The 461,373-nt window shown below is 31.3% G+C and carries 408 protein-coding genes, 4 tRNA genes and 1 pseudogene (1 of these 413 only partly in view); 206 read left to right on the plus strand and 207 right to left on the minus strand.

Annotated features, from left to right (window positions below; all coding sequences use genetic code 11):
• Window positions 1-176: 176 nt before the first annotated feature.
• From JAO71_RS00005 to JAO71_RS00045, 9 genes are all read right to left on the minus strand, one after another.
• The gene (locus JAO71_RS00005; RefSeq protein WP_157260464.1) at window positions 177-350 is read right to left on the minus strand and encodes a hypothetical protein; all 174 of its coding nucleotides are present in this window, start codon (window positions 348-350) and stop codon (window positions 177-179) included.
• A gap of 74 nt (window positions 351-424) precedes the next feature.
• Window positions 425-598 carry a hypothetical protein gene (locus JAO71_RS00010; RefSeq protein ID WP_162874868.1) on the minus strand — a complete coding sequence of 58 codons (174 nt, stop codon included), beginning with the start codon at window positions 596-598 and terminating at the stop codon, window positions 425-427.
• 434 nt (window positions 599-1,032) lie between these two features.
• Window positions 1,033-1,106: transfer RNA gene (locus JAO71_RS00015), tRNA-Asp, on the minus strand.
• 66 nt (window positions 1,107-1,172) lie between these two features.
• Window positions 1,173-2,102 carry a DUF58 domain-containing protein gene (locus JAO71_RS00020; RefSeq protein WP_202998391.1) on the minus strand — a complete coding sequence of 310 codons (930 nt, stop codon included), beginning with the start codon at window positions 2,100-2,102 and terminating at the stop codon, window positions 1,173-1,175.
• A complete protein-coding gene (locus JAO71_RS00025) occupies window positions 2,102-2,647 on the minus strand; it encodes a ClpP family protease (RefSeq protein ID WP_028607793.1) in 546 nt (181 codons plus the stop codon). The genes JAO71_RS00020 and JAO71_RS00025 overlap by 1 nt, the downstream gene beginning before the upstream one ends.
• Window positions 2,648-2,736: 89 nt before the next feature.
• On the minus strand, window positions 2,737-3,054 hold the full coding sequence (gene trxA, locus JAO71_RS00030) for a thioredoxin (protein ID WP_028290594.1): 318 nt from the start codon (window positions 3,052-3,054) through the stop codon (window positions 2,737-2,739).
• Window positions 3,055-3,198: 144 nt separating this feature from the next.
• A complete protein-coding gene (gene dnaE / locus JAO71_RS00035) occupies window positions 3,199-7,590 on the minus strand; it encodes a DNA polymerase III subunit alpha (RefSeq protein WP_202998392.1) in 4,392 nt (1,463 codons plus the stop codon).
• A 147-nt stretch (window positions 7,591-7,737) separates the two neighbouring features.
• Entirely contained in the window at window positions 7,738-8,187 is a 450-nt protein-coding gene (locus JAO71_RS00040; protein WP_028290596.1) for a ferritin-like domain-containing protein, read from the minus strand.
• Between the two features lie 190 nt (window positions 8,188-8,377).
• Window positions 8,378-9,079, minus strand: coding sequence for a DUF6252 family protein (locus tag JAO71_RS00045; RefSeq protein WP_116823574.1), 702 nt, complete (start codon window positions 9,077-9,079; stop codon window positions 8,378-8,380).
• Between the two features lie 144 nt (window positions 9,080-9,223).
• On the opposite strand from JAO71_RS00045, the gene JAO71_RS00050 reads away from it, so the two are divergent.
• From JAO71_RS00050 to JAO71_RS00065, 4 genes are all read left to right on the plus strand, one after another.
• Window positions 9,224-9,721: a 30S ribosomal protein S16 gene (locus JAO71_RS00050; protein WP_054852549.1), complete on the plus strand. Its 498-nt coding sequence runs from the start codon at window positions 9,224-9,226 to the stop codon at window positions 9,719-9,721.
• A 71-nt stretch (window positions 9,722-9,792) separates the two neighbouring features.
• Window positions 9,793-10,323, plus strand: a complete 531-nt coding sequence (rimM, locus tag JAO71_RS00055) for a ribosome maturation factor RimM (RefSeq protein WP_116823575.1) — start codon at window positions 9,793-9,795, stop codon at window positions 10,321-10,323.
• A 73-nt stretch (window positions 10,324-10,396) separates the two neighbouring features.
• The gene (locus tag JAO71_RS00060; RefSeq protein ID WP_202998393.1) at window positions 10,397-11,110 is read left to right on the plus strand and encodes a tRNA1(Val) (adenine(37)-N6)-methyltransferase; all 714 of its coding nucleotides are present in this window, start codon (window positions 10,397-10,399) and stop codon (window positions 11,108-11,110) included.
• Between the two features lie 373 nt (window positions 11,111-11,483).
• Window positions 11,484-12,662 carry an acyl-CoA dehydrogenase family protein gene (locus JAO71_RS00065; protein ID WP_116823577.1) on the plus strand — a complete coding sequence of 393 codons (1,179 nt, stop codon included), beginning with the start codon at window positions 11,484-11,486 and terminating at the stop codon, window positions 12,660-12,662.
• Window positions 12,663-12,995: 333 nt separating this feature from the next.
• Here JAO71_RS00065 and JAO71_RS00070 read toward each other — a convergent pair whose 3' ends face one another.
• From JAO71_RS00070 to trmB, 10 genes are all read right to left on the minus strand, one after another.
• Entirely contained in the window at window positions 12,996-13,988 is a 993-nt protein-coding gene (locus tag JAO71_RS00070) for an NAD-dependent epimerase/dehydratase family protein (RefSeq protein ID WP_054852546.1), read from the minus strand.
• 31 nt (window positions 13,989-14,019) lie between these two features.
• Complete coding sequence (locus JAO71_RS00075) at window positions 14,020-15,297, minus strand: nucleotide sugar dehydrogenase (protein WP_202998394.1); 1,278 nt, start codon at window positions 15,295-15,297, stop codon at window positions 14,020-14,022.
• A 44-nt stretch (window positions 15,298-15,341) separates the two neighbouring features.
• Window positions 15,342-16,781 carry a nucleotide sugar dehydrogenase gene (locus tag JAO71_RS00080; protein WP_261975660.1) on the minus strand — a complete coding sequence of 480 codons (1,440 nt, stop codon included), beginning with the start codon at window positions 16,779-16,781 and terminating at the stop codon, window positions 15,342-15,344.
• 606 nt (window positions 16,782-17,387) lie between these two features.
• Complete coding sequence (locus tag JAO71_RS00085) at window positions 17,388-17,720, minus strand: 2Fe-2S iron-sulfur cluster-binding family protein (RefSeq protein WP_054852544.1); 333 nt, start codon at window positions 17,718-17,720, stop codon at window positions 17,388-17,390.
• 45 nt (window positions 17,721-17,765) lie between these two features.
• A complete protein-coding gene (locus JAO71_RS00090) occupies window positions 17,766-18,818 on the minus strand; it encodes an NAD(P)/FAD-dependent oxidoreductase (RefSeq protein ID WP_028607799.1) in 1,053 nt (350 codons plus the stop codon).
• A 202-nt stretch (window positions 18,819-19,020) separates the two neighbouring features.
• The gene (locus JAO71_RS00095; protein WP_028290604.1) at window positions 19,021-19,257 is read right to left on the minus strand and encodes a NifU family protein; all 237 of its coding nucleotides are present in this window, start codon (window positions 19,255-19,257) and stop codon (window positions 19,021-19,023) included.
• The gene (locus JAO71_RS00100; RefSeq protein ID WP_054852543.1) at window positions 19,258-20,397 is read right to left on the minus strand and encodes an Mrp/NBP35 family ATP-binding protein; all 1,140 of its coding nucleotides are present in this window, start codon (window positions 20,395-20,397) and stop codon (window positions 19,258-19,260) included.
• Window positions 20,398-20,620: 223 nt separating this feature from the next.
• Window positions 20,621-20,956: an MGMT family protein gene (locus JAO71_RS00105; protein WP_202998395.1), complete on the minus strand. Its 336-nt coding sequence runs from the start codon at window positions 20,954-20,956 to the stop codon at window positions 20,621-20,623.
• 3 nt (window positions 20,957-20,959) lie between these two features.
• Entirely contained in the window at window positions 20,960-21,589 is a 630-nt protein-coding gene (locus tag JAO71_RS00110; RefSeq protein ID WP_202998396.1) for a LysE family transporter, read from the minus strand.
• A gap of 3 nt (window positions 21,590-21,592) precedes the next feature.
• Entirely contained in the window at window positions 21,593-22,267 is a 675-nt protein-coding gene (gene trmB / locus JAO71_RS00115) for a tRNA (guanosine(46)-N7)-methyltransferase TrmB (RefSeq protein ID WP_116823581.1), read from the minus strand.
• Window positions 22,268-22,453: 186 nt separating this feature from the next.
• On the opposite strand from trmB, the gene JAO71_RS00120 reads away from it, so the two are divergent.
• Entirely contained in the window at window positions 22,454-23,509 is a 1,056-nt protein-coding gene (locus tag JAO71_RS00120; RefSeq protein ID WP_202998397.1) for a glycosyltransferase, read from the plus strand.
• Here the strand turns inward: JAO71_RS00120 and JAO71_RS00125 are convergent.
• Both JAO71_RS00125 and JAO71_RS00130 read right to left on the minus strand, forming a co-directional pair.
• The gene (locus JAO71_RS00125; RefSeq protein WP_116823583.1) at window positions 23,490-24,452 is read right to left on the minus strand and encodes a sensor histidine kinase; all 963 of its coding nucleotides are present in this window, start codon (window positions 24,450-24,452) and stop codon (window positions 23,490-23,492) included. The genes JAO71_RS00120 and JAO71_RS00125 overlap by 20 nt on opposite strands.
• A gap of 74 nt (window positions 24,453-24,526) precedes the next feature.
• Window positions 24,527-25,210: a response regulator transcription factor gene (locus tag JAO71_RS00130; RefSeq protein ID WP_028290611.1), complete on the minus strand. Its 684-nt coding sequence runs from the start codon at window positions 25,208-25,210 to the stop codon at window positions 24,527-24,529.
• Between the two features lie 279 nt (window positions 25,211-25,489).
• Here JAO71_RS00130 and JAO71_RS00135 point away from each other — a divergent pair, with 279 nt between their 5' ends.
• The 3 genes from JAO71_RS00135 (at window position 25,490) to JAO71_RS00145 (ending at window position 29,108) form a co-directional block, all read left to right on the plus strand.
• Window positions 25,490-27,196 (plus strand): DUF6130 family protein, encoded by a 1,707-nt coding sequence (locus tag JAO71_RS00135; RefSeq protein ID WP_202998398.1) that lies wholly within the window; start codon window positions 25,490-25,492, stop codon window positions 27,194-27,196.
• Window positions 27,197-27,290: 94 nt separating this feature from the next.
• Window positions 27,291-28,049 (plus strand): T9SS type A sorting domain-containing protein, encoded by a 759-nt coding sequence (locus JAO71_RS00140; protein WP_202998399.1) that lies wholly within the window; start codon window positions 27,291-27,293, stop codon window positions 28,047-28,049.
• Window positions 28,050-28,130: 81 nt separating this feature from the next.
• Window positions 28,131-29,108, plus strand: a complete 978-nt coding sequence (locus tag JAO71_RS00145) for a LuxE/PaaK family acyltransferase (RefSeq protein ID WP_202998400.1) — start codon at window positions 28,131-28,133, stop codon at window positions 29,106-29,108.
• Between the two features lie 130 nt (window positions 29,109-29,238).
• On the opposite strand, the gene tyrS is transcribed toward JAO71_RS00145, so the two are convergent.
• Window positions 29,239-30,549: a tyrosine--tRNA ligase gene (gene tyrS / locus JAO71_RS00150; RefSeq protein WP_202998401.1), complete on the minus strand. Its 1,311-nt coding sequence runs from the start codon at window positions 30,547-30,549 to the stop codon at window positions 29,239-29,241.
• 86 nt (window positions 30,550-30,635) lie between these two features.
• On the opposite strand from tyrS, the gene JAO71_RS00155 reads away from it, so the two are divergent.
• Window positions 30,636-31,652: an NAD-dependent epimerase/dehydratase family protein gene (locus tag JAO71_RS00155; protein ID WP_116823588.1), complete on the plus strand. Its 1,017-nt coding sequence runs from the start codon at window positions 30,636-30,638 to the stop codon at window positions 31,650-31,652.
• Here the strand turns inward: JAO71_RS00155 and JAO71_RS00160 are convergent, their stop codons facing one another.
• Genes JAO71_RS00160 through JAO71_RS00170 form a run of 3 tightly spaced genes read right to left on the minus strand, consistent with a single transcriptional unit; the run spans window position 31,653 to window position 34,149 of the window.
• The gene (locus JAO71_RS00160; RefSeq protein ID WP_162874869.1) at window positions 31,653-32,039 is read right to left on the minus strand and encodes a DUF4296 domain-containing protein; all 387 of its coding nucleotides are present in this window, start codon (window positions 32,037-32,039) and stop codon (window positions 31,653-31,655) included.
• Between the two features lie 35 nt (window positions 32,040-32,074).
• Window positions 32,075-33,421 carry a dihydroorotase gene (locus tag JAO71_RS00165; protein WP_116823590.1) on the minus strand — a complete coding sequence of 449 codons (1,347 nt, stop codon included), beginning with the start codon at window positions 33,419-33,421 and terminating at the stop codon, window positions 32,075-32,077.
• 2 nt (window positions 33,422-33,423) lie between these two features.
• Entirely contained in the window at window positions 33,424-34,149 is a 726-nt protein-coding gene (locus JAO71_RS00170; protein WP_202998402.1) for a polyprenol monophosphomannose synthase, read from the minus strand.
• Between the two features lie 108 nt (window positions 34,150-34,257).
• Between JAO71_RS00170 and JAO71_RS15965 the strand changes: the two genes are divergently transcribed.
• Both JAO71_RS15965 and JAO71_RS00180 read left to right on the plus strand, forming a co-directional pair.
• Entirely contained in the window at window positions 34,258-34,896 is a 639-nt protein-coding gene (locus JAO71_RS15965; protein WP_028290619.1) for a DUF4271 domain-containing protein, read from the plus strand.
• A gap of 23 nt (window positions 34,897-34,919) precedes the next feature.
• Window positions 34,920-35,669, plus strand: a complete 750-nt coding sequence (locus tag JAO71_RS00180; RefSeq protein WP_028290620.1) for a uroporphyrinogen-III synthase — start codon at window positions 34,920-34,922, stop codon at window positions 35,667-35,669.
• 78 nt (window positions 35,670-35,747) lie between these two features.
• On the opposite strand, the gene pckA is transcribed toward JAO71_RS00180, so the two are convergent.
• Entirely contained in the window at window positions 35,748-37,364 is a 1,617-nt protein-coding gene (gene pckA / locus JAO71_RS00185; RefSeq protein WP_202998403.1) for a phosphoenolpyruvate carboxykinase (ATP), read from the minus strand.
• A 63-nt stretch (window positions 37,365-37,427) separates the two neighbouring features.
• The gene (locus JAO71_RS00190) at window positions 37,428-37,820 is read right to left on the minus strand and encodes a DUF423 domain-containing protein (RefSeq protein WP_028290622.1); all 393 of its coding nucleotides are present in this window, start codon (window positions 37,818-37,820) and stop codon (window positions 37,428-37,430) included.
• A gap of 77 nt (window positions 37,821-37,897) precedes the next feature.
• Here JAO71_RS00190 and JAO71_RS00195 point away from each other — a divergent pair, with 77 nt between their 5' ends.
• Both JAO71_RS00195 and JAO71_RS00200 read left to right on the plus strand, forming a co-directional pair.
• A complete protein-coding gene (locus JAO71_RS00195; RefSeq protein ID WP_116823593.1) occupies window positions 37,898-39,262 on the plus strand; it encodes a saccharopine dehydrogenase family protein in 1,365 nt (454 codons plus the stop codon).
• Window positions 39,263-39,479: 217 nt separating this feature from the next.
• On the plus strand, window positions 39,480-39,950 hold the full coding sequence (locus JAO71_RS00200; RefSeq protein WP_054852529.1) for an Lrp/AsnC ligand binding domain-containing protein: 471 nt from the start codon (window positions 39,480-39,482) through the stop codon (window positions 39,948-39,950).
• A 98-nt stretch (window positions 39,951-40,048) separates the two neighbouring features.
• Here the strand turns inward: JAO71_RS00200 and JAO71_RS00205 are convergent, their stop codons facing one another.
• Genes JAO71_RS00205 through JAO71_RS00215 form a run of 3 tightly spaced genes read right to left on the minus strand, consistent with a single transcriptional unit; the run spans window position 40,049 to window position 45,742 of the window.
• Entirely contained in the window at window positions 40,049-43,990 is a 3,942-nt protein-coding gene (locus tag JAO71_RS00205) for a T9SS type A sorting domain-containing protein (protein WP_202998404.1), read from the minus strand.
• Window positions 43,991-44,027: 37 nt separating this feature from the next.
• Window positions 44,028-45,125, minus strand: a complete 1,098-nt coding sequence (locus tag JAO71_RS00210; protein WP_202998405.1) for an ABC transporter substrate-binding protein — start codon at window positions 45,123-45,125, stop codon at window positions 44,028-44,030.
• Window positions 45,126-45,172: 47 nt separating this feature from the next.
• Complete coding sequence (locus JAO71_RS00215) at window positions 45,173-45,742, minus strand: phage tail protein (protein WP_054852524.1); 570 nt, start codon at window positions 45,740-45,742, stop codon at window positions 45,173-45,175.
• A 208-nt stretch (window positions 45,743-45,950) separates the two neighbouring features.
• Between JAO71_RS00215 and JAO71_RS00220 the strand changes: the two genes are divergently transcribed.
• The 4 genes from JAO71_RS00220 to JAO71_RS00235 are packed head-to-tail and all read left to right on the plus strand — an operon-like array spanning window position 45,951 to window position 48,466.
• Complete coding sequence (locus JAO71_RS00220; RefSeq protein ID WP_202998406.1) at window positions 45,951-46,385, plus strand: hypothetical protein; 435 nt, start codon at window positions 45,951-45,953, stop codon at window positions 46,383-46,385.
• A gap of 5 nt (window positions 46,386-46,390) precedes the next feature.
• A complete protein-coding gene (locus JAO71_RS00225; RefSeq protein ID WP_202998407.1) occupies window positions 46,391-47,029 on the plus strand; it encodes a hypothetical protein in 639 nt (212 codons plus the stop codon).
• A complete protein-coding gene (locus tag JAO71_RS00230; protein WP_028607556.1) occupies window positions 46,993-47,796 on the plus strand; it encodes a sensor histidine kinase in 804 nt (267 codons plus the stop codon). The genes JAO71_RS00225 and JAO71_RS00230 overlap by 37 nt, the downstream gene beginning before the upstream one ends.
• The gene (locus JAO71_RS00235; RefSeq protein WP_054852522.1) at window positions 47,786-48,466 is read left to right on the plus strand and encodes a response regulator transcription factor; all 681 of its coding nucleotides are present in this window, start codon (window positions 47,786-47,788) and stop codon (window positions 48,464-48,466) included. The genes JAO71_RS00230 and JAO71_RS00235 overlap by 11 nt, the downstream gene beginning before the upstream one ends.
• A gap of 68 nt (window positions 48,467-48,534) precedes the next feature.
• Here JAO71_RS00235 and JAO71_RS00240 read toward each other — a convergent pair whose 3' ends face one another.
• The 5 genes from JAO71_RS00240 to JAO71_RS00260 all read right to left on the minus strand — a co-directional run bounded on the left by JAO71_RS00240 (window position 48,535) and on the right by JAO71_RS00260 (window position 52,165).
• Window positions 48,535-49,248, minus strand: a complete 714-nt coding sequence (locus JAO71_RS00240; RefSeq protein ID WP_054852521.1) for a Bax inhibitor-1/YccA family protein — start codon at window positions 49,246-49,248, stop codon at window positions 48,535-48,537.
• Between the two features lie 78 nt (window positions 49,249-49,326).
• Window positions 49,327-50,037, minus strand: a complete 711-nt coding sequence (locus JAO71_RS00245; protein ID WP_236011113.1) for a zinc metallopeptidase — start codon at window positions 50,035-50,037, stop codon at window positions 49,327-49,329.
• An 80-nt stretch (window positions 50,038-50,117) separates the two neighbouring features.
• Complete coding sequence (locus tag JAO71_RS00250; protein ID WP_202998408.1) at window positions 50,118-50,477, minus strand: YraN family protein; 360 nt, start codon at window positions 50,475-50,477, stop codon at window positions 50,118-50,120.
• Complete coding sequence (locus JAO71_RS00255) at window positions 50,477-51,484, minus strand: S66 peptidase family protein (RefSeq protein WP_202998409.1); 1,008 nt, start codon at window positions 51,482-51,484, stop codon at window positions 50,477-50,479. Before JAO71_RS00255 ends, JAO71_RS00250 begins: the two co-directional genes overlap by 1 nt.
• Window positions 51,485-51,535: 51 nt before the next feature.
• Window positions 51,536-52,165 carry a hypothetical protein gene (locus JAO71_RS00260; RefSeq protein WP_202998410.1) on the minus strand — a complete coding sequence of 210 codons (630 nt, stop codon included), beginning with the start codon at window positions 52,163-52,165 and terminating at the stop codon, window positions 51,536-51,538.
• 63 nt (window positions 52,166-52,228) lie between these two features.
• Here JAO71_RS00260 and metG point away from each other — a divergent pair, with 63 nt between their 5' ends.
• From metG to JAO71_RS00280, 4 genes are all read left to right on the plus strand, one after another.
• Entirely contained in the window at window positions 52,229-54,331 is a 2,103-nt protein-coding gene (metG, locus tag JAO71_RS00265; RefSeq protein ID WP_262510792.1) for a methionine--tRNA ligase, read from the plus strand.
• 105 nt (window positions 54,332-54,436) lie between these two features.
• Window positions 54,437-54,907, plus strand: a complete 471-nt coding sequence (locus JAO71_RS00270; protein ID WP_116823602.1) for a lipocalin family protein — start codon at window positions 54,437-54,439, stop codon at window positions 54,905-54,907.
• Between the two features lie 5 nt (window positions 54,908-54,912).
• Window positions 54,913-55,617: an OmpA family protein gene (locus JAO71_RS00275; protein WP_116823603.1), complete on the plus strand. Its 705-nt coding sequence runs from the start codon at window positions 54,913-54,915 to the stop codon at window positions 55,615-55,617.
• A gap of 87 nt (window positions 55,618-55,704) precedes the next feature.
• The gene (locus tag JAO71_RS00280; RefSeq protein WP_202998411.1) at window positions 55,705-57,825 is read left to right on the plus strand and encodes a Tex family protein; all 2,121 of its coding nucleotides are present in this window, start codon (window positions 55,705-55,707) and stop codon (window positions 57,823-57,825) included.
• A gap of 58 nt (window positions 57,826-57,883) precedes the next feature.
• On the opposite strand, the gene JAO71_RS00285 is transcribed toward JAO71_RS00280, so the two are convergent.
• Both JAO71_RS00285 and JAO71_RS00290 read right to left on the minus strand, forming a co-directional pair.
• Entirely contained in the window at window positions 57,884-58,384 is a 501-nt protein-coding gene (locus tag JAO71_RS00285; protein ID WP_202998412.1) for a hypothetical protein, read from the minus strand.
• 93 nt (window positions 58,385-58,477) lie between these two features.
• Complete coding sequence (locus tag JAO71_RS00290) at window positions 58,478-58,822, minus strand: hypothetical protein (RefSeq protein WP_202998413.1); 345 nt, start codon at window positions 58,820-58,822, stop codon at window positions 58,478-58,480.
• A gap of 128 nt (window positions 58,823-58,950) precedes the next feature.
• Here JAO71_RS00290 and JAO71_RS00295 point away from each other — a divergent pair, with 128 nt between their 5' ends.
• The 4 genes from JAO71_RS00295 (at window position 58,951) to JAO71_RS00310 (ending at window position 61,433) form a co-directional block, all read left to right on the plus strand.
• Complete coding sequence (locus tag JAO71_RS00295; protein WP_202998414.1) at window positions 58,951-59,856, plus strand: histone deacetylase family protein; 906 nt, start codon at window positions 58,951-58,953, stop codon at window positions 59,854-59,856.
• A 36-nt stretch (window positions 59,857-59,892) separates the two neighbouring features.
• Window positions 59,893-60,720 (plus strand): helix-turn-helix domain-containing protein, encoded by an 828-nt coding sequence (locus JAO71_RS00300; RefSeq protein WP_202998415.1) that lies wholly within the window; start codon window positions 59,893-59,895, stop codon window positions 60,718-60,720.
• A 131-nt stretch (window positions 60,721-60,851) separates the two neighbouring features.
• Window positions 60,852-61,019, plus strand: a complete 168-nt coding sequence (locus JAO71_RS00305; RefSeq protein WP_187294276.1) for a hypothetical protein — start codon at window positions 60,852-60,854, stop codon at window positions 61,017-61,019.
• Between the two features lie 24 nt (window positions 61,020-61,043).
• The gene (locus JAO71_RS00310) at window positions 61,044-61,433 is read left to right on the plus strand and encodes a plastocyanin/azurin family copper-binding protein (RefSeq protein WP_054852511.1); all 390 of its coding nucleotides are present in this window, start codon (window positions 61,044-61,046) and stop codon (window positions 61,431-61,433) included.
• Window positions 61,434-61,557: 124 nt separating this feature from the next.
• Here JAO71_RS00310 and JAO71_RS00315 read toward each other — a convergent pair whose 3' ends face one another.
• The 3 genes from JAO71_RS00315 to JAO71_RS00325 are packed head-to-tail and all read right to left on the minus strand — an operon-like array spanning window position 61,558 to window position 66,251.
• Window positions 61,558-61,935, minus strand: a complete 378-nt coding sequence (locus JAO71_RS00315) for a hypothetical protein (RefSeq protein WP_202998416.1) — start codon at window positions 61,933-61,935, stop codon at window positions 61,558-61,560.
• 57 nt (window positions 61,936-61,992) lie between these two features.
• Window positions 61,993-63,402: a DUF5689 domain-containing protein gene (locus JAO71_RS00320; RefSeq protein WP_202998417.1), complete on the minus strand. Its 1,410-nt coding sequence runs from the start codon at window positions 63,400-63,402 to the stop codon at window positions 61,993-61,995.
• A gap of 41 nt (window positions 63,403-63,443) precedes the next feature.
• The gene (locus tag JAO71_RS00325; RefSeq protein ID WP_202998418.1) at window positions 63,444-66,251 is read right to left on the minus strand and encodes a carboxypeptidase-like regulatory domain-containing protein; all 2,808 of its coding nucleotides are present in this window, start codon (window positions 66,249-66,251) and stop codon (window positions 63,444-63,446) included.
• 141 nt (window positions 66,252-66,392) lie between these two features.
• Between JAO71_RS00325 and JAO71_RS00330 the strand changes: the two genes are divergently transcribed.
• Window positions 66,393-67,472, plus strand: a complete 1,080-nt coding sequence (locus JAO71_RS00330; RefSeq protein ID WP_054852507.1) for an endonuclease/exonuclease/phosphatase family protein — start codon at window positions 66,393-66,395, stop codon at window positions 67,470-67,472.
• A 68-nt stretch (window positions 67,473-67,540) separates the two neighbouring features.
• On the opposite strand, the gene JAO71_RS00335 is transcribed toward JAO71_RS00330, so the two are convergent.
• From JAO71_RS00335 to uvrC, 10 genes are all read right to left on the minus strand, one after another.
• Window positions 67,541-67,975, minus strand: a complete 435-nt coding sequence (locus JAO71_RS00335) for a hypothetical protein (RefSeq protein ID WP_054852506.1) — start codon at window positions 67,973-67,975, stop codon at window positions 67,541-67,543.
• A gap of 103 nt (window positions 67,976-68,078) precedes the next feature.
• Complete coding sequence (locus JAO71_RS00340) at window positions 68,079-70,694, minus strand: TonB-dependent receptor (RefSeq protein ID WP_116823611.1); 2,616 nt, start codon at window positions 70,692-70,694, stop codon at window positions 68,079-68,081.
• A gap of 158 nt (window positions 70,695-70,852) precedes the next feature.
• On the minus strand, window positions 70,853-72,496 hold the full coding sequence (gene pgi, locus JAO71_RS00345; protein ID WP_116823612.1) for a glucose-6-phosphate isomerase: 1,644 nt from the start codon (window positions 72,494-72,496) through the stop codon (window positions 70,853-70,855).
• Window positions 72,462-73,814, minus strand: a complete 1,353-nt coding sequence (locus tag JAO71_RS00350) for a peptidoglycan DD-metalloendopeptidase family protein (RefSeq protein ID WP_116823613.1) — start codon at window positions 73,812-73,814, stop codon at window positions 72,462-72,464. The genes pgi and JAO71_RS00350 overlap by 35 nt, the downstream gene beginning before the upstream one ends.
• Window positions 73,772-74,695, minus strand: coding sequence for a tryptophan 2,3-dioxygenase family protein (locus JAO71_RS00355; RefSeq protein ID WP_028607575.1), 924 nt, complete (start codon window positions 74,693-74,695; stop codon window positions 73,772-73,774). Before JAO71_RS00355 ends, JAO71_RS00350 begins: the two co-directional genes overlap by 43 nt.
• A 7-nt stretch (window positions 74,696-74,702) precedes the next feature.
• The gene (locus JAO71_RS00360) at window positions 74,703-75,485 is read right to left on the minus strand and encodes a DUF3108 domain-containing protein (protein ID WP_054852503.1); all 783 of its coding nucleotides are present in this window, start codon (window positions 75,483-75,485) and stop codon (window positions 74,703-74,705) included.
• 142 nt (window positions 75,486-75,627) lie between these two features.
• On the minus strand, window positions 75,628-76,791 hold the full coding sequence (hppD, locus tag JAO71_RS00365) for a 4-hydroxyphenylpyruvate dioxygenase (protein WP_028291610.1): 1,164 nt from the start codon (window positions 76,789-76,791) through the stop codon (window positions 75,628-75,630).
• A gap of 86 nt (window positions 76,792-76,877) precedes the next feature.
• Window positions 76,878-78,035, minus strand: a complete 1,158-nt coding sequence (locus JAO71_RS00370; protein ID WP_202998419.1) for a homogentisate 1,2-dioxygenase — start codon at window positions 78,033-78,035, stop codon at window positions 76,878-76,880.
• A 336-nt stretch (window positions 78,036-78,371) separates the two neighbouring features.
• The gene (locus JAO71_RS00375) at window positions 78,372-80,615 is read right to left on the minus strand and encodes a patatin-like phospholipase family protein (RefSeq protein ID WP_116823616.1); all 2,244 of its coding nucleotides are present in this window, start codon (window positions 80,613-80,615) and stop codon (window positions 78,372-78,374) included.
• Window positions 80,612-82,405, minus strand: a complete 1,794-nt coding sequence (gene uvrC / locus JAO71_RS00380) for an excinuclease ABC subunit UvrC (protein ID WP_202998420.1) — start codon at window positions 82,403-82,405, stop codon at window positions 80,612-80,614. The genes JAO71_RS00375 and uvrC overlap by 4 nt, the downstream gene beginning before the upstream one ends.
• Before the next feature lie 148 nt (window positions 82,406-82,553).
• Here uvrC and JAO71_RS00385 point away from each other — a divergent pair, with 148 nt between their 5' ends.
• Genes JAO71_RS00385 through JAO71_RS00400 form a run of 4 tightly spaced genes read left to right on the plus strand, consistent with a single transcriptional unit; the run spans window position 82,554 to window position 85,398 of the window.
• Entirely contained in the window at window positions 82,554-82,976 is a 423-nt protein-coding gene (locus tag JAO71_RS00385) for an ATP-dependent zinc protease family protein (RefSeq protein WP_028291606.1), read from the plus strand.
• 2 nt (window positions 82,977-82,978) lie between these two features.
• Window positions 82,979-83,857 carry a 30S ribosomal protein S6--L-glutamate ligase gene (rimK, locus tag JAO71_RS00390; protein ID WP_028291605.1) on the plus strand — a complete coding sequence of 293 codons (879 nt, stop codon included), beginning with the start codon at window positions 82,979-82,981 and terminating at the stop codon, window positions 83,855-83,857.
• 2 nt (window positions 83,858-83,859) lie between these two features.
• The gene (locus JAO71_RS00395) at window positions 83,860-84,828 is read left to right on the plus strand and encodes a succinylglutamate desuccinylase/aspartoacylase family protein (RefSeq protein WP_028291604.1); all 969 of its coding nucleotides are present in this window, start codon (window positions 83,860-83,862) and stop codon (window positions 84,826-84,828) included.
• A 6-nt stretch (window positions 84,829-84,834) separates the two neighbouring features.
• Window positions 84,835-85,398 (plus strand): 5-formyltetrahydrofolate cyclo-ligase, encoded by a 564-nt coding sequence (locus JAO71_RS00400; protein WP_202998421.1) that lies wholly within the window; start codon window positions 84,835-84,837, stop codon window positions 85,396-85,398.
• Here the strand turns inward: JAO71_RS00400 and JAO71_RS00405 are convergent.
• The 4 genes from JAO71_RS00405 to ileS all read right to left on the minus strand — a co-directional run bounded on the left by JAO71_RS00405 (window position 85,395) and on the right by ileS (window position 90,610).
• The gene (locus JAO71_RS00405) at window positions 85,395-86,021 is read right to left on the minus strand and encodes a lipoprotein signal peptidase (RefSeq protein WP_028607578.1); all 627 of its coding nucleotides are present in this window, start codon (window positions 86,019-86,021) and stop codon (window positions 85,395-85,397) included. The two genes, JAO71_RS00400 and JAO71_RS00405, sit on opposite strands and share 4 nt — an antisense overlap.
• Before the next feature lie 67 nt (window positions 86,022-86,088).
• Window positions 86,089-86,712, minus strand: coding sequence for a hypothetical protein (locus JAO71_RS00410; RefSeq protein WP_116823620.1), 624 nt, complete (start codon window positions 86,710-86,712; stop codon window positions 86,089-86,091).
• A gap of 105 nt (window positions 86,713-86,817) precedes the next feature.
• Window positions 86,818-87,201, minus strand: a complete 384-nt coding sequence (locus tag JAO71_RS00415) for a TraR/DksA family transcriptional regulator (protein ID WP_028291600.1) — start codon at window positions 87,199-87,201, stop codon at window positions 86,818-86,820.
• A gap of 4 nt (window positions 87,202-87,205) precedes the next feature.
• A complete protein-coding gene (gene ileS / locus JAO71_RS00420; protein ID WP_202998422.1) occupies window positions 87,206-90,610 on the minus strand; it encodes an isoleucine--tRNA ligase in 3,405 nt (1,134 codons plus the stop codon).
• A 59-nt stretch (window positions 90,611-90,669) separates the two neighbouring features.
• Here ileS and JAO71_RS00425 point away from each other — a divergent pair, with 59 nt between their 5' ends.
• The gene (locus JAO71_RS00425; RefSeq protein ID WP_202998423.1) at window positions 90,670-90,819 is read left to right on the plus strand and encodes a hypothetical protein; all 150 of its coding nucleotides are present in this window, start codon (window positions 90,670-90,672) and stop codon (window positions 90,817-90,819) included.
• Between the two features lie 366 nt (window positions 90,820-91,185).
• On the opposite strand, the gene JAO71_RS00430 is transcribed toward JAO71_RS00425, so the two are convergent.
• The 6 genes from JAO71_RS00430 to panC form a co-directional block, all read right to left on the minus strand.
• Complete coding sequence (locus JAO71_RS00430; RefSeq protein WP_202998424.1) at window positions 91,186-96,900, minus strand: GEVED domain-containing protein; 5,715 nt, start codon at window positions 96,898-96,900, stop codon at window positions 91,186-91,188.
• Window positions 96,901-97,301: 401 nt separating this feature from the next.
• On the minus strand, window positions 97,302-98,666 hold the full coding sequence (radA, locus tag JAO71_RS00435) for a DNA repair protein RadA (protein WP_116823623.1): 1,365 nt from the start codon (window positions 98,664-98,666) through the stop codon (window positions 97,302-97,304).
• 3 nt (window positions 98,667-98,669) lie between these two features.
• On the minus strand, window positions 98,670-99,815 hold the full coding sequence (locus JAO71_RS00440) for an alpha/beta hydrolase (protein WP_116823624.1): 1,146 nt from the start codon (window positions 99,813-99,815) through the stop codon (window positions 98,670-98,672).
• A 36-nt stretch (window positions 99,816-99,851) separates the two neighbouring features.
• Window positions 99,852-100,772, minus strand: coding sequence for a lysylphosphatidylglycerol synthase transmembrane domain-containing protein (locus JAO71_RS00445; RefSeq protein WP_116824519.1), 921 nt, complete (start codon window positions 100,770-100,772; stop codon window positions 99,852-99,854).
• Between the two features lie 36 nt (window positions 100,773-100,808).
• Window positions 100,809-101,159, minus strand: coding sequence for an aspartate 1-decarboxylase (gene panD, locus JAO71_RS00450; RefSeq protein ID WP_028291594.1), 351 nt, complete (start codon window positions 101,157-101,159; stop codon window positions 100,809-100,811).
• A 13-nt stretch (window positions 101,160-101,172) separates the two neighbouring features.
• Window positions 101,173-102,021 carry a pantoate--beta-alanine ligase gene (gene panC, locus JAO71_RS00455; protein ID WP_116823625.1) on the minus strand — a complete coding sequence of 283 codons (849 nt, stop codon included), beginning with the start codon at window positions 102,019-102,021 and terminating at the stop codon, window positions 101,173-101,175.
• 109 nt (window positions 102,022-102,130) lie between these two features.
• Here panC and JAO71_RS00460 point away from each other — a divergent pair, with 109 nt between their 5' ends.
• The 7 genes from JAO71_RS00460 to JAO71_RS00490 all read left to right on the plus strand — a co-directional run bounded on the left by JAO71_RS00460 (window position 102,131) and on the right by JAO71_RS00490 (window position 113,335).
• A complete protein-coding gene (locus JAO71_RS00460; RefSeq protein ID WP_116823626.1) occupies window positions 102,131-102,940 on the plus strand; it encodes a glycogen/starch synthase in 810 nt (269 codons plus the stop codon).
• Window positions 102,941-102,969: 29 nt separating this feature from the next.
• Complete coding sequence (locus JAO71_RS00465; RefSeq protein WP_202998425.1) at window positions 102,970-104,601, plus strand: DUF4270 domain-containing protein; 1,632 nt, start codon at window positions 102,970-102,972, stop codon at window positions 104,599-104,601.
• A gap of 6 nt (window positions 104,602-104,607) precedes the next feature.
• Window positions 104,608-106,455 carry a glutamine--fructose-6-phosphate transaminase (isomerizing) gene (gene glmS / locus JAO71_RS00470; protein WP_054852485.1) on the plus strand — a complete coding sequence of 616 codons (1,848 nt, stop codon included), beginning with the start codon at window positions 104,608-104,610 and terminating at the stop codon, window positions 106,453-106,455.
• A gap of 465 nt (window positions 106,456-106,920) precedes the next feature.
• On the plus strand, window positions 106,921-109,686 hold the full coding sequence (locus tag JAO71_RS00475) for a TonB-dependent receptor (protein WP_054852484.1): 2,766 nt from the start codon (window positions 106,921-106,923) through the stop codon (window positions 109,684-109,686).
• Window positions 109,687-109,689: 3 nt separating this feature from the next.
• The gene (locus JAO71_RS00480) at window positions 109,690-111,309 is read left to right on the plus strand and encodes an SGNH/GDSL hydrolase family protein (RefSeq protein ID WP_202998426.1); all 1,620 of its coding nucleotides are present in this window, start codon (window positions 109,690-109,692) and stop codon (window positions 111,307-111,309) included.
• Window positions 111,310-111,487: 178 nt separating this feature from the next.
• Window positions 111,488-112,996, plus strand: coding sequence for a F0F1 ATP synthase subunit beta (atpD, locus tag JAO71_RS00485; protein WP_054852482.1), 1,509 nt, complete (start codon window positions 111,488-111,490; stop codon window positions 112,994-112,996).
• A gap of 60 nt (window positions 112,997-113,056) precedes the next feature.
• Window positions 113,057-113,335, plus strand: coding sequence for a F0F1 ATP synthase subunit epsilon (locus JAO71_RS00490; RefSeq protein WP_028291586.1), 279 nt, complete (start codon window positions 113,057-113,059; stop codon window positions 113,333-113,335).
• A 73-nt stretch (window positions 113,336-113,408) separates the two neighbouring features.
• Here the strand turns inward: JAO71_RS00490 and JAO71_RS00495 are convergent, their stop codons facing one another.
• A complete protein-coding gene (locus tag JAO71_RS00495) occupies window positions 113,409-113,849 on the minus strand; it encodes a LexA family protein (RefSeq protein WP_028291585.1) in 441 nt (146 codons plus the stop codon).
• 126 nt (window positions 113,850-113,975) lie between these two features.
• Entirely contained in the window at window positions 113,976-115,235 is a 1,260-nt protein-coding gene (locus JAO71_RS00500) for a Y-family DNA polymerase (protein ID WP_202998427.1), read from the minus strand.
• A gap of 208 nt (window positions 115,236-115,443) precedes the next feature.
• Between JAO71_RS00500 and JAO71_RS00505 the strand changes: the two genes are divergently transcribed.
• Together JAO71_RS00505 and JAO71_RS00510 are read left to right on the plus strand one after the other, a co-directional pair.
• Window positions 115,444-116,019: a hypothetical protein gene (locus JAO71_RS00505; protein WP_028607592.1), complete on the plus strand. Its 576-nt coding sequence runs from the start codon at window positions 115,444-115,446 to the stop codon at window positions 116,017-116,019.
• Between the two features lie 8 nt (window positions 116,020-116,027).
• Complete coding sequence (locus tag JAO71_RS00510) at window positions 116,028-117,446, plus strand: flotillin family protein (protein ID WP_202998428.1); 1,419 nt, start codon at window positions 116,028-116,030, stop codon at window positions 117,444-117,446.
• Window positions 117,447-117,504: 58 nt separating this feature from the next.
• On the opposite strand, the gene JAO71_RS00515 is transcribed toward JAO71_RS00510, so the two are convergent.
• From JAO71_RS00515 to JAO71_RS00525, 3 genes are all read right to left on the minus strand, one after another.
• Window positions 117,505-117,711: a helix-turn-helix domain-containing protein gene (locus JAO71_RS00515; protein ID WP_116823629.1), complete on the minus strand. Its 207-nt coding sequence runs from the start codon at window positions 117,709-117,711 to the stop codon at window positions 117,505-117,507.
• 3 nt (window positions 117,712-117,714) lie between these two features.
• Window positions 117,715-118,140, minus strand: a complete 426-nt coding sequence (locus tag JAO71_RS00520; protein WP_202998429.1) for a DUF2975 domain-containing protein — start codon at window positions 118,138-118,140, stop codon at window positions 117,715-117,717.
• A gap of 98 nt (window positions 118,141-118,238) precedes the next feature.
• Window positions 118,239-118,718, minus strand: a complete 480-nt coding sequence (locus tag JAO71_RS00525; RefSeq protein ID WP_162874873.1) for a hypothetical protein — start codon at window positions 118,716-118,718, stop codon at window positions 118,239-118,241.
• Window positions 118,719-118,875: 157 nt separating this feature from the next.
• Between JAO71_RS00525 and JAO71_RS00530 the strand changes: the two genes are divergently transcribed.
• A complete protein-coding gene (locus JAO71_RS00530; RefSeq protein WP_054852476.1) occupies window positions 118,876-119,289 on the plus strand; it encodes a putative signal transducing protein in 414 nt (137 codons plus the stop codon).
• On the opposite strand, the gene JAO71_RS00535 is transcribed toward JAO71_RS00530, so the two are convergent.
• Window positions 119,290-120,777 carry an aminotransferase-like domain-containing protein gene (locus JAO71_RS00535; RefSeq protein ID WP_202998430.1) on the minus strand — a complete coding sequence of 496 codons (1,488 nt, stop codon included), beginning with the start codon at window positions 120,775-120,777 and terminating at the stop codon, window positions 119,290-119,292.
• Window positions 120,778-120,857: 80 nt separating this feature from the next.
• Here JAO71_RS00535 and JAO71_RS00540 point away from each other — a divergent pair, with 80 nt between their 5' ends.
• The 3 genes from JAO71_RS00540 to JAO71_RS00550 all read left to right on the plus strand — a co-directional run bounded on the left by JAO71_RS00540 (window position 120,858) and on the right by JAO71_RS00550 (window position 124,114).
• Window positions 120,858-122,678 (plus strand): TonB-dependent receptor plug domain-containing protein, encoded by a 1,821-nt coding sequence (locus JAO71_RS00540; protein ID WP_202998431.1) that lies wholly within the window; start codon window positions 120,858-120,860, stop codon window positions 122,676-122,678.
• A gap of 67 nt (window positions 122,679-122,745) precedes the next feature.
• Complete coding sequence (locus JAO71_RS00545; RefSeq protein ID WP_028607599.1) at window positions 122,746-123,609, plus strand: cupin-like domain-containing protein; 864 nt, start codon at window positions 122,746-122,748, stop codon at window positions 123,607-123,609.
• A gap of 10 nt (window positions 123,610-123,619) precedes the next feature.
• The gene (locus JAO71_RS00550; protein ID WP_028291573.1) at window positions 123,620-124,114 is read left to right on the plus strand and encodes a DUF6646 family protein; all 495 of its coding nucleotides are present in this window, start codon (window positions 123,620-123,622) and stop codon (window positions 124,112-124,114) included.
• A 63-nt stretch (window positions 124,115-124,177) separates the two neighbouring features.
• Here the strand turns inward: JAO71_RS00550 and JAO71_RS00555 are convergent, their stop codons facing one another.
• Genes JAO71_RS00555 through porZ form a run of 4 tightly spaced genes read right to left on the minus strand, consistent with a single transcriptional unit; the run spans window position 124,178 to window position 130,171 of the window.
• Window positions 124,178-124,651: a regulatory protein RecX gene (locus tag JAO71_RS00555; protein ID WP_202998432.1), complete on the minus strand. Its 474-nt coding sequence runs from the start codon at window positions 124,649-124,651 to the stop codon at window positions 124,178-124,180.
• 24 nt (window positions 124,652-124,675) lie between these two features.
• A complete protein-coding gene (locus tag JAO71_RS00560) occupies window positions 124,676-127,081 on the minus strand; it encodes a TonB-dependent receptor (protein WP_202998433.1) in 2,406 nt (801 codons plus the stop codon).
• Window positions 127,082-127,085: 4 nt separating this feature from the next.
• A complete protein-coding gene (recO, locus tag JAO71_RS00565; protein WP_028291570.1) occupies window positions 127,086-127,808 on the minus strand; it encodes a DNA repair protein RecO in 723 nt (240 codons plus the stop codon).
• Window positions 127,808-130,171 (minus strand): type IX secretion system anionic LPS delivery protein PorZ, encoded by a 2,364-nt coding sequence (gene porZ, locus JAO71_RS00570; RefSeq protein WP_202998434.1) that lies wholly within the window; start codon window positions 130,169-130,171, stop codon window positions 127,808-127,810. Before porZ ends, recO begins: the two co-directional genes overlap by 1 nt.
• Before the next feature lie 83 nt (window positions 130,172-130,254).
• Between porZ and JAO71_RS00575 the strand changes: the two genes are divergently transcribed.
• Window positions 130,255-131,673: an MBOAT family O-acyltransferase gene (locus JAO71_RS00575; RefSeq protein WP_202998435.1), complete on the plus strand. Its 1,419-nt coding sequence runs from the start codon at window positions 130,255-130,257 to the stop codon at window positions 131,671-131,673.
• Complete coding sequence (locus JAO71_RS00580) at window positions 131,639-132,769, plus strand: DHHW family protein (protein WP_202998436.1); 1,131 nt, start codon at window positions 131,639-131,641, stop codon at window positions 132,767-132,769. The genes JAO71_RS00575 and JAO71_RS00580 overlap by 35 nt, the downstream gene beginning before the upstream one ends.
• Window positions 132,770-132,815: 46 nt before the next feature.
• Here JAO71_RS00580 and gdhA read toward each other — a convergent pair whose 3' ends face one another.
• Entirely contained in the window at window positions 132,816-134,159 is a 1,344-nt protein-coding gene (gene gdhA / locus JAO71_RS00585; protein WP_028291566.1) for an NADP-specific glutamate dehydrogenase, read from the minus strand.
• A 227-nt stretch (window positions 134,160-134,386) separates the two neighbouring features.
• Here gdhA and JAO71_RS00590 point away from each other — a divergent pair, with 227 nt between their 5' ends.
• Complete coding sequence (locus JAO71_RS00590) at window positions 134,387-135,187, plus strand: THC0290_0291 family protein (RefSeq protein WP_202998437.1); 801 nt, start codon at window positions 134,387-134,389, stop codon at window positions 135,185-135,187.
• A 74-nt stretch (window positions 135,188-135,261) separates the two neighbouring features.
• Here the strand turns inward: JAO71_RS00590 and JAO71_RS00595 are convergent, their stop codons facing one another.
• Window positions 135,262-136,401, minus strand: coding sequence for a cystathionine gamma-synthase (locus JAO71_RS00595; RefSeq protein ID WP_202998438.1), 1,140 nt, complete (start codon window positions 136,399-136,401; stop codon window positions 135,262-135,264).
• A gap of 73 nt (window positions 136,402-136,474) precedes the next feature.
• Between JAO71_RS00595 and JAO71_RS00600 the strand changes: the two genes are divergently transcribed.
• Window positions 136,475-137,212, plus strand: a complete 738-nt coding sequence (locus tag JAO71_RS00600; protein ID WP_054852467.1) for a DUF3298 domain-containing protein — start codon at window positions 136,475-136,477, stop codon at window positions 137,210-137,212.
• Here JAO71_RS00600 and JAO71_RS00605 read toward each other — a convergent pair.
• On the minus strand, window positions 137,209-137,664 hold the full coding sequence (locus JAO71_RS00605) for a DinB family protein (RefSeq protein WP_054852466.1): 456 nt from the start codon (window positions 137,662-137,664) through the stop codon (window positions 137,209-137,211). The genes JAO71_RS00600 and JAO71_RS00605 overlap by 4 nt on opposite strands.
• 90 nt (window positions 137,665-137,754) lie before the next feature.
• On the opposite strand from JAO71_RS00605, the gene JAO71_RS00610 reads away from it, so the two are divergent.
• The 3 genes from JAO71_RS00610 (at window position 137,755) to JAO71_RS00620 (ending at window position 139,550) form a co-directional block, all read left to right on the plus strand.
• Window positions 137,755-138,237, plus strand: a complete 483-nt coding sequence (locus tag JAO71_RS00610) for an OsmC family protein (RefSeq protein ID WP_028291562.1) — start codon at window positions 137,755-137,757, stop codon at window positions 138,235-138,237.
• 64 nt (window positions 138,238-138,301) lie between these two features.
• Complete coding sequence (locus tag JAO71_RS00615; RefSeq protein WP_028291561.1) at window positions 138,302-138,658, plus strand: arsenate reductase family protein; 357 nt, start codon at window positions 138,302-138,304, stop codon at window positions 138,656-138,658.
• The gene (locus JAO71_RS00620) at window positions 138,648-139,550 is read left to right on the plus strand and encodes a DMT family transporter (protein ID WP_028607609.1); all 903 of its coding nucleotides are present in this window, start codon (window positions 138,648-138,650) and stop codon (window positions 139,548-139,550) included. The genes JAO71_RS00615 and JAO71_RS00620 overlap by 11 nt, the downstream gene beginning before the upstream one ends.
• Here the strand turns inward: JAO71_RS00620 and JAO71_RS00625 are convergent.
• On the minus strand, window positions 139,531-140,010 hold the full coding sequence (locus tag JAO71_RS00625; protein WP_028291559.1) for an acyl-CoA thioesterase: 480 nt from the start codon (window positions 140,008-140,010) through the stop codon (window positions 139,531-139,533). The two genes, JAO71_RS00620 and JAO71_RS00625, sit on opposite strands and share 20 nt — an antisense overlap.
• Before the next feature lie 119 nt (window positions 140,011-140,129).
• Here JAO71_RS00625 and JAO71_RS00630 point away from each other — a divergent pair, with 119 nt between their 5' ends.
• From JAO71_RS00630 to nadD, 3 genes are read left to right on the plus strand one after another with little or no spacing between them, the layout of a single operon-like run.
• Complete coding sequence (locus JAO71_RS00630; RefSeq protein WP_236011115.1) at window positions 140,130-140,990, plus strand: YicC/YloC family endoribonuclease; 861 nt, start codon at window positions 140,130-140,132, stop codon at window positions 140,988-140,990.
• An 11-nt stretch (window positions 140,991-141,001) separates the two neighbouring features.
• Window positions 141,002-141,589, plus strand: coding sequence for a guanylate kinase (gene gmk, locus JAO71_RS00635; RefSeq protein WP_028291557.1), 588 nt, complete (start codon window positions 141,002-141,004; stop codon window positions 141,587-141,589).
• A gap of 30 nt (window positions 141,590-141,619) precedes the next feature.
• Window positions 141,620-142,198 carry a nicotinate (nicotinamide) nucleotide adenylyltransferase gene (nadD, locus tag JAO71_RS00640; protein ID WP_054852462.1) on the plus strand — a complete coding sequence of 193 codons (579 nt, stop codon included), beginning with the start codon at window positions 141,620-141,622 and terminating at the stop codon, window positions 142,196-142,198.
• A 204-nt stretch (window positions 142,199-142,402) separates the two neighbouring features.
• Here nadD and JAO71_RS00645 read toward each other — a convergent pair whose 3' ends face one another.
• Window positions 142,403-143,344, minus strand: coding sequence for a nicotinic acid mononucleotide adenyltransferase (locus JAO71_RS00645; protein WP_116823643.1), 942 nt, complete (start codon window positions 143,342-143,344; stop codon window positions 142,403-142,405).
• A 131-nt stretch (window positions 143,345-143,475) separates the two neighbouring features.
• Here JAO71_RS00645 and JAO71_RS00650 point away from each other — a divergent pair, with 131 nt between their 5' ends.
• Window positions 143,476-144,477 carry an NAD(P)H-dependent glycerol-3-phosphate dehydrogenase gene (locus JAO71_RS00650; RefSeq protein WP_054852460.1) on the plus strand — a complete coding sequence of 334 codons (1,002 nt, stop codon included), beginning with the start codon at window positions 143,476-143,478 and terminating at the stop codon, window positions 144,475-144,477.
• Between the two features lie 150 nt (window positions 144,478-144,627).
• Here JAO71_RS00650 and JAO71_RS00655 read toward each other — a convergent pair whose 3' ends face one another.
• The gene (locus tag JAO71_RS00655; protein WP_028291554.1) at window positions 144,628-145,023 is read right to left on the minus strand and encodes a hypothetical protein; all 396 of its coding nucleotides are present in this window, start codon (window positions 145,021-145,023) and stop codon (window positions 144,628-144,630) included.
• A gap of 112 nt (window positions 145,024-145,135) precedes the next feature.
• On the opposite strand from JAO71_RS00655, the gene JAO71_RS00660 reads away from it, so the two are divergent.
• A complete protein-coding gene (locus JAO71_RS00660) occupies window positions 145,136-145,918 on the plus strand; it encodes a hypothetical protein (protein ID WP_028291553.1) in 783 nt (260 codons plus the stop codon).
• A 21-nt stretch (window positions 145,919-145,939) separates the two neighbouring features.
• Window positions 145,940-147,073 carry a hypothetical protein gene (locus JAO71_RS00665; RefSeq protein ID WP_028291552.1) on the plus strand — a complete coding sequence of 378 codons (1,134 nt, stop codon included), beginning with the start codon at window positions 145,940-145,942 and terminating at the stop codon, window positions 147,071-147,073.
• Between the two features lie 74 nt (window positions 147,074-147,147).
• On the opposite strand, the gene JAO71_RS00670 is transcribed toward JAO71_RS00665, so the two are convergent.
• From JAO71_RS00670 to JAO71_RS00690, 5 genes are read right to left on the minus strand one after another with little or no spacing between them, the layout of a single operon-like run.
• Window positions 147,148-147,504: a DUF6686 family protein gene (locus JAO71_RS00670; RefSeq protein WP_116823645.1), complete on the minus strand. Its 357-nt coding sequence runs from the start codon at window positions 147,502-147,504 to the stop codon at window positions 147,148-147,150.
• A gap of 16 nt (window positions 147,505-147,520) precedes the next feature.
• Window positions 147,521-149,719, minus strand: coding sequence for a PepSY domain-containing protein (locus JAO71_RS00675; RefSeq protein ID WP_116823646.1), 2,199 nt, complete (start codon window positions 149,717-149,719; stop codon window positions 147,521-147,523).
• Window positions 149,720-149,729: 10 nt separating this feature from the next.
• Window positions 149,730-150,215, minus strand: coding sequence for a DUF2271 domain-containing protein (locus JAO71_RS00680; protein WP_028291549.1), 486 nt, complete (start codon window positions 150,213-150,215; stop codon window positions 149,730-149,732).
• A gap of 9 nt (window positions 150,216-150,224) precedes the next feature.
• Complete coding sequence (locus JAO71_RS00685; protein WP_202998439.1) at window positions 150,225-151,688, minus strand: ankyrin repeat domain-containing protein; 1,464 nt, start codon at window positions 151,686-151,688, stop codon at window positions 150,225-150,227.
• A complete protein-coding gene (locus tag JAO71_RS00690) occupies window positions 151,689-152,597 on the minus strand; it encodes a DUF6607 family protein (protein ID WP_202998440.1) in 909 nt (302 codons plus the stop codon).
• 92 nt (window positions 152,598-152,689) lie between these two features.
• On the opposite strand from JAO71_RS00690, the gene JAO71_RS00695 reads away from it, so the two are divergent.
• A complete protein-coding gene (locus tag JAO71_RS00695) occupies window positions 152,690-154,849 on the plus strand; it encodes a TonB-dependent receptor plug domain-containing protein (protein ID WP_202998441.1) in 2,160 nt (719 codons plus the stop codon).
• Complete coding sequence (locus JAO71_RS00700; RefSeq protein WP_116823650.1) at window positions 154,846-156,042, plus strand: HmuY family protein; 1,197 nt, start codon at window positions 154,846-154,848, stop codon at window positions 156,040-156,042. Before JAO71_RS00695 ends, JAO71_RS00700 begins: the two co-directional genes overlap by 4 nt.
• Before the next feature lie 109 nt (window positions 156,043-156,151).
• Here JAO71_RS00700 and JAO71_RS00705 read toward each other — a convergent pair whose 3' ends face one another.
• The 8 genes from JAO71_RS00705 to JAO71_RS00740 all read right to left on the minus strand — a co-directional run bounded on the left by JAO71_RS00705 (window position 156,152) and on the right by JAO71_RS00740 (window position 165,333).
• Window positions 156,152-156,742 (minus strand): TetR/AcrR family transcriptional regulator, encoded by a 591-nt coding sequence (locus JAO71_RS00705; RefSeq protein ID WP_116823651.1) that lies wholly within the window; start codon window positions 156,740-156,742, stop codon window positions 156,152-156,154.
• A gap of 18 nt (window positions 156,743-156,760) precedes the next feature.
• Complete coding sequence (locus JAO71_RS00710; protein ID WP_202998442.1) at window positions 156,761-158,179, minus strand: efflux transporter outer membrane subunit; 1,419 nt, start codon at window positions 158,177-158,179, stop codon at window positions 156,761-156,763.
• Between the two features lie 4 nt (window positions 158,180-158,183).
• Window positions 158,184-161,321 (minus strand): efflux RND transporter permease subunit, encoded by a 3,138-nt coding sequence (locus JAO71_RS00715; protein ID WP_202998443.1) that lies wholly within the window; start codon window positions 161,319-161,321, stop codon window positions 158,184-158,186.
• Between the two features lie 22 nt (window positions 161,322-161,343).
• Window positions 161,344-162,474 carry an efflux RND transporter periplasmic adaptor subunit gene (locus JAO71_RS00720; RefSeq protein ID WP_116823654.1) on the minus strand — a complete coding sequence of 377 codons (1,131 nt, stop codon included), beginning with the start codon at window positions 162,472-162,474 and terminating at the stop codon, window positions 161,344-161,346.
• Between the two features lie 11 nt (window positions 162,475-162,485).
• A complete protein-coding gene (locus JAO71_RS00725; RefSeq protein WP_028291540.1) occupies window positions 162,486-162,989 on the minus strand; it encodes a GbsR/MarR family transcriptional regulator in 504 nt (167 codons plus the stop codon).
• A gap of 174 nt (window positions 162,990-163,163) precedes the next feature.
• Window positions 163,164-164,183: a phenylalanine--tRNA ligase subunit alpha gene (gene pheS, locus JAO71_RS00730; RefSeq protein ID WP_116823655.1), complete on the minus strand. Its 1,020-nt coding sequence runs from the start codon at window positions 164,181-164,183 to the stop codon at window positions 163,164-163,166.
• A 113-nt stretch (window positions 164,184-164,296) separates the two neighbouring features.
• Entirely contained in the window at window positions 164,297-164,710 is a 414-nt protein-coding gene (locus tag JAO71_RS00735) for a lipocalin family protein (protein WP_028291538.1), read from the minus strand.
• A 266-nt stretch (window positions 164,711-164,976) separates the two neighbouring features.
• Window positions 164,977-165,333 (minus strand): hypothetical protein, encoded by a 357-nt coding sequence (locus JAO71_RS00740; RefSeq protein WP_028291537.1) that lies wholly within the window; start codon window positions 165,331-165,333, stop codon window positions 164,977-164,979.
• A gap of 51 nt (window positions 165,334-165,384) precedes the next feature.
• On the opposite strand from JAO71_RS00740, the gene JAO71_RS00745 reads away from it, so the two are divergent.
• Entirely contained in the window at window positions 165,385-165,927 is a 543-nt protein-coding gene (locus JAO71_RS00745) for a CvpA family protein (protein WP_116823656.1), read from the plus strand.
• Here JAO71_RS00745 and JAO71_RS00750 read toward each other — a convergent pair whose 3' ends face one another.
• The 13 genes from JAO71_RS00750 to JAO71_RS00810 all read right to left on the minus strand — a co-directional run bounded on the left by JAO71_RS00750 (window position 165,928) and on the right by JAO71_RS00810 (window position 180,520).
• Complete coding sequence (locus JAO71_RS00750; protein WP_116823657.1) at window positions 165,928-167,790, minus strand: SulP family inorganic anion transporter; 1,863 nt, start codon at window positions 167,788-167,790, stop codon at window positions 165,928-165,930. It abuts the gene before it with no gap.
• Between the two features lie 105 nt (window positions 167,791-167,895).
• Window positions 167,896-168,579 (minus strand): DUF2490 domain-containing protein, encoded by a 684-nt coding sequence (locus JAO71_RS00755; protein WP_202998444.1) that lies wholly within the window; start codon window positions 168,577-168,579, stop codon window positions 167,896-167,898.
• 14 nt (window positions 168,580-168,593) lie between these two features.
• Entirely contained in the window at window positions 168,594-169,220 is a 627-nt protein-coding gene (locus JAO71_RS00760; RefSeq protein ID WP_028291533.1) for a carbonic anhydrase family protein, read from the minus strand.
• A 29-nt stretch (window positions 169,221-169,249) separates the two neighbouring features.
• Window positions 169,250-170,827: a SulP family inorganic anion transporter gene (locus tag JAO71_RS00765; RefSeq protein ID WP_116824522.1), complete on the minus strand. Its 1,578-nt coding sequence runs from the start codon at window positions 170,825-170,827 to the stop codon at window positions 169,250-169,252.
• A gap of 96 nt (window positions 170,828-170,923) precedes the next feature.
• Window positions 170,924-171,208, minus strand: a complete 285-nt coding sequence (locus tag JAO71_RS00770; RefSeq protein ID WP_028291531.1) for a hypothetical protein — start codon at window positions 171,206-171,208, stop codon at window positions 170,924-170,926.
• A gap of 59 nt (window positions 171,209-171,267) precedes the next feature.
• Window positions 171,268-172,023, minus strand: coding sequence for a tetratricopeptide repeat protein (locus tag JAO71_RS00775; RefSeq protein WP_116823658.1), 756 nt, complete (start codon window positions 172,021-172,023; stop codon window positions 171,268-171,270).
• Window positions 172,024-172,058: 35 nt separating this feature from the next.
• Window positions 172,059-173,843: a BatD family protein gene (locus JAO71_RS00780; protein WP_202998445.1), complete on the minus strand. Its 1,785-nt coding sequence runs from the start codon at window positions 173,841-173,843 to the stop codon at window positions 172,059-172,061.
• Window positions 173,844-173,869: 26 nt separating this feature from the next.
• The gene (locus tag JAO71_RS00785) at window positions 173,870-174,721 is read right to left on the minus strand and encodes a tetratricopeptide repeat protein (RefSeq protein ID WP_202998446.1); all 852 of its coding nucleotides are present in this window, start codon (window positions 174,719-174,721) and stop codon (window positions 173,870-173,872) included.
• 57 nt (window positions 174,722-174,778) lie between these two features.
• Window positions 174,779-175,816 carry a VWA domain-containing protein gene (locus JAO71_RS00790; protein ID WP_028291527.1) on the minus strand — a complete coding sequence of 346 codons (1,038 nt, stop codon included), beginning with the start codon at window positions 175,814-175,816 and terminating at the stop codon, window positions 174,779-174,781.
• 46 nt (window positions 175,817-175,862) lie between these two features.
• Window positions 175,863-176,867 (minus strand): vWA domain-containing protein, encoded by a 1,005-nt coding sequence (locus tag JAO71_RS00795; RefSeq protein ID WP_202998447.1) that lies wholly within the window; start codon window positions 176,865-176,867, stop codon window positions 175,863-175,865.
• On the minus strand, window positions 176,867-178,540 hold the full coding sequence (locus tag JAO71_RS00800) for a hypothetical protein (RefSeq protein WP_240324212.1): 1,674 nt from the start codon (window positions 178,538-178,540) through the stop codon (window positions 176,867-176,869). Before JAO71_RS00800 ends, JAO71_RS00795 begins: the two co-directional genes overlap by 1 nt.
• Before the next feature lie 14 nt (window positions 178,541-178,554).
• Window positions 178,555-179,421, minus strand: a complete 867-nt coding sequence (locus tag JAO71_RS00805) for a DUF58 domain-containing protein (protein ID WP_202998448.1) — start codon at window positions 179,419-179,421, stop codon at window positions 178,555-178,557.
• Between the two features lie 97 nt (window positions 179,422-179,518).
• On the minus strand, window positions 179,519-180,520 hold the full coding sequence (locus tag JAO71_RS00810) for an AAA family ATPase (RefSeq protein ID WP_028291523.1): 1,002 nt from the start codon (window positions 180,518-180,520) through the stop codon (window positions 179,519-179,521).
• A 159-nt stretch (window positions 180,521-180,679) separates the two neighbouring features.
• Between JAO71_RS00810 and JAO71_RS00815 the strand changes: the two genes are divergently transcribed.
• The 4 genes from JAO71_RS00815 to JAO71_RS00830 are packed head-to-tail and all read left to right on the plus strand — an operon-like array spanning window position 180,680 to window position 184,104.
• Complete coding sequence (locus tag JAO71_RS00815) at window positions 180,680-181,555, plus strand: aldo/keto reductase (RefSeq protein WP_202998449.1); 876 nt, start codon at window positions 180,680-180,682, stop codon at window positions 181,553-181,555.
• A 12-nt stretch (window positions 181,556-181,567) separates the two neighbouring features.
• The gene (locus tag JAO71_RS00820; RefSeq protein ID WP_202998450.1) at window positions 181,568-182,323 is read left to right on the plus strand and encodes an SDR family NAD(P)-dependent oxidoreductase; all 756 of its coding nucleotides are present in this window, start codon (window positions 181,568-181,570) and stop codon (window positions 182,321-182,323) included.
• Complete coding sequence (locus JAO71_RS00825) at window positions 182,324-182,950, plus strand: HD domain-containing protein (RefSeq protein WP_236011118.1); 627 nt, start codon at window positions 182,324-182,326, stop codon at window positions 182,948-182,950.
• Window positions 182,951-182,973: 23 nt separating this feature from the next.
• Window positions 182,974-184,104 carry an ATP-binding protein gene (locus JAO71_RS00830; protein ID WP_054852437.1) on the plus strand — a complete coding sequence of 377 codons (1,131 nt, stop codon included), beginning with the start codon at window positions 182,974-182,976 and terminating at the stop codon, window positions 184,102-184,104.
• Between the two features lie 106 nt (window positions 184,105-184,210).
• Here the strand turns inward: JAO71_RS00830 and JAO71_RS00835 are convergent, their stop codons facing one another.
• The 3 genes from JAO71_RS00835 to amaB all read right to left on the minus strand — a co-directional run bounded on the left by JAO71_RS00835 (window position 184,211) and on the right by amaB (window position 187,523).
• Complete coding sequence (locus tag JAO71_RS00835; protein ID WP_036600586.1) at window positions 184,211-184,825, minus strand: hypothetical protein; 615 nt, start codon at window positions 184,823-184,825, stop codon at window positions 184,211-184,213.
• Between the two features lie 14 nt (window positions 184,826-184,839).
• The gene (locus tag JAO71_RS00840; RefSeq protein WP_202998451.1) at window positions 184,840-185,784 is read right to left on the minus strand and encodes an OmpA family protein; all 945 of its coding nucleotides are present in this window, start codon (window positions 185,782-185,784) and stop codon (window positions 184,840-184,842) included.
• 185 nt (window positions 185,785-185,969) lie between these two features.
• Complete coding sequence (gene amaB / locus JAO71_RS00845) at window positions 185,970-187,523, minus strand: L-piperidine-6-carboxylate dehydrogenase (RefSeq protein ID WP_202998452.1); 1,554 nt, start codon at window positions 187,521-187,523, stop codon at window positions 185,970-185,972.
• A gap of 255 nt (window positions 187,524-187,778) precedes the next feature.
• Between amaB and JAO71_RS00850 the strand changes: the two genes are divergently transcribed.
• The 5 genes from JAO71_RS00850 to JAO71_RS00870 all read left to right on the plus strand — a co-directional run bounded on the left by JAO71_RS00850 (window position 187,779) and on the right by JAO71_RS00870 (window position 204,448).
• Window positions 187,779-193,361: an alpha-2-macroglobulin family protein gene (locus JAO71_RS00850; RefSeq protein ID WP_202998453.1), complete on the plus strand. Its 5,583-nt coding sequence runs from the start codon at window positions 187,779-187,781 to the stop codon at window positions 193,359-193,361.
• Between the two features lie 36 nt (window positions 193,362-193,397).
• Window positions 193,398-195,761 carry a penicillin-binding protein 1C gene (gene pbpC, locus JAO71_RS00855; protein ID WP_116823667.1) on the plus strand — a complete coding sequence of 788 codons (2,364 nt, stop codon included), beginning with the start codon at window positions 193,398-193,400 and terminating at the stop codon, window positions 195,759-195,761.
• A 182-nt stretch (window positions 195,762-195,943) separates the two neighbouring features.
• Window positions 195,944-201,583 carry a choice-of-anchor L domain-containing protein gene (locus tag JAO71_RS00860; RefSeq protein WP_202998454.1) on the plus strand — a complete coding sequence of 1,880 codons (5,640 nt, stop codon included), beginning with the start codon at window positions 195,944-195,946 and terminating at the stop codon, window positions 201,581-201,583.
• A 27-nt stretch (window positions 201,584-201,610) separates the two neighbouring features.
• Complete coding sequence (locus JAO71_RS00865; RefSeq protein WP_202998455.1) at window positions 201,611-202,516, plus strand: PorP/SprF family type IX secretion system membrane protein; 906 nt, start codon at window positions 201,611-201,613, stop codon at window positions 202,514-202,516.
• A gap of 21 nt (window positions 202,517-202,537) precedes the next feature.
• Entirely contained in the window at window positions 202,538-204,448 is a 1,911-nt protein-coding gene (locus JAO71_RS00870) for an OmpA family protein (RefSeq protein ID WP_202998456.1), read from the plus strand.
• A 94-nt stretch (window positions 204,449-204,542) separates the two neighbouring features.
• Here the strand turns inward: JAO71_RS00870 and JAO71_RS00875 are convergent, their stop codons facing one another.
• A complete protein-coding gene (locus JAO71_RS00875; RefSeq protein WP_202998457.1) occupies window positions 204,543-205,010 on the minus strand; it encodes a CYTH domain-containing protein in 468 nt (155 codons plus the stop codon).
• Window positions 205,011-205,086: 76 nt separating this feature from the next.
• Between JAO71_RS00875 and dinB the strand changes: the two genes are divergently transcribed.
• On the plus strand, window positions 205,087-206,190 hold the full coding sequence (gene dinB / locus JAO71_RS00880) for a DNA polymerase IV (RefSeq protein WP_202998458.1): 1,104 nt from the start codon (window positions 205,087-205,089) through the stop codon (window positions 206,188-206,190).
• On the opposite strand, the gene JAO71_RS00885 is transcribed toward dinB, so the two are convergent.
• The 6 genes from JAO71_RS00885 to JAO71_RS00910 form a co-directional block, all read right to left on the minus strand.
• The gene (locus tag JAO71_RS00885; protein WP_028288990.1) at window positions 206,187-206,471 is read right to left on the minus strand and encodes a hypothetical protein; all 285 of its coding nucleotides are present in this window, start codon (window positions 206,469-206,471) and stop codon (window positions 206,187-206,189) included. The genes dinB and JAO71_RS00885 overlap by 4 nt on opposite strands.
• A 165-nt stretch (window positions 206,472-206,636) precedes the next feature.
• Window positions 206,637-208,079 (minus strand): pyruvate kinase, encoded by a 1,443-nt coding sequence (gene pyk, locus JAO71_RS00890; RefSeq protein WP_054852428.1) that lies wholly within the window; start codon window positions 208,077-208,079, stop codon window positions 206,637-206,639.
• Window positions 208,079-208,564: an IPExxxVDY family protein gene (locus JAO71_RS00895; protein ID WP_028288988.1), complete on the minus strand. Its 486-nt coding sequence runs from the start codon at window positions 208,562-208,564 to the stop codon at window positions 208,079-208,081. The genes pyk and JAO71_RS00895 overlap by 1 nt, the downstream gene beginning before the upstream one ends.
• Before the next feature lie 136 nt (window positions 208,565-208,700).
• Window positions 208,701-209,450, minus strand: coding sequence for a ribonuclease III (gene rnc / locus JAO71_RS00900; protein WP_202998459.1), 750 nt, complete (start codon window positions 209,448-209,450; stop codon window positions 208,701-208,703).
• 9 nt (window positions 209,451-209,459) lie between these two features.
• A complete protein-coding gene (gene fabF / locus JAO71_RS00905) occupies window positions 209,460-210,710 on the minus strand; it encodes a beta-ketoacyl-ACP synthase II (RefSeq protein WP_028607173.1) in 1,251 nt (416 codons plus the stop codon).
• Window positions 210,711-210,721: 11 nt separating this feature from the next.
• Window positions 210,722-210,955, minus strand: a complete 234-nt coding sequence (locus JAO71_RS00910; RefSeq protein ID WP_013869581.1) for an acyl carrier protein — start codon at window positions 210,953-210,955, stop codon at window positions 210,722-210,724.
• Window positions 210,956-211,136: 181 nt separating this feature from the next.
• Here JAO71_RS00910 and purN point away from each other — a divergent pair, with 181 nt between their 5' ends.
• The 4 genes from purN to JAO71_RS00930 all read left to right on the plus strand — a co-directional run bounded on the left by purN (window position 211,137) and on the right by JAO71_RS00930 (window position 215,338).
• Window positions 211,137-211,703 (plus strand): phosphoribosylglycinamide formyltransferase, encoded by a 567-nt coding sequence (purN, locus tag JAO71_RS00915; RefSeq protein ID WP_202998460.1) that lies wholly within the window; start codon window positions 211,137-211,139, stop codon window positions 211,701-211,703.
• Between the two features lie 27 nt (window positions 211,704-211,730).
• A complete protein-coding gene (locus tag JAO71_RS00920; protein WP_116823674.1) occupies window positions 211,731-212,372 on the plus strand; it encodes a ribonuclease H1 domain-containing protein in 642 nt (213 codons plus the stop codon).
• A 67-nt stretch (window positions 212,373-212,439) separates the two neighbouring features.
• Window positions 212,440-213,363: a PfkB family carbohydrate kinase gene (locus JAO71_RS00925; RefSeq protein WP_116823675.1), complete on the plus strand. Its 924-nt coding sequence runs from the start codon at window positions 212,440-212,442 to the stop codon at window positions 213,361-213,363.
• A gap of 76 nt (window positions 213,364-213,439) precedes the next feature.
• Window positions 213,440-215,338, plus strand: coding sequence for an amidophosphoribosyltransferase (locus JAO71_RS00930; protein ID WP_202998461.1), 1,899 nt, complete (start codon window positions 213,440-213,442; stop codon window positions 215,336-215,338).
• A 261-nt stretch (window positions 215,339-215,599) separates the two neighbouring features.
• On the opposite strand, the gene JAO71_RS00935 is transcribed toward JAO71_RS00930, so the two are convergent.
• Complete coding sequence (locus tag JAO71_RS00935; RefSeq protein ID WP_028607178.1) at window positions 215,600-216,208, minus strand: superoxide dismutase; 609 nt, start codon at window positions 216,206-216,208, stop codon at window positions 215,600-215,602.
• Window positions 216,209-216,400: 192 nt separating this feature from the next.
• Here JAO71_RS00935 and JAO71_RS00940 point away from each other — a divergent pair, with 192 nt between their 5' ends.
• The 5 genes from JAO71_RS00940 (at window position 216,401) to JAO71_RS00960 (ending at window position 226,033) form a co-directional block, all read left to right on the plus strand.
• Complete coding sequence (locus JAO71_RS00940; protein WP_202998462.1) at window positions 216,401-219,544, plus strand: UvrD-helicase domain-containing protein; 3,144 nt, start codon at window positions 216,401-216,403, stop codon at window positions 219,542-219,544.
• A gap of 72 nt (window positions 219,545-219,616) precedes the next feature.
• A complete protein-coding gene (kbl, locus tag JAO71_RS00945) occupies window positions 219,617-220,810 on the plus strand; it encodes a glycine C-acetyltransferase (protein ID WP_202998463.1) in 1,194 nt (397 codons plus the stop codon).
• A 124-nt stretch (window positions 220,811-220,934) separates the two neighbouring features.
• The gene (locus tag JAO71_RS00950; protein WP_202998464.1) at window positions 220,935-222,377 is read left to right on the plus strand and encodes an OmpA family protein; all 1,443 of its coding nucleotides are present in this window, start codon (window positions 220,935-220,937) and stop codon (window positions 222,375-222,377) included.
• Between the two features lie 69 nt (window positions 222,378-222,446).
• Entirely contained in the window at window positions 222,447-225,194 is a 2,748-nt protein-coding gene (locus JAO71_RS00955) for a PD-(D/E)XK nuclease family protein (RefSeq protein WP_202998465.1), read from the plus strand.
• Entirely contained in the window at window positions 225,194-226,033 is an 840-nt protein-coding gene (locus JAO71_RS00960; protein WP_202998466.1) for an alpha/beta hydrolase family protein, read from the plus strand. The genes JAO71_RS00955 and JAO71_RS00960 overlap by 1 nt, the downstream gene beginning before the upstream one ends.
• Before the next feature lie 65 nt (window positions 226,034-226,098).
• Here JAO71_RS00960 and JAO71_RS00965 read toward each other — a convergent pair whose 3' ends face one another.
• Window positions 226,099-226,896 (minus strand): universal stress protein, encoded by a 798-nt coding sequence (locus JAO71_RS00965; protein WP_202998467.1) that lies wholly within the window; start codon window positions 226,894-226,896, stop codon window positions 226,099-226,101.
• Between the two features lie 95 nt (window positions 226,897-226,991).
• Here JAO71_RS00965 and JAO71_RS00970 point away from each other — a divergent pair, with 95 nt between their 5' ends.
• Both JAO71_RS00970 and JAO71_RS00975 read left to right on the plus strand, forming a co-directional pair.
• On the plus strand, window positions 226,992-228,317 hold the full coding sequence (locus JAO71_RS00970) for an MATE family efflux transporter (protein WP_202998468.1): 1,326 nt from the start codon (window positions 226,992-226,994) through the stop codon (window positions 228,315-228,317).
• Window positions 228,318-228,349: 32 nt separating this feature from the next.
• Entirely contained in the window at window positions 228,350-228,517 is a 168-nt protein-coding gene (locus JAO71_RS00975) for a hypothetical protein (RefSeq protein WP_202998469.1), read from the plus strand.
• Between the two features lie 84 nt (window positions 228,518-228,601).
• Here JAO71_RS00975 and JAO71_RS00980 read toward each other — a convergent pair whose 3' ends face one another.
• Window positions 228,602-229,243 carry a 2OG-Fe(II) oxygenase gene (locus tag JAO71_RS00980; RefSeq protein ID WP_202998470.1) on the minus strand — a complete coding sequence of 214 codons (642 nt, stop codon included), beginning with the start codon at window positions 229,241-229,243 and terminating at the stop codon, window positions 228,602-228,604.
• A 93-nt stretch (window positions 229,244-229,336) separates the two neighbouring features.
• Between JAO71_RS00980 and JAO71_RS00985 the strand changes: the two genes are divergently transcribed.
• Together JAO71_RS00985 and JAO71_RS00990 are read left to right on the plus strand one after the other, a co-directional pair.
• Window positions 229,337-229,789 carry a 6-pyruvoyl trahydropterin synthase family protein gene (locus tag JAO71_RS00985; protein WP_116823685.1) on the plus strand — a complete coding sequence of 151 codons (453 nt, stop codon included), beginning with the start codon at window positions 229,337-229,339 and terminating at the stop codon, window positions 229,787-229,789.
• Window positions 229,790-229,923: 134 nt separating this feature from the next.
• On the plus strand, window positions 229,924-230,679 hold the full coding sequence (locus tag JAO71_RS00990) for a UDP-2,3-diacylglucosamine diphosphatase (RefSeq protein WP_028288971.1): 756 nt from the start codon (window positions 229,924-229,926) through the stop codon (window positions 230,677-230,679).
• Here JAO71_RS00990 and JAO71_RS00995 read toward each other — a convergent pair.
• Genes JAO71_RS00995 through JAO71_RS01005 form a run of 3 tightly spaced genes read right to left on the minus strand, consistent with a single transcriptional unit; the run spans window position 230,676 to window position 234,098 of the window.
• Entirely contained in the window at window positions 230,676-231,947 is a 1,272-nt protein-coding gene (locus JAO71_RS00995; RefSeq protein WP_116823686.1) for an MFS transporter, read from the minus strand. The genes JAO71_RS00990 and JAO71_RS00995 overlap by 4 nt on opposite strands.
• A gap of 1 nt (window position 231,948) precedes the next feature.
• Window positions 231,949-233,640: a single-stranded-DNA-specific exonuclease RecJ gene (gene recJ, locus JAO71_RS01000; protein ID WP_028288969.1), complete on the minus strand. Its 1,692-nt coding sequence runs from the start codon at window positions 233,638-233,640 to the stop codon at window positions 231,949-231,951.
• Between the two features lie 38 nt (window positions 233,641-233,678).
• Window positions 233,679-234,098, minus strand: a complete 420-nt coding sequence (locus tag JAO71_RS01005; RefSeq protein ID WP_202998471.1) for an OsmC family protein — start codon at window positions 234,096-234,098, stop codon at window positions 233,679-233,681.
• Between the two features lie 61 nt (window positions 234,099-234,159).
• On the opposite strand from JAO71_RS01005, the gene JAO71_RS01010 reads away from it, so the two are divergent.
• Complete coding sequence (locus JAO71_RS01010) at window positions 234,160-234,750, plus strand: carboxymuconolactone decarboxylase family protein (protein ID WP_028288967.1); 591 nt, start codon at window positions 234,160-234,162, stop codon at window positions 234,748-234,750.
• A gap of 70 nt (window positions 234,751-234,820) precedes the next feature.
• On the opposite strand, the gene JAO71_RS01015 is transcribed toward JAO71_RS01010, so the two are convergent.
• Together JAO71_RS01015 and rsmI are read right to left on the minus strand one after the other, a co-directional pair.
• Window positions 234,821-235,165, minus strand: coding sequence for a HopJ type III effector protein (locus tag JAO71_RS01015; RefSeq protein WP_202998472.1), 345 nt, complete (start codon window positions 235,163-235,165; stop codon window positions 234,821-234,823).
• 13 nt (window positions 235,166-235,178) lie between these two features.
• Window positions 235,179-235,853 (minus strand): 16S rRNA (cytidine(1402)-2'-O)-methyltransferase, encoded by a 675-nt coding sequence (gene rsmI, locus JAO71_RS01020; protein ID WP_202998473.1) that lies wholly within the window; start codon window positions 235,851-235,853, stop codon window positions 235,179-235,181.
• A gap of 93 nt (window positions 235,854-235,946) precedes the next feature.
• Here rsmI and JAO71_RS01025 point away from each other — a divergent pair, with 93 nt between their 5' ends.
• On the plus strand, window positions 235,947-239,336 hold the full coding sequence (locus tag JAO71_RS01025; protein ID WP_202998474.1) for a DUF7933 domain-containing protein: 3,390 nt from the start codon (window positions 235,947-235,949) through the stop codon (window positions 239,334-239,336).
• Here the strand turns inward: JAO71_RS01025 and JAO71_RS01030 are convergent.
• Entirely contained in the window at window positions 239,325-239,705 is a 381-nt protein-coding gene (locus JAO71_RS01030; RefSeq protein ID WP_116823693.1) for a DoxX family protein, read from the minus strand. The two genes, JAO71_RS01025 and JAO71_RS01030, sit on opposite strands and share 12 nt — an antisense overlap.
• Before the next feature lie 28 nt (window positions 239,706-239,733).
• The gene (locus JAO71_RS01035; RefSeq protein WP_028607192.1) at window positions 239,734-240,465 is read right to left on the minus strand and encodes a hypothetical protein; all 732 of its coding nucleotides are present in this window, start codon (window positions 240,463-240,465) and stop codon (window positions 239,734-239,736) included.
• Window positions 240,466-240,586: 121 nt separating this feature from the next.
• On the opposite strand from JAO71_RS01035, the gene JAO71_RS01040 reads away from it, so the two are divergent.
• From JAO71_RS01040 to JAO71_RS01070, 7 genes are all read left to right on the plus strand, one after another.
• A complete protein-coding gene (locus JAO71_RS01040; RefSeq protein WP_028288961.1) occupies window positions 240,587-241,234 on the plus strand; it encodes a thymidine kinase in 648 nt (215 codons plus the stop codon).
• Entirely contained in the window at window positions 241,227-242,333 is a 1,107-nt protein-coding gene (alr, locus tag JAO71_RS01045; RefSeq protein ID WP_202998475.1) for an alanine racemase, read from the plus strand. Before JAO71_RS01040 ends, alr begins: the two co-directional genes overlap by 8 nt.
• Window positions 242,334-242,429: 96 nt before the next feature.
• Window positions 242,430-242,831, plus strand: a complete 402-nt coding sequence (gene mscL, locus JAO71_RS01050) for a large conductance mechanosensitive channel protein MscL (protein ID WP_054852399.1) — start codon at window positions 242,430-242,432, stop codon at window positions 242,829-242,831.
• Between the two features lie 148 nt (window positions 242,832-242,979).
• Window positions 242,980-243,969, plus strand: a complete 990-nt coding sequence (locus JAO71_RS01055) for an aspartate-semialdehyde dehydrogenase (protein WP_054852398.1) — start codon at window positions 242,980-242,982, stop codon at window positions 243,967-243,969.
• 101 nt (window positions 243,970-244,070) lie between these two features.
• Window positions 244,071-246,245, plus strand: a complete 2,175-nt coding sequence (locus tag JAO71_RS01060) for a prolyl oligopeptidase family serine peptidase (protein ID WP_202998476.1) — start codon at window positions 244,071-244,073, stop codon at window positions 246,243-246,245.
• Window positions 246,246-246,341: 96 nt separating this feature from the next.
• A complete protein-coding gene (locus JAO71_RS01065) occupies window positions 246,342-247,598 on the plus strand; it encodes a hypothetical protein (RefSeq protein WP_116823698.1) in 1,257 nt (418 codons plus the stop codon).
• Between the two features lie 67 nt (window positions 247,599-247,665).
• Window positions 247,666-248,577 carry an ABC transporter ATP-binding protein gene (locus JAO71_RS01070; RefSeq protein ID WP_202998477.1) on the plus strand — a complete coding sequence of 304 codons (912 nt, stop codon included), beginning with the start codon at window positions 247,666-247,668 and terminating at the stop codon, window positions 248,575-248,577.
• A 76-nt stretch (window positions 248,578-248,653) separates the two neighbouring features.
• Here JAO71_RS01070 and JAO71_RS15930 read toward each other — a convergent pair whose 3' ends face one another.
• On the minus strand, window positions 248,654-250,375 hold the full coding sequence (locus JAO71_RS15930; protein ID WP_202998478.1) for a WYL domain-containing protein: 1,722 nt from the start codon (window positions 250,373-250,375) through the stop codon (window positions 248,654-248,656).
• Window positions 250,376-250,878: 503 nt separating this feature from the next.
• On the opposite strand from JAO71_RS15930, the gene prfH reads away from it, so the two are divergent.
• The 6 genes from prfH to JAO71_RS01105 all read left to right on the plus strand — a co-directional run bounded on the left by prfH (window position 250,879) and on the right by JAO71_RS01105 (window position 255,998).
• Window positions 250,879-251,574 (plus strand): peptide chain release factor H, encoded by a 696-nt coding sequence (gene prfH / locus JAO71_RS01080; protein WP_116824526.1) that lies wholly within the window; start codon window positions 250,879-250,881, stop codon window positions 251,572-251,574.
• A 5-nt stretch (window positions 251,575-251,579) separates the two neighbouring features.
• On the plus strand, window positions 251,580-252,131 hold the full coding sequence (locus JAO71_RS01085) for a hypothetical protein (RefSeq protein ID WP_116823701.1): 552 nt from the start codon (window positions 251,580-251,582) through the stop codon (window positions 252,129-252,131).
• A 149-nt stretch (window positions 252,132-252,280) separates the two neighbouring features.
• Window positions 252,281-252,363, plus strand: a tRNA-Tyr gene (locus JAO71_RS01090).
• A 692-nt stretch (window positions 252,364-253,055) separates the two neighbouring features.
• Window positions 253,056-254,156: a slipin family protein gene (locus JAO71_RS01095; RefSeq protein ID WP_202998479.1), complete on the plus strand. Its 1,101-nt coding sequence runs from the start codon at window positions 253,056-253,058 to the stop codon at window positions 254,154-254,156.
• Between the two features lie 131 nt (window positions 254,157-254,287).
• Window positions 254,288-254,611 carry a DUF6331 family protein gene (locus tag JAO71_RS01100; RefSeq protein WP_054852391.1) on the plus strand — a complete coding sequence of 108 codons (324 nt, stop codon included), beginning with the start codon at window positions 254,288-254,290 and terminating at the stop codon, window positions 254,609-254,611.
• Window positions 254,595-255,998 (plus strand): RtcB family protein, encoded by a 1,404-nt coding sequence (locus JAO71_RS01105; RefSeq protein WP_202998480.1) that lies wholly within the window; start codon window positions 254,595-254,597, stop codon window positions 255,996-255,998. Before JAO71_RS01100 ends, JAO71_RS01105 begins: the two co-directional genes overlap by 17 nt.
• A 48-nt stretch (window positions 255,999-256,046) precedes the next feature.
• On the opposite strand, the gene JAO71_RS01110 is transcribed toward JAO71_RS01105, so the two are convergent.
• The 12 genes from JAO71_RS01110 to pdxA form a co-directional block, all read right to left on the minus strand.
• Window positions 256,047-256,508 carry a 3-oxoacyl-ACP synthase gene (locus JAO71_RS01110; protein ID WP_116823704.1) on the minus strand — a complete coding sequence of 154 codons (462 nt, stop codon included), beginning with the start codon at window positions 256,506-256,508 and terminating at the stop codon, window positions 256,047-256,049.
• Window positions 256,486-257,184, minus strand: coding sequence for a monofunctional biosynthetic peptidoglycan transglycosylase (gene mtgA, locus JAO71_RS01115; protein WP_116823705.1), 699 nt, complete (start codon window positions 257,182-257,184; stop codon window positions 256,486-256,488). The genes JAO71_RS01110 and mtgA overlap by 23 nt, the downstream gene beginning before the upstream one ends.
• Before the next feature lie 4 nt (window positions 257,185-257,188).
• Window positions 257,189-258,301, minus strand: a complete 1,113-nt coding sequence (locus tag JAO71_RS01120) for an NAD(P)/FAD-dependent oxidoreductase (protein WP_202998481.1) — start codon at window positions 258,299-258,301, stop codon at window positions 257,189-257,191.
• A 21-nt stretch (window positions 258,302-258,322) separates the two neighbouring features.
• A complete protein-coding gene (locus tag JAO71_RS01125; protein ID WP_202998482.1) occupies window positions 258,323-259,678 on the minus strand; it encodes a hypothetical protein in 1,356 nt (451 codons plus the stop codon).
• Window positions 259,679-259,684: 6 nt separating this feature from the next.
• On the minus strand, window positions 259,685-261,541 hold the full coding sequence (locus JAO71_RS01130) for a hypothetical protein (RefSeq protein WP_202998483.1): 1,857 nt from the start codon (window positions 261,539-261,541) through the stop codon (window positions 259,685-259,687).
• 35 nt (window positions 261,542-261,576) lie between these two features.
• Window positions 261,577-262,254 (minus strand): hypothetical protein, encoded by a 678-nt coding sequence (locus JAO71_RS01135; RefSeq protein WP_054852384.1) that lies wholly within the window; start codon window positions 262,252-262,254, stop codon window positions 261,577-261,579.
• 91 nt (window positions 262,255-262,345) lie between these two features.
• Entirely contained in the window at window positions 262,346-263,698 is a 1,353-nt protein-coding gene (gene accC, locus JAO71_RS01140; protein WP_028288942.1) for an acetyl-CoA carboxylase biotin carboxylase subunit, read from the minus strand.
• An 82-nt stretch (window positions 263,699-263,780) separates the two neighbouring features.
• Window positions 263,781-264,263: an acetyl-CoA carboxylase biotin carboxyl carrier protein gene (gene accB, locus JAO71_RS01145; RefSeq protein ID WP_028288941.1), complete on the minus strand. Its 483-nt coding sequence runs from the start codon at window positions 264,261-264,263 to the stop codon at window positions 263,781-263,783.
• Between the two features lie 34 nt (window positions 264,264-264,297).
• Entirely contained in the window at window positions 264,298-265,293 is a 996-nt protein-coding gene (locus tag JAO71_RS01150) for a beta-ketoacyl-ACP synthase III (protein ID WP_028288940.1), read from the minus strand.
• Window positions 265,294-265,469: 176 nt separating this feature from the next.
• The gene (gene rpmF, locus JAO71_RS01155; protein WP_027879374.1) at window positions 265,470-265,670 is read right to left on the minus strand and encodes a 50S ribosomal protein L32; all 201 of its coding nucleotides are present in this window, start codon (window positions 265,668-265,670) and stop codon (window positions 265,470-265,472) included.
• A gap of 9 nt (window positions 265,671-265,679) precedes the next feature.
• Window positions 265,680-266,219, minus strand: coding sequence for a YceD family protein (locus tag JAO71_RS01160; RefSeq protein WP_202998484.1), 540 nt, complete (start codon window positions 266,217-266,219; stop codon window positions 265,680-265,682).
• Between the two features lie 72 nt (window positions 266,220-266,291).
• A complete protein-coding gene (pdxA, locus tag JAO71_RS01165; RefSeq protein WP_116823711.1) occupies window positions 266,292-267,338 on the minus strand; it encodes a 4-hydroxythreonine-4-phosphate dehydrogenase PdxA in 1,047 nt (348 codons plus the stop codon).
• A 66-nt stretch (window positions 267,339-267,404) separates the two neighbouring features.
• On the opposite strand from pdxA, the gene JAO71_RS01170 reads away from it, so the two are divergent.
• A complete protein-coding gene (locus JAO71_RS01170; RefSeq protein WP_028607205.1) occupies window positions 267,405-267,995 on the plus strand; it encodes a riboflavin synthase in 591 nt (196 codons plus the stop codon).
• Here the strand turns inward: JAO71_RS01170 and JAO71_RS01175 are convergent.
• Window positions 267,984-268,211: a PID-CTERM protein-sorting domain-containing protein gene (locus JAO71_RS01175; RefSeq protein ID WP_028607206.1), complete on the minus strand. Its 228-nt coding sequence runs from the start codon at window positions 268,209-268,211 to the stop codon at window positions 267,984-267,986. The two genes, JAO71_RS01170 and JAO71_RS01175, sit on opposite strands and share 12 nt — an antisense overlap.
• Window positions 268,212-268,427: 216 nt before the next feature.
• On the minus strand, window positions 268,428-269,972 hold the full coding sequence (locus JAO71_RS01180; protein ID WP_116823712.1) for a hypothetical protein: 1,545 nt from the start codon (window positions 269,970-269,972) through the stop codon (window positions 268,428-268,430).
• Window positions 269,973-270,119: 147 nt separating this feature from the next.
• Here JAO71_RS01180 and JAO71_RS01185 point away from each other — a divergent pair, with 147 nt between their 5' ends.
• The 4 genes from JAO71_RS01185 to leuB are packed head-to-tail and all read left to right on the plus strand — an operon-like array spanning window position 270,120 to window position 274,402.
• On the plus strand, window positions 270,120-271,295 hold the full coding sequence (locus JAO71_RS01185) for a 2-isopropylmalate synthase (RefSeq protein ID WP_082396190.1): 1,176 nt from the start codon (window positions 270,120-270,122) through the stop codon (window positions 271,293-271,295).
• Between the two features lies 1 nt (window position 271,296).
• Complete coding sequence (leuC, locus tag JAO71_RS01190; RefSeq protein ID WP_116824527.1) at window positions 271,297-272,679, plus strand: 3-isopropylmalate dehydratase large subunit; 1,383 nt, start codon at window positions 271,297-271,299, stop codon at window positions 272,677-272,679.
• Window positions 272,680-272,681: 2 nt separating this feature from the next.
• Window positions 272,682-273,272 carry a 3-isopropylmalate dehydratase small subunit gene (gene leuD, locus JAO71_RS01195; RefSeq protein WP_116823713.1) on the plus strand — a complete coding sequence of 197 codons (591 nt, stop codon included), beginning with the start codon at window positions 272,682-272,684 and terminating at the stop codon, window positions 273,270-273,272.
• A gap of 11 nt (window positions 273,273-273,283) precedes the next feature.
• Window positions 273,284-274,402, plus strand: coding sequence for a 3-isopropylmalate dehydrogenase (leuB, locus tag JAO71_RS01200; protein WP_054852378.1), 1,119 nt, complete (start codon window positions 273,284-273,286; stop codon window positions 274,400-274,402).
• Between the two features lie 213 nt (window positions 274,403-274,615).
• Here the strand turns inward: leuB and JAO71_RS01205 are convergent, their stop codons facing one another.
• The 3 genes from JAO71_RS01205 to JAO71_RS01215 form a co-directional block, all read right to left on the minus strand.
• Window positions 274,616-274,957 carry a P-II family nitrogen regulator gene (locus tag JAO71_RS01205; protein WP_116823714.1) on the minus strand — a complete coding sequence of 114 codons (342 nt, stop codon included), beginning with the start codon at window positions 274,955-274,957 and terminating at the stop codon, window positions 274,616-274,618.
• 79 nt (window positions 274,958-275,036) lie between these two features.
• A complete protein-coding gene (locus JAO71_RS01210; protein WP_082396187.1) occupies window positions 275,037-276,362 on the minus strand; it encodes an ammonium transporter in 1,326 nt (441 codons plus the stop codon).
• Window positions 276,363-276,400: 38 nt separating this feature from the next.
• A complete protein-coding gene (locus tag JAO71_RS01215) occupies window positions 276,401-277,387 on the minus strand; it encodes an outer membrane beta-barrel protein (RefSeq protein ID WP_054852375.1) in 987 nt (328 codons plus the stop codon).
• A 442-nt stretch (window positions 277,388-277,829) separates the two neighbouring features.
• Between JAO71_RS01215 and gltB the strand changes: the two genes are divergently transcribed.
• Together gltB and JAO71_RS01225 are read left to right on the plus strand one after the other, a co-directional pair.
• Window positions 277,830-282,326 (plus strand): glutamate synthase large subunit, encoded by a 4,497-nt coding sequence (gene gltB / locus JAO71_RS01220; RefSeq protein WP_202998485.1) that lies wholly within the window; start codon window positions 277,830-277,832, stop codon window positions 282,324-282,326.
• Between the two features lie 3 nt (window positions 282,327-282,329).
• Window positions 282,330-283,796, plus strand: coding sequence for a glutamate synthase subunit beta (locus JAO71_RS01225; protein ID WP_202998486.1), 1,467 nt, complete (start codon window positions 282,330-282,332; stop codon window positions 283,794-283,796).
• 103 nt (window positions 283,797-283,899) lie between these two features.
• Here the strand turns inward: JAO71_RS01225 and argH are convergent, their stop codons facing one another.
• The 17 genes from argH to mce form a co-directional block, all read right to left on the minus strand.
• Window positions 283,900-285,174, minus strand: coding sequence for an argininosuccinate lyase (argH, locus tag JAO71_RS01230; protein ID WP_202998487.1), 1,275 nt, complete (start codon window positions 285,172-285,174; stop codon window positions 283,900-283,902).
• 78 nt (window positions 285,175-285,252) lie between these two features.
• The gene (locus tag JAO71_RS01235; RefSeq protein ID WP_202998488.1) at window positions 285,253-286,314 is read right to left on the minus strand and encodes a M20 family metallo-hydrolase; all 1,062 of its coding nucleotides are present in this window, start codon (window positions 286,312-286,314) and stop codon (window positions 285,253-285,255) included.
• Entirely contained in the window at window positions 286,311-287,087 is a 777-nt protein-coding gene (gene argB / locus JAO71_RS01240; protein WP_202998489.1) for an acetylglutamate kinase, read from the minus strand. Before argB ends, JAO71_RS01235 begins: the two co-directional genes overlap by 4 nt.
• Before the next feature lie 150 nt (window positions 287,088-287,237).
• Complete coding sequence (locus JAO71_RS01245; protein WP_202998490.1) at window positions 287,238-288,188, minus strand: N-acetylornithine carbamoyltransferase; 951 nt, start codon at window positions 288,186-288,188, stop codon at window positions 287,238-287,240.
• A 66-nt stretch (window positions 288,189-288,254) separates the two neighbouring features.
• Window positions 288,255-289,394: an aspartate aminotransferase family protein gene (locus tag JAO71_RS01250; protein ID WP_202998491.1), complete on the minus strand. Its 1,140-nt coding sequence runs from the start codon at window positions 289,392-289,394 to the stop codon at window positions 288,255-288,257.
• Window positions 289,391-290,191, minus strand: coding sequence for a pyrroline-5-carboxylate reductase (gene proC / locus JAO71_RS01255; RefSeq protein ID WP_202998492.1), 801 nt, complete (start codon window positions 290,189-290,191; stop codon window positions 289,391-289,393). The genes JAO71_RS01250 and proC overlap by 4 nt, the downstream gene beginning before the upstream one ends.
• Before the next feature lie 160 nt (window positions 290,192-290,351).
• Window positions 290,352-291,335, minus strand: a complete 984-nt coding sequence (gene argC, locus JAO71_RS01260; protein WP_202998493.1) for an N-acetyl-gamma-glutamyl-phosphate reductase — start codon at window positions 291,333-291,335, stop codon at window positions 290,352-290,354.
• 116 nt (window positions 291,336-291,451) lie between these two features.
• A complete protein-coding gene (locus JAO71_RS01265) occupies window positions 291,452-292,639 on the minus strand; it encodes an argininosuccinate synthase (RefSeq protein WP_202998494.1) in 1,188 nt (395 codons plus the stop codon).
• Window positions 292,632-293,255: a GNAT family N-acetyltransferase gene (locus JAO71_RS01270; protein WP_202998495.1), complete on the minus strand. Its 624-nt coding sequence runs from the start codon at window positions 293,253-293,255 to the stop codon at window positions 292,632-292,634. The genes JAO71_RS01265 and JAO71_RS01270 overlap by 8 nt, the downstream gene beginning before the upstream one ends.
• A gap of 471 nt (window positions 293,256-293,726) precedes the next feature.
• Complete coding sequence (ilvA, locus tag JAO71_RS01275; RefSeq protein ID WP_202998496.1) at window positions 293,727-294,992, minus strand: threonine ammonia-lyase IlvA; 1,266 nt, start codon at window positions 294,990-294,992, stop codon at window positions 293,727-293,729.
• A gap of 41 nt (window positions 294,993-295,033) precedes the next feature.
• The gene (ilvC, locus tag JAO71_RS01280) at window positions 295,034-296,536 is read right to left on the minus strand and encodes a ketol-acid reductoisomerase (protein ID WP_202998497.1); all 1,503 of its coding nucleotides are present in this window, start codon (window positions 296,534-296,536) and stop codon (window positions 295,034-295,036) included.
• Between the two features lie 23 nt (window positions 296,537-296,559).
• A complete protein-coding gene (ilvN, locus tag JAO71_RS01285) occupies window positions 296,560-297,090 on the minus strand; it encodes an acetolactate synthase small subunit (RefSeq protein WP_028288914.1) in 531 nt (176 codons plus the stop codon).
• Window position 297,091: 1 nt separating this feature from the next.
• Window positions 297,092-298,825 carry a biosynthetic-type acetolactate synthase large subunit gene (ilvB, locus tag JAO71_RS01290; protein ID WP_116823729.1) on the minus strand — a complete coding sequence of 578 codons (1,734 nt, stop codon included), beginning with the start codon at window positions 298,823-298,825 and terminating at the stop codon, window positions 297,092-297,094.
• 31 nt (window positions 298,826-298,856) lie between these two features.
• Window positions 298,857-300,533, minus strand: a complete 1,677-nt coding sequence (gene ilvD, locus JAO71_RS01295) for a dihydroxy-acid dehydratase (protein ID WP_202998498.1) — start codon at window positions 300,531-300,533, stop codon at window positions 298,857-298,859.
• Between the two features lie 312 nt (window positions 300,534-300,845).
• Window positions 300,846-302,489 (minus strand): S8 family serine peptidase, encoded by a 1,644-nt coding sequence (locus tag JAO71_RS01300; RefSeq protein WP_202998499.1) that lies wholly within the window; start codon window positions 302,487-302,489, stop codon window positions 300,846-300,848.
• 196 nt (window positions 302,490-302,685) lie between these two features.
• A tRNA-Ile gene (locus JAO71_RS01305) sits at window positions 302,686-302,762 on the minus strand.
• 56 nt (window positions 302,763-302,818) lie between these two features.
• Window positions 302,819-303,220 carry a methylmalonyl-CoA epimerase gene (gene mce, locus JAO71_RS01310; protein WP_028607225.1) on the minus strand — a complete coding sequence of 134 codons (402 nt, stop codon included), beginning with the start codon at window positions 303,218-303,220 and terminating at the stop codon, window positions 302,819-302,821.
• Between the two features lie 84 nt (window positions 303,221-303,304).
• Between mce and rbfA the strand changes: the two genes are divergently transcribed.
• Both rbfA and JAO71_RS01320 read left to right on the plus strand, forming a co-directional pair.
• On the plus strand, window positions 303,305-303,700 hold the full coding sequence (rbfA, locus tag JAO71_RS01315; RefSeq protein ID WP_028288910.1) for a 30S ribosome-binding factor RbfA: 396 nt from the start codon (window positions 303,305-303,307) through the stop codon (window positions 303,698-303,700).
• Window positions 303,701-304,906, plus strand: coding sequence for an ABC transporter permease (locus JAO71_RS01320; protein WP_202998500.1), 1,206 nt, complete (start codon window positions 303,701-303,703; stop codon window positions 304,904-304,906).
• 139 nt (window positions 304,907-305,045) lie between these two features.
• Here the strand turns inward: JAO71_RS01320 and dusB are convergent, their stop codons facing one another.
• Window positions 305,046-306,041, minus strand: a complete 996-nt coding sequence (gene dusB / locus JAO71_RS01325) for a tRNA dihydrouridine synthase DusB (RefSeq protein WP_202998501.1) — start codon at window positions 306,039-306,041, stop codon at window positions 305,046-305,048.
• A gap of 70 nt (window positions 306,042-306,111) precedes the next feature.
• Here dusB and JAO71_RS01330 point away from each other — a divergent pair, with 70 nt between their 5' ends.
• From JAO71_RS01330 to JAO71_RS01340, 3 genes are all read left to right on the plus strand, one after another.
• Window positions 306,112-306,861, plus strand: a complete 750-nt coding sequence (locus tag JAO71_RS01330; RefSeq protein WP_202998502.1) for a prolipoprotein diacylglyceryl transferase — start codon at window positions 306,112-306,114, stop codon at window positions 306,859-306,861.
• 98 nt (window positions 306,862-306,959) lie between these two features.
• Window positions 306,960-308,351 (plus strand): radical SAM protein, encoded by a 1,392-nt coding sequence (locus JAO71_RS01335; protein WP_116823736.1) that lies wholly within the window; start codon window positions 306,960-306,962, stop codon window positions 308,349-308,351.
• Between the two features lie 109 nt (window positions 308,352-308,460).
• Window positions 308,461-308,679 carry a hypothetical protein gene (locus JAO71_RS01340; protein WP_051431100.1) on the plus strand — a complete coding sequence of 73 codons (219 nt, stop codon included), beginning with the start codon at window positions 308,461-308,463 and terminating at the stop codon, window positions 308,677-308,679.
• Between the two features lie 7 nt (window positions 308,680-308,686).
• Here JAO71_RS01340 and JAO71_RS01345 read toward each other — a convergent pair whose 3' ends face one another.
• Complete coding sequence (locus tag JAO71_RS01345; protein WP_202998503.1) at window positions 308,687-311,086, minus strand: TonB-dependent receptor domain-containing protein; 2,400 nt, start codon at window positions 311,084-311,086, stop codon at window positions 308,687-308,689.
• Between the two features lie 158 nt (window positions 311,087-311,244).
• Here JAO71_RS01345 and lepA point away from each other — a divergent pair, with 158 nt between their 5' ends.
• Window positions 311,245-313,041, plus strand: coding sequence for a translation elongation factor 4 (lepA, locus tag JAO71_RS01350; protein ID WP_028288903.1), 1,797 nt, complete (start codon window positions 311,245-311,247; stop codon window positions 313,039-313,041).
• 56 nt (window positions 313,042-313,097) lie between these two features.
• Here lepA and JAO71_RS01355 read toward each other — a convergent pair whose 3' ends face one another.
• Window positions 313,098-314,942 carry a cation:proton antiporter gene (locus JAO71_RS01355; protein ID WP_028288902.1) on the minus strand — a complete coding sequence of 615 codons (1,845 nt, stop codon included), beginning with the start codon at window positions 314,940-314,942 and terminating at the stop codon, window positions 313,098-313,100.
• A 169-nt stretch (window positions 314,943-315,111) separates the two neighbouring features.
• Here JAO71_RS01355 and JAO71_RS01360 point away from each other — a divergent pair, with 169 nt between their 5' ends.
• The 5 genes from JAO71_RS01360 (at window position 315,112) to JAO71_RS01380 (ending at window position 322,603) form a co-directional block, all read left to right on the plus strand.
• Window positions 315,112-315,960, plus strand: a complete 849-nt coding sequence (locus JAO71_RS01360) for a universal stress protein (RefSeq protein ID WP_202998504.1) — start codon at window positions 315,112-315,114, stop codon at window positions 315,958-315,960.
• Window positions 315,957-318,143 (plus strand): SulP family inorganic anion transporter, encoded by a 2,187-nt coding sequence (locus tag JAO71_RS01365; protein WP_202998505.1) that lies wholly within the window; start codon window positions 315,957-315,959, stop codon window positions 318,141-318,143. Before JAO71_RS01360 ends, JAO71_RS01365 begins: the two co-directional genes overlap by 4 nt.
• Before the next feature lie 74 nt (window positions 318,144-318,217).
• Window positions 318,218-319,078: an MBL fold metallo-hydrolase gene (locus JAO71_RS01370; protein ID WP_028607233.1), complete on the plus strand. Its 861-nt coding sequence runs from the start codon at window positions 318,218-318,220 to the stop codon at window positions 319,076-319,078.
• 21 nt (window positions 319,079-319,099) lie between these two features.
• The gene (locus JAO71_RS01375; RefSeq protein ID WP_116823741.1) at window positions 319,100-320,716 is read left to right on the plus strand and encodes a S8 family peptidase; all 1,617 of its coding nucleotides are present in this window, start codon (window positions 319,100-319,102) and stop codon (window positions 320,714-320,716) included.
• Window positions 320,717-320,779: 63 nt separating this feature from the next.
• A complete protein-coding gene (locus tag JAO71_RS01380; RefSeq protein ID WP_202998506.1) occupies window positions 320,780-322,603 on the plus strand; it encodes a M1 family metallopeptidase in 1,824 nt (607 codons plus the stop codon).
• 74 nt (window positions 322,604-322,677) lie between these two features.
• Here JAO71_RS01380 and JAO71_RS01385 read toward each other — a convergent pair whose 3' ends face one another.
• Entirely contained in the window at window positions 322,678-322,977 is a 300-nt protein-coding gene (locus tag JAO71_RS01385) for a hypothetical protein (protein ID WP_028288896.1), read from the minus strand.
• Window positions 322,978-323,111: 134 nt separating this feature from the next.
• Here JAO71_RS01385 and JAO71_RS01390 point away from each other — a divergent pair, with 134 nt between their 5' ends.
• Window positions 323,112-323,615 (plus strand): hypothetical protein, encoded by a 504-nt coding sequence (locus JAO71_RS01390; protein ID WP_202998507.1) that lies wholly within the window; start codon window positions 323,112-323,114, stop codon window positions 323,613-323,615.
• 75 nt (window positions 323,616-323,690) lie between these two features.
• Here JAO71_RS01390 and JAO71_RS01395 read toward each other — a convergent pair whose 3' ends face one another.
• From JAO71_RS01395 to JAO71_RS01500, 22 genes and pseudogenes are all read right to left on the minus strand, one after another.
• Window positions 323,691-324,029 carry a hypothetical protein gene (locus JAO71_RS01395; RefSeq protein ID WP_202998508.1) on the minus strand — a complete coding sequence of 113 codons (339 nt, stop codon included), beginning with the start codon at window positions 324,027-324,029 and terminating at the stop codon, window positions 323,691-323,693.
• Window positions 324,030-324,124: 95 nt separating this feature from the next.
• Window positions 324,125-324,397 carry a hypothetical protein gene (locus JAO71_RS01400; RefSeq protein WP_202998509.1) on the minus strand — a complete coding sequence of 91 codons (273 nt, stop codon included), beginning with the start codon at window positions 324,395-324,397 and terminating at the stop codon, window positions 324,125-324,127.
• 256 nt (window positions 324,398-324,653) lie between these two features.
• Window positions 324,654-324,935: a PepSY domain-containing protein gene (locus tag JAO71_RS01405; RefSeq protein ID WP_054852346.1), complete on the minus strand. Its 282-nt coding sequence runs from the start codon at window positions 324,933-324,935 to the stop codon at window positions 324,654-324,656.
• A 275-nt stretch (window positions 324,936-325,210) separates the two neighbouring features.
• Window positions 325,211-325,510: a hypothetical protein gene (locus JAO71_RS01410; RefSeq protein WP_028288890.1), complete on the minus strand. Its 300-nt coding sequence runs from the start codon at window positions 325,508-325,510 to the stop codon at window positions 325,211-325,213.
• A 7-nt stretch (window positions 325,511-325,517) separates the two neighbouring features.
• Window positions 325,518-327,857, minus strand: coding sequence for a phage tail protein (locus JAO71_RS01415; protein WP_202998510.1), 2,340 nt, complete (start codon window positions 327,855-327,857; stop codon window positions 325,518-325,520).
• Window positions 327,858-327,879: 22 nt separating this feature from the next.
• Window positions 327,880-328,482 carry a hypothetical protein gene (locus JAO71_RS01420; RefSeq protein WP_215906952.1) on the minus strand — a complete coding sequence of 201 codons (603 nt, stop codon included), beginning with the start codon at window positions 328,480-328,482 and terminating at the stop codon, window positions 327,880-327,882.
• A 196-nt stretch (window positions 328,483-328,678) separates the two neighbouring features.
• Complete coding sequence (locus JAO71_RS01425) at window positions 328,679-329,107, minus strand: phage holin family protein (protein ID WP_054852339.1); 429 nt, start codon at window positions 329,105-329,107, stop codon at window positions 328,679-328,681.
• 14 nt (window positions 329,108-329,121) lie between these two features.
• Complete coding sequence (locus JAO71_RS01430) at window positions 329,122-329,553, minus strand: TIGR02594 family protein (RefSeq protein ID WP_028288886.1); 432 nt, start codon at window positions 329,551-329,553, stop codon at window positions 329,122-329,124.
• A 550-nt stretch (window positions 329,554-330,103) separates the two neighbouring features.
• Complete coding sequence (locus tag JAO71_RS01435; protein ID WP_028288885.1) at window positions 330,104-330,502, minus strand: hypothetical protein; 399 nt, start codon at window positions 330,500-330,502, stop codon at window positions 330,104-330,106.
• A gap of 32 nt (window positions 330,503-330,534) precedes the next feature.
• A pseudogene (locus JAO71_RS15970) lies at window positions 330,535-330,762 on the minus strand (CdiA C-terminal domain-containing protein); the annotation flags it as partial.
• A gap of 37 nt (window positions 330,763-330,799) precedes the next feature.
• Complete coding sequence (locus JAO71_RS01445) at window positions 330,800-330,994, minus strand: hypothetical protein (RefSeq protein WP_202998511.1); 195 nt, start codon at window positions 330,992-330,994, stop codon at window positions 330,800-330,802.
• Window positions 330,995-331,280: 286 nt separating this feature from the next.
• Window positions 331,281-331,763, minus strand: coding sequence for an SMI1/KNR4 family protein (locus tag JAO71_RS01450; RefSeq protein ID WP_202998512.1), 483 nt, complete (start codon window positions 331,761-331,763; stop codon window positions 331,281-331,283).
• A 245-nt stretch (window positions 331,764-332,008) separates the two neighbouring features.
• Window positions 332,009-332,350 (minus strand): hypothetical protein, encoded by a 342-nt coding sequence (locus JAO71_RS01455; protein ID WP_202998513.1) that lies wholly within the window; start codon window positions 332,348-332,350, stop codon window positions 332,009-332,011.
• 269 nt (window positions 332,351-332,619) lie between these two features.
• Complete coding sequence (locus tag JAO71_RS01460; protein WP_162874880.1) at window positions 332,620-332,943, minus strand: hypothetical protein; 324 nt, start codon at window positions 332,941-332,943, stop codon at window positions 332,620-332,622.
• A gap of 7 nt (window positions 332,944-332,950) precedes the next feature.
• On the minus strand, window positions 332,951-333,418 hold the full coding sequence (locus JAO71_RS01465; protein WP_202998514.1) for an EndoU domain-containing protein: 468 nt from the start codon (window positions 333,416-333,418) through the stop codon (window positions 332,951-332,953).
• A gap of 68 nt (window positions 333,419-333,486) precedes the next feature.
• Window positions 333,487-333,639 (minus strand): hypothetical protein, encoded by a 153-nt coding sequence (locus JAO71_RS01470; protein WP_162874881.1) that lies wholly within the window; start codon window positions 333,637-333,639, stop codon window positions 333,487-333,489.
• Window positions 333,640-333,800: 161 nt separating this feature from the next.
• Window positions 333,801-334,199 (minus strand): hypothetical protein, encoded by a 399-nt coding sequence (locus JAO71_RS01475; protein WP_116823764.1) that lies wholly within the window; start codon window positions 334,197-334,199, stop codon window positions 333,801-333,803.
• Window positions 334,200-334,207: 8 nt separating this feature from the next.
• Complete coding sequence (locus JAO71_RS01480) at window positions 334,208-334,699, minus strand: CdiA C-terminal domain-containing protein (protein ID WP_162874882.1); 492 nt, start codon at window positions 334,697-334,699, stop codon at window positions 334,208-334,210.
• A gap of 324 nt (window positions 334,700-335,023) precedes the next feature.
• Window positions 335,024-335,494, minus strand: coding sequence for a hypothetical protein (locus JAO71_RS01485; RefSeq protein WP_054852330.1), 471 nt, complete (start codon window positions 335,492-335,494; stop codon window positions 335,024-335,026).
• 2 nt (window positions 335,495-335,496) lie between these two features.
• Window positions 335,497-336,078, minus strand: a complete 582-nt coding sequence (locus tag JAO71_RS01490; protein WP_054852329.1) for a hypothetical protein — start codon at window positions 336,076-336,078, stop codon at window positions 335,497-335,499.
• A gap of 2 nt (window positions 336,079-336,080) precedes the next feature.
• Window positions 336,081-338,075, minus strand: coding sequence for a resistance protein Rx N-terminal domain-containing protein (locus JAO71_RS01495; protein ID WP_116823765.1), 1,995 nt, complete (start codon window positions 338,073-338,075; stop codon window positions 336,081-336,083).
• 148 nt (window positions 338,076-338,223) lie between these two features.
• Entirely contained in the window at window positions 338,224-342,000 is a 3,777-nt protein-coding gene (locus JAO71_RS01500) for a hypothetical protein (protein WP_202998515.1), read from the minus strand.
• A gap of 342 nt (window positions 342,001-342,342) precedes the next feature.
• On the opposite strand from JAO71_RS01500, the gene JAO71_RS01505 reads away from it, so the two are divergent.
• Genes JAO71_RS01505 through JAO71_RS01520 form a run of 4 tightly spaced genes read left to right on the plus strand, consistent with a single transcriptional unit; the run spans window position 342,343 to window position 346,106 of the window.
• Window positions 342,343-343,155 carry an XRE family transcriptional regulator gene (locus JAO71_RS01505; RefSeq protein ID WP_202998516.1) on the plus strand — a complete coding sequence of 271 codons (813 nt, stop codon included), beginning with the start codon at window positions 342,343-342,345 and terminating at the stop codon, window positions 343,153-343,155.
• A gap of 11 nt (window positions 343,156-343,166) precedes the next feature.
• Window positions 343,167-343,529 (plus strand): ribonuclease P protein component, encoded by a 363-nt coding sequence (gene rnpA / locus JAO71_RS01510; protein WP_028288875.1) that lies wholly within the window; start codon window positions 343,167-343,169, stop codon window positions 343,527-343,529.
• A gap of 17 nt (window positions 343,530-343,546) precedes the next feature.
• Entirely contained in the window at window positions 343,547-345,181 is a 1,635-nt protein-coding gene (locus JAO71_RS01515) for a S41 family peptidase (protein WP_028606637.1), read from the plus strand.
• Between the two features lie 46 nt (window positions 345,182-345,227).
• Window positions 345,228-346,106: an OmpA family protein gene (locus JAO71_RS01520; RefSeq protein ID WP_054852325.1), complete on the plus strand. Its 879-nt coding sequence runs from the start codon at window positions 345,228-345,230 to the stop codon at window positions 346,104-346,106.
• 330 nt (window positions 346,107-346,436) lie between these two features.
• Here JAO71_RS01520 and JAO71_RS01525 read toward each other — a convergent pair whose 3' ends face one another.
• The 3 genes from JAO71_RS01525 to rpiB are packed head-to-tail and all read right to left on the minus strand — an operon-like array spanning window position 346,437 to window position 348,265.
• Window positions 346,437-346,886 carry a GNAT family N-acetyltransferase gene (locus JAO71_RS01525; protein ID WP_116823766.1) on the minus strand — a complete coding sequence of 150 codons (450 nt, stop codon included), beginning with the start codon at window positions 346,884-346,886 and terminating at the stop codon, window positions 346,437-346,439.
• A 23-nt stretch (window positions 346,887-346,909) separates the two neighbouring features.
• A complete protein-coding gene (locus JAO71_RS01530) occupies window positions 346,910-347,827 on the minus strand; it encodes a cation diffusion facilitator family transporter (protein ID WP_028606640.1) in 918 nt (305 codons plus the stop codon).
• A gap of 3 nt (window positions 347,828-347,830) precedes the next feature.
• Window positions 347,831-348,265: a ribose 5-phosphate isomerase B gene (rpiB, locus tag JAO71_RS01535; RefSeq protein ID WP_028288870.1), complete on the minus strand. Its 435-nt coding sequence runs from the start codon at window positions 348,263-348,265 to the stop codon at window positions 347,831-347,833.
• Between the two features lie 703 nt (window positions 348,266-348,968).
• Between rpiB and JAO71_RS01540 the strand changes: the two genes are divergently transcribed.
• The 6 genes from JAO71_RS01540 to JAO71_RS01565 all read left to right on the plus strand — a co-directional run bounded on the left by JAO71_RS01540 (window position 348,969) and on the right by JAO71_RS01565 (window position 354,101).
• Window positions 348,969-351,212 carry a ribonuclease R family protein gene (locus JAO71_RS01540; RefSeq protein WP_202998517.1) on the plus strand — a complete coding sequence of 748 codons (2,244 nt, stop codon included), beginning with the start codon at window positions 348,969-348,971 and terminating at the stop codon, window positions 351,210-351,212.
• A 144-nt stretch (window positions 351,213-351,356) separates the two neighbouring features.
• On the plus strand, window positions 351,357-351,659 hold the full coding sequence (locus JAO71_RS01545; RefSeq protein WP_028288868.1) for a YbjQ family protein: 303 nt from the start codon (window positions 351,357-351,359) through the stop codon (window positions 351,657-351,659).
• Window positions 351,660-351,722: 63 nt separating this feature from the next.
• Window positions 351,723-352,403: a head GIN domain-containing protein gene (locus JAO71_RS01550; protein WP_054852320.1), complete on the plus strand. Its 681-nt coding sequence runs from the start codon at window positions 351,723-351,725 to the stop codon at window positions 352,401-352,403.
• Between the two features lie 125 nt (window positions 352,404-352,528).
• Complete coding sequence (locus JAO71_RS01555; RefSeq protein ID WP_028288866.1) at window positions 352,529-353,206, plus strand: LysE family translocator; 678 nt, start codon at window positions 352,529-352,531, stop codon at window positions 353,204-353,206.
• A gap of 12 nt (window positions 353,207-353,218) precedes the next feature.
• Window positions 353,219-353,743, plus strand: coding sequence for a GldL-related protein (locus tag JAO71_RS01560; protein ID WP_162874883.1), 525 nt, complete (start codon window positions 353,219-353,221; stop codon window positions 353,741-353,743).
• A gap of 7 nt (window positions 353,744-353,750) precedes the next feature.
• Window positions 353,751-354,101 carry a ribose-5-phosphate isomerase gene (locus JAO71_RS01565; protein WP_116823768.1) on the plus strand — a complete coding sequence of 117 codons (351 nt, stop codon included), beginning with the start codon at window positions 353,751-353,753 and terminating at the stop codon, window positions 354,099-354,101.
• A 106-nt stretch (window positions 354,102-354,207) separates the two neighbouring features.
• Here JAO71_RS01565 and JAO71_RS01570 read toward each other — a convergent pair.
• Both JAO71_RS01570 and folB read right to left on the minus strand, forming a co-directional pair.
• Window positions 354,208-354,278, minus strand: a tRNA-Cys gene (locus tag JAO71_RS01570).
• A 50-nt stretch (window positions 354,279-354,328) separates the two neighbouring features.
• On the minus strand, window positions 354,329-354,691 hold the full coding sequence (gene folB / locus JAO71_RS01575) for a dihydroneopterin aldolase (protein ID WP_028288864.1): 363 nt from the start codon (window positions 354,689-354,691) through the stop codon (window positions 354,329-354,331).
• A 155-nt stretch (window positions 354,692-354,846) separates the two neighbouring features.
• Here folB and JAO71_RS01580 point away from each other — a divergent pair, with 155 nt between their 5' ends.
• The 4 genes from JAO71_RS01580 (at window position 354,847) to JAO71_RS01595 (ending at window position 359,729) form a co-directional block, all read left to right on the plus strand.
• A complete protein-coding gene (locus JAO71_RS01580) occupies window positions 354,847-356,859 on the plus strand; it encodes a glutamine--tRNA ligase/YqeY domain fusion protein (RefSeq protein ID WP_116823769.1) in 2,013 nt (670 codons plus the stop codon).
• Between the two features lie 49 nt (window positions 356,860-356,908).
• Complete coding sequence (locus JAO71_RS01585; RefSeq protein WP_162874884.1) at window positions 356,909-358,213, plus strand: TPM domain-containing protein; 1,305 nt, start codon at window positions 356,909-356,911, stop codon at window positions 358,211-358,213.
• A gap of 66 nt (window positions 358,214-358,279) precedes the next feature.
• The gene (locus JAO71_RS01590) at window positions 358,280-359,437 is read left to right on the plus strand and encodes a GNAT family N-acetyltransferase (RefSeq protein ID WP_202998518.1); all 1,158 of its coding nucleotides are present in this window, start codon (window positions 358,280-358,282) and stop codon (window positions 359,435-359,437) included.
• 85 nt (window positions 359,438-359,522) lie between these two features.
• On the plus strand, window positions 359,523-359,729 hold the full coding sequence (locus JAO71_RS01595; protein WP_028288861.1) for a hypothetical protein: 207 nt from the start codon (window positions 359,523-359,525) through the stop codon (window positions 359,727-359,729).
• 53 nt (window positions 359,730-359,782) lie between these two features.
• Here the strand turns inward: JAO71_RS01595 and JAO71_RS01600 are convergent, their stop codons facing one another.
• A complete protein-coding gene (locus JAO71_RS01600) occupies window positions 359,783-360,292 on the minus strand; it encodes a hypothetical protein (RefSeq protein WP_116823773.1) in 510 nt (169 codons plus the stop codon).
• Window positions 360,285-361,232, minus strand: a complete 948-nt coding sequence (locus tag JAO71_RS01605; RefSeq protein WP_028288859.1) for an SPFH domain-containing protein — start codon at window positions 361,230-361,232, stop codon at window positions 360,285-360,287. The genes JAO71_RS01600 and JAO71_RS01605 overlap by 8 nt, the downstream gene beginning before the upstream one ends.
• 73 nt (window positions 361,233-361,305) lie before the next feature.
• Between JAO71_RS01605 and JAO71_RS01610 the strand changes: the two genes are divergently transcribed.
• Window positions 361,306-361,989 carry a hypothetical protein gene (locus tag JAO71_RS01610; RefSeq protein WP_116823774.1) on the plus strand — a complete coding sequence of 228 codons (684 nt, stop codon included), beginning with the start codon at window positions 361,306-361,308 and terminating at the stop codon, window positions 361,987-361,989.
• Between the two features lie 58 nt (window positions 361,990-362,047).
• Here JAO71_RS01610 and gltX read toward each other — a convergent pair whose 3' ends face one another.
• Window positions 362,048-363,556, minus strand: a complete 1,509-nt coding sequence (gene gltX, locus JAO71_RS01615) for a glutamate--tRNA ligase (RefSeq protein WP_202998519.1) — start codon at window positions 363,554-363,556, stop codon at window positions 362,048-362,050.
• Window positions 363,557-363,806: 250 nt separating this feature from the next.
• Here gltX and JAO71_RS01620 point away from each other — a divergent pair, with 250 nt between their 5' ends.
• The 5 genes from JAO71_RS01620 to JAO71_RS01640 all read left to right on the plus strand — a co-directional run bounded on the left by JAO71_RS01620 (window position 363,807) and on the right by JAO71_RS01640 (window position 372,094).
• The gene (locus JAO71_RS01620; protein ID WP_202998520.1) at window positions 363,807-367,274 is read left to right on the plus strand and encodes a DUF4175 family protein; all 3,468 of its coding nucleotides are present in this window, start codon (window positions 363,807-363,809) and stop codon (window positions 367,272-367,274) included.
• Window positions 367,267-367,683: an rRNA maturation RNase YbeY gene (gene ybeY / locus JAO71_RS01625; RefSeq protein WP_202998521.1), complete on the plus strand. Its 417-nt coding sequence runs from the start codon at window positions 367,267-367,269 to the stop codon at window positions 367,681-367,683. The genes JAO71_RS01620 and ybeY overlap by 8 nt, the downstream gene beginning before the upstream one ends.
• 138 nt (window positions 367,684-367,821) lie before the next feature.
• Window positions 367,822-369,693, plus strand: coding sequence for a tRNA uridine-5-carboxymethylaminomethyl(34) synthesis enzyme MnmG (gene mnmG / locus JAO71_RS01630; protein ID WP_202998522.1), 1,872 nt, complete (start codon window positions 367,822-367,824; stop codon window positions 369,691-369,693).
• Window positions 369,694-370,492: 799 nt separating this feature from the next.
• Window positions 370,493-371,356, plus strand: coding sequence for a class I SAM-dependent methyltransferase (locus tag JAO71_RS01635; protein WP_202998523.1), 864 nt, complete (start codon window positions 370,493-370,495; stop codon window positions 371,354-371,356).
• 225 nt (window positions 371,357-371,581) lie between these two features.
• Window positions 371,582-372,094, plus strand: a complete 513-nt coding sequence (locus tag JAO71_RS01640; RefSeq protein ID WP_054852306.1) for an OmpH family outer membrane protein — start codon at window positions 371,582-371,584, stop codon at window positions 372,092-372,094.
• 1,375 nt (window positions 372,095-373,469) lie between these two features.
• Here the strand turns inward: JAO71_RS01640 and JAO71_RS01645 are convergent.
• From JAO71_RS01645 to JAO71_RS01655, 3 genes are read right to left on the minus strand one after another with little or no spacing between them, the layout of a single operon-like run.
• Window positions 373,470-373,865 carry a DoxX family membrane protein gene (locus JAO71_RS01645; protein ID WP_116823780.1) on the minus strand — a complete coding sequence of 132 codons (396 nt, stop codon included), beginning with the start codon at window positions 373,863-373,865 and terminating at the stop codon, window positions 373,470-373,472.
• Window positions 373,866-373,876: 11 nt separating this feature from the next.
• Window positions 373,877-374,812, minus strand: a complete 936-nt coding sequence (locus tag JAO71_RS01650; protein ID WP_116823781.1) for a diacylglycerol/lipid kinase family protein — start codon at window positions 374,810-374,812, stop codon at window positions 373,877-373,879.
• Window positions 374,796-375,950 carry a DNA polymerase III subunit gene (locus JAO71_RS01655; RefSeq protein WP_202998524.1) on the minus strand — a complete coding sequence of 385 codons (1,155 nt, stop codon included), beginning with the start codon at window positions 375,948-375,950 and terminating at the stop codon, window positions 374,796-374,798. Before JAO71_RS01655 ends, JAO71_RS01650 begins: the two co-directional genes overlap by 17 nt.
• Window positions 375,951-376,074: 124 nt before the next feature.
• Between JAO71_RS01655 and JAO71_RS01660 the strand changes: the two genes are divergently transcribed.
• The 4 genes from JAO71_RS01660 to JAO71_RS01675 are packed head-to-tail and all read left to right on the plus strand — an operon-like array spanning window position 376,075 to window position 381,493.
• Complete coding sequence (locus JAO71_RS01660; RefSeq protein WP_116823783.1) at window positions 376,075-377,649, plus strand: hypothetical protein; 1,575 nt, start codon at window positions 376,075-376,077, stop codon at window positions 377,647-377,649.
• 18 nt (window positions 377,650-377,667) lie between these two features.
• Window positions 377,668-378,855 carry a phosphoglycerate kinase gene (locus JAO71_RS01665; RefSeq protein ID WP_028288847.1) on the plus strand — a complete coding sequence of 396 codons (1,188 nt, stop codon included), beginning with the start codon at window positions 377,668-377,670 and terminating at the stop codon, window positions 378,853-378,855.
• A 42-nt stretch (window positions 378,856-378,897) separates the two neighbouring features.
• The gene (locus tag JAO71_RS01670) at window positions 378,898-380,487 is read left to right on the plus strand and encodes a lytic transglycosylase domain-containing protein (protein ID WP_028288846.1); all 1,590 of its coding nucleotides are present in this window, start codon (window positions 378,898-378,900) and stop codon (window positions 380,485-380,487) included.
• 25 nt (window positions 380,488-380,512) lie between these two features.
• A complete protein-coding gene (locus tag JAO71_RS01675; protein WP_116823784.1) occupies window positions 380,513-381,493 on the plus strand; it encodes a DUF4837 family protein in 981 nt (326 codons plus the stop codon).
• A 78-nt stretch (window positions 381,494-381,571) separates the two neighbouring features.
• Here JAO71_RS01675 and tatA read toward each other — a convergent pair whose 3' ends face one another.
• Window positions 381,572-381,748, minus strand: coding sequence for a twin-arginine translocase TatA/TatE family subunit (tatA, locus tag JAO71_RS01680; RefSeq protein ID WP_028288844.1), 177 nt, complete (start codon window positions 381,746-381,748; stop codon window positions 381,572-381,574).
• 115 nt (window positions 381,749-381,863) lie between these two features.
• On the opposite strand from tatA, the gene JAO71_RS01685 reads away from it, so the two are divergent.
• The 34 genes from JAO71_RS01685 to JAO71_RS01850 all read left to right on the plus strand — a co-directional run bounded on the left by JAO71_RS01685 (window position 381,864) and on the right by JAO71_RS01850 (window position 419,060).
• Window positions 381,864-382,733 (plus strand): M23 family metallopeptidase, encoded by an 870-nt coding sequence (locus tag JAO71_RS01685; RefSeq protein ID WP_028606661.1) that lies wholly within the window; start codon window positions 381,864-381,866, stop codon window positions 382,731-382,733.
• The gene (locus JAO71_RS01690) at window positions 382,733-384,235 is read left to right on the plus strand and encodes a GH3 auxin-responsive promoter family protein (RefSeq protein WP_116823785.1); all 1,503 of its coding nucleotides are present in this window, start codon (window positions 382,733-382,735) and stop codon (window positions 384,233-384,235) included. Before JAO71_RS01685 ends, JAO71_RS01690 begins: the two co-directional genes overlap by 1 nt.
• A gap of 28 nt (window positions 384,236-384,263) precedes the next feature.
• Window positions 384,264-385,955: a DUF6909 family protein gene (locus JAO71_RS01695; RefSeq protein ID WP_116823786.1), complete on the plus strand. Its 1,692-nt coding sequence runs from the start codon at window positions 384,264-384,266 to the stop codon at window positions 385,953-385,955.
• A gap of 14 nt (window positions 385,956-385,969) precedes the next feature.
• The gene (locus JAO71_RS01700; RefSeq protein WP_116823787.1) at window positions 385,970-387,049 is read left to right on the plus strand and encodes a hypothetical protein; all 1,080 of its coding nucleotides are present in this window, start codon (window positions 385,970-385,972) and stop codon (window positions 387,047-387,049) included.
• Window positions 387,050-387,059: 10 nt separating this feature from the next.
• Complete coding sequence (gene rfbB, locus JAO71_RS01705) at window positions 387,060-388,076, plus strand: dTDP-glucose 4,6-dehydratase (RefSeq protein WP_116823788.1); 1,017 nt, start codon at window positions 387,060-387,062, stop codon at window positions 388,074-388,076.
• A gap of 11 nt (window positions 388,077-388,087) precedes the next feature.
• Window positions 388,088-388,951 carry a glucose-1-phosphate thymidylyltransferase RfbA gene (gene rfbA / locus JAO71_RS01710; protein ID WP_116823789.1) on the plus strand — a complete coding sequence of 288 codons (864 nt, stop codon included), beginning with the start codon at window positions 388,088-388,090 and terminating at the stop codon, window positions 388,949-388,951.
• 3 nt (window positions 388,952-388,954) lie between these two features.
• Entirely contained in the window at window positions 388,955-389,497 is a 543-nt protein-coding gene (rfbC, locus tag JAO71_RS01715) for a dTDP-4-dehydrorhamnose 3,5-epimerase (protein ID WP_054852287.1), read from the plus strand.
• On the plus strand, window positions 389,497-390,348 hold the full coding sequence (gene rfbD / locus JAO71_RS01720) for a dTDP-4-dehydrorhamnose reductase (protein WP_054852286.1): 852 nt from the start codon (window positions 389,497-389,499) through the stop codon (window positions 390,346-390,348). The genes rfbC and rfbD overlap by 1 nt, the downstream gene beginning before the upstream one ends.
• 227 nt (window positions 390,349-390,575) lie before the next feature.
• The gene (gene gmd, locus JAO71_RS01725; protein ID WP_054852285.1) at window positions 390,576-391,661 is read left to right on the plus strand and encodes a GDP-mannose 4,6-dehydratase; all 1,086 of its coding nucleotides are present in this window, start codon (window positions 390,576-390,578) and stop codon (window positions 391,659-391,661) included.
• A gap of 12 nt (window positions 391,662-391,673) precedes the next feature.
• Entirely contained in the window at window positions 391,674-392,840 is a 1,167-nt protein-coding gene (locus JAO71_RS01730) for a DegT/DnrJ/EryC1/StrS family aminotransferase (protein ID WP_116823790.1), read from the plus strand.
• Entirely contained in the window at window positions 392,833-393,768 is a 936-nt protein-coding gene (locus tag JAO71_RS01735) for a GDP-L-fucose synthase family protein (protein ID WP_202998525.1), read from the plus strand. The genes JAO71_RS01730 and JAO71_RS01735 overlap by 8 nt, the downstream gene beginning before the upstream one ends.
• A 10-nt stretch (window positions 393,769-393,778) precedes the next feature.
• On the plus strand, window positions 393,779-394,396 hold the full coding sequence (locus JAO71_RS01740; RefSeq protein ID WP_054852282.1) for a DNRLRE domain-containing protein: 618 nt from the start codon (window positions 393,779-393,781) through the stop codon (window positions 394,394-394,396).
• Window positions 394,397-394,808: 412 nt separating this feature from the next.
• The gene (locus tag JAO71_RS01745; protein ID WP_202998526.1) at window positions 394,809-395,681 is read left to right on the plus strand and encodes an O-antigen ligase family protein; all 873 of its coding nucleotides are present in this window, start codon (window positions 394,809-394,811) and stop codon (window positions 395,679-395,681) included.
• A complete protein-coding gene (locus JAO71_RS01750) occupies window positions 395,671-397,164 on the plus strand; it encodes an oligosaccharide flippase family protein (RefSeq protein ID WP_116823792.1) in 1,494 nt (497 codons plus the stop codon). The genes JAO71_RS01745 and JAO71_RS01750 overlap by 11 nt, the downstream gene beginning before the upstream one ends.
• A 289-nt stretch (window positions 397,165-397,453) precedes the next feature.
• Entirely contained in the window at window positions 397,454-398,284 is an 831-nt protein-coding gene (locus JAO71_RS01755) for a hypothetical protein (RefSeq protein WP_202998527.1), read from the plus strand.
• Window positions 398,250-399,425 carry a glycosyltransferase family 4 protein gene (locus tag JAO71_RS01760; RefSeq protein ID WP_116823794.1) on the plus strand — a complete coding sequence of 392 codons (1,176 nt, stop codon included), beginning with the start codon at window positions 398,250-398,252 and terminating at the stop codon, window positions 399,423-399,425. Before JAO71_RS01755 ends, JAO71_RS01760 begins: the two co-directional genes overlap by 35 nt.
• On the plus strand, window positions 399,418-400,620 hold the full coding sequence (locus JAO71_RS01765; RefSeq protein ID WP_116823795.1) for a hypothetical protein: 1,203 nt from the start codon (window positions 399,418-399,420) through the stop codon (window positions 400,618-400,620). The genes JAO71_RS01760 and JAO71_RS01765 overlap by 8 nt, the downstream gene beginning before the upstream one ends.
• A complete protein-coding gene (locus tag JAO71_RS01770) occupies window positions 400,617-401,816 on the plus strand; it encodes a glycosyltransferase family 4 protein (protein ID WP_116823796.1) in 1,200 nt (399 codons plus the stop codon). The genes JAO71_RS01765 and JAO71_RS01770 overlap by 4 nt, the downstream gene beginning before the upstream one ends.
• Window position 401,817: 1 nt before the next feature.
• Window positions 401,818-402,426 carry a sugar transferase gene (locus JAO71_RS01775; protein ID WP_054852275.1) on the plus strand — a complete coding sequence of 203 codons (609 nt, stop codon included), beginning with the start codon at window positions 401,818-401,820 and terminating at the stop codon, window positions 402,424-402,426.
• Window positions 402,427-402,437: 11 nt separating this feature from the next.
• The gene (locus tag JAO71_RS01780) at window positions 402,438-403,430 is read left to right on the plus strand and encodes a beta-ketoacyl-ACP synthase III (protein WP_116823797.1); all 993 of its coding nucleotides are present in this window, start codon (window positions 402,438-402,440) and stop codon (window positions 403,428-403,430) included.
• A 1-nt stretch (window position 403,431) separates the two neighbouring features.
• The gene (locus tag JAO71_RS01785; protein WP_054852273.1) at window positions 403,432-404,100 is read left to right on the plus strand and encodes an SDR family NAD(P)-dependent oxidoreductase; all 669 of its coding nucleotides are present in this window, start codon (window positions 403,432-403,434) and stop codon (window positions 404,098-404,100) included.
• 2 nt (window positions 404,101-404,102) lie between these two features.
• Window positions 404,103-404,639 (plus strand): GNAT family N-acetyltransferase, encoded by a 537-nt coding sequence (locus JAO71_RS01790; protein WP_202998528.1) that lies wholly within the window; start codon window positions 404,103-404,105, stop codon window positions 404,637-404,639.
• Between the two features lie 55 nt (window positions 404,640-404,694).
• Window positions 404,695-405,732: a hypothetical protein gene (locus JAO71_RS01795; RefSeq protein ID WP_054852271.1), complete on the plus strand. Its 1,038-nt coding sequence runs from the start codon at window positions 404,695-404,697 to the stop codon at window positions 405,730-405,732.
• On the plus strand, window positions 405,725-406,750 hold the full coding sequence (locus JAO71_RS01800) for a GNAT family N-acetyltransferase (protein ID WP_054852270.1): 1,026 nt from the start codon (window positions 405,725-405,727) through the stop codon (window positions 406,748-406,750). Before JAO71_RS01795 ends, JAO71_RS01800 begins: the two co-directional genes overlap by 8 nt.
• A gap of 3 nt (window positions 406,751-406,753) precedes the next feature.
• The gene (locus tag JAO71_RS01805; protein ID WP_116823800.1) at window positions 406,754-407,311 is read left to right on the plus strand and encodes a sugar transferase; all 558 of its coding nucleotides are present in this window, start codon (window positions 406,754-406,756) and stop codon (window positions 407,309-407,311) included.
• Entirely contained in the window at window positions 407,308-408,435 is a 1,128-nt protein-coding gene (locus JAO71_RS01810) for a DegT/DnrJ/EryC1/StrS family aminotransferase (RefSeq protein WP_116823801.1), read from the plus strand. The genes JAO71_RS01805 and JAO71_RS01810 overlap by 4 nt, the downstream gene beginning before the upstream one ends.
• Before the next feature lie 99 nt (window positions 408,436-408,534).
• Window positions 408,535-410,496: a polysaccharide biosynthesis protein gene (locus JAO71_RS01815; RefSeq protein ID WP_028288819.1), complete on the plus strand. Its 1,962-nt coding sequence runs from the start codon at window positions 408,535-408,537 to the stop codon at window positions 410,494-410,496.
• Window positions 410,497-410,501: 5 nt separating this feature from the next.
• A complete protein-coding gene (locus JAO71_RS01820; protein ID WP_202998529.1) occupies window positions 410,502-411,800 on the plus strand; it encodes a UDP-glucose dehydrogenase family protein in 1,299 nt (432 codons plus the stop codon).
• The gene (locus JAO71_RS01825) at window positions 411,801-412,790 is read left to right on the plus strand and encodes a UDP-glucuronic acid decarboxylase family protein (protein WP_116823802.1); all 990 of its coding nucleotides are present in this window, start codon (window positions 411,801-411,803) and stop codon (window positions 412,788-412,790) included.
• A 3-nt stretch (window positions 412,791-412,793) separates the two neighbouring features.
• The gene (locus JAO71_RS01830) at window positions 412,794-414,203 is read left to right on the plus strand and encodes an exopolysaccharide biosynthesis polyprenyl glycosylphosphotransferase (protein ID WP_116823803.1); all 1,410 of its coding nucleotides are present in this window, start codon (window positions 412,794-412,796) and stop codon (window positions 414,201-414,203) included.
• Between the two features lie 12 nt (window positions 414,204-414,215).
• Window positions 414,216-414,995, plus strand: a complete 780-nt coding sequence (locus tag JAO71_RS01835) for a glycosyltransferase family 2 protein (RefSeq protein ID WP_202998530.1) — start codon at window positions 414,216-414,218, stop codon at window positions 414,993-414,995.
• A 453-nt stretch (window positions 414,996-415,448) separates the two neighbouring features.
• Complete coding sequence (locus tag JAO71_RS01840; RefSeq protein ID WP_162874886.1) at window positions 415,449-415,604, plus strand: hypothetical protein; 156 nt, start codon at window positions 415,449-415,451, stop codon at window positions 415,602-415,604.
• 12 nt (window positions 415,605-415,616) lie between these two features.
• Entirely contained in the window at window positions 415,617-416,345 is a 729-nt protein-coding gene (locus JAO71_RS01845; RefSeq protein ID WP_116823806.1) for a GLPGLI family protein, read from the plus strand.
• Window positions 416,346-416,375: 30 nt separating this feature from the next.
• The gene (locus JAO71_RS01850; protein ID WP_116823807.1) at window positions 416,376-419,060 is read left to right on the plus strand and encodes a carboxypeptidase-like regulatory domain-containing protein; all 2,685 of its coding nucleotides are present in this window, start codon (window positions 416,376-416,378) and stop codon (window positions 419,058-419,060) included.
• A gap of 6 nt (window positions 419,061-419,066) precedes the next feature.
• Here JAO71_RS01850 and JAO71_RS01855 read toward each other — a convergent pair whose 3' ends face one another.
• On the minus strand, window positions 419,067-420,374 hold the full coding sequence (locus tag JAO71_RS01855; RefSeq protein ID WP_116823808.1) for a phenylacetate--CoA ligase family protein: 1,308 nt from the start codon (window positions 420,372-420,374) through the stop codon (window positions 419,067-419,069).
• A 115-nt stretch (window positions 420,375-420,489) separates the two neighbouring features.
• On the opposite strand from JAO71_RS01855, the gene purD reads away from it, so the two are divergent.
• Window positions 420,490-421,761 carry a phosphoribosylamine--glycine ligase gene (gene purD / locus JAO71_RS01860; protein WP_116823809.1) on the plus strand — a complete coding sequence of 424 codons (1,272 nt, stop codon included), beginning with the start codon at window positions 420,490-420,492 and terminating at the stop codon, window positions 421,759-421,761.
• Between the two features lie 3 nt (window positions 421,762-421,764).
• Here the strand turns inward: purD and JAO71_RS01865 are convergent, their stop codons facing one another.
• Window positions 421,765-421,992 (minus strand): DUF6341 family protein, encoded by a 228-nt coding sequence (locus JAO71_RS01865; RefSeq protein ID WP_116823810.1) that lies wholly within the window; start codon window positions 421,990-421,992, stop codon window positions 421,765-421,767.
• Between the two features lie 46 nt (window positions 421,993-422,038).
• Here JAO71_RS01865 and JAO71_RS01870 point away from each other — a divergent pair, with 46 nt between their 5' ends.
• Window positions 422,039-422,962 (plus strand): DUF6427 family protein, encoded by a 924-nt coding sequence (locus JAO71_RS01870; RefSeq protein ID WP_116823811.1) that lies wholly within the window; start codon window positions 422,039-422,041, stop codon window positions 422,960-422,962.
• Here the strand turns inward: JAO71_RS01870 and upp are convergent.
• The gene (gene upp / locus JAO71_RS01875; RefSeq protein WP_202998531.1) at window positions 422,951-423,610 is read right to left on the minus strand and encodes a uracil phosphoribosyltransferase; all 660 of its coding nucleotides are present in this window, start codon (window positions 423,608-423,610) and stop codon (window positions 422,951-422,953) included. The two genes, JAO71_RS01870 and upp, sit on opposite strands and share 12 nt — an antisense overlap.
• Window positions 423,611-423,722: 112 nt before the next feature.
• Between upp and JAO71_RS01880 the strand changes: the two genes are divergently transcribed.
• Together JAO71_RS01880 and JAO71_RS01885 are read left to right on the plus strand one after the other, a co-directional pair.
• The gene (locus JAO71_RS01880; RefSeq protein WP_028288809.1) at window positions 423,723-424,331 is read left to right on the plus strand and encodes a DUF4254 domain-containing protein; all 609 of its coding nucleotides are present in this window, start codon (window positions 423,723-423,725) and stop codon (window positions 424,329-424,331) included.
• A 33-nt stretch (window positions 424,332-424,364) separates the two neighbouring features.
• Entirely contained in the window at window positions 424,365-425,387 is a 1,023-nt protein-coding gene (locus JAO71_RS01885; protein WP_236011123.1) for a glycosyltransferase family 9 protein, read from the plus strand.
• Window positions 425,388-425,839: 452 nt separating this feature from the next.
• Here the strand turns inward: JAO71_RS01885 and JAO71_RS01890 are convergent, their stop codons facing one another.
• On the minus strand, window positions 425,840-426,898 hold the full coding sequence (locus JAO71_RS01890) for a ferredoxin--NADP reductase (protein WP_202998532.1): 1,059 nt from the start codon (window positions 426,896-426,898) through the stop codon (window positions 425,840-425,842).
• 109 nt (window positions 426,899-427,007) lie between these two features.
• Between JAO71_RS01890 and JAO71_RS01895 the strand changes: the two genes are divergently transcribed.
• The 24 genes from JAO71_RS01895 to JAO71_RS02010 all read left to right on the plus strand — a co-directional run bounded on the left by JAO71_RS01895 (window position 427,008) and on the right by JAO71_RS02010 (window position 449,267).
• Window positions 427,008-427,346, plus strand: a complete 339-nt coding sequence (locus tag JAO71_RS01895) for a PadR family transcriptional regulator (protein WP_028288806.1) — start codon at window positions 427,008-427,010, stop codon at window positions 427,344-427,346.
• A gap of 1 nt (window position 427,347) precedes the next feature.
• Entirely contained in the window at window positions 427,348-427,974 is a 627-nt protein-coding gene (locus tag JAO71_RS01900; RefSeq protein ID WP_202998533.1) for a hypothetical protein, read from the plus strand.
• Complete coding sequence (locus JAO71_RS01905; RefSeq protein ID WP_202998534.1) at window positions 427,974-428,663, plus strand: hypothetical protein; 690 nt, start codon at window positions 427,974-427,976, stop codon at window positions 428,661-428,663. The genes JAO71_RS01900 and JAO71_RS01905 overlap by 1 nt, the downstream gene beginning before the upstream one ends.
• A gap of 53 nt (window positions 428,664-428,716) precedes the next feature.
• On the plus strand, window positions 428,717-430,195 hold the full coding sequence (locus JAO71_RS01910) for a DUF5687 family protein (protein WP_116823816.1): 1,479 nt from the start codon (window positions 428,717-428,719) through the stop codon (window positions 430,193-430,195).
• Between the two features lie 32 nt (window positions 430,196-430,227).
• Entirely contained in the window at window positions 430,228-430,938 is a 711-nt protein-coding gene (locus JAO71_RS01915) for an ABC transporter ATP-binding protein (RefSeq protein ID WP_028288801.1), read from the plus strand.
• Window positions 430,939-431,084: 146 nt separating this feature from the next.
• A complete protein-coding gene (gene porW, locus JAO71_RS01920) occupies window positions 431,085-433,631 on the plus strand; it encodes a type IX secretion system periplasmic lipoprotein PorW/SprE (RefSeq protein WP_215906953.1) in 2,547 nt (848 codons plus the stop codon).
• 15 nt (window positions 433,632-433,646) lie between these two features.
• The gene (locus JAO71_RS01925; RefSeq protein ID WP_028288799.1) at window positions 433,647-434,033 is read left to right on the plus strand and encodes a bactofilin family protein; all 387 of its coding nucleotides are present in this window, start codon (window positions 433,647-433,649) and stop codon (window positions 434,031-434,033) included.
• A complete protein-coding gene (locus tag JAO71_RS01930) occupies window positions 433,993-434,244 on the plus strand; it encodes an AtpZ/AtpI family protein (RefSeq protein ID WP_036598333.1) in 252 nt (83 codons plus the stop codon). The genes JAO71_RS01925 and JAO71_RS01930 overlap by 41 nt, the downstream gene beginning before the upstream one ends.
• Window positions 434,237-434,611: a DUF6168 family protein gene (locus tag JAO71_RS01935; RefSeq protein WP_051419112.1), complete on the plus strand. Its 375-nt coding sequence runs from the start codon at window positions 434,237-434,239 to the stop codon at window positions 434,609-434,611. The genes JAO71_RS01930 and JAO71_RS01935 overlap by 8 nt, the downstream gene beginning before the upstream one ends.
• A 133-nt stretch (window positions 434,612-434,744) precedes the next feature.
• Entirely contained in the window at window positions 434,745-435,857 is a 1,113-nt protein-coding gene (gene atpB, locus JAO71_RS01940; RefSeq protein ID WP_202998535.1) for a F0F1 ATP synthase subunit A, read from the plus strand.
• Window positions 435,858-435,897: 40 nt separating this feature from the next.
• Window positions 435,898-436,086 (plus strand): ATP synthase F0 subunit C, encoded by a 189-nt coding sequence (atpE, locus tag JAO71_RS01945; RefSeq protein ID WP_028288795.1) that lies wholly within the window; start codon window positions 435,898-435,900, stop codon window positions 436,084-436,086.
• A gap of 93 nt (window positions 436,087-436,179) precedes the next feature.
• Window positions 436,180-436,680 carry a F0F1 ATP synthase subunit B gene (locus JAO71_RS01950; RefSeq protein ID WP_028606685.1) on the plus strand — a complete coding sequence of 167 codons (501 nt, stop codon included), beginning with the start codon at window positions 436,180-436,182 and terminating at the stop codon, window positions 436,678-436,680.
• A 7-nt stretch (window positions 436,681-436,687) separates the two neighbouring features.
• Window positions 436,688-437,224, plus strand: coding sequence for an ATP synthase F1 subunit delta (gene atpH, locus JAO71_RS01955; RefSeq protein ID WP_028606686.1), 537 nt, complete (start codon window positions 436,688-436,690; stop codon window positions 437,222-437,224).
• A gap of 15 nt (window positions 437,225-437,239) precedes the next feature.
• Entirely contained in the window at window positions 437,240-438,706 is a 1,467-nt protein-coding gene (locus JAO71_RS01960; protein WP_116823819.1) for a hypothetical protein, read from the plus strand.
• A gap of 7 nt (window positions 438,707-438,713) precedes the next feature.
• Window positions 438,714-440,294: a F0F1 ATP synthase subunit alpha gene (gene atpA, locus JAO71_RS01965; RefSeq protein WP_202998536.1), complete on the plus strand. Its 1,581-nt coding sequence runs from the start codon at window positions 438,714-438,716 to the stop codon at window positions 440,292-440,294.
• Between the two features lie 124 nt (window positions 440,295-440,418).
• Window positions 440,419-441,279: an ATP synthase F1 subunit gamma gene (atpG, locus tag JAO71_RS01970; protein ID WP_054852249.1), complete on the plus strand. Its 861-nt coding sequence runs from the start codon at window positions 440,419-440,421 to the stop codon at window positions 441,277-441,279.
• A gap of 128 nt (window positions 441,280-441,407) precedes the next feature.
• Complete coding sequence (locus JAO71_RS01975) at window positions 441,408-441,866, plus strand: hypothetical protein (protein ID WP_202998537.1); 459 nt, start codon at window positions 441,408-441,410, stop codon at window positions 441,864-441,866.
• A gap of 79 nt (window positions 441,867-441,945) precedes the next feature.
• Window positions 441,946-443,373 carry an oligosaccharide flippase family protein gene (locus JAO71_RS01980; protein WP_202998538.1) on the plus strand — a complete coding sequence of 476 codons (1,428 nt, stop codon included), beginning with the start codon at window positions 441,946-441,948 and terminating at the stop codon, window positions 443,371-443,373.
• A gap of 40 nt (window positions 443,374-443,413) precedes the next feature.
• Entirely contained in the window at window positions 443,414-443,848 is a 435-nt protein-coding gene (gene dut, locus JAO71_RS01985; protein WP_028288788.1) for a dUTP diphosphatase, read from the plus strand.
• 6 nt (window positions 443,849-443,854) lie between these two features.
• The gene (locus JAO71_RS01990; protein WP_202998539.1) at window positions 443,855-444,805 is read left to right on the plus strand and encodes a tetratricopeptide repeat protein; all 951 of its coding nucleotides are present in this window, start codon (window positions 443,855-443,857) and stop codon (window positions 444,803-444,805) included.
• A gap of 2 nt (window positions 444,806-444,807) precedes the next feature.
• Window positions 444,808-445,827, plus strand: coding sequence for a sugar phosphate nucleotidyltransferase (locus JAO71_RS01995; RefSeq protein WP_202998540.1), 1,020 nt, complete (start codon window positions 444,808-444,810; stop codon window positions 445,825-445,827).
• Window positions 445,828-445,887: 60 nt separating this feature from the next.
• Window positions 445,888-447,252: a tetratricopeptide repeat protein gene (locus JAO71_RS02000; protein ID WP_202998541.1), complete on the plus strand. Its 1,365-nt coding sequence runs from the start codon at window positions 445,888-445,890 to the stop codon at window positions 447,250-447,252.
• Entirely contained in the window at window positions 447,252-448,031 is a 780-nt protein-coding gene (locus JAO71_RS02005; protein ID WP_028288785.1) for a DUF4292 domain-containing protein, read from the plus strand. Before JAO71_RS02000 ends, JAO71_RS02005 begins: the two co-directional genes overlap by 1 nt.
• Window positions 448,032-448,034: 3 nt before the next feature.
• Window positions 448,035-449,267: a murein hydrolase activator EnvC family protein gene (locus JAO71_RS02010; RefSeq protein WP_116823827.1), complete on the plus strand. Its 1,233-nt coding sequence runs from the start codon at window positions 448,035-448,037 to the stop codon at window positions 449,265-449,267.
• 65 nt (window positions 449,268-449,332) lie between these two features.
• Here the strand turns inward: JAO71_RS02010 and JAO71_RS02015 are convergent, their stop codons facing one another.
• Together JAO71_RS02015 and JAO71_RS02020 are read right to left on the minus strand one after the other, a co-directional pair.
• Window positions 449,333-449,842, minus strand: a complete 510-nt coding sequence (locus tag JAO71_RS02015) for an acyl-CoA thioesterase (protein WP_028288783.1) — start codon at window positions 449,840-449,842, stop codon at window positions 449,333-449,335.
• A gap of 133 nt (window positions 449,843-449,975) precedes the next feature.
• Window positions 449,976-450,932, minus strand: coding sequence for an HU domain-containing protein (locus JAO71_RS02020; protein WP_116823828.1), 957 nt, complete (start codon window positions 450,930-450,932; stop codon window positions 449,976-449,978).
• A 104-nt stretch (window positions 450,933-451,036) separates the two neighbouring features.
• Between JAO71_RS02020 and dprA the strand changes: the two genes are divergently transcribed.
• Entirely contained in the window at window positions 451,037-452,140 is a 1,104-nt protein-coding gene (dprA, locus tag JAO71_RS02025) for a DNA-processing protein DprA (protein ID WP_202998542.1), read from the plus strand.
• A gap of 8 nt (window positions 452,141-452,148) precedes the next feature.
• On the opposite strand, the gene trpS is transcribed toward dprA, so the two are convergent.
• Window positions 452,149-453,117: a tryptophan--tRNA ligase gene (gene trpS, locus JAO71_RS02030; RefSeq protein WP_116823830.1), complete on the minus strand. Its 969-nt coding sequence runs from the start codon at window positions 453,115-453,117 to the stop codon at window positions 452,149-452,151.
• Between the two features lie 78 nt (window positions 453,118-453,195).
• Between trpS and JAO71_RS02035 the strand changes: the two genes are divergently transcribed.
• The gene (locus tag JAO71_RS02035; protein ID WP_054852238.1) at window positions 453,196-453,936 is read left to right on the plus strand and encodes a lysophospholipid acyltransferase family protein; all 741 of its coding nucleotides are present in this window, start codon (window positions 453,196-453,198) and stop codon (window positions 453,934-453,936) included.
• A 155-nt stretch (window positions 453,937-454,091) separates the two neighbouring features.
• Here the strand turns inward: JAO71_RS02035 and JAO71_RS02040 are convergent, their stop codons facing one another.
• From JAO71_RS02040 to recA, 5 genes are all read right to left on the minus strand, one after another.
• A complete protein-coding gene (locus JAO71_RS02040; protein WP_202998543.1) occupies window positions 454,092-456,524 on the minus strand; it encodes an RNA polymerase beta'' subunit family protein in 2,433 nt (810 codons plus the stop codon).
• Window positions 456,525-456,640: 116 nt separating this feature from the next.
• The gene (locus tag JAO71_RS02045; RefSeq protein WP_202998544.1) at window positions 456,641-458,194 is read right to left on the minus strand and encodes a hypothetical protein; all 1,554 of its coding nucleotides are present in this window, start codon (window positions 458,192-458,194) and stop codon (window positions 456,641-456,643) included.
• Entirely contained in the window at window positions 458,194-458,736 is a 543-nt protein-coding gene (locus tag JAO71_RS02050) for an RNA polymerase sigma factor (RefSeq protein WP_202998545.1), read from the minus strand. The genes JAO71_RS02045 and JAO71_RS02050 overlap by 1 nt, the downstream gene beginning before the upstream one ends.
• Window positions 458,737-458,767: 31 nt before the next feature.
• Complete coding sequence (locus JAO71_RS02055) at window positions 458,768-459,190, minus strand: hypothetical protein (protein ID WP_202998546.1); 423 nt, start codon at window positions 459,188-459,190, stop codon at window positions 458,768-458,770.
• Between the two features lie 96 nt (window positions 459,191-459,286).
• The gene (gene recA, locus JAO71_RS02060; protein ID WP_028288775.1) at window positions 459,287-460,291 is read right to left on the minus strand and encodes a recombinase RecA; all 1,005 of its coding nucleotides are present in this window, start codon (window positions 460,289-460,291) and stop codon (window positions 459,287-459,289) included.
• Between the two features lie 465 nt (window positions 460,292-460,756).
• Between recA and trhO the strand changes: the two genes are divergently transcribed.
• Window positions 460,757-461,373 carry the 5' portion of an oxygen-dependent tRNA uridine(34) hydroxylase TrhO gene (trhO, locus tag JAO71_RS02065; protein ID WP_202998547.1) on the plus strand. 448 nt of this gene lie beyond the right edge of the window, so 617 of the gene's 1,065 nt are visible here — the first part of the coding sequence; its start codon is at window positions 460,757-460,759; the stop codon falls past the right edge of the window.

Raw genomic sequence — 461,373 nt, forward strand, 5'->3', positions numbered from 1 at the left:
TGTTGTTTCTGATGATGCTGTTGGAGCATCATTTAAAGTGCTTACTGCTGATAATAATACTATTGAAAAAAGAGCTACTAATGTTATTTTAAGAGTTTTCATGATCGTAAAGATTTTAATAAATGGGATGACTATTAATTGTATGCTGTTTGATATGGTGTTTTAAATTCGAAAGACTAACCTTGAGTAGGAATCTTATTCTTTTTAATTCCACTTGTTGCTAATAATTTAACCTCAACTGGCTTTACTGTTGTTTCTGATGATGCTGTTGGAGCATCATTTAAAGTGCTTACTGCTGATAATAATACTATTGAAAAAAGAGCTACTAATGTTATTTTAAGAGTTTTCATGATCGTAAAGATTTTAATAAATGGGTTGACTATTAATTGTATGCTGTTTGATATGGTGTTTTAAATTCGAAAGACTAACCTTGAGTAGGAATCTTATTCTTTTTAATTCCACTTGTTGCTAATAACTTAACTTCAATTGGCTTTACTGTTGTTTCTGATGTTGCTGTCGGAGCATCATTTAAAGTGCTTACTGCTGTTAATAATACTATTGAAAAAAGAGCTACTAATGTTATTTTAAGAGTTTTCATAAGAGTGTATTTAAATGTTAATTTTTGATTTTATATATATTGGTTATACTTGAATTTAATTAATAATAATTTATCTATTGTAGATGATAAACCATTGTATGATTTATTACACAAAAAAACGCAACAAATTATCTGACAACAGATTAACTTTAAAAAAATAAATTGAAGAAGATTTTTAAAGCTTAAAACAAATACTATAATAGACTTTAAAACTAACAAATAAATCGTTGAAGAGCAACTTATTAAGACGAAATGCCTTAAAACAAAAAAGCATCCCAATTTTCTTATAAGAAAAAAGGAAAGCTTTCCATCGGTTCAAGCTATTGACTAGCTTTCTACCAGTTTGATAGACTACTACATCTATCAAAACAACACAACTAAGTTTTATTGCCAAAAAAAGCTCCGAATGTATCGGAGCTTTTGACAATTTTTCGCGGTCTGGACGGGATTCGAACCCGCGACCTTCGCCGTGACAGGGCGACATTCTAACCAGCTGAACTACCAGACCGTTGCGTTATTGCGAGTGCAAAGATAGACTTCTTTATCAATGTGACAAACTTTTTTTTACTTTTTTTTAAATAAATTTTTGTCGCTCTATAAAATAAGCAGTCAATATAGCGTTAAACGACTGGTTTACATCTACTTCCATATATTTAATTTTATACTGTAAACATTTCATTTTTATCTCTTCAAAATAGCTTTTTACAGCATTTTCATAATTATCCTTAACTTGATCTGCATATAAATTCACAAAATCACCTGTTTCAACATCAATAAATCGTTTAGGCTTATTATTAAAATTAAAAGTTAACTCTTTATTCTTATCAAAAACGTGAAATAGCACGACTTCATGTTTATTATGATTTAAATGTCTTAGAGCTTCAAATAATTTATCATTTTCAGCAGATACTTGAAACATATCTGTAAATACAAAAATTAATGACCGTCTATGAATCTTTTCAGCAATCTGATGTAGATAAGCATAAGTCTCTGTTTGTTTTTGTACGGGTTTTGATTTTACAGCTTCTTCTAATTGATGTAAAAGCATATGATGATGACGATCACTACCCTTTTCTGGAGCATAAAAATCATATGTATCACTATAAATACTCAAGCCAATTGCATCTCGTTGTTTTTTTAACACATGCATTAGTGCTGCTGATGCTAATGCTGAGAAAGCTGCTTTATTTAACTTATCAATTGAAAAACTATCCATTTTTGGATAGTGCATAGAACTACTATTGTCTACTATAATATGACAACGCAAATTAGTCTCGTCATCATACCGTTTTGTGTACAACTTGTCTGTTTTAGCAAATAATTTCCAGTCGATATGTCTAGTAGACTCGCCTGGATTATATATTTTATGTTCTGCAAACTCGGCTGAAAACCCATGAAACGGACTTTTATGCATACCAGAAATAAATCCCTCGACCACTTGTTTTGCTAAGTGCTCGAGGTTTTTAAATCCTCCTGCTTTATTCAGTTCGTCTTGTAACTTCATTATTCTGTAATACCATCTACAATTCCGTATGCAACACTCTCATCAGCTCCCATCCAATGGTCACGATTAAAGTCTTTCATAACTTTATCATAGGTTTGATCACAGTTATCAGCTAGTATTTTAGCACTTAATTCTTTTGTTTTTACAATTTCTTGAGCTGTAATTTCTATATCACTTGCTTGACCACGCGCTCCTCCACTTGGCTGGTGAATCATTACTCTTGCATGTGGTTGTATAAAACGTTTTCCTTTTGCTCCGACAGACAACAATATAGATCCCATTGATGCTGCTAAACCTGTACATACTGTTGATACATCACTTTTTAATCCTTTGATGCAGTCATACATTGCAAATCCTGAGGTTACGTATCCTCCAGGACTATTTATATATAAGGTAATATCTTTAGTCTCTAAACTATCTAAATATAATAATCTATCTATAACGTGCTTTGCAGATTTGTCGTCAACCATTCCCCAAAGAAATACTTTACGTTCTTCTAATAATTTGCTATCTATTGCGTCTTGAACTTTTACTGGTTTACTCATTTTTAATCTTTCTTTAATTTTATTCATCTAAAATAAAAAAAGGTTTGCCATTACAGCAAACCTTTTATCAATACTTTAATAAAATAGACCTATAATAAAGCGTCTATTGCGTCAGAGTATGCGTTTTTTGGTGCAACACCAACTTGACGACCTACTACTTCTCCATTTTGGAAAACTAATACTGTTGGTATGTTACGCACTCCGTATTTTGCTGCAAACTCTTGATTTGCATCTACATCTACTTTCCCTACTACTGCTTTACCATCGTACTCTGTACTTAGTTCGTCAATGATTGGTCCAACCATACGACAAGGTCCACACCAAGCAGCCCAAAAATCGACTACTACTGGCTTATCGCTTTTTAATACTGTTTCTTCGAAATTTGCATCTGTGATTTCTAATGCCATAATATTTATGTTTTAATTGTGTTTTACTACATGTTAATATGCAATATTAGTCAAAAATTTTGCCAAAGCTTACAAGCTTACAATTTGTTTTAACTATTGGTGTATTGTTTTGACTTATATTATATACAAGGTTTTAAGTCTAATTTACTGATTTATTAAATAATGTATTTGGTTTTCGTTTAAGATATTTAACAACTCATTAGTGACGTTAATTTTTTGTCTTCGACTCATCATTGTTAATTTAATTTTATCTCTGTTATCGTACACCAAAAAAGTTAAGGCATGATTACCAGGATACATTGAGATTAACTCTTTAAGCTGCTTAATTTTATCTTCTTCAAGCTCTTTTATATTTAATTGAATCGATAATTTTTTGACATTTTTTTCTAAAACATCATGCAATAATTGGAAACTATTAAACTGTAACCTAGGATCACTTTTTTTACCTGTATCACGATTAACCCATCCATCACGCACAAACGTTTTAACATGCACAAAGGTATTTTGAAGTAAAAATGGTCTGTGTTTTAAATAGTCTTCACCAAAAATTCTAAACTCATAAGAGTCTGTATAATCTTCAATAGTAAACATTGCCCAACCTTTTCCTTGCTTACTCACACGATGTTGCACATCTGTAACGACTCCACCAAAGGTGATTTCTTTATTAACATGAGGAGCTAAATCATGAAAACAAGAAACAGTTCCACTACAAAATGATTTCATTTCTGTCCTAAAATCATCTAAAGGATGCCCAGAAATATAGACACCTACAACTTCTCGTTCTCTTGATAATTTTTCCATTGTTCCCCAAGTGTCGCAATTTGGTATCTGAGGCTCTTCTATTTGCACTTCACTTTCTCCACCAAACAAACTAACTTGAGATGAATTTTCATTTTCTTGATGCTTTGCTCCATATTTTATAGCCTTTTCAAGAAAAGTTAATTCGCTTCCATCCTTAAAAAAGTATTGAGCACGATGCGTATCACCCAGCTCGTCAAAACCTCCTGCTAGAGCAAGGTTTTCAAAAGCTTTTTTATTGGCTGCACGCAAATCTATACGTTTAGCTAAATCGAAAATAGAAGTATAAGGCCCATCTTCTTCTCTATTATTCACTATAGTCATTACTGCGCCATGACCAACCCCTTTAATGGCTCCCATACCAAAACGCACAGCATTATCTTTATTTACCGAAAACTTATAAAACGACTCATTTACATCTGGTCCAAGTACAGACAACTTCATACGTTTACATTCTTCCATGAAAAATGTAACCTGCTTGATGTCATTCATATTATTAGATAATACTGCAGCCATATATTCTGCTGGATAATGTGCTTTTAAATACGCTGTTTGATAAGCAATCCATGCATAACATGTTGAGTGGGATTTGTTAAAGGCATAACTTGCAAATGCTTCCCAATCTTTCCAAATTTTTTCTAGTTTTTTAGCATCATGTCCTTTAGCACTTGCTTGCTCAATAAACTTAGGTTTCATTTTATCAAGTACAGCAATTTGCTTTTTACCCATTGCTTTACGTAGTACATCGGCTTCACCTTTAGTAAAGTCTGCTAGCTTCTGTGACAAAAGCATTACCTGCTCTTGATAAACGGTAATACCATAGGTTTCTTTTAAGTACTCTTCCATTGCTGGTAAGTCATACTCAATATCTTCATCACCATGTTTTCTTCTAACAAAACTTGGTATGTATTCCATTGGACCAGGTCTGTACAAGGCATTCATGGCAATTAAATCGTCAAAAACAGTTGGTTTTAAATCCTTAAGGTGTTTTTGCATTCCTGGTGATTCATACTGAAACACACCAACCGTTTCTCCTCTTTGGAATAACTCAAATGTTTTTACATCGTCAAGCGGAAAGTTTTCGGGATCTAATAAAATATCATGTTTTGCCTTAACAATTTTTACAGTATCCTTAATTAAGGTTAGGGTTTTTAGTCCTAAAAAGTCCATTTTAAGTAGACCTGCACTTTCTACTACCGAGTTATCAAATTGTGTAACGTATAAATCTGAATCTTTTGCCAAAGACACAGGTACGAATTTGGTAATATCATCTGGTGTAATAATTACACCACAAGCATGAATACCAGTGTTTCTTACAGAACCTTCTAAGGTTCTTGCTAAGTTTAAAGTTTCAGATTCTAATCCGCTACCTTCAGATATATTTAAAAGCTCGTTGATTTTTTCTAAATCTTCAGCTCTAAATTTTTGTGCTAATTCTTTTTCTGATAGTCCAAATATCTTTTTTAGTTTGGACATTGTTGGTATTAACTTGGCTATTCTGTCTGCGTCAAAAAGTGGTAAATCTAATACACGTGCTGTATCACGAATACTACTTTTAGCTGCCATAGTACCATAGGTAATAATTTGTGCAACTTGATTACTTCCGTATTTATCAATTACATAGTCCATAACACGACTACGACCTTCGTCATCAAAATCTATATCAATATCAGGCATACTGACACGATCTGGATTTAGGAAACGCTCAAAAAGTAAGTTATATAGTAATGGATCTATATTGGTAATCCATAAACAATAAGCAACTACAGATCCTGCTGCACTACCACGTCCTGGACCAACTGATACGTCCATTTTTCGGGCTTCACGAATAAAATCTTCTACAATTAGGAAATAACCTGGATATCCAGTATTCTCAATAACCTCAAGCTCAAAATCTAGACGCTCTGTAACTTCATCAGACAGTTCTTCACCATATCTTTTTTTAGCACCTTCGTAAGTAATATGTCTTAAAAATGCATTTTCACCACGCTTACCACCATCAATTTCATCTTCTTCATGTCTAAACTCGTCTGGAATATCAAACGCTGGTAATAATACATCTCTTGCAAGCTCAAATCCTTCAATTTTGTCAACTACTTCTTGGATATTTGTAATTGCTTCAGGAATATCCCTAAATAGGGCTTTCATTTCTTCTGAAGACTTAAAATAGTATTCTTGATTTGGTAAACCATAACGATAACCACGTCCACGTCCTATAGGTGTCGCCTGTTTTTCACCATCTTTTACACATAATAAAATATCGTGTGCATTAGCATCTTCCTGCTTACCATAATAGGTGTTATTTGTAGCAACAAGCTTTATGTTGTGTTGCTGTGCAAATTTTATTAAGGTTGGATTAACCCTGTTTTCGTCTTCTTGATTATGACGCATTATTTCTAGATACAAGTCGTCTTGAAATAATTCTTTCCACCATATTAAAGCTTCTTCTGCTTGACTTTCACCAACATTTAAAACTTTACTTGGTACTTCACCATATAAATTTCCTGTTAAACAGATTAAGTCTTCTTTGTATTGCTCTATTAATTTTTTGTCAATACGAGGCACATAATAAAACCCATTCACAAACGCATGCGATGACAGTTTAGCTAAGTTATGGTACCCATTTTTATTTTTTGCGATAAGCACAATTTGATACCCATTGTCTTTTCTGGTTTTATCTTGATGGTCTTCACACACAAAAAACTCACAACCTACAATTCCTTTAATTGGTTTTGCTTTTGGTGATTCGCCTCTTGCTTCAGCTTCATCTATTTTTGCCTTTATAGATTTATTATAGCCATTTACTGCTTTCACAAAATGAAATGCTCCCATCATATTTGCATGATCGGTTAAGGCTACAGCAGGCATATTTTGTTGTGCTGCTAAGTCTACCATTTCAGAAATACCAATGGTAGATTGTAGTACTGAAAACTGCGAGTGGTTATGCAAATGAACAAACTCTGCAGACTGAAGGTCTTTTATATTCTCTTTAATCTCTTCTGAAGAGACCTGATTAGTATTTTGTTTTTGTAATCTTGCTTGGATTTTTGCACTTTCCTTTTTAAGGTTAATATGCTTTAATCCTATTAGCTGGATGGTTTGTGGATTTTCTTTATTAAAATTTTCGAAATAATCCGGTTGAACGTCTAAAGCTTCTTTAGTATATTTTTTTAAACGAATTAGCTCTAAAAAACAACGTGTTGTTGCCTCAACATCTGCAGTTGCGTTGTGAGCTTCTGCAAAAGGTTGATTAAATAAATACTCATGTAACTCGGTTAACGTTGGTAATTTAAATTTACCATAACGACCACCAGGTATTTGACACAAATTAGCAGTATCTTCTGTACAAGTATCTAAAACAGGAAGTTCTTGCAAAGGGTTGTCTACACTTTGACGCACAAACTCGGCTCCCATAATATTTAAATCAAACTTTACGTTTTGACCGACTACAAATTTGGTTTTACTAAGTGCTATATTAAATTTTTCTAATACTTCTGCTAATGGCACACCTTGTTCTTCTGCCAACTCAGTAGAAATACCATGTATTTTTTCGGCATCATAAGGGATGTTAAAGCCTTCTGGTTGTACTAAATAATCTTGATGTTCTATACAATTACCCATCTCATCATGTAATTGCCAAGCTATTTGTATACATCTTGGCCAGTTGTCGGTATCCGTAATTGGTGCGTCCCAACGTTTAGGTAATCCTGTGGTTTCAGTATCAAATATTAAATACATGTAGTGTTTTATTTTGAAGTTTTAGGTAAAAAATACGAGCATGTAAAAGTACGTAGAAATATTAATTTTTTAATCTCTGAAACTAAAAAACAACGCATAAAAAAAGTCAGCACAATGTGCTGACTTTTCAAACTACTATCTATCCAATTATGACACTAACTCTTCGTGTACTTTTTCGGTGTTAATTGCTGCCTGAATGGCATTGCGATGTTTTAAAATTAGATTATCTATCGTTGGTGGTAAGTTGTTTTCTTTCATTAGTTTGTCATATTCTTCTAAACTAGCTTCTTCACCTCTAATAGCTTCTTCTAATACTGACTCTTCATTATTAGATGTAAAAGTTGATTTTAAACTCATCCAATTACGATGCATTGTGCCTTTAAAACTCCCTGACTCTTCTGGAATTTGACCGTATCTTAATATTTCGGTTCTTAATTCTTTAGCAAACTCGCTACGCTCTGATGCTCTTCGTTTGAAAAACATTTTTAGATCATTACTGTCCACATTATCAATTGCATTAAGGTACCCTTTTTCGGCATCATAATTTTTAACTAATAACTCGTTTAACTTATTTGAAATTTCTTCACTGTAACTCATTGTATCTTTTATCATTTTAAATTTCAATAACTTTTTTTAAGATGCTTATTGTTTCACATCTGCAATACTAATATAAAGCGTATTATAGCGTAAACAAAGGCATTTAACAGGGTTTAAGATAGATTAAGAGTATTTAACAAAAAAAAGCCAACACTTTCGTGTTGGCTTTTGGTTTATCTTAACATATAGTTTAGTTTGTACAGTCGCCTAAACCATTAATTTGTGCTTGTATAGATCCATCTGGATCACCACATTGTTGCAATTTAACTTCTAAAGACGTTTTGTAAGCATTACATAACTGTGTGTATTGCTCAGCTGAAGCAGTATCTTCATTACTTTCAAAATTAGTTTCTGTTGTTGCAGCTACTGCAATTGCATTAAGACAAGCCTGAGTCTCTCCTGTTGGACTATCTACTACATTGACATTTAATATAGGCACATTATAAAAGTAACCTCTGTTAAAGTTTTCTGAATCTAATCCACTACTATCAAATGCATGAAATGTAAACGTTCCGGATACGGTTCTTTCTATATCATTAAACTCGGTTACAATAATAGTTCCTTCAGAAGGATAAATTTGCACACTAGGATCTGGAATATTGTTAGTTGTAAACACCTTACCTAAACCGTCATCAAATGTTGCTACAGATGTTGTATTACCTAATTGGTAGGTCCCTTCTGTTGCTTGAATTGCTTTTAAATTAACAACCTGCGCGCCTTTAACACCTATAATCGTTAAATTACCATTTACTTCTACATTAGCTCTAAACGAACTTGCTTCCCACAATACGCCATCATTATATCCGATTAATGCAGGACTATTAAAAACTAAATCTTCATTACAAGACAGTAATGTTATTATTGAAACCAGGAGGAGTGTTATTTTTTTCATGTTTTAGCGATTTATGGAAATTCAAAAATATAATAATTTATTATATATAACAGATTTACATTAAAAACTTGATAATTAAAAAATTATAGTATCTTTGCGCACTTATTAATAATAGAGGTCGAGAACCTCACAAATTAATTATTTATGCCAGTAAAAATTAGATTACAGAGACACGGTAAGAAAGGAAAACCTTACTATTGGATCGTTGCAGCAGATTCAAGAGCCAAAAGAGATGGTAAATACCTAGAAAAATTAGGTGCTTACAATCCAAACACTAACCCAGCAACAATTGATTTAAATGTTGATGGAGCAGTACAATGGTTACAAAATGGTGCACAACCAACTGACACAGCAAAAGCTATTTTGTCTTACAAAGGAGCAATGTTAAAAAATCATCTAGCAGGTGGTGTTAGAAAAGGAGCTTTAACACAAGAGCAAGCAGACGCTAAGTTTGATGCGTGGGTTGAAGAAAAAGCTAGCAAAGTAGATGCTAAAAAAGATGGTTTAGCAAAAGCTGATGCTGATGCTAAAGCAAAAGCTTTTGAAGCAGAAAAAGCAGCAAACGAAGCTAGAATTGCAGCAGCAACTCCAGCAGTTGAAGAAGCAGCAGATGATGCTACAGCTTCAAACGAAGAAGAATAAAAATTAATTTTTATACTTTTAAACTCCGATAAGCTTTTATCGGAGTTTTTTATGCAAAACACTTTTATTTTATGGATATTAAAGACTGTTTCTTTTTAGGTAAAATTGTAAAAAAATATAGTTTTAAAGGCGAATTACTAATTAAACTAGATACCGACGAACCTGGTTTATATGAAAACCTAGACTCTATTTTAATAGACTTGCGTGGTTCTCTTGTTCCGTTTTTTATTGAAACATCACAGCTTCATAAGTCAGAATTACTACGTGTTAAATTTGAAGATGTAGATACAGAAGCTGATGCAGATAGCTTAATTAAAAGCAATGTATACTTACCTTTATCTGTCTTACCAAAATTAGATGATGACAAGTTTTACTTTCATGAAATTATTGGTTTTACCGTTGAAGACAAAAATTTTGGAACCGTTGGTACTATAACTGGTGTTAACGACTCTACTGCTCAATCCTTATTTGAAATTGACAGAGATGGTATTGAGATTTTAATTCCAATGAATGATGAGTTTATTAATAAAGTCGACAAACCTAACAACACTATTTTTGTTGAAACTCCTGAAGGTTTAATTGATTTATATTTAGAGGAATAATCCTCGTTAAGCCTAATTCACCTCAACACTACTACTAAAATAATGAGATCCTAATATTTAGGAAGACGTATTTATGAGCAAACCTTTTGAATTTAAAGCCTTTACCGTACAACAAGATCAATGTGCCATGAAAATTGGTACAGACAGTGTTCTTCTAGGTGCTTGGACACCTTTGGATACTAACCCATTTTCTATATTGGATATTGGTGCAGGAACTGGTGTTTTATCATTACAATTAGCACAGCGTAGTACTGCACAAGTTATTGATGCATTAGAAATTGACGAGCTTGCTTATGAGCAGTGTGTAGATAATTTTGAAGCTTCGCCTTGGGCTGACCGCCTATTTTGCTATCATGCAGATTTAGCTGAATTTACTGAAGAAATAGAAGACCAATATGATTTGATTATTTCCAACCCTCCTTTTTATTCAGAAGATTTTAAAACAGATAACAACCAACGTGACTTAGCTAGATTTACAGATGCTTTACCTTTTGAGCATTTGGTTGATAGCGTCTCTAAACTACTTACAAAAGACGGTGTCTTTTCGGTAGTAATACCTTACAAAGAAGAATCTCATTTTATTACACTTGCGTCTCAAGCAGGCTTGTTTCCAAACCGTATTTTACATGTTAAAGGCACCAAACATTCTGAAATCAAACGAAGTCTGCTAGCGTTTTCTTTCCGCGAAAGCGTTATTAAAACCGAAGTTTTAGTTATTGAAATTGAAAGACACCAATACACACAAGAGTATATAAATTTAACTCAGGATTTTTACCTTAACATGTAGGCTGTTGTTTAATAATTTATTTTTAAAAGAAGTTGACTCAAATTAAATTTGATTGTTTTTTAGCTAAAATTGATACTCCTATCTCTTGTAATTATCCTATTAATTAGAATGAGATCCTGAAATAAATTTAGGATGACGTCTGTAACGTAGTATTTTCTAAACATAATTTAGTCCTGATTACATCTTAAAAGCTACCACTTTATTAATGAGAGCAGTTGTTGTAGGAATAAAACTTATCACGAATGTGAATTACATAAATTTTAAGCTATATTTTCTTAAAAAGACAATAAAAATTGTGTCCTGCAATCGATTTCGTTATTTTTGTTATTAAACAATACACTATTTTTAACTGTTGTATTTTAATAATAACTAGATGAAACCAGATTTATTTGAAGCTCCAGATTATTACAATCTTGACGAACTTTTAACCGAAGAACATAAATTAGTACGTGATGCTGCTCGAGAGTGGGTAAAACGTGACGTATCGCCTATTATAGAGGAGTATGCTCAAAAAGCAGAATTCCCAAAACAAATAGTACAAGGATTAGCAGATATTGGTGCTTTTGGACCTTATATTCCTGAAGAATATGGTGGTGCAGGATTAGATCAAATTGCTTACGGATTAATCATGCAAGAGATAGAACGTGGTGATTCTGGAGTACGAAGTACAGCCTCTGTACAGTCGTCTTTAGTCATGTATCCAATATGGAAATATGGTAACGAAGTACAACGTCAAAAATACTTACCTAAACTTGCTAGCGGAGAATGGATAGGTAGCTTTGGTTTAACAGAACCTGATCATGGTAGTAATCCTGGTGGAATGGTTACTAATTTTAAAGATATGGGAGACCACTATCTTTTAAATGGTGCCAAAATGTGGATTTCTAATGCACCATTTTGCAACATTGCTGTTGTTTGGGCTAAAAATGAAGAAGGACGTATCCATGGACTAGTTGTAGAACGTGGTATGGTAGGGTTTACAACTCCTGAAACACATAATAAATGGTCTTTAAGGGCTTCGGCTACTGGTGAGCTTATTTTTGATAATGTTAAAGTCCCAAAAGAAAATTTACTACCTAACAAATCTGGATTAGGCGCTCCTTTAGGTTGCTTAGATTCGGCTAGATTTGGTATTGCTTGGGGTGCAATTGGTGCTGCTATGGATTGTTATGACACTGCTTTACGTTATAGCAAAGAGCGTTTACAATTTGGTAAACCTATTGGTCAATTTCAGTTACAACAAAAGAAACTTGCTGAAATGATTACCGAAATCACTAAAGCACAATTATTAGCTTGGCGACTTGGTGTCATGCGTGAAAATGGTACTGCAACCTCAGCACAAATCTCAATGGCTAAACGTAACAATGTAGATATGGCTTTAAAAATTGCTAGAGACGCTAGACAAATGTTAGGTGGAATGGGAATTAGTGGAGAATATAGCATCATGAGACATATGATGAACCTTGAAAGTGTTGTTACTTATGAAGGTACTCATGATATCCATTTATTAATCACTGGTCTTGATGTTACAGGTTTAAATGCTTTTAAATAGAGTTTTAGATTTCCTTTAGAAGGGTTTACATGCTTATAACATAAACTAGGAACTTAAAAATTGATTAAAATATTTTATTTATTCAATGTATAAAAAAAACACTTCTTAATGAAGTGTTTTTTATGTATTATCATTAGTTAAAATAATACTTCACTTCTAAGCGCAATAAACTCTTATAATTTTTTTAACTCTTAGATATTTAAAATTATTATTTGTCTTGAACTTTATCTTAATATCAAAATAACCTCTTAAGTTAATAATAACGATCGCATTAAAGTTACTATAAACTTATCAATATTTAACTCTATTAATTATTAATAAGGAAAACTTAAGCTATTTCAAATTCTCCCAATACCAATCTACCGCTTCTTCAATCCCTTGAGCAATATTATGCGTTGGATTGTAATCTAACAAGCGTTTTGCTTTATCCACTGACGCTAATGAATGTGGAATGTCTCCTTTTCGGTTTGGACCATGCATAATATTAACTTCCGCAATTTTAGGATCGTATTTAGACAAGTATTTTTTTAGCAAATCTGTTAATTGTAGTAAAGTAGTACAGTCTCCAACTGCTGTATTATAAACTTGGTTAAGTGCTTGTTTGTTTTGTGTTGTAATAGCAAGCAAATTCATTTGTACTACATTATCTATATAAGTAAAATCACGAGAATAACTTCCGTCACCATTAATTACTGGGCTTTGGTGTTTTATAAACTGCTTTACAAATAATGGGACGACTGCCGCGTAGGCTCCGTTTGGATCTTGACGCCTACCAAAGACATTAAAATAGCGTAGTCCTATGGTATTTAATCCATAGGTTGTAAAAAAATTATCAGCATATAGCTCGTTTATGTATTTTGTAATTGCGTATGGTGATAAGGGTTTACCGATGGTTTCCTCTACTTTAGGTAAGGCTTCGTGGTCTCCATAAGTGGATGAGCTTGCTGCATAAATAAACCGATGTACTTTGGCGTCTCTTGCTGCTACCAACATATTTACAAACCCTGTAACGTTAACTGCATTACTTGTAATTGGGTCTGATATGGATCTTGGCACTGAGCCTAATGCTGCTTGATGCAATACAAAGTTTTGACCTCTACAGGCTTTATTACACACTTCTAAATCACGAATATCACCTGTTATTAGTGTAAAATTTGGATTGTTTAAAAAAGGTGTAATATTGTGTTGGTGTCCTGTTGCAAAATTGTCTAAACAGGTAACTTTGACGTCCAGGTTTAATAAGGCTTGACATAGATTTGACCCTATAAATCCTGCACCTCCTGTTACAAGTACTTTTTTATTTTTTAATTGTGTAAGTTGGTCCATTAATACTACTGTAGTTAATTAATGTTTTTGATTAAAGTCTTCCGTCTGGTGTTTCCAAAACTCCTTTTACATCATAAATTACAGAATTTGGCGCTTTAAATTGATCTAAATTTATATTTAAAAACTGTTGATGTGCTACTGCTAATATTATTGCATCAAACATTGCTTTTGGTTGTTGTTGCACTGTTCTTAACTGATACTCATGCTGGACTTGTTTAGGATCTGCTAGTGGATCATAAATGGTAATTGACATTCCATAACTTTGCAAACAAGTTACTACATCTACAACTTTTGTATTACGTACGTCAGGGCAGTTTTCTTTAAATGTAAAACCTAATACCAATAGTTTTGCTCCTTTAACTTTGATGTCTTTGTTAAGCATTAGCTTTACTACCTGTGCTGAGACATATTCTCCCATAGAATCGTTTAAACGTCGACCTGCTAAAATAATTTCGGGATGATACCCAACCTCTTGAGCTTTTTGTGCCAAGTAGTAAGGATCAACTCCTATACAGTGACCTCCAACTAAACCTGGTTTAAAGGGTAAAAAATTCCATTTTGTAGCTGCTGCTGCTAACACATCGTTAGTATTAATATCCAAACGGTTGAATATTTTAGCAAGTTCGTTTACAAATGCAATATTAATATCGCGCTGAGCATTTTCAATAACCTTTGCTGCTTCTGCTACTTTTATGCTTGGTGCTAAATGTGTACCAGCTGTAATAACACTACTATATAATGCATCTATTTGTTGGCCTATTTGTGGAGTAGAACCTGAGGTAACTTTTAAAATTTTATCAACGGTATGTTTTTTATCGCCTGGATTGATACGCTCTGGTGAGTAGCCTGCAAAAAAATCTGTATTAAAAACTAAGCCACTTTGGGCTTCTAATACTGGTATGCAAACTTCTTCTGTAGCTCCAGGATAGACTGTAGATTCATACACTACAACATCGCCTTTTTTCAATACACGTCCAACGGTCTCGCTAGCTTTAATTAAAGGTGTTAAATTTGGTCGATTATTTTTATCTACTGGTGTTGGTACTGTTATAATATAATGATTACAATTAGCTAAATTGTCAGGATTAGTAGAGCAAAACAAGCCATTACCATAATGTAAATCTTCTAGATTATTAACTATTACAGCTTTTAATGTATCATGACTTACTTCTAAAGTAATATCTAAACCTTGCTGCAACTCTGATACACGAGTTGGATTTATATCAAATCCAATAATTGGATGCTTTGTTGCAAACAATCTTGCTAAAGGTAATCCGACATACCCTAATCCTATAATTGCTATTGTCATTATTATTTTAAATCTGTTTTTAAGTTTTGTATATAAAGTACGTTTTATTTACCTATTCCTTTAACATGAAAACCAATAGTTTCTAGTGCTAATTTATCCAGTACATTACGACCATCAAAAATGAAAGCTGGTTTACTCATATTATCATAAATACGTTGCCAATCATAGGTTTTAAACTCATCCCATTCTGTCAATACAGCAATAGCGTGTGCATTTTTAACTGCATCATAAGGATTATCTAGGCTAGTTAAATAATTATTATTTTGTGCTTCTGTTCTTGTATTTAAGTAATTGATATCTGATTGCACCCGGCTTGCGGTTACTTTGGGATCATATACGCTAACATTAGCTTGCTCGTCTATTAATTTATCTGCTACATAAATAGCTGCAGACTCTCTGGTATCATTAGTATCTTTTTTGAAAGCCCATCCTAAAAAGGCTATTTTTTTGCCAGATACTGTGTTGTATAATGTTTTAACTATATTATTAGCAAAACGGTTACGTTGGTGATTATTCATAATAATAACTTGCTCCCAATAGTCTGCTACTTCTTGTAAACCTAGTGATTTAGAAATGTAAACAAGGTTTAAAATGTCTTTTTGAAAACATGACCCTCCAAAACCTACTGAAGACTTTAAAAACTTAGGTCCAATACGTGAGTCCATCCCTATAGCTTTAGCAACTTCATCGACATTGGCCTCTGTAGCTTCGCATAATTCTGAAATAGCATTTATTGATGAAACACGTTGAGCTAAAAAGGCGTTAGCTACCAATTTCGATAATTCTGAGGACCAAATATTTGTAGTTAATATTTGTGCTTTTGGCACCCAAGATCCATACACATCCACCAATGATTGAATGGCTAGTTTACCTTCTGGTGTTTGGTCTCCACCAATTAACACACGATCTGGATTGGTAAGATCTGTTATTGCTGTACCTTCGGCTAAAAACTCTGGATTAGACAGTATTTGAAACTGCACACCATTACCTGTGTGATTTAATATGCTTTTTATAGCTTGAGCTGTTTTGACTGGTAGTGTTGATTTTTCTACTACAATTTTATTTGTTGTAGCTACTTTTGCTATTTGTCTTGCACATAACTCGATATACTTTAAATCTGCAGCCATCCCTTTACCTGCTCCATAGGTTTTGGTTGGTGTGTTGACAGAAATAAATATCATTTGCGCCTCTTGGATTGCTGCTTCTACATCTGTTGAAAAAAATAAATTGCGTCCTCTTGCTTCATTGACAACTTGATCTAAACCTGGTTCAAAAATAGGAAGCTTGCCTAAATCGTTGTCGTTCCAGTCTGCAATACGTTGTGCGTTTAAATCGACTACTGTTATTTTAATATTAGGATTTTTTTGTGCCATTACAGCCATAGTTGGGCCACCAACATATCCTGCACCAATACAACATATTGATGTGATTTTTGGAGTTTGATTAGTTGAGTTTTCTGTTGTTTTTTCTGATTGTTTATGCACGATTTTTATACTATTTAATTAATTTTCAGTGACTAAATTTCAGTTATAAAACTAGTGTAAAAATTCAAGAGTGTTTAAATTTTTAATTTGTCTACAAGGTAAGGATTACAAATTTAATTTTAACTGCTTTTAACTTTATTGAAAAAGAGAACAACAAAACAAAAATAGCTACAAATTTTGCTGTAGAAAAAACATTACTAACTGATAAATGATTAAGTACAATAACCAATGTTGTAATAGCTAAAGTATATAAACCAATTAAGCCAGTTACCTATTTACGATTTAATCCTAAATCTATTAGTCAATGATAAATGTGATTACGGACTGCCATAAAACACAACTAATCTATCTAATAATGAATATGATAATAAATACTAAGACTTTATTGGGTGCATTTTTAAAATGAATTACTTCTGGTTGTTATGCTAATACAAAACCAAATACCATTGAACCTGTGTTCCTAAAAATATTTTTTGTCTCTTGAAAAATTGAAAATTAAAAACCCTAAAAAGCTCCTACTAAGCTTAAACACATTAAACAGTAGAAAAATTGCTACTCTTGTAGAATACTGAAACTTGATTGAAGATGACGTTTAAAACAATCTTTTTATTCTTCTGGTGCTAAAATAACTTCTAACCCTTCCATCTCAGGAGTAATTTGAATTTGACAACCTAATCTTGAATTATCCTGTACATTAAACGCTTCGCTTAACATGGCTTCTTCATCGTCCTGCATTTCTGGAAGCGTTGTATCGCTAATCACATAACATTGACAACTTGCACACATAGCCATACCACCACATATTCCTATGGTTCCTTCAGGAGCAAGTTCGTAACTACGTACTACTTCCATCAGATTCATAGCCATATCTGTTGGTGCTTCAATACTATGCTGAACACCATCTCTGTCAGTAATTTTTATATTTATGTCTTGTTCCATTTTATTATGTTTAGATGCTCTGACTTTACTAAAGCAATACTATTATTAATCAATAGCTTTAACAACTGCTTTTGGTGCTTCCTTACGTGTACCATCAAATCCATCCACACCACTAACTGTAGTATATTTTAAAACGAAACGTTTTCCTGGATTGATAATTTGATATGCTGATTGACACATTAATGTTGCTTCATGAAAACCACACAATATTAACTTTAATTTTCCTGGATAAGTATTTACATCTCCTATGGCATATATACCAGGTATATTAGTTTGATAGTCTAAAGCGTTATTAACTTTAATTGCATTTTTTTCTATCTCTAAACCCCAATTTGCTATTGGTCCTAGTTTTGGTGACAGCCCAAATAATGGTACAAAATGATCACACGCTTTAGTAAACGTTTTAGCACCTTGCTTTACTGTTACTGCTTCTATTTTATTATCACCTTCAACACCAATAACTTCTGCTGGTGTGATCAGGTTAATCTTGCCTGCATTTTTTAATTCTTGTACTTTTTCTACAGAATCTAAATGTCCTCTAAACTCGTTACGTCTGTGAATTAAAGTTACTTCTGAAGCTACGTCACTTAAATAAATACTCCAGTCTAAAGCTGAGTCTCCTCCTCCTGCAATGACTACTTTTTTGTCTCGGTAAAATTCTGGCTCTTTAATGATATATTCAACACCTTTGTCTTCATAATCTGATAGATTATCAATTTTAGGTTTACGTGGCTCAAAACTACCTAATCCACCTGCAATCGCGACTATTGGTGCGTGGTGTTTAGTTCCTTTATTAGTTGTTACTATAAACGATCCATCGTCTTGCTTATCTATAGTTTCAGCACGCTCTCCTAATGTAAAACCAGGTTCAAATTGCTTGCATTGCTCCATTAATTTATGGGTAAGATCTCCTGCTAAAATTTCTGGATAAGCCGGAATATCATAGATAGGTTTTTTTGGATAAATCTCTGAACATTGACCACCTGGTTGTGGTAATGCGTCAATTAAATGACATTTTAATTTTAGTAATCCTGCTTCAAATACTGCAAATAGACCTGTTGGTCCTGCTCCTATTATTAATATATCTGTTTTTATCATTACTTTTTCTTTTGTCTACCTTGATGCTTTTGTTACTACTTGCAAAGGTAAATTACCAACATTTACTATTTTATGACTTTTGTTAGCTTGACCTGCGTTAAGGATGGAACGGTCTGTTTGAGCTCCTCGCAGAGAGCGAGTAGTGACAGCCTGACCATTATCCTGATTTTTTTCAGGATAATGGTAACGCCATATTTGTTTTTTAAGCGATGTTAGTCACTTTTTCTATTTGTGGTGCGTATTTTTTAATGGTCATTTCTACACCTGATTTTAATGTCATTTGGTTTACACTACAGGATGTACATGCACCTTGAAGCTGCACTGTTACCTCGTTGTCTTCGATGGAAATTAACTTAATATCTCCTCCATCGTTTTGAAGGAACGGACGAATTTCTTCTAGTGCCTTTTCTACGTTTAGTTTAAGTTCTTGTGTTGTCATTTATTTTTTATTAACTGCAGAACATCCTGCCATAGTAGTAATTTTAATGGCTTCTGTTGCTGGTAAATTATCGTTACGATCTACAACTTGTTGTACTACGTTTTTTGTTATGTCTTGAAACGCTTGCTCTAATGGTGTATTAGTCTGCATTGCTGCTGGACGTCCTACATCTCCTGCTTCTCTAATACTTTGTACTAATGGCAACTCACCTAATAATGGGACTTGTAGGTCTTCAGCTAAGTGTTTTGCACCTTGCTTACCAAAGATATAATATTTATTATCTGGTAACTCTGCTGGTGTGAAATAAGCCATGTTTTCTATAATTCCTAAAACAGGGACATTTATACTGTCTTGTTGAAACATTGCGACTCCCTTTTTAGCATCTGCTAAGGCTACATTTTGAGGTGTACTAACAACTACTGCTCCTGTGATTGGTAGAGATTGCATAATACTTAAATGGATGTCTCCAGTTCCAGGAGGAAGGTCTAATAATAAGAAATCTAATTCTCCCCAAGCTGCATCAAATATCATTTGATTTAATGCTTTTGCTGCCATAGGTCCACGCCAAACCACTGCTTGGTCTGGTTTTGTAAAAAACCCAATAGATAATATTTTTACTCCATAGTTTTCTACAGGTTTCATTTTTGATTTACCGTCAACGGTTACAGATAATGGTTTTTCTGTCTCGACATCAAACATTATTGGCATTGATGGTCCATAAATATCTGCATCCAAAACACCTACTTTAAAGCCCATTTTTGCTAACGTGACTGCAAGATTTGCTGTTACTGTAGACTTACCTACACCTCCTTTTCCTGAGGCTACAGCTACTATATTTTGAATACCAGGAATGGTTTTTCCTTTGATTACATTTGGTGCTGATTTTTGAGGTGCATCGACTTTAATGTTAACTTTAATCTTTGCTTTATCATACACTAATTTATGAATGGTCTGTAAAATCTCTACTTCAGTTTTCTTACGTGCCTGAAGCGCTGGATTGGTTATAGTAATATCTACAATCACTTCGTCAGCAAATGTAACTACATTAGTTATTGCACCACTATCTACCATATTTTCTCCTTCTCCAGGAACAGTTATGGTTTGTAATGCTTTAAGGATGTCTTGTTTATTTAATTTCATTGTTTATGCTAGAAAAAAGAGTTTGGATTAAAAAATTATACTACTATTTAACCTTAAAATCTACTCTTGATATTATTTAATGTATTGAGACTGACTCTTATTTGCAAAGATACTACTTAAACCTTGAAGAATAAAGTGGTTAGTTTGATGTTTTTTATGGTGTGATAGTTGGAAGTTATAATACCCTAAACACCTATAAAAACAGGTTGTGAGTAATAGCGTATTACTTATTAAGTTCTTGTGATGGATCCCAAAAAACTAATTGAAAATCTTGAATTTGATTGTCTACAACCTTTACACCTTCGTTTTCTAAAAGCTGTTGCATAAGATTAGTTCCATCAAAATGATGTTTTCCTGTTAATAAACCTTTTCGGTTTACCACTCTGTGAGCAGGCACATCTTTGTTGTGCGATCCATTCATGGCGTATCCTACCATTCTAGCACTTTTTTTTGCTCCTAAATAATTAGCTATTGCGCCATAACTTGTAACACGACCTTGTGGTATTAGCTTAGCTACCTCATACACTTTATCAAAGAAGTTTAGTGTTTCGCGCTTCATAACTTATAGTGTTTTTACGATATTAATTAAAGTTACAATGGATATTATACCTGTTATGGCTCCGATGATATAATTCATCCCTTTTTGGGATTTAAGACGTTTGTTTTTTATGCGTTTGAAAAAAAACACATAAATATATAACATTACAAAAGTCCCTGTTGCTGCTCCTGTAACATAGGATGTAACACTAACATTATCAAAAGTTAACCAACCTAAACTAGCTAATGTTATGGACATATAAGCTTGATACGGAATTGGAAACACGTTTAATCCTGACAATAACATACCATAAAAAAACTGACTGTGTTTACTTTTACGTTCTTGCTCTTTTTTTGGTTTGGGTTCTTTTTTTGCTAATAGCAGAAAATAAACTGTTATTAACACAAATAAAACAAAGGCTACACGTTGTAATACATGTACTATTTCTGGATGCCTACTTAAATAGCGCGCAAAAATAACTGCAATTAGTGTTTGTATTATTACTACTACACAAACACCTATTGAAAACGTTAAGCCACGACTATAGCCTTCTTTAATACTAATTTTGGCAGCAGTCATATTAAGCAATCCAGGCGGAATGACTCCTACTAAAGCGATTAGCAAACTTATAAAAAAGGTAATAGCAATACTCACTACTTATTTGATTTTGAACCTAATATACGTAATTGGTTTGTTTTGCTCTAGATAAATCCCTTCATAATGAGTTTGAATATCTGTTACCTCTTCTGGACTTCCTTCTTGTCTGTACACATCATTATTGGCATGTAATACTTCATGACCTTCACCATGTAATAATCCTAAGGTATAACCATGCATAAACTCGGAATCTGTTTTAAGATTCATAATTCCGTCTGGTTTTAAAATGTTTTTATAACGTTTTAAAAAGGTAGAATTGGTCATTCTGTGTTTTGTACGCTTGTATTTAATTTGTGGATCTGGAAAGGTTATCCAGATTTCGTCAACTTCGTTTTTAGCAAAAACAGACTCGACAAGCTCGATTTGTGTACGTATAAAAGCTACATTTTTAAGATTATCTTCAACCGCAGTTTTGGCTCCTCTCCAGAAACGTGCACCTTTAATGTCTATACCTATAAAGTTTTTGTTTGGGAATTTTTTTCCTAAAGCAACACTGTACTCGCCTTTACCACATCCAAGTTCTAAAACTAAAGGGTTGTTGTTTTTAAAGACGTTTTTATTCCAGTTTCCTTTATGCTCATAAACCTCATCCACCAACTGACTTCTAGTTGGTTGGAATACGTTGTCAAAGGTTTCGTTTTCTCTGAATCGTTTTTGCTTGTTCTTGCTTCCCACTTCTTAACTATTTGTTATTTCTGGCGTAAAATTAAGGAAATATACTTAAGCTTGTTTATGATTACCTTTGATTTTGACATTTTATGCGTTAAGGATAGTAATGACATCCTTTTTTTGCTGCCATATATGGCAAAAAAAGATATAATGGATAGCCTGACCCTTTAGGGTAACGCCCAAATTAATGACATGAAAAAAAGAATTTTAGTTGCGCCTTTACATTGGGGAATTGGTCATGCTACGCGATGCATACCTATTATAAATGCCTTGATAAATGAAGGTTTTGAGCCAATTATTGCTAGTGATGGTCAAGCTTTAGAATTGCTTAAAAAGGAATTTAAAGGTGCTATTTTTATTGAATTACCTGCTTATAACGTACGTTACTCTAGAAGTAAAACGGGATTTAAGTGGCTTATGCTTTGGCAATTACCTAAAATTAAAAAAGCGATTAAAAAGGAGCGTAAAGCGATTAAAAAAATTATACATGAGTATGCTATTGATGGTATTATATCTGACAATCGTATGGGAGTTTACTCTAAATCTAAACCGTCTGTTTTTATCACACACCAACTTAATGTATTAAGCGGAAAGACGACTAAATTGAGTACTTTTTTTCATGACACTTATTTAAAGGAGTTTAATGAATGTTGGATTCCGGATTTTGAAAATGAGCCTAATTTAAGCGGAAAACTTGGTCATGATTTTAACAATAAAGGCTTAAAGGTGAAATATATTGGTGCTTTAAGCCGATTGAACACCTTGGATATTAAACCTAAGGATGATATTATGGTGTTATTGTCTGGACCAGAACCACAACGTACTTTATTAGAGGAAAAACTACTTAGTGAGTTTAGCAATTATAAAGGCCATATTACTTTTGTACGTGGAAAAATTGAAGCTAAGCAAACGGTACGCAAGGAGCAACCGTTTACGATTTATAATTTTATGCAAACCGACGAATTACAACATGCTTTAAATAATTGCAACTTGGTAATTTCTAGATCTGGTTATACTACAATTATGGATTTGGCTAAACTAGGTAAACGTGCTTTTTTTATACCTACGCCTGGACAGTTTGAACAGGAATATCTTGCTAAATACTTAGATGATAAGGGTCTTGTTGCTAGTTGTGCCCAAAAAGATTTTTGTTTAAAGGAATTGGATAGAATTGAGGACTATTCGGGTTTGAATATTTTTAATAATGAAACTGATTTTAGCGAATTATTTAAGCTTTTTCAAGAGTAAATGAAAACTCGCTACCTATATTTAACTCACTTTCTACATAAATTTTTTCGTCATGAGCTTCTATAATATGCTTTACTATAGATAAGCCTAAACCAGAACCTCCTTCTTTACGAGAGCCACTTTTATCGACTCTAAAAAAACGCTCAAACAATCTTGGTAAATGTTGTTTTGCTATACCTTCACCATTATCTGTTACTCTAACTATAACTTTGTTTTTTACTAGTGTTTCTATACTAATTTCTGTGGTTCCTTTTTCCCGACCATACTTGATACTATTAACTACTAAATTTGTTAACACCTGTTGTAATCTTTCTTCATCGCCTTTTACCATTATAGGATTTTTATAATCCATATCAAAAGTTAATGTGATTTGCTTTTTAGCAGCTTTCATTTCTAGCAGTTCAAACACACTTTGTACTAACTGAACAATATCAAAGTCCTTTTGATTTAAACTAAGGTCTCCAACCTCTAGCTTAGTAATCATGTCTAAGTCTTTGACAATGTAAATTAGCCTTTCTACACCTTTTGTGGCTCTGGTCAGATATTTTTCGGCTACATTTTTGTCATCTATGGCTCCATCTATTAATGTTTCAAGATAACCTTGAACGGTAAATAAAGGGGTTTTAAGCTCATGTGATACGTTACCCATAAACTCTTTACGGTATTCTTCTCTTACTTTTAAGGTTTCGATTTCTAACTTTTTACCTTTTGCAAATTGATCTATTTGCTTGGTTAGAGTCGCCATATCTGTTGTAATACTGTTTTTTCTAAAACTAGCAGACTCTAACAAAGTAATGTCTTTGTAAATTTTATTAATTCGTTTATAAATAAAATGCTCTACACGATACTGGATTATTAAAAAGGATAATCCATAGGTTGCTAATGCAAATAGCAGAATTACTAATGGATTAATAGAATAATACATATACAAAAAAACACTCATAAAGAGCGTTAAAAAAACAGTGATTAAAAACGATGTTTTTAATGCAAATTTATAAGTCTTTTTTAGTTTCAAAATTATTCTACAAATTTATAGCCTACACCTTTTACGGTTTTAAAGCTGTCGTCTCCAATTTTTTCTCGTAGTTTTCTAATGTGTACATCAATTGTACGTCCACCTACAACCACCTCGTTACCCCAAACACGATCTAGTATGTCTTCTCTTTTAAAAACTTTACCTGGTTTAGAGGCTAACAAAGATAATAGTTCAAACTCTTTTCTTGGCAAAATTATTTCGTTTCCTTCTAAAACAATTTTATATTCTTCTCTATTAATAACAAGATTGCCAATAGTTACTAAAGATTTGGCACCATCTTCTGACTTTAAACGTCTTAATAATGCTTTAACCTTACTAACTAATACTTTTGGTTTAATTGGCTTTGTTATATAGTCATCTGCTCCAGCATCAAATCCTGCTACTTGGGAGTAATCTTCACCACGTGCTGTCAAAAATGTAATTATAGTTGCACTTAATTCTGGTATTTTCCTAATAGCTTCACAAGCTTCAATCCCATCCATTTCTGGCATCATTACGTCTAAAATGATTAATTGAGGTTTTTCTTTTTTAGCTTTTTTGACTGCCTCGACACCATTTTTAGCTGTAGTTACTTGATAGCCTTCATTAGTTAAATTATAACCAACAATTTCTAAAATATCTGGCTCATCATCTACTAAAAGGATTTTAATATCTTTTTTGTTCATGGAATTTAAACTTGAATTTACTTTATAGTTATGTTATCGTAAAGATAAAATTAATACTAAAACTTTTGATTATTTAAGTATAAATAACATTAAGATAACATGAGTTTAAATTAGTGCTAAATTATAATTTACAGATAATCAGGAAGTAATTAGCACATTGAAAGTCAAATAATTAAAATGATGTTATTATAATGTAAAGATAGACTAGACCTAATTAAATCCTTACTTGTAGATAAAATTTCTGTTTATATTTACGCATTAACAACAACACAATATATTATGAAAAAACTTTACTTTTTGCTTACTTTATTTATTACAACATTATCCTTTGGACAAGAACTATTAGTCAATGGAGATTTTGAATCTTGGACAGATACTACTACTCCTGAAAACTACGAATTAATACAAAGCGTAGAACAAGAGGCTACTGAAGTACATACTGGTACTTATGCTGTTAAACATACAGGAGGAACATCTAAACTTAGTCAAACCGTAACTGGTGTAACTGCAGGAACATCTTACACTCTATCTTTATGGTATAAAATTGATGCTGGCTTTGGAGATGGAACAGATGCAAGAATCTGGAGTTACTGGAAAGCTGGATCATCTAATATTACTGCTAATGCTGATGAATTAAGAGGTCCAAATAATGCTTATTTTGATGCTAACGGAAATGCATGGACAGAATATACAGTAACATTAACAGCTCCTGCTACTGCTGATACTTTTTATTTTGAAGTTAGAACCTACGGAAGTGCAGTTGTATATTGGGACGACTTTTCTTTCTTTCAAGAGGCTACTGCAGTTCCAACTTTAGGCGTTACTTCACCTAACAACGGAGACAATGTAGCTGGACCTGATGTTAATGTTGACTTGAGTGTACAAAATTTTATTGTCGCTAACGGAACTGGTGATGGTCATATCCACTATACTGTTGATGGTGGATCTGTAGTAATGAAGTATGATACTGATCCTATTATGTTAACCGGATTAACAACTGGAGAACACACTATTAACTTAGAATTAGTGGATAATAGTCATGCACCATTAACAACACCTGTTATAGCTAGTACAACTTTTAACGTTTACGAAGTACAATCTCTTCCTTTTACAGAAAATTTTGACTACACTGCAACAGAAACCTTAGGGTCGCAAACTGCTTGGACAAATTATTTTTCTGGTGATGATGTGTTAATTGAATCTGGAAGTTTATCTTTCCCTCCTTTAGCAGGAACAGCTAACTCAATATCTTTTGATGGTTCTGGAACAGATCCTGTTGTGGATTTTACACCTACAACAAGTGGAAGTATTTATGCTTCGTTCATGTTGAACATTACTGCATTGGATGCTGCTGCAACAGATGGTTATTTTGCTGTTTTAAGAACAGATTCTGGTAGCTATGAGTCACGTTTATGGATCTCTCCAACAGGAGCTTCTACCTATAAAATAGGAATTAGTAATGGTGCTGCATTAACACAAATTAGTGCTACAGATTTAAATGTTGGAGACACTAATTTTATTGTTTTTAATTATGATATTGACAATAACATGGTAAATGCATGGGTTAATCCTATTCCTGGAGGAATTGAGCCTACTGCAGATTTATCTGAAGCATCTACAAGTACAGCTAACACGTTTTCACAGTTTTTAATCCGTCAGGATAGTGCAACAGAAACTCCGTTTATGATAATGGATGAATTAAAAATAGCTACAACATGGAATGATGCTACCTTAAGTACAAAAACATTTGAAGTTGTAGAAAATTTTAACATTTATCCTAACCCAACTAATACTGGAACAGTTACTATTACCACAAAAAACAACACAACTATTGCAGTAACAGTATTTAATGTTTTAGGTAAACAAGTATTATCTCAAACTATCCAGAATAATAGTTTAGATGTTTCTAACCTAACTACAGGAGTTTATATTTTAAAACTTAATCAAGAAGGTACTATCTCTACTAAACGTTTAGTAGTACAATAAAAGGCTATATTAAGCTATTGTTAAAAGAGTTATCTACCATTAGATAACTCTTTTTTTTTAATTAGATTTGAGACCAATATAAACAACACTTAATATGAAAAAACTTTACTTTTTTACTTTTTTACTTATTACTTCATTTAGTTTTGCTCAACAAAACGTAACTGCAAATGGAGGTTTCGAAACCTTTACAGGAACAACTCCTGACGGTTGGACATTAATAGACTCTGGAATAGATACAGACGAGGAAACAACTATTATTAATGAAGGATCAAAATCACTAAAAGTTACTGTTAACACAGGAACTCAAGGGAGTACTGATTTTAGACAAGAAATTACAGTTGTAAACGCACTTGAATATACTGTTTCTGTGGACGTATATCATCCATCTGGTGATAATGATGCAAGAGCAAGATTATATGTCGATGGTTACACTGTTTACTCTGACCCATCTATTACTGATGCTTGGCAAACCATCACAACAACGTATACAGCAACTGCAGACGAAGTGATTGAAGTTGGTTTACGTTTTTATGATGTAACAGGATTTGATGGCTCTTCTGTAATGTACATTGACAATTACCAAGTAATAGACCCAACTGTATTATCTACTGACACATTCAAAACTAGTGATTTTTCAATATATCCAAATCCTGCAACAACAGGATTTGTAAACATTAAAACAACAAACAACCAACCAATAGCTGTTGCTGCTTATGATGTTTTAGGTAAACAAGTTATTAATACAGCTGTAACTGCAAACCGTTTAGATGTTTCTTCTTTAACATCTGGAGTATACATTTTAAAATTAACACAAGAAGGCGCTACAACTACTAAAAAACTAGTAATTAAATAAGCGTTCTGTTTTATTATTTTAAAAGCGTTGCTATTAGCAACGCTTTTTTATTTTATATACTTTTGTGTTTTATACATCAACATGGACACGACTTCCTTCTTTAATATTTCCAACGACATAGAATTTAAAAACAAGGCTTTACAGGTTTTTAAACATCAGTTTAATCATAATGCTGTATATCGTTCGTTTTGTGACTTATTGTATGTTAATTCAAGTGATGTGCATGAGTTACATGAGATTCCGTTTTTACCAATTCAGTTTTTTAAATCACGTCAAATATTAAGTTCTACCAACCCAATACAAACTACATTTACCAGTAGTGGTACCACTGGTCAAGTAACCAGCAAACATCATGTTACCGATTTAAACCTTTACGAAACCAGCTTTAAAAAAGGCTTTAAGCATTTTTATGGTGACATTACAGACTATACTATTTTAGCTTTACTACCTAATTATTTAGAACGTGAAGGGTCGTCTTTGGTTTACATGGTTGACCATTTAATTAAAGACTCCAAACAACCAAATAGTGGTTTTTATTTACACAATTTAAAGGAACTTAAAGACACATTAATTACACTTGATCAAGCTGGTAAAAAAGTATTATTGATAGGTGTTACATTTGCTTTATTAGATTTAATTGAATCTTATACCTTTAATTTAAAACATACCATTGTTATGGAAACTGGTGGTATGAAAGGACAACGCAAAGAGTTGATAAGAGAAGAATTGCACCAACTTTTAAAAACTGGTTTTGGTGTTGATGCCATACATAGCGAATATGGTATGACTGAATTACTAAGTCAAGGTTATAGTAAAGGTCATGGTATTTTTAATTGTCCACCATGGATGCGAATTTTAACCAGAGATCCTGAAGATGCACTGACTGTTTTTAATTATCCTAAGACAGGAGGTATTAACGTTATTGATCTAGCCAACATAAACTCTTGTAGTTTTATAGCGACCCAAGACTTAGGGAAAACTTACAATACTACTGACTTTGAAATTATTGGTCGTTTTGACGATAGCGATATTAGAGGCTGTAATTTAATGGTATTGTAAGGACAACACATATATAACGACCAACTAATTATGAATAAGAAAAATTAGTTTTTGGTTGGTTAACTAATTGGACTAAAAAAAGCCTGCTTAAGTTAAGCAGGCTTTTTGTGTATTATAAGTATTAAGTTTTTTAATTAACTTTAATAATAAAAGTACTTTTCTTACCTCTATTAATAACAACGTACTTGTTGTTTATTAAATCATCGGTAGTTATTGTATAATCGTCTTTAACTTTGTCTTTATTTACAGATACCGAATTTTCTTTTAAAGCACGACGCGCTTCTCCATTACTTGCTAAAAAGTTAGTTTCGGCAGATAAAGCTGCAATCATGTCTAAACCAGCTTCAATTTTATCTCTAGACACTTCGGCTTGTGGCACACCTTCAAAAACCTCCAAAAACAAGTTTTCGTTTAGTTGTTTAATTTCATTTTTAAAATCTTTACTAAATAATATACCTGTTGCTTTTTGTGCATTTTCAAATTCGTCTTTACTGTGTACAAAAGTGGTCACCTCTTGAGCTAAACGTTTTTGTAATGCTCTAAAACCTGGGTTTTCTTTGTGTTCTGCAATTAAAGTTTCAATAGTTTCTTTATCTAAAAAGGTGAAAATTTTGATATACTTTTCTGCATCTTCGTCTGTGGTATTTAACCAAAATTGGTAAAATTTATACACACTAGTTTTATCTGCTGTTAGCCAGACATTACCACCTTCACTTTTACCAAACTTACTTCCGTCGGCTTTAGTAATTAATGGACAAGTCATAGCATATGCTTTTGCAGTGTCGTCACCAACATTCATACGTCTTACTAACTCTGTTCCAGTTGTGATGTTTCCCCATTGGTCACTTCCTCCCATTTGCAATTTACAATTTAGGGCTTTATGTAAATGGTAAAAATCATACCCTTGAATTAATTGGTAAGTAAACTCGGTAAAACTCATCCCTACACTACCTTCATCTCCAGATAAACGTTTTTTAACACTATCTTTTGCCATCATGTAATTTACGGTAATACGCTTACCAACATCACGTGCAAAATCTATAAACGAAAACGACTTCATCCAATCATAGTTATTAACTAAAACTGGTGCATTTGTATTAGTAGAGTTAAAATCTAAAAATCGCGACAATACAGCTTTTATACCAGCTACATTATGGTTAAGTGCTGCTTCATCAAGTAAGTTACGCTCGTCACTTTTACCTGACGGATCACCAATCATACCTGTGGCACCACCAACTAAAGCAACAGGCTTATGTCCTGCTTTTTCTAGATGTACTAATAAAATTATTGGCACTAAACTACCAATGTGTAATGAGTCTGAAGTTGGGTCAAAACCAATATAGGCTGTGGTCATTTCTTTATCCAGTTGCTCTTCGGTTCCAGGCATGATATCGTGTACCATCCCTCTCCATCTTAATTCTTCTACAAATGCATTAGCCATTTTATTGTGTTTTATTATTGAAAAAGCAAATATAAAAATCGTGTTATAAACTACATACAATATCTAATATTTATTACCTTAGACCTATGATTTTAGTTACAGGAGGAACAGGTTTAGTTGGCGCACATTTATTATTTAAACTTTTAAATAAAAACCAACCTGTACGTGCTATTTACAGAACTGAAAAAAAGTTTGAAACTGTTAAGCGCATTTTTAACTACTACAGTAAAACACCTGATGTTTTATTTGATAAAATAGAATGGATTAAAGCTGATCTTAATGATATTCCTGCTTTAACCGAAGCTTTTAAGGACATAAACTATGTTTACCATTGTGCTGCATTTGTCTCTTTTGAACCTAATAAATTTGAATTGCTACGCAAAACTAATATTGAAGGTACAGCTAACATTGTCAACCTTTGTTTAGCTAATACAGTTAAAAAATTGTGCTATGTTAGCTCAATTGCTGCAATAGGTACACCTGCTGTAAAAACCAAAACGATTACTGAAGCTAACGACTGGAATGTAGAGTTTGACAATAGTGTTTACGCGATTACCAAATATGGTGCAGAACTGGAAGTTTGGCGTGGTACACAAGAAGGTCTTGATGCTGTAATTGTAAATCCTGGTGTTATCATTGGACCTGGAATTTGGAACTATGGTAGTGGCTCTTTAATTACTATGGTTAATAAAGGTATGCGCTATTACACAACAGGAGCAACAGGTTATGTGGATGTTAATGATGTTGTAAATTGCATGTTATTACTACTACAAAGCGATATAGTAAACCAACGATTTATACTTGTAAGTCAAAACCTAAGTTTTAAACATTTTATTTATAAAACTGCAGAATACCTTAAAGTTACTGCTCCTAAAAAAGAAGCCACTTCTATAATATTAGCTATTGGTTGGCGTTTGGATTGGTTATTACACAAACTTACTGGATCACGAAGAAAACTATCAAAACAAACTGCTTACAGCGCTTTATCTATCAGTAATTACAGTAACTCAAAAATAAAAACAGCCTTAAATTATAGATTTAAGACTGTTGATTTAAGTTTAAAAGACACTGTTGGTTATTTTAAAAATGATAACAAACAGTAATTATTTTTTTAGATTAGCTTTTAACTTTTTATTCTTAACTGGTAATTTCTTCTTAGATTTTTCCTCCTTTTTTTGGACCTCTTTATAGTGTAATCTTAAGGCTTCAAGACTATCCTTTACACGTGTGTATATCTGATTAAAATTTTCAATATCATAAGCATAATAATTATTACTATTTACAAATTGAAGACTGTCTATTTTATGTTTTTTATATATAAATGAATCTGGTAGGATCCCTTTATTTTCCAGTTCTCTTTTATTTATACCTTTAGCCGAAGACATAATTACAGTTTCTACCAAAACATCTACCATTTTATCTTCACTGATTAAATCATCAGGCTTTTCAGGTTTTTGCACATCATAACATGATACTAACATCAGTGTCATTAAAAGATATAATAGCTGTTGTTTTTTATACATTACTATCTATTAAAAGTTAATCGCTTAGCATAATTAGTCTCATAAAATTTAAAGTTTTTATAAGCTAAACCTCCATTAACAAAGGTGTGTGTTATTCTTGATTTAAAGGTCGTTCCTTCAAAAGGTGACCAACCACATTTATATAAAATGTTATCTTTATTTACGGTCCATGGATTATTTAAATCTACAACCACTAAATCTGCAAAATAACCTTCTTTAATAAAACCACGTTTTTCTACCTCAAATAAAATAGCTGGATTATGACAAAATTTTTCTACTATTTTCTCTATTGTAATATCACCATCATGATACATTTCTAATAAAGCAGGTAATGCGTGTTGTACTAAAGGTCCTCCAGAAGGTGCTGACGTATATACATTTGATTTTTCTTCAAAAGTATGAGGTGCATGATCTGTAGCAATGACATCAATTTTATCATCTAATAAAGCTTTTAATAACTGTGCTCTATCTTTTTCGGTTTTAACTGCAGGATTCCATTTAATAAACGTCCCTTTTTCGTCATAATCTTTATCACTAAACCAAAGATGATGTATACAAACTTCAGCTGTAATTTTTTTATCTTTTAATGGTGTTTTATTATCAAACAATGCTGTTTCTTTTCCTGTAGATAGATGAAAAACATGTAATCTAGCTCCTGTTTTTTTAGCTAATTCTATAGCTTTTGAAGACGAAATGTAACACGCCTCTTCACTTCTTATAACAGGATGAAAACGCACAGGTATATCATCTCCATAACGTTCTTTATAAATCTCAAAGTTAGCTTTTATAGTCGCTTCGTCCTCACAATGCACCGAAATTAATAGATCAGTACTTTTAAAAATCTTTTCTAAAACTTCTGGATTATCTACTAACATGTTTCCTGTAGACGACCCTAAAAATAGTTTTAAACCAGCAACTTCCTTTTTATTGACTTTTAAAATCTCGTCTAAATTATCATTAGTTCCACCAAACATAAACGAATAGTTTGCCCAAGCCTTTTTTGAAGCTATTTCAAATTTCTCGTTTAATTTTTCAATGGTTGTAGTTTGTGGTTTTGTATTAGGCATTTCTATAAATGAAGTAATACCTCCTGCTATTGCAGCTCTTGACTCGGTTTCAATATTAGCTTTTTGTGTTAAACCTGGTTCTCTAAAATGAACTTGATCATCAATTGCTCCAGGAATAACATATTTTCCTTCAGCATCAAACACATTAACATCTGCCGATTTTGGACTAATTGATTGATCTATTTTAGTTATAATATCACCTTCAATTAAAATGTCTCCATTAAAAATTGTGCCTTCATTAACTATTTTGGCATTCTTTATAAGTGTTTTTCGATTTTGCATTTTTAATTGGATTTAAATAAACTTTTAAGTTTCATACTAATAACACCAAAAATAGCTTCAGATATAATACTAGAACTAAGTTTGGATTCTCCTTTGGTTCTATCTGTAAAAATCACAGGTACTTCGACTATTTTAAACTTTTTAAGATTGGCTTTAAATTTCATTTCTATTTGAAACGCATAGCCTACAAATTTTATTTGATTTAGATCAAGCTGCTCCAACACCTGTCTTTTATAACATATAAATCCAGCAGTAGCGTCCCTAACCTTCATACCTGTTACAAATCTTACATACATTGATGCTCCATAGGATAAAATAACACGTCCTAAAGGCCAGTTTACAACATTAACTCCTTTGACGTATCTAGAACCAATTGCCACATCTGCTTTACCATAATAACAGGCATCATACAAATGTATTAAATCCTTTGGGTTGTGCGAAAAATCTGCATCCATTTCAAAAATAAATTGATACTTTTTTTTCAAAGCCCATCTAAAACCATGGATATATGCAGTCCCTAAGCCTGATTTTTTTTGTCTAACCTCAAGTGATAACCGATCAGGGAATTCTATTTGTAAATCTTTTACTTTTTGAGCTGTATTATCAGGAGAATTGTCATCAACTACCAATACATCAAATGCCTTTGGAAGTGCAAAAACTGCTCTAATAATAGCTTCTATATTCTCAATTTCGTTGTATGTTGGTATAATTACAACAGCGTCTTGCATCAATACTATTTAAAATTTAGGCAAATGTACATTTTTATAAATTTACTTAATTATAAAAATTCCTTAATTATTGGACGTTTTCCTATTTAAAAATAATAATTTTGGCACATGCTAAGAGTCGTAAATACATATGATATATTAACGTTAACCTTAATAGGTTGCCTACTTTTAGTAACCTTAAGCAAGGTACTTTTTACTAAACGATTTGTAGATTTTTCGAAACTATTATTTAGTTCTAGATATACTAACCACTTTGCAAAAGAACAACGTTTTGTAGATGTGTTTGAAGCTTTACTTTTTTTAAACTTTAGCCTAAATATAGGATTACTACTCTATATTATTTTAAATTATTACAATACTATCCAGCAAATAGACCTTTTTAAATATAGTTTATTTATTGCTCTATTTTTAATAGTTAAAGTTTTATTTGAGAAAGTAATAGCCACGCTATTAAATATAGACACTTTGATTGAGACCTATGTATTTCAAAAACTTACTTATCGTAATTTTAGTGGTTTACTTCTTATACCCATTAACACCCTATTAATATATAGTGTATTACCAAATCCAACTATTTTACTAGTAGTTATAATAGTCTTATTTATAATACTAACTATAGGTGTTACACAGTTTATAAAAACTAATCTTAATTTATTTAAAAAGAACTTGTTTTATTTTATTTTGTATCTTTGCACACTTGAAATTGCACCTTACATTGTTATATACCAATTTATAACATATTATTAGGTCCAAATTAAACGAAACAACATATGAAAGTGAAAACAATTTTAGTCTCCCAACCAGAACCTAAAATAGAAAATTCGCCTTATTTTGACCTTTCCGAAAAACAGAAAGTTAAAATAGACTTTAGACCTTTTATCCACGTAGAAGGAGTTTCCTCAAAAGACATTAGACACCAAAAAGTAGATTTAAAAAATTATACTGCTATTATCTTAACAAGCAGAAATGCTGTTGATCACTTTTTTAGAGTTGCAGAAGAAATGCGCTTTAAAGTGCCAGATTCGATGAAATATTTTTGCCAGTCAGAAGCAGTTGCTTTTTATTTACAAAAATATGTCGTTTACAGAAAACGTAAAATCTATGTTGGTAAACGTAATTTTGCCGATTTATCACCTTTAATCAAAAAGTATAAAGACGAGACTTTTTTATTACCAACCACAGACAAACTTAAACCTGAAGTACCTGAAATTTTAAATGGTTTAAAGATTAACTGGAAAGAAGCTGTATTTTACAAAACAGTAATCAGTGATTTATCTGATTTAGAAAATGTAACTTATGACATTTTAGTGTTTTTTAGTCCAAGTGGTATTGAGTCTTTGTTCCATAACTTTCCGGAGTTTAAGCAAAACGATACTAGAATAGCTGTATTTGGTAACACAACCATTAAAGCTGTTGAAGCTAAAGGCTTACGTGTAGATATAGCTGCACCAACACCTGAAACACCATCTATGACTATGGCACTTCAAAAATACATTGACAAAGCTAATAAAGGAAAATAAAATCCTTTTTGTTATTATAAAATAAAAGCGCCAATTGAAAATTTCAATTGGCGCTTTTTATTAACACTATATTTATTATTACTCAGCGTAACGTTGTGGTCCACCACGTCTAATTTCTTCGCTTGCATAAGATTCAAACTGTTGGAAATTTTCTCTAAATGCATTAGACAATTTAAAAGCTGTATCGTAATAAGCTTTATCATTATTCCAAGTTGCTCTTGGACTTAATAATTCTGATGGTACTCCAGGACAACTTCTAGGTTGTGCCACACCAAAAACAGAATGGATATGGTAGTCTTTATAATTATACAATCCTAAATCACCATTAAGTACAGCACTAATCATAGCTCTTGTGTACTTTAACTTGATTCGGCTTCCTACTCCGTAAGAACCTCCTGTCCAACCTGTATTGATAAGCCAAACATTAACATTAGCATCTTTCATTTTTTTACTTAACATCTCAGCATATTTAGTGGGATGTAAAGGCATAAATGGTGCACCAAAACAAGCAGAAAAACTAGGCACAGGCTCAGTAATACCTGCTTCAGTTCCTGCTACTTTAGCAGTATAACCAGATATAAAATGGTAAGCAGCTTGAGATGGAGTTAATTTAGATATTGGAGGTAAAACACCAAAAGCATCTGCTGTTAAAAAGAAAATGTTTTTAGGGTTTTCTCCAATAGATGGTTTTTTAATGTTTTCTATATGGTGTATTGGGTAACTTACACGTGTATTTTGCGTAATAGAAGTATCTTCAAAATCCACTTCACCAGCATCATTCATGATAACATTTTCAAGAATTGCTCCTTTTTTAATAGCACCAAAAATTTCTGGTTCTTGCTCACCTGATAAGTTAATTACTTTAGCGTAACAACCACCTTCAAAGTTAAACACTGTGTTTTCTGCAGTCCAACCATGCTCATCGTCTCCAATTAAGCTTCTATCTGGATCTGTAGATAGGGTTGTTTTTCCTGTTCCTGATAAACCAAAGAAAATAGCAGTATCACCATCTTTACCAACATTGGCACTACAGTGCATTGGTAATGTGTTTTTAAATACTGGTAAAATAAAGTTTAATGCCGAAAAGATTCCTTTTTTAATTTCTCCAGTATAACCTGTTCCACCAATTAAAGCAATTTTTCTTGTAAAATCAAGAATAGCAAAGTTATGTTGACGTGTACCATCTACTTCTGGATCAGCCATAAAACCTGGTGCATTTACTATTGTCCATTCCGGATCAAAGTTTTCTAACTCAGCATTAGTTGGTCTTAAAAACATGTTGTAAGCAAACATGTTACTCCATGGATACTCATTTATTACACGTATGTTTAATTTATAGTTTTCGTCTGCACAAGCATAACTATCTCTTACAAAAACCTCTTTTTCAGACAAGTAATTTGTTACTTTATCGTACAGTTTTTGAAATTTATCAGCATCAAAAGCAATGTTGATATTTCCCCACCACACTTTATCTTCAGTAATACTATCTTTTACTATAAATCGGTCCATTGGAGAACGTCCTGTAAACTCGCCTGTATTTACAGCTAAAGCTCCAGATGACGATTCTTTACCTTGACCTTTTTCTAAAGTAATATCATGAAGTTGCTCTGGTGATAATTGATATTTTACTTGGGCATTTTTGATTCCGTATTGTTCCAACGAAATCGTTTTCGTAAATTGGGTATGGTCTACCATAATTTGTTTGTGTTGTTTATGATGCAAAGTTAAAATTAATAAGATACAAACGCCAAACAAATACTAATTATTCTGTTTAATCTTTAAAAAGTTGATTATCAATACTACCCAAGACCCTAATAAAAACAAGCCTCCAATAGGTGTTACAAAGCCTATCGATTTAAAATTAAAAGCGGTTAATGTATTAGTCGCTAATCCATAAATCGAGCCAGAGAACAACACAACACCTATTAAAACCAAATAAAATATTAAATTTTTAGTTTGTTTATTAAGTAATTGTAGTCCACCAACAATTAAAAGTAATATAGCATGGTACATTTGATAACGTACTCCAGTTTCAAAAGTTGCTACAGCTTCTGCAGACACTAAAGCTTTTAAACCGTGTGCTCCAAAAGCTCCAAAAGCAACACTTAAAAACCCCAAAATACTTCCTAAAATTAATAATCGCTTATTCATATAATTATTTTTTTTGGGATAAAACCCAATTAAATTTTTCTAAATTCGTAAACCAAATATACTCAACAAAACTCATTATGAGACACATTTTAGTCATAGGATCCGGAAAATCTACCGCATATTTAATACAATATTTATTAGACAAATCTACGTCAGAAAAACTTCATATAACAGTAGGTGACATCAATATAGATAATGCAAAAGCAATGATTGAAAATCATAAAAATGCTACCGCTATAACACTAGATGTTTTTGATCAAAAATCTAGACAAGAGGCTGTAAAAAATGCAGACATTGTTGTTTCAATGCTTCCTGCTCGTTTTCATATAGAAGTTGCAAAAGACTGTATCACTTTCAAAAAAAACATGGTTACAGCATCTTATGTTAGTAATGAAATGCAAGCATTAGATCAAGATGCAAAAGACAACGGATTAGTATTCATGAACGAAATTGGTGTAGATCCTGGTTTGGACCATATGAGTGCGATGCAAGTCATTGACTCTATTCGTGACAAAGGCGGAAAAATTATTTTATTCGAATCCTTTACTGGTGGTCTAGTCGCACCAGAAAGTGACACCAATTTATGGAATTATAAATTCACTTGGAACCCAAGAAACGTAGTCACAGCAGGACAAGGTGGAGCAGCAAAATTCTTACAAGAAAGCACCTTTAAATACATACCATATAACAGGTTATTTAGACGTACCGAGTTTTTAGATGTAGAAAATTACGGTCGTTTTGAAGCTTATGCTAATCGCGACTCCCTTAAATATCAAAGCGTTTACGGTTTAAATGATATTAAAACCCTATACAGAGGGACCATGCGTCGCGTAGGGTTTTCTAGAGCTTGGCAAGTCTTTGTAGCGCTTGGAATGACTGATGATAGTTACACTATAGACGACAGCAAAAACATGAGTTATCGTGACTTTGTTAATGCCTTTTTACCATACAGTCCAACAGATTCTGTAGAGCTTAAATTTAGACATGCCCTAAAAATAGACCAAGATGATATTATTTGGGACAAATTTGTAGAGTTAGATCTATTTAGCAAAACAAAAATGGTGACATTAGACAAAGCCACACCAGCACAAATACTACAAAAAATATTACTTGACAGTTGGACATTAAAGCCTACAGATAAAGACATGATCGTAATGTACCATAAGTTTGGATATGAACTAAATGGAGAAAAACATCAAATAGATTCTACAATGGTAACCTTAGGGCAAGACCAAACCTATACTGCTATGGCAAAAACCGTTGGACTACCAGTAGCAATAGCAACTTTAGCTATTTTAAACAAAACCATAACAACACCAGGTGTACAAATACCAATTACCAAAGAAGTATACACACCAATCCTAAAAGAATTGGAAGAATATGGTATCACATTTAAAGAAAAACATGTACCATACCTTGGCTACAACCCTTTAAATATTTAATATTTGGGTGTTACCACATAAATTGTTCAAAGCTTTTAAAGTGCTTTGAACAATTTACTTAGGTCAGGCTATCCGTTATATCTTTTTTGTTTTTAATGACAAAAAAGGATGCCACTTCTATCCTTAACACAATAACATTAGGGACATTACTCAAATTTAAGTTTCAGTTTAAAACATAATGATTAACTTTAAGTTTTAAATTACAACAATCCTACAATTGAAAACTACAAACAACAACATAACCATAGACGGTATTGACAAAAAAATACTTCGTGCATTAATGCAAGATGCACGTACGCCTGTTTTAGAAATAGCAAGACAAGTCGGTATCTCTGGAGCAGCAATACACCAACGACTTAGAAAATTAGAAAAATCTAAACTAATAGCAGGTTCTAAATTTGTAATCAATCCAAAGGTATTAGGTTATACGACTATGGCATTTGTGGGAATCTATCTTGACAAAGCTATTAGTAATCCAGATGCGGTAAAACAACTAAAAAAAATACCTGAAGTTTTAGAATGCCACTATACCACTGGAAATTGGAGTATTTTAATAAAAATATTGTGTATGGATAACGAGCATTTAATGCATTTATTAAATAACGATATACAATCTATATCAGGAGTTTCAAGAACAGAGACATTTATATCTCTAGACCAACAAATAGAACGCCAAATTAAAATTTAGCACTCCTTTTTTTAAACATTGAAAAGGTATATTTAAAAAAAAGTAAAAGCGGGAATTTTATAAAAATTCCCGCTTTTGTTATAACTAGTTTTTAAAACTTACTTTCTTATAATTAGCTTTTTAGCAGATATATTTGAATCGCCTAAAACTTTAACAAGATATAGACCATCACTTAAGTTTCCAATATAAATAGTCTTTTCTACATTAGCATTTACTTTAAATACTTTTACCGTTTGACCTAATAAATTAACAATTTCAAAAGTATCACCAATAGGAGATTTAATATTTACATTATTGTTACTAGGGTTTGGATACATAGCAAATTTAGGTTTACTTTCAAACGTTTCAATATCTAATGAAGAAATTGTAACACAAATCGATTCAACCATACAACTTCCTGAAGTAATCACCACTTTATAATCACCATTTACAGAAGGTGTATAACTTTGATTAGTCTCTCCTGTCAATAAAGTATTTGGGCATTCATACCATTGGTAAGTTGCACCAGATTCATTGGCTGTTAAAACAACACCAACCTGTGATACTGTGTCATCCACTTCAATCACTTCCACATCATCACTAGCTGTATTTGTACAACCATTTGCATTGGTAAAGGTATACGTTATTGTATGAGTTCCTACGCCTGCTACGGAAGGATCAAAGGAATACGTCATTCCGTTACCATCGTCTGTAACTCCTGATCCTGAATACACACCTCCTGTTGCTGTTCCGCTTCCTAAACCAGATTGTACTCCTGCATCAATACATACATCCGAAGGTGCTGTAAAAGTTACTGTTGGTAAAGCGAATACTTCTATTGTGTCACTAGCTGTATTTGTACAACCATTTGCATTTGTAAAAGTGTAAGTAATAGTATGAGTTCCTACGCCTGCTACGGAAGGATCAAAGGAATACGTCATTCCGTTACCATCGTCTGTAACTCCTGATCCTGAATATACACCTCCTGTTGCTGTTCCGCTTCCTAAACCAGATTGTACTCCTGCATCAATACATACATCCGAAGGTGCTGTAAAAGCTACTGTTGGTAAAGCGAATACTTCTATAGCGTCACTAGCAAAATTAGAACAACCATTTGCGTTTGTAAAGGTGTAAGTAATAGTATGAGTTCCTACGCCTGCTACCGCAGGATCAAAGGAATACGTCATTCCGTTTCCATCGTCTGTAACTCCTGATCCTGAATATACACCTCCTGTTGCTGTTCCGCTTCCTAAACCTGACTGAATTCCTGCATCAATACATACATCCGAAGGAGCTGTAAAAGTTACTGTTGGTAAAGCGAATACTTCTATTGTGTCACTTGCTGAATTAGAACAACCATTTGCATTGGTAAAGGTGTAAGTAATAGTATGTGTTCCTACACCTGCTACCGCAGGATCAAAGGAATACGTCATTCCGTTACCATCGTCTGTAACTCCTGATCCTGAATACACACCTCCTGTTGCTGTTCCGCTTCCTAAACCAGATTGTACTCCTGCATCAATACATACATCCGAAGATGCTGTAAAAGTTACTGTTGGTAAAGCGAATACTTCTATATCGTCACTTGCTGTATTTGTACAACCATTTGCATTGGTAAAGGTATACGTTATTGTATGAGTTCCTACGCCTGCTACGGAAGGATCAAAGGAATACGTCATTCCGTTACCATCGTCTGTAACTCCTGATCCTGAATACACACCTCCTGTTACTGTTCCGCTTCCTAAACCAGATTGTACTCCTGCATCAATACATACATCCGAAGATGCTGTAAAAGTTACTGTTGGTAAAGCGAATACTTCTATTGTGTCACTAGCTGTATTTGTACAACCATTTGCATTGGTAAAGGTGTAAGTAATAGTATGAGTTCCTACGCCTGCTACGGAAGGATCAAAGGAATACGTCATTCCGTTACCATCGTCTGTAACTCCTGATCCTGAATATACACCTCCTGTTGCTGTTCCGCTTCCTAAACCAGATTGAATTCCTGCATCTATACATAAATCCGAAGGTGCTGTAAAAGTTACTGTTGGTAAAGCGAATACTTCTATTGTGTCACTAGCTGTATTTGTACAACCATTTCCATTTGTAAAGGTGTAAGTAATAGTATGAATTCCTACGCCTGATACTGAAGGATCAAAGGAATACGTCATTCCGTTACCATCGTCTGTAACTCCTAATCCCGAATATACACCTCCTGTTGCTGTTCCGCTTCCTAAACCAGATTGTACTCCTGCATCAATACATACATCCGAAGATGCTGTAAAAGTTACTATTGGTAAAGCGAATACTTCTATAGTATCACTAGCAGAATTAGAACAACCATTTGCATTTGTAAAGGTGTAAGTAATAGTATGTGTTCCTACGCCTGCTACCGCAGGATCAAAGGAATACGTCATTCCGTTACCATCGTCTGTAACTCCTGATCCTGAATATACACCTCCTGTTGCTGTTCCGCTTCCTAAACCTGACTGAATTCCTGCATCTATACATACATCCGAAGGTGCTGTAAAAGTTACTGTTGGTAAAGCGAATATTTCTATATCGTCACTTGCTGAATTAGAACAACCATTTGCGTTTGTAAAGGTGTAAGTAATAGTATGAGTTCCTACACCTGCTACGGAAGGATCAAAGGAATACGTCATTCCGTTACCATCGTCTGTAACTCCTGATCCTGAATATACACCTCCTGTTGCTGTTCCGCTTCCTAAACCTGACTGAATTCCTGCATCTATACATAAATCCGAAGGTGCTGTAAAAGTTACTGTTGGCAAAGCCTCTATAGTAACACTAACTGTTTCAGTCCCATAACAAAATCCAGGTGATTTATACTGCACAGTATATGTATTGGGTGTTGAAGCTGAAACATCAATAGTACCAGTATTAGTATTTATAGACAATCCTCCTGAAGATGAAAAAGAACCTCCAGAAACTCCTGTGATAGTAGGTGTTGGGTCTGAACCATCAACACAATATGCTGAAGCATCATAACTAAAAGAAGCATCCTCGATAGGTGTTGTCGTTATAGTAATGCTCCCACAGGATCCTGGTGTAACACAACCACCTTCACCTCTTACATAATAGGTCGTACTTGGTGGTGTAGGCGTTACAATAACAGTTGATGAAGTTGTTGTAGCTACTAATGTTCCTCCACAAGAACCTGTATAAACAGACCATTGTGTTGCATCATTTAAGTTTCCCGAAATACTAAGTAAAGCACTACCACCATCACATATAGTTGGAGGTGCTGATGTAATTGTTGGGATATCTGGCTCTACACAAGCAGCAACACAGGTTACAGATGGACTGTAACTAGTTGGTGTAATATCATATGCAGTAGTATTATTAAAACTCCAATTGCTACGATCGTTAATTTCTGCTAAAAGAAAGGTAGATGTTCCTGTTAATGTCCCTACATATTTTGCATTATCCTGTTCTGTAAGTGAAGTTACAAATAACGCTACACAATTAATACCATTTGATAATCCAGCTGGTAATCCAGAACCTGCAGTACCCAGAGGTCCTACAGACGAATCATTCCATAATGTAACTGGATCCAAAGCATTACTACCTCCATCATCACCATTAATTCCTGCAATAAAACTTGGTGTAGTTGCTGGCTCTGCGTTTGTTGCTTGGTAAGCTAATACTTGATCACCACCTAATAGGTTCCAACCAGAACCACTATCAAGTGACAATGATCCACCACCAGTGATGGTGAATGTATCTACACCAGATTCTGTGATATAAACTACTGTACCACATGATAAACCTGAACTTGGCGCAGTCCACCTAAGGTGACCTTCAGTTGTACCAGCCCATATATTTGAATCATCATTCCAGCCTTCTTCTGTAAAATATATAATTTCATTACCTGGTATATCGGTTAGTGATATAAAAGAAAAACTATGGTCAGCACCAGCGGTGGGACCTGAATCTGTATTATAGCCAACAAAGGCAATATCTCCTACAGCTAATTGCGCAAAAGTATTAGAAATACATAGTATCCCTACAAAAGTTAAAAAAAGTAATAGTTTTTTCATGGTTTAGTTTTTTATATTTTCTTTAATATACTGTTTTTTAGACACATAAATACGCATTATGCCATCCATTTTCTTCTGAAGTAATCGTAAGGTTTTTAAAATTTGAATTTAATATTTCTAAACAATTGTGTTTATAACTATTATTTTCCCAGGACAACTCCCATAAAAATTGTTTGTGAGATATTCTATGAGTTGAATCAAATAACAAAACACCTCTTGGGCCTGTTATTTTTTCTTTAGAAAAGGAATTTTCATGATTTAAATAATTATTAATCAATAGTCCATTTTCAAAACCAAGCACAGAAAACACACTTGGTATTTTATTATATTTTTCATTATACAGTTTTACAAAAAACTCATTTTCTTTTGTTTCTAGTTCTTTAAACCAAGAAGACACACACTTAGTAGTGTTAAATACTTCAGGGAATTCGTTCAATATTTTATCATCTACAGTAAAAGGCAAGGTGTAAAGAGCTGTCGTCTTGTTAATTTTATTTTGCTGTAAATATTCTGCATGTTCTTTGGCATAAATCCCATTATAAAACGCGAAAATTGCATCAGGTTTTGTCTCTAATACAAATTGTTTCATTAATTCTGCTTCATTTTCTCTTGGATGTAATGGCGTAATAAAGTGTCCTGTGAATTCTGCTTTGTTATTTTCGTATAAAGTATCATGCAGTGCCTGTGTAAAGCCATAACCAGATTCATAATAACATGTAGAAGTCATTATTCTGGAAAGACCACGACTAATCAAATGTCTTCCAAGAGCATTACATGCTTGGTATAAATCCAATGAATTACAAAAAATATTTTTTCGTTTAGATAAATCTAAAGGCATTGTAGCTCCAAAATCAGCATATAAAAAAGGAAGCTCAGTACCTTCAACATAATCTAATATTTCTCCTAAGCCTCTATGTCCCAACAAACCTGTAATTAACACAACATCTTCTTGATATACCAATTTTTGAATAGCGTTAATTACCGTCTCTGCATTATCACCTAAACCAATACCTTCAATACAGAAACTGTAATTAGAGCTAGGCATCATCAATTTTAATCCATCTACAAAGTCTTTGACCATGGTTGGATGTACTTTTGACTGAGGTAATAATACTCCTATTTTTTTTTTATTCATATATAAAGATATAAGGCTTGCGTTTTATAAGCCCGTGTTTTAATGAATTAACTTCTTGAGGGGAAAATACCTACTTGAGCGATACAAACATTGATTCCTAAAAAAGGATTTCTTGATTGCATTGGTATATTATTACCACTTAGACTTGTAGTTCCTGAAATTACTACACCACCAACTTTATCATTAGAAGTAGGATTTTCTTGATAAATACTTGGTGTTGATCCGCCTGTACTAAATCCGCTGGCTCCTCCATCACTTTCATTTATTTCTGCACCAGAAACATCAGTGGTATAAACATTTACATTTGCTGTACCGTTTATTAGAGCATGATTATGAGAAGGCATGTTAGCTTGTGTTATATACAATTGTTCTGCTCCACCTCGTTCACCCCAAGCTATACTTGAAAGTCCTGGTCCATGACCAATATGAACTATACTTCTTCCTCTTAAATCAGGTAATCCAAATGTTGTTCTTCCATCTCCTCCAAAGGTTGTTCCTATTAGTGAAAACAATGCTGTATTAGAAGAGATAGAAAGTAATTGTCCGTCACATTTTGCCCAACCACGTGGTGCAAAATTAAATCCGAATGGTTGAATTTGGCCTATAAATGGTTCCATAAACTTTAGTTGTTTTAATGATTAATAATATATGTGAGTTTAATAAAATTGTTACTCTAACAAATCTATACCCAACAACCGTTTCTAATAAGCGTATAATCACTGTGTATTAAAACCACGTAAAAACACCTGATTTTAGTAATACGGTTTTTTATGTGAATTAGTATGACTAGATTTATGATATAATTAAACCAAAACATAAAAAACCATGAGTAAAAATGAAGTAACACTAGAACACGCAAAAACTTGGGCTAAAAAATGGCAAACAGAAAACCCAAAGCATTGCAAAGCTTTTTTAATGCCTACAGTAGATTTAATAGAAGCTTTTATTGAAATGAACGTTTTAGTAAAACAAGAAGATGGCAACTACAGCCTTCAAGATGTAGACTCTAGTAGCGTTCGTGCTTATATGGCAATTGACGAAAAGATTGAAGAAGGTTATGGAGAAAAACTACTACTTGTTGGTACTAAAGTAGACTGCAAGGGTATCCATCGTGATATTATAGAAGACGAAAAACCTTCAGGTTGTGATGATGGTATTGTAGAAACTGCTGTAAATGCATTAACAGGAAGTGGCGTTTTTGATTTTACCTCACCTTGTCCAAGTGATTGCGATATAAATAGTCCTTTATTCAATCCATAAATTTAATGAAATTAATAAGTTCCCTATTTGAATACACTGGAATAGCAATACTATTTATTAATGCTATACTATTTTTTAAAAGCTATACTTCAAAAAAAAGTATGGCTTTTAAATATTTTAGTATTTATTTAGGGACTTCTTTAGTTATTGTAGTAATCACCTCTACACTTTCATTTTTTTCAAAAGACAATCTTTATTTATCACACTTTTATTTTATTGGACAATTTATTTTATTATCCTTATTTTACAAAGAGCTATTTAATTCAACTCAAAAGAAGATAGTTAATACTATTTTAATCTTAGTTTTATTAACTTTATCAATACAATATGCTAATAAACCTAATCTGTTCTTTAAATTTTTTGTTTTTGAAATTTTTATAACCTCTTTTCCTATAGTTATATATTCTATTATTCACCTTTATAATTCAATAAGTAAAAAAGGAGCGTTTATCTACATAAATGCAGGAATTTTAATTTATTTAACAACTAGCACTTTAATATTCATTTTAGGCGATTATTTATCTGAATATAACAATACAACAATTAAGAAGATTTGGTTGGTCAATAAAGTATTATATCTATTATATTTAATATTAATTTTTGTAGAATGGAAAACAACATTATCGATGGACAAGAACAAGTAATAGTCGCTCTAGTCTATGGACTTATTTTTTTAGTTTTACTTACTACTGGCCTAATATTATTTTTCCATTATTCTAGACAAAAAATCATTCAAAAAGAACTTGAAAAAGCTGATTTAAAACTTAAAAATCAACAAAAAATATTACAAACCTCTATAGCTATTCAAGAAAGAGAACGTAAACGTATTGCACAAGATCTACATGATGCTATCAGTTCTAAATTAAACATTGTAAGCTTGACAACAAACGTTTTACTTATAGATGAAACTATTACCAAGAAACAAAAAACAGCCTTAGAGCAAATATTAAACATCACTACAGGAACCTTAGAAAGCTCACGTAAAATTGCACACGATTTATTACCTCCTATATTAAATGAATTTGGTCTAAAAGCTGCATTACAAGAACTGTTTGAAGACTTTTCTAAACACACTAAAATAGAAATTGAAGATAACGTTGAAACTTTAACTAGGCTATCAAAAAACAACCAATTACATGTATTTAGAATTGTCCAAGAACTTATTAATAATTCTATCAGACACGGTAAAGCAAATGAATTAGTGGTTTATATGGAACAAAATGAAACAGGTTTTATAATACGTTATCAGGATAACGGAAAAGGATTTGATGTAAATAACATACATAAGAAACCTGGGATTGGTCTTCAAAATATTAAAAGTAGAGTTAAAATTTTAAAAGGAACTCTTAAAATAGAAAGCACACCCAATAACGGAAGTCAATTTATTATACGTTGTAATTATGAAAGATAAAATAAAGATTGCATTAGCTGATGACGAACTTTTGTTTAGACAAGGTCTAAAAGCTATTTTAGAAACTAATGAAGCAATAGAAGTTCTTTTTGATGTTGAAAATGGAGAATTATTAATACAAGAATTACGTAATACTGAAACTTTACCCGAAATAGTAGTTACTGATCTTAAAATGCCAGAACTTAATGGTGTAGAAGTCACTAAACTTATAAAAAAAGAATTTCCTGATATAAAGGTTATTGCGTTGACTAGTTATTTTAGCAAACCTTTTATTTTAAATATGATTTCTATAGGTGCAGTTGCGTATTTAGCAAAAAACAGCACACCGACATTAATGATAAAAACCATTAAAGAAGTCGCAGCTAAAGGGTTTTACTATGACAACCAAGTCCTACAATATATACATGAAAGTATTGCAAATCCAGTTGACAAAAAGGTAAAATCTAGTTTTGACACCAACTATTTTACAAAACGTGAAACAGAAGTTTTAACTCTAATATGCAAACAATTGACAACTAGTGATATTGCCGAAAAACTATTTATCAGTCCACGAACTGTTGAAGGACATCGTAACAATTTGTTGTTAAAAACAGAGTCTAAAAACGTTGCAGGATTAGTTATATATGCTCTAAAAAACAAATTGGTTTCTTTAGAAAATGACTCATTCTAAAAAAAACAAAAAGCGCTTTGAATTTAATTCAAAACGCTTTAACATTTAATCTTTTATTAAAACAGTGATTAGTCTCTTGACATAAAAATTCTAAGAATATACCAAAATAATAGCATTAACGATGCAAACAAACCTAAAGCTGCAGGTATATAATCGTCAGTAGAATATTTATTTACAATTTGAGACGTTTGATAAAGTATAGAGCCAGCAGCTAGTACACACATCGCACCAGAAAACCATAAACCTAGGTCAAACCCAAAAATTGTTCCTGCAATAATTAACCCTAAAGCAATAAAAAAACCGATAGTTAATCCTGCTTTTAAAAACGAAAAATCTTTATTTGTTAACATAACCACAGCTGTTAATCCTGTAAATAAGGCTAAAGTTACTAGTGCTGCTTGTTGTAATATTTCTGCTCCAGAATCCATGTAAAACGCTGCAATATAAATCATAGGCACAAAAATAACAGCTTGCGCTAATATGTATATTCCGTAGGCTAAATATTGTTTATTCTTATCAGCTGTTTTCATAGCTGTACTTTCTGCGTAAGTTGTAATTAGCATAAATCCTCCTAATAGTAATAGCCATTTGTAGCCTTGCGTCATTGACAACATAAACTCTACTAAAGCATCACTTTGTAATAATAAATATTCAAATAACACAAATGCTAAAACGCCTCCAGCAACGTGACCGTAAGTTTTTTTATAAAATGCAGTTCTATCTGCGTCAGAAGCCATAGTTAAATGCGTTCCGCCTTGATAATTTTCTAAATTATTGTCCATAAATTATTGATAGTTTAATTGGTTACTCAAATGTAAAAAAAGAAACCTAATAATTTTACTTATTAGGTTTAATATATTTTAGTCTCTGTTTACTAAAATTTGCATAGCCCAATATAATAAAGAAGCTAATGCACCAATTGCAGCAACCAAATAAGTTCTGGCTGCCCATTTTAAAGCATCTTGAGACCCTTTATACTCATCTGGAGTCACTATATTTTTTGCTTTAAGCCAAGCTAAAGCTCTATTACTAGCATCATACTCTACTGGTAAGGTTATAAAACTAAATAAGGTTGCAAACCCCATCATTACTAATCCTGCAATTGCAACGTAAAATCCACCAGCACCTAAAATATTAGATGCCATTAAAGCAATACCTCCAATAATTACCCATTGGGACATACTAGATGTAACTTGTACTACAGGCACTAATTTAGATCGCATAGTTAAATAACTATAAGCTGTAGCATGTTGTACAGCATGTCCAACCTCATGCGCTGCTACTGCAGCTGCAGCTGCATTGGCATGATTATAAACAACCTCACTTAAATTAACCGTTTTGTTTGTTGGATTGTAATGATCTGTTAATTGTCCTTTTACAGAAATCACTTTTACATCTCTTATTCCATTATCAGACAACATTTTTTCGGCAATTTCTTTACCAGTCATCCCATTACGCAAGTGTACTTTAGAATAAAATGCAAACTTACTTTTTAGCTTATTGCTTACAATGCCACTAATTATACCTATCACACCAATTAAAATGTAATATCCCATATATCCTGAAAACATATTCTTTATTTTTAAATTAACAATATAAATATAACAAAAAGTGAGCCAATGTAACAGCAAGCTATTTTGTCAGTAAACACTTAAAAATGATAAAATGCATTTTTTAGATGTTCGATACTAAATTGATTATTTTCTTTAATAATAGCAATAATATCAAAACGAATTTCTACATCTAAGCCATTTGTTGTCACATATTGATTCACAGCTTTTACTAAACGTTGTATCTGTTTAGGTTTAACGAAATCTTGTGGATTACCAAAATTAGTGGTTGATCGTGTTTTGACTTCAATAATTGCTAAAACATCCTTTTTTTTAGCTATTATATCAACTTCTGCTTTAGCAAAACGATAGTTAAGGTCTACAATATCATAGTTGTTTTCCATCAAAAAATCAACTGCTAATTGCTCTCCTTTTTTACCAAGTTCGTTATGACTAGCCATTATTGCTTAAATACTACACTTGATTTATTTTTTTCAACCTTCAAAAATACCTCACGTCCTAAAATTAAAGCTCTGTTATCTTTTTCATGTCCTGCAGGCATATTAAAAGCCACAGGAAAATCATACTCTGACAAAACATCTAAAATAAGTTGCTCTACTGAAGTTCCCCAAAGGGTTGTATTCTTTCTCATTTTACTCATATCTCCCACTAAAACTCCTGCACAGTCATTAAAATAACCTGCTCGTTTTAGACTTTGTAACATTCTATCGATATGGTATTTGTATTCACCTATTTCTTCAATAAACAAAATTTTACCTTTAGTATCTATGCTTTCTTTTGAGCCCAACATGGTGTGTAAAATAGTTAAATTCCCACCAACTAATGCTCCATTGGCATCTCCAGTTTTGTTATAGTTTGATCCTTTTAAAGTATAATTTAAGGGTTTACCAAAAAGGGTGTTTTTAAAAGTTGCAATACTTTGTTGTATATCGGACAAATCTGTTGGAAGACTAACACACATTATAGCGTGTAAGGTTTGTACTCCTAAAATGTGAATTTGATTGTGTAGTGCAGTAATATCACTATAACCAATTAACCATTTAGGTTGTTTTAAAAACTTATTGTAATCTAATTTATCCAGTATTCTAACTGTACCATAGCCACCACGTGCAGACCAAATGGCTTTTATTTTTGGGTCGTCTAATGCCATTTGAAAGTCTTCACATCTCTCTTGATCTGTTCCAGCAAAATGATCGGCTTGATTATATATGTTTTTACCAATCACAACATGCAATTGCCAGCTTTCTAAAAGTTTTTTTGCCCTATTAACTTCATCGTTTCTATTTTTTAAAACTCCAGAAGGTGCAACAATAGCAACAGTGTCTCCTGCTTTTAAATAAGGTGGCTGTATCAATTTTGTTTCGGTTTTGTTTTGTGCTGACGTTGTTTTATTTCCTAAGAAAAAAACGATACCACACAACAGTAATAGTATTCTTTTTTTTGACATAGTGTAAATGTACAAGATATTTGATAAAATAAACGAATATGGTTTTATTGGTTAATTATAAATTTTATGAAAACCAAAACTATAATTAAATCCAAAACCCACATGAGTAACTTTGCCAAAATTACCATATAATTTAAATCCAAATGAACGACTAAAAGCAGTAGGTCTACCTATTGGGATTAATCCATAAAAAAGCCTGAATCTATTTTTATCCTTTTTAAAAAACTTGTAATTAATTTCAAATGGAACTCCGATATAATGCTCTTTTTCTCTATATTTTAAACCCTCTATTTTATACCTATTTATTAAAGTATTACTGGAGATACCTGCAGATAGACTTAAAGAAGATCCATCATAAACAAAACGCTTACCATAAAGCAAACCATATTCGTTTAAAGAATTTCCATTAATATATGCTGGAAATAAAAATGCTTTAGACAAACCTCTATTTCTATTTACATTTTTACTAGCTATGTATAAGTTTCTAAATGTAAAAAGATTGTTCCCTTTCTGATAATTTCCAGTATATCCAAGTGATAACCCTTCAAAATTAACTCCAGAATATCCTAAAAAAACTTCAAAATAAGCTATAGGGTTGTTATAGTCTATTTTAATTTCTTCTTGAGAAAATGAAAACTTAATAAAAATCAATATTATAATTAAAGCTAAATAGGTTTTCATAGTTTTTTCTCAAATTTATCAAAAAATATACGTTTTTAATAAATCTGATTTAAAGAATACATTATTAAAAAACATAATGATTATTTTTGCTCCAAAACAGAACGCCACATGCCTAAAGATTCAAAAAGATATACAATTACAGCAGCCTTACCTTATACTAATGGTCCAATACATATTGGTCATTTAGCAGGTGTTTATGTTCCTGCAGATATTTATGCTAGATACAAAAGATTAACAGGTAACGATGTTGCTTTTATTTGCGGAAGTGATGAGCATGGTGTACCAATTACTATTAAAGCTAAAAAAGAAGGGGTTACACCTCAACAAATTGTAGATCGCTATCATAAAATCATTAAGGATTCTTTTGAAGAATTTGGAATAACTTTTGACAACTATTCTCGTACTTCAGCAAAAATCCATCATGATACTGCTTCTGAGTTTTTCAAAACTTTGTACGATAAAAACGAATTTGTTGAAGAAGTCTCAGAACAATTATATGACGCAGAAGCTAACCAATTTTTAGCAGACAGATTTGTAATAGGGACTTGTCCAAAATGCGGTAATGAAGAGAGCTATGGTGACCAATGCGAAAAATGTGGTACCTCACATAATGCAACAGATTTAATAAACCCTAAATCTGCAATTACTGGTAATGTACCTACTTTAAAAGAAACTAAACATTGGTTTTTACCTTTAAATAAACATGAAGCATTTTTACGTGAGTGGATACTCGAAGGTCATAAAAAAGATTGGAAACCTAACGTATATGGTCAAGTTAAATCATGGATTGATGACGGGTTAAGACCACGTGCTGTAACTAGAGATTTAGATTGGGGAATTCCAGTACCTGTTCCTGGAGGAGAAGGAAAAGTATTATACGTATGGTTTGATGCGCCAATTGGTTACATATCCTCTACTAAAGAATGGGCTGCAAGAGAAGGTAAAGATTGGGAACCATACTGGAAAGATCAAGACACAAAATTAGTACATTTTATTGGTAAGGATAATATTGTGTTTCATTGTATTATATTTCCTGCAATGTTAAAAGCAGAAGGCAGCTATATATTACCTGATAATGTACCTGCTAACGAATTTTTAAATCTTGAAGGCAACAAGTTATCGACCTCAAAAAATTGGGCAGTTTGGTTACCAGAATATTTAAAAGACTTCCCTAATCAGCAAGACGTTTTGCGTTATGCTTTAACTGCTAATGCCCCAGAAAGTAAAGACAACGATTTTACCTGGAAAGATTTTCAAGCTAGAAACAACAACGAGTTAGTAGCCATCTTTGGTAACTTTATCAACCGTGTTGTAGTTTTAACCAATAAATACTATGAAGGTATTGTACCAACACCTTCAGAGTTTGAAGCTATTGACCAAGAGACTTTAGCAACCGTTAAAGCTTATCCAGCTGTTATTGAAAGCTCTTTAGAGCGCTACCGTTTTAGAGAAGCTGGTCAAGAATTAATGAATCTTGCTAGACTTGGAAACAAATATTTAGCAGATGAAGAACCTTGGAAACTTGTTAAAACTGACGAAGCTAGAACTAAAACCATCATGTATGTTGCGTTGCAAATTGCAAGTGCATTGGCTACTTTATCAGAACCATTTTTACCATTTACATCTACTAAACTTAAAAACATATTAAATACAAACACTAATGTTTGGAGTGACATAGCAACCAAAGACATCTTACTTCCTGCTACACACCAAATTGGTAAAGGTGAATTATTATTTAGTAAAATTGAAGATGCCACAATCCAACTTCAGCTAGATAAATTAGAAGCTAGCAAAAAAGCAAATGAAGCTGCTAATAAAGTAGTCGAACCTCAAAAAGAAGAAATTACTTTTGACGATTTTACAAAATTAGATTTACGTGTCGGAACGATTTTAGAAGCCGAAAAAATGCTTAAAGCAAAAAAATTATTAGTTTTAAAAGTAGACACAGGCATTGACGTACGTACTATTGTATCCGGAATTGCAGAACATTTTAAACCAGAAGATGTAATTGGTAAAAAAGTTACCGTTTTAGTTAACCTTGCTCCAAGAAAATTACGTGGTGTAGAAAGTCAAGGTATGATTTTAATGACTGAGAATGCTGAAGGCGCATTAGTGTTTGTAAACCCTGACGATGCTTCAGTAAACAATGGATTACATATTAGTTAATTTTTTTCTATCTAAAATGGAAATTATATAATGCATGAAAACAATCATGTAATATAAAATATCAAAGACGGTTATATCTTTGTATCATAATTAAAAACTAATATTATGAAACAAATTATAACCGTCTTATTTTTGAGTCTACTTTTTAGTTGTGGATCAACTAAAGTCGTAAGAGAATCAAGAAAAACCATAAAAGGGTCATGGGTATTAAACTCGATTAACTACAGTCAACCCGGAACATATAATGTCACACTTTTAAACGATACTTCAAAAGAGTGTTTTGAACAAAGTACATGGCAGTTTATACCAAATAACTACTCTGGTATATATACTATAAACAATGCTAATTGTAATGCAGGTGAAAGATATTTTAACTTTACAATCCAAGAAGTAGATCAAACTACAGGTTTATACAGTTTTTTATTAAAGCCTACTGACGCCAAAGGTAAAAGTGATACTAATCAAGGTTTCAGATTAACCTTAGCACAATTATCAGAAACTAATATGAGATGGGAACAAACCTTAACGGTGGACGGTAAACCATTTACCATTAACATGAACTTTATAAAACAATAATCACTATGAAAACTATAATAAAAAATATATCAACAAGTGCTTTAGCTATACTTTTAATTACAAGTGTATCTAGCTGTAGCAGTGTACAAAACGCAAACAACAAACAAAAAGGAGCAGTAATTGGAGCTACAGGAGGAGCCATTCTTGGTGCCATAATTGGTAACAATGTTGGTAAAGGTGGTAATGGAGAGTTAGGCGCTGTTATTGGTGGTGTTGTAGGTGGTGGAGCTGGTGTGCTTATCGGAAATAAAATGGACAAACAAGCGCAACAAATTGAAGAAGAAATTCCTGGTGCAGTTGTAGAGCGTGTTGATGACGGAATTGTAATAACTTTTGATGAAAATAGTGGTGTATATTTTGACACTGCTAAGTACAATGTTAATACAGCATCACAAACTAGTTTAAACAAATTAGTCTCTGTATTTAAAGAGTATCCAGACACAAACATATTAGTAGTTGGTCATACAGACAGTGTTGGTAGCGAAGAAAGTAACATGACATTATCAAAAAACCGAGCATATGCTGTTACAAATTACTTGACAAACCAAGGTTTAAGTAGCAGTCGTTTTACAACCAACTGGTTTGGAGAAACCCAACCATTAAATGATAATAGTACAGCCGAAGGACGTGCAAAAAACAGACGTGTAAATGTCGCTATTTTACCAAATGAAAAAATGATTAACGACGCACAACAAGAAACTCAAAATTAATATAATTCTTTATAAAAATATTCGGAAAATTAAACTGAGTTAGATATATTACAAGACCTTATTTATTAAAAAATAAGGTCTTTTTTTATGCTTATAAACTATATAATTTCCAAAACCAAACTGCCAAAATCCTCAGTTCAAAACACCATTGACTTACTTAACCAAGATGCTACAATTCCATTTATTTCTAGATATCGAAAAGAAGTAACTGGAAATCTAGATGAAGTACAGATTGGAGATATCGTAAAATATAAGGAAGAATTTGAAACTTTAGAAAAACGTAAAATCACAATTTTAAAAGCTTTAGATGAACAATCAGTCTTAACCGAAGATTTAAAAGCTAAAGTTGAATCCTGTATAGACCTAATTACTCTAGAGGATTTATATTTACCCTATAAAAAAAGTAGAAAAACCAAAGCTGAAACTGCACGTAAAAACGGCTTAGAGCCATTAGCAAAAATCATCATGAGTCAAAACGCAAATGATGTAGAAACCATTGCTTTTAAATACGTTAAAGGTGATATTACTACAGTTGATGATGCTTTAGAAGGTGCACGACATATTATTGCTGAGTGGATTAATGAACGTACAGACATTCGTAATAACTTGCGTAAGCAACTGGAGCGTCATGCCATGATTTCCACGACAGTGGTAAAAACAAAAAAAGACGATGAAAACGCTCAAAAATTTAGAGATTATTTTGAATGGGAAGAAGCATTAGGTCGCATACCTTCACACAGGCTTTTGGCAATTTTAAGAGCTGAAAAAGAAGGTTTTATTAGAGTTAAAATTGAAATAGATAAAATTAAAGCGTTAGAAAACATTGATCGCAAAATTATAAAAAGTGACAATGCTTGTGCTGACCAATTAGAGCTTGCAATAAGCGATGCTTATAAGCGTTTACTGTTTCCGTCATTAAGCAATGAAGCACTACAAAACGCCAAAGAAAAAGCAGACCAATCTGCTATAAGTGTTTTTGCTAAAAACTTAAAACAATTATTATTAGGTTCGCCTTTAGGCGAAAAAAGAGTACTTGCTATAGATCCTGGTTTTAGATCAGGTTGTAAAGTAGTGTGTTTGGATGCACAAGGTACTTTATTGCATAATGAAAACATCTACCCTCATGCTCCTAAAAACGATAGCATTGGTGCTATGAAAAAATTAGCAACTTTAACTGAATCCTATAATATTGACGCTATTGCTATAGGAAACGGAACAGCATCTAGAGAAACAGAAGCTTTAGTAAAAAAAGTACATTTCAAAAATGACATTCAAGTCTTTGTGGTTAGTGAGGCTGGAGCAAGTATTTACTCGGCTTCAAAGATAGCTAGGGACGAGTTTCCTGATTACGACGTTACCGTAAGAGGATCTGTATCTATTGGACGTCGTTTACAAGACCCTTTAGCTGAGCTGGTAAAGATTGATGCCAAGTCTATTGGTGTTGGACAATACCAACATGATGTTGATCAAAATAAACTACAAAAACAATTAGATATTGTTGTTGAAAATTGTGTTAACAGTGTTGGTGTTAATATCAATACAGCAAGCACCTCTTTATTAAGTTATGTGTCTGGAATTGGTCCTAAATTAGCCGAAAATATTTTTAAATTCAGAGCTGAGAATGGTGTTTTTAAAAGTAGAAATGATATAAAAAAGGTTCCACGTCTAGGTGCTAAAGCATTTGAGCAAGGTGCAGCCTTTTTAAGAATTAGGGAACCTAAAAACCCATTAGACGATTCTGCTGTACACCCAGAAAGCTATACTATTGTTAAAAACATGGCTAAAGATTTAAGAGTAACTTTAAATGATTTAATTGGGAACAAAGAACTACTAAAAAAAATAGATTTAAAAAACTATTGCTCTGATACTGTAGGATTACTAACATTAGAAGACATTATAAAAGAACTTGAAAAACCAGGTTTAGATATTAGAGAGGAAGCTAAAGTCTTTACTTTTAATCAAAATATTAAAACCATTAACGATTTAGCGTCAGGACAATTATTACCAGGTATAGTTAATAATATTACCAATTTTGGTTGTTTTGTTGATGTTGGTATTAAAGAAAGTGGATTAATACATGTTTCTAATTTATCGGATAGCTTTGTTAAGGATGTAAATGAGCATGTCCATTTACACCAACAGGTTATTGTCAAAGTTTTAGAGGTTGATGTTACTAGAAAAAGGATTCAATTACAATTACATAAATAACAAAAAAAAGCATCAACCTTATATAAGATTGATGCTTTTTAATTTTAAACAACCTGCTTTATGACGCTTGTTTTAAAGTAATAGCTTTAGATAAATTAGTCTCAATTATGTCATGCCAATTTTGGATACGTTTGGCTTCATAATCTTCAATAAAAGCTTCATCTGCATCAAAAAAAGATAATATTAAAGCTTCCTTTTTAGACGATACAAACTGTAATTTTAGATCTAAATGTTTTAAATGTGAGGCTTTATCTTTTCCTTTTTGATAATCTGATATAATCTCACAAGACTTGACTTGAGTTAAATCTATGGTTTTTAATACATTAATTTCATCTTTAAAATGAACATAAGATAGCATGTTTTGGTTTTCGGCGAAAGCCAAAAATTTATTATTCCAAGTTTCGGACATAGTATACTTTAACCCATTGGAAAGTAATAGTTTTTCGGCTTTATGTTTTGTTTTTGTTTTGCTATTTAATCCTTTAAATACAAATATAAAAAAAGGGACTAATACGCTTAAAACTAATAACATAGATAGTAGTGTGAATGATAATTTCATGGTTTTGATTTTTAAATTTAATGTATAATACATCAACACAAAATCTTAATTTTAAAGACTAGTGTTGCAACAGTTGCGTTAAACGTATTGTGTTTAAGTAAACCAATGAAATGGGTAAATAATCTGTTTTTTTGGTAATCCTACAGCAATACTATTGCTGGATTTTTGATATAATAAAACAGTATTTTGTTGTGTTTTATTTACCGTTTTAACCAATGCATACTGCTTGTAAAATGAGGTATTATCTTCTAACTGCAGGTTAACAGATAACTCAATATCAGAATTTACAATTATACCTTGCGAGTCTAATGAAGGACTAGCTTGAACGGTATGTTGCGGAAAAGTATGCTGTACAACATTAGCATCTTTACCTTCTGAGAAGAAGATAGTAGAGACACTTAATAAAAGCGTTATAACTAAAAAGTTAAGCTTTGACATTATTATACTTTTGTTTGATTGACAAAGGTATAACTTATCTTGTTAAGAGTGTCTTAAAGTTTTTAAATCGGCTTAATTGCTTTTAAAACTTGGAAGCCTTAAATTTAAAGTTTTAAACTACTTTTTGAATGCTAAAAATAGCTTACCATCCTATTTACTGTCATCCGTTGCCTGAAAAACATCGGTTTCCGATGATAAAATATCAATTATTACCTGAACAATTATTGCATGAAGGCACTTGTATTGAAGCTAACTTTTTTGAACCTAACAGAATGATTGATGAAGCTCCTATTTTAGCTGTACACGACCCTGAGTATTTTTACGATTTACTAAATATTACTTTAGATCAACGTGCTGCACGTAAAATTGGTTTCCCGTTGAGTGAGGTTTTGATAGAAAGAGAAATTACTATTGCTGATGGTACTATAAAAGCCAGCCAATTTGCATTACAACATGGTATTGCTATGAATATTGCTGGAGGTACACACCATGCTTATAGCAATCGTGGTGAAGCTTTTTGCATGTTAAACGACCAAGCAATTGGTGCAAGATACCTCCAAAATAAAGGTCTAGCTAATCGTATTTTAATTGTAGATTTGGATGTACACCAAGGTAATGGTACTGCCGAAATATTTAAAAATGATCCTTCTGTTTTTACATTTTCAATGCATGGAAAACACAATTATCCCTTTAAAAAAGAACAAAGTGACTTAGATATTGCTCTAGAAAACAATATTGCAGATACAGAGTATCTTTCAATTTTACAAAAAACATTACCTAAATTAATAACAGACTTTAAACCTGATTTTATCTATTATTTAAGTGGTGTTGACGTCATTAAAACAGATAAATTAGGTAAACTAGGTTTGACACTTGTTGGTTGCAAAGCTAGAGATCAATTTGTTTTAAACACCTGTAAAACAAACAACATTCCTGTTATGTGCAGTATGGGTGGAGGCTATAGTCCTGACATAAAAACCATTGTAGATGCACATGCCAATACCTATAGATTAGCTCAGGATATTTATTTTTAATTGTAATTATTAGCAGCTTTTATAGACTATAAGTTTATGCTAAAAACATTTACAGAATTTTCTACCAAAGGAACTTTAAAAATATCGGACCAAAGCCTTTTAAAAACATTTTCCAATTCAAAACAAATTGGCTTATACACCTTTATTGTTACTAGAAATTCTAGTTTAGAGTTAATTGTAGATGGTGTACCACTAATTTTAAAACCACATCAAATTTTATCATTAACACCTATACAACAGCTAAAATATATAGCTGGAAAACAAAGTGTTGTTTATCAATTTAATCAAGAATTTTATTGCATTAAGGATCATGATAAAGAAGTTGGTTGTGCTGGTGTTTTGTTTTTTGGTAACGACAGCATTCCTGTTATTACGTTAAATACCATCGAGCAAGATAAATTTAATATGTTGCATGATATGTTTTTAGAAGAAATAGAAACACAAGATACTATACAAGCAGAAATGCTAAGGATGCTTTTGGCTAGGTTTATTATCAAAACTACCAGATTGCTTAAGACCGAAACTACAAGTGATGCCATTATTAAATCTACAGATGAAACTTTAAGACAATATAACTTATTAGTTGAAGCTCATTTTAAAAACGCACATCATGTAGGATTTTACGCGGACAAACTTAATAAATCTGCAAAAACACTATCCAATAGTTTTTCAAAATTCGGACAAAGTCCTCTAAAAATAATACATGAACGGTTAATTTTAGAAACTAAACGCCAACTAATGTATACGGACAAAACTGCCAAACAAATTGCTTATGATATTGGTTTTGAAGACGCCTCACATCTAAGCAGACTGTTTAAAAAACAAACAATGGTAACTATGTCAGAGTTTAAAAAAAACTTGTGAGCTTTTTTTTTATAGATTTTAACTACAAAACTACTATTAGGGAAAAATAGACATGTAATAAGGTAATATTGTCGTTTTAAAACCTACTTCCCTATCGCATCTTTGCAGTATAATAATTAAACACACGCAAGATGAAAACAACAACATCCATATTCAATTTAATAGAAATATTTACAAAAGCTAAACGAAATATAGCCAAAGCTGTTAATCCACAAGAGCATTGTGAGCACAAACAACTACACGACTATTATTGTGACGCAGAATTAAACAAAGGAATTATTGACAATTCAATTATATAACAACAAATCTATAAAATTAAAACAATGAAAAAATTAATCGCAACTTTAGTATTAACATTAACTCTTTTAGTATCTGTTAATGCACAAGACAAAATGATGAAAAACGACACTGTAAAAACAGTAGCACTAGAGCAGACTACTGGTGAGTTTACACAAAAAGGTTTAACTATAAGCGAAGGAACTTATGTATTTGAAATTGCAAATAATGCAGTTGGTAAAGATGTTGGTTTTGTACTAATAAAAAAAGGAGCTGATGCATCCAATCCAGAAAACCACATTAAAACAGCCTATGTTACTAGCGTTGTTAAAGACGGAGAAACACAAAGTAGCAAAGCGACAACATTAGCAAAAGGAGAATACACATACTTTTGCCCATTAAATAATACACCTCAGTACACCTTAACTGTACAGTAGATTATTAAAGTCTTATCAAATTACTTTAAGACTTAAAAATAAATGATGGATAGCCATTATATTATTATTTAAAATAAAAAAAGCCTGCTAAATTATAGCAGGCTTTTTACTTATATATTGATCTTTAAAAACTTTGAAGTAGAATTACCCCTAACAATACACACACAAAAGGCAAACTTAACAATAAACCTAAATTATGTTTACTTGGTTTACTTCTGTTAAACTTAGCGTTTAAAACCTTTCTAGTTTTACCATTATACTTTAACCAATTTTGAATATGTATAATAAATGAAATAATCGCAAATAAAATCCAAGCTTTATCACTTGATATTGTAGAAGCATTCATTTTAGTTAAAAAAGTGGCTATAAACACACCAGAAACAAAAACTAAGGCAATTTGCAATGCTGAAATATAAAACAAAGCTATAGAGTTTGCTTTTTGTTTAAAACGTGTTTTAAAAGCTGTAAAAACATTAAAAAATAAGTGATCGAATGTTGTCATAAATGATATAAAAAAAACTGCTACAATGTAGCAGGTTTTTTTTGATAAAATAAATTATTAGTTAGATAAAACTTTTAAATTATCTAAGTGATATCTTGTTGTTGCGTCTGGATCAGAACCTTCATAAAAGAATCCAATATTTACATTTCCTTCATACTGAGATATATCGATTGTAGTAATTGGTTGTAAACCACCAAAACCAGTAGTTGAACCATAAGGTATTTCTGCATTTAAAGGTTCCCAAGTCGCTACTAAAGGGTCTCCTGAAAAATCAGTAGATATGTATGCTGATAGTATAATACCATTAGAAAATGCTACTTCAAGATCGAATGATAATAGGTTATCAGAGCTAGTCCCTAAGTCGATTACTGGTGTAACTAACCAAACATCTGCTTCAGAATTATTAGAGCTAAAAGCCGAAATCCTAGAGTAATCATTATTATTGAAACCACTAATAAACCAATCTGTATTTGTTCCGCTAACATTTACATTAGTCCAACCTTCATTGGTATAATTTCCAAACCCTTCAAAATCCTCTTCATAAACAACATTAAAATCATCAATATTTAAAAGAGAACAACGTGTGTTTTCAAAAACTACGTCTTCTGTAGAATTTAAAGTCAATAATGTAGTATCTCCTGAAAAGTTTTTAACAATTACTCCAGAAATAGAACCATTTAATGTTGGTAATAACTCGTTTTTAAAAGTTGAGAAAGCACTAGTCTCTAAAATAAGTTCTGAATATTCTAACCCGCTACAAGACTGTAATGTGCGTTGTGTGTCATAATCTTCAGTAGGGTCAAAATAACGTTCACCAGCTAAATCATCTGCAAACTCAACATTATCAAATTTTACAAACATACCTATGTGCTCACCACTTACCACTCCAAAAGTTAAATTTAATGGAATAATAGTTTCTGTAGTTGCAGAACGTAAGACATTTGAACTTTCTTGACTATTAGTTAGAGCTGTTACTGTAGTACCATATTGATCAGATTCAGTTCCTCCACCAATTGTAATGACACCATTACCAACTCTTGTTTCTCCAATATGTAGACCGTTTAACTTAATATAAACCTCACGACCTTTATTAAATTTATTGTATATATCTGATGAACTTGTAATAACTTGTAATCCTGCAGTTGGGTTTTCAGCTTTATCTTGTATATAAAACTCTTTAAAAAAGTTTCCCGTTGCATCAGAAGAACTTACATATCCTTTAACTACAATATTTGTATCTACTGGAAATGGAATATCATCGTCAGAACTATACATTGCTTTAACTTCTTCAATTGAGACTAAATCTAATGCACCTGTTTCAATCTGACTAAGTAATAAATTTAAAGCTAAATTCTCTTCATTTCCTTGTGACTGTGGTACAGAATAATCATCGTCCTCTACACAAGACGTTATAGCTAATAAAGCCATAAGACTAAAAGCTAATGTTAAAATTTTATTCGTTTTCATAATTGTAATATTAATTATTAATAATTTCCTTTTTCTTTTTTTTAAAACCTAAGATACACATTTACAAAGTAATTAGCTCCTCTACCATACCAGTACTTAGGACCAAAAACTCTTTTCTCTAAATTTACATCATCTCTTAAAGCTCTGTAATCTGCACGTCTTCCTTGTTCAAAACCACCAGTTTTATATTGCTTATCTAATAAGTTACCAACACTTGCAAAAAATCCGATAAATTTATCTCCAATTTTCCAAGACTTACCTCCAACTAAATTAACAACCATATAGCTATCAAACTTTTCTTGTTTTAATAAATCTACAGCTATTTCTGGATCATAATCATTGTAAGGTAATCCGTCCGCATCTGTATAGAATTCATTTGATCTTGATAATGGACTTACGTCAATGTATGCGTTATCAAAAAAGTTAGCTGTTGCTCCAAACCACCAGTAATCAGGATCTCTATATTCAAACCCAACTGAGTATGCAGTTTGTGGTCCTCCTGCTACTTTATAATTTTCAAGATTAGAAGTACTTACTAATCCAGAGGTATTTACAACATCACCACCTTGAACATCTATAAAGTCTTCTGATGTTGACGTTACATATAAGTTAGGATTATTACTATAAGTATATTGTCCTACAGAAGCTGCTCCTTTTAGTTTAATAGTTGGTGTTACTTGAGCTTCTATACCTAATTCTCCTCCAATATGTTGTTTTTCTACACCAGATAATACTTCTTGAATAAAACCTGTTGTACTACCTTGGGTGAAGAAAAATGATACTTCATTAGCATCTTCGATTTTAGTGTAAAAACCAGTCAATTTAGCTTTTACTATTGGAGACCTAAAAATATAACTAGCATCTATAGATGATATTTTTTCTTCTGTAATATTAATATCTGTATTATCTATACCATTAATTACACCTACATAATCATGACTTTCTCTTGAATTAGTATAAGTATTTCTTATTGATGGCGCTTTAGCAATATAACCTCCATTAAAGTCTAACAAATGCTTACCAGAAATCTTATAGGTAAATCCTGCTTTGGCACCATAACCAGTAAATTCGATTTTATCACCTTTACCAAATGAGTTATCTCTTTCTATACCATCTTCAATGTATACTTGATTTTCGTTTTTATATAAACCCTCTCTTTGGTAATCTGTTTTAGTTACACTACCAGCTACATAAAAATCAACTTTGTTATATTTAAACTGAGCTTGTGCAAATCCTGATAATTCGTTTACAAATAAGTTGTAGTTGTATCTAAATTTATCTCCAACAAATGCTACTTGATCAGGATTGTTTAAATCAAATTGGTTTTGACTAAAAGAATCTACATTTAAAGCTCCTGTTGTGCTTCCTAATAAATCAATGATTTCAGCAAAATTTTCAGAATCTAATTTTTTGTAATTAATTCCTGCATTGATCAAAACATTTTCATTAACCTCTGTACTAAAAATAGTGTTAAGCGTTAATTGTTTATCATCATTTCTGTCTTCATATAATACATATGCTGCGTTAGCACCAGATATGTTGTTAGTCAAGTTAGCATCCACAATTCTGTCCCAATCAATTTGCCCATCGTTTAAAAATTCTTGTTCAGCTTGGTATGCTCCTGCTAAATCTTCATCTTCAAGAAAATAACTTGGTAAATCTTGGTAATATGCTGGACTAGGGTTTTCACCTCCTGCATAATCTAAACGACTATTACCTACTTTTCCAAATTGGTAACCAACGTTAGTATTTAAACTTGTTTTTTCATTTATGTCCCAATAATGGTTTAATAACAAAATTGGTTCTTCAACTTCTTTAATACGCGAATTTTTCTTTTCTCCATCATAATTACCCCAAAATTCATTGTACTTAATTCCTTTTAAGTCATAAACTTCTTGTGTGTTAGCAGAAGATTTACCTCTACGGTTTGGAGCGTAAATTGAAGTAAAGTTAATACTGTGTTTATCGTTGATTTTCTTTTCTACAGAAGCAAAAAGCGAATTAGAGTCATATAATGTAGCATCTTGATATCCTTCATTTCCCCAACGTCTACCTACCATAAGTGTATAAGCCCAACCATCTTCCATCAATCCAGAAGCATAACTAGCCATTAAACGGTTAGTGTAACTTCTATTTGAAGATGAATATGTAACACGTCCACCTTCTCTATAATTAGAAGCTCTAGTATTAATATTTGTTGTTCCTAAAACACCTCCAAAACTATAAGCAGATGGAGATAATCCAGTACTTAACTCTTGGTTACGAACAACATCGTTTAATCCTCCCCAATTACTCCATTGTGGACGACCTGTATCTTGTTTATTCATTTCTACACCATTGATTAGTACTTTGGCGTTATCTGAATCTAGACCTTTAACTCTAAAAAATGATGAGCTAAACTCAAAAGCAGCTGTACGCTGAAAAATATCTTGTGATGATGATAGTAATCCAGAGATATTATCCGATCCACTTGTATCATCATTTAATTCGTCATCAGATAAAGTAATTGTAAACAAATCTTGTTCATTAGCAATTGACACATCCAATGTCATATCCTGTATATCAAGTGTTTTACCTTGATTAACAATAATAGGATATCTTTTAGTTTGATAGCCAACTTTTTCAATTTTAAGAATTTGTTCACCTAAAGGTATTTCACTAGTAAAGGTAAATTGTCCAAAACCATCAGTTTGTTCTGATAATAATGATTTTTCAATGGTAACAGTCACATCAGGAATAGGCTCATCGGTTACAGCATCTTTTACACTACCTTTAACTGTAGTCTGTTGTGCAACAAGTGTAAACGTTGAAAGAATTCCTAATAAGAAAAATAAATAACTTTTTTTCATACTATAAATTATAGTTAATTAATTGTTGGTACGTTAAATAATGATTATTTAAAGCGGGCAAATTTACATTATTTCTAATAAATATATACTTTTGGCAAGCGTTTTGTATTTAAGATAACGTTAACATAACACAAAATTACAATGACACATTTAAAACTTTGGATTACAGCACTTTTCCTTACAGCAATTGTAAGTTTAAACGCTCAAGAAAAGAAAAAATATAAGATACATACAGTAGCTTTTTATAACCTAGAAAACTTGTTTGACACCATCAATGATCCTACTAAATATGATGAGGCTAGCCCAATGATGGAAATAAAAGCTGATAGATCTGAGATTTACAAGAAAAAAGTCCATAATATGGCTAGTGTAATAGCTGATATAGGTAGTGATGTAACAAAAAACACTCCTGCTATTATTGGTATATGTGAGGTAGAAAATGTAAATGTTATTGAAGATGTTGCAAACGACCCATTATTACTTGGTAAAGATTATGGCATTGTACATTTTGATGGTCCTGATAACAGAAGTATTGATGTAGCCTTATTATATCAAAAATCATTATTTCAAGTCATGACCAAAAGTACACATACTCTTAAAATATTTGATGATAAAACAAGAAAACGCATCAATACTAGAGACCAATTATTAGTTACAGGTCGTTTAGAAGGCGAAAAAATACACGTCATTGTCAACCATTGGCCTTCTAGAAGTGGTGGCGAAGCTAAAAGTAGACCAAAACGTGTTGCTGCAGCAAAGCTTAACAAAAGGATTATTGATAGTTTACAATCTGTAGATCCTTATGCTAAGATTATTACAATGGGAGATTTAAATGATGACCCAACGAATGCTAGTGTCAAGGACGTTTTAAAAGCTGAAAGAAATAAAGACAAAGTTGATTTTAAAGGGATATACAATCCTTATATTGATATGTTTAAAAAAGAAGGCTTAGGTACCACTGCATATAGAGATGCTTGGAGTTTATTTGATCAAATCATGATTACAAAACCCTTTTTAGACAAAGATTATACCAACCTTACTTACTACAAAGCAGGAATTTTTAACAAATACTACTTAGTAAATAAAAAAGGACGTTATAAAGGTTATCCGCTAAGAAGTTTTGCTGATGGTGGATTTACAAATGGATTTAGCGATCACTTTCCAGTATATATTTACTTAATTAAAGAAGTAAATGACAAAAAAAATAAAGAAACTAAATAACATTACAAAAGATTAGTTTTCTATTAATACATAAAAAAAAGCGACCCTTAGGGTCGCTTTTTTTTATGTTATAAACCTAACCAAATCTTCCATGGTATTTTAGCTAAAACAAGTATTAATGCTAAAGTATAAAATATAGCAATTGTCTTAAGCTTATTTTTTGAGGTTAATTTCTTTTTGTGCTTAGAGTATCCAATAGTTATTAAAGCTACAGCAATAATCATGGTTAAAGGATGCTCGACAACATTAGATCTCATGGTTGCATTCTTCATGATTTCACCCATACTCATTTCACTAAAGTAATCTGCAGCAAACCATAATACCATACCAATTAATAAATGTATATGAGACACAATTAAAGTGAATAAAGACATCCTAAAATCACGCGCTTCATACTCCTTTTTAGTAATTGATTTATATAAAGCATTAAAGGTTGCAACTACTATCATAAAAAGCACTAAATAGGCCCAATAACGATGTAATATTTTAAGTGTTGAATACATATATTTTCTGTTTATTAAATTAAAGGATAAAGGTAATAATTAATTGCATAAAAAAAGCCTCTTCAAATTGAAGAGGCTTTTAAAATCTTATTATTAGTTAGATTTAGAAATTATAACGTAAACTAGCATTATAAGTTCTTCCAACACCTAAGAAATATCCAAATGCATCTCTTTGGTTAATATACGCATCGTTAAATAAATTATAAACGTTAGCTCTAAAGGTCATTTTATTAGATCCTAAATCAAATTTATAAGTTAATCCAGCATCAGCTAATGTATAAGCTGGCAATCTAATAGATTCGTATTTACCACCTGCTAATGCGGTAGCTGCTACATCTTCTACGTCAACAAACTCATATAAATCTGTATAAATATTATAATCCATATCTACAGATAAACCTTCAAATAAGTTAGCTCTAAATCCAACTCCAAAAGACGTTTGAGGTGCATTACCAATCTTTACATCAGTTAAATCAACTACACCATCAGTTATTATAAAATCACCAGTATCAGTATTTTGTAAGGTATATGGTGTTTCACCATCATATTTCCAGTTTCCAACAGAACCGTATCCTCTAAAACTTAGAGAAGAAGCTGTAGGTCTATACTCAAAATCAAATTCTACACCATTGTGTACTTGTGTAACATCAGTTAACCTGTAGCTACCAAACTCGTCATCAGCAGTATCTAATAGACCATCAGCACCTGGTAACTCTTCACCAAAAGTTAAAAATCTGTTACCCCAATTAGATGAGTAAACATCAACATTAATTCTCCATTCACCCGCTTTAAATCTATAACCAGCTTCTAAACCTGTAATTTCTTCATTTTCGACATCAGGGGATACTATCTCATTAGAGTATAAGATATTTGTAAAAATATTATCTAAGAATGGTTGACGAGAAAAATAACCTGCATTACCAAAGATAGAATGCTCTTCGTTAATTTTATAAGCTAAACCTCCTTTTAAATTGTATCCAGTTTTAGTTATTTTTTCTGATTTACCTAAACCATCTCCAGTTCCTACAAACTTACCTTCTCTTTGATAAGATTGAGTCGATAAAGCTCCTTGAAAAAACGCAGAAAAACTATCGTTTTTATATTCAACTTGACCAAAACCTCCTAAATAGTTAATAGTCTCAGAGTAGTTTCTGTCATATCTTTGATCATCATCTGCATAATCAAATAGTGCTGACCATGGGTTAGCTTCAAAACTCTCAGTAATTACGTAATCACCTGGTCTATCAGTACGGAAGTTATCATTATAACCAGTTAAACCTAAATAGTCATTTATTTGTCTAAAGTGTTCTCCTTTATAAGTTCTTCCATCAACACCAATGTTAAATGACCAATTGTCATTCATTTCAACATTTAAGTTAGAAAGTAGACCATACCAGTTGTGGTTATTCACAGACGATCTTCTTAGGTAAGAATCTCCAAAGTTACCTACACCATCAGTAGCAGTATCAACATTGTTTTCTACAATTTGATCGAAATCAATTTCTCCATTCAAATCATTTCTTACTCTTCCTCTACCAAGACCTCCTGTTCCTCCACCACGTCCCCATGATGCATATAATACAGATGATAATTCCATTCCTTCCTTAATTTCATAATCCCAGTTTAAGTTTGCTACTGGTTTATGGTAGTAATTTCTTCTTTCAGTATAACGAGATCCTTCTAAGAAACCTGTATTTGGATTGTATTTTTCACCAAACTCCTCATACTCCTCTAAATCACTAGAGAAATTTTGATCATGCCATTGTGGAGCTCCAGTTAACAAGAAGTTAAAAGTGTGCTCATCATTTGGCTTATATCCTACAGAGAATAAATAATTTTGTCCTTGACCTGCAGTACCAGCAGAATACTTTCTGTGTGCTTGCCAGTGGTCAACTAAAATTGTGTAAGCCCATCCGCTTTCTTTTAAACCTGAGCTATAAGAAGCTGTTGCTTTAGCGTAACTATCATTACCTCCTAAAAAACGGATAAAACCACCTTCTTTATTTTCTGTAGTTTTTGATACAATGTTTACTGTACCTCCAACTGAAGAAATAGCTAGTTTAGATGCTCCTAATCCACGTTGGATTTGAACAGCATTTGCAACATCACTCATACCAGACCAATTTGACCAGTACATTCTACCGTCTTCCATTCCATTAATTGGTTGACCATTTAATAAGTAACCTGTATTTACTTGATCAAAACCTCTTAAAAATATTTGACTATCACCAAATCCTCCAGCTTGATTAGATACGTATACAGATGGTGTGTTTTTTAAAGACTCACCAAATTCAACGTTACCAGCTGCTTTTAATTGAATGTCTTTCCCTCTAATAGTAGATACAGCTACTGGCGTTTGTCTACCAGCTGCTAAGTCAATTACTCCAGTTCCTACAATTACAACCTCATCTAAAGAGTTGTCAGAAAATAAAGATAAATTACCTAAATCAGTATCTCCGTTAAAAGACTTAGTAATTTTACCAAAACCTACATATGAAATTTCAAGTACACCTGAACTTGACTGAGTAGTAAGTGAGAATGTACCATCAAAATCAGTAGTCGTTCCATTTGTCGTTCCTTTCTCAACAATTGTTGCACTAGGTAACGCAGAGTTTAATTCAGCATCCATTACTGTTCCCGTAACAGTACTTTGGGCCATTGTAAATGCAGTACACATAAATGCTACTGCAAAAAACATAACTTTAATTGTGTTTTTCATTTTGTTAATTTAAGATTTGTTTATTCAAATTCTTTTGCAAAAATACGACTAAATATAGTTGCAATATTAACTTAATGTTAACAAATACATTAACAGTAATTTTAACAAAACTGAATTATAACACGAAAAAAGGTAAGAAAATTCGTGATTATTAATTTTTACCTTAATTTTTTATATAATTCTAACAAATTAAGGGTGGAAACGTCATGATTATCAAAACTAGGGTTATTAAACTCTTTTAAAATTTTATTAGCTAATTGCTTCCCAAGCTCAACACCAAACTGATCGTAGCTATAAATATTCCAAATAATACCTTGTACAAATATTTTATGCTCGTACATAGCTATTAGTTTTCCTAAACTTTCTGGTGTTAGTTGTTCTATAAAAATTGTATTTGTAGGTTTATTACCTTCAAATACTTTAAAAGGAGTTAATTGTTTTATTTTTTCTGAAGAAATATTTTGAGATTCAAACTCAGCTTCAACCTCATCTTGAGTCTTACCGTTTAATAAAGCTTCAGTTTGCGCAAAAAAGTTAGACATTAACTTATCTTGGTGGTCTTGGTTACCATGTAGCGATTTTGCAAAACCAATAAAGTCTGCAGGAATTAGTTTAGTCCCTTGGTGGATTAACTGAAAAAAAGCATGTTGAGAGTTTGTCCCTGGTTCTCCCCAAATAATAGTTCCGGTTTGATAGTCTATTTTTGTACCATTACGATCTACACTTTTTCCATTGCTTTCCATTATACCTTGTTGTAAATAAGTAGCAAACTGTGTTAAGTATTGTGTGTAAGGTATAACAGCTTCGCTTTCGGCCTTAAAAAAATTATTGTACCAAACACTAAGTAACGCTAATATTACTGGAATATTTTTATCAAAATCTTCTGTTTTAAAATGCGTATCCATTGCGTTGGCTCCAGATAATAATGCATCAAAATTTTTGAACCCTATAGATAAACTTATGGTTAATCCTACTGCACTCCAAAGTGAAAAACGTCCACCAACCCAATTCCACATTGGAAATATATTGTCTTGATCAATACCAAACGTTTTAACTTTTTCAATATTAGTGGATACTGCAACAAAATGTTTTGCAACATCTTCTTGTTTAGCGTGCTCTAAAAACCATGTTCTTATAGTATTGGCATTAGATAACGTTTCTTGAGTTGTAAAGGTTTTTGAAACTATTACAAATAATGTCGTTTCAGGGTTTAGTGTTTTTAATACTTCATTTACATGATCACCATCTACATTACTAACAAAATGTGTTGTTAAGTGATTTTTATAATATTGTAATGAGTCTACTACCATAGCTGGTCCTAAATCGCTACCACCAATACCTATATTAACTATATCTGTAAATACTTTACCTGTAAAACCTTTAAGTTGACCTGAAATAATTTGATTTGAAAAGGTTTCAATTTTCTCTTTTACTTCAAAAATTTCTGGTATTACATTTTTCCCATTTACTAAAACGGTATCTGTTGCTTTAGCACGTAAAGCTGTATGCAACACCTCTCTACCTTCTGTTTTATTGATTACTTCTCCTGAAAACTGTGCTTGTATAGCGTCTTTTAGTTTAGTTTCTTCAGCTAATTCTAAAAGAAGTGTAATCGTTTCTGAAGTTATTCTGTTTTTAGAATAATCTACATAAAAATCTTCCCAATTAATAGTCATTTGATTTGCTCTGTCTTTATTTTGAGCAAATAACTCTTTCATTTTTAAATCTTTTGAAGCTTCAAAATGATCTTTTAATTTTTGCCAAGCTTTAGTGCTTGTTGGGTTGATTGATGGTAGTGTCATGGTTAGTATATGTAATTAAATTTTCGGTACTGGTTTGTATATCTAAAATTTGCTCTTCTTCAATTGGAGAAACAAAATCTATTCCGTCTAATTGAATTTTAAGTGGTTCTATAAATTTTATGTACTCTGTTTTTAAACTGTCTGAAATAGGCTCAGCCTCTGGTAGTTTTTGCTTAAAGGGATCAACCTCTTTTCCGTTTTTCCAAAAACGATAACACACATGTGGACCAGACGTATTACCAGTCATACCAACATAACCAATTACATCACCTTGTTTTACAAAATCACCAACTTTAGCATTTCTTTTTTGCATATGAAAATACTTAGTTGTGTAAGTACTATTATGCTTAACTGCTACAAAATTACCTGCAGATTTACTGTAACGAGATTGTACTACAGTACCATTTGCAGTAGCCCTAATTGGTGTCCCTACATTTGCAGCAAAATCTGTCCCTCTGTGTGGACGTACACGATTACCGTATAAAGCAATCCTACGATTTAAATTGTATCTAGAAGAAATTCGCTTATACTCTACTGGTGCTTTTAAAAAAGCACGACGTAAATTTTTGGCGTCTTCAGAGAAGTAATCTTTTAGTCCTTTTACGGTATCTGTTTCAAACTCGAAAGCATAAAATGGCTCTCCATTATGTTGGAAGTAGGCAGCCTTAATATTATCTATTCCTGCATATATACTGTCATCAATATACTTTTCGGTATAAATAAGTTTGAATTTATCATTTTTTTGAAGCCTAAAAAAATCAATAGTCCACGCATATATGTCGGACATTTTATAAGCTAACAACACACTTTTACCTTGTTTTGCTAAAGCTTCAGAAATATTAGATTCAATTACTCCTGAGACTTCCTTTTCTACAAATTTAATTGGCTTAGTGCTTGAGTAAGCATGTATTGAATCTTGAAAGTTTATTACTACATAATCTGTTTTTGTAGGCTGGTAAATAAAACATTTAGGTTCTTGTAGCGAGTCATTAGAACACAATAACGTATAAGGTTTACCTACTTGTAGACGTCTAATATCAAAACTATCTTTTGTTTGCTCTGCTATTTGGAAAATTTTAGAGTAATCTATTTGATTACGTTGAAGAATCTCTCCAAAACTATCTCCTTTTTTAATAGTATCACGTTTAACAACGTAGTCTTCTAGTTTGAAACCAAATTCATAAACTTCTTCTGGCTCTTCAACTAATACTGTTTCAACTGGTTTTACTTTATCTTCTTTACAACTATATATTACTAATGTTAGTACAAGAAGTATTATACATTTTTGCCCCAATCTTGCAGTTCTTGTTTGCTCCATAAGTCTGGAAAAAATATTCGTCTTTGATATTTTGGATGCATATATTTTACCCATTCGCTTCCTCCTGTTGCTTCTGCAGTTTTACCACCTATATTTAGGTAATGATTTGCTGTGTTATAATGAGCCATTACCCAAGTAATATTTACTGTGTAATCGTAATGACGCATTGCTTTAATTAAATCTTGATCTTCTCTAACCTCTTGTGGCAATCCTTTAAAAATAGTCCACAAATTATGTGTGTTATAGAATTCTGCAAATCTAATAAATTCGTCTTTGTATTTGTCCTCAAAAACTGTTAATGTATAGCTTTTTTTACCGGTTTTGTAGTCTTTACCTGCAGCTTGCCAATATAAATGTTCAAAAGCGTGTTCAAAAGACGTATTTCTATCAATAGTATCTCTAAATCTATTGTCTATTAAATTGATTAATTCGGTTGAGGCAAATTCAATTTTTCTGTATTGAGCCGACTGAAACCCACTTGCTGGAGTCAATGTACTTCTAAATTTATTGTATTGCTCTACATCCATTCCGTCTTTCATGACAGTAAATGAAGAGGTTAACACATCAAAATAACGACTAATTCTCATGATTTTAGTTTCAAAAAAAGATGCTGAAATATTATCTTGTTTAGCAACTTGATCTATTTCCCATAAAATCATTTTAAACAACAACTCATTGACTTGATGGTACATTAAAAACACCATCTCATCTGGTAAAGTTGTACGCTGTACTTGTAAATTTAAAAGTGCATCCGTCTGAATATAATCCCAATAATCAATGGGTTTACTATGCAACAAACCATCTAAATGTGTATTTACATTTTGGTCTAATGCATTGTATTTATCTGTCAATTGGTCTGTTATATTCTTATCTATACTCATTATGTAATTAATCTACTATAATTTTAAAGCTATGCTTTAAACCCTTGTATGCCTCTAGATCTGCTCTTAAAGACCCAACTGCTAAATCTGCTTTTATACGTAAAGGTATTTTATTTTTGTCATTAGACACCCAAAGGGTTAAACTTTCTTCTTCTTTAAATACACGACCTGCCATTACGTATGGTCTAAACATCAAAGTTTCAACGGTTCCGAAATTAGTCTCTAGATTTTCTTTTCCAAGGTATTTAAGTTTAAACCCATAGTTTTCTTCATCAAAAAACATATCTAATTTAATCTCATCACCTTTACTTAATGTTCTTGTGTCTAACTTATTTCTAAGATAATAAAAAGTAGACACCATGTCTTGTACCTTATCTTTTGTTGTTAGAGTCTTTTTAGTATCATGCTTTTTGTTATACACTAAAGCTGTTTTATTAGATTGATTAAAATCAATTTCGATATTCTTTTTATGACCACCTTCGTTAATTTTTCTTATAAATTTATAAGGTAATATGGTTTGTTTGTCAAAATAACTTTCATAACGATCTTCTACTTTAAAAAACCATTTTATCATACCTGTTGTCCAGCCTTTTCCAACTACATGAAATACCGGCTTACCATTTAAAGTCGTTTCTTTCACCTGCAATGTTGCATTACCAGCTTTTAAAAACCCACTGTAACTCATTTTAAACTTAAACCATTCGCCAGTTTTAAAAGCAGGTTCTTGTTGAACCGCAAAAGAGACACTTGCTGTAAATAATGCTAATATTATTAGTATTTGTTTTTTCATAACTCATGTAATTATATAGCTATTTGCAAACAGCTATGGATTGTTTAAAACTTAGATTACAATTACTATTCCAAAAATATAAAACAAAAAAATGCCATCTTAATATTTGATGGCATTTTTTTGTTATTAAATTATGAATTCCTTAAAGCGTACCTCTTTTAGCTTGTTCTCTTTCAATAGATTCAAACAATGCTTTAAAGTTACCTGCACCAAAACCACGTGCTCCCATACGTTGTATTATCTCAAAAAATAAAGTTGGTCTATCTTCAACTGGTTTTGTAAAAATTTGAAGTAAATATCCTTCTTCATCAGCATCAATCATAATACCTAAACTTTTCAGTTTTTCGATATCTTCTTTTAACTCATGACTAAACTCTTCTAGCCTACCAGGTACAGACGTATAATACTCGTCTGGAGGTGTAGATAAAAATTCAACTCCGTTTGCTCTTAATTGAGACACTGTTTTTAAGATATCATCTGTAGCAACAGCAATGTGCTGTACTCCTGCACCTTCATAAAAATCTAAATACTCTTCAATTTGAGAACGTTTTTTACCTTCAGCTGGTTCATTAATTGGAAATTTAATTCGTCCGTTTCCGTTGGACATTACTTTACTCATTAAAGCTGAATATTCAGTATGTATTTGCTTATCGTCAAATGACAAAAAGTTTTCAAATCCCATAACATCTTCGTACCATTTTACCCAAACATCCATTTGGTTCCAGCCAACGTTACCAACCATATGATCAATGTATTTTAAACCTGCAGTTGGTGGATTATAATCTGATTCCCATTTTTGAAATCCTGGTAAAAAAGCACCTTTATAATTTTTACGCTCTACAAACATGTGTACCGTTTCTCCATAAGTATAGATTCCTGCTCTTACAACCTCACCATGCTCGTCAGACTCTACAGTTGGTTCCATATAAGATTTTGCTCCTCTTGAGGTTGTTTCTTCATATGCTTTTCTTGCATCTTCAACCCATAACGCTACAACTTTGACACCATCACCATGTTTTACAATATGGTCGTTTATTGGTGACTTACTATTTAAAGGCGTTGTAAGCATTAACTTAATTTTATCCTGAGTTAAGACATAGCTTACCTGATCTGTAGATCCTGTTTCAAGACCTTTGTAGGCATGTGACTGAAACCCAAAAGCTGTTTTATAAAAGTGAGCTGCTTGTTTTGCATTACCAACATAAAACTCGACATAATCGGTCCCTAAAAGTGGTAAAAAATCTTGTGCACCTTCAAATATTTTTTCTAAACCGTAGTTTACTGATTCAATTTCTTTTTTACTCATAATAAGTATATATTTTGACAACCACTGTTGTGGTTAATTTTGTTTTTAATAATAAATAGTTTATCACTTTCGTGGAAATAAAAGCCTTACTCTAACCAAGATTTAAAGTAATCTTCATCTGCAATTTTCAAAGCCTCCTCAGTAACCATTAATGGTTTAAACGTATCAACCATTACTGCTAACTCGTTTGTTTTAACTTTACCTATACTACGCTCTGTTGCTCCTGGATGTGGACCATGAGGTATTCCTGCAGGATGCAAGGATATGTGACCTGCATCAATATCGTTACGTGACATAAAATCTCCGTCTACATAATATAACACCTCATCACTATCTATATTGCTGTGATTGTAAGGCGCAGGAATACTGTCTGGATGATAGTCATATAACCTTGGTACAAAACTACATACAACAAAGGCATCTGTTTCAAAAGTTTGATGCACTGGTGGTGGTTGGTGAATACGACCTGTTATGGGCTCAAAATCATGTATTGAAAATGCATAAGGATAATTATACCCATCATAACCAACTACATCAAAAGGATGTGTTGCATACACCATTTCAAAAATATCGTCTTGCTTTTTGACTTTTATTAAAAAGTCTCCTTTTTGATTGTGTGTCTCTAGCTCTTGTGGTTGTCTTAAATCACGCTCGCAAAATGGAGAGTGCTCTAGCAATTGACCAAACCAATTGCGGTAACGCTTTGGTGTGTAAATTGGTCTTTTAGACTCGACAATAAATAACCTATTGTCTTCTGTGTCAAAATCCATTTTATAAATCACACCTCTTGGGACTAATAAATAGTCTCCATATTTGAAGTCTAAATTACCTAAATGTGTACGTAACTTACCTGTCCCTTTATGAACAAAAATAAGCTCGTCTGCATCTGTGTTTTTATAAAAATAATCTTTTGTTGATTGTTTTGGTGCTGCCAAAATAATACTACAATCGCTATTTATTAATACAGTTTTACGCGACTCTAAATAATCGTTTTCTGGTTTTACTTGAAACCCTTTTAAGCGATAGGATTGTATATGGTTTTTTTTAGCAATTTTTGGTGCTACACTGTATTGTTTTTTTATAGCTTTAACTTGTGTTGGTCTATGCTCATGATATGAGTTTGTAGACATACCGTCAAAACCTATGGTACCAAATAACTGCTCTGCATACAGGGAACCGTCTGGTTTTCTGAATTGTGTGTGTCTTTTTGGTGGAATGTTTCCTAGTTTATGATAAAATGGCATTTTTTTGAATTTTTAAATTGAAAAAATAACGTCTAAGAATTTTGTGACGCTTTACTAAATGCTTAACAAGGAAGATGGATCATTCTGGATTACGCTTAATCAAGAATTTTAAATGAGATAATAAATCGCTCCAAATTGTCTTCATAATCTAACAAATATCGTAAATTTTTACGAGTATAGAAAAGGTTTTAACTTTGTTTACTAGTCCATTCGTCTTGCCCTGCGTTAAGGGTAGTAATGGCATCCTTTTTTTGCTTCCATATAAGGCAAAAAAAGATATAATGGATAACCTGATTACCTGTAATACCCTAAAAGTATTACAGGTAAAACGCCCAATTAAAACCAATACCCTAAATTAAAAAACCAATAACTTTGTTTGGTATCTGGTGAGTATGAGTATTTAGCCTCGATTGGACCAAGAAAAGACTCTAATGAATAACCTAAAGCAAATCCTGAATAATCTGGTAACGAAAACCAATCTGTTGAATCAAACATCCTATCTTCAACGTTTGCAAAATTTGCCGAAAATATCAAATGGTTTTTTGGCAGGAAATGATAATCTAAATCTATCCTTGATTTTAAATATGAATCTGCTGATATACTTAAAAAATCATAGCCATAAAATGGTTTAAAATTATTGATAAAATTATTTCCGTATCCTCCTAAAACAAAATCTAAAAATTGGTTGGCTTTTGGGTTTATTTTAAACCCTCCGTCTGTGGTAATATTTAGAGACAATTTATCTGTTGCTTTGAAAGCGTAACCTAGCTCTGCCTTTAGGATTGTAAAAGGAGAGAATGAGCTTGAAAAATCTGTTGAATACAGATAATAGTTTCCTTCTGCAGAGAAAAACATCCCGTTGGTTGGAAAGTACTTACTGTCATAGGTATCAAACTTTAAGGCTCCGAACAGACTGACGTAATTACTGTTTTCAAAAACGGTTTCGGTTTGATTATCTGAGGATAGAATGGTTTCTGTTGTTACTTTTAACTTTTTATGCTCAACACCTAATGATAATGCTAAGTCATTACGAAACAGGGTTTGTACATAAAATTGGGTGTTAAAATCTGAGAGCTCAGCATCTATTTTGTTTAATCCTGACGATAAACTTTCAGTAGGTGTTAAAAAAGCGTCTGCAACAACACCTTGATTAAACTCGTTATACCTTGATTTTAAACCGACACTCCAATAAATACCTTTATCGATAAAATAATCAAAATTATATCTTACATGGTCACCAATAATTAAATCTAAGGAAGCGACATCGTTTTTTAGTAAAAATCTGTTTTTTGTGATGTTTGCTAAAATGGCACTTTTGTATAGATCATCATAATGCAATCCTAGCTTTAAAAATGTTGTTTTTTTAGTTTCGGTAACTTTTGTGACTAACTTATAAGCATTGCCTTGTTCTGGTTTAAGCTCGTAAAAAAAGCTGTCAAAATTATTAGTACCAACAATATTATTTGTGCCTTCAAATAAATCTTTATATGCTATTTTACTGTATGGTCTGATTTTAAGCTTACCTAAAATATAGGATCTTGTGTACCTTTCCATACCATGTGTTTCTATATAATTTATTTGTAAACTATCTGGTGTGTTTGCTACATGTTTTTTAGATGGCTTAGTATGTTGCTTAGATTGTAATTGCTTTAAGTCTTCAATATTCTGCATTGCTGCTTTAAGACCATTTTCTATAATTTGACGACCATCATCAAAGGATACAACTGTAAATTTAGTGATATCTGGTTTGATATAAATATCAGTCTTTTTAGACTTTTTTTTCATATCATTGATGGTTCTAAAATTATTTATTTGAAATAAAATTTGAGGTGCCGAAGACAGATCTGTACGATTAGCTAATCCATCTTGGACATCTACACCAATAATTACATCTACGCCTTTTTCTTTTAATTCTTTTAATGGATAATTATTTACTACTCCTCCATCTATTAATAAATCCTCGTCAATTTCTACTGGCTTAAACAACGAAGGAAAGGTTCCGCTTGCCCTAACTGCTTGTGGTAAATTACCTTCGTCTAAAATTACTTGTTGACCTGTTTCTACGTTTGTTGCAATACAGAAAAAAGGGATAGGTAATTTAGAAAAATCATTTTGGTCACTAACATGCAGCATTAACTTAGTTAATAAGTTAAATATGTTTTGACCTTTAGACAATGCAGATGGAAGTTTTACTTTTAAATGATCAAAAGGGAGCGTTATTGCATAGCGCTCTGAAATTTCTCTTTCATAAGTTGATTTAGCTGATCTTGGTATATTATCGCTAATAAGATCGTCAAAATTAACTGTTTTAAAAATCGAATCTAATTGCTTTCCTGAATAGCCCGAAGCATATAAAGACCCTATGATTGCTCCCATACTTGTACCTGCAACATAATCTACTTTTATATCTAAACTATCTATAACTTTTAGCACACCTATGTGAGCAAAACCTTTAGCTCCACCACCACTTAATACCAATCCTACTTTAGGGTTTACTGGTATACTGTCCATTTTTTGCTGTGCATTAATTGTGTTAAATACAGTCAAACAGATTACAATAATTATTAGGTATTGTTTCATTCTTTATGATAATAATTATAAATTTTAGAGGCTTTGGATACACCAACAACATCTTCTAATTCGTCAATTTTAGCATTTGAAATACGTTTTGCGGATTTAAATACTTTTAATAATTGTACTATTGTTTTTTCTCCAATACCAGGAATAGTTTCCATTTCTGTATTTAATGCTTGTTTACTTCGCCTGTTACGATGATGCTCTATACCAAATCTATGGGCTTCATTACGTAATTGCTGAACGATTTTAAGAGTCTCGGATTTTTTATCTAAATATAAAGGAATTGGATCCTCTGGGTAAAACAATTCTTCTAATCTTTTAGCAATACCTATAATGGCTATTTTACCTCTTAAATCTAATGCGTCTAAACTTTTTAAAGCAGAGGACAACTGTCCTTTACCTCCATCAATAATGATTAATTGTGGTAAGGGTTGGTTTTCTTCAAGTAATCTTTTATAACGTCTAAAAACAACTTCTTCCATAGATGCAAAATCATCTGGACCTTCAACTGTTTTTATATTAAAATGACGATAGTCTTTTTTACTTGGCTTACCGTTTTTAAACACAACACAAGCTGCAACTGGATTTGTACCTTGAATGTTTGAATTATCAAAACACTCAATATGTCTAGGCTCTTCACTTAAACGTAAATCTTGTTTCATTTGTGCCATTATACGATTGGCATGTCTATCTGGATCTGTTATTTTTACTTGTTTAAAACGCTCGAGTCTGTAATATTTAGCGTTTCTTATGGATAAATCTAAAATATGCTTTTTATCTCCTAACTGAGGGACTGTAACTTTAATATCTTCTCCAATATTAACTTTAAAAGGCACAAATATTTCTTTTGAGTTAGAGTTAAATCGCGCTCTTATTTCTATTATCGCTAATTCTAGAAGCTCTTTGTCTGTTTCATCTAACTTCTTTTTAATTTCTAGAGTATGAGATCTTATTATAGAGCCATAAGAAAGTTGCAAAAAATTAATGTATCCATGACCAGCATCACTGACAATAGAAAACACATCTACATTACTAATTTTAGGATTAACTATGGTAGATTTTGCTTGATAGTTCTCTAAAACTTCAATTTTTTCTTTTATTCGCTGTGCTTCCTCAAATTCTAAATTTTCAGCAAACTGTTTCATTTGCAACCTAAATTGCCCTAAAGAGTCTTTAAAGTTTCCTTTTAATAGTTCTCTAATAGCTTTAATGTTTTCGTCATAAGATGCTTCTGTTTGGTAATCTTCACATGGACCTTTACAGTTTCCTAAATGATACTCTAAACAAACCTTATATTTACCTGATTCTATTTTGCTTTGTGATAAGTCAAAATTACAGGTTCTAAGCTGGTATAAACCACGTATTAAATCCAATAAAGTATAAACAGTTTTTACACTAGTATATGGTCCAAAATATTCGCTTCCATCTTTTATGTATTTTCTAGTTTGGAAGACTCTTGGAAAACGTTCTTTTTTAATACAAATCCATGGGTAACTTTTATCATCTTTTAATAAGACATTATATCTAGGCTTGTGTTTTTTTATCAGGTTGTTTTCTAGCAGTAAAGCATCTGTTTCTGTCTTGACAACAATGTGCTTCATACTAGCAATGCGCTTTACTAAGACTCTAGTTTTTCCGTTATCATGATTTTTAGTAAAATAAGAACTTACACGTTTTTTTAGGTTTTTAGCTTTTCCTACGTATATTATAGTGCCTTCAGCATCAAAGTATTGATAAACACCAGGAGAATCTGGTAAAGTTTTTAGTTGTATATCAAGTGGTGTTTGGCTCATTATAACATTAAAAATCTATTGTAATTTAAAGTTAACCAAAGGTAATTATTTAAAAACAACTATCCCTTTTTACCATAAATTTTAACCTAAAAATAAAATTATAATATTGACTTATTCATTACCTTGCATCTCTTTTTAAACCTAAAAAATGACTAAAAAAACACTAGGTAGAACGGACAAAATCGACTTCCCAAACTTAGATTTATTTGAAGTAGATTGTAAAATAGACACTGGTGCGTACACCTCTGCCATACACTGCTCAAAAGTAGCTGTAAAAGACGATGGTTTGCACTGTACTTTTTACAGTAAAGGCCACCCAAATTTTAATAGCAAAACCAAAGTTTTTAAGGACTATACTTTTACAGATGTAAAAAGTAGCAATGGTTTTGTAGAAAACCGATACAAAATAAAAACTGATGTTGTATTTTTTGGTAAAACATTCAAGATTAACTTAACTTTAAGCACAAGAGACGATATGAGATTTCCGGTTTTAATTGGAAGACAATTTTTAAAACGTAAATTTCTAGTCGATGTAGACATACTAAACCAATCCTTTAACCATAATAACTAACAATGAACATTGTAATTTTATCCAGAAATGCTAATTTATACTCTACAGATCGCTTAGTAGAAGAAGGCGAAAAAAGAGGTCATAAAATTGAAATAATAGATCCTTTAAAATGTGATATTATTATTGAAAAAGAAAAACCTTCTATTTACTACAAAGATCGATATTTAGATTACGTTGATGCCATTATACCACGTATTGGAGCTTCAGTTACATTTTATGGCTGTGCTGTTGTTAGACAATTTGAAATGATGAATGTCTTTACCACTGCATCTTCTGACGCTATTTTACGATCAAGAGACAAACTAAAAAGCTTGCAACGTCTTAGTAAAGCCGGAATAGGAATGCCAAAAACGGTATTTACTAATTATTCTAGAGATGTTGAGGAAGTTATTGAACATGTTGGAGGTGTACCTGTTATTATAAAATTACTTGAAGGAACACAAGGTCTAGGTGTTGTTTTAGCAGAATCTAAAAATGCTGCCGAATCTGTTTTAGAAGCCTTTAATGGTCTTGAGGCTAGAGTAATTGTTCAAGAATTTATTGCCGAAGCTAAAGGTGCAGATTTACGTGCTTTAGTTGTTGACGGAAACGTTGTTGGCGCAATGAAACGTCAAGGTAAAGAAGGCGAATTTAGATCCAATTTACATCGTGGTGGAAATGCTGAAATTATTAAATTAAGTGAAGCAGAATTGTTAGTTGCTCAAAAAGCTTCAAAAGCCTTAAAACTTCCTGTTTGCGGTGTGGATATGTTACAATCTGAAAGAGGTCCTTTATTATTAGAAGTAAACTCTAGTCCTGGATTAGAAGGTATTGAGAATGCTACCGGAAAAAACATTGCCAAAAGCATTATGACTTATATAGAAAGAAATTACAAGTATTAAGTATGAATAATAACGACGTTTTAGAAATTTTAGGTGAAACTATCAAACCTGGACAAAGTGCAGAAGTTAGTTTTAACGTTGCCAAATTACATACAAGGACACCTGTAGATGTACCTATAATTATTGAACGCTCAAAAAAACCAGGACCTACAGTATTGTTTACTGCTGGTATCCATGGTGATGAAATTAACGGAACAGAAATTGTCCGTCAATTAATATCTAAAGGCATTAATAAACCCAAAATTGGAACCACTATTTGCATACCAGTTCTAAATATATTTGGTTTTATAAACATGGAACGTGCTTTTCCTGATGGACGCGATTTAAATCGTGTGTTTCCAGGACATAAAAATGGATCTTTAGCTAGTCGTGTTGCTTACGAATTAATTAATGAAGTTATACCTCATGTAGATTTTATAGTAGATTTTCATACTGGTGGAGCTTTACGTTTTAATGCACCACAAATACGAATTGAACAAGGCAACGAAGATGATGATGTAATGGCTGAAATTTTTGGAGCACCATTTATATTGTACTCGAAAAATCTAAATAAATCTTTTAGAAATGCCTGCAATAAATTAGGCAAACCTATTTTACTTTATGAAGGTGGAAAATCGTTTTATCTAGATAATACTGTAACTAACACAGGTGTTAATGGCGCAAAACGCATACTAAACCACTTTGGTATGTTGCGTCGTCAATTTAAAGTGTCAGAACCTAAAAAAGAATGTGTAAAAATTACTGATAGTTCTTGGCTTAGAGCTAAACATTCTGGAATGTTTAAAGCAACAGTTAAATTAGGTGTAGAAGTTAATGTTGGTGACGATATTGGCAATATTACAGATCCTTATGGTAAGTTTAATCATTTTGTCAAATCAAAACATGCTGGTTATGTCATTAACATCAATCAAGCTCCAATTGTATATCAAGGTGATGCTTTGTTTCATGTGTCTACAGAAGTTTTAACATAAATAACAATGAAAAAAGCTAAATTAAGACCACATTATAAAGCTTTAAGAAGCCAATTAACTACAGATCAAATTGATGATTTTAGCATGGCTATTGCTAACCAATTAATAGGCTTACCCATTTGGAATCATAGTTTTTACCACTTGTTTTTAACCATTGAAACACAGCAGGAAATTAACACCGATTTTATACTAAACATCTTATCTGGAAAAGATAAAAATATTGTCATTTCTAAAAGTGATTTTAAAACTAATACTCTGGATAATTTTTTATTAACAGATAACACAACACTTAAACTTAACGCTTATAACATACCCGAACCAGTCGATGGAATTGAAATTGCAGATTCTAAAATTGAAGTTGTTTTTATTCCGTTGTTAGCATTTGATTTAAAAGGAAATCGAGTTGGATACGGAAAAGGATTTTACGATAATTTTCTAGCTAAATGCAAACCGGAAACCTTAAAAATAGGTTTGTCTTTTTTTGAAGCAGAAACAACCATTGAAGATGCTTTTGAAGGCGACATCCCATTAGATATGTGTGTCACACCAAAACAGGTTTATACATTTTAAGCGTCTTCTTTTTTAGGAAACGCCTTACCATTAAAAAATATTAATATCCCAAAACCTATACTTATAGCTACATCTGCGATATTAAAAACAGGTTCAAAAAACGTAAAGTAATCTCCTCCAATTACTGGTATCCATTCTGGAAGGTAACCTTTCCATAAAGGCAGATATAACATATCTACAACTTTACCATGCAGTAGACTGTCATAACCTTCAGGTGGTAAAAAACTAGCGACTTGAGACAAACTATCATCAAATAAAACTCCATAAAATATAGAATCTAATATATTACCTAAGGCACCTGAAAAAATAAATACAAGGGCTAAAACTAACGTTTTTGATTGTTCTTTTTTAATTGTGTTAACCAACCAATAACCAATACCAACTATAGCAAACACCCTAAAAACTGTCAAACATAATTTAGCTGTACGATCTGAAATAAAAGGAAGAATATCGCTAAGTTTAGTACCCCAAGCCATACCACTATTTTCAATAAAATATATTTTAAACCAGTTAAACACTGTATAATCTTCACCTAAAACAAAGTGAGTCTTAACGTATATTTTACTTATCTGATCAATAAGCAAAATTGAAATAATTAAAAGAGAGGCTTTTTTTAAATTCATAAATAATAGGACACTTAAACTAATTAAGTGTTGTAAAAGTTAGCTAGTTAACATGACAAAAATAGACTTAATTTTTGGTTTTAGAGACATGGATGTTTCCATTAATAGAATGGCAGTTAATATTAAACTTTTCGTATTTAAATTGATTTAATTGCACAACTCCAGTTTTACTAAACGCTGTAACCTCTGCATTATTGGTCTGAACTGTAATATTACCGTCAATAGTATTAATAGTTGCATTACCTAAAAATTGTTTTAGACTGCATTCACCTTGATTAGACTCTACAAACACATAATTGTATTCTCCTACAACATGTACAGATGCTATATCACTTTTAATATCCAAAATCATATGTTTTGGCACTGAAAGATCATACTCAACAGACAAAACTTTATGCGCACTTAACTTATCGTTATTATTTTTAAACAATGGTTGATAAGCTGAATTTATAAACAAAGTTTCAGATGAAATACTGTCCAAAATCACTAAATGCTGTGCGTTTTCACCTTCTATTCTAGCTTTTAAGCTTAAGGTTTTAGAAGAACTATTTTTGACATTAATTTTAAATACACCTTCAGCAGAAATATTCACCGTTTTAACTGCTGTAGCTTCCCATGTTTTTTCTTTGCTTATTTGAGCATATAAAAAACTAGTAAACAATAAAAGTGATAGTGTTATTTTAAGTTTCAAAAAAATCTTGTATTTATTATAAACACAAAACGCTTCAAATTAATTTGAAGCGTTTTGTTTAGTGATTGCCTTATTATAAAGCATTATTATGACTGTTATGCAACCTTATTTTTGCATGTTTTTGGCTTCTATACTTAACGTTGCATGTGGTACTAACTCTAAACGTTTTGGGTTTATAAGTTTACCTGTTACACGACAAATACCGTAGGTTTTGTTTTCAATTCTAATTAAGGCATTTTTTAAATCACGTATAAACTTTTCTTGTCTGATTGCTAAAGCTGAGTTTGACTCTTTACTCATGGTCTCACTACCTTCATCAAACGCTTTAAACGTTGGCGATGTATCATCTGTACCATTATTATGGTCGTTAACATAGGCACTTTTAATTAACTCTAAATCGTGCTTAGCTTTTTCAATTTTATCTTGAATTAGCGTTTTAAATTCTGCTAATTCTTTATCAGAATATCTTTCGTTTATATCTGTTGCCATAATTTTAGTTTTTTTGAATAAATAGTTTGGTATTTACATCATCAAAAGCAATTTCTATACCACTATTTAATTGATTAATAATTTTTAAATCATCCGTTAAGGTTTCTGCCTTAATATAATTTAAATTAGCTTGTACTGCTTGCACAATATTTTGGTCTTCTTGAAGCTGTACCGTAATTCTGTCGGTTACTTCAAATCCTGAATCTTTACGCAAGTTTTGAATACGGTTTACTAGCTCTCTAGCAATACCTTCTTCTTTTAATTCTGGACTTATAGTCACATCTAAAGCAACCGTAACATTACCTTCGTTTGCAACTAACCATCCTTCAATATCTTGAGATGTAATTTCTACATCACCACGTTGTAATGTAATACTTTTTCCGTTACAATCGACATCAATCTCGCCTTTTTGTTCAACAACTTTGATATCTTCAGCAGTCATTTTATTTATGGCTCCTGCTATAACTTTCATGTCTTTACCAAAACGTGGTCCTAATGCTTTAAAATTAGGTTTAATTTGTTTTACTAATATATCTGATGCATCAGCTAGCAATTCAATTTCTTTAATATTAACCTCGTGCTTAATAAGGTCTGATACTGCTAAAATTTCTTCTTTTTGTTGTTCTGACTCCACAGGTATCATAATTTTCTGCAAAGGCTGACGTACTTTTATTTTTTCTTTAGCTCTTAACGATAATACTAATGAAGATATTGTTTGCGCATTCTCCATTTTACGTTCCAGTGACTTATCTACAATAGTTTCATCATATTTTGGAAACTCAGCCAAATGTACACTCTCAAATGCTTCTGATTGTGTTGTTTTCGTTAAGTCTATGTAAAGTTTATCCATGAAAAACGGAGCAATTGGAGCACCTAATTTTGCAATGGTCAACAAACAAGTGTATAATGTTTGGTAAGCTGAGATCTTATCTGTCTGATAATCGCCTTTCCAGAAACGTCTTCTACTTAATCTTACAAACCAATTACTTAAATAATCTTGTGTAAAATCTGAAATAGCACGTGCTGCTTTAGTAGGCTCGTATTCGGCATAATATTCATCTACTTTTTGGATTAACGTATGTAACTCTGATAAAATCCAACGGTCTAATTCTGGTCGATCAGCCAGTGGAATTTCCGCTTCAACGTATGTAAATTTATCTAAATTTGTGTATAAGCTGAAGAATGAATACGTGTTATATAATGTCCCGAAAAACTTACGTTTTACTTCTTCAATACCTTCTAAATCAAATTTTAAGTTATCCCATGGATTGGCATTAGCAATCATGTACCAACGTGTTGCGTCTGGCCCATATGTTTCTAAAGTTTCAAAAGGATCTGTAGCATTACCTAAACGCTTAGACATTTTTTGTCCATTTTTATCTAGTACTAATCCATTTGATACTACATTTTTATAGGCAACCGAGTCAAATACCATAGTTGCTATGGCGTGTAATGTATAAAACCAACCTCTAGTTTGGTCTACACCTTCTGCTATAAAATCTGCAGGAAAGGCTTTATTATCATCAATTTTATCTTTATTTTCAAATGGATAGTGCCATTGTGCATAAGGCATTGATCCAGAATCAAACCATACGTCAATTAAGTCACTTTCACGATGCATTGGTTGTCCATTTGGAGAGACTAATACAATATCATCAACAATATTTTTATGTAAATCTAACTTTGCATAGTTTTCTTCAGAATTATTACCAACTTCAAAGTCTTCAAAAATATCTTTAGCTAAAACGCCTGCAGAAACTGCTTTTTGCATTTCAGCTTTAAGCTCTTCAACAGATCCTACACATATTTCTTCTTTTCCATCTTCTGTTCTCCAGATAGGTAATGGAATTCCCCAATATCTAGATCTTGATAAGTTCCAGTCATTAGCGTTTGCTAGCCAGTTACCAAAACGACCTGTACCTGTAGATTTAGGTTTCCAGTTAATGGTGTCATTATTAGCCACCATTTTATCTTTAACATCAGTCACTTTAATAAACCAAGAATCTAATGGATAGTATAAAATTGGCTTATCTGTACGCCAGCAATGTGGATAGCTGTGTTTATATTTTTCAACCTTAAAGGCTTTATTTTCTTCTTTTAACTTAATCGCTAACTCAACATCTATTGAGCGTTCTGGAGCTTCACCTTCAGTATAATATTCGTTTTTAACGTATTTACCACCAAATTCACCCATTTCTGGTCTAAACTTACCTTGTAAATCAACTAAAGGCACTAAATTACCATTATCGTCTTTTACCAATAATGGAGGTATTTCTGGAGTCGCTTGCTTAGAAACCAAAGCATCATCTGCACCAAATGTTGGAGCTGTGTGTACTATACCTGTACCATCTTCAGTAGTAACAAAATCACCAGCAATTACCCTAAATGCATCTTGGGGATTGTCATTTGGTAATGCGTATTGTAATAATTGTTCGTATTTAATACCAACTAGGTCGTTACCTTTAAATTCTTTTACAACATAGTATGGTATTTTTTTATCACCATCTTTATAGTCTAATAATTCTGGTTTAGTTTCTACTCTATTAAATTTCCCATCAAATTGCTTATTAACTAGCGCTTTTGCTAAAACAACATTGATTGGTTTGAATGTGTATTGATTATAAGTTTCGACTAAAACATAGTCAATTTTAGGACCAACCGTTAATGCTGTATTACTTGGTAAAGTCCAAGGTGTTGTTGTCCAAGCTATAAAATGAATATCACCTTCGTTTTGTAAAAAATCTGGCAACGTGTTTTCAATTGCTTTAAACTGAGCAACTACTGTAGTATCTGTTACGTCTTGGTATGCACCTGGTTGATTAACCTCATGTGAGCTTAATCCTGTACCAGCTTTTGGAGAATACGGTTGAATAGTATACCCTTTGTACATTAGCTTTTTAGAGTAAATTTGCTTTAAAAGCCACCAAACGGTTTCCATGTATTTAGGCTCATAGGTTACATATGGATCATCCATATCTACCCAATATCCCATTTTTTGAGTCAGATCATTCCATACATCTGTGTAACGCATTACTGCTTTACGACAAGCTGCATTATAATCCTCTACCGAAATTGTTTTACCTATATCTTCTTTGGTAATACCTAGTTCTTTTTCTACACCAAGCTCTATTGGCAATCCATGCGTATCCCAACCTGCTTTACGCTTAACTTGAAACCCTTTCATGGTTTTGTAACGCGGAAAAATATCTTTTATAGCGCGTGCTAAAACGTGATGTACACCTGGTAAACCGTTAGCTGAAGGTGGTCCTTCAAAAAACACGTAAGGTTCTGCGTCTTCACGAGTTGTTACACTTTTTTCAAAGATGTTATTGTCTTTCCAATATTTAAGAATTTCTTCTGCTACGTTTGGTAAGTTAAGTCCTTTATATTCAGTGAATCCTGTGCTCATTTTTTCAAATTTCGTTATAGACTCGCGAAATTAATGAATTCTGTTTAAAACTCTGTTTTTTGAGCACAAAAAAAGCTCCAACACTAATGTATTGGAGCTTTAAAAAGTATTGTAATTATATTTTCATTAATTTTTTAGACACTATTGTTTTATTGCCTTCTAATATTGAAACAAATACACACCATTATTTAACTGACTTAATTGATTAAATGTCAAACTATTTTGATCTGTATTTAATGCTACTAAAGCTATGTTTGTAAAATCAGAATAAGCTTTGTTTCCTGAAGTGTTATTAGTGAATATGACATTCTCAATTTATTGAACATCAGCCTTATGACTATTAGACGCACAATAAGATTGACAAATAACACTTACTTGTGTTGTATAATTAGTACTTGATTCTAATATCTAAAAAACAGCTTAATTGTTAATATTTAAAACCTTTCAATTTTGTACTACATTTGACAAGTTACCTTTAAAATTATCTAATAGTAACTCACTATTAGCAACTATACTAAAACCCTGAAAACCACTGTATATTTTCATTTAAATTAATTTGAAATATAATGGGGTGATTATTCAATTATAATTTTCTTGTTTACTACAGTATCATCATCAATTTTTAAAACTATAACATACATACCTGTACTAGTATTATTTAATCTAATACCATTTTGTAAATCCGCAGCTTTTACATCTTGTAGCTGAAGTATTTTTTGTCCTAATGAATTAAAAACAGTTAAGCTCTTAAGATCTTGATCTAATTGTTTTACAAACAACTTACCCTCATTAGAACTGAAATAAACAATTGCATTATCACTAATATTAAAGTGATCGTTACTTAAGGTTTCGGCTTGCTGAAACACAATATCAAATCTATCTGAAAATTCTCCTTGTTGAGATGTAAAATCATATCCTTGATCTTGTGTCAAGTCAAAATAGGTTCCTGTAAAATTGTCTAATAAAAATACTGGTTGATCTGATGGAAAATCTACAAACTCTGTTGCTTTAATATTATAAACGCCATTACCATCTGCTATAAAATTCAAATCCACTACCTTATCTGGTGTTATATCCGAATAAGCTTGAAGTACCATTTTATGTGTCTCTAAAACCATTAATAAATCATTACTAAAAGTTTCATATGCTTTTGCATCGTATCCGTAATCAAAATCATCCTGTGTAATATTACTAAAACCCATTACAATTTCTCTTCCTAAACCATCAGCAGTAGTTAATTGAAGTCTCATTTTTTTGATGATATCTTCTGACGTAGTCGATGATGTTGTATTTATGTCAGTATTTTGAGATTGTCTAAAAAAGACCGTTTCATTAGCTGCTTCGGTTTTAAATACACGTTGCGAATTTAAAAACTTAACATCACCATCGTTAACAATTTCTACCACAAAACCTTGAGCTACTGGTAAAAATGTTGTTGGTGTTTTTGTTCCTTCAGCAGCTCCACCACCACTTTCAGTTGAATCTCCATTTAAACCGATAAATTGATATGCTTTAACACCTGCAAGATTATTTACTGTTGCGTAACCTCCTTGATATTGATTTAAAACATGCGTATCTCCAGCCCATTGTTCCCATAAATAAACTTCGCCACTAATAACAGCACTATTATCTGCAATAAATGATGCTACACTTATTGCTGAAGGATAAGGATTACCTAATACTGAAGTTGTTCTTGTTGATCCTCCTATCGAACCTGGTCCTCCTGAGTCTGTAGCACTGATTACAACCGTTCCGTTATTTGGCTTTCCTTCAAATAAATATTGAAAATCTGCAGTACCGACTCCAACACCTTTATGAATATAACCAAATCCTGTTGGTATGTCATCTGTTTCGCTAATATTTAACCAATTATAATATGAAAACCCATTTTGATAAGTGTATGTCCAATACGTACTTAAACTACCTACTTGATCATAACTTGTGGTAAACGGTATTGCTATTCCAGAACCATCTTTTAACATATCTAAATTAAAAGGAGTGTTATTAGGGTTAGTTGTTGTTGTATTATTATCTACAATAGAAGTTGCTCCTAAAGCACCTACTGGTGTTCCCCAATAATTATATCTGTATTTATTAGCGTACCCTTCTTGTCTTCTTAAAATCTTTCCTAGTGATCCTGTTACTAAATCACTAGTTATAGATTGAATTAATTGTGAATCACTTGGTAAATCTAATGTTCCGTTTAACTCTAAATACCATGAGTTATCCACAAAATTATCTCCTGACAAGCTTAGCGTTTTATTGGATTGAATTACTAAACCTAAATTAGTATGTGATGCAGTTGTTGAAATATTATTATTAATTTCTACAATACTCCAGTCTTTATTATTAGCCACAATATCTATATCCCAAACATTACCATATTGCCAATTTGAACTTGTTGTCCAAGGTCCATCCTGAATGGTTTTGTAAGGTAAAGGAGCCGTTTGAAAATAAATATCTTTGATATTATATAATTTAGCTCCTGTAACTTGATCTATTGTTGGTGTTACTTTATTATCAGTTATATCGTCTTTATAACTATCCATTTTATAATAACGCACTAAATTAGACCCAATAGCATTTGTTGATATATCTTTAGGAATTATTTTTCCTTGATTAAAACTTTGATTTTCGTCTAACTCTTGATAAACCGTACGCTGTACTTCTTCTTCAGTTAATGCAATATTAAACACTCTAACCTCATCAATTTCTCCATGGAAATAATTACCATCAACATTAGATAATTTCCCGATAGTAAAGTTTGAAGCATCAGAATTAACACCTCCAGAACCTAATGGTGCTCCTTGAGCTTCACCATTTACGTATAAAATTGTTTCAGATCCGTTTGTAGTAGCTGACAAATGCACCCAAATATTATTTGTTACAATATCTGACGATGTCAACACTACACCTCCATTTAATACAACAGAAACAGAGTTATCTGCATCATTAACCATTAAGTAAAAATTACTTTGCCCAGCAACAACTCTATTATTATTTAACGTATTATCTCCTTCAGACTTAATCCAAGCCATAATTGAAGCATTTCCACTTGAAATAACATTATTATCTTCTACATAATCATTACGTCCGTCAAAAAACAAACTAAATGAATCATTTAAATCTAAAGGAGAACCATAAACACTATTATTAGTATCAAAAGCATCTAATAACCCATCATTATCAACATCTGAATTACCGTCAACTATACCATCATTATTAGTATCTAAGCTCGCATATATACTATAACTGATATCACTTCCATTTGAAGTATCGTTACTAGCATCATTACTATCTATGTCTAAGTAATTAGGTATACCATCACCATCAGAATCTAAAGGAATATCATAACTAAATGTACCATGATCTGAATCAAAAGCACCATCTACATCATTGTCATTATTATCAACAATAGGTAATAAACCATCTCCATCTTGATTATCTTGTGTATTATTTATTACCGTATCTTGATAATCTGATCCATCTCCGACACCATCTCCATTTACATCAACATCTCCTTGTCCATTATATTCAACACTATCAAAAACTCCGTCATTATCACTATCCAAATCTATGTGATTAGGTATTCCGTCTCCGTCACTATCTAAAGGTGTTAATCCTTCATAAGCATCATGCATCCCATTTCCGTTAGCATCTATCCATGGGTTTGTTGTATCATTAAATACTGTAGCGTCAAAATTATCATCTATGTAACCTAATTCTACTACATTTGGTATCCCATCATTATCATTATCTAAGTCGATAAGATCTGCAACACCATCTCCATCTAAATCACAAAGTGTTTGCTTAACAAAAATATCATCAATTGCTAAATCATTACCCTGACCTCCTAATTGAGAATTTGTTAAAACCACTGTAAATTGAGAAACAGGACTGGTAAAACTTGCAGAAACCTCTACCCAATCACCTGCAGGTGTTGTAGGATCAATAAGACCTGAAGACTCTGTAGCTAATAAATTACCCGAAGTATCATATATAGCAATCGTTACTTCTGGCTTATTTCTAGTATTAACTGAAGGAGCGTCTATCCTATCTAAATTAATAGCATAAAATCCAAATTGAATTGGAACACCTACAGTAACACCAGAAATATCTTGACTGTAAAAAACACCTGGATCTTCAGCTGCATTAAAAATAGCCATTCTACCATTAACATCACCTACAGTATGATCATCACCTGCATACCAAAAATCTTCAGCCCAATCAGAAACGTCAACATCTATACCCTCTGTAATTCCATTATTATTTGTTACTGTATGATGTACTGTGTAATCTCCATCATTTACACTTGTTGGGTTATAAGTAGCTGGACATGATCCTGAACCATCCTCATAACAATAAGTAGTACTTACTCCTGAGTAATTCCCATTAATCTGAATGCGGTTTGTACCTGCGCCAAAAGTTTCATTTAAAAATATAAGATCTGTAGTTGTAACATTAGAAGAGCTATTACATGATATAGATTCATATGAATCGGATAAACCATCATTATCATCATCTATATCTACGTTATCAGGAACACCATCACCATCAGTATCAGGAAATGTTTGTGCGCCTTCACCTTGAACAGTAAATGTAAAAGGGTTTTCATCAACATCATTTGATAAAACTGAAACTTCTGCTGTATATGAAGCTATTGAATCTGGATTAAAAGCGATTGTAAAAGAAGTAGACTCTCCAGGCATTAATGTTGTTAATGATGGCTGACTACCAACAGTAAACTCAACAGAACCAACAACACTCACATAAGGAGCTTGTAAAATTAAATCTGCAACACCTGTATTCTGAATATCAAAAGTTCTAGTTGTTGCTCCTGAATTGATATCATAGACACCAAAATAAGTGAAATTATCAGTTGTAGTAGTGGTTGTGCCAGAAATAATATTTACACCATTTCCAGACACTACTATTTCTTGTTCTGTAAGGTTATTTTGAATATTTATGGTATAATCCTCAAATTCACCTGAGGCATAATTAATATCGCAAGAACTAAAACTGGTTCTAACATCACTAACTACTAATACTCTCATTCTAGTATCACCAAAATACAATCCAGAAGGAACATCAATACTAATTGGTACTGTTATATTTCCATTTCCAAAAACATCAAACTCAAATTCTTCACCAGCATCATCAAATTGACCATTATGATTAAAGTCAACCCAAACAAACACCTTTTCATCATTAGAGTTTCCACTAACATTTACGGACACAGCACCTGCTACAGTTGAACCTTCAGTTACATAAGCACTCTCGGATGTATAATCTTGAGTACCGCCTCCTGTTCCTGTAGAAGAATTATCAATACCTTGAAAACTAACGTTAGTTATGTAATAAGTATTCCAATTTCCAACCCTATTTGGATTACAATAAACAATAGAAGCAGCTGCATTTACAGTAATATTTACTGTTCCTGAATCACAAGTTCCAAATTGGTTACATAATTGATAAGTAAAACTATCTGTACCTGAGAAATTAGCGTTAGGCAAATATTGAAACACACCATCGGTTCCAGTTTCTGTTACAATACCATTTGAAGCTCCTGTCATTAAACTATAATCATCCGCGTCTCCTCCTAAAGTACCTACATAATCATTTGAACCTACATCAACTTGATTATTGACTCCTGCAGTGCTATTTTCTTCAACAGATAAAGCATCATTTTGCACTACGGGAGTTGTTGATACTTGTGTAATATTTAAAGTATAATCCTCTACATCTCCTCTGTATGTATTAGTAAAATCACAACCATTAGCAGATAAAACAGCTCCATTACCACCACAAGTTGTACAATATGCAGCCTGTATTCTTAATTTAGCAATACCAGTGCTTGCACTAGCTGCTATTACAAAACTACCGGTTACCTGATGTGTATTGTTGTTATTTTGCCCAAAATTATTACTAAAAACTTGAGTATAATTACCATTATTATTATAATCTATCCAAATTCTAATTTGCACATCACCCCAAGTATTTCCTCCTTTATAATTATTAATGGAGAAATTATATGTATCACCAGCTGTAACATCTATAGATTGAGTTGTATAATCTGTATATCTAGTAGTATTATTAGTATTATTAATAACTGAACTATTATCTCCAGCTAATGTTACATTTGAGATATAATGACCATTCCAATCAACAAGATCGTTACCTCCTAAGTTATTAATATCGTAATTACATTGTGCGAGACTTTTCGTAAAAGCTAGCAACAACAAAACTACTAATACGTACTTTATGTGAAATTTGTTAATCTGTAATTCCATAATAAAAATTTTAAAGGGAGAATATTAAAAATGAGTCTTTTACAAAAATAAATTATATCTTATGTTTAAAGCTTCTGAAGGTAAAGCAACAAATGAAAACCGATGAAATACATTTAAATCGGTTAAAATAAGGTGTTTGAAAAGTTTTTTTTGAAATAAGAAATTTAAACCCCATAACTTTAAGCTTAACATAATATATTAATTATTAATATTTACACTTTCTATAAAAGCTATGAGGGACAGTTTTTAGTATAAAAGCAGTATATCTACGACAAAGATGCTTCGTTGGTTTTAAAAAACCACAATTGTTCGATAGAATGTAAATTAATTTCGTTGAGTGAACACTTATGAAAGGCTTACATTATTTAAGACAAGCACTTTAACGTTATAAAACCAATCCGTTAGATTATAATTAAGTCTACTAAATCTTCAATTTTTGAGATTAATTGAATTTTGATCGCTGTATCTTTTAAAGATATTTTATTGTATTTAGAAACAAAAATAGTTGAGAAACCTAATTTTTCGGCTTCTAGAATTCGTTGTTCAACACGTTGCACTGGACGTATTTCTCCAGACAATCCAACTTCGGCTGCAAAACAAAAATCAGATTGCAGTGCTTCGTCTTCATTTGAAGATAAAATAGCTGCAACTACAGCTAAATCTATTGCAGGATCGTCAACATTTATACCTCCTGTAATATTTAAAAAAACATCTTTAGCTCCAAGTCTAAATCCTGCACGTTTTTCTAAAACTGCCAACAACATATTTAATCGCTTGGCATTAAAACCAGTGGCACTACGTTGTGGTGTGCCATAAACCGCAGTACTAACTAAGGCTTGCACCTCTATCATTAATGGTCTGACACCTTCTAGCGTAGCAGCAATTGCATTACCAGATAAAGCTTCGTCTTTTTTAGATATTAAAATTTCGCTAGGATTAGACACCTCTCTTAATCCAGAACCTTGCATTTCATATATACCTAATTCATGAGTAGATCCAAAACGATTTTTTTGAGCTCTTAAAATTCTAAATACATGGTTACGATCACCTTCAAAATGAAGCACTGTATCCACCATATGCTCTAATATTTTTGGCCCAGCAATATTACCATCTTTTGTAATATGACCAATTAATATAACAGGTGTGTTAGTTTCTTTAGCAAACTTTATAAGCTCTGTAGTACATTCTTTTATTTGAGAAATGCTTCCGCTTGAAGACTCTATATAATCAGAATGAAGAGTTTGAATAGAATCAATGATAACAATATCAGGTTCTAAACTTTCTATTTGCTTAAAAATATTTTGTGTTTTTGTTTCTGTTAAAATATAACACGTGTCATTAACAGGGTTAATGCGTTCAGCACGCATTTTAATTTGTTTTTGACTTTCTTCTCCAGAAACATATAATGTTTTGTAAGGCAGTTTTAAAGAAATTTGAAGCAACAAAGTACTTTTACCAATTCCGGGTTCACCTCCAAGAAGTGTTAAAGATCCTGGCACTATACCTCCTCCAAGTACACGATTAAACTCATTATCCAAACTATTTAATCTAGCCTCTTTAGAAGCATCAATCTCGTTAACTCTTAATGGTTTTGAAACGCGTTTATTTGTTTTACTACTTGGTGTTTTCCAGTCGCTCTTATCAGGCTTTTGAACTACTTCTTCTACAATGGTGTTCCATTCTTTACAAGCATTACATTGTCCTTGCCATTTAGCATATTGCGTCCCGCAGTTTTGACAAAAAAAAGTGGTTTTTACTTTAGCCATGTATTAATATCCAAAGTCTGCTTTGATCTGTTCTGACAACTCTAAGACCTGATCTTTTGTAATTCCTCCAATTTCGGCTAAGACATAAGCAGACTGATAGGTTTTCATTGCTTTTTTAGGCGATCCTGTTTCTTCATAAAAACGTCCTAAATAATAATTCCCTAATAAAGTATCTGGGTATTCTTTTCTAGCTAGTTTACCTAAATCTTCAAAATACTCCCATTTTTCGTGCTTTTTAATAGCAGCTTCAATTGCTTTAAAATCGTTTATTAAAATAGTTTTTTCAATTCCAAATAAATCTTCAATCATTTGATATTTTTCAGTCAAATAATCTACTGGATTGGTATCTAATTTAAGAATAGTTTCTTTGTATTCTTTTTTACTTATTGGCTGAAATACTAAAAATATACTTTCTAAAGCTTTTGGTATTGCGTGAGCTGGTATTGAGTAATGTGATGGCCCATCAAAAGTATCAAAGGTTTTTAATACATTATTATTTTCTATGGCTTTTAAACTGTTTGCTAACGCTTCGGTTTTAGCCTGAATCCCTTTTGAATCGTTATTTGTTGTTGCTAAATAATAAAATGTTTTTTGCTCTAATTTAGGAAAAACTTCGGTTAAAAAATTAGGCATTTCAGGAGCTAAATCTGGACTTAAAACTATATAAGAATGAAATAATGGTACTTCTTTTAATAAAAAGTAGTTAATAAAATTGGCGGTTTTACCATGTCCAACCGCTACTTTAAATTTTTCTGTTCTGAATGTTTTATTTACAAACGGAACCAATTCCATGCTAACAAACTCAAAAAACTCTGCTCCAGTTTCTACTGGCAACGAAGTTAGTGGATTAAAATACACATCGTTTTCTCTTAAATCATATTGATTTACACCAATTACAATTGCTTCCGGAATATCTTCCCAATAGCTATAATAATCAACATTTCCAGCAACTGGTTCGAATAAATAATCTGCATCAAAAACGTAAATCACAGGATAATTTTTATCCGAAGTATCATAATTTCGTGGTAACTGAATTTTTATCTGCCTAGTTTCGCCTAACTTTTCTGAAGCCATTTCTTTGTATATGGTTTGAGCCATACTATTAGACATTACAAAACAGGTTGTTAACAACAATAAAATACGTTTCATGATAATTACGATTTAAATTTGGGTCTAAGTTACAAATTATTTGTTTTGATTAAAAAACGGAAGGTATAATAAAGATAGACCTCCAAAGACAAACACCAATAATGTTTGTGAGGTCCACATTATCCATCCAAATGCACGACTTGGATCTTCTGGAAGACTAAATAAAGTAAATGCTATAACGATAGCTTCTGGATAAGAGCCTATACCTCCATTTGTAGCTGCAATACTAAAAGTAGCTAAAATAAAAGCGACTAATATAGCTGCAAAAGGCAATGTGTTTAAATCTTTAAAAGCTAAAGTTGTGACGTAAAACATTAGCATATACATAGACCATATAAACAGGGTATGAAAAATAAACGCCCACTTTTTTTTCATTTTAAAAATACTAAGTACACCTTCTATTAATCCGTTAACGAAGCCTTTTATTTTTAACGCAATAACATTAGTACTTCTTTTTATCAAAAAAACAAACATTAAAGCTAAAACCATTAGAGCAACACCTGCAATAATAATTTTAGTTAAATTGAATTTTTGAGTTAAAAAATTAAAGATAAAATCAAACTGAAGGCTTAAGGTAACTGCTATAATAATTAACATGACTACCATATCTGCAATACGCTCTGCCACGATAGTCCCAAATCCTTTTTCAAAAGGAACATTTTCATAATTTTTAAGAATAGTTGCTCTTGCCACTTCACCTGCTCTTGGAATGGTATAATTAATCAAGTATGTAGAAAATACTGCCATTATACTGTTACCTAATTTTATTTTATAGCCTAATGGCTCTAACATAAACACCCAACGATAGGCTCTTGACAAATGACTTAGCAGACCAAAAACTAAACCTAAAAAAACATATTTGTAATCCGCATTTTTTGCATACTGCAACAACTCATCAAAAGATAATTTTGACAATGAGTAATATATTAAAAAAACTCCCAATAAAATTGGGAGCATGATTTTTAATATTTTTATAAATGTTTTTTTTGACACTTACTTAAGTAAATTATTTGCTTCGTTTGGAAAAACTAATGAAGGCTTAAACACTTTTGCCTCTTCAATATCCATAAAAGCATATGTTATTAGTATCAAGATGTCGTCTTTAGCAACTAATCTTGACGCTGCACCATTTAAAGTTATTTCTCCGCTATTTCTTGGACCTGGAATGGCATAAGTCTCTAAACGTGCACCATTGTTATTGTTTACAATTTGCACTTTTTCACCTTGAACAATATTAGCTGCATCCATTAAATCTTCATCAATAGTTATACTACCAATATAATTTAAGTCAGCACCTGTTACTTTAACTCTGTGAATTTTTGATTTTACTACTTGTATTTGCATAGGGCAAAGATAATTAATTTAAAGCGATATTGTCAATTAATCTTATATCGTCAGCATAAACTGCAATAAACGCTCTGTAAGTTTTAGATTTATGTTTTTGTGTAACTGTTTTTAATGTGTCAACGTCTGCAATTATAAAATATTCTAATTTTAACAAATCATGATCTGCAAACTGTTTTTCAACCCATTGTGTAACATAATCTGCACTTTTTGTGCCAAACTTAGTTTTGGCATGCTGTAAAGTTTTATAAATAAATGGAGCAGCTGTTTTATATTCTGGTTTTAAACGCACATTTCTTGAACTCATAGCTAGACCGTTGGCTTCTCTGTGTATTTTACAGCCTACAATATTTACAGGAACATCATACTTATCTACTAACTTTTTAATTATTGTTAGTTGCTGAAAATCTTTTTCACCAAAATAAGCGTTGTCAGGTATAACAATTTCAAACAAGCGCTTAACAATAGTTCCAACACCATCAAAATGCCCTTGTCTAAAACGTCCTTCCATTTCAAACTCTAATCCGTCAAAACTAAAATTTTGTGCTTTAACATTGTTTTGATAAATATCTTCAACACTTGGCGCATAGACCAGAATATCGTTAGATAAGGTTTTTAAAAGTGCAATATCATCGTCCAAAGTACGTGGGTATTTTTTTAAATCCTCAACATTGTCAAATTGTGTAGGATTAACAAAAATACTAACAACCATAATGTCATTATTAGACAAACCTTCTTTTATTAAAGATAAATGACCTTGATGTAAAGCACCCATTGTTGGGACAAATCCAACCGTTTTATTACTCTGCTTCAAAGCAGAAATATGATTGTTTATTTTGTTTTTATTAGTAAATACAAGCATTATTAATATTTAATTAACTATTGCAAACTTAATATTTTAGTAACAATTAGCATAAAATTTTGTACTTTTGCGTGTTTTTTATTGATAATTCGGAAAAGCTAAACAATATATGAAAGATAAGAGGATATTATACGTATCATCTGAAGTGGTGCCTTACTTACCAGAAACAGAAATTTCTTCAATGTCATTTGAGACACCTAGAATGGTTAACCAACAAGGTGGACAAATAAGAATATTTATGCCACGATATGGAAATATCAACGAAAGAAGACATCAATTACATGAAGTGATTAGATTGTCTGGAATAAATCTTGTCGTTAACGATTTAGACATGCCATTAATTATAAAAGTAGCCTCTATACCTAAAGAGCGTATACAAGTTTACTTTATAGATAATGACGAATACTTCAAAAGAAAAGCAACTTTAACAGATGAAGACGGAAATCTTTTTGAAGATAATGATGAACGTGCTATCTTTTTTGCAAAAGGAGTTATTGAAACAGTAAAGAAACTAAATTGGTCTCCAGATATTATTCATGTTCATGGATGGCTAGCTTCTTTATTACCTTTATATCTAAAACAATTTTATAAAGACGAACCTTTATTTAACGAAAGCAAAATTGTAACCTCTGTTTACAAAAGTGGTTTTGAAAAAACATTAAATCCTGATTTGGTTAAAAAAATTAAGTTTGATAACATCGAAGAAGACAAAATTAAATTACTAAAAGACCCTACTTATAATAACTTAATGAAAGTAGCTATAGATAGCTCTGACGCATTAATAGTTGGATCCGAAGACCTTCCTGAAGAATTAACAAAGTACTTAAATGACTCCGACAAACCTGTTTTAGGTTATCATGCTAAAGATGAATTTAGCGAAGCGTACACTAATTTTTACACAACTAGCGTTTTAGATTAACGCAATATTGCCATATTCAAGAATTACCTATGAAAAGATCCCTAATAAATTTCATCAAGCCATTAGTGCTGTTGATGATTATTGCTATTACATCAATAGCTTGTGAAAAAGATTTTGTAAATATAGAAAGTGATATAACTGGTGCAGAAAACTTTACTACAAATAGTAAAATGTTTCCATTTATAGCCTATAACAAAAAAGTTGGTCCAGTTCAAACCAACGGTTTATCTAGTTACGTTTTAGGTACATATAACGATCCTAATTTTGGTCTTACATCAGCTGGATTAGTTACACAAATAGTTCCTAATGAAGTAGATCCTGAATTTGGAGACAACTTAGAAGTTAAATCTGTAAACCTTTACATTCCTTACTTTTCTACGGTTGAAGGTAGTGATGACGATGGCAACACAGTTTATACTTTAGATTCTTTATTTGGAGATGCAAGCAGCGGTTACAAATTATCAATCTATAAAAACGAATATTTTTTAAGAGATTTAGATCCAGAATCTGATTTTGAAGAAACACAAGCATACTATTCAAATGCTTACACGGATTTAAACTTAAGTGCTTTTGAAGGTGAACTAATTTATGAAAGTGGTACAGATGGATTTACACCAAGTGATCAATATGTGGCTATTCAAGAAGTACCTCTAGATGAAACAGAGCTTGAAGAACTTGAAGATAATCGTGCTCCAGGCTTATATTTAGACCTGACTAATCAAGAATTTGGTTTAAACCAATGGAAAAACCTATTGGTTCAAGCAGACGGATCAACAAACCCCAACTTATCAAGTACGAATAATTTTAAAAATGCTTTTAGAGGTTTAATTTTTAAAGTTGAACAAATCGATAATAATGATGGAAACATGATATTTCTTAATATCAATACAACCTCTAAAATAGATTTACGATATGAAACAGATCTAGATAGTACAACGGATGAACGGGTAAGAAACACATTCTCTTTTAATTTTAACAGTAATAAATTTAACACCTATGAAACACTAACTTCAAACATTAACCTTGTTGATGGTAATGAATCTACAGGTGACAATGAGTTATTCTTAAAAGGTTTTGAAGGGTCAATGACAATTATAGACCTATTTAACGGAAATATAGTAGACGAAGACAACAATACTCAGGATGCTTTTGAATATTTTAGAGCTAAAGAAAATCAATGGTTGATAAATGAAGCGACTTTGAGTTTTTACGTAAACCTTCCTTCTGAAAACTCTGGCAGTATAGAACCTGATAGGGTAACATTATACAATTTAAACAATAACGCCCCTATAATAGATCATTTTTTCGATAGTAGCTCTAACTCTTCTGACTCTTACAATTCTCACTTAATATATTCGCCTAAACTTGAAAGGGATGAAAATGAAAATGGAGTAAAATACAAAATAAGACTAACAGAACACATAAATGATATATTACTTAATGACTCGACTAACGTCAAATTAGGTCTTTTCGTAACTTCAAACATAAACTACACAAATACTTCCAAAATATTTAATACTACAAATGATGACGATATAAACATGATACCTAGAGGATCTACTTTAGCTCCTGAAGGAACTATACTTCATGGTAATACAGCATCAGTTCCTAATGAACTAAAAGCCACTTTTGAAATTTATTATACAGAACCAAAAAACTAATATGTTATGTGTGGAATAGTAGGATATATAGGCAAAAGAGAAGCCTATTCTATAGTAATGGAAGGCCTTAAAAGATTAGAATACAGAGGCTATGATAGTGCTGGTATAGCTCTTTATGATGGTGCTGATTTAAAATTAGCAAAAACTAAAGGAAAAGTAATTGATTTAGAAAATCGCGTATCTAATGAAATAAGTACAAATGGACATGTTGGTATTGGACATACACGATGGGCTACTCACGGAGTGCCAAATGATGTAAATTCACATCCTCATTACTCAAATTCTGGAGATCTAGTAATTATACATAATGGTATTATTGAAAACTATGAATCTATTAAAAAAGAATTAATTAATAGAGGCTATACTTTTCACTCAGATACGGACACTGAAGTATTAATAAATTTAATTGAAGACGTAAAGAAAAACGAAAAAGTCAAATTAGGAAAAGCAATACAAATAGCCCTTAATCAGGTAGTAGGAGCGTATGCTATTGCCGTATTTGACAAAAATAAACCAAATGAAGTTGTTGTTGCAAAACTTGGAAGCCCTCTAGCTATAGGTATGGGTGAAGATGAGTTTTTTATAGCAAGTGACGCCTCTCCTTTTTTAGAGTATACAAAAAAAGCTATTTATTTAGAAGATGAAGAAATGGCTATTATAAGCATGAAAAAAGGAGTTAAAATAAGAAAAATAAAAGATGACTCACTAGTTGCTCCTTATATACAAGAATTAAAAATAAATCTTGAGCAAATAGAAAAAGGCGGCTATGAGCATTTCATGCTAAAAGAAATACATGAACAACCAAATGCTATTTTAGACACATACAGAGGAAGACTTCTTGCAAAAGATGGAATAATTAGAATGGCTGGAATTGACGACAATATTGAAAAATTTTTAAATGCTAACCGAATTATTGTAGTTGCTTGTGGTACATCATGGCATGCAGGACTAGTTTCAGAATATATATTTGAAGATTTAGCAAGAATTCCTGTAGAAGTTGAATATGCTTCTGAATTTAGATACCGAAATCCCGTTATTACTGAAAAAGATGTAGTTATAGCTATTTCTCAATCCGGAGAAACAGCTGATACGTTAGCTGCAATTAAATTAGCAAAATCTAAAGGCGCATTTGTATTTGGAGTTTGCAATGTTGTTGGCTCATCAATAGCTAGAGAAACTAATGCTGGTGCTTATACACATGCAGGACCAGAAATTGGAGTAGCTTCTACAAAAGCATTTACAACACAAATTACTGTATTAACTTTAATAGCACTAAAATTAGCTAAAGCTAATGGAAGTATGTCTAACACAGAATTCCATCATCATTTACAAGAATTAGAATTAATTCCTGAAAAAGTTAAAGAAGCTTTAAAAGCGGATGATCATATTAAACTTGTAGCACAAAAGTACAAAGATGCAAAAAACTGTTTATACTTGGGACGTGGATATAATTTTCCTGTTGCTCTTGAGGGTGCATTGAAATTAAAAGAGATTTCATATATACATGCAGAGGGATATCCTGCAGCAGAGATGAAGCATGGACCAATAGCATTAATCGACGAGCAGATGCCTGTTTTTGTAATTGCAACTAAAAAAGGTCACTATGAAAAAGTTGTAAGTAATATTCAGGAAATTAAATCTCGATCAGGTAAAATAATAGGTATTGTTACAGAAGGTGACGAAGATGTTAAAAATTTAGCTGATCATGTTATAGAGGTTCCTGAAACAATTGAATCATTGACACCATTACTTACAACTATTCCTCTTCAATTACTATCTTATCACATTGCAGTAATGTTAGATAAAAATGTTGATCAACCTCGTAACTTGGCCAAATCGGTTACCGTAGAGTAATTTGAAAATAAATCTTTATCAAAGATTTCAATTTATATAAAAGGGTTTCGGTTTCGAAACCTTTTTTTGTTTAATCATATAGATTAACGCTATTTAGAATAAAAAAACATATCTATTAATAGATTTACTCACAGAATTAGCTAGGTAATTAAACTGACTAATAAGTATGTATACTTAAAATTAATAAGTAAATATTAACTCATAAAAATTATTCAACAATAGCAGGATATAAACAGATGAAAATTGAAATATTTATCAACACAACAAACAGATATTAAATATTTTTTACAGTCAAAATAAAGTTCTCAATTCCTCAAAATTCACATTATTTTTTTACGAAATAACAACTTTATCACATCTTTTTTTTAGAAAAACTTATTATGCGCGCATAATTTATTAGCAGTTTTTACCAAAATTTAGTTAAAAAACGTATATTGGCATAAATAAATTAACTAAATCTAAAAAATGAGAACAATCCTTTCAATTGTATTGTTGTGTTTTTGTGGACTTTCTTTCGCCCAAACAACAATATCAGGAACAGTGGTAGATGACGTAAGTCAACAACCAATTCCAAGTGCAAATGTCGTAATAGCTGGTACCTCAATAGGGACTGCTACAGATTTTGATGGTACATTCGTCTTAACTACAGATCAAAAACCGCCTTTTAAAATTCAAGTAAGTAGTGTCGGATTTTCTAGCAAAGACTTAGAAGTGACTTCTAACAATCAAAAATTTAATATTGTACTTAATGAAGGTACATCTTTAGATGAAGTCGTTATATCTGCCTCTAGAACACCTGAACGCATATTTGAATCACCAGTAACAGTCGAAAGATTTGGATTAAAAGAAATTAAAAATACTGCTTCTGCTGATTTTTATGATGGACTAGAAAACCTAAAAGGTGTAGATGTAAATACAAACAGTTTAACATTTAAATCTGTTAATACACGTGGATTTGCAACATTTGCAAATACTAGATTTATGCAATTAGTAGACGGAATGGATAATTCAACACCTGCATTAAATTTTCCTATAGGAAATTTAGTAGGTATGACTGAAACTGATGTTTTAAGTGTAGAATTACTTCCAGGAGCTTCATCTGCACTATATGGAGCAAATGCATTTAATGGGATTTTATTTATGAGAAGTAAAAACCCATTTGATCATGAAGGTATTAGTGCATCATTTAAAAGAGGAATAACCTCTCAAGAAGCTGCTGGTGATAATCCTTATACTGATTTAAGTTTAAGAATGGCCCATAAGTTTAGTGATAAATTTGCTGCTAAGGTTAACTTTGGCTATTTAAAAGGAACTGATTGGCAAGCAACAAGTGAAGTAGATAAGATTGATCCAACCAGAACTAGATCAAACACTAACTATGATGGTATTAATATCTATGGAGATGAAGTTTCAACTAACATTAGAGCTGCTTCTGGATTAGGAGTTATCCCAGATGTTGTAGTTAGTAGAACAGGATATAATGAAAGAGATTTAACACCGTACAATGCTGAGAGTGTAAAAGCAGATTGGGGATTATACTATCGACCAATTGAAGACAACAGTTTAGAATTATCATATGTTGGAAAAGTGGGTACTGGAACAACAATTTACCAAGGGACAAACAGATATAATATTGACAATTTCTTCCAACAACAACATAAATTAGAAGTTAGAAATGACAACTTTTTTGTTAGAGCCTATGAAGTTTCTGATAAAGCTGGAGATTCTTATGATATGGTTTTTACAGGAATAAACATAAATAGATCATGGAAAAGTGATGAAGATTGGTTTGGAGACTATATAGCAACCTATGCAGGAATTGAACTTACTGGAAACCCTTTGGGCTTAACAGACCAACAAAAACATGATGCCGCAAGAGCTGCTGCCGACACAGGTCGTTATGAGCCAGGATCTCCTGAATTTAAAGCTGCATTTAACAGAAGCATCAATGATCCAGACTTATCAACAGGATCAAAATTCCAAGATGCCTCAAAATACTTCCACAGTGATGCTAACTATAACTTTAGTCATTTAATAGATATAGCTGAAATTCAAGTTGGTGGATCATACAGAAAATACAAATTAAACTCTGGTGGTACAATTTACACAGATGGTGATAGTCCTATCGAATATTCAGAATTTGGAGTATATTCACAAATTCAAAAAAATCTGGAACTTGAAGGTGAAAAGGAATTAAAACTAACAGTCTCTGGACGATATGATAAATCAGAATTATTTGATGGCTTTTTCTCTCCTAGATTATCTGCTGCATTAACATTAAATAGAAATCATAATGTAAGAGCTTCTGTGCAAACTGGTTTTAGAAACCCAACAACACAAGATTTATTTATTGGTCTTGATGCTGGTAGAGCAATTTTGGTTGGTTCTGCACCAAACAATTTAGATAGATACACTAGAGATTACGATGTCAGCTTAGAAGGACAAACATTTTTTGGTCAACCATCACAAGTAACACAAACTGGCGCTGCAGCTTATAACAATTCTTATTCTGCTAGTTCAGTAATTGATTTCGCAGCTGCTGGAAACCCTGCTCTATTAGAAGTATCAAACCCAGACATCATCAAACCTGAAAAAGTAACTTCGATGGAAGTAGGTTATAGAGGTAAATATGAAAGTATAATAGTAGACCTTAGTGCCTACTATAACAAATATGAAGATTTTATATCTCAAGAAGTTGTGATTTCACCTTTTTATGGTACAGTTGGAGATAATGGATTATCAGTAGCTGCATTAGCTAATGGAGATTATCAAACCTATAGTGCTTATACAAACTCTAATGCGGATGTAAAATCTTATGGTGCATCAATAGGGTTATCTACTAAAGTATTTAATGGATTTGATTTAAGCGGAAGTTACACTTTTACTAAACAAGATTTTGACAAAGCAGGAAACCCAGACTTCCAAACAAACTTTAACACACCTGAACATAAATTTAAAGCTTCATTTGGACATACTAACGTCTTTGAAAACTTTGGGTTTAATGTATCATATAGATTTAGTGATGACTATTTCTGGGAAGCAACCTTTGGAAATGGTATAATTCCTGAATTTCATGTAGTTGATGCTCAAGTAAATTATAAAATACCAAGTATTAAATCAATTATAAAACTTGGAGCAACCAACTTAACAGGTCAGGAGTACTTTACTGCATTTGGAACAGGATTTATTGGATCTATGTACTATGCATCATTAACAATTAATAATTTATAAGAAATGAAAACATTCAAAAACATAAAATATATAGGATTACTTGCTGTAGCTATTAGCTTCACAGCATGTAGCGACGAGGAAGATTTTGAAGAGCTTTTGGATCAACCACCAACGCAAGAAGCTAATCTTCCTGCATTAACAAGTGGTTCAGCAGACTTTTCAACTTTTGTTTCATTAGGCGCATCTTTTACTGCAGGTTTTACTGATGGAGCATTATTTATAGCTGCTCAGGAAAACTCTTTTCCAAACACATTATCTAATAAATTTGCTATGACAAATGGAGGTGCTTTTAACCAACCATTAATGGAAGATAATATTGGAGGACTACTTTTAGGAGGTAATGTAGTTGCAAATCCTAGATTATTTTTTAATGGTACTGGACCTGAAGTCTTACCAGCAACACCAACTACTGATGTAGGTAATAGTTTAGCAGCAGATGGAAGTATATTTGAAAATGTTGGTGTACCTGGTGCTAAAAGTACACACATTGGCTTGAACGGTTACGCTAGTTTAAACCCATATTTTGGGCGTTTTGCAAACTCACCAACAATATCAATGTTAGAATATGCTATTGCACAAAATCCAACATTTTTTACTTTGTCAGAAATTGGAGGTAATGATGTTTTAGGTTATGCCACTTCAGGAGGAGAAAGTGATACTACATCAGATAATTACGATCCAATTACACCTACAACAACATTTGATTTTGTGTTTAACGATATGGTTAATCAATTAACTGCCGTAACACCTAATGGAGTAGTTACTAATGTACCGTACATTACAGATTTACCACATTTTACAACAGTACCTCACAACCCTCTAGATCCTACAAACCCTGATTTTGGCCCACAAATACCATTATTGAACTCAATATTTAGTGCATTAAACCCAATATTTGAAGCTGTAGATCCAGCAAGAGCTATTGTATTTTCTACTACGGAAGCAAGTCCTGTGGTGATTAAAGACGAAACTTTAGATGATATATCTGCAATAATTAGCGCACAGCTAAATGCTAGTCCAACTTTTCCGGCTTTTATAGCACAATTTGGATTACCAGCTCAAGCCGCACCATTAGTAGCAAACCTTTTAGGTGCTACTTATGGACAAACAAGACAAGCAACACCAGCTGATTTATTAGTATTACCAAGTTCTTCAATTATAGGAACTGTAAATGAAGCTAATGTAGGAGCACTAATGGGACAAGGTTTACCACAAGCGTTAGCTGGACAATTTTCTGTAGAAGGTGTAAGCTTACCATTAGAAGACAAATGGGTATTATTACCTTCAGAACAAGACGAAATACAAATAGCTACAGATGCTTACAATGCTACTATAGCAAATGTTGCCAACACAAAAGGATTAGCTTTAGTCGATTTAAACGGGATTTTGAGTCAAGCCTCTTCTACAGGTATCATGTTTGATGACTACAACTTAACTACAAATTTAGTTACAGGTGGCTTAGTTAGTTTAGATGGTATACATTTAACAGCAAGAGGCTATGCTTTAATGGCTAATAAATTTTTAGAAGCTATAGATTTAACCTATGGTTCTAACTTTATTGCTTCTGGTAATGTTGCAAAAGCTGAAGATTTTGGTGTGACATACTCACCAACATTACAGTAAACACATTATAAATGACAATAAAAACGTCTGCTTTTTAGTAATATAAAAAGTGGACGTTTCTTGTATATAAAAAAGGTTAACAAACCTCTTTTATTTTAAATTAAAACATCTATCTTTGCACGCGAAAACAGAAGGTGTTTTCTTTCAATTAAATACCATAATATTAAACAGATAAGTAATGTCAAAAGTTACAGGTAAAGTTGCTCAAATAGTAGGTCCAGTTATCGATGTTGAATTCGACGCAGGTACTGCACTTCCAAAAATTTACGATTCATTAGAAATTAATAAAGCTGACGGTTCAAAATTAGTACTAGAAGTACAATCTCACATTGGTGAAGATACAGTACGTACTATTGCAATGGACTCATCAGACGGTTTAAGTAGAGGTACAGAAGTTGTTTCAACTGGAGCTCCAATACAAATGCCTGTTGGTGGTGATGTTTACGGACGATTATTCAATGTAATTGGAGATGCTATTGATGGTTTAGGTGATTTACCTAAAGCTGGAGATGCTGGATTACCAATACACAGATCTGCTCCTAAATTTGAAGATTTATCTACATCTACGGAAGTATTATTTACTGGTATTAAAGTAATTGACTTAATTGAGCCTTATGCAAAAGGAGGTAAAATTGGATTATTTGGTGGTGCAGGAGTAGGTAAAACAGTATTAATTCAAGAGTTAATTAATAACATTGCAAAAGGACACGGAGGATTATCTGTATTTGCTGGTGTTGGTGAAAGAACAAGAGAAGGTAATGATCTTTTAAGAGAGATGTTAGAGTCAGGAATTATCAAGTATGGTGATGACTTTATGCATTCTATGGAAGAAGGTGGATGGGATCTACAAAAAGTAGATAAGTCTGCTATGAAGGATTCTAAAGCAACTTTTGTATTTGGACAAATGAATGAGCCACCTGGAGCTCGTGCTCGTGTAGCACTTTCAGGATTAACTATAGCAGAATATTTCCGTGATGGAGCTGGAGATGGTCAAGGTAAAGATGTACTTTTCTTTGTTGATAATATTTTCCGTTTTACACAAGCTGGATCTGAGGTATCTGCATTATTAGGACGTATGCCATCTGCAGTAGGTTACCAACCTACATTAGCAACTGAAATGGGAGCTATGCAGGAGCGTATTACTTCAACTAAAAAAGGATCAATTACATCTGTACAAGCGGTTTACGTACCTGCAGATGATTTAACGGATCCTGCACCAGCAACAACGTTTGCTCACTTAGATGCAACAACGGTATTATCTCGTAAAATTGCTGAGCTAGGTATTTATCCTGCAGTAGATCCTTTAGATTCTACTTCAAGAATTTTAACTGCTGATATTTTAGGTGATGAGCACTATGACTGTGCACAAAGAGTAAAAGAGTTATTACAACGTTACAAAGAATTACAAGATATTATTGCTATTCTAGGTATGGAAGAATTATCTGAAGAAGATAAAATGGCTGTAGGTAGAGCTAGACGTGTACAACGTTTCTTATCTCAACCTTTCCACGTAGCAGAGCAATTTACAGGACTTAAAGGTGTTTTAGTAGATATTAAAGAAACTATTAAAGGTTTTAACATGATTATGGATGGTAAATTAGATCATTTACCAGAAGCAGCATTTAACCTTAAAGGATCTATTGAAGAAGCTATTGAGGCTGGAGAAAAAATGTTAGCTGAGGCATAAATTAGTTAGCAGTATTTAGTTAACTATAAACTACAGCTGCAAACTGCAAACTAAAAGAATATGTATTTAGAAATTGTATCACCAGAAGCGACATTATTTAAAGGAGAAGTAACAAGTGTTACTGTTCCTGGTATAAATGGTGAGTTTGAAATGTTAAATAATCACGCACCAATAGTATCTATATTAAAAGAAGGCACTGTTAAAATCGTGGGAAATATCACTTTAGATAAAGAGGTTGAAGACCAATTTACTAAAGGAAACAATAATACGACACTATTAAAAATAAATTCTGGTACGCTAGAAATGAATGACAATAAGTTAATTGTATTAGCAGACTAATACTTTAACTAGATTATAATAAAAAAAAGGCGAAACATATGTTTCGCCTTTTTTATGCTCTATTTTTTAAAAATTAAACCTTCTTAATTACATTAGTAACAATTCCCCAAATTAAAAAGTTATTGTCCTCAGTTATTTTAATAATTGGATAGTTAGGGTTTTCTGGTTGTAACCAAACTTCGTCTTTAGACACACGTAAACGTTTGACTGTAAACTCTCCATCAAGAAAACAAACTGCAATTTTATTATTTGCTGGCTCAAGACTTCTATCTATAACTAGTAAATCGTTATCATCTAACCCAGCTCCTATCATAGATTGCCCACTAACTTTTGCGTAAAAGGTAGCTTCTTTATTTTTTACTAATTCTTCATCTAAAGATAAGCGATGCTCTTTAAAGTCTTCTGCAGGTGAAGGAAATCCTGCCGAAATTCCTGTATCAAAAAATTGACCTGCAACTCCGTCAATAGTTTCTGGTGTATAGAAGGTTAAACTTCCAGATTTATGTGCAATCATAGTTATCTCTATTTATATGTTGATACTACAGCAAATCTATAGACTAAACTCATACTGTATTATCTAAATTATTCTGTTTATAAATTTACTTATTATTAGTGAGATTATTTTATTATAAAATTCATTTTATTTTACGACTATAATGTCATTGATATTAGTGGTGTATCTTGGAGACAGTCGGTCTTGACGCATTTTCCAAGTTTGTTTTAAATCTTGATTTGCTATTTTAATAGCAGCACCTTTATATTTAGCATTAATAGCATCTATAGACTGCATTAATGGTTTGTGTTTGGGGTTTTCGGTATCAAATAAATGCAACTGGTGATTATCTGTAGGCACTAAACCTGTAACAATGACACCTGCTTTTTTATATTTAATACCTTTTTTAAAAATAGACATAACAGCACTTACAGCACAATTACTAATCACTAAAGACGAATCTGTTGGGTAAGATAAATTTACACTAGTACTTGCACGATGCTGACTTAGTTCTGTTTTATGTTTATCGCTTTTTAACATAACTATAATAACATGACAGCTAGACCCTTGTTTGCGTAATTTTTCTGCACAAACTACAGCAAAAGTTGCTATACGTTCTTTAATGTAACTACTATCAGAGTAACTAAAATCAAAACTTCTAGTAGTAGCAATCATTTTTTTTTGATCTACAGCTTCATCTAATTTTAATGTTGCTATTCCTTGTAAATCTCTTTTTAACCTTGCTTCGACTACCGAAAAATTACGTTTTACCCAATCATCGTCTAGTTTTGTAAAATCATAAGCTGTGTGACACCCTTTAGCCTTTAAACGTTTTGACAGTTGTCTTCCAACTCCCCAAACATCTTCAATTTTTAACCACTTTAAGGCTTTAATCCGTTTTTCTTCTGAATCAATAACATAAACCCCTTTAGTCTGAACAGGAAATTTACGAGCAATTTTATTTGCAACTTTACTTAATGCTTTAGTTGGAGCAATGCCAACACATGTTGGTATTCCTGTCCATTTTAAAATCCGTTTTTTTATTTGTTGACCATAAATCTCTAAATCGTAATTATCAAAACCTTTAAATTCTAAAAAAGATTCGTCAATACTATATACTTCAATATCTGGTGAAAACTGTTTAAGTATAGACATAACACGATTACTCATATCACCATATAATGGATAATTAGATGATAAAACAGTAACGTTATTAGCTTTACAAAAGGATTCCCACTTAAAAATAGGAGCTCCCATTGGCAAACCTAACGCTTTAGCTTCGTCACTACGTGAGATAACACAACCATCGTTATTACTTAAAATAGCGACTGGTTTTCCTTGTAAATTAGGGTTAAAAACACGTTCGCAAGAAGCATAGAAATTATTACAATCTACAAGTGTAAACATATGTGCAAAAATACATAAAACATTTCAATTCTTTTAAAAATATTTTTGTAAAATGTTAAAATGACCAATTAACAAAATTTAAATATTATGAAAATGTAACATTTATAACAAAAAACACACATATAAGTATAGTAACAATAAAAGCAAATTAATTTTATTGCCTATAAACTTTTATCGTTCTATATTTAAATTTTTAAAATCCATAAATATGTTAGATTGGTTTTCTAGTTTAGAAATGTTTCCAAAAGTATTTTGGAGCCTTGCTCTAATAGCTTCTTTAATTTTTATAATTACCATAGCGCTATCTTTTATTGGTGGAGACACAGGTGATTTTGGTGATGTAGATGCAGATATTGATGCAGATACAGGAATTGGGTTTCAGTTTATAACCTTAAAAAATCTAGTTGGTTTTTTCACCATTTTTGGATGGTCAGGTATCGCGTGTATAGATGCTGGATTATCTAAGCCATTAACCATAACAATTGCTACTATTTGTGGACTTATTATGATGGCTATTATGGCTGCAATGTTTTACTATATGCGCAAACTAAGCGATAGTGGTACACTTAATTACAATAATGCTATTAATCAAATAGGAGAAGTTTATCTAACCGTTGGAGCAAAACGATCCAATATAGGAAAAGCACACGTCAGAATCCAAGGTGCTTTAAGAGAATTAGAGGCATTAACAGACAGTACAACAGATTTAAAAACTGGTACAGTAATAAAAGTGAAATCTGTAACATCAAACGGAATATTAATCATTGAAAAACTTAACAACTAATTAAACCTATGTTTTTACAAACCACACAAGACACTTTTAATTTAGGCTTCCCTATAACCATTATAGCAGCTGTATTATTTATTTTCCTATTTTTAATAGTGTTAATAAGACGTTATAAACGCTGTCCTTCTGATCGCATACTAGTAGTATACGGAAAAGTAGGTGGCGGACAATCTGCTAAATGTATTCATGGTGGAGCTGCCTTTATTTTACCAGTTATACAAGATTATCAATTCTTAGATTTGACACCAATATCTATAGAAGTTAATTTAGTTAATGCATTATCAAAACAAAATATTCGTGTAAACGTCCCTTCAAGATTCACCATTGGTGTGTCTACAGAACCTGGAATTATGCAAAATGCTGCCGAACGTTTATTAGGTTTAAACCAAGACAACATTCAAGAGCTAGCACAAGAGATTATCTTTGGTCAATTACGTTTAGTAGTAGCATCAATGGATATAGAAGAAATTAATAGCGACAGAGACAAATTTTTAACCAACATATCACAAAGTGTTGAATCTGAACTAAAAAAGGTTGGACTTAAACTAATTAACGTAAACATTACAGATATTGTAGACGAGTCTGGTTATATTGAAGCTTTAGGTAAAGAAGCTGCAGCACATGCAATTAACGCTGCACGTAAATCTGTAGCCGAAAAAAACAGAGATGGATCTATTGGTGAGGCTAATGCAGTGCAAGATGAAAGATCTCAGGTTGCAGCTGCTAATGCACAAGCAGTAGAAGGAGAAAATACCGCAAAAATTGCTGTTGCCAATTCAGATTCATTACGTCGTCAACGCGAAGCCGAAGCTGGTCGTGTGGCAGTAGCATCAGAAAAAGTACAGACCGCAAAAGCCTTAGAAGAATCTTATGCTGCAGAACAGGATGCCGAAGCAGCAAGAGCAGAACGTGAACGCTCATCTCAAATGGCTGACGTAATTGTACCTGCTGAAATTGATAAACGAAAAGTAGAAATTGACGCTGAAGCAAGAGCAGAAAACATAAGACGAATTGCAAAGGGAGAAGCTGACGCCATTTTATTTAAAGCACAAGCCGAAGCACAAGGTCTTTACGAGGTATTAACCAAACAAGCTGCTGGTTTAGATCAAATTGTTAAAGCTGCAGGAAATAACTCTAAAGACGCTGTATTATTGTTAATTGCCGATAAACTTCCTGAGTTAGTTAAAACACAAGCAGAAGCTATTAAAAATATCAAAATAGATAAAGTTACCGTTTGGGAAAATGGAGGAAAAGGTGAAGATGGAAAATCATCTACAGCTAATTTCTTATCCGGAATGTACAAATCAGTACCACCATTACAAGACATGTTTAATATGGCTGGAATGGATCTACCTGAGTATTTAAAAGGAAAAGATAAACCAAGTATTGAAGAAGCTACAATAGAGGATAGTAAGACCGAATAACATTACTATCAAATTATAAATAAAAACCTCACCGATTTTTGTATCAGTGAGGTTTTTTTTAATCTTCAATATATTCTAAAATATCTGCAGGCTGACAGTCTAATGCTTTACAAATAGCTTCCAGAGTAGAAAACCGCACTGCTTTAGCTTTTCCTGATTTTAGGATAGATAAATTAGCAGTTGTTATACCTATAATTTCAGATAAATCTTTACTTTTCATTTGACGCTTTGCAAGCATAACGTCTAAGTTTACTACTATTGACATAGGCTATATTGTTAGGTCGTTTTCTTCAGTTACTTTTTTTGCTTTTTTGAAGACATCACTTAAAAAAATAAAAAACAAACCTATAAGCACATGAAATATAGGAAAATGACCACTAGTTAATTTAAAAGAGGTATTTAATAAAACTGGAAAAATAAATTTACTAACAAGTTGTATTACTGCAAATATTAATAATAAGCCACCCGCTTTTTTAAAGCTATTTATTACTACATCATTAAAATAATTCTGTTGTTCTAATTCAAAAGTAGATAGTCTTAAATTTTCTATTACTAAAACAAAAAGATAAATTAAACCCAATCCTATGATATTACTAACAATAGTGAGAATGCCAGATGTATCTGTATAATTTATAACATCATTTATAAACTTAGGATTTAATTTATCAAAATTTCCTAAAATTAAATAATACATAAATTTAATTGACTCAAAAGCAAAAGTCAATATAAATAAATAATAGAATATGTTTATTGCTTTTTTTATGATTGAAATACTTTTCATTTTAGCCTAAATTATATAGTTAAATTGTTTTCTTGTTGTAATTGATTCCCATTGTTGATAAAATCAGTTAGAATTATCAAACCAAAGCCTACTAATATTAAAAGCATACTTGAACTTAATCCAGAAAAAAGAGTCATACCATTAAAGTAAATCAGCAATGTTATGCTCCAAATTAAGCTTAGACTACCTGAAACCATGAAAAGCTGACCTGTTCTTTTAAATTTTATAACATTGTTATTATTAAAAAATCCTTTTTTAACAGTGTCTTTTAACCCTCTTTCTAAGAAAAATAAAGCAATAAAAGTTACAACTGAAATTGCTAAACCAACAAACTGTGTATAGTATCCAAATATAAACTTTTGATAAAATTCCTCTGAAAAATTCATAAAGTCAGGAGTGTAAACCACTAGATAGATATTGGATAAAAAAACAACACAATAAATCACTATCAACGCTATTATAAACCAATGTAATATTCTTATTTTTCTCATATTTCAAATATTTTTATTATTGTTTAACGATAACAAATATATAAAAATTATTGATAAACAATAATTATTTTTACAAAACAAATAATACTTTACTTTAATTTCATTTTAAAAATGAAACCAGACGTCGTATATTTAATCAAGCATAATTATTTGTTATATGAGTCAAACTTTTAAAACCATAGCTAAATTTCAATATACAGCTGAAGCACAAATTATAAAAGGAAGGCTAGAATCTGAAGGTATTCAAGTATTTTTAAGTGACAATATAACTATAGATACAGATCCTTTGGTCAGTAATGCTATTGGAGGCGTTAAGCTTAAGGTTTTATCTACAGATGCAATGCAAGCACAACATATTTTAGAAAGTATTAATAAATACTCTATTGATGATGATGGTAATGCTATACATTGTCCCAATTGTAATAGTACTGAGGTCGCTATGTTTTCTACCATTAAAGATCTTAAATCTTTTTTTGCTTTTGTCTTTGGGTTTATTTCTGGTACGCTTCCCTTCTATTCAAAAGATAAATATAGATGTGCAAATTGTGACACTGAGTTTGATGTAAAATAATCACAAAGCATCAAAACTAAGTCTCAACGTTTTAATAACAATTTCTATTTCACCCTCATTTAAATGTCCAAAACCTAAACGTATTGCACAAACAGCTTTACTTTGATACAAGATAGTTTTTGGCAGAAATAAATCGTACATTTTTGCTTTTTCGACTAATTTCACAAGTGATATACTAGGCTTAAAATTTATCCAAATCGCTAAACCACCTGTAGGCACTTGCCAAGTGGCATCATCTTTAAAATGGGTCGTTAAACATGCACATAAATAATCACGTCGTTGCTTATAAATAGTGATGTTTTTTTTGATTAAACGATGTATTTCTCCCTCAGAAATTAATTCGGTTAAGATTTGTTTCTGAATTAAATCTCCTTGTTTATCTAAAATTTGCAAGTAATTTTTGGCTTCATTTATAATATTTTCTGGAGCTACAACAAACCCAATTTGAAAACTAGGAAAAAAAGATTGTCCTAATCGTCCTAAATAAATAACGACTCCTGCTCCATCAGAACTAGCCATAGGAAGCATCGCTGAACCTTCAAATTGAAAATCATAATCAAAATCATCTTCAATAATAGCAAAATTATAAGCTTTGGCTAATTGCAATAACTTTAATCGTCGCTCTGCTGTTAAAGTTACAGTTGATGGATATTGTCTATGAGCACAGACATACACACATCTAATACTGTTTTTGGTAAAATTCTTTTCAATAAAATCGACATCTATTCCATAAGCATCTACAGGAATAGTAATTATATTTGCTCCTGCTTGTTGAAAAATCATATTAGATTTGTAATGGCTTAAATGACCAACAAGTACAACATCCTCTTGTTTAATTAAAAGTTGTGAGACTATATACAAGCTCATTTCTGTACTTCGTGTACTGACTATATTATCAGGTTTTATATAAAAGCCTCTAGTAGCATTTAAGTAATTACATAATTGTTTACTAAAATTAGTGTAAGACTGTTCTTGGGTTTGATTCCATTTAGAGATTAATGAAGAACGCTTCATGGAAGCACTATACCATTTTGAAAACTGATGTGTTGGATGTAAGCGTAAATCTGGTTGTCCGTCGTTTATAACATATTTACTAACCGAAAACTCTTCAGTAGATGCTAAATTAAAAGACGATTGAAACTTAAAACCTGCAACTTTAGGATACGTTTTTAATTGCTCTAAACCCTGTAAAGCACCTTTTATTGCAGCTGTCTTTTTTTCTGGCATTAAAACAAATGTTCCTTTATTAGCAACTATATCTACCCAACCTTGCGAAGCCAACTCATCATAAACAGCTACTGCTGTATTACGGTTTATATTAAGTAAGACACTAAACTTTCTTGTTCCTGGTAGAGCAGTTCCTTCTGGTAAATACCCACGTTGGATAGCATTAATAATTTGTTGTGCAATCTGAATATAAATAGCTGTATTAGGCGATTTTTCAAAATGAATTAAAGATTTTAAGATACCATCAACCGGACTATGCATTGTTTTAAAACTGGACTACTTTAGTGATCCGGAAAGTTACGAAATTTGCAGCCTGAAAAAAAACACGAAATTAATTAATTATGACATTCAAATATGTATTCATCTTAACAGCTTTGTTTTCCCTTACAACACAAGCTCAAGATCTAGGACAAGAGCAGCAACTAGACTCGGTAATAATAACCTCTTCACGTATAGATTTACCATTTAAGGAAAATTCTAGAACCATTACTGTAATTTCTGCTACAGATATTAAAAACAGTGCTACAACTAATGTTGCCGATTTACTACAGCAAGTTGCTGGAGTAGATATTAGAAGACGTGGTACTGCAGGAAGTCAAGCTGACTTGTATATTAGAGGTGGTGGTTTTGACCAAACTTTATTATTAATTGATGGTATAAAAATGGACGATGCACAAACAGGACACCATACCATGAATGCTGCATTACCACTTGAAGTTATTGAACGCATCGAGGTTATTAAAGGTCCTGCTGCTAGAGTATTTGGCCAAAACGCATTTACAGGAGCCATTAATATTGTAACCAAAAACAGTTTAACCAATACAGTTTCTGCAAAATTAGAAACTGGATCTTTTGGACAATTTAATGCTGGAGTCACTGTTGGTAGCAACTTAGAAAACTCGTCACACATTGTACATATAGACAAAATGACTTCTGAAGGTTACAGATACAATACAGATTATGACAATAGCAACTATTTTGTAAAAAGCGTTTTTAATAAAAAGAGAAAAGCTGTTGAAATGATTACAACTTTTCAAGAACGTAAATTTGGAGCAAACGGGTTTTATGCTCGTGCAAGTGCTGTAGATCAATATGAAGAAACACAAAATAGCTTAATGGCATTTTCAACTAAATTTAATAGCGACAATTTAACCATTAAACCTCGTTTATATTGGAAACGTAATCAAGATGAATATGTTTATTTAAGAGAAGATCCTACAGTATACAGAAACTTACATATTACTAATAAAGTAGGTGCAGAAGCAAATGCCTCTTACAAATCCGAATTAGGTACTACTGGTTTTGGTGTAGACTTATCTAAAATTTATATAAGTAGTAATAATCTAGGTAACAGACAACGTTTTATGTCAAATCTGTTTCTTGAACATCAATTTAAATTATTTGATGAAACAGTAGATGTAACACCAGGTATAGCTGTAACCTATTTTTCAGACTTCAAGTTTTATGCATTTCCTGGATTAGATGTTGGAGTTAAAATTAACGACAACCTAAAAGCTTATGGTAATATTGGTTACACATATCGTATACCAACTTATACAGATTTATATTACAATGACTCTTTTACCTCTGGAAACGAAAACTTAGAACCAGAAAAAGCATTTGCTCAAGAAGTTGGATTAAAATACAATACTGAAAAACTTTCTGTTTCTGCAGCTGTATTTAATCGTGATGCTAAAGATTTAATAGATTTTATTAGACCTGATAATACCACAGAGGTATTTACTGCTAACAATATTGCAGAAGTAAAAACAAAAGGATTTGAAATAGATGCTAAATACAACTTCAATGTAAACAACTACAAACAAACATTTTCAGTTGCTTACAACTTTCTAGAAGACAATATCTTAGATCAAAACAAAGATTTATCTAGGTACTCTTTAAACACTTTAAAGCATCATTTTACATCACGTTTAAGCACTAAGCTATTTAAAAACGTAAGTCAAAATATTGTTTATAAACATGCCGAGCGTACTACAGGTGACAGTTATAATGTTTGGGATGCATCCATAGATATTAACCTAAAACAATTTACATTAACAGCAACTGCTGGTAACATTTTTAACGCAGAATATATTGAGGCTGGCTTTGTACCAATGCCACCAAGTAATGTGTTATTTGGACTGCGTTATAACTTTAACTAAAGTGTAACACACACAAATACTTTACTTTTGATAACGTTTTATTAACTTTGAAGCTTAAATTTTAAATTTGAGTTTAGACTTACAAGATATACCAAGAGTAAAAAGTATAACTAAACAGGATTTTATTAAAAATTATTTTAAGCCACAAAAGCCTGTTGTTATAGAACAATTTATTACCGATTGGCCAGCCTATACTAAATGGAATCTAGAGTATATAAAAGCTGTTGCAGGTGATAAAACTGTACCATTATACGACGATAGACCTGTAGATTATAAAGATGGTTTTAACCAGCCTCATGCAACAATGAAAATGAGGGACTACGTAGATTTACTTAAACGTGAGCCTACAAAATTTAGAATTTTTCTATGGAATGTTTTAAAAGAAGTCCCTCAACTTCAAAAAGATTTTAAGTTTCCTGACTTTGGATTACGTCTAATGAAGGGATTACCAATGTTGTTTTTTGGCGGTCGTGATAGCTATACATTTATGCATTATGACATAGACTTGGCTAATATTTTTCATTTTCATTTTGAAGGCGAAAAACAAATAATTTTGTTTGATCAAAAACAAAACAAACATCTTTACAAAGTACCACACGCTTTAATTACACGAGAAGATATAAATTTTTCAAATCCTGATTTTAACAAATGGCCTGCTTTAAAGAATGCTAAAGGATGGCAGTGTCAATTAAATCATGGTGAGGTTTTATACATGCCAGAAGGTTATTGGCATTATATGCGATACATAACTCCCGGATTTTCAATGAGCTTACGTGCAATAGCACGAAATCCAAAAAATTTAACAAAAGCTATATACAATGTTTTTATAATGCGTAATTTTGACAACTTAATGCGTCGCATTAAAGGTCAAAAATGGATTGATTGGAAAAACAAGAAGGCCATAATTAACACCAATAAGAATTTAAATTAAGTTTATAAAGATGAAAAAAGGATTACTTTTAGTAGCATTAATACTAACAGCAGGATTAGTTAATGCACAAGCTTTTGATGGTAAAGGAGATCAAAAACTTTCAATTGGAGCAAATTTACAAAATAACGTTAATGGTATCACATTAGCTTACGACTATGGTCTTGGCGAAAACATATCTGTTGGAGTGGTTACAGGATATGCTTTAAACCTAAATAATGGTTTAGATGCAGATTTTACTGATCGTTTTGAATTAGAAGGTCGTTTTAATGCTAATTTAGGTAATGTTGTTAATGTTAGCGATAATTTTGATTTTTACCCAGGAATTAGCTTAAGCTTAAAAAACTTTGGAGGACATTTTGGAATGCGTTACTTTTTCTCTGACGGATTTGGTATATTCTCTGAGTTTGGGACAACTTTTGCAAAGTTTAATTCAGATGCATTAACACCTGCAGAAAAAATACACAATCAGTTTACTGTAAATATTGGAGCTGTATTTAATCTATAATTAGATATAAACATCATAAAACAAAAGCCTTTTATTTTAATTATGAAAGGCTTTTTTTTATGTCTAAAAAATAAGCTCATTAGCTTTATCATAAACTAAATAATTCTCCCAACCTCTATACAATAGGTAGTCTATTAATTTTTTCTTTTTCTTATAATTATCAGTTTCTTTTAACGAAGCTTCTTTTTTTTCTGCTAAAGCATTAAAAACCTCAAGATATTCCTCTTCATCAATATCGTTAAGCGCTTGATCTATATTATACTTAGTAATTTCTTTTCGTTTCAACTCAAGTGCAATACGACGTTTACCCCATTTTTTAATTCTAAATTTACCGCTAGCAAAAGATTTAGCAAAACGTGTCTCATTTAAAAATTTATGCTCTAAAAGATGTACAATTATAACATCTGAAGCTTCAGGTATCATATTCATGTTTTTCAATTTTTGCTTGACTTCTTGATGACAACGCTCTTGATAAGCACAATAATACTCTAGCTTTTTTTTAGCTTCTTCTACTGAAAACGATTGGGTTGATTTCATGTTATAAAAATAAATAACTAGTATTTATAAACTATACTTTAATGATACTATTAAGTTTCTGCCAGGAGCAGCAATACCTGATGAATACGTTTTATATCGTTGGTCTGTAATGTTCTCTAGAGCTGTTGTTATGGTAACATCTTCACCTAATTGATATTGCGTTCTTAAATTTAAAGTATACCAAGCGGGAGCGTAAGGATTACCGTTTTCATCTAATGCATAAATATAATCCTTTTCATACTCAGAAGGTGCCAATTGCTCAAACGATAAGGCATCATTATAATTAATAAAACCATCAACTTTAAACTTATTTTTTTGCCAAATTAAATGCGTATTTCCAAAATTTGGAGCGACATGCCTAACAGGTAACTCAATCCCTTCAGTTTCTTCTGTTCCTCCAATGACATTATACTGTGAAGTTAATTTTAAAGCTTTAGAAAAATTAATCTGAGCACCAATTTCAAAACCATAAATCCATGATTTGGAAGCATTTTGTATGGATTGCACATTACTTAACTCACCATCATATATAATTTGCGATTGTCCATTTAAAGTACCATCACGTCTTACTAAAGCATTATCTAAATACGTATAATACGTTGCCATATCTAAAATAAAAGTCTTATCAAAATCTAATTTTAATCCTAATTCACCACTGTAAGCGTATTCTGGATCTAAATTATTATTAGGCACTACTACAGACCCTGGTTCTGAGTCAAACACCTTGCCTATATCGTCTATATTAGGCGCTCTAAAGGCTGACGATAAGTTAAATTTCCATTGTAATAATTGGTTAGGTGACCATGTAACACCTGCTGTTCCTGTTAATGCATTAGACGTATTATCTGATTCTGAAAATGGCAAATTTAAATACACATTATTAGCAGTGAAATCTGCCTTCTGAGTCACAGTATTGTAGCGTAAACCGGATTGAAACACAAACTTTTGATTTGGTTTGTACTTATAACTTGCATAAAGAGCAGCACTACTCCAAGTTGATCCATCAGGATACCTTGACACTGTTGGTTGTGTTGTATTATCATCTATATACTCTGTAAAGCCAATAGATCCAACTGTATTATAAACATACTCAAAACCATAGAATAAAAAGGAGGTTTCATTTAAAGCTTTTTCAAAATCTATATTAAAAGACAATGCATCTACAGACTCTTCTCTAACACTTCTTTCATTATCCTGAAAATCTCTATCCATTCTACTTTCCTGAAAGTTTTGATAAGCCAATGTTGTTTTTATATTATCATAAAAAGTCGCTTGGCTACTTCTTTTAACAACATTAAGATTGGTCATAAACCATTTTTGTGGACCATAATTCCACTCGGCTGACCTTAGATTTTCACCTCTATATCTAATAAGTCTATCATATCTAGAATAATCAGAAGTTGCTGTATAAAAAATACCCAATCCAAAATCTAAATCTTCAGCAGCTTTATAACTTACCTTTTGCATTAGATTAATTTGATCATAACCCGTAAATTTTTGAATACGACTGTCATTGTTTTGGATAATGACATCTTGATTATTTTGAGTTACTACATATTCTGGTCTTAAATAATCTTCAGGACCATGGCTTCCCATTTTTAAATCATTAAAATCTGTATAACTCACATTAGTTAAGAAAGCCCATTTTTTATAGCCTAAATTAAGATCTAAATGTGCGGTTTTTTCTTGACTTGCAGTTGCATACCTCAACATTACATTACTTTTGATCTCTAAGGTATCTGATAAAGAAAATTCTGGTTTTTTGGTATAGAAACTCATAACTCCACCTATGGCATCACTACCATAAATAATAGATCCAGCACCTAAGGTAACTTCTGTATTTTGAATAGATAATGGGTCTATTGATATAACATTTTGAAGGTTTCCACCTCTAAAAATAGCATTATTCATACGCACACCATCAACAGTAATCAATAAACGATTGGTCGAAAACCCTCTAATCATTGGGCTTCCTCCTCCTAATTGACTTTTTTGCATATAAACCTGTCCTGTAGCTTCTAACAGATCTGCACTTGTTTGTGGATTGTTAAAACTTATATTTTTAGCAGTGACAGTCGTTATTGTTTTTGGTATATCTTTTTTTCTTTGACCAAAATTAGACGCAGAGATGACAATCTCGTCCAACCCTTGCTGACTGTCTACCAAATAAACGACACCATTTACAGCTTCCTTATTGACCTGTTTTAATTGATGGGTTATATGTTGAAAATAAATAGTTTCGTTATGCAAAAACCTATCCAAAGAAGCTTCTCCATTTAGATTAGTTATTTCGCTTTTAGTTTGTTCTTTATTGTAAATAGCAACACCAAAAATTGGTTGTTTAGTAGTTTTATTAAGCACTTTTATAGTCTGAGAAGACATAGATATAGTGAAAAACAAAAGGATAAACATGCTTATTATAAACTTCATATTTTTAATTAAATACGTCATTAAGGATTTGTAAAGATTTTGGCTTTTTAAAATTGCCTAAATGTAACTCAAAATACACTAATATAAGTGTTAAAAAAGATTGTCTTTGTTTAGCATTAACTTTTATAGTATGTAGCTCATCAAATGTTGTACCTAACAATTGTTTTAGGAGTGCTAAATTTTGACCAGATACATTATGTTTTGAAATACTTAACTCTTGAAAATCTCCGTCTTGTAAATTAAAAGACGTTGCTGTTTCAATGTTTGTTTGATCAGGATAAAACCCTAAATATTTAGTAAGTTCTAACAGAAATAATAAATGAAAATTGGCATAATCATCATTAGCATCTAACCATTGTAAGGTGGCTTGTAAATAGCTATATAAAGGATCATTTTGTTCTTCTTCTTGAAGTGCATTTGACAATACTTCAGCAAGAAACATAACTATAGCACTTTTTAAAATATTTGTATGCAATGAGGTATATAAAAAATCTGTTTTTATATCTTTTATATATTGTAGAGAACGGTTGGATTTATAGTCTGTAATTAATTGTAATTGAGATAATGGCTGAAAATAAGCCACCTTTTTATTACTTTTTTTGGAGGCTAAAACTCCTTTTAATAAATAGCTAACCACACCTTGTTTTTGGGTATAGCATTTTACTATCAGGTCGTTATCTTTAAACCTTAACTTTGAGAGTACAATTGCATTTGTTGGCGTTAACATTATCTAACAACCATTACTTTTAGCACTTTGGTTTCAAAAGTATCTAAATCGTTTAGCATTATTAAGTATACACCAGAAGCGACAATGTTTCCGCCAAGGTTTTTACCATTCCATAGTGCTGTTCCTCCATCAATTTCTAAATTATACCCTTTAAATCTTGAGTTTGTATTTGTTTCGGCTTCAGCCACTAGATTTCCTTCAATATCTAATATTTTAATATTTACATTTTCTGACAAGTCTCTAATTTTAACTTTATCACTTATTATATTAAAATTTGGCCTTACAGGATTTGGGTAAACATAAGCGTTTTCTAACGTTACTTGAGGTTTTGAGGCTTCCGATTTATAGGATACCATACCTTTATCTGTTGCGATATACACAATACCATTGACATCGTCAATATCAACATCTAAAATATCATTTGTTGGCAAAGGGGAGTTGTCTTTTGTAAAATGAAAAATAGTCTCTTGTCCATCTGACGAAAAATAGTATAAACCTGTATCTAATGTTGCGACCCATTTATTATTAGACCCATCAACTTCTATATCTGTTATGTATTGCTGAAACAAAAGCTCTCTAGCTATACCATCATCCAAAACCACAATGTTGTCCACCTCTGCTTCTCCATTTACAAATTGGTCTGTGTTATAAACAATTCTTAACCCCTTATCTGTACCAAGCCAAAGTTGACCGTTATTGTCTATTGTAAGTGTTTTTACAGATGGAGAAGGCATACCTTCTTCCTCTTCTGAAAGGTGATTAAAGGTAATGTTATTACCATTTTTATTTAGCCCTATTATTCCAAAACGATGGGTTCCTAAAAAAAAGTTTCCTGAGTCATCAAACACAGTATCAAAAAAACCGTTTTCATCAAAAGGATCAGGAATAACATCCTGAAAACTAAAAGAAGACCATTGGTTGTTTGAGTAAATATTTAAAGGTTTGTCTACTCTTCCATTCATAACCCAAAGTTCACCATCTTCATTAAAAACAGCTTTAGAGGTCAAATAAAAATTTGAGTAAAATGGGGATAAAGTACTATTATCTTGATTAAAATAATTAGTTATCTCTCTGTTAGTCAACTCTATTAATCCTGAACCATAAGAGGTCACATAGACTTGATTTACATTAAATGGATTAATTACAATTCCTGTTAAAAAAAATGGATTAGCGACTGACTCATTAAAGGTTTTGTAAGGAATATTATCCCATTCTTCAGAATTAAAATAACTAAGGCCTGTACGTCTATAATCTCCAATTTCAAAGTTTAAAATAGCATTGTGCCCTCCATGTGTTCCCCAAAGATGATTTCCATTAATATTAATCTGAAAAAATCTGTTTTTTAATGGACCAGTAGGATGAATTTCTTCATAAACATCTTGATCAAAATACGATGTTTTTAAAATACCTAATCCAGCATTACCAGAATTTACAATAGCTTTGGTACCAATAAAGACTTCATCTTGATTAGCTATTAATGCTGTATTTAAATTAGAATATTCTGAAACATCAATTATTGTACTATACACTTCACTAAAATCATTACTATATACTTTTACAAGATTAGTAGCAGTAATTACTAAATGATTATCAACAGATTTAAAATCTGACACAGTACCTTGGATAGTTGTTTTTTCTATAAAATTACTATTTACAACTTCATATATTTTATTATTACTTAAAGCTGCATATAAATTATCTTGTACTTTTTGTATACCAACCCAATTATTTGCGTTAATACTTTGCCACTCTGCAGCATCAATCAAATTAGGGTTTGCTAACTCTCCTTTATACATACCTTGCGAAGAAGCTGCATGAATAAATCCATTAAAAACAGTTGTTTGATTGACATTAATCTGAGTATTATTTGGACCAATATAATAAGTATCACCAAATTCTAATTGATTAATGTCATAAACAGAAATACCAAAACCCGTTGATATGTATACAACATCTTCAAATCTATAAAATTGATTTATTTTTTTACTAGCAGCAGGTATGGTTTGCTTTTCTAATATATCAACAACACTAAAAACAGAATTATCAATTTCATCATAAACCTGAATCAAACCGTTGTCATAACCAATTAATAAAATTGATTTATCTTCAATATATAAAACCGTTGTAATATCATCTCCTGACAAACCATTAATAGTGGATATTGTATGTATTTCTCTAGAAATAAAATCATATGTAAACACTGCATTTGTTGCTGCCACATATAATTTTTCTTGTGATTTAGTAACATCCTTTATATCTAGATAGCTGTAATGTCCCGTCCAATCAGCTGTAAAATCTTGCGCAAAATTAGCTGTAGTATTAGCAAATACCAACAAACATAAGACTATCTTTAAAATGCGCATTATTATATTTTTTAAGCTATATTAATCAAAAACCAAAATTACTGATTATTATTGTATTTTAAGTTAGCTTTTTAGTAAACAATATGCTATTTACAGACCCTGTTTTTTTATTTTTATTTCTGCCAATTGCATTATGCTTCTATTATCTAGCACCTAAAAATCTTAAGAATTTAGTCCTCCTAATATTTAGCTTAGCTTTTTATACTTGGGGAGAAAAAAACTTAGTTTTACTGCTTTTAATTTCAGCTTCTGTAGATTATTCTGCAGGCTTATTAATTAAAAATGGGTATAAAAAAACAGGCCTTTATACATCTTTATTTTTTAATTTAGGAATTCTTTTATATTTTAAATACGCTTACTTTATAACTTATAATACTTCATTATTATTAAATAGTACGTTTAATATTTCGTTTTCAACAATTGAAGTTATATTACCAATTGGAATAAGTTTTTTTACTTTTCAAACAATGTCCTACACTTTAGATGTGTACCAAGGAAAAATTAAAGCTAATAATAACTTTATAGATTTTGCTTGCTATATAACGATGTTTCCACAATTAATTGCAGGACCTATAGTTAGGTATACAGACATTAAATACAATCTGAAAAATAAACATTTTGGTTCACATCAATTTTACAAAGGATGTAAACGCTTTATAATCGGATTATCAAAAAAAATGCTAATAGCAAACAATTGTGCCTTTTTTGCAGACGCTGCTTTTAATTTACCCAATGAGGAGTTGTCTATACTTGTTGCTTGGTTAGGTCTAATTTGTTATGCACTACAAATTTATTTTGATTTTTCTGGATATTCTGATATGGCAATTGGTTTAGGACTAATGTTTGGCTTTACTTTTCCAGAAAATTTTAACTATCCTTATATTTCTAAATCTATAAAATCATTTTGGAGACGTTGGCATATGACTTTATCTAGATGGTTTAAAGATTATTTATACATACCGTTAGGCGGAAATAGAAAAACCAAGACTAGAACTTATATTAATTTACTAATTGTATTTACACTAACAGGATTATGGCATGGAGCCAATTGGACATTTCTAATTTGGGGATTATGGCATGGTTTATTTTTAATTATTGAAAGACTTGGTTTTAATAACATATTAAAACAAACACATTCAGCTATTGCACATTGTTACACATTGTTGGTTATTCTCTTAGGCTGGGTGTTTTTTAGAAGTGAAACACTTGAACAAGCAACCTACTTTTTAGTAAAACTTTTCAGCTTTAACAGCAAAACCAATTACGACTATTTTAATTTTTATTTTACTACAGAAGTAGTATTGGCTTTAATAATTGGTTTGATTTTATCAACGTCCATAGACAAGAAAATAGTTTGTTTTTTTAACAAACAAACTAAAAGCAGTGTTATTTACCAATCCTATGTTATAACAAAATCATTAGCATTATTAGCCTTGCTTTGGCTATGCTACTATTACATAGCAACTAATGCATACAACCCTTTCATATATTTTAAATTCTAAAATGATGCAGTTTAAAAATTTAAAATATAGATTATTTATTGCTTCATTTTTAATAATGCTTTTAGCACCTAATATTGTCATGCTTTTGGGAATAGAAAAAAGCATGACTAATAATGAAAACACACAATTTGAAACACCTCCTAAATTCAATTTTAAAAACATTGGATTAACATTAAAAAATTACAAAAGTTACTATTTAGGCAATTATGGATTAAAAAAAACATTTGTTAATCAATACCTCAATTTTAAATCTGAAATTTTAAACGAAAACCCATTACCCAACAAAGTGGTAATTGGACATGATAATTGGTACTATTTAGGAGATTCATACAAACAAGTCTTAACTAATACCTTTGAGTCCCAATATAAAAAAAGACAAATCCTAAAAGTTGTAAAAAATATTAAAACTCTTTCTGAATACTTAAAAGAAAACAACATCGAGTTTTATATAACTGTAGCACCAAACAAACATAGCATTTACAAAGAGTATCTACCTTATCAGTTATCTAACAGCAACACGTTTTATAATCAAATTAAAAAAGAATTTGAAGTTAATAACATTAATTATATTGATTTACAACAAACACTATTAAGTCATAAAGAAGAAAACAAACTATATCATAAAACTGATTCTCACTGGAATAACTTAGGAGCATTCTATGCGTATCAAGAGGTTATAAAAACCATTAATAAAACTAATATTATAGATCAAGTGCTTTTAAAAGACTACACTGTAAGTAGCTCAATAAAACCTGTTAATCATTTATCTAAAATGATTAACATCAATAAAAGGGAAAAAGTGTTTGATTTGAATGAAAGAAAACCAAGTAAAGTTGATACTATATCTTCAAAATATGATGATTTAACGTATTATAATCCTAATAAAAAACTAAAGTTACTTATGAGTAGAGATTCCTTTAGTGATGCATGGATCCCATTTTTTAACACTAGCTTTAATCAAACTAAATACATAAAAAATTACAACCAAATATCCACTAAATTAATCAAAGATTACAAACCCGATATTGTCATTTACGAAATTGTAGAACGCAATCTTCCCTACTTAACAAAACCTTTATTAATAAAACACCCTTAATCTTTTAAAAGATTAAGGGTGTTTTTAAGCTATTTGTATATTAGAATTATACCACTCCTTGTGCAAGCATAGCATCTGCAACTTTAACAAATCCTGCAACGTTAGCACCTTTTACGTAATCTACATAACCATCTTTTTGTGTTCCGTATTGTACACAAGATGCGTGAATATCATCCATAATTTGATTAAGCTTAGCGTCAACCTCTTCTCTAGTCCAATTATAACGTAACGAGTTTTGGCTCATTTCTAAACCAGAAGTTGCCACTCCTCCAGCATTAGATGCTTTTCCAGGAGAGAATAATACTTTAGCTTGTTGTAAAACCTCAATAGCTTCAGGAGTTGTTGGCATATTAGCACCTTCTGCTACAGCTATTACATTATTTTTAACTAAAGCTTCTGCTTCAGATTTATCTAATTCATTTTGTGTAGCACATGGTAATGCAATATCACAATCAACACTCCAAGGTCTTTCTCCTTTATGGAATGTAGCATTAGGATACTTAGTAACATATTCACTAATTCTAGCGCGTTGTACATTTTTAAGTTCCATAACGTGAGCTAATTTATCTGCATCAATACCATCAGCATCATGTATGTATCCTGAAGAATCTGACATAGTTAAAACTTTAGCTCCCAATTGTGTTGCTTTTTCACAAGCATATTGTGCTACATTTCCTGATCCAGAAATCACAACTGTTTTACCGGAAAAAGAATCTCCTTTTGTTGCCAACATATTTTTAGCAAAATACACAGTACCATAACCAGTCGCTTCAGGTCTTATTAATGATCCACCATAAGAAGCTCCTTTACCAGTTAACACTCCAGTAAACTCATTTCTTAATCGTTTGTATTGACCAAACATATAACCTATTTCTCTTCCACCAACACCAATATCACCAGCTGGCACATCAGTATTTGCTCCAATATGACGAAATAATTCACTCATAAAAGATTGACAAAAACGCATAACTTCGTTATCACTTTTCCCTTTTGGATTAAAATCACTTCCTCCTTTTCCTCCACCCATTGGTAAAGTAGTTAAAGAGTTTTTAAACACCTGTTCAAACCCTAAGAATTTTAAAATACTAAGATTTACAGACGGGTGGAAACGTAATCCCCCTTTATATGGTCCAATTGCCGAGTTAAACTCAACTCTAAATGCCCTATTAACCTGAGTATTACCTTCATCATCAATCCAAGGCACTCTAAAAATTATAGTACGTTCTGGCTCCACCATACGCTCTAATAACATCTTACCTTGATATTTAGGATTATCTTCTATAAAAGGAATTACAGTTTCTGCAACCTCATGAACAGCTTGTAAAAACTCCGGTTCATGACTATTTTTTTCCTTTACTAGGTCTAAAAATGCTTCAATTTTATTTTTCATTATGTAAATAATTACAATGTTGTTATACTATTTGTAAAAAAGTAATACAAAGATACATTATCTTTAATATTACACCTATTTTTTTTTGATTTTCGCAATCGATATAGTTGATACCGAAATAAATAAAAAATTAAAAATTAATTAATGCGTTTTATCTATAAAATTTGTATGTTGGTCGTGATTTTATATATTTGTTGAATAAATAGTCCTTAAAAATATGCCTAATCATGTTTAACCATAAGCAATTAATTCTAGTTGTACTTATTTTATTATGTACAAGCAATGCGTTTTCTCAGTTAGGCTTCTCTCATGAGATAGGCGTTATAACTGGTCCTGTGGCATTTAAGTCTGATTTTGGACTACGCACTGATTACGAAACTAATTCAGGAAATACTGGCTTTGGAATAGGTTTAGTACATTACATTAATTTTTCATATCAAGCTAATTGTAATTGTTATACTACTGACAATTATTTTAACGACCATTTTAAATTACGTACTGAAATTTCATACAACAAAACTAAATTAAGTCATTTTGGCGAATGGGTTGAAGGCTCAAGAACTAGCGACGAAGCAGAAAAATTAAGATCTCACACAGGTGAAGCTAATAATTTTGACATTGGTATGCAGTTAGAATTTTACCCTTTAAGCATTAGATCTTTTCAAGCTTACGGATATAAACTTGCTCCTTTTGTGAGTTTAGGTGCACATTATGTTTCCTATAATCCAAAAGTTTATACTAATTACGACAACGGAACAAATGATGTTGGAAATGTTTTAGATAGTAATAATTTTTATTCTCCTTGGCAACCTGGATCTGTAAATCCAGAATCTGGTTCTACCTGGTCTATAGTTTCTAGTATTGGTGTTAGATATAAATTAAATGCTACATCTGATTTAATGTTAGATTTACGTGGTCAATATTATTTTAACGATTTAATTGATGGTTTAGACCACCAACTTAATAGTAATAAACATAATGATTGGTTAGTTTGGCTTAACGTTGGTTACATATATTACTTAGATTAGGATATAATTAAACTTATATAAATAAAAAAGCTCAAGTTAATAACTTGAGCTTTTTTATTTATATAACATGATGCTTAGGCTAAAGCTTGTTTAAGATCATTAATTAAATCGGTTTCATCTTCAATACCTACACTTAACCTAATTAAACTATCAACCACACCTACTTTCTCTCTCTCGGATTTAGGTATACTAGCATGAGTCATACTAGCTGGATGACCACATAAAGATTCTATTCCACCTAAGGACTCTGCAAGAGTAAATACCTTAAGTTTTTCAATTATATTAATAGCTTCTTTATAATCGTTTCCTTTTGTAACAAAACTTAACATACCTCCAAAACCTTTCATTTGTACCTTAGCTATATCATGATTTGGATGATGATCAAAACCTGGCCAATAAACAGTTTCAATTTTAGGATGTGCATTTAAAAATTCGGCTACAGTCTTAGCATTTTCACAATGACGTTGCATTCTTACATGTAAAGTTTTTATACCTCTTAACGCTAAAAAAGCATCTTGTGGTCCACAAATTGCGCCACTTGCATTTTGTATAAAATACAGCCTATCTGCTAATGCTTTGTCCTTTACAACTAAAGCTCCCATAACTAAATCACTATGACCACCTAGATATTTTGTGGCTGAATGCATGATTATATCTGCACCCAAATCTAAAGGTTGTTGTAAATAAGGCGTTGCAAAAGTATTGTCTACAGCCAAAAGTACATCATGCTTTTTAGCTATTTTAGCAGTTTCAGAGATATCAATAATATTCATCATTGGGTTAGTTGGTGTTTCTACCCATATCAACTTTGTATTTTTATTAATGTATTGCTCTATATTACTAGCTTGATTCATACCTACAAAATGAAATTTGATACCGAAGTTTTCAAAAATTTTTGTAAACAATCTGTAAGTTCCACCATACAAATCATTGGTAGAAATAACCTCATCTCCAGATTTTAATAATTTTAAAACAGCATCAATAGCTGCCAATCCAGAGCCAAAAGCTAAGCCATATGATCCATTTTCTAAACTTGCAAAAGCGTTTTCTAAAGCTTGACGTGTAGGATTATGAGATCTAGAGTATTCAAAACCTTTATGTCCTCCTGGAGTCGTTTGTGCATAAGTAGACGTTTGATAAATTGGTGGCATGACAGCTCCATAAGCAGGATCTGGTTTTTGACCACCATGAATCGTTTTTGTGTTAAATTTCATGTTCAAAACTTTTGTTAACAACAAAAATAGTTTTTACTTCGTTGTATTCAAACTAGAACCCAACCTTTAGTCTATGTTTAACACTACATCTAAAATAACAGTCTTTACTGTAATGTCTTGTTTATTAATCACTTTATCTTGTGATAAAGATGAAAAATTGAGTTTCTCTGAAACCGAAATCACAAAAGAAAAAGAAACCTTTGTGGAAATTATCATTCCAAAAGCAAACGGAAAATCAAAAACTGCAAAAAATATAAACGACGCACTAACTAATTTTGCGTGTGATGTTTTAAATATTGATAGTGCCAAAAATAAAACGACTACAATCAATCAAAGTATTGATGCTTTTAATGCAGCCTATATTAATTTTAACGAAACACTACTAGCTGATTTTGATACTAAGTTTCCTAGATGGGAAGCTTTGATAGATGGTGAAGTATCTTACCAAAATGAAGCTTTAGTTTGTGTTTCCATGAATGGTAGTATTACTACAGGAGCAGCAAGTAGCAGTTTAAAATTTAAGTTTTTCAACTTTGATTTATCTAACGGAAAATCGCTTAAAACCAAAGATATTGTCAACAACATGAAGGTGTTTAAAGCTTTAGTCAAAAAATATTACGATAAAGAGCTACTAACTACCTACACCAGTGTTAACAATACCACAGATAATTTTAAACTACCCGAAACTATTGGTTTTAATGAAGACGGAGTAATTATAGTATATGATAATTTTGAACTTGGTAACTTTACCAAGCAACTAGTAGAATTTACTATACCTTACACTGTGGTCAATCAGTATTTAAATTATTAAACATACTTTTTAAGCGCAAGGATATACCCTAAATGTATACCTTCATGAAAATTATTAAAAACCAACGCATCATCTACACAAGTTAAAGTACTTTTTGTAGACACTGTATATTCTGTATAAGTTTTAAACACGTTATTATTATAATCTACTTTTGTGGTTTCGATAGTAGAAAATAGCAACCTTTTAACCTCATCCACTTCAGCTTGTGTTACTGGTCTTTCTGTTTTAGTTCCTTTTCTGTAAGTTTCAACCAAAGCATCACTTACAAGCATTGGCACATCAGATAATTTATAAACCAATAACTGTTGTGTGACTACTGTATGTGCAATATTCCAAAACATATTATTACTAAATCCTTCAGGTACTTTATTTAACTGATCTAAAGTAAAGTTTTCTAAAAAATGCTTAAATAACATTCTGTTTTTAATTGCAACATCAAAAGTAAAGTCCATAATATTCTTTTTTTGTCAAAAGTAAGTAAATTAAAAAATCTTCAGAAAAATAAGTTTTCAATAATTAACTTGTAACCAAATATAATTACCATGAAAACACACCACTACAAAACAACCCTAAACTGGACAGGTAATCTTGGTCAAGGCACCACAAATTACAAAGCATATAACCGCAATCACACCATTAATCACGATCAAAAAAGTCAAACTATACTAGCTAGTGCAGATCCAATGTTTTTGGGTGATCCCTCAAGATATAATCCAGAAGAACTTTTACTAGCGTCCATTGCCTCTTGCCATATGTTATGGTATTTACACCTATGTGCAACAAACCATATTATTGTTACCAATTATCAAGACCAACCAGAAGGCACAATGCAAGAAAACACCAATGGAAGTGGACAATTTACTAATGTCACATTAAACCCAAAAGTACAAGTCCAAGATCGAAACATGGTAGATAAAGCCAATCAACTACATCATCAAGCAAATCAAATGTGCTTTATAGCTAGATCATGTAATTTTCCTATAACACATAACGCTTTCGCGGAAGCTTCGCCAAGCCAACCATAGTTTTAAATACAAAAAGAAGTTATTTTTTGCTAAAAAAAACGACCTTTGTTTAAAAATAGTACAAATGAAAAAAGTATACTACCTTAAAACCTGTAACACTTGTTTAAGAATTTTAAACGAATTAAATCTTCCTGAAACTTTTCAGTTACAAGATATAAAAGCTAATCCACTAACAGCTCAACAAGTAGATGAGTTAGCAGCATTAGCAGGTAGTTATGAAGCATTGTTTAGCAGACGAGCTAAACTATACAAAGAAATGGGTTTAAAAGACCAAACCCTAACCGAAAAAGATTACAAACATTATCTGCTAGAACATTACACCTTTTTAAGTCGTCCAGTCATTGTTATGGATGACCAGATATTTATTGGTAATTCCAAAAAGACAACTCAACTTACAAAACAAGCATTAGATGAAAGCTAGATATTGGGCATTATTGGCAGCCTTAACCGTTCAAATCCTTTATGGGTTAAACTACACATTTGCTAAAGATGTAATGGTTGGTGGATTTGTAAAACCTTTTGGTTTTATAGTCCTTCGTGTTGGTGGTACAGCAATATTGTTTTGGCTATTTAGTTTTTTAGGTCCAAAAGAAAAAATAGATCAAAAAGACTTTTTAACACTGGTTTATGCAGCCTTCTTTGGTGTCGCTACAAACATGCTCTTATTTTTTAAAGGGCTAGAATTAACAACACCAATACACGCCTCTGTAATAATGATAACCAGTCCAATTATCGTATTATTACTATCATCATATTATCTAAAAGAAAAAGTAACCAAACTAAAAGTTTTAGGTGTTGTTTTTGGGTTTACAGGAGCTGCAGTTTTAACCATTTATGGTGGCTCTAAAAGTCCAGGAGACAATGTGTTTTTAGGTAATATAATGATTTTACTAAATGCAGTCTCTTACAGTATTTACATTATAATTATAAAAAAACTAACCTATAAATACCATCCATTTACATTTATAAGATGGTTGTTTTTAATTGGCTTTTTTATGGTTTTACCTTTTGGTTTTAATGATGTAGCAGCTATTAACATAACCAATTTCACACCTTACATATGGTTTTCAATAGCATTTGTGATTGTTGGTGCTACTTTTGGAACTTATTTATTAAATCCCTTAGCATTAAGACATTTAAAAGCATCAACAGTAACTGTTTTTATATACCTACAACCATTAATAGCAGGTATTTACGCTATTATAGCAGGTAGTGATGCTATTACCTCTGTCAAGCTAATAGCATCATCACTAATATTTTTTGGTGTGTACTTAGTAACTAAAAAGCCTAAAGTTACAACGTTAAATTCTTAGGTACACGTCCATGACTGCGCATGTCTTCTTTGGTTAATATTTTATAATCTTCGGTTTGCGGAAACTTATTAGCCATTAGTAATAAATCTTCAGGTAAACCTGTAAGTTTTCTTGTATTTAAATCTATCCATGCGCCTACAATTTCACAAAAAGCTAAATTTTGGCCTTTACTATTGTAAAAATTATGGTCAAATTTAAAAAACATTCCATCTTCACTTAAACCAGATACCTCTAAGCTTACAGTAATTGGTTGCCCTAAAAAGGCTTCTTTAAAATAATGTACATGCTCATGGAACACCACAGGACCTAAACCGGCTTTACTTAATGTCATTAAAGAAAACCCATGATCTTGCAAAAAAGCAGTACGTGTATGTGACATGTAATTTATATATGCAGAGTTAGCTAGATGTCTATTAGCATCAATATCACTCCATCTTATTTCAAAATCTTTTTTGTACATAATTTTAGTGTTTTTTGGTCACTCAAATTTACAATAATTAGCTGTGCACGCATAATAAAACTTCTATTTCTTAAGCGTTGACATTTTACTTACCTTTGTAGCAATTAATTAGTGTTTATATGATTTATTCGATGACAGGTTATGGCAAATCTGTATTACAATTGCCAACAAAAAAAATAACTATAGAGTTAAAATCGCTTAATAGCAAAAACCTAGATTTGAATGCTAGAATGCCTTCAATTTACAGAGAGAAAGAACTAGACTTACGTAAATTAATTGCTAAACAACTAGTACGTGGTAAGGTAGATTTTTCTATTTATGTAGAAACAACTGCTGATGATACCTCAACACAAATTAATGCTCCTGTTGTAAAACAATACATGGAACAATTAAAAGCTGTTTATAATGATGGTAACCAAATGGAGTTACTAAAAATGGCTGTTCGTTTTCCAGATGCATTAAATACTGTTAGAGAAGAAATAGATGACACAGAATGGACACAAATTGAAGCCGAAATAAAAACTGCTTTAAACCATTTATCAGATTACAGACTAAATGAAGGTAAGGTTTTAGAGCAAGATTTTAAAGATCGTATTAAAAACATTGCAGACTTACTTGAACAAGTCATTGTTATGGATCCAGAACGTATAGATGGTGTTAGAGAACGGTTAAGAAAAGGCGTTGAAGAACTAAGAGAAAAATACGATGATAATCGTTTTGAGCAGGAATTAGTCTACTACATTGAAAAGTTTGATATTACAGAAGAAAAAGTAAGGCTAAACAACCACCTTAACTATTTTAACGAAAGCATAAACAGTCCGGATTCTAACGGAAAAAAACTAGGTTTTATCGCGCAAGAAATTGGTAGAGAAATCAACACAATAGGTTCTAAAAGTAATTATGCGCCAATGCAACAATTGGTGGTACAAATGAAAGACGAGCTTGAAAAAATTAAAGAACAATTATTAAACGCGCTTTAAACACTACTACATTGACTAAACAACCAACAAAACAAGGCAAATTAATTGTGTTTTCTGCACCTTCTGGGTCAGGAAAAACTACCATTGTAAGACATTTGCTTAAACAGGAACAATTAAATTTAGCGTTTTCAATTTCTGCAACTTCAAGAGAAAAACGCGGAACAGAAGTAGATGGTAAAGACTACTATTTTTTATCTGCTAAAGATTTTAAACAGCACATAAAAGATGATGACTTTTTAGAATGGGAAGAAGTGTATCGAGACAATTTTTACGGAACTTTAAAAACAGAAGTCGAGCGTATTTGGGCTTTAGGTAAAAATGTGATTTTTGATATTGATGTCTCTGGAGGATTACGTATTAAAAGAAAGTTTCCTGAACAAACTATAGCTATTTTTGTTAAACCACCAAGTATTGACGAGCTTAAAATTAGACTTAAAAAGCGTAAAACAGAAAGCGAAGACAAGATAAATATGCGCATCTCTAAAGCCAGTGCAGAATTAGCTACAGCACCTTTATTTGATGTTATTATAGAAAATGATAATCTTGAAAAGGCTTTAAACGAAGCTGAGCATTTGGTTGACAGTTTTATTAAAAGCTAATTAAAATACACCTAAGCATAGAAGTAAAACATGAAAATAGGCTTATACTTTGGATCGTTTAATCCAATACATATTGGACACTTAATTATTGCTAATCAATTAGTAGAAAACAGCGATTTGGATCAAATCTGGTTTGTTGTAACACCGCACAATCCATTTAAAAAGAAAAGTACATTGTTAGACAATCATCAAAGATTAGAGATGGTTTATTTAGCAACCAAAGACTATGACACACTAAAAGAAAGTGATATCGAGTTTAATTTACCTCAACCAAATTATACTGTAAACACGCTAGCTTATTTAACTGAAAAACATCCTACAAAAGATTTTTCATTAATAATGGGTGAAGACAACTTAAAAAGCTTTCATAAATGGAAAAACTATCAAGTTATTTTAGACAACCACCACATTTATGTTTACCCAAGGATAAGTGAAGGCGTTACTGAAACACAATTTGATAATCATCCTAAAATTCATCATGTCGAAGCACCAATAATTGAAATTTCTTCTACCTTAATACGTAACAGTATTAAAGCTGATAAAAATGTCAAACCTTTATTAAGTGAAGACGTTTGGACCTATTTAGATCAAATGGGATTTTATAAATAACATTACAAAAAAAGCGATCCTATTGGAATCAAATATTTTTGGGTACTATATAGCATCATTACAATAATGTTTAGCTATTTTTCTTATTCCCACAACTTTTGCTCCTGTATTTTTAATACTTATACGACTAATGTTTTTAAAAAAACAAAAAACCGCTTAAAACAAATGTTTTAAACGGTTTTTACAAACTAACTAATAAAAATATTATGCTCTAGAGTTTTCTCTAGTATTGTCTTGTTTTTTAGTATGCTGGACACGTTTTTTAAGACCTGAAGTTTTTGATGTATCAATTGACTTTCCTTGTTTTAAATATTGGATATAACCACGTCCTGTAAATTCATATAACGTTCCTGAAGAAGGATGAAATAATTCTATACGTTGATCATTAACAATACTCAATTCAAACTGCTCATTATCAAAATAATCATAATCTAAAACCAATGTCTTTAAATACATATTACCACTAACGTTTCCGACGTTATAAAACCCTGAATAATCCCAATATAAATTGTTTGGGTCAATTCCGTTTGGATCTTGACTACTTCTAAAAGTATCATCGTTTCCTCCAGTTAAAAACTGTAAATAGTTTTCGTTATCAAATTCATTTAAAGCACCATAATTACTGGTATATGTTTTTTCCCAAGCTTCATATTCTTGTAAAAAATATTGGATGTTATCATAAAACACATAGTCATAATCAAAATTATTACGTTGGTAACCATGTAAAAAATACGATGTATCATTAAATGGGTTGTATAACTCGATAGTATTATTATCTATTTGATAAACATCAAAACTGTCATACCCATCAATATCATGGTCTATGTCTAAAATATTATCATAAGCATTATAATAACCAATTGGTATCCCAAAACCGTTACCTTGACTTCCAATACCAACTAAATTATTATTAGCGTAAAGGGTTCCGTTTCTAAAAGATACGGTAAAGGCTATTTGTAAAAAAGGAGACTCGCCATAACCTATAGTTTCTTCAACAGCAACATACCATAACTCATGAGAGTTTAAGACTTGATTGATGCTTAAAGGAATTGGATCGTTGTAATTATCTACAGCTACTTCAGTATAACACGAAGTAAACAAAGTTGCTATTAAAGCAAAACCTGAAAGTAATTTTAGAGTTTTCATAATCTGTCATTTTAAGGATTGATACTTAACTGTTTTCAAAAGCTGTGCCAAAAAGCAAACAACATTGATAATCCATTAACATTTATGACTTAAATTTTATGTATTTTTGAATTAGTTATTAAAATTAAATAATGAGTCAACAATTAAAATACGCTGTTTTTGGATCCGGAAGTTGGGCTACTGCAATTGTAAAAATGCTATGCGAAAACTTGGATGAAGTAGGATGGTACATGCGTAGCGTTTATACTAAAGAGCATTTATTAAAAGAACAACACAACCCAAGTTACTTAAGCTCAGTCGAGTTTCATTTAGAACAACTAAAACTAAGTAACGATATTAACGAAATGGCTAATTACGCAGACGTACTAATTTTTGTAGTACCCTCTGCTTTTATACATTCTGAGCTACAAAAACTAACTGTAGACATTACCAACAAAACAGTAGTTTCTGCAGTAAAAGGGATTTTGCCAGAAACAGGAAAACTGTTAGGCGAGCATTTTCATGATAATTATAACATACCATTTGATAATATTGGTGTGATTGCTGGACCATGCCATGCAGAAGAGGTTGCACTTGAGCGATTATCTTACCTAACCATATCTTGTGCAGACCAACAAAAAGCACAGCACATTGCAGATGCATTATCTAGCGACTATATAAAAACCAAAATCAGCGATGATATTATTGGTACAGAATACGCTGTAATGCTTAAAAACATTTATGCAATAGCAGCAGGAATAGCACATGGTTTAGGATATGGAGACAATTTCCAGAGTGTATTAATGAGTAATGCTATACGCGAAATGAAACGTTTTATTAAAAAAATGCATAAAATGAAACGTAACATAAACAACTCTGCCTACCTTGGTGATTTACTAGTCACAGGCTACTCTACATTTTCACGCAATCGTATGTTTGGAAACATGATAGGTAAAGGTTACACCGTAAAATCCGCACAAATGGAAATGAGTATGGTTGCCGAAGGGTATTATGCCACAAAAAGTGCCCACTTACTAAACTCCAAAAACAAGAAAAAAACACGCTTACCAATAGTAAACGCAGTTTATGACGTTTTGTACGAAGGTAAAGACGCTAAAAAGGTATTTAAAAAATTGACAGACAAATTAGACTAAAAAAATCCCTTTGCAAAAAGGGATTTTTTTATAAACTTTAAATTATAATTTGGGCGTTACCTAAAGGTCGCGCTTTACGTTGCAATCTTTTTAATCGTACCTCATAAAAAGGATTTACACTACAATCGCTAACGCGTAAACAGCCCATAATTACTTAACCAAAACACCTTTTAATTGCATTAAAGGCAAAGGTTGTAAAGCCTTAATATTAATCGTGTTTTTTCTAAACAAATACGTTTTATCATACATCTGGTTACCTTCAAAAAAAGTAACCTTAAACTGGTTATTTAACGCTAAAACCTTGTCTTGTAAAAATTCTATTTTAGCATAACTTCTGGCAGGTAGCTTTGCAATAGTATGACGCATTGGAGGCGTCATTTTAGTATCATTATAGCCTTGTGACACAATTAAAACAGTATCTAAATCTACGTCACTATTATTAATAATATAAGCATTCCAATCTAGGGTTTTATACTCTAAGTGCTGCTCTTGTACAACAGCAACATGTACATCTTTAACCTCAGGAATAACAATATCTTTTTTCATAAATATACAATACTAATTATCAAAAATTTACTGCAAAAATATAGATTAGTAGTATAGATTATGTAACATTCGGTAAGTTTTTATTACATATATTAGCATAAATTAATAAACAATGACCAATTTTAAACCAATTTTACTATTAACATTTTTAGCAATCACCTTAACTTCCTGTGTAGATGGAGCATCAAAAGCACACTCTGCAATGCAAGAAGAAGACATACCTGATTGTAAAATAATGATTATTTTAGGTGATGACCGAAGTGGCTCGTCACAAAGCATTCAAAAATTAGACAAAACAGACTACGAAGCTGTAATAGACATTATCAACCAAAATGGACATGGCTACTTTGCTTCAACCATAATTGGTAATCCTGCACCAAACTCTAAAGAAATTTTTAGACTAAAAGTAAGCGCATTAAAACCTTATGAAGATATTTTAACCTCTGAAAACCCAACATTAACAGAGCAAGCCAAACAAAAAAAGCACAATGAAAAAATTAAAGCTAAAAACGAAAAAATTAAAAAGAAAAACCAATCTCGTTTAAAAAGCTTTTTATCCAAAACATTAGAGTCTTCTATATTAGGATACAAACCGCATAAAGGTAATGACATTACAAATATAGATTTAGCATTTGGTCATATCAATAAACTTTTAAAAGAACCAAATATTGAAGACTATGATAAAGTGATAGTTGCTTTATTTACAGATGGTGTTAACGAGCCTGTTAGATCTGGAAAAATCGTAGACATCAAAAATAATTTAGAACTAACCGATAATGCAGAATTATACCTTGTCGGATGGAAAGACACTTCTGTTTTTGGAGGAATTGAAATTAATGAATTTGAAGGGAAAGAAGGCTTTTTTAGCTACCTTGAAGATTTTGAATGCTTATAATAAAACACACATAACCAACCTATGATTGTTAACTGGAATCAACCATCAACAGACGAGTCAGAAAACCTATATTCAATATCTGATGAAGTCGCAGCAAGAGCTAATTCGGCATCAAAACGTGCTAGAGACACATTTGAAGTACTAAAACCTGAAGAAGCAAAGCTTAACCAATGGGACAAAATAATGTCCAATGCTTATGTAGTCCCTTTTACAATATCCTTTATAGTTATTTGTATTTTAGAATACTATTTTAGTCGCGAGATTTATCGTGATATTTTACCTCAAGCGCCTTGGGTTATTGGTATTGGTATAATTTTTATATCTATAGTCATTGCCGAGCTTTTAGTAGGTATGTTAAGTGCACATACTAGAAATAGACGTTTTTTTGAAGACAAAAAAATATTAGCCAATGCATCCACACCAGACTCTGATATTATAAGAGGTGTCTACAAACACGCTAGAGGACAGTTTATTTTTGGATCTATACTTTTTATAGCTATTGGAGGTGCCATTTTTTATTTTTCAAAAGAACGTGTCGCTAGAGAAATTGCTGCAGGAATTAGAGAATCAGCTTTTGGAATTCAAGATATCCTACCTGTATTATTTTACGTTTTAGAAGTTTTAGCTGGTCTGTTTGTTTTTTATTTATTTAAAAGATCTGTAGTCGCATATAAAAACTATAGCAACAGAAAAAAATACAGTAAAGAAGTAGAGATAGCAAGACAGCACACTAGCGAATCTTGTAAATACTTTGATAATGCAGAAAAAAAGGGATACAATACATTTTTAGATGACGTTAGTAACAACTTGCATTTAGGATTTTACCGAAACAAACACCAAAACACTAATCAACAGCATTTAAACTATGTTAATGAACCAGAAATTGAGCAACAATTTTTTAAAGCTAAATTTTTAAATGTTAATGGTCAAGCTGTACAAGTCACAATTGATGTATTAACAGAATACAAGTTTAAAGAAAGTAAAACTAGCGATGCTAGTGGTTTAATAGAATTAACAATAAACTCATATCCACAAGATCAAATCAAACAATTTAGAATCACCTACTTTAATAGTAATGATGATAAGGTTGTAGAAGAAATTTCAGGTAACTACTCGTTAAACAACGATGTGCCTTATGAAATAATCTTAAAATAAAATTTTAAGATCACTTCAAATAAAAAGCCCAACTTTAATGTAAAGTTGGGCTTTTATATTAGTTAAACTCTGGTTTAATTAACTATCAATGTATAATCTATATCATCCACATTTAAATAGCTGTTAAATATATCTTGATGTTTATTAGTGACTAAAGCTTTAAGCTCTTTTATTTCTTGCCTATTAAACATTAAAACTAAATTTTCTTGTAACGTTGGTATCGGAATTTTACGTTTAACATTAGCATTTGCATACTTATGTTCCCAATATTCCGTTTCAATAAACATTATATATTTTCTAAATTGATTATACTCAACAGGTGAAAATTCAAAATAAACATTATTAAATTCTAAATGAAATTGCTGACAGTTTTTACAAAAATTTAATTCGCCTTTAGAGGTTTTATTAATCGCTTCTATTCCTTTACACATAATATTGTTTTAAAGATTAATAACAGTCGGTTAATAGTTGATTATTTTGTTCAAAAACACTTAATGGTTGTTGCAATGTATTAGTTGTTATTTTATTTAAAACATCTAACACTTGATTTTGCATTGCAATAGATCCGCAAATCATTATAACACCATTATTGCTTAACACCTTAGCAATAAGGTCTTGCTGTTTTGCTACAACATTTTGCACATAAACTTTATCATTGGTTTCTTTAGATAAAGCCATATTAAAACTAGCTAAAGATTTATTATTTAAACTATCATCTATTGTGTTTTTATACAACTGTAACGACTGTTTAGTACGTCCTCCCCAAAACAAATGCTTTGTGATAGGTTTAGACTGTTGTATCATGCCTAAAAACGGTCCAATTCCTGTTCCGTTTGCTATAAAAACAACATCTTGTACTGTTTTAGCTTTAGGTATATTAAAGCTTGTGTTGCTTTTAACAACAGCTTTAATTTGAGTATTGACTTTTAAATTATATAAGTAATTAGAGCATACTCCAAACTCATGTTTTTTTATACTTATAACAATGTTACCATCTATTTTTCCGATAGAATATAGTCGTTCTACCTTATCCTGTTTTGGAATAACAGAGAGTAAATCTCCTGACTTAAACTTAAGTTTTTTATTAGGTTTTAATGTAATAATAAAGGTGTTATCGATATTAATATCGGTTTTATCTACGACAGTAAACAATTGGTCTTTTCTTGCTCTATTTGAAACTTTTAAAGTCGAAGCATCAAAATCTAAGTCAACCGATTGACTCCATTTTCTTGCCCAATTTTTAAAATCGGATTCAGATTGATTATGAATTTTAAATAATTCAACATTAGGTTGAAATTGAGGATGCAATTGCAAATTAGCATCAACTATTTGCGCAAATTTACAATACTCAGGATACTGTAAAGAGCCAAAACCAACTACAGCATAATGCATTAAACGCTTTTGTTTAACACTGTGTAATAGCGTTAAAAACTTTTTAGCGTTTATTGGCGCTTCACCTTCACCATAGGTTGATGTTAATACAATTAATTGTGAAGCATTTTTATAGTTGGTATAACTGTTTAAATCTGAAATAAAAACCCGATTACCTTTATCTAATAACCCTTTAAAAAATGCTGTTGCTAAATGGTATGTACTACCTGTTTCAGATCCGACAAGTATTATGATATCTGCATTATCCTTGGTAAATTTATTTTTTGGTATTACTGTGTTTTTACGTCTATCAATAGTCATTTTAAATCCAGAATAGATAAAAAACAAGATATTAATACAGGCTATAAATAATACAATAGACCATAATACAGTTCCTTTTCCTGTGTGTAAAACCAAACTCCAATTAGATAAAAAAGTTACCATTGGATCTTTAACTTCGCTTAAAACTTGACCAGAATATTGGTGTACAAGAAGTTCTTTATTTTTTAGTTTTAAGATGAAATAATCTTCTTCATCTTCAGAAAACGGAAACTCTAAAGTTTCAACATTATTTAAACTAATGGTTTCAAAAACAGACGTTTCAGACTTGATTTCTGCTACAGTAGTAGTTTCAAAATTTAGATTGTGTTTGTCTTTTTTTTCTTCGATTAAATCAAATTTTAACAACGATAAATACACACCTGTAAGTGTTATTATTATTATTGGTATTAATGATAATCGACCTAAAATAACGTGCCAATATTGCGCAAAATCTTCATTTATAACTTTGGCAAAAAACTTTTTAATTCCGCTTTGACGCTTTATAACTAATATAGCTCCAGTAAATGCAATTAGAAATAATAAAAAAGAACCTAAACCTACAAAAAAGCGACCAATACCTTTTAAAAATAACGAGCGATGTAAACTTGTGGTAAACTTAAATAGATTTGACACCTCAGGTTTTTGGCCTAAAAACGCAGCTGTTTTAGGGTTAAAATATCCATTTAAAGAGTTACCCTCTTTTGTTATTACAGAAGCAGACACAAATTGATTTGCATCTACTTCTATAGTAATAATTTCTGGATATTGTTTTTTAAATGTGGCAATTGTTTGCTCTACATTTAGCTGCTCTATACCATCTATTTTAAAAGGTTGTATTTGTTCTGAAATAGGTTGAAATGACAACACTATTCCTGTAACTGTCGCTAAAAAAACAAATACAAAAGAAGTTATAGCTAATGCTAAGTGACTATACCTCCAAATAGAAATGATCATAGAGATGTATTTAATTAGGCATTAAACGTATGTAACGTATAAATCCTGTACCTTCTTTTTTACTTTTTACACTCTCTGACGTTAGTAAAAATTGAACATCTTGTGTGTAATATTCTTGATCCTCAACAGCTGTTTCAAAACGTATACTGTAACCAGAATCTATTTTAGAATCTTCAATTTCTATAACGCTAATAGCACGCTCACCTCCAGAAATTGTTGCTCCTGTTAAGGCATCAATATCTGTACGCACTTTACCTTGAAATTTCCACCATTGTGTAATGTCATGGTACCACTCTTCATCATCACCTTGTACGTAAAGTGTTTTTTCGTATTCGCCTTCTGGATTAATTAAAGAAATAGCAATATATGCACCTTCACCCGTATAGTTAGTCATTTGCACCATACACTTGTATTTTGTAGAAGTCGCAATGGTTGAAAAAGAAAATAAGGCGACACAAAGTAACGCTAGACTAAAAATTAGTTTATAATTTTTCATTAGTAGTAATTATTTTAAAAAGTTTAATGACACTCCTTTTTTAGACAATAATTCGTTTTCTGAAGCTAAGTCAAAAACGGTTTCGTCAAAAGATGTTTTTATATTTTTATCGGCTCCTAAAGATAATAAGTATCTAATTACTGTAGTGTCCTGTGCTTTCATAGCTGCTAAATGTAACGCAGTGTAACCTTCACTATTTATAGCATTAACGTCTACATCAAACTGAGCGATTTGCTTTAAAAAGTTAGTGTCATTTTTATCTAAAGCTAAATGTAATAGCGTGTTTCCGTTTTTTTGAGGCGTAGTAAAGTCTAAACCATTGCTTTCTAAAAGCTGTAATTTAGTCTCAAAAGATTTAGCATTTCTTGGACTGTAAGACTCTATTAAATAGTAAGCTAAATTATTACCTTTAGCATCTGTAACATCGATTTTTGCATTTTTAGATAGTAACAACTTAACAACATCTGTACTATTATTTTGGACTGCTAATATTAATGCTGTTTGTCCTTTTTTGTTAGTATACTCAATGTTATCAGCTTTACTTAAAAGTGTAGTAACAACCTCAACAGAATTGTTTTTAACTGCATTTAAAAACGGAGTGTTACCATTTTTATCTGCCGCATTTACGCTTACACCATTTTCTATAAAGTAGTTACTAACCGCTACATCTTTACTTTTAGCAGCTGTATTATGCAATGGAGTTAAGCCTTCAATTGTTTTAACATTAGGTTTTAAACCAATACTTTCTAGGTATTTATATACTTCAAGACCATTTGTTTTACCACGAGTCCCTTGACTTGCAAAAATAAATGCTTGATCATTACCTTTTAAACCTTCTTTAATTAAGCCTTCTAAAACTTCAATATTACCTGTTTTAGCAGCGTAGTTAAAGATTCCGTTACCGTTATTATCTACGCTTTTTACGCTAATACCTTTATGAATAAAGTAGTTTGATAACTTGATATTGCTTGGTGCAGCTAACAACATAGCGTTTGCACCATCATGGTTTACGTCTTTTTTTAAATCTGCACCATTATCTATACATAACTCATATACTTTAGTGTTGGTTTGTCCTGCATTTGCAGCAAAATTTAATACAGTATATCCATGGTCATCTAAAATATCTGTTTTGGCACCTTTACTAATAAGGTATTCCATTATTGTATCATTACCAGCGTAAGCTGCCCAAAAAATATAAGTACGACCGTCGTGAGTTAACTTATTTACATCATTCCCTTCTTGAGACAACATAAACTTTAAAACATCATTAGGTGCAGATTGCAAAATAGCATACACCATTGGGTCAAAATTATTATTATTTAATTGTGTTGGGTCATTACCTTTTGCAATCTCAGATTGTACTGTTGCAACAGAAACCGTTGGATTCCAAAATTTTCGGTTTAATAATATATTGTCTTGTGCTGTGATTTGTATACTTATTAAAAGTATAACTACTGTAATTAATTTTTTCATTTATTTAATTATAAAACTTTCTATTAATGGATTTATTTGCGCTGATGTAGAGTAGTTTTCATCATCAAACAAGTATTTAAACAATACTTTATTATCAACTTTAGCGTGTAAAGCTAAATTTTGTTGTCTTGCAAAAACTTCATTCCATTTTGTTCTTACTTTAGCCCATTTTTCTTGGCTATTTTTCCACCAATCTTGTGCAGCTTGACAACGATTATCGTCTACTTTAACATAAGTATTATATCCTTTTTCTTTTGCTAAAACTACGTCTTCTTTTCCTGTTTCTCTAATTAGTTTTTCGTTATCTTGATCGTGTAACCATCCATATTTGGTAATCTCATGTCTATTACCTCTTAGGGTTACATTATAATCACTTCTTTTAGTATACTCACGTCTTGGTAAAGGAGCAGTTGTTGTGTTTTCCCAAAAACTTTTACCATCTACATGTACCCAAGTTGCAGACCCTTCATAACGTGGACTATCGTCTACTTGATAAACTTTTTGAGTCCATTGGTTTTTAACCTCTTTTTTAGGTTTAGATTGGTATGTCCATTTATTATCTCCGTTAAACATGTAAAAATCGGTGTTTTCAAACAACCAATCTTGTCTCCAATGCTTAACAATATGTGGAGCAGTAGGACTACCTACTTGTAATAAGTGCTGGATTGAAATTTTATCATCACTATCCTCTACCAATTGAGCCCATTCTAATCCTGAAGCTATCTTAGTGTCAGAGGGTTTGTATAACGAATCTTGACTATAGTTAAATGTTTCGGTAAAATTAAAGGTTACTTCGTAACAACCACACATGCTTTTAATAGCATTTTGATCTTGCTTTTTCTTGTTTTGAGCAGTTACTGATAATGAAAATACTATTAATAGTAATGGTAAAGTTGATAATTGTTTCATTTTTAGTTGTTTATAGTTTTATTTAAAAATAATTCATTCTTATTTAGACTGAATTAAAATAAGATATATATTTGCAACAAATTTAATCAAGAATGATTCTAAATAAAAACTATTTAACGGTTTATTTTATATTTTTTTGTGTAGTAATCCTTTCTGCACAAGAAAAAATAAAAGACACTACTAATATTGAAGTTTTAGAAGAAGTAGTCATTACTGGAGAAAGCAATGTTATGTCTTTAAGTAAAAAGCTTTTTACGGTTAATACCATAAAGAGAAAAGATATAGAAAATGTAGCTGGAAATACATTAGCAGATGTACTATTTAATAACTTAAATATTTCTATTAATCCTGACGCATCCAACGGTAAATCTACTGTTAGTTTATTTGGATTAGATGGTCAGTATGTAAAAATATTAATTGACGGAATACCTATTATAAGTGATAATGGTGTTGGTAATAACATAGATATTACACAAATAAATTTAGATGATGTGGAACGTGTTGAGATTGTTGAAGGCTCAATGGGTGTTTTATATGGTGATAATGCAGTTGCTGGAGTTATTAATATTATTACAAAAAGAGGGCTAAAAGACAATGGTTGGGAGCTTCAACTAGCATTACAAGAAGAATCTGTAGGTAACGAATTTGAGTTTTTTGATAAGGGAAGACATATTCAAAATTTTAAAGCTACTAATCAAGTTAATGATAAATTATCCTATTCAATTGGTGCTTCTAGAAACGATTTTGCAGGTTTTTATAATACTTATAAAGGTCCAAATTATGTAAACATACAAGATGGAGCTGTTGTTAATGATGGTTTGCGTGGTACAGAATGGAATCCTAAAGATCAAATTACAACCTCTTTAAATGTTGATTTAGATCTAGGTAAACATAACATATTTTACAAATTACAGTATTTTAATGAAAATCTAGACATCTATAATAGATCTGTTAATGGGCGTTATGAAGACGGAAGACTTAATCCAACCGCTTTAGATAAAAATTACAACACTAATAGATGGGTAAGTAATTTAAACGCATCTGGTAGCTTAATTGGTGATACAAAATATAATGTATCACTATCCTATCAAAATCAAAAACGAAACTATAAAGAGTATGTTTACAACATTTTAGACCAAAAAACAGAATCTGTACAAACCGATGCTGTTAGCCAATCAAGTAACATTTGGTACTCCAAAGCTTTTGTAAATAATATTATACCAAATTCTGAAATCTTTAATTACCAATTAGGTTATGAATTTACTAATCAAACAGGTTTTGATGCCATAGCTACAGGAAACTACTCTAATGATGTCGTAAAAAATACAGTAACAAATTATGAGTTATTTAGCATCACAGAGTTTAATGTAAACAAAAAATTATCTTTAAATCCTGGAGCTAGATTTACGCATAGTTCGCAATTTAATAATCATCTTATTTGGTCATTATCTTCAACCTATGATTTTACAGAAAAACTAAAATTAAAAGCTGTTGTTGGGTCTGCTTACAGAGCACCTAATTTTGAAGAACTTTTCTTCTATTTTGTAGACTCTAACCATAATGTAAGAGGAAATCCTAATCTACAACCTGAAGATGGACTATCCATTTTTGTTAACCTAAAGGATAGTTATAAAATTAATAAAAATGCTTATTTAAAAACAGGGTTTAATACGTTTTATATTGACTTAAATGATGCTATTGCCAGTGTAACTTCAGAGGATGATGATGGTCGTGTTTTATTTACACAAGATAACATAGATTACAGTAAGCGTTTAGGATTTACTTTAGACAATAATTTTATTTATAAAAACTGGAATATTGGACTAGGAGCTACATACTTAGGGACAACTAACGCAATAAACAAATCACTTAATAGCACATCTGATTATTTATGGGCTTTAAATCTTCAAACCTCAATTAATTATCAGATTGAAAAGTGGAACACTAACATTTCTAGCCAACTTAAATACAACGGTAAAACACAAGGTGTCTTTAATGATACTAACGGAGAATTATTTATTGGTGAAACTGATGCATACACCTGGTTAAACTTATCTATAAAAACAAATATAACGCCTAAATTATCTACAACATTAGGTGTAAGAAACCTTTTAGATGTTGTAGATATTAATACAGGTATTTCCGCAGGTGCTCATTCTGCGTCTACCTCAACTTCTAGATTGATTGGTAACGGTCGATCATATTTTTTAAAACTAGCCTATAATTTAAACTTTAATACAAACAAAAAATGAAAAACAAATTTTTAACTTTAATAGTCTGCTTAACTGCATTAACTTTTACAAACTGTAGTAGTGATGATGATAGCACAAACCCTACAATAACTCCAACTCCTGCTTCTACAGGTGGAATAATTGATCCTACAATTGGTGGTTTTAACCAATCAAATCGTGTCTATTTTGATTTAAGTACAGGTGAAGAAGTAGCAGTACAACGTGATACTTGGGAACTGGCTGTTTATAATGGATTAGAAAACAGAGTGTATCTTAATAATTCATTATTAGTATCTGCTGCTGAGTTAAGCGGTATTACAGATATTACATCTGTTACAGAAACTACAGAATTAAGTACTCCTATGACTTTAAACACATATGATGCAACTCAAAATCAACAAGATAATATAACAGTAACTGTAAACACGGTCTCAGAATTAATGCAAGGTCTACCAATTAGTTATTCTCAATATGGTAATCTTGATGAAGGTATTTCTTTTACAGATAGTAAAGAAGGAGAATTGACAGGAACTGCATTTGGAGAAATTTCGACAACTGATAGTGAAAACAATGTTTATATTGTAAACTTAGGTAACCAAATACCTACTGAAGAGAATGGAGGATTAAATCATGTTGGAGAGGCTAGAGGTTTTATGAAAGTTAGAATCCTAAGCGACGGAAACACTTATACCATTCAATACGCAGCATTAAGTAATACAACAGACTTTTCTGAAATTACCGTAACTAAAGATAGTAGTTACAATTTAACTGGTGTAAGTTTAACTAATGGTCTAATAATAGAAACAGAACCAATATCTTCTAACTGGGATTTAGATTTAGGAGGTGTGTTTTCTTATTATGGATCACAAGGTCTTGATGCTGGATTAACTTATTCAGATTATACTTTACATAATACATTAAGTGCTGTAGGCGTATACCAAATTGATGTAGAAGATGACACAACACCAACTTATACTAATTTTTCATTTAGTGATATTAACGAAGCTAATTTAGTATTTGATAATCGTGCATACATAGGAAGTGCTTGGAGAAGTGTTGATTATTTAACAGGTGAAACTACTGTTACTGCAAACAGATATTACATAATAAAAGATACTGATGGTAACTACTATAAATTAAGATTTACAGCTGTTGAAAGTGAAACTGGAGAAAGAGGGAATCCTCAATTTCAATATGATCTTTTAATTGAATAAATCTATATTATAACAAACCAAAATTGGTCTTTAAATACCTAAATTGGTTTACTTACACAAAAAAAGCCTTAACAGTTCTGTTAAGGCTTCTTTATGCTTAAAATTCAAGTTATAAATATTTATTAGTGTAATTATCACTTGTAATACCTTTTAAATTATAAAGCACTAAGTGTTTAAACAATACTTCTTTTGTATAAATTTCAAACAAGTTATTCTCTTTAAAAACAAGATTATCTATTCTAAAAAAATAGATTCTCACTATTAATTCAATATCAATTTCGCGTCTTATATCTCCTTTTATTTGTGCTTCAATAAGTAAATCTTGTATGGTTTTATGCGCTAATTCTTCAGAAAAATTATCGAACAACAAACTTGCTTTAGGATAATATTTTTGTAATCCAAAAATAAAAGAGGGTTTAAAGTATTTTAAATACTCAAACCCTCTACGGTAAATTAAAATAACACACAAAACAGGATCTTTACCATTGCTATTAACAATCCTATTTATATCGGTTTTATACTCGTTTAATAAAATTTCTAGACTTGATTTCACCAAGTCTTCTTTGTTTTTAAAAAAAGAATAAATAGTTTTTTTAGATATCCCAAGCTCAGTTGCTAAATCGTCTAAAGTAACGTGTTTACTACCAAATCTTGTAAACTTAGTTATAGCACATTGTAACAATTGAGTTTTTGTTATCATTTCTTTTTTATTACATTATTATTTCCATCCACCACCAAGCGCTTCATATAAATCTACAACAGACACTAGTTGTTGTAATTGGCTGTCAATAATATTAAGTTCGGCATTTAAAGCACTTTCTCTTGCTGTTAATAAGTCTAAATAGTTAGCATAACCATTTTTAAGTAACTCGTTAGAATTGGCTTCGGCTGTACGTAACGCTTCCACCTCATTTTTTCTAAACTCAAACTTTTTAGTTTCGGCTTTGTATGTATATAATGCATTAGATACTTCACTTCCTGCTACTAACAAGGTTTGTTTAAACTGAAGTAAAGCTTGTTCTTGTTGTGCAAAAGCAACTTCTTTTTGAGTTTTTAACTTACGTTGATTAAAGATAGGCTGCGTAATTCCACCTATAATATTTGCGAAAATTGAATTAACATTAATTAAATTATCTACATCCAAGCTTTCTAATCCTCCAGAAGCGGTTAATGTTAATGAAGGATATAAATTACTTTTAGCAACATTAGTTAACTCAAACGAATTTATTAAACCATATTCTGCAGCCATAACATCAGGTCTGTTACTTAATAACGTTGCAGGAACACCCAATACGATATCTTGATCTATATTTTGAATGTCTAAACTGCTTCTTTCAAAAGTTTGTGGTGTTTTACCTAATAAAATACTTAGCGTATTTTCAGTTTTAAAAATAGCGACTTCAATATCTACTTGTAAAGCTTTAGCACTATTGTACTGTGCGATATTTTGGTCTACTGCGACTTGTGTTACCTGTCCAGCATCTTTTAAAGCTTTAATGGTTTTTACACCACTTTCTCTAGTTAAAATAGTTTGTTTAGTCACTTCTAATTGTGCATCTAAAGCCAATAAATTATAGTATGTATTCGCAATACTAGAAATTAATTGCGTTTTTATTGCTTGATGTCCTGCGACACTTTGTAAGTAAGCAGCTTGTGTTGCACGTTTGTTACTTCTAATTTTCCCCCAAATATCTGCTTCCCAAGATAAATTAGCTGTAATATCATACGTATCTAATCCACCACTAAAAATTGAACCAAATTGGCTATTTTCTGAAAACTCTTGACGTGTGTAATTAGCTCCTACATTTGCAGAAGGCAAGTAACCTGCTTTTCCTTGTTTAGCATAAGCTTGTGCTGCTAAAATTTGCTGCAAAGCAATACGTACATCCATATTATTTTGCAAACCTTCTGCTATGTATTGCTGAAGGTATTGGTCTGTAAATAAATTTTTCCAAGAGACATCTGCTATAGATACGCTATCTGTTGGTAAATTATCTGTTCTATAAAGCGCTTCTGTTTCTGCTTTTAAATCTGGTCTCACATAATCTTGAGCTACAAAACAACTTTGTAGTGTTAATGCAACGATTAGTATTAGTACACCTCTACTAATTTTTTTATGTTTTAAATTACTTTTCATTGTCTTAATATTCAATAGTTTGTAATGTTGGTTTTCCTGAAATTTTTTCTTGTAACCATTGGAAAAATATAAATAAGATAGGAATAACAAAGACTCCTAAAATGGTACCAATAAGCATTCCGCCTGCTGCTCCAGAACCAATAGAGTTGTTTCCTTCAGACCCAACACCTGAAGCTAAAGCTAAAGGCATTAATCCCAAGATAAAGGCAAACGATGTCATTAAAATTGGACGTAAACGTGACTTAGCACCATCTATCGCTGCATCTACAATACTTTCTCCTTGTTTTCTTCGCTGTAAAGCAAACTCAACAATAAGTATGGCATTTTTAGCCAACAAACCAATAAGCATGATTAAGGCAATCTGGAAATATATATTGTTTTCTAACCCTAAGAATTTAGTACTTATATAGGCACCAAATACACCAAATGGTAATGATAATACTACAGCAAATGGTAGCAAGTAACTTTCGTATTGTGCACTTAATAAAAAGTATACAAATAAGATACTTAATATAAATATGAACGTCGTTTGGTTTCCTGCGTTTACCTCTTCACGTGTTAAACCTGAGTAAGCAACTGTATAATTACTTGGTAGTTTTGCTACCTCTTCCTCAATAACTCTAATAGCATCACCTGTACTATAGCCATCGTTAGTAGCACCAGAAATCATGGTAGAATTAAAAAGGTTAAAACGTGTTACCGATTGTGGACCATACACACGCTCTAAGGTTACAAACTGTGTAACAGGCGTCATCTCGCCAGAATCTGTACGCACAAACATGCTGTTTAAGGCATTCTCGTCTGCTCTATCTTCTGGTAATGCTTGAATGTATACCCTATATTGTTTTCCAAATCTAGAAAAATCAGATGCATAAATTCCACCTATATAACCTTGTAATGTTGAAAATATACTATTAACAGAGACACCTTTTTCCTTTGCTAATGGTACATTAACTTCCATTTCATATTGAGGATAATTAGTACTAAAAGAAGATTGTGCATATTTAATTTCTGGATGACTCATTAAAGCCATAGAAAAGTCTTTATTGACTTGATCTAAATCTGTAAACTCACCACCAAATTTATCTAATAAATTAATTTCGAAACCTGATGAGTTACCAAAACCACGTATACTTGGAGGTGAAAAGAATATAATATTGGCATCTGGTATTCCTGCTGCTACACCAAATAATTTTCCTGTAATAGCTTGCGCTGATAACGACTCGTCTTCACGTTCATCCCAGTTTTTAAGTTTTATAATACCAAAACTATAATTACTACCAGCACCACTTATTAAACTTCTACCTTTAATAAAGTTAACAGCTTCAATACCTTCTATACCTTCAATTTGAGCATATAATTTTCTTGAAACAGCATCTGTTCTATCTAATGATGCTCCTGGAGGTAATTCGATGTTTGCAAAAACAATTCCTCTATCTTCATTAGGTACAAAACCTGTTGGAGTTGTCATTGAAGCCCAATAAATACCAACACCTGCAATAATTAATAGTAATACTGAAACAAATTTTCTTTTATATAAAAACTGTAATGATTTACCGTATCTATTAATGGTTGCATTAAATCCACGGTTGAATAAGGTATAAAAACGTTTTAATGGTCCTTTTCCTTTTAGATCTTCATCTTCTTTATGTTCTTTTAATAATAAAGCACATAATGCAGGACTTAAGGTTAATGCATTTACTGCCGAAATTAAAATGGCAATAATTAACGTAACACCAAATTGCTCATAAAAAACACCTGTTGGTCCAGTAATAAACGTAACTGGAATAAATACCGCTGCCATTACCAAGGTAATTGAGATTATGGCTCCAGAAATTTCGTTCATTGCAGTTAATGTTGCTTTTTTCGGGTTGTGTTCTCCTTCGTCCATTTTAGCATGAACAGCTTCTACAACAACAATAGCATCATCTACTACAATACCAATAGCAAGTACTAAGGCAAACAATGTTAGTAAGTTAATAGAATAGCCAAAAACATTTAAGAAGAAGAAGGTACCTATAATAGATACTGGTACTGCAATTGCAGGAATCAATGTAGAACGGAAATCTTGTAAAAAGATAAATACTACTAAGAATACCAATAAAAAGGCTTCTAATAATGTGCTAATTACTTTTTCTATTGAAGCGTTTAAGAATAAACTGGTATCGTATGGTACAAAAATGTCTAAACCTTCAGGAAGATCTGCTTTTACATCTTCTAAAGTCACTTTAATGTTTTCAATAATTTCTTGTGCGTTAGATCCTTTAGTCTGGAAAATTCCCATAAAAACTGCTGGATTACCCATACTCATGGCATTAGATGAGTATGATTGTGCATCTAACTCAATAGTTGCCACATCTTTTAAGCGTAAAAATTCTCCGTTTCCTAAAGCTTTAATTACAATATCGCTGTATTGCGCTTCGTCTTTAAAACGACCACTATAGGTTAATGTATATGAAAATGATTCACCATTATTTTCACCTAAAGAACCTGCTGCTGCTTCTAAATTTTGCTCTGCTAAAGCTGCAGTAATATCTGAAGGTATTAAGTTATAAGACGCTAATTTTTCTGGATTTAACCAAACACGCATAGCGTAATCTTGTTGTGAAAATACACTAACATCTCCAACACCACTAATACGTTGCATTGCTGGAATAACGTTAATTTTTAAGTAATTCTGAATAAATGTAGCGTCGTAGTTATCGTTTTCAGAATACATAGAAATAAACATCAAAGCACTGGTTTCCTGCTTTTGTGTTACAACTCCTGTTTGTGTTACCTCTTGTGGTAGTAATGGTGTGGCTCTAGCTACACGGTTTTGAACGTTTACAGCTGCAATATCGGCATCTGTTTCTTGATCAAAATATACCGTAATTTCGGCAGTACCATTATTTGATGCTGTAGAGGTAATGTAAGTCATACCTTCTACACCATTAATTTGCTCCTCGATAGGAACAATAACGCTCTCTAAAACGGTCTCTGCATTTGCACCTGTGTAATTTGCAGTTACTTTAATAGTTGGTGGTGCAATATCTGGATATTCCTCTATTGGTAAGGTAGTTATACTAATAACACCTAGCATAACTATGATAATAGAGATTACTGTTGAAAGTACTGGTCTTTCAATAAATGTTTTTAACATGATAAATATGTTTGGTGTTTATCTAATTTCTAAATAATGTTGCAACCGGCTTAATAGCTTCTTCAAAAGAAGTTTCTTGAGGCGCAATTGCCATACCGCTTCTTAGTTTTCCAATACCAGATACTATAATCTTGTCGTTTGCTGCTACACCAGACTCTACAACATATAAGTTATCTACAGTACCTTTTACTTTTAAAATAGAAGTCTCTACTTTGTTATTTTCTCCTAATTTGAAAATCATAACATTACCTTGTTGCTCAAAAGTTGCAGTTTGTGGTACAACGATAGCATCTTTATACTCTATTGGAAATTTAATTTTTCCGCTGTTTCCGTTGGTTAAAATTTCGTTTGGATTATCAAAAGCTGCTCTAATTTGAATAGTACCTGTACTTTGGTTAATCTGTCCTGTACTGGTTTGAATACGTCCTTTTTCAGAATACTCCTTACCATTCGCTAAAACTAAAGTTAAGTCTGGCGAATTTTTAATACGCTCTGCTTTGTTTTGACCTTCTGAGCGTTGTAAATGATCGATATATTGTGCTTCGTTAAAACTAAAAAAAGCATATACTTGATCTATTTGGCTAACTGTTGTTAATGGAGTTGCATCACTTGGGCTAATTAAAGCACCTTCTCTAAAATTAATGGCTCCAACAAACCCATCAATAGGACTTTTAATGGTGGCATAACCAATATTTGCAGTTACACCACTATAATTAGCTTTAGCTTGAGCTAAATTAGCTTTAGCTGTTTCTAATTGTACTGGACTAATAATATTTTTTTCTACTAAAGGAATTAGTTTATCAACCTCTACCTGTGCCACATTAACGCGTGCTTTTGCTGCTCCTGCATCTTGACTTAACGATTGTGTTTCTAATTTAAAAAGCACTTGTCCTTTACGTACTTTTTGACCTTCGTCTACGTATACTTTTTCTACATAACCAGAAGTTTTTGCCCTAACATCACTATTAACTTTACCCTCTATTGTTGTTGGATACTCTGTATAACCTGTAACGGTTTTTGTTTGTAATTGCGTTACAGGAAAAGGTGCTGGAGGAGCCTCTACAACAGGTTTATTTTGGTCTTTACTACCACAACTTACAATGACTAAGAATACACTTAGTGATAGTATTGTTAATAATTTATTATGTCTCATTTTTTACTTTATTAAATATTGAATTGATTGTCTGTTATTTTTACTCTTAATGCTTTAATTGAATCTGATGCACCATCTATAAATTTGATATAATCATCATGAAAACTTAAATCAAATTTTTCATCATTATTTTTAATTTTAGTATTATTGATACTTTCTTTATAGTCTTTAATTTCTACGTGTATTTTACGCTCTTCATCCCAATGACTAACCATATTATCTATATGCTGAATGATGGTATCTTTTTTTATTACAAAATACTTTTTACGATCTCCCGTTTTTGTGAAGTATTGAATCTTGTTTAAATCTTGTAAATGATTAAGGTGCGTTGATATAGTACTCTTACTTGCACACAATACAGTTACCATTTCTTCAAATGTGGTCCCTTTTTTACCTGTTAAAATGATATAAGCTAAAATACGTGCAGCAACAGGTGCTAATTGCTCTCTGTTTTCTAAATGAACGCCTAACTTTTCAACCAAGCTCATTTTTTGTTTGCAGATTTCTTCTTTCATTATTAAATAATTTTAGTTCTATTTAGGAATATGAAGTTTACAAAACCTAAATCCATTGCAAATTTATATTTTAGTTCGGAACAAACCGAACTAAACGAAGTTAAAGTGTTGTTAAATAAAAAAGCCAACTGTTAACAGTTGGCTTTTAATATTATTTATTTGAATATCAATACTCTATAATGCAGATTTAAATTGCTCTAAAAATCTAACATCATTTTCGCTTAACAATCTTATATCGCTAATTTGATGTAATAACATGGCTATACGATCTATACCTACTCCAAATGCAAATCCAGAATATTCTTCTGCATCAATACCGCAATTGGTTAACACATTAGGATCTACCATACCACAACCTCCAATTTCTAACCATCCTGTTCCTTTTGTAATTTTGTGATCTGTTTCTGTTTCAAGTCCCCAATACACATCAATTTCTGCGCTTGGTTCTGTAAACGGAAAGTATGAAGGACGTAATCTAATTTTAGATTTACCAAACAACTCAGTTGTAAAGTATTGTAAAGTTTGTTTAAGGTCTGCAAAACTAACATCTTTATCAATATATAAACCTTCTACTTGATGGAAAAAACAATGCGAACGTGCAGATATTGCCTCATTACGGTACACTCTACCAGGAGAAATTGTACGTATTGGTGGTTTGTTATCTTCCATATATCTTACTTGTACAGAACTGGTATGCGTACGTAATAAAATATCTGGATTAGTTTGTACAAAAAACGTGTCCTGCATATCTCTTGCTGGATGGTATTCTGGTAAGTTTAATGCTGTAAAGTTGTGCCAATCATCTTCAATTTCTGGACCTTCGCTTACATTAAATCCAATGTTAGAAAATATATCTATAATTTGATTTTTAACTATAGATATTGGATGACGTGATCCTATTTGTATTGGCTCTCCTGGACGTGATAAATCACCACTAATTCCAGCGTCTTGTGTATTGTTTTCTAGCTCTTCCTTTAAAGCGTTAACTTTATTTTGAGCTGTATTTTTAAGGGTGTTGATTACTTGACCAAATTCTTTTTTCTGATCATTTGCAACATTTTTAAATTCGGCAAAATATTGCTTCACAATACCTTTTTGTCCTAAAAGCTTTATTCTAAAGGCTTCTATGTCTTCTTTAGTTTCAGCTTTGAATGCTTCTGCTTCTGCAATTAATTCTTTAATCTTGTCTATCATAATCTTTTGTACTGAATTTATTTCAGGATCTAAATGGTTAGCAAATCTAATGATTTTTAGGCATAAAAAAACTCCTTATTATAAATAAGGAGTTTAATAAATAATAAGTTTACTTATATTTTAATATACACATCTCTATAAGTTATACCACCATCTACATCTTCAAAATACAATGTATTACCATCAAAATGAACTTCACTAGTTACAGTTTCTCCATCAAAGGTCGTAGAATAAAAGCCATTCCCAACATTTTCCCAGGTACCATTAGTAGTTCCTTCTATTTGACAATCATCATTCGTATCTAGTTCGTAAAAAGTTGACATAAAATCCCCATTTTCAAAAACTTGAAATGTTGACTGAGTTTCACAATCTTCTAAAACAATTTCTGTTCCATCTTCAAAGTATTTGTAATATTGCCAAGTTGCAATAAACGGGTCTTGGGTTATTGAATCTCCATTATCATCATCATTTCCACAAGAAAAAAGTATAAGTGAAAATAGGCTAAATACTAAGGTTAATTTTTTCATTATTTACAAATTATAAGATTAATTTAAAACAAACATATATCTTTTATTAGTAATTGTAAGTATTAATACTTTATATATTTAGTTTTTTATTAACTAGAAACATTCAATTAACTGTGCTTGACATACTTATATCTTTTTGTTAGATAGTAAATTAAAAACGTCGTGATTTGCGTTAGGGATGGAGGCATTTGTTGAAGCTCTTTTATTTGCCTTAAAGCAAATTAAAAGCGACTGCCGAGAGCGCGACCCTTGGGTAACGCCCAAAATTATTTTATATACTGAGTTTCTATAAAATAATTTACAATGGCTTCTTTCATTAAAATACTTTGTTCTCCTGCTTTTAAGTGTGGTAATGTTTCTTTTGCTTTATAGTGTGGCCAACCGTCTTTATCAACAAAATCAAACTCGTAGTAACCATATGGCGTTAGTAGTTTGCAAATTGCTATATGCATAAGGTCTAATTTGTGGTCTTTTTTAAATTTACGCTCTAATTGTCCTAATTCTTGTACGCCAATTAAGTATATAATTGCGTCCAAATCTAAGGTGTCTCCATCTGCAAATTGGGCTGATAGTTTGGTTACTACTTCGTCCCAACGTTGTTTTAGTTCTTCGTCTCTTGCCATAATAATTTTAAAGTCGCAAAGTTAATTTATATTTGTCTAAAATCTAACTTTATGGCTTTAATTGATATTGTTTTAGGTGCTTTGCTTTTATTTGGTTTAGTACGTGGTTTATTTAAGGGACTTTTTGTTGAGCTTGCCTCTATTGTTGCCTTAATTGCTGGTGTTTATGGTGCAATCCATTTTAGTTATTTTGTTGCTGAATTTTTAATGGATAAAACATCATGGAACGAGAAAACAATTAATACCGTTGCTTTTGCAATTACCTTTGTAATTATAATTTTGGTGATTAGTTTGGCAGGAAAAGCATTGACTAAATTGGCAGATTTTGCGTCTTTAGGTATTTTAAATAAGCTTTTAGGTGCTGCTTTTGGTGTTTTAAAAGTGGGGTTAATTTTAAGTGTTCTTCTTATTGTTTTTGATAAAATGAATAACGCCATCCCGTTTGTTGAGGATGACGATATTGAAAATTCTATTTTATACTCTCCTGTTAAGTCATTGGCTCCTATGGTTTTTCCGACGATAATTAAATCTGACGAAGACAATAGCAATCCAATTATTGATCCTTCTGAACCTACTAACGATAGTGACGTTTAATTAAACAACGTTTTTTACATTTGACTTTACCCAATTTAAACACGTATTAAAGTCCTTGAATATGTGTTGATTTGGTATTAAATCTGGAACAATATCTATACGCTCCATCATGTATCGTGGTTGCTTTGCAAGGTCTACAAATAGCACATCAATATTTCGTCTTTTTAAGTCTAGTAAAACATCTTCCATTGCGTATAAACCAGATTGATCTATATATGGCATACGTCCTAATCTAATCACAACTTTTTTAGCTGTTGGTGGTATTTGCTTTGCTAACTGTTGGAAGTCTGAGGTTGATCCAAAAAATAGTGGTCCTTTGATGTGTTTTATAAAAACTTCTTCTTTTAAATCTGATGGAAAATCGCCTTCATCGTCCCAAGCTTCTTCTTTTAATGGTTTTACATCTGAATGTTGAGCTGTTAAATCACCTATTTTTTTCATAAAAAACAATGATGCTATAACTAAACCAATACCTACTGCAAAAATTAAATCCCATACACTAGCCAATACTAAAACAATAAACATGATTAATACTTCTGAGCTAAGTTTAACAGGACCAATTTTCATGTCTTTAGGCATAGCAGCTATTGCTTTTAGGCCTTTATAATCCATCACACCTATACCTACAGTAATTAATATTCCGGCTAATACTGCTGCTGGTATTTTGGATGCTATTGGACCTAAAGCTAATAATACAAATAACAACATTACACCAGCTATCATACCTGATAATTTAGTACGTCCTCCTGCATTAATATTAACAACAGTTCTAATGGTTGCTCCTGCTCCTGGAATACCTCCAAAAATGGATGCTATACTATTACCTATACCTTGACCTATTAATTCTTTATTAGGATTATGGTTGGTTTTAGTCATATTATCTGCTACAACGCTTGTTAATAAGGAGTCTATTGCACCTAACATTGCTAATGTTAATGCTGTGAATATATATGGTGAAATACTACTAAAGCTAAATCCTGTTATTATCTCAAAATTTGGAATTGGTAAACCTGAAGGTATTTCTTCTATTGGTTTGTAACCTAAACCGAAGCCATAAGCAACTCCTGACACGACTACTAATGCAACTAATGCACTTGGTATTTTAGTTGTGATTTTTTTAAAACCATACACAATAAATATTGTTGATAATGCTAATGTTAACTCTAACCAATTTATATTTTGAAGTGCTCTTGGTAAGACTTTTAAAGTACCCAAAACACCAGACGATTTAGCTTTGGCAATAGTTTTGGCTTCTTTATCAATACTAGCTGTTGTAATTGCTTCTGCCTTAATAATGGTTTGTTTAAAGTCATCTATTACTAAAGTCCTTTTACTAGCATCTTCATTTAAATAATTTTGAAGTATAACTTCTTCTGCTTCTGCATTAAATTGGCTTACATATGCTGTATCCTCTTTTGGATAATAACCAATTGATGGTAAAATTTGAGTTACTAAAATAATGACTCCTATAGCTGTCATAAACCCTGAAACTACTGGGTATGGTATATACTTTATGTATTTACCAAAACCTAAAACACCTAATCCTACTTGCACTAAACCTGCTAATAAGAAAACGGATAAAATATAAGGTAATGCTTTAGTGACATCACCATCATTAGTTGCTATAATACCTGCAATAACAACCATACTTACAGCTGTCATTGGTGCAGTTGGACCAGAAATTTGTGTTGCTGTACCACCAAAAAGTGCAGCAAAAAAGCTTATAAAAATGGCTCCATATAAACCTGCACTAGGTCCTAAACCTGAGGATACTCCAAATGCTAAAGCTAGTGGTAGTGCAACAATACCAGCTGTTATACCTCCAAAAGCATCTCCTTTTATATTACTAAATAAACGTTTCATTAATTTATATTATTAGATTGGTTTTTACAATGTACTACTTTTTTAGCATAAAAAAAGCCGACAATAAGCTATCGGCTTTAATTTACACTATAATAATGTTGCCTTTTAAAAATTTACGAAGGCTATTATATTTATTTGGTCTCGGCTTGAGGTTTCAAAAAACTGATTCATGTAACCTAATTCTAAACGTAGTTGTTTAGAAAACTGATATCCTAAACCACCATATAATCTGTTACGATCAAATATAGAGGTTTTTGTGTTTAAAAAAATCTCGTTATAAGCTGAAAGGTATAAAGGATTATTACCATCTGGTTTATTTTGAAGCGGAACTTTTAATCCTAAAAAATACCTGAAACGCATTTTAAAATCTTCTTCTACAAAACGTTGCTCGAAACGATAACGATGGCTTAAACCTATGCTACCTATTTTTTGTTTTGTAGTAAATTGCTGAAAAATACGATGCTCGTTTACTGATACTTTTTTGTCTGTATCTCCAACATAGTTTTCTGACAAAATGTAACCATAACCTAATAGTAGATTATTATTGTTTTCGGTTAAATTATATCCTAAACCTGTTCTTAACAACAATTGTTCTAGATCTCCTACAGCATCATAGTTTCTATATTGGACTTCATTATGGATATTCCATCCGTTTTTTAACTGCTTACTACCTATATATATTAACCAATTTCCTAAATTACTTTCTTGACTTAGACCGTAAAAAGGCAACACTAACATAAATGTTAGTGTTGCTAAAATGGTTTTTATTTTGAATTTAAATATATGCATTACTATAAAGTCTATTAATAAAACTCGACAGCTCCTGTATTAATATCATACATTGCTCCAACTATTTTAATTTCACCGTTTTTTTCCATTTCACTTAAAATTGGACTTTCTGCGTGAATTCTGTCAATTGTTAATTGTACGTTTTTCTTAGAGACTTCATCAACAAATGCTAAATTTTTAGAATTACGTTGACTCTCATCTTTAGGCTCTGTAACAGCATTTACAGCAGGATTAATCTTCTCGATTAACTTAGTTAAGTTACCCATTTCTGCATGATCACATGCTCCTTTTATTGCACCACAGCTGGTATGTCCTAATACAACAACTAGCTTTGTTCCTGCTAATTTACAACCAAACTCCATACTACCTAAAATGTCTTCGTTTACAAAATTACCTGCAATACGTACACTAAAAATATCTCCTAATCCTTGATCAAACACTAACTCGGCAGACACACGTGAGTCTATACAACTTAAAATAGTTGCAAATGGGAATTGTCCTTCACTAGTATCGTTTACTTGTTCTAGTAAATTACGGTTAGCTTTTAAATTACTTTGAAATCTTTGATTTCCTTCTTTTAAAAATTGTAATGACTTTTCAGGAGTCATTGTAGCCTGTGTTTCTTTAGTATGTGCTTTCATCAATTTGTGTGTTTTTAATTTTTAGTAAGTTATGATGTTATTGGTCTTAGTTTAAAAAACTCTATAAAACTATCTGGGTTTTCAACAACACCACGTTCTGAAATAATTTGAATATCAATATTTCTTTCTTTTGCTTTAAATGCAAAATCTTCTAAGATTTCAATAATATCATTATCTAGATATCTGGTTTTTCTAACATCAATTTCAAGATATGTATCTATTGGTAACGCTTCCAATTCTTTTAAAATAGCTCCTTTATTAAAAAAAGTAACCTCTTCTGCTAATGTCATCTTAATTGTATGTTTACCATCGCTTTTATCTTCGATATTTAAGAAATGTGAGTTTTGATAGCTTTTAATTAAAATAACTGCAATACCAACTAATAATCCTAAACCGATTCCCCATAATAGATCAATAAATACAATACCTAATACTGTAACAACAAATGGTATAAATTGCTTCCAACCCATATCATACATTTTTTTAAACAATCCTGGTTTTGCTAACTTGTAACCTACTATTAATAATACAGATGCCAAAACTGATAATGGTATCATGTTAAGCAATCTTGGAATTAATATTACCGAAATTAATAATAAAAAACCATGTATAATAGCAGACAATTTACTGCGACCTCCAGATTGTATATTTGCCGAACTACGCACAATTACTTGAGTAATAGGTAAACCTCCTATTAAACCAGAAATAATATTACCTGTACCTTGGGCTAATAATTCGCGATTAGTAGGTGTTACATTTTTATGTGGATCTATCTTATCTGTTGCCTCTACACACAATAACGTTTCTAAACTTGCTACTAATGCTATAGTAAAAGCTACTAACCATACTTGTGGATTTGTAATAGCAGAAAAATTAGGAAAACTAAATTGCCCTATAAATGAAGCTGCATCCTCAGGTACTGGAACACTAACTAAATGAGAAGGATTTATAGCTAAACTTGAACCTTGAGTTACTACATAAAATACGATACCTAAAACAACCGCAACTAAAGGACCTTGTATTATTTGAAAAATTTTACCTTTTTTAGACAATACTTTGTCCCATAATAGCAAAATAGCTAAACCAATAAGACCAATTACCATGGATCCCATTGTGATATTATCTGTGATATTCAATATTGCCGAGAATGTATTTTCTCCAGAAGTTTCTAAAAAACTATCTGCTCCTTCTGGCTCTGCATCGTACCCAAAAAAGTGAGGGATTTGTTTTAATATAATTATAATACCAATACCTGTCAGCATCCCTTTAATAACAGATGAAGGGAAGTAATATCCAATAATACCAGCTTTTAAGACTCCAAATACAATTTGAATAACTCCTCCTAAAACAACTGCTACTAAAAAGTTTTGGTAACCACCTAAACTACCTATTGCAGTTAAAACAATTGCTGCTAATCCAGCAGCAGGACCACTAACACCAATTTTAGAGCCACTTAAGGCTCCAACTACTATACCTCCTATTATTCCAGCTATTAACCCTGAAAAAAGTGGCGCACCACTGGCTAAAGCAATACCTAAACATAATGGTAATGCTACAAAAAATACGACAATACTTGCAGGTAAGTCATTTTTTAATGTTTTAAACATATCTAAATTCATTTTTACCATTAAGAACTTGCTTAATGGATATTTTAATAATTAATTAAATAGACTCTAAAAAAAAGTCTAGTGGATCTGTAATTACTAAATGAATTCGGGAGGTGGAGATATTAAATTTAGGTGAGGTTTTGGATAACTCTTAGAAAAATACTCTAGTATATTATCATCATCTGAATGTTCTGATAAACTATCTTCTAAATCTTGCACTATAAAAATCAAGCTAACATTTTTATTTTCTTCCTCTTCTTCTGACAAGCTATAAAACTCGGACATGTCTACAGAATCATCTATAGCAACAATTATTGATGGAGCTGTAATTAAGCCCACAAACAATAATATAAAAAATATGGAAATTAGCTTTTTATGCATTTTTCTTGTTGATAAAAACAAATATAATGCTAAAGCTTCACTTAAACGTTAAGGATTATTTAAAAATTATTCAACAATTTAATATCTGTTGCTATAATCCATCCTACTTTACCGTCTGCAATTTTAATTTTTTTCCAGTTATTAATAGTATCTAAAACTTGCACTTTAGTACCTTCATGTAATACAAAAGCTTTGTCACCACCTAGGTTTGGCTCTGATTTTACTTCACTTTCTTGAGCAAAAACTATTGCTGGATTATCTTTTTTATCTAAAGCTTGTTTTTGAAATGCTAAACTTAAACTTGTTAATGATAAAAACAAAAAGACAACACTTAAAGTAAAGGACAGCCTTTTAAAACTAGTACTAAAAGTAAAGTAGTACACTAAAAATAAAATCACAAAAGCTATCATTAACACTACTGCTAATCTTGCCCAACTATCAAAAGTCAATAGGTTTGTTATTTTATTAAAAAATCTTGACAAACCAATTTTAGGCACAGGCTGTATAGCATCAACAGTCATTTTTTTAGCATAAACGATGTTGTTTAAAACCTCTTGGTCATTAGGGTTTAACTGCAAGGCTTTTTCATAATAATAAATACTTGGAGCAATGTTATTAAGTTTATAGTGCGCATTAGCTAGGTTATAGTAGACCTCAGCTGCATGTTGCTTACTGTCTAATATAGATTGATACTTAGTTATAGCTTCTTTATAATTACCGTCGGTATATAATGCATTGGCTTGTTCAAAAACAGATTGATTTTGAGCAGCTAAGCTTCCGAAGAAAAAAAGAAATATGTAAATTATATGTTTCATTTTAAGGGTTTCCGCTTAAGCGGAAATAAAACAGGTTATTTAATTTGCTTGTCTATTAAGTTTATTGTCGTAGCAGACTTTTGATAATCTTGCTGCATTGTCACTGTTGTTATAGGTGTATAACGCGCAAGGTTACAGTTTTCTAAAATCGCTTCAAAGTCCTTGATAACATGATCTTCTACTCCTTTTTCTTTTAACAAACTTGTGATTTTTTCTGTACTTAAATCCGAAGTCTGTATAGACAGCCTTCCTTTTAAGTAATTATGTAATGCTTTTTCAAGCGCAATGTAAAAGGCTTCTTTTTGACCTAATGCTTTTTTAGCTTCGGTTAAATACTTTTTAGCTAATCTATCTGCTTTACGTTTACGGTTACCTGTAACATCTGCTAGTCTTTCTTCACGCTTTCTTCTGTAGACTAATGCTAACGGAATTGCTAATAATGGTCCTACTAAACTTGTCCAGAATATAGGTGAATTTAAAAAAGTTTGATTTTTTTTATTTTGAAAATTAGCCTTCGTTTTTATAAAAGCAAACTGATCTTCATTTAAAGTAACTGCTTGTTTTCCTGTACTAGAAACTGGTAAATTATTATCATCTTCTGCATAAACAGGACCTTCAATAACATTTACAACAATATCCTCTGAGGTTATTTCTTTATATGTTTCGGTTTTTAAATCAAAATATGAAAAGCTTACAGATGGTATTGGAAATTTACCTTTGTATTGAGGTATAATTGTATAACTATCTGATATTGAACCTTGCATGCCACCAGAATACGTTCTAACATTTTCTTGATGTTCTGGCTCATAAACCTCTAAAGTACTTGGTGTCTTTAATTTAGGTAACTCAAATAATTTTAAATTTCCTTTTCCTGAGACTAATATTTTAGCCTGTAAAGACTCGGTTGCATTTAAACTATTTTTGGATGCAGTTACATTAAATTTAAAATCTCCAACTGCTCCTGTAAAATTATCTGGTTTACCATTTTCGGGTAATGCTTTTACGTCTACAGTTCTGGTACTGGCACTTATAGTTCTGTGAGCTTGAGTTGTTATTCTATTACCAAAAATGTCACGTCTATTGGTTGGTACTTCAAGGGTAATATCAAGACTAATAGGCTCAATGGTTAATTTACCAGTTTTTTGAGGGTATAAAACGGTTTTTCTTAAAGTTACAAATCTATAATCTTCACCTTTATAGGTTCCGTTTTTAATTTTCACACCTTTATCGTCTAAACTTTGGCTCCAAAAACCATCAAATTTAGGACTCTCAATTTCGCGATAATTACTAATACCTGTTCTTGGTGCGACATACAATTTGTAAACCACAGTAATAGGTTCGTTTAAATAAGGGCTACTTTTAGAAACCTCTGTTACAAGATGAATATTTTCTTGAAGTATGTAATCAGGATCATTTGGATCTTCAGGTTTTTCTTGTGCTTTTGTTACTTTAACTGTTATTGGTTTTGTTGTGTAAGCCACACCATCAACTTCTATTTTAGCTGTATTAATGGTGAAAGTCCCCATTTTTTTTGGTGCTAAAAAATAGCTATAGATTTTAGTAAATCTACGTTGCTTACCATCCCAATAATTACTAACGGATTGGTTTGGTCCACCTACAACAACAAAGTCTGAAAAACTTGGAGGCACAAAATTATCTCCATCTTTATTCATTTGAAAATCGACACGTAACCGCTCGTTTAATGCCAAACGTTTTTTACTAACTTTAGCTTGAAACGAAACTGTATCACTATCCTGTGCGACTACAAGTGTTGTCGAGCAGGTCAAAAAAACAACTAATATGTATTGTAATAATTTCATATAATTTTGCAAATATAGGGATTTACTTACCAATCCTTATCAGTCTCTTGCTTTGCACCTTTAACTTTTTGGGCGTTAATTTTTTCTTGAACCTTTTGTTCTTGATTATTCATAGCTTCTAACAAATTTTTAATTTGTTGAGGCGACATTTGTCCTGGTTGTGGTTGTTTTTGCTGATCTTTTTGATCGCCTTCTTTTGGATCTTGTTTCTTATCATCTTTAGGATCTCCTTCTTTATCTTCATCTTTATCACCTTCCTTTTTATCTTGCTCTCCTTGATCTTTTTGATCTTTATCTTCCTGCTCCTTTTCGTTATTTTCTTTTTGATCCTTATCCTTGTTCTCGTCTTTATCCTTGTTATTTTCTCCGTCCTTATCGTCCTCTTGAGGCTCGTCATCTTTCTGATTTTTAGCACACTCTTTTGCTATTGCAAAGTTGTATCTAGTCTCATCATCTGTAGGCATACTTCTTAAAGCATTTTTATAGGCTTCAACTGCTTCTTTACATTTTTTTTCTTCCATTAAAATGTTACCAATATTATGGAAGGCTCTATGTTTTTCTTGTTTAGTTACAGCATTTTTAGCTGCTTGTTGATGTCTATATAAAGCTTCTTCAAAATTACCTTTTTTAAAATATTGATGTCCCAAATTATAAGCTCCTACTGCTTGTTTTGGTTGTAAAGACAATGCTTTACGATATTCCATTTCGGCTTCAACAAAAGCGTCATTATTAGCCAAGTCATTTGCATCAGCAACATAACTTTGTGCTTTTAACTCCTGCTTTAAAGCTGCTTTTTGTTCTGCTGTTATCTCATCAGCATCTTGAGCTATTGTAGTAATAGATAACAGTAATATTATAAAGGTAAAAATATTTTTCATTTAAATTTATTAACTCGTAAATATACTAAAGACTTAAAAGTGTTGATGTTAAGGGTTTTATAAATTCTCGTTAAATAGGTTTAATTTTTTTAGCCAAGCTGTTTTTCTTTCTAATAAGAAAATATCGATAAAAAATAACAGTATTGCTAAACCTAAAAACCATTGAAATTGATCTTTAAAATCTGCAATTTGTTGTGCTTCAAATTCTTTTTTATCCATTTTATTTAAAAGGTCTTTAACTTGTTTTACAACCTTATCTGTTATGGCTCCATTAATGTAAGTACCGTTAGCTTGACTAGCAATATCTTTAAGAGTTTGCTCGTTTAGTTTAGTAATAACGGTTTCGCCTTGTTTGTCTTTTTTATAACCTAACAATGTGCCTTTACGCCTTAATGGTATTGGACCACCTTTAGCATTTCCTACACCAATTGTAAAAATCTTAATCCCTTCTTTACTTGCTTCTTCAGCAACCGTTATAGCGTCTTCGCTATGATCTTCACCATCAGAAATAATCATTAACACACGATTAGTCTGTTGGTCATCATCATAATACGTTTTAGCTAAATTTATAGCTTCGTTAATGGCTGTTCCTTGAGAGGATAACATGTCTGTATTCATGTTTTGTAAAAACATTTTTCCAGCTGCATAGTCTGTTGTAATTGGTAACTGCGGAAATGCTTTTCCTGCGTAAGCAATAATACCTACACGATCACTACCTAAATTATCCATTATTTTGGATACCAATTGCTTTGCTTTTTCAAGTCTACTAGGTTTAATATCTTCTGCCAACATACTTTTAGAAACGTCCACAGCAAATACAATATCAACACCTTCGCGTTTAATGGTTTCTAATTTAGTTCCTACTTTTGGATTGACCAAAGCAATGCTTAAACTAGCAAAAGCCAAACAGATTACGACTAACTTTAATACCGATTTAAACAAAGATTGTTCTGGGCTTAAACGTTTTAATAACCCTTTATTAGCAAACTTTTTTTGTGTGCGTTTTTTCCAATACTGAAGCAACAAAAAGAAGACAACTAAAACTGGTACTACCAGTAGCGTCCAAAACCATATTTTTTCTTCTATTTGAAACATTTATTTTTAATTTTATTTTTTTTCGCTTTCGCGGAAATTAAGCCAGTTACACAAAACTTTTAAATAGTGTTACTCTAACAATAAACTCTAACAACAATAATGCTGCAGCTATCCAGACAAATGGTCTAAAATGCTCTTGATAGGTTGTAAATTTAGTTTCGTCAATTTCTGTTTTTTCAAGCTTATTAATTTCAGCATAAATTTGTTCTAGCTTTTGGTTATTGGTAGCTCTAAAATATTTTCCTCCAGTAACCTTTGCAATGTCTTTAAGCAGATCTTCATCAATTTCTACTTGCACTCTGTCATATTGAAATCTTCCGTTAGGTAAAATTGCAATTGGTGACATTGCCATACCATTAGTACCTAATCCAATGGTGTATACTTTTATATCAAACTCAACTGCCAACTCACTAGCAATTTTAGGGTTTAAAACACCAGAATTATTAACACCATCGGTTAATAAAATAATAACTTTACTTTTAGCTTTGCTATCTTTTAAGCGGTTAACAGATGTTGCTAATCCCATACCAATTGCTGTACCACCTTCTATAATTGTATTATATTTTATATCGTCTAAAGATCTTAATACAATCGATTTATCGCTTGTTATTGGTGTTTTTGTATAGCTTTCTCCTGCGTATTCCACAAGTCCAATTCTGTCATTTGGACGTCCTTTTATAAATTTACCAGCTACGTTTTTTAAAGCCTCTAAACGGTTAGGCTTTAAGTCTTTTGCTAACATACTTGCAGAAACATCTATTGCCATAACAATATCAATACCTCTAGTAGTTTTTGTTTTTGTGTTAGTCTCTGATGTACGTGGTCTTGCTAAAGCAGTAATTAAAAAACCAAGAGCTAGCAAACGTAAAGCAAATAGTATATGCTTAAGTTTTGGCAATATTGAATTAGTAATTTTAAAGCCTTTTAAGCTGGACATTTTTAATTGAGCAGTCTGTTGTTTATGTTTTAAAACATACCAAACAATAGCTAATGGTAACGCCAATAGCAACCAGAAAAATATCTTATTTTCAAATGTTATAGTATCTAGCATTATTTTTCTTTTTGAATAAGTTCTACAGAATCCAAAATACGCTCAACCACCTGATCTAAATAAATATCGTCTTTTAAATAGGTAATCACAATTTGCTGCATGACTTGTTTATTAGCAAAACTTAGTATTACAAACTGACCATTTACGTAATCTTCTTTATCGTCATCAATTGGATACTCTAAAGTCCCTGTGGTTTTAACACCTTCAGCTTCATTTGGTGTTTTAAACTTGTCTTTATTAGATATAATGTTTCTTCCTCCTTGAGCTTCAATTGCCTTAAGATTAGCTTCAATTGCTTGCAGTAAATTATCTTCAGCAGATGGAGCGTTTTCGTCTGTTGGTGACTTAACAAAAGTAGTAGTTACGGTTTCTATTGTAAATTTGTTTTCTAATTCAAATCCAAACGAAGACACTTTAATTTTGTCTTTAAGCTCATCAGGAATAGGTGTTTCTTCTCTTTTTAAAACCTCTGGAGTTGACAATGTTATTGGAGGAAAACCATAATCACTATCCACCCAACTACCTTCTAACAATTGTTTAGTATCTTTTTGAAATATGGTGTCTACAACATAAGTAAATCCATATCTGTAACTAAAGGCTGCAAAAGTTAGTCCTAACATAAAAACAATAGCTGCAATGGTTACCCAAACTTTTTGTCTGAAGTCTTTACGCTCTTGTTTCTTTTTGTATTCTAAATCTAAAAGTTTTTCTTCTTCAGTTGGTTCTGGTAATGCTTCTTTAACCAGATCAATCTCTTGGTCAATAACTGTTCTGTCAATTTTAGCCAACTCAACATCTGGAGCAGACTTAGCAAACTTTACTAGATCGGCACGTTTTAAAACAGTTTCAAGCTTTTTAATATCTTCTTTAGATAATTCTATTTGACTTCCGTCACTAAGCACTTCCAATCTAGTAATAAGTTGATCGGTTGTACTTTCCAACGCTTTGTCGTATACTTTTTCGTCTAAATACCTACGTATTGCAAAGGTTAACTCTGAGTAATAATCTTTATAATTATTTTGAATTAAGTAATTACTTTCGTCTAATTTTTGAAGTGCTAATTTTGCTCTGTCATAAGGTGGTAATAACGCAATTTGTTCTTCTTCTGTTAATGGTTTTTTTCGCCAAACAAACCAGTATATTAAAAACCCAACTAATGCTGCTATGGCTAAACCTACCAAAACATAAATCCACCAATTACTTGCTGGCTTCTCTACTGCAATCATTGGCTTAATATCATACAGATTTTGTTTTGTAGTATCTACTTGAATTTCATTTACAGTAACCAAAAGCGAGTCTGTCATGTATTGCTGTCCTGCAATAATAACCTTTTGCTTAGGTATTGTGTACTGACCAGAATCAAACTGTGTTAATCCATATTTTTTGATTAACTTATATTTAGCATCTTGCTTAGTGGTGTCTGTTTTATAAGCCTCAATCATTTCTAAAGGCATAAAACTTTGACCTACCGGAAATATCACACTATTTGCTGTGTCTGTTTCTACCTCTATTTTATAAGTAACTTGTGCACCAATTTTTATTGAAGTAGAATCTATTGAAGTTTTGACTTGACCAAAAGAACTTGTAGGTAAAAACAGAATTGCAATCGCTACAAGACAAAACCCTATAGTTTTGATTGATGTTACTGTTTTGTAATGTATTTCTTTTTTCACTTTTTACTAATTAATTAACCTCTTGTTTTAAAATAACCTAGTAATTTTTTAACGTAACTTTCGTCTGTTCTGCAAGCTACGCTTCCTGCACCTGATTTAGCAAAACTATCTTTAAAATAGTTTACTTTTTGGCTGTAAAATTTAGCGTAATTTTTTCGGACGGTTTTAGAGTTGGTGTTAACTAACATCAATTCTCCTGACTCTTCATCTTCCATTTGTACCATTCCTAAATTTGGAATAGCTTCTTCATGTTTGTCAAAAATCCTGATACCAGTTATATCATGTTTACCAGCTGCTATTTTTAAAGTTTGTTTATAATCATCTGCGATAAAATCACTCATGATAAACACAATAGCTTTCTTTTTCATGACGTTTCTTAAAAACTTCAAAGCCTGTGCAATATTGGTTTGCTTGCTTTTTGGTTGAAACTCGATTAACTCTCTAATAATTCTAAGTACATGAGATCGCCCTTTTTTAGGAGGAATAAACAGCTCTATATCATCAGAAAATAAAATCAATCCTATTTTGTCATTATTTTGTGTTGCAGAAAACGCTAAGGTTGCTGCTATTTCGGTAATAATTTCATTTTTAAATTGATTTTGTGTACCAAATAACTCAGATCCTGATACGTCAGCCATTATCATCATGGTTAACTCACGTTCTTCTTCAAAAACCTTAACATGTGGCTGGTTGGTTCGTGCTGTTACGTTCCAATCAATATTTCTAACATCATCACCAAAATGGTATTGTCTTACTTCAGAAAAAGTCATACCACGACCTTTAAAGGTAGAATGGTATTCTCCTCCAAAAATATGATCAGACAAACGACGTGTCTTAATCTCGATTTTACGTACTTTTTTTAGTAATTCTTTAGTATCCATTTATTATGTAAATAGTTTTCTGTCGTTGTTAACAATATAACGACACATTAATTTAAGTAAGTCTATTGGGCAATTGCTTTTTATAGACTGAAACTATTTATGGTACTTCAACAACATTAACAATTTTACTAATGATGTCTTCAGAGGTTACGTTTTCGGCTTCAGCCTCATAAGTAATACCAATTCTGTGACGTAATACATCGTAAACTACAGCTCTAACATCTTCTGGTATAACATAACCACGACGTTTTATAAATGCATAACATTTTGCTGCTGTTGCTAAGTTAATACTTCCACGTGGTGACGCTCCAAAAGAAATTAACGGTTTAAGTTCATCTAACTTGAATCGCTCTGGATAACGTGTCGCAAATATGATATCTAATATATATTTTTCAATTTTTTCATCCATGTACACTTCTCTAACAGCATCTTGTGCTTTTAGTATTTGTGCTACAGACACAACAGGATTAACCTTGTCCCAACTACCTTTTAAGTTGGCACGCATAATTAACTGTTCTTCTTCTTGCTTAGGATAATCTATTACTGTTTTAAGCATAAATCTATCCACTTGGGCTTCTGGTAAAGGATAGGTTCCTTCTTGCTCAACTGGATTTTGGGTTGCCATTACTAAAAATGGCTTATCTAATTTAAAAGTTTCGTCTCCAATAGTTACTTGCTTTTCTTGCATAGCTTCTAATAAAGCAGATTGTACTTTTGCTGGTGCTCTGTTAATCTCATCAGCTAATACAAAGTTAGCAAAAATTGGACCTTTTTTAATTGAAAAATCATTCTCTTTCATATTAAAAATCAAAGTACCTACAACATCTGCTGGTAATAAGTCAGGTGTAAATTGTATACGACTAAAACTAGCATCTATAGCTTGTGACAAAGTATTAATTGCTAAGGTCTTTGCAAGACCAGGAACACCTTCTAACAAGATATGACCTTGCCCTAACAAACCAATCAACAAACGTTCGACCATGTGTTTTTGTCCAACGATAACTTTATTCATCTCTAGCATTAGTAGATCTACAAATGCACTTTCTTTTTCAATTTTTTCGTTAATTGATTTAATATCAATAGTACCTGTTTGTTCCATTATCTGTTATTTTTTAAGAAAAAAAACTATTATTTAAATTCAAGTGGTGCAAATTGTTAATTTTTTTATTGCAAACGTGTTAATAATTGGTTAAAAATAGGGTGTTTGTTGGACTTTTAAGAGTAATTTATGTTTTACTTTTATTGAATAAATTTTACTATGACACAAAACAAGTACTCTAAAGTGATTGCAGGAACCATGACTTGGGGACAATGGGGAAAACAATTAGACACTAAAGGCATGGTTAAACTAATGCATCACTGCATTGATAATCAAATAACTACATTTGACCATGCAGATATTTATGGTGATTATACTACAGAAAAAGAATTTGGAAATGCTTTTATAGAAAGTGGTATTGACCGAAATAAAATTGAGCTAATATCTAAATGCGGAATTCAATATTTAGGCAATACAAGATCAGAGAATAAAGTAAAGCATTACAATTACAGTAAAGATTATATTATTTGGTCTGTTGAGCAGTCTTTAAGCAATTTAAAAACTGACTATCTGGACTTACTTTTATTACATAGACCTAGCCCTTTAATGGAAGGAGAGGTTATTGCCGAAGCTATTTCAGACTTAAAACAACAGGGTAAAATTAAAGAGTTTGGTGTATCAAACTTTACCAACACACAAACAGATTTAATTTCTAAACATATTGCAATTGATGTCAATCAAATTCAGTTTTCGTTAACAGAACATACTGCAATGCATGATGGTAGCTTAGACTATATGCAAACTAACAATATCCAACCAATGTCTTGGTCTCCTTTAGGATCTGTCTTTAAAGAAGATAATGAACAGACCAGACGCATACACAAACAATTAGGTGCTTTATTGCAAAAATACAATGCAACTGAAGATCAATTATTATTAGCTTGGCTATTAAAACATCCTGCTAATATTTTACCTGTTGTCGGAACTACAAACACTGAACGTTTATCTAATGCTTATACTGCTTCAAATATAGACCTAGAATTAGAAGATTGGTTTTTAATATTAGTCGCATGTCAAGGACACAAAGTTCCATAAAAATTAAAATATATGAATACTACAAAAACAGCCTTAATTACAGGAGCAACTAGCGGAATAGGTCGTGCGACAGCACATGTATTTGCCAAACATGGTATTAATCTAATACTTTGTGGTCGCAGACAAGAACGCTTGGATACCATACAAAAAGCACTATCAAAACAGACTAACGTACATAGTTTAAATTTTGATGTTAGCGACAAAAAAGCAGTTGCTAATGCTATAAATGCTCTTCCTGAAGACTTTAAACAGATTGACATTTTAATTAACAATGCAGGAAACGCACATGGTTTAGATGCTATCCAAGATGGCAACATAGACGATTGGGACGCTATGATGGATATTAATGTAAAGGGTTTATTATACGTTAGTAAAGCTATTATACCACAAATGACTAAACGCGAATCTGGACACATTATAAATATAGGATCGTCTGCTGGAAAAGAAGTTTACCCAAAAGGCAATGTATATTGCGCAAGTAAGCATGCAGTTGTTGCAATTACAGAAGGCATGCGTATCGATCTTAATCCTTTTGGAATAAAAGTAACCGCAATTAATCCAGGCTTGGTGGAAACCGAATTTTCTAAAGTTAGATTTAAAGGTGATGCAAAAGCAGATAACGTATATAAAGGCTATAAAGCTTTACAACCCGAAGATGTAGCTGACGCAATCCACTTTGCGGTATCACGTCCACCACACGTTAATATTGCAGATTTATTAATGTTTTGCACTGCTCAAGCAAGCTCTACAATTGTAAAAAAGGAATAGATGATAGATTGGCTAAAAACAGAATGGCATAACCTAGCAATACATTATTGTGATCAAAACCTATCCAATATATTATGGAAAGAAATTGAAACACAGTATACACTAAAAAATAAACACTATCACAATCTAAGCCATCTGTTTGAAATGCTTAAAAATTTAAAACTGTCTAAACCAAAAACCAAAGATTTAGACAGTCTTAAATTTGCTATTTGGTACCATGACATCATCTACAAACCAACCAGAAATGACAACGAAGAAAAAAGCGCACTTTTTGCTAAAAAAAGGCTAAAAAAAATCAATATCGAACAAAAAAGAATTAAAACAGTTCAAGAATTAATTCTTTCAACAAAAAAACATAATATAATTTTAACTCAAAATCAGGATAATGCAATTATTTTAGATTTGGATTTACAGATATTAAGTTCGGATTGGGACACCTACAGTAAATATGTATCCAATATTAGAAAAGAGTATAAAATCTACCCAGATTTCATGTATAATTCAGGAAGAAAAAAAGCACTAACTCACTTTTTAAAAAAAGACACAATTTACTTTACCAAAAACTATATTGACCAACATGAAAATCAAGCTAGACAAAACTTGAAACAAGAATTAGATTTACTGTGAACAAAACCTGAGAATAATTGACCATGATTAACAAACGTCTTTTAATTAAAAACTTACTTGCTCATAATGACGAGAATAGTTTTTATGACAAAAAACGAAAAATTGATATTGGCCAAAAAGAAGGTAAAGCAAAATTTTTAAAACACGTCTGCGCACTATCAAATTCTAACCCAAAAAACAATTCGTTTATAGTTATTGGTGTTGAAGATGAAGACAACAAAATTATTGGTGTTGATTTTTTTGACGATTCAAAAATACAAAACCTTATTAATGCCTATTTAACCAATCCACCCATCGTACAGTACGAGAACATACCTTTCCCACATTTACCTGACCACAAAGTTGTAGGCTTAGTTACCATCAGAGCCAATGAAGGTTTAACCTCATTAAGAAAAAACATTTGGAAATATTATGGTGGCTCAATCTTTTTTAGAGATGGCAGCATGAGCATGCCTAAAATTTTTAAAAGCGAAATAAAAGATGTTAACTCTAAAATAGTTGAAGCTATTGAAAATCACGCACAAAACAACATACAATACACTTTAGATGGCGTTTTTGATTTTATGAATAAACGCCAAGACTACAACCCTAAATATATAGTGTTTAAAGAGTATTTTGTACTATGTTGGTCTGGCGAAAAAAAAGTTGTTAAAAACGAAATATTTTACTCTAGAGTTGACATTGAGTTAGTTAACGAACAAGTGCGATTATTTTTTTCAACATTAGATGAAGTCGCTATAAATTTTACAGAAAATTCATTTACAATAATTGAATATTTAAAACTTGGTCTCCAAAATTCTTATAAATATTATCCTCTTGAAAAAACCATTATAAGTTTTAATGATAATGCTAGCTACAACATAGATTCTACCCTAATTTTTAACCCTCCACAATTTGATAAAAAAATACTTCATCATATTTTTAACGCCAACAATGCGATATTAGAAAAATTAAAAAGAGGAGAAATTTTAAATAATATTGAAAAAAAAGATCTAAACAACCTACCTGATACGTATCTTATATGTTACTTAAATTTATTTCATGAAGCATTGGACTATTTAAAAGAATCCAAACCCTATTTAAAGGCGTTTCCTGAGATTTACCACAAATACAAAGAAGTTATTCGTATTTTAAGAAAGGTAAAATACAATTAACCTTTATTCTCCCGATAAAATTTCGGCATTGAGTAAGGTTTAATAACTTAAAAGCCAATATTTACTCTTGTAAACATTGGCTTTTTATTTAAATAAAAATATATTATTATTTCCCACCATCCAATTGGTCTTGCCAATCGTTTAATTCTTTCCATAATCCTTTAGCCGCAAGATCTGCTTGCCTTGGCCAAGTACCTGGTTTATGGATCTCAAAACGCTTACCTCCACTATTTAAAACCTCTTGACATTTCTCAACCGAACATGCAGCTAATGCAGCCCAAGTTTTTACGTCATGATTATGAAATAATTCTTTTATTTTTGGACCTATACCTTCAACAACAGTTAAATCGTCTTGTTTAATAGTTTTACCAAAAACCGCTTTTGCTGCTGCTGCATCAAAAACTACACCTGTTTCTATTTTAACTTCTTCTTTTTGAGGTGAAACTGCACCTGCAACAACTGCACCTGCAGCAAATGAAGACACTGTGTTTCCTGCTCCTGATGACCTAGAAACTTTATCTTTACTTGCCTTACAAGCAGCTAAATCTGTTTCTAATTTACTTATTCTGTTTTTGTATACATTAAGGTCAACGTCTTCATTACTATTTCCTCCTCCAAATAATCGACCTAAAAGATAACCTAAGATTGCACATATTACACCAACTAATAAAGGGATTAGCCAACAAGGGATACTACTAAATATATTTAATGATAAATTCATGATTTTAATTTTTGTTAGTTAATAGTTACGACTACACGTCTGTTTTTTGCTCTTCCTTCAGCTGTATTATTATCTGCAATAGGTTGATTTGGACCTTGAGAAGAAGCACTAATTTTATTTGCTGATATACCGTTATTTACCAAATAATCTTTAGCAAACTCAGCTCTATTTTGAGCCAAATTAATATTAGCTGTTCGGCTACCAGTATTATCTGTATGACCAATAGTATTAATTTGCGCGCCATCAATTTTATCTGTATAACGCACCATATCTGCCACCTTTTGACGTTGAGCAGGTGTTAAACTAATAGATGCTTGAGCTGTATCAAAATATAAAACCAAAGGATTAGCCTTGATACTTTCTCCTAATTTAACTATTGCATCTTCTGCACTGTGATCTGCAGCATCTGTAGTTACAACATCATACATTAATGGTCCGTTTAAAACACCATTTACGTCAGGATAAAAAGCATCATCTAATTGACCATAAGTATTTATTGATTTTGAAGACATGCCTTTTGCTACATAATAATTTTTTGCAGCATTAGCTCTAGCTAGTCCTAAGTTAGGAAATGCCGAGTTATTTGTTTCCTCACTTCTGTAATGACCTGTAATGCTTAATGTTTTTGTTGGATTGTCATTAAAATATTTAACCACATCCATTGCTGTAGTATCTACTTTTGCAGACACTGGCTCTAAAATAGAAGCTCCAGAGGTGTTAAAATTTAAATTGTCGTTAATCTTAAAATCTAAACTACCATTAGCATCTTTAATAGTAAATGCGTTCATGGTTGCAGTTTTAAGGTCTGCTTCTACTGACGTGTCATCTGTTTCTGTGACTATTTCTGAAGCACTATTGTTTGCTTCAAGGCAAGGTTTACAACAGAAAAACCAGTACAAAATTGTACCCAGAATAATGGTCAGTAAAATACCTAAAAGATAACCGGTTTTTTTACTCATTATATTAATTGGTTTTAAGTTAATGACTATCAAGTTATTAAAAATTTTAGAATTTTTTAACATTTACAATTAATAAAAGTTTTATTAATTGTAAATAATCGATTAAATCCAATGAAAAATGGTTAAAAACACAAAAGCCACATCATTTAGATGTGGCTTTTATTTCCGCGAAAGCGTTTATTTTTTTATAAATCAAACTTAATACCTTGAGCTAAAGGCAATTCATCTGAATAATTAACTGTATTGGTCTGACGTCTCATGTACACCTTCCAAGCATCAGATCCAGACTCACGTCCACCACCTGTTTCTTTTTCACCACCAAAAGCACCTCCAATTTCGGCTCCTGAAGTACCAATATTAACATTTGCAATACCACAATCAGAACCTGCAAATGATAAGAATTTTTCAGCTTCTTTCATTTCGTTAGTCATAATTGCAGAAGATAATCCTTGAGCTACACCGTTTTGCATACCTATAGCATTTTCAACATCTCCAGAGTATTTCATTAAATATAAAATTGGTGCAAATGTTTCAGATTGTACAATTTCAAAATCATTTTTAGCTTCAATTATAGCTGGCTTAACATAGCAACCAGACTCGTAACCTTGACCTTCTAAAACACCACCTTCTACTAAAACAGTTCCACCTTCAGCTTTAGCTTTTTCTATAGCTGCTAAATACGTGTTTACTGCATCTTTGTCTATTAATGGACCTATGTGATTTTTTTCGTCTAAAGGATTACCAATAGTTAGCTGCTTATAGGCACCTACAATTGCATCTCTTACTTTATCATAAACCGTTTCATGAATAATTAAACGACGAGTTGACGTACAACGTTGTCCACAAGTTCCTACTGCTCCAAAAACAGCTCCTGGAACAACAACTTTTAAATCTGCTGTTGGTGTGATAATAATAGCATTATTTCCTCCTAATTCTAATAAAGACTTTCCAAAACGCTCTGCTACTGTTGCTCCAACAATACGACCCATTCTAGTAGATCCTGTTGCAGATATTAACGGGATTCTGTGATCTGTAGTCATGAATTCTCCAACTTTATAATCTCCATTTATTATTGAAGATATACCTTCTGGTAAGTTGTTTTCTTTTAATACATCTGCTATAATATTTTGACAAGCAACTGCACAAAGTGGCGCTTTTTCTGACCCTTTCCAAACACAAACATCACCACAAACCCAAGCTAAAGCGGTGTTCCAAGCCCATACAGCAACAGGAAAGTTAAAGGCAGAAATAATTCCAACAATACCTAAAGAGTGCCATTGCTCACGCATAACGTGACCTGGTCTTTCTGACGGAATGGTTTGACCATTTAATTGTCTAGATAATCCCACTGCAAAATCACAGATGTCAATCATTTCTTGAACCTCTCCATAACCTTCTTGCAAAGATTTACCCATTTCATAAGACACTAATTTACCTAAAGGTTCTTTTAGCTCTCTTAATTTATTACCAAACTGTCTAACAATTTCACCACGTTGTGGAGCAGGCATGGCTCTGAAACTTAAAAATGCTTCAGATGCTTTAGCAATTACTTTATCATAATCTTCTCTTGTAGTTGTAGACACCTTACCTATTAGCTGTCCATCGGTTGGAGAGTAGGATGCGATTAAATCTCCACTTCCAAAATTATCAGACCCAGTAGATGTTCCTTGATTTATATCTTTTAACCCTAATTGACTTAAAGCTTCTTTTATTCCGAAATCGGTAGCAACTGCTTCCATATTTTAATGATTTTTACGAATTATTTAATTTTTAGCTAATATACTAATATTTGTTTGGTTTAAATTATGAGTTAACGATTTAATAAATAGTATTATTCTGATACATTTTTACGTGTTATAATTTTAAAAATAATCTTGTTTTAACGTGTTAATTTTAAATTTAGCTATAACTTTAACACGTACGTTTTTATCAATAAATCAACAACCATTTTAATATAGATTACAGATCTATTTTACTTTATAATTTTTACCTTCATGAAGTCAAAGTCGCTATTATCCCTAATACTTGTTATTTTTTTTATTGTTTCTTGTAAACAAAAAGAAAGCGAAACCGACAACCTTTTTAAATTTAGAGACTACATCAGTTACACAACGTCTGGTCGTATATCTGTAGCCGAAAACATTAACATCAATTTAGCTAAAATAGTGGAAGGCTGGGAAGCTGATCAAATTTTAGACAGTGATGTTTTTAAAATTAGTCCTTATGTTGAGGGGAAAGCAATTGTAATTAATGATCACGCACTACGATTTGTTCCAGACGAAAACTTATCTCCTGACACAGAATATACAGTTACTATAGATCTTGGTGAGTTATATAAAGATTTACCTTCAAATTTTAACAAATACACTTTCAATTTTAAAACTATAACACCCAATTTTAATATTGAAACCAATGATTTACAATCTTACTCCAAAGAATGGCAATATATTTTAGGAATCGCAAAATCTTCTGATGTAATTACACTTAAACAAGCAAAACAGTTAATAACAGCTTCTCAAAACGGAAAACAATTAACTATTGAATGGAATGAAAAAAGCACGCCTTCAAAATATTTTGAATTTAAAATAGATAGTATTAACCGTAAAACTGAAGACACTGAAATATTAGTAAAATGGGATGGAAAAGCCATAAGTGCAAATCACTCTGGTGAAAACACATTACCAATTCCTGGAAAAAACAATTTTAAGATATTATCGGTAAATGTGGTTCAATCTCCTGAACAATATTTATCAATAAATTTTTCTGATCCAATTAAAAAACAACAAAATTTTGATGGTTTAGTGACTATTCAAAATAGTAAAAATCCAAAATTTATTGTTAATGGTAATGTTTTAAAAGCCTATCCAAACTCAAAAATAACTGGTAATCTTCAGGTAGATGTATTTCAAGGGATAAAAAACACTGAAGGTTACAAACTTAAAAATTCTTTTAGCGAAACTATTGCTTTTGAAGACATTAAACCAGAAGTTAAACTTGTTAATAGTGGTGTAATTTTACCAAACTCTCAAGAATTAAAATTTAATTTTGAAGCAGTTAACTTAAGCGCTGTAGATGTTAGAATTATTAAAATATTTCAAGACAATGTCCTTCAATTTTTACAAGACAACAATTTACAAAGCAATAACGAACATCAAATAAGACGTGTTGGTCGTCGTATAGCAAAACATACCATTAAATTAATTGAAAACCCATTACATAACGATGGTAAATGGAAAACCTATAGCATAGATCTTTCTAAATACATAAAAGCAGATCCAGGAGCCATTTATCGTGTTGAGTTAGATTACAAAAAAGAATACAGCTTATATGATTGTGAAGCTAATGCCAATACAAATAGTAATGATGATGACGAAGACGATTATTATGACGATGAATATTACTATGAAGACGAGTACTATTATGATGGTGATTACAGCAATACAAACACAGAAGACGAAGATTTAAAAGAAGAAGAATATTGGGATAACATCACTTACAGTTATCGTAAAGACAATTACAACTGGAGAGAACGCAAAAACCCTTGCCATGACTCTTACTACAATTCTAATAAGGTCATATCTCAAAATTTAATAGGCTCTAACTTAGGTGCTATTGTAAAAAAAGGCACCAACAACACCTACCATTTTGCAATCACTAATATCTTAAACACTAATCCAGAGGCTAGCGCAAAAATAACGTTATATAATTTCCAACAACAAGAATTAGCTACCACAAATTCTGATAGCGAAGGCTTAGCAAAACTTACAACCAATAACTTAGCAGCATTTGCTATTATTACTAAAGGCAACAATACTACGTATGTAAAATTACGTGATGGTAACTCGTTATCACTTAGTAAATTTGACGTTTCAGGAGCAACATTACAACGTGGACTAAAAGGCTATATTTATACCGAAAGAGGTGTATGGCGACCAGGTGACTCTATACATTTAACCTTTATGTTAAATGACATTGCTAATAAACTACCAAAAGCACATCCAGTAAAACTTGAAGTCACAGATGCAAATGGTAAACTAGCTTACAAAAAAGTAACAACCAATGGTCTTAATAACTTTTTTCAATTTACAATTCCGACTGCTGTCGAAGACAAAACAGGAAATTGGAATGCTAAAATCAGTGTTGGTGGAGCAAAATTTTACAAAGGACTTAAAGTCGAAACAGTAAAACCAAATAGACTTAAAATTAAAATAGATTTTGAAGACAAAGTACTACAATCCAATACACCTTTAAACGGAAAACTAGCAGTAAATTGGCTACATGGCGCTCCTGCAAAAAATGTAAAAACCGAAATAAAAGCAAAATTTAGCACATCATACTCAGGATTTAAAAACTTTCCGGATTATCAATTTAGAGATCCATCCAAAACATTTAGCACTGAAGAAATCACAGTTTTTGAAGGCAATGTAGATACGGATGGTTTAGCAGATGTGACCAAAAACATTAACATTGGACATGATGCACCAGGTATGTTAAACGCACATTTTTTAGTTCGTGCTTTTGAAAACGGAGGAGACTTCTCCATGGATGCTTTTACAATGCCATACGCTCCTTACAAATCTTTTGTTGGACTAAAATCACCAAAAGGAAAAGCTTATGGTTCATTTTACACAGATCAAAATCACACATTTAACATTGCAACTGTGGACAATCAAGGTAATGCTATTAAGCGTAAAAATCTTGAAATTAAAGTTTACAAAATAGAATGGCGTTGGTGGTGGAACTCGTCTCGAGATAATTTATCAAAATACACTTCAAGTAGCTACCACAAAACATTTTTAAACAGTAAAGTAACTACAAGCAATAATGGTAAAGCTTCATTCAATATAAATGTACCAGACAATCAAGGTGGACGCTACTACATTACTGTTAAAGATCCAGTTTCTGGACACATGACAGGACGTACTGCTTATTTTTATAAAAACTGGTGGCAACGTCAACCTTCAGGAGACAAAGAAGCTGCACAAATGTTAGTCTTTTTTGCTGACAAAGACAATTACAATGTTGGCGAAACTGCAAAAATAACATTCCCTTCTGGAACTGAAGGTCGTGCTTTAATTAGTATAGAAAATGGATCTGAAGTCCTTCAAACTAAATGGGTAAAAACACAAAAAGGAGAAACAACTGTAGATGTACCAATCACAAAAGAGATGGCTCCAAATGTGTTTATAAACATTTCATTATTACAACCTCACGCTTCAACAGCTAATGATTTACCATTACGATTATTTGGTATTATTCCTATTTTAGTCGAAGATCCTAACACAAAATTAGAGCCAGAACTAAAAATGCCCAGCGTATTACAACCTGAGCAAGAATTTGAAGTTTTTGTTTCCGAAAAAAACAACAAAGCAATGACCTACACAATTGCTATGGTTGAAGAAGGATTGCTAGACCTTACAAGATTTAAAACACCTAACGCATGGCAATCCTTTTACGCAAGAGAGGCTTTAGGTATAAAAACATGGGATATGTTTGACGATGTTGTTGGCGCTTACAGCGGAAGCATTGAGCAAGTATTTGCTATTGGTGGAGACGGAAGCGCAGCCGACGGAAAAAATAAAAAAGCAAACAGATTTAAACCTGTTGTTAAATTTTTAGGTCCTTTTAAACTAGAAGCAGGACAACGTAAAACACATAAAATAAAATTACCAAATTACGTTGGTGCAGTCAGAACTATGGTTGTCGCTGGTAATAACAAGACTGAAGCATATGGTAGTACAGACAAATCTGTGCAAGTTAAAAAACCACTAATGGTATTAGCAACACTACCTAGAAAACTAAGTCCTGGCGAAAAAGTAACGCTACCTGTTACAGTTTTTGCTATGGAACCAAATGTTAAGAAAGTTTCAGTTAAACTGAAATTAAGTGACGGAATTACTATTGTTGGAGATAGAAAAAAAACATTATCATTTGCTCGTCCAGATGAGCAAATGGCATATTTTGAATTAGATGTAAGTAAAGCTAAAGGAGTCAATACTGTAGAAGTAATAGCTAACGGAAATAGTGAATCATCGTCATATAAAGTTGAAATAGATATAGAAAACGTTAATCCAATTTCATCAAAAAGTTTAGATACTACATTAGAAGCTAACAGTACACAAACTATAGATTTCTCAACTTTTGGTGTTACAGGAACAAACAGTGCAAGTGTAGAGTTTTCGACATTACCTCCAATGGACTTTACAAGACGTCTAGAATATTTAATTCGTTATCCTCATGGCTGTCTAGAACAAACAACGTCTAGTGTATTTCCTCAGTTATTTTTACAAGATATTTTTGATTTACCATTTGATCAAAAACAAAAAATACAAACTAATATTGAAAACGGAATTAAGCGTTTAAGTCATTTTCAAAGACCAAATGGTGGTATGAGCTATTGGATGGGAGAAAATAGCGCTAATGATTGGGGAACCAGTTATTCCGGACACTTTTTATTAGAAGCAGAAAAAAAAGGGTTTGTTTTACCGTTAACTTTTAAGAGCAACTGGTTAAAATATCAAAAACAAGCTGCGCAAAATTGGAGACCTAGTTACAAATCCTATAATTCTGATTTAGCACAAGCTTACAGATTATACACCTTAGCTTTAGCTGGTAGTCCAGATTTAGGAGCAATGAATAGATTACGCGAATTTTCTGAAATTTCTAACGAAGCAAAATGGCGTTTAGCTGCTGCTTATGCTTTAGCTGGTCAAGCTGGAGCAAGCAACCAAGTATCTAGTACTGCTAATATAAATTTTAAACCTCAAAAATATAATTATTACACCTATGGATCTGTAGACAGAAACAGAGCTATGGCTTTAGAAACCATGATTTTAACCAAAGACAAACGTGTTAAAAATTTAGCTGAAACTATTGCAGAAGATCTGTCTAGCCAACGCTGGATGAGTACTCAAACAACAGCTTATAGTTTATTATCTATGGCTAAAATGGTAAATGCTAATGGAGGTAAAGCTATTAAATTAAGTTACACTGTAAATGGCAAAACTAAAACTATTGATACTAAAAATGCAATTGCACAACGCGATTTACCTATTAATGAAGGCAATAATACACTAACAATTAAAAACAACAAAGACAACCTGGTTTATGTTCGTGTTTTAAATTCGGGTAAATTACCATTAGGACAAGAGCTTACAGAACAACGAGGCTTAACCGCTAATGTTACATATAAAGACTTAAAAGGCAACAAGATTGATATTAGCAAATTACAACAAGGTCAAGATTTTGTAGCAACTGTGCAAGTTACAAACACAAAAGACTATAGTGTTAATGACGTAGCATTAACACAAATATTTCCTTCAGGTTGGGAAATTGTAAACACACGCTTTACAGCTTTTGGAAGCTCCACCTCTAGTCAAGCTAGATTTACAGACATTAGAGACGATCGTGTTAATTTCTACTTTGATTTAGGCCCTAAAAAGACTAATACGTTTAATGTAATGCTTAACGCGTCTTACTTAGGACAGTATTATTTACCAGGTGTTCAAGCTGAGGCTATGTATGACAACAAGTTTTTAGTACGTAATAAAGGACAATGGATTGAGGTAGAAAAATAAAGACATTAAACATAATTGGTAACACCTTATAAAACAATGATTAATATCTTTCAAAAGATGTTAATCGTCATTAAAAAAAATAAAACGAAATCATTAATAGCTTTCATATTAATGGTTTCGTATTATTTTTGCTTACCAAAGCAACTGTTTAAAGACCCAACAGCAACTGTAATTACCAGTGACAACAACCAATTATTAGGTGCTCAAATAGCCAAAGATGGACAGTGGAGATTCCCAGAAAGCGATAGTATTCCTAAAAAATTTAAAGATTGTATAATAGCTTTTGAAGACGAATATTTTTTTAGACATCTTGGTTTTAATCCAATTTCAATTGTAAAAGCTTTAAAAGAAAATCTAAGTCAAGGAAAAATCAAACGTGGCGGAAGCACCATTACACAACAAGTAATCCGACTTTCTAGAAAAGGTCAATCTAGAACTTATTTTGAAAAAATTAAAGAAATAATTTTAGCAACACGTTTAGAATTTAAATTTAGCAAAAAAAAGATTTTAAACCTATATGCTAGTCATGCACCTTTCGGCGGAAATGTTGTTGGTATTGATGCTGCAGCTTGGCGCTACTTTAATCGAAGTGCTCATAACCTATCATGGGCAGAGAGCGCTACACTAGCGGTTTTACCAAATGCACCAAGTTTAATATATCCTGGAAAAAATCAAAAATTACTATTAAACAAAAGAAATAGGTTACTCAAAAAATTATTAAAAAATGAAACCATAGACAGTCTAACCTACAACCTGTCTATTGCTGAAGCTTTACCACAAAAACCCTATGCATTACCTCAAATTGCACCACACTTACTTCAAAATATATCAAAAACTAACAGAGGTCAACGCGTTGCAACCACAATAAAAAAACAACTTCAAGAGCAATCCAACACAGTCGTTTTAAACCACTACAATACATTAAAACAAAATGAAATACACAATATCTCAGTATTAATTTTAGATGTCAACACACGTAAAGTATTAACCTATATTGGTAATGCACCAACAGATAAAAAACATCAAAACAGCGTAGATATTATAAATAAACCAAGAAGTACAGGTAGCATTTTAAAACCTTTTTTATATGCTGCAATGTTGGATGCAGGAGACATTTTACCAAATACGTTAGTAGCAGATGTTCCTTCCCAATTTGGAAGTTATTCTCCTCAAAATTATGACAAAACCTTTGATGGAGCTGTACCAGCAAAACGCGCCTTATCACGATCATTAAATGTTCCTGCTGTTAGAATGCTACAAGAGTTTGGACTAGATCGTTTTTACCATTACTTAAAAGCGTTACAACTTAAAGACATAACTTACAATGCAAACCATTATGGATTATCTTTAATATTAGGAGGAGCAGAAAGCAATTTATGGGATTTATGTAAAAGTTATGCAGCATTTTCTGGTACAATTAATCATTTTAACGATAATTCTTCTCAATATTTTTCAAACGAATTTTGCGAACCGACATTCTACCAAAACAAAACCATTGATTTTGGTACAAAATCCACTGAAAAAACACTTTTCGACGCTGCTTCTATTTACTTAACCTATGAAAGCATGAAAGAAGTAAATAGACCGGAAGGTGATGATAATTGGCAATTTTTTGATGACTCTAAACAAATTGCATGGAAAACAGGAACTAGTTTTGGGTTTAGAGACGCTTGGGCAATTGGCACAACTAAAAATTACGTTGTAGGCGTTTGGGTCGGTAATGCAGATGGAGAAGGAAGGCCAGGTTTAGTTGGCGTACAAGCTGCTGCACCAATCCTATTTGATATTTTTGATTTACTACCAAATAGTCAATGGTTTACTACACCTTATGATGAAATGAAAGAAGTTGAATTATGTGCTATCAGTGGATACAGAGCATCAGTAAATTGTAATCAGATAAAAAAACAATACATACAGTTAAGCGGAATAAAAACCGAACCCTGTCCTTACCATAAATTAATTCATTTAGATAATACTAAAACCTATCAAGTCAACTCCTCATGTGAAGATGTTAATACTATTAATACAACCTCATGGTTTGTACTTCCTCCTTTAATGGAATACTATTATAAAACTAAAAATCCATTTTACAAAGTTCTTCCTCCAACCCGATCAGATTGTTTTAATAAAAACGAAGTAAAAATGCAGTTCATCTATCCTAAGGAATCTTCTATCATTTTTCTACCTAAAGATTTTGACGAAAAAGTAAATGAAGTCGTCTTAAAAGTTGCACATTCTCAAAAAAACAGCACTCTTTTTTGGTATTTAAACAAAACGTACATTGGTCAAACTAACGATATTCATAATATCGCAATATCACCTAAAACAGGCAATCACAAGGTGTTTGTTATTGATGAAAATGGTAACGAAATGAGTCAAAACATGATAATTTCAAAATAAAATAACAAAAACACACCGAATATTCTTATTTTTTAACAGAATCTCATTATTTCATCGAAAAAAAACGCATTTCGTCTATCCGTATTAAATTAATCTTTTTAATAGTATACCTTTAAAACACCAACCCGTGTTTTAATACAAAATTTTTAGCACATAATAACTAAACAACCAATCCCATAAAAATGAAAAAAACTACATTCATTTTAGCTTTGCTATTCCTGTTAGTTGGATGGCAAGCTAACTCACAAATTTATTTACAAGAAAATTTTGATGTCTCCATACCTGCATCATGGACAATAACAGATGCAGGAGATGCCACAGGAGACTCTTGGTACTCAGGACAGCAAGGCGCTACAAATAGTCTAGATGGCACTAATGCTGCTATTGTAGATAGTGACGCAGTAGGTAGCGGAACACTATTAGTTGAAACGTTAACATCACCAGTATTTGATACTTCTACATCTACAGCATTATTTCTAGATTTTGATCAATACTATAACAATATAGGTAGTGACACTGCTGTAGTAGAAGTCTGGGACGGAACTGCTTGGGTTGCTGTATTAACTCAAACATCTGATGCAGGAGGTTTTAACACTCCTAACCAACAACATATTGACATTACAACATATGCTAATGCAGCAATGCAAGTACGATTTACTTATAACGATGCAAATAGTTGGGCTTGGTATTGGTTAGTTGACAATGTACTTATATACAATTCAACTTGTCCAAACCCAACCTCCTTAACAGTTGACAATATAACAACAACATCTACCGATATTTCTTGGCTAGCTGGTGGTACAGAAACAACATGGGAAATTGTTGTGCAAGCTTCAGGAACAGGTGTCCCAACAAGTTCCGGAGCAACAACTACGACAAATACTCCATATACAGACAACACTTTATCACCTTCAACAAATTATGAAGTATATGTTAGATCGAACTGTTCTGGAGATTATAGTATTTGGACAGGACCTGTTAACTTTACAACTTTAAATACACCACCTCCAGCTCCAACAGGAGTAACTTGTGCTACAGGTAGCTCCACATTTATATTTACTGAAGATTTTGGTAATGATACTAATTATGTACCATCAGGATGGACAGGTACTGCTTTTACAGATACTAATGGAGATTGGGATATCACTACAGAAAGTGCTAATTCATCTTCAACAGGACCAGATATTACATGGGACGGCAATTCAGGAACCCATTTAGAATATGAGGGTTCTGGTAATACAGCAAATGTAGCCTCTGCAATTACACCTGCTATTGATTTATCAACAGCTGTAGATGGAGCAGAATTATCTTTTTACATGCATGCTTTTGGTGGCGATATGGGAACTCTAAATATTGGAGTTAGCACATCTCAAACAGGTCCTTTCACTAACGAATATACTTGGGTTGGAGATTATCAGTCGGCAGGAGATGAAGCTTGGGTACCAATAGGTGTTAATTTAGATGCCTATTTAGGTCAAGTCATATATATTGAAATTAGCTATGTTGGAACAGGTGATACCTGGGAAAGTGATATGGCTATAGATCAAGTTCGTGTTGAAACTTGTGGTGATTTTTGCGTCGCTCCAACTAGCATAACTGTTGATGCTATAACAGATACTACAGCAGATTTATCATGGATAGCAAATAACTCTGAGACAGCATGGGAAGTTGTTGTGCAAGCAGCAGGAACTGGTATGCCAACAACAGCAGTTACAACTGTAACAACAAATCCTTATACTGCAACAGGACTAACAGCTAGTACATCTTACGAAGTTTACATTTTAGCAGATTGTGGATCAGGAACTAGTGTTTGGGCTGGACCAATAAACTTCACAACACTAAACACTCCTCCTCCAGCTCCAACAGGAGTTGCTTGTGCTACAGGTAGCTCCACATTTATATTTACTGAAGATTTTGGTAATGATACTAATTATATACCATCAGGATGGACAGGTACTGGCTTTGATGGTTCAAACGGAAATTGGCGTATCACAACAGAAAATGCAAACTCAACATCAACAGGACCAAATGTTACTTGGAATGGTAATCCAGGAACCCATTTAGAATATGAGAGCTCAGGTAATGCTACCGATATAGCCTCAGCAATAACACCTGCTATTGATTTATCAACAGCAATAGATGGAGCAGAATTATCTTTTTATATGCATGCTTTTGGTGATGACATAGGGACTCTAAGTATTGGTATTAGCACATCTCAAGTAGGTCCTTTTACTAACGAATACAACTGGATAGGAGACTACCAAAATACAGCAGACGAAACTTGGATACCAATAGGTATAAATTTAGATGCCTACCTAGGACAAGTCATATATGTTGAAATTAGCTATGGTGGCTCTGGTGCTGGATTTGAAGGAGATTTAGCAATAGACCAACTACGTGTTGAAGCATGTGGAACATTTTGTATTGCTCCAACAGCCATTACAGCGACTAATATAACAGAAACAGCTGCAGATATTTCTTGGACACCAAGTGGTGCTGAAACAGAATGGAATTACGTGCTACAACCAGCCGGAACTGGCGTACCTACTTCAGGAACAGTTGTAACTTCTTCAACAATATCAGAGACAACATTAAATTCTGCAACTGATTATGAGGTTTATATACAGGCATTATGTGGAAATGAATCAAGTACTTGGGCTGGTCCTTTTAACTTTTCAACATTAACCCAGTTCAACTTTATATTAGATTGCGCAACGGATGGACCACAAACCATTGACTATTGTTATGACAATAATGACACTAATGTATTTACATTTTCATCTACAGATGGAACACCTTTAAATTTAACAATTAATGCTGGTCAAGTTGAAAATAACTTTGATGAAGTTATTGTACTGGATTCTGATGGAGTTACAAATTTAAATGCTGCTACACCTTATGGTAATAGTGGTCAAATTTCTGGGTTAACATTCCAATCTACAGGAGACACCATTTCATTTGCAATAGAATCTGATATAAGTGCTAGTTGTCAAAGTAGTGGTTATACTTCTGTTAATATAACAGTGAATTGTGCAACTTGTATAAATCAAGCAGTAAACTTTAACCCTATTACTGACTGTACTAACGGAAATAATGAATTTTACATCGAAACAGATATTACTAGTATTGGTGATGCTATGGGCCTAAACATTTCAGACAATCAAGGTTCTACTCTTCAAAATACAACAACAACAGGTATTATCACAATGGGTCCATACCCATTAAATACAGATGTTATTATTACGGTTGAAAATGCTGACGATGTAAACTGTATTGTTACTAGCAATACTATCAATGTTCCAGTTTGCCCTCCTTCAAACGATGAATGTTCAGGAGCTATAATTGTTATGCCAAATGCTGATGAAAATTGCACAAACATTACTAATGCCTCTCTTTATGGAGCAACTTCATCTACACAAACAAGTACCTGCACAGGAGATACCAATGATGACGTATGGTTTCAATTTACTGCAATAGCTACAGATCATGGGATTTCATTAAATAATATTATTGGTGATACCACTAATTTAGATCATGCTTTATACGAAGGAACAGATTGCAACAGTTTAACAAATATTTATTGCGAAATAACAAATAACAGTACAGCTAATGGCTTAGTTGTTGGTAACACATACTTTATAAGAGTTTTTACAGCAGATGATATTGACTTCCAAGATGTGAGTTTTGATTTATGTGTTTTCACAATTCCACCACCAATTATTACAGATGACACTCAATATACTGTAGATGAGCTTATAAACGACGTACTAGTTAATTCTCCTTGCGCGATAGTAAACAATGTGACCTCTTCTACTGGTACTGATTTTGGAGGACCAAATGGTATTGGATACTTTGAAGCTAATGGTTCTGGCTTTCCTTTTGAAAGCGGAATTGTAATGACAACTGGTAACGTACTAAACGCTCCAGGTCCAGAAACGGGAACTTTAAGTGACGGAAACACAAGCTGGCCTGGTGATGCAGACTTAGAATCATTTATTAATCAAGGACCAACTAATAATGCTTCAATAATAGAATTTGAGTTTACTCCTTTAATTGACGAATTAACATTTAACTTTATTTTTGCAGCTGAAGAATATGGAGCTTTCCAATGTGGTTTCTCTGATGCTTTTGCTTTTATTTTAACAGATATAACTTCTGGAGGAGCACCAGTAAATATTGCTGTAGTACCAGGAACTACAGATCCAGTTTCAGTATTTACCATCAGAGATAATATACACAATACAAGTTGTGCTTCTTCAAACCCTTCTTTATTTGATGCATATTATGGTGCAGGAACTGGACTTCCTGCGATTTCAAATCCAACAAACTTTATAGGTAGAACAGTCCCTTTAACTGCTTTAGCAACTGTAATACCAAATAACACTTACAGTATTAAATTAGTAGTAGCAGATGATGGAGATACAGCTTTTGACTCAGCTGTATTCTTAGAAGCTAGTAGTTTTGATATTGGTGAAATAGATTTAGGTGAAGATATTTTATTAGATAGTGGTTTAGCAAGCTGTGAAGGTGATGCTGTAACACTAGACATTGGTGTACCTCAACCTGCTGGAACAGTTATTACTTGGTATACTGTAGGTAACGGAATTACAGAACCAATAGCAGGTGAAACTGACCCTACATTAACCGTAAACGAAACTGGCACATACCAAGTTGATATTGTATTTACAGGTACTTCATCTGCATGTTTCTACTCTGACGATGTTGTTGTTGAGTTCTTTGAAAATCCAGAAGCAGAAACACAAACAGCTATACTTGCCTGTGATATTGATAACACATCAACAGCTGTTTTTGATATAACAGAAAATGAAGCCAATATTATTGGCACACAAACAGATGTTGTTGTTAGTTATTTTGAAACAGAACAAGATGCATTAGATGGAACAGATCCAATTACATCTGTTACTACCTATAGTGCTACAGCTAATACTATTATATATTTTAGGGTAGAAAACACAACAACTGGATGTTATGCCACTAATACTTTTAACCTAGAACTGGCAACAAAACCTGTATTGGTTCAATCTGAAGATGTTATAGGATGTGATAATGACGAAGACGGTATCTCAGAATTTGATTTAACCATAAACGAAACAGTAATATCAGGAGGACAAACGGATTTAGTATATACTTATTACACAAGTTTAGACGATGCTAACATGAGCAATGATCCAATAATTAATGTAACAACTTATGAATCCCCTGGAGCTGAAACTATTTATATTAGAGTTGAAAATGCTATGACTGGATGTTTTGAAACTACAACTTTTGATTTAGTGTTTGGTATTACACCAGAAACTACTTTTGACAGTACTATAACTTATGAAGTTTGTCCAAATGCAACGTCACCAATTACTATAACAGCAGAAGCTGTTAATTATACAGCCTCAGAAGTAAGTATAGTTTGGTATAATGAAGGTGTTATAATACCAGGAGCTAATAATTTAGCACTAAACACTGTATTAACAGCAGGAGAATATGAAATAGAAGTAACTTTTAACGACACAGGCTGTTCACAATCAGCTTTTGTAGAGGTAACCGAGTTAGAAACTTGTATTATACCTCAAGGTATTTCACCAAATAATGATGGGTATAATGATGCTTTTGATTTAAGTAGTTTTGATGTTCAAAGTTTAGAGATTTTTAATCGTAATGGACGTAAAGTATACTCTAAAACTAATTATACAAACCAATGGGAAGGACAATCTGATAACGGAGATATGCTACCAGTAGGAACATATTACTATGTTATGAAGTACCAAGGTACCAAAACAAAAGCCGCATGGGTATATTTAAACAGATAAACTAACTAGAAAACAAAAAAACAACAGATGAAAAAAATAGTATATATTGTATTCCTAGTGTTTATAGGTGTACAAGCCCAACAAGATCCACAATATACACAGTATATGTATAACATGAATGTGGTAAACCCAGCCTATGCAGGCTCTACAGAAAGTGTATCAATAGGTGCACTTTACAGAAGTCAATGGGTTGGTTTAGAAGGTGCACCAACAACAGGTACTCTAGCTATACATTCTCCAGTAGGAAGCAATGTAGGATTAGGTTTCTCTTTAATTAGTGATGAAGTTGGACCTGTACAAGAAACCAATGCTTATGTAGATTTCTCGTATACAATACCAGTAGGAAACACAACTAAATTGGCTTTTGGATTAAAAGCAGGAGCAACCTTTCATGATATTGGATTAACAGGATTAGAACTTACAGATCCAGACGATCCATTTTTCTCAGAGAATATAAATGAGACGACACCAAATATTGGAGCAGGATTATATTTTTATAAGCCAAGTAAGTATTACATCTCAGCCTCTATGCCAAACATATTAAGTTCGGTACATTTAGATGCTAATGGCTACAAAATAGGATCAGAAACACAACACTTTTTTGGAGCAGCAGGATACGTATTTGATTTGTCAGAAGACTTTAAGCTAAAGCCACACGCTTTAGCTAAAGTTGCTTTTGATGCACCAGTAAGTTTTGATGTCAATTTAAACCTGTTTATGTATGATGTTGTAGAAGTAGGAGCAGGTTACCGTTTAGATGATTCTTTTAGTGGTATGATTAACTTTTTAGTTGCACCAAATTTAAGAATAGGTTATGCTTATGACAGTATCCAATCACAATTAGATGTCGTAACCAATTCTTCACATGAGATTTTTATCAATTTTGATATTAATTTACCAAGAAAAGTATCACGTTCACCACGTTATTTCTAATCCATTAAGTTAACCAAGACAATGAAAAAAATACAACTATTTATATGCGCTATCTTATTAAGCAGCACTTGTGTGTTTGCTCAAAGTAATGCCACCAAAAAAGCTGATAAGTTATTTGCTAAATATAAATTTGTAAATGCTATAGAAGCCTATACAAAACTAGTAGAAAAAGGAGAAGGCGACCCTTATATTTACTCTAAATTAGCCGAAGCAAACTACAACATTTACAATACTATTGAGGCAGAAAAATGGTATGCAAAAGCATTTGAAGCTGGAGCTTCAAAACCAGAAATGCTTTACAAGTATTCTGAAATGCTAAAAGCTAACGGTAAATATGATGCTTCTAATTTGCAAATGAACAAATTTGCAACTATGCGACCAGGAGATGATCGTGCAGTAATGTATAAATCTAATCCTGATTATTTAGCAAAAATACTGGATAAAGGCAAAAAATTTAATGTTCAAAACTTAGATTTAAACAGTAAAAATGCTGATTTTGGAGGCTCACTTCAAAATGGTAAATTATACATTACCTCTTCAAGAAATGATAGCCGAAAAAAATACGGTTGGAATGAAGAACCATTTTTAGATGTCTATCAATATACAGTAGCTGAAGATGGATCTTTTCAAGGTGAAACATTATTACCTAACGACATAAACACCAAATACCATGAAGGTATCACAAGCTTTACACCAAATGGTAAATTAATGTTTTTCTCTAGAGAAAGCTTTTTTGAAAACATCTATGAAAAAGACAGTGTTTCTAACACTAAATACAGTGTATTACACTTATTTAAGGCAAAAAAAGAAGCTGATGGGTTCTCTCAAGTAGAAGCATTATCAATAAACAGTCCTAATTATTCTATAAAAAACCCAACCATTAGTGCTGACGGAAGCACCATCTATTTTGCAAGTGATATGGCTGGAGGATTTGGTAAGTTTGATATTTACAAAGCCACTTTAGACAGTAACGGAGAAGTTGGCACACCAGTAAACATGGGACAAAAAATAAATACAGAAGGGCAAGAAATGTTTCCTTTTATAAGTGATAATAATACCTTGTATTTTTCTTCAACTGGACACTTAGGGTTAGGAGGAATGGATGTGTTTTACACAAAAGAAATTGATGGAAAAATTGGCCCTATACGTAATGTAGGTATTCCTGTTAATAGTAATGGAGATGATTTTGCTTTTTTAATCAATGAAGTCTCAGGTGAAGGTTTTGTGTCTTCCAATCGTGATGGAGGAAAAGGAAGTGATGACATTTATGCTATTAAAAAAATACAACCTTTATGTGATGTATTAATAGTAGGTACCATTTTAGATGAAAAAACAGGAAAAACATTACCAGGAGCATTAACAAGTTTAGTAGACGCACAGGGTAATATTTTAGCAACAAAACCAGCAAATTCAGAAGGTAAGGTAGAATACATTGTAGAGTGCGAAACAGACACAGAGCTACAAGTCACAATGCAAGGTTATGAAAGTAATAAAGTTGCTATAAAGGGCTCAAATGAAGAAGAAATAGAAACAACTGTTAAACTACAACCAATTGAAAAGATTGTAATACCAAAAGTAGAAGTAGTATTAAATCCAATCTATTTTGATTTTGACAAATCAAACATTACAGCACGTGCTGCTTTTGAATTGGATAACTTAGTACAAGTCATGAATAAATATCCTGACATGGTTATTCAAGCTACATCACATACAGATTTTAGAGGTCCAGCTGAGTATAACCAAAACTTATCCGAAAGACGTGCGCAAACCACAAGACAGTACATTATCTCAAAAGGAATTGATGCTGGAAGAATAATGGCTTCTGGTCAAGGAGAAACCAATCCTGCTATAAACTGTAATCCTTGTAAAGAAGAGGATCACGATTTAAACCGAAGAAGTCAATTTATTATTACTAGTGGTGGACCACAATAATAATTAATAAGCTTAACCAAAAAACCAAAAAATAGCCTTGCAATTTGTAAGGCTATTTTTTTGTCTAAAATTTGACATTAACTTCTAATTATATTTACCATTTACTGAAGGGAAACTGACTTAATTGTGAGTTATAATATTTTACATCACCTGTTACTTCATTAGCTAACCAATCTGGTTTAATAAAATGCTCGTTTTCAGAATTTAATTCTACTTCTGCAACAACCAAACCTTCATTTGAACCTAAAAATTCATCTATTTCAAAAATATGATTACCAACTTTCACTTCATATCTCACTTTATCTATTACTTCTTCTAAACACAATGCTAACAACTGCTTAGCTTCCGCGTTAGCGATTTCTTTTTCCCATTCAAATCGTGACAATCCATTTTTAGAAGACTCACCTTTTATTGTTAAATAGCCCATCTCACCTTTTAATCGTACTCTAACAGTACGTTTTTTATCTGTACTTAAAAATCCCTGTATAATTCTTGTTTGTTTAAAAGCTTCGGCTTTAAAATTATTAGAATTAACTAAAAATTTACGTTCTATTTCAATCATTATTTTATTATGTTAAAAAATATCTTACTCTAAATTCAAATACAAAAAAAAGACAATTAATGTCTAAATTTACAAGATGCAAAACGATTTACCAATAAGAAAAATTATTCATGTGGATATGGATGCATTTTATGCATCTGTTGCACAAATGGATAATCCTGATTTAAAAGGTAAAGCTATTGCTGTTGGTGGTGGTGGACCACGTGGTGTTATTAGTGCTGCTAGCTATGAAGCCAGAAAATTTGGAGTTAAAAGCGCAATGTCTGGTAGGTTGGCTATAAAACTGTGTCCCCATTTAATTTTTGTTAAAACGGATTTTGAACGCTACAAAGCCATATCTAATAAAATTAGAAACATCTTTTATGACTATACAGATTTGGTTGAGCCTTTGTCTTTAGACGAAGCCTATCTTGATGTAACCGAAAACAAAAAAGGTCATCCAAGTGCTTCTATGCTTGCGGAAGAAATAAGAAACAGAATTTTTAATGAAGTGGGTCTTACTGCCTCTGCTGGTATTAGTATAAATAAATTTGTAGCAAAAATTGCAAGTGATTACAATAAGCCTAATGGTCAAAAAGTAGTTAATCCTGAAGAAGTTTTAGGCTTTTTGGAAGCGTTAGATATTAGAAAATTTTACGGTATTGGTAAGGTAACCGCAGAAAAAATGTACCAAAAGGGCATCTACAACGGAATGGATTTAAAGTCTAAATCTATGGAATTTTTAGAATCTAATTTTGGCAAATCAGGCAAATCCTACTACTACATTGTAAGAGGCATACATAATAGTGAAGTTAAACCTAATAGGATTAGAAAAAGTTTAGCTGCTGAACGAACTTTTAATGAAAACTTATCTTCAGAAATATTTATGCTTGAAAAATTAAAACATATTGCGGACGAAGTCGCTAAACGGTTAAATAAAAGCAATGTCGCAGGAAAAACAATAACATTAAAAATTAAGTATAGCGATTTTACATTGCAAACACGAAGTAAAACTCTCCCATATTTTGTGGCTGATGCATCTATAATTTTAGATACAGCAAAAGATTTACTGTATCAGGATAAAATGAGCAATTCGGTAAGATTATTAGGGATTTCGTTATCTAATTTAAACACAACTAAAAAACCTAAAATCGCTGAAAACAAAAAAGCAATTAGCGTACAGTTGCGTTTTGGCTTTTAAGCAACTTCTAAAATACGCTCTAGAGGAATAATGGTTGAAGTTTTTAAAATCACATACTCATCTGTGACTCCCCAAATAGTAGTATTAACACGTTTAACGCCTTCACTATCTGCAAATAAAATTCTTACTTTTTGATGCTCTAAATTACCTAAAACCATAGCCCTTTTTAAAGTTAAGCAACGTTCAGCTTTCTCTTTTTTGGAGACTAATAGTTCTTCTTTTGGAAAGGTTAAATATTTAATTTGTTCTTTTTCAATTGTCGGGATATTGACATTTTTCATGATGACTGTTTTAGTTTAGTACTTTAAATTAATAAATCCACACCAAACAACCCAATTAAAATCTAATATTCTCATTATTTTAACATTACTTGTAAGTAATTTAAAACAAAAAAAAGATCAACTATAATATATAGCTGATCTTTTTTATTTTGTTGAATTTATAATTTAAAAATTACAGCTTTCAATTTCTGTAACTCTTAAAGTGTTTACCATCCCTTTTTCTTGAATTGGCATTGCTGCTAAACTAATAAGCATGTCTCCTACTTCTAAAAATCCTTTTTTACATGCAATTGCATTAACATCCTCTATGGTTTCATCGGTACTAACAAACTTATCGTAATAAAAAGCTGTAACTCCCCAAAGTAAACTTAATTGCGTTAATATGCGCTTATTTGAGGTAAACACAAGTATATGTGTACTTGGTCTCCAAGCAGAAATTTGAAAAGCGGTATAACCACTATTGGTTAACGTAGAAATTGCTTTCGCATTAATATCATTAGCCATATGTGCTGCGTGATAACAGATAGATTTTGTTATGTAACGCTTAGTACGAATATGAGGAGGAGATTGTGGCACTTGTATTAAATCAGAATCTTCTACACTTTTTATTATGTTAGACATCTGACGGATAACTTGTACAGGATATTGACCAACACTGGTCTCTCCAGATAACATTACTGCATCTGCACCATCCATAACACTATTGGCTACATCATTAACTTCTGCTCTAGTTGGTGTTAAACTAGTAATCATAGTTTCCATCATTTGGGTTGCAATAATTACTGGTATTCTAGCACGTTTTGCACGTAATACTAATTGCTTTTGTACTAATGGTACTTCTTCAGCAGGAATTTCTACTCCTAAATCTCCACGAGCTACCATTAATCCATCACAATAAGCCACAATTTTATCAATATTTTCTACTGCTTCTGGCTTTTCAATTTTTGCTATAATCGGAATTTTATGATCGCTATGTTTTTTTATCAGTTCTTCTAATTGCATTAAATCTTCAGCATGACGCACAAAAGATAATGCCATCCAATCTACACCAATTTTACAAGCAAATATTGCATCATCAACATCTTTTTCCGTTAAAGCAGGTTGAGAAATATTTGTATTAGGAAGATTTACCCCTTTTTTAGACTTTAATGGTCCACCTTGAATAACCTTAGCTTTTACTTCAGATTTTTTATCTGTAGATACAACTTCAAAAATTAATTTTCCATCATCTAACAGTATACGTTCACCAGGTTTAGCATCTTGAGGAAAACTATCGTAAGTCATGTAAACGCGTTCTTTAGTTCCTTCAAAACGTTCTCCAGTAGCAAAAATAATTTCGTCTCCTGGATTTACAATAACTTCACCTTTCATAACACCAACACGTAGCTTAGGACCTTGAAGGTCTCCTAATATTGATGCATTGTAACCAAACTCTTCGTTTAGTTCTCTTATCATTTTTACACGTTCTTCAACGTCTTTATAATCTGCGTGAGAAAAGTTGATTCTAAATACATTAGCACCTTCGTCTAACATACCTTTTAAAACCTCTTTACTACTTGTTGCTGGTCCTAGAGTTGCAACGATTTTAGTCTTTTTTCTGTGTGGCATTAGTTAAATATTAAATTGTCTTTAGATTTTAAAGTATCAGCATCTATACTGTAAGCTGTCACTACTTGTGGAATCTTAAGAAGATTATTTAAAATAATTTTTTCTTTATTATTAAATTCTGTTTCTATTTTAAGAAGAAAGTTTACCTTTTTAAATTCTGGTAATAAATAGTGATTTGTACTACCTAAATGATCTTCTCCAAATAACGAATTGGATTGTTCAACAGAATTGCTGTTTTGTATTTTACAGTTATTTGCAACTAAATGATAAGTGGTTAATTGTTTATCATCAAACCATTCAAAGATTGCATAATTAGTATTTAAGCTAGGATTGGTAACATCCCGTTTTTGTCTTTTAAGCTTAATGTCTAATGATTTATTAATTAAATAAGCCAATCTGTAATCTTCTATTACGCAATGAATACCAATTAAAGCGTAATGCTCTTCTTCTAAAAATTCGTCTAAAGAAAGTTTTCGAACAGCCATTTTAATTATTAAATTAAATGTAAATATAGTACTAAAAGAATGAATTATTATGAATTTTACCTAAACTTAACAACAATTTATTACGAAAACGTTTGAGTAAACCGCTTTATTTTATCAGTTATGTAATTTAAGAGACTTAAATGAAACCGCCTTTTGATATTTGAGATTGAAGTGCAAAAAAAGCGCGTTTGGATGCTTTCTCTTCTGCTTTCTTTTTAGAAGTCGCTCTAGCTTTAGCCACAACTTTTTTATCTATAGATAATTTTACAGAAAAATGCTTAACGTCATCATTACCTGTATCTTCATATACGTTGTAATCAAAAACCTTTTTTTCTTTTTGACACCACTCAATAAGAAGACTTTTGTAGCTTATGACTTTACCTTCTAATTTCTCTATATCAACATAAGGATCAATCACACGTTTCTGAATAAACTTTTCACAGTTTAAATAACCTTTATCCAAATAAATAGCACCAATTAAAGCTTCAAATAAATTACCATGAATATTGTCACCAAATTGACCTTTTGGTATTTTACTTTTAACAATATCAATAAGCTTTAAATCTTTACCAAGCTCGTTTAAATGCTCACGACTAACAACTTTAGATCTCATTTTGGTTAAATAACCTTCGTCACCTCCAGGAACTTCTGTGTATAAATGGTGTGCAATGACAGCACTTAGCATAGCGTCACCTAAAAACTCTAGTCTTTCGTAATTTATAATGTGACCCTTTTCATCCTTTATATTCATCGATCGATGGGTAAAGGCAGTCTTATAATAGTTTAAAGTTTTGGGTTTAAATTTTAAAATTTCTGAAATAGCCACAAAAAATTCACCCTTATCATTTTTTGATTGGGATTTAAATATGTTGCGAATGCCTTTCATTCAGTAAAACTAGTCTAATTTTTTAAATAACACACAAGCATTATGTCCTCCAAAACCAAAAGTATTGCTCATTGCAACTTTGATGTCTCTTTTTTGAGGCTTGTTAAGTGTTAAATTTAAATCTTGGTCTATATTCTCGTCAACTGTAGTATGATTAATTGTTGGTGGCACGATACCGTTTTCCATTGCAAGAATAGCTGCAATAGACTCGATAGCTCCTGCTGCACCTAACAAGTGACCAGTCATAGACTTTGTAGAGTTTATGTTAATTGTTTTAGCATGATCACCAAAAACTTCTTTAATAGCTTTCAACTCGGCAACATCACCTAAAGGTGTAGACGTACCATGAGTATTAATATGATCAACATCTTCTGGTTTTAAACCAGCATTTTCTAAGCAGTTTTTCATAACTGCTATAACACCTATTCCGTCTGGATGTGGTGCAGTCATATGGTGAGCATCAGAAGACATTCCGCCTCCTAAAACTTCAGCATATATTTTTGCTCCTCTTGCTTTTGCATGCTCATATTCTTCAAGAATAATTGCTCCTGCTCCTTCACCTAAAACAAATCCATCACGTGTAGCATCAAAAGGTCTTGATGCAGTTTCTGGACTTTCATTTCTAGTTGATAAAGCGTGCATAGCATTAAACCCTCCCATTCCTGCAATAGTTACTGCTGCTTCACTACCTCCAGTCACAATAACATCACAATGTCCTAAACGTATATAGTTTAAAGCATCAATCATTGCGTTAGCCGAAGAAGCACATGCAGATACAGTAGTATAATTAGGACCCATAAAACCATTTTTAATAGAAATGTTTCCTGGAGCAATATCTGCTATCATCTTTGGGATGAAAAAAGGATTAAATCTAGGAGTACCATCACCAGCAGCAAAATTTAAAACTTCATTTTGAAAAGTTTCTAAACCACCAATTCCAGCTCCCCAAATAACGCCAACTCTAAGTTTGTTAACGGTATCCAAATCAAGGTTTGAGTCCGCAATAGCCTCATCTGATGCGACCATTGCGTACTGTGTAAACCTATCCATTTTTCGGGCTTCTTTTCTATCTAGAAAATCTGTAGCCACGAAGTTTTTTAACTCGCAAGCAAATTTTGTTTTGAATTTTTCAGAATCAAAATATGTTATAGGTGCAGCACCACTTTTACCACTAATAAGACCAGACCAATACTCGTCCTTAGTGTTTCCAATTGGCGTTAACGCTCCTAACCCTGTAACTACTACTCGCTTAAGTTCCATAAATATTGTGCTTATTTTGCAGCTTCAATATAAGATACAGCTTGACCTACTGTCGCAATGTTTTCTGCTTGGTCATCTGGAATCTGGATATCGAATTCTTTTTCAAATTCCATGATTAATTCTACAGTGTCTAATGAATCTGCTCCTAAGTCGTTTGTGAAGCTAGCTTCAGTTACAACTTCGTTTTCATCAACACCTAATTTGTCTACGATGATCGCTTTTACTCTTGATGCAATGTCTGACATAATTTTAATTTTTTAGTTTTAATTAAGTGGCAAAAATAAAAAACTTTAATTTAAAACACACGTTTACTTAAAAAATGTGCTACTAATTTAAATATTTAAATTGAAGAATTTCTGTTTTAGCCCGTAATTGTTAATAATTATTGCTTTTTTTGTTTGAAGATTTTAACATTGAAACTAGAAAATGAAACGTGTAGTAATTTTTGCGTCCGGAAGCGGAAGTAATGCTGAAAATTTAATAAGGTTTTTCCAAAATAGAGACAATGCGTCTGTTATTCAGGTATTAACTAACAATCCTCATGCCAAAGTATTAGACAGGTGTAAAAAACTAAAAGTTAGCGCATTATCGTTTAATAAAACAGCCTTTACAGCAACAGATGATATTTTAAACCTTCTAAAATCTACCCAACCTGATTTAATTGTATTAGCTGGTTTTTTATGGAAGTTTCCAGAAAACATCTTAAAATACTTTCCAAACAAAGTAATAAATGTACATCCAGCTTTACTGCCAAAATTTGGGGGAAAAGGCATGTATGGTATGCACGTACACGATGCTGTTGTTAAAAATAAAGAAACCGAAACTGGAATAACTATTCATTATGTTAATGAACATTATGACGAAGGTGCTATTATTTTTCAAGCAAAATGTAAGGTTTTAGCATCAGATACAGCTCAAGATGTGGCTGAAAAGATTCATGAATTGGAGATGAAACATTTTCCTGAGGTAGTTAACCAACTATTAAACAAATAAGATTTCCGCTTAAGCGGAAATACTACAATGGGTAAAAAAAAGAAAAAATACTATACGGTTTGGCAAGGACACCATAAAGGTGTTTTTGAAACCTGGAACGATTGTAAAGCTCAAATTAAAGATTATCCAGGTGCTCAATATAAGTCTTTCGCTACATTTGTTGCTGCTAAAGAGGCTTTAAAAGGAAACTACTTTGACTACATTGGAAAAAAAGAAAGCTTTAAAAGCCAACTTAGTGCTGAGCAACTAAAAAAAATAGGACAACCCAACTATAACTCCATTGCTGTAGATGCAGCATCATCAGGAAATCCTGGAATCATGGAATATCGTGGTGTAGACACAAAATCTAAAAAACAATTATTTATACAAGGTCCTTTTGCTGAAGGCACCAATAATATTGGAGAATTTTTAGCTCTTGTACATGGTTTAAGTTTTTTAAAAAAACATGATAGTGACCGTATTATATATACTGACTCTAGAACTGCTATGAGTTGGGTACGCAAAAAAACATGCAATAGCAAACTACAACGTAATGCCAAAAACAAACCTGTGTACGATTTGGTAGATCGTGCTGTTAAATGGTTAAAAGCAAACGACTATAAAACAACCATTGTTAAATGGGAGACAAAAGCTTGGGGAGAAATCCCTGCAGATTTTGGACGAAAATAAGATGTTACGACTATACCAAAATACTCCATAAAAAGCGTATATTTGCGCCTTAATTTAAAACGCTTTTATGAGCAAATTAGTAATTGTAGGTACAGTAGCTTTTGATGCTATTGAAACACCTTTTGGAAAAACAGACAAAATTCTTGGTGGAGCAGCAACCTATATTGGGTTATCTGCAGCAAACTTTAATGTAGATCAAGCAGCAGTATCTGTTGTTGGTGGAGATTTTCCTCAGGAATATTTAGATCTTTTAAAAGATAGAAATGTAGATATTGAAGGTATCGAGATTGTAAAAGATGGTAAAACTTTCTTTTGGAGTGGTAAATACCATAACGACATGAACTCTCGTGATACGCTAGCTACAGAACTTAATGTTTTAGAACATTTTAATCCTGTCGTGCCAGAAAATTATCGCGATGCAGAGATTGTAATGCTAGGTAACTTACATCCTATGGTACAACAAGGTGTATTGGACCAAATGACTAAAAAGCCAAAATTAGCTATTTTAGATACTATGAATTTTTGGATGGACATCGCATTAGACGATTTGCTTGCAGTGATCAAAAATGTAGATGTTATTACCATTAATGATGAAGAAGCAAGACAATTAACAGGAGAATATAGTTTAGTTGTTGCTGCTAGAAAAATTCATGAAATGGGACCAAAATACGTGGTTATTAAAAAAGGAGAACATGGTGCTTTATTATTTCATGATGACCATATGTTTTATGCTCCTGCTTTACCGTTAGAAGAAGTTTTTGACCCTACTGGTGCTGGAGATACTTTTGCTGGTGGATTTGCTGGCTATTTAGCAAGTACTGGAGATATTAGTTTTGAAAACATGAAAAATGCAGTAATCTACGGATCTACATTGGCATCCTTTTGTGTAGAGAAATTTGGAACAGAACGCATGGTTAATTTGACAAAAGAAGAAGTCAATAACCGCTTGCAAGAATTTAAGAAACTAACACAGTTTGATATAAAATTATAAGTCACCAACGCGCTCAAAATTTGAGCGCGTTTTTTAGTTTATTATTTAAAATAACACAACTCACAACACAACAACAATGAGTGATGCTTTAAAACACGAGTGCGGAATTGCACTAATTAGATTACTTAAACCTTTAGAATTTTATAAAGAAAAATATGGTAGTGCATTTTATGGAGTCAATAAAATGTATTTAATGATGGAAAAGCAGCACAATCGTGGTCAAGATGGTGCAGGTTTTGCTAGTATTAAAATGGATACCAAACCTGGAGAACGTTATATAAGTCGCGTAAGATCCATACAGCAACAACCAATACAAGATATTTTTGCTCAAATTAATGAGCGTATTAATAAAGAACTAGCAGAGCATCCAGAATACCAAGATAGTGTTGACTTACAAAAAAAACACATACCATACATAGGTGAGTTATTATTAGGTCACGTACGCTACGGTACATTTGGTAAAAATAGCGTAGAGAGTGTTCATCCATTTTTAAGACAAAATAACTGGATGCATCGTAACCTTATTATGGCTGGTAACTTTAATATGACCAATGTTAAAGAGCTTTTCCAAAACTTAGTAGATCTTGGACAACATCCAAAAGAATATACCGACACCATTACCATAATGGAAAAAATCGGTCACTTTTTAGACGATGCTGTTAGTAAAATTTACAAAGAGCTTAAAAAAGAAGGTTACGGTAAACACGAGTGCTCACCATTAATTGCAGAACGTCTAAAAATTGCAAAAATATTAAGACGTGCTGCAAAAAATTGGGATGGCGGATACGCTATGGCTGGTTTAATTGGTCATGGAGATGCTTTTGTATTACGTGATCCTGCAGGAATCCGTCCAGCATACTACTATAAAGATGACGAAATAGTTGTTGTAGCTTCTGAGCGTCCTGTTATACAGACTGTATTTAATGTAGAATTTAAAGACGTAAAAGAATTAGAACCTGGTAATGCTATAATTGTAAAAAAATCAGGACAAACGTCTATCAAACAAATTCTAGAACCTTTAGAAAGAAAATCTTGTAGTTTTGAACGTATTTACTTTTCTAGAGGAAGTGATGCCGAAATATATCAAGAACGCAAAATGCTTGGTCGTTTATTAATGCCTAAAGTATTAAAGTCTATAAACAATGATACTGAAAACTCGGTGTTTTCATACATTCCTAACACAGCTGAAACTTCATTTTACGGAATGATTGAAACTGTTGAAGAACATTTAAACCAGAAAAAAACTCAAGCCATTTTAGATGGTAATGGTAAATTATCTGCAGAGCGTGTTACCTCTATTTTAAAAGAGCGTCCAAGAATTGAAAAAATAGCTATTAAAGATGTCAAGCTAAGAACTTTTATAACAGAAGATAGTAGTCGTGATGACTTAGTTGCACACGTTTATGATGTAACTTATGGTGTTATCAAACCTACGGATAATCTTGTTATAATTGATGATAGTATTGTACGTGGTACTACTTTAAAGAAAAGTATTATTAAAATGGTAGACAGGTTACATCCTAAAAAGATTGTAATTGTATCTTCTGCACCACAAATACGTTTTCCTGATTGCTATGGTATTGACATGGCTAACCTAGAAACATTAGTAGCTTTTAATGCTGCATTAGCTTTACTTAAAGAAAACAATAAATATGATTTAGTAGAAGACGTTTATAAGAAGTGCAAAGCACAAGAACATCTAGAAGACAAAGACGTTAAAAACTTTGTAAACCAAATATACGATCAATTTACAACAGAACAGATTTCGGCTAAAATATCTGAATTACTAACAGACCAATCTGTAAATGCTGAAGTAGACATTATTTTTCAACCAGTAGCAAACCTACATAAAGCCTGCCCTGATCATTCTGGAGACTGGTATTTTACAGGTAATTACCCGACGGTTGGAGGTAACAGAGTTGTTAATAGAGCATTTATTAATTTTTATGAAGGCAACAAAGAACGTGCTTATTAATAAGTAATTAAACGGGTTTTATTACATGAAATCCTTTAAGCGAATATATTTACGTTTCAACCATAATTTGCGACTATTCAATAATATTGTAATTATATTTGAGGATACCATAACATAAGTAGGTTAAGTTCATGGTAGATTTGGGGCAAAAAAGGTGAACAATGTTCACCTTTTTTATTTGTCTAAATTTTAAATAAAAACATAAAAAAACAGGTTCTAAGATTTTAGAACCTGCTTTTTTTATGATGATTGCTAAACGTCTTATTTAGCCTCAGCGTAACGTTTTTCTACTTCGTTCCAGTTAATTACATTAAAGAAAGCTTCAATATAATCTGGTCTTCTGTTTTGGTAGTTTAAGTAATAAGCATGCTCCCAAACATCTAATCCTAAAATAGGTGTTCCTTCACAACTTACTCCTGGCATTAATGGGTTATCTTGGTTTGGTGTAGAGCACACTTCAACCTTACCTCCTTTATGCACACATAACCAAGCCCAACCAGAACCAAATTGTGTTGCTGCAGCTTTACTAAAAGCATCTTTAAAAGCGTCAAAACTTCCGTAAGCAGCTTCAATAGCATCTTTTAAGTCTCCAGACAAACGTCCTTTGTCTTCCGGATTCATAACTTCCCAAAATAATGAGTGGTTATAAAAACCTCCACCATTATTTCTAACAGCCATATTATTCATATCTAAATTAGCAAGAATATCCTCAATAGATTTTCCTTCTAAATCAGTACCTTCTATTGCACCATTTAACTTGGTTGTATAACCGTTGTGGTGTTTAGAGTGATGTATTTCCATTGTACGTGCATCAATGTTTGGTTCTAATGCATCATACGCATATTTTAGTTTTGGTAATTCAAAAGCCATAAGTGTATGTTTTTTAGTGTTAATATTCAATTATTTCAAAATTAAACATTAAAGCTTTCAATTGAAAATATTTATTGAATCTATTATTTCTATTTAATAATATTTTAACAAGCCTATTTAATTATTAAAGATAGTCTCAAAATATATTTAGCAACCATAATTTTGTTATTATCTTGTCTAAAATTATAGTAAATGTCAACAACTACACCCTTTAAAGTTTATGATGCTTCTGCTGGAAGTGGTAAAACCTATACACTAGTTAAGGAGTATTTAAAATTGTTATTTACTAATAAATTTAATGATGGTTTTAAGCAAATTTTAGCCATAACATTTACCAATAAAGCAGTTGGCGAAATGAAATCTAGAATTTTAGATACCTTACATCAATTTGCAAACCCTAACATTTTAGAAGGTAATGACAGTATGTTTTTGGCTATTTGTAGTGAGTTACGCTTAGAGCCTAAAACAGCACACAATAAAGCAATTGCAATGTTAAATACAATCATGCATAATTACGCAGCTTTTGACATTTCTACCATAGATGGTTTTAACCATAAACTAATCAGAACCTTTGCTCATGATTTAAAAATACCAATTAATTTTGAAGTCGAGCTTGACACACCAACCTTACTTAATCAAGCTGTTGATAGTCTGATTGCAAAAGCCGGTACAGACAAAAAACTGACTAAAGTTTTAATAGATTTTGCTTTAGAAAAAGCTGATGATGACAAAAGTTGGGATGTTTCAAGAGATTTTAACAGCACTGCCAAAGTACTTATTAATGATAACGATATTCCTTATTTTGAAAGTATCAAACATAAAACTATTGAAGATTTTAATGCATTAAAATCAAATTTAATCCAACAAATTAAAGCTAGTGAAACACTAATATCCGAATCTGCAAAGGCTATTTTGGACATTTTTGCTGCTAATGGATTAGACAAAGCAAGCTTTACAAGAGGTACATTATTTAATCATTTTATAAAAGCTTCCGTTTTAGACTTTGATAAGCTTTACGACAATTTACTAGCTAAAAATATAGCTGAAGGAAAAATTTACACAGCTAAATTAGATTCCGCGAAAGCGTCAATAATAGACCAATTATTACCAGAAATAGATCGTGCTTACCATAAAATTAAAACTGCTGTTTTTGATTTAAAGTTTAAAAAATCAGTATATAAAAGTAGCACACCTTTATCTGTTTTAAATGCTATAAATCAAGAACTAAACACTATAAAAGAAGACGAAAATAAGTTGTTAATATCCGAATTTAACACACTTATTAGTAAAGAAATTAAAAATCAACCAACACCTTTTATTTACGAACGTTTAGGTGAAAAATTTAGACATTATTTTATTGACGAATTTCAGGACACATCAGAAATGCAGTGGACTAATTTAATTCCTTTAATAGAAAACACATTAACAGGTCAAAACCTAAAAGGTCAACAAGGTACAGCCATGTTGGTTGGAGATGCTAAACAGGCTATTTATAGATGGAGAGGTGGAAAAGCAGAGCAATTTATTGGACTGACACAAATGGACAACCCGTTTCCTATTCAAAAAAATGTTGTGCGATTAGAACACAATTACCGAAGTTTCAAAAACGTAATTGATTTTAATAATCAGTTTTTTGATTTTTTATCTTCTAACAGTTTTAGCAATTCAGAATATGCCACATTATACAAAAATGCACCGCAAAAACTTGTTATAAAACATGATGGTTATGTACACCTTAATTTTTTAGATATTCAAAAAGAAGATGATCAGGACGTATTATTTCCAGAAACTGTTTTAGATACCATCACTAATTGTCTAAACAATAATTACCAACTAAAAGATATTTGTGTTTTAGTACGAAAGAAAAAAGAAAGTGTAGCTATAGCAGAATTTTTAAGCGATAAAGGCATACGTATTACTTCATCTGAAACCATGTTAATAAACAATTCTGAACATGTAAGGTTAATTGTTAACGTGTTTAGACTTCTGGTAAACCCAAATAACCTAGAAGTTAGAGTCAGTGTTTTAGACTACATTGCAGATCAAAACAATATTGAAGACAAACACCTATATTTTAAATCAAATTTAGACTTAGATCTTCAAGAGTTTTTTGACAATTTAAAGCAATATAATGTTGATTGTAATCCAAATTATCTTATCCAATTATCGCTATATGACTTAACCGAAACTATAGTAAGAAGTTTTAATTTAGCGCAAACATCCAATGCATACATCCAATATTTTTTAGATGTTGTTTTAGACTATTCTCAAAAACAAATTTCTGATATTCCTGGATTTTTAGACTATTATGATTCTAAAAAAGATACTCTTGCAATAGTTTCTCCAAACAATCAAAATGCGGTTCAAATCATGACCATCCATAAATCAAAAGGCTTGGAGTTTCCGGTTGTTATTTTTCCTTATGCTCAATTGGATATTTACAGAGAAATAGAACCAAAGGAGTGGTTTCCGTTAAATGAAACAAACTACAGTGGGTTTTCAAAAATATTACTAAACTATAATAAAGATTTTGAATTCTTTGGATCTATTGGAGAAGCAATACACACAAAACATAGGTCAGAACAAGAATTAGACAACTTAAACCTTTTATATGTTGCGTTAACAAGACCTGTAGAACAACTATATATTATTTCTAAAAAAGAAAAAGAGACAAAAACAGGTGTCACTTTAAAAACATATTCCGGCTTATTAACAAACTACTTAATGCATAAGGGATTGTGGAATGAAAACCAATTAGAATATACTTTTGGTAATCCAAAAAGAGAAATAACACCAGATGCAAACATTGAAACCAGCAAAGAAATTGAACAATTTATAAGTGTAGATAAATTGGATCATAACATTAAAATAATCACTAAATCTGGATTTTTATGGGATACAGATCAGCAAAATGCCATAGAAAAGGGTAACTTAATACATGATATTATGGCTGATATTAATACAAAGGATGATATCGACAAGGCTATAACAAACTACTTAAATGATGGTTTAATAAATAACAAGCAAGCAGCTCTTCTAACTCAAACTATAAATCAAATAATAAATCATGAAGAAATAGCGCAATACTATACAAATGATTACCAAATTTATAACGAGCGTGATATTATATCAAAATCAGGAGCAATTATAAGACCAGATCGCTTAGTCATAAAAAACAACACAGTAAGTATTATTGATTACAAAACTGGGCTTCCTGACCCTAAATACAGAGAACAACTAGAAAACTACTCTGATATTTTAAAAGAGATGGATTATAAAATTGATCAAAAAATATTGATTTACATAAACGAAAATATAAAATTAGTAACCTATTAAATCAAAAGAATTTTAACAACACATAACTATAAAGCAAACATTAATTAAATTTGCACTACTAAAACAACAAACATGTATAGCAGTATCAAACAACATTTACAACAAGAAATACAAGATATAAAAGATAATGGTCTATTTAAAGAAGAGCGTATAATAACCTCTGCACAAGGTGCCGAAATAACTTTAAATACAGGTGAAACAGTCCTAAACTTTTGCGCAAATAACTATTTAGGGTTATCATCTCATCCAGAAGTAATTAAAGCAGCACAAGACACCATGGACACTCATGGATTTGGAATGTCTTCTGTTAGGTTTATTTGCGGTACACAAGACATACACAAAACCTTAGAAGAAAAAATAGCCAATTTTTATGGCACTGAAGATACCATACTTTACGCAGCAGCATTTGATGCCAATGGTGGTGTTTTTGAACCTTTATTAGGTAAAGAAGATGCAATTATATCAGACTCTTTAAATCACGCTTCAATAATCGATGGCGTTAGACTATGTAAAGCTGCGAGATATAGATATCAAAACAATGATATGGCAGACTTAGAAAAACAACTAATTGACGCTAACAAAAATGGAGCAAGATTTAAAATTATTGTTACCGATGGTGTATTTTCCATGGATGGCTTAGTAGCTCCTTTAGACAAAATTTGTGACTTAGCAGACAAATATGATGCAATGGTTATGATTGATGAATGTCATTCCGCTGGTTTTATTGGAGAAACAGGTCGAGGTACATTAGAAGAAAAAGGTGTTATGGACCGAATAGATATCATTACCGGAACTTTAGGTAAAGCTCTAGGAGGAGCAATGGGAGGATATACAACAGGAAAAAAAGAAATTATTGAATTGCTACGTCAACGTTCTAGACCATATTTATTTTCAAACTCATTAGCACCAGCTATTGTTGGAGCTTCAATTAAAGTGTTTGAAATGCTAGACAAAGACAATTCGCTTAGAGATACATTAGAAGAAAATACAAATTTTTTCAAAAAAGGAATGAAAGATGCAGGTTTTGACATTATAGATGGTGACTCTGCAATTGTACCAGTTATGTTATATGATGCAAAATTATCTCAAACCATGGCAAATATGCTTCTAGATGAAGGTATTTATGTTATTGGATTCTTTTTTCCAGTAGTGCCTAAAGAAAAAGCAAGAATACGAGTGCAGTTATCTGCTGCTCACACAAAAACACATTTAGAAAAAGCCATCAAAGCCTTTATTAAGGTAGGTAAAGCACTGGAAATTATTTAGAAACAATCATAATTGGGTCGCAAAAAGAGGATATAATCAATATTTTTATATATTTGTCTTTGTTAATATTATTTAACAACTTATTTTTGCTTCTAATTAACACTTAAAAATTAAATTTTTGAATATGAAAAATCTTAGCAGATTATTGTTCACAATGTTACTTCTAACAAGTATGGGTAACGTTATGGCTCAAGACGAAAACAACCCGTGGGCTATTAACTTCGGTATCAACGCAGTAGATGTATATCCTGTAGGAGAAGATGCTCCTCAAGGAGGATACTTTGAAGAATTCTTTAACGTAGAAGATCACTGGAGTATATTACCTTCATTATCAACTATCTCTGTTTCTAAATATGTTGGAGATAACTTCTCTGTACAAGCAGGTGGTTCTATCAACAGAATTAACAAATGGGGACAAACAGAAGACAACTTCACAAACCCTAGTTTAAGAGTTAATGATTTAGCATATTATGCTGTAGATGGTAACGTAAGATACCATTTTGCAAATATAATTGGATCTTCAAAATTAGACCCTGCAGTTGGTATTGGAGGTGGTTACACATGGATCGAAGAAGGTGCATATAACACATTCTCTACAGAAGCTGGTTCTAACAATTCAGTTGGTGCAGGAACATTAAACGCATCTTTAGGATTAACTTACTGGTTTACTGACAACATTGGTTTTTACGTAGAATCAAAATATAAGCATTCTTTTGAGGATTACTTAACTAAGCATTTCCAACATTCTGCAGGATTATCTGTTAGATTTGGAGGAACTGATACTGATGGTGACGGAATATATGACAAAAACGATGCTTGTCCAGATGTACCTGGTTTAGAAGCTTTCAACGGTTGTCCTGATACTGATGGTGATGGAATCGAAGATGCAAAAGACTCTTGTCCAAACGAAGCTGGTTTAGCTGAGTTTAACGGATGTCCTGATACTGATGGAGACGGTGTAGCAGATAACAATGATGACTGTCCAACAGTTAAAGGTTTAAAAACATTAAAAGGTTGTCCTGATGCTGATGGTGACGGTGTAGCTGACGCTAAAGATAAATGTCCAAGTGAAGCTGGTCCTGCTGCAAATGGAGGATGTCCTTGGCCAGATACTGATGGTGACGGTGTATTAGACAAAGATGATAACTGTCCTAAAGAAGTAGGTACTGTAGCAAACAATGGTTGCCCAGAAGCTCCAGCTGTACCAGACCAAGTTGTATTAGATAAATTAAATAGCTATGCTAAAACTATCTTATTTGATACTGGAAAATCAAGCTTCAAAAAAGAAACTTACTCTGTATTACAGTCTATTACTGCAATATTAAAAGAATACCCAGAGGCTAACTTTACAATCGAAGGTCACACTGATAGCGTTGGAAGTAAAACTACTAACCAATCATTATCTGACTCTAGAGCTAACGCTGTAATGGCTTACTTAATCGAAAACGGAATTGATTCTGCTAGATTAAATGCTTACGGTTTTGGTGAAGATTACCCAATCGACAGCAACAAAACTAAAGCTGGAAGAGTTAACAACAGACGTGTTGAAGTAAAACTTAAAAAATAAGTTTTAGTCAAACACTAAATTTTATAGAAAAACGCTTCGGGAAACCGAAGCGTTTTTTATTTTTATATAATGACAAACTTTATTCAAGATGTAATTCTAGATTTAAAAAATCAAAACGCATCTTTTAGCGATCTAATCTTTATACTTCCAAGTAGAAGAGCTGGTGTGTTTTTGAGAAATGAATTAAGCTTGGTGTTAAATCAAACAATATTAGCTCCTAAAATTCTGAGTATTGAAAACTTTGTAGAAGATTTGTCCAATTTAAAATCAGTAAGCAATACTGAATTACTCTTTCAATTTTATAATACATATTTAGAGTTAACACCAGAAAATCAAAGAGAACCATTTGATACTTTTACAAAGTGGTCTCAAATTATACTTCAAGATTTTAATGAGATAGATCGTTATTTAATCCCTCAAAAAAAAATATTTGATTATCTAAAAGCTATCAAGGATTTAGAACATTGGTCACTTCAAGCTAACCAAACTGAATTAGTGACTAATTACTTAAGTTTTTGGAATAAATTAAATGACTACTACACACACTTTACAAAAAAATTAATTGACAACCGCCAAGGCTATCAAGGACTATTATATCGTGAAGCTTATAACAATATAGAGTCTTATATTGAAGAAAGTAATTCAAAACACATATTCCTTGGTTTTAATGCACTTAATGAGGCAGAGGAACACATCATACAAAAATTAATTAAAAATCATTTAGCATCTATTTATTGGGATACGGATCAAACATTTATTGAAAATAAAATACATGATGCTGGCTTATTTATTAGACAGCATAAAACTAATTGGAGTGTATTTGAAAAACAACCGTTTAATTGGCTAAACAATTATTATAAAACGGATAAAAACATCAACATATATGGAGTACCTAAAAATATAGGGCAAGCTAAAGCTGTTGGAAAAATACTAGATAACTTATCAAGCACAGACCCAAATCTAAAAAATACAGCAGTTGTTTTAGGAGATGAAAACCTATTAATTCCAATACTTAACTCGGTACCAAAATCTGTAGATGTTTTAAACGTGACTATGGGATTTCCTTTAAAGACTATACCCTTAGCTTCTTTATTTGAACATTTATTTAACCTTCAAAAAAAGCATAATAACAAACTTTATTATAAAGAAGTTATTAGCCTATTATCACACCAATATATTCAACCATTATTTAATAACGGAAGTGCAATTACACTTATTGATACAATAAATAAAAACAATATAGTGTATTTAAACGAAACTTCGTTGTTAGAAATAACTAAAGAGGAAACTTCATTAATAAAGCTACTGTTTGGAAATTGGAAAAATAACCCAAATATAGGTTTAGAAAATTGTTTCGAACTAATAACAACAATTAAAGAACAACTTTCAGAAGATAAAAAAACAAACCAATTAGGTTTAGAGTATCTATTTAGGTTTAACACCTTGTTTAATGAAGTAAAACGTTTAAACGACACATATAATCACATTAAAGACATTAAAGGTTTATATAGTATTTACAAAGAATTATTAAGCTCTGAAACTTTAGATTTTCAAGGAGAACCGTTACAAGGTTTGCAAATAATGGGAATGTTAGAATCACGTGTACTTGATTTTGAAACTGTTATTATTACCAACGTAAATGAAGGTATTTTACCATCAGGAAAAACAAACAATTCTTTTATTCCTTTTGATGTTAAACTAGAAAACAAACTACCTACGTACAAAGAAAAAGATGCAGTTTACACCTATCATTTTTACCATTTGTTACAACGTGCTAAAAATGTTTACATTTTATATAACACCGAAATTGACACATTATTAGGTGGCGAAAAAAGTAGGTTTATCAATCAGCTAGAATTAGAAGGCATACATAAAATTAATCATCAGATATTAACACCAAAAATTCCTAATTACAAAAAAGAATTAGCTGTAATTACTAAAACAGAATCTATAATTAGTCAACTAAAAACAATTGCGCAAAAGGGTTTTTCTCCTTCATCATTGACAAGCTATGTTCGTAATCCTATTGATTTTTACTATCAAAAATTATTAGGAATCTCTGATTTAGAGGAAGTGGAAGAAACCATAGCTGCAAACACATTGGGTACTGTTGTTCATAATACTTTAGAAGCTTTATATATTCCTTTAAAACAACAGTTTTTAACAGTAGAAATTATAAAATCTCTCAAACCTAAAATTAACGAATTAATTACCAAGTATTTTAAAGAAGAATATAAGGATGGTGACATGACTAAAGGAAAAAACTTGATTGTTTTTGAAATTGCTAAACGTTATGTTTTAAACTTTTTAAACCTTGAGATAAAATCATTAGAAGCAGGAAATACTATTAAGATAATAGATTTAGAAGCCCAAAGCAACCAAGTCTTTACAACAGTTAAAGGTTTAAATTTTTCTGTGAAATTACGAGGAACTGTTGATAGAATAGATGAATTTAATGGCGTTACAAGAATTATAGATTACAAAACAGGTAAGGTAGACCAAAGCAAGGTTTCGGTTATTGAATGGGATGATGTATTGACAGATTATACTAAATACAGCAAATCATTTCAGGTATTAATGTATGCCTATATGCTAAAAAAAATGAATCTTGTAGAGTTACCTTTAGAAGCAGGTATAATTTCATTTAAAAACTTAAGTGCTGGTTTTATTCCTTTTACAAAAAAAGAACAAGTTAGAGGTGGTAATAAAACAACACTAATTACAGCTGAAATTTTAGAAGAATTTGAAATTCAACTACATAAATTAATTCTAGAGATTTTTAATCCAGAAATAGATTTTATAGAAAAAGAATTATAATGGAAATTAAGAATGAAGTTTTAAATAGAAAAGCACAAAAACCAATTATTTTTGATTTGTTTTTTAAACAAACTAACAAACCTAAGGCGTTGGTTATTTTTTGTCATGGATATAAAGGTTTTAAAGATTGGGGACCATGGGATCTTGTTGCGCAACATTTTAAAAATAACGATTTATTTTTCGTGAAATTTAATTTTTCTCATAATGGAGGAACAGTTAAACAACCTATAGACTTTCCTGATTTAGATGCTTTTGCAGAAAATAATTACAGTAAAGAGCTGCAAGACCTTGATGATTTAATTAACTATTTACTGAGTCAAAATAATGACTATTTATCAGAAATAGACATTAATAATATTACACTAATTGGACATTCTAGAGGTGGAGGCATAGCAACTATTAAAGCATCTGAAGACTCTAGAATAACCAACTTAATAACGTGGGCTAGTGTCTGTGCATTTGGAAAACGAACATCTACTACAGGAGATTTAAAGCAATGGAAAATTGATGGTGTAAAATATGTTTTAAACGGAAGAACAAAACAGCAGATGCCGCATAATTATCAATTTTATTTAGATTATAAAGCCAATAAAGAGCGATTAAACATAGAAAAATGTTGTAAAAAAATAAAGATTCCACATTTAATAATTCATGCTATTGATGATCCATCTGTTAAATTTGAAGAAGCTAAAAATCTTCATAAATGGAACCCAAATAGCAAATTATTTAAATTAGAAAACAGTAATCATGTGTTTGATGGTAAACACCCTTGGGAGGAAAAGAATCTTCCTAAAGCTTTGGAAGCAGTAACAAAACAAAGTCTAATGTTTATTACCTAACCATATACTAAACACCATAATGATTATTATATAGTATTGATAATAAATATTCAAACAAAGTACTTTTATTTCAAACCACTTAGCACTAAAACAGGAAAACTAGCAATGTAAAAATCACGCTTTAAAATGCTGTTTTTTTCCCACATTTTATTAAAAAAACCACGTTTACGTCTAACTACACAAAGTAAATCTGGATTTACTGCTTGATGATGCTCTAAAACACCTTGGTATGTCGTTGCATTTTCTGTTTCAACTTTATGATCAATTAAACTATCAAGTTGGTTATTTACTACAAAATCTTCGGTTTTATTAAAAGAAGTTTTTACAAGTAATAAATTTAAAGAAGCATTAAAATGTTCTTTTATATTAATTAAAGGTTTTAAAGCATCAACCTTTTGTATTACTGTAGATTTTAGTGCAAATAAGATAGAATGAATAGGCTCAAACACATAGTTTTCAGGAACTATAATAGCAGGTATATTGGTTTGCTTAATGATTTTACCTGAAGTTTTACCTAAATACACATCGTCTTTATCAGAGTTTGTTCTTGGCTCAACTAACAACAAGTCAATATTCAAATTAGAACAGACGTCATTTAATGTTTTAATTAACTTTCCTTTTAAAGCCTTAACCTCAATATCTACATTTTTAGTATCTAATTTTGAAACTAATTCATTTAAAAAATCTAAACTGTCACGTTCTAAAATCTCATCTACCTTAGTCATTGATCCTGACATGGTGTATACATTATAAATTTGTACAATATATAATTTAGCCTCAAACTGTTCTGCAAAATCAACTGCATATTGTAAATGACTTTGAGCGTTTTGAGAAGATCCTACTGCAACTAAAATAGAGTTCATAAAATATGTGTTTAGAATACAAAAATAGAGAAATTAATTAAGTTAATTTAAACCAAAGTTTTACGACCTTTACATCTTAACATTCAGTTTACATTTTGAGTCTTTCCATAAGTATAAAACATATAAATAAATTGGCTATTCCAGCTTTAATTGCTGGCATATCAGAGCCCATTTTATCATTAACAGATGCTGCTGTTGTGGGTAATATTCCTGCTAATGCAACAGTATCTTTAGCTGCTATTGGTATTGTAACCACATTTTTATCAATGTTAATTTGGGTTTTAGGACAAACGCGTAGCGCTATTTCTTCAATAATATCACAACATGTTGGAGCTAATAAATTAGAGCAAGTCAAAAATTTACCAGCTCAAGCTATTTTAATAATCACCACTTTAAGTTTAATTATAATTGCAACCACCTACCCTTTTGCCTCACAAATATTTAAACTATATAATGCCTCTGGTTTAATTTTAGACTACAGTGTGGACTATTATAAAATCCGTGTGTTTGGATTTCCGTTTACATTATTTGTTATAGCAGTGTTTGGCACTTTTAGAGGTTTACAAAACACTTTTCACCCAATGATAACAGCTATTATTGGAGCTAGTTTAAATGTAATTCTAGACTTTGTATTGGTTTATGGTATTACAGACCTAATACCTCCAATGCATATTAAAGGTGCTGCTTATGCAAGTGTTATAGCACAAATTATAATGGCTATAATGTCAGGGTATTTACTATTAACAAAAACGTCTATTCCACTACGAGTAACATTTCCGTTTAATAAACAAATCAACAATTTTGCTTTAATGATTTTAAACTTATTTGTACGCACATTAGCACTAAACATAACCTTATATTTTGCGACAAAATATGCTACAAGTTATGGCGAAAACTACATTGCAGCTTACACAATTGCTATTAATTTATGGTTTTTAGGCGCTTTTATAATAGATGGTTATGCAAGTGCTGGCAATATTTTATCTGGTAAATTATTAGGCGAAAAAAGCTATAATTTATTAATACAACTTAGCAACACTTTAATTAAAATAGGAATACTACAGGGTATTATAATAGCTGTTTTAGGCACCATTTTTTATTACCCAATAGGACAGATTTTTACTAAAGAACCCGAAGTTTTAAATCAATTTTACAACATATTCTGGATCGTATTAGCCATGCAACCACTATGTGCATTAGCCTTTATTTTTGACGGAATGTATAAAGGTTTAGGTCAAATGAAAGTTTTACGAAACCTATTATTACTATCCACAATATTGGTTTTTATACCTGTATTATTAATAACAGATTATTACAATTTAAAACTAACAGGAATTTTTATAGCTTTTACCTTTTGGATTATAGCTCGTGGTGTACCGTTAATTATATATTTTAGAAAACAATTTTTACCACTTACTTAAAACACGTAACTTTACAACATAAATTTAACAAAATGTTATTAGCACTACTGCAAGTAAATATTGAAGAAAAAATTAAAAACGCTCCAGATGACAACTATCAAATTGGTGTTTTAATTGGATCCTATTTACCATTAATTGCGTTAGTAATAATAGCTTATTTGTTATATAGATATAATAAAAACCGAAACAAAGCACAATAAAACATGAGCGATTTACTTTTTCCACTACTAGCACTATTTGTTATCATAGCCTACTTTTATAACAAGTTTCGTAATCGTAGATAATTAACGCGTTTTAAGCCAACCAGTAATACTTAATCTTTTAGTATGTACTGGTTTGACTTCGTGTTCTAAAATTTGGCTTTCAAAAATTACAACACGACCAGGAAAAGGATAAATAACACGCTCTACTTCTTTACCATTTTTGTTTAAATACAACACTAATTCTCCACCATTTTCAGGTAACCAATCTTCATGATTTAGGTAACATACAAAAGATAATTTACGTCTATCATCATTTTTAAACGTATCCAAATGACGCTTATAAAATGTACCTTTGGGGTAAATCGCATAATGAAACTCTTTATGTAAAATCCCTAAAAAGCATGTCTTATTTAAGTAATCAACTAGACTATTAATTTTACTAAAAAACAAAGTCTCGGCTATATTAGCCTTAACCTCATCAATCCATAAAATAACATCACCTCTAATAGATTTAACAATAAGTTCATCAAATTTATTACCTATAGCAGCCTTTTTAAAAGCATCTTCCTCATATTTTTCAGTAATAGACGCACGCAAAACACTTACATCCTCAGGACTAAAAAAATCATCAATAATTGCAAATTGTTGACTAGCAATATCACTAATAATACGTTCATACTGTATGTTTTCAACAAAATCTAAAGCCTCAAAAAGCTGACTCATAATGGTCTAAAATTTAAAAAAGTGCGCAAATGTAATCTATTAACCCTTCGCTTTTACAAAATCAATATCTTTGCACAATAAATAATTAAGTCAATGAGCAATATTCGCATAACAAAACAATTTACTTTCGAGACAGGACACGCATTATATGGTTATGACGGAAAGTGCAAAAACGTCCATGGACACAGCTACAAACTAGACGTTACAGTAATAGGCACACCAATATCTAACAAAAACAATGTTAAATTTGGAATGGTAATAGACTTTACAGATTTAAAAAAAATAGTAAAAGAAGACATCGTAGATGTTTTTGATCACGCCACTGTATTTAACAAAAACACACCACACGTTGAGCTAGCCAAAGAGCTTCAAGACAGAGGACACAATGTACTATTAGTAGACTATCAACCAACTAGCGAAATGATGGTTATAGATTTTGCAAAAAAAATCCAAGACAGACTACCAAACGACATCAAACTACACTCATTAAAACTATCCGAAACCGCAACCAGTTACGCGCAATGGTACGCCAGTGATAACCAATAAATAGTTTGGGCGTTACCACAAGGGTCGCGCTATCACTACTCGCTCTCTGCGAGGAGCTCAAACAAACCGTTCTATCGCTAACGCACACACCAGCCAAAAACAAACCTCAAACACTAAATAAGTATCTTTGCCATATGCAGATTCCAAAAGGAAAAAAAATATATTTTGCCTCAGACAACCATTTAGGAGCACCAACACAAGCGCAATCCTTACCACGTGAAAAAAAGTTTGTAGCATGGCTGGATATGGTTAAACAAGACGCAGCAGCAATATTCTTACTAGGAGATATGTTTGATTTTTGGATGGAATACAAACGGGTTGTACCAAAAGGATTTACAAGAACCTTAGGTAAACTAGCCGAAATTAGTGATTCCGGAATACCCATCTACTACTTTGTAGGTAACCATGACCTTTGGATGAACGGTTATTTTGAAGAAGAATTAAACATACCAGTATACCATAAACCACAAGAGTATACCTTTAATAATAAAACCTTTTTTATAGGTCATGGTGACGGTTTAGGACCAGACGACAAAGGCTATAAACGCATGAAAAAAGTGTTTACAAATCCAGTTGCAAAATGGTTATTTCAACGCTTACTACATCCAGATTTTGCATTACGATTAGGACAGTATATGTCTGTAAAAAATAAAATGATTTCTGGAGACGACGATGCTAAATTTTTAGGAAACGATAAAGAGTGGTTAGTCCAATACTGCAAACGCAAACTAGAAACCAAACATCGTGATTTTTTTGTCTTTGGTCACAGACACTTACCTTTAAATATAGACTTAGGTAATCAATCAAAATATGTAAATTTAGGTGACTGGATTCAGTATTTTACCTACGGAGTTTTTGATGGAGAAAACATGGAGTTAAAAGAGTATTAATGCTCTTCCTTTTCATGCTCTTCAACATCTTTTGTTAAATCAAGATCACGAAGTGGCTGATTTTTAACACCAATTATAGCAACAATTATAAGTGTAGCTGTCCCACCAAATATTACTGCTAATGGAGCACCTAAAAGTTTGGCAGCAATACCACTCTCAACAGCTCCTAACTCATTAGACGACCCAACAAACATAGAGTTAACTGCACCTACACGACCTCTCATATGATCTGGCGTCTTTAATTGTAGAATAGTTTGTCTTACTACCATTGAGATTCCGTCAAAAACACCTGCTATAAACAACATTAAAACACTTAGCCACATTAATTTTGAAGCACCAAAAACTATCATACATAATCCGAAACCAAAAATAGAAACCAGTAACTTTTTACCTGTGTTTTTTGTTATAGGAATGTAAGTTGTCGCCAACATTGTCAAAATACTTCCTGAAGATAATGCAGCATTTAAAATACCTAAACCTTTTGGCCCAGCATCTAAAATATCTTTTGCAAAAACTGTAAAAATAGCGACAGCTCCTCCAAACAAAACAGCAATCATATCTAATGTTAATGCACCTAAAACCACCTTGTCGTTAAACACAAAACTAAGTCCTGCCTGTAAGCTTTCTTTTACTGTTTCTTTATTTCCGCTATTTAAAATTGGCTTTTTATTAATTAAAAACACCAATACTAAGGACAACATTACTAAAAAGAATATAATACCAAGTGTATGATGTACACCAATCCAAGCTATTAAAAATCCTGCAGATAAAGCTCCAAAAACACTTGCTCCTTTCCATGTACTACTACTCCATGTTGCTGCATTAGGATAAATCTTTTTAGGCACAAGTAAGGCTATCAAAGAAAAAATAGTTGGACCAAAAAAGGCTCTTAAAACACCTCCAAAAAACACCAATGCATAAATACTATATAAAATAGTTGGCATTTGCCAAGTGTCTTCAATGGTATTGGAGGTCAACCAAAACAGTCCAAAGCTAATTAAAGAAAATAGCGTAATACAAAGTGCAAATAGATTTCGTTTTTCTTTTTTATCTACAATATGTCCAGCAAAAGGAGCAAGAAAAAAAGCTGGCAAAAACTCGCATAAACCAATAATAGCAAGACTTAATTTATTATTAGTCATAGAGTAAACTTGCCATTCTATTACCACAAATTGCATAGACCAACCAAAGACTAAGGCAAATCTTACTAATAAAAAGATATTAAACTCTCTTATTCTTAATGCTGCGTAAGGATCATTTTTAGCCATATTATTCTTTTATATCTCTAATTTTTAATTGCAAGGACACGTTTCCATTCCAATGGTTTTCATCTACAGAATAAACAGCCTTAAATAATTGTCTATTCTTAATTAAATGTAATCTATCTCCTAGATTAAAACCAATACAAACAAATTTTTCAGGTCCAGATTGTGTCGCTGTAAACCTAATGTGCTTATCGTCTTCACCAACACACTTACCATAACCTGTATCTTTTAAATTTTCGGTCATAAAAACTGGTGACATATTTCCTGGACCAAATGGAGCAAATTGACTAATTATACGCCAAAATTTATCTGTAATATCTCCTAATTCCAATTGGCTGTCTATTTTTATTTCTGGAGTTAATAATTGCCTGTCAATTGTCTTGCTAACCTGATCTTCAAACGCTTGCTTAAAGGCTTCGTAATTTTCTTCTTTGAGCGTTAAACCAGCTGCATACATATGTCCTCCAAATTGCTCGATATGTTCAGAGCATGCTTCTAAAGCATTATAAACATCAAAACCAGTAACAGATCGTGCAGAAGCTGCTAGTTTATCTCCACTTTTAGTAAATACTAAGGTTGGTCTGTAATACGTTTCAATTAATCTTGAAGCAACAATACCAATCACGCCTTTATGCCAATCTTCTTGATAGACAACAGAAGTCAACCTATCTTCTTCTTTATTTTGTTTAATTTGTTCTAAAGCTTCAACAGTTATAATCTTATCGGTTTCTCGTCTATCGGAATTAAATTCTTCAATTTCTGCAGCATAAGTTATAGCTGTATCTAAATCCATTTGTGTTAATAAGTCTACTGCATATTGACCATGTTTCATACGTCCTGCAGCATTAATACGTGGTGCAATTGTAAACACGACATCTGTAATGGTTAACGTCTCTTTTTTTAATTGATTGATAATTGCTTTGAAACCTGCTCTTGGGTTTTGATTAACGACTTGTAAACCAAAATAAGCCAATACACGGTTTTCTCCTGTTATTGGTACAATATCTGCACCAATTGCTGTAGCTACTAAATCTAAATATGGAATTAAATCTTGTATTGTTTCGTCTGAAGTTTCAGCTAATGCTTGTATTAATTTAAATCCAACACCACAACCACACAATTCTTTATATGGATAATTACAATCGCTCTGTTTTGGGTCCAAAACAGCAACTGCATTAGGCACTTGACTTCCTGGTCTGTGGTGATCACAAATTATAAAATCAATACCCTTTTTTTCCGCGTAAGCGATTTTATCTATTGCTTTGATACCACAATCTAATGCCACAATTAGTGTAAAACCATTGTCTTCTGCAAAATCAATTCCTTTATATGAAATTCCATAACCTTCATCATATCTATCAGGAATATAAGTCGCTATATTAGGTGTTTTGGTCTTTAAATAAGAAGACATTAGTGCTACCGAAGTTGTACCATCAACGTCATAATCGCCATAAACCATTATATTTTCTCCTGCTTTAATAGCTGCTTCAATTCTTGCTACAGCCTTATCCATATCCTTCATTAAATATGGATCATGAAGTTGGTTTAAATTAGGTCTAAAAAAGGTTTTTGCGTCTTCAAAGTTAGTAATACCACGTTGCACCAAAAGTTTAGCTATGGCTTGATCTACATTTAAAGCCTCTTGTAATTGCTTGACAGTTTCAGGATTAGGTTTTGGTTTTAAAGTCCAGCGCATGTAGTCAAATTAAAAAGGGTGTAATTGCTTTAGCAAATTTAATTGTTATGAAATATTATATTAATCTTCACGTCTGCAAATTGTCTAAACATTTCCATGACTCCACAATATTTTTCGGCAGACAAATCAACCGCTTTTTTAATTTTAGACTCGTTTAAATCCTTACCTGTAAAATGATAATCTATTGTTACTGTGTGATATATTTTTGGATGCTCATCTGTTAATTGCCCTTCAACAACCATTTTATAATCATCAACCTCAACTTTCATTTTTTCTAAAACAGAGACTACATCTAAGCCAGAACAACCTGCTAATGATGATAACATTAAGGCTTTTGGAGATAATCCTTCACGTTCTTGTCCTTCTACATCTGTATCCATCATTACATGATGACCACTTGGGTTATCAGAATCAAATAACATATTCCCTTTCCAATTGGTTGTAATTTTATGCGACATAATTAAATTATTTTTCGTTTATTGATATCAATCAAAAATACTATTTAAAAACGAAAAAACGATGCCATTAGTAACACCTTTAACAGCAGATCACGATTTAGAAACTAAAGAATTGGCTACATTCTTTAACGAAACCCTTGGATTTTGTCCAAATTCTGTCTTAACCATGCAACGTAGACCTGCTATTAGTAAAGCCTTTATCAATTTAAATAAAGCTGTTATGGCTAATGAAGGTCGAGTAACCTCTGCTTTAAAACGAATGATAGCTTGGGTTAGTAGTAATGCCACAGGATGCAGATATTGTCAAGCTCATGCTATTAGAGCTGCAGAACGCTATGGAGCAGAACAAGAACAGTTAGACAACATTTGGGAATACCGTACACATCCTGCTTTTAATGATGCAGAACGTGCTGCTTTAGATTTTAGTTTGGCTGCAAGTCAGGTACCTAATGCTGTAGATAGTGATATACAAAAGCGTCTACACGACCATTGGGATGAAGGAGAAATAGTAGAAATGCTAGGTGTGATTTCGTTATTTGGATACCTTAATAGATGGAATGATAGTATGGGAACAACTTTAGAGAATGATGCTATTGATAGCGGAAACCAATATTTAGGAAAACATGGGTTTGAAGTTGGGAAACATGTTTAATTAAACAAATTTACTTTTACAATAAAAGCCTTGTTAGTACTAACAAGGCTTTTTTGATATTTATTAATATCTATTTTTTAGTTAATGGATTGTTTTCAAAATCCAAACCTTCAAAACCTGTTTTTATAAAATTTCTTATGTTTTGGTGTCCTGATCCACTTGGGTCTTTCAATACCTCATCAAAATAATATTGACCAAAACAGGCTAAAGTTTCGGTTTTAGATAAATTTTCTGCTTTAGCAAATGCAAAAACTTTACATGAACCTGAATTTTGTCCTTCGGCATTTTGTAACGTACCGTTTGTGAATGCTGTTGGTGTAAAATTAAAGTAAGTGTCCACTACGTCCATTGTTTCCGCGAAAGCGATAGTATTAGGAGCTGTTTTTAATTTTGTTTTAAACTCTTGAATGGTCATTTTTTAATATAATTTATTTAGATTTTCCTGCTACAACTATAACTATTTCACCTTTTGGTGGTTTATTAGTATAATGCTCTAATACTTGTTTTGCTTTACCACGAATGGTTTCTTCATATAATTTGGTTAATTCTCTAGAGACTGATACTGGTCTGTCCTCTCCAAAATACTCGCAAAAATGTCCTAATGTTTTATTTAGTTTATGTGGACTTTCGTAAAAAATGATAGTTCTGGTTTCTTCGGCTAAAAGTTTTAGTCTGGTTTGACGTCCTTTTTTAACTGGTAAAAATCCTTCAAAAATAAACTTATCGTTAGGAAAACCACTGTTGACCAATGCTGGTACAAATGCTGTTGCACCTGGTAAACAGTCTACTTCAATATCATGCTCTACGCAAGCTCTAGTTAATAAAAAACCTGGGTCTGATATTGCTGGTGTGCCTGCATCACTAATTATTGCAATGGTTGTACCTGCTTTTAACTTTTGTATTAAGCTGTCTACCGTTTTATGCTCATTATGCATATGGTGACTTTGCATTTGTGTTGTGATTTGGTAGTGCTTTAATAATTTTCCTGAGGTACGTGTATCTTCGGCTAAAATTAAATCGGCAGCATTTAAAACTTCTATTGCTCTAAAAGTCATGTCTTTAAGATTACCAATAGGTGTTGGGACTATGTATAATTTACTCATTTTCAATTAAATCAGATTCAAATTTACAATCTTTTTGATATATAAGAAGCAACCTTTTGCTAAATTAGACATCTATTAATTAACCAAACAAAAATGAAAAACTCGCTATTCTTCATCTTTTTATTAATATCTAATTTTTTATCTCAAGCACAAAGCACAGATTTATCTATTGTGGTTGAGGCTCAAGATTTATCAGGTAACGCTCTGTCTCAGGCTAATATCTATCAAGAGTTTCAATATATAATTACTGTTTTTAATTCTGGTAGTAATGTTAGCAATGCTACGTTTAATCAAATAATTGATAATAGCGTTGCCATACAAAGCTATACTAGCATAAATCAGACTGGTGGAGCAAGTCCAATAAATCCAATAACTTTAACCGGAAATACTATTGATGCAACTATTGCTAGTTTACCTTCTAATAGTAGTGTAGCTTTAAAAGTAATTGTGAGAGCACCTTTAGGTTCTGGTGGTATTGCGACTAATGTTAATGTTTTTCCGCCTGACGGAACAACAGACAGTGATACGTCTAATAATACTTCTATTATATCTATTGATATTGTTGAAATCCCTATAGATTTTACAGTTACTTACAACCAAATTAATCCAACTGCTGGAAACAGTATTAATAACTGGAACGAATCTATAACCTACCAATTTACTATCACTAATAATAGCAGTGTAAGCTACCCTTTGATGGGTTTTAAAAATATATTTACCAATAATCTGAGTACATTTTATGGTTACCCATACTTACAACTTTTAAGTGTTGATTGTACTTCTGCTTCTAACGGAATGAATTGTATTGATACCTCAAACCTAAATGGTAATCCAACTTATCTATCTTCATCTTTAGAATTATTTAATTACACCTCAGCAATCGAGTTTTTACCTGGAGGATCTATGGTTTTTGAAATGGAAGTTTTATTTCTGGACCCTTATTGCGCTACCATATTGTCTGATTTAGATTTGTCTAGTTTTGTTGAATTAACTTTAAGTCCCTCTGACATCAACCAATCACCTAATCAATCTAACAGTATAAACAATATTTTACTAGAATCTTTTATATGTCCTGAAGCAGATTTATGTATTTCTACAGTACAAACTAATCCGGACGCTACTCAAGAAGTTAGCTGGAATGAAGAAGTTACTTTTGTTACTGATGTTTGTAATATGGGTCCAGAGGATGCGTATATGCGTTTCTTTTTACAAAATTTAACTTCAGATGTAAATTGGCAAATCCAATCTATTACTTGTAATAGCACTACTGGCATGATTTCTTGTACTGACTTTACACTTAGTGATCAAAATTCTTTCTGGGAAAGTAGTGAGTTTATACTACCTGCTAACTCTACTATAACGGTTACTACAGTTGCAATATTTTTAGAACCAGACTCTTGTACTCCTACAACAGAAGACTACACCAATGTGCATATTAGAAGTGGTGTAAATTTATTAGACAACAGTATTATAGACCCTAATATCACGAATGATTATGATAGTGATTTTGTTTTACTTCCTCCTTTACCTTTATGTGATGTAGAAGAATTTGCAGATTTATCAATTACTAAAACACAAGTTAACCCAGAATTACCTGCTGGTATAAATAATGACAATACTATTGAATGGGGAGAAGTAACCTATAATGTTGTTGCAACAAATAATAGTAATGAGGATACAATAATAGAGTTATCTGATTTTTTAAATGATGGATCACCAGGAACGTTGGTATCTGTTACTTGTTTAGAAACAACAGGAACTGCTTCTTGCTATACTATAGTTAATGAGAATGTTGGTGTTTTTATGGATGGTATTCCTGAAGATGGAGTTAATGATGTGTTTTGGCAAATTACTGCTGATGAAAATGTAACACTTCCTGCACAAAGCTCTATAACTTACCAAGTGGTTATAGATTGGGCTCCAGAATGCACAACAAATGATATTACTGTCAGAAACAACGCTACAATAGCTAGTGTTGACAACCCAAATGAAATTAATACAAGTGATAATACTGTTATGGTTGTTACCTACATGGCTCCTTGTATAGATATTTTAGTACAGACATATCCTGAGTTTACTTCAGTTGATGTGATTACTGCATTTAATTGGATTATAGATATTACCAACAGTAATTCTGGCTCAAGTGCTACTAATATCGATTTTGAAGATGTTTTAGGACCACAATTTACCATAAACGGATCACCAAGTTGCAACGTTACAGTAGGTACAGCAAGTTGCACACCAACGTTAACCGTTTCTGGTAATACTGTAAATGGAATTATACCTATTATGGAAGCAGGATCTACAATACAAATAGTTATACCTGTTTTAGCTCCAAGTTTTGGTGGTGCTTTTACCAATACTGCACAAGCTATAGGTAATAGTAATGAAAATAACGAGCTAACACCAGAAACCAATTTGTCTATTAGTAATATGCAAGTTATAGCTCCTACAGTACTTAAAACGTTTACTCCAGATCAAATTATTGTAGGACAAGAAAGCACCTTGACATTTACTGTTTTTAATGTTTCTGGTAATGCATCGCAATCCAATATAGCATTTACAGACAATCTACCTACAGGTATGACAATAGCTGGACCAGTTAATTGGTCAGAACAAAATGGCTGTTCAGCAACTTTTAATAGTAATTTAGGTGACACAAGTTTTAACGTTACTAATTTAACATTTCCTAATGGAGTTGAAAGCTGCACTTTTGAGGTTATTGTTACAACAAATACTGAAGGCGAATTTATAAACAACAGTACTAATTTTAGTGATTTAAATAATATAGATAGCGCTTTAGCTAATGCAACATTAACTGTATTAGAGGACAATACGGATGTTGACATACAGATATTAAAATCTGTAACACCATCTGAAGCCTCAATAGGAAATACAGTACAGTTTACTATTACTGCCACCAATTTAGGAACTACAAATGCAACAAATATTGAAATTTTAGAGATGCTTCCTTTAGGCTACGCGTTTATTTCTGCTCAGACAAGCATGGGTAGTTACAATAATATTGACAACTTATGGAGTCTAAGTAACTTGCTTCCTAATCAATCCGAAACTTTAACCTTAAATGCCCAAGTTGTGTCATCAAACGACTTATTAAATCAGGCTAGTTTAGTTAGTGTCTCAGAGGTAGATAGAGATGATAGTAATAATGAAGATCAAGCCGAAGTTAATGTTAACAACTGTTTAAATATACCAAGCGGTTTTTCACCAGGTAACGATGCAACAAATGACACCTTTAAAATCCCTTGTATTGAAGACTATCCTTATAGCAGTCTAAATATTTATAATAGATACGGAACATTAATATACCAAAATAACAACTACAATAATACCTGGAACGGAATGCCTAATTCTGGTCCTTTAAACCAAAATAGAAAACTACCCATAGGTACGTATTATTATGTTTTTACTGTAAAAGCAATAACCAAACCTTTTGTAGGATATGTGTATTTAAACTACTAATTTTTTATCACGCACTTCTTTACCTAAAAAATAAGAAATCAACACCAAAAATATTGTAAAAAACGACATACCAAACAAGCCATGTTGTGCTATATAATGTGCTACTGTAGCTAATACAACATCAAAGAAAAATCCAGCATAAGCCCATTCTGTTAACCATTTACTTTTTCGCCATAAAACCATAATAACACCTAAAATTTTAAGTATAGCTAATGGCATTACAAGGTAAGCAGGATAATTAAACGAGGTAAAAAAGCCCTCTACCATTTGTGTATTAAAAATATACATCTGTGCAGAGTATAAAAATATAACGCAAACTAAAATTGTAGATATCCAATATATAATGGATTTTATAGAGGTTTGTTTCATGTAGTAGTGGTATTAAAATACTAATTGATTATTCAAACCTAGAGGCAATAATAGACATAAAACGGATTTCATAATCCTCTTTTCCTATCCAGTTATTATATTCTGGTTTAACAACGTTATTTATTAAATTATTAGCTTCATCTAAAGAGGAGGATGTATTTAATTGTGATAACACTCGGTTATAATCGTCTGGTTCACCATCAAACAAATGTTTTATAAACGCTAATTTATCATTTAACCCAATATTTAATCCTGACTTGAGTTTATCATTTAAACTCTTTTTTTCATCAGTCAAAGATTTTAAAACTGGTTCAAATACAGGAGTATCTCCAAAACTTGAAGTAATGTCTTCAAAATCATTTTTTTCAAATTCTTTTTTAGGAATAACCGATTCAATTAATGAATCTACTTGATGGGTTTCCTCAGGCATTTGCGCAACCATATCTTTAATTTTCTCCATTAATGGCTCTGTAATTTCTTTGTCTTCATCTTCATCTAAATGGATATAAGTTTTATTATCTACTTCAATATTATCACTGATTTTGTTATTAAATGCAGAATCTAACATATCAAAAAACGAAGAGTCATTACCAATTGTTGGTAAAGTATCGTCTAGATTTTCGCTAGCAAATTTTAAAACAGTTAGTTTTTCATATAAAGCAGCAACCTCAGCATGCATTTTGTTAACATCATCTTTACCTCCTAGTTTTAGAATCCTATGAGCAATACTCATTAATTCTGCTTCCAATTTCTTCTTCATGGTTTTATTTTTTTTATATTTTTTTTCAATTTATTGCAAGTTGGCCTTTTGATTTTTAATAAATTTGACCCACCTTTATACAAAACGTGAATGCTTTACGTTTTAGTGCTAAATTTACAAAATGTTTCTCGAAAATACAGTAAATCAAAAAGAACAATTTGGATGGATTGAAGTCATCTGTGGATCAATGTTTTCTGGTAAAACTGAAGAGTTAATCCGTAGGCTTAAGCGTGCCCAATTTGCAAAACAAAAAGTAGAAATCTTTAAACCTGCAATTGATGTGCGTTATGATGAAGAGATGGTGGTATCACACGACTCTAACGAAATTAGATCCACACCTGTACCTGCTGCTGCTAATATACCAATATTAGCCGATGGTTGCGATGTTGTTGGTATAGACGAAGCACAATTTTTTGATGACGAGATTGTTAGAATATGTAATGACCTTGCAAATAAAGGCATAAGGGTTATTGTTGCTGGATTAGATATGGACTTTAAAGGTAATCCATTTGGTCCAATGCCAAACTTAATGGCTACTGCAGAATATGTTACAAAAGTACACGCTGTATGTACCAGAACTGGTAATCTTGCACAATATAGCTTCAGAAAATCTGCTAATGACAGCCTAGTATTATTAGGCGAAACTGATGAGTACGAACCTTTAAGCAGAGCTGCTTATTACAAAGCAACAATGCGAGAAAAAATTAAAAATATTAATGTTGAAGATCCTCAACAAATAGATACAAATCCAGAAGCATCTAATGGATAACGTCCAAGAAACCATTCTAGAAATAGACTTAAAAGCATTAAAACATAACTTTAAGCATTTAAAATCTAGACTACATAATAACACCAAGTTTTTAGCAGTAGTCAAAGCCTTTGCTTATGGTAGTGATGCTGCTGAGGTAGCAAAATATCTTGAACAATTAAACATAGACTATTTTGCTGTAGCCTACACCTATGAAGGTGTTGCTTTGCGTGATGCAGGTATCACAACACCAATTTTAGTATTACATCCTCAACCTGTAAGTTTTGATGACATTATTAAACGATGTTTAGAACCTAGCATATATTCTCAACGTGTTTTAGATTTATTTATCGCTTCCGCAGAAATCCATAAACAACATAACTATCCTGTTCATTTAAAATTTAACACAGGTTTAAACAGACTAGGGTTTGGGCAAAAAGACATACCAAAAATAGCAGAAGCTTTATCTAAAACCGAAGCGATTAAAGTCACTAGCTTATTTTCTCATTTAGCCGAAAGTGAAGTACTTGATGATACAGATTTTACAAAATCACAAATTGAAAGCTTCACTAAAATTTATAAAGATGTTTATGCAACTTTAAGCTATAAACCATTTTTACACATTTGTAATACTTCCGGAATTATAAATTATCCAGAAGCACATTTTGACATGGTAAGAAGTGGGATTGGGTTAAACGGTTATGGAAACGACCCAGAAGTTAACAAACACCTAAAACCTATAGCTGCATTAAAAACAAACATTTCTCAAATTCATCATATAAAAAAAGGTAAAAGTTTAGGTTATAACAGAGCCTTTATCGCTCAAGAAGACACCAGGACAGCAACCCTACCATTAGGTCATGCAGACGGAATTAAAAGACAATATGGAAACAAAAAGGGCTTTGTTACCATAAATAATCAAAAGGCTTTTATACTAGGTAATGTTTGTATGGACATGATAATGGTTGATGTTACTAATATTAAATGTAAAGAAGGAGATCAAGCAATTATTTTTGACGACAAACATACTGCCGAGGATTTAGCAGGACAAGTCAACTCCATTTCATACGAATTACTTACAGCTGTATCTCAACGAGTAAAACGTGTCATACGTCGATAACAATTTGTTAGTCGACCAATGATTTTACTTGTTTTGTTAAAATTTTAACTAAATTGGAAGTAATTAATATTAACTAACAATTTAAATTTTAAAATTATGCTTAAAGAATTTAAGAATTTTATCATGACAGGAAACGTAATTGAATTTGCGGTTGCTGTAATTATGGCTGGAGCCTTAGGACAAGTAATTAATGGATTTGTAAATAACATTGCAATGCCATTTGTAGGTCACTTTGCAGGAGGTATTGATTTTGCAGCAAAAAAACTTGTACTTGATGAAGCTGTAGTAGATGCTGCTGGTGTAGTTACAAAACCAGAAAATGCAATCATGTATGGTACTTGGATTAACACAATTATTAACTTATTAATTGTAGGATTTATAATGTTTTTAATTGTTAAAGCTTACAATAAAACTAAAAAGCCAGTTGAACCAGCTGCACCTGCAGGACCAACTGACAACCAATTATTAATGGAAATTAGAGATGCTTTAAAAAAGTAATCTAAATTTTATTATTATCACTAAAAACCGATTTTTGATTAAAAATCGGTTTTTTTATGTCTTTTTTTTACGAAAAAATTAAGACTTTTTATATTTTTAAATACTCTAAATACGCTAATTTTAACCTTTAATTTAATTAGTATTTAAAATGAGAGTAGCAGTAGTTGGAGCAACCGGAATGGTTGGCGAAGTAATGCGTAAAGTATTAGAAGAAAGACAGTTTCCTATAACAGAATTTATTCCTGTAGCGTCAGAACGCTCAGTAGGAAAATCCATTGCGTTTAACGGTAAAGATTACACCATAGTAAGCTTAAAAGATGCAGTAAATGCCAAACCTGATATTGCTTTATTTTCTGCAGGTGGAAGTACATCTTTAGAATGGGCTCCAAAATTTGCAGAAGTTGGAACCACTGTAATTGATAATTCTTCGGCTTGGAGAATGGACGAAAACAAAAAATTAGTTGTTCCAGAAATTAATGCTAATCAGTTAACAAAAGACGACAAGATTATTGCTAACCCAAACTGCTCTACCATTCAAATGGTAATGTGCTTAGCTCCTCTTCATGAAAAATATAAAATTAAACGTATTGTAGTTTCTACATATCAATCTATTTCTGGTACAGGTGTTAAAGCTGTTCAGCAATTAGAAAACGAATTAGCTGGTGTTGATGGTGAAATGGCTTACCACTACCCAATCTTTAAAAATGCAATTCCACATTGTGATGTTTTTGAAGACAATGGTTATACCAAAGAGGAATTAAAACTGGTCAATGAAACCAGAAAAATATTAAACGATAATACTATTGCTGTTACAGCAACAGCTGTTAGAATACCTACAGCTGGAGGTCATAGTGAGTCTGTAAATATTGCTTTTGAAAACGATTATGATTTGACAGAAGTAAGAGAATTACTAAGTCAAACAGATGGTGTTGTAGTACAAGACAATGTAGACGTAAACACCTATCCAATGCCACTTTATGCCAATGGTAAAGACGAGGTTTTTGTAGGTCGTATTAGACGTGATTTATCTCAAGAAAACTCAATTAACATGTGGATTGTTAGTGACAATTTACGTAAAGGTGCTGCTACAAATACAGTACAAATAGCCGAATATTTAGTTAAAAATAAATTAGTGTAAACACTACACATATTTTCTGTAATTTATTAAAAAGCGTTTGTTTTAGTTAACAAACGCTTTTTTGTTTAAATTTATGATCACAACCAAAACGTATTTTAAAAATGAAAAAAATAGCACTTGGCTTATTAACATTGTCCATAATTATGTCCTGTAAAGAAGAACAAAAACCACAAAAACAAACCAAAAGAGATATAGTTGTAAACTACCCTACTACAAACAAAGTAGATACTGTTACTAATTATTTTGGTACAGACGTAAAAGATCCTTACAGATGGCTAGAGGACGACAGAAGTCCAGAAACTGAAGCTTGGGTAAAAGCAGAAAACAAAGCAACACAAGACTACCTAAAAAACATTCCGTACAGAAAAGAATTAAAACAACGCCTTGAAAAGCTATGGAATTACGAAAAAATAGGAGCTCCTTTTAAAGAAGGAGACTACACTTATTTTTACAAAAATAACGGACTACAAAACCAATATGTAATTTATAGATACAAAACAGGCGAAGACCCAAGTAACGCAACAGTATTTTTAGATCCAAACACATTTAAAGAAGACGGAACTATTTCTTTAGGAGGTACAAGTTTTTCTAAAAACGGAAAGATTTTAGCGTATTCAATCTCTGAAGGAGGAAGTGATTGGCGTAAAATTTTAGTAATGGATGTTGAGTCAAAACAAATTATTGAAGACACTTTAGTAGATATTAAATTTAGCGGAATGTCTTGGTACAAAAACGAAGGTTTTTACTACTCAAGCTATGACAAACCAAAAGGGAGTGAATTATCTGCAAAAACAGATCAACACAAAGTATATTACCATAAACTAGGGACTCCTCAAAAAGAAGATCAATTAATTTATGGTGGTACAGAAGATGAAAAACATAGATACATTTATGGAAGTGTTACTGAAGATGACAAATATTTAATTATTTCTCCTAGAGTTTCAACCTCTGGAAACAAATTATTAATTAAAGATTTAACACAACCCAATAGTAGCTTTAAAACAATTCTTAATCATACAGATAGTGACACTTACATTATCGAAAACGAAGATAGTAAGCTATTTATAGTAACAAATTTAGAGGCTCCAAACCAGAAAATAGTAACTGTTGACGCTGCAAACCCAACTCCAGAACATTGGGTAGATTTTATACCAGAAACTAAAAATGTTTTAAGTCCGTCTACTGCTGGTGGATACTTTTTTACAGAATATATGATTGATGCAGTATCAAAAGTAATGCAGTATGATATGACAGGAAAATTAATAAGAGAAGTTAATTTACCTGGTATTGGTAGCGCTGGAGGTTTTAGTGCTAAAAAAGAAGACACTAGTTTATACTACTCATTTACCAATTACGTTACTCCTGGAAGCATTTATAAATATAATATTAAAGAAGGCTCATCAGAATTATACCGTAAACCAGACATAGATTTTAATCCAGAAAATTACGAAAGCAAACAAGTATTTTATGCTTCAAAAGATGGAACAAAAGTACCAATGATTATTACACATAAAAAAGGTTTAGAACTTGACGGAAAAAATCCAACAATTCTTTATGGATATGGTGGGTTTAACGTTAGTCTAACACCAAGTTTCAGTATTGCTAATGCTGTTTGGATGGAACAAGGTGGTATATACGCAGTGCCAAATCTTCGTGGTGGCGGAGAATATGGAAAGGCTTGGCATGATGCAGGAACTCAATTAAAAAAACAAAACGTTTTTGACGATTTTATTGCTGCTGCAGAATTTCTTATTGATAACAAATATACTTCTTCAGACTTTTTAGCTATTAGAGGAGGATCAAATGGTGGTTTATTGGTTGGTGCAACCATGACACAACGTCCAGATTTAATGAAGGTAGCAATACCTGCTGTAGGTGTTTTAGATATGCTACGCTATCATACATTTACCGCTGGAGCAGGTTGGGCTTATGACTATGGTACAGCAGAGGATAATAAAGAAATGTTTGACTACTTAAAAGGTTACTCTCCTGTACACAATGTAAAAAAGGGTGTGCAATATCCTGCAACTATGGTCACCACTAGTGACCATGATGACAGAGTAGTACCTGCGCATAGTTTTAAGTTTGCAGCAGAATTACAAGCTAAACAAACAGGAACAAACCCAACGTTAATTAGAATTGAAACTGATGCTGGTCATGGTGCAGGAACACCTGTTAGTAAAACCATAGAGCAGTATGCAGATATTTATGGTTTTACTTTATATAACATGGGATTTGATGTTCTTCCAACAGAAATTGAAGAATTTAAAGACTAATAACCAATACATTAATAAAAAAAGGTGACTAATATTTTCTATTTGTCACCTTTTTTTATATTTGTTAAACCTTAACTAACCCAAATAATAATACTGATGAAAAAAACCATCCTACTGGTCTGTTTCGCAATTACATGTTTAAACATCAAAGCACAAAAAGCAGATGTAAAAACAAAAGAAATTAAAGCTACTTTTGAACAGCCAGAATTTCTTAAAAACATTAAAACTTACAGTTATACTATACAAGATGATGGTACCTACTGGAACTACACACCCACAGCACAAAACCCAACGTTAGCATCAAATACTGATGGTATAAATCTTAGTGGATTAGAACGTGTAAAAGATAGTGCTGACTTACAAATTGTTGTTGGTTTTTCAGGAAATCAATTAAAAACCAGTCCTGCTTTATACGTTTTACAAGGTACTTACCACATTATGGTACTAAATAAGGATAACAAATTATTGTTAACCATAGAAGAATCTGTTGAAAAAAATGTTAATGCAGGAGACAATAGATACAGCATAACAAACCGAGACTCTAGAAACATAACTAAAGCCCTTATTGTAACAGAACATGTAGAAAAACTTTTAAAGGAATACGAACATTTATTTTCAGGTACTGCAGATTTAAAAGTTCCTTTTGGATTATTCAAAAAAACAAAAGGTGGTATAGCAGAAAGTTTTAATGAAACTTCAAAACCGTTAATAGACTCAATCATTTCAAACAGTAATAATATTGAAAATATAGATAAAGCCATTACTTATTGGACAGAGCAATTAGAAGTAGATTTTGGAAAAAAAGTAAAAGACAAAATTAAAAACCGAGTAATTTATGCCAACTTAACGTCGGCTAATTTACTTAAAAAAGATTTAGATGCTGCTCTAACTAATTTTGAACTTGTTAAGGAAAACACAGGCTTTTTTGACACTTGGACTTCTAGTTACAAAACCATTTTTAATCGTTTTGAAAGCTTTAAAGCAATAGGCAATCCTGATAAGCTTACAACCATTAAGCTTACACCTACAAGCACATACCTTATAACACTTCCTGCAGGTAAATACACCTACAAAAGTAGAGAGGCAATTGATTATCATAAAATTGAAATTGAAAATTTTGTACCTAACGTAAAATCTGGAATAGCGTCTTTAGACTCAAAAGTAAAACCAAAAATTTACGTCTATGAAAACGAAACAAAAAAAATTCGTCATTTTGGAGATGGAAACAATACCATCGTTACAAATGAGGGTGAAGAAATTGTCTTTAAATTGCACAAAGGTGAATACAAAGCTTGTACCAAACAGGATGATGGTACTTATAAAATCTATAACAGAAATACTATTATAAAATAGTATACTCTTTTTAAAAATTAAAAACCGCTCAAGTTAATGAGCGGTTTTTTTATGTTATTTTTGTTATATGCTTCAAGTAAAAAATCTTTCATTTTCATTTAAAAAAACTCCTGTTTTAATAGGTATTGATTTTACTGTAAAACAAGGTGAAAACGTCGCTATTATTGGCGAAAGTGGCTCAGGAAAAAGCACTTTATTAAATCTTATTTATGGCGAATTTGATTTAGAACAAGGTGAAATATTCTGGAATGATCATCAAATTTTGGGACCAAAATATAACTTAGTTGTTGGTTACGAATTTATGAAATATGTCTCACAAGAATTTGACTTAATGCCTTTTATTACTGTAGAAGAAAATATAGGCAAACATCTTTCTAACTTTTTTCCTGAAGAAAAAAAAGCTCGTACTACAGAATTATTGGAAGTTGTAGAGCTAACAGAATTAGCAAAAACCAAAGTAAAAACCCTGAGTGGAGGACAAAAACAACGTGTTGCTTTAGCACGCGCTTTAGCTAAACAACCAGAAATTATTTTATTAGACGAGCCCTTTAGTCATATTGATAATTTCCAGAAACAATCTTTACGCAGAAATGTGTTTAAATATCTTAAAGATAAAAATATTACTTGCCTTGTTGCAACACATGACAAAGAGGACGTTTTGGGTTATGCAGATAGAATGATTGTTTTAAACAATCACAAAATAGCTGTTAACAACAGTCCTGAACAATTATTTTTAAATCCCGAAACACCTTTAATTGCTTCCTTTTTTGGAGAATTTAATATAATAGACAATACTATTGTTTATGCACACCAATTGAAAATTGTTGAGCAATCAAATTTAAAAGCAACAGTTATTGAAAACTATTTTAAAGGCAGTTATTACTTGGTTGAAGCCTACTTGAACGACGATATTGTGTTTTTTGAATCAAAACACAAACAAGCATTAAACAAAATAATTAATCTTGAGGTTTGTAAATAAGGTCAATCACCTCAACAACAGACGTGTAAAAACACAGTTAAATCTCAATAAGGGAAACCTTGAAATAAATGAATAATTAAAAATCTTCACGCTCAGCATATTCTAACCCCTCAGGTAATTCGATTGAAGAAAATTCTAAATGTAAAACCCGTCTTGATTTCTGAGAGGTTGTTCTTGATGAAGCGTGTAATAAAAAAGGTTTCATTAATTGAACACCTCCTGAATTAACTTCACTTAACAAAGGAATTGAATTATTAGAAATCAATTTGATTTCTTCATCAGTCAATCGTTTATTATGTGATCCAGGAATCACTTTTAAAGCACCATTTTTAACCGTAACATCATCTAAATGTATACGCATTGCAAACGTATTTTTAGATATTTTTTCAGGAGGACACACACTAACAACACCTTGTTTATTAGTCCAAGACTTAAAACCATCTACCTCTTTTTTTTCTAAAACATTTATCGGAACATCTTGATGCCAGTTTACATACCAATTGTCATTAGTGGATTTATCAAAATAGATTGCTTTTGTTAAAAATGCCTGTTTATCAATGGACTTAATTACTTTTTTAAAATTTTTATTAAATAAAATAGCTTTTATTTCTGGTATCTTTTTAAGCACCTCACGCATTCCAAAAGAGGCTTCGTCATTAAACTTAAAATAAGCATCAAATTTTGCCTTTAATTTTCTAATGTCTCTTTTTGTATATACATGATTTAAAATTCCAAAACCTTTATATTCTAAACGTCTTGCAATAGTCCGTAAATTTTTGTCGCTAATTTCAGTTTCATAAGCATCAACAGCATCATATAACCGTTCTTTTATATTTCGTTTTAAACGTTCTGGAGCCAAAACTTTGATACCTTCACCTAAACCTAAAATATCTTTTTCTAACTCAAAATTTAACTGAACCATTAATGATATTGTGACACCATAATTATCACGACTAATTTCTTTTTGCGAGTGATGTAAAGGTTTTGTCAACACATAAGGCGCTTGCTTATGGGTAACATAAAGCAATACAGTTTCAGGTTTTAAATTTGGACTAACCGACACTCCAATAGCATTATTATAATATGTTTCAGAGTTAAAATTAGTGTCTAAAACAAATTTAACATCGCTTTTATCGACAGACAAAATTCGGTCTAAAGCCAAATTCATAATACCTTCATTTTTATTTCGTCTACCAATAACAAACCATCTATTTCTAAACTCTTTTAACAAATAAGGATAAAAAATAAACGTGCTTTCACTTCTAGCTTTAAAAGATTGATATGTAATATTTATTGTTTGTTTTTTTTGGATAAATTGATACAGTGTATCCAAAAACTCTAAGCCTTTTAAATTTTCATTTTTTTCAAAATCAATTAATGATTTTTCATGTGTCTTTTGTGTATAAACATGATCTTCTAACTTTTGAACCATACTACCCAATTCATTAAAATGAGAAAACCCTTGAAATTGTTTTAAAAACGAAACTGCTTCAGATAGCTTATCCAAATCATGGTTAGAAATTGGACTGTTTGTAATACTGTAATTAACATCTTCATACTTATAATATTTTCTGTTATAAACCACAATTGGTGCATTGTAACCTAATTTATCACTACGCATCATTTGTAAATCCAATTGCACTGTACGTTTACTAACATCTACATCTTTGCCTTCATAGTCATATAACGCATCAGAAACAGCTTCAATTAAATCATTAAGTGTCCATTGTTTAAATGTATTTTGAAGACATTTATCAATGGTTTTATATCTAATTAAAGCATTTTTATTAACTGCCATTTTAAAAAATATTTGCTCTAATTTATGACAAAATATTTATTACGCAAAGTTATTGCGTAAACAAGAAACACCTTCAACATCTAATTTTAAACAAAAAATTGTTGCTTTTTTCAAAAAAATATAATACTTCGTATTATGAGGCTAAATTTTAACCACTTAGAAAAATAAATTTGGAAAATTCGAAAATAAATGTAGATATTTGCAACGCATTTCAACCAAAACTAAGTTGAATTAAAAAATTAGAAACTATGAGTTTATTTATAACATATCAAAACGATCCAAAAGGAATTCTTCCTTTTGTGACGCTTCGTGATTATCGTTAGATAAACTTTTCAATTTTATAAATGAAACATCCGAAGCAACTTAAAAACTGTTTCGGATGTTTTGTTTTCCAGTATTAGCAAACCTGCTAAGCACATTTCCAAAATAGTAAAACACAAACTGAATTGTATTTAGCATGCCAATAACGCATGCTTATATCCATCTCAGAAAATAATATTACAATGAAAACTAAAATAATACAAATCACCTCTGGTCGTGGACCAGCTGAGTGTTGTTGGGTTGTAGCGCAAGTATTAAAACACTTTATAGCTGACTTAAAACACAATAACATTAATTATAAAATAATACAAAGAGAAAAAGGTACTGAAAACTTGACGCTTCAATCCGTCACAATTCAATTACAGGCAGAATCCCTAGATCGGTTTTTAAGCCAATGGATTGGAACAATACAATGGGTTGGCGTGTCAGCTTTTAGACCACAACACAAACGTAAAAACTGGTTTATAGCAATGTACTTAATAAATCAGGATCAAGAGTTTAAAATTAATGACAATGACATTATTTATCAAGCCACAAAAAGCTCTGGACCTGGAGGACAACATGTAAACAAAGTAAGCTCTGCAATAAGAGCCATTCATATACCAACTAAAACACAAGTGTTAGTTATGGATAGTCGCTCTCAGCATCAAAACAAAAAAATTGCAAAAATACGCTTACATGAAAAAATAAATCAAATGCAGTTAGACCAATTAAAATCTAATACTAAAAACCAATGGGAAAACCACTTAAATATAGAAAGAGGAAACCCAATACAAATTTTTAAAGGCTCTGATTTTAAAAAAAATACAATTTTAAAAACATTTAAAAAACAACGCAATACCTTAAAAAAAGAATTGCGAAACGAATTAAACAACTAAAAATAATGGACACTAATTTGTTAAATAATTACGTGCTTAAAGCCATAGACGCTTATCCATATGAGCTAGAAGAAACCGTAGAGAATCTAAATTATGCCTTGTCATACCAAAGTAATAACGCTTATGCGTTGTACTTAATGGCACGTTTGCAAGCAGAACAATTTGGTGACTACACAATGGCTAAGCAATATTATGCTGAAGCTTTAGCTTGTAAAATGGACTTTCAGAAAGTCTATCCAAGATACATACAAGTCCTTTTGGATAATGAAGATTTTAATGAAGCCCAGAAACTAATAGATTTTGCTTTAACAGTTAAAGGTATTGACAAAGGAAGTATTTGGTGCAAACAAGGTCAGCTTTATGAAATAAAGTTAAAGCATAAAAAAGCTATTAAAGCACTTAAAACAGCAAAACAATTTGGATTTAATAACGATTTTATTAGCTATATAGACACAGAGATATCAAGAAATAAAAGCAAGATAAAATCTAATAAGAAGCCCTCAAAAAGCAAAACAAAGAAAAAAAAGTGCTGTAATAAGAAGAAAAAACAAAAGTAATTTTAAGTACGCAAAAACATTGCGCAATACTGTATAATATTTGCAGTGTAATTAAAAGGAAGTCTTTTGGAATCTGACTTTAAAAGTAACGCTCTGCTAGATAATGAAGCTAGCAGAGCTTAATAAAAGTTCTTTAAAATATTAAAACTGGAAGTATTGAGCAATTGGTTGGCTCGCCTGACTGTAAATCAGGTCTTTTATTAGCATGTAGGTTCGAGTCCTACTACTTCCACATCAAGTAAGTCTTGTTACGTGTTTCGATATAGCACTATTGTATAAATCCTTGCGGTTTCGCATCAGGTATTTATATCCAACTTGACTTGAAGGCTTTAAGGTTATTTGGCCAAATAAATAATCTCCTCTATGTACACAGGTTCGAATCCTGTCTTCCGTAACAGGAAGTAGCTAAGTCTGGTTAAGCAATAGACAATTTTGTAGGTTCGAGTCCTACCAAAACCAAATGGTTTTGTGGCGAAACGGTAAACGCACTGTATTTAGGTTACAGCAATTAGGATGGACTAAAAATCCATAATTCAACAAAGAAGGTCACTTAAAAAAATAGACCACCATTGTGTGTCTCACATAAAACGATAAAAAACAAAGTAAAGGACGACTAGCTTAAACACTTGTTGTTAAAGCAGTCTAGAAAACACCTTGAAATACAATTGTATTTTAAGACAATTTAGGTTTCCTTTTAAAGATTAACTTTTCATTAAATAGTTTGAAAATTTTTCAACTAAAAATGATAAATCATCTGCAAAACGCTACTTAAATCACTTTTAATCGCTTGTATTTCCGTAGTTAGAAAGATGGTTATCTTTTGCTTTGTTTTACCAAGAATAGTCATTTCAGCTAGACTGAAATTCTATTATAAATGTTTAATCATTCTGTAAAAATAAAACGCAGAATAAAAAATTAGAAATCATGAAGAGAGTAAGAATTCATGCAGGCAACGTAGGTTTGGTATTTAAAAATGGTGATTACAAACGTGTCATTACACAAGGTGCACATTGGTTAATGTTTAACGAAAGCGTAATAACATATAGCTTAACATCTGCTTTTAATGCACCAAAAGCATTGGATATCTTACTTAAAGATGATGCTTTGGCAAACAAGTTACATGTTATAGATATTGAAGACAATCAAATAGTATTGGTATATAGCAATAATAATTTTAAACATGTATTAACAGCTGGTCGTCATGCGTATTGGAAAGGAGTAATTGACTACAAATTTATTACGGTAGATTTTAACAATATTACCATTCCAAATACAATTGACAAAGCATTATACACCAATAATGCATTGCGACAATACATCAGAAGCTTTGAAGTTGCAGCACACGAAAAAGCTGTTATGATTGTAGATGATACGTTTGATAAAATTTTAGACCATGGTACATACCATTTCTGGAGAAACAATCAAACCATTAAAATTGCTAAAGCAGATTTACGTCAATTACAATTAGAAATTGCTGGTCAAGAGTTGTTAACCAAAGACAAAGCAACTGTACGTATTAATTTTTACGCACAATACAAAGTTACAGATATTGAAACTGCGTTAATGCGTAACAAAGATTACGAAAAACAATTGTACACTAATTTACAATTAGCATTAAGATCTTTTGTTGGCACTTATACTTTAGACGAGTTGTTAGACCAAAAAGACAATATTGCAAAAGCAGTATTAGAAGACGTAAAAACACAAGCTACCAAATTAGGTGTTAATGTGTTACACACAGGTATTAGAGATGTAATTTTACCAGGTGACATGAAAGATATTATGAACCAAGTATTAATAGCTCAGAAAAAAGCACAAGCTAATGTCGTAACAAGACGTGAAGAAACAGCTTCAACCAGAAGCTTATTAAATACTGCAAAATTAATGGAAGACAACACCATGTTGTTTAAGTTAAAAGAAATGGAATATGTAGAAAAAATTGCTGATAAAATTGGCGAAATTACAGTCGCTGGAAACGGTAATGTAATTGAGCAATTAAAAGATATTTTTTCTGTGAATAAGTAAGGTTATGGCGTAACCCAAACCAAAAAGGGTTTGGGTCGCGCTTTCCGCTAAATCTTTTGCAAAAAAAGCAAAAGGATACCGCATCAATCGCTTACGCAACAATCAGCTAAAATATTATACCACCCAAAAACATGGAAAAACATTTAGTAATTGACGATTTAATAAATACCCAAAAACAATTTTGGCTTGATTTACAAGTACATTGTATTATAGAATGTTGTGGAATAGATGCGCTTGAATTAAATAATTCTCATTTTATAACAATTGTAAATAAATATGGTGCGCTAAATATTATAAAGTATTTCATAAAAATACTTAAACATCTTAATTATTCACTTAACGAATTTGTATCAAGTAAGCTATTAAATATTTACGAAGACAAGATGGATTTTTCTAATAGAATATTAAAGTTATTAGAAAAAATAACAGAAAACAATTATGGAAACAAAGAATAAAATAACAGGAAACGATTTAATCCAATTAGGATTTAGACAAGGAAAATGGATGAAAAACGCCATTATACATATAAATAAAAACCAATTAGACCAAAAGCAAATGGAAACATATTTAGAGCAATTTAAATCTCCAGACCCAATTGCGTTACATGTAAAATCAGTAGATTTTTCTATTAATATTAAAGCAGAAAATGACTTAGAAAAAGACAATGTTTTTAAAGTCGTAAACTCTATGCAAACCTTAATGAAAACACCAACATTAGTTGATGGAGCTATTATGCCAGATGCTTGTCCTACAGGTCCAGACGGAACCATTCCTGTTGGTGGAGTTGCAGTTGCAAAAAACGCAATACATCCAGGAATGCATAGTGCAGATATTTGTTGCTCTGTCATGTTAACCGATTTTGGTAAAGCAGATCCAAAAGCTATTTTGGATGCTGCACATGCAAGTACACATTTTGGTCCAGGAGGAAGAGATAGAGAGAATCAGTTTAGATTCCCTGACGAGTTATTAGAAGCTTTTGAGTCTAATAGATTAATTGGCGATAAAGACATGGTTAAAATAGCAAGAGCACATTTAGGAACACAAGGTGATGGTAACCACTTTTTGTTTGTTGGTCAATCTAAAAAAACAGGAAACACCATGATGATTACGCATCATGGATCTAGAGGTCCTGGAGCAAGATTATATACCAAAGGAATGAAAATTGCAGAACGTTTTAGAAAAGAGTTATCTCCAGATACAATGAAACAAAACGCGTGGATTCCTTTTAATACAGAAGAAGGTCAAACGTATTGGGAAGCTTTACAAGTTATAAGACAATGGACAAAAACAAACCACGAAGTATTGCATAATGCTGTAGCTGAAACTTTAGATATTAAAATTGAAAACAGATACTGGAACGAACACAACTTTGTGTTTAAAGATGGCGATTTGTTTTACCACGCAAAAGGTGCAACACCTTTAGACGCTAAGTTTATGCCTGACATTACTGGTCCAAGGTTAATCCCTTTAAACATGAGTGAACCTGTTTTAATTGTGGAAGGAAACACTACTAAAACTAATCTAGGTTTTGCACCTCATGGAGCTGGTAGAAATATTAGCAGAACACAGCACAGAAAAAGTAAAACTGGTACAATTATGCAAATTTTTAAAGAAGAAACTAAAGGTTTAGATGTTAGATTTTTCTCTAAAGAAATTGATATTACCGAGCTACCAAGTGCATACAAAAACGCACAAACCGTTAGAAACCAAATGGAAGAATACGGTTTAGGTAAAGTTATTGACCAAGTTATGCCTTACGGTTGTATTATGGCTGGAGATTGGCAGAAAAATGCACCTTGGAGAATTAAAAGAGACAAGAAAAAACAAAGAAATAGAAAGTAAATTTTAGAAGGGAAAAGTGGACTGATTTAGGTTGGTCTGCTTTTTGTATTAATATACCTCTGTAATAGTAAACTCTTGCTCTCTAAACAAAATATTATCTCCAATAGTTTTACCCAATAATAATTGTGCAATTGGTGTATTAGCTGCAATAGCGTAAAATTTATTACTATCCACTTGTAACTCTCCAGCACTAATAGCAATATAATAATTAGCTTTAGTTGTAAACACAACACTACCTAAACCAATAATTTTAGATTGCTTTTCGGTACTTATTTTAACTAGCAATTGATTTACTTTTTGGATTTGTGCTAACTGCTTACCAGCCTTTTCACGTTCTAATTGGACCATTGCACGACCCGTTTCGTGTTTATCTCCTGCACTACTTTTAGTTTCAGAAGTTAACGATTCTTGTAACTCTTCAATTGTGTTACTAATTGTATCTAATCTGCTTTGTGTAAACTGCACACATTGATTATGTAAACTGGTTTTAATGCTTTGTTTTATTTTCATCTTCATTTTTATAATTTAAAGCACCATAAAAATTCATCTGTGTTGTAATCCATGTTTTTCTTGATGCTATGTATTTGGTCACAGGATTAGCTTTATATTTTCTAGGACTTGGTAATATAGCAGCAATTGCAGAGGCTTCTAATTTTGATAATGTAGAAGCTGGTTTTTTAAACCAATAATATGCAGCAGCTTCTGCACCATAAATACCATTTCCCATTTCAATGCTATTTAAATAGACTTCCATGATACGTTGTTTAGACCAAGTCAACTCTATTAAAAACGTAAAATAAGTTTCTAAACCTTTACGCAACCAGCTTCTTTCTGGCCATAAAAACACATTTTTAGCTGTTTGCTGACTTATTGTACTTCCGCCTTTTATACGTTTTCCTTTTTTATTGTCTTGGTAAGCTTTTTCAATAGCCTTTAAATTAAACCCATTATGTTTTACAAACGTTTGATCTTCGCTACAAATAACTGCTAACTGTAAGTTTTTAGATATATTTTCAATAGGTTGCCAATCGTGTTTTAAAACTTTAGGACTATCTTTTTCAAAATATCTTATAACCATCAAAGGTGTTATTGGCACAGGGAACCACTTAAAAACTAATACTAATCCAAAAGTTATTATAACAAACCAAACTGCTATTTTAGCCAAAAATCTAAAAAATCTATTCATTAGTTTAATTAATAAGGTTTGCTAAATCTTCACCAATCAAGCTACCAATAGCGACTCCCATTCCGCCTAAACGCACACCACAATAGACGTGATTACTAAGCTGTTTTACAATTGGCTTTTTTTGATATCCAACTCCCATAATTCCACTCCAGCGATAATCAATTTCAAAATTAGTGGCAGGTAAAATAGTAGACTTTAAAAGCGATTCAAGTTTATTTTGTATTAAATCTGTTTGATTTAAATCCGTCGTTTCTTCAGCTTTAAAATCTAAATTCCGACCACCTCCAAAAAGGATACGATTGTCAATATTTCTGAAATAATAATAGCCTTCATCCAAATGAAAAGTTCCTTTTACATGAAGATTTTTAATTGGTTTTGTTATTAAAACCTGAGCTCTAGCTGGTTTAACTTTTGGTATATTTAAACCCGAAGCAAAACCATTTGTTGCAATTAATAATTTTGAAGTTGAAAAACTAAATTGATTAGTTTCTATTTTTACAGCATTTGTATCCTCTGAAAAATTAGTTACCAAAACATTATTTAAGATTTTAATGTCATTTAAGCGTACTTTACGCAGCAAAGCCTCCATCATTAATCCTGTGTCTATTTGCCCCTCAAATTGATTAAAACTGTACTGAGATTTGATGTTTTTAAAGCCAAAGGCATTAGGTTTTAAACTAAAAACAGACTTTTTAAAAATTGGATTCAATAATGCATTAACCTCGTTTAGTTTAGCTTCACATGTTTCAAATAAATTAGTATCTTCTGTAAACAGCTCATAACCTCCAAATTCTTGATAGTTTATAGTTTTGTCTCCTAAATTATCTCTTAATTTTTGTAAGCCTTTTTTTCGGTTGTTAACCAAATCTATAACCTCTTGCTCTGTGTGATTTTTAAGGTCGTCAATAATTTCGCTTAAGCTTCCATAACAAGCAAAACCAGCATTTTTGGTACTTGCACCTTGTGGCAAGGTCCCTTTTTCAAGAACTAAAATATTAGCTTTAGGAAAACGTTTTTTAAGTTGTAATGCGCAATTTAAACCTACAATACCACTACCAACAATAGTATAATCTACGTTGGTTAACCATGATTTAATTTCCCAGTAACTTAATGTCATTGTAGCAAGGTAGTAAATAGTTTATTGTTTTAAACTAAAAATAAACTGAGCCAAAGCATTAATGTTTTTATCTTTTAAATCTATTTGACCCTCAATTGCAATGGTTTCATCTGGATTACTAACTCCTGTAATCGTTAAGTTTTCAAGTTTATCAAAATAGGTGTTTAATAACGGAAAATAATTTTGTTGCTGCAGTTTTTCAAAATCTATATTAAAATCTAAAACATTAGAGGATTTGATGTTTTTAGGTGCGTAATTTTTATTTAAGTCTGTACTAGCGTACAATCCGTTGTCTGTAGCATCAATTTTAAATTGATATAAAGGAAACACTCTTTTACTTAATTTACCTTGTCTAATTATTGTTAATTTCTCTAAATAATTATATAATTTTTGTCCTTGTGATGACAACTGAACATTAATTTCTGGCACTTGCTTTTGTACAGCTGATACAGTTTCGACTTTTTCAAAATCATCATTATACTCGTAAGACACTACAGAATCTGTTTGATAGGTTGCCTTAGCGACTTCTAATGCTAAATGCCCATTATAATACGTGTTTAGACTATCTGTATCCACATCTTGATTATTATGTTTAAATGACACATAATTGATAGTGGATAATAAATTAAGATCAAAAGTTATGCTAGCATCCTCTGAAAATGTTGTTCCAGACAACGTTTTTGGAACATCAAAAAATTGAGGCAACACCAAATTACCATTTAACTGTGCTTGACCTGATTTAAAGTTTATATCTAAATTATTATCCTTTGTCAAATAACTGATATGCGAGTCTGCATCTTTAATTTTAGACCACAATTCACCATTACTATCTAATGATTTACCCTCTACCAAAAGCTCTTGAAAAACTTGATTAACATCTATTGGTTGATCACTATAAGCTAATACACAACGTTTGTTGTTATAAGCAATTTGCAAGGTATTACTTGTATTACTTGACACGACATAGTTAGCTTGAGACCTAAAGTTTACAATTTTAAAATTTTGTGAAATAAAATTTTTAAAGTCAGATGAATCTGAAATTTTTAAAGATGAAAATACAGATGTTTTAGGCTGGTTTTTTATAGTATATAAAAACATATTAGAAGGAATATTAAACCCTTTACCTTGATCTTGACCATCTTCTTCAATCGTATCTTTTTCTGTTTTATTTTGAAGGTAAAAATCACTATTAGTTATAGCATTAACAAGCATTGATTGACCAATACCATCAATATCTATTTTAACAATCTGATCTGCGTTTTCATGTATCACATCTTTATATGACTTATAATCACGAAACATTAAAAACCCTTTAAAAACCAAGAGCAGCACTATTATAATAATGGCTGCTCTTTTTATAACTTTTTTAAAATTCATTGAGTTTTACTTTGCTATATTTTCAATAATATCAAAAATATATTTTAATGCATTTTCTTGGCTTGATGGCACACCTATTACCATATTTGTATCAACAGTATTTCCTTTAATTTTTGAAGCTGTTATGTATGCATCTTCAGAAGTGTTTAAAAACCACTCTAATTTACCTGATCTATCAATTCCCATTTCTTCAATTGGTAATTGATCTGCTAATTGTTGTGCACTAACATACATTGAATAGTTGTTTTTCGACATAATATTTTTATGTTTACTTGACACTTTAGCATTAAAAGTACCTGTTACTATTTTTTTCATCTCTACAGCTGAGGTACCAACAAATATGATATCATCCTTGATTAAAAAATGTAATGATATTGGACTGCTTTTTTCTTTAAAAGTATAAAAGCCATCATTAAATGTTACAAACTCTTTATTTTTTGAGTATTTAATTAATTTAGTGATTATTTCAGAATCATCACTTGAAGCCATTAATAAAAAGTCTGGTAATGTTTCTGTTTTTTTCTTTTCAACTTCAACATATTCGTAATCATCATTATATTCATAAGTTGTATAAGTTACTTCTTGTTTAGAAATACCAGATAATAAGAATAACATATCTCCTTTAAGTACCTCTGCAACTGCTTCTTCATCTAATAACAATGAAAACAAATCAATTGCCAATACAGCCTCTTCACCATAATATGGCATATTTTGATAAATAGATTTCATTAATTTTGGATACTCTTCTAACATTGCTTTAGTATCCATAGCATAACTCATGTATGCAATCATTTTATCTTCATTAACATAATCAAAAAACTTTTTATTCAGTTTTCTAGAGCTCATTTTTTTGTAGCTTTTAGCCATCATATCTGACATCGTGTACTTTGTATTAAGCATCATTTTGTCATCCTCCAAAAATAACTTTGCAGTTAAATTATTGTCTGCATACATCGCTCCTAAATTAAATCCTGCTAAATCTCTAAAATAAGCAGACCCTAGCATTTGAGAATATATTTTACCAAAATCGTTTACCCATAAAGTCGCTTCTGCTGTATTATCAATACTACTTAAATAAGATTTATTTTTTAGTATAGAATTAGCTTCGATTTGTAATAAAACTTCTTTTGCTTTTTTTAAATCCCACTGTTTAGACAATGTTCTTTTAATATCATAATTAGTATTATAGCTATCATAATAATTATAAGTATTATTATCTTCTGTAGACTCTATAACTGTTTCTTCGATTTCTTCTTCTTCATAGATCTCTTCAGAAGCTTCCTTAACTGTTTCTGCTTCTTCAACCTCTATTGCTTCTGTTACAGCATCATCTGTGTAACCATAAATATTATCAGGCTTAAGACCATAACGTTTGGCTACTGTTTTATCATTAAAATAAGAATCAACAAGCGATCCTTCTACAATTACCAATGTATTATCATTCCAGATAATACCGCCTTCGCTATTATCTTTAAAAGATCGGACTCCGTTATTATCAACAAATTCATGTCGACTATTTGTGTTTTTGACAAAGGCATCAAATTTATCACCATTACTAATAGGAATAATAAAAGCATTATACATAATACTATCATTTACCTGAAAAAAATAATGAGAGGATGCTTTAATGTTAACTCCAAAATCCTCAATACTACTATAATCAGCTTCTTTTCTAGAAAGCTCTTTAAGCATCTCTTGCATGACAAAAGAGTTATTCAACTCTTCAACAGACATTAACTGTGTTAAGTTCTCTCCTTTTATGGATGCTACAATTGATGCATCTTTTGGGACTTTTGTTATAGTATTTTGTGCAAATACAATTGATGCCGCAAACAGCATTACTGCTGTAAATAATTTTTTCATTTAATTTCGAATATTAAGTTTAAGTGTTGGTTATTTTATTTTGATAATTTTATTTGAGTACTTAAGTTTCCACTTCCGTCAATAATTTCCATAGCATTTAGACGTTGCATAACTGCTTTTTTAGATTTAGAAACTTTAGCTTTTGGGTTGTTTTGAGACAATACAGTTTTATCAAATCTATAAATAGCTGTATATGATGCATCATCAAACACTTTTTTATTTTTACTATTTAATTTGCTGTATTGTTTTTTAATCTGATCAGAATAAGTATATTTTCTTTTAAATTGACTGTTATTTTTATCAAAAAAATAAGATGAAATCACCATTTTATTTTTTTGTTTATTGGATACATTAGTCGCAATCTTATTTATCTTGTCTACATCTTTAAAATTACATTTAACCGAAAAAATAAAGTTTTCATAATCGGCAGTTTTAGTAACATTTGTAATACCGTCAGCTTTATTAAGCTCGGCAACAATATCGTTTAACCCTTTTTGAATATCTTGTCTTGAAGGTACTTTATATCCATTTATTGAATCTAACAACATGATTGAAGCAATCTTGGACTTGCTTTTACTTAAGTTAAGCGTGTAAGTCATGGTTCCAGAACCGTCACTTTTAAGATCTATTTCCTCTATGACTTCAAAACAAGAGGTTATTGTTATTAGTGTTACTAGTAAAACACAGATTTTAAATAAGTTATATGGTTTCATAAAAGCGATTTTTTTTGAAAAATCAAATATACAGAGGTTTTAGTTTATAAATAAAAAAACTCCGAAAGAGATTTCGGAGTTTTAATTTTATTTAATTTTCTTCTTGCTTTTGCATGACAAAATCTTCCATGAATTTTGTGGTATAATTACCAGCAATATAATCAGGATGATCCATTAACTGTCTATGAAAAGGTATTGTTGTTTTTATACCTTCAATAACAAACTCATCTAAAGCACGTTTCATTTTGTTAATTGCTTCTTCACGTGTTTGTGCAGTAGTAATTAACTTTGCAATCATCGAGTCGTAGTTTGGCGGAATACTATATCCTGCGTAAACATGTGTATCTAGACGTACACCATGTCCACCTGGAGCATGTAATGTAGTGATTTTTCCCGGAGAAGGACGGAAGTCATTAAAAGGATCTTCAGCGTTTATACGACACTCGATTGAATGTAAATTTGGAGTATAATTTTTACCCGAAATTGGAACACCAGCTGCTACTAATATTTGCTCACGGATTAGGTCAAAATCAATTACTTGTTCAGTAATTGGATGCTCAACTTGAATACGTGTATTCATTTCCATGAAATAGAAATTTCTGTGTTTATCCACTAAAAACTCAACAGTTCCTGCACCTTCGTATTTTATGTATTCGGCTGCTTTGACAGCTGCTTCACCCATTTTTTTACGCAATGCTGTTGTCATAAAAGGAGAAGGAACTTCTTCTGTTAATTTTTGGTGACGACGTTGTACAGAACAATCTCTTTCTGATAAGTGACAAGCTTTACCAGTACTATCTCCTACAATTTGTATTTCAATATGACGTGGCTCTTCAATAAGTTTTTCCATGTACATATCATCATTTCCAAAAGCAGCTTTTGACTCTGTTCTAGCAGACTCCCAAGCGTTTTGTAAATCTTCTTCTTTCCATACAGCACGCATCCCTTTACCTCCACCTCCAGCAGAAGCTTTTAGCATGACTGGATAACCGGTTTCTTTAGCTACTTTTACACAGTCTTCAAAGTTTTCTATAACTCCTTCACTTCCTGGGACAACAGGTACTCCTGCAGCAATCATTGTTGCTTTTGCATTAGCTTTATCTCCCATTCTGTCAATCATTTCTTCAGAGGCACCAATAAATTTGATTTGGTGTTCTTCACAAATTTTAGAAAATTTTGCGTTTTCAGATAAAAATCCATAACCTGGATGTATGGCATCTGCATTTGTAATTTCTGCTGCTGCAATAATGTTTGACATTTTCAAATAAGACTCGCTACTAGCTGCTGGTCCTATACAAACTGCTTCATCAGCAAATTTAACATGTAGGCTTTCTGCATCAGCAGTACTATATACTGCTACTGTTTTAATGCCCATTTCTTTACAGGTTCTAATAACACGTAGTGCTATTTCACCTCTATTGGCTATTAATACTTTTTTAAACATCTTTTTTAAATTAGATAATTAGACAATTGGATTATTTGATAATTAAAACTGTTTAAACAGTATTAATTCTAATAATCTAAAATTAAGATGGGTCTACTAAAAATAATGGTTGATCAAACTCTACAGGTGAAGAATCGTCAACTAAAATTTTAACTATTTTACCTGATACTTCAGACTCAATTTCGTTAAATAATTTCATAGCTTCAATTATACAAAGCACATCACCTTCACCAATAGTTTGCCCTACTTCTACAAATAATGGTTTATCAGGGGATGGTTTTCTATAAAACGTACCTATTATTGGTGATTTTACTGTAATATATTTAGAGTTTTCTTCTGCTTTAGGAGCTGCTGTTTCTGGCGCTGCAGGTGTTGCTACTGGAGCAGGTTGCATAGCTTGCTGCATTGGCATTTGTGCTTGCATTGGCACTTGTTGGACATACGTTGTTTCTGTCTCAGAACCAGTTCTGATAGTTATTTTTACATCGTCAGTTTCTAATTTAACCTCACTTGCTCCTGATTTTGCAACAAATTTAATTAAGTTTTGAATGTCTTTTAAATCCATAATTATAAGTTATTAATTAAGTTTTTTAGTTAGTTTAAGAGTTGTAAGCCCATTTTAGATATATTGAGCCCCAAGTAAATCCACCTCCAAAAGCAGCAAACACTAGGTTGTCTCCTTTTTTAAGTTTAGATTCAAAATCGTTAAGTAATAATGGTAATGTTGCAGATGTTGTATTACCGTATCTGTGTATATTTTTTAAGACTTTATCGTCTTGTAAGTTCATTCTGTTAGCTGTAGCGTCAATGATGCGCATGTTAGCTTGGTGTGGCACTAACCATGATACATCATCATGAGATAAGTTATTACGTTGCATTATTTTTTCGCAAACGTCTGCCATATTTGAAACCGCAAACTTAAATACCGTACGTCCATCTTGGTGTACAAAATGTTGTTTGTTGTCTAGAGTTTCTTGAGATGGAGGTAATATTGACCCTCCTGCTTCTATTTTTAAAAATTCTCGTCCTGTACCGTCACTTCTTAGATATTCATCTTGAAATCCTAAACCTTCAGTATTTGGCTCTAGCAAGACTGCTCCAGCTCCATCACCAAAAATAATACAGGTTGCACGATCGGTGTAGTCTATAATAGAAGACATTTTGTCTGCACCTATAAGTAACACTTTTTTATATCGTCCAGATTCTATATAACTTGTTGCTGTAGACAGTCCGTATAAAAAACTAGAACATGCTGCTTGTAAGTCATAAGCAAAAGCATTAGTTGCTCCAATTTGAGTGGCAGTATACACTGCAGTTGAAGCTACAGGCATATCAGGAGTAGCAGTAGCTACTATAACTAAATCTATCTCTTTTGGATCTAGATTTTGTTTTTTAAGCAGGTCTTTAGCTGCGTTTATGGCTAAGAAAGAGGTTCCTTGGCCTTCTTCTTTAAGGATTCTACGCTCCTTAATACCTGTTCTGGAGGTAATCCATTCGTCATTAGTATCTACAAGGGTTTCTAACACCTTATTAGATAAAACATAGTCTGGCACATAGGCACCAACAGCAGTAATTGCAGCAGAGATCTTGCTCATATTTTAGCTATTTTAGTCAAAAAAAGGTCTAAAAATGACCCTATTCAACTTAATTTTATTAAAATTAGTCATTTACCGACTATTTCGTGCAAAGTAAATGCTTTTTAACGTAAAGAAAAACAAATCATAAAAAAAACGCCCACAAGTGAGCGTTTTATTGTATGCGTGCATAGTAATTATGCTACGTTTTCTTCTACTGAATTGTCAATTAAAACTTGACCTCTGTAGTAAAGTTTTCCTTCACTCCAGTGAGCTCTATGGTATAAATGAGCTTCACCAGTTGTTGGGCAAGTTGCAATTTGTGGCGCAGTTGCTTTATAATGTGTTCTTCTCTTATCTCTTCTTGTTTTCGAGATTTTTCTTTTAGGATGTGCCATTTTATATAATTATTTATCCGTTAATAGTTTTTTTAATGTATTCCAACGAGGATCTGTTTCCTCTTTGTCTTCTTTTTTATCTTTTAGCTTTGGGCTAAGTTCTTCTAATTTATCTAATATTTCAGAATCTAACGTTCCGTCTTCAACACCTGGATGAATACGCTTACTAGGTAGTGCTAACACTACTAATTCATAAATATACTGTTGTACATTTATTTCATATTCACCATGAGGAATAATTAATATATCAATGTGATCATCGTTATATTCTTCCCCAAATTTTATTACCAAATCAAACTGATTTGCTATTGGTAGGTCAAAAGGCTCATTAGTAACATCACAATTGACATTAACTGTTCCTGAAACTTGAAAATTTAACTCTAGTAAAGTTGCTTTTTTTTCTAAAAGCAAATCTACTTTAATATCACTGGAGTTAAAATCCTCATATTCAAAATGATCAAAGAACGCTTGTTCAATTTTATAGTCAAAATGATGTTTCCCTACTTTTAAACCTACAAATGGTATTGTAAATTCTTTTAATTGCTTCATTACCACATCTGTTTTGAGCCTGCAAATATATAAAATTTTCTTTACTTCTAAGACTTATAAACATTTTTTTGTTTATATCTTTCTTTTAGAGAATCTTAATGGGTTTTTATTAAGCTCTTGATATTCTTTTCTATTATTAAATATATGTATTCCTGTAAAGATTGCTTCTTTAAAAGAATTTACATCTGCAGTACCTTTTCCTGCTATTTCATAGGCTGTACCGTGATCTGGACTAGTTCGCACACGATTTAAGCCTGCTGTATAATTTACACCTTGACCAAAAGATAATGTTTTAAATGGTATTAATCCTTGGTCATGATAAGAAGCTATAATGGCGTCAAAGTTTTTATAATTATCAGATCCAAAAAAGCTATCTGCTGCATATGGACCAAAAACCAGCTTTCCTGAAGCTTTAATTTTTTGTAAAGTTGGCCTTAAAACAGTATCATCCTCTTCTCCAATAACACCATTATCTCCTGTATGTGGATTAATACCTAGTACTGCTATTTTAGGTTTATTAATTTTAAAATCTTGTTTTAAAGAATTATAAACTGTTTCTACCTTTTTTTCAATAAGTTCTGGTGTAATATGTGTTGCAACATCTTTAACAGGTACATGATCTGTTAATAGTCCAACCCTTAATCCTTCTGAGACCATAAACATTAAACTATCACCTTCTAATTCTTGATTTAAATAATCTGTATGTCCAGGAAATTTAAAAGATTCCGATTGAATATTATGTTTGTTTATTGGTGCTGTGACCAATACATCAATTGTGTTTTCTTTTAACGCTTTTGTAGCTTCTTCAAGAGATTTAATAGAATAAGCTCCTATTTTTTTATCCTCTTGACCAAATTTAATAATCACATTTTCTTTCCAGCAATTTAAAACATTAACACGCCCAGGAATAGCCTGAGCTACATTATGTATACCATTTAAATTAATATTTAATTTAAAATGGCTTTTAACAAAACTCATAGTTTTAATAGAGGCAAAAATAATAGGTGTACAAAAATCCAACATTCTATTATCTTCAAAAATCCTTAAGACAATTTCTGCTCCAATACCGTTTAAATCTCCAATCGAGATTCCTAATTTAATATTTTCTTCTTTCTTCATTAATACTACTAACTATTGTTTGTAAATTTACCAAAGCAAATTTAACCAAATAATACGATTAAGTAGATGTTTACAGGAATAATTGAAACCCTTGGTACAGTCAAGCAACTAACTAGACTGAAAGATAATTTAGATATCACTATTGAAAGTACAATTACTAACGAACTTAAAATTGATCAAAGTGTAGCGCATAATGGTGTTTGTTTGACTGTTGTCGAAATAAATGAAAACCAATACAAAGTTACTGCCATAAAAGAAACTTTAGACAAGACCAATATTGGTGACTTGCAATTAAATGATATTGTAAACATCGAGCGCGCAATGAAGCTTGGTGACAGACTAGATGGCCATATTGTACAAGGACATGTAGATCAAACTGCAACTTGTGTTGAAGCGTCAGAAACTAATGGAAGTTGGCTATATACTTTTGAATACAATCCAAAATTAAATAACATTACTATTGAAAAAGGATCTATTACAGTTAACGGAGTAAGTTTAACGGTTGTAAACTCGCAAAAAAACAGTTTTAGTGTTGCTATTATACCTTACACACATGAACACACTAATTTTAAGCACTTTAAAATTGGAACTAAAATAAACTTAGAATTTGATGTAATAGGTAAATATGTAAAACGATTAAATGAATTAAACGTTTAAAGTTTTTTGTTTCATTATCAGCTTATAAACTCCATAAACCATACCTAAAGCAATTAAAATAACTAAACCACCATCTATAGGAAGACCAGGAGGTGGTGTGCTAGCTGCGCCACCAGGAGCTGCTGGCATTGGAGGTGTCGCAATATTTTGAGACACTACCACTGAACTTATTAACAAAAATAAGACAGGTACGATTAATGTTTTTATTTTTTTCATTGCTAATTTGAGGCTGTAAATGTATAAAAAAAACGTTTCTAACAAAACATTTAGTTCTCTTTTTTATTCAAAAACATCTTTAAAACGCTTTTTTTTTCGCTGAAATACAATTACCTAAGTGTTTTTACCGATTAATGTCAATTAATTTACATTTATATAATATAACCTTTTTATTACTTATTAATTATATTTAAATCCTAATCTATAAAAATAATCCTATTCGTACATTTTTAAATATTTATCTTTTACTACTTGACCTACTGGTTTATTATCAATTTTACTTTCTAACCAAGAAATAACATCTAGATATAAAAAAGCACGACGCTCAAATGGATGACCTTCATATTGCTTTAAAACTTCCAACAATTTAATAAATTCTTTTTTTATGTCCTGAGGATAAACATCCTGCAAGCCTCTAATAAATTTAATCATTTCTTTTTGCACTTCATGCAAATCATTCATTTTAATTAAAAACTTGTAGGTACTACGAAGCAAAGTTTCTAAATGATAATCTAAACCAGCTTCATAATGTGCTACAAGATTCAACACCCTTGAAAAACACAACAAATCTTCACGCATGGATAACGATTTGTTAGAAATAATTTTATCTAAATAAAAGATGCACTCTTTATTATTACCTGCTCCAAAATGCAAACTAGCAAACTTATAGTAAAAGACCATTTTATGATGCTCATCTATCTTACTACTAAATTTAATTAACTCTGTTTCAATTTGCGGTATTAACGTTAAACCTTCTTCAAAGCTTCCATCTATAAAAAATTGATTGATTTTATGAAAATTACCATATAAAAAGACTAGAGAAGAGACATTTTCATCTTTAGGAAAATGTTTCTGATTAACAACCTCATAGAATTCGTCTAATTTTTTTATAAATTTAGGCTTATTCTTGATAAAATATAAAGACTCTAATAAATAATTGTTTCCTTTTAAAAAAAACACAGGATTTAAACTAATCATATTTGGGTTTTCATAAAATAAATCCACCCACTTTAGGGCATACTTATAGCAGTTCAAAAAATCTTGCATTAAAAAACTATACCACAAATAAGCTTTGTATAACCATAATTTTTCTCTGAAACCTAAATCAGCACGCTTTACTTTAGGCAACCTGTCTTCAAAATAAGTAGTTACCGCTTGACTTTCTTCTTCATTTTTAACATAACCTGTTTTTAAAATTATACTATATAATTGTAATGATAAATTAGACAATTTACTAGTTATTACATTAGCTTCACTTAATGACTTTGCCTGTACAGTCAACTCGTCTGCACGACTACTTATACTTCTAGTTATGTATTGTGACTCAATAACCTTTTCAAGTTCTACAATTTCGTAAGCTAAATTTTTCTCCTCATTAACAATTGCAAGCTCTTTTGCTTTATCTAAAATTTTAAGACTTTGTTTATACAGTCCCTTGTGGTATAAAATAGAAGCAAAATCTAATTGCTCTCTTATTTGAGAACGTATATTTTGATGAGACGGGTTAAGCTTTAAACTAATTAGTATTTGCTTGTACAAATGCGCTTTAACATTGGCTAATTGCTGTTTTTTAACAACTCCGCTTTTAAATATAACAGCCTCGTTGTAAGATTGTGCTTTATCTAAAAGGTTAAATAAATTTAAAAATTTAGAATCCTGATTAACACCAAGCCTTCCCACATACAGCTTAAACTGTCGTTTTTCCGACTTAGTTAAAGATTTAACTAATAAAAATAAATTATCTTTTTGATCTTTAGTCATCAATCTGTTTTTATTTTAATAAACTGATTACCAGTATTTTATGTGGTTAATTTAAGCTTGAACATCGTAGTAATGCACTTAACAAGCCTACAAACGGTTATCCAAAGTATAAATTAGTAATTCAATAGAAAAATAATTCTCTCGAAAATGTCGAAAAATAAAATACAAATATTTGATACTACACTAAGAGATGGCGAGCAAGTCCCTGGATGTAAACTTAATACAGAACAAAAAGTTATCATCGCCAAACAGCTTGACAAATTAGGTGTAGATGTCATAGAAGCAGGATTTCCGGTATCTAGTCCAGGTGATTTTAAATCGGTTGAAGCCATATCAAAAATAGTGAAAAACGCGACAGTTTGTGGATTAACACGATCTGTTGAAAATGATATTAAAGTTGCTGGAGAAGCATTAAAACATGCTGTAAAACCCAGAATACACACAGGAATAGGAACCTCTGACTCTCATATAAATCATAAATTTAAAAGCAACAAAGAAGACATTATACAACGTGCTTTTGCTGCTGTTAAATATGCAAAATCTTTTGTGGAAGATGTCGAGTTTTATGCTGAAGACGCAGGTAGAACAGATAACGAGTATTTAGCAAGAGTGTGCGAAGCTGCTATTAAAGCAGGAGCAACAGTACTAAATATACCAGATACAACAGGTTACTGCTTACCAAGTGAGTATGGTGCAAAAATTAAATACCTAAAAGAAAACGTAAAAGGTATTGAAAAAGCTATTTTATCTTGTCATTGCCACAACGATTTAGGTCTGGCAACAGCAAATTCTATTGAAGGTGTCATTAATGGAGCAAGACAAATAGAATGTACCATAAACGGAATAGGTGAACGCGCAGGAAACACTGCTTTAGAAGAAGTTGTTATGGTATTAAAACAGCATCCTTATCTTAATCTTGACACCAATATTAACACCCAAATGCTTTATGGACTAAGCCAACTAGTATCAGACAGTATGGGAATTTACACACAGCCTAATAAAGCCATTGTTGGGGCAAATGCTTTTGCACATAGTTCTGGAATCCATCAAGATGGCGTTATAAAAAACAGAGCTACTTATGAGATTATCGACCCAAAAGATGTTGGTGTTACAGAATCTGCTATTGTATTAACAGCAAGAAGCGGAAGAGCTGCTTTAGCATACAGAGCAAAAAATGTAGGCTATGAGCTTACGAAGCTTCAATTAGATGATGTTTATGCAAACTTTTTATCTTTTGCTGACAGAAAGAAAGAGGTAAACGATAATGATATTCATCAAATAATCGAAACAAGTAATGTTTATCAACAAATTAAATCAGCTTAAAATGGGACAAACATTATTTGATAAAGTTTGGGATGCACATGTGGTTGATACAATTAAAAATGGCCCACAAATACTATACATTGACAAACACCTTATACATGAAGTTACCAGCCCACAAGCTTTTAACGAACTAGAAAACAGAAACATTCCTGTTTTTAGACCACAACAAATTGTCGCCACAGCAGACCACAACACACCGACTCAAAATCAACACCTGCCAGTAAAAGATGAATTATCAAGAAAACAACTAAAACAATTGTCCGAAAACTGTAAAAAAAACAATATAACTCTATACGAGCTAGGCCATAAATACAATGGAATTGTACATGTCATGGCTCCAGAATTGGGTATCACTCAACCTGGTATGACTATAGTTTGTGGTGACTCACACACATCAACTCATGGTGCTTTTGGCTCTATAGCTTTTGGTATTGGCACCAGTCAAGTAGCACAAGTTTTTGCCAGCCAATGTTTATTGTTAACTAAGCCAAAAAGCTTAAGAGTAACCGTTAACGGTACACTTAAAAAAGGCGTACTACCAAAAGATGTTATTCTATATATTATTTCAAAATTAGGCACAAATGCTGGCACAGGATACTTCTGTGAATACGCAGGAGATGTTTTTGAAAACATGTCTATGGAAGGCAGAATGACTGTCTGTAATATGAGTATCGAAATGGGAGCACGAGGAGGCATGATTGCACCAGACCAAACCACTTTTGACTATGTAAAAGGGAAAAAATTCGCACCTAAAGGCGAAGCGTTTGAAAAAAAAGTTAAGTATTGGAAAACACTACCAACCGAAGCAAACGCAACTTTTGATAAAGAATACACGTTTGAAGCTTCAGATATTGAACCAATGGTAACCTATGGTACAAATCCTGGAATGGGAATTAAAGTCACAGAAAATATCCCTACACTAAAAGACGCTTCGTTTGAAAAATCTTTAAAATATATGAATTTCAAACAAGGTGAATCTCTAATCAATAAACCTATTAATTTTGTATTTATTGGAAGTTGCACAAATTCTAGAATTGAAGACTTTAGAGTTGCTGCAAGTTTTATAAAAGGAAAGAAAAAAGCCAATAACGTAACCGCTTGGTTAGTTCCAGGAAGTAAACAAGTAGAAACCCAAATAATTGAAGAAGGTTTAAAAACTATTTTTGATGACGCTGGTTTTGAACTGAGACAGCCAGGTTGTAGCGCTTGCCTAGCAATGAATGACGATAAGATACCACAAGGAGAGTATTGCGTTTCAACATCAAACAGAAATTTTGAAGGTCGACAAGGACAAGGTTCAAGAACGATTTTAGCCAGTCCACTTGTTGCTGCAGCTACCGCTGTAGAAGGTAAAATTGTAGACGTCACTAAACAATTAAATTAATTATGGAAAAGTTTAAAACATTACAATCAACAGCTATTCCATTAGCCATAGAAAACATTGACACAGACCAAATTATTCCTGCTAGATTTTTAAAAGCTACAGACAGAAAAGGTTTTGGTGATAACGTATTTAGAGACTGGAGATTTAATAAAGACGAAACCACAAACAGTAGCTTTGTTTTAAACAATCCTAAGTATAATGGTCAAATTTTAGTTGCAGGAGACAATTTTGGTTGTGGTTCAAGCAGAGAACATGCTGCTTGGGCTTTAAGCGATTATGGACTTAAAGTAATTGTATCTAGTTTTTTTGCAGATATCTTTAAAGGTAATGCATTAAATAACGGACTATTACCTGTTCAAGTTTCAAAAGACTTTTTAAAAGTACTTCTTGACATAGTCACTAAAAATCCAAAAACACAACTAACGGTTGATTTAGAAAAACAATCTATATCTGTTAAAGGAACTTCATTTAAAGAATCCTTTGAAATTGACACTTATAAAAAAACATGTCTAATTAATGGCTATGATGATATTGACTATCTATTAAGTAAAAAAGAAACTATCAAAGCTTTTGAAGCTAAAAAAACCTACTAACTATATACAACATGAAAATTAATATAGCTGTTTTACCAGGAGATGGTATTGGTCCAGAAGTAACAAACCAAGCCATTAAAGTATTAAAAGCAATTGCTTTAGAATTTGATCACACCTTTTTGTTTAAAGAAGCACCTGTTGGCGCTATAGCAATAGACCAACAAAACAACCCATTACCAGATCAAACATTAGATTTATGCAAATCTAGTGATGCTATATTATTTGGAGCTATTGGAGATCCAAAATATGATAACGATCCTACCGCTAAAGTAAGACCAGAACAAGGCCTATTAAAACTAAGAAAAGAATTAGGGCTATACGCCAACATAAGACCTGTAAAAGCTTACGACATGCTACTAGAGAAGTCTCCTTTAAAAAGAGAAATTATTGAAGGCACAGATATTAGCATTTATCGTGAATTAACAGGAGGAATCTATTTTGGAAAAAAACACCTTAGCGAAGACGGAAACACTGCGTCTGATTTATGTGAATATTCTAAATATGAAATAGAACGCATTGCACATTTAGCTTTTAAAGCTGCCAGAAATAGAAAACAAAAAGTCACCTTAGTAGACAAAGCCAACGTGCTAGAAACATCACGTTTATGGCGCAAAGTTGTAACTAATTTAGCCAAAGGTTATCCAGATGTCACTTTAGACTTTTTATTTGTAGACAATGCTGCTATGCAAATGATACTTAACCCTAATCAGTTTGATGTTATTTTAACCGAAAATCTTTTTGGAGACGTCATTAGCGACGAAGCTAGCGTGATTGGAGGCTCTATTGGATTATTAGCATCTGCATCTGTTGGAAATAAACATGCTATGTTTGAACCAATCCATGGTTCATACCCTCAAGCCACAGGTAAAGATATAGCCAATCCTGTAGCATCAATCTTGAGCGCAGCAATGTTATTAGAACATTTTGACTTACACGACGAAGCCAACCTAATTAAGAAAGGTGTAGAAAAGTCACTAAAGCTAGAAATTACTACACCTGATTTAAATACATCTTATGATAATATCACAACATCTAAAGTTGGTGATTTTATAGCTGATTTTATTAGTAATCCAAATGATTCAAATATTAATTTTAACAATATTCACTTAGGACAATCTACTATTATATAATCACTTACATTTTACAAAAAAAATGCCTGATATTGTTGTATCAGGCATTTTTTTACTTTACACATAAAAACAATACTTAAAAAAAGCCCCAAAACTAGACGATTCGAGGCTTTTTTAACAAACTAACTAAAGATTAATATTCACATAAACAGTAGATCTGGATAGGATCTTATATTGTTTATTTTAGAATATTAAGCGTCTTTGATGTTTTAATTATCTTAATGTTTTATTTCCTTTTTCTTTAGTTCTTATTTTATATGCTTCATCAATAGTTGATACAAAAATTCTACCATCACCAATCTGCTCTGTACAGGCAGCTTCCATTATAGCCTTTATTGTTACTGCTTCAAAATCATCATTAACTATGATTGATAAATAACTTTTTACAGTAGTCTTTTTAGCTTTTTCAGAGGACTTCAAATCTAAATAGTCAGCATTTTCTTGACCCACTCCTGTAACATCCCAATGCGTAAAAAAAGTAACTCCAACTTCATGTAATGCTGCTTTAACTTCTTCAAACTTTGATTGCCTTATAATAGCTTCTACTTTTTTCATATTTATCTCTTAAACTTAAGATACATAGTCCTTAAAATTATTAAGGACTATATTATCACACTTAAAACAAACTATTATTTTATCCTCTGTCTCGTTTACCTGGATAAGCTATTTCACCATGCTCTGATAGATCTAAACCTACCAATTCTTCTTCTTCTGTAACACGAAGTCCCATTGTAGATTTTAATATTTTAAATATTATAAATGATAACACTATAGACCAAACTGCATAAGCTAAAACTCCAATTGCTTGAGATCCTAATTGACTAGCTCCTCCACCGTTAAACAAACCTATTCCTTTATCTCCATCAATACCCCAAAGCCCAATCACTAAAGTTCCCCAAGCACCTGCTACTCCATGTACAGATACCGCACCAATAGCATCATCTATTTTTAATTTTTTCTCTATAAATTCTATTGAAAACACGACTATAATTCCGCCTATCAATCCAGCAAATATTGCTCCTATTGCAGACATATTTCCACATCCAGCAGTAATACTTACCAAACCTGCCAATGCACCATTTAAAGTTTGTGGTAAATTTGGTTTACCATACCAAATCCAAGTTGTTACTAATGCACCAAGTCCACCTGCTGCTGCTGCTAAATTTGTAATTAAAACAACGTTTGAAGCTCCAATTGCATCGGTTCCTCCCCAAGCTAATTGAGATCCTCCATTAAATCCAAACCATCCTAACCACAATACAAAAACCCCTAAAGTTGCTAATATTTGATTATGACCTGGAATTGGCATAACTTTTCCGTTAACAAATTTCCCTATTCTTGGTCCAACCATAAAAGCAGCAATTAATGCTGCCCAACCACCAACAGAATGAACAATTGAAGAGCCTGCAAAGTCGATAAAACCAATATCAGCTAACCATCCTCCTACGACACCACCTTCCGTAGCACCTTTCCATTGCCATCCACCTGCTATCGGGTAAATTAACGCTGTCATCATTATTGAAAATATTGCATATGTAGAATACTTTGTTCTTCCTGCTATCGCACCAGATACTATCGTTGCTGCTGTTGCTGCAAACATTGTTTGAAAAAACAAATCTGCTCCTTCTCCCTGCATTAGTCCACTCCAGAAAAACCATCCATTAGATGTATCTCCATACATAAGCGAGTATCCCACAAGCCAATATGTTAAAGATCCCACACAAATATCAAGCAAATTTTTCATTGCAATATTTGCAGCATTTTTAGACCTAGTCATTCCTGTTTCTACAAGAGTAAAACCTGCTTGCATAAAAAATACCAAAATACCTGATATAAGCATCCATAGCATTCCTAAATCTCCGTTAATTGCAGTTACTGCATCCTCTACATCTTTTGTTGTTGCTGCCACAACATCTTGAGTGGCCATTAAATTTGGTAAAAATGATAATAAATTATCCATAATAATAGTTTGTTGTTTTATAGTTAGTTATTCTTATACTAAAATTTGTAAATAGCTGCCACAACGAAAGAACCCAAGCTTTTTGTTGCCATTAAATCTGTATCTATAAAAATATCTTCAGACCCACTATCTAATCTAAATTCTGGTTTTACAATTAAATCTTCATCAATCACATAACTTCCGGTAAGCGTTACAGAAAACACACTTGGATCATCATCAATAGACTCGCTTTGAGTTTGAAAATATTCACCTCTTAATCCAACAGTAAAATCATCACTTAAACTAAACTGCGGATACAAATCAACACCATAAAAACCCTCTCCATCATTATCAGCATAAGCCGCATTAACACCTATAAAAAACTCGTCTGAAGCATCAAAACCTCCAGTATAATCTACTTCAAAACCTAATCCAGCATCATCATATAATAGATTTAAAAACTGACCACTATACCCTAATTGAGCTCCAACAGCATAACTTCCATCAGGATTAAACTCGGTAACATCTGTCTGATTAAACACACCAAGCATCAAACTAAAATCATCAGACAATGTAAAGTCAGCCTTAATACCTGTATGAGAAAAAGGACCATTAGAAAACAAATAAGACGTACTATAGTTAAAGTTTCCCGCAGGAGCAATAACCTCATAACCTAAAAATGTATTAAACTTACCTAGTGTAAACTTAGTGTTTTCACTAATATTATAAAAAGCAAATAATTGATTTAAAACCGTTGCACTTGCAGCTTCTCCTCTTGGTCCAAACACTAAATCAGCAACAGCACCAACTCGACCTTTCTCGTAAGACGCAATAATATTACCCATACCTAAAGAAAAACCTGCTGTATCTGCAAATGATGTTTCAGGAGCTATTTGATTCTCATCATTTGGAGCTGTTAAGTTAGCTCTATAATAAGCATCTACACTCCCTTCAAAAGAAAACTTTTTTTCAAGACCATCAGAATCATCCTGAGCAAATAATGTAATAGATAAAAGCAAAATAGCCAGACTAGTTAATTGTTTCATAAATATCAATTTTTTAGTTAGTATACATTTCAAAACTATATTAAAATAATATTAACCCCTAAAAAAATAGGGGTAACTAATAAATTTTTATGATTTTAATAAACAGAACCCTGTTTTAAGAAGGGTGAAATAAAAAATATAGTCGTTTTTTGTTAAATCAACAAAAAACAGTATTCACATTTATTCAAAAAAGAAGCTTTTAAATAAATTATATTCAATTTTTTAATATTAACTCAATCGATTTAGTGATAAATTAGTTAAAAAATACAATTATTTACATTATGTAATTCTCAAAAAAAAGTAATTAAATTTTATATACATTAATATATGTGCAACAAAATCAGAATATCCTAAAAGTGTTTTCTCTTTTTTCAAATTTAACTGATAGCGTGTATCTTAGGTAAAAAATAAGGCACAAAAAGCCTTGAAAATTTCACTTATTATGCTTAAAAAACAAGGACTTTATTTACCAGAATTCGAACACGACAATTGTGGTGCAGGATTTATATGTAGTCTAACCGGAAAACGATCTAATGACATCATCCATAAAGCACTTGAAATACTAGTAAAATTAGAGCATCGTGGCGCTGTAAGCTCTGATGGTGTTACAGGTGATGGAGCAGGTATATTAATTGATATTCCGCATAAATTTTTCAAGATTTTTTGCGAATTTGAACTACCGGAATCTGGAGACTACGCAGTGAGTAATGTTTTTCTTCCAAGAAAGGAAAATCAACGTCAATTTTGTATAGATATTTTTGAGAAAGAAATCCAAAATCAAGGACTAAATTTAATTGGATGGAGAGACGTACCTGTTAACAGTAAAGTTTTAGGAAAAGTAGCCAAAGAAACCGAACCTTTTGTTAAGCAAATATTTATAGGTAAAGCTAACAATGAACAAACCGAAAGAGATTTTAATATAAAACTATATGCTGCACGTAAAATTGCAGAACACACAATATACGACTCTAAACTATCGGAATGTAAATATTTCTATCTACCTAGTTTATCCACAAAAATTATCATTTTTAAAGGCTTATTAATGCCTGAGCATATTAATGAGTATTATCTGGATTTATTCAATTCGGCTTTAGATACACGTTTAGCATTAGTACACCAACGTTTTTCAACTAATACATTTCCAACTTGGGATTTAGCACAACCGTTTAGATACATTTGTCATAATGGAGAAATAAACACTGTTAGAGGTAACGTTTCTAGAATGTTTTCTCGTGAAGAAATCATGGAAAGCCCATTATTTGGTGACGACATCAAAAGGATAATACCAACAGTATTAAAAGGAAAATCAGATTCTGCAACCTTAGATATGGTTGTTGAGCTGTTATTAATGACTGGTCGTTCGCTACCTGAAGCAATGATGATGTTAGTACCAGAAGCATGGGAAAAAAACCCAAACATGTCTGACGCTAAAAAAGCATTTTATGAATATAATTCTTGTCTAATGGAACCTTGGGATGGACCAGCTTCCATACCTTTTACAGATGGTAATTTTATTGGTGCTGTTTTAGACAGAAATGGTTTACGTCCTTCACGTTACACAGTAACTAAATTAGGCAATGTTATTATGTCTTCGGAAACAGGTGTTGTAGATATTAAACCTGAAAACGTAGAATATCATGGTCGTTTAGAACCAGGTAAAATGTTTTTAGTAAACATGAATGAAGGTCGAATTGTTAACGATGAAGAAATAAAAGAAGAAATTGCTGCAAAACACCCTTACAGAAAATGGTTAAACGAAAACCTAATTCATTTAAAAGATATTGAAGCCAAACAAGGACCTATTAAATATGATGAAATCGACCTTAAAAAACGTGAAGTTATTTTCGGATATACACAAGAGGATTTCAACACTATTATTCGTCCTATGGCGCAATTAGCAAAAGAACCAATAGGATCTATGGGAAGTGATACACCTATTGCTATCTTATCAGAAAAACCACAGTTAATTTACAACTATTTTAAACAAATTTTCGCACAAGTTACCAATCCACCTTTAGATGGTATTCGTGAAGAGTTAATTACGGACATCAGTTTAACCCTAGGAAGCGATGTTAATATTTTTGATATCAACGCAGATCACTGTAAAAAGTTAAAAATCCAAAATCCAGTAATTTCAAAACACGATTTAGATAAAATTAGAGATTACGATACCAATCCTGACTTTAAGGTTGAATCTATTTCTATGCTATATGAAGTAAATAAAGGGTTAAACGAATTAGAAGTTGCACTTGAAAACTTAGTAAACAAAGCATCAAAAGCAATTGATAATGGAGCAAATATTATTATTCTTTCTGATAGATTTGTAGACGAAAATCATGCACCAATTCCTGCGTTATTAGCTTGTTCTTATGTGAATCATGCGCTTCATAAATTAAAAAAACGTTCAAAAATTAGCTTAATTATTGAGTCTGCAGAACCTCGTGAAGTACATCATTTTGCCTTACTATTTGGCTATGGAGCAAGTGCTGTTAACCCTTATATTGTTAATGAAATTGTTCAAAAACAGATAGAAAATCAAGATGTTACAGATTTAGAATATTTAACAGCAATTAAAAATTACAACAAAGCAGTTGGAAAAGGTATCTTAAAGGTTATGAACAAAATTGGGATTTCTACCTTAAACTCTTACAGAGGATCTCAACTATTTGAATGTATCGGAATTAAATCGTCTACAGTCGAAAAATATTTCCCAAATACAACCACTCGTATTCAAGGTATTGGTTTAAGGGAAATTGAACAAGAAATTGTAAAACGTCACAAAAAAGCATTCCATAAAAATACAGAACCAACTATTGAAGTTGGTGGTGATTATAGATGGAGACGTGGACAAGAAAAACACATGTTTAATCCATTAACAGTTGCTAAACTTCAAGAATCAGTAAGAACCAACAAAGCTTCTACTTTCAAAGAGTACTCAGAGCTAATAAACAACCAATCTAAAAGTTTAATGACCATTAGAGGACTGTTTGAATTTGATCAATTTGACCCAATTCCGTTAGAGGAAGTAGAACCTTGGACAGAAATTGTAAAGCGTTTTAAAACAGGAGCTATGTCTTATGGTTCTATTAGTAAAGAAGCTCATGAAAATTTAGCAGTAGCCATGAATAGAATTGGAGGGAAATCTAATTCTGGTGAAGGTGGAGAAGATCAAGAACGCTTTTATAAAACCTCACAAGGTGATTGGAAAAACTCAGCAATAAAACAAGTGGCTTCTGGTCGTTTTGGTGTGACTTCAAATTATTTAACTAGTGCCAATGAAATTCAAATAAAAATAGCACAAGGTGCAAAACCTGGTGAAGGCGGACAATTACCAGGACCAAAAGTAAATCGTGAAATTGCAAAAACAAGAAACTCTACGCCTTATGTAGGATTAATTTCACCTCCACCACACCATGATATTTATTCTATTGAAGATTTATCGCAATTAATCTACGATGTAAAATGCGCTAATCGCGAAGCTAGAATTAATGTCAAACTAGTATCTGAAGTTGGTGTTGGTACAGTAGCTGCAGGAGTTGCTAAAGCTAAAGCAGATGTTATTTTAGTATCTGGTTTTGATGGTGGTACTGGTGCTTCTCCTTTAACATCGTTACGTCACGCAGGTTTACCTTGGGAACTTGGTATTGCAGAAGCACAGCAAACCTTAGTAATGAACGATCTTAGAAACCGTGTGGTTTTAGAATGTGACGGACAACTAAAAACAGGACGTGATGTAGCTATCGCCTGCCTATTAGGAGCCGAAGAATTTGGTTTTGCAACAGCTCCTTTAGTAGCATCTGGCTGTATCATGATGCGTGTTTGCCACTTAAATACGTGTCCTGTTGGAATTGCAACACAAAACCCAGAACTACGTAAAAAGTTTAAAGGTAAACCAGAACACGTAGTAAACTACATGTATTTTGTAGCACAAGAATTACGTGAAATCATGGCTAAATTAGGGTTTAGAACTATAAATGAAATGGTTGGTCAATCTCAAAAACTAAATAGAAATAAAGCGATAGATCATTATAAATCTTCAGGAATTGATTTAACACCAATTCTTCACAAAGTAAAAGTTGATGAAGAGGTACAATTATTTAACACTTACTGTCAAGACCACAATTTAAATGCACATTTAGATTTTAAAATTATCAAACAAGCACACCAAGCTTTATTTAGAAGACAAAAAACACATTTTGAATTACCCATAACAAACATTGATAGAGCAGTTGGAGCTATTGTTAGTAATGAAATCTCAAAAATTTATGGTGCGGATGGCTTACCAGAAGATACAATTGACATTGAATTTAGTGGTTCTGCTGGGCAAAGTTTTGGAGCATTTGCCACCAAAGGGTTAAAATTCACAGTTCACGGAAATACTAATGACTACTTAGGAAAAGGGTTATCTGGAGGAAAATTAATTATTAAAGTTCCAGAAAAATGTACCATTGTTCCAGAAGATAATATCATTACTGGAAACGTAACGCTTTATGGAGCAACTTCTGGCGAAGTGTATATTAACGGAAAGGCTGGAGAACGTTTTTGCGTTAGAAACTCTGGTGCAAAAGCAGTTGTAGAAGGTATTGGAGATCATGGTTGTGAATACATGACAGGTGGTGTTGCAGTAATACTTGGAGCTGTAGGTAGAAACTTCGGAGCAGGAATGAGTGGTGGTGTTGCTTATGTTTTAGATGAAGAAGGAACGTTTAAGAAAAACTGTAATTCAGACGATTTAAATATCGATCCTGTTGAAAATGTTGAAGACCAACTACAACTAGAGCAGCTTATTGAAAATCATTTCCTTGCAACCGGAAGCCCTTTAGCAAGACGTATTTTAGATGATTGGAAAAACTACCTTCCAAAATTCAAGAAAGTATTACCAGAAGAATACAGACAAGCATTATTAAGATTAGAACAAGAAGAATTAGAATTAGCGTAAATTATGGGAAAGACAACAGGATTTTTAGAGTTTAAGCGCCAAAACGAAAGTTATATTGAGCCAGAAAAACGAATTGAAAACTATAACGAATTTACGGTTCCTCTAAAAGAAGAAAAGTTAAAAGATCAAGGTGCACGTTGTATGGATTGCGGTATTCCATTTTGCCATAGCGGTTGTCCACTAGGTAATTTAATTCCAGATTTTAATGACAAAGTCTACAAGGGAAAATGGAAAGAAGCTGCCGAAATTTTACATAAAACAAATAACTTTCCAGAGTTTACAGGAAGATTATGCCCAGCACCTTGCGAAGAAGCTTGCGTTTTAGGTATTAACGAAGATCCTGTAACTATTGAGAATATTGAGAAAAATATAGTTGAAACCGCCTTTAACGAAGGATGGATTACAGCAAAACCACCAAAATTAAGAACAGATAAAACGGTTGCTGTTATAGGTTCTGGGCCTGCTGGTTTAGCTGCTGCACAACAATTAAATCGCGCAGGACACAATGTAACTGTATTTGAACGTGACGAAAAAGTTGGTGGTTTATTACGTTATGGTATTCCAGATTTTAAGATGGAAAAAAACGTAATAGATAGACGTGTTGCTGTTTTAGAAGAGGAAGGAATCACTTTTAAAACCAATGCTCATGTTGGTGTAAACATAGACGCAAACCAACTTAAAGACGATTTTGACGCAGTAGTTTTATGTGGTGGAGCAACGGTAAGAAGAAATATCCCGATTCCTGGAGCTGATTTGAAAGGTGTCACGCAAGCAATGGATTTTTTAAAACTAAACAATCAATATGTAGATGGTTTAGTGGATTTTAAAGATATTATTTCTGCAGAAGGAAAAGATGTTATCGTAATTGGCGGTGGAGATACCGGAAGTGACTGTATTGGAACTTCTAATCGTCATGGAGCAACTTCGGTTACCAATTTTGAAATCTTAAGTAAACCTACTGAAGGTCGTCCAGCACATCAACCTTGGCCTTATTGGCCTATGAAGCTAAAAATAACCTCATCACACCAAGAAGGTGTAGAACGTTTTTTTAGCATTTCTACTAAAGAATTTTTAGGAGACAAAGAAGGCAATTTAACAGGATTAAAAACCGTTGAAGTAGAATGGATTTTTACTCCAGGAGAAAGACCACAACTTAAAGAAGTTCCAAATACCGAAAAAGAATGGAAATGCGACATCGCATTATTAGCTCTTGGATTTACAGGCGCTGAAAAAACGCTAGCAGAACAATTTGGATTAAACATGGATTTTAGAACCAATATTGAAGCTACAACAAAAGATTACAAAACAAATATCCCTGGTGTTTTTGCAGCTGGAGATATGCGTCGTGGACAATCATTGATTGTTTGGGCTATTTCTGAAGGTAGACAAGCAGCGTATCATATAGACACGTATTTGATGGGAGAGTCTTGTTTACCTTTAAAGGATGATAGCGATTTGCCTCGTGTTTAAATAAACGTAACTCTTTGTCACATTGAGCGCAGTCGAAATGCTACTAAACCTAAATCTTAAGATTTTCGACTGCGCTCAAACTGACGGTTATATGCCTAAAATTTTACTCAGGATACTTGCCTCTAATCCCATCTAAACACAAATTACCAATACTACCAACATGCGTGTGTTTTTTAGAGGTATCTGGCACATAAGTTCCACTTTCCACTTCGCCTCCAATTTTTTGATACGCTTCTCTAAAAGGCATACCTCCCACAACCAACGTGTTAATATTATCTACCGTAAACAAGTATTGATACTTAGCATCATTTAAATCGATGTCTTTTACAATAACTTGCTGAATAGCGTAATTAAAAATATCCAATAAGTCTTTTACATCTTCAATTGCTGCAATAATATTTTCTTTTAATAACTGAAAATCTCTATGGTAACCACTTGGTAAATTATTAGTAATTAATACCATTTCATGATGTAAGGCTTGAATTTTATTGGCTTTACCTCTAATCAATTCAAAAACATCTGGATTCTTTTTATGTGGCATAATGCTACTTCCTGTAGTTAACTCGTCTGGAAAGGCAATAAAGCCAAAATTCTGACTATTATACACACAAATATCCATTGCAAAACGCGCTAAGGTATTACACACACCCCCTAAAGCTAAAGCAATAGTACGCTCGCTTTTTCCTCTGCTCATTTGTGCAGCAACGACGTTATATTTTAAAGTAGAAAACTTTAATTCTTTAGTAGTTAAATCTCTATCAATAGGAAAAGAGCTTCCGTAACCTGCTGCAGAACCTAAGGGATTTTGGTCTACTGTTTTTAAAGCTGCATTTAACAGATAAACATCGTCAATCAGCACCTCAGCATAAGCAGAAAACCACAAACCGAAAGAAGAAGGCATTGCTACTTGTAAATGTGTATAACCAGGAAGTAAAGCTTCTTTATGCGTTTCTGCCAAACCTAAAAGGGTATCAAAAAACGTTTTTGTCTTCGTATTAATTTCTTTTAAATTCTCCTTGTAATAAAGCTGAAGCGCAACTAAAACTTGATCATTTCTTGAACGTGCTGTGTGAATTTTTTTTCCAACATCGCCTAAAGTTTTTGTTAGTTCGTATTCAATTTTAGAATGCACATCTTCAAAGGACGCTTCAATAACAAAGGTTCCGTTTTCTATAGTTTCCGCAACAGCGTGCAAACCACTTTTAAGCTGTTGTAATTCTTCCGAAGAAATAATGCCAATAGACTCCAACATTATTGCATGCGCTAAAGATGCTTGCACATCATACTTTGCAATATGTAGGTCAATCTCTCTATCGTTTCCAACGGTAAATTGTTCTATTTTTTTATCGATACTTATTCCTTTGTCCCAGAGTTTCATAATTATTTTTTTTTGTCTCCTCGAGCGCAGTCGAGAGGTCTTTAATACTAATAGGTCTCGACTGCGCTCGACCTGACATTACAATACTTTTTCTAATAATTCAATATATATTTTAATCCCTTCTTCAATCTCATTCACGTAAATAAACTCGTCAGCAGAATGGGAACGCGTGCTATCTCCTGGTCCCAATTTTAAAGAAGGACAACTCAACACCGCTTGATCTGATAAGGTTGGCGAACCATAAGTGCTTCTACCAATTTCTATTCCTGCAATTACCAATGGATGATCGATTGGAATGGACGACGAATTTAATTTTATGCTACGCGGAATAATACTATCACAAGACGCTTCTTTCTGTAAAATATCGACAATGTCTTGGTTTGAATATTTATCATTTACACGGACATCAACCACTAGTTTCACATCTGCAGGAACCGCATTATGCTGCTTTCCTGCATTTATTTGCGTAACAGTCATCTTTACATCTCCCAAAGCTTCCGAAGTTTTATCGAACGTGTAATTTTTAAACCATTCTAAAACTGGAATTGTTTTATAAATGGCGTTATCGTGATTTGGATGCGCAGCATGACTTGGCGTTCCTTTTACAACTGCATCAAACACGACTAAGCCTTTTTCGGCAACAGCCAAATTCATTAAAGTTGGCTCTCCAACAATAGCGACATCCACTTTTGGAATAACCGACAACATACTATTTAACCCATTGTCTCCACTGCTTTCTTCTTCAGCGGAAGCGACAATAACCAGATTAAAATTTAGATTTTCTCTGCTATAGAAATAAGCAAACGTTGCTAATAAACTCACCAAACAACCTCCAGCATCATTACTACCTAAACCATATAATTTTCCGTCTTCAACAATGGCTTTAAAAGGATCTTTGGTGTAGCCATTATTTGGTTTTACAGTATCGTGATGCGAGTTTAATAACAACGTTGGTTTACTATCGTCAAAATATTTATTAGTTGCCCACACATTATGATTGGTTCTTTTAAAAGGAATATCCTGTTGCACAAACCATTGCTCAATATGTGCTGCTGTAGGGCCTTCTTCTGAAGAAAACGACTGCGTTTCTATCAATTGTTTTAATAAAGCAATTGCTCTTGTTGTTAGTTTTTCTATCATTTTGAAATGGTTGTGTGTTTATTATTTTTATCGAAAAGCATTTCTGATTTACCAATACAAACTTTTTTAACTTGATTATTTACAGCATGAAAACAGTTGTTTAATTTTGGCAACATGCCTTCATAAATAATACCATTTTCAATCAACGGTTGATAGCTTTTAGTGTTTATATTTTGGATAACAGAATCGTCATTATTTACATCTTCTAAAACACCCTTTTTTTCGAAGCAATAATATAATTCAGTTTTATATTTTGTTGCGAAACCTATTGCTAATTCCGAAGCAATCGTATCTGCATTGGTATTTAATAATTGCCCGTTTTTATCATGAGTAATCGCGCAAAACACAGGTGTAATTGTATTGTTTAAAAGAATTTCTAAGGTTTCTGTATTTACCTTTTTGACGTCTCCAGCAAATCCATAATCGATAGGTTTAGATGGTCTTAAATCCGAAACTATCGTGTTGCCATCTGCTCCTGAAAAACCAATAGCATTACAACTGTTAGCTTGTAATTGTGCGACTATAGTTTTATTGATTTTTCCAGCATACACCATGGTGATAATATCTAAAGTGACTTGATCGGTTACGCGTCTTCCGTCAATCATTTTAACCTCAACTTGCATTTGTCGTGCTAATTTAGTTGCTAATTTTCCACCACCATGCACTAGGATTTTAGGAGCATCTATAGTCGCGAATGCTTTTAGGAATTGCTGCAAAGCGTTATCATCATCGATGATGTTTCCTCCAATTTTTATGATTTTTAGTGTTTTCATGCTTATTCTTCTCTTGATGTGATACTGAAATGAATTCAGTATGACGTGACGGATTAACATTAACTTATTGCTTACTTTAAAAGCTCAATCGTCAAGCTGAACTTGTTTCAGCTTCTCATTATTTACTAATTGTGTGATACTGAAATAAACTCAGCACGACGTAACATTACAATTTCCCAAAATTTGCTTCAAGACAATTTGCGCAGCAAAAGTCCTATTATTAGCTTGTTTAATTACAACAGACTGTTCACTATCTAAAACCGCATCTTCCACAACCACATTACGTCTTACAGGCAAGCAATGCATAAATTTCGCATTACCCAACTTCGCTTTTGTCATCATCCAATTTTCGTCTTGACTAAGTACTTTTCCGTAATCTTTATAATTACTCCAGTTTTTCACATAGACAAAATCGGCATCTTTTAAAGCCTCTTCTTGATTGTGATTTACTGGTGTTTTTTTCGTGATTGCTTCGCTTAACTCATAACCTTCAGGATGTGTAATGGTTAAATCTACATCCAAGTTTTGCATCATTTCTACAAAAGAATTTGCAACTGCTTGTGGTAACGCTTTTGGGTGTGGTGCCCAAGACAAAACAACTTTTGGTTTCGCTTTTTTTGATAATTCAGTAATAGTAATCGCATCTGCCAACGCCTGTAAAGGATGCGCTGTTGCACTTTCCATATTTACAATTGGAACCGTTGCATATTTTATAAAGCTGTTAATCACAAACTCACTTTCATCTTTTTTCTTATCGGTTAAACTAGGAAAAGCTCTAACCGCAATCACATCTGCATACTGCGAAATAACTGCTGCAGCTTCTTTTATATGTTCTGAAGTATTTGTATTCATGATGGTACCATCTTCAAACTCTAGATTCCAAGCGTCATTTACGTTTAAAACCATAACGTTCATACCCAGGTTTTTTGCTGCTTTTTCTGTGCTTAGCCTTGTTCTTAAACTGGCATTAAAGAAAAGCATGACTAAGGTTTTATTTTTTCCTAATTCCTGAAACTCAAAAGGATTCATTTTTAGCAAAATGGCTTCTTTAATGGTTTCTTGAAGATTTGAAATATCTTTTATATTGGTGTATTTTTTCATAATAAATAGGTCTCGACTGCGCTCGACCAGACAGTATGTATGTCTCCTCGAGCGCAGTCGAGAGGTTTAAGTTGTTATCTCTTTTAATTCGTTTTTTAAAGCCTCAAAAAACAAATCCACGTGTTCTTTTTTAATGGTTAAAGGCGGAAGAATTCGTAATAAATTAGGATTCTTCGCACTTCCAGTAAATATCTTATGTTCAAAAATTAGCTTTTTACGTAGTTCAGCAATCGGGAAATCAAACTCCAACCCTAACATTAAACCACGTCCTTTAATGTTTTTAATTGCCGAAATTTCTTTTGCTTGCTCCAGAAAATAAGCTGAGATGTCTTCAGCATTTTGCATCAAATCCTCTTCTTCAATAACTTCTAATACAGTCGAAGATGCAACACATGCCAAGTGATTCCCACCAAAAGTGGTTCCTAATAAACCAAAAGAGGCTTTAATATTTGGGTGAATTAAAATTCCACCAATCGGAAAACCATTTCCCATGCCTTTGGCAATCGAAACAATATCTGGTATCACATTATATTTCTGATATGCGAAGAAATCGCCAGTTCTTCCAAAACCTGATTGCACCTCATCTGCAATAAAACACGTATTATATTTTTTGCACAAAACATCTACACCTTCGTAGAACGCAGCAGTACTTTCATCTAATCCTCCAACACCTTGAATACATTCAATAATTACAGCACAGACATCGTTTTTAGCCAATGCTTTTTCAACACCTTCTAAGTCACCTAATTCCAGAATCTCAACCTCTTGCTGTGCGTTTATTGGTGCTATAATCTTCGCATTATCGGTTGCTGCAACAGCTGCTGATGTACGACCATGAAAGCCATTTTTAAAAGCAACAACTTTTTTCTTTTCGTTATGGAATGACGCCAGTTTTAAAGCATTTTCATTGGCTTCTGCTCCAGAATTACACAAAAACAAATCATAGTCTTTGCAGCCGGATAATTGCTCTAACTTGTCGGCTAATTTTACTTGTAATGGATTCTGAATCGAGTTGCTATAAAACCCTAATTTGGCAACTTGATCAGAAATTGCAGCCACATATTTAGGATGTGAATGCCCTATAGAAATCACAGCATGTCCACCATATAAATCTAAATATTTGGTGTTATTTTCATCAAAAACAAAGACATCATCTGCCTTTACAGGTGTGATATCAAACAAAGGATACACGTTAAATAAACTCATATCTGCTCTTCTTTAATGTTACTAATCTTGTTAAACGAGGCAATCATACCTTGTATTAAAGACGAACTCAATCCTTTGTGTTCCATCTCATTCAAACCTTCAATCGTACACCCTTTTGGCGTCGTTACTCTGTCTATTTCCTCTTCCGGATGATTCCCATTGGTAATCAATAAACTCGCCGCACCTTCACTGGTATACATCGCTAGTTCTTGCGCTTCTTTAGCATCAAACCCTAACTGAATAGCAGCCTGTGTTGTTGCTCTAATTAAACGCATCCAAAACGCAACACCACTTGCACAAACCACAGTAGCAGCTTGCATTTGACTTTCCGGAATACTCAACGAATGTCCTAAACGGTTAAAAATAGCTTCAGCAATTTTAATGCGTTTTGCTCCTTGCTCATTACTACACAAACACGTCATCGATTTACCAACTGCAATTGCGGTATTTGGCATCGCACGAATGATAAATTTATCCGCACCAACTTGCGCTTCAATCTTAGGAATTAGAAAACCTGTAATAGTCGAAATCAAGACGTGTTTCTCTGTTAATTCCGGCTTAATGTCATTTAATATTTGCTCAAAATGAGCTGGTTGCACTGCAAAAATGATGATATCAGATTGCCTTACAGCTTCAGTATTATCCGTTGTTAAATGCACATTTTTATAACCATCAAATTCTTGAATCTCATCCAAATTTCGTTTGGTTAAATACAAACTAGTAATGGCGTTGTTGGTTATCAATCCTTTTGCGATGGACTTTCCTAAGTTTCCTGTTCCTATAATTGCTATTTTCATTTGTTTGTTTTTTTTGTTTGGGCGTTACCACAAGGGTCGCGTTTTCCGTTATATCTTTTTTGCCTTGTTCTCGATACAAATTTGCTCATGCTTCACAAATCCACTCGAACTGACGTCAAAAAAGGATGCCACTTCAACCGCTAACGCAGCTGCTGTACTTTTAAAAATAAGTTGCTTTCAGTTTTAAACCTTCTGTTTCATCAAAACCAAACATTAAGTTCATGTTTTGAACAGCTTGACCCGAAGCGCCTTTTAATAAATTATCAATAATGCTTGTCACCAATAATTTGTCTTCATGTTTATGTAAATGAAGAATACACTTATTAGTATTTACCACTTGTTTTAAATGAATCTCATCATCCGAAACCACAGTAAAAGCAGCATCTTTATAAAATTCGCTATACAATGCTTTTGCGTCTTCCAAGCTTCCTTTAAACTTAGTATACATAGTTGCAAAAATCCCTCTTGAAAAATCACCACGATTTGGCATAAAATTGATATCAAAATTAAAATTAGATTGCAACAGTTTCACCGATTGATTAATCTCACCCAAATGCTGATGTGTAAAAGCCTTATAATGCGAAAAGTTATTATCTCGCCACGTAAAATGCGTAGTTGCAGATAACGATGTTCCTGCGCCTGTTGCTCCTGTAACCGCATTAATATGTACATCGTTTTGCAAAACTTCAGCTTTAGCTAAAGGCAATAATGCTAACTGAATAGCTGAAGCAAAACACCCTGGATTTGCAATATAATTCGCTTTTTTAATCGCTTCTTTATTTAATTCCGGCAAACCATAGACAAACGTTTTGCCATCAAAAATGGCGTCTTTAGTTAGTCTAAAATCATTACTTAAATCAATAATTTTAGTTTTACTAGAAAATGAATTGTTCTCTAAAAATGCTTTAGAATTCCCGTGACCTAAACACAAAAACAACACATCCACTTCTGGGTTAATTTGATTTGAAAACTCCAAATCTGTACTCCCAATTAAATCTTGGTGTACTTTTGATATTTTGTTGCCAGCATTAGAAGTACTGTAAATAAAATTGATGCTTGTTTTTGAATGATTTAACAACAATCTAATAAGTTCTCCAGCTGTATAACCTGCACCTCCAATGATTCCTATTTCTAATTTTTTCATTTTGATTCTTTTACTTTGCCATTCTTCGCTTAACACTTCGACTGCGCTCAGTGTGACACAGGATAACAATTTCCTTTAATTACCATTTTTGAGATACTGAAACAAGTTCAGCATGACTAAAGCTTAGAGTTTACTTGTTGATAAATTTTATTCTGATTTCCAATAATCTTAATAAATCCTTTAGCGTCATCAGCTGTCCAAGCTTTATTTTCTTCACCATAAGTACTAAATGCACTAGACATTAAATCGTGATCGGAAACAATACCATCTAAAGAAAAATGATATGGTTTTAAAGTCACTACAACATTACCAGACACCATTTTTTGAGAGCTTTGTAAAAAAGCTTCTGTATCTCTCATCACTGGATCTAAATATTGACCTTCGTGCAAATGCATGCCGTAAAAACTTGACAAGTATTCTTTATGTTGTAACTGCCATTTTGTAAGCGTATGTTTTTCTAATAAATGATGTGCTTTTATTGTAATTAAAGCAGCAGCAGCTTCAAAACCAACTCGTCCTTTTGTACCAACAATAGTATCTCCAACATGAATATCTCTACCAATTGCATATGCAGAAGCAATAGTGTTTAGGTTTTCAATATTTACTTCTGGCGTATTTTCTTGTCCGTTTAAAGCAACAAACTCCCCATTTTTAAAGGTTAATGTTACTTTTTCTTCCCCTTCTTTTTCTAATGGAGAAGGATACGCTTCGCCTGGTAAAGGTTTTTCCGATTTTAAAGTTTCAACACCACCAACACTTGTTCCCCAAAGTCCTTTGTTTACAGAATATTTCGATTTTTCCCAAGACATATCTACACCTTCAGACTTCAAATATTCAATTTCTTCTTCTCTAGTCAGTTTTTGATCTCTAATTGGTGTTATAATTTTAATATTAGGAGCCAAGGTTTGAAAAATCATATCAAAACGCACTTGATCGTTTCCTGCTCCTGTACTTCCATGAGCGATATATTCTGCATCAATACTTTTAGCATATTCTATAATTTCTATGGCTTGAATAATACGTTCTGCACTTACTGATAAAGGATACGTACTATTTTTTAATACATTCCCGAAGATTAAATACTTGACTACTTTATTATAAAAAGTAGCAACCGCATCTATATTTTTATAAGTAGAAACTCCCATTTTATAGGCATTACTTTCTATGTGTTTAATCTCTTCCGTAGTAAAACCTCCAGTATTTACGCTTACCGCATGTACATCGTATTCTTTTGATAAACTTACTGCGCAATACGACGTATCTAAACCTCCACTATATGCTATAACTAATTTTTTATTACTCATTTTTATCTTTTTTTAGGAATCTTGTTTGCTTAATGTTTTTTAATCTGGTCCAAACTTTTTTATCGTATTTGTGTTGTTCAACAGGCTTAACCTCTTTGTCAGGATCGTATAACATACCTGTACATAGGCACATTACTTGTTCTGTACGTTGTAAAACATCGTAATTTTTACAAGTTTGACAGCCATTCCAAAAGGTTTGATCTTTAGTTAATTCGGAAAACGTTACTGGTTTATAACCTAATTCGCTATTCATTTTCATAACAGCCAATCCTGTAGTAATACTAAATACTTTAGCGTTTGGAAACTTGGTTCTAGAGTGGTCGAAGATGACTTTCTTAATCTTTTTTGCAAGTCCTAAGTTTCTAAAATCTGGATGCACAATTAAACCAGAGTTGGCAACAAACTTACCATGACTCCATTGTTCGATATAGCAAAAACCTGCAAATTTATCGCCTTCTAAAGCGATAACAGCATTACCATTTTCCATTTTGGTAATGACGTATTCTGGTTTACGTTTTGCAATACCAGTGCCTCTAACTTGAGCAGCATCAGCAATGGTTTGGCAAATAATATCTGCGTAAATACTATGCGATTTATCAGCAATAACAATTTCCATTGTAATTGATTTTATTAATTAAAAATGTAATATTTTGATTTTAAGATTCCTGTCTGTGCAGGAATTTTGTTTTGAATGGAGAACCGGACTCACCTAAGCTCTAAAATAGAAGTACACCCTAAGGGCGTCGACGTAAAATTGGACGCACAACAATCCTGTTATTATTTCTAATAACTGTATTTGGAAAAGTAAATATTTGTGATGTGTGATTCAATGTTAAAAAATAAAAAACGGTTAACTAAAGTGCTTTTAAAGTAGGAGCATTAGCGACGTCGTCTGCGCGCTGGCAAACTTGTGGGTCTTTCATTTTTATTTTGTGCTTTTAACATGGTGTAAAACTAGACATTAATTTAATACGAAACTGTTTTTTATTTCTTTTTTAGTGAATTTTTATGAATTCATTAAAAAAAGCACTTTAAAATTATTTAATAATCATTTGAAAACCAGTCTTATAAACACTCTATTTTCAACTTAAACTAAAAACTGAAATAAATCAGGTTTATCATTTAAATAGTCTCCAAAAAAGTTATGCAACTTCATTTTTGTAATTAAAGGTTCTAAATCTTGAGGTGATTTTAACTCCAAACCAACCACTGCAACATCATTTTCACGGTTTACTTTTTTGGTATATTCAAAGTGAGTAATATCATCTGTTGGACCTAAAATATCTACAACAAATTCGCGCAAAGCACCTGCACGTTGCGGAAATTTAATTATAAAATAGTGTTTTAAATTAGCATGTAACAAAGCACGTTCTTTAATCTCTGGAGTACGTGTGATATCGTTATTGCTTCCGCTAACAACACACACTACATTTTTACCTTTTATGTCGTCTTTATATTGCTCTAAAGCAGCGATGCTTAATGCTCCAGCAGGCTCTACAACCACAGCATCTTTGTTGTATAATTCTAAAATAGTTTGGCATATTTTACCTTCGTCTACAGTAATCATATCGCTTAAATTTTGCTGACAAATTGCAAAGTTTAAATCACCAACACGTTTTACTGCTGCTCCATCAACAAAGTTTTCGATATTTTTTAATTCGGTATTTTGTTTTCGTCTTAAAGACGTAGACATTGATGGTGCTCCTGTAGGCTCAACGCCAATTATTTTTGTGTTTGGAGATAATAATTTGAACACTGAAGACAATCCTGCAGACAAACCTCCACCACCAACAGGAACAAACACATAATGGATTGGATGCTGCGCTTGATCTATAATTTCTAGTCCAACGGTTGCTTGACCTTCAATAACTTTTTCATCATTAAAAGGATGGATAAATGTTTTATTTAATACTTCACTTTGTTGCAAAGCTGCATGATAAGCATCATCAAAAGTATCACCAATTAATACAACTTCAATATACTCTTCGCCAAACATTTTTACTTGTTCCACCTTTTGATTTGGTGTTGGAGAAGGCATAAAAATTGCACCTTTTATTTTTAATAGTTTACATGAAATAGCTACACCTTGTGCATGATTTCCAGCACTTGCACATACAATTCCGTTTTCGATTTCTGCAAAACTTAAAGACGACATTTTATTGTAAGCTCCTCTAATTTTATAGGAACGTACTTGTTGTAAATCTTCACGCTTAAACATGATATTAGCGTTGAATTGCTTAGAATAATTTCTGTTAGACATTAAAGGAGTTACAGATGCAACTCCTTTTAATTTTTCTGCAGCAGCCTCAACAGATGCTAATGTTGGCTTATATATTGTTGTGGTATTTTCCATGTTTTATGAGATCCTGAAATTAATTCGGGATAACAATTGATTTAAGCTAATACTGAATCTTCAGTTTTAACATCAGATTTTATAATTTTCATTGCTGTCATTGCTGCTCTTAATCGCTTACCAACCGTTTCGATTGGATGATTTCTAATGGCATCGTTTACTGCTATCAACTCGATATTATCAACACCTGTTGTTGTAGAAAATGATTTACCAATTATATCTGTTTCGACTGTTTTCATGAAATCTTTTAACAATGGTTTACATGCGTGATCAAATAAATAACAACCATATTCAGCAGTATCTGAAATTACTCTGTTCATTTCAAATAATTTTTTTCTAGCAATGGTGTTTGCAATTAATGGTAATTCGTGAAGTGATTCGTAATACGCAGAATCTTCAATAATTCCTGCACTTACCATGGTTTCGTAAGCTAACTCAACACCAGATTTCACAAATGCGACTAGTAAAGTTCCATGATCAAAATATTCTTGCTCAGAAATATGATCTGTTGTTAACGTTGTTTTTTCAAAAGCAGTTTCACCTGTTTCTGCTCTCCATTTTAAAAGATTTACATCATCATTTGCCCAATCTTCCATCATAGTTTTAGAGAAATGACCAGATATAATATCGTCCATATGTTTTTCGAATAAAGGACGCATGATGTCTTTTAATTCTTCTGACAATTGGTATGCTTTTATTTTTGCTGGATTAGACAAACGGTCCATCATGTTTGTAATTCCACCATGTTTTAAGGCTTCAGTAATGGTTTCCCAACCAAACTGAATTAATTTTGCAGCATAACCAGCTTCAATGCCTTCTGCAACCATTTTATCGAAAGACAAAATTGCTCCAGTTTGTAACAAACCACATAAAATAGTTTGCTCACCCATTAAATCACTTTTTACCTCAGCAACAAAAGACGATTCTAAAACACCAGCACGATGACCACCAGTTGCAGCTGCATAAGCTTTTGCCTGAGCCCAACCTTTATTTTCTGGATCATTTTCTGGATGCACAGCAATTAATGTTGGCACACCAAAACCACGTTTATACTCTTCACGTACTTCTGTTCCTGGACATTTTGGAGCAACCATAATGACGGTAATATCTTCTCTTACTTTAGTGCCTTCTTCTACAATATTAAATCCATGAGAATAACTTAGCGTAGCACCTTTTTTCATTAAAGGCATTACTGCTTCTACAACATTTGTGTGCTGTTTGTCTGGTGTTAAATTTAGCACCAAATCTGCAGTAGGAATTAAATCGTTGTAAGTTCCAACATTAAAGTCGTTAGACGTTGCGTTTTTGTACGATTCGCGTTCTTGATCAATTGCAACTTGCCTTAATGCAAACGCAATATCTAAACCTGAATCACGCATGTTTAGTCCTTGGTTTAAGCCTTGTGCACCACAACCAACAATTACGATTTTCTTTCCTTTTAATGCATTGACACCATCTTCAAACTCTGAAGCATCCATGAATCTACATTTACCTAATTGATCTAATTGGTTTCTTAATGATAATGTGTTGAAATAATTTGACATTGTCTTTTTATTTTAATTGTTGGTTATGCTTGAAAAGCTTCTAGCATTGTTGATATTTTCATTTCATCTTTTGTAACAGCAATACGTCCTGAGCGCGTAAATTGCATGATTCCAAAAGCACTTAATTCTCTATATAATAATTCTATTTCTTCTTTACGTCCGGACTTTTCAATAACAAAAAAGTCACGATTTACAGTTACAATTCTAGCATTACTTTCTTTAATAATATTCTGAATTTGTCGTTCTTCAAACAATAAATCAGACTTCATTTTAAAAATGCAAGACTCTTGATAAATGGTGTCTTCATCTGTATGAAAGTAAGCCTTAATAACTTCTACTTGTTTTTCAATTTGACCAATTATTTTTTTCATTTGGTCTTCGGTAATATTAACAACAATTGTAAATTTTGAAACACCTTCAATTTCTGAAACGGAAGAATTTATACTTTCAATATTTATATGCCTACGTTGAAATATTGCCGAAATACGATTTAATAATCCTATATTATTTTCGGTGTAAACCGAAACAGTATATATGTTGTTTTCTGCTTCCATATTATTCTAATCTTACGTCTGAAACTGATGCTCCTGTTGGTATCATTGGGAACACGTTACCTTCCTTTTCTACACAAACCTCTAAAAAGTATGGTCCATCTGTGTTTATCATTTTAGCAACTGCATCTTTTAAATCTTCTCGCTTAGTTACTTTTTCGGCTTCAATAAAATAGCCTTTTGCAATGGCAACAAAATCTGGATTTGTCATTTCTGTAGACGCATAACGTTTATCAAAAAACAACTGTTGCCATTGGCGAACCATACCTAAAAACTCGTTATTTAAAACCACAATTTTTACTGGTACTTTTTGCTGAAAAATAGTACCCAATTCTTGAATGGTCATTTGGTAACCACCATCTCCAGAAATTGAAATAACTTCTCGATCTGGAGCAGCCATTTTTGCTCCAATTGCAGCAGGCAAACCAAAGCCCATTGTACCTAATCCACCAGAAGTGATATTGCTTCTTGTTTTGTTGAAATTGGCATAACGACAAGCTATCATTTGATGTTGACCAACGTCTGTAACAATAGCTGCATCACCTTTAGTTTGCGAATTAATTTCTTTTAAAACTTCACCCATTGTTAAACCTTCTTTTGTAGGATAGATGTCGTTTTTTATTACTTTTTCATATTCAATAGCATATAAATCCTTAAATTTTTGATGCCATTCTGGATGTGTTTTTTCTTCTAAAAGCGGAAGTAAGGCAGCTAAACTTTCTTTTGCATCACCTAAAACTGCCACATCTGTTTTAACGTTTTTATCAATTTCGGCTGGATCAATTTCAAAATGAATCACTTTAGCCTGTTTAGCGTATGTAGATAAACTTCCGGTTACACGATCGTCGAAACGCATACCAATTGCAATTAAAAGGTCACACTGATTAGTCAACACATTTGGTGCATAATTACCATGCATACCTACCATACCAATATTTAAAGGATGAGATGTTGGTATTGCTCCTGCACCTAATATGGTCCAAGCAGAAGGGATTCCTGCTTTTTCAACAACCGCTTTAAATTCGGCTTCAGCCTGACCTAAAGACACACCTTGACCCCAAACAATCATTGGTTTTTTAGCAGCATTAATTAATTTTGCAGCAGCATCAACCTCACTATCATTTAATTTAGGAATTGGAATATAACTTCTAACACCTTTACATTTTTCGTATTTAAAATCGAACTCTTCGAATTGAGCATCCTTTGTAATATCTACTAAAACAGGACCTGGACGTCCACTTTTAGCAATATAAAAGGCTTTAGCCATAACTTCAGGAATCTCTGACGCTTTTGTAACTTGACAATTCCATTTTGTAACTGGCGTAGAAATACCAACAATATCTGTTTCTTGAAATGCATCACTACCCAATAAATGTGACGCTACTTGACCCGTAATACAAACCATTGGTGTGCTATCTATTTGTGCGTCTGCAATACCTGTAATTAAGTTTGTTGCTCCTGGTCCAGAGGTTGCAATTGCGACACCAACTTTACCCGAAATACGTGCATAACCTTGAGCAGAATGTGTTGCACCTTGCTCATGACGGGTTAACACATGGTGAATTTTATCTTGGTATTTGTAAAGCTCATCATAAACTGGCATGATTGCTCCTCCAGGATATCCATAAAGGACATCTACACCTTCGGCTAACAAACATTTTATAATTGCTTCACTTCCAGAAATACGCTCTGTAGTTTGCGTTGTGTTTGTTTCTTTCTTTATAGTTTTTGTATCCATATTACTCTATTTTGGATAATTAGTTTTTTTTTTAAAACTCGTCAGTTACACATCCTTTTGATGCTGATGATACCGTTTTAGCATATTTATATAGTACACCTTGTTTAAACTTTAAATCTGGTGCTTTCCATTCTTGTCTTCTTTTTTGTAAATCTTCTTCTGTAACTTCTAAAACAATGGAGTTTGTTTCGGCATCAATGGTAATCATGTCGCCATCTTTTACTAAAGCTATGTTACCACCTTCTTGAGCTTCTGGAGTAATGTGCCCAACTACAAAACCATGCGTTCCACCAGAGAAGCGACCATCTGTAATTAATGCTACATCTTTACCTAAACCTGCTCCCATAATTGCAGCAGTTGGCTTTAACATTTCTGGCATTCCTGGTCCTCCTTTTGGACCTTCGTAACGTATTACGACAACATCTCCTTTTTCTACTAATCCATCACGAATGCCATCATTGGCAGCATATTCGCCTTCAAACACTTTAGCTTTACCAATAAAACTTAAACCTTCTTTTCCTGTAATTTTAGCGACAGAACCTTCTGTGGCAAGATTACCATAAAGCATTCTTAAATGACCTGATATTTTTATTGGTTTTTCAATTGGCTTAATAACATCTTGACCTTCTTTTAGATCTTTTACATCCAATAAATTCTCTGCAATTGTTTTTCCTGTAACGGTTAAACAATCGCCATGAATTAATCCTTTTTTCAATAAATATTTTAAAACCGCAGGAATTCCGCCAACAGCATGAACATCTTCCATTAGGTATTTTCCGCTAGGCTTTAAGTCGGCTAAAAATGGTGTATTGTCACTTATATCTTGAAAATCTTTTAAAGTGAAATCGATATCTGCTGCTCTTGCAATTGCTAAAAAGTGAAGTACTGCATTTGTAGAACCTCCTAATATAGTAACTAATCGTACTGCGTTTTCTAGAGATTTACGCGTAATAATATCTGAAGGCTTAATATCCTTTTCTAATAACACACGCATGGCTTCACCTGCTTTAACAGACTCTTCTTTTTTATCATCACTTAATGCTGGATTAGACGAGTTAAACGGTAAAGTCATCCCTAAAGCCTCAATAGCTGAAGCCATAGTATTTGCAGTATACATACCACCACAAGCTCCTGCTCCTGGACAAGCTTTTTCGACTATATTTTGATATTCTGTTTCTTCCATGGTTCCAGCAACTTTGCTTCCCCAAGCTTCAAAAGCAGAAACGACATCTAGTTTTTTTCCATTATGGCAACCAGAATCAATGGTACCACCATAAACCAAAATGGATGGACGATTTAGCCTAATCATGGCAATTAAAGCTCCTGGCATATTTTTATCGCATCCAACCACTGTAATCAAACCATCATAACTCATGGCTTGTACTACGGTTTCCATAGAATCTGCAATAATATCTCTAGATGGTAATGAGTAACGCATTCCTGGTGTTCCCATAGAAATACCATCACTTACTCCAATAGTATTAAAAATAAGCCCGACAACATCTTCGTTTTTAGTACCCTTTTTAGCCAATTTAGCTAAATCATTAAGGTGCATGTTGCATGGATTACCTTCGTATCCTGTACTGGCAATACCAATAATAGGCTTAAAAAAATCTTCTTTTGTTAATCCAATAGCATGCAACATGGCTTGTGCTGCTGGTTGTGTTGGATCTTGCGTGACTGTTTTACTGTATTTATTTAACTCCATTGATGGTCGACTTCTATTTAAATATTAATCTAAATTAGAGGTTTGACATTTGGAAGATGGTTTTTTTTAAAAAAATAGACTAAGGCCAGGTAAGAAAAAGACGAATTAAACAATTGATAATCAGATGGCTGCGTGTTGTATAATATGACACCCAAGGTTCTTATTTTTTAAAAAAAAGAACTAGATATTAAAACAATAGACCATACTATGAAACATAATATATGTGTTATTTTGAAAATCAAATTTTACACTTAGTTATTGGACTTTAACAAAGTAGTTAAACTTGGGTAAATAGATTTTATGACTTAAAATTTATTTAGTATTGCTAATACTATCTGCCATAATTAAAGCATTGTAAGCATTAACAATTTTTCCAGACTTTGATAACTTATTAAAAGGTGTTTTAATTGAATCATTCCTTGTTAACTTAACAGGAAAAGTATATTCTACACCACTATCCATTATAATATGCTTTATTTCTGATGCTGTAAGGTTTGGGTAATATGATCTAATTAAAGCAGCGACACCAGTTGTTAGTGCACAGGATGCCGAAGTACCACCTGAAACAAATTTATAACTTTCTACTGAAGGAGTTGTGGTATAAATTTTTGTTCCTGGTGCAAATACATCAATATCTATTTTTCCATAATTAGAAAATGTTGCAAATAAATTTTCATTTGGATAATAAGTTGATGCTCCTACCTTGATAAAATTATCAGAAACTTCCTTACCGTTGTTAATGTTATCATTTGGATAATAGTTATTAAAAACATTTAAATTATAACTTGAATTACCAGCTCCAGAAACTACTAACACATCTTTTTCTTCAGCATATTTTAAAGCCTCGAAAACCCATTCTTTGTGTAGTGAAAATTCTTTACCAATACTCATATTAATAACTTTAGCACCATTATCTACAGCATATCGAATCGCTAAAGCTATATCTTTATCATGTTCGTCTCCACTTGACGATATTGATAACGCCATTATTTTTATATAATTAGAAAAACCATTAATACCTGTTTTATTGTTTCTTTTAGCAGCAATCAATCCAGCCATTAATGTTCCATGTTCTAAAAAATCAAGATCTTGATTAACTGTGTTATTTCCATAATTTGTGTCGTTTAAGTCTTCTGAATTATCATTAATTATAATTCTGTCATTGTATGAAGTATTTAATAACTTAGCCAAACGCTCGTTAGCTTGTATTGTACTTGATTTAATTTTTTCATCAGGAGCATACTTTATAAAGTTACTCATTCTTAGAGCATTAAATTGTAATATTGAATCATTAGTATGTGCCTGTTTTAAACTATCTAATTGCTTAATAGTGTAATTACCATCTTTGAAGTAAGAACTTAAAAATACCTTAGATTCCTTTTTCCACTTAGCAACATTTTGGATATTTATACTATCGTCTTTGGCAGATAATAATCGTTCAGCATATCTTTTTTTAGCACTTATATAATTACTATATAGTAATGAATCTTTTATTTCATTATTTAAAAAAGAAGAATTGTATTTTTTTAAAACTCTTGTAATTTCATAATTTACAAACAAGGTGTTTTCACCATTTTTATTACCAATAAAATTCCAGCCTTGTAGATCATCTGTATAACCATTCTCATCGTCATCAATATTATTATTGGGCACTTCATTTATATTAGTCCAAAAACTACTATTTAAATCCTCATGATTAATATCTATTGAGGTGTCAATAACAGCCACAATAATATCTTTTCCTTTTTTATCTTTTAAAATCGTATTGTATGCTTTGTCCAGACTTATGCCTGGAATAGAATCATCAATAATATCTTTATGATACCAAATTTTTAACTTTTTTTCAGAAAGATTTTTGATTGGTATAACTTTTTCTTGCTTTGATATGTAATTGTAATTCTTACACTGAAAAAATAAAAAAGGTATTGATAATAATAATATATACAAATTCTTCATTGGAAATGGCTAAACAGCTTTAATGTTTGATTTTACAAATCTAAAAAGTCAAAAATAACTTTTTAGATTTTAAGCAAATAATTCACATACAATAATCCAATTTTTAGAACTTTTTCTTTTCTATTTTTTTTTAGGCTTTGAAAATAAAAACTATTAAAAACAAAAAAACCGATTCAAATTAATGAATCGGTTTTAATGGTGGTCCCACATGGGCTCGAACCATGGACTTTCTGATTATGAGTCAGATACTCTAACCAACTGAGTTATAGGACCCGAAATTGGAGTGCAATATTACTATTTATTTTAAAGTCTTACAAGTCTTTTTTAAATTATTTGATCTCTTGACAAAGTTCTATCAGTACTCCGTTAGACGATTTTGGATGTAAAAATGCAACTAACTTATTGTCTGCTCCCTTTTTAGGGGTTTCATTTAAGACAATAAATCCTTCAGATTTTAATCTTAAAATTTCTGCATTTATATCATCTACAGCAAAAGCAATGTGATGAATTCCTTCTCCTTTTTTCTCTAAAAACTTTGCAATTGGGCTTTCTGGCTTAGTAGCCTCTAATAATTCTATCTTATTTGGTCCAACTTCAAAAAAAGAGGTATTAACACCTTCGCTTTCTACAGTTTCAATTTTATAGTGTGATTTGCCAAAAAGTTTTGCAAAAAGTGCATTAGATTGCTCTAAATTTTTGACTGCTATACCAATATGTTCTATTTTTTCCATCTTATTATATAATTTAAGGTATAATAATTGCTTAATTATGCCTTAAAAGTAATATATTCTTGTAATAACAACTATTTTTGCAGTATGGAAGAAAGTCAAAGACAAAAAAAAATAGCTTCGGTTTTACAACGTGATTTAGTAGATATCCTTCAAGGTGCTGCTACACAAGGTGGAATGCGAGGTGTAATTATATCTGTATCTAAAGTTAGAGTAACTGCCGATTTAACAGACGCTAAAGTGTATTTAAGTATTTTCCCTAACAATAAGGCTAAAGAGCTTTTAGAAGGAATTAGAGCTAACAAACCCATGATTAGACATGAGTTAGCACAACGCACAAAAAATCAATTGCGTAGAATGCCTGTGTTAGAATTTTATGTAGATGATAGCTTAGAGCACATTGATAAAATTGAAAAATCGCTTAAAGGTGAAGATAACCCGATACAAAATCCTGATTTACTAGATAACCGTAAAAAAGGATAATTGAATTTTTCATTATACATAGCTAAACGCTACATACGTAGTAAAAGTAGTAACAACGCCATAAACTTTATTACAATAATTGCTATTGTAGGTATTGTTTTAGGTGCTGCTTCTTTATTTATTGTTTTATCTGGTTTTGCAGGATTACGTGATTTTACTTTAGAATTTTCTAGTATTATAGATCCTGATTTAAAAGCCGAAACGTCCATAGGCAAATCCTTTGCTATAAATACAAATCAAGACAAACAGTTACAAGCTATTGATGGTGTTGCTAATTTTTCTAAAATAGTTGAAGAGCGTATCATTGCTTCTTCTGATGGTACTAATCATCCTGCTTACATCAAAGGAGTAGACGAGAATTATCAAAAAATAACAGCTATTGACTCTGTAATACCATATGGTAATTGGTTATATCCAGATACACCGCAAATTGTTTCAGGTTGGGCTATTTCCAATCGTTTATCTTTTTTTATAAACGATTACAATAAAACTATAACCTTATCTGTGCCAAAACCAGGTAAAGGCCAAATAAACTCTCAAAGTCAAGCCTTAAACCAAGTTAATACAGTTAATGTTGGTATTTATGATATAAACGAAGAACTAAATAACAAATACATATTTGCGTCCATAGAGACTGCACGTCGTCTTTTAAATTATCAACCAAACCAAGTAACTAGTTTAGAGTTTAAATTAACAGAAAACGCAGACGAAGACGTTGTTAAAGCTAAAATTAAAACCATTTTAGGTCAAAATATTATCTTAAAAAACAAAGACCAACTAAACGATGCTATCTATAAAATGTTAAATACCGAAAATTTAGCAGTTTATTTAATCTTTACTTTAGTCCTAATTATTGCATTATTTAATGTAATAGGCTCTATTGTTATGATGATATTAGATAAAAAGAAAACCTTAAACACCCTTTTTAACCTTGGAGCTTCGGTTAAAGACATCCGAAACATCTTTTTTTATCAAGGTATTTTAATGACGTTTATTGGCGGATTTATTGGACTATTAATAGGTTACATTGTAATACAATTACAAGCAAGCTATGATTTAATTATGATTACTCCTAGCCTACCTTACCCTGTAGCAATTCATTTTAAAAACTTTATAATAGTCATGCTTACAATTTCTGTTTTAGGTCTTATTGCCTCAAAAATTGCAGCTTCACGTATTACACGAGACTTAGTAAAGACTAATTAAAATTTGGGCAAGTTGCCTTAACAGGCAAACAGGCTCACGCAACTCGCTCTCTTCGAGGAGCTCAAACACATTGCTTCATCCTTCTTGCGCTTACTGTTATATTTAGTTAGCGCTTTGCTTAACTAAGTAAGCATATAAATTAATTTGTAAACTGAAAATCACCAAACTTTTCTAAAACCTCATCAAAAGCAGCAAAAACATCTACTGAAGCATCACTAGTTACCATTTTCATGCGGTGTTCTTTAAAATGCGGAATACCTTTAAAGTAATTTGTGTAATGACGTCTGGTTTCAAAAACCCCAAGGATTTCTCCTTTCCAATCAATAGACATTTGTAAGTGTCTTCTAGCAGCTTCTACACGCTCTTGCATAGTAATTGGTCTGTAATGTTCTCCTGTTTCAAAAAAGTGCTTTACTTGTTTAAAAAACCAAGGATTACCAATTGTTGCACGACCAATCATACAACCATCTAAACCATATTGATCACGCATCAACATTGCTTTTTCCGGACTGTCTACATCTCCATTTCCAAATACAGGAATATGCATACGTGGATTATTTTTTACAGCTGCAATAGGTTTCCAGTCGGCTTCACCTTTATACATTTGTGCTCTGGTACGACCATGTATTGCTATAGATTTTATACCAACGTCCTGAAGACGTTCTGCAACCTCAACTATTTTAATAGAGTCATGATCCCAACCTAATCTGGTTTTAACGGTAACAGGTATATCTGTACGTTTAACCATTTCGGCAGTTAGTTGCTCCATTAAACAGATATCTTTTAAAATACCAGCACCTGCACCTTTACTTACAACTTTTTTAACAGGACAACCAAAATTAATATCTATAATATCCGGTTTAGACTCTGCTACTATATCTATGGTTTGTAACATACTATCTAGATTAGCTCCAAATATTTGAATACCGACAGGACGTTCTTTTTCGTAAATATCTAATTTCATAACGCTTTTTGCTGCGTTACGTATTAAACCTTCACTACTAACAAACTCTGTATACACCACATCTGCACCTTGCTCTTTACACAACGCTCTAAATGGTGGGTCTGACACATCTTCCATTGGCGCTAACAACAATGGGAAGTCTGGAAGTTCTATATTACCTATTTTTACCACGATACAATTTTGGTGCAAAATTAGTATTTTTTAGGTAATTGTGTATATTTAACTAATAATCTATCTTTATTTGGATCTACCTTTAAATCTTAAAATTTTTGATATTGCTATAAACATCCATCTAGTTTTAGAATATCTAGCCTTTTTTATAGCCTTTAGATATTATGTGTTTTTAAGAAAAAGTCACACAGATATTATTACTAGTAACAATAGATTATCTATAATTTTAGGTGCTGCTTTAGGCGCTTTAATTGGATCACGATTGGTTGGTTTTTTAGAAAACCCAACAATATCCTTAAGTGTTAATAACCTTTTTACATTATTAAATACTAAAACCATAATGGGTGGATTATTTGGTGGTTTACTTGGTGTGGAATTAGCAAAAAAAATTATTGGCGAAAAACACTCGTCTGGAGATTTATTTGTGTTTCCTATTATATTAGGCATCTTTATTGGTCGTATTGGTTGTTTTTTATCTGGTATTAACGAGTTTACTTATGGTAAAGTAACTACTTCTGCTTTTGGAATGGATTTAGGTGACGGTTTGATGCGTCATCCTACGTCTTTACATGAGCTTGTTTTTTTAATCTTTTTATTTGTTGCTTTAAAAGCTGTAAACCATAATTTCCGATTGAAAAATGGTGATTTATTCAAGCTTTTTATGCTTAGTTATTTTGGTTTTAGATTTTGTATCGAATTTATAAAACCTAATGTGTTTTATACTTTTGGCTTAAGTAGTATCCAAATATTATGTGTAATTTGTTGGTTGTATTACAGCAAGTTTATTGTTAGTCTATTAATTGGCAAACACCTGCGTTAGCGATAGAAACGGTATCCTTTTTTGAGGTACGATAAAAAAGATTTAGTGGATAGCGCGACCCTTGTGGTAACGCCCAAATAATGATAAAAAAACAAAAAATGCCTGTTAGAAAATATACCTATTACGATTTTACTTTAAGCTTATGTCCTGAGTGTTTAAAGCGTGTGGATGCTAAAATTGTCTTTGAAGATGGTAATGTGTACATGCTTAAGCGTTGTAAGGAACATGGCAATAGTAAAGTGCTAATTGCAGACGATATTGAGTATTATAAAAACATACGTAACTACAATAAGCCTAGCGAAACACCTTATACCTTTAACACGAAAACGGACTATGGTTGCCCTTACGATTGCGGTTTATGCCCTGACCATGAGCAACATAGTTGTTTGACTGTTGTAGAAGTGACGGATCGTTGTAATTTAACGTGTCCAACTTGTTATGCAGGATCGTCTCCGACGTATGGTAGACATCGTACTTTGGACGAAGTTAAAGCCATGCTAGACACTATTGTTAGAAATGAAAAGGAACCTGATGTGGTACAGATATCTGGTGGAGAACCAACCATACATCCCCAGTTTTGGGACATTATGGACTACGCCAAAACGTTACCGATTAGGCATTTAATGCTGAATACTAATGGGATTAAAATTGCTAAAGATTTTGCTTTCGCGGAAAGATTAAAAACCTACGCTCCTGACTTTGAAATTTATTTACAATTTGATTCGTTTGAAAACAGTGTGTTGCGCGAGCTTCGTGGTGCAGATTTAAATGATATCCGTAAACAGGCTATTAAAAACCTAAACAAATTAAACCTATCAACAACTTTAGTGGTCACTCTACAGAAGGGATTAAATGATGGCGAGATTGGTAAAATTATTGACTATGCTTTGAAACAAAAGTGTGTTAGAGGTGTAACTTTACAACCAACACAAATTGCTGGTAGATTAGATAATTTTAATCCGGAAACGGATAGAATGACCATTACTGAGGTACGTCGAAAAATAATGGAACAAACCAATATTTTTAATGCCGACGATTTGCTTCCTGTACCTTGTAATCCGGATGCATTGGTTATGGGATATGCGCTTAAATTGGAAGATGAAGTGTTTCCGTTAACGCGCTATATTAATCCAAACGATTTATTAGATAACAGTAAAAACACTATTATTTATGAGCAAGATGAAGCGTTGCAAGGTAAAATGGTAGAGTTATTTAGCACAGGAAACTCGGTTGAGGTTGCTGAAGAAAACCTAAAATCCATTATGTGTTGTTTACCAAATATTGATGCACCAGAATTAGGTTACGATAATTTATTTAGAGTCATTATTATGCAATTTATTGATGCTTATAATTTTGATGTTAGAGCCATTAAAAAATCATGTGTGCATATTGTGGATAAAGACAATAAAATTATCCCGTTTGAAACCATGAATTTATTTTATCGTGATGATAAAAAAGCGCGTTTAGAACAACTTAGAAACGACATATAAATGTCTATCGTGTTTATACCGTATTTACTATTATCTAATAATAGTTTAAGTAACTGTGAAAATATTTTTATATAACTGAAGACAAATAAACCTTTTAATAAATAATACTATGACTACATTTTTTTTAATCGAGGCTACAGGAGGTGGTGGTGGCTATGGAGGTATTGTTGTGTTTTTTTTAGCTTTAATGTTAATTCCTCCAATTTTATTTTGTGTAATTGGTTTTTATTTACTCAAAAAAAATAAAAAAGCAGCTAAAGTATTATTTATACTAGCTGCTGTTTATTTAATTATAAGCTTAGGTGTCTGTGGAAGTATGTTAAGCTAAATTTTTGTTATTTTAAGCGGTTACGCTCTGTATGGCTTTTAGTATTTTGATTAGTTTGTAATGTGGTGTTACCAAACTTATAGCTAAATCCTAGTTTTACGTATCTTGTATCTAAATCATGAAATACGTAGTTATTTTGATTTGCAAATCTACTTCTTGACCCAATATCTTGTAGGTTTGGTATATCCGAAAACATTAAACTTACCGATCCTTTATTATTTAAAACCTTTTTACTTAAAGATAAGTTTGAAAATAAAAACGAGTCACCAAAAACTGTTCCCTGTAAAAATTTAGTAGAATATGCAAGAGACAAATTAACGGATAAACTATTATCTTTTAGCATACTAAAGCTACTACTTAGCTCTGAGTAATTAATCCATTGATTAAAATTATAGGTTTGATTATTATAATCTACATCCAAATCGTGATTATAAATACTGTTTAAAAAATAAACTGAATATTTATTAGATATGTATAAATCTGCTAAAAAATCAAGACCATACTCGTTAATACTTTTAATGTTGGTTGGAGAAAACACAAACAGGTTAGCTGCATTATCTTGGATAGGTAACTCTACAATTTGATTAGAAATGGTTTTATAATATGCTTCTATTGTAAAACTATTATTTATAGTAGTTCCAATGGTTGAATAAGTTGTAAATGAAGGTCGTAAATCAGGATTACCGGTTACTATAGTATTATCGTTTAAAAAGAAATTAAATGGGTTAAGATTTGTGTATTTTGGTCTTTGAATAAATCTACTAAAACTAGCATGTAAACTAGCTTTATCAAAAGCTTCCCAACTAATATTAAATTTAGGAAACCATTCTAAATAATCTTGGATATTTGTGGTATTTGTTTCCGGAGAAAACCCTTCAATATTAGTTTGCTCTAACCTTAATCCACCAGAAACACTCCATTTATCCCAACTTTTGTCGTAACTAATATAACCTGCAAAAACGGATTCGTCATAATCAAAAGCATTTGTATTAGCTGTATTTAAAGTTTGGTTTCCAGTGGTTTGATCAATATCAAACTGCGTAATATCACTATAGGTTTTAATATTAGACATTTTAATACCCATTGCTAAATTAGCACTATCATCTAATGCTAAATCATAATCTAGTTTAGACGATAAAATTTCGGTAGTTTGATTATTTAATGTTTTAAATCCTGTACTAAAATCTGATGTTGGATCTTGAAAGTAGTAATCCGAATTTACATGTTGATTTCTTTGGTAATCGTACTTTGTATAATGCGCGTTAATTGAAAGTTTAGACTGGTCAGTAAACTTTAGCTTATAATCTAAATCTGTACCTATATTATACTTATCATCTTGAGATGAATTATGGGATCTAAAATTATAATTATCTGTACCTTGCAAATCGTTTACAACAGTGTTACCCTTTGTATTGTAATCAAAATACGGTAAATACAATACATTTGAAGTCAAGCTTAATGTATTATTATCATCAATAAAATAATCGAAATTTAAATTAGCATTGTGCGTTTTTGAAGTTGTATTTCTGTTTAAATCTGTTTTCCAAAACTGAGAAAAAATATCGTTATTTTGATAAGTAATTTCTTCTATATTATTTCTATTAACTTTACTGTGTTTATAATTATAATTTAAATTAATATTTAATTTATTAGTTTTATAAAACTGACTTAAACCACCTGTATATCTTGGAAAAACACCTTGCGTATAACTTGTATTAACGACTCCTCTGTAACCCATAATTAGGTTTTTACCCATAATAATTTTTAAAACTACTCCGCTTGAAGCATCATATTTAGCTGGTGGATTTGTAATGACTTCAACTTTTTGAATAGAGTTAGCAGATGAGTTATCTAATAACGTTGACAACTCAGATGCAGATAAATTTACCTTTCGGTCGTTAATATAAATTGTTGGATTGGTGTTTTTAACCATTATATCACCATTCATAACTAAAACTCCTGGTGTACTTTTTAGTACATCAAGTACTGTACCTTCAATTAAGGCTGTATTTTCTACATTAAATACTAACCGATCAACTTGTTTAGTAAAAGTTGGTTTTTTAACGTTAACAGTTACTTCTCCTAAAGTTTCAGTTGATGGACTTAATATTATTGTAGCAACAGACTGACTAGAATCTAATGTTATATTCTGACTTTTACTATCACATCCTACATAAGACACCTTTAAAGTATAACTTCCTGATTGTAATGAAGTAATATTATATTGTCCAGCATCATCAGTACTTGAACCTGAAATAATTTCAGAAGCATCTGCATTATAAAGTATAGCATTTGCGTAAGCTATTGGTGTGTTATTGCTATCTACAACTTGTCCAGAAATGGTTAAATCCTGTGCAAAGCCAGTTACAGAAATGCATAAAAAAAGCAAAAAATTAAAGCGATTCATTATAAATAAGTTAAAAGCGCAAGATAATAATAGTGAAACTTATATAACTGTGGTAAAAACCATAAATTCAAGTCTCTTTGTATTAATAAGAAAAATCAAAAAAAGCTCAATAATTACTTTATATTTGCAACATCCTTAATTTATAAGGAGATTTGACTATGAAGAACATCAGAAATTTTTGCATTATTGCACATATTGATCACGGAAAAAGCACATTAGCCGACCGTTTATTGGATACAACAGGATCAGTAACTGCTAGAGAAAAACAAAACCAGCTTTTAGATAATATGGATTTAGAGCGCGAACGTGGTATTACCATTAAATCGCACGCTATTCAAATGGATTACATATACGAAGGTGAAGAGTATGTTTTAAACCTAATTGACACACCAGGTCACGTAGATTTTTCTTATGAAGTATCAAGATCTATTGCTGCCTGTGAAGGTGCATTACTAATTGTTGATGCTGCACAAAGTATACAAGCACAAACCATTTCTAATCTTTACTTAGCTTTAGAAAATGATTTAGAAATTATTCCTGTACTTAACAAAGTAGATTTACCTAGTGCAAATCCTGAAGAAGTTACAGATGATATCGTAGATTTATTAGGTTGTGATCCCTCTGAAGTTATTCATGCTAGTGGTAAAACTGGTTTTGGAGCAGAAGATATATTACAAGCCATTATTGAGCGTATTCCTGCACCAAAAGGAGATCCTGAAGCACCATTACAAGCTTTAATATTTGATTCGGTTTACAATACATTTAGAGGTATTGAAACGTATTTTAGAGTCTTTAATGGTGAAATTAAAAAAGGACAAAAAATTAAATTTGTTGCCACAGGAAGAGATTATAATGCAGACGAAGTTGGTACACTTAAACTTACGCAAATAGCAAAACAAACCGTTAAAACTGGTGATGTAGGATACTTAATTACAGGTATTAAGACTGCAAAAGAAGTTAAAGTTGGAGATACTATTACTGACTTTGAAAACCCAACGACTAATATTGTCGAAGGTTTTGAGGACGTAAAACCAATGGTATTCGCTGGTATTTATCCAGTTGATACTGAAGATTATGAAGAGTTAAGAAACAGTATGGAAAAACTGCAACTTAATGACGCCTCTTTAGTTTTTCAACCAGAAAGCTCTGCTGCATTAGGTTTTGGTTTTAGATGTGGATTTTTAGGAATGTTACACATGGAAATCATTCAAGAACGTTTAGAACGTGAGTTTGATATGACTGTAATTACTACTGTACCTAACGTATCGTATCACGCATTTACCAATAAAAATCCAGACGATGCTTTTATTGTTAACAACCCAAGTGATTTACCAGATCCTTCAACAGTAAACCGTGTTGAAGAACCTTTTATTAAAGCAACCATTATTACTAAAGCGGACTTTGTTGGTAATGTTATGAGCTTATGTATAGAAAAACGTGGTATGATCATGAATCAAACCTATTTAACCACAGAGCGAGTAGAATTAACCTTCGAAATGCCTTTAGCAGAAATAGTTTTTGATTTTTATGACAGATTAAAAACAGTATCAAAAGGATACGCTTCTTTTGACTACCATCCAATAGGTATGAAAGTATCTAAACTAGTCCGTTTAGACGTCTTATTAAATGCACAACCAGTAGATGCCTTATCAGCTTTAATTCATGCAGATAATGCGCATAATATTGGTAAAAAAATGTGTGAAAAGCTAAAAGAATTAATTCCACGTCAACAGTTTGACATTCCTATTCAAGCAGCAATTGGAGCCAAGATTATAGCAAGAGAAACCGTAAAAGCATTACGTAAAGATGTAACTGCAAAATGTTATGGTGGAGATATTTCGCGTAAGCGTAAATTATTAGAAAAACAGAAAAAAGGTAAAAAACGTATGCGTCAAGTAGGTAATGTAGAGATACCTCAGCAAGCGTTTATGGCTGTTTTAAAGCTAAACGATTAAATTAATAATTACTACATATAAAAAAACCTTCATTTTAAAATGAAGGTTTTTTTATTTTATACTGTATCTACTTTTTCGACATCTAGAGGTTTTCCTAGGTATACTAGGTAATACCCTTCTTTAGCCTCTTCAATCTCTGTATTGTAAGATGATATTATGTGCAGTTGTCCTTCATCATCTTTAATAAATAATGGTATAATGTCTTTATCCTTTTGAGTGGTGCCAATAAGATCTTTTAAATGATCTTTATCAATAATTTCAATTTCTTGTATACTAGGAAAATTTCTAGTTACTTCTGTTAATGTATTAAAGTCATCCGTATGAGAAAATAATCCTTCATGTGGATTGTTGTTGTCATCTAGCATTTCTTCGGTAGATACTAACCTAAAAGCACCATTTTCTCCAAATTGCTTACTAAATTTATTAATAGCGTATTTATTAATATCGTTATTTCCTGTTAAAGCCATTAAATAACCAACATCGTTAAGCTCTATATTATCAGTTAATGTTTCTGAATAAATATTAGTATTAATAGCCTCTAAACCAAGCTCCTTCGCTTTATTAATATTATTTTGATTACTATCTATTAATACAACATGTCTACCATGAGACTCTAAATAATGACCAATTAAACGTGATACTTTTGATGCTCCAACAATTAAAATTCCGTTAGACTGTGTTAAAAACACACCAACCAATTTAGCAAAAAGTCTTGCTGTTGTTGCGTTTAAAAGTACTGTACCAAGTACAATTACAAATACTAAAGGTGTAATATATTCTGCACCATAAACCCCTTTGCTAGCCAATTTTAAACCAAATAAAGAAGCAATACCTGCAGCGACTATACCACGTGGACCAACCCAACTAATAAAAAGTTTTTCGTTTAATTTTAATTTAGAACCATGTGTACTTAAAAACACACCTACAGGTCTAACTATAAAAACTATAACAGCAAATAATGCAGCTGTTTTCCAATTATAAATTAAAAGTAACTCACTATAATTAATATTAGCAGCTAGCAAAATAAATAGTATAGAAATTAATAAAACACTTAAAGATTCTTTAAAGTATAAAAGGTCTTTTAAGTAAGGAGAGTTAGAGTTACCTAAAACCATTCCCATAACCACAACAGCAAGTAATCCAGACTCATGTGCAAATACATCAGACAAGACAAAAACACCTAAAACAGCTGCTAAAGCAAACACATTTAATAGGTAATGTGGCACCCATTTTTTATTAATTATAAAGTTTAAAGCGTGTGCAAAAGTAAATCCAAAAGTAGCTCCAAACAATACAATTTTACCAAACTCGATTAAAGCGGTTTTAGTAAACTCTCCTCCTGCATCAACACTAATAAACTCAAAAACCAATACTGCAACTAAAGCACCTATTGGATCTATTAAAATACCTTCCCATTTTAATACTGCAGAGATGTCTTTTTTTAACGGAATGTTTCTTAAAATAGGAGTAATTACCGTTGGACCTGTAACAATAATAAGACCAGAAAACAAATACGAAATCTCCCAAGACAGCCCAAAAATATAATGTGCAGCAGCTCCAGCTCCAAAAAAGGTAACCAATGAGCCTAAAGATATTAGCTTAGTAATTACTGGTCCAACATTTTTAATTTCGCTCATTTTAAGTGTCAATCCACCTTCAAATAAAATAATACTAATGGCTAAGGACACAAAGTAAAATAAACTTTCACCAGGAAACAGACCTTCTTCTCCATTCCAAATTGGTTCAATCCATTTAGTACCATCTTCGCTTAAAAATTCGGCAGCAATTGGACCAACTAATAATCCAATTAAAATTAAAGGTAAAATTGCAGGAATCTTAAATTTCCAAGCAACCCATTGGGCTAAAATCCCTAAAATAATTATTCCTCCTAACTCTATCATTCAGTTTCGTTTTTGTGAAAATACTAATTCTTTAATTCTTCATCTATAATTTAAGTCAAATTTAGAGTAAAAAGTTAGTTTTTACCTACCACAGCTCATGTTAGCTTATTTTTTTAAGCTAAAAAAATAGTATCTTACCGCTTTATCATTAATAACTTTAATTACACAAGTGTCATTTACACCTTTTAAAACTATTGGTCTTGGTATAGCTTTTTCACCAAACCTAAAAGCAAATCTTTATGAAGCAGCACGATTGTCTTTATTTTTTAATGCTAAGCTAGTTTTAATACATGTAGGCTCAAAGTCAGAAGATAAAATAAAAAAAATTAATACTATTCTTGATTTTTTTAAACCCGAAAATTTAGATTATCAAGTCATATTTAAATCTGGTAATCCTGTAGATGTTATTTTAAATGCTTCCGCAGAAAAAAATATAGATCTTCTAATTATTGGCGCTGCAAAACGCGAAAAGCTAGTAAAATATTACGTTGGGTCCATTGCTAGAAAAATCTCGAGACAAGCAAAATGTAGTTTACTACTGTTAATTAATCCATCAATTGAAAGATTGCCTTGTAGACATATTGTGGTTAATGGTATTGAAGACCCAAAAACACAACAAACCATTGAGGCTGCTTTTTATGTTGGTGCAAAACTTAATGCAGAAAAATTAACTATTGTAGAAGAAATTAAACAAAACGAAATTGCTGTAAAAGTAGACGATGATAAATCTTTAAGACATGCTAACATTATCAAACAACGTCTTAGACAACGTGAAAACTCTAGGGTTAATCATATTATTGAAGATTTACCGCAAGAATACACCTCAAATATTACCGTAAAATCTCAGCCAATATTTGGGACTCAAGGCTACTCTATTGGTCATTATGCACAAATCTCTAGAGCAGATTTATTAGTCATGAATGCACCAACAAAAATGACCTTTTGGGACCGATTATTTCCGCATGATATAGAACATATTTTAACCGAACTTCCAACAGACGTCCTAATTATTCAATGAGCCCAAAACAAAATAACATAAAGACTTTTTTAAATGCATTACCAAAAAATATTTTTTCTGGTTTTGTGGTTAGTCTTATTGCTTTACCCTTAGGTTTAGGATTAGCTATGGCTAGTGATGCACCACCAATTGCTGGTGTTATTGCTGCAGTAATTGGTGGTGTTACGGTTTCTATTTTAGGTGGTAGCCATGTAACTATTGCTGGACCAGGTAATGGATTAGTTGGCGTTTTATTAGTTACCATAGCAACTTTAGGATTAGAAAGCGCGTATGCAGCAATAATATGCTCTGGTATATTGTTATCTATCTTAGGTTTTTTAAGATTAGGAAAACTAGCAGATTTCTTTCCATCTTCTGCTATTCAAGGTATGTTAGCTGCTATTGGATTGATAATTTTAGGAAAGCAATTTCATATTATGTTAGCCCATAGGATAAAACGTGAAGATACAATGGATTATCTTTTTGAAATTCCATTTACCCTTAACGATGCAATTCATTATGAAAACACAGGACTAATTTTTGCTGCCTTAGCAGGTTTTATTAGTTTTTTGATAATGATATTTTACTCCAAAATAAGAAACAAATATCTACAGCTTATACCTGCTCCAATGTGGATTGTTATTTTATCCATTACATTTAGTTATTATTTTGAGCTTGTTGCGCACGAAGCTAATCCAATAGCTAGTAATTATATGATTTCTGGTATCCCTCAGTTTTCAGAGATCATCTCACAAATACCAACGGTTAACTTTGGCAAAATTGGTAGCTTCTCGTTTTGGTCAAGTGTTTTAGCATTAACATTAATAGCCAGTATAGAGTCTTTACTTAGCATTAAAGCAGTAGATAAATTAGATCCAGAAAAAAGAAGAAGTAATGTAAACCGAGACTTAAAAGCTTTAGGCTTAGCCACTATAGGAAGCGGTTTTTTAGGAGGTCTTAATGTGGTTACAGTAATTGCACGAAGCTCTGTAAACGTTAATAATGGAGGTACAAATAGGTCTTCAAACTTTTTTCACGCTTTGTTTTTAGTCATTTTTATAGTCCTATTTAGCACACAATTGACACGTATACCATTACCTGCTTTAATGGCAATCTTGGTATTTACAGGTTACAAATTAGCATCACCAGAAAATATCAGAAAAATATTTAGAATAGGTAAAGAGCAGCTTATAATATTTTTTGTAACCCTTTTAGTTACCTTAAAAATAGGATTAATTTCAGGTATTTTATGTGGTGTATTAGTCACTTTTGTTATTCATGTTGTATTAAATAAAAGTGTGTCTTTATTTGCTAGAAATTGGTTAAAACCAAATGTTTTAATGTTTCAAGAAGATGATCATTATTACATTAGTGTAAAACATTTTTGTAGCTTTTTAAACTACTATAAATTAAAAGATAAGCTAAATGCCATTCCAGAAAACGAAGATGTTATTGTAGATTTTTCGTTATGCCAATTTGTAGATCATACCGTTATGGAAAACCTAAATAATTATCAAGAATTATTTAGTAAACGTGGTGGTAACTTTGAAGTATTAGGACTTGATTTACACGATACAGACTCTAAGCATCCATTTGCTTTACGTCGTTTACTTCCTGTACCAAATGTTATTAAAAACAGCTTAACAAGACGTCAAAAAACTATTGAAGAACTCTCTGTAAGTTTTAACCTAAACTACAAATCTCAAAAAGAAAAGCAAACTTTATTTTTAGATAATTTCCTGTTTTTCAGAACCAAACAAATCAATCATATTTACAACCAACTTAGTAATCAAGAGCAATCTTTAAACGTATTTGATATCGAATTTTCTGAAGGTGAATTTATTGCTAAAGAAGTCGTACGTAGTACTATGCTTCATATTAAATTAAATAAAAATATTCCAGAATTTACTCTAGACAGAGAAGGTTTTCTAGAAAAAATATATGCTTTTGCAGGTTTTAAAGATATTCCTATTAAAAACCATTCCGACTTTTCTAATCGTTTTTATCTTTTAGGAGAGGATACCAAAGCTATCCAACACTTTTTTACAGATGAAATTACTCACTTTTTTGAAAGCAATCCGTATTATCATATTGAGTCAAATGGTCATGATTTATTAGTTTTTGGTCGTCAAAGATTAGCAAGTATTAAAGAGCTAAAAGCACTTTATGATTTTGGAAAAAGGTTAAAAGAAGTCGTTTCTTAATAAAAACTTAATATTACCTCAATTCTATTGTATATTTAGTAATTTGCGTCGTGTTTTTTAACTAAATATTCATCATGAAATTATACCCAATACAAGCTGGTCATTTTAAACTAGATGGAGGAGCCATGTTTGGTGTTGTACCAAAATCTTTATGGACCAGAACTAATCCTGCAGATGCTAATAATATGATAGACATTGCAGCACGTTGTTTACTAATAGAAGATGGCAATCGTCTGACATTGATTGACACAGGAATGGGTACTAAACAAAGCGAAAAATTTTACGGCTATTACAATTTATATGGAGACGATACACTTGAAAAATCACTAAACACAGCTGGATTTTCAACTAATGATGTCACAGATGTTTTTATGACACATCTTCATTTTGACCACAGTGGTGGTGCTTTTAATTACAATAAAGATCGTACAAAATTAGAATCCGCTTTTAAAAATGCACATTTTTGGAGCAATAAAGACCATTGGAAATGGGCAACAGAACCTAATAGACGTGAAGTCGCTTCGTTTTTAGAAGAAAACATACTTCCAATGGAACAAAGTGGACGATTAAAGTTTACAGATATTCCTGAAAATGATATATTAAAAAATTCAGCATTAGGTTTCGACATCTTTTATGCCAATGGACACACAGATAAGCAAATGATACCTATGATTAATTATAAAGGTAAAACCATTTGCTTTATGGCAGATTTATTACCAACCGTTGGACATTTACCATTACCCTTTGTAATGGGTTATGATACAAGACCATTACTGACGTTAGACGAAAAAGAAAAATTCTTGAATCTAGCAGCAGATAACAATTATTACTTATTTTTGGAACACGATGCACATCACGAGATTATCACTGTGCAACATACAGAAAAAGGCGTTAGACTTAAAGACACCTATACCTGTAATGATATTTTTAATTAACAACTCAAACAAATTATAATAATGAAGATTACCTATAAGCCAATTTTATTATCAGCTTTTGCTAGTATAGTACTATCTAGCTGTGGTGGTGGTGCACCAATATTATCAACACCTATTGAAAATATAGACAACACACCAATTAAAGAATCACCATTAACCGAAGCTGAAGCACATAATTGGGGACACTTAGACCTAGTTAAAGATACTATTCCTGGTATGAGTGTTGATAAGGCTTACGCCGAAATTATTAAAGGTAAAAAAGGACAGCAAATTATTGTTGCAGTCATAGATTCTGGAATAGACATCACACACGAAGATTTAGATGATGTGATTTGGACTAACCCTAAAGAAATTGCTGGAAACGGAATAGATGATGACAAAAATGGATACATAGATGATATCCATGGTTGGAACTTTTTAGGTGATGCTTATGATGAGCAATTAGAAATGACGCGTATTGCTGCAACATTAGATACTAGTATCCCAAGATACGCTGAAGCTAATGCTAAATTAGAAGAAGACTACCAACAAGCCTTAAGTGGTAAGCAACGTTACGACCAAATATATGCTCAAGTTAGTAGTGCAAATAAAGTACTAACTGCACACTTTAAAAAAGCAGATTATACTCCAGAAGAAGTTAATGCTTTAACACCTACTGAAGGTTCAGAATTAGCTACTGCAGTAGCTACTGCAAAATTTATGTATGGTAACGGAATAACATCTATAACTGAAGCAGAAGAGCAAGTTAAAGGTGGTGTAGAATATTATGCTGATCAATTAAACGCAAATCTTAATAAAGAGTTTAAAGGTCGTACAACTGGAGATAATCCAGATGATTTTAATGACAAACCTGGTTATGGAAATAACAATGTTATGCCAACAAAAAAATCTGAAAGTCATGGGACACACGTAGCTGGTATTATTGCTGCAGAACGTAACAATGGTCTAGGTGCAAATGGTGTAGCTAACAATGTAAAAATCATGGCTATTCGTGCTGTACCTAATGGTGACGAGTATGATAAAGATATTGCTAAAGCAATTAGATATGCTGTAGACAATGGAGCTAAAGTTATTAATGGTAGTTTTGGTAAAAGCTTTTCTATGCATCCAGAATGGGTAAGAGACGCTATTAAATATGCAAGTGATAAAGGTGTAATATTTGTACATGCAGCTGGTAACTCTAGCGAGAATGTAGATGTTGAAGCTAATTTCCCTGATGATAACGTCAACTTTGTTGAAGTATCAAACACTTATATTAGAGTTGGATCTTTAGCACCAAGTTATGGTACTAAATTAGTCTCTGGTTTTTCTAACTACGGAAAGAAAAATGTAGATGTATTTGCTCCTGGATCTGAAGTATACTCTACCACTCCAGAAAACGAATATAAAGCAATGGGAGGAACTAGTATGGCATCTCCTGCTGTAGCTGGTGTGGCTGCATTAGTTTGGTCTCAGTACCCAAAACTTAAAGCTTCACAGGTAAAACAAATTATATTAGACTCTGGATTAGCAGTACACTCTCAAGTTATTGTTGGTGGTGATGCTAAAAACGTACAACCATTTGGAAACTTAAGTAAATCAGAAAAAATTGTAAATGCCTATAACGCATTAGTTATGGCTTCACAAATTTCTAAATAACACACTATTAATTTTAAAAGCCTCAAGACCTCTTGAGGCTTTTTTATTTCAATTTAAACTATAATGAAAAAACTACTTCTTTTAGTTACAGCTTTTGGTATACTTACTGGTTGTAAGTCCACCAAAACAATGACTGCAACTACAGCAAATCAAACTAAAACACAGTCTACATACTGGCAACAACATGTAGATTATAAAATGGATATTGATATGGATGTTAACACCTATCAATACAAAGGAAAACAAACTTTGGTTTATACCAACAACTCGCCTGATGTTCTGGATCGTGTATACTACCATTTATATTTTAATGCCTTTCAACCAGGTAGTGAGATGGATGTACGTTCTCGTACCATTGCAGATCCAGACAGACGTGTTGGAGATCGTATTAGTAAACTAGCTCCAAACGAGATTGGATATATTAAAGTAAATAGTTTAAAACAGGATGGTAAGACTATAAATCATGAAACTGTTGGAACTGTTTTAGAGGTCGCTTTAGCTAAACCAATCCAACCTGGTCAAAGTGTAACTTTTACAATGGATTTTGATGCACAAGTACCAAAACAAATAAGACGTTCTGGTCGTGATAATGCAGAAGGTGTTGCATTATCTATGACGCAATGGTATCCTAAATTAGCAGAATATGATTTTGAAGGATGGCATGCTCACCCATACATTGGACGTGAGTTTCATGGTGTTTGGGGAGATTTTGAGGTTAACTTAACCATAGACAAAAATTATGTAGTTGGTGGAACTGGATACCAACAAGGTGAAGCAGAAGTAAAAGGAAACAAAAAAACATTACGTTTTAAAGCTCCAAAAGTACATGACTTTACTTGGGCTGCAGATCCTGACTATATCCATGATACTATGCAAGTCCCAAATGGACCAATGCTTAACTTTTATTACAAAAAAGATTTACCTGCAGAAAACTTACAATTTTGGAAAGACTTACAACCAAAAACTGTACAATTAATGCAGTATTTTTCTGAAAATATTGGTAAATATCCATATGATCAATATTCGGTAATACAAGGTGGAGATGGTGGTATGGAGTATGCTATGTGTACTTTAATTACAGGTAAACGTAAATTTGGAAGCTTAGTTGGTGTTACTGCACATGAGTTAGCACATACTTGGTTTCAGTTTTTATTAGCTACTAATGAGGCTAAACATGAGTGGATGGACGAAGGTTTTACTAGCTACATTAGCGACTATGCTGTAGATGCTATTAATAATACTAACTTAAAAAATCCAGCAGCTGGAGCTTATAATGGGTATTATTATTTAGTAAAATCTGGTAAAGAAAAACCACAAACAACACATGCAGATCGTTATGATACTAACATGGCTTATGGGATTACAGCTTACAATAAAGGGTCTGTGTTTTTATCTCAATTAGGGTATGTTATTGGTAAAGAAAATTTAAAGCAAACACTTAAAAAATATTTTGATGACTTTGCATTTAAACACCCAAGACCGATTGATATTATTCGTACTGCCGAAAAAGTTTCTGGATTAGAGCTAAACTGGTACTTAACAGACTGGACACAGACTACAAACACCATTGACTATGCTGTAGCTTCAACTGAAGAAAACAACAGCATTACAACCGTTAATTTAGAGCGTAAAGGTTTAATGCCAATGCCTTTAGATATTGAAGTAGAATATACAGACGGAACAAAAGAGCAATTTTACATACCATTACAAATGATGCGTGGCGAAAAACCAGTAGCAACAACAACTAAAGTATTAAACGATTGGGCTTGGGCAATGCCAAACTACAGTTTTAGTATTAGTAAAGCAAAAAACATGATTAAGTCTATTACTATAGATCCAAATCAATTAATGGCAGATGTAGATAAAACTAATAATACTTTAAACTAGTGTTATTTTAAATTGAAATAAAAAAGCTACAACTTAAGTTGTAGCTTTTTTTTATCTAACGAATAATTAAAAAATTAATTACAGTTTCCTGAAATTTCTAATTTTTCAAACCCAACGATAAATGCTTTACCTGATACTGTTGTTCTGATGTTGGTTACTCCATTAGAACATTTACCATTTAATTCTGATAAAGCATTACCTGATTCTTTTTGAACATCCATTGGAGTTAATCCAAAAATGTTAACACCTTTTTTTACTACACTTACTTCTTTTCCTGCTGTTTTGTAATCAGATGGAGTTGATACTACACCCATTGTTCCACAACTTGTAGTTAAAAATAAAGAGGCTACAGATAATACTAATAATTTTTTCATTTAAATTGTTGATTAAGTTTATTATTAGGTTCAAATCTATAAAAAAAAATGAATAATTCATATCTAAAAATTATCAATAATACATCTAAATAATAAACCTTTATATTTGAATAACTTAACTAAAAACCAAATTAATGAAATCATTTACAATACTTTTATTGCTACTAATTACATTTAGTTGTAAAGACGAAAATAAAACTACCGAAACTTCGGTTGAAACCGACACAAAAACAGAAATAACAAACACGAAAGTTAAATCAAAGACTGTTACTAATAACTCATCAATTGCATTTCTTTCAAATGTAAAAAGTTTAGAAAACGATAACTCTGCTAATCCAATTGAAACATTTCAAAAGACTGCTAAAAATTCTGCGAAAGCTATAATAAACTTAAACAAAGAAACTATTAAAACAGCTTTAGAAAAAGCTAAAAGTTATACTTCTGCTGTAATAACAGTTGAAAATCATACGATTGTAAAACTAAATTTAGAAGACTGTAAACCATCAGGTGCTTGGGCTTCTTGTATGCCTAAAGCCGAAGGTTATATTAAGAAAGGAGAATTAGTATATCAAAATGATTACGCCAATAATATTATTGGTTTACCTGATAGCCAAAAGCGTTTATTGTATTTGTTTTAGTGGTTTTTGACTACAGAAACTATTACTTAAAATTTAAAAGCTACAATAATTAAATTGTAGCTTTTTTTTTATAAATTAATCAGAATCCCAAATACCAGAATCAGATTTTTTTAATAACCCTAATTTGTTTTTATCTTCTAAATATAATTTAATGTTTTCTTCAACACTTATAGCTGTCATCATTTCGTAAATATCTAAACTATCTTTCTCAATGATTAAAGGACCATTACCTCCAAGTCTGCTTTCTTCATTTAAAGATTGATAAAAGAAAACCCATCCAAAATCATATTCTTTAGTTTGATTTTCTATAATTTTGACATCAAATTCAATATCTGGAAATGTTTCGTTATACATTAGGTTTAAAAACTCAATATATTCGTTTACTTTGCTTTTTGCTTGTTCTATAGCATACATAATTTTCTGATTTTTAAATTGTTATCCGTATTTTAAAATACCTTTTGCTAAATATATAGTATAAAAAAAGCTACTTGTTACAGTAGCTTTTAATTTTACTCTTCAATTTTTTCTAAAGATTGCGGTCCAATTATATAACAAATCGTTTCTGATACTTTATCTATTAATACAAAATAAGAATTTGTACTATAAATATTATTTTTATCTACAACTGAATGATAACTAAGAAAGTAATAATTCTTAGGTCTTTCATTTGAGATTACATAGTTTTCTCTGACTCCTATATATTCAACACTATTTTTGACAAAAATAGAATTAGAATCTATAAGATAATCTTCTACTTTTTTTATAAGTTCTTGTTCTTTCATTTTAAATATTTAGCCCAAGTATCTATATCTGATTTACTTAATATTTTACCACCATATAATCCTTTACCTTGAATATTTGATGACGTAAACTCATTAATAACACGCTTACTCTCCTCAATTAGCTCGTCAATATTTTTAACTACATCATCACTGTTTTTAAGTTGGGTTTGTACTTGCTTTCCGTATTTTAAAATACCTTTTGCTAAATATACAGCATAAAAAAAGCTACTTGTTACAGTAGCTTTTTAAAAACTAATTACTCTCTATCTTCTACAGAGCCATGTGGACCTAGTGTTTTTATAATCTCTCCAGTATCTGCATCAATAATTATACAATACAATATAATGTCCATAGACTCTACTTCATAACAAACAGTAAGTGTATTTTTTATAATACTATTACCTTTTTCATCTGTTCCAATGTCATTATTTTCAACATATCTAACCTTTTCAATCTCTGTATCTAATTTAAAAAATCTTCTTTTCTTTTTCTTAAGATATTCCTTTGCAATTTTAATTGCTTTCTCTTTTGTTATCATTTATTTTAAATTTAATATTTTATCTATATTAATTTCTTGTTTTTTGTTGGTAATTTTTGAAATATCAAAATCAAAATCTACTATAGTTGAATTTCCATTCCAATAATATATTGTATTCATGTATTCTCTAGCCCTTTGCTGGCGCTAGTCTGTGACGTGTACACACAACGGTAAGTAATCTAACCAAATACTTTTATAAAATACAAAAGCCACAATAATTAAATTGTAGCTTTTGTTGTTTTCCAATCTTTAACGTCACTCGTCACAGACAAGTGCTAGCTTTGGATTCGTTTACTATACTCTTTCCAATCAAACTCAAAGCCAATATTGCTAACAACTTCTTTAAATATCTCATCAAAATCTGGTTCTACACTAATAGCATGCTCGTACCATCCTTTTGAGAACTCAGAATATTCGTCATTAAAGGCTTCTCCTTGTGTACGCATACCTTTATGAGTACTAGCTAACCAATATTTTACTTTTTCTTCTCGACTTAATTTTGGATATTCTTCTGTCCAAAAAGCATTAAATCTTATTTGTCTTTCTTCTGTAAATTTTTCAAAATCTGATTTCATAATATTTTTATTTTTCTATTAATTCAAAAAAGTGATCTCCATTAACCTCTTTATAATTTGTAACTTTAAATTTTCTGTTCTGTAAAAGAAGTAATTCTTCTTTTGCATATCCTCTTATTTTTATACCATCTGCAAAATCTGAAATAATAGGAGCACCTTTTACTTCCAATTTTAAAAATACATTCTTTTTTGATTTATCAAAAAAAGCCGCTTTAGTGTTACTTCCACAGGAAACAAATTCTTTGTAATTGACTGTTTTTCCTTTTTTATGCTTTTTTAAAAAATCTAATAGCAAGGATTGTTCCGAAAACTCTAAAGCTCTAAAGGCGTTACCGTTATATTTGGGCATTTTTTCTAATGCTGATGTTATGATTTTTGAAATTTCTTTAGTTTTAAATCTATTCTTTCCTGTTCTTAACCAACGATTTAGATTTCCATAATATAAATTAGTTGTATAACTCCAAAGCGCATATATATCTGTTTTAGAAAGTTCTGGATATTTTGTAATTAACCCATCTATCTCATTTAAAAACTTAAATTCATTTTCATTATGATATCTCATAAAATAATCTAAAATATCGTTTTCTTTAAACCCAAGTTTTTTAATTGCCTTTAAAAAATCTTTTGGCATTTCTTTTTTTATTATGGCTCTAGTAACTTTACCATACTTCTTAGGTTTTATAGTTTTTTTTACTTTATCAAACAAATCATCAATCATGTCCTTAAAGCCTTTTGTCCCTTTACGCAAAAACTCGATAAGTTGATCTAATAATTTTCTAAACCCTTTAAAGGTATTTATAACTAATTTTTTGCTAAAATCAAATACTTTTTTACCTGCTTTGGCAATGCCTTTTAAAACACTAGTAAATAGGCTTGCTAATTTTTCTAAAACCGCAGCAACACTTAAAGTGCCTCCAGAAATTAATAGACCACCCACAATCTCTATAACTAATCCAACTATAAAGCCAATGAACGCTCCACTAAAATACGCAATAGTTTCAAAGGATTGTGTAGCATCTTTAATTTTTGTTTTAAAATGGGTATAGAGTAGGTTAAAGTCTATGTTTTTAATAGCGTCTATTGCATTATCTATATACTCCATTAGTATTGGGAATTGTGTGCTAAAATTGTCTGTAAAATCTACCATAGCAACAACACCTTTAAAGACCATCTCAAATAGTTGAAAAATACCTGAAACTGCATCTATCAAACCATTCCAAATACCACATAAAAAGGCATTTGCCACACGAATTCCTTTTTTAATTAAGTCTGTAAAATCAAACGTTTCTAAATCGTTTAGCTTATTTATTATGGCATCACTAACTTGAATGTATTTACTATATAAAAAAGCTTCTGCACTGTCTGGAATAATATCAATCTCTACAGGTACTGTTACAGAACTAAAAACACCTATTGGTATAGGAATGTTTGTTTCTAAAAGTTTTCCAAAGTCTGTTTTTTTAATATAACTACGTATGGATGTATCATACTCTAAAAATCCGCTTTTAAACTCTTTAAAGGATTGTATAGCGTATTCATTAATTTTAGAATCATCCATCTGGTCTAAATAACCTTCAATAAAAGGAAATAGAAAGGGTTCAAATTTATGCTCTGTATCTTCTGTACCGTCTTCTTTTATTTTTTTTGCATTTGGATTCCATCTATAATCGTCTAATCTTCCTTTGTCAATAAAACTGCTTATATGATGACAAATAGTACCTAATCCTTCAACTATAGGCTTACTAATAGCTAATGGATTAAGATAGTTTCCTGCGGTAAATAAAAACTCAACCGCTTCTAATGCGACATTTTCTAATTTACCGTGTATAATTAACTCTTGGAAAAGCTCTCTATCAATAGCTACAAAGGAATTTATATACTCATACACCGATTTACTATTGTAAAGTTGTGAGATATCTGTAAAATTATCCTTGACTCTACTTCCTATTTTTATTTTACAGAATTGAGCACTTATATCGTCTGTATTATCTTCGATAAAAAAGATCATTCCTTTTTCATCTGCTTCAACTTCTTTAAATGCTTTCTCTAATTTTATAGCATCTTTACTAAAGTATAATTCTATATTATATCCAAATACGTCATCAAAAGGGCTAAATTTATCATCTTTATTTTTGTCAAAAAAAGCTTTGACAGAAGCTATATGCTGGATTCTATTTGGGTCTGTACCAACATCTGTTGTTACAATAACATCTTCTATTTTTTTAGTTTCGCCTCCAGGAAAATATATGGGTTTTAAATCTTGTTGAGGCCTACTTCTAAAAGGAAACGATGCCAGAGGATGTACATTGGTCATTCCTCTATGATTTTCTAATACTGTTGTATTCATAATTTTTATCTTTTTTTAATCCTTATTTAAAAACCCTAACACCAACACCAACATTATGTGTTGGGCTTTGTAATTGGTTTAGGTTTAATCTGTAGCTTGCAAACCAGTTGCCTTTACGGTTGTATTGTAAGCCTAAGCTTAGATTGCTTAATTGTTGTGTGTTTCCTCCAACCTCTGTAAAAGCATACAAACCACTTCTAAAGGTTTTTGGGTGCTCTATGGTTTTGGTTACAGTAATTTGTCTTGGTACTTTTAGTTTGTAAGACAATTGACTATCCAACAAATTACCATCCAAAAGGTTGTAACTGTATATATCAATATCGTCATTACTTAGTGTGTCTTGATAGACTTTGGCTTGGTTAAATAGTGACGCATCCTCTGTTTCTGTTAAGTTTTCTATTATTTGAGACGTGTCTTCTTTGTTAACATAAACGGTTTTATACTTTACGGTTTGGACTTTAAATGTATCGACTTTAGTTTGCCAAATGGTATCCTTTGTAATGGTTACAGTTGGTTGATCTTGTGCTTTAAAATTGCTGCATTGTTTTAAAAATAAATTGCTAACGACTAATGCTAGTATGATTAGCAATAACAAGCGTTCTGTCTTTATTGAAAAATTTATCATTGTTTTGTGTGTTTTGTTATCAATTAAAAAAAATTGGTTAGAGATGCTTCGACTGCGCTCAGCATGACATAATCAAAAAATTGATGTGTTATTTTAATTTTTAAAATATAAAAAGCCTGCTTCCTGTTATTACACAGGAAGGACTTAGGCTTTTAAATAAATGTGTGATTCCTTTTTTAAAAGGAACTAATTAAGGTTATTTCTTTGCTTCTTTAGAAGCGTTTTTGTCCTCTGTAAGAGTCTCTATGGTTTCTTTTAAGGCTGTAAGCTTAATTAAGTTGATAAGTGCTTTAAAAGGGTTAACACCGTAGATTTTATTAAAATTTTCTAAAATGGATTTTATTTCGGCTATGGCTATAAAACCTGCAATAATCTTTAAAAAAGGTACTTCGTTTACGATGTGTTTTTCTAAAAAGAATGCTGCTAATATCACCAAGTTGTAAATAAAAAACTTTGAAACGGTATGACCAACTCTAGAACTTCTAATAGGTATATGATTTTTTATTGAGGCGTAAGATCCTGTAATAAAATCGACCACAATTAAAAATACCATGGTTACCATGACACCATTTACAGGAGACAATAACGTCAATAACCAAAATGTATATTTGACAATTTTGTCCATGTTTTTTTATGTGTTTAATTACTATTTTGTTTGAGTTTTTTATAGTCTAACACACGACTTTTAGGATAGGCTTTTATACAAACCGAATTGCTTTGATTACCTCCAAGGATATATACATAAGACTTGGTTTGTTTAATAAAAAACCCAACGTGACCTTTCCAGCTTTTTGGGTTTTCTCTCCACAATACCACAATATCTCCAACACTTGGTTGATTGGTTGAGGTCCCAACAGTTAACCAGCTTCTAGCATTTAATTTGCCAGAACACTCAAAACCTGATGTTTTAGCTACCCAATTTGCAAACGCACTACACCAAGCAGTTTCGTCTTTAAGTTTTGAGCCATTAAAACCTATTTGATCAAAGTATTTTATAATACGTTGGTTGTCTTTTGCACCTATCACTTCTTTTACACCATACTCTGACAGTGCTTTATTTATTAAGCTCATAACTATAAAATTTAAAAAAGTTAATAATGAAAATTGTACTATCAAACAGAAGCTTTTAAAATTAAAACAAAGCTTGTATTTGATAAAAACCACACATATGTGTGAATTATTATTTTAAGCAGACCAAACCCCTTACCAAAGATTACTTTAGTTTATAAATTCTTAACCTGAATAGGATTAATCTAGGTTTATGGGTTTCTACTTAACACGAATTGAATGTAACAAACGGTAAACGTTGTTAGAAAAGCGAATACAAATATAATCATTTTACAAAACACATACAAACATTTTGCAGAATAAATATGTTAAATTTTGTAATTTGTTTTATTAAAAAAAGCATCGTTTATGATGCTTTTTTTATAACTTACTTTTGTGATCACAGATTGTAAATCAGCGCGATCGAATTTTAAGCATAGAACCAAAATTGTCAATTTTTATTACTAAGCTTGTTTTTTTCTAGCCATAAGTCTAAAACACAAAAAGCTACAATAATTAAATTGCAGCTTTTTTTTGTTTACTAATCTTTATCGTCACTCGTCACAGGTATTCGCTAACTTAGAGAAGCTAAATCATTGTAAAAACTAGAATGTCCATTTAGCTTAACTTCTCCATTCTCTCTAATTTCGTGAATAATATCTCCATTAAATTCAAAGAAATAATCTTCTTCTGGATATATTTCAGTGGTAATTTTATGAACCGCATCTATTAAAGATTTACGAAACGCTATTGGATCCACTTCTTTATCTATTACATCAAATGAAATGATAGAGGAGCTACCGAGTTCTTTAATAATTAATGTTTTATCAAAATGACTCTCAATACATCCTCGAGTTGATGAATATAATTTAGAAATTAAAAAAAATTTATTATCATTTTTCTCTATTAGTTCTTTGAGTTCTGGTTTTTCATCTAATTTTCTAGTAAATTTTAATCTATATGTTAATGCCATAGTCTTATTTATTTTAATGTTAAATAATTTATTTATCCTTCTTTTGTAATATATATTACCTCTTCTAAACCTTTAATATTCCAATCAGTAAATTGCTTTTTTAGTATAGAAACATCTCCTTTCCAGTTTTTAAGGTTTATTATTACTCTTTTAGTTTGTTCTTTAAGGATTTTATCTTCTACTTCTGACCATATACCTCTTGCTTTCTTATTCCTCTCAAATAGAGCATAACAGTTAAAGACCTTACCTTCAATTAGGTAATCTGGTTTTTTTTGTTGTCCCTATAATATTAGGGTTTTACTCTACTATAAAACCATTTTTAGCAAAAATATCTGCTGTTTCATTTTCTATTTCTAATGATGTCTTTGTTTGAATATCTGCTTTTTTAGAAATTTTAGTTCTTGAGCCAATTGGTTTTGCGTTAAGGTTTGGTCTTTTACTCGGTTTTGTTCTTGTTTTAGTTAATTCTGCTAAATACTTCTCAAGAGTCATGCCTTTTTTAGTGGCTTCCTCTGTTGCTTCTTCTATAAACTCAGCATACTATTTTTCTGTTAAATTTTTTGCTATTGCTACATCATCTATTATGATGTCTCCAGTTTTTCTTACACCTTCTGGTTTATATTGATAACACATAACTAAACACTTTTAATTGGACAAAAAGTGAAGGTATCTGTTACCTTATCAAACTTGGTGGGACATACGCCTAGTTTTTTAAACTCAAAAGCCACAGTTATTAACTGTAGCTTTTTTTTATTTACTTAATTTTTGTGACTTATATTTAGTTTCTTAATTCACTGAACAGTGTTTTATCTCCCTCTAAATGTCGTTCATAAAAACTAGATAAAGAATCCGCTATTTTGGGAAAATAATCACCTTCATACCCTTCTTCATATCCATAAACAGGAGGATTATCTCCTTCATCTAATCTAAAAAAAGCACTTAAATAACCTTGGTGGTCGTAAAACACAAAGGTATTTTCTGGTAATTCGAATGAACCGCCATCTTCTTTTAATTGTTCGGTCCAAGTTTCATTTAACCATTTTATGGATGGATAAAATACCGTAGTGCCAACTAAATATCCTCGCATACCAGGTGCTTTTCTATCCATTTCAAATCCCATGATTTCTAAGAACTCTAGATAACATTCTGGTAATTTATTCCCAGACACTTCTTCTATTTCTTTAATTTGATTTTGAGAACACCCTTTATAAATTGTTTCCCATTTATCTAATTGTGCAACAATTTTATTTAAATATTTCATATTTTTTATTTTTAAATTTTAGGGCAAGCATTCATTATGCTACCATGTTTATCGATTTCAATTAATATTTTAAATCCAGAACTTGTTTCCCTCGTTGGCGCTCGTTTGTAACGAGTACACACAACAGTAACTATTTAACCAAATACTTTTATAAAGTACAAAAGCTACAGTAATTAAACTGTAGCTTTTTTGTTTACTAATCTTCAACGTCACTCGTCACAGTCGAGCGCTAGCTTGGGTTTATATTAACTATTCTGTTCTATAAACTTTTTAAAGTCTTTTAAAAAATTTATAAACTCATCATGGGTTAGATCTAAATCTTGCTTTTCGCTTTTCTGTCCAGCTCTTTCTGCTAATAAATCTGTAAAGAAAACACCATGCTCAAAACTTAAAACATAAACATCTTCATTTGCCCATTTATAAGCATTATTAAAACTGTTTGTTCTACTTTTATCAACTCCGTCTATTATTTCTTGAACCTTATAAGCTGTCCATCCATAATTTGTAAAATTTTCAAGACTTTTATATTTATCTTCTTGTAAATTAATATAGAACCAATCCTTCTTACTTTTGAAACTGTAATTCATCTTTATTTTTAAATTTTAGGGTAAGCATTCATTATGCTACCATGTTTATCGATTTCAATTAATATTTTAAATCCAGAACTTGTTTCCCTCGTTGGCGCTCGTTTTTAACGAGTGCACACAACAGTAAGTATTTTAACCAAATACTTTTATAAAGTACAAAAGCTACAGTAATTAAACTGTAGCTTTTTTTGTTTACTAATCTTTAACGTCACTCGTCACAGACTAGCGCTAGCTTGAGTATACAATTGTTAAAATCCTAAATAAAATCTTTATAGATTATCATAATAACAATCTTTTGCTTCCTGAACTTCATCTTTAAATGCATTAATATTTGGATTGAATTTTATTAATAACTCATCTAAACAATCTATAAAATCTTTACTAAGCAATTTATATGATACAGCTTCAAAAGTAGAACAAATCCACTCAATTGATGATAAATCTAATTCTTTTAAAACAGATACTGTTTGTTGAGGCTCTTTAGCCAGCAACAACTCTATTTCATCTAAAAGCACCATCGTTTTTGGATCGTTTACATGCGTGTTTTTCATATATTGCACATCTTCTTTAATTTTTTTCAATAATGAATTCATAATATTATTATTTAAATGGGTTTGATTCAAATTTTTTACTGTTTTTTTTAGGCTGTAAAGCATTGTCAGGAAATATAGTTGCGGGTTTCCCTTTTGTTTTTAACACACCTACTCTAACTTCGTCATATACATCAAACAAAGGAGGAGGACCATCTTTTAATTTTTGGAAAGCTTTAGTGTTTTTTTCAATAACATATTCAAATGTTTTTTTTATCTTAACATCATCCCAATGTTTCGGAAACCAAGACTGTCCTGTAACAACTTTTCCGTCGACCATCTTTTTAATATTATGTTTGTGCTTATCTACACTACCAATTCGTACACCATTTTCAAATGTATGCTCAATTTTATACCCACGTCCAATTTCTACTAAAAAATCCAAATTAGACTGTCCATGCCCTCCTGATTTCATTTTACCAGGTAATGTACTTAATTTAAGATTTCCAGGAAGAGCAAATTCTCCTTTTTTTTGCATGTTGAATTACATTGTCAGTAATCAATTTAATGATTCCTTTAGCCTCTACCAACTCATCCAAATACTTCTCAAGAGTCATGCCTTTTTTTAAAGGCTTCCTCTGTTGCTTCTTCTATAAACTCAGCATACTGTTTTTCTGTTAAGTTTTTTGCTACTGCAACATCACCTACCATGACGTCTCCTGTTTTTCGTTTTCCTTGTAATTGATTTTTAAAACACATAACTATACACTTTTAATTGGACAAAAAGTGAAAGTATCTGTTACCTCATCAAACTTAGAGGGTCGTATGCCTAGTTTTTTTTAACTCAAAAGCCACAGTTATTAGGCTGTAGCTTTTTTGTTAGTTTACTAATCTTTTAAATCACTCATCACAAGTGCTCGCTAGCTTGGAGAAGCTAAATCATTGTAAAAACTAGAATGTCCATTTAGCTTAACTTCTCCATTCTCTCTAATTTCGTGAATAATATCTCCATTAAATTCAAAGAAATAATCTTCTTCTGGATATATTTCAGTGGTAATTTTATGAACCACATCTATTAAAGATTTACGAAACGCTATTGGATCCACTTCTTTATCTGTTACATCAAATGAAATGATAGAGGAGCTACCGAGTTCTTTAATAATTAATGTTTTATCAAAATGACTCTCAATATATCCTCGAGTTGATGAATATAATTTAGAAATTAAAAAAGATTTATTATCATTTTTCTCTATTAGTTCTTTGAGTTCTGGTTTTTCATCTAATTTTCTAGTAAATTTTAATCTATATGTTAATGCCATAGTCTTATTTATTTTAATGTTAAATAATTTATTTGTCCTTCTTTTGTAATATATATTACCTCTTCTAAACCTTTAATATTCCAATCAGTAAATTGCTTTTTTAGTATAGAAACATCTCCTTTCCAGTTTTTAAGGTTTATTATTACTCTTTTAGTTTGTTCTTTAAGGATTTTATCTTCTACTTCTGACCATATACCTCTTGCTTTCTTATTCCTCTCAAATGGAGCATAACAGTCAAAGACCTTACCTTCAATTAGGTAATCTGGTTTTTTTGTTGTCCCTATAATATTAGGGTTTTGCTCTACTATAAAACCATTTTTAGCAAGAATATCTGCTGTTTCATTTTCTATTTCTAATGATGTCTTTGTTTGAATATCTGCTTTTTTAGAAATTTTAGTTCTTGAGCCAATTGGTTTTGCGTTAAGGTTTAGTTTTTTACTCGGTTTCGTTCTTCTTTTAGTGAATTCTGCTATTTCATCCAAATACTTCTCAAGAGTCATGCTTTTTTAGTAGCTTCCTCTGTTGCGTCATCTATAAACTTAACAAACTCTTTATCTCTTAGTTTTTTCTGCTAATGTTACGTCACTTACAATGACGTCTCCTGTTTTTCGTTTTCCTTGTAATTGATTTTTAAAACACATAACTAAACACTTTTAATTGGACAAAAAGTGAACGTATCTGTTGCCTCATCAAACTTTAAGGGTCGTATGCCAAGCTTTTCTAAACGTTTGCGTATGCTTATTTAAAATACAAAAGCCACAATTAAAATCTGTGGCTTATAATTAAATGCTAATCGCGCTATGTAATGTAAAGAAGTTATCAGATTAACCGTACTGAGTAAAGCCATAAATATCATCTTTATCGCTCATCTTATCCATTGGAATTCCTTGAGCATAGAAAATATATAAAAATTGCTCGAAAATAAAAGGGATATTTAATAGTTTTATTGTTATCTCAATAGAGCTATCCGAGGTTTTTGAACTATACCACTCCCATGCTCTATGATACATGCTTTCAATCCAAGATTCAAAATGCCAAAGATTATCATCTCTATCTCTATCTTCGCTCGTTTTTAAGGTCATGCTTTCAACAAACCAAACGGGTAATGTTGTTTTCCATTCTTCGTCATTTAGCCATGTGTTGGTGTATGCATATTGAGAAATTATTTTCATAATTTCTTTAGCTTTTTCTAAAACAATCTCAGGGTTATCAATATCTCTGATAGTAAGGACCAACTTAGAATCATTTAGTGATTCTCCTTTAATATAATTATCTATTCTATCTATTTCTTTCATAATTATTCAAATTTAAGTATTTCTATATTAACCATATTTTCTAAAAGTTCATCAAAATAATTTTTTGGTAAACCAATAGAGAAATCAGTTTTTGAGGCGTCTCCATATTGGGGTTTTAACGGAAATTCCTTTCCTCTTGATTGCTTAACCGTATCTTTAATAATTTTATTAAAGAATTCTTCACTAACATCTGCAGTAAATAATTCCGCAGAATCTCCTCTTTTAACCCAATACTCTAGAACCCTGTTTTCATCTTTGAAAGTGACATATAAACGAGAGTCACCATCAATCTTCAATTTATTGTTTTTTAAAACAAAACGATGTCTACTAGCATTCGGTACTTTTCCACCTTGAACCCTGTATAACTTTACTAACCTCTTGTTTCGTAACTTGTTTTTTTTAACCAAATCGACTAACTCATCCAAATACTTCTCAAGAGTCATGCCTTTTTTAGATGCTTCCTCTGTTGCGTCATTTATAAACTTAACATACTCTTTGTCTGTTAAGTTTTTTGCTACTGCTACATCATTTATTGTGATGTCTCCTGTTTTTCTTACCCCTTTTGGTTTATATTGATAACACATAACTATACACTTTTAATTGGACAAAAAGTGAACGTATCTGTTGCCTCATCAAACTTTGTGGGACGTATGCCTAGTTTTTCTAGCTGTTTACGTATGCTTTCTTTAAAATGCTTACGGTAGGCATCATCTAAAAACGCTTTGGCTGTTAGTAGTTTAGATTTTAACCACTCTACTAGGTCGTCTAAATACTTAGGTAATTTAGTAATAAAATCTTTTATAACATCAATTAGGTTTATAATTTTTACAACACCTGTTTTTGCTAAATCGCCTATTGTGTTTGCTGCTTTTTTGGTTGTTTTTGCTACACTTTTAAACGCATTTTTCATACTAGTATACACTAATTGCGACGCTTTAAAAGCGTTATATGTACCCAATGTTAGCATAGCACCAATAACCTCTTCTACAATAAAACCAACAATTGCACCTATAAAATAACCTACTTGGTCTGCTTTTGGTAAGGTAAAATCTAAACTTGCTTTACTTGGGTTGGTTATTAGCCCATAAACCTCTATTACAAACTTAATAATACCACCCAATACTTTTTGAGAGATAAAGGTTATGATAATATCCACACCATTTTCTAACACCTCTAAAAACATAGATAATGTGGCTTTGGTGTTAAAAGTAAGGTTCTCTACTGCCTCATCTTGTAAATCTGGGTTAAACAAAGCTTTTGCGACACCTAAAATAAATAACACTGTGTCTAACAGGCTATTAATAAGCCCAACGACTAACGCGTTTATAAATATTAAAAAGTCTTTGGCGCTTTCTGTTACTTTTTTTAAAACCTCTGCTATGGTTTTTTTAAGCGTTTTAAGTGCTTTAAAAATGAATTTGGTAAAGTTTTTTAAATAGCTATTAACACGATTATCTATACTTTGTAGTGTGGTTTCTATTTTTAACTTTATGGTATCTAAATAGCTGTCTATTTTACTGGATGCTGCATTAATAAAATCGTTATTTTTTTCTAGCTTGTTTATAGCAGTATCAAATGGTAAAAAGCTATCGTAGTTATCGTTTTTTGTGCCATCTGTATTATAATACTTCCAGTGGTTGTCTTCAATTTTTAAATACTCTACACCTTTAATTAAAAGCCCTACTGCTTCGCTAATAATTTTACTAGGTACATTTACAGCTACAGAAACTATTTTATACCCAAAAAAGAAACCTCTTTTAAGATAATAAACCACGTCGCTTTTATTTTTTTTATCTTGAAGGTGCTTTTTAATAACGCCTATAATATCCTGTCTATTAATATCTAAATCCATAGCTTTTAATAACCTACTAATAGTACTTTTCTGGCTACCTTCAAGGCTGCTAAAATTTGAACCAGACTTAACCCTAACAGAACTACCAAATAGGTTTGAGTCTTGTTTGTCTTCTATATACAACACAATCTCGTTTGGGTTTACTTCTGTAGTTTCTATATAGGCATGGTCTATTTTTGCACCATTACTAGATACCATAACTATAAGTTGGTTGTCTGTTTTATCTAAAGCGTCGTCAAAATCTAAAAACGGTTTTACAGGTTTTGGATAAGCACTTGCTGAAACTATCACTTCATCTATAGCAACATCATTAATTGTAGATATAAACGTAGAAATGTAATGCGTACCGTTATAAATAAATAGCTCTTGTGGTAACACATCGATATAACCAACAGGTTGGTATATTTTTTCTGAACCTGTTTCTTGTATATATCCTTGTTTTAATAAATAATCAAATATTAAAGTGGTAAACACTTTTGGTTTATTAGACTCAAAAGAAGGCTTAAAAAAATCTTCTGCTTGATTGAACCACTCGTACTCTAAAACTTTAACATATTCTGGATTATCAGTATCAATTTCTACTGGTATATAAACTATCTCTGAAGATTCATTATCATTTTTTATAACTTCAAACCCCTTGGGTTTACTATCGTTATAAAGGAAAATATTATTGTAATTGCCTTTATACGCATAGTTAAAGTTGTTTTCTGCATATTGGTATGCGAACATATTTTCTTGTTTTTAATTATTAAACAATAAGTTGTTTTTAAACAAAACTTACCCTATTCCGCTCTGCTTTAATTAGAGAGCGGAAGGATTTTTTATTGCTTCAAGTCTGACTTGATGCATGTAATAAAAGGATAAGGTTGTTATTGTATTACACCTGTTCTATTGCGTTTTTAAGCGCTTCTATAGAGATTTGTGCAACAACTTGTCTTGGACTATCGTCAGTATTTAACTGAAGCTTACCATCTACAATATCGATGTTTTCGATATGTCTTTCGCCATCGTTTTCTGCAATACCAATTTCTGCATCATTAAGCTCAAACTGGTCAGATTGAGGCACCTCGTCTGGGTTTTCAAAGTCAGATAAATCGTCATTAAATGGTAACGCTTTATTAACTTTTAAACCTATACTTTGTGCTTGCAAAATGGTTAATGCTGTTGGCACGCGTGTTGGCCAAGCTTTTCCTAGTTTTTCGCCTTCTGGTTGACGTAACTCGTCTACAATAGACAGGTACAACTCGTCCTCGATTACTGGTACTTCTCCACCATTCCAGATTTGACCTGTTTGCATGTAATAACGTACTGCTTCTTCAAATCCTGGCTTTACGGTTACAACCACTCTTGCCATACCAGCTTGCATGAAATTGCGGAATAATGGGTCGTTAGACTCGTCATACTGATACAAGGTTGACCAATCTTGACGATTTCCCCAATAGTAAGGATACAGGTTGTAAGACATGATATCCCACTCAAACGCTTGTTCCATAAACTTTACAAATGCTGCGTAATTATCTAAAACTGCATTGACTTTTACTTCTGTATTTGCAAATGTTTCTTCACCACCATTGTTGGTTCTGAATAAATCAGATTTACCATAGGTGTTTTTAGCGCCTGGATTTTGATCTATTAAATAAGACATACAATTTTTACGTAAAATCTTGTTTTCAAACTCGCGATAGAACCCTGGATTTGTTCCTTTAATTTCTATTCCTGTTGCTTTTTCTTCAGCTAGTTTGTCGTTATAATCTGCTAAAGCATCTTGATAAGCATCAATTATTGCTTTAAAGGTTTCTTGTTGCCATCTTGTTTCTGCTTCTGTGGTTAATTCACAATTCACTGTTGCAGATACATCTCCACTAATATGATTACCTAAAGTGTATGATACAGGTACTTCGTTAACAAACTCTGAAATCGGACTATTTAACCTTAAAGAATATCTTCCAAAAGATTCGTGATATGTTTTGGTAACATTTCCTATGGTTAATGACAAAATATTCCCTTGTAAATCACCATCACTTGAAGCGTTAAAAATACCCTTAGCATAAATCGTTTTATATCCTTCTGGAATTTTAATTTTACCATTACCAGAATTAGATTCGGTATGACTTAAAGTCGCTCCTCCAGTTAAGTTAATATTAAAAGACTCTCCAACAGAAATATATTGTTTAGGCTTTGCAGTAACCTCAACATTATACTTACTAGCCCAATGTTTTAATGTTGCATCATTAATACTAGAGTAATCATCTAATGTATTAGTTGTTGCTTTTCTTGGATCAATTGGCTCTACTAGTAGTGATTTTTTAGCAACATCTTTCATTCCTAACAAATGTAATTTACCTGGTTGTGGCACCATAAACTCAAACATCAAACGTTTACCATAGTTAACTACTTGATTTTTATATAATTTATCTATCCATCTAAAAACACCAACTACATGTTTATCTCCTTTACGGTTATCAAAACCATGTGAGTTGTTTTCTTCAAACTCTTCCACAATTTTTTCAATACGTTCTTCTTTAACTTTAGAGACTATTCTGTCTAATGCACGTTCTGTAATGTCTTTAGAGTTGGTCACTGCTTGAAGCGTGCTTTCTTCTTTAGAATTATGTGTTGCGTAACTTGCTCCAGCTCCAATTGAAAGTTTTTTTACAGGCTCATAATTAATATTTGCATAAGCAGACATATCCTTACTTTCGGCAATAACATTAGCTACTTCGCTTTGCATTTCAAAACGAGTTGTTGAGGTTGTATCTGTTAATTGTTCTTTTTCAGACTCGGAAGAAGTTGTAAACGTATCTTCTTTACTACGTAAACGTCTTGTGCTTCGCTCTTTAAACTCGCGTGCCATAATGTTTTCAATGTGTGCTACATCTCCTTCAATATACCCTTGAGTTGTTTGTTCAACTTTGTTATAATCTGCAATACCTAATTGTTTAACACCAAAACCTGTTGGGACAAAAGGGGTTTGATTTGACGTTGCTGGATTTACAATATCATCATCATTACCTGTAGCTATCTGACCATCTAACACACCAGAAGTACATTGTGTTAAACTAAATTCTGGGACTGTAAACGATTTTACAACTCCATTAGTAAACGTAATTGTACCAGAAAACGAGACAATTTTTGATTGGTCTGCTAATACAGGCAATCCAATATTGATGTTTTTAATAAATACAGTATTACCAATTTTAGACAAAACATAAGACGCTTGTCCATTGTTTGTAAAATCAGTATCTGTTCTTTGTACTGTGTAATCAAAGCTTGATACATTCCAGGAATTATCAGGAACAACAATTGATAAATCTGAGTTAAACTTAGACGCAAAAAATAGTCTTTTCTTTGCTGGTTTAGTACATAATTGATAAGTAAAAATAGGTGATTGACTTGTCGTATTAACCGGAACAATTACTCCACCAATACTAACTAATGTTGTTTGGTCTTCTGCAGTATTATCTGCTATTACCTCGTTATTCTCTGAGATGACATCTACAATATGGCCATCAATATCTACAAAACCATCATAATCTTCTACAAAATAATTATATGATTCTTCATCAATACGCACTGTTGAATTACTTAAAACTGATGTTTTAAAAACCGCCAATTCTGGTAATGTTTCAAAATTAAGATCATCTAAAGCATCAGATTTAACAGCCATTAATTCTGTTAATGTTTCAAAATTGGAAGTACTTAATTTAGTTTCTAAATATTTATAATCTAATTGGTTTCTAAAACTAAACTCAAATTCTGGTAATTCTGGTTGAGCTACAGTATTTGGCTGATTACACGGATCGTTTGGGTCATAATCTACATTTGGGTCTTTAATACTACACCATTTTTGTTTTGCTTCCTCAACGTCTTTAGTATACTGATCTAAAATTGGCTTAATTTCTTTCTGATGATTTTTTTCTGCAGATTCTAAAGCAATATCATACTCTTTTTGGTATGCTTTTTCAACACGCTTTAATTGTTTAGAAAGCTCAGTAAGTTTTTGATTTTCAAGTTCGGCTTGTGCTACAACTTGTTGCTTTACCATTTGCTCTGTAGGCGTCGTTACTAAAGCTTTTGATGTTACTATAGTTTTTGCTACTGTAGCTGTTTGATCAACAATATCATCAACAAAAAGTGATTTAGGAAGTACTACTTTAGCGGTTAATAATGTTTTAGCAAATTCAAAATCAGGAGTTTTATAGTTTGTTAAAAAGTGATTAGCTGTTAAAAGCTGTATAATTACCTCTTTAACATAAAACTCTTTTTGGGTTAAAATCTGATAAAATAGATTATCCCATAATTGACCTAAAATTTTATTATCATTAATAACGGAAATACCTTCAGCTTTTAATTCAAGATCTTTTTCTGATAAAAATTGTTTGTTTTTTGCAATCCAAACTGAAAACTCATATAATTTACTGTCAATAGATTTAATTTTTTCTAAAGGTAATGGTATAAAAGTTTGAGCTACTGCATTTAAAGCTTGCCATTTAGAAGCGCCTTTATAAAGACTAGAAATAGCCGCATCAAAATCTCCTTTAAGGATATTTTCTCCTCTTAAAATAAAACGCTCTGTTTGTTTGCTCTCATCAGTTAATTCTGGAGCTCTCATAGATACAAATCTGAAAAGCGTATTTTTAATTTCTGTACTCATTTTTTAATGTTTTTTTTTAATTAATAATGGTTCAATTAAGAACACTGTTGTCGTTTCGCTTTTCTAACAGGTTTACCTTAATCAAGCCTTAATTACCTAAGACATAAAAATTTGAGTCATTCTAACATTTTATTAAATATTATCGCTAATTTTTTAATTTTTAAAGAAATTACTTTTAAAAACCTAGTATTTGTCAATTAAAATTCATACAAATGTTTGATTTTTATATAATTTTGTATATTAGCAATTCATTAACGAGACAAAAATACAACATTTTACAAATCAATACAAACATTTTACAATATATTTTGTAAAAAGTTTTAATACTATATTTTTTGGGCTATGAAACAGATAGATGAAAAGATTACCGAAATTATCAACCATTTTAAACTTAATAATTATGCGTTTTCAAAACGTATTGGTGTAACTGGAACTACTATAGATAGTATTGTTAATGGACGTCCTCAAGATGATGGCTCACGAAAAAAAACAAAACCTGGTTATGATGTACTAAGTGCTATTATAGACGAATTTAATATAAACCCAGATTATTTATTTGGAAAAAGTGACGTGATGCTAAAACAGGATGTCACACAAATTCAAACATATTCTGGAGTCCCTCAAGTTATTTCGGTTAATCAAGAAAATGAAGAAAATGTAATTTATGTACCTGTAAAAGCAAGAGCAGGTTATTTGGATGGTTATGGAGATAGCGAATTTATCGAGACTTTGCCCTCTTTTAACATGCCACAACTAAATAATGGTACTTTTAGATGCTTTGAAGTAAAAGGTAACTCTATGGTACGTACATTTTTTGATGGCGATTTAGTATTTGGTAAATATATAGAGCATCTAAACTATATTAAAGATGGTCGCGTTTACGTTATTGTAAGTAAAAATGATGGTATTGTCTTAAAACGTGTAATTAACCGTATTGAAGCACGTGGAAAACTAATTTTAAAAAGCGACAATAAGGACGGAAATTATCCAACATATACAATAGATGCAGAAGATATTATGGAAGTTTGGTATGTCACCATGTTTGCCTCCAAACAAATGCCAGAACCTGTTGATGTTTATGATAGATTACATGAACTAGAAAGTAAATTAGTAGAACTTCAGGAAGCTGTTAAAACTAAAACTTTAAAAAATTAAATTTTAATTAAATGCGTTTAACATTTAATAAACACGAAAAACTTAAAAGCCAAAAGGCAATCGAGCAATTATTTGCCGAAGGTCAATCGGTTTCGGCATATCCTTTGCGATTAGTGTATAAGAAAAATGAACATGGTTTAAAGGTTGGTGTTTCGGCTAGTAAACGAAACTTTAAAAAAGCTGTGGACAGAATTCGTGTAAAACGACTACTAAGAGAAGCTTACAGACTTAATAAAAGTATGTTAATAGACCATAAAATTGACAATTACACGTTAATGATTTTATATATTAGTAAAGAAATACCTGATTTTAAGCTGGTTGATACTAAAATGAAAAAATTATTATCTAAACTAAAAGACCAATTACCTAATTAGTAAAGCAAAATATTATAATGAAACACCTATTTAAAAAACGTATTTTAATTCCAATTTTTGCTGCAGTAATACTATTTACAGGATCAGCTTTTAATAACAATTTTTTTGAAATTGCTAAACAAATAGAAATATTCACAACTCTTTTTAAAGAGTTAAATATGAACTATGTAGACGATACAAATCCTGCAGATTTAATGGATAATGCCATTAAAAATATGCTAAACGATTTGGATCCATATACCAAGTTTTATAACGAGCAAGATGTAGAAGCAGAGCGTATTAGACGTACTGGAGATTACACTGGTGTTGGTGCACGTATCAGAACTTTAAAAGATAAACTTGTAGTTATAGAGCCTTATAAAGACTATCCTGCAGACAAAGCTGGTTTAAAAGCAGGAGACCAAATTATTGCTGTTAATGGTGTAAATGTAGCTGGTTATGATGGTGATGCTTCAAACTTATTAAAAGGAGCTTCAAACTCTAAATTAGAAGTTACTTACACACGCCAAGGAGATACTAAAAATACAACGCTAACACGATCAGAAATAGAGATAAATGCAGTACCTCATTTTTCTATGGTTAATGAGCAAACTGGATATATAGTTTTACAAAAGTTTAATGCAAAAGCATCGTCTCAAACAGCTTATGCTTTAAAAGATTTAAAAGCTCAAGGTGCAAAGCAAATTATTTTAGATTTAAGAGGTAATCCTGGTGGATTACTTAACGAAGCTGTAAATGTTGTTAACCTATTTGTACCAAAAGGTCAACTGGTAGTAACCACAAAATCTAAAGTTAAAAAATACAATCAAACTTACTATACTAAAAAAGAACCAATAGATACAGATATACCTGTTGTTGTTTTAATTAATGGTCGTAGTGCATCAGCCTCAGAGATTGTCTCTGGTACATTACAAGATTTAGATCGTGCAGTCATAGTAGGTTCTAGAAGCTTTGGTAAAGGTTTAGTGCAGCGTCCAAAAAAACTAACCTATGGTACACAATTAAAGGTGACTATATCTAGATATTACACACCTTCTGGTCGTTGTATTCAAGCATTAGATTACTGGAATAGAGATAATAACGGAAATGCAGTACGTGTTAAACAAGAAAATTATAACGTATTTAAAACTAAAAATGGTCGAAAAGTTTTTGATGGAGGTGGCGTTTTTCCTGATGAAGCAATAGAAGTGACTAAAAATACAGCTATAACAGATGCTATTTTAGGTAGTCAAAGCATATTTGATTTTGCAACAAAATATTACTACACTCATAAAATTTCAGATATTAATACATTTAAACTAAAAGACTCAGATTTTAACGCCTTTAAAAGCTATTTAAACACTTCTGGTTTTAAGTTTGAAACAGAAACTGAGAAAGCACTTAAAAAGGCTTTAGAAGTCTCTAAAACCGAAAATTTAGACGACGATATTAACAAAGACTACCAAACTTTAATTACAAATTTAGACAACTCCAAAGCTAAAGCTGTTCAGGATAATAAATCACAATTAATTAATTTATTAACTGATGAAATTGTTAAACGCTATGTTTACAGAGAAGGTCTTTATGAGTATTATAAAATACACAACGAAGAAATTAAAACAGCTACTGAGATTTTATCAAACCTATCTAAATACAACAGATATTTAAATTAAATAGCTATAAATAAAGCTTTGGTATATTTAATGCTAGATTAAAGTTATGAAGCACTTTTTATTATTTTTATTATTAAGTACAACATTTGTTTTTTCGCAAAGCGAATTAACACATGATGTGTATTTTAACACAGACGAATACGATGTACCCTTAACAGAAGAAAACCGTATATTATTATTTATTTCTAACCTAGATAGTATTCCTATTCAAAAAATATCTATCTATGGTTTTACAGATGATAGAGGTAGCAACGACTATAATTTAGAGCTTTCTCAAAACAGAGCCAATACCATAAAACAATTATTTTCTGGCTACGGAATAGACGAAAATCTTATTACTAATGTCAATGGTAAAGGTGAAATTTTATTAAAAGTTTTAAATGAAAATGAGGTTCATAAAATAAGAGGCTTAAATCGTAAAGTTGAAATTATTGTCACACCATTACAACCTGAAGTTATTAAAGAAACTCCGGTAATTACTCAAGAAGAAGTTATTGAAGATAAACCAATAAATAAAGGTCCTAAAACGACTAAAGATATAGCTGAAGGCACTATAAAAAAAGGAGATAAGATTACCTTAGATAAAATTTACTTCAAGACAAGTTATAGTTATGTAACGTCAGAATCTAAAAAGACTTTAGAAAAACTAGCTAAAATAATGCTAGAAAAAAAGAACATTTACTTTACCATTCAAGGTCATGTCTGTTGTACACAAATGAGTCGTGATGCTATTGATAAAAAGACGAAAAAAAGAAACTTATCTGTAGCTAGAGCAAAATATATCTATGACTATTTAGCAAGAAAAGGTGTAGATAAAAAACGAATGAAATACGTTGGTATGCGTCGTAAATTTCCGTTAGGAGGTGCTCCAGAATTAGATAGACGTGTAGAAATTTTAATTACTTATGTTGGCCAAGCTGACTAAAAAATAGTAATGTTAACAAACTAAAAAGTGACTTATTAAAGTCACTTTTTTTATACTCACACACTATTTTTAAAACATTAGATACTACTTGTTTATAGCTTAATTATAGCGTAAGAAATTACATATTACTTAATATAAAACCATTAAACCTATAATTAGTGATTTTGGACTAATAATTTATATAAAATATTAAGTACATCGTATGTTTGCGCTTGATTTTAAAAATCACCAAAATTTACAAATTATCATTTTTTAAAAATATATTTCTAAGTAAGGTTATTTTAGTTGTTTAACCTTCTTATTAAAAACCGCTTCGTGCCGAAGCGGTTTTTATTTTTTATCATATATCATAGCTATATGTGGTATACCATCTTCTAAGTATTGTTCACCTATTTCAAAAAACTGTAAATTATTATAAAAGCGTTTTAAATAACACTGTGCAGATATTTTTATTTTTGTGGTATTATAATACTCTTTTATAGCATTAATAGATGCTGTCATGATATCATAACCATATTTATGCTGTCTTTGAGAGTTATCAACAACGACACGTCCTATACTTGAAAACTCAAAATAATCTCCTGGTTTAAATATACGTGTGTAAGCCACTATTTTTTGATCTTTAATACCTAAAACATGTAACGCCTTTTTATCTTTTCCATCAAGATCCTGATAGACACAGTCTTGCTCTACAACAAAGACTTGACTGCGTAATTGTAATAAATTATAAAGTTCTGTAGTTGTTAATTGGTCAAACGTTTTAGTAGTAATATGTATCATTAATAATTATGTATAGTTTTTTTTTAATCTTGTACAATGATGTCTTTAGGATCATCTTTACCAAATTCTGGTTGGATATTAACATGGTTAATTTTAAACTTTTTAAGTAATAAAACTTCAACGTCTTGAAGAATAGCATCAAATTGGGTTAAAGTAATGTTTTTGTTAAAATCAATATGTGCTTCTAAGTGGATTTCGTTTTCATTTAATTGCCAAACATGTATATGATGTACGCTTTTAATTTCCGCGAAAGCGTTAATTTGCTTTACAATTTGATCTACAGGTATTGTGTCTGGTGTAAATAACATCAGGACTTTTGTAGATTGTTTTAATAAATCAAATCCCATCCAAATTAGGTAGATAGCTATAGCTAAGGTTAGTAAACTATCTACCCAATATATTTGATAAAATTGCATTAGTACACCTCCAACAAGTACAGCAACACTTGCTAACATATCTGTTAATAAGTGTAAATATGCACTACGCATATTCATGTTGGCCTGGCTATCTTTTTTTAATAATAATACGCTAAAACCATTAGCTAAAATACCTAATAAAGCTAACCAAATAACTAAGTTACTTTGTATTGGTTCTGGATGTTGTATACGTTTTACAGCTTCTATTATTAATAAAATAGCAACTATTATTAGGGTAGCAGAATTTATGAATGCTGCCAAAATTTCGGCACGTTTAAATCCAAATGTACGTTGTAATGAGGCTTCTTTTTTAGATAACCTGTTAGCAATGTAACTAACAATTAAAGAGACAACATCACTAAAATTATGTAATGCATCACTTAATAAGGCTAAACTACCAGAAATTAGTCCTCCAATAACCTGTGATACAGTTATAAGTATGTTTAAAAATATGGATATAATTAAATTACGTCCTTTTAAATCTTTTACACTGTGTGTGTGGTTATGTGAGTGACTACGACTCATTTATTAACAATTTACTGGTATTTTATCGACACGATTTTGATGACGTCCTCCTTCAAACTTAGTCTCTAAAAACGTATCTACCATTGCAATAGCTTGCTGTACAGCTGTATATCGTGCTGGAATACATATAATGTTGGCATTATTATGCTGTCTTGTTAACTCTGTAATCTCTTTAGTCCAGCAAATTCCTGCTCTTATTTTTTGATGTTTATTGGCTGTCATAGCTACACCATTTGCACTACCGCAAATTAAAATTCCAAATTCGGCTTTATTGTTTGCTACATCATCTGCTACTGGATGTACAAAATCTGGATAGTCAACACTATCGTTTGCATCTGTCCCATAGTTATTAACAATGTAACCTTTTGATTTTAAATGTTTAAGGATTTCAAATTTATAATCTGTTCCTGCGTGATCATTACCTATTGCTATTGTCATAGTAGTTGTGTTGTTATTTAAGTTTTCAAAGTTAATAATTGATTACAAGTAATAATAAGTAATAGGTATTAACTTATTGATAAAACGTAGTTTTGTGTAAACATCATAAAATCAACGGTTTTTTTGTAATTGTTAACTACTATGTGTTTATATCTTGATTACTTGTTAATATCTCTTGATTGTTTTTGAAAACTTTTATTAGGATAAGTCATAAAATTTTACAATCCCTAACATTTAATTAACATGCAAATAAGTTAACCTTAATTTTTTGTAAAGTTATTAGCACTAAATTGTCAATTTTTAACTGTTATTTTTTTTATAGTTATTAATAATTAACCGTTAATACTTGTTACTAACAATTGTTAACAACGTACTTAACTACCTTTAAAATTAAGGGTTTAAATATTTAATAACTTGTTAATAGACTGCTTAAACTACACAAACAAATCAAAATCTAAAAAAGTTATACCGTTATTAACAAGCTATAATAAACATCAATTTTTTTTTAAAATTTTAAAAGAAATAAATGATATATAGTATATATGTGAATAACTCTAAAATTTAAATTTAATATTAGTTTAATTTTGATTTAATATTAAAAACGTAGCTTTGTATAAACTTAATATCTTCACTTCTTCTCTATTAAGTTAATAATAACAGAATTTCGATTAACTTTAAGAAATTCAATTAGATTAAAATTTAAATGACAAAAAAGAAAAAAAGGAAACCGTCACATAACAAGATTTCCAACCTTACAAATACAATTCTTAGTATTTTAAAAAAAGAAAGAACTAAAACATTTAACTACAAGCAAATAGCTTCTAAATTAGGAGTTAACGATGCTAGTAGTCGCAATCAAATAATTAAAAAATTAGCACAGCTTAAAGCTAAAGACGAGATAGAAGAAGTAGATCGTGGTAAGTTTAAAGCAGTTGTTAACACTGAGTATCATACAGGTATCTTTGATGCTGCACAACGTGGCAACGGTTACGTAATTTGTGATGCTTTTGAAACCGATATTTATATAGCTTCTAACAATGTTAATAAAGCATTAGATGGAGATGAAGTAGAATTATACGTTTACAAACGCAGAAAACAAGGTAAACTTGAAGGCGAAATTACCAATATTATTAAACGTGCTAAAACAGAGTACGTTGGGACTATTCAAATACATGATAAAAAGAATTTTGCTTTTGTAGTAGTAGATGGTAATAAAATGAAAACTGACATTTTTGTACCTATTAACAAAACACTAAAAGCCCAAGATGGTGATAAAGTGGTTGTTACAATGTTAGATTGGCCAGATAAAGCAGATTCACCAAACGGAAAAGTAATTAAAGTTTTAGGTAAAGCTGGAGAACATAATACCGAAATACACTCTATTTTAGCAGAATACGGTTTACCATACGAGTTTCCTACAGAGGTAGAGGAGTATGCTAATAATATTAATTTAAATATTTTACCAGAAGAAATTGCTAAACGTCGCGATATGCGTCAAGATTTAACCTTTACTATCGATCCAAAAGATGCAAAAGATTTTGATGATGCTTTATCTTTTACGGTTTTAGATAATGGTTTGTATGAAATCGGTATTCATATTGCAGATGTATCGCATTATTTAAAAGAAGGTACTGTCCTTGATGACGAGGCTTATGAACGTGCAACCTCTGTGTATTTAGTAGATAGAGTAGTACCAATGTTACCAGAAATTTTATCAAATGGTGCTTGTTCATTACGTCCAAACGAAGAAAAATATACCTTTTCAGCAGTTTTTAAAATTAACGATAAAGCCGAAATTAAAGACCAATGGTTTGGTCGTACTGTAACTTACAGTGATGCACGTTTTGCTTATGAAGAAGCTCAGGCAATTATTGAAAATAACGTTGCATTTAATAAAGCTGAAATTATTTCTAATCCAGAAAAAATTGATACCAATATTCCAACAGAAGTTGCATTGGATGGTACAGCTTATAAAACCACACCAGAAATTGCACAAGCAGTTTTAAAATTAGATCAATTAGCCAAAAAAATGCGAAGTCAACGTATGCGATCTGGTGCCATTAGTTTTGATAAAGTTGAGGTTAAATTTTCTTTAGATGAAGATGCTAACCCAATAGGAGTACATTTTAAAACCAGTCAAGATGCAAATAAGCTTATTGAAGAGTTTATGTTACTTGCTAATAAAAAAGTATCAGAGTTTGTATCTAAAATGAAACCACCAAAAACGTTTATCTATCGTGTACACGATGAGCCAGACGAAAGTAAACTAGCATCTTTACAAAGCGTTGTATCTAGATTTGGTCACAAATTAGACTTTAAAAGTGGTGGTGATATAGCTGGTGCTTTAAACAAGTTATTAACAGATGTACAAGGTAAAAAAGAACAAAATTTAGTCGATACTTTAGCAATTAGAACTATGTCTAAAGCTGAGTATACTACCAGTAATATAGGTCATTATGGTTTAGCATTTGGAGACTATTCTCATTTTACATCACCAATTAGACGTTATCCAGACGTTATTGCACATAGATTATTACAACGCTATTTAGATGGTGAAAAATCGGTCAGTGCAGAAACTTATGAAGAAATCTGTAAGCATTGTAGTAACATGGAGTATTTAGCAACAAAAGCGGAACGTGACTCGACTAAATACATGCAAATTAGATTTATGCAAGACCATCAAGACGAAGAGTTTGTTGGTGTTATTTCTGGAGCAACAGATTGGGGAATTTATATAGAAATTATCTCTAACAAGTGTGAAGGTATGGTAAGAATAAGAGATGTTAAAGGTGATTATTTTGAGTTTGACCAGGACCAATATGCTATTATTGGACGTGAAACTAAAATTATGTATCAACTTGGTGATGAGGTTATTGTAAAAGTTAAAAATGCAGATTTAGAAAAGCGTCACCTAGATTTTGAATTGATTGGTAAGTACCAAGAATAACATATTTTATTGTTAATAAGTACAAATTAAATGTATCACTAACCCTTTAGTAAGTGGTACATTTTTTATTTTACAAAACGTTAAATTACGTTATAAACAGTAACTTTTTGTTACATTTAACTACTAATAAATAAACTTTAAAACATGATTTTAACTACAACAAATACTATAGAAGGCTTTAAAATAATTGAATATAAAGGCATTATTACAGGTACCTCTTTTGAAATGAAAACTAAATTTTCTTTTAAAACAGAAAAAAACAAAGACATAACAAAAGATGTTATTAACGAAGCTAAAGAACACGCTTTTCAAGAGTTACAAACAAATGCTAGTAATTTAAATGCTAATGCTGTAGTTGGTATTAGTGTAGATATGGAAACCGTTAATGGCTCTTATTTTTTTGTATCAGTTACAGGTACAGCAGTTTCAGTAGCTTCAGATAAATAATTTTTTAAAACTGTAACAATTCAAAAAAAGCAAGCTCTTTATAGAAACAAAACCTTTCTAAAAATGAAAAATTTATTACTTGCTGTATTCTTTTTAACAACTACTTTTTTAGTAGCTCAGAATGTAAAAGACAAAAATGTTGGAGATTTTAATGAAGTTAAAGTTTTTGATTTAATAAAAGTAAGCTTAGTTAAATCAACCGAAAATAAAGTTATGATTACTGGTGAAGATGTTGATGATGTTGAGATTATAATCAAAAATAATACACTTAAAGTACGCATGAAAATAGATCGTAGTTTTGATGGAACTAAAACTTTTGTAGCTGTACACTACACAGATTTAAAAGTTATTGATGCTAATGAAGGTGCTAAAATTGTAGGTAACGAGCTGATTGAACAAGACACTATCGAGTTACGTGCACAAGAAGGCGCATCTATTATTGCTGGTTTAGACGTCGATACAGTTAATGTAAGAGCTGTTTCTGGCGGAATTATAGAAACTAGAGGTAAAGCCTACACTCAAAATATAACGCTTAATACAGGAGGTATTTACGAAGGTCGTGATTTTGAAACCAAAAATACTAATGTAAAAGTAAGAGCTGCTGGTGAAGCAGAAGTTAAAGCAAGTGGTGTTGTAGATGCACGTATTACAGCTGGTGGAAATATTGATATTTATGGTAACCCAAAAACAGTTACTAAAAAACAAACCTTTGGTGGACGTATTGTTGTTAAAAATCAAGAATAAAAATATACTTAAAATAGATAATAAAGGCTTCAATTTAAATTGAAGCTTTTTTATTTTGTAGCTATTGTATTATGTCTTAACTAAATTATTTCTTTACTTTGTATTTAACGCATTTAAACATCCCAATGTTAGACGATATTCTTAGAGCAATTCCTTTTGGTATAATTCTTTCTTTTACCGTAGGTCCTGTATTTTTTGTATTGTTAGAAACTAGTGCAACCAAAGGTGTTAGAAGTGCTTTAATATTTGATTCTGGAGTTATTTTAGCAGATATTTTATTTATAGTGGTTGCTTTTTTTAGTACCGAAAAACTTTTAGGTAAAATTGAAAACGATCCAAATTTTGTAATTTTTGGTGGTGTATTACTGGTTTTTTATGGTATTATTTCATTTGTAAAAACATCCAGATCATTTAGATCTATTGTTAAAGAATACCATAAAGTAGAATTAAAAAAAGGTTATGGTAAACTTTTTATAAAAGGGTTTTTACTTAACTTTATTAACATAGGTGTGTTATTAGGTTGGTTAGGTTTTATAGTTTTGGCTAGTAAGATTACAACCTCTCAAAACGGAGTTATTGTTTTTATTACCACAATGATAGTTGCTTATTTTGTAACGGATTTAGTAAAAATTGTAGCAGCTAAACGTCTTAAAAATAAACTAACACCAAGACTAATTTTTAAAACTAAAAAAATAATAGCTTTAGTTATTTTAGGCTTTGGTATTTTACTATTAGCTCAAGGTTTTTTTCCTGAAGAAAAAGAAAAACTTAAAGAAAAGCTAGAGCAAATTAATCCATTATAATTCCTCAATTGCATGAGTACGATTCGATTTAAAAAACTTAATTTACCGCTTCGTATTTGTGTTTCAATTTTACTTTTAGGCGGATTATTTAAAATAATGCATTGGCCAAATTCTAGCTATTTATTATTAATTGCTATTTGTAGTATTATGGTATTATATCCTATTCGGTTTTTTCTTAAAAAAGAAAAAGAAACTATGGATTATATTAAGCTTGGTATTATTCTGTTATGGTGTTTAAGCTATTTTACTAGGGTAATGCATGTGTATCAATTTCCTATACTACTTAATATTGCATTGTTACTATTGTTTGGTTGGTGGTTTATTAACGAAGGAACAGCCTATTTTACTAACCAAAATCTTAAGTTAAATGGTATTTATAAAACTGTTTATGTAACTGTTACTGTAATTATTTTTGGTTGTATTTTATTTGGCTGTTTATTTAAAATACAACATTGGCCTTATGGTAATTTATTATTTACTATAGGTATATTTTTAGCTTCAATATTTATTATTGTAGATCATTTTTTAAGAAAATAAAACATATATGGCTAAAACCCAATATTATATTTATGTTGTGGAGTTATCTAAAAAAGTATTTACTCAAAATGCTAAATTCAGAGCAGCCAATCCACAATTTAATGGTGTTTTAGAATGTTTATATGTTGGTATGACTAGTAAAACTCCTAAACAACGGTTTTTACAACATAAAACTGGTTATGTTAATAAAAAGGGTCACAAATTATCTTCTAATATTGTCCTAAAATATGGATCTTATTTAAGACCAAGTTTATATAATCACATTGGACCAATTGCAACTAGAGCAGAAGCTTTAAAAATGGAAGAAGCATTAGCTTTAGACTTACGTCGAAAGAAATATGCAGTCTGGTTTAATTAAAATTTTAGTAGTCATTGCGAGGTACAAAGCAATCTCATAATCTTAATAATTAGTATAAAAATATAAGCATAAAAAAAGCGCTACTTATAAAGTAACGCTTTGTTTGAGGTGTCGAGCGGATTCGAACCGCTGTAGATGGTGTTGCAGACCACTGCCTAGCCACTCGGCCACGACACCCTTAATAGGACAGCAAATATAAAAATAATTACTGTTTTACCCTATTTCTGTTAGTTTTTTCTTTTTTCGGTTAATTCTACTGTAACCATCTGTACATCACCACCAATCGGAGGATTTATTTTACTTACAGCCACTGTTGCCACAGTAATTAATTTGTCTTCTTTAAAAATACGGTCTAAAATACGCTTAGCAACATGCTCTAAAAGTGCACTTGGTGTAGCCATTTCTTCAACAACAACTTTATTTAAAAAAACATAATCAACAGTATCTTCTAATGCGTCTGTTGCAGTACTTTTTTGTAAATCTGCTTTAACTTTTAAATCTACTCGGTAATCACTTCCTATAGCAGTTTCTTCTTTTAAACAACCATGATAAGCTGTTACGCGTATATTTTCTAATTTAATTATTCCCATTTTCTATAAATTTTCAGCAAAAGTACCTAAAATAGTAGTTTACTAAATTTTTAAAGTGTGGTTAAATTCATTTCAACTAAAAAATAACTAATTTTACAGCGCATTGTTAATTTGGTAGTATACCAATAAACTATTAATGTAAAGAATAAAAATATATGTCTGAAGATAAAAAGTCACTCAATTTTTTAGAGCAAATTATAGAAGAAGATTTAAACAATGGTTTAGATCAAAGTAAACTTCGTTTTAGATTTCCGCCAGAGCCAAATGGGTATTTACACATTGGTCATACTAAAGCTATTGGTATTAGTTTTGGTTTAGGTGAAAAATATAATGCACCTGTTAACTTACGTTTTGACGATACAAATCCTGCTAAAGAAGAGCAAGAATATGTAGATGCTATTAAAGAAGATATTTCTTGGTTAGGTTACCAATGGGCAAACGAGTTATACTCTTCAGACTACTTTCAAATATTATTTGATTGGGCAGTTCAGTTAATTAAAGATGGTAAAGCTTATGTAGACTCTCAGTCTTCTGAAGCTATGGCAGAACAAAAAGGTACACCAACGCAACCAGGTGTAGATGGACCTTTTAGAAATCGTTCTGTTGAAGAAAATTTAGACCTATTCATGCGCATGAAAAATGGCGAATTTGATGAAGGTGAACACATTTTACGTGCTAAAATAGACATGCAACATACTAATATGTTAATGCGTGATCCTTTAATGTATCGTATTTTAAAGAAATCACATCACAGGACAGGTGATACTTGGTGTATTTATCCAATGTATGACTGGACACATGGAGAGAGTGATTATATAGAGCAAATTTCGCATAGTTTATGCTCGTTAGAGTTTAAACCTCACAGAGAGTTATACGATTGGTTTAAAGAGCAGGTTTATGATTATTCTAAATCAGAATACCCAATGCAACCTAAGCAACGTGAGTTTGCACGTTTAAACCTTAGTTACACTATCATGAGTAAACGTAAGTTATTACAATTGGTAGAAGATGGTATTGTTAATGGTTGGGACGATCCACGTATGCCTACAATATCTGGTTTACGTCGTCGTGGTTTTACACCAAATTCAATCAGAAAATTTGTTGAAACCGTTGGTGTTGCTAAACGCGAAAATATTATAGATTATGCACTTTTAGAGTTTTGTATTCGTGAGGATTTAAACAAAAAAGCACCACGTGTAATGGCTGTATTAGATCCTTTAAAAGTGGTGATTACTAACTATCCTGAAGATAAGGAAGAATGGTTTGAAGCCGAAAATAATCAAGAAGATGCAAGTGCAGGATTTAGAAAAGTACCTTTTTCTAAAGAGATTTATATTGAAAAAGCAGATTTTAAAGAAGAAGCTGGTAGCAAGTTTTTTAGATTAAAACTAGGTGGAGAAGTGCGACTTAAAAATGCTTACATTATTAAAGCAGATAGTGTCGTTAAAGATAGCAAAGGAAACGTCACAGAAGTACACTGTACTTACTCTGAGGATACAGAGCGTCGTATAAAAGGAACTTTACATTGGGTTAGTATAAAACATGCTGTAAATGCACAAGTTAGAGAGTATGATAGATTATTTTTAGACGAAGCTCCAGATAGTCATGAAGACAAATCTTTTATGGATTTTATCAATCCAAACAGTTTAAAAACTATCACAGCTTTTGTAGAGCCTAGTCTAAAAGATGCAAAAGTAGGAGAGCAGTTCCAGTTTCAACGTTTAGGCTATTTTAATGTAGATAACGATGCTACATCACAAGCTTTAGTATTTAATAAAACTGTTGGTTTACGTGATAGTTGGGCAAAACAAAAACCTAAAAATAATACTCAAAATAATCAACAAAAGCAGCCACAACAAAACAACAGACCTGCTATAGAACAAATTAAATCTTACGGTAAGAAGTATGATAGGATGAAGCCAGAACAACAAGATAAGGCTAAAGCCGAAATCCAAGCACTTGCTAAAGATGTTGCTTATCAAGATCTAGAACCATTATTTGGGACATCGGTTAAAAAGACAGGAACACGTGTTATTACCATGATAACTTTAGGTGTTTTACTAGATAATGGTTTAGATAAAACCGAAGCTATAGATGACTTTATAAATAAAGCACTTGAAGATAAAAGTGAATTATTGGTTAACGAAGCTAAAGCAATAAACAAATAATTATAAGCCTACTTAATATCATTTATTAGGTAGGTTCTTTTTTTTTCATTTGAAACAGTTTAACATACTTTTTATATTTCTTCTTATTTGTATACAATATACAAATGCACAAGAGTATCCTGTTATCAAGGATATGGTTACAGATAATGCAGGTATTTTTAGTGACTATGAAGCTCAAAATTTACGTGAAAAGTTAATGCAATATGAGCTTGATACCTCTCATGAAATTGTAGTATTAACAATAAAAGAATTAGGAAATAGTACTATAGAACAGTATGCTTATGGTGTATTTAATCAAGAAAAAAATAAATTTGGTAAAGACCATTTAGATAATGGTCTTTTACTTTTAATTGCACCTAACCAAAGACAAGTGAGAATTGAAGTTGGTAATGGATTTGAGCCTATTATAACTGATGTTTTTTCATCTCATATTATTGATTATATCTTAACACCTTATTTTAAAAAAGAACAATATTTTAAAGGTGTAAATCATGCAATTTATGAAATAATTAAGCTAATTCAAGATCCTATTTATGCTCAAGAATTTGGTGATATTTACAGAAAAAAAGCTGAAGAATCTGAGATAAGTCCAGTTACTAAAGTCTTTGCATCCATATTTTTAACTCTAGTATTTACTATACTTTTATACTATTGCTATTGCAAATTTGTACTAAAAGCAAGCATGTGGAAAACTAAAATTAAACCATTATATAATAAACATAAACTAAATTTTTGGTTATTTGTTAGTGCACTTTTTTGTGTTGTTTATAATTTTTATACTCTGTCATGGATACTTTTTATGATTCTGTTTGTATCAAGTTTTTTATCAATATTTGTGTTTGTTGGATTTGGTATAATTTTAAAATTAGCTTTTAAAAGAGCTATAACTATTTTTAAAAGTCTTTTAACTGGTAAACTAGGTTTTATTAATTTCTGGTGGTACTTCCCTTTAACTTTTTTATTATTTTTTGCAGCTTTTGCATTTGGATTTACTCCAATTATGATGGGCTTTTTTATGTTAATTACTATTGTATTTAATAAAGATAGTAATGAGATGATATCAAATTTCTCATGGGAATTTTATGTTATTGCTATCGCACTAATTTTTATTTCATTGTTTGTAATATCTATTGTTAGGGCAATCAAAAAAATTAAAAGTAGTTATAAAGAAACTTTTGGTTTTTCTATTTTTAAAATGGGAGTAGGATTATCATCTAAAGGTGGTAGTGGAAGTGGCTCTTCTAGAGGTTACTCGTCTTCTGGTTCTAGAAGTTACTCATCCTCATCCCGAAGTAGTAGTTATTCAGGTGGAGGAGGACGCTCATCTGGAGGAGGAGCTAGTGGTAGTTGGTAATTAGTGTTGTAACTTTTTTTTGTTTTTTGATACCAATAACTAGATTATAAGCTTTACTTTATAAACTTGATAGACTTTAAAATACATGATTCCGTTTTAGATCTTCCAGATACTTGGAACACTTTAGTCACACACGATATTTTTTTACAAACCCCTTTTTTAAACGCTTTAGAAGTTTCTTGTCCTAAAAATATTAAAACGCATTACATTTCTATTTTTGATAACCAGAAACAAGTCGGTTTAGCAGTTGTACAGCGCGTTAAAATATATATTGATGACGTATTTAGAAACCCAACAGATAATGCTTTAAAACGCTTTATAAAAACTGTTATAGCCCAAGTAGTTAAAGGTAATGCCTTAATTGTTGGTAATTTAATGCATACAGGACAGCATGGTTTATTTTTTGATCAAAATTATATTAGTCAAACTAATTTTTTAACTACTGTATTTAATGCAATAAATACTTTAGCATTAACTATTAAAAAAGAGGATGGTAAAACTATACGTATTATTGGTTTTAAGGATTATTTTACGACAGATAGTATCCATTTAAATACCTCGTTATTTACTAAAAATCAATTATATAAAGTACAAGTCCAACCAAGTATGGTTTTAAGTTTAAAACAGGAGTGGAGTAGTATTGATGACTATGTTATCAGTCTTAAAAAGAAATACAGAAGTAGATATAGAACAGCGCTTAAAAAAGCTAATACCATTGTAAAAAAGGAATTAGATTTAGACGCTATTGTTTCGGAATCTGAACAGTTATTTAGTTTATATAAATACGTTTCAGATAATGCTAAAGTCAATTCATTTGTATTAGACCAACAGCATTTTTTCAATTTAAAAAAACATTTAGATCAAGATTTTAAGGTGTTTGGTTACTATTTAGATGGTAAACTTATTGGATTTTATACCTTAATTATTAATAATTCTGATTTAGAAACCTATTTTTTGGGTTACAATCCTAAGTATCAACACAAGCATCAATTGTATTTAAATATGTTGTATGATATGCTAGCTTTTGGAATTGATAATAACTTAAAACAAGTCGTCTATGCTAGAACAGCACTTGAAATAAAAAGCTCAGTAGGAGCAAAGCCTGAAGTGATGTATATTTATATGAAACATACTAATACTGTATTTATAAATCCTGTTTTAAGATACATTGTTAAAACTTTAAATCCAGTTAAAAAGTGGGAACAAAGACATCCTTTTAAATAGTATTTTAATAAACCTTTAGCATTATTAATTTTGTATTGGTTTGTTTTTAATTTATTTTAAATAATAACTTAAAAACACAATTAACATGAGTAATACACAAGATTTACTAACTAAGATATCACAAAAAACAATTCAAATAAAAAGGGATTATCCAGAACTACAAAAGTATCTTGATGAGACTAGAATTACATTACCACAAGGTGATAACTCGTCTGCTAAAGTAGACCAAGAAGCCTTACAAAACTATTTAAATACTTTGGATGAAATGGTCACTAAGTATAAGTCTAAATAAAAAAAGTCTCAAAATTTAATTTGAGACTTTTAATGTTTAAAGATATTAAGATGTTATTCACTTAACGTTTCCGTTTTTGTATCATCTTCTGGTATTACTAAACTGGTTTCAAAATCTGGTAGTACCATATTTAATAATGCTTTGTTTTTGATTTGTTTAGCTTCAATAAAGTACCAAAATTTAGCTTCATCGTTATAAATTCCTAATAAATAACTTTTAGATTTAATACGCATGTTGCTCATTTTCATTTGATTAAAATTTTCAACAACACATCTGTATTGATCTTGTTCAAAGACTACTTCTGACACATCAATGACATCTGCTTTTTCAAAAACAAATCCTTCAGACTTCATTTGATCAAAAGTTTGTTCTATTAATTTAATACCAGCTTCTTCTCCACCCATTAATTCTATTACTTTTGGTAGAGTATGTTTAAAAACTGTTTTATAATCTTCACTTAAAGTCGCTTTACTGGTGATTGTAGCATCACGTAAAGCTTCTTTTTTTGTTTGACCAAAGGTTACGGAAACCGTTAGTAATAATGCTATTATAAGTTTATTCATTTTCGTTTCTTCTTTCTTCAGCTTTATTTAATTTAGCTTGTTTCATGGCTTCACCAATCTCATTACTAGCAGAAAAACTAGCAACCATATCGTTTAACATGTTACTTCCTGCTTGAGGCGAGTTTGGTAATAATATTAAGTTACTGTTAGTTTCTCCACCAATAGCTTGTAAAGTATCATAATGTTGTGTTACTACTATTAATGCTGAAGCCTCTTGACTGTTAATTCCAACACGATTTAAAACATCTACAGACTCTTCTAAACCTCTTGCAATCTCACGTCTTTGATCTGCGATACCTTGACCTTGTAAACGCTTACTTTCTGCTTCTGCTTTTGCTTTTTCAACAATTAAAATACGTGCAGCATCTCCTTCAAATTGTGCAGCAGTTTTTTCTCTATCTGCAGCATTAATACGGTTCATGGCTGCTTTTACTTGTGCATCTGGATCTATATCTGTTACTAATGTTTTAATAATATCAAAACCGTATTCTGACATAGCATCATTTAATTCGGTTTTTACAGCAATTGCAATATCATCTTTTTTAACAAATACATCGTCTAATTTCATTTTTGGTACCTCTGCACGTACAACATCAAATACATAACTTGTAATTTGCTCATGTGGATAATCTAATTTATAAAAAGCATCGTAAACTTTTTGACTAATCACACGATATTGTACTGATACCTTTAGTCTAACAAATACATCATCTAAAGTTTTTGTCTCTATAATAACGTCTAATTGTTGAATTTTAAGACTTAGTCTACCTGCTATTTTATCTACAATAGGGATTTTTAAATGAAGTCCAGATTGACGTATACTATGGAATTTACCAAAACGTTCTATAATTACAGCGGTTTGTTGTTTGACAACAAAAAAAGCTGAAATTAATACAATCAAACCAATGACTATAAAAGGGATAAAAGAATAATTACTCATAAATAATGGATTTAATGGTTATACTATGGTTACTAAATTAAGTTATATTTGTTCACAAACGACTTAATTTATTATGAAAAAACTTCAATACACTCTATTAGTAGCTCTAACTATAGGTTTTGTTACAAAAAATTTTGCACAGCATAGTAGATATGTCATAAAAAATGGATTTTCTATCGGTGGAGGAATTACCCAATTTGATATTATTACAGATAATTTTGAAACTAAAAAAGGAGAGGGTTGGATTGGTAATATGACTGCTACTGTAGAGATACCACACAAATGGTATAATTTAAGTTATGGTATGCAATTATCCGAAAATACTATAAGTACAACAGGTTTTGACGTACCATTGTCTAGTATTGCTCAAGATATAGAATATAAAATTTTTACAGCTCAATTGCAATTTTTATGGCATGCTAAACCATTTAAAACGTCACATTTTACCATTGATTTTGGTCCAATGTTGCAATATAATAGTGATTTAGAATTAAGTGACGATGAACAAGAAAATTTTATTCTTGCAGATTTTGATACTGTACAAGCTAATGCTGTTAAAGATTTAAATAATTTTAATGTTAATGGATCTATTGGAGCCACTTTAGGTATTGGTTTTTTTAAGGTAAGAGCACAATATATTTATGGTTTTACAAATATTTTAGATGCTTTAAACGACTCTGAATTTAATCAAGTTTTAGGTAGAGATTTTAAAGGAAACCAAAGTATGTTTGCTTTTACTGGTATGATTACTTTTTAAGTTATAAAAAAAATAAAACAATAAAAAAGCCATCTAATTTAGATGGCTTTTTTTATAATTATAAGGTGTCTATTAGTTTTTTAATACGTTTAATACTTTCGTTTTTACCAATCATAAACATAATATCAAAAACATCAGGTCCTTGTAAAGCACCAACTAAAGCTAAACGCAGTGGCATCATGACTTTACCAAAGCCAATCTCGTTTGATGTAATCCAACCTTTAACGTCTTTTTGAAGCGTTTCTACTTCAAAATCTGTAATATTTGATACAATGCCTAATACGTCTGTCATTATTGTTTTAGTATCGTCTTTAAAAGCTTTTTTAGAGGCTTTTTCATCGTAACTTTCTGGTGCTACAAAAAAGTAGCTACTTAAATTCCAAAAGTCATTGACAAAGGTTGCACGCTCTTTAACTAAACCTACTACTAATGCTATATAATTAACATCAATAGTGGCTAATTGCTCATGGTTTTTCTGAAACGCTTCAGCTAAATCTTCATTAGACTGTTCTTGCATATAATGGTGATTAAACCATTTTATTTTGTCTGGATCAAAACGTGCTCCTGCTTTATTAACTCGGTCTAAATCAAAAGCAGCAATTAGTTCTTCTAAAGTAAACATTTCTTGTTCTGTACCAGGATTCCAACCTAAAAAGGCTAAAAAGTTTACTACTGCTTCTGCAAAATAACCTTCTTCTTTGTATCCTTTAGCTATATCTCCAAATTCTGGATTCCATTCTAACGGAAATACAGGAAACCCTAATTTATCTCCATCACGTTTACTTAATTTACCTTTTCCTGTAGGTTTTAAAATTAATGGTAAGTGTGCAAATTGTGGAGCTTCCCAACCAAATGCTGTGTATAATTGGTAGTGTAATGCTAAACTTGGTAACCACTCTTCACCACGAATTACATGAGAGATTTCCATTAAATGATCATCTACAATATTAGCTAAGTGATACGTTGGCATACCATCTGACTTAAATAAAACTTTATCATCTAATATGTTAGTATCTATTTTAATATCACCACGAATGATATCTTTTAAATGTAATGTTTGGTCTTGAGGACTTTTAAATCTAATGACATAATCATCTCCAGCATCTAATTTAGCTTTTACTTCAGCTTCTGTTAAGGATAAAGAGTTGCTTAATTTTAAGCGGTTATGCCAATTATAGATAAATGTTTTTCCTTTAGACTCATGATCTGTTCTGTGATAATTTAACTCTTCAGAGGTATCAAAAGCATAATAAGCATTTCCGCTAGCAACTAATTGATCTGCATATTCTTTATAAAGTGCTTTACGTTCTGATTGTCTGTAAGGTCCAAATTTTTCGTTTTTACCTGGTCCTTCATCAAAAGGGATATTACACCAATTAAGTGCTTCAATTATATAGTCTTCTGCACCTTCAATGTAACGATTTTGGTCTGTATCTTCAATACGTAACACAAATGTTCCGTTATGCTTTTTAGCAAATAAATAGTTAAAAAGGGCTGTTCTAACGCCTCCAATATGTAAAGGTCCTGTTGGACTTGGTGCAAAACGCACTCTAACTTGTTTTGACATGGTGTTTTAAATATATAATAACTTAATAATGATGTGTTTAAATCTTAAATAATGCTTCGTTTTAAACGTGTTTTAAGATCTTTTTAGCAAAGATAGAATGACTAAGACAAACAACAAAGAAATAGCCAATAACAATTAATTTGGCTGGCTTTTTTTCCGCGAAAGCGATATCCTTTAACATTAACTTATAATGCAATGTATTTAAGTGTAAAAATAAAACTGTATTTTAGTCTGTTAAATAGCGTTTTACTTGAATAATTTTAATAACATACAGCATAAATTAGAGCAATTTATTAGAAAATATTACACTAATGAGTTAATAAAAGGTGTCATTCTTTTTTTTAGTATTGGATTGCTTTATTTTATTTTCACCCTATTAATAGAACACTTTTTGTGGCTAAACAGTACTGCTAGAACCATTTTGTTTTGGCTATTTATTATTGTAGAGTTAGCTCTTTTTGTAAAATTTATAGCTTTACCATTAGCTAAGTTATTTAAACTTCAAAAGGGTATTGACTATAAGAAAGCTTCTGTAATTATTGGTAATCATTTTACTGAGGTAAATGATAAATTACTTAATGTTTTACAATTAAAGGAAGATAGTAATGCCTCAGAGTTACTTCTTGCTAGTATTGATCAAAAGGCGGAAGAACTTAATCCTATTCCGTTTAAATTAGCGGTTAATTTTAAACAGAATGTCAAGTATCTAAAATATGCAGCTTTACCACTTTTGATAGTATTCATTTTTGTTATATCTGGAAAGTTTAATTGGTTTAGTGATAGTTACAATCGTGTGGTTAATTATCAAACAGCTTATGAGCCTCCTGCACCTTTTCAGTTTTTTGTTTTAAACGAAAACCTACAGACTAACCAAAACCAAACATTTAGGTTAATAACTACTACTGAAGGTCAAGTTTTACCTCAAGACGTACAAATTACTTATAACAAGCAAACGTACTATTTACAGCAACACCAAGCTGGTACTTTTGAATATGTTTTTGAACAGCCTAAAGAAGACATTACCTTTAATTTAACAGCCAATGGTATCACTTCTAAACCTTACACTTTAAAAGTTTTGCAAGTGCCAACATTATTAGGTTTTAATATGGTTTTGGACTATCCAAATCATACTAATAAACGTAATCAAACTGTAAAAGGTATAGGTAATGCAATGGTACCACAAGGTACTAAAATAACATGGCAGCTTAATACTAAAGCAACAACAGAAGTAGCTTTAATTGGACGTGATACTATAGCTTTTAAAAGCGAAAAATCTGGTATTTTTGAAGCTTCTAAACAATTGTATAACAGTTTTGATTATAACATAAGTACTAGTAATAACAATCTTAAAAATTACGAGAACTTAGCGTATAGTATTCAGGTTGTTAAAGATCAATATCCAGAGCTTACAATCGAATCTAAAACGGATAGTTTGGATCTGCAAACCCTTTATTTTAAAGGTCAAGTGAGTGACGACTATGGTTTAAATAAATTACAATTAGTGTATTATCCTAGTGGTAATGAAACCGAAAAGAATACAGTTAACATTCCTGTTTCAAAATCTAATTTTGATCAGTTTTTAAGCACTTTTCCAAATAGACTTCCAGTTGAAGATGGTGTTGTCTACGATTTGTATTTTGAAGTTTTTGATAACGATGCAGTTAACAATAATAAAAGCACAAAAAGTAATGTATTTACTTACCGTAAGCGTACCAAAGATGAAGAAGAGCAAAAACAACTTCAAGAACAAAATAACACAATTCAAGATTTAAATAAATCTTTAGAAAAATTTGATAAACAACAACAAGAGCTTCAGGAATTATCTAAAACTCAAAAAGAAAAATCAGAATTAAATTTTAACGATAAAAAGAAATTTGATAACTTCCTAAAAAGACAAAAGGAGCAAGAGCAAATGATGAAACAGTTTAATAAAAAGTTGAAAGACAATTTAGAGCAGTTTCAAAATGAAAATAAAGAAAAAGATCAATTTAAAGAAGATTTAAAAGAACGTCTTAAAGATAATGAAGAGCAACTTAAGCAAGACGAAAAATTACTTGAAGAATTACAAAAACTTAGGGAGAAACTTAGCAAAGAAGAATTTTCTGAAAAATTAGACAATTTAGCTAAAAAAGCAAAAAGCCAAAAACGAAGTCTACAGCAATTAGTAGAACTTACTAAACGTTATTACGTCACTAAAAAAATGGAAAAAATTAGTGAAGATCTTGATACACTTGCTAAAGAACAAGATAAACTAGCTAATTCTGATCCAAAAGAGAATTCTAAAGAGAAGCAAGACGAGTTAAATAAAAAGTTTGAAGATTTGCAAAAGCAAATGAATGACTTAGAAAAAGATAATCAGGATTTAAAAAATCCAATGGATTTTCCTAGAAATAAAAATACAGAAGATAACATTAAACAAGACCAACAAGACGCGTCTAAAGATCTTCAAGATAAGCAAGAGTCTCAAGACTCAGAACAACAAAAATCAAAACAAAAATCTGCTAAACAAAAACAAAAAAGTGCTGCTCAAAAAATGAAGCAAATGAGTATGAGTATGCAAATGCAAATGTCTGGTGCTGCTCAAGAACAGTTAGAAGAAGATATTGAAATGTTACGTCAAATATTAGATAACTTAGTCATTTTTTCAATGGATGAAGAAGCGTTAATGAATCGTTTTAAAGGAATAGAAATAAACCATAACGAATATGCTACTTATCTAAAAAAACAAAAAGAATTACGTACCCATTTTGAGCACGTAGACGACAGTTTATTTGCAATTTCATTACGTCAACCTAAATTTTCAGAAGATATTAATCGCGAGATTAATGAAGTTTATTTTAATGTAGACAAAGCTTTGGCTGAATTTTCTGAAAACAGAATTTATCAAGGTGTATCGTCTCAACAATACGCATTAACCTCTGCTAATAATCTAGCAGATTTTTTAAGTAGTGCTTTAGACAATATGCAAAATCAAATGGGTATGCCAATGCCAGGACAAGGTGAAGGAGGTATGCCAATGCCTGATATTATTATTAGCCAAGAAGCTTTAGCTAAACAAATGGAACAAGCTATGAAAAAAGGTAAAGAGGGAAAAAAAGGAGAGTCTGGTGAGAATGGCGAATCTGGTGAGAAAGGTGAATCTGGTAAAAAAGCTGATACAGGCCAAAATGGTGAGCAAGGTGAAAATGGAGAAGGAGGTAAGCAAGGTCAAGAAGGTAGTCAAGGTAAAAACGGTCAAGGTCAAAATAAAGGAGAAGGTCAAGGAGGTTCTCAAAATGGGCAAGACGGATTTAATGAAGATGTAAATGGTCAATTATTTAAAATCTATCAAGAACAACAAATGTTACGTCAAGCCTTGGAGCAACGTCTAGACAAAGAGGGTTTAGGTCAAAATAGTGATGCTAGACAATTATTAAAAGATATGGAGCAAATTGAAATGGATTTAATTAATAAAGGCTTCACCAACCAAACGCTTAGTAAAATGATGAATATTCAACATCAGCTTTTAAAAGTAGAAAATGCAGTCTTGCAACAAGGAGAAGAACAAAAGCGTCAATCTAAAACAAATACTAAGGAATTTAAAAATACAACTACAAATCCAGAGGACAGAGCTAAACAATATTTTAACACCACAGAAATATTGAATAAGCAAACCTTACCTTTGCAACAAATTTATAAACAGAAAGCACAAGAGTACTTTAAACAACAAAATGATTAATTTTAACTACGAAACTGATTTTAAGCTTCTAGATGACGCTAAAATTTCTAATTGGATATCAAGTATCATAATTAAAGAAAAATGTAATGAAGAAGAGATAAACTATGTGTTTTGTGACGACGATTATTTGCATAAGTTAAATGTACAGTTCTTAGATCACGATACTTTAACAGATATTATTAGTTTTGATTACAGTGTAGGTAAAAAGCTACAAGGTGATATTTTTATTTCTGTTGAAAGAGTTAAGGATAATGCTAAAGATTTTAATGTTGAATTTGAATCAGAATTACATCGTGTTATCATTCATGGAATTTTACACTATTGCGGTTACAAAGATAAAACGGAAGCTGATGCTTCTGAAATGAGACTTAAAGAAAATGAAGCTTTAGCCTTGCTTCAAACAATGTAATTGTTTGTTGTATATTTGCACGCTTAAATTTTTTAAGACACAAAACGTTCCACGTGGAACAATCAAATAAATAAAAATTAAATAGTGTTTAGTTTTTTAAAAAAAATAACCTATCCATTATTTAAATAAATTAAAATTATGTTTAACGAAGTTTACGATGTAATAGTTGTTGGAGCTGGACATGCAGGAAGTGAAGCAGCAGCATCTGCAGCTAACATGGGAAGCAAGACTTTGCTTATTACCATGAATTTGCAAAACATTGCACAGATGTCTTGTAATCCTGCAATGGGTGGAATTGCAAAAGGACAAATTGTAAGAGAGATTGATGCGCTTGGTGGCTACTCAGGAATTGTGAGTGACACGTCAGCTATTCAATTTAAAATGCTGAATAAATCTAAAGGACCTGCAATGTGGAGTCCAAGAGTCCAAAGTGACAGAATGCGTTTTGCTGAAGATTGGAGGTTGTTATTAGAGCAAACTAAAAATTTAGATTTCTATCAAGAAATGGTTTCTGGTTTAATTGTTGAAAACGGAAAAGTTTGTGGTGTTACAACATCACTTGGTGTGAAGATAAAATCTAAAACTGTTGTCTTAACTAATGGAACTTTTTTAAATGGATTAATTCATATTGGAGATAAAAATTTTGGTGGAGGTAGAGCAGGAGAAAGAGCTGCAACTGGAATTACAGAACAGCTTGTGAATTTAGGTTTTGAATCTGGTAGAATGAAAACTGGAACACCTCCAAGAGTTGATGGACGATCTTTAGATTTTTCAAAAATGGTAGAACAACCAGGAGATGTTAATCCTGAAAAGTTTTCTTATTTAGATACTACAAAACCGTTAACACAACAACGGTCTTGTCATATGTCTTACACGAGTAATAAAGTGCATGATTTGTTGAGAGAAGGTTTTGATCGTTCGCCAATGTTTAATGGTCGAATTAAAAGTTTGGGTCCAAGATATTGTCCTTCTATTGAAGATAAAATAAATCGTTTTGCAGATAAAGACAGGCATCAATTATTTGTTGAACCTGAGGGTTGGAATACTGTTGAATATTACATAAATGGTTTCTCAACTTCCCTACCTGAAGATGTTCAATTTAAAGCTTTAAGTTCTGTTGCTGGTTTTGAAAATGTGAAATTTTTTAGACCTGGTTATGCAATAGAATATGATTATTTTCCACCTACACAATTAAAGCATACACTAGAAACTAAATTAGTTGATGGGTTGTATTTTGCTGGTCAAATAAATGGAACCACAGGATATGAGGAAGCTGCATCTCAAGGTTTGATGGCTGGTATAAATGCTGCTTTAAAAGTGCAAGAACGTGATCCGTTTATCTTAAAAAGAGACGAAGCTTATATAGGTGTTTTAGTGGATGATTTAATTACTAAAGGTACAGAAGAGCCTTATCGTATGTTTACCTCTAGAGCAGAGTATAGGACTTTGTTACGTCAAGATAATGCTGATATCAGATTAACTCCAAAAGGTTATGATTTAGGATTAGCTTCTGATAAACGTCTTAAAAGAATGGAGGAGAAGCATCAGTCTGCGGAGCAGTTTGTACAGTTTTTTAGAGATACTAGTGTTACTCCAAAAGAGATTAATCCAGTCTTAGAAGCTAAGAATTCAGCTGCTATTAGACAGCAGGATAAGATGTTTAAAATGTTTGCTAGACCAAATATTGGTATCGAAGATATGAAGAAAATAGCATCGGTTTCTGAGTATATAAATGGTAATAATTTGGATCGTGAGGTTATTGAACAGACCGAAATTCAGGTTAAATATTCAGGTTATATTGCTAAAGAAAAAAGTAATGCTGACAAGTTATCTAGGTTGGAAAATATAAAAATTCCAGCTAATTTTGACTACTCAAAACTGCAATCTATGAGTCTTGAAGCAAGAGAAAAATTAAATAAAATACAACCTGTTACCATATCTCAAGCATCAAGAATTAGTGGAGTTTCTCCATCAGATATTTCTGTTTTACTTGTCTATATGGGACGATAATTTTATTAAAAAAGGGCTAACGTTCCACGTGGAACGTTAGCCCTTTTTTTTGTTTTACAGTTAAATTTAACTATAAAATGCCTTCTGTTTGTATCTGATTTTACTGTTTTGTTTTATTGAAATAAGTGTAAAATACATATTAATTATAATGATTTTTATGTTTAAATGGAGTGTGAAAGTGATAAGTATTTTAAGCTTTTTAACTCTAATTTATATGTTTTTTTAAACGGAAAGTAGACTTTATATTGATAAAAATCTAGCCTCTTGAAGTTGTTTTTAATTAATCTCTGAGCATAAATACAGGTTGAAATAGTATTATTTTTAGAATTAAAAAGACTTTTAAAAGTAGTTTTGCTATTCTTTTTTTAATTATATATTTAATGTTTTGGTTTAAAAAATAGATGGTTTATTCTATTTATTAATATTAAAAACAAGTAAAAAAAGAGTGGGATAGAGGTTGTTTTTATATGATTTTAATGGAAAACTAAAACGATTTTATGACGTTTTTCATTACAAAAACATGTAAAAAGAAGTCTTTTTATCTTATTTATAATTCTGTTTTTATATGATATATGCTACATAAAAACTAGTATTTTAAACTTGATTATTACAAAATAGATACTAATTTTGGTTTTGAAATTGAGATTAAGAGTATTAATTTTAGAATATTAATTAAGAAAACAAAGCTTTTTTTTAATAGACTAAACTCAAATTAAGTACAAATAGTTCAATAAATATTAATTTAAACAAGATTAAATAGATGCTTTTTAAAGAGGTATTCTAATAGAAAATATTAAAAATGAGTAATACAATCAATCAAAATATGTTCATTGAAGTTAAAGATTATTCTGTTTCTGGGGAAGTTTTTCAGTTAATACAGAATGAATCTTATGGGTTTTTAGAGACAATTCCTAAGCCATCTATTGCTAAATTACCTGAATATTATCAAACAGAAGACTATATTTCTCATACAGATTCTAAACGAAATTTGTTTGAAAAAGTATATCATAGTATCAGAGAAGTGTCTTTAAAACGTAAACTAAAGCTAATAAATTCGTTTAAAACTGATCAAAAAAAACTTTTAGATTTTGGTTGTGGTACAGGAGATTTTTTAAAATCTGCGTTAAATAAAGGATGGAATGTATCAGGAATAGAGCCAAACTCAGAGGCTAGGAGTATAGCAAATAGTAAAACTAAACAGTCTGTTTTGGATTCTGAAGGCATTAAAACGTATAAAAAACATAGTTTTGATGTTATTACTTTATGGCATGTTTTAGAACATATTCCTAATTTAGAGTCTCAAATTAGTATTTTAAAAGACTTACTTAAGCCAAATGGTGTATTAATAATTGCAGTTCCTAACTATAAAAGTTACGATGCAAACCATTATAAACAGTTTTGGGCAGCTTATGATGTACCAAGACATTTGTGGCATTTCGATAAAAAATCTATTTCTAAACTGTTTTCATCTATAAATATGACTATACAAAATATAAAACCAATGGTTTTTGATTCGTATTATGTTAGCCTTTTATCTGAAAAATACAAAAATGGAAGTATGAATTTGTTCAGCGCATTTTGGACTGGTTTTAGGTCAAATGCTAAAGCAAAGCGTTCTGGAGAGTATTCTTCACTCATTTATGTGCTAAAAAACAATAAATAATTAAAATAAGAATTGTTGTTAATGGATTTTGTGTGTAAACGCATAATCACATTAGCTTTTTTTAAAAGTCGCTTAAAAAGCTTTATTTGAGGTCAATTTTGATAAGATTTTCTTATAATCTCAATATTTGGCTATAAGATTTCCCTATTTGAGCTAAAATCTGTCAATAATTTAAAATTGATTTGTTTTATTATTTACATTTGCTCGAATTAAAAAATAATCAAAATGAAAAAAATAATTGGATTAGTAATTGTGTCTTTAGTTTTTACATCGTGTCAAAAACAAAAAATAGCTTTTATTGATAATGGAGAAGTAATTAATAAGATTCAAGAAAAAGTAGATTTAGAAGCAAGTTATAAATCTACTCTTGATAAATTTAATACCAAAAGAGATAGCTTAGGAAAAGCATTTCAAATGGAAGCTCAAAAGTTTCAAATAGAAGCTCAAAGTATGTCTGCTAAAAAAGCACAAGCTAAATATGATGAGTTAGGTCAAAAGCAACAATTATTACAACAACAACTTCAGTATGAGCAACAACAAATTTCTGAACCATTTCAAAAAGACATGGATTCGTTAATTAGTAAAGTGAAAAAATATGTAAGCAATTATGGTAAAACTAATGGTTATGATTACATTCTAGGTACAAGTGAAGCTGGACCATCTGTATTATTTGGTAAAGAAGAATTTGATTTATCAAAAACTATTATTGAAGGCTTAGATACCGAATATAAAAAATAAGATTTTTATCCTATTAAAAAAGGCGATTAACAAAAGTTAGTCGCCTTTTTTTGTTTTTTATCAGTCCTTTTAGTTTAAGTAACAATATTTATTTTGTTTAATAAATTTTATATCTACGGTTATAGAGAGGTAATTGGTAAAATGTATTAAGTAAAAATGTTATGATGTATACAATGACAATTTATCAACCAGCGTTGATTTTGACATATTACAAGTTGATATAGATGATGATAATTCAACGTTTTTATTAAGTTGATCTTCATTAAAATCACCAAATAACAACACTAGTATAGTAAATACAGTATTATTTTGGTCTATTACTTATAGTTATATAAAGAGAAATAGGAGAGAGGAGAACGCATAATATTAAACCCAAGACGAAAGACAACGTAACAGATCTACAATTTATAATATTAAACTTAAGCTTCTTGATGATAAATATTAAAATATTAACTAAAAACTCTTACTAGATTGAGCAAAGACTAATTTTTTGCTCAAAAGACTGTTTATGATTGTTATTACAATATTAAATAAAGCTTCAAATATTAATTGTAATTTCACTGTAGTCAATCTTAATGGTTTTCAGGCTTTTGTTTTAAGGTGGTAATCTTACTGGTTGGGTATATCGTTTTAGAAGTGGGTTGAAGTATTAAGTTTTGATAATTTTAAAATGTCTAAACCATTAAAAACTAAGTATATATATTATCATAATTGTTTTGGAAGGGACTCGATTTTAGAAGGTAATAAATATAAATTTCTAACGTTAAACTTGAAAAATTTTGGAAATTTAGCTCAAAAATATGATCTGAAAACAACTTTTTTCTATCTGATTGACCTCTTCTAAATTAGATAATCAGCTGCGTTTTTCTGTTAGTGATTATACTTTCGGTTTTGATATTACTCCATATAATTTCTCAAAAATATAGATGCATTTATAATTAACGAAACAGAAATATTTAATTTCGGTAACAATAAGGATAGTTTTTATTGCTTTTCATACTGAAATAAGTGAATTATTTCAGTATGAAATTTTAAAAAATCCACCTAAAAATATTGTCGTTTATGTATTATAATATGCATAAAAAAATACTAAAAATCAGTAAATCCTTGATCTGAATTCAACAACTAAAACAGCTAAAAATCTATATAAAATATTAATATTTTAGTTGGGAATAGTAATTATATAATTTTTGAAATCAGCAACCAAGTAACTGAAAATCAAATAATTATATTTGATAAATCAAAAGAAATGTGTTATATTTATGTGTTTCTCTCCAATAATTTTATGATGCTTACATGCAAAACAAAACCTTAATGACAAAAGATTATTTTTAAAAAAACAGATTTTTAAAGTAAATATGAAACCTTGTTAAAATTACTTTAAAAGGTATAAAGTCATAATAGTTGGTATAAAATAGATCACAATTGTACGCGCTCCATCGTAGTCTTTTGCAACACGTTGGCCAAATAATAATAATAACAAGGTTATAGCGCTTAAAATAGCCGAATAAAAGCCATAAACTGTATTACCATCTATAAGTATGGTTACTATTCCGATAAGTGCTAAAATGCCTGCAATAGTTTCAATTATTAATATGATAGATAGGTTAAAAGGAACCATATTGGCCATAAAAGTTTCAGAAAAATGTTCTTTTAACCAACTTACGTTTCCTTTCCAGTCTAAAACTTTGTCTACTCCTGATTGTAAAAATGTAATTGCTAAAAATAATAGTAAAATGATTTCAGTAATATTGTTTAATAAATTAGCCACGTTTTGAAGTTTTATTTATAAAAATTTATAGCGTTTGGTACTACATTTACATGGATTGCTCCAGGTTGTAGTTGTTCTCCATCTGCTTGAAAATGAGGTGTTATATTGTTAAAGTCTATACTTAATTTATCGGTTTTATAAGTCGTTACTTTATCCAAATCTAGTATTTTTCCGTTATATAATTTTAGTGCATTAAAGAGTATTGTTCTTTTTGAAAAATTAACTCCAACCGAAATATCCAAAAGTCCATCTTGTGGATTGGCCTCTTTGGTTAATTGCATACCAGATCCTGTGTACTTACAAATACCTAATTGTATAATAAAGCAATCGTTATATGTTGTAGAGGTTGATTTTGTAGTAATTGTGGTCTCAAAAAGTTTAAATCTGAATAATGCTTTTATTGCTCCAATAGCATAGGTAAGTATTCCTAAAGTGCGTTTTGATTTTACAATATCTACAACCAATCCATCATAACCAATACCAGCAACATTTATAAAATATTTGTTGGGTAAATTGTTATTATGATAGCTAATACAACCAATATCTTGAGTTGTTGTATTACCATCTATAATGGTTTGTAAAGCTTTATTAGTTTTTTTTGAAATTGAATATGTTTTAATCCAATCATTACCAGTACCAATTGGTATTATACCAAAAGTAATCTCTTTTGTATCAACTGTTTTTTGGTTAAACACACCATCAATAAAATTACTTAAAGTACCATCTCCTCCAATAATAATAAATTGTCTAAACCCTTTACTTACAGCTTGTTTAGCAATTTGTGTTTCATGTTTAGGATAGTCTGTAAACTGATAATTAATAGTAAAGTTATCTTCAAATTTTAGCTTGATGTTTTGCCATACTTTTACACCTTGTCTATTTCCAGAAACAGGATTTATTATGACAAAAAAATGCTGTTTTGAGGTGTTGTTACTCCTTTTTTGCATGAAGTAATCGTGTCAATTTTATACTAAGATCCGTAAGAATGATTTTAGAATTTCCATTACGTTCAATGTGGTAAATGGCATCATTTAATTCTTTAGAAATATCTAAAATATTGTTATTATGTACAAAAGGAGCAAACTTTGAAAGATCAAAATTTTCAGTTTTAGTTTCAAAATATACCAACTCTGAAGCACCATAATTTAGTAACATAGCTTGTCTAAAAAAGTCTAAACAAAAGTTTAAAAATTGTTTTTGAGTTTCTCTTCCTGTTTTAGCAATATCTTCACTCCATCCAATCAAATCATGAATAGCTCCTTTGTTTCCTTTTGCTTTAAAAGCAGCACGAATCCAAAAAATAAACCATTTTTCAAATTGATCGTCTTCACTATCGTGATACACCAAATCACAAGCTTTGTTATAGTTTCCGTCGGCTTGATGTGCAATTTTTGTAGCTGTAGTTTCGTCTAAATTATACTGTTTAATAATACCAGCTTTAATATCATCTTCAGCTAAAGGTGGAAAATGTAGTATTTGACAACGTGATCTAATAGTATTTATAATTTGCTCTTCATCTTCAGCAATTAGTAAAAAAAAAGTATTATTTGGTGGTTCTTCAATTAGTTTTAATAGCTTATTTGCAGCTTGGGTATTCATTTTTTCAGCCATCCAAATAAGCATGACTTTATAACCGCCTTCGTAGGATTTTAGACTTAAGGCTTTAACAATATCCAAAGCTTCATCCACACCAATTTGACCTTGTTTATTGTCTACACCAAGTAAACGATACCAATCAAATAAATTACCATAAGGTTGCTCTTTTAACAACTTTCTCCATTCTTCTAAAAACTGAGAGGATACTGGGTGTCTTTTAACCTTATCTGTAGTCGTAACGGGAAAAGCAAAATGTAAATCAGGATGAGATAAATTATCAAACTTTACATTACACGCTTGGTTACCATTGGTGTTTTCTCCAGATGTATTTTTACACAATATATATTGCGCATATGCAATAGCCATTGGTAAGGTACCAGAACCTTCAGGACCAATAAATAGTTGAGCATGAGGTATGCGTCCATGATCTGCACTTGTAGTCAAGTGTTTTTTAATGTGATTTAATCCTAAAATATTACTAAAAAGCATAGGCAAATATAGTTTTCTTGATAATTAAAAACTATTTTTATTTAAGATTGATTTTGTAGTACAAATTTATAGTATCGCACTATTTGTATATATTTGAAGAATATTAACGGTTTTAAATTTTAAAATGAAAAGGGTTTTAGGGTTACTATTTTGTGTAATAGGTTTAAGTCCTGTTAATGCACAACAAACTACTCAAAAAGATAGCTTGTTTACTGACGGTGTTGCTTTTAAAGCCCAAAACGAATTTTATATTTTTGGAGACGTTGCTGTTATTGGTAATAATATATTAAGTGATGACGATAAAGATGCATTTAATAATATGTTAGTCAATAATGATGACACTAAAATGCGTTATGTAGATATAGATAGGAATACCGAAACTTTTAACTCTAGTCAAGCCACATTAAAATTACCAAATAATTTTAAAAAAATTGCTTACGCAGGATTATATTGGACTGCAACGTATGCCTACGAAAAAGGGTCGCGTAAAGCGCAAAAAGGAAATTATATTTATAAAGGAAATGGTGAGCGATCTGAAATTATCAACCAAGTAAAATTTAAGCTACCCAATCAAACTTATCAAGATATTAAAGGAGAAGTTATTTATGATGGAGCTTCAAATAAGACACATGCTATCAACTCACCTTATGTGTGTTATGCCAATGTCACAAATGTATTAAAACAATCCGATCAAGTCCCAGGAGATTATATTGTAGCCAATATAAAAGCTACAGAAGGTTATTTATCTGGAGGAAGTGCTGGTGGATGGATGTTATACGTTATATATCAGGCACCAACAGATAACCCTAAATATATTTCTACTTATCATGGTTTTGCTTTAATTAATAAAGAAGAACCTTTAGATATTAATTTTAATAATTTTAAATCTGTCGAAAAAGGAGACGTAAAAACCAAAGTCGTTTTATCTGCCTTAGAAGGTGATGCAGCTTTAGAAGGAGACCAATTTGCTATTATAAAACAACAGGATGGAAGTTTTCAATCCTTAAGTAATGGTGCGCGTTACCAACAAAACTTTTTTAATAGTTCAATAACAAATAATAGTATTAAAAACAGAGATAGATATCCAAATAGTGAAAACACTCTTGGATTTGATATTGCAACCTTAGATATTCCTAATTACAATAACTCTATAATTAACAACAGTACTAGTCAAACAACCTTGAGACTAAAAACGCAATCGGATAGATTTTATCTTTATTTTACAGCCTTTCAGACAGAAATTGCACAAACCTATTTTGACGATATTGTCCAAGAAAACAATCCAAATGCTAGTAAAAATGCATCTGTATCACCAGAAATTGTCAGATCACAACCAGAATCTAATCCAAGTTATAATACCAAAAAGAAACGTAAGCCATATAAATACAATAAACGCGGACTTAGCTCTAAAGCGTATAAATACTTGAAAAATAAAAAATCTACTATAATTTCAGGTATTGAAGGTGGTTATTACGTCGTAACAGGTGTGTTTTCTGAAGCAATTTTAGCAGGAAAATGGACCTCAAATTTAATAAAAAAAGGCTTCAAAGCTAATGCTTTTATAAATCCAAAAAACAGTTGGAATTACGTGTATTTATTACGTAGTGATTCTGCTGAAGAAGCCTTTAATTATGCAGAAGATTTAAAAACTAATTACAGATATAGAGACACTTGGGTGTTAAAAGCAAACCTAGACTAAACATATAAACACATAAAAATGAAAACACTAAACGACTTCAATTTTAAAAATAAAAAAGCATTAATCCGTGTAGACTTTAATGTACCATTAGACGCTAATTTTAATGTCACAGACGCTACCAGAATCCAAGCAGCAAAACCAACAATAATCAAGATTCTTGAAGATGGAGGAAGTTGTATTTTAATGTCACATTTAGGACGACCAAAAGGTGTTCAAGATGAGTTTTCATTACAACATATTGTAGATAAAGTAGAAGATATTATTGGTGTCGAAACCACTTTTGTATCTAATTGTATTGGTGAAGAGGCGGAAGCAGCTGCAGCAAAGTTAGAACCAGGTAAAATTTTGATTTTAGAAAACTTACGTTTTCATGAAGAAGAGTCAAAAGGTGATGTCGCTTTCGCGGAAAAATTAGCCAAACTTGGAGATATTTACGTAAATGATGCTTTTGGTACAGCGCATAGGGCTCATGCATCAACAACTATTATCGCTCAGTTTTTTCCAGAAAATAAATGTTTTGGAAGCCTTTTAGAGCAAGAAATTAAAAGTATTGATAAAGTAATGAAAACTGGCGAAAAACCAGTATTAGCTGTTCTTGGAGGAGCAAAAGTATCTTCAAAAATTACAATTATCGAAAATATTTTAGATAAAGTAGACCATTTAATCATAGGTGGAGGTATGACTTTTACTTTTATAAAAGCGCAAGGTGGTAGTGTTGGAGATTCTATTTGTGAAGACGATAAAATGGACTTAGCATTAGATATTTTAAAACAAGCCAAAGCTAAAAACGTTCAAATACATTTACCAGTAGATGTACTTGCAGCAAATGCATTTAGTAATGATGCAGATACGCAAGTTATAGACGTTACTAAAATACCAGATGGATGGCAAGGTTTAGATGCTGGACCAAAGTCAAAAGCGATGTTTCATGATGTGGTAATGCAATGTAAAACTATTCTTTGGAATGGACCTTTGGGTGTTTTTGAAATGGAAACATTTGCAAACGGAACCATTGAGTTAGGTAACTCGATTGCAGAGGCTACTAAAAATGGAGCGTTTTCATTAGTCGGAGGAGGAGACTCTGTTGCAGCTGTTAAACAATTTGGTTTTGAGCATAAAGTAAGCTACGTAAGTACAGGTGGAGGAGCAATGTTAGAAAGCCTAGAAGGTAAAACTTTACCAGGTATTGCTGCTATTTTAGAATAATAGACCGCTTTAACACGTTATTTTTATATAAACAAGACATAAATGCAGCAAATAAAAACATATATAATTTTCTTTTTACTCTGTATAGTGGCTACTATTGGGTATTCTCAAGACACTATACAACAACAAACAAGACTTAAACAGGACCAACTAGAAGAAGGTCAGGATTATGTAATCGATACGATTATTGATGGTCAAACTTATTTTAAAAAAGCCATAAAAGCTGTTCAAACAGTAGACTTATCAAAAGGTTTACAAGATCACGATTTTGCAGCTAAGATTGATAAAGAATGGTTGGATGAGCTGTATAGTAACACATTATTTGATACAATATACAGAGACGTTTCTAATTTAAAATATAAAGCAGTTTATTATCCAGAGTTAACTACAGACACATTAAAAGCAAGATTACAGCGCTTAAATGCTAGAACTCCTTTTAATGTCGAGTATAATCCTGGTTTAGAAAATGTTATTAAATCATTTTTAAAAAATCGTCATCAATCTTTTGAGCGTTTAATGGGATTAAGTAACTATTACTTTCCAATGTTTGAACGCGAGTTAGATAATTATGACATTCCTTTAGAAATGAAATATCTAGCAATTGTAGAGTCAGCCCTAAAACCACGTGCTAGATCTAGAGTAGGAGCAACAGGTTTATGGCAATTTATGTTTGCTACAGGTAAAGAGTATGGACTAGATGTAAGTAGTTATGTAGATGAGCGTAGTGACCCTATTAAAGCAACTATAGCAGCTTCAAGATACTTATCTAAACTTTATAAATTATTTGGAGATTGGGACTTGGCTTTAGCAGCTTATAATTCTGGACCAGGTAATGTAAGTAAAGCCATTAGACGTTCTGGTGGATATAAAAATTACTGGAATATCAGACCAAATCTTCCACGTGAAACAGCAGGTTATGTTCCTGCTTTTTTAGCAACAATGTATATTTTTGAATATGCTAAAGAACATGGTTTTGTTCAACATAAACCAGAGTTTCATTTAATTGAAACAGATACTATCCACGTTAAACAAATGATTACTTTAGATCAAGTATCAGAGTACACAGGTGTTAAAATTGAAACACTTCAGTTTTTAAATCCAGCATACAAATTAGATATCATTCCTTTTATTAAAGGTAAAAATTACACCTTAAGATTACCACGTAATATTATTGGAGCTTTTGTTAATAACGAAGACCAATTGTATGCGCATGCTAAAGCAGAACTTGATAAGCGTGAAAAACCATTACCTAAATTTCAAAATGCAGATGCAAAAACAAGATACAGAGTTAAGCAAGGTGATTATTTAGGAAAAATTGCCAGAAAATTTGGAGTTAGAGTCAGTCAAATTAAACAATGGAATGGCTTACGTAACAACAACCTTAAAATTGGTCAACGTTTAACAATTTATCCAAGAAACGGAGTGCCAGTTAGTAGATCTAAAGCAACAGCCTCAAATAATAAAAAGGCAAAAATGCTAAAAGGAAAAACCTATACAGTCCAACAAGGAGACAGTTTATGGAGTATTTCTCAAAAATTTGCAGGAGTTTCTATTCAAAATATTAAAGATTGGAACGATATTAGTGGTACTAGATTAAAACCAGGAATGAAGTTAATTATCTCAAAAGGATAAGTCGCTTTTTAAACAACATATTGAAATGAAAAAAATAGCTGTATTATTAGTATTAGTTGTAACATTTTTATCGTGCAATGAAGGATCAAAAAGCAACCAACGTATAGTCCCAAAATCATCAGGGAATTTATACAATGTTAATGTTGTTATTGATAATCAATTATGGAAAGGACAAGTTGGAGATGTGGTTAGAGACATTTTAACAACTGTAGTTCCAGGATTACCACAACAAGAACCAATGTTTGATATTAATCAAATTCCGCCTCAAGTATTTACAGGGTTTGCAACTCAAAACAGAATTGTTTTAAAAGTAGAATTAGGAGAACCGTCTGATATTAAAATAGCTAATAACCCATATGCAAAGCCTCAAAAATTAATAGCAGTAAAAGGTAAAGACAATGCAGATATTATCAAGGTTTTAAAAACGAATAAAGAAAAGATATTAGAGACCTTTAAAAACCAAGAAATAAAGGCGCGTCAAGCATTAACTTTAAAATCACCACACGTAAATAATAATATTGAAAAAGTCTTAGGATTAACGCTTAAATTTCCTTCTGCTTATAGAGTAGCAAAAGAAGATGGTTCTTTTTTCTGGATTAGAAAAAACCTAACTACAGGTACCAATAACTTTATGGTTTATCCAATTCCGTTAGAGGCTATCAATAAAGAAGGTGATATTATACAACAGGTGATAAAAATTAGAGACAGCGTTGGTAAAAAGTACATTCCAGGACCAGTTGAAGGTTCTTACATGAAAACTGAAGAAGCTTACACACCGTTTTTATTTAAAACAATAATAGATAATAAACCAGCATTTGAAGTAAGAAGTACTTGGGATATTGAAGGTACATACAACGCAGGACCATTTTTAAATTATTTAATAGAAGACAAAATCAATAACCGTTATATAGTTATTGAAGGCTTTACTTTTGCACCATCTGTTAATAAACGTGATTACGTATTAGAGTTAGAGTCTATTATTAAATCACTAAAAATAAATAAGTAACAACTTAAAACTTCAATTTAGGATATAAAAAAACCCAACGCATAGCATTGGGTTTTTTTATAAAAATAAGTAATAAAATTACTTTTTATCGTTGGTTTCTTCTTCTTTACTAGCGTCTTTAAATTCTTTAATTCCGCTACCTAGACCACGCATTAATTCAGGGATTTTCTTTCCTCCAAATAATAGTAATACTAAAACGACTACTACAGCTATTTGCCAAGGTCCAATTGCTAAAAATATACTTGCTGAAATCATAACTTTAAATTTAGATCACAAAGTTAATAATTAAACTTTAATAATAACGTTAAAACATTAACTTTAGCTTTAGCTAAAGCTGTTAGACTAAATTTTATTTACTTTTGTTTTTAATATGACAAAACCCGAAAAAAAATCTAAAAAAATTAAGAAGAAATTACTTCACAGATATCGCTTAGTAATATTAAACGAAGATACTTTTGAAGAGCGCTTATCTCTTAATTTAAACCGGTTAAATGTATTTATAATAGGTACATTATCGGCAATTATATTAATTGTATTTACTACTATTTTAATAGCATTTACGCCTTTAAAAGAATACATACCTGGATATTCTTCTACTTCACTTAAAAAGAAAGCGGTTAAATTAAGTTCTAAAACAGACTCTTTACAACGTGTTATTGATTTAAACGAAAAATATTTTGCTTCAATAAAACAAGTATTAAAAGGCGAAGTAAGTACTGTGCAATTTGACAGAGACTCAATAATACAAGCAGCAAAATTAGAAGCAAGTCAGATTGACTTAAGTCCAATCAAAGAAGATTCGTTATTAAGACAAAAAGTAGATAAAGAGGATAAATATAATTTATTTGAAACTGCTACATCAAGAGCAAACTTTGTACTATTTCCACCAGCAAGTGGTACCATAAGCCAAAGCTATAACAGTAAAACCAAGCATTTTGCTGTAGATGTTGTTTTAGCTAAAGACACACCAATTAAAGCCACAGCAGATGGAACAGTAATTTTTGCAGAATGGACAGCACAAACAGGTTTTGTAATTATTCTAGAGCATAGTAATGGACTAATATCTGTTTACAAGCATAATGCTTCTTTAACTAAAGCACAAGGTGATTTAGTTAAAGCAGGAGAGGTAATTGCAACGTCTGGTAATACAGGAGAATTAACTACAGGACCTCATTTACATTTTGAATTATGGAGTGATGGTTATTCAGTAAACCCAACTAATTTTATAGATTTTAAATAATGCTATCAATAAAAGCAGCTTTAGCAAAACCCTTTGCAAAACGCATATATAAAAAAGTTCAAAAATGGGCCAACAACCCTATTGAAACTCAAGATAAAGTCTTTAAAGAATTAATAAGCGAAGCAACTCAGACCGCTTTTGGTAAAGATCACGATTTTGTAAGTATCAATACCTACCAAGACTTTGTTAACCGAGTTCCGATAAGAGATTACGAAGCCTTAAAACCTTACGTAGATCGTGTAGTTGCAGGAGAAGAAGATGTGCTTTGGAAAGGAAAACCTATTTATTTTGCTAAAACCTCAGGAACAACCTCAGGAGCAAAATACATACCATTAACCAAGCAAAGTATGCCTAATCATGTAAATGCAGCTAGAAATGCGATACTGTTATATATACATGAAACTGGTAACGCTAAATTTGTAGATGGTAAAATGATTTTTTTACAAGGAAGCCCAATACTTACAGAGCAAAACGGAATTCAGTTAGGTCGTTTGTCAGGTATTGTTGCACATTATGTTCCAAAATATTTACAAAAAAATAGAATGCCTTCTTGGGAAACTAATTGTATTGACGATTGGGAAACTAAAGTAGATGCAATTGTAGAAGAGACAGTCAATTTAGATATGTCTATCATCTCAGGAATTCCATCTTGGGTACAAATGTATTTTGAAAAACTACAGCTTAAAACAGGTAAAAAGGTTGGAGATATATTTAAAAATTTCAATCTTTTTATTTTCGGAGGTGTTAATTACGAACCTTACAGAGCTAAATTTGAAAATCTAATAGGTCGTAAAGTTGATAGTATAGAATTATATCCAGCAAGCGAAGGTTTTTTTGCATATCAAGATAAACAAAACCAAAAAGGGATGTTACTTCAATTGGATTCTGGTATGTTTTATGAGTTTGTAAAAGCGGACGAGTTTTTTGATGATAATCCAAAACGTATCACCATTAAAGATGTTGAGGTTGGCGTAAATTATGTTATGTTAATTTCAACAAATGCTGGACTTTGGGCTTATAATATTGGTGATACAGTTATGTTTACAGACACAAAACCTTATAGAGTTATTGTATCTGGACGTATAAAACATTTTATTTCTGCTTTTGGCGAACACGTTATTGGTAAAGAAGTAGAACAAGCTATAAAAGAAGCAACAGCAAACACAAATATTAGAATTAACGAATTTACAGTTGCACCTCAAATTAACCCAAAGTCAGGTTTACCATATCATGAATGGTTTATAGAATTTGAAAATCAACCTGAAGATCTTTCCGCTTTAGCAAAAAAAATAGACCAGTCTTTACAACAACAAAACAGTTACTATTTTGATTTAATAGCAGGCAAAGTTCTGCAACCTTTACAGATTAGTAAAGTCGAAAAAAATGGATTTCAAAACTATATGAAGTCAATAGGAAAATTAGGAGGACAAAATAAAATACCACGTCTTGCCAATGATCGTAAAATTGCAGACGCTTTAAAAGGGTATTTATTACCTAAATAATATTATCTTTGAACGTTAAATATTCCATATGAGTAGCATGATAAAGAAACATGAAAGAACGAGAGCTCAAGAAAGCTCAAATGCAATAGAACGCATGTATATAACTATGCGTCACTTGTTTAATAGAGGTTTTTATAAGCCAATGGGTGTGTCTGGAGAGACCTTAAGAGAAGCATTATTAGTGCTTAGACCAGAAATTTATGGATCTATTGCTGACGAAAAGGCAGAACTTGAAGGCTTACTTTACGTTGTAGACAGGTTACCTCATGGTATTGAAGAATGCCGATTTATAAATTTAACCAGTGATGAAGGTTATAAAGACTCTCATTTTGAATCAATAATTCCACCTAAACGTAGAAGAAATTGTTACAGAATTGACGATGAGCAAATGAATATTGAGATTACAAGAGGACGCTCTGAAATCTACGATATTTTAACCCACTTAACCTTTTTATTTGTCGAGTCTCATAAAATAAGCAAACGCGTTATTATTGATGATAACGGTTCTACTACACGTGATTGGCAAAAATTAGAAGCTGCAGTACTTAACAAGAAAAAGTTAACCCAAAAAGAACGCGAAATAGCAATCACACATACTGCTAATATTTTAGGTCGTACGTTTAAAGAGTTATCAAGTGTATACAATGTATTTGCACTTCCAAATAAACCAGAACGTTTATTACAAATTGTATATTGGTTAGGTAAATTAGCTATTGAAGAAGTGGTTAGTAATAATAAACGTACTGTAACGTTTAGCCCTGTTTTAAGAGAGCGTTTAGGACACCATATTCATGGCGAAATTTGGGCAAATACAATAAAAGAAACACTTAAAAAAGAAGGGCTTTTAGAAAGACCAATCCATATTATTAGTGCAAATTTACATAGTGTAATGAATACGCTTTACGCACCAATAGCCTTAAAAGCAGAAACCTCTAAATCAGAAATTTTTAAGGTTTATGAAGCATTAAGTCAAAGTGATAATAAAGCCTTACGAAATAAAGTGATCCAAAAAGCTGAAAAGCAAGGGATGATTTATATTAAAGATACATCAGGAACAAATATTGATGTTCAGATTTTTGATACTTCAAAAATAGACTTATCTAAAACAGATTTAAATCTACCTAAGCAAGATAATAAATCAGAAGCACCTGTACTTTTTGTGATGGATTATGCTTTTGGTGAACAAGCTTATGAAACTATTGACGAGTTTTTAAAGCCTTTTACTGATGAAGATAAAAAAACGCATTTAAATATCGAGTCTATTTCTATAATGGGAAAAGCAGGAATTTTAGAAGGCGGAAAAGGTGATATTATGATTCCTTCTGCTCATATTTTTGAAGGTACAGCAGATAATTATCCATTTAAAAACGAACTTTGTAAATCTGATTTAGAAGGTCAAGGTGTTGAGGTTTTTGAAGGATCAATGATAACTGTATTAGGAACATCTTTACAAAATAAGGATATTTTAAAATTCTTTTATAATTCAACATGGAATGTTATTGGACTAGAAATGGAAGGAGCGCATTATCAAAAAGCCATACAAGCAGCATCAAAAGTTAGAGCTAGTATAAGTCCTGATGTTAAAGTAAGGTATGCTTATTACGCTAGTGATAACCCATTAGAAACTGGAGGTACTCTAGCATCTGGAGGATTAGGAACCTCTGGTGTCAAACCAACCTATCTAATTACAAGAAAAATCTTACAACAAATATTTAATTAATAATTATAAACAAAATGAGTCAAGAATCACCTAACAAGAACGATAATAATAAATCAGAAGAAGTAGATTTATTAGTCTTTTTTAACTTAATAGGGAGTGCTTTTGGTAAAGTTTATTCTTTCTTTGAGAAGATTGTAATGACTATTTATAAATTGATTATAGCTATTCTAAAACACTTATTTGCTTCTGCTAAATGGTACGCTTTAGGATTAATTCTAAGTTTTTCTTTAGGTTGTTTAATAGATAGTTATAAAGAAAATTATTATGGAGCTAATATGTTTATCGAAACAAACTTTAATTCAACTAGACAAGTTTATGAAAATATACGAAATCTTAAACAGTTAGCATCAATAGACCATGATAGTAAGGAAATAGCAAGACAATTAAAAATAACAGAAGAACAAGCTAGTCACATAAAAAACTTTTACATAGTTCCTGATATTGACAAAAATACGCAAATGGAAATGTATATTGAATATAGGTCAACATTAGATTCCGTTTCAAAATTAAAGTCAACTTTTAAAGATTATTTAAAGGGTTTAAACAATTATAGTTTTACAGCTCATAAATTAGCTGTTTTATCAACAGATAAAAATATTTATAAAAATTTAAAAAATAATTTTATTGCCTTTTTAAGAAAAAACCCATATTTAGATTCTCTAAAAAATATAAATATTATAAATATCAAGGCTAAAATCACTGATTTAAAAAGTCAAATAAACAAACTTGACTCTTTAAATAATAGTTATTTATCAATTAGAATTAAAGAGTCTGACAAATCTGTGAATTCTAAAGGAAGTAATGGTACAAATTTTTATATGGGTAATTCCCAACCAAACGAATTATTAGTTGATGAATCTAAGATTACATCCCTTTTATTTTCTTTAAAACAAGAAAAAACAGAATTAGAAAACGAACTTAACCTAAATCAAAATATTATAGATGTTGTATCTGATTTTCCACCATCTGGTTACGATGTTTCAGAGTGGACTGATTATAAAAAATATACATTACCCATTTTAACACTTATGTTTATTTTTATTGTAATTATGTTACTTAATTTAAATCGTTTTTTAAAACAACATAACGAGTAATTTAAGTTTTATGGGTAAATCAACAATATTAGTAACTGGAGGAGCAGGTTTTATAGGGTCTAATTATATTAATTATTTTCTAGATCGTTATCCTCAAAAAAATATTGTGAACATTGATAATTTGACTTATGCAGGAGATTTATCTAATTTAAGGTCTATTGAAAATCACAAAAATTATACCTTTATTAAAGGGGATATTTGTAATAAGGAGTTAATTGAAAAATTATTTTTAAAATATCAATTTGAAGGAGTGATTCATTTTGCTGCAGAGTCTCATGTTGATAATTCAATTACTAATCCTAGTGCTTTTATAGATACAAATATAACAGGAACATTCAATTTGATTGATGTTGCCAAAGTACATTGGATGACATCTCCCTTCAAGTTTAGAGAAGGTAAGGAGAATAATCGTTTTCACCATATATCTACAGATGAAGTCTATGGTAGTTTAGGAGAAATCGGTTTATTTACAGAAGAGACACCTTACGCTCCAAATAGTCCTTATAGTGCTTCAAAAGCATCATCAGATCTAATTGTACGAAGCTATTTTCATACTTATGGAATGAATGTAGTGACTACAAATTGCTCTAATAATTATGGGCCAAAACAACATGATGAAAAGTTAATACCTACTATTATAAAAAAAGCTATTTCAGGTGAAAATATTCCAATTTATGGTGATGGTAAAAATATCAGAGATTGGTTATATGTAGTTGATCACTGTAAAGGGATTGATTTAGTTTATAAAACAGGAAAAGCAGGGGAAACTTATAACATTGGAGGAAGAAATGAGCGTAATAATTTAACAATTGTTGACAGTATATGTTCAATTTTAGATAAAATTAGACCATCTAGTAAATCCTATAAAGAACAAATAACATTTGTTAAAGATAGACCTGGACACGATTTTAGATACGCAATAGATGCATCTAAAATAGAAAAAGAATTAGGTTGGAAAGCTGATGAGGATTTTGAATCTGGAATTAAGAAAACAATAGATTGGTATTTAGCGAAGTATATTAATTAAAAGAGTTAAAAATGAAAGGAATAATACTTGCAGGTGGTTCAGGCACTAGACTTCACCCATTAACTAAAGTATTAAGTAAACAGTTGATGCCTATTTACGATAAGCCCATGATATATTATCCTTTAGCGACTTTAATTAACGCTGGTATCAGAGAGATTTTAATTATTTCAACTCCAGATCATTTACCCTTATTTCAACAATTATTAGGGAATGGCTCGCATTTAGGTTGTGAGTTTCAATATGAAGTTCAAGCTGCTCCTAACGGATTAGCGGAAGCTTTTATTATAGGGAAAGAGTTTATTGGTAAAGACAAAGTAGCATTAATTTTAGGTGATAATATATTTTATGGAACAGGTTTATCCGATTTGTTAAAATCAAATAATGATCTCGATGGAGGTATAGTTTACGCTTATCATGTTACAGACCCTGAGCGTTATGGTGTTGTAAACTTTGATCAAAATGGTAAAGCATTATCTATTGAAGAGAAACCTCAAAAACCAAAATCTAATTACGCAGTTCCTGGAATATATTTTTATGATAATAGTGTTATACAGATAGCTGAAAATATAAAACCAAGTCATAGAGGAGAATTGGAAATTACAGATGTAAATAAAGTGTATTTAGAAAAAGGTAAACTACAAGTATCAATCTTGGATAAAGGTACCGCTTGGTTGGATACAGGTACATTTAATTCTTTGATGCAAGCGTCACAATTTGTTCAAGTTATAGAAGAACGTCAAGGTCTAAAAATAGGAGCTATTGAAGAAGCGGCATATAGAAGCGGATTTATATCAAAGCAACAATTAATAGATTTAGCAACACCATTACTTAAAAGTGGTTATGGAGAGCATTTAATTAGTTTAGTAAATCAATAATTCATGAATATAGTCCAAACAAAACTTAAAGACTGCTATATTTTTGAGCCAACTGTATTTGGTGATAATCGTGGTTATTTTTTTGAAAGTTATAATAAAGTAAAATTTGAGTCTTTAATAGGTAAATCCGTTAACTTTATTCAAGACAATGAGGCGTTTTCTAATAAAGGTGCTTTAAGAGGACTTCATTTTCAAAAAGGAGAATTTGCTCAAGCAAAATTAGTAAGAGTGACTCATGGTCTTGTATTGGATGTAGCAGTAGATTTGCGAAAAGATTCTGAAACCTTTTTACAACACATCGCTGTAGAGTTGTCTTCGGACAATAAAAAACAATTGTTTGTGCCTCGAGGATTTGCTCATGGTTATGTCGTTTTAAGCGATACAGCAATGTTTAATTATAAATGTGACAATGTTTATAATAAAGCATCAGAAGGTGGTGTAATCTATAGTGATCAAGACTTAAAAATAGACTGGAAACTTAATCCTGAGCTATTTATTGTTTCAGAGAAAGATAAAATCCTTCCAACAATAAAAGAATTATATTAATGAAAAAAATCCTTGTAACAGGTTCAAAAGGACAACTAGGATTATGTTTAAAAACAAAATCTAAAGAGCTAAATACTTTAGATTTTGTTTTTTTAGATAGTAAAGAATTGGATATTACTAATGTTAATCAAATAAACCAAGTTTTTAAAAACAATAACTTTGATTATTGCATTAATTGTGCTGCATATACTGCAGTTGATAAAGCAGAAGATGATAATGACAAAGCATATAATATAAACGTCTTTGGAGCCAGAAATTTAGCTCAAGCCTCTAAAAAATTTAAGGTCATATTAATTCATATATCAACAGATTTTGTTTTTAATGGTAAGGCTAAAAAACCTTATAAAGAAACAGATTTAACAAGCCCTTTAGGTGTATATGGAGCTACGAAGTTAAAAGGTGAAAAAGAAATTCAATCAATTTTAAATGAGTACTATATAGTTAGAACCTCTTGGCTCTACTCAGAATTTAAAAATAATTTTGTAAAAACAATGCTTAATTTAGCAACTAGAAAGACTGAGTTAAGTATAATTAATGACCAAATAGGAACACCTACTAACGCGAATGATTTATCAGACGTAATAGCAAAAATAATTAGGAGTGATAAAAACAAATTCGGCTTATATCATTACAGTAACTTAGGAGAAACAACATGGTATGAATTCGCACAAAAAATTTTTGATTTAACTAATACTAAAATCAAATTAACACCTATAACTACAGCTCAATATGTAACCAAAGCATTAAGACCCAAATATAGCGTCATGGATAAATCAAAAATAATAGACACCTTTGATTTAGAGATTTTAAATTGGTCTAAAAGTTTAGAAAAAAACATCACTAAAATGTAATTATATTAAAACATTTATTTAAAATTAATTCATAACTAAATATTTAAAACAAATAAGTACGTTCTGTATTTTAAGAAGAATTCCTACCGTACATGACATAAACACTAGTACTAATTTAATTTAAGAGTAAACAAGAAAGACTAATAATTGGTTTTCACTTTAAAAACAATATCTTTGACCCATATTATGGTAATTTCATAACCAATTAGTTAAAAAATAGGAATATAATGCAACAAAAAAAAGCACTAATAACAGGTATAACTGGTCAAGATGGATCTTTCTTAGCTGAGTTATTAATTGAAAAAGGATATGAAGTACATGGTGTAATCAGAAGAAGTTCTTCTTTTAATACGGAAAGGATAGAACACTTGTATATTGATGAGTTAATTAGAGACCTGCACTCTAACAGAAAAATAACACTTCATTATGGTGACATGACGGATACTTCAAACTTAATAAGATTAGTTAAGCAAATTGAACCAGATGAAATCTATAATTTAGCAGCACAATCGCATGTTAAAGTCTCTTTTGATTTGCCAGAATATACTGCTAAAACAGATGCTTTAGGCACGTTAAGCTTATTAGAGGCTGTTAGGATATGTGAGTTAGAAAAGAAAACTAGAATATATCAAGCATCTACTTCAGAGCTTTATGGAAAAGTACAAGAAATCCCTCAGAAGGAAACGACTCCTTTCTATCCAAGATCTCCCTATGGAGTTGCAAAAATGTACGCATATTGGATTACAAAAAATTATAGAGAATCTTACGGTATGTATGCTGTTAACGGTATCTTGTTTAATCATGAGTCTGAAAGACGTGGGGAAACATTTGTAACTAGAAAAATCACCCTTGCAGCCTCTAGGATTGCGGAAGGAACTCAAGATAAATTATATTTAGGAAATTTAGATTCGTTAAGAGATTGGGGATATGCTAAAGACTATGTTGAGTGTATGTGGCTAATGTTACAACACCCAGAGCCAGAAGATTTTGTAATAGCAACAGGAAAGCAATATTCAATTAGACACTTTAGTGAATTATCATTTAAAGAAGTAGGAATTGATATTATATGGGAAGGTAAAGGTGTAGAAGAAATCGGTAAATGTAAAAAAACAGGCAAAGTATTAATAGAAGTAGATCCAAAATACTTTAGGCCTGCAGAAGTTGAAACTTTACTTGGTGATCCATCAAAAGCAAACAAATTATTAGGATGGAACTCTAGTAAAACCCCAATTGAAGAGTTAGTTAAAATTATGATCAAACATGACCTTCAATTAGCAAAAAAAGAACACACTATAAAAAAATCATTTGATTAAAAATATTTTATAATGAGATATACCTTATCTGATAATACTTGGGATAATAAAGAGTTTGAAGCTTTAAATGAAGTTATAGCATCTGGATTCTTCTCAATGGGAGAAAAAGTAAAAGCTTTTGAACTGGACTTTGCTAAAAAATTCAATTCAAAATATGCAGTGATGTCTAACTCTGGATCATCAGCTAATTTATTAGCAATAGCAGCTTTAGTTTATTCAAAAAAACTTAACGCTGGTGATGAGGTTTTAGTACCTGCTGTATCTTGGAGTACAACCTACTTTCCCTTATCTCAACATAATTTAAAATTAAAGTTTATTGACATAGATGCAAAAACTTTAAATATAGACGTTACTCAAGTAGAAGCAGCAATTACCCCTAATACTAAAGCTATCTTTGCAGTAAATTTACTTGGTAATCCAAATGATTTTGATACATTAAATAACATATGTAAAAAACATAATTTAATCCTTTTAGAGGATAATTGTGAATCAATGGGAGCTTTTTATAAAGGTAAAGCTGCCGGAACAATTGGAGAAATGGGAACATACTCTACTTTTTACTCTCATCATCTTTGCACAATGGAGGGAGGGATGACAGTTACAGATAACGAAGAGCTTTATCATTACATGTTATCTATTAGAGCGCATGGTTGGACAAGAAACCTACCAAAAGACAGTAAAATATATAAGAAAAAAGAAGATGCTTTTTACGAAAGCTTCAATTTTATAATGCCAGGATATAACCTAAGACCAATCGAAATGGAAGGGGCTTTAGGAATTGAGCAATTAAAGAAATTAGATGGTATTATTGATCAAAGACGTGAAAATGCTAAATATTTTAAATCTCAAATTAATGGCTTAGAAGGATATAGATTTCAACAAGAAACAGAGGACAGTTCTTGGTTTGGGTTTGCAATAATTTTAGAAGGAAAAAACAAAGGTAAGAGAAGCCAATTAGTGAAACTTTTAGATCAAAATAATATTGATGCAAGACCAGTTGTTGCAGGTAATTTTGTGAGAAATAAAGCAGTTGAGTATTTAGATTATAGTGTGCATAATTCATTGGAAAATGCTGATTACATTCATGACGAAGCTTTTTTTGTAGGTAATCATTCTAAAGACAATAAAGAGCATGTAGACCGTTTAATAAGTTGTCTTAAATCTTTTTCAAATGCATAAAGATGCTAAAATATATGTAGCTGGACATAATGGTATGTTGGGCTCTGCTATTGTAAGAGCACTAAAAAAAGAAGGTTATCACAACATTGTTTTTAGAAGATCTTTTGAATTAGATTTAAAAAAACAAGAAGCAGTTAATAGTTTTTTTAAAACCGAAAAGCCAGAATATGTATTTTTAGTTGCTGCAAAAGTTGGTGGAATTGGTGCCAATATTGAAAGGCCAGCTGAGTTTTTATATGATAATTTAATGATTAATTCCAATATCATCGAAGCTGCATACCAAAATAAAGTGTCTAAATTACTATTTTTAGGTAGTTCTTGTATATACCCAAGATTATCTCAACAACCTATGAAAGAAGAGTACCTTTTAGATGGTAAATTAGAGCCAACTAACGAAGGGTATGCCTTAGGCAAAATTGCAGGAATTAAACTTTGCGAGTATTATAATAAGCAATATGGGACAAACTTTATATCAGCAATGCCACCTAATTTGTATGGTGAAAATGATAATTTTGATCCAGCACATTCTCATGTTATAGGAGCTCTTTTAAGAAAATTTCACACTGCCAAAATAAACAACGATTCAGAGGTAGTAATGTGGGGTACGGGAAGTGCTAAAAGAGAGTTTATGTATGTTGATGACGCAGCTAGTGCTTGCTTATTTTTAATGAATAACTACAATGAGAATCAACATATTAATATTGGTTCAGACGAGGATGTTCAAATCTTAGAATTAGCAGAAATAATTAAAGGAATCACAGGATTTGAAGGTCAAATAGTTAAAGATACTACAAAACCAGACGGTATGCCTAGAAAGCTAATGGATAGCTCTAAAATGCATGAGTTAGGTTGGAAACACTCTGTTGAATTAAAAGAGGGGTTAGAAAAAACCTTTAAATTTTTTTTAGAACAAGAAAAACAAAGATAAATTTTACAAAATGAAGTTTTTTAAAATAATAATTTCACTAAGCATCTTATCGTTTTGTTCTTGTAATAATAACAAAACAATAAAAGCAGTTTTTCAACCAGATGAAATTCTGGGTAAGGATGTAGTTATATCCGAGGCATATGAAGAGAGAAACTACTCGCATTTAGAGAGATTACATTTATTATCGTTGACAGTTCAAGATACTATAGACAATGATAGTCGGTTTTTAATTCGTTTTGGGTTTGCTTCAATTCCTCAAACTGCAAAAATAGATTCAGCTTTTATATATTTGAAAGCAATCGAACCTGGACATTTTGGAGAGAAAAATTCGTTTTACATACAACGCTCTAAATCAGTTTGGATTAATAAAGACGTCAATTGGCAGAATCAACCAGAAGGAGACGAAACTGATCAAATTTTAATAGATGCTCCAACAGATAAAATGCAATCCTACAAAATAGACGTTACTAATTACGTTGAAAATGTAATTAATAAAACCTATCCTAATTATGGATATATATTTAGGCTAGAGAGTGAAGAAAAGCCTTATAAAGGTATTCGATTTTGCTCCAGTAATCATTTAAATGAAGATAGTAGGCCTAAATTAGAGGTTTTTTATAGAGAATAAAATAGTGTCATAAATGAATTCAGTTTTATTTCAAATTAATAATAATAAGCAGAAAATTTCTTTTCTGCTTATTTGTTTATTAATGTTTTTCCCGATGTTTGAGGTTAAAACTAACTCTAAAATTATACTGTTTTTTTTTATTTTTAGTGTCGTATTAAATTTTAAAAAAGGAATTAACTCTATTAAGAATACCCCTTTAAAAGGCTTGGTAATAAATAGTTTGTTTTTTTTACTATTAATAGTTTCTATAATTTATACTTCGGACAAAAACACAGGGCTTAAAATTATTACCAGACAATTATCGTTTATTTTATTTCCAATAATTGTTTTTTATTTTATTAATCTTACAAAAAAACAACTAATTATTTTAGCTAAATTATTTGTCTTAGCTAACGTATTATCTGTTCTTTATTTGTGTTTTAAGCTTTCTGAAAACGTCTCTATTTTAGAAGTCGCTACTAATAATTTTGATTTTAGATCAATAATTAATACAGGCACTTATAAGGATTGGCATCCAACGTATATTAGCGCGTTTATATTGACTAGTATAATATTATTGATTGAGTCTTGTTATTCTGTAAGTAAAAAGGCTTATAAAGCATTAGTTATAGTAATTGTAATAGCACTTAGTTTGTTTTTATTTATGCTTAATTCTAGAGCAGTAGTATATTCTTATATTATCATTATACCTGTATATATATTTATAAAAACCAAAACTCTAAAAGGTAGAGTTATATTTCTTTTATTATGTATTCCGTTTTTAGTTGGATTTTATTATTTATTGATGAATAATTTTTCTTTAAATTATAGGTTAGTACTGCAACTAGAGAAAGTGTATACTTGGTTGACAGACGCTACAGTGTCTACAAGTGGTATAGATGGTAGGTATTTTATAAACCAATGTAATACCAATTTGTTTTTAAATAATCCATTTTTAGGCTATGGAATTGGAGATGTAAGTTATAACTTAAGTAATTGCTATTTGGACATGGAGTTTATAGAATTGTACGAAAATAATCTAAACACTCATAACAACTATTTTTATTTATTGTTGTCTGGTGGTTTAATTACACTTTGTGCATTTTTAGTTTTAATAATTAACAATATGATTTTGTCCATAAAAACTAAAAATTATGCTTATTTCTTTGTTTTAACCCTATTAATGGTGGTGTTTTTAACAGAGACATTTTTTGAAAGATTAAACGGGATTATATTTTTTTCAGCCTTTAATTCATTGTATTATTATTACGTTTCAAATTTTCAAAAATTAAATAATGAGTATTAAAAATAATCTATATAATATATTTGGGGGAGCAGGTAGAGCTATTCTGTTTCTTTTAACCATCCCATTGATGGTTAATTATATGGGTGTGGAAAAATTTGGTGTTTGGGCTCTAATTACTTCTATTGGTAACATAGCCTTAATGCTTGATGTCGGTATTGCTTCTACAACAATGCACTTTGTTTCAGAAATTAATGCTCTGGAAACTAAGGAGGAGGTAGAGCATAAAACTAAAACAGTTATACCCATTTTACTTATAATTAATGTTTTGCTTAGTGCAATTGTAGCGATATCTTTTTTGTTTTTTACTACAGAAATAGCACATATTTTTTTAAATAATAGTATAGTCAGTGATGATATTATTATTGCCTTAAGATGGATTGGTTTATACTCTTCAATAATGTTAATTCAACATTTGTTTTCAGGTATTATGCAAGCTTACAATCAATTTTTGACAGTTAACATTATTAAATTTATTAATATTTTTGTTATAAATATTGGGTTATTGGTTTTTAGTTTTTTAGAAGAAGACTTTGTAACACTTACATTTTACATGTTTTCAATTAGTATTTTAACCTTATTGACTTACATTTATTTAGCCTCAAAAAAGTTAAATATTTTTAAAATAAAACCCAAATTTGATTATCAAACTACAAAAAACATTATAAGTTATTCTGGAACAACTTGGGTTGGTTATTTCGGAAGTGTTATTTTTACCCAATTTGATAAAATAATCATAGGTAAAATAACAACACCAGAAATACTAGGTATTTATGCAGCAATAATTTCTATCACTAGTTATATTAGTTCAATTGCAACTGTTGGGTTACAACCAATAATTCCGAGGCTTACAGAGCTTTGGACCAAAGTTAAAACAAAAAAGGAAGAATTTGTAAATGAGTATAAACACGCTATCCAATTTAATACTTTCTTGATATTCTTTGCATCCCTTTTAATGCTAATCATTTATAAGGTGTTATTAGAAAATATTATGAATATTAATTTAGATATCTATCCAGATTCTATTTTAGCTTTCAAATTAGCTATTTTTATATATGCATTTAATTCTTTAAGTATTCCAGGGTTTTACACACTTATGGCAATTAAAAAGACAAAGTATATTGGGATTTGGCAGTTGACAGGTTCTTTTCTAGCATTATTTAGTATTTATTTATTTGGTCAATCTTATGGTTTATACGGTGTAATTATTGGTAATATTGGATTAATTATAACTTTAATGTTTAATATTATTACAGCTAAGATTATTGTAAAAAAACCGTTTGAATGGTTTAAATATATCTTTAAACCAATACTAATTTTTAGTATTACAATTAGTTTAATTTTAATGGTTAATAATGTTTATCTAGACTCTTTATTTGCCTTAATTGCAATTATTTTATTAGTGATTTGGTATTTTAATCAACAACCAGAATTATTAATTATTATTTCTAACGTTATAAAGAAGAGGAAAAATGAAGTTCTTTAAATTTCTTAGCGAAAACCTTTTTAAGAAGTCTTTTGTTATAATCTTCATTTTGACATTCTTCTTGTATTCATTTTCATTTAGATTTAGTTTTTTACTTTATATTGTACCTTTAGCTTTTTTTATTGCCTATCTTTTTTTTAATAGAAATTTTAAAATAAAACTTAAAGCTTTAATCTTTTACTTTTTATTAATATCATTTGCACTTTTATTATTTGCTGGAGGTCTAATTGATTTTGATTTTTTAGTTAGAGTTAAATCAGCTATGTATCTTGCTTTATTTTTTATACCAATGAGTTATATTTTTTATTGTGAAGTAGATAAACATGATTTACAAACCACATATAAAAATTTATTATTGTCCTACTTTATACTTGGGCTTTTTATATTCTTTCTACATTCTAATGGTTTAATAAATAGTAATAGATATCAGCATGTAGGTAATATCTTGGCAGGTTTAACAATTTTACTTTTTGGTCTTAAATCTAAATGGTATAAATGGGTTTTTATTTCTATAATTTTCTTTTTATTGCTTTTATCAGGCTCTAGACAAGCACTTGTAGGGCTAGTATTTACTTTAATGGTGTACTTGTTAGTGTCTAACTTTAAAAGCGTTATGTACGCTACTATAGTAGGTTTAATTATATTTTTAAATTGGGATTATATTTTTAAAAAAATTGAATTATTTGCTCATGAAAAAAATATAGCAACACTAATACGTATGACTTATGCAATTAAATCTAATGGAGGTGCGAGTGTACAAGTAAGATTTGACATTTATAAAAATTTGATTCAAGAAATTAATTTTTTACCCAACCTTTCTTTTTCTCCAAATAAAGATTCATTGTTACCACATAATTTTTTTCTTGAATATTTCGTAACCTCAGGTTATCTTCTAGGAAGTCTATTTTTTATATTTATTATATATCTTTTTATACAGACTATTTACAATCATAAAAACAATGTTTTAGTATATTTTTCAATATTCTATTTTGTTCCCTTTAATGTGTCTTCAGGTTTGACATCCGCAAAATATTTTTTATATTATTGTTTGTTAGTCATTATTATTCAATCAAAAAAAGTAAAGTATGAAAGTCTTATTAGTAAGCGGAAGTGTAAGTAATTCAGGTCATGGGACTGTGTATTTAAACAATATACATAAAAACTTAAAGGATATTGATACAGATATTTTTGTACCCAAAGATGCTATTTTAGGAGACACGGATATTGATGTAAACAGCATACATAAAAGTGATTTAAGCTTCTCTAAATTATCAAGGCAAAACTATGCTAAGTATGGTAAATTGGGTATAGTTAAAAGGGGTTTCGACAGGGTTTTTAATGGTATTAAATTTCACAAAGATTTACTAAAACATTTAAAAATTAAAAACTATGATGTTGTCCATATTCTTGATTCAGAATATATATCGTATTGGTATTTAGCTAAAAAACTAAAAAACAAGCATGTAAGATTAGTTTACACATTACATGCTTCAGATTTTAATTTGCAATCTTTTACAATTGGATCGGTTTACAAGTATCTAATTAAAACTATGCTAAACAAAAGTTTTAGTAAAACTGCCCATGTTGTATGTCATGGAGAGTGGATTAAGGATAGATTAGTTTTGGCATTTCCAAAATTAAAAAACAAAATTTCTGGTATTGATTACCCAAGTAATGCGTATACAAAAATTGATAAAGACAACCTTAAAGCAGAACTTGGAGTACCTTTAGATAAAACTATTATATCATTTTTAGGAATGATAAGACGTGACAAAAAAATAGAGGTTGCAATTCAAACTATTAAACAATTACCAGATAATTTTCATTTTGTTATAGCAGGAAGTTTATCTGATTATAAGTTAGAAGAGATTGAAAGCCTAATAAAAGAGGCTAAAATAGAAAGCAGAGTAACCAGAACATTTAAATATTTGAGTTTAAAAGAATATGAAGATAATTTTAAGGCTTCAGATATTTTTTTATCAACACATAGTGATAGTTTCCCTTCTGCTAGCGGACCTGTAAGTGATGCCAGATCCTACGGTGTACCTGTAGTAGTACCTCCCAAAGGACAACTAGAAATGTATGTAAATATTAATAAAGTAGGTCAGGTAGCAAAAAAGCATAATGCTAAGGACTTTGCTGACGCCTGTTTACTTGTTAATAATGAAATTAATCACTATAAGAATAATGTTATTAAAGTTTCTCAAAATCTGTCATGGGAAAGTTTCGGAAATAAACATGTAAGTATCTATAATGGGTAAAATAACGGACAAAATTTATAATAAAAACTTTCTATTAAAAAATAGTTTGCTGTTTTTTTTTACATACGATTTTATTATAAAATTATTTGTATCTTATGATATAGCCAATCTTACATATTATAGATATGGTATTGTTTTTAAAATATTAATTATAATTAGTGCTTACATCTCTTACAATCAATATAAAGTTGATTACAAGTTTTTAACTCCAATAATTTTACTATCTATTTCGTTTTTAGTTAGTCAATTATCCTTCTCTTCTACATTAAATCAAGCAAATATTTTATTTAATGGACACTATTTTTTAAATAGTGTATTTGCATTATTATTTGTTTATATGTTTAATAAAACGATAATTTTAAGGGTTTTAAATTACCAAATAAAATTTTTCATTTGGTTTATGGCATTAAATTCTGTGGCAATATTGATAGGCTATTTTTTTAGCTTAAATATTTTTAAATCTTATTTTTTTGGAGGAACTAGGTTTGGGTTTCAAGGGTTGTTATTATATCATAGTGAAGCTGGTTATATTTATTTTATAGCTATATGTATGGCTTATTATTTATACCTTAAAAATAGTAACGCGTTTTTAGGAGGAGTGTTACTTTTACTTTTTGTTACTTCATTTATAATTGGGACAAAAAAAGCATCATTTCTATCTTTAATATTTTTTCTATATTTTTTTATTGACAATATCAAGTTGCTAAAAAAAAGAGGAACTTATTATTTTTTAGCAAGTATTTTAATTATTACCTTTTTATTTAGACATATAATTGTAGATATTTTTACTAAACAGTTTTCTTTATTTGTAAGATTGTATTCAGAAGAAGGCTTTTTTACATCTTTCACTTCTTATAGGAATGTACTTTTACAAAAGTATTTTATTCCTTATATTAATGATAATTGGGGTGTTTTAAATTATATATTTGGAGGACCAAAATTTGCAAATAGTCGAGTTGAGTTAGAATTATTTGATTTAATACTCTTTTTTGGGCTTGGTGGTATTGTTGCATATGTTTCGTTCTTCAAAAATCTTTGTACAAGTTCTACTAAGTATTCTAATTTCATAATATTTAGTCTTATTTTCGCATCATTATTCTCGGGGAATTTACTTTCAAGTGTTAATACAATGGTAATCATGTTTGTGTCTGTACTATTTGTTAACTACGATAGAGAACAAAGTTTACAGAAATGAAAATAGTTTACATACATCAATATTTTAGAAAACCAACAGAGTCTGGAGGTACTAGATCATATTGGATAGCCAAAGAGTTAATTAAGAAAAATCATGATGTTTTAGTTATAAGTACTAAAAACAACATGCATACTTCAAAAAAACACGAAATTGTTGATGGGATTAAAGTATTATACTTAAACGTACCATACTCTAACAACTTATCAATCATATCTAGAATTAAGTCTTTCTTGTCATTTATGTTTATGTCAAGTTATTACTTATTAAAAGAAAAAAATGTAGATGCTGTTTTTGCAACATCGACACCTTTAACAGTTGGATTTCCTGCATTAATAGCTAAATGGTTTAAAAAGATTCCATATACTTTTGAAGTTAGAGATTTATGGCCTGAAGTTCCAATCCAAATGGGTGCTTTAAAAAACAAACTGTTAATAAAATTAGCTGTAGGGTTTGAAAAAACAATATATAAAAATGCTAGCCATATTATTGCATTATCACCAGGCATGGAAAAAGGCGTGTTAAAGTTTATTAAAGACCGCACAAAAGTTAGCATGATACCAAATATGTCTAAGATTCATGAGTTTTTTCCTAGAGCAGTATCAGACCAGCAAAAAACAAACTTAGGTTTAAATCCGCAAAAGTTTAATTGTATTCATTTTGGAGCAATGGGTAGGGCTAACGGTTTAGAACATCTTTTTGAAGCAGCAAAATATGCAAAAGACAACAATATAACGACCATTAATTTTGTGTTTTTAGGTGAAGGTGTTTTATTTGAAACCTTTAAAAAATATGTACAAGACAACGCATTAGATAATGTAAAATTTTTAGGCACAAAAGCATTGATTGAAGTGTCAGAAATTGTAAATGCATGTGACGTGTCACTTGTTAGTTTCGCTAATATTGAAATTTTAAAAACTAATTCACCTAACAAATTATTTGATTCTTTATCTGCAGGTAAACCAATAATAGTTAATTCTGCAGGTTGGACTAAAACCATGGTAGAGGATAATAATTGTGGTTTTTATGCTGACATTACAAGTCCACAGCAATTAGTTGAAAAAATACAGGTTTTACAGAAAGATATAGATTTATATAATACGTTTTCTATTAACTCTAGACAGTTAGCAGAGACTAAATATGATAAGTCTATCCTAGTGCCACAAGTAGTTAAAGTTATTGAAAACACAAAAAAATAGAATGTACAAAAACGTCTTTAAACCATTTTTTGATTTTATAGCAGCATTACTATGCTTATTAGTTTTTAGCCCAATATTTATTATTGTCTACTTGTCATTGGCATATGTAAATAAAGGAAATCCTTTTTTTTTCCAGACTAGACCTGGTAAAAATGGTAAACTTTTTAATATTATTAAGTTTAAAACGATGACAGAGGACAAAGATAAAAACGGAGTGTTATTACCGGATGTTGACCGCTTAACTAATTTAGGTAAATTTGTAAGAAAAACATCCTTGGATGAGTTACCACAGTTAATAAATGTAATAAAAGGAGATATGAGTATTATTGGTCCTAGACCTTTACTACCACATTATTTAGAGTTATATACAGACGAACAAAAAAAAAGACATCTAGTTAGACCAGGGATTACAGGGTTGTCTCAAGTTAAAGGTAGAAACTTAATGAAATTTAGTCAGCGTTTTATAAATGATACTTGGTATGTAGAAAATCTTACCTTTGTGTTAGATATAAAAATTGTGTTTTTAACCATTAAAAAAATAATATCATCAGAAGGTATTGTTTCTGGACAAGATGTAACGGATGTCGATGATTTAGGTTTTAATAAATAGTATAAAAATTTATGAGTAAATTAGTAAGAAGAGCAAAAATAAAAGGAACAGGGTCTTATACCCCAGATAAAATTTATACTAACGAATTTTTAGAAACTATTGTAGACACAAAGTCTGATTGGATATATAAAAATTTAGGAATTAAAGAACGTCACATAGCTGCTGATGATGAAGCAACAAGTGATTTAGCAGCAAAAGCAGGTTTAAAAGCTATCGAAGCTGCTGGTTTAACGGTAGACGATATTGAGTTAATTGTTGTCGCTACATCTACTCCTGATAGATTAGCACCATCTACAGCATGTATAGTACAGGACAAAATAAAGGCTTATAACGCAGTTGCTTTTGATATATCCGCAGTATGTTCTGGGTTTTTATATGGTATGTCTGTAGTTAGTCAATTTGTAGCAAGCGGAGTTTATAATAATGTATTAATTATTGGAGCAGATACATTTTCTAAAATCACAGATTGGACAAGAAGAGACTGTGTGTTTTTTGGTGATGGTGCAGGCGCAGCAGTTATATCTAACGCTAATGATTCTGAAGGGTTTTTAGCATTTAAATTAGGATCAGATGGTTCTGGAAAAGACAATTTCACTATTCCAGCTGGAGGTTCTCAAACACCAACTTCTAAAAAAACTCTTGAAGAAGGTCTTCATTATTTTCAGATGAATGGTAAAGCAGTATTTGATACAGCAACAAAGGTGTTACCAATGGTTATAAATGATGTTTTAGAACAATCTAACTTGTCAATTAATGACATTAAATACATGATTCCTCATCAACCAAGTATTGGTATTTTGAAAAAAACAGCAGATATTATTGGTCTCCCTTTTGAAAAAGTAATGACTAACATGGATAAATATGCTAACACGTCAGGTGGTACAATACCAATAGTATTAGACGAAACCATAAGATCTGGTAAAGTAAAAAGTGGAGATTATTTACTTTTTGCAGCAGTAGGAAGTGGTTGGACGTATGGAGCAGCAATAATTAAATGGATATAATATGATTATAATTACAGGAGCATCAAAAGGAATCGGAAAATTTTTATACGAATCTTATAAATCTCAAGGATTTGATGTAATTGGTACATACCATTCATCAAAAGTAGAAGGTTTATATAAATTAGATATATCAAATAAATTAGAAGTTGAGCAATTTGTAGAAAGTATTAAGGATAAATTATCAAATGTAGTTTTAATCTCTTGTTCAGGTACTTCATATAGTTCATTTGCTCATAAATCTGATATAGATTTATGGGAAAGTGTTGTGGATGTTAACCTTAAAGGAACATTTAATATAATTAGAAACTTACTTCCTTACATGAGGCAAGATGGATTTGGTAGAATTATCAATTTTTCTTCTGTTGTAGCGCAAATGGGGGTGCATGGTACAAGCGCTTATGCAGCATCTAAGTCAGCTTTATGGGGAATGACTAAAGCAATTGCTATAGAAAATGCAACAAAAAACATTACCATAAATAATATAAATTTAGGGTATTTTGAAATTGGAATGGGGCTAGATATGCCTGCTGATTACAAAAAAATCATAATGGAGAAAATTCCTACTAAATCATTTGGTAACCCAGAAGATATAATTAAAACGATAAATTATATTAAAGATACTTCTTACTTAAATGGAGCTAACATAGATTTAAACGGAGCAATTATATAACTATGGAATCAGAAAGAATTTTATTTAAAGCACTAGAAAAAGAAGACTTACCGCTTAGAGTTGAATGGCTAAATAACAAAATAGTGAGAGATACACTATTTGTTCAATTCCCACTGTCTTTAAAAGAAACAGAAGCCTGGTATGAAAGAGTTTTACAAGATAACTCTAGACGTGACCTAATGTTAGTGGAAAAAGAAACAGGTAAAGCAATAGGGTTTGCTGGTTATGTAAATATTGATTGGTTAAACCGTAAAGCAGAACCTTTTATAGCAATTGGAGATACTGAAGCTTGGGGTAAAAGATACGGTACAGAGGTTGTACATTATTTATTAGATTACGGTTTTAATGAACTAGGATTTAATAGACAATATGGCTTCATATTGGACTTCAATAAAGGTGCAGTAAAAATGGATTTAAGAGCAGGTTTTGAGGAAGAAGGTTTACTAATCGATGACGTCTTTGTTCATGGTAAATTTCATAACAGAATCATGGTTGGTGTTACTAGAGATAAGTTTAATAAAAGATTTGATAAAAAGTAGTACTACTCTAAGTTTTGTTATTAAAAAAGGGATTTATTATATTAATTAGTTTTAAATGAAAAATAAAGAATTTGGTTCAGATTTCCATCTTTGCACTGAGTCCAAGTGGCAAACCAATAACCAAAATTTTTTCTTAAAAAACACAACCTTATTTTTATCTGGCAGAACAGCGCTTTATGCCTTGCTAAAGCAAGGCATTAAAAAGCATAATTGGAAAATAGTATATTTTCCTAGTTACTATTGTCAAGAGGTCGTAAAGTTTATACAAAATTTAACTATAGACGTTAAGATTTATGATTTTAATCCCTTTTTAGACACACTAGATAAAGACTTTAATATTATTGATAGTCCTACGTCTGTAATTATTAATGTAGATTTTTTTGGATTAAAACATCACCTGTTTCCAGCAATCAAAAAAGCAGTTTTAGTTGATGATTTAACTCATAATTTACAAGCCATAAAGACTAGTACTGCTGACTTTATTTTTGGTTCTCTACGTAAGGAGCTGCCAATACCTTCTGGTGGCTTTTTAGCAAGCTCTGATGGCTTTAAATTACCTAAGGGAAAACAAAGTCGTATAGCAAATAGTATAGCTATCAAAAAATTGACAGCAATGTATTTAAAAAAAAGATATTTAGAAGGTTTATCTAATGATAAAGACACCTACAGAGGGATATTTATTGAAAGTGAAGAAAACTTGGAGGGCAAATTAAAAAGTGCTAAAATACCTAAAACAGCTAAAGTAATTTTACAAAATTTAGATATTACCAAAATACTTAAAGCAAAAAAAGAAAATATTAATCAAGTTTTAAGTAATTTAAATATTAATCAAGACATAGTTTTAAATATCCAAAAAGTTAGACTTGGGGCCGGATTAGTATTACAATTAAAGTCAAAAAATAATAGAGACAATCTTAAATCCTATTTAATAAGTAATAAAATATATCCGGCAGTATTATGGCCTGGCCAACGTACAAAAAGAGATATAGAAATTGAAGATAGAGTCCTTTTTTTACATTTAGATTACAGATATAATACACAGGATATTAATCATATAATAAATAAATTAAATTGTTATTTCAGTAATGAATAGTATTAGAATAATCAAACTAAGCGAAAGCCAAGAATGGTCTAATATAATTACTAATAGTGTAAATTATGATTTTTATCATACCCTTGCCTATAATGTATTAGAGACAGAAGGAGAACCTATATTATTGGTGCAATCTTTAGATGACGCATACATTGCTTTGCCAATTATTATTAGGGATATTCCAGAATCAGATTTTAAAGACTGTACATCGGTGTATGGCTATGCAGGACCAATCTCTAATATCGCTTTTGATCAAGTTAGTAAGGCTCTTCTAGACATGTTTCACAACAATGTATTATCCTTTTTTAAACAAACTAAAATTGTATCCTGTTTTTCTAGATTACATCCAATCTTTGAAAACCATAAAATGCTAGACGGATTTGGTAAAACAATTAGCTTAAACAATACGATAGCAATAGATTTAAATTTACCTATTGATATACAAAGACAGAAATATAGAAAGTCTAATAAATATGAAATAAATAAGCTTAAAAAAAATAATTTCTTGGTGATTGAAGCCACTACTAATGAGGAAATAGATGAATTTATTGAAATCTATAGTGACACCATGAAAAGGGTAAATGCTTCGGATAATTACTTCTTTACCAAAGACTATTTCTATTCATTTTTAAAAAACGATTCCTTTGAAGCTAAATTACTTTTAGCTAAAAAAGACGATATAATTACAGCTGGGGCTATTTTTACAGTAACAAATAAAGTAATGCAATATCATTTGGCTGGAACAAAAGCTGAGTTTTCTAAAGATACACCAATGAAGTTAATTTTAGACGAGGCAAGATTATTGGGAAACACCTTAGATTTAGATTACTTACATCTTGGAGGTGGTGTTGGAGGTAGTGATGCAGACTCACTTTACAAATTTAAAGCAGGTTTTTCAGATTTAAATTTTAATTATAAAATTTGGCAATTTATATCAGACCAAGAAGTCTATGACAATTTAGTTGAAATAAAAAATAAAGATACAAGTGGTGGCTTTTTCCCATTGTATAGAGCATAAAAAATGAAAGCTTTTTTTGACAAATTATTATCTTTAATGTTACTTGTAGTCTTGTTACTACCATTATTTTTTTTAATGATTATAGCAAAAACATATAATGGAGGAACAGGTATTTTTAAACAAAAAAGGTTAGGTCAAAAGGGTGAATTATTTACTATTTATAAACTGCAAACTTTCTGTTTAAAGACTAACAAAATTAATAAAGTGGGTTTTTTTTTAAGAAAATATAAATTAGACGAAATTCCACAGATAATTAATATTCTCTTAGGTGATATGAGTTTTGTTGGACCAAGGCCAGAATTACCAATATATTTGGATAAACTAACAGGTGAGTTCAATAAAATATTAGAATTAAAACCAGGTTTAACCAGTTCAGCAACTTTAAAATATATTAACGAAGAACAAATTTTATTAAAGAGTGATAACCCAAAACATTATAATGATTCTGTTATATATCCCGATAAATTAAGACTTAATTTAGAGTACTATTATACGCAGTCCTTTATTGGTGATATTAAAATCATATTAAAAACAGTTGTTAAAATAATTTTTAGAAAATGAACACAAAAATATGGCTATCCTCTCCGCACATGGGAGGCACGGAGCAGAATTATATAAAAGAAGCGTTTGATACTAATTGGGTAGCACCATTAGGACCCAACGTCAATGGTTTTGAAAAAGACTTAGAAACATATTTAGGAGAAAATAAAAAAGTAGCTTGCTTATCTTCTGGTACAGCAGCAATACATTTAGCTCTAGTACAACTTGGTGTCGTATTAAACGATGAGGTGATTTGTCAAACCTTCACTTTTTGTGGATCATCCAACCCAATAGCTTATCAAGGTGCAATTCCGGTTTTTGTAGATAGTGAACCAGAGACTTGGAATATGTGTCCAAAGCATTTAGAAATAGCTATCAAAGATAGATTAGCTAATGGAGTAAAGCCAAAAGCGATTATTATTGTACATTTATACGGAATGCCATCTAAAATAGATGAACTATTAAAAGTTGCTAATAAATATCAAATACCTGTTGTTGAAGACGCTGCAGAAGCTTTAGGATCTACATACAAAGGAAGACAATGCGGAACATTTGGTGATTTCTCAATTTTATCCTTTAATGGTAACAAAATTATTACAACCTCTGGAGGAGGAGCAATGGTTTGCAATACAGAAAAAGATAAAAATAAAACTATTTTTTATGCAACCCAAGCAAGAGATAACGCGCCGCATTATGAGCATTCTAAAATTGGATACAATTATAGAATGAGTAATATTTCGGCTGGTATTGGACGTGGACAAATGGAAGTCTTAGATAAACACATTGGATTAAGACGCGACATGAATGCGTTTTACACTAATCTTTTTAAAGATATAAAAGGTGTCGAGGTTCAAAAGCAGCCTAATTCAGATTTTTATTCAAATTTTTGGTTAAGCTGTATATTAATCCATAAAGATGCACCATTTACAAAAGCAGAATTTCAAAAAGCTATGGATACAGAAAACATTGAGACAAGACCTTTATGGAAGCCTATGCATATGCAACCAATATTTGAGGACAGTTTATATTTTGGAGATGATTTTAGCAAGACCTTATTTGGTAAAGGATTGTGTTTACCTAGTGGCTCTAATTTAACGCAAATAGATTTAGATAGAATTTCTAGAGCAGTAAATAGTCTATTATAGTAGTTTCATTATATGTCAACTTGATGCTTTAAGTTTAATTTTGATTATATTGTCATTAAAATTTAGGATATTTGTTGTCTATTTTTATTAAAATCATAAATGTTAAAACAATTAAAACAAGCTTTAATTCAAGTATTAAAATCTACTAAGAAAAAAATAGATTTTAAAAACGTAAATTATTTACCTAGATGGGCAATACTTTGTTTTGATAGTATTATTTTAATTATGTCATTGTTTTTTACTAAAATTATAGTTAGTAAAATACAAAAAGCAGCTTTTTTTAGTTTAGGTTTTTCAAATGAAGAGTTAATTATTGTTTTATTAAATATTTTATTTTTCATACTGTTTAGGACTTATGCTGGCTTAATAAGACATTCTACTTTTATCGATGCAGCTAAGTTTTTTTTAGCTACTACAGCTACAATTTTAGCAGCTATCTCCATTTATTATGGTTATTTGTTAATTTTAGGTGATGAATTATTCTCTATTCCTCAATTATTTATTTATTCAATTGTATCATTTTGTGGATTATTTTTATTCAGAATTATGGTTAAGCAAGTATTTGAGGTTTATCAACGTTACAGTGAATCTGAAGCAAACTTAAATGTTTTAATTTATGGAACAGATGAAAATGCTATAGCAATAGCAAGCGCTTTAAGATCTGAAAAGCCTTCTAGGTACAAAGTTCTAGGTTTTATTGATAAAGAAGGTAAAAATAAAAGTAAAGAGATATTAGGTTTACCAATAATATTTTTAAAACGTAAAACAGCTGTTCTATTAAGAATATTTAATGCTCAGGCTTTAATTATTGCTGATGGAACGCTTACTAAAGAAGAAAATATTAAGATTGTAGATAGCTGCCTAGAGCATAATTATAAAGTTTTTAGAGCCCCTTTAATATCAGATATTGAAACAACAACCAATCTTTCTAATCAGATACAAAAAATTCAGATTGAAGATATTCTAGAAAGAGATCCTATAAAACTAGATAATAAATTAGTTGCTAAAGAAATTTTTAATAAGTGTATTTTAGTTACTGGAGGTGCAGGATCTATTGGTAGCGAGATTGTTAGACAAGTAGCAAGCTATAAACCTAGTAAGTTATTGATTCTTGACCAGGCAGAATCTCCACTTTATAATATTCAATTAGAAATTAAACAGAATTTTCCAGATTTAAATTATGAAGCCATCATTGCAGATGTTAGAAAAGTTGAAGTATTGGAAGATATATTTAAAAAATATAAACCGCAAGTTGTATATCATGCAGCAGCTTATAAGCATGTTCCATTAATGGAAAGGCATCCTTCAGAGGCTATTTTTGCCAATATTTTAGGGTCTAAAAATGTGGCTGATTTATCTTATAAATTTAAGGTTGAAAAATTTGTAATGGTATCAACAGATAAAGCTGTAAATCCAAGTAATGTGATGGGAGCTTCTAAGCGTATTGCTGAAATATATGTACAGGCTTTACAAAATAAGGCTATTTTAGACACAAAAAACAAAACTCAATTTGTTACCACAAGATTTGGAAATGTATTAGGAAGCAATGGATCTGTTGTTCCTCTATTTAAACGACAAATAGAAGAAGGTGGTCCACTTACAATTACTCATCCAGATATTATTAGGTATTTTATGACAATACCAGAAGCTTGTCAATTAGTATTAGAAGCTGGTGCAATGGGTAATGGAGGAGAAATATTCATATTTGATATGGGTAAAGCTGTTAAAATTATTGACCTTGCCAAAAAAATTATTAGACTCGCTGGATTTACACCCTACAAAGAAATAGATATAAAAGTTGTTGGTTTAAGGCCTGGAGAAAAATTATACGAGGAATTATTAAGTGACAAATCTACAACACTACCAACTTATAATGAGAAAATAATGATTGCTAAAGTAGAAAATTGTTCGCATCTCCAAATAAATAAGGATATTCAAGAACTATTACTTTTAGCAAAGGAAGAAGACAAAAATATAATGGTCAAAAAAATGAAAGAAATTGTGCCAGAGTTTTTAAGCATGAATTCAGATTTTGAGGTTTTTGACAAGAAAATAGTATAATTTAAATGAAAATAGCAGTAGTAGGTACAGGTTACGTCGGACTAGTAACAGGTACATGTCTAGCCGAAACAGGTAATGAAGTACTTTGTATCGATATAGATCAAAATAAAGTTAAACAAATGCAAGCAGGTGAGGTACCTATTTACGAACCTCATTTGGATGTCTTATTTGAAAGAAATATAAAAGCTAACCGATTAAAATTTTCTACAAGCTTAGAAGAAGGTTTAGAACATGGTGATATTATCTTCTTAGCATTACCTACACCAGAAGATGAAGATGGATCAGCTGACCTAAAATATATTTTAGGAGTCGCTGATCATATAGGAAAACTTATTAAAGACTATAAGGTTATAGTCGATAAAAGTACAGTTCCAGTTGGTACTTCAGACAAAGTAAAGCAAGCTATAGCTAAACATGCTAAAGTAGATTTTGATGTTGTCTCAAATCCAGAATTTTTAAGAGAAGGTTTTGCTGTAGATGATTTTTTAAAACCAGAAAGAATAGTTGTAGGTTCCAGTAGTGAACGTGCCACTAAATTGATGGAAAAACTTTATAAGCCTTATGTAAGGTCTGGCAATCCCATAATTATAATGGACGAAAAATCTGCCGAACTTACAAAATATGCATCCAATTCTTTTTTAGCAGCCAAAATCACATTTATGAATGAGATTGCTAACTTTTGTGAAAAAGTTGGAGCAGACGTAGATAAGGTTAGAATAGGTATGGGAACAGATTCAAGGATTGGTAAGCGCTTTTTGTTTCCAGGTATAGGTTATGGTGGTTCTTGCTTCCCAAAGGACGTAAAAGCACTTCATAAATCTGGACTAGACAATAATTATAACTTCAAAATTTTAGATGCTGTCATTAATGTTAATGCAAGACAAAAACTAGTGTTGATTCCTAAAATAGAAAATCATTTTAATAATGATCTTAAAGGAAAAAACATTGCAATTTGGGGATTAGCCTTTAAACCAGAAACAGACGATATACGTGAAGCACCTTCGTTATACATGATTGATGCTTTATTAGAGGCAGGTTGTAATATTACAGCTTTTGACCCTGAAGCTATGCCAAATGTAAAACGTAAATTAGGCGATAAAATTAAGTTTGCAAGTAGTATGTATGACGCTTTAAAAAATGCTGATGCATTAGTTATATCTACCGAATGGAGTATTTTTAGAACACCTGATTTTAATAAAATTAAAAATGAAATGGCTAGTCCAACTATTTTTGATGGACGTAACCTATATGACGTTAAAGATGTTATTAACGAAGGATTTAATTACATATCAATAGGAAGGTAAATGAATCAAAAAAGAGTTTTAATTACTGGAGCAGCAGGTTTTTTAGGATCTCATTTATGTGATCGCTTTTTAAACGAAGGTTATTTTGTTATTGGTATGGATAACTTTATAACAGGAGACCAAAAAAACATTGCACATTTATCTTCTAATTCAAACTTTTTATTCATTCAACATGACGTTACAAATTATATAAATATTGAAGGAGACTTAGATTATATCCTTCATTTTGCTTCTCCAGCAAGTCCTATAGATTATTTAAAAATTCCAATTCAGACTTTAAAAGTAGGGAGTTTGGGTACGCATAACTTATTAGGCTTAGCAAAAGCAAAACAAGCAAGGTTGTTAATTGCTTCAACTTCAGAGGTGTATGGAGATCCTTTAGTACATCCACAAACCGAAGATTATTACGGTAACGTCAATACTATAGGACCAAGAGGTGTATATGATGAGGCTAAACGCTTTCAAGAATCTATAACCATGGCTTACCATAGATTTCATGGACTTGAAACGCGTATTGTTAGAATTTTTAATACTTATGGACCAAGGATGAGACTTAATGACGGTCGTGTTATTCCAGCCTTTATGGGTCAAGCGTTAAGAGGCGAAGATTTAACAGTTTTTGGAGATGGTATGCAAACAAGGTCATTTTGCTATGTTACCGATCAAGTCGAAGGTATTTACCGTTTATTATTAAGCGATTATTCAAATCCAGTTAATATTGGTAATCCACACGAGATAACAATTAAGGACTTTGCAGAAGAAATTATTAAACTTACAGGTACCACACAAAAAGTAATTTATAAAGATTTACCTGTAGATGATCCAATGCAGAGACAACCAGATATTACATTAGCTAAAAATGTATTAAATTGGGAGCCTAAAGTAAATAGATCGAAAGGTATGAAAAAGACCTTTGATTACTTTAAAAGTTTAACTCAAGCAGAGCTTCACAAAAGCGAACATAAAGACTTTTCAAATTATAATAAATAAATTATGGAGTATAAACGTGGTAGGTACTCTTGGCTTTTAAGGCCAATACTTATTGTCTTTGACTGTTTAACTATCAATGTTTTTGCTTTTTATTTTTTTAATTTTAACAAATCTAATCTTGCATTTTTTTCAGCTTCAGCTTTAAAAAATAAGTATTTACTATTTATTATTTATTCAGTAATATTATGGCTAATTACAACATCATTTCTTAAGTTTTATAAAGTATACAGGTATACATCAATTGTTAATATTATATCATCAATAATCAAGCAGTTTGTCGTTTTTAGTACTATTGTCTTTGCCTTTTTTGGTGTTTTTAAAAGTGTAGATGTTCCTGTATTTCAAACCTTACAGTTTTTACTATATAGTTTTTTACTAATATCAACTCTTAAATTAGTTAGTTTTTATGCCCTGAAAACTTATAGACTACAGTTAAAAGGTAATGTTAGACGTGTAGTAATTGTGGGTAACGGTCCAGGAGCACAAGAGCTTAGACAACTATTTAGTAATCGTAAAGAATTAGGCTATCAAATAGTTGGTGTGTTTGCCGATAGTGATAATAAAAAGATTAACGGATTTATAGAGGATAGTTTTAATTTTTTAAAACAAAGTTCAGGTATAGATGAGATATACTGCGCAATTGATGAGTTAACTGAAAAGCAGGTTAATGATTATGTTAAATATGCTGAGGTTAACCACTGTAATATAAAGTTTATTCCTAAAACCAATAAGTTGTTGACCAAACGACTTAAAACAGATTATTATAATTACCTACCTGTATTATCAATGCCAGAAGTTGCATTAAATAATGCAGTTAATAAGACTATTAAGCGTATGTTTGATGTCCTGTTTTCTTTATTAATATTAGTGCTAATATTATCTTGGTTAACACCAGTGTTATTTATTTTAATTAAATTAGAATCTAGAGGTCCATTGTTTTACAAGCATAAACGTAATGGTATAAATTATAAAGAGTTTACCTGTTTTAAGTTTAGATCTTTAAAAACAAATAAAGAAATACAAGGGACCTATATTACTCAAAATGACAATAGGGTAACAAAAATTGGTAAGTTTTTACGTAAAACAAGTTTGGATGAGTTTCCTCAGTTTTATAACGTCTTAAAAGGAGATATGAGTGTTGTTGGACCCAGACCACATATGCTATCTTACACAGATGACTATTCTAAAAAAATAGATAAACTAAATTTTATTTTTAGACATAATGTTAAACCTGGTGTAACGGGTTTAGCTCAAATAAAGGGTTATAGAGGAGAAATTAAAAATGATGAAGACATTATTAACCGTATTAAGTACGATAATTTTTATATCGAAAATTGGTCCATTGTTTTAGATTTAAAAATCATATTACAAACCATGATTAATGTTTTTAAAGGTCAAAAAGAAGCGTATTAATATTTACCCACAATGAAACCTTTAGTCTCTATAATTACTCCGCTTTACAATTCAGAAAAATTTATAGTTCAAACCATTAATAGTATTTTAAATCAAACCTATACAAATTGGGAGCTAATTTTGGTTGATGACTGTTCAACAGATGCTACTTTGCAGATAGTAGAAGAGTACACAAAGCAATATTCCAATATGTATCTCTTAAAAAATCAAGTTAATTCTGGCGCAGCAATTTCTCGTAATAAGGCAATCCTCCAAGCTAACGGTAAATTTATTGCTTTTTTAGATGCAGATGATTTATGGATAAGTAATAAGTTAGAATTTCAAGTTGATTTTATGCAACAACATAATTGTGACGTAAGTTATACTAGTTATTATCAGATTGATGAAAACGGTAACCCGTTAAACAAGCTTGTAAAAGCTTTACCAAAGTTAAGTTATAATAAATATTTAAAAACCAATTACATTGGTAACTTAACAGGAATGTATAATGTTGCTACTTTAGGTAAAATAACGTCACCTAACTTACGTAAACGTCAAGATTGGTTGTTGTGGTTGTCTGCTATTAAAAAGTCCGGTAAACCAGCTTTGGGTGTCTCACAACCTTTAGCATATTATCGTGTAAGATCCAATTCTATCTCTTCAAATAAAATCCGATTACTTAAATATAATTTTTTAGTTTATAAAAAGGGTTTAGGCTTTTCATACGTAAAATCTATCTACTATATGTGCCTTTTTGTTTGGGAACAGTTTTTTATAAAATCAAAGTTAATTGTTGCTAAAAATCAGGTTTAATTAACTCAAAGACATGTAATTGTGGTTTTTGCCACACTTCAATATGGGTAAAAAGCATTGTTTTCGATAAAGCGCAAAAAAAAACGATTAAAAAAAGATGCTTTTGTTTTTAAATTTCTAGTTTAGATTTGTGATATAAAAAGAGAGTTTGTTTTTAGTCGGACAAATTATCTATTTTGACACAACATTAATGTTATAACTAGCGCTAGTTTTTATCTCTCCCTCAACTGATTAGAAGCTTTAAATTAATAGGCGACTAACTATTAATTTACATATCGACTAAGAATTTTTCGGCTAAATAATTAATGTATTAACCAACCAGTTAATATTAATGAATAACTGGTTTAAAATTTAGAAATTATGAAAAAAATATTAGGATTAACTTTTGTTGCGATATTTATGATGAGTATGGCCACAGTTAATGATACAAGTTTTACAAAAAGGAAGGATTGTATGGACGTTGCATTTGATGAAATGAACACTTGGTTAGATTATGGTTTTTCTACAGGTGCTGCTACTTGCTACGGTAATGCTGCATATGCTTTATGTTCAGGATATTCTTGGCAAGAAATACAAGATAATGGTGGTGGAGATTGTTCAGGCTGGTAATCAATAATAATTATGAAAAAAATAATTTTTTTATTATTTGTTTTGAGCAATAGTATTTTTACTATTGCTCAAACATCTGGAATAGTAACATATAGTGTTCAAATTGATGATATTTATAAGGATAAACCTGATACAAAAAAGCAAATTGTTAATTTTTTTAATGAAGTTAGAAGACAAGCAAATTATATTGAATTTAAACTGTCTTACAATGAAAAATATTCAAAATTTGATGCTGTTAAATCTATACCAATAGAAGGATTTGAAATGCCATATGGTATTGCAAAAAAAATTGTGGCTGATGGCATATATTTTCAAAATAAAGCTTCAATTAACTCCTTGAGGTTAAAGATTATTGGAGACGAAAAATTTTTTATCAATGAAGGGAAAGATAAAATTACTTGGAAAATTTTAAAGGATTCTACAAAGAAAATAGGATCATTCAATTGTTTGAAAGCTGTTGGAACTTCAAAAATAATTAATCCTAATTCAAAAAAAGAAAACAAAATTAAAATAATAGCATGGTTTGCAAGCGCTATTCCTTCATCTCATGGGCCTTTAGGTTATGGTTTTTTACCAGGATTAATTTTAGAGCTAAAACAAGGTCCTATTACATTTACAATGATGTCTTATAAAAAATCAGAGAATGTTAATATCAAATATCCAAAAGTAAATAACGACGGTATTATTTCTTTAGATGAATTTAATGAAAAATATATATCTGCTTTTAAAAATAAATTTTAATTAAAGGATTTTGAATTACACTAATATAGAATGTTTAAAAAAAATGTTTTTTTTTACTCAATCCTGCTATTAATAGCAGGATTTTCTCTACAAGCCCAAACGATAACCTTAAAAGGAAAAGTGTTAGATAGTTTACAGCAACCCTTACATTATGCTAATTTATTAGCAGTTCCAAATGCAGAAGATGTAGAGGTTACTTTTGCTATAACCAATCAAGATGGTCATTACAAATTAAAATTACAACCTAATAAGACTTATACAATTACCACAAGCTACTTAGGCTATTTACCAAACGCAGAAGCTGTTACTTTGGATAATGACACCATTAAAAACATTGTTTTAAAAGAAAATCCAAACCAGTTAGACGAGGTAACCATTAAATATACACCGCCAATAACAGTAAAAAAAGACACTATAATTTACCTAACAGATAAGTTTGTAACTGGTGAGGAGCGAAAACTTAAAGACGTTCTTAAAAAGCTACCAGGTGTTGATGTCGACAGAAAAGGTAATGTAACCGTAAATGGTAAAAAAGTAACCAAAGTATTAGTAGAGGACAAAACCTTTTTTACAGGTAGTAGTAAACTAGCAGTTAATAATATTCCTGCAGATGCGGTAGATAAAGTAGAAATCTTGGATAATTATAGTGAGGTTGCTATGCTTAAAGGACTGCAAGATAGTGAAGACATGGCAATGAATATTAAATTGAAAGAAGATAAAAAAAATTTTGTGTTTGGAGATCTAGAGGCTGGAGCAGGATACAGAGACCGTTATATTATCCATCCAAATGTATTTTACTATAGTCCAAAAACCAATGTCAATCTGATTGGTGATATTAATAATACAGGTTTTAAAAGCTTCACTTTTAAAGACTATTTAGAGTTTGAAGGTGGTTTTGGTAAATTACTAAATGATGCAAGCAGTTATTTTGGACTTTATAATAGCGATTTTACACAGTTTTTAAACAATCAAGACTATAAATCTAGTACTAACCAATTTGGCGCATTAAATATTCGGCAAACCATAAATAAAGAAACAGATATAAGTGGTTATATTATTACAAACAACGAAAAAAAACAAACAGAAACCAATACTATAAATAGCTATCAAAACATAGACATACCTTTTGCAGAACAAAGAAATACTAATAATAACCTAAACAACTTTTTTACAATTGGTAAAATAACATTGGAGTATAATCCAACCACTAAAGAAGATTTAGCATTTAATAATTTTGTGAAATTGACAAATAATACTAGTAATGGATTGATAACTACTCAAAGTAATAGTCTAAATAATAGTATTTATACTTTAACAGATAGTTATAATGTAAACTTGAAGCAAAATCTTACCTACAGTCGTAAATTATCTAAAAAGCACACAGCAACTTTAGAAGCAACTTATAATTATCAAAATGATCAACCTATTACCAATTGGATAACAAATCAAGAAATCTTACAAGGTTTAATTCCACTTCAAATAGATAGCAATTATAATATTTTACATAGCAAAACAGTAAAATCAAACAATGCTAATATTATTGTTAAAGATTATTGGGTACTTAATAATTTTAATCATTTATACACTAGTTTAGGGGTTAATACAGCATTTAATAGTTTTAAAAACACAGATTTGCAACAACTTAGTAATGGCTTTATTAATGATTTTGCATCTTCAGGGTTTAATAATAATCTAGACTATAATTTTACAGATACATTTATAGGCTTGGAGTACAAATTCCAAATTGGTATTGCAACGTTTAAACCTGCTACATACTTTCATTTTTATAATTGGCAAGTTCAAGAATTAGAAGATAAAGTAACTAAAAATAAAGCATTAGTTTTACCACAATTTACTGGTAAAATAGAGCTTAGTAATTCTCAAAAAATAAATATTAAATATAAGTTAAACGCTAGTTTTCCAAGTATAAACAGACTAGCTAATAACTTTATTTTAAATAGTTTTAATAGTGTGTTTAAAGGTGATCAAACATTAGATAATACCTTGTATCATAATGCTAATATTAGTTATTACAAATTCAGTTTATTTAAAGGTTTAAATTATAATATTAATGCTAATTATAACAAACGCATTAAAAGTTATAAAAATGTTGTCCAGTTACAAGGTATTGAGCAATTTAGCACACCAATTTTGTTTAACCAACCAGAACAAAATGTAACTATAAATGGTCGTATTTCTAAAAAAATAAAGAAGCTAAAGTTTAATTATAACACACGTTGGAGTTATAGGGATTATTATCAAATAATTAATCAAACTACCAATTTAAATGTCTCTAAAGGTTTAGAAAACACAATAAGTATAGAAACCTCTTTTAAAAAACATCCCAACATTAAAGTAGGGTATACCACAGAAATAAGTAATTATAAAGCAATAAGTACTACCACACAGTTTAAAAACACCAGTTTTTTTGTGGATTTAGAATATGATTTTTTAAACGATTTTATTTTTAAGGCAGATTATAGTTTGGATACTTTTAATAATAAAAGAACAAATAATAGTAACCAATTTGATGTAGCAAACGTTAGTTTATTTTATCAAAAAGAAGATAGTCCTTGGGGTTTTGAGATTAATGCAACCAATATTTTTAACGTTAAATTTAGACAAAACAATAGCTTTAGTGATTTTTTAATTCAGGAAAGTAAAACGTTTATATTGCCTAGAATGATACTTTTAAAATTAGCTTATAAATTGTAGTGATTATTAAAACTCAGACCTAAACTGTTTTAGTTTACCACTAATTTCACGTTCTAAAATGGCTTTATGTTCAAAAACTAAGTTTAAATTAGGTTCTAGGTATTTGTCAACAGCTGTTTGTACTGCTTTTTGCTGTGATGAGCTTAAAGCTTCGTTAGCTACATAATCTATTTTAAAGGTGTCAATTTTAGTTTGTTCAACTATAAATTCTTTAACATTAGCCTCTTTATCTATAACGGTTTTAGTCACATAGTAAAAGGTTAGTCCTGCTGCAATTTTTCCGCTTGGAAGCGAAATAAAATCACTTGTACGTCCAGTTAAAGACTCTAAAATTGGATGTTGTAATGTGCTTTTGTCGGATAGGCTCCCTAAGTCACCAAGTTCATATCTTATAAAAGGATGTGCTCGGTTATATAAATCTGTAATTACAATTTTTCCTGTTGTACCATAAGGTACAGGTTGATTGTTGTCATCTAAAATTTCAACATATAAATGGTTACTGTTAACTAACCATTGGTCTTGTTGATCTTGAAAAGCAATCAAACCTAATTCGGCTGCACCATACTCGTTAACCACAGTGATATTAAACTGTTTTTCAAGCAGTTTTTTATCATCATCAAATAACATTTCAGAAGTTACGATACAAACCTTCAAGGTTGGACAAACTTCTTTTAAAATAATGTTTTTTCGTTCTAAAAATTTAGCAAATTGTACAATTGCACTAGTGTAACCGTTGATATAATCAAATTTAGTACGTTTAAATTTTTGTAATATTTTGTTTAAAGCAACATCGCTTAAATCAAATACCGAAAAACGATAACGGTTACCCAACCAGTCTTTTAAACGTTCTTTGTAATAACTTTTGGTATCTAATGGTATTCCGTAAAATCGTGCTTGTTTAGATGTGTTTAAATCTATATTAAACCAGCTGTAACGTTGCATAAAAGTAACCCAAGTCATAGCATGCGCAAAGTTATCTTTAGCAAACTCAAAAGGTGTACCTGATGAGCCTGAAGTTTTGTGTTTGTGTACCGTTTTTATAGTGTACTTATCAGACAAGCGGTTTGCTAAAGGTTGCTGTAAATTGCCTTTAGTAATTACAGGTATTTCTGCCCAATTAGACGTGTTAATATCTTGACATAAAGTACTGTAAAAAGGGGTGTGTTTTAAATGAAACGCAACAATAGATTGTAGTTGTTTACTTAAGTAATTGCCATAATCGTTAGTACCAAACCCATCAATTATTGCTTGAGTTTTTTTAGCTTCTTTTACAGGAAATCCCTTTAACCTTAAAGACCATTCAAATCGTTTCAATACTATTAATTTTTTTGTAAAATAAAGAAATAAAAAACTATTGGATTTAAAGTCAATCAAATTCTTTTAAATAATTATTTTTGTCAAAACAACAACGACACAACATTTTTACACAATGAATATTTTAATTTTAGGATCAGGAGGAAGAGAACACACAATTGCATGGAAGCTTAATCAAAGCCCAAAATGTAATTCGCTTTTTGTAGCACCTGGTAACTCAGGAACTGCACAAATAGCTAAAAACGTACCAATTAGTGTTACAGATTTTAATGCCATAAAAGAAGTGGTTTTAAACAATAACATTACAATGGTAGTGGTAGGTCCTGAAGATCCTTTAGTGCAAGGTGTTCATGATTTTTTCTTAACCGATGATGCGCTTAAAAACGTGGCAGTTATTGGGCCTCAAAAAGCAGCAGCAACACTTGAAGGTAGTAAAGAGTTTGCTAAGCAATTTTTATATAAACACAATATTCCAACAGCAGCTTACCAAAGTTTTAATGCAGATACAGTTGAAGATGGTTATGCCTTTTTAGAAACCTTAAATCCTCCATTTGTTCTTAAAGCAGATGGTTTGGCAGCAGGAAAAGGTGTTGTTATTTTAGAAGATTTAGATCAGGCTAAAGCCGAATTAAAAAGCATGCTTGTAGATGCTAAGTTTGGAGACGCTAGCACTAAAGTTGTTATTGAAGAATTTTTAGACGGAATCGAGTTAAGTTGTTTTGTTCTTACTGATGGTAAAAACTATAAAATTTTACCAACTGCAAAAGATTACAAACGTATTGGTGAAGGTGATACAGGTTTAAATACAGGCGGAATGGGAGCAGTGTCTCCAGTTCCTTTTGCTAATCAAGCCTTTTTAGATAAAGTAGAAGAGCAAGTGGTTAAACCAACGATTGCTGGTTTGCAAAAAGATGATTTACCTTACAAAGGGTTTGTCTTTATTGGTTTAATTAAAGTAGGAGATGAGCCTAAGGTTATCGAATATAACGTACGCTTAGGTGACCCTGAAACAGAAGTCGTATTACCAAGACTTAAAAATGATTTAGTAGAGGTATTTGAAGCGGTTGCAAACCAAACTTTAGATCAAATAGATATTAAGGTAGATCCTAGAGCAGCGACAACTATTATGTTGGTATCTGGCGGTTATCCTGAAGCTTACCAAAAAGGTAAAGTTATTACAGGTGTTGATGCTATTGAAGACTCGATTGTATTTCATGCAGGAGCACAACAAAAAGACAATCAAATTGTAACTTCAGGAGGTCGTGTTATGGCTATAACTAGTTATGGTGAAACGTACCAAGAGGCCATAAAAAAATCTTACCAAAGTATAGAAAAACTACATTTTGATAAGATGAATTATAGAAAAGATATAGGTTTTGACCTATAACTGTTATAAGTAAGAGTGAGAGCTAATGCTTTTGTCGTCGTCGTTATTTGCAGCGTAACCTTTTAACTGAATCATCCAGTATACAAAAGCTACAAAACCAATAATGATAAAAATCCAAGACATAAAGTTTGCTGCCCACCAGTTTTCTAATTCTAATGCTTTAAGCATATCAAAAGGAGCAAATAATACATCAACAAAAAGGCTTGCTATAGCTTCAAAAAAATCTTTCATAATTATAGAATAGTATATTTATAGTACAAAAATACAAAAAGAGTTAATGATTACAACTATTTTTAGCAAATCCAAACCAATTAATTTTTTAATTGTTTTTAGTATTACACTAATTGCTTTTGTTGTTTTGCACATTAAATACCCAAATGCAGTTAATCCAGACTTGTCTATTTGGGTTAAAATCCCAGAGTTTTTATTACTGTTTTTGTCAGTTTTAATACTTAGTTTTATAGTGTTAAAAAACTTATTGTCACAGCAAAACAACTATGAGATTTTGTTATTCGGCTTGTTTGTTTTAGCTGTTCCTCAGGTTTTTATAAGATTTAATATAGTAGTTTCTAATTTTTTTGTGCTTTTAGCTTTAAGACGCTTAATTAGTATAGGATCGCAAAAACAGGTCGTTAAAAAAATATTTGATTCAGCTTTTTTAATAGGCTTAGCTAGTCTCTTTTATTTTTGGGCAATATTGTTTTTTCCACTAATATTTATAGCCTTATTGTTGTTTTCGGTAAACGCAGTTAAATCTTATTTTGTTCCTTTTATTGGCTTATTGGCAATAATTATTTTAGCTATTTGTTATTCCATATTAATGAATAACGATTTTTTTAGTGCTTTAAATATTAATCCAGAATCAAATTTAGATTTTAGCAGCTATAATTCTTTACAATTTATAGTAGTTATAACCATGTTGTTGTCTTTTGGGATTTGGTCTTCTGTGTTTTATTTAAATGATATTAAAAAGAAAAAACGTAGCTACAGACCTTCTTATAAAATCTTGTTTTTTACCTGTATGTTTGCTTCAGCATTAGCAGTTTTAGCTCCTCAAAAAAACGGAAGCGAACTACTATTTTTGTTCGCGCCTTTAGCAGTGATTATAACAAATTATATAGAGACCATTACAGAAAAATGGTTTAAAGAAATTTACTTAGGTTTATTGGTTATTATTCCTTTTGTACTATTAATGTTGTAGTTTTTCGCCAAAAGCTAAATCACCAGCATCACCTAAACCAGGAACAATATAGCCTTTACTATTTAAAGTTTTGTCCAAAGCAGCAATCCACAAAGTGGTGTCTTTAGGTAAGTTGTTTTCTAAAAAATCTACTCCAGCTTCAGCTCCTATAACTGCTGCAATATGTATGCTTTTTGGTGTTCCAAAAGGTTCTAAAGCTTTAAATGTAGCGACTAAAGATTGTCCTGTGGCTAGCATTGGATCTGCAAGGATTAATGTTTTTCCTGTTAAGTCAGGACATGCTAGATATTCTACTACAATTTCAAAAGATTCAGGATTATCTTTATGGTGTCTGTAAGCACTAATAAAAGCATTTTCAGACTGGTCAAAATAATTTAATAATCCATTGTGTAAAGGTACTCCAGCTCTTAGTATAGAACATAAAACGACATCATTTTTAGGTACAGTAGCTTCAATAGTAGCCAAAGGTGTTGTAATGGTTTTAGTTTCAAAATCTAGTGTTTTACTAATTTCATAACCTAAAACTTCACCAATACGTTCAATATTTCGTCTAAAACGCATACTGTCTGTTTGGACGGAAACGTCTCTAATTTCAGCAATAAATTGATTTAAAACAGAGTTTTCTTTAGATAAATTATGAATTTGCATAGGTGTTTTGTCTTTTAAATAGTAAAGTTAATGTATTATTTAAAAAGCCAAAACGTCCACTAACTAAAATTCGGTTTAATTTATGTAATTTTACAGACTTAATAATTACAAGATGTTTACAGATATAGCAAATAAAATATTTCAAGACGTTATTGCAACGTACCATATTACAAATACAGTAGATCAACCGTTTACTAATAAGTATGATAAAAGTACTAATTTATTAGAGCATTTATTGTACCGTAAATGTTGGATAGATACTGTACAGTGGCATTATGAGGACATTATACGTGATCCACAAATAGATCCTGTTGCAGCATTAACTTTAAAACGCCAAATTGATGCTTCTAACCAAGATAGAACAGATATGGTGGAGTATATTGATAGCTATTTTTTAGAAAAATATAAGGAGGTTACTCCTAAAAGTGATGCAACTATAAATACTGAAAGTCCTGCTTGGGGAATTGACAGGTTATCTATTTTAGCATTAAAAGTGTATCATATGGAAGAAGAAGCTACGCGTGCTGATGCTACTGCTGCACATAAAGCAGCTTGCCAAACTAAATTAGATATTTTACTAGAACAACGTGTAGACTTAAGTACAGCAATTGATACATTATTGTCAGATATTGAAAAAGGTGATAAGTACATGAAAGTGTACAAGCAAATGAAAATGTATAATGACGATGAGCTTAACCCAGTGTTAAGAAACCAAAAATAAGCACAGTCTTTTGTGCTGTTATAAGGCTTTTAAATGTCAAAAACATCAAAGCATATTTTAGTAATACGTCTCTCTGCAATGGGAGACGTTGCTATGACTGTACCTGTTTTACGTGCATTTACACAGCGTTTTCCTGACGTTAAATTAACGGTTTTAACCAGACCTTTTTTTGCTCCTTTTTTTAGAGATCTTAATAACGTTGAAGTGTTTGCTATAGACTTAAAAAAGAAACACAAAGGTGTTTTAGGCTTGTACAAACTATCTAAACAATTAAAAACACTTGATATAGATGTTGTTGCAGATTTACACAATGTTTTAAGAACTAAGATTTTAAAAGTTTTTTTCTTTGGAAAAAAATTTAAACAAATAGATAAAGGTCGAAATCAAAAAAAGGCATTAGTCAATGGTAAATATTTTAAGCCTTTAAAAACAACACATCAACGTTATGCAGATGTGTTTAAAGCCTTAGGTTTTACTTTGGATTTAAGTCGTCCAACTTTTTCTAAAAAACAACCTATACCTCAAGCTGTTTTAAATTTGGTTGCTAATCAAAATACAAAACAATGGATTGGTATTGCTCCTTTTGCACAATATGCCTCAAAAAGTTATCCTTTAGATAAAATGAAGGAGGTTGTTAAAGGTCTAAGCCAAGATCATGTTGTGTTTTTATTTGGTGGTAAAGCAGATCAAAAGCAATTAAATACATTAGTAATTAATAATCAAGTTTTTAATATTGCAGGTCAGTACAACTTAAATCAAGAATTGGATTTAATATCTAATTTAGATGTTATGGTTAGTATGGATTCTGGTAATGCACATTTAGCAGCAATGCTTGGTGTTAAAGTGGTTACTATTTGGGGTGTTACGCATCCTTATGCTGGTTTTGGTGCTTTTAACCAACTGGAAATAAATAATTTGATTCCAGATAAAACCTTGTATCCTAAATTACCAACGTCTATTTATGGTAATAAATATCCTGAAGACTATAAAAATATTGCTGGTACAATACAGTCTGATCAGATTGTAAACCGAGTATTAGCTGTATTAAAAACATAAAAAAAGCCCTAATTAATATTAAGGCTTTTGATTATAGACGACTAATATAAAATTAATATTATCCCTTAAACTAACAAATTCTAGTGTTATAATCTGTTACAAAGGTAGAGCTTAGGTTTGCTGTTTTATTTTTTTTAGTTTGTTGAATCAAAAGATTCGATAAAAAGCTTTTTTTATCGATTAACTAATTTTTACTTGATGTTTTATATTTAAATACAGTAATAATTTAGCAATAGTAATTATTAAGCATAAAAAAAGCCTCAACTTAATTGAGGCTTGATGATTTTAACTACTAACATAAAATTAATATTATCCCTTAAACTAACAAATTTTAGTGTTATAATCTTTGTTAAAGATAATTCTTACGCTTAGTAGTTTTGTTTTAATTAGGTGAGTTTAAAAGTGCTTTCGGTGAATTGCTTTAAAAACACGACCAAGTGTATTTTTTAGGTTTAAACATCGTCGTAATCGACAATAATTGTTGGTGTTGTAGGATGAGCCTGACAGGTTAGTATTAATCCTTCAGCTACTTCTGCATCAGTTAAAATATTGTTTTGTCTCATCAATGCTTTACCATCTGTAACTCTAGCAATACAACTACTACAAACACCACCTTGACAAGAGTATGGTGCATCTAAGTCCTCCTTTAAAGCAGCCTCTAAAATGGTTTGCTTTTGTGACATGGTAAAGGTTTGGGTTTCATCATCAACAGTAACTGTAATAGCTGTGTTTCCGTTAGTAACAACTTCTGTGTTTTCATCTGTTGGTACTGTTGCAGCAGTAAATAACTCGAAGTTAATTTTTGTGTCTTCTATATTATTTTCTGCTAAAACATCTTTTACAGTATTAATCATGCCTTCTGGTCCACAAAGGTAAAAAGCGTCTATTGTTACATGTTTGTATTTGTTTTTGACAATTAAGTTTACTGTGCTTTTTTCGATACGACCAAATAAAGCATTGTTTTCTTGAGACTGACTGTATAAAAACTGAATATCAAATCGGTCTTTGTATTGGTGTTGTAAATTCAGTAAATCTTGTAAAAAGATAGTGTCTTTTAGTGTTTTATTACCATATACTAATACAAAATGACTATTAGGTTCTTGATCTAAAACGGTTTTTGCAATACTTAATATAGGTGTAATACCACTACCTGCAGCAAAAGCAGCAATGGTTCTTTTTTCTGTTGCAATAGGTTCAAAAACAAATCGTCCTTGTGGTTTTGCAACCTCTAAAGTATCTCCAATTTTTAAACTACTATTAGCGTAAGTGCTAAAGGTTCCGTTTGGTACTGCTTTTACAGCAACGGTCAGTTTTCCGCTTGACGGAGAAGAGCAAAGTGAATAGTCACGTCTAACTTCTTGGTCTTTTATGTTTGTTTTTAGCGTAATATATTGTCCTGCTTTAAAAGTGTAATCTGCTTTTAAATTTGCTGGTACGTCAAAAGTTAATGTAACACATTGGTCTGTTTGACGTGTTATGTCCGAAATTGTTAACGTCTGAAATTGAGCCATAGTTTTATTTTTTTGTAAAAATAATGAAGCTTTACCGTTTAAGATATGATTTAGGCAAAAATTAATACCTAAGTTTTTTATGCATAAGAAAATTATGTATGTTTGTAATATGGCAAATTCAAAATTATATAAAGGTAGTCTGACCACTATTATTTTAAAACTTTTAAATGAAAGTGAAAAAATGTATGGTTACGAAATGACACAAAAAGTGAAACAAATTACTAAAGGCGAACTTAATATTACAGAAGGTGCTTTGTATCCAGCACTGCATAAGTTAGAAGCCGAAGGATTGCTGGACGTTGAGGTTAAAAAAGTAGATAACCGTTTGCGTAAATACTATAAACTTACCGAAAAAGGTAATAAAGAAACGGTTAGTAAATTAGAAGAACTTAAGGATTATATTAAAACCATGGAAACGTTTATGAACCCTAAATTAAGTTTGGAGTAATATGAAGTTAAGTAAAGAACAAATACAATATATTGACGATTATTTAATAAGGTTAGGAGTTAAATTTACTGATGTTAGGTTAGAACTTATCGATCATTTAGCATCAGGTTTTGAAGCATCTAAAAAAGAGCAGCAATTAGAAGATTATCTTAAATCTAAAATAGATTTTATTCAAGATTTTGAAAAGAAACGCCAAAAAACCATTCATTGGAGTTATCAAAGAGAAATGTGGCGACGTTTAGCTATGTTTTTTTATAAGCCTAAATATATCCCTTTTACAATAATGTTGGGATTTGCAGTATATTGGATGCAGCAGTTGCAGCCAAATAAAGCTCTTACTTTAATACTTGTAGTTAGTCTGTCAATTATACATTTTTGGGCAATTATAACGGGTTTTTCACATCATAAAACTTTTAAAAAGTTGCAAATAGCCCAGCCTTTATATTCAATAATGGCTTTACCATCTTTGTTTTTATATTGCATGGGAGTAGCTAAACCATGGTTAGAAAATCAATATTTTTTTATTGCCTTTTGGTTTTTAGCAGTTTTATTTAACATAGCTGGAGGAATAGAGTTACGTAATAAAAAGAATAAGATTTTAGAGTATTCAAAAACTTTGTGTAAATAATGAAATTAACCCAACCTCAAATACAAAACCTATACGCTTTTACAAGACAACATTACGTTGAGCATTACGATTTACAAACCGAGTTAGTAGATCATTTAGCAAACGATATTGAGTCTGTTTGGCAAACGCAAACCAATTTGTCTTTTGAAGACGCTAGAGACCAAGCCTTCAAAAAATTTGGAGTCTTTGGTTTTATGGATGTGTTAGAACGTCGTCAAAAAAACATGAATAAACGCTACATAAAGTATCTATGGGCAGAATTAAAACAATGGTTTACGTTTCCTAAACTAATAACAACTATTGCTGTGTTTTTAATTATTTATATGTCATTGTCTTCTGTGTTAGCAAAATCATTATTAATAGGGTTTTATGCTTTAATATGCGTTTTTGTAATCTATAAAAGTGTTTTGCTTAAGAGGCAATTTAAACAACGTAAAGCGATGTCTAATAAAAAATGGATGTTAGAAGAAATAATATTTAAACAAGCTGGTGGATCTGCTATAATACTGTTATCTCAATTACCACAGTTTTATAATTTTTCTGATAATATTTTTAGCAACCCTTACATTGTTTTGGGTCTGTCTATTTTTTCGACACTGTTTTTTCTTTGGATGTATATTAGCTTTGAAATCATTCCAAACAAAGCAGAAAAACTGCTAAACGAAACCTACCCAGAATTTTGTTTGTAACATTTTTAAGCAATTATATACTTATCTATTAAACCAAACTAAACCATCAGCATATGATTACTAAATTTTTAAGCCTAGAATGGAAATCTTTTATACGTTCTTCCAATTTTGGTAAAGGCCTAGCTATAAAAATATTAATGGCCTTTTTTGCAGTCTATTTTTTATTGGTGTTTTTATCTTTAGGAGTATTTATTTATCCAACACTTAAAAAAGCTTTTCCTGATAATGACCCTTTTGTAATGGTTAACACGCTGTTGTTTTTCTGGTTTTTAGGCGATCTAATGTTGCGTTTTTTCTTGCAAAAATTACCAGTAATGAGTGTAAAACCATTACTAACCTTGCCAATAAAAAGAAGTCGTGTAGTCAACTACGTTTTAGGTAAGTCTGCGTTATCTTTTTTTAACTTTTTACCATTATTTGCTATTGTTCCGTTTAGTGTCGTTTTAATCACTAAAGATTATGAGGTCACTAAAGTTATAACATGGTTAGTGGCAATGGTAATATTAACGCTAATAAGCAATTTTTTAAATTTTATTATTGAAAGTTTTTCAGCCGAAACCGAGTTTTCATTTCTTCCAATCATCCTTTTTGCAGGAACTTTATTTGGTTTAAATCATTTTAATATTGTCAATTTTTCGCAATTATTGTCTTCAGCAATGTTGGCAATAACAAATAATCCATTGTATTTAATAGTGCTTTTGATTATTTTAATTGGTCTATATCTTTTTAATCATAAAGTATTAATTAAAAAACTATACTTAGACAATTCACTTAAAACCAAAATCAAAGAAGTGTCAACCTCAGATTTAGGATGGACAAAGCGTTTTGGTGAAGTAGCCCCTTTTATGCAGTTAGATTTAAAATTAATTTGGCGTAATAAAAGACCAAGATCTGCGGTGTTTATTTTGGTAATTGGACTTTTGTATGGATTGTTTTTTTATCCACAACCCATGTATAGAGATATGCCAATCATGTATGGTTTTATTGGTGTATTTGTAACAGGTATATTTTTAATCAATTTTGGACAATTCATTCCAGCTTGGGATAGTGGGTATTATAAAATGTTAATGAGCCAAAACATAAAGTATGAGCAGTATTTAAAATCTAAATACACGTTAATGATGTTAAGTGTTATTATCATGTTTGTACTAAGTATACCTTATGTTTATTTTGGGTGGAAAATTTTAGTAGCCCATTTTGCTGCAGCTATTTATAACATAGGTGTCAATACTTATGTTATAATGCTAGGTGGATCTTTTAACCGTAAAAAAATAGATTTAAATCAACGTGCAGCCTTTAACTATCAAGGGACAGGAGCAGTGCAATGGTTAATTGGTATCCCATTGCTATTAGTGCCATTAGCAATATTTGGCGCATTAACCTATTATGTAAATTTTTATTCCGGTGTTTCAGCATTAATCTTATTAGGTATTATTGGTATCGTTTTTCATCAAAAACTAATGCAATTAATAACCAAAAAGTATTTAAATTCTAAATACGAAATGATTAAAGCCTTTAACCAAGACAACTAATCAATACAACTAACTTTTACAACAACTACATCATGATAATAACAACAAACCTTTCAAAAAAATATAGTGGAAACGAAGTCTTAAATATTTCTAATTTAGAAATACCAAAAGGTCAAAGCTTTGGGCTTGTAGGTAATAATGGAGCAGGTAAAACCACTTATTTTAGTTTGCTTTTAGATTTAATAAAACCAACCACAGGAACAATTAAAAATAACGATGTTTTAGTTAGTCAAAGTGAAGATTGGAAACCCTTTACGTCGGCTTTTATAGACGAAAGCTTTTTAATAGGTTACTTAACACCTGAAGAATATTTTTATTTCATTGGCGATTTACGTGGTCAAAATAAGCAAGATGTAGATAATTTAGTATCACAATTTGAAGACTTTTTTCATGGCGAAATCTTAGGTCAAAAAAAATACCTTCGTGATTTAAGTAAAGGAAACCAGAAAAAAGCAGGTATTGTTGCAGCTCTTATAGGTAATCCTGAGGTTATTATCTTAGACGAACCCTTTGCAAATTTAGATCCAACAACACAAATTAGATTAAAAGAAATTATTAAAGATCTAGCCGAAAAGAAAGGAGTAACAGTTTTGGTTTCAAGTCATGATTTATTGCATGTTACAGATGTTTGTGAGCGTATTGTAGTGTTAGAAAAAGGACAAGTAATTAAAGATATCCAAACTAGCGAAGCAACTTTAAAAGAGTTAGAAGCACATTTTGCAGGAACTGTTAGTCCAGTGTAATAGAGTTTAGATTTTACTATTAGTTCAAGTTTCAGTTCATTTTTTGGCAAAAAGTCAAAAAGATGCTTATTTTTACGCACCTGTCCGTAGTTATTAATAATAATTACGACGTAATTTAGTTATGTATTACATAAAATACAACCGCATTGAAAATAGCATTTAAAATCTGTATAATTTCTGGCTTAATCTTGGCAACCATTTCTAGTTGTTCAAGAAAAACAGATAGTTTTATAAACCGTAATTTTCATGCTGTTACTGCAGAGTATAACGCATTGTTTAATGGTTATGAAGCCTTAAATCAAGGTCAAGACAACTTAAACAATAATTATAATGACAACTATTGGGACATCTTACCAGTAGAGCGCATGCAAATTACTGAAGACATCGTAATGCCTGGACAATCTAAAAACCAGGATTTTACTAGAGCTGAAGAAAAAGCAGTAAAAGCAATTCAAAAACATGGGATGAATATTCAAGGTAAAGAGTATAACCCACAAATTGACGAAGCGTATCTACTTTTAGGTCAAGCCAGATATTTTGACCAACGTTTTATTCCAGCATTAGAAGCTTTTAATTATATCTTATACAAATATCCAGCATCAGATAAAATTAACACAGCTAAAGTTTGGAGAGAAAAAACCAACATGCGTTTAGAAAACGATGAATTGGCAATCAAAAACCTAAAGCGTTTAATTAAACAAGAAGAACCAAAGAAGCAGGAATTAGCAGACGCAACTTCAATTTTAGCACAAGCTTACATTAACACCAAAGCTTTGGATAGTGCTTTAACGCAAATTAAAATAGCAGCACAAGCCACTAAAAATAATGACGAAAAAGGACGCTTTAATTTTATTAAAGGACAATTATATAATGTATTAAATCAAAAAGACAGTGCTAATTTGGCTTTTGATGAGGTTATAGATTTAAACCGTAAAACTCCGCGTCGTTATCTAATGGCTGCTCATGTAGAAAAGGCTAAAAACTTTGATTATGATTCAGGCGACAAACTTGCATTTTTAGAGCATTTGACTAAGCTTGAAAATAACAGAGAAAACCGTCCTTATCTTGATAAGATTTATCATCAAATTGCAGAATATTATCTAAATACTCAATCCGACTCATTAGCTGTAGTCTATTACAATAAGTCATTAAGAGAAAAATCTAAAGACAAAATTTTAACAGCAAAAAATTATCAGACTTTAGGGGATTTTTATTTTGATCGTAACAATTATAAAACTGCAGGAGCATATTTTGATAGTACCATGACTAGTATGGTCGAAAATAGTAAACCCTTCAGAACTATTAAGCGTAAACGCGAAAATCTAGACGACGTTATTTATTATGAAGGTGTTGCTAATAATAATGACAGTATTCTTAGGTTGGTAAATATGTCTAAGGCAGATCGTCTTACCTTTTTTACAGACTATACCAATCAATTAAAATTAAAAGCAGAAAAAGAACAAGAAAAGCTAGAAGCAGAAGCGCGCAAACAAGGTTTGGCAACAACCAATGCATCAGTAAATGGTATTACAGGAAGTAGCAGTTTACCTGGAGTAGGCTCAAGTTTTTATTTTTACAATCCAAGTACTGTAGCTTATGGTAAAAATCAATTTACACGTGTTTGGGGAGAGCGTAAAAACGAAGACAATTGGAGATGGTCTTCAAATGTATCAGGAGGATTTTCAAATCAATCAGATGTTGCTTTAACTACAGATGAAGGTGAAGAGAGTCCATTGCTAAAACCAGAATATTATTTGGAGCAAATTCCTTCAGCTAAAAAAACTTTGGACAGTCTTAAAAAAGACCGAAACTATGCTTATTACCAATTAGGTTTAATTTATAAAGAAAAATTTAAAGAGTATAAGCTTTCTAAAAGCAAGTTTTTAAACTTACTATCAAGTAACCCAGAAGAAAAACTTGTTTTACCTTCAAAATATAATTTGTTTAAAATTTATGAAATTTTAGGTCAAAATGAAGACGCTTTAAGTACTAAAAACGAAATTATTGCTAGTTATCCTGATTCAAGATATGCTGAAATATTAAAAAATCCAGAATTAGCAGCAACCAGAGATCAAAGCAGTCCAGAAAGTTTGTATGAGGACACTTATAAATTATTGCAATATCAAGATTACCAACAAGTCATAGATAAAACCACAGAGTATATCAGGTTTTTTGATGGTGATCCTATGGTTTCAAAATTTGCATTATTAAAAGCAACAGCTAACGGAAGGTTAAATGGTTATCAGGCCTACATAGATGGACTTAATGATGTGGCAGTAAATTATGCTAATACACCAGAAGCAATACAAGCAGAAGCTATTGTTGCTAGCTTAAAATCTGTAAGCGATAAAACCTTTAAACCAGATAATGTGTCGTCTAGTTTTAAAGTTGTTTTTCAGTTTAATCAAAATGAAGAACAAGCTATTGCTGATTTAAAAGAAATTTTAGACGAGATTGCTCCAAAAATAGAATACTATAATTTAGATACATCAGTAGATATATATAATCCAGAAACCACATTTTTAGTCATCCATGGACTAAAAAGTGTACAAGGAGCAAAAGGATTTGTTGAATTATTAAAAGAGGAAGATAAAAACAAGGTAAATAAACCTTACTTCGGCATTTCAACAGATAATTATAAAACCCTTTTAATACACAAAAACTTAAACAAGTATCTAGCAATACAAAAATAATACCTCTCAAATACAATGAAAAATAAGCAACAAGAACAGTTTTCAATACAAAACATAATAGCAAAAGGAACAAAAATAGCTGGAGACTTTTTTAGTGAAGGAGATTTACGTGTTGATGGAACAGTAGAAGGTAATATTGAAACTACAGGAAAAGTTGTCATAGGAAAAGATGGCCTAATTAACGGTACACTTAAATGTAGTAATGCTTATTTTGAAGGGAAATTAGTAGGTAACCTTGAGCTAACCGAAACCTTAACATTAAAATCTACAGCACATATTGAAGGTGACGTAATTACACAAAAATTAGCTGTTGAACCTGGTGCAATTTTTAATGTGTCATGCGTAATGAAAACAACAGTAAATGATTTTAGTGGTGGATCCAAAAAACAAAAAACAGCTTAACCCTTTTATTAGATTTACAACTATGGCTATTCAAATGGGTGTTACCATTTGGTTAGGTAGTTTGTTAGGAGGCTGGTTAGATAAAAAGTTAGAAAATAATAATCAACTTTATTTTAAAATAGTCACACTACTAGCTGTGTTTTTAGCCATGTATTCAGTAATAAAACAAGTTATTAAAATTACCAATCAACAAAATTCAAAAAATGAATAAACGTATTGTGTTTGTTATATCGTTAATGCTTGTTGTATTAGCAATTTCTTTTGGAATACATAAATATGTCACAAACGACCAGGTATTACCATATTCTTTAAATAAATTATATCTTTTTCATGGTATAGCAGCATTAATTGTGTATTCAAGTATTGAAGGCATATATAGTGTTATGCCAAATCAATTAGGATATGCCTATCTAACAATGATGTTAATTAAAATAGGAATGTTTATTTTAATCTTCAAAGCAACCGTTTTTTCGGCTACAAATTTGACACTCGAGCATCGATTAGGACTTGTAATCCCCTTTTTTTTATTTCTAATTATTGAAACAGCTTGTATAGCTAAATTACTAAAAAGCGAATAAGTCTTTGTAATAAAGGATTATAGCGTAATTTTATTAGTAAATAAATTCGTATTAAAAAAAGCGTTTCCTTTTTAAATTATTACTTACATTTGCACAAAATTTACAGACAATAAATTTATTAGTTACAAAAAGTATGATGTTGGCAAAAAAATATTTCAATTTTATAGCAATATTAGTTCTGACTTTATTTTCTTTTTCTGCTTATGGAGAAGAAACTAAACAAGAGCCAGGAAATACAGTGAATACTGCTCAAGAAATCAAAGAGTATATTAAACATCACTTAAAAGACTCTCACGATTTTCATTTTTATACAAATAATGAAACAGGTGAACATAGGAGTTTTCCATTACCTGTTATTGTTTGGACTAAAGATGGTTTAAAAACATTTATGTCTTCTGCATTTCACCATGATGATAACGGTCAAGTTATTGTTGAAAAAGGTAATGCACGTTTAGTAAAACTTCACAGTAAGATATACCAATTAGATCAAGGTGCAACCACTGTTGCATTTGATGATGATCACCACCCAACAAATGCACACAAAGTATTAGATTTTTCTATTACTAAATCTGTGTTTGGAATGTTACTTACAGGGTTGTTAATGTTGTTAGGTTTTAGTGCCTTAGCAAGAGGTTATAAAAAAGGACATACAGTGCCAAAAGGTGTTGGTCGTATTTTAGAGCCTTTAGTAATCTACGTAAGAGACGATATTGCTAAGCCAAATATTGGTGAGAAAAAGTACCGTAAGTTTATGGGCTTTTTATTAACTGTGTTTTTCTTTATCTGGATATTAAACTTGTTAGGTTTAACACCATTAGGATTTAACGTAACAGGACAAATTGCAGTAACAGCTTGTTTAGCAATTTTTACAGCAGTAATATATTTATTTAGCGGAAGTAAAGACTTTTGGAAGCACACATTATGGATGCCTGGTGTGCCAATGATTTTACGTCCAATATTAGCAGTGATAGAGTTAGTTGGTTTTGTATTAATTAAACCATTCTCTTTATTAGTACGTTTATTTGCAAACATGACTGCAGGACACTTTGTTGTTATGAGTTTAATTGCTTTAATGATTACAATGAAAGAATCTTTTGGAGCAGTAACATCAACAGGTATGTCATTAGTGTTAGCATTATTTATTTCGGTTATCGAAATTTTAGTAGCCTTTTTACAAGCGTTTATTTTCACGATGTTATCATCGTTATTTATAGGTATGGCAGTTGAAGAACATGACCATCATTAATAAGAATTTGTTTAATTAATATTTATAAAACCAAATTAGTATGTACAATTTAATTGGAGCAGGATTAATCGTAATCGGAGGAGGAATCGGATTAGGTCAAATTGGAGGAAAAGCAATGGAATCTATTGCTCGTCAACCAGAAGCAGCAGGAAAAATCCAAACTGCGATGATCATCATCGGAGCCTTATTAGAAGGTTTAGCATTCGGTGCATTAATCTTAGGAGCATAATCCTAAAACAAAAAGAAACAGCTTTCTGCAACGGTTGGTTGCAGAAACTGTTTTAAATTAAACAAAAAACAAAATTTAAGTAATCTATATTTCATGGAAACTTTATTAAATGACTTTTCAGTAGGCTTGTTTTTTATGCAAGGTATTATCTTAATAATATTAATATTATTAATGAGAAAATTTGCATGGAAGCCTATCTTAGACGCTTTACAAACACGTGAAGACGGTATACAAAATGCATTAGATTCAGCTGAAAACGCTAAGTTAGAAATGCAAAATCTTCAAGCAGATAACGAAAAATTATTAAAAGAAGCACGTGCAGAACGTGAAGCTATGCTTAAAGAAGGTAGAGAGTTAAAAAATAAAATGATTGATGACGCTAAAGCAGAAGCTCAAGCTCAAGCAAACACTATGATTGCTCAAGCACAAGCTGCTATTGAAAGTGAGAAAAAATCAGCTATGGCTGATTTAAAAAACCACGTAGCAGGTTTGTCTATTGAGATTGCAGAAAAAGTAGTACGTCAAGAATTAGCTAATAAAGACAAACAATTAGAATTAGTTGAGTCTATGTTAGGTGATGCTAAATTAAACTAGTCAAATCATGGCAGGAGAAAGAGCAGCAATACGTTACGCAAAAGCAGTTTTAAGCTTAGCTACAGATCAAAATACAGCAGATGTTGTAAATAATGATATGCAGTTAATAAATAATACTGTTGCGCAAAGTAAAGATTTAAAAGATATGCTTTACAGTCCTGTAATTGGTTCAAGTGTAAAAAAATCTGCGTTATTAGAAATCTTTAAAGGGATTAACCCAGTAACTGTTAATTTAATAGATACTTTGGTTGCTAATAAACGTACAGATTTATTACCTCAAGTTGCTTCAAAATTCATTACTTTATTAGAAGCACAAAAAGGTAATCAAATTGCAACCGTTACAACAGCTGTTCCATTAACTGATGCTTTAGAAACTAAAGTTTTGGCTAAAGTTAAGGAGCTAACTGGTAAAGAAGCAGCAATAAAAAATATTGTAGATGAAAGCATTTTAGGTGGTTTCATATTACGTGTTGGAGATACGCAATATAACGCAAGTATCGCTAACCAATTAAGCAAGTTAAAAAGAGAATTCACAGTAAACTAAAAGAGAATCTTATACATGAAAAAAAATATTCTTTTACTATCAATAGCATTGTTTGTTGTAAATGTTTTGGTTGCACAAAAAGTGAAAGTTAAGAAAGAGGTTGTTTTGATAGATAAACAAGAGTCTATTAAAATTACCAAAGATAAAACAAATGAAGATTTTTATTACGCTTTAGAGACACTTGAAGGTGAAACGGTTTTACTAGTTAACTATGAAACGAAAAAAATCTCAGAAACAAAATCTTTCACTTGGTTATCAATGAAACAGCCAAATAAGGATAGAATTAATGAAATTGATTTTACAGCTGTTTCTTTCTCATTAAATTCAAAAAAGCTAATTACTGAATTCTTGTTTAAAGAATTAGATTTCTTCAATGAAAAAGGTTTTAACCATGATAAAATAGATGCTTTTTTTCTGGAAAAAAGGGAAAGAGAATCTGCAGCAGAAACTCAAGAATTAGAAAAACAACTACTTGATTTAGAAGCTAATTTTTTAGAGGTTTCTCCAGAAGTATTAGGAAATATGTTAATTGTTTCTAATACTAAAATTGATCCAGATACAGGAGAAAGAGCTATTATTGGTAAAGTTAATAGAGTTTCAACTAAAGAATCTGGTAAAGTTTATACCTACACCAATTTAACAGGTAAAGTTATTGCGGTAGTAAATGAGAAACTTAGAAGAATAGAAGGTAATAATACTTTTTATCCTTTAAATATGTCTTTTTCATCACATTCTGAAGGCTTAGTAAAAGATGCTAATACCTACTTGAAGAAAATATATTTGCTTGATGAGTATTTTTATTATGCTTTTTTGACTAAACAAGAAATTGAAACTGTTGTAGAGCAGATTAAAGAAAATCAAAAAGAAGAATTTGAAACCGCTAAGGAAAACTCTGAAAACTTATACAAATTACCTGGATACGTTATAGACAGTAAAGGTGAAAAAGTAGAAGGAGAGATTTCTATTGTTTTTGAAAAAATAGACGTAAAAGACCCAAATCAGTGGGGTAATGTTGTTGATTTAGATGAAGCAAATATTGGTAAGCTTGTTTCAATTAACTACATAAATGCTAAGGGTAAAAACCGTACATCTTCTTACCGATCTAAAAAGAAAGTTAAGTTTTGTGTAGATGATAATAACATTGAAAGATGTTTTGTGGGTGTTGGTTCAAAAGGTAAAGGTCTAGAATTAGCTGCAGGTGCAGTATCTTCTTTAAGCTTTGATACTTCTCAATTTTATGAGGTTTATAAAATAATTGGAGATATCACAATATATAAAGATGTTGTAGATAATTTATACTTAATTAAAATACCATCAGAAAAAAAGGCATTACAGTTTAATACCTCTAATTCTGAAAAAAATATTGAAAACTTGAAAAAATATATTGGAGCATGCTTTAAAGAAGAATTTGTTTCATTAAATTATTCAGATATAAACGACATTGTTAAATTAGCAGAGATTTATAATAGCTGTTCAAAATAATTAAAAAATGGCAGAAGTAAAACCAGCTGAAGTATCAGCAATCTTAAAACAACAACTTTCAGGTTTTGAAGCAAGCGCTTCATTAGACGAAGTTGGAACAGTATTAACAGTAGGTGATGGTATCGTACGTGCTTACGGACTTTCAAATGCAGAGTATGGTGAGTTAGTAGAGCTTGAAGGTGGTGCAGAAGGAATCGTACTTAACCTTGAAGAAGATAACGTAGGTATCGTACTTTTAGGAACAACAAGAGGTGTTAGAGAAGGGTCTACAGTAAAACGTACTAACCGTATCGCATCTGTTAAAGTTGGAGAAGGTATTGTTGGTCGTGTTGTAGATACACTTGGTAATCCTATTGACGGTAAAGGTCCTATTGCTGGAACTACTTATGAGATGCCTTTAGAGCGTAAAGCACCTGGAGTTATCTATAGAGAGCCAGTAACTGAACCATTACAAACAGGAATTAAAGCAATTGATGCTATGATCCCAGTTGGTAGAGGTCAACGTGAGTTAGTAATTGGTGACAGACAAACAGGTAAGACTGCAGTTTGTATTGATGCGATCTTAAATCAAAAAGAATTTTACGATGCAGGTGAGCCTGTATACTGTATATATGTTGCTGTAGGTCAAAAAGCCTCAACAGTAGCTTTAATTGCTAAAACTTTAGAAGAAAAAGGAGCTTTAGCATATACTACAATAGTAGCTGCAAATGCATCAGATCCTGCTGCAATGCAAGTGTATGCACCAATGACAGGAGCATCTATTGGAGAATATTTTAGAGATACTGGTAGACCAGCTTTAATTGTTTTTGATGATTTATCAAAGCAAGCAGTTGCTTACCGTGAAGTATCTTTATTATTAAGACGTCCACCAGGACGTGAGGCATATCCTGGAGATGTATTTTACTTACACTCAAGATTATTAGAGCGTTCTGCAAAAATTATCAACGATGATAGTATTGCTAAAGAAATGAATGACTTACCAGAGTCATTAAAACCAATCGTAAAAGGTGGTGGATCTTTAACAGCATTACCAATTATTGAAACACAAGCAGGAGACGTTTCAGCATATATCCCAACAAACGTAATTTCTATTACAGATGGGCAAATTTTCTTAGATGGAGATTTATTTAACTCTGGTGTTCGTCCAGCAATTAACGTAGGTATTTCTGTATCTCGTGTTGGAGGTAATGCACAGATTAAATCAATGAAAAAAGTATCTGGTACTTTAAAATTAGACCAAGCACAATATCGTGAGTTAGAAGCTTTCGCTAAGTTTGGATCAGATTTAGATGCGGTTACTTTAAATGTAATTGAAAAAGGTAAACGTAACGTAGAGATCTTAAAGCAAGGTCAAAACGATCCATTTACTGTTGAAGATCAAGTAGCAATTATATATGCTGGATCTAAAAACCTATTAAAAGACGTGCCAGTTAATAAAATTAAAGAATTTGAAAGAGACTATCTTGAATTCTTAAACGCTAAGCACAGAGGTGTTTTAGACACTTTAAAAGCAGGTAAATTAACTGATGAAGTTACAGACACTTTAATTACTGTTTGTAAAGAATTATCAGCTAAATATAGAGCATAATATTATAAGTTTAGAGTTGTAGTTTATACTACAACTCTAAATTTAAATTTTAAACTAATGTCACTCTGGATCACTTTCTGCTTTCAAGCAGAAAAACATCAAAGAGTCTTTATAAAAATAAAGAATGGCTAATCTTAAAGAAATACGTAATAGAATATCTTCAGTATCGTCAACGATGCAGATTACTAGTGCCATGAAAATGGTTTCTGCTGCTAAATTGAAGAAAGCTCAAGATGCTATTACTGCAATGCGTCCTTATGCAGATAAGTTAACTGAACTTTTACAAAGTTTAAGTGCAACTTTAAACGAAGATGCAGGAAGTAAATTTGCAGAACAACGTGAGGTTAATAATGTATTAATTGTATCTATAACTTCAAACAGAGGATTATGTGGAGCTTTTAATTCAAACATTATTAAACAAACACAACACTTGATTTCTAATGTTTATACAGGAAAACAAGTCTCTGTGTTAGCAATAGGAAAAAAGTCTAATGATGCATTTTCAAAAACAGGTCTTGTAATTGATAATCAAAGTCAAATATTTGATAATCTAACTTTTGATAATGTTGCTGAAATAGCACAGATGCTAATGGATAAATTTAGTGCAGGCGAATTTGATAAAATCGAAATCGTTTACAATAAGTTTAAAAATGCAGCGACACAAATTGTAATGACAGAGCAGTTTTTGCCAATTGTACCTGTTGAAACAGAAGAAGAAGCTAATTCAGATTATATTTTTGAACCTTCAAAAATTGAAATCGTTGAGCAATTAATTCCTAAATCTTTAAAAACTCAATTATATAAGGGTATTAGAGATAGTTTTGCAAGTGAGCATGGAGCACGTATGACTGCAATGCATAAAGCAACAGATAATGCAACTGAGTTAAGAGATCAACTTAAATTGACTTATAACAAAGCACGTCAAGCAGCAATTACAAACGAAATCCTTGAGATTGTTGGTGGAGCAGAAGCTTTAAATAACTAAAACAAATGTATACTTAGGTTAATACTAAGTATACATTCAATAAATATTTAAAAAACCTTATTCAATTTGAATAAGGTTTTTTTATGGAATACATTTTGATTAATTACCTTTATACAAACATTACTATTATGAAGTTTATAAAATTTTTCAGTTTATTAATACTATCGGGTTTATTTTTTATGCAATGTTCTACAGCTCAGAAACTTGAACAAAATGCTGCCTTTAAAACAGATAAGGCATACTATCAAAAATGGGTAGCAGGTGTTAAAGGTGGAGGTTCTGGCATTAATGTTTTTATACCTGTTAGCACACAGTTTAAGTTAGATAGTTTATACTTTAGAGGACAGAAAGTAGCTTTACAGACTAAGCCTAATAGTCCAAACCTTTATATTGGTCGTATTTTAACAGAAGCTAATCAAAAAGAGACATTAGAAAAAAACACAAATGATTCAACTTTTGAATTAAAGCAAAATGAAGCAGTAGTAAGCTATTTAGATAACGGAACAATTAAGTACTTGAAAATTGATTCAGTTCCAGAAAAAAAAATGGAACATTACCCAAGTGCACCACCAAAACAAGGTAAATAAGTGACTAATTTTAGTCATTCATTTAGTTTCGAAATTTAAATAAGTCAACCTATATTTTCAATCAAATTTTAATAAACTCTTGAGCGTTTTAAAAAAGTTTTTCAAAGACACTATAATTTATGGTTTAGCAACTGTATTACCTCGTCTTATGAATTTTGTTTTAGTACCTCTGTATACAGGTAAATTAAAAACCACAAGCTTTTCTGATAATACTACATTTTATATTTACGCCTCATTTTTTAATGTGCTACTTACCTATGGAATGGAAACTGCTTTCTTTAGATTTTTTACAAAATCTAAAGAAAAGGACAAGATATTTTCTACTACGTTTATCAGTTTAATTGTTACTACTTTTTTGTTTCTAATAGCTATGTTGCTTTATAGTCAACAACTATCTAGCATGTTTGGTATCTCTCAAAAATATTTTAATTTATTAATTGGTGTCATCGTTTTGGACACATTAGTAGTTGCACCTTTTGCGTATTTACGTGCTACAGGACGACCAATTAAATTTGCAGCAATAAAAATTAGCAACATATTAATTTATGTGTTACTTAATTATTTTTTCCTTTGGTTTATTCCTAAATTTAACCTGTCTTTTTCTTGGTATGATACTTCAGATTTAGTTCAATATATTTTTATTGCAAATCTGGCTGCAAGTGCAATGACATTAATATTGTTACTACCTTATTTTTTTAAAACCAAACTTCAGTTTAGTAAGCCCATTTTTAAACAATTAATTAATTACGGTTGGCCAATTATGGTTGCTGGTTTAGCCTATGTTGTTAATGAGAATTTTGATAAATGGATTATTCCTAATTTATTAAACAAAGATATTAATGGTGCTTATAGTGGTTGTTATAAAATAGCCATGTTTATGACTATTTTTATTCAAGCCTTTAGGTTAGGAGCAGAGCCTTTTTTCTTTTCTCATGCAAAAGAAAAAAATGCAAAACAAACCTATGCTTTAATAATGAAGTATTTTGTAATAGCTGGTAGCTTAATGCTTGTCTTTATAATTGCTTATTTAGATGTTTTTAAAGCCTTGTTGGTTACAGATTCTAGTTATTGGCAAGCCATACAAATCGTACCAATAGTATTATTAGCTAATTTATGTTTAGGCATTTATTTTAACCTTGCTATTTGGTATAAACTTACAGACAAAACTAGATACGGTATGTACTTGTCCATTGTTGGCGCAATTGTTACAATTGGTCTAAATATTACTTTAATACCAAAATTTGGTTTTATAGCTGCAGCTTGGACAACTTTAGCAGCTTACGGAATCATGATGACATTATCTTATTTATTAGGACAAAAACATTATCCAGTACCTTACAATTTAAAACAAATCTTAGGCTACTTATTTATAGCTATAGTATTATCTATTGCAGCTTTAAGTACAGAAGCCAACTATTATATTAATACTATTTTAGTTTTATTATTTTTGGGATTAATAGTTCTTTTTGAAAAGAAAGAAATAAAACATTTATTAAAAAGAAATTAAATTAATCTGTAACTCAGGTTAAAATGAAGCAAGTTTATACATGAAAATTAAAATTATAAATAAATCTAGTCACGCATTGCCACATTATGAAACGTCAGCATCAGCTGGACTTGATTTAAGAGCTAATATAACAAATCCTATAGTACTTCAACCTTTGGAGCGTACAATCGTTAAAACAGGCTTATTTATAGAGTTACCGATAGGTTTTGAAGCTCAAGTTAGACCAAGAAGTGGTTTGGCAGCAAAAAAAGGAATTACAGTATTAAATGCACCTGGTACTGTTGATGCAGATTATAGAGGAGAAATTGGTGTCATTCTTGTTAACTTATCTAACCAAGAGTTTACAATTGAAAATGGCGAGCGTATAGCACAATTAGTAATTGCTAAGCATGAGCGTGCAGAATGGATAGAGGTAGAAACATTATCTGAAACCTCTAGAGGAGAAGGAGGATTTGGTAGTACAGGAACTAAATAAAAAACCATGAAATCAATCATCACAGTAATTACTCTGTTATTAATTAGTAATACAGCTTTATTAGCCCAAGACAATTCAGAAAAAATTGTTGATGTCGCTTATGATGCATGTGATTGTATTGGTAAAATTGAAACAAATTTAAGTAAAGTTCAAAAAAGCGAAGAGATTAAAGCTTGCATAACCTCTGCAAATATGGCTTGGCAAATCAACAAGTCTATGTCTGCTGTTTCAGATACTATAAATAAGTCTTTAACCAAAACAGACACTTTAACTGTTGCTTCAGATAAACTAAATATCGTGATATCTGATGCAGATTATCAAGAAATAGAATCCTATCTGTTAGATACTTGTGGAGACATGGAAACCATTTATTTTACCGAAGATGAAACTTTAGAAAACTCATATTCAAATAAAGAAAAAGCTACAGAATACTACAATAAAGGTTTAATCGCTTATGATAATCAAGAGTTTAAAAAAGCACTTTCATTTTATAAAAAAGCAATAAAAGAAGATGAAAATTTTGCATTTGCTTGGGACAATTTGGGACGTACTTATAAAGAGTTAGGTGATTATAAAGAATCAATTAAGTGTTATAAAAAATCACTAAAAATAGATCCAAAAGGAGGAATGCCTTTAATGAATATTGCAGTTACTTATGGTTATCTAGAACAATTTGATAAAGCTAAGAAAGCATACAGGCAATATGGCAAAGTTTTTAAAAATGACCCAGAAACTTATTATGGTTTAGGACGTATTTATGCTTTGGATAACGATTTTGAAAATGCTTTAGATAATATGATGCAAGCTTACGTGTTATATATTGAAATGCAATCACCTTATAAAAACGATGCCGAAAAATTTATTGCAATATTGTATCAAGAGCTAGAAAATCAAGGTAAACAAGACGTATTCAATACAATAGCAAAAAAATATAATATTCAAATTACAGACAATTAAATATGAAAATAATAGTACCTATGGCAGGACGAGGTTCTCGTCTAAGACCACACAGTTTAACAGTACCAAAACCATTAATTCCTGTAGCAGGACAACCTATTGTCCACAGATTAGTAAAAGATATAGCAAAAGTATTAGACCAACCAATTACAGAAGTTGCTTTTGTATTAGGTGATCCAGCTTGGTTTGGTGATGATGTGGTTGCTAGTTTGAAAGATTTAGCAACCAGTTTGGGTGCTAAAGCATCTATATACAGACAAGATAAGCCATTGGGTACAGGACATGCAATTATGTGTGCTAAAGACAGTCTATCTGGACCAGCAGTTATTGCTTATGCAGATACTTTAATACGTGCAGATTTTAATCTAGATCCAGAGGCAGATGCTGTTATTTGGGTAAAACAAGTAGAACAACCAGAAGCCTATGGTGTAGTTAAATTAAACGATAATAAAGAGATTGTTGAGCTTGTTGAAAAACCAGAACAATTTGTTAGTGATTTAGCAGTTATTGGTATATACTATTTTAAAGAAGTTAGCCAACTAAAAGACCAACTTCAAACCGTTTTAGATAATAATATTATTAATGGTGGAGAATACCAAATTAACGATGGTATTAAAGGGATGATGGCAGACGGTAAAATTTTTAAAACAGGAGAAGTAAGTGAGTGGATGGACTGCGGAAACAAAAACATTACACTTCAAACTAACCAACGCATGCTAGGCTTTTTAACAGCAGATGGAGAAGAGCAATTAGTAGCATCTACTGTAAAAAATGAAAACTCAACAATTATAGAGCCTTGTTATATTGGTGAAAACGTGGTGCTAAAAAACACGACCATTGGACCTTATGTTTCAGTTGGAAATAATTGTGTTATAGAAAATTCAACAGTTAAAAATAGCTTAATACAAAATCATACGTCTATAAAAAATGCTAATTTAGACGAAGCTATGATTGGTAACCATGTCAAGTATGATGGTAAATTCACCAAAATTAGTATAGGTGATTATTCGGTTTTAGAATAGTCAACCTCATTTTTTATATAAATATAAAATCAGTTAGTGTTTAGCGCAGCATCCAAAAACATGAAAAAACAGTTTTACATAGTACTTATTACGCTTGGTTTACTTTTGTTTCCAAAGGTAAATATTGCGCAAGTGGATTTTGACGCTAAACCTAATGATGATTTAGGTGATGTCTCTGATGCTTTTCAAGAGCATTTTTTTGAAGCTCTAAAACAAAAAGGTATAGAAAACTACCAACGTGCAGTGGACAACCTCTTAAAATGTATTGCTTTGGACGATAGTGATGCTATTTTATATTTTGAATTAGGTAAAAACTACAATAGTTTAAAAAACTTTGGGGCAGCAGAAGATGCATTAAAAAAAGCAGTCACTAAAGTACCAGATAACGAATGGTTTTTAGATGAATTATATAGCACATACATTCAGCAAAAAGAATACAAAAAAGCCATAAAAACGGTTAAGCAACTGGTTAAATATCATCCAGATTATAAGGAGGATTTAGCCAACATCTATATGCAAACAGGCGATTTTAAAGAAGCTCTTAAAATTTTAGACGAGCTAGATGACGATCTAGGTATCAACAAAGAGCGAGACATTTTACGCAATAGAATTTACAACGCAACAGGACGTAAAAAAGACCAAATTGCAAACTTAGAAGATCGTGTAGGTAAAAACCCAGAATCAGAAGACACCTACCTACGTTTAATTTATCGTTACAGTGAAAGTGGTGACCTTAAAAAAGCATTTGAAACTGCTAAAAAATTACTTGAAGTCAACCCAAAGTCAGAGCTTGTACATTTAGCTTTATATAAATTTTATTTAGAAGAAGGTAGTAATGATAAAGCTATTAAGTCAATGAAAGTGGCTTTACAAAGCTCTAAAATCAACCCAGAATCTAAAATAAAAGTATTGGCAGATTTTGTCAAATTTGTTAGTAAAAATCAACAGTATGAGCAGGATTTGGTAGAAGTTACCTCAATGTTGACTAAAATTGAATCTTCTGGTAAAACACTAGTAGAGTTGGCACAATATTATTTACTTAAGGGAGAAAAACAAAAAGCACTAAGTTTTTATGAAGAAGCTTTGCAAAAAGAAGAGGAAAATTTCGGTATTTTACGCAACATAATCTTATTACATATAGACTTAAAACAATTTGATTTAGCCGAAGCACGAAGTAATGAAGGTTTAGAAGTTTTTCCTGCGCAACCTGTATTATATTTAGCAAATGGTGTTGCATTAAACTATTTAAATCGTCCAAAAGATGCTATAAATAGTCTAGAAACAGGATTAGATTATATTATAGATGACACTAAAATGGAAATTGATTTTTATAATCAATTAGCTAAAGCATATACAATAACTAACAATTTATCTAAAGCTAAGTCGTTTACAGATAAAGCTAAAAAATTAGAAGGTATCAATTAATGAAATTTAAAACACACATAGCAGCTACTGTATTAGTTTTAATACTAATAGTTTCTGGCTGTAAAGGATCTAAAACATTAGTGGCTGATGGTCAAGTTGATTCTGGTTTAAAAGTTAAACAGCTTATTAAAAACAGTGTTAATGCAAATATAGATTTTAACACTTTAATTGCTAGACTTAAAATAGGAACAACTCAAAAAGGTAGTTCTCAAAACTATACCGTTAGTCTTAAAATAGAAAAGGATAAGCAAATACTAATTACTTCCACTCCTGTTTCAATAGTTAGAGCGTTAATAACACCAACTAGAGTCGCTTTTTATAATAAATGGGATAACACTTATTTTGATGGTGATTTTGACTATTTAAGTAATCTTTTAGGGACTGATTTAGATTTTGATAAAGTTCAAAACATGTTATTGGGTCAATCGTTATTTAATTTAAACGACGACAAGTATCAATTATCTGCAAACGATAAATCTTATATTTTAGAACCTAAAAAACAACGTGATTTATTCGAGTTGTTTTTGTTTGTAAATCCTAGTCATTTTAAAATGGATTCTCAAGAAATATCTCAACCTCAAAACAAACGTATTTTACATATTGATTATTTAACTTATCAAGAAGTAGATAATAAAACAATACCAGAACAGACTAAAATTTTGGCTGTTGAGGACGAAGACGAATTAGAGATTAATCTAGAATTAAAATCTGTTAAGTTAAACGAAAACATTCGTTTTCCGTTTAAAATACCATCTGGTTTTACAAAAATTGAATTGTAATATATGAAGCTTCGTTTACTACTTTTAAGTATTACTTTTTTAGTGTTGTTGGGCAATACTTCCGCTTTAGCGCAAAAAAATAAAATAGATCAATTAGAAGCTCAGCGTTTAGAGATTAAAAATCAGATTAAACAAATTAATAATTTGTTGTTTAAAAATCAATCTAAACATAAAAGTCAAACCTCTTTAATAGAGGATTTAAATTATAAATTAAATGTTAGACGTAACTTAATTAAAGTAACCAATCAACAAGCTAATTTAATAACTAGGTCTATTAATACTAATCAAAAAAAGATTTCTAATCTTAGAGAAGAATTAGCCATTTTAAAAGATAATTACGCTAAAACTATACGTAATACCTACAAAAATAAAAGTAGTCAAAGTCGCGTCATGTTTTTATTGTCCTCTAATGACTTTAGACAAGCTTATAAGCGTTTACAGTACATGAATCAGTACTCTAAATACCAAAAGCAACAAGGAGAGAATATTAAAGAAAAAGCAGCTAAACTGCAAAGTTTAAATTTAGAATTAAGTAAGCAAAAAGCAGATAAAGACAAACTTATTGCAGAAAATAGAGAAGTACAAAAAGCTTTAGAGGTAGATATGAAACAACATGAGCAAATCATGGCATCTATTAAAAAAGACCTTAAAAAATATACTGCTCAGGTTAAACAAAAGCAAAAAGAAGCTAAAGCAATTGATCGAGAGATTGATAGAATAATCAAGGAAGCTATTGCTAATTCTAATAAAAAAGCTGGTAAAACTAATACCAAAGCTAACTCGTCAACCACATTTGCCTTAACACCCGAAGCTAAACTATTAGCAGCAGATTTTTTAAGTAATAAAGGAAAACTAATCTGGCCAGTCGAAAAAGGTTTGGTTAAGGTAAAGTATGGTATACAACGTCATCCAACAGATGCCTCATTATCTATAAATAGTAGAGGTGTGCGTATTGCTACCGAAGAGAATGCTATTGTAAGAACCGTTTTTAAAGGAGAAGTTTTAAAAATTATTGTTCAAAAACGTGGTAATCCAACAGTTTTAATAAAACATGGTAACTATATAACAGCTTACCATAACCTTAAAAAGATTTATGTAAAAACTGGAGATAAGGTAGCTACTAAACAACAGATTGGTGAAGTGTTTACTGATGGTACTGGTGAAACCCTTTTATGGTTTAGTTTGTATAAAAACAATAGCTCAATAAATCCAGCCGAGTGGATTTATAAAATGTAAAATTTATAACTTTATAAAAAAGAAATAAAATTAAAAACCCACTGTATAAGCAGTGGGTTTTTATATTATTCAAATAATGCTTTTAGTTCAGTAGCATCATTAGGTTTCATTTTTCCTGCTAATACTAAACTTAATTGCTTTCGTCTTAAGGCTGCGTCAAATCTAGATTTTTCTAGATCAGATTCTGGCACTAATTCTGGTACAGTAACAGGTGTTCCTGTTTCGTCTACTGCAACAAAAGTATAAATAGCTTCATTAGCTTTAGATCTGCTTCCAGACTCTCTGTCTTCTACCCAAACATCAATATAAATTTCCATTGAGGTTTTAAATGCTCTTGAAACTTTTGCTTCAACAGTAACAACACTTCCTAAAGGAACTGCTTTATTAAAAGCAACATGATTTACAGATGCTGTTACAACAATACGTCTAGAGTGACGTCGTGCACTAATACTTGCAGCACGATCCATTCTAGCTAGCAATTCGCCACCAAAAAGGTTGTTTAATGGATTAGTTTCACTAGGTAAAACTAAATCTGTTAATATGGTTCTAGAGTCTTCTGCTGTTCTTGAGTTCATGGTTTTTTTCTTTTCAAGCGCAAAGGTAAGCTGATTTAAATATTTTGAGAGTAGATTTTACAATTTATTAAGAATAAAAAAACCTTAAAGCGTTATCTTCTTTAAGGTTTTTATAATCTATTTAGTACTTAGTTTAGTCTATAGCTTTAATAAGCAACCAAGCGTCTTTATTTTGTTCTGCTCTAATGGTGTTTAAAGCTTCAAATGCGTCTTCTCTTGACGTATAACTTGCATAAGCTACTTGGTGTAAACCATGTCTGTTTTTACCAATTTTACGCGCTTTAAATCCTTCGTCTTGTAATTGAGCTACTTTTTTGTCAGAGTTTTTTTCTTCTCTAAAAGCACCAGCAACAATGTGATATTGTCCAGATTGCTTGTTAACTTGTAAAGTTATAGCAGGTAAAGGGTTGTTTATTACAAAGGTTGCTTCTTGGATTTGGCTATCTAATTTTGTGTTAGCTTCTTCTTGCGCTATTTGATTATGTTGGTTTACAGTGTTAAGGTAGTTATTAAAACCTAAACCAGATATTCCTAAAGCAATAACAGCGACAGCAGCATATTTTAAATACGGTTTGCTATTGCGTTCTTCTATAGTTTCAGTTATAGGAATAACTTTTTCAATAGTTTCTTCGGTAATAACCTCAACCTCTTCTTTAGGTTGTATAACGTCTCTTGTGATAGCTGGTGATACAAATTGAGATAATCCAAAAGCATCAGTCAAATAATTGATGTGATAAGATGGACTAAATTCTATTTTACCTTCTTGGTTGTAAACAAGGTCACCAATATTTTCAAAATTTAAAGTTTTACCTTCAGACAAATAAGATCTTAAAGTCCTAACATGTTTTGATAAATTTTGTAATGCAGTTTCAAAAGATATTTTTTCTACATCAGCTATATATCTAGCAAGTAACCCATCATTAGTTTGGATTTGCTCGTTAAAAGCTAAACTTTTTGTAGGTGCATAAAATGCATTAGTACTATCGTGTACTTGTGCAGATTGACGTTGTGTTAAAAAAGAACCAAACTCAGGTACTGTAACACAATCATATCTGTATAATAAATCGCTTATATATTGTTCTAATTGCATAAAACAAAGTTAGAATTTTTTGAAAACCAATAAAATTTAGGGCTAATTATTTATTAACAGATTTAAATTTCTTTTCTTGTAGTTTCAAAATCAGTATAATAAAAATGAACGAAGACCATTTAAAATACACTTTAGCCTTACAACATGTCTCAAAAATAGGTGATACAACCGCAAAAAAGCTAATTAAACAATGTGGAAGTGCTGAAGCAGTTTTTAAAGAGAAAAAAGAAAACCTATTAAAAATTGATGGTATTGGTCAAATTATTTTAAACGAATTATTTCTAACCAATCACCTTGATGCTGCTGAAGATGAGTTGAGATTTATTAAAGATGAAAACATAAAATACCATCATTTTACTGATGATACTTATCCTCAAAATTTAAAACATTGTATTGATAGTCCAATTTTACTATTTGAAAGCGGAAACATAAATTTAAACAATAAACATATTGTAAGTATTGTAGGAGCTAGAAAAATAACGACTTCAGGTATTGCTTTTTGTGAGAAATTAGTCGAAGAATTAGCTATTTACAAACCAATTATAGTTTCTGGTTTTGCTTATGGTACAGATATTACTGCACACAAAGCAGCAGTAAAAAACAACCTACAAACTATTGGTTGTTTAGCACATGGATTAAATCAAATTTATCCAAAGGTCCATAAAAAATATGTTGCTGAGGTTGAAAATAATGGAGGTTTTTTCTCAGATTTTTGGAGTAGTGATAGTTTTGATCGTAATAATTTTTTAAAACGAAACCGTATAATTGCAGGCATAAGCCAAGCCACTATTGTTATTGAGTCTGCCGAAAAAGGCGGTAGTCTGGTTACAGCAGATATTGCAAATTCATATAACAGAGATGTTTTTGCTGTTCCTGGTCGAGTTACAGATAGTCAAAGTGTTGGTTGCAATAATTTAATAAAACAACAAAAAGCACATTTACTATCTACACCATTAGATGTACCTTATATTTTAAATTGGCAATTAGAGGATTTGAAAAAACCAGTAGTACAAAAGCAATTATTTGTGCAGCTTGATGATAACGAAAAAACAATTTATAACTTTTTGAAGCAAAATGACAAGCAATTATTAGACAGTATTGCTATAAATTGCAATATGCCAACTTATAAACTAGCTGGCATATTGCTTAATATGGAATTAAAAGGAGTGGTTAGACCACTACCTGGAAAATTGTTTGAGGTTATTTAGATATTATATTAATATCCAACTTTAGCTCTAACTCTTGCTAATACCTCATTAGCAACTTTTCTAGCTTTTTCGGCTCCTTTCTCTAAAGCTGCATCAACTTCATCAAGGTTAGCCATGTAATGGTTATAGCGTTCACGTTCGGTTTCAAAAGTAGCTAGGATTAATTCAAAAAGCGCTTGTTTAGCATGACCATAACCGTAATTACCGTTTTCGTAATTAGCTTTCATTGTAGCTAGTTGCTCATCATTAGCCAATAATTTATATAAAGCAAAACAGTTACATGTAGACCAATCTTTTGGTTCTTCAAGAGGTGTACTATCTGTAGCAATAGACATAATTTGTTTACGTAATTTTTTTTCTGGTAAAAAAATATTGATCGTATTACCCTTGCTTTTACTCATTTTTGCACCATCAGTTCCAGGAATTAGCATATTGCTTTCTTGAATTTTACCTTGTGGTATAACAAAAGTTTCGCCTAATTTGGCATGAAATCTAGAAGCGACATCACGTGTCATTTCAATATGTTGTAATTGGTCTTTTCCAACAGGTATAATATCTGCGTCATACAATAAAATATCTGCAGCCATTAACATTGGATAAGTAAATAATCCAGCATTAACATCCTCCAAACGGTCTGCTTTATCTTTAAAACTGTGAGCTAACGTTAAACGTTGATACGGAAAAAAACAGCTTAAATACCATGATAACTCTGTACATTGTGGGATATCACTTTGTCTATAAAACACGGTTTTTTCAATATCTAAACCTAATGCAAGCCACGTTGCTGCAGTAGAGTAGGTATTGTTTTTAAGTGTCTCAGCATCTTTGATTTGAGTCAAAGAATGCATGTCTGCAATAAATAAAAACGATTCGTTTTTGTCATCATTAGATAACGCAATTGCAGGACGTAATGCTCCCATGATGTTTCCAAAATGTGGTGTTCCTGTACTTTGTATTCCTGTAAGTATTCTTGACATAATAATAAATCTGTTGTAAAAGCAAAGGTAATTTTTTTAGTAGAATACCTCAATTAATTTAGTTAGTTTTGACAGATAATGATTGTATTTAGATATATTTTTTGGACATTTTACCGTATTTGGTTTTATGTTATGGTTGCTTTACCAATCATAATTTTATTTCCCCTTTTAATTCTTTCTATTTTAAAAGAATCTTGGTATCCCTATTTTTTTAAATTAGCACGCATTTGGGCTAGATTTATATTAATTGGTATGGGTTTACCAACCAAAACAGAATACCAGCAAAAACCTGAAGCCAATAAAAGTTACATGTTTATAGCTAATCATACATCTATGATTGACATTATGTTAATGTTAGTTACTGTTAAAAATCCTTTTGTGTTTGTTGGAAAAGCTGAGTTGTCAAAAATTCCTTTATTTGGTTTTTTCTATAAACGTACTTGTATTTTAGTGGATCGTAGTAGTGCTAAAAGTAGGCAAGCTGTTTTTTTAAGAGCGCAAAGACGACTTAAACAAGGGTTAAGTATTTGTATTTTTCCTGAAGGATTGGTACCTGAAGAGCATGTGCTTTTGGACCAATTTAAAGATGGTGCTTTTAGATTAGCTATTAACCATAAAACACCAATTGTGCCTATTACGTTTGCCGATAATAAAAAACGTTTTTCATATACCTTTTTTAGTGGTGGACCAGGAATTTTAAGAGCTAAAATGCATCAATTTATTCCTACGGAAGGTTTAACTACAGATGATACTAAAGTATTAAACCAACAATCAAGACAAGTTATTTTACAGCAATTACAATTATTCAGTATTCAATAAACTTTGTTTCAGAAATCTCTTCAAAAAATACTTTAAATTCTTTTAAAGCAGATTTTATATTAACTTTAAGAGAAGAATTACCCCTCCAACAGTGTTTTATTAATAGTAAATACTTGAAGAGCTTTTATTCAATTTCATTAGAATTAATTTAGCGTTTAATCTATATTAATTAATTGTGTTTTAGAAATTAACGTGCCAATTTCAGAGGTCCCTTCAACAAATATCTTAAGTTCTTTTTGATAGTAGATTGGGACAGTAATATTGAGGGAAGAGTTAGCTTCTATAGTTATGTTTGGTTGCCAATAAATTGCACCAAATTCTCTAAAAGTTGAATTTGAAAAAGAAGGATATAGAGGTGAATAATACTCTTTTTCTGTTGTAAAACCTACCGGAAGCTTAAGTTTTGTAAGTCTTGTTTTTTTAGAGTAATATTCGTGAGGTGAAAATGTATATATATGTATAACTTGTGCAAAACGACCAGGAACCTTACCATAAAATATCTCTTTTACCATATTTGTGTTTATATTTTCAATTACCCAAATATTAAAAGTTACTTCTTTATCATTTAAATAAACTCTAACTAGTGGTCGATTAAATTTATCGTCATCTACATTAGAAACTGATCCAAGTTCTTCAGAGTCTGGTTCGAGTCCTTCAGAGTCTAATTCGATACCTTCAGATTCTGAGGAAGAATTTTGTTCATCACGTTTTGTGTCAATTCCTTTAGGTGAAAATCCGTTTCCATCATATTGGTAGCCTTTAAAGGTTAAAAATTGAATTATAGTTTCACCGGTAGGATTCATTAAATCCTTCATTTTAATATTTCTTAGCATTGTTACACCACCATAAGGTTTATTGTCCAGTTTTCTTTTATTTCCTGAAAGAATTACTTCATCTAATATTGTTATATCTTTAGATAAATCTCCAAAATTAGATGTCTCTAATTCAATATCCTTGTTAGTTATTAAGTAGTTTTTATTGAATGTGTCCTTTAAATAACTATTGCTATATTGCAAGTAGGGTGTTATTTTATATATGTTATCGTTGATTTTTAAACCAAAATCTACGGTACTATTCTTTTTAATAAATGTGTTTTTTAAAACTAAAGGATTTTGATCGTTACTAATTTCTCTAATTAATTTGTTTGCTTTGGAAAAGATCAATACCGATTGATTAGATTTTATTTTTTTATTAAAAGTTGCTGTAATATCTATACCTGTTTCAAAATCAAAATAACTGTCTGTCGCGTTATTAAAAATATCATCCCAATTATATTTGCTCCAACCTTGAGTTAAAAGCAATAAATCTAAATCCTTATAATTATTATTAAAATAGTATTCTGGGTTTTCTATATGTCCTTTCACATAGGGTTTTAATGCTATCTGTGATTTAATGGTATTAGTCGGTTTGTAAGCTTTAGTTTCTATTGGTAAAAAAGAGGCGCTTAAAAAGAGTTTTTCACTAGAATTGTTTGTTAATGTAGTCGTTATTGAATCACTTTTAATTTTAGAGTTTGATATGTTTAATTGATTTTGAAATTCTTCAAAATCATTAAAGATTAATCTTTCAATAACTGGGATATTATTTTCATTAAAAATTGTTACGATATTTATTCCTTTAGGGAGTTCATTCTTTTTTAAAATTAAAGTATATGTCTTATCGGTATTATTAAAATTAATGTTTTTAAAGCTTCTAGTGTTATGAGTTAGTATCCTATATTTTTTATTTTTAAGCTTTGTTAAAGAGACATCATTTGTCAAAATGTTTAAAATATAATAATCGTCAATAACATTAGTGTTAAGTGTTATACCTATTAACTCTGGTAAATTAGTTTTTTTGTGTATCACTGTTCCATTAGTTAATGTTGCTTCAAAAGTGTAAATTTCATTTTCTTTTGTAAAGAAACTTACACTTCCTAAGCCTAAATGATTAGTATTAAATTGGCCAATAACTGTTCCTGACCTATTTTTAATTTTTCCTTTAGATATTTTTACCCCTCTATTATTAACATCTTTGATTAATATTCCAATGTTGTTGATTGTATTAGAAATTAGGTGACCACCTTCTGGGAAAATTTTAAATTCATAGAACTTTTTTTCGTTAATTGAAATTTTATTGTCTCTTTCTCGATCCGATAGGACTGTTATTTTTTGAATGAATGAATGATCTTCATTAAAATTTTTCATCCAATTTGTAGAGGCTTTTAGGTAATATGCATTTTTTGTAAATGTAGAATCTATAAGTATATTTCCATGTCCAATACCGTTTTTAATATGAATTAGGTGTTGTTCTTTTTGTTTTCCATTTTCATCAAAAATAGAAACATAAAGGTTAGAGGTGGTTTTATGGAGTGTATTAGAATTTTGTTCTGTAACGTAGGCTTGAAACCAAATTTCTTCACCTTTTATGAAGGTAGTCTTATTTAAATGAAGATAAGGTAGTTCTCGGGTGTCTTGAAAATAATTTGTATATAAACTGTCTATATTTTGCGCTTTTAATGGTGTTGAAAATAACGTTATTAAAAATAAAGTGATTGATGTTTTTTTTATTAAAAGTTTATTAACTAGCTGCAAGAGTATAATGAACATTATAGCGTTTTATTGTTTGATAATTATTGTTTTGTTATGTAAATATATAAAAAAAAGCTACCCTTGGCACAGAGTAGCTTGATATAAAAATCACCTAATAAAAGGTCACTTAAAAATTAAAATTTATAATTTAACCCAGTGTACACACCAATAATGTAAGGGTTAAAGTTTCCAGAAGTATCACTAAATGCATTGAGTTGATACTTAAAAGTAGGTTCGATATTTAAAATTACAGATTTAGAAAAATTGTAATTTAACCCTAACCCAAAATTAGCACTAAAACTTAAATCGTTAATATTGTTGGCTTGTCCAATTTCGGTTTTAAAACCATCATACTCTGACACCAATGCATTATCATCTAGTACAAACGAGCTAAACCCACCAATAATATTTAAATTAAATTTTTTATTTATTACAGCATATTCAACCTCTACAGGAATTTCAAAATAAGAAATACGTTGACTTAAAGCTACATTTTTTAACAGTCCAATATTTGTGGTTTCTAACACAAGATTACTACTACTAATAATGTTCATCGTATGATTGTTAATTGCGTTAAAATTTACGTTACGCATTTCTTTAGGGTTAGGTATAGTACTTACGTTTTCGTAGACAATAACATTATCTGTATCATAACTTAAATCAAGTCGGTTAACACCAGATCTAAGTGTAAGTTTATCATTAAGTGCATAGCCAACTTTTACACCATAGCTTGTGTTAATTTCACCAGATTTATTATTAGTATTAAACTCTTCCGCAATGTGAGACCCTTCACCAAATGTATTATAGTATACAGGAGCTACATTGGCATTAATCTTCCATTTTTTGCTGTTTTCCGTAGTGTCTTTAATGTCCTCTTCCGACACTTCGTTTTTAGCAATAGCGTCCTCTATGTTTTCTTTATCATTAATGGACTTTTCTTCTGCTGTTTTATTTTCAGCAAGTAGAACGGTGTTGTTAGGTTTATTTTTGTTTTCAGTTTTATTTACAAAAAATGTATTGACCGTATTAGATTGCTTTTTTATATTGTTTTCTGCAACTGTGTTTCTTTTATCTTTAGAAGAAATCGAGCGATTTGTGTTAAAGCTATTTTTTTTGTTTTTTATTGAAGCGATACTATTCGACACTTTGTTTTTTGTATAGCTTGTTGCTTTGTTTTTAATTGAAGCTATTGTTTTTTTAGAGTTGTTTTTATTTACTAAGTTACTGTTGTTAGTGCTTTTTGTTTCAGAAGTAGTTTTGTTAGATACGATATTTGTATTTGTTTTGTTTTTGAAAGTGTTTGTTACCGTTGATGTTTGACTTGTCTTAGGTGTTGTAACTACAGGTTTTGAGCTAGGTATTAAGACTGATTTATCTTTAGTCTCAGAGTTGGGTGATTGTGGTGTTAAGTTATTTTTAGTCGGATTATCACCATTTGTATTAACGACATTAGGTGTGTTTAATTGATCTTTAGTATTGAAAATGGTTTGACCTAAAAACAATAGCAATACAAACGAAGCAGCAACACCTGCAACTTTTAGCCATATAGGTAAAATTAAAACGGTTCTGTCATTGTCTTTTTCTTTTAACTTAGATTGAATTTGCTGCCAGTTTTTAGGGTCTGGTTTAGCTTCAAAATCTTTAAATTTTTCTTGAAAAAGACGGTCTATGTTCTTTTTGTTACTCATTATAATGATTGAGCGTTTAAACTCTTTTTATAGTCTAATATTTTTTCTTTTAACAATTTTCTTGCTCTAGCTAAATTAGATTTTGTTGTTCCTGTTGTAATAGCTAATGCTTGGGCTATTTCTTTGTGAGAGTAGCCATCTAGTGCGTAAAGGTTAAATACCAATCGGTATCTATCTGGTAACTCTTGTATGCATTGCAATAAAAAATCGATGTCAACTTCGTCATCATCAATTTCTATTGTGTCATCTATTAAAGCATCTTCGTTTACAATGTCAAATACCTTTTGATTTCTGTAACGTTGTAAGGCAATATTTATGGTGATTCGTTTTAACCAACCTTCAAAACTGCCTTTGTTTTTATATTGCTTTATTTTGTCAAATATGGTTAAAAAAGCATCTTGTAAATTATCTTCAGCTTCGGCATAACTTCTTGAATACTTCAAGCTTACTGAGAATAACTTGCTTGAAAAAAGCTGATATAACTCACTTTGGGCTTTGGTATCATTAGATTTACATTTATGTATGAGTTGGTCTAAACTCAATTTATATAAAGGTATTAATTAATGAAAATGCTTAGTCAACAACTTCAATTTCATAGGTCATATACGTCCCATCAGTTCCTGTGTTTACTGCTGGTTCGTCCTCTCTTAAAAATTTAAATACATGTACTCCAGTTTCTGAAGCAGTAAAATTAAAAGAAGCTTCCACTTCTTCATCAAGTATGCTACAGTTGTCGGTTGTAATTACCGAGTTTAAAATAGCTATTTTACTGGTGTTACCTTCTACATCATAAAAAATATCTTGAAAAAAATAACAACTTGTAGGTCTAATATATGTTAAATCTATTTGGTAGGTTTGTCCAACTTGGAAATACTCTGGCATGGTCACACTTTCAATAGGTAAGACTTCTACATAAGCAGTTAAGTTTGGGTTGCTATCATCAAGACTACAAGATAAATTTAACAGTATAAGTAAGCCAAAAAATATTTTTTTCATTTTTAAAATAAACTATAGTTTTTTTAATAGATGCAGATTTTGACAAAAGGTTGCGTCTTAAACCAAAAAAATCCCGATATAATCGGGATTTTAATATTAAACGCTTTCTTTAATAGCTGTTTTAATTTTTTGTTCCAGCTCATCAAATAGTTCTGGATTATCTTTTATAATTAGTTTTACAGCATCACGACCTTGTCCTAATTTTGTGTCTTGATAACTAAACCAAGATCCACTTTTCTTAACAATTTCTTTTTCTACTGCCACATCTAATATTTCACCTACTTTACTAACACCTTCACCATACATGATATCAAACTCAGCCATTCTAAAAGGAGGTGCAACTTTGTTTTTCACCACTTTTACTCTGGTTTTGTTACCTAAAACAGATCCATTACTGTCTTTTATTTGTGTAGATCGTCTTATATCTAACCTAACAGAAGCGTAAAATTTTAATGCATTTCCTCCAGTTGTTGTTTCTGGGTTACCAAACATGACACCAATTTTTTCACGTAATTGGTTAATAAATATTACTGTACAATTAGTTTTGCTAATAGAGGCTGTTAATTTTCTTAAAGCTTGTGACATTAATCTAGCGTGTAATCCCATTTTAGAATCTCCCATTTCTCCTTCAATTTCACTTTTAGGAGTTAATGCTGCTACAGAATCCACAACAACTATATCAATAGCACCAGATCTAATTAAATTATCAGCAATTTCTAAAGCTTGCTCACCATTATCTGGTTGAGATATAATAAGGTTGTCAATATCAACACCTAATTTTTCAGCATAAAATCTATCAAAAGCATGTTCTGCATCAATAAAAGCTGCAATACCACCTGCTTTTTGCGCCTCTGCAATAGCGTGAAGCGTTAAAGTTGTTTTACCAGAAGATTCTGGTCCATAAATCTCTACGACTCTACCTCTAGGGTATCCACCAACACCTAAAGCGATATCTAAACCTAAAGATCCAGAAGGGATAGCTTCTACATCAACAACTGCAGCATCACTCATTTTCATTACGGTTCCTTTACCATAAGCTTTATCTAGCTTATCTAGTGTTAATTGCAGTGCTTTAAGTTTAGCGTCTTTTTCTTTACTCATACGTCAATTTTTATTAAAATAATTCTATGCTAAAATACTACTTTTTTAAATAATTTTAATTTTCTCACGCAACCTTTTTAAAGTTTTTGCATCTACTTATTGAAGTGGAAAAGATAAGCTATGAAAAAGAAAATTTAATCTGCTTTTTGAAATGTTTAATCCTTTTAAAATTAAAGGTATGAAATATTTAAAAAAAATAGTGTTTATTAAATCATTAGGCGTTTCAGTTACTGTTTTACTCAATAGTAGCTGTAAAGCCGATGGAGGTTAACTCAATAATATTTTTTTAATTAAATTTAAAATATATTAACGAGTTAGTCTATTAAAAGTCCTTTGCAAAGCGCAAGGGACTTTTTTTTAATAAATATTAAACACAATTAGATTTACACCACTTCAACTTTGTTAATTAATTTAAAATAATACCTTTGCACAAACTTTTTAATAACACTTAAAACTAGGTATAGCATGCAACTGTACAACAAATTAAGCGCTAACGAAAGAGCAGAACTTATAGAAAAAGCTGGAAAATATCGTTTAACACTATCTTTTTATCAGTATGCTCAGATTAGCAATCCACAACAATTAAGAGATCAATTATTTATTAAATGGGACAGTTTAGATGTCTTAGGTCGTATTTATGTCGCTACTGAAGGGATTAATGCACAATTATCACTTCCAGCAGATCAATTTGAAGCTTTTAAAAACCATTTAGATGGTATCAGTTTTTTAAAAGACGTAAGGCTAAACATTGCAGTTGAGCAAGACAACATGTCTTTTTTAAAGCTTAAAGTAAAAGTCCGAGAAAAAATAGTAGCAGACGGACTTAATGATGATACTTTTGACGTCACTAACAAAGGTGTGCATTTGTCAGCAAAAGATTTTAATGATATGCTATCCAATCCAAATACAGTTTGTGTGGATATGCGTAATCATTATGAAAGTGAAATTGGTCATTTTGATGGAGCTGTAACACCAGATGTTGACACTTTTAGAGAGTCTTTAGATATTATTGAAGCCGATTTACGTGAACATAAAGAAGAAAAAAATCTACTAATGTATTGTACTGGAGGAATCCGTTGCGA

The organism is Olleya sediminilitoris (genome assembly GCF_016785945.1).
In the GTDB taxonomy this organism is placed as follows: Bacteria; Bacteroidota; Bacteroidia; order Flavobacteriales; family Flavobacteriaceae; genus Olleya; species Olleya sediminilitoris.

Coding starts and splice junctions, on each gene's coding strand:
- JAO71_RS00005 (WP_157260464.1), bottom strand. CDS start 350: ATGAAAACTCTTAAAATAACATTAGTAGCTCTTTTTTCAATAGTATTA.
- JAO71_RS00010 (WP_162874868.1), bottom strand. CDS start 598: ATGAAAACTCTTAAAATAACATTAGTAGCTCTTTTTTCAATAGTATTA.
- JAO71_RS00020 (WP_202998391.1), bottom strand. CDS start 2,102: ATGAAGTTACAAGACGAACTGAATAAAGCAGGAGGATTTAAAAACCTC.
- JAO71_RS00025 (WP_028607793.1), bottom strand. CDS start 2,647: ATGAGTAAACCAGTAAAAGTTCAAGACGCAATAGATAGCAAATTATTA.
- trxA (WP_028290594.1), bottom strand. CDS start 3,054: ATGGCATTAGAAATCACAGATGCAAATTTCGAAGAAACAGTATTAAAA.
- dnaE (WP_202998392.1), bottom strand. CDS start 7,590: ATGTATTTAATATTTGATACTGAAACCACAGGATTACCTAAACGTTGG.
- JAO71_RS00040 (WP_028290596.1), bottom strand. CDS start 8,187: ATGAGTTACAGTGAAGAAATTTCAAATAAGTTAAACGAGTTATTAGTT.
- JAO71_RS00045 (WP_116823574.1), bottom strand. CDS start 9,079: ATGAAAAAAATAACACTCCTCCTGGTTTCAATAATAACATTACTGTCT.
- JAO71_RS00050 (WP_054852549.1), top strand. CDS start 9,224: ATGCCAGTAAAAATTAGATTACAGAGACACGGTAAGAAAGGAAAACCT.
- rimM (WP_116823575.1), top strand. CDS start 9,793: ATGGATATTAAAGACTGTTTCTTTTTAGGTAAAATTGTAAAAAAATAT.
- JAO71_RS00060 (WP_202998393.1), top strand. CDS start 10,397: ATGAGCAAACCTTTTGAATTTAAAGCCTTTACCGTACAACAAGATCAA.
- JAO71_RS00065 (WP_116823577.1), top strand. CDS start 11,484: ATGAAACCAGATTTATTTGAAGCTCCAGATTATTACAATCTTGACGAA.
- JAO71_RS00070 (WP_054852546.1), bottom strand. CDS start 13,988: ATGGACCAACTTACACAATTAAAAAATAAAAAAGTACTTGTAACAGGA.
- JAO71_RS00075 (WP_202998394.1), bottom strand. CDS start 15,297: ATGACAATAGCAATTATAGGATTAGGGTATGTCGGATTACCTTTAGCA.
- JAO71_RS00085 (WP_054852544.1), bottom strand. CDS start 17,720: ATGGAACAAGACATAAATATAAAAATTACTGACAGAGATGGTGTTCAG.
- JAO71_RS00090 (WP_028607799.1), bottom strand. CDS start 18,818: ATGATAAAAACAGATATATTAATAATAGGAGCAGGACCAACAGGTCTA.
- JAO71_RS00095 (WP_028290604.1), bottom strand. CDS start 19,257: ATGACAACACAAGAACTTAAACTAAACGTAGAAAAGGCACTAGAAGAA.
- JAO71_RS00100 (WP_054852543.1), bottom strand. CDS start 20,397: ATGAAATTAAATAAACAAGACATCCTTAAAGCATTACAAACCATAACT.
- JAO71_RS00105 (WP_202998395.1), bottom strand. CDS start 20,956: ATGAAGCGCGAAACACTAAACTTCTTTGATAAAGTGTATGAGGTAGCT.
- JAO71_RS00120 (WP_202998397.1), top strand. CDS start 22,454: ATGAAAAAAAGAATTTTAGTTGCGCCTTTACATTGGGGAATTGGTCAT.
- JAO71_RS00125 (WP_116823583.1), bottom strand. CDS start 24,452: ATGAGTGTTTTTTTGTATATGTATTATTCTATTAATCCATTAGTAATT.
- JAO71_RS00130 (WP_028290611.1), bottom strand. CDS start 25,210: ATGAACAAAAAAGATATTAAAATCCTTTTAGTAGATGATGAGCCAGAT.
- JAO71_RS00135 (WP_202998398.1), top strand. CDS start 25,490: ATGAAAAAACTTTACTTTTTGCTTACTTTATTTATTACAACATTATCC.
- JAO71_RS00140 (WP_202998399.1), top strand. CDS start 27,291: ATGAAAAAACTTTACTTTTTTACTTTTTTACTTATTACTTCATTTAGT.
- JAO71_RS00145 (WP_202998400.1), top strand. CDS start 28,131: ATGGACACGACTTCCTTCTTTAATATTTCCAACGACATAGAATTTAAA.
- tyrS (WP_202998401.1), bottom strand. CDS start 30,549: ATGGCTAATGCATTTGTAGAAGAATTAAGATGGAGAGGGATGGTACAC.
- JAO71_RS00155 (WP_116823588.1), top strand. CDS start 30,636: ATGATTTTAGTTACAGGAGGAACAGGTTTAGTTGGCGCACATTTATTA.
- JAO71_RS00160 (WP_162874869.1), bottom strand. CDS start 32,039: ATGACACTGATGTTAGTATCATGTTATGATGTGCAAAAACCTGAAAAG.
- JAO71_RS00165 (WP_116823590.1), bottom strand. CDS start 33,421: ATGCAAAATCGAAAAACACTTATAAAGAATGCCAAAATAGTTAATGAA.
- JAO71_RS00170 (WP_202998402.1), bottom strand. CDS start 34,149: ATGCAAGACGCTGTTGTAATTATACCAACATACAACGAAATTGAGAAT.
- JAO71_RS15965 (WP_028290619.1), top strand. CDS start 34,258: ATGCTAAGAGTCGTAAATACATATGATATATTAACGTTAACCTTAATA.
- JAO71_RS00180 (WP_028290620.1), top strand. CDS start 34,920: ATGAAAGTGAAAACAATTTTAGTCTCCCAACCAGAACCTAAAATAGAA.
- pckA (WP_202998403.1), bottom strand. CDS start 37,364: ATGGTAGACCATACCCAATTTACGAAAACGATTTCGTTGGAACAATAC.
- JAO71_RS00190 (WP_028290622.1), bottom strand. CDS start 37,820: ATGAATAAGCGATTATTAATTTTAGGAAGTATTTTGGGGTTTTTAAGT.
- JAO71_RS00195 (WP_116823593.1), top strand. CDS start 37,898: ATGAGACACATTTTAGTCATAGGATCCGGAAAATCTACCGCATATTTA.
- JAO71_RS00205 (WP_202998404.1), bottom strand. CDS start 43,990: ATGAAAAAACTATTACTTTTTTTAACTTTTGTAGGGATACTATGTATT.
- JAO71_RS00210 (WP_202998405.1), bottom strand. CDS start 45,125: ATGAATAAAAAAAAAATAGGAGTATTATTACCTCAGTCAAAAGTACAT.
- JAO71_RS00215 (WP_054852524.1), bottom strand. CDS start 45,742: ATGGAACCATTTATAGGCCAAATTCAACCATTCGGATTTAATTTTGCA.
- JAO71_RS00220 (WP_202998406.1), top strand. CDS start 45,951: ATGAGTAAAAATGAAGTAACACTAGAACACGCAAAAACTTGGGCTAAA.
- JAO71_RS00225 (WP_202998407.1), top strand. CDS start 46,391: ATGAAATTAATAAGTTCCCTATTTGAATACACTGGAATAGCAATACTA.
- JAO71_RS00230 (WP_028607556.1), top strand. CDS start 46,993: ATGGAAAACAACATTATCGATGGACAAGAACAAGTAATAGTCGCTCTA.
- JAO71_RS00235 (WP_054852522.1), top strand. CDS start 47,786: ATGAAAGATAAAATAAAGATTGCATTAGCTGATGACGAACTTTTGTTT.
- JAO71_RS00240 (WP_054852521.1), bottom strand. CDS start 49,248: ATGGACAATAATTTAGAAAATTATCAAGGCGGAACGCATTTAACTATG.
- JAO71_RS00245 (WP_236011113.1), bottom strand. CDS start 50,037: ATGTTTTCAGGATATATGGGATATTACATTTTAATTGGTGTGATAGGT.
- JAO71_RS00250 (WP_202998408.1), bottom strand. CDS start 50,477: ATGGCTAGTCATAACGAACTTGGTAAAAAAGGAGAGCAATTAGCAGTT.
- JAO71_RS00255 (WP_202998409.1), bottom strand. CDS start 51,484: ATGTCAAAAAAAAGAATACTATTACTGTTGTGTGGTATCGTTTTTTTC.
- JAO71_RS00260 (WP_202998410.1), bottom strand. CDS start 52,165: ATGAAAACCTATTTAGCTTTAATTATAATATTGATTTTTATTAAGTTT.
- JAO71_RS00270 (WP_116823602.1), top strand. CDS start 54,437: ATGAAACAAATTATAACCGTCTTATTTTTGAGTCTACTTTTTAGTTGT.
- JAO71_RS00275 (WP_116823603.1), top strand. CDS start 54,913: ATGAAAACTATAATAAAAAATATATCAACAAGTGCTTTAGCTATACTT.
- JAO71_RS00280 (WP_202998411.1), top strand. CDS start 55,705: ATGCTTATAAACTATATAATTTCCAAAACCAAACTGCCAAAATCCTCA.
- JAO71_RS00285 (WP_202998412.1), bottom strand. CDS start 58,384: ATGAAATTATCATTCACACTACTATCTATGTTATTAGTTTTAAGCGTA.
- JAO71_RS00290 (WP_202998413.1), bottom strand. CDS start 58,822: ATGTCAAAGCTTAACTTTTTAGTTATAACGCTTTTATTAAGTGTCTCT.
- JAO71_RS00295 (WP_202998414.1), top strand. CDS start 58,951: ATGCTAAAAATAGCTTACCATCCTATTTACTGTCATCCGTTGCCTGAA.
- JAO71_RS00300 (WP_202998415.1), top strand. CDS start 59,893: ATGCTAAAAACATTTACAGAATTTTCTACCAAAGGAACTTTAAAAATA.
- JAO71_RS00305 (WP_187294276.1), top strand. CDS start 60,852: ATGAAAACAACAACATCCATATTCAATTTAATAGAAATATTTACAAAA.
- JAO71_RS00310 (WP_054852511.1), top strand. CDS start 61,044: ATGAAAAAATTAATCGCAACTTTAGTATTAACATTAACTCTTTTAGTA.
- JAO71_RS00315 (WP_202998416.1), bottom strand. CDS start 61,935: ATGACAACATTCGATCACTTATTTTTTAATGTTTTTACAGCTTTTAAA.
- JAO71_RS00320 (WP_202998417.1), bottom strand. CDS start 63,402: ATGAAAACGAATAAAATTTTAACATTAGCTTTTAGTCTTATGGCTTTA.
- JAO71_RS00325 (WP_202998418.1), bottom strand. CDS start 66,251: ATGAAAAAAAGTTATTTATTTTTCTTATTAGGAATTCTTTCAACGTTT.
- JAO71_RS00330 (WP_054852507.1), top strand. CDS start 66,393: ATGACACATTTAAAACTTTGGATTACAGCACTTTTCCTTACAGCAATT.
- JAO71_RS00335 (WP_054852506.1), bottom strand. CDS start 67,975: ATGTATTCAACACTTAAAATATTACATCGTTATTGGGCCTATTTAGTG.
- JAO71_RS00340 (WP_116823611.1), bottom strand. CDS start 70,694: ATGAAAAACACAATTAAAGTTATGTTTTTTGCAGTAGCATTTATGTGT.
- pgi (WP_116823612.1), bottom strand. CDS start 72,496: ATGACACTACCATCAATCAACCCAACAAGCACTAAAGCTTGGCAAAAA.
- JAO71_RS00350 (WP_116823613.1), bottom strand. CDS start 73,814: ATGGAGCAAACAAGAACTGCAAGATTGGGGCAAAAATGTATAATACTT.
- JAO71_RS00355 (WP_028607575.1), bottom strand. CDS start 74,695: ATGAGTATAGATAAGAATATAACAGACCAATTGACAGATAAATACAAT.
- JAO71_RS00360 (WP_054852503.1), bottom strand. CDS start 75,485: ATGAAAAAACAAATACTAATAATATTAGCATTATTTACAGCAAGTGTC.
- hppD (WP_028291610.1), bottom strand. CDS start 76,791: ATGAGTAAAAAAGAAATTGAATCAGTAAACTACGGTTTAGAAAAAATA.
- JAO71_RS00370 (WP_202998419.1), bottom strand. CDS start 78,035: ATGCCATTTTATCATAAACTAGGAAACATTCCACCAAAAAGACACACA.
- JAO71_RS00375 (WP_116823616.1), bottom strand. CDS start 80,615: ATGAAACAATACCTAATAATTATTGTAATCTGTTTGACTGTATTTAAC.
- uvrC (WP_202998420.1), bottom strand. CDS start 82,405: ATGAGCCAAACACCACTTGATATACAACTAAAAACTTTACCAGATTCT.
- JAO71_RS00385 (WP_028291606.1), top strand. CDS start 82,554: ATGACTAAAAAAACACTAGGTAGAACGGACAAAATCGACTTCCCAAAC.
- rimK (WP_028291605.1), top strand. CDS start 82,979: ATGAACATTGTAATTTTATCCAGAAATGCTAATTTATACTCTACAGAT.
- JAO71_RS00395 (WP_028291604.1), top strand. CDS start 83,860: ATGAATAATAACGACGTTTTAGAAATTTTAGGTGAAACTATCAAACCT.
- JAO71_RS00400 (WP_202998421.1), top strand. CDS start 84,835: ATGAAAAAAGCTAAATTAAGACCACATTATAAAGCTTTAAGAAGCCAA.
- JAO71_RS00405 (WP_028607578.1), bottom strand. CDS start 86,021: ATGAATTTAAAAAAAGCCTCTCTTTTAATTATTTCAATTTTGCTTATT.
- JAO71_RS00415 (WP_028291600.1), bottom strand. CDS start 87,201: ATGGCAACAGATATAAACGAAAGATATTCTGATAAAGAATTAGCAGAA.
- ileS (WP_202998422.1), bottom strand. CDS start 90,610: ATGAGCACAGGATTCACTGAATATAAAGGACTTAACTTACCAAACGTA.
- JAO71_RS00430 (WP_202998424.1), bottom strand. CDS start 96,900: ATGGAATTACAGATTAACAAATTTCACATAAAGTACGTATTAGTAGTT.
- radA (WP_116823623.1), bottom strand. CDS start 98,666: ATGGCTAAAGTAAAAACCACTTTTTTTTGTCAAAACTGCGGGACGCAA.
- JAO71_RS00440 (WP_116823624.1), bottom strand. CDS start 99,815: ATGAAACGTATTTTATTGTTGTTAACAACCTGTTTTGTAATGTCTAAT.
- JAO71_RS00445 (WP_116824519.1), bottom strand. CDS start 100,772: ATGCTCCCAATTTTATTGGGAGTTTTTTTAATATATTACTCATTGTCA.
- panD (WP_028291594.1), bottom strand. CDS start 101,159: ATGCAAATACAAGTAGTAAAATCAAAAATTCACAGAGTTAAAGTAACA.
- panC (WP_116823625.1), bottom strand. CDS start 102,021: ATGCTTGTATTTACTAATAAAAACAAAATAAACAATCATATTTCTGCT.
- JAO71_RS00460 (WP_116823626.1), top strand. CDS start 102,131: ATGAAAGATAAGAGGATATTATACGTATCATCTGAAGTGGTGCCTTAC.
- JAO71_RS00465 (WP_202998425.1), top strand. CDS start 102,970: ATGAAAAGATCCCTAATAAATTTCATCAAGCCATTAGTGCTGTTGATG.
- glmS (WP_054852485.1), top strand. CDS start 104,608: ATGTGTGGAATAGTAGGATATATAGGCAAAAGAGAAGCCTATTCTATA.
- JAO71_RS00475 (WP_054852484.1), top strand. CDS start 106,921: ATGAGAACAATCCTTTCAATTGTATTGTTGTGTTTTTGTGGACTTTCT.
- JAO71_RS00480 (WP_202998426.1), top strand. CDS start 109,690: ATGAAAACATTCAAAAACATAAAATATATAGGATTACTTGCTGTAGCT.
- atpD (WP_054852482.1), top strand. CDS start 111,488: ATGTCAAAAGTTACAGGTAAAGTTGCTCAAATAGTAGGTCCAGTTATC.
- JAO71_RS00490 (WP_028291586.1), top strand. CDS start 113,057: ATGTATTTAGAAATTGTATCACCAGAAGCGACATTATTTAAAGGAGAA.
- JAO71_RS00495 (WP_028291585.1), bottom strand. CDS start 113,849: ATGATTGCACATAAATCTGGAAGTTTAACCTTCTATACACCAGAAACT.
- JAO71_RS00500 (WP_202998427.1), bottom strand. CDS start 115,235: ATGTTTACACTTGTAGATTGTAATAATTTCTATGCTTCTTGCGAACGT.
- JAO71_RS00505 (WP_028607592.1), top strand. CDS start 115,444: ATGTTAGATTGGTTTTCTAGTTTAGAAATGTTTCCAAAAGTATTTTGG.
- JAO71_RS00510 (WP_202998428.1), top strand. CDS start 116,028: ATGTTTTTACAAACCACACAAGACACTTTTAATTTAGGCTTCCCTATA.
- JAO71_RS00515 (WP_116823629.1), bottom strand. CDS start 117,711: ATGTCAATAGTAGTAAACTTAGACGTTATGCTTGCAAAGCGTCAAATG.
- JAO71_RS00520 (WP_202998429.1), bottom strand. CDS start 118,140: ATGTATTATTTAATTTTAGGAAATTTTGATAAATTAAATCCTAAGTTT.
- JAO71_RS00525 (WP_162874873.1), bottom strand. CDS start 118,718: ATGAGAAAAATAAGAATATTACATTGGTTTATAATAGCGTTGATAGTG.
- JAO71_RS00530 (WP_054852476.1), top strand. CDS start 118,876: ATGAGTCAAACTTTTAAAACCATAGCTAAATTTCAATATACAGCTGAA.
- JAO71_RS00535 (WP_202998430.1), bottom strand. CDS start 120,777: ATGCATAGTCCGGTTGATGGTATCTTAAAATCTTTAATTCATTTTGAA.
- JAO71_RS00540 (WP_202998431.1), top strand. CDS start 120,858: ATGACATTCAAATATGTATTCATCTTAACAGCTTTGTTTTCCCTTACA.
- JAO71_RS00550 (WP_028291573.1), top strand. CDS start 123,620: ATGAAAAAAGGATTACTTTTAGTAGCATTAATACTAACAGCAGGATTA.
- JAO71_RS00555 (WP_202998432.1), bottom strand. CDS start 124,651: ATGAAATCAACCCAATCGTTTTCAGTAGAAGAAGCTAAAAAAAAGCTA.
- JAO71_RS00560 (WP_202998433.1), bottom strand. CDS start 127,081: ATGAAGTTTATAATAAGCATGTTTATCCTTTTGTTTTTCACTATATCT.
- recO (WP_028291570.1), bottom strand. CDS start 127,808: ATGTTAACGCCAACAAATGCAATTGTACTCTCAAAGTTAAGGTTTAAA.
- porZ (WP_202998434.1), bottom strand. CDS start 130,171: ATGCGCATTTTAAAGATAGTCTTATGTTTGTTGGTATTTGCTAATACT.
- JAO71_RS00575 (WP_202998435.1), top strand. CDS start 130,255: ATGCTATTTACAGACCCTGTTTTTTTATTTTTATTTCTGCCAATTGCA.
- JAO71_RS00580 (WP_202998436.1), top strand. CDS start 131,639: ATGCATACAACCCTTTCATATATTTTAAATTCTAAAATGATGCAGTTT.
- gdhA (WP_028291566.1), bottom strand. CDS start 134,159: ATGAAAAATAAAATTGAAGCATTTTTAGACCTAGTAAAGGAAAAAAAT.
- JAO71_RS00590 (WP_202998437.1), top strand. CDS start 134,387: ATGTTTAACCATAAGCAATTAATTCTAGTTGTACTTATTTTATTATGT.
- JAO71_RS00595 (WP_202998438.1), bottom strand. CDS start 136,401: ATGAAATTTAACACAAAAACGATTCATGGTGGTCAAAAACCAGATCCT.
- JAO71_RS00600 (WP_054852467.1), top strand. CDS start 136,475: ATGTTTAACACTACATCTAAAATAACAGTCTTTACTGTAATGTCTTGT.
- JAO71_RS00605 (WP_054852466.1), bottom strand. CDS start 137,664: ATGGACTTTACTTTTGATGTTGCAATTAAAAACAGAATGTTATTTAAG.
- JAO71_RS00610 (WP_028291562.1), top strand. CDS start 137,755: ATGAAAACACACCACTACAAAACAACCCTAAACTGGACAGGTAATCTT.
- JAO71_RS00615 (WP_028291561.1), top strand. CDS start 138,302: ATGAAAAAAGTATACTACCTTAAAACCTGTAACACTTGTTTAAGAATT.
- JAO71_RS00620 (WP_028607609.1), top strand. CDS start 138,648: ATGAAAGCTAGATATTGGGCATTATTGGCAGCCTTAACCGTTCAAATC.
- JAO71_RS00625 (WP_028291559.1), bottom strand. CDS start 140,010: ATGTACAAAAAAGATTTTGAAATAAGATGGAGTGATATTGATGCTAAT.
- JAO71_RS00630 (WP_236011115.1), top strand. CDS start 140,130: ATGATTTATTCGATGACAGGTTATGGCAAATCTGTATTACAATTGCCA.
- nadD (WP_054852462.1), top strand. CDS start 141,620: ATGAAAATAGGCTTATACTTTGGATCGTTTAATCCAATACATATTGGA.
- JAO71_RS00645 (WP_116823643.1), bottom strand. CDS start 143,344: ATGAAAACTCTAAAATTACTTTCAGGTTTTGCTTTAATAGCAACTTTG.
- JAO71_RS00650 (WP_054852460.1), top strand. CDS start 143,476: ATGAGTCAACAATTAAAATACGCTGTTTTTGGATCCGGAAGTTGGGCT.
- JAO71_RS00655 (WP_028291554.1), bottom strand. CDS start 145,023: ATGAAAAAAGATATTGTTATTCCTGAGGTTAAAGATGTACATGTTGCT.
- JAO71_RS00660 (WP_028291553.1), top strand. CDS start 145,136: ATGACCAATTTTAAACCAATTTTACTATTAACATTTTTAGCAATCACC.
- JAO71_RS00665 (WP_028291552.1), top strand. CDS start 145,940: ATGATTGTTAACTGGAATCAACCATCAACAGACGAGTCAGAAAACCTA.
- JAO71_RS00670 (WP_116823645.1), bottom strand. CDS start 147,504: ATGTGTAAAGGAATAGAAGCGATTAATAAAACCTCTAAAGGCGAATTA.
- JAO71_RS00675 (WP_116823646.1), bottom strand. CDS start 149,719: ATGATCATTTCTATTTGGAGGTATAGTCACTTAGCATTAGCTATAACT.
- JAO71_RS00680 (WP_028291549.1), bottom strand. CDS start 150,215: ATGAAAAATTATAAACTAATTTTTAGTCTAGCGTTACTTTGTGTCGCC.
- JAO71_RS00685 (WP_202998439.1), bottom strand. CDS start 151,688: ATGAAAAAATTAATTACAGTAGTTATACTTTTAATAAGTATACAAATC.
- JAO71_RS00690 (WP_202998440.1), bottom strand. CDS start 152,597: ATGAAACAATTATCAACTTTACCATTACTATTAATAGTATTTTCATTA.
- JAO71_RS00695 (WP_202998441.1), top strand. CDS start 152,690: ATGATTCTAAATAAAAACTATTTAACGGTTTATTTTATATTTTTTTGT.
- JAO71_RS00700 (WP_116823650.1), top strand. CDS start 154,846: ATGAAAAACAAATTTTTAACTTTAATAGTCTGCTTAACTGCATTAACT.
- JAO71_RS00705 (WP_116823651.1), bottom strand. CDS start 156,742: ATGATAACAAAAACTCAATTGTTACAATGTGCTATAACTAAGTTTACA.
- JAO71_RS00710 (WP_202998442.1), bottom strand. CDS start 158,179: ATGAAAAGTAATTTAAAACATAAAAAAATTAGTAGAGGTGTACTAATA.
- JAO71_RS00715 (WP_202998443.1), bottom strand. CDS start 161,321: ATGTTAAAAACATTTATTGAAAGACCAGTACTTTCAACAGTAATCTCT.
- JAO71_RS00720 (WP_116823654.1), bottom strand. CDS start 162,474: ATGAGACATAATAAATTATTAACAATACTATCACTAAGTGTATTCTTA.
- JAO71_RS00725 (WP_028291540.1), bottom strand. CDS start 162,989: ATGAAAGAAGAAATCTGCAAACAAAAAATGAGCTTGGTTGAAAAGTTA.
- pheS (WP_116823655.1), bottom strand. CDS start 164,183: ATGATAGACAAGATTAAAGAATTAATTGCAGAAGCAGAAGCATTCAAA.
- JAO71_RS00735 (WP_028291538.1), bottom strand. CDS start 164,710: ATGAAAAAATTAACCTTAGTATTTAGCCTATTTTCACTTATACTTTTT.
- JAO71_RS00740 (WP_028291537.1), bottom strand. CDS start 165,333: ATGGCAAGAGACGAAGAACTAAAACAACGTTGGGACGAAGTAGTAACC.
- JAO71_RS00745 (WP_116823656.1), top strand. CDS start 165,385: ATGGCTTTAATTGATATTGTTTTAGGTGCTTTGCTTTTATTTGGTTTA.
- JAO71_RS00750 (WP_116823657.1), bottom strand. CDS start 167,790: ATGAAACGTTTATTTAGTAATATAAAAGGAGATGCTTTTGGAGGTATA.
- JAO71_RS00755 (WP_202998444.1), bottom strand. CDS start 168,579: ATGCATATATTTAAATTCAAAATAAAAACCATTTTAGCAACACTAACA.
- JAO71_RS00760 (WP_028291533.1), bottom strand. CDS start 169,220: ATGAAAGCACATACTAAAGAAACACAGGCTACAATGACTCCTGAAAAG.
- JAO71_RS00765 (WP_116824522.1), bottom strand. CDS start 170,827: ATGTTTAAAACATTAAAAAATGACTTACCTGCAAGTATTGTCGTATTT.
- JAO71_RS00770 (WP_028291531.1), bottom strand. CDS start 171,208: ATGCATAAAAAGCTAATTTCCATATTTTTTATATTATTGTTTGTGGGC.
- JAO71_RS00775 (WP_116823658.1), bottom strand. CDS start 172,023: ATGAAACATATAATTTACATATTTCTTTTTTTCTTCGGAAGCTTAGCT.
- JAO71_RS00780 (WP_202998445.1), bottom strand. CDS start 173,843: ATGAAATTATTACAATACATATTAGTTGTTTTTTTGACCTGCTCGACA.
- JAO71_RS00785 (WP_202998446.1), bottom strand. CDS start 174,721: ATGAAAAATATTTTTACCTTTATAATATTACTGTTATCTATTACTACA.
- JAO71_RS00790 (WP_028291527.1), bottom strand. CDS start 175,816: ATGTTTCAAATAGAAGAAAAAATATGGTTTTGGACGCTACTGGTAGTA.
- JAO71_RS00795 (WP_202998447.1), bottom strand. CDS start 176,867: ATGCTAGATACTATAACATTTGAAAATAAGATATTTTTCTGGTTGCTA.
- JAO71_RS00805 (WP_202998448.1), bottom strand. CDS start 179,421: ATGGATACTAAAGAATTACTAAAAAAAGTACGTAAAATCGAGATTAAG.
- JAO71_RS00810 (WP_028291523.1), bottom strand. CDS start 180,520: ATGGAACAAACAGGTACTATTGATATTAAATCAATTAACGAAAAAATT.
- JAO71_RS00815 (WP_202998449.1), top strand. CDS start 180,680: ATGACACAAAACAAGTACTCTAAAGTGATTGCAGGAACCATGACTTGG.
- JAO71_RS00820 (WP_202998450.1), top strand. CDS start 181,568: ATGAATACTACAAAAACAGCCTTAATTACAGGAGCAACTAGCGGAATA.
- JAO71_RS00825 (WP_236011118.1), top strand. CDS start 182,324: ATGATAGATTGGCTAAAAACAGAATGGCATAACCTAGCAATACATTAT.
- JAO71_RS00830 (WP_054852437.1), top strand. CDS start 182,974: ATGATTAACAAACGTCTTTTAATTAAAAACTTACTTGCTCATAATGAC.
- JAO71_RS00835 (WP_036600586.1), bottom strand. CDS start 184,825: ATGAATTTATCATTAAATATATTTAGTAGTATCCCTTGTTGGCTAATC.
- JAO71_RS00840 (WP_202998451.1), bottom strand. CDS start 185,784: ATGAGTAAAAAAACCGGTTATCTTTTAGGTATTTTACTGACCATTATT.
- amaB (WP_202998452.1), bottom strand. CDS start 187,523: ATGGAAGCAGTTGCTACCGATTTCGGAATAAAAGAAGCTTTAAGTCAA.
- JAO71_RS00850 (WP_202998453.1), top strand. CDS start 187,779: ATGAAGTCAAAGTCGCTATTATCCCTAATACTTGTTATTTTTTTTATT.
- pbpC (WP_116823667.1), top strand. CDS start 193,398: ATGATTAATATCTTTCAAAAGATGTTAATCGTCATTAAAAAAAATAAA.
- JAO71_RS00860 (WP_202998454.1), top strand. CDS start 195,944: ATGAAAAAAACTACATTCATTTTAGCTTTGCTATTCCTGTTAGTTGGA.
- JAO71_RS00865 (WP_202998455.1), top strand. CDS start 201,611: ATGAAAAAAATAGTATATATTGTATTCCTAGTGTTTATAGGTGTACAA.
- JAO71_RS00870 (WP_202998456.1), top strand. CDS start 202,538: ATGAAAAAAATACAACTATTTATATGCGCTATCTTATTAAGCAGCACT.
- JAO71_RS00875 (WP_202998457.1), bottom strand. CDS start 205,010: ATGATTGAAATAGAACGTAAATTTTTAGTTAATTCTAATAATTTTAAA.
- dinB (WP_202998458.1), top strand. CDS start 205,087: ATGCAAAACGATTTACCAATAAGAAAAATTATTCATGTGGATATGGAT.
- JAO71_RS00885 (WP_028288990.1), bottom strand. CDS start 206,471: ATGAAAAATGTCAATATCCCGACAATTGAAAAAGAACAAATTAAATAT.
- pyk (WP_054852428.1), bottom strand. CDS start 208,079: ATGCCACACAGAAAAAAGACTAAAATCGTTGCAACTCTAGGACCAGCA.
- JAO71_RS00895 (WP_028288988.1), bottom strand. CDS start 208,564: ATGGCTGTTCGAAAACTTTCTTTAGACGAATTTTTAGAAGAAGAGCAT.
- rnc (WP_202998459.1), bottom strand. CDS start 209,450: ATGAAAGGCATTCGCAACATATTTAAATCCCAATCAAAAAATGATAAG.
- fabF (WP_028607173.1), bottom strand. CDS start 210,710: ATGGAACTTAAGCGAGTAGTAGTTACAGGGTTAGGAGCGTTAACGCCA.
- JAO71_RS00910 (WP_013869581.1), bottom strand. CDS start 210,955: ATGTCAGACATTGCATCAAGAGTAAAAGCGATCATCGTAGACAAATTA.
- purN (WP_202998460.1), top strand. CDS start 211,137: ATGAAACGTGTAGTAATTTTTGCGTCCGGAAGCGGAAGTAATGCTGAA.
- JAO71_RS00920 (WP_116823674.1), top strand. CDS start 211,731: ATGGGTAAAAAAAAGAAAAAATACTATACGGTTTGGCAAGGACACCAT.
- JAO71_RS00925 (WP_116823675.1), top strand. CDS start 212,440: ATGAGCAAATTAGTAATTGTAGGTACAGTAGCTTTTGATGCTATTGAA.
- JAO71_RS00930 (WP_202998461.1), top strand. CDS start 213,440: ATGAGTGATGCTTTAAAACACGAGTGCGGAATTGCACTAATTAGATTA.
- JAO71_RS00935 (WP_028607178.1), bottom strand. CDS start 216,208: ATGGCTTTTGAATTACCAAAACTAAAATATGCGTATGATGCATTAGAA.
- JAO71_RS00940 (WP_202998462.1), top strand. CDS start 216,401: ATGTCAACAACTACACCCTTTAAAGTTTATGATGCTTCTGCTGGAAGT.
- kbl (WP_202998463.1), top strand. CDS start 219,617: ATGTATAGCAGTATCAAACAACATTTACAACAAGAAATACAAGATATA.
- JAO71_RS00950 (WP_202998464.1), top strand. CDS start 220,935: ATGAAAAATCTTAGCAGATTATTGTTCACAATGTTACTTCTAACAAGT.
- JAO71_RS00955 (WP_202998465.1), top strand. CDS start 222,447: ATGACAAACTTTATTCAAGATGTAATTCTAGATTTAAAAAATCAAAAC.
- JAO71_RS00960 (WP_202998466.1), top strand. CDS start 225,194: ATGGAAATTAAGAATGAAGTTTTAAATAGAAAAGCACAAAAACCAATT.
- JAO71_RS00965 (WP_202998467.1), bottom strand. CDS start 226,896: ATGAACTCTATTTTAGTTGCAGTAGGATCTTCTCAAAACGCTCAAAGT.
- JAO71_RS00975 (WP_202998469.1), top strand. CDS start 228,350: ATGTTATTAGCACTACTGCAAGTAAATATTGAAGAAAAAATTAAAAAC.
- JAO71_RS00980 (WP_202998470.1), bottom strand. CDS start 229,243: ATGAGTCAGCTTTTTGAGGCTTTAGATTTTGTTGAAAACATACAGTAT.
- JAO71_RS00985 (WP_116823685.1), top strand. CDS start 229,337: ATGAGCAATATTCGCATAACAAAACAATTTACTTTCGAGACAGGACAC.
- JAO71_RS00990 (WP_028288971.1), top strand. CDS start 229,924: ATGCAGATTCCAAAAGGAAAAAAAATATATTTTGCCTCAGACAACCAT.
- JAO71_RS00995 (WP_116823686.1), bottom strand. CDS start 231,947: ATGGCTAAAAATGATCCTTACGCAGCATTAAGAATAAGAGAGTTTAAT.
- recJ (WP_028288969.1), bottom strand. CDS start 233,640: ATGCGCTGGACTTTAAAACCAAAACCTAATCCTGAAACTGTCAAGCAA.
- JAO71_RS01005 (WP_202998471.1), bottom strand. CDS start 234,098: ATGTCGCATAAAATTACAACCAATTGGAAAGGGAATATGTTATTTGAT.
- JAO71_RS01010 (WP_028288967.1), top strand. CDS start 234,160: ATGCCATTAGTAACACCTTTAACAGCAGATCACGATTTAGAAACTAAA.
- JAO71_RS01015 (WP_202998472.1), bottom strand. CDS start 235,165: ATGACCATTCAAGAGTTTAAAACAAAATTAAAAACAGCTCCTAATACT.
- rsmI (WP_202998473.1), bottom strand. CDS start 235,853: ATGAGTAAATTATACATAGTCCCAACACCTATTGGTAATCTTAAAGAC.
- JAO71_RS01025 (WP_202998474.1), top strand. CDS start 235,947: ATGAAAAACTCGCTATTCTTCATCTTTTTATTAATATCTAATTTTTTA.
- JAO71_RS01030 (WP_116823693.1), bottom strand. CDS start 239,705: ATGAAACAAACCTCTATAAAATCCATTATATATTGGATATCTACAATT.
- JAO71_RS01035 (WP_028607192.1), bottom strand. CDS start 240,465: ATGAAGAAGAAATTGGAAGCAGAATTAATGAGTATTGCTCATAGGATT.
- JAO71_RS01040 (WP_028288961.1), top strand. CDS start 240,587: ATGTTTCTCGAAAATACAGTAAATCAAAAAGAACAATTTGGATGGATT.
- alr (WP_202998475.1), top strand. CDS start 241,227: ATGGATAACGTCCAAGAAACCATTCTAGAAATAGACTTAAAAGCATTA.
- mscL (WP_054852399.1), top strand. CDS start 242,430: ATGCTTAAAGAATTTAAGAATTTTATCATGACAGGAAACGTAATTGAA.
- JAO71_RS01055 (WP_054852398.1), top strand. CDS start 242,980: ATGAGAGTAGCAGTAGTTGGAGCAACCGGAATGGTTGGCGAAGTAATG.
- JAO71_RS01060 (WP_202998476.1), top strand. CDS start 244,071: ATGAAAAAAATAGCACTTGGCTTATTAACATTGTCCATAATTATGTCC.
- JAO71_RS01065 (WP_116823698.1), top strand. CDS start 246,342: ATGAAAAAAACCATCCTACTGGTCTGTTTCGCAATTACATGTTTAAAC.
- JAO71_RS01070 (WP_202998477.1), top strand. CDS start 247,666: ATGCTTCAAGTAAAAAATCTTTCATTTTCATTTAAAAAAACTCCTGTT.
- JAO71_RS15930 (WP_202998478.1), bottom strand. CDS start 250,375: ATGGCAGTTAATAAAAATGCTTTAATTAGATATAAAACCATTGATAAA.
- prfH (WP_116824526.1), top strand. CDS start 250,879: ATGAAAACTAAAATAATACAAATCACCTCTGGTCGTGGACCAGCTGAG.
- JAO71_RS01085 (WP_116823701.1), top strand. CDS start 251,580: ATGGACACTAATTTGTTAAATAATTACGTGCTTAAAGCCATAGACGCT.
- JAO71_RS01095 (WP_202998479.1), top strand. CDS start 253,056: ATGAAGAGAGTAAGAATTCATGCAGGCAACGTAGGTTTGGTATTTAAA.
- JAO71_RS01100 (WP_054852391.1), top strand. CDS start 254,288: ATGGAAAAACATTTAGTAATTGACGATTTAATAAATACCCAAAAACAA.
- JAO71_RS01105 (WP_202998480.1), top strand. CDS start 254,595: ATGGAAACAAAGAATAAAATAACAGGAAACGATTTAATCCAATTAGGA.
- JAO71_RS01110 (WP_116823704.1), bottom strand. CDS start 256,508: ATGAAAATAAAACAAAGCATTAAAACCAGTTTACATAATCAATGTGTG.
- mtgA (WP_116823705.1), bottom strand. CDS start 257,184: ATGAATAGATTTTTTAGATTTTTGGCTAAAATAGCAGTTTGGTTTGTT.
- JAO71_RS01120 (WP_202998481.1), bottom strand. CDS start 258,301: ATGACATTAAGTTACTGGGAAATTAAATCATGGTTAACCAACGTAGAT.
- JAO71_RS01125 (WP_202998482.1), bottom strand. CDS start 259,678: ATGAATTTTAAAAAAGTTATAAAAAGAGCAGCCATTATTATAATAGTG.
- JAO71_RS01130 (WP_202998483.1), bottom strand. CDS start 261,541: ATGAAAAAATTATTTACAGCAGTAATGCTGTTTGCGGCATCAATTGTA.
- JAO71_RS01135 (WP_054852384.1), bottom strand. CDS start 262,254: ATGAAACCATATAACTTATTTAAAATCTGTGTTTTACTAGTAACACTA.
- accC (WP_028288942.1), bottom strand. CDS start 263,698: ATGTTTAAAAAAGTATTAATAGCCAATAGAGGTGAAATAGCACTACGT.
- accB (WP_028288941.1), bottom strand. CDS start 264,263: ATGGATTTAAAAGACATTCAAAACTTAATTAAATTTGTTGCAAAATCA.
- JAO71_RS01150 (WP_028288940.1), bottom strand. CDS start 265,293: ATGAGCAAGATCTCTGCTGCAATTACTGCTGTTGGTGCCTATGTGCCA.
- rpmF (WP_027879374.1), bottom strand. CDS start 265,670: ATGGCACATCCTAAAAGAAAAATCTCGAAAACAAGAAGAGATAAGAGA.
- JAO71_RS01160 (WP_202998484.1), bottom strand. CDS start 266,219: ATGAAGCAATTAAAAGAATTTACAATACCATTTGTAGGTTTAAAAGTA.
- pdxA (WP_116823711.1), bottom strand. CDS start 267,338: ATGAAGAAAGAAGAAAATATTAAATTAGGAATCTCGATTGGAGATTTA.
- JAO71_RS01170 (WP_028607205.1), top strand. CDS start 267,405: ATGTTTACAGGAATAATTGAAACCCTTGGTACAGTCAAGCAACTAACT.
- JAO71_RS01175 (WP_028607206.1), bottom strand. CDS start 268,211: ATGAAAAAAATAAAAACATTAATCGTACCTGTCTTATTTTTGTTAATA.
- JAO71_RS01180 (WP_116823712.1), bottom strand. CDS start 269,972: ATGACTAAAGATCAAAAAGATAATTTATTTTTATTAGTTAAATCTTTA.
- JAO71_RS01185 (WP_082396190.1), top strand. CDS start 270,120: ATGTCGAAAAATAAAATACAAATATTTGATACTACACTAAGAGATGGC.
- leuC (WP_116824527.1), top strand. CDS start 271,297: ATGGGACAAACATTATTTGATAAAGTTTGGGATGCACATGTGGTTGAT.
- leuD (WP_116823713.1), top strand. CDS start 272,682: ATGGAAAAGTTTAAAACATTACAATCAACAGCTATTCCATTAGCCATA.
- leuB (WP_054852378.1), top strand. CDS start 273,284: ATGAAAATTAATATAGCTGTTTTACCAGGAGATGGTATTGGTCCAGAA.
- JAO71_RS01205 (WP_116823714.1), bottom strand. CDS start 274,957: ATGAAAAAAGTAGAAGCTATTATAAGGCAATCAAAGTTTGAAGAAGTT.
- JAO71_RS01210 (WP_082396187.1), bottom strand. CDS start 276,362: ATGGATAATTTATTATCATTTTTACCAAATTTAATGGCCACTCAAGAT.
- JAO71_RS01215 (WP_054852375.1), bottom strand. CDS start 277,387: ATGAAACAATTAACTAGTCTGGCTATTTTGCTTTTATCTATTACATTA.
- gltB (WP_202998485.1), top strand. CDS start 277,830: ATGCTTAAAAAACAAGGACTTTATTTACCAGAATTCGAACACGACAAT.
- JAO71_RS01225 (WP_202998486.1), top strand. CDS start 282,330: ATGGGAAAGACAACAGGATTTTTAGAGTTTAAGCGCCAAAACGAAAGT.
- argH (WP_202998487.1), bottom strand. CDS start 285,174: ATGAAACTCTGGGACAAAGGAATAAGTATCGATAAAAAAATAGAACAA.
- JAO71_RS01235 (WP_202998488.1), bottom strand. CDS start 286,314: ATGATAGAAAAACTAACAACAAGAGCAATTGCTTTATTAAAACAATTG.
- argB (WP_202998489.1), bottom strand. CDS start 287,087: ATGAAAACACTAAAAATCATAAAAATTGGAGGAAACATCATCGATGAT.
- JAO71_RS01245 (WP_202998490.1), bottom strand. CDS start 288,188: ATGAAAAAATACACCAATATAAAAGATATTTCAAATCTTCAAGAAACC.
- JAO71_RS01250 (WP_202998491.1), bottom strand. CDS start 289,394: ATGAGTTTATTTAACGTGTATCCTTTGTTTGATATCACACCTGTAAAG.
- proC (WP_202998492.1), bottom strand. CDS start 290,191: ATGAAAATAGCAATTATAGGAACAGGAAACTTAGGAAAGTCCATCGCA.
- argC (WP_202998493.1), bottom strand. CDS start 291,335: ATGAAAAAATTAGAAATAGGAATCATTGGAGGTGCAGGTTATACAGCT.
- JAO71_RS01265 (WP_202998494.1), bottom strand. CDS start 292,639: ATGAGTAATAAAAAATTAGTTATAGCATATAGTGGAGGTTTAGATACG.
- JAO71_RS01270 (WP_202998495.1), bottom strand. CDS start 293,255: ATGGAAATTGTTATTGCTGATAAATCGCATAGTATTTACGCAGATATT.
- ilvA (WP_202998496.1), bottom strand. CDS start 294,992: ATGGAAAATACCACAACAATATATAAGCCAACATTAGCATCTGTTGAG.
- ilvC (WP_202998497.1), bottom strand. CDS start 296,536: ATGTCAAATTATTTCAACACATTATCATTAAGAAACCAATTAGATCAA.
- ilvN (WP_028288914.1), bottom strand. CDS start 297,090: ATGGAAGCAGAAAACAACATATATACTGTTTCGGTTTACACCGAAAAT.
- ilvB (WP_116823729.1), bottom strand. CDS start 298,825: ATGGATACAAAAACTATAAAGAAAGAAACAAACACAACGCAAACTACA.
- ilvD (WP_202998498.1), bottom strand. CDS start 300,533: ATGGAGTTAAATAAATACAGTAAAACAGTCACGCAAGATCCAACACAA.
- JAO71_RS01300 (WP_202998499.1), bottom strand. CDS start 302,489: ATGAAGAATTTGTATATATTATTATTATCAATACCTTTTTTATTTTTT.
- mce (WP_028607225.1), bottom strand. CDS start 303,220: ATGGAAAAAATAGAACATATTGGTATAGCAGTCAAAAATTTAGAGCAA.
- rbfA (WP_028288910.1), top strand. CDS start 303,305: ATGGAAGAAAGTCAAAGACAAAAAAAAATAGCTTCGGTTTTACAACGT.
- JAO71_RS01335 (WP_116823736.1), top strand. CDS start 306,960: ATGCCTGTTAGAAAATATACCTATTACGATTTTACTTTAAGCTTATGT.
- JAO71_RS01340 (WP_051431100.1), top strand. CDS start 308,461: ATGACTACATTTTTTTTAATCGAGGCTACAGGAGGTGGTGGTGGCTAT.
- JAO71_RS01345 (WP_202998503.1), bottom strand. CDS start 311,086: ATGAATCGCTTTAATTTTTTGCTTTTTTTATGCATTTCTGTAACTGGC.
- lepA (WP_028288903.1), top strand. CDS start 311,245: ATGAAGAACATCAGAAATTTTTGCATTATTGCACATATTGATCACGGA.
- JAO71_RS01355 (WP_028288902.1), bottom strand. CDS start 314,942: ATGATAGAGTTAGGAGGAATAATTATTTTAGGGATTTTAGCCCAATGG.
- JAO71_RS01365 (WP_202998505.1), top strand. CDS start 315,957: ATGAGCCCAAAACAAAATAACATAAAGACTTTTTTAAATGCATTACCA.
- JAO71_RS01370 (WP_028607233.1), top strand. CDS start 318,218: ATGAAATTATACCCAATACAAGCTGGTCATTTTAAACTAGATGGAGGA.
- JAO71_RS01375 (WP_116823741.1), top strand. CDS start 319,100: ATGAAGATTACCTATAAGCCAATTTTATTATCAGCTTTTGCTAGTATA.
- JAO71_RS01380 (WP_202998506.1), top strand. CDS start 320,780: ATGAAAAAACTACTTCTTTTAGTTACAGCTTTTGGTATACTTACTGGT.
- JAO71_RS01385 (WP_028288896.1), bottom strand. CDS start 322,977: ATGAAAAAATTATTAGTATTATCTGTAGCCTCTTTATTTTTAACTACA.
- JAO71_RS01390 (WP_202998507.1), top strand. CDS start 323,112: ATGAAATCATTTACAATACTTTTATTGCTACTAATTACATTTAGTTGT.
- JAO71_RS01395 (WP_202998508.1), bottom strand. CDS start 324,029: ATGTATGCTATAGAACAAGCAAAAAGCAAAGTAAACGAATATATTGAG.
- JAO71_RS01400 (WP_202998509.1), bottom strand. CDS start 324,397: ATGAAAGAACAAGAACTTATAAAAAAAGTAGAAGATTATCTTATAGAT.
- JAO71_RS01405 (WP_054852346.1), bottom strand. CDS start 324,935: ATGATAACAAAAGAGAAAGCAATTAAAATTGCAAAGGAATATCTTAAG.
- JAO71_RS01410 (WP_028288890.1), bottom strand. CDS start 325,510: ATGAAATCAGATTTTGAAAAATTTACAGAAGAAAGACAAATAAGATTT.
- JAO71_RS01415 (WP_202998510.1), bottom strand. CDS start 327,857: ATGAATACAACAGTATTAGAAAATCATAGAGGAATGACCAATGTACAT.
- JAO71_RS01420 (WP_215906952.1), bottom strand. CDS start 328,482: ATGATAAATTTTTCAATAAAGACAGAACGCTTGTTATTGCTAATCATA.
- JAO71_RS01425 (WP_054852339.1), bottom strand. CDS start 329,107: ATGGACAAAATTGTCAAATATACATTTTGGTTATTGACGTTATTGTCT.
- JAO71_RS01430 (WP_028288886.1), bottom strand. CDS start 329,553: ATGAGCTTAATAAATAAAGCACTGTCAGAGTATGGTGTAAAAGAAGTG.
- JAO71_RS01435 (WP_028288885.1), bottom strand. CDS start 330,502: ATGGCATTAACATATAGATTAAAATTTACTAGAAAATTAGATGAAAAA.
- JAO71_RS01445 (WP_202998511.1), bottom strand. CDS start 330,994: ATGACTCTTGAGAAGTATTTAGCAGAATTAACTAAAACAAGAACAAAA.
- JAO71_RS01450 (WP_202998512.1), bottom strand. CDS start 331,763: ATGAAATATTTAAATAAAATTGTTGCACAATTAGATAAATGGGAAACA.
- JAO71_RS01455 (WP_202998513.1), bottom strand. CDS start 332,350: ATGAATTACAGTTTCAAAAGTAAGAAGGATTGGTTCTATATTAATTTA.
- JAO71_RS01460 (WP_162874880.1), bottom strand. CDS start 332,943: ATGAATTCATTATTGAAAAAAATTAAAGAAGATGTGCAATATATGAAA.
- JAO71_RS01465 (WP_202998514.1), bottom strand. CDS start 333,418: ATGCAAAAAAAAGGAGAATTTGCTCTTCCTGGAAATCTTAAATTAAGT.
- JAO71_RS01470 (WP_162874881.1), bottom strand. CDS start 333,639: ATGTGTTTTAAAAATCAATTACAAGGAAAACGAAAAACAGGAGACGTC.
- JAO71_RS01475 (WP_116823764.1), bottom strand. CDS start 334,199: ATGGCATTAACATATAGATTAAAATTTACTAGAAAATTAGATGAAAAA.
- JAO71_RS01480 (WP_162874882.1), bottom strand. CDS start 334,699: ATGACTCTTGAGAAGTATTTGGATGAAATAGCAGAATTCACTAAAAGA.
- JAO71_RS01485 (WP_054852330.1), bottom strand. CDS start 335,494: ATGAAAGAAATAGATAGAATAGATAATTATATTAAAGGAGAATCACTA.
- JAO71_RS01490 (WP_054852329.1), bottom strand. CDS start 336,078: ATGTGTTATCAATATAAACCAAAAGGGGTAAGAAAAACAGGAGACATC.
- JAO71_RS01495 (WP_116823765.1), bottom strand. CDS start 338,075: ATGTTCGCATACCAATATGCAGAAAACAACTTTAACTATGCGTATAAA.
- JAO71_RS01500 (WP_202998515.1), bottom strand. CDS start 342,000: ATGAGTACAGAAATTAAAAATACGCTTTTCAGATTTGTATCTATGAGA.
- JAO71_RS01505 (WP_202998516.1), top strand. CDS start 342,343: ATGAAACAGATAGATGAAAAGATTACCGAAATTATCAACCATTTTAAA.
- rnpA (WP_028288875.1), top strand. CDS start 343,167: ATGCGTTTAACATTTAATAAACACGAAAAACTTAAAAGCCAAAAGGCA.
- JAO71_RS01515 (WP_028606637.1), top strand. CDS start 343,547: ATGAAACACCTATTTAAAAAACGTATTTTAATTCCAATTTTTGCTGCA.
- JAO71_RS01520 (WP_054852325.1), top strand. CDS start 345,228: ATGAAGCACTTTTTATTATTTTTATTATTAAGTACAACATTTGTTTTT.
- JAO71_RS01525 (WP_116823766.1), bottom strand. CDS start 346,886: ATGATACATATTACTACTAAAACGTTTGACCAATTAACAACTACAGAA.
- JAO71_RS01530 (WP_028606640.1), bottom strand. CDS start 347,827: ATGAGTCGTAGTCACTCACATAACCACACACACAGTGTAAAAGATTTA.
- rpiB (WP_028288870.1), bottom strand. CDS start 348,265: ATGACAATAGCAATAGGTAATGATCACGCAGGAACAGATTATAAATTT.
- JAO71_RS01540 (WP_202998517.1), top strand. CDS start 348,969: ATGACAAAAAAGAAAAAAAGGAAACCGTCACATAACAAGATTTCCAAC.
- JAO71_RS01545 (WP_028288868.1), top strand. CDS start 351,357: ATGATTTTAACTACAACAAATACTATAGAAGGCTTTAAAATAATTGAA.
- JAO71_RS01550 (WP_054852320.1), top strand. CDS start 351,723: ATGAAAAATTTATTACTTGCTGTATTCTTTTTAACAACTACTTTTTTA.
- JAO71_RS01555 (WP_028288866.1), top strand. CDS start 352,529: ATGTTAGACGATATTCTTAGAGCAATTCCTTTTGGTATAATTCTTTCT.
- JAO71_RS01560 (WP_162874883.1), top strand. CDS start 353,219: ATGAGTACGATTCGATTTAAAAAACTTAATTTACCGCTTCGTATTTGT.
- JAO71_RS01565 (WP_116823768.1), top strand. CDS start 353,751: ATGGCTAAAACCCAATATTATATTTATGTTGTGGAGTTATCTAAAAAA.
- folB (WP_028288864.1), bottom strand. CDS start 354,691: ATGGGAATAATTAAATTAGAAAATATACGCGTAACAGCTTATCATGGT.
- JAO71_RS01580 (WP_116823769.1), top strand. CDS start 354,847: ATGTCTGAAGATAAAAAGTCACTCAATTTTTTAGAGCAAATTATAGAA.
- JAO71_RS01595 (WP_028288861.1), top strand. CDS start 359,523: ATGAGTAATACACAAGATTTACTAACTAAGATATCACAAAAAACAATT.
- JAO71_RS01600 (WP_116823773.1), bottom strand. CDS start 360,292: ATGAATAAACTTATAATAGCATTATTACTAACGGTTTCCGTAACCTTT.
- JAO71_RS01605 (WP_028288859.1), bottom strand. CDS start 361,232: ATGAGTAATTATTCTTTTATCCCTTTTATAGTCATTGGTTTGATTGTA.
- JAO71_RS01610 (WP_116823774.1), top strand. CDS start 361,306: ATGAAAAAACTTCAATACACTCTATTAGTAGCTCTAACTATAGGTTTT.
- gltX (WP_202998519.1), bottom strand. CDS start 363,556: ATGTCAAAACAAGTTAGAGTGCGTTTTGCACCAAGTCCAACAGGACCT.
- ybeY (WP_202998521.1), top strand. CDS start 367,267: ATGATTAATTTTAACTACGAAACTGATTTTAAGCTTCTAGATGACGCT.
- mnmG (WP_202998522.1), top strand. CDS start 367,822: ATGTTTAACGAAGTTTACGATGTAATAGTTGTTGGAGCTGGACATGCA.
- JAO71_RS01635 (WP_202998523.1), top strand. CDS start 370,493: ATGAGTAATACAATCAATCAAAATATGTTCATTGAAGTTAAAGATTAT.
- JAO71_RS01640 (WP_054852306.1), top strand. CDS start 371,582: ATGAAAAAAATAATTGGATTAGTAATTGTGTCTTTAGTTTTTACATCG.
- JAO71_RS01650 (WP_116823781.1), bottom strand. CDS start 374,812: ATGCAAAAAAGGAGTAACAACACCTCAAAACAGCATTTTTTTGTCATA.
- JAO71_RS01655 (WP_202998524.1), bottom strand. CDS start 375,950: ATGCTTTTTAGTAATATTTTAGGATTAAATCACATTAAAAAACACTTG.
- JAO71_RS01660 (WP_116823783.1), top strand. CDS start 376,075: ATGAAAAGGGTTTTAGGGTTACTATTTTGTGTAATAGGTTTAAGTCCT.
- JAO71_RS01665 (WP_028288847.1), top strand. CDS start 377,668: ATGAAAACACTAAACGACTTCAATTTTAAAAATAAAAAAGCATTAATC.
- JAO71_RS01670 (WP_028288846.1), top strand. CDS start 378,898: ATGCAGCAAATAAAAACATATATAATTTTCTTTTTACTCTGTATAGTG.
- JAO71_RS01675 (WP_116823784.1), top strand. CDS start 380,513: ATGAAAAAAATAGCTGTATTATTAGTATTAGTTGTAACATTTTTATCG.
- tatA (WP_028288844.1), bottom strand. CDS start 381,748: ATGATTTCAGCAAGTATATTTTTAGCAATTGGACCTTGGCAAATAGCT.
- JAO71_RS01685 (WP_028606661.1), top strand. CDS start 381,864: ATGACAAAACCCGAAAAAAAATCTAAAAAAATTAAGAAGAAATTACTT.
- JAO71_RS01690 (WP_116823785.1), top strand. CDS start 382,733: ATGCTATCAATAAAAGCAGCTTTAGCAAAACCCTTTGCAAAACGCATA.
- JAO71_RS01695 (WP_116823786.1), top strand. CDS start 384,264: ATGAGTAGCATGATAAAGAAACATGAAAGAACGAGAGCTCAAGAAAGC.
- JAO71_RS01700 (WP_116823787.1), top strand. CDS start 385,970: ATGAGTCAAGAATCACCTAACAAGAACGATAATAATAAATCAGAAGAA.
- rfbB (WP_116823788.1), top strand. CDS start 387,060: ATGGGTAAATCAACAATATTAGTAACTGGAGGAGCAGGTTTTATAGGG.
- rfbA (WP_116823789.1), top strand. CDS start 388,088: ATGAAAGGAATAATACTTGCAGGTGGTTCAGGCACTAGACTTCACCCA.
- rfbC (WP_054852287.1), top strand. CDS start 388,955: ATGAATATAGTCCAAACAAAACTTAAAGACTGCTATATTTTTGAGCCA.
- rfbD (WP_054852286.1), top strand. CDS start 389,497: ATGAAAAAAATCCTTGTAACAGGTTCAAAAGGACAACTAGGATTATGT.
- gmd (WP_054852285.1), top strand. CDS start 390,576: ATGCAACAAAAAAAAGCACTAATAACAGGTATAACTGGTCAAGATGGA.
- JAO71_RS01730 (WP_116823790.1), top strand. CDS start 391,674: ATGAGATATACCTTATCTGATAATACTTGGGATAATAAAGAGTTTGAA.
- JAO71_RS01735 (WP_202998525.1), top strand. CDS start 392,833: ATGCATAAAGATGCTAAAATATATGTAGCTGGACATAATGGTATGTTG.
- JAO71_RS01740 (WP_054852282.1), top strand. CDS start 393,779: ATGAAGTTTTTTAAAATAATAATTTCACTAAGCATCTTATCGTTTTGT.
- JAO71_RS01750 (WP_116823792.1), top strand. CDS start 395,671: ATGAGTATTAAAAATAATCTATATAATATATTTGGGGGAGCAGGTAGA.
- JAO71_RS01755 (WP_202998527.1), top strand. CDS start 397,454: ATGAGTTATATTTTTTATTGTGAAGTAGATAAACATGATTTACAAACC.
- JAO71_RS01760 (WP_116823794.1), top strand. CDS start 398,250: ATGAAAGTCTTATTAGTAAGCGGAAGTGTAAGTAATTCAGGTCATGGG.
- JAO71_RS01765 (WP_116823795.1), top strand. CDS start 399,418: ATGGGTAAAATAACGGACAAAATTTATAATAAAAACTTTCTATTAAAA.
- JAO71_RS01770 (WP_116823796.1), top strand. CDS start 400,617: ATGAAAATAGTTTACATACATCAATATTTTAGAAAACCAACAGAGTCT.
- JAO71_RS01775 (WP_054852275.1), top strand. CDS start 401,818: ATGTACAAAAACGTCTTTAAACCATTTTTTGATTTTATAGCAGCATTA.
- JAO71_RS01780 (WP_116823797.1), top strand. CDS start 402,438: ATGAGTAAATTAGTAAGAAGAGCAAAAATAAAAGGAACAGGGTCTTAT.
- JAO71_RS01785 (WP_054852273.1), top strand. CDS start 403,432: ATGATTATAATTACAGGAGCATCAAAAGGAATCGGAAAATTTTTATAC.
- JAO71_RS01790 (WP_202998528.1), top strand. CDS start 404,103: ATGGAATCAGAAAGAATTTTATTTAAAGCACTAGAAAAAGAAGACTTA.
- JAO71_RS01795 (WP_054852271.1), top strand. CDS start 404,695: ATGAAAAATAAAGAATTTGGTTCAGATTTCCATCTTTGCACTGAGTCC.
- JAO71_RS01800 (WP_054852270.1), top strand. CDS start 405,725: ATGAATAGTATTAGAATAATCAAACTAAGCGAAAGCCAAGAATGGTCT.
- JAO71_RS01805 (WP_116823800.1), top strand. CDS start 406,754: ATGAAAGCTTTTTTTGACAAATTATTATCTTTAATGTTACTTGTAGTC.
- JAO71_RS01810 (WP_116823801.1), top strand. CDS start 407,308: ATGAACACAAAAATATGGCTATCCTCTCCGCACATGGGAGGCACGGAG.
- JAO71_RS01815 (WP_028288819.1), top strand. CDS start 408,535: ATGTTAAAACAATTAAAACAAGCTTTAATTCAAGTATTAAAATCTACT.
- JAO71_RS01820 (WP_202998529.1), top strand. CDS start 410,502: ATGAAAATAGCAGTAGTAGGTACAGGTTACGTCGGACTAGTAACAGGT.
- JAO71_RS01825 (WP_116823802.1), top strand. CDS start 411,801: ATGAATCAAAAAAGAGTTTTAATTACTGGAGCAGCAGGTTTTTTAGGA.
- JAO71_RS01830 (WP_116823803.1), top strand. CDS start 412,794: ATGGAGTATAAACGTGGTAGGTACTCTTGGCTTTTAAGGCCAATACTT.
- JAO71_RS01835 (WP_202998530.1), top strand. CDS start 414,216: ATGAAACCTTTAGTCTCTATAATTACTCCGCTTTACAATTCAGAAAAA.
- JAO71_RS01840 (WP_162874886.1), top strand. CDS start 415,449: ATGGACGTTGCATTTGATGAAATGAACACTTGGTTAGATTATGGTTTT.
- JAO71_RS01845 (WP_116823806.1), top strand. CDS start 415,617: ATGAAAAAAATAATTTTTTTATTATTTGTTTTGAGCAATAGTATTTTT.
- JAO71_RS01850 (WP_116823807.1), top strand. CDS start 416,376: ATGTTTAAAAAAAATGTTTTTTTTTACTCAATCCTGCTATTAATAGCA.
- purD (WP_116823809.1), top strand. CDS start 420,490: ATGAATATTTTAATTTTAGGATCAGGAGGAAGAGAACACACAATTGCA.
- JAO71_RS01865 (WP_116823810.1), bottom strand. CDS start 421,992: ATGAAAGATTTTTTTGAAGCTATAGCAAGCCTTTTTGTTGATGTATTA.
- JAO71_RS01870 (WP_116823811.1), top strand. CDS start 422,039: ATGATTACAACTATTTTTAGCAAATCCAAACCAATTAATTTTTTAATT.
- upp (WP_202998531.1), bottom strand. CDS start 423,610: ATGCAAATTCATAATTTATCTAAAGAAAACTCTGTTTTAAATCAATTT.
- JAO71_RS01880 (WP_028288809.1), top strand. CDS start 423,723: ATGTTTACAGATATAGCAAATAAAATATTTCAAGACGTTATTGCAACG.
- JAO71_RS01885 (WP_236011123.1), top strand. CDS start 424,365: ATGTCAAAAACATCAAAGCATATTTTAGTAATACGTCTCTCTGCAATG.
- JAO71_RS01890 (WP_202998532.1), bottom strand. CDS start 426,898: ATGGCTCAATTTCAGACGTTAACAATTTCGGACATAACACGTCAAACA.
- JAO71_RS01895 (WP_028288806.1), top strand. CDS start 427,008: ATGGCAAATTCAAAATTATATAAAGGTAGTCTGACCACTATTATTTTA.
- JAO71_RS01900 (WP_202998533.1), top strand. CDS start 427,348: ATGAAGTTAAGTAAAGAACAAATACAATATATTGACGATTATTTAATA.
- JAO71_RS01905 (WP_202998534.1), top strand. CDS start 427,974: ATGAAATTAACCCAACCTCAAATACAAAACCTATACGCTTTTACAAGA.
- JAO71_RS01910 (WP_116823816.1), top strand. CDS start 428,717: ATGATTACTAAATTTTTAAGCCTAGAATGGAAATCTTTTATACGTTCT.
- JAO71_RS01915 (WP_028288801.1), top strand. CDS start 430,228: ATGATAATAACAACAAACCTTTCAAAAAAATATAGTGGAAACGAAGTC.
- JAO71_RS01925 (WP_028288799.1), top strand. CDS start 433,647: ATGAAAAATAAGCAACAAGAACAGTTTTCAATACAAAACATAATAGCA.
- JAO71_RS01930 (WP_036598333.1), top strand. CDS start 433,993: ATGATTTTAGTGGTGGATCCAAAAAACAAAAAACAGCTTAACCCTTTT.
- JAO71_RS01935 (WP_051419112.1), top strand. CDS start 434,237: ATGAATAAACGTATTGTGTTTGTTATATCGTTAATGCTTGTTGTATTA.
- atpB (WP_202998535.1), top strand. CDS start 434,745: ATGATGTTGGCAAAAAAATATTTCAATTTTATAGCAATATTAGTTCTG.
- atpE (WP_028288795.1), top strand. CDS start 435,898: ATGTACAATTTAATTGGAGCAGGATTAATCGTAATCGGAGGAGGAATC.
- JAO71_RS01950 (WP_028606685.1), top strand. CDS start 436,180: ATGGAAACTTTATTAAATGACTTTTCAGTAGGCTTGTTTTTTATGCAA.
- atpH (WP_028606686.1), top strand. CDS start 436,688: ATGGCAGGAGAAAGAGCAGCAATACGTTACGCAAAAGCAGTTTTAAGC.
- JAO71_RS01960 (WP_116823819.1), top strand. CDS start 437,240: ATGAAAAAAAATATTCTTTTACTATCAATAGCATTGTTTGTTGTAAAT.
- atpA (WP_202998536.1), top strand. CDS start 438,714: ATGGCAGAAGTAAAACCAGCTGAAGTATCAGCAATCTTAAAACAACAA.
- atpG (WP_054852249.1), top strand. CDS start 440,419: ATGGCTAATCTTAAAGAAATACGTAATAGAATATCTTCAGTATCGTCA.
- JAO71_RS01975 (WP_202998537.1), top strand. CDS start 441,408: ATGAAGTTTATAAAATTTTTCAGTTTATTAATACTATCGGGTTTATTT.
- dut (WP_028288788.1), top strand. CDS start 443,414: ATGAAAATTAAAATTATAAATAAATCTAGTCACGCATTGCCACATTAT.
- JAO71_RS01990 (WP_202998539.1), top strand. CDS start 443,855: ATGAAATCAATCATCACAGTAATTACTCTGTTATTAATTAGTAATACA.
- JAO71_RS01995 (WP_202998540.1), top strand. CDS start 444,808: ATGAAAATAATAGTACCTATGGCAGGACGAGGTTCTCGTCTAAGACCA.
- JAO71_RS02000 (WP_202998541.1), top strand. CDS start 445,888: ATGAAAAAACAGTTTTACATAGTACTTATTACGCTTGGTTTACTTTTG.
- JAO71_RS02005 (WP_028288785.1), top strand. CDS start 447,252: ATGAAATTTAAAACACACATAGCAGCTACTGTATTAGTTTTAATACTA.
- JAO71_RS02010 (WP_116823827.1), top strand. CDS start 448,035: ATGAAGCTTCGTTTACTACTTTTAAGTATTACTTTTTTAGTGTTGTTG.
- JAO71_RS02015 (WP_028288783.1), bottom strand. CDS start 449,842: ATGAACTCAAGAACAGCAGAAGACTCTAGAACCATATTAACAGATTTA.
- JAO71_RS02020 (WP_116823828.1), bottom strand. CDS start 450,932: ATGCAATTAGAACAATATATAAGCGATTTATTATACAGATATGATTGT.
- dprA (WP_202998542.1), top strand. CDS start 451,037: ATGAACGAAGACCATTTAAAATACACTTTAGCCTTACAACATGTCTCA.
- trpS (WP_116823830.1), bottom strand. CDS start 453,117: ATGTCAAGAATACTTACAGGAATACAAAGTACAGGAACACCACATTTT.
- JAO71_RS02035 (WP_054852238.1), top strand. CDS start 453,196: ATGATTGTATTTAGATATATTTTTTGGACATTTTACCGTATTTGGTTT.
- JAO71_RS02040 (WP_202998543.1), bottom strand. CDS start 456,524: ATGTTCATTATACTCTTGCAGCTAGTTAATAAACTTTTAATAAAAAAA.
- JAO71_RS02045 (WP_202998544.1), bottom strand. CDS start 458,194: ATGAGTAACAAAAAGAACATAGACCGTCTTTTTCAAGAAAAATTTAAA.
- JAO71_RS02055 (WP_202998546.1), bottom strand. CDS start 459,190: ATGAAAAAAATATTTTTTGGCTTACTTATACTGTTAAATTTATCTTGT.
- recA (WP_028288775.1), bottom strand. CDS start 460,291: ATGAGTAAAGAAAAAGACGCTAAACTTAAAGCACTGCAATTAACACTA.